The organism is Microbacterium oryzae (assembly GCF_009735645.1).
Classification (GTDB): domain Bacteria; phylum Actinomycetota; class Actinomycetes; order Actinomycetales; family Microbacteriaceae; genus Microbacterium; species Microbacterium oryzae.
The window spans coordinates 113819-565984 of sequence record NZ_CP032550.1; the positions used below are offsets into that span (position 1 = coordinate 113819).

The 452166-nt window shown below is 71.9% G+C and carries 406 protein-coding genes, 13 tRNA genes, 1 pseudogene and 2 riboswitches (2 of these 422 only partly in view); of the genes and pseudogenes, 265 read left to right on the forward strand and 155 right to left on the reverse strand.

Translation table 11 applies throughout. The features are described from left to right. From mtrA to hpf, 5 genes are all read left to right on the forward strand, one after another. On the forward strand, positions 1 to 441 hold the 3' portion of the coding sequence (mtrA, locus tag D7D94_RS00495; RefSeq protein WP_156240729.1) for an MtrAB system response regulator MtrA. 240 nt of this gene lie to the left of the window's left edge; 441 of the gene's 681 nt are visible here — the last part of the coding sequence; its start codon lies off the left edge, out of view; its stop codon occupies positions 439 to 441. A 7-nt stretch (positions 442 to 448) separates the two neighbouring features. Further along, positions 449 to 2113, forward strand: coding sequence for an MtrAB system histidine kinase MtrB (gene mtrB, locus D7D94_RS00500; protein ID WP_156240730.1), 1665 nt, complete (start codon positions 449 to 451; stop codon positions 2111 to 2113). Then, positions 2110 to 3819 (forward strand): LpqB family beta-propeller domain-containing protein, encoded by a 1710-nt coding sequence (locus D7D94_RS00505; protein ID WP_156240731.1) that lies wholly within the window; start codon positions 2110 to 2112, stop codon positions 3817 to 3819. Before mtrB ends, D7D94_RS00505 begins: the two co-directional genes overlap by 4 nt. Before the next feature lie 105 nt (positions 3820 to 3924). After that, positions 3925 to 4611: a ComF family protein gene (locus tag D7D94_RS00510; RefSeq protein WP_156240732.1), complete on the forward strand. Its 687-nt coding sequence runs from the start codon at positions 3925 to 3927 to the stop codon at positions 4609 to 4611. An 89-nt stretch (positions 4612 to 4700) separates the two neighbouring features. Beyond that, positions 4701 to 5366 carry a ribosome hibernation-promoting factor, HPF/YfiA family gene (hpf, locus tag D7D94_RS00515; RefSeq protein ID WP_156240733.1) on the forward strand — a complete coding sequence of 222 codons (666 nt, stop codon included), beginning with the start codon at positions 4701 to 4703 and terminating at the stop codon, positions 5364 to 5366. A gap of 69 nt (positions 5367 to 5435) precedes the next feature. On the opposite strand, the gene D7D94_RS00520 is transcribed toward hpf, so the two are convergent. Together D7D94_RS00520 and D7D94_RS00525 are read right to left on the reverse strand one after the other, a co-directional pair. Continuing rightward, positions 5436 to 6776 (reverse strand): coiled-coil domain-containing protein, encoded by a 1341-nt coding sequence (locus tag D7D94_RS00520; protein ID WP_156240734.1) that lies wholly within the window; start codon positions 6774 to 6776, stop codon positions 5436 to 5438. A gap of 40 nt (positions 6777 to 6816) precedes the next feature. Continuing rightward, entirely contained in the window at positions 6817 to 7404 is a 588-nt protein-coding gene (locus tag D7D94_RS00525) for a PadR family transcriptional regulator (protein WP_156240735.1), read from the reverse strand. A 173-nt stretch (positions 7405 to 7577) separates the two neighbouring features. On the opposite strand from D7D94_RS00525, the gene D7D94_RS00530 reads away from it, so the two are divergent. After that, positions 7578 to 8504 carry a phosphodiesterase gene (locus tag D7D94_RS00530; RefSeq protein ID WP_281349299.1) on the forward strand — a complete coding sequence of 309 codons (927 nt, stop codon included), beginning with the start codon at positions 7578 to 7580 and terminating at the stop codon, positions 8502 to 8504. Here D7D94_RS00530 and D7D94_RS00535 read toward each other — a convergent pair. Further along, complete coding sequence (locus D7D94_RS00535) at positions 8468 to 9997, reverse strand: stealth family protein (protein ID WP_156240736.1); 1530 nt, start codon at positions 9995 to 9997, stop codon at positions 8468 to 8470. The two genes, D7D94_RS00530 and D7D94_RS00535, sit on opposite strands and share 37 nt — an antisense overlap. A 184-nt stretch (positions 9998 to 10181) precedes the next feature. Here D7D94_RS00535 and D7D94_RS00540 point away from each other — a divergent pair, with 184 nt between their 5' ends. The 3 genes from D7D94_RS00540 (at position 10182) to D7D94_RS00550 (ending at position 15125) form a co-directional block, all read left to right on the forward strand. Then, on the forward strand, positions 10182 to 10961 hold the full coding sequence (locus D7D94_RS00540) for a hypothetical protein (protein ID WP_156240737.1): 780 nt from the start codon (positions 10182 to 10184) through the stop codon (positions 10959 to 10961). A gap of 115 nt (positions 10962 to 11076) precedes the next feature. Continuing rightward, positions 11077 to 13824 (forward strand): preprotein translocase subunit SecA, encoded by a 2748-nt coding sequence (gene secA / locus D7D94_RS00545; RefSeq protein WP_156240738.1) that lies wholly within the window; start codon positions 11077 to 11079, stop codon positions 13822 to 13824. Positions 13825 to 13895: 71 nt separating this feature from the next. Next, on the forward strand, positions 13896 to 15125 hold the full coding sequence (locus D7D94_RS00550; protein ID WP_156240739.1) for a pyridoxal phosphate-dependent aminotransferase: 1230 nt from the start codon (positions 13896 to 13898) through the stop codon (positions 15123 to 15125). Here D7D94_RS00550 and D7D94_RS00555 read toward each other — a convergent pair whose 3' ends face one another. Then, positions 15126 to 15566: an Rv3235 family protein gene (locus D7D94_RS00555; protein WP_156240740.1), complete on the reverse strand. Its 441-nt coding sequence runs from the start codon at positions 15564 to 15566 to the stop codon at positions 15126 to 15128. Positions 15567 to 15699: 133 nt separating this feature from the next. Between D7D94_RS00555 and D7D94_RS00560 the strand changes: the two genes are divergently transcribed. Next, the gene (locus D7D94_RS00560) at positions 15700 to 16320 is read left to right on the forward strand and encodes a hypothetical protein (protein WP_156240741.1); all 621 of its coding nucleotides are present in this window, start codon (positions 15700 to 15702) and stop codon (positions 16318 to 16320) included. Between the two features lie 3 nt (positions 16321 to 16323). On the opposite strand, the gene D7D94_RS00565 is transcribed toward D7D94_RS00560, so the two are convergent. Next, positions 16324 to 16587: a helix-turn-helix domain-containing protein gene (locus D7D94_RS00565; RefSeq protein WP_156240742.1), complete on the reverse strand. Its 264-nt coding sequence runs from the start codon at positions 16585 to 16587 to the stop codon at positions 16324 to 16326. A 98-nt stretch (positions 16588 to 16685) separates the two neighbouring features. On the opposite strand from D7D94_RS00565, the gene D7D94_RS00570 reads away from it, so the two are divergent. From D7D94_RS00570 to D7D94_RS00580, 3 genes are read left to right on the forward strand one after another with little or no spacing between them, the layout of a single operon-like run. After that, positions 16686 to 17336 (forward strand): SAF domain-containing protein, encoded by a 651-nt coding sequence (locus tag D7D94_RS00570; RefSeq protein ID WP_156240743.1) that lies wholly within the window; start codon positions 16686 to 16688, stop codon positions 17334 to 17336. Next, a complete protein-coding gene (locus D7D94_RS00575; protein WP_156240744.1) occupies positions 17333 to 18631 on the forward strand; it encodes a hypothetical protein in 1299 nt (432 codons plus the stop codon). The genes D7D94_RS00570 and D7D94_RS00575 overlap by 4 nt, the downstream gene beginning before the upstream one ends. A 9-nt stretch (positions 18632 to 18640) precedes the next feature. Continuing rightward, positions 18641 to 20137 carry a sensor histidine kinase gene (locus D7D94_RS00580; protein ID WP_156240745.1) on the forward strand — a complete coding sequence of 499 codons (1497 nt, stop codon included), beginning with the start codon at positions 18641 to 18643 and terminating at the stop codon, positions 20135 to 20137. 60 nt (positions 20138 to 20197) lie between these two features. Here the strand turns inward: D7D94_RS00580 and D7D94_RS00585 are convergent, their stop codons facing one another. Next, positions 20198 to 20446 carry a WhiB family transcriptional regulator gene (locus tag D7D94_RS00585; protein ID WP_156240746.1) on the reverse strand — a complete coding sequence of 83 codons (249 nt, stop codon included), beginning with the start codon at positions 20444 to 20446 and terminating at the stop codon, positions 20198 to 20200. 228 nt (positions 20447 to 20674) lie between these two features. Here D7D94_RS00585 and D7D94_RS00590 point away from each other — a divergent pair, with 228 nt between their 5' ends. After that, positions 20675 to 21061: a histidine kinase gene (locus tag D7D94_RS00590; protein ID WP_425486973.1), complete on the forward strand. Its 387-nt coding sequence runs from the start codon at positions 20675 to 20677 to the stop codon at positions 21059 to 21061. On the opposite strand, the gene D7D94_RS00595 is transcribed toward D7D94_RS00590, so the two are convergent. The 4 genes from D7D94_RS00595 to D7D94_RS00610 are packed head-to-tail and all read right to left on the reverse strand — an operon-like array spanning position 21037 to position 23806. Beyond that, on the reverse strand, positions 21037 to 21786 hold the full coding sequence (locus D7D94_RS00595; RefSeq protein ID WP_156240748.1) for an EI24 domain-containing protein: 750 nt from the start codon (positions 21784 to 21786) through the stop codon (positions 21037 to 21039). The genes D7D94_RS00590 and D7D94_RS00595 overlap by 25 nt on opposite strands. 2 nt (positions 21787 to 21788) lie before the next feature. Next, positions 21789 to 23114, reverse strand: coding sequence for a hypothetical protein (locus D7D94_RS00600; protein ID WP_156240749.1), 1326 nt, complete (start codon positions 23112 to 23114; stop codon positions 21789 to 21791). Then, positions 23111 to 23320: a helix-turn-helix domain-containing protein gene (locus D7D94_RS00605; RefSeq protein ID WP_156240750.1), complete on the reverse strand. Its 210-nt coding sequence runs from the start codon at positions 23318 to 23320 to the stop codon at positions 23111 to 23113. The genes D7D94_RS00600 and D7D94_RS00605 overlap by 4 nt, the downstream gene beginning before the upstream one ends. After that, positions 23321 to 23806, reverse strand: coding sequence for a DUF2975 domain-containing protein (locus D7D94_RS00610; RefSeq protein WP_156240751.1), 486 nt, complete (start codon positions 23804 to 23806; stop codon positions 23321 to 23323). It abuts the gene before it with no gap. A gap of 180 nt (positions 23807 to 23986) precedes the next feature. Between D7D94_RS00610 and D7D94_RS00615 the strand changes: the two genes are divergently transcribed. Next, entirely contained in the window at positions 23987 to 26509 is a 2523-nt protein-coding gene (locus D7D94_RS00615; RefSeq protein WP_156240752.1) for an ATP-dependent Clp protease ATP-binding subunit, read from the forward strand. A 51-nt stretch (positions 26510 to 26560) separates the two neighbouring features. Here D7D94_RS00615 and D7D94_RS00620 read toward each other — a convergent pair whose 3' ends face one another. Next, complete coding sequence (locus D7D94_RS00620; protein ID WP_425486993.1) at positions 26561 to 27310, reverse strand: sulfite exporter TauE/SafE family protein; 750 nt, start codon at positions 27308 to 27310, stop codon at positions 26561 to 26563. Next, a complete protein-coding gene (locus D7D94_RS00625) occupies positions 27310 to 28389 on the reverse strand; it encodes an NYN domain-containing protein (protein ID WP_156243234.1) in 1080 nt (359 codons plus the stop codon). The genes D7D94_RS00620 and D7D94_RS00625 overlap by 1 nt, the downstream gene beginning before the upstream one ends. Positions 28390 to 28587: 198 nt before the next feature. On the opposite strand from D7D94_RS00625, the gene D7D94_RS00630 reads away from it, so the two are divergent. Next, complete coding sequence (locus D7D94_RS00630) at positions 28588 to 31074, forward strand: rhamnogalacturonan lyase (protein WP_156240754.1); 2487 nt, start codon at positions 28588 to 28590, stop codon at positions 31072 to 31074. 54 nt (positions 31075 to 31128) lie between these two features. On the opposite strand, the gene xylB is transcribed toward D7D94_RS00630, so the two are convergent. Further along, the gene (xylB, locus tag D7D94_RS00635) at positions 31129 to 32523 is read right to left on the reverse strand and encodes a xylulokinase (RefSeq protein ID WP_156240755.1); all 1395 of its coding nucleotides are present in this window, start codon (positions 32521 to 32523) and stop codon (positions 31129 to 31131) included. Between the two features lie 10 nt (positions 32524 to 32533). Then, entirely contained in the window at positions 32534 to 33724 is a 1191-nt protein-coding gene (gene xylA, locus D7D94_RS00640; RefSeq protein ID WP_156240756.1) for a xylose isomerase, read from the reverse strand. A 128-nt stretch (positions 33725 to 33852) separates the two neighbouring features. Here xylA and D7D94_RS00645 point away from each other — a divergent pair, with 128 nt between their 5' ends. Next, the gene (locus D7D94_RS00645; RefSeq protein WP_246171823.1) at positions 33853 to 35883 is read left to right on the forward strand and encodes a beta-galactosidase; all 2031 of its coding nucleotides are present in this window, start codon (positions 33853 to 33855) and stop codon (positions 35881 to 35883) included. A gap of 29 nt (positions 35884 to 35912) precedes the next feature. Here D7D94_RS00645 and D7D94_RS00650 read toward each other — a convergent pair whose 3' ends face one another. Further along, the gene (locus tag D7D94_RS00650) at positions 35913 to 36965 is read right to left on the reverse strand and encodes a LacI family DNA-binding transcriptional regulator (RefSeq protein WP_246171824.1); all 1053 of its coding nucleotides are present in this window, start codon (positions 36963 to 36965) and stop codon (positions 35913 to 35915) included. 186 nt (positions 36966 to 37151) lie between these two features. On the opposite strand from D7D94_RS00650, the gene D7D94_RS00655 reads away from it, so the two are divergent. The 5 genes from D7D94_RS00655 to D7D94_RS00675 all read left to right on the forward strand — a co-directional run bounded on the left by D7D94_RS00655 (position 37152) and on the right by D7D94_RS00675 (position 44007). Then, on the forward strand, positions 37152 to 38438 hold the full coding sequence (locus D7D94_RS00655; protein WP_156240758.1) for an extracellular solute-binding protein: 1287 nt from the start codon (positions 37152 to 37154) through the stop codon (positions 38436 to 38438). Then, complete coding sequence (locus tag D7D94_RS00660; protein ID WP_156240759.1) at positions 38435 to 39442, forward strand: carbohydrate ABC transporter permease; 1008 nt, start codon at positions 38435 to 38437, stop codon at positions 39440 to 39442. Before D7D94_RS00655 ends, D7D94_RS00660 begins: the two co-directional genes overlap by 4 nt. Next, positions 39439 to 40329, forward strand: a complete 891-nt coding sequence (locus D7D94_RS00665; RefSeq protein ID WP_246171825.1) for a carbohydrate ABC transporter permease — start codon at positions 39439 to 39441, stop codon at positions 40327 to 40329. Before D7D94_RS00660 ends, D7D94_RS00665 begins: the two co-directional genes overlap by 4 nt. A gap of 26 nt (positions 40330 to 40355) precedes the next feature. After that, entirely contained in the window at positions 40356 to 42773 is a 2418-nt protein-coding gene (locus tag D7D94_RS00670) for a beta-xylosidase/alpha-l-arabinosidase (protein WP_156240760.1), read from the forward strand. A 70-nt stretch (positions 42774 to 42843) separates the two neighbouring features. After that, positions 42844 to 44007 (forward strand): ROK family protein, encoded by a 1164-nt coding sequence (locus D7D94_RS00675; protein WP_156240761.1) that lies wholly within the window; start codon positions 42844 to 42846, stop codon positions 44005 to 44007. 21 nt (positions 44008 to 44028) lie between these two features. On the opposite strand, the gene D7D94_RS00680 is transcribed toward D7D94_RS00675, so the two are convergent. The 9 genes from D7D94_RS00680 to D7D94_RS00720 all read right to left on the reverse strand — a co-directional run bounded on the left by D7D94_RS00680 (position 44029) and on the right by D7D94_RS00720 (position 54020). After that, a complete protein-coding gene (locus D7D94_RS00680; RefSeq protein WP_156240762.1) occupies positions 44029 to 45120 on the reverse strand; it encodes a mandelate racemase/muconate lactonizing enzyme family protein in 1092 nt (363 codons plus the stop codon). Further along, positions 45113 to 46027: an NAD-dependent epimerase/dehydratase family protein gene (locus D7D94_RS00685; RefSeq protein WP_156240763.1), complete on the reverse strand. Its 915-nt coding sequence runs from the start codon at positions 46025 to 46027 to the stop codon at positions 45113 to 45115. The genes D7D94_RS00680 and D7D94_RS00685 overlap by 8 nt, the downstream gene beginning before the upstream one ends. Continuing rightward, positions 46024 to 47406 carry a Gfo/Idh/MocA family protein gene (locus D7D94_RS00690; RefSeq protein ID WP_156240764.1) on the reverse strand — a complete coding sequence of 461 codons (1383 nt, stop codon included), beginning with the start codon at positions 47404 to 47406 and terminating at the stop codon, positions 46024 to 46026. Before D7D94_RS00690 ends, D7D94_RS00685 begins: the two co-directional genes overlap by 4 nt. Before the next feature lie 90 nt (positions 47407 to 47496). After that, on the reverse strand, positions 47497 to 48510 hold the full coding sequence (locus D7D94_RS00695; RefSeq protein ID WP_156240765.1) for a LacI family DNA-binding transcriptional regulator: 1014 nt from the start codon (positions 48508 to 48510) through the stop codon (positions 47497 to 47499). An 8-nt stretch (positions 48511 to 48518) separates the two neighbouring features. Then, positions 48519 to 49577, reverse strand: coding sequence for a M24 family metallopeptidase (locus D7D94_RS00700; protein ID WP_156240766.1), 1059 nt, complete (start codon positions 49575 to 49577; stop codon positions 48519 to 48521). A gap of 85 nt (positions 49578 to 49662) precedes the next feature. Next, entirely contained in the window at positions 49663 to 50961 is a 1299-nt protein-coding gene (locus tag D7D94_RS00705) for an O-acetylhomoserine aminocarboxypropyltransferase/cysteine synthase family protein (RefSeq protein ID WP_156240767.1), read from the reverse strand. 67 nt (positions 50962 to 51028) lie between these two features. Further along, a complete protein-coding gene (locus D7D94_RS00710) occupies positions 51029 to 51970 on the reverse strand; it encodes a quinone oxidoreductase family protein (RefSeq protein ID WP_156240768.1) in 942 nt (313 codons plus the stop codon). 72 nt (positions 51971 to 52042) lie between these two features. Beyond that, positions 52043 to 53317, reverse strand: coding sequence for an alpha-hydroxy acid oxidase (locus D7D94_RS00715; protein WP_156240769.1), 1275 nt, complete (start codon positions 53315 to 53317; stop codon positions 52043 to 52045). Continuing rightward, entirely contained in the window at positions 53286 to 54020 is a 735-nt protein-coding gene (locus tag D7D94_RS00720; RefSeq protein ID WP_156240770.1) for a FadR/GntR family transcriptional regulator, read from the reverse strand. The genes D7D94_RS00715 and D7D94_RS00720 overlap by 32 nt, the downstream gene beginning before the upstream one ends. 65 nt (positions 54021 to 54085) lie before the next feature. Between D7D94_RS00720 and D7D94_RS00725 the strand changes: the two genes are divergently transcribed. Further along, positions 54086 to 54994, forward strand: a complete 909-nt coding sequence (locus D7D94_RS00725) for a pseudouridine synthase (RefSeq protein WP_156240771.1) — start codon at positions 54086 to 54088, stop codon at positions 54992 to 54994. 3 nt (positions 54995 to 54997) lie between these two features. Here D7D94_RS00725 and D7D94_RS00730 read toward each other — a convergent pair whose 3' ends face one another. From D7D94_RS00730 to rhaI, 5 genes are all read right to left on the reverse strand, one after another. Further along, the gene (locus D7D94_RS00730; RefSeq protein ID WP_156240772.1) at positions 54998 to 55975 is read right to left on the reverse strand and encodes a serine hydrolase domain-containing protein; all 978 of its coding nucleotides are present in this window, start codon (positions 55973 to 55975) and stop codon (positions 54998 to 55000) included. Beyond that, the gene (locus tag D7D94_RS00735; RefSeq protein ID WP_156240773.1) at positions 55972 to 57390 is read right to left on the reverse strand and encodes a rhamnulokinase; all 1419 of its coding nucleotides are present in this window, start codon (positions 57388 to 57390) and stop codon (positions 55972 to 55974) included. The genes D7D94_RS00730 and D7D94_RS00735 overlap by 4 nt, the downstream gene beginning before the upstream one ends. A 100-nt stretch (positions 57391 to 57490) precedes the next feature. Next, a complete protein-coding gene (locus D7D94_RS00740; RefSeq protein ID WP_156240774.1) occupies positions 57491 to 59527 on the reverse strand; it encodes a bifunctional aldolase/short-chain dehydrogenase in 2037 nt (678 codons plus the stop codon). 43 nt (positions 59528 to 59570) lie between these two features. Next, positions 59571 to 60419: an alpha/beta hydrolase fold domain-containing protein gene (locus tag D7D94_RS00745; RefSeq protein WP_246171826.1), complete on the reverse strand. Its 849-nt coding sequence runs from the start codon at positions 60417 to 60419 to the stop codon at positions 59571 to 59573. Continuing rightward, positions 60416 to 61597: an L-rhamnose isomerase gene (gene rhaI, locus D7D94_RS00750; RefSeq protein ID WP_156240775.1), complete on the reverse strand. Its 1182-nt coding sequence runs from the start codon at positions 61595 to 61597 to the stop codon at positions 60416 to 60418. Before rhaI ends, D7D94_RS00745 begins: the two co-directional genes overlap by 4 nt. A 128-nt stretch (positions 61598 to 61725) precedes the next feature. On the opposite strand from rhaI, the gene D7D94_RS00755 reads away from it, so the two are divergent. Next, a complete protein-coding gene (locus D7D94_RS00755; protein WP_156240776.1) occupies positions 61726 to 62706 on the forward strand; it encodes a LacI family DNA-binding transcriptional regulator in 981 nt (326 codons plus the stop codon). Positions 62707 to 62810: 104 nt separating this feature from the next. Here D7D94_RS00755 and D7D94_RS00760 read toward each other — a convergent pair whose 3' ends face one another. The 13 genes from D7D94_RS00760 to D7D94_RS00820 form a co-directional block, all read right to left on the reverse strand. After that, positions 62811 to 63842, reverse strand: coding sequence for a LacI family DNA-binding transcriptional regulator (locus D7D94_RS00760; protein ID WP_156240777.1), 1032 nt, complete (start codon positions 63840 to 63842; stop codon positions 62811 to 62813). A 79-nt stretch (positions 63843 to 63921) separates the two neighbouring features. After that, entirely contained in the window at positions 63922 to 64785 is an 864-nt protein-coding gene (locus tag D7D94_RS00765; protein ID WP_156240778.1) for a sugar phosphate isomerase/epimerase family protein, read from the reverse strand. After that, positions 64782 to 65987, reverse strand: coding sequence for a dihydrodipicolinate synthase family protein (locus tag D7D94_RS00770; RefSeq protein ID WP_156240779.1), 1206 nt, complete (start codon positions 65985 to 65987; stop codon positions 64782 to 64784). Before D7D94_RS00770 ends, D7D94_RS00765 begins: the two co-directional genes overlap by 4 nt. Positions 65988 to 65992: 5 nt before the next feature. Then, entirely contained in the window at positions 65993 to 67120 is a 1128-nt protein-coding gene (locus D7D94_RS00775) for a Gfo/Idh/MocA family protein (RefSeq protein WP_173024348.1), read from the reverse strand. A 144-nt stretch (positions 67121 to 67264) separates the two neighbouring features. Continuing rightward, positions 67265 to 69322: a beta-galactosidase gene (locus D7D94_RS00780; protein WP_156240780.1), complete on the reverse strand. Its 2058-nt coding sequence runs from the start codon at positions 69320 to 69322 to the stop codon at positions 67265 to 67267. Positions 69323 to 69351: 29 nt separating this feature from the next. Beyond that, complete coding sequence (locus D7D94_RS00785) at positions 69352 to 69996, reverse strand: YesL family protein (protein WP_156240781.1); 645 nt, start codon at positions 69994 to 69996, stop codon at positions 69352 to 69354. A gap of 2 nt (positions 69997 to 69998) precedes the next feature. After that, positions 69999 to 70889, reverse strand: a complete 891-nt coding sequence (locus D7D94_RS00790; RefSeq protein WP_156240782.1) for a carbohydrate ABC transporter permease — start codon at positions 70887 to 70889, stop codon at positions 69999 to 70001. Beyond that, entirely contained in the window at positions 70886 to 71869 is a 984-nt protein-coding gene (locus tag D7D94_RS00795) for a carbohydrate ABC transporter permease (protein WP_156240783.1), read from the reverse strand. The genes D7D94_RS00790 and D7D94_RS00795 overlap by 4 nt, the downstream gene beginning before the upstream one ends. A 69-nt stretch (positions 71870 to 71938) precedes the next feature. Beyond that, positions 71939 to 73243 carry an ABC transporter substrate-binding protein gene (locus D7D94_RS00800; RefSeq protein WP_156240784.1) on the reverse strand — a complete coding sequence of 435 codons (1305 nt, stop codon included), beginning with the start codon at positions 73241 to 73243 and terminating at the stop codon, positions 71939 to 71941. Positions 73244 to 73398: 155 nt separating this feature from the next. Further along, a complete protein-coding gene (locus D7D94_RS00805) occupies positions 73399 to 74685 on the reverse strand; it encodes an ABC transporter substrate-binding protein (protein ID WP_246171827.1) in 1287 nt (428 codons plus the stop codon). Between the two features lie 96 nt (positions 74686 to 74781). After that, complete coding sequence (locus tag D7D94_RS00810) at positions 74782 to 75711, reverse strand: DUF6807 domain-containing protein (protein ID WP_156240785.1); 930 nt, start codon at positions 75709 to 75711, stop codon at positions 74782 to 74784. After that, positions 75704 to 76843, reverse strand: coding sequence for a Gfo/Idh/MocA family protein (locus tag D7D94_RS00815; protein WP_156240786.1), 1140 nt, complete (start codon positions 76841 to 76843; stop codon positions 75704 to 75706). Before D7D94_RS00815 ends, D7D94_RS00810 begins: the two co-directional genes overlap by 8 nt. Before the next feature lie 72 nt (positions 76844 to 76915). Further along, positions 76916 to 78691, reverse strand: a complete 1776-nt coding sequence (locus D7D94_RS00820; protein WP_156240787.1) for an ABC transporter ATP-binding protein — start codon at positions 78689 to 78691, stop codon at positions 76916 to 76918. Positions 78692 to 78733: 42 nt separating this feature from the next. Here D7D94_RS00820 and D7D94_RS00825 point away from each other — a divergent pair, with 42 nt between their 5' ends. Next, complete coding sequence (locus D7D94_RS00825; RefSeq protein WP_156240788.1) at positions 78734 to 79402, forward strand: rhamnogalacturonan acetylesterase; 669 nt, start codon at positions 78734 to 78736, stop codon at positions 79400 to 79402. 51 nt (positions 79403 to 79453) lie between these two features. Here D7D94_RS00825 and D7D94_RS00830 read toward each other — a convergent pair whose 3' ends face one another. From D7D94_RS00830 to D7D94_RS00855, 6 genes are all read right to left on the reverse strand, one after another. Beyond that, entirely contained in the window at positions 79454 to 84442 is a 4989-nt protein-coding gene (locus D7D94_RS00830; protein ID WP_156240789.1) for a rhamnogalacturonan lyase family protein, read from the reverse strand. Positions 84443 to 84704: 262 nt separating this feature from the next. After that, entirely contained in the window at positions 84705 to 85709 is a 1005-nt protein-coding gene (locus tag D7D94_RS00835) for a LacI family DNA-binding transcriptional regulator (RefSeq protein WP_156240790.1), read from the reverse strand. 84 nt (positions 85710 to 85793) lie between these two features. Further along, positions 85794 to 86759: an acetylxylan esterase gene (locus D7D94_RS00840; RefSeq protein WP_156240791.1), complete on the reverse strand. Its 966-nt coding sequence runs from the start codon at positions 86757 to 86759 to the stop codon at positions 85794 to 85796. A 107-nt stretch (positions 86760 to 86866) separates the two neighbouring features. After that, entirely contained in the window at positions 86867 to 89077 is a 2211-nt protein-coding gene (locus D7D94_RS00845; RefSeq protein WP_156240792.1) for an NADP-dependent isocitrate dehydrogenase, read from the reverse strand. Between the two features lie 110 nt (positions 89078 to 89187). Then, positions 89188 to 93192: an ATP-dependent RNA helicase HrpA gene (gene hrpA, locus D7D94_RS00850; RefSeq protein ID WP_156240793.1), complete on the reverse strand. Its 4005-nt coding sequence runs from the start codon at positions 93190 to 93192 to the stop codon at positions 89188 to 89190. Positions 93193 to 93223: 31 nt separating this feature from the next. Further along, positions 93224 to 93913 carry a ribonuclease H family protein gene (locus D7D94_RS00855; protein ID WP_156240794.1) on the reverse strand — a complete coding sequence of 230 codons (690 nt, stop codon included), beginning with the start codon at positions 93911 to 93913 and terminating at the stop codon, positions 93224 to 93226. A gap of 54 nt (positions 93914 to 93967) precedes the next feature. Between D7D94_RS00855 and D7D94_RS00860 the strand changes: the two genes are divergently transcribed. From D7D94_RS00860 to D7D94_RS00890, 7 genes are all read left to right on the forward strand, one after another. Further along, positions 93968 to 94804 (forward strand): aldo/keto reductase, encoded by an 837-nt coding sequence (locus D7D94_RS00860; protein WP_156240795.1) that lies wholly within the window; start codon positions 93968 to 93970, stop codon positions 94802 to 94804. 105 nt (positions 94805 to 94909) lie between these two features. Then, positions 94910 to 96016 (forward strand): LacI family DNA-binding transcriptional regulator, encoded by a 1107-nt coding sequence (locus tag D7D94_RS00865; protein WP_156240796.1) that lies wholly within the window; start codon positions 94910 to 94912, stop codon positions 96014 to 96016. Between the two features lie 142 nt (positions 96017 to 96158). Further along, entirely contained in the window at positions 96159 to 97820 is a 1662-nt protein-coding gene (locus tag D7D94_RS00870; protein ID WP_156240797.1) for an ABC transporter substrate-binding protein, read from the forward strand. Then, entirely contained in the window at positions 97817 to 98797 is a 981-nt protein-coding gene (locus D7D94_RS00875) for an ABC transporter permease (RefSeq protein ID WP_156240798.1), read from the forward strand. Before D7D94_RS00870 ends, D7D94_RS00875 begins: the two co-directional genes overlap by 4 nt. Then, positions 98794 to 99708, forward strand: coding sequence for an ABC transporter permease (locus D7D94_RS00880; RefSeq protein WP_156240799.1), 915 nt, complete (start codon positions 98794 to 98796; stop codon positions 99706 to 99708). The genes D7D94_RS00875 and D7D94_RS00880 overlap by 4 nt, the downstream gene beginning before the upstream one ends. After that, a complete protein-coding gene (locus tag D7D94_RS00885) occupies positions 99705 to 101408 on the forward strand; it encodes an ABC transporter ATP-binding protein (protein WP_173024211.1) in 1704 nt (567 codons plus the stop codon). Before D7D94_RS00880 ends, D7D94_RS00885 begins: the two co-directional genes overlap by 4 nt. Before the next feature lie 59 nt (positions 101409 to 101467). Next, a complete protein-coding gene (locus tag D7D94_RS00890) occupies positions 101468 to 102640 on the forward strand; it encodes a glycoside hydrolase family 1 protein (RefSeq protein WP_156240800.1) in 1173 nt (390 codons plus the stop codon). Positions 102641 to 102698: 58 nt separating this feature from the next. On the opposite strand, the gene D7D94_RS00895 is transcribed toward D7D94_RS00890, so the two are convergent. Continuing rightward, complete coding sequence (locus D7D94_RS00895; RefSeq protein WP_173024212.1) at positions 102699 to 104240, reverse strand: dolichyl-phosphate-mannose--protein mannosyltransferase; 1542 nt, start codon at positions 104238 to 104240, stop codon at positions 102699 to 102701. Between the two features lie 81 nt (positions 104241 to 104321). Between D7D94_RS00895 and D7D94_RS00900 the strand changes: the two genes are divergently transcribed. From D7D94_RS00900 to D7D94_RS00925, 6 genes are all read left to right on the forward strand, one after another. Beyond that, complete coding sequence (locus tag D7D94_RS00900) at positions 104322 to 105857, forward strand: DUF4407 domain-containing protein (protein ID WP_156240802.1); 1536 nt, start codon at positions 104322 to 104324, stop codon at positions 105855 to 105857. A 9-nt stretch (positions 105858 to 105866) separates the two neighbouring features. Next, complete coding sequence (rsmI, locus tag D7D94_RS00905; RefSeq protein WP_156240803.1) at positions 105867 to 106685, forward strand: 16S rRNA (cytidine(1402)-2'-O)-methyltransferase; 819 nt, start codon at positions 105867 to 105869, stop codon at positions 106683 to 106685. 61 nt (positions 106686 to 106746) lie between these two features. Further along, on the forward strand, positions 106747 to 108324 hold the full coding sequence (gene metG / locus D7D94_RS00910) for a methionine--tRNA ligase (protein WP_156240804.1): 1578 nt from the start codon (positions 106747 to 106749) through the stop codon (positions 108322 to 108324). Between the two features lie 19 nt (positions 108325 to 108343). Beyond that, positions 108344 to 109237, forward strand: coding sequence for a TatD family hydrolase (locus D7D94_RS00915; protein WP_156240805.1), 894 nt, complete (start codon positions 108344 to 108346; stop codon positions 109235 to 109237). After that, positions 109234 to 110091 (forward strand): 16S rRNA (adenine(1518)-N(6)/adenine(1519)-N(6))-dimethyltransferase RsmA, encoded by an 858-nt coding sequence (gene rsmA / locus D7D94_RS00920; protein WP_156240806.1) that lies wholly within the window; start codon positions 109234 to 109236, stop codon positions 110089 to 110091. Before D7D94_RS00915 ends, rsmA begins: the two co-directional genes overlap by 4 nt. Beyond that, complete coding sequence (locus D7D94_RS00925) at positions 110088 to 111020, forward strand: 4-(cytidine 5'-diphospho)-2-C-methyl-D-erythritol kinase (RefSeq protein ID WP_156240807.1); 933 nt, start codon at positions 110088 to 110090, stop codon at positions 111018 to 111020. The genes rsmA and D7D94_RS00925 overlap by 4 nt, the downstream gene beginning before the upstream one ends. 54 nt (positions 111021 to 111074) lie before the next feature. On the opposite strand, the gene D7D94_RS00930 is transcribed toward D7D94_RS00925, so the two are convergent. Then, a complete protein-coding gene (locus tag D7D94_RS00930) occupies positions 111075 to 112106 on the reverse strand; it encodes an FUSC family protein (RefSeq protein WP_156240808.1) in 1032 nt (343 codons plus the stop codon). Between the two features lie 95 nt (positions 112107 to 112201). Here D7D94_RS00930 and D7D94_RS00935 point away from each other — a divergent pair, with 95 nt between their 5' ends. From D7D94_RS00935 to D7D94_RS00990, 12 genes are all read left to right on the forward strand, one after another. Beyond that, positions 112202 to 113026: an ABC transporter ATP-binding protein gene (locus D7D94_RS00935; protein ID WP_156240809.1), complete on the forward strand. Its 825-nt coding sequence runs from the start codon at positions 112202 to 112204 to the stop codon at positions 113024 to 113026. Further along, positions 113023 to 113685 carry an ABC transporter permease gene (locus tag D7D94_RS00940; RefSeq protein WP_156240810.1) on the forward strand — a complete coding sequence of 221 codons (663 nt, stop codon included), beginning with the start codon at positions 113023 to 113025 and terminating at the stop codon, positions 113683 to 113685. Before D7D94_RS00935 ends, D7D94_RS00940 begins: the two co-directional genes overlap by 4 nt. Then, positions 113682 to 114419 (forward strand): ABC transporter permease, encoded by a 738-nt coding sequence (locus D7D94_RS00945; protein ID WP_156240811.1) that lies wholly within the window; start codon positions 113682 to 113684, stop codon positions 114417 to 114419. The genes D7D94_RS00940 and D7D94_RS00945 overlap by 4 nt, the downstream gene beginning before the upstream one ends. Beyond that, positions 114416 to 115339, forward strand: a complete 924-nt coding sequence (locus D7D94_RS00950; protein WP_156240812.1) for an ABC transporter substrate-binding protein — start codon at positions 114416 to 114418, stop codon at positions 115337 to 115339. Before D7D94_RS00945 ends, D7D94_RS00950 begins: the two co-directional genes overlap by 4 nt. A 164-nt stretch (positions 115340 to 115503) precedes the next feature. Next, positions 115504 to 116493 (forward strand): LacI family DNA-binding transcriptional regulator, encoded by a 990-nt coding sequence (locus D7D94_RS00955; RefSeq protein WP_156240813.1) that lies wholly within the window; start codon positions 115504 to 115506, stop codon positions 116491 to 116493. Between the two features lie 190 nt (positions 116494 to 116683). Further along, positions 116684 to 117808, forward strand: a complete 1125-nt coding sequence (gene chvE, locus D7D94_RS00960; protein WP_281349306.1) for a multiple monosaccharide ABC transporter substrate-binding protein — start codon at positions 116684 to 116686, stop codon at positions 117806 to 117808. A 105-nt stretch (positions 117809 to 117913) separates the two neighbouring features. Beyond that, complete coding sequence (gene mmsA / locus D7D94_RS00965) at positions 117914 to 119440, forward strand: multiple monosaccharide ABC transporter ATP-binding protein (protein ID WP_156243242.1); 1527 nt, start codon at positions 117914 to 117916, stop codon at positions 119438 to 119440. Beyond that, the gene (mmsB, locus tag D7D94_RS00970; RefSeq protein ID WP_156240814.1) at positions 119427 to 120644 is read left to right on the forward strand and encodes a multiple monosaccharide ABC transporter permease; all 1218 of its coding nucleotides are present in this window, start codon (positions 119427 to 119429) and stop codon (positions 120642 to 120644) included. The genes mmsA and mmsB overlap by 14 nt, the downstream gene beginning before the upstream one ends. Before the next feature lie 196 nt (positions 120645 to 120840). Then, positions 120841 to 122004: a ScyD/ScyE family protein gene (locus D7D94_RS00975; RefSeq protein WP_156240815.1), complete on the forward strand. Its 1164-nt coding sequence runs from the start codon at positions 120841 to 120843 to the stop codon at positions 122002 to 122004. Between the two features lie 89 nt (positions 122005 to 122093). Next, entirely contained in the window at positions 122094 to 123881 is a 1788-nt protein-coding gene (locus tag D7D94_RS00980) for an ABC-F family ATP-binding cassette domain-containing protein (protein WP_156240816.1), read from the forward strand. Between the two features lie 40 nt (positions 123882 to 123921). Then, a complete protein-coding gene (locus tag D7D94_RS00985) occupies positions 123922 to 124740 on the forward strand; it encodes an aldo/keto reductase (RefSeq protein ID WP_156240817.1) in 819 nt (272 codons plus the stop codon). 573 nt (positions 124741 to 125313) lie between these two features. Then, positions 125314 to 126936, forward strand: a complete 1623-nt coding sequence (locus D7D94_RS00990) for an HNH endonuclease (RefSeq protein WP_216648674.1) — start codon at positions 125314 to 125316, stop codon at positions 126934 to 126936. A gap of 40 nt (positions 126937 to 126976) precedes the next feature. Here D7D94_RS00990 and D7D94_RS00995 read toward each other — a convergent pair whose 3' ends face one another. Then, a complete protein-coding gene (locus D7D94_RS00995; protein WP_156240819.1) occupies positions 126977 to 127258 on the reverse strand; it encodes a winged helix-turn-helix transcriptional regulator in 282 nt (93 codons plus the stop codon). Then, positions 127255 to 127659: a VOC family protein gene (locus D7D94_RS01000; protein WP_156240820.1), complete on the reverse strand. Its 405-nt coding sequence runs from the start codon at positions 127657 to 127659 to the stop codon at positions 127255 to 127257. Before D7D94_RS01000 ends, D7D94_RS00995 begins: the two co-directional genes overlap by 4 nt. A 146-nt stretch (positions 127660 to 127805) precedes the next feature. Between D7D94_RS01000 and D7D94_RS01005 the strand changes: the two genes are divergently transcribed. Then, positions 127806 to 129320 (forward strand): DHA2 family efflux MFS transporter permease subunit, encoded by a 1515-nt coding sequence (locus D7D94_RS01005; RefSeq protein ID WP_156240821.1) that lies wholly within the window; start codon positions 127806 to 127808, stop codon positions 129318 to 129320. On the opposite strand, the gene D7D94_RS01010 is transcribed toward D7D94_RS01005, so the two are convergent. Further along, positions 129258 to 129767, reverse strand: a complete 510-nt coding sequence (locus tag D7D94_RS01010; RefSeq protein ID WP_156240822.1) for a MarR family winged helix-turn-helix transcriptional regulator — start codon at positions 129765 to 129767, stop codon at positions 129258 to 129260. The two genes, D7D94_RS01005 and D7D94_RS01010, sit on opposite strands and share 63 nt — an antisense overlap. A gap of 107 nt (positions 129768 to 129874) precedes the next feature. Between D7D94_RS01010 and D7D94_RS01015 the strand changes: the two genes are divergently transcribed. From D7D94_RS01015 to D7D94_RS01040, 6 genes are all read left to right on the forward strand, one after another. Further along, positions 129875 to 129946: transfer RNA gene (locus D7D94_RS01015), tRNA-Gln, on the forward strand. A gap of 31 nt (positions 129947 to 129977) precedes the next feature. Next, positions 129978 to 131438, forward strand: coding sequence for a bifunctional UDP-N-acetylglucosamine diphosphorylase/glucosamine-1-phosphate N-acetyltransferase GlmU (gene glmU, locus D7D94_RS01020; RefSeq protein ID WP_156240823.1), 1461 nt, complete (start codon positions 129978 to 129980; stop codon positions 131436 to 131438). Beyond that, entirely contained in the window at positions 131413 to 132447 is a 1035-nt protein-coding gene (locus D7D94_RS01025) for a ribose-phosphate diphosphokinase (RefSeq protein WP_156240824.1), read from the forward strand. The genes glmU and D7D94_RS01025 overlap by 26 nt, the downstream gene beginning before the upstream one ends. Positions 132448 to 132552: 105 nt before the next feature. Next, positions 132553 to 132996, forward strand: coding sequence for an FMN-binding protein (locus D7D94_RS01030; RefSeq protein WP_156240825.1), 444 nt, complete (start codon positions 132553 to 132555; stop codon positions 132994 to 132996). Position 132997: 1 nt separating this feature from the next. Continuing rightward, positions 132998 to 133858: an FAD:protein FMN transferase gene (locus tag D7D94_RS01035; RefSeq protein WP_156240826.1), complete on the forward strand. Its 861-nt coding sequence runs from the start codon at positions 132998 to 133000 to the stop codon at positions 133856 to 133858. Beyond that, positions 133855 to 135393, forward strand: a complete 1539-nt coding sequence (locus D7D94_RS01040; protein ID WP_156240827.1) for an FAD-dependent oxidoreductase — start codon at positions 133855 to 133857, stop codon at positions 135391 to 135393. The genes D7D94_RS01035 and D7D94_RS01040 overlap by 4 nt, the downstream gene beginning before the upstream one ends. Here D7D94_RS01040 and D7D94_RS01045 read toward each other — a convergent pair. Together D7D94_RS01045 and D7D94_RS01050 are read right to left on the reverse strand one after the other, a co-directional pair. Further along, a complete protein-coding gene (locus D7D94_RS01045) occupies positions 135387 to 136085 on the reverse strand; it encodes an ABC transporter ATP-binding protein (protein ID WP_156240828.1) in 699 nt (232 codons plus the stop codon). The genes D7D94_RS01040 and D7D94_RS01045 overlap by 7 nt on opposite strands. A gap of 29 nt (positions 136086 to 136114) precedes the next feature. After that, on the reverse strand, positions 136115 to 137566 hold the full coding sequence (locus D7D94_RS01050) for an ABC transporter permease (RefSeq protein ID WP_156240829.1): 1452 nt from the start codon (positions 137564 to 137566) through the stop codon (positions 136115 to 136117). 171 nt (positions 137567 to 137737) lie between these two features. On the opposite strand from D7D94_RS01050, the gene D7D94_RS01055 reads away from it, so the two are divergent. Together D7D94_RS01055 and D7D94_RS01060 are read left to right on the forward strand one after the other, a co-directional pair. Next, complete coding sequence (locus tag D7D94_RS01055) at positions 137738 to 138478, forward strand: response regulator transcription factor (RefSeq protein WP_156240830.1); 741 nt, start codon at positions 137738 to 137740, stop codon at positions 138476 to 138478. After that, positions 138475 to 139947, forward strand: a complete 1473-nt coding sequence (locus D7D94_RS01060; RefSeq protein ID WP_343032138.1) for a sensor histidine kinase — start codon at positions 138475 to 138477, stop codon at positions 139945 to 139947. The genes D7D94_RS01055 and D7D94_RS01060 overlap by 4 nt, the downstream gene beginning before the upstream one ends. Positions 139948 to 140111: 164 nt before the next feature. Here the strand turns inward: D7D94_RS01060 and gndA are convergent, their stop codons facing one another. After that, entirely contained in the window at positions 140112 to 141575 is a 1464-nt protein-coding gene (gene gndA / locus D7D94_RS01065) for an NADP-dependent phosphogluconate dehydrogenase (RefSeq protein ID WP_281349311.1), read from the reverse strand. A gap of 102 nt (positions 141576 to 141677) precedes the next feature. Further along, a complete protein-coding gene (locus D7D94_RS14510) occupies positions 141678 to 141800 on the reverse strand; it encodes a hypothetical protein (RefSeq protein WP_281349312.1) in 123 nt (40 codons plus the stop codon). Positions 141801 to 141916: 116 nt separating this feature from the next. Between D7D94_RS14510 and D7D94_RS01070 the strand changes: the two genes are divergently transcribed. The 7 genes from D7D94_RS01070 (at position 141917) to hisS (ending at position 151214) form a co-directional block, all read left to right on the forward strand. Next, entirely contained in the window at positions 141917 to 142894 is a 978-nt protein-coding gene (locus D7D94_RS01070) for an alpha/beta hydrolase (RefSeq protein WP_156240832.1), read from the forward strand. Positions 142895 to 143101: 207 nt separating this feature from the next. Continuing rightward, complete coding sequence (locus D7D94_RS01075) at positions 143102 to 143686, forward strand: 50S ribosomal protein L25/general stress protein Ctc (protein WP_156240833.1); 585 nt, start codon at positions 143102 to 143104, stop codon at positions 143684 to 143686. Positions 143687 to 143757: 71 nt separating this feature from the next. Beyond that, positions 143758 to 144342, forward strand: a complete 585-nt coding sequence (gene pth, locus D7D94_RS01080; RefSeq protein ID WP_156240834.1) for an aminoacyl-tRNA hydrolase — start codon at positions 143758 to 143760, stop codon at positions 144340 to 144342. A gap of 25 nt (positions 144343 to 144367) precedes the next feature. After that, on the forward strand, positions 144368 to 148006 hold the full coding sequence (gene mfd, locus D7D94_RS01085) for a transcription-repair coupling factor (protein WP_156240835.1): 3639 nt from the start codon (positions 144368 to 144370) through the stop codon (positions 148004 to 148006). Beyond that, a complete protein-coding gene (locus D7D94_RS01090) occupies positions 148003 to 149163 on the forward strand; it encodes a Na+/H+ antiporter NhaA (protein WP_343032139.1) in 1161 nt (386 codons plus the stop codon). Before mfd ends, D7D94_RS01090 begins: the two co-directional genes overlap by 4 nt. A gap of 33 nt (positions 149164 to 149196) precedes the next feature. After that, positions 149197 to 149901, forward strand: coding sequence for a nucleoside triphosphate pyrophosphohydrolase (locus D7D94_RS01095; protein WP_156240836.1), 705 nt, complete (start codon positions 149197 to 149199; stop codon positions 149899 to 149901). Positions 149902 to 149918: 17 nt separating this feature from the next. After that, positions 149919 to 151214, forward strand: a complete 1296-nt coding sequence (gene hisS, locus D7D94_RS01100; protein WP_156240837.1) for a histidine--tRNA ligase — start codon at positions 149919 to 149921, stop codon at positions 151212 to 151214. Between the two features lie 49 nt (positions 151215 to 151263). Here the strand turns inward: hisS and D7D94_RS01105 are convergent, their stop codons facing one another. Next, positions 151264 to 152508 (reverse strand): APC family permease, encoded by a 1245-nt coding sequence (locus D7D94_RS01105; protein WP_156240838.1) that lies wholly within the window; start codon positions 152506 to 152508, stop codon positions 151264 to 151266. Positions 152509 to 152583: 75 nt separating this feature from the next. Here D7D94_RS01105 and D7D94_RS01110 point away from each other — a divergent pair, with 75 nt between their 5' ends. The 13 genes from D7D94_RS01110 (at position 152584) to D7D94_RS01170 (ending at position 163912) form a co-directional block, all read left to right on the forward strand. Continuing rightward, positions 152584 to 152934: a GntR family transcriptional regulator gene (locus D7D94_RS01110; RefSeq protein ID WP_156240839.1), complete on the forward strand. Its 351-nt coding sequence runs from the start codon at positions 152584 to 152586 to the stop codon at positions 152932 to 152934. A gap of 43 nt (positions 152935 to 152977) precedes the next feature. Next, positions 152978 to 154006, forward strand: a complete 1029-nt coding sequence (locus tag D7D94_RS01115) for a DUF1648 domain-containing protein (RefSeq protein WP_156240840.1) — start codon at positions 152978 to 152980, stop codon at positions 154004 to 154006. Beyond that, positions 154003 to 154959, forward strand: coding sequence for a CPBP family intramembrane glutamic endopeptidase (locus tag D7D94_RS01120; RefSeq protein ID WP_156240841.1), 957 nt, complete (start codon positions 154003 to 154005; stop codon positions 154957 to 154959). Before D7D94_RS01115 ends, D7D94_RS01120 begins: the two co-directional genes overlap by 4 nt. A 90-nt stretch (positions 154960 to 155049) precedes the next feature. After that, positions 155050 to 156060 (forward strand): ABC transporter substrate-binding protein, encoded by a 1011-nt coding sequence (locus tag D7D94_RS01125; protein ID WP_156240842.1) that lies wholly within the window; start codon positions 155050 to 155052, stop codon positions 156058 to 156060. Between the two features lie 21 nt (positions 156061 to 156081). Continuing rightward, positions 156082 to 157053 (forward strand): ABC transporter permease, encoded by a 972-nt coding sequence (locus D7D94_RS01130; RefSeq protein ID WP_156240843.1) that lies wholly within the window; start codon positions 156082 to 156084, stop codon positions 157051 to 157053. Positions 157054 to 157057: 4 nt separating this feature from the next. After that, complete coding sequence (locus D7D94_RS01135) at positions 157058 to 157849, forward strand: ABC transporter ATP-binding protein (RefSeq protein ID WP_156240844.1); 792 nt, start codon at positions 157058 to 157060, stop codon at positions 157847 to 157849. Between the two features lie 10 nt (positions 157850 to 157859). Further along, positions 157860 to 158528: an O-methyltransferase gene (locus tag D7D94_RS01140; protein WP_156240845.1), complete on the forward strand. Its 669-nt coding sequence runs from the start codon at positions 157860 to 157862 to the stop codon at positions 158526 to 158528. 88 nt (positions 158529 to 158616) lie between these two features. Then, on the forward strand, positions 158617 to 159897 hold the full coding sequence (eno, locus tag D7D94_RS01145; protein ID WP_156240846.1) for a phosphopyruvate hydratase: 1281 nt from the start codon (positions 158617 to 158619) through the stop codon (positions 159895 to 159897). 36 nt (positions 159898 to 159933) lie between these two features. Then, positions 159934 to 160479, forward strand: coding sequence for an FtsB family cell division protein (locus D7D94_RS01150; protein WP_156240847.1), 546 nt, complete (start codon positions 159934 to 159936; stop codon positions 160477 to 160479). A gap of 9 nt (positions 160480 to 160488) precedes the next feature. Next, the gene (locus D7D94_RS01155) at positions 160489 to 161007 is read left to right on the forward strand and encodes a DUF501 domain-containing protein (RefSeq protein WP_156240848.1); all 519 of its coding nucleotides are present in this window, start codon (positions 160489 to 160491) and stop codon (positions 161005 to 161007) included. Continuing rightward, entirely contained in the window at positions 161004 to 162362 is a 1359-nt protein-coding gene (locus tag D7D94_RS01160) for a S8 family serine peptidase (RefSeq protein ID WP_156240849.1), read from the forward strand. Before D7D94_RS01155 ends, D7D94_RS01160 begins: the two co-directional genes overlap by 4 nt. Before the next feature lie 34 nt (positions 162363 to 162396). Continuing rightward, on the forward strand, positions 162397 to 163782 hold the full coding sequence (locus tag D7D94_RS01165) for an NAD(P)/FAD-dependent oxidoreductase (RefSeq protein WP_156240850.1): 1386 nt from the start codon (positions 162397 to 162399) through the stop codon (positions 163780 to 163782). Between the two features lie 57 nt (positions 163783 to 163839). Then, a tRNA-Leu gene (locus tag D7D94_RS01170) sits at positions 163840 to 163912 on the forward strand. On the opposite strand, the gene D7D94_RS01175 is transcribed toward D7D94_RS01170, so the two are convergent. Continuing rightward, positions 163883 to 165520 carry a DHA2 family efflux MFS transporter permease subunit gene (locus D7D94_RS01175; protein WP_156240851.1) on the reverse strand — a complete coding sequence of 546 codons (1638 nt, stop codon included), beginning with the start codon at positions 165518 to 165520 and terminating at the stop codon, positions 163883 to 163885. The genes D7D94_RS01170 and D7D94_RS01175 overlap by 30 nt on opposite strands. A 37-nt stretch (positions 165521 to 165557) precedes the next feature. Between D7D94_RS01175 and D7D94_RS01180 the strand changes: the two genes are divergently transcribed. Continuing rightward, the gene (locus D7D94_RS01180; protein WP_156240852.1) at positions 165558 to 166892 is read left to right on the forward strand and encodes an alpha-L-fucosidase; all 1335 of its coding nucleotides are present in this window, start codon (positions 165558 to 165560) and stop codon (positions 166890 to 166892) included. 13 nt (positions 166893 to 166905) lie between these two features. Here D7D94_RS01180 and D7D94_RS01185 read toward each other — a convergent pair whose 3' ends face one another. Genes D7D94_RS01185 through D7D94_RS01195 form a run of 3 tightly spaced genes read right to left on the reverse strand, consistent with a single transcriptional unit; the run spans position 166906 to position 168925 of the window. Further along, positions 166906 to 167574, reverse strand: coding sequence for a DNA alkylation repair protein (locus D7D94_RS01185; RefSeq protein WP_156240853.1), 669 nt, complete (start codon positions 167572 to 167574; stop codon positions 166906 to 166908). A 42-nt stretch (positions 167575 to 167616) separates the two neighbouring features. Further along, positions 167617 to 168387: an isocitrate lyase/PEP mutase family protein gene (locus tag D7D94_RS01190; RefSeq protein WP_156240854.1), complete on the reverse strand. Its 771-nt coding sequence runs from the start codon at positions 168385 to 168387 to the stop codon at positions 167617 to 167619. A 10-nt stretch (positions 168388 to 168397) separates the two neighbouring features. Further along, a complete protein-coding gene (locus tag D7D94_RS01195) occupies positions 168398 to 168925 on the reverse strand; it encodes a GNAT family N-acetyltransferase (protein ID WP_156240855.1) in 528 nt (175 codons plus the stop codon). Between the two features lie 83 nt (positions 168926 to 169008). Between D7D94_RS01195 and D7D94_RS01200 the strand changes: the two genes are divergently transcribed. Further along, complete coding sequence (locus tag D7D94_RS01200) at positions 169009 to 169575, forward strand: LemA family protein (RefSeq protein ID WP_156243245.1); 567 nt, start codon at positions 169009 to 169011, stop codon at positions 169573 to 169575. A gap of 30 nt (positions 169576 to 169605) precedes the next feature. Here the strand turns inward: D7D94_RS01200 and D7D94_RS01205 are convergent, their stop codons facing one another. Together D7D94_RS01205 and D7D94_RS01210 are read right to left on the reverse strand one after the other, a co-directional pair. Continuing rightward, positions 169606 to 170523: a hypothetical protein gene (locus tag D7D94_RS01205; RefSeq protein ID WP_156240856.1), complete on the reverse strand. Its 918-nt coding sequence runs from the start codon at positions 170521 to 170523 to the stop codon at positions 169606 to 169608. 21 nt (positions 170524 to 170544) lie between these two features. Further along, on the reverse strand, positions 170545 to 171807 hold the full coding sequence (locus tag D7D94_RS01210) for a winged helix-turn-helix domain-containing protein (RefSeq protein WP_156240857.1): 1263 nt from the start codon (positions 171805 to 171807) through the stop codon (positions 170545 to 170547). A 71-nt stretch (positions 171808 to 171878) separates the two neighbouring features. Here D7D94_RS01210 and D7D94_RS01215 point away from each other — a divergent pair, with 71 nt between their 5' ends. Beyond that, a complete protein-coding gene (locus tag D7D94_RS01215; protein WP_156240858.1) occupies positions 171879 to 173108 on the forward strand; it encodes an AI-2E family transporter in 1230 nt (409 codons plus the stop codon). Beyond that, entirely contained in the window at positions 173108 to 174373 is a 1266-nt protein-coding gene (ilvA, locus tag D7D94_RS01220; protein WP_156243246.1) for a threonine ammonia-lyase, read from the forward strand. The genes D7D94_RS01215 and ilvA overlap by 1 nt, the downstream gene beginning before the upstream one ends. A 58-nt stretch (positions 174374 to 174431) precedes the next feature. Here the strand turns inward: ilvA and greA are convergent, their stop codons facing one another. Next, on the reverse strand, positions 174432 to 174920 hold the full coding sequence (gene greA, locus D7D94_RS01225) for a transcription elongation factor GreA (RefSeq protein ID WP_156240859.1): 489 nt from the start codon (positions 174918 to 174920) through the stop codon (positions 174432 to 174434). A gap of 94 nt (positions 174921 to 175014) precedes the next feature. Then, positions 175015 to 175407 (reverse strand): DUF4307 domain-containing protein, encoded by a 393-nt coding sequence (locus D7D94_RS01230; RefSeq protein ID WP_156240860.1) that lies wholly within the window; start codon positions 175405 to 175407, stop codon positions 175015 to 175017. Positions 175408 to 175506: 99 nt separating this feature from the next. Here D7D94_RS01230 and D7D94_RS01235 point away from each other — a divergent pair, with 99 nt between their 5' ends. Then, the gene (locus tag D7D94_RS01235) at positions 175507 to 175848 is read left to right on the forward strand and encodes a hypothetical protein (RefSeq protein ID WP_173024215.1); all 342 of its coding nucleotides are present in this window, start codon (positions 175507 to 175509) and stop codon (positions 175846 to 175848) included. On the opposite strand, the gene trhA is transcribed toward D7D94_RS01235, so the two are convergent. Further along, positions 175832 to 176569, reverse strand: coding sequence for a PAQR family membrane homeostasis protein TrhA (gene trhA, locus D7D94_RS01240; RefSeq protein WP_246171828.1), 738 nt, complete (start codon positions 176567 to 176569; stop codon positions 175832 to 175834). The two genes, D7D94_RS01235 and trhA, sit on opposite strands and share 17 nt — an antisense overlap. Before the next feature lie 67 nt (positions 176570 to 176636). On the opposite strand from trhA, the gene D7D94_RS01245 reads away from it, so the two are divergent. The 6 genes from D7D94_RS01245 (at position 176637) to D7D94_RS01270 (ending at position 182969) form a co-directional block, all read left to right on the forward strand. Beyond that, positions 176637 to 177419 carry an isoprenyl transferase gene (locus D7D94_RS01245; RefSeq protein WP_246171829.1) on the forward strand — a complete coding sequence of 261 codons (783 nt, stop codon included), beginning with the start codon at positions 176637 to 176639 and terminating at the stop codon, positions 177417 to 177419. A 36-nt stretch (positions 177420 to 177455) separates the two neighbouring features. Then, entirely contained in the window at positions 177456 to 178583 is a 1128-nt protein-coding gene (locus tag D7D94_RS01250) for an aminotransferase class V-fold PLP-dependent enzyme (RefSeq protein ID WP_156240861.1), read from the forward strand. Between the two features lie 199 nt (positions 178584 to 178782). Beyond that, complete coding sequence (phoH2, locus tag D7D94_RS01255; protein ID WP_173024349.1) at positions 178783 to 180123, forward strand: RNA 5'-3' helicase PhoH2; 1341 nt, start codon at positions 178783 to 178785, stop codon at positions 180121 to 180123. 107 nt (positions 180124 to 180230) lie between these two features. Beyond that, positions 180231 to 180437 (forward strand): hypothetical protein, encoded by a 207-nt coding sequence (locus D7D94_RS01260; RefSeq protein ID WP_156240862.1) that lies wholly within the window; start codon positions 180231 to 180233, stop codon positions 180435 to 180437. 109 nt (positions 180438 to 180546) lie between these two features. Beyond that, entirely contained in the window at positions 180547 to 182778 is a 2232-nt protein-coding gene (locus tag D7D94_RS01265) for a carbon starvation CstA family protein (RefSeq protein WP_156240863.1), read from the forward strand. After that, positions 182778 to 182969: a YbdD/YjiX family protein gene (locus D7D94_RS01270; RefSeq protein WP_156240864.1), complete on the forward strand. Its 192-nt coding sequence runs from the start codon at positions 182778 to 182780 to the stop codon at positions 182967 to 182969. Before D7D94_RS01265 ends, D7D94_RS01270 begins: the two co-directional genes overlap by 1 nt. Positions 182970 to 183031: 62 nt before the next feature. Here D7D94_RS01270 and D7D94_RS01275 read toward each other — a convergent pair whose 3' ends face one another. The 6 genes from D7D94_RS01275 to xseA all read right to left on the reverse strand — a co-directional run bounded on the left by D7D94_RS01275 (position 183032) and on the right by xseA (position 189714). After that, entirely contained in the window at positions 183032 to 185293 is a 2262-nt protein-coding gene (locus D7D94_RS01275; RefSeq protein WP_156240865.1) for a PhoX family protein, read from the reverse strand. A 176-nt stretch (positions 185294 to 185469) separates the two neighbouring features. Beyond that, a complete protein-coding gene (locus D7D94_RS01280) occupies positions 185470 to 186864 on the reverse strand; it encodes a class II fumarate hydratase (RefSeq protein WP_156240866.1) in 1395 nt (464 codons plus the stop codon). Between the two features lie 17 nt (positions 186865 to 186881). Then, positions 186882 to 187532, reverse strand: coding sequence for a carbonic anhydrase (locus D7D94_RS01285; RefSeq protein ID WP_156240867.1), 651 nt, complete (start codon positions 187530 to 187532; stop codon positions 186882 to 186884). Beyond that, a complete protein-coding gene (locus tag D7D94_RS01290) occupies positions 187529 to 188182 on the reverse strand; it encodes a DUF4245 family protein (RefSeq protein ID WP_156240868.1) in 654 nt (217 codons plus the stop codon). The genes D7D94_RS01285 and D7D94_RS01290 overlap by 4 nt, the downstream gene beginning before the upstream one ends. After that, a complete protein-coding gene (locus tag D7D94_RS01295) occupies positions 188182 to 188412 on the reverse strand; it encodes an exodeoxyribonuclease VII small subunit (RefSeq protein WP_156240869.1) in 231 nt (76 codons plus the stop codon). Before D7D94_RS01295 ends, D7D94_RS01290 begins: the two co-directional genes overlap by 1 nt. Before the next feature lie 12 nt (positions 188413 to 188424). Beyond that, entirely contained in the window at positions 188425 to 189714 is a 1290-nt protein-coding gene (xseA, locus tag D7D94_RS01300; RefSeq protein WP_156240870.1) for an exodeoxyribonuclease VII large subunit, read from the reverse strand. A gap of 72 nt (positions 189715 to 189786) precedes the next feature. Here xseA and D7D94_RS01305 point away from each other — a divergent pair, with 72 nt between their 5' ends. Then, entirely contained in the window at positions 189787 to 190848 is a 1062-nt protein-coding gene (locus D7D94_RS01305; protein ID WP_156240871.1) for a 4-hydroxy-3-methylbut-2-enyl diphosphate reductase, read from the forward strand. Then, positions 190845 to 191366, forward strand: a complete 522-nt coding sequence (locus D7D94_RS01310) for a DUF6264 family protein (RefSeq protein WP_156240872.1) — start codon at positions 190845 to 190847, stop codon at positions 191364 to 191366. The genes D7D94_RS01305 and D7D94_RS01310 overlap by 4 nt, the downstream gene beginning before the upstream one ends. Before the next feature lie 67 nt (positions 191367 to 191433). Here D7D94_RS01310 and fbaA read toward each other — a convergent pair whose 3' ends face one another. Beyond that, a complete protein-coding gene (fbaA, locus tag D7D94_RS01315; protein ID WP_156240873.1) occupies positions 191434 to 192462 on the reverse strand; it encodes a class II fructose-bisphosphate aldolase in 1029 nt (342 codons plus the stop codon). A gap of 179 nt (positions 192463 to 192641) precedes the next feature. On the opposite strand from fbaA, the gene glpX reads away from it, so the two are divergent. Together glpX and D7D94_RS01325 are read left to right on the forward strand one after the other, a co-directional pair. Then, positions 192642 to 193646 carry a class II fructose-bisphosphatase gene (gene glpX / locus D7D94_RS01320; RefSeq protein WP_156240874.1) on the forward strand — a complete coding sequence of 335 codons (1005 nt, stop codon included), beginning with the start codon at positions 192642 to 192644 and terminating at the stop codon, positions 193644 to 193646. Between the two features lie 152 nt (positions 193647 to 193798). After that, positions 193799 to 194017, forward strand: coding sequence for a UDP-N-acetylmuramyl pentapeptide phosphotransferase (locus tag D7D94_RS01325; RefSeq protein WP_156240875.1), 219 nt, complete (start codon positions 193799 to 193801; stop codon positions 194015 to 194017). Between the two features lie 16 nt (positions 194018 to 194033). On the opposite strand, the gene D7D94_RS01330 is transcribed toward D7D94_RS01325, so the two are convergent. Next, positions 194034 to 194612, reverse strand: a complete 579-nt coding sequence (locus D7D94_RS01330) for a 3'-5' exonuclease (RefSeq protein ID WP_156240876.1) — start codon at positions 194610 to 194612, stop codon at positions 194034 to 194036. Positions 194613 to 194663: 51 nt separating this feature from the next. Then, positions 194664 to 195713, reverse strand: a complete 1050-nt coding sequence (locus D7D94_RS01335; RefSeq protein WP_156240877.1) for an FUSC family protein — start codon at positions 195711 to 195713, stop codon at positions 194664 to 194666. A 135-nt stretch (positions 195714 to 195848) separates the two neighbouring features. On the opposite strand from D7D94_RS01335, the gene ychF reads away from it, so the two are divergent. Further along, positions 195849 to 196922, forward strand: a complete 1074-nt coding sequence (gene ychF / locus D7D94_RS01340; RefSeq protein WP_156240878.1) for a redox-regulated ATPase YchF — start codon at positions 195849 to 195851, stop codon at positions 196920 to 196922. A 39-nt stretch (positions 196923 to 196961) separates the two neighbouring features. Here the strand turns inward: ychF and D7D94_RS01345 are convergent, their stop codons facing one another. After that, on the reverse strand, positions 196962 to 197345 hold the full coding sequence (locus tag D7D94_RS01345; RefSeq protein WP_156240879.1) for a VOC family protein: 384 nt from the start codon (positions 197343 to 197345) through the stop codon (positions 196962 to 196964). Between the two features lie 154 nt (positions 197346 to 197499). Between D7D94_RS01345 and D7D94_RS14225 the strand changes: the two genes are divergently transcribed. Then, a complete protein-coding gene (locus tag D7D94_RS14225; RefSeq protein ID WP_173024216.1) occupies positions 197500 to 197670 on the forward strand; it encodes a hypothetical protein in 171 nt (56 codons plus the stop codon). A gap of 59 nt (positions 197671 to 197729) precedes the next feature. Continuing rightward, positions 197730 to 198248 carry a GNAT family N-acetyltransferase gene (locus D7D94_RS01350; RefSeq protein ID WP_156240880.1) on the forward strand — a complete coding sequence of 173 codons (519 nt, stop codon included), beginning with the start codon at positions 197730 to 197732 and terminating at the stop codon, positions 198246 to 198248. A gap of 25 nt (positions 198249 to 198273) precedes the next feature. Here D7D94_RS01350 and D7D94_RS01355 read toward each other — a convergent pair whose 3' ends face one another. The 5 genes from D7D94_RS01355 to D7D94_RS01375 form a co-directional block, all read right to left on the reverse strand. Then, a complete protein-coding gene (locus D7D94_RS01355) occupies positions 198274 to 198564 on the reverse strand; it encodes a DUF1905 domain-containing protein (protein WP_156240881.1) in 291 nt (96 codons plus the stop codon). Positions 198565 to 198577: 13 nt separating this feature from the next. Then, positions 198578 to 199111: a dihydrofolate reductase family protein gene (locus D7D94_RS01360; protein WP_246171959.1), complete on the reverse strand. Its 534-nt coding sequence runs from the start codon at positions 199109 to 199111 to the stop codon at positions 198578 to 198580. A 102-nt stretch (positions 199112 to 199213) separates the two neighbouring features. Next, complete coding sequence (locus D7D94_RS01365; protein ID WP_156240883.1) at positions 199214 to 199597, reverse strand: barstar family protein; 384 nt, start codon at positions 199595 to 199597, stop codon at positions 199214 to 199216. Positions 199598 to 199607: 10 nt separating this feature from the next. Continuing rightward, positions 199608 to 201512 (reverse strand): penicillin-binding transpeptidase domain-containing protein, encoded by a 1905-nt coding sequence (locus D7D94_RS01370; protein WP_156240884.1) that lies wholly within the window; start codon positions 201510 to 201512, stop codon positions 199608 to 199610. 77 nt (positions 201513 to 201589) lie between these two features. After that, the gene (locus tag D7D94_RS01375) at positions 201590 to 202243 is read right to left on the reverse strand and encodes a TetR/AcrR family transcriptional regulator (RefSeq protein ID WP_173024217.1); all 654 of its coding nucleotides are present in this window, start codon (positions 202241 to 202243) and stop codon (positions 201590 to 201592) included. Between the two features lie 97 nt (positions 202244 to 202340). On the opposite strand from D7D94_RS01375, the gene D7D94_RS01380 reads away from it, so the two are divergent. From D7D94_RS01380 to D7D94_RS01400, 5 genes are all read left to right on the forward strand, one after another. Further along, complete coding sequence (locus tag D7D94_RS01380; protein WP_156240886.1) at positions 202341 to 202814, forward strand: GNAT family N-acetyltransferase; 474 nt, start codon at positions 202341 to 202343, stop codon at positions 202812 to 202814. Positions 202815 to 202835: 21 nt separating this feature from the next. Then, positions 202836 to 203588: an ABC transporter ATP-binding protein gene (locus D7D94_RS01385; RefSeq protein WP_156240887.1), complete on the forward strand. Its 753-nt coding sequence runs from the start codon at positions 202836 to 202838 to the stop codon at positions 203586 to 203588. After that, positions 203585 to 206098: an FtsX-like permease family protein gene (locus tag D7D94_RS01390; protein WP_156240888.1), complete on the forward strand. Its 2514-nt coding sequence runs from the start codon at positions 203585 to 203587 to the stop codon at positions 206096 to 206098. The genes D7D94_RS01385 and D7D94_RS01390 overlap by 4 nt, the downstream gene beginning before the upstream one ends. Further along, a complete protein-coding gene (locus tag D7D94_RS01395; RefSeq protein ID WP_156240889.1) occupies positions 206091 to 207548 on the forward strand; it encodes an MFS transporter in 1458 nt (485 codons plus the stop codon). Before D7D94_RS01390 ends, D7D94_RS01395 begins: the two co-directional genes overlap by 8 nt. Positions 207549 to 207625: 77 nt before the next feature. Continuing rightward, positions 207626 to 209143, forward strand: coding sequence for an MFS transporter (locus D7D94_RS01400; RefSeq protein WP_156240890.1), 1518 nt, complete (start codon positions 207626 to 207628; stop codon positions 209141 to 209143). Between the two features lie 2 nt (positions 209144 to 209145). Here D7D94_RS01400 and D7D94_RS01405 read toward each other — a convergent pair whose 3' ends face one another. Next, positions 209146 to 210159: a bile acid:sodium symporter family protein gene (locus D7D94_RS01405; RefSeq protein WP_156243250.1), complete on the reverse strand. Its 1014-nt coding sequence runs from the start codon at positions 210157 to 210159 to the stop codon at positions 209146 to 209148. A gap of 98 nt (positions 210160 to 210257) precedes the next feature. On the opposite strand from D7D94_RS01405, the gene D7D94_RS01410 reads away from it, so the two are divergent. Next, the gene (locus D7D94_RS01410) at positions 210258 to 211823 is read left to right on the forward strand and encodes a sodium-dependent transporter (RefSeq protein WP_156240891.1); all 1566 of its coding nucleotides are present in this window, start codon (positions 210258 to 210260) and stop codon (positions 211821 to 211823) included. Then, positions 211820 to 211966, forward strand: coding sequence for a MetS family NSS transporter small subunit (locus tag D7D94_RS01415; protein ID WP_156240892.1), 147 nt, complete (start codon positions 211820 to 211822; stop codon positions 211964 to 211966). The genes D7D94_RS01410 and D7D94_RS01415 overlap by 4 nt, the downstream gene beginning before the upstream one ends. A gap of 213 nt (positions 211967 to 212179) precedes the next feature. On the opposite strand, the gene D7D94_RS01420 is transcribed toward D7D94_RS01415, so the two are convergent. After that, a complete protein-coding gene (locus tag D7D94_RS01420) occupies positions 212180 to 213673 on the reverse strand; it encodes an MDR family MFS transporter (protein WP_156240893.1) in 1494 nt (497 codons plus the stop codon). A gap of 127 nt (positions 213674 to 213800) precedes the next feature. Here D7D94_RS01420 and D7D94_RS01425 point away from each other — a divergent pair, with 127 nt between their 5' ends. Continuing rightward, entirely contained in the window at positions 213801 to 215684 is a 1884-nt protein-coding gene (locus D7D94_RS01425) for an ABC transporter ATP-binding protein (protein WP_425486974.1), read from the forward strand. A 3-nt stretch (positions 215685 to 215687) separates the two neighbouring features. Here the strand turns inward: D7D94_RS01425 and D7D94_RS01430 are convergent, their stop codons facing one another. Both D7D94_RS01430 and D7D94_RS01435 read right to left on the reverse strand, forming a co-directional pair. After that, the gene (locus D7D94_RS01430) at positions 215688 to 216563 is read right to left on the reverse strand and encodes a glycosyltransferase family 2 protein (RefSeq protein ID WP_156240894.1); all 876 of its coding nucleotides are present in this window, start codon (positions 216561 to 216563) and stop codon (positions 215688 to 215690) included. A 9-nt stretch (positions 216564 to 216572) separates the two neighbouring features. Continuing rightward, positions 216573 to 217256, reverse strand: coding sequence for an NUDIX hydrolase (locus D7D94_RS01435; protein ID WP_281349320.1), 684 nt, complete (start codon positions 217254 to 217256; stop codon positions 216573 to 216575). Positions 217257 to 217398: 142 nt separating this feature from the next. On the opposite strand from D7D94_RS01435, the gene thiM reads away from it, so the two are divergent. From thiM to gcvP, 7 genes are all read left to right on the forward strand, one after another. Continuing rightward, positions 217399 to 218292, forward strand: a complete 894-nt coding sequence (gene thiM / locus D7D94_RS01440; RefSeq protein ID WP_156240895.1) for a hydroxyethylthiazole kinase — start codon at positions 217399 to 217401, stop codon at positions 218290 to 218292. After that, positions 218289 to 218960: a thiamine phosphate synthase gene (gene thiE / locus D7D94_RS01445; RefSeq protein WP_156240896.1), complete on the forward strand. Its 672-nt coding sequence runs from the start codon at positions 218289 to 218291 to the stop codon at positions 218958 to 218960. The genes thiM and thiE overlap by 4 nt, the downstream gene beginning before the upstream one ends. Next, positions 218957 to 220471 (forward strand): bifunctional hydroxymethylpyrimidine kinase/phosphomethylpyrimidine kinase, encoded by a 1515-nt coding sequence (gene thiD / locus D7D94_RS01450; protein WP_156240897.1) that lies wholly within the window; start codon positions 218957 to 218959, stop codon positions 220469 to 220471. Before thiE ends, thiD begins: the two co-directional genes overlap by 4 nt. Positions 220472 to 220499: 28 nt before the next feature. Beyond that, positions 220500 to 220590: riboswitch (glycine riboswitch) on the forward strand. Next, positions 220591 to 220683: riboswitch (glycine riboswitch) on the forward strand. It abuts the riboswitch before it with no gap. Positions 220684 to 220729: 46 nt separating this feature from the next. Then, on the forward strand, positions 220730 to 222157 hold the full coding sequence (locus D7D94_RS01455; RefSeq protein ID WP_156240898.1) for an L-serine ammonia-lyase: 1428 nt from the start codon (positions 220730 to 220732) through the stop codon (positions 222155 to 222157). A 10-nt stretch (positions 222158 to 222167) separates the two neighbouring features. Further along, on the forward strand, positions 222168 to 223295 hold the full coding sequence (gene gcvT, locus D7D94_RS01460; RefSeq protein ID WP_246171832.1) for a glycine cleavage system aminomethyltransferase GcvT: 1128 nt from the start codon (positions 222168 to 222170) through the stop codon (positions 223293 to 223295). After that, a complete protein-coding gene (gene gcvH, locus D7D94_RS01465) occupies positions 223292 to 223672 on the forward strand; it encodes a glycine cleavage system protein GcvH (RefSeq protein ID WP_156240899.1) in 381 nt (126 codons plus the stop codon). The genes gcvT and gcvH overlap by 4 nt, the downstream gene beginning before the upstream one ends. A 65-nt stretch (positions 223673 to 223737) precedes the next feature. Then, the gene (gene gcvP, locus D7D94_RS01470) at positions 223738 to 226569 is read left to right on the forward strand and encodes an aminomethyl-transferring glycine dehydrogenase (protein ID WP_216648701.1); all 2832 of its coding nucleotides are present in this window, start codon (positions 223738 to 223740) and stop codon (positions 226567 to 226569) included. A gap of 102 nt (positions 226570 to 226671) precedes the next feature. Here gcvP and D7D94_RS01475 read toward each other — a convergent pair whose 3' ends face one another. Further along, positions 226672 to 227151 (reverse strand): NUDIX hydrolase, encoded by a 480-nt coding sequence (locus tag D7D94_RS01475; protein WP_156240901.1) that lies wholly within the window; start codon positions 227149 to 227151, stop codon positions 226672 to 226674. 38 nt (positions 227152 to 227189) lie between these two features. Here D7D94_RS01475 and D7D94_RS01480 point away from each other — a divergent pair, with 38 nt between their 5' ends. From D7D94_RS01480 to D7D94_RS01490, 3 genes are all read left to right on the forward strand, one after another. Further along, positions 227190 to 227789, forward strand: a complete 600-nt coding sequence (locus tag D7D94_RS01480) for a GNAT family N-acetyltransferase (RefSeq protein ID WP_156240902.1) — start codon at positions 227190 to 227192, stop codon at positions 227787 to 227789. Next, positions 227786 to 228217 carry a GNAT family acetyltransferase gene (locus tag D7D94_RS01485; RefSeq protein WP_156240903.1) on the forward strand — a complete coding sequence of 144 codons (432 nt, stop codon included), beginning with the start codon at positions 227786 to 227788 and terminating at the stop codon, positions 228215 to 228217. The genes D7D94_RS01480 and D7D94_RS01485 overlap by 4 nt, the downstream gene beginning before the upstream one ends. Before the next feature lie 256 nt (positions 228218 to 228473). Next, on the forward strand, positions 228474 to 229424 hold the full coding sequence (locus tag D7D94_RS01490; RefSeq protein WP_156240904.1) for a hypothetical protein: 951 nt from the start codon (positions 228474 to 228476) through the stop codon (positions 229422 to 229424). 136 nt (positions 229425 to 229560) lie between these two features. Here D7D94_RS01490 and D7D94_RS01495 read toward each other — a convergent pair whose 3' ends face one another. After that, a complete protein-coding gene (locus D7D94_RS01495; RefSeq protein WP_216648675.1) occupies positions 229561 to 230310 on the reverse strand; it encodes a CPBP family intramembrane glutamic endopeptidase in 750 nt (249 codons plus the stop codon). A gap of 244 nt (positions 230311 to 230554) precedes the next feature. On the opposite strand from D7D94_RS01495, the gene D7D94_RS01500 reads away from it, so the two are divergent. The 13 genes from D7D94_RS01500 (at position 230555) to D7D94_RS01560 (ending at position 243465) form a co-directional block, all read left to right on the forward strand. Beyond that, a complete protein-coding gene (locus D7D94_RS01500) occupies positions 230555 to 232189 on the forward strand; it encodes a peptide ABC transporter substrate-binding protein (RefSeq protein ID WP_156240905.1) in 1635 nt (544 codons plus the stop codon). 179 nt (positions 232190 to 232368) lie between these two features. Continuing rightward, on the forward strand, positions 232369 to 233298 hold the full coding sequence (locus D7D94_RS01505) for an ABC transporter permease (protein ID WP_156240906.1): 930 nt from the start codon (positions 232369 to 232371) through the stop codon (positions 233296 to 233298). After that, positions 233288 to 234226, forward strand: a complete 939-nt coding sequence (locus D7D94_RS01510) for an ABC transporter permease (RefSeq protein ID WP_156240907.1) — start codon at positions 233288 to 233290, stop codon at positions 234224 to 234226. The genes D7D94_RS01505 and D7D94_RS01510 overlap by 11 nt, the downstream gene beginning before the upstream one ends. Positions 234227 to 234246: 20 nt before the next feature. Next, entirely contained in the window at positions 234247 to 235905 is a 1659-nt protein-coding gene (locus D7D94_RS01515) for a dipeptide ABC transporter ATP-binding protein (RefSeq protein ID WP_246171833.1), read from the forward strand. Then, a complete protein-coding gene (locus D7D94_RS01520; protein ID WP_156240909.1) occupies positions 235902 to 236486 on the forward strand; it encodes a PH domain-containing protein in 585 nt (194 codons plus the stop codon). Before D7D94_RS01515 ends, D7D94_RS01520 begins: the two co-directional genes overlap by 4 nt. Continuing rightward, on the forward strand, positions 236483 to 237022 hold the full coding sequence (locus D7D94_RS01525; RefSeq protein WP_156240910.1) for a PH domain-containing protein: 540 nt from the start codon (positions 236483 to 236485) through the stop codon (positions 237020 to 237022). Before D7D94_RS01520 ends, D7D94_RS01525 begins: the two co-directional genes overlap by 4 nt. A gap of 98 nt (positions 237023 to 237120) precedes the next feature. Further along, entirely contained in the window at positions 237121 to 239022 is a 1902-nt protein-coding gene (typA, locus tag D7D94_RS01530) for a translational GTPase TypA (RefSeq protein ID WP_156240911.1), read from the forward strand. Positions 239023 to 239082: 60 nt separating this feature from the next. Then, entirely contained in the window at positions 239083 to 239781 is a 699-nt protein-coding gene (locus D7D94_RS01535) for an AzlC family ABC transporter permease (RefSeq protein WP_156240912.1), read from the forward strand. Further along, a complete protein-coding gene (locus D7D94_RS01540; protein ID WP_156240913.1) occupies positions 239778 to 240092 on the forward strand; it encodes an AzlD domain-containing protein in 315 nt (104 codons plus the stop codon). The genes D7D94_RS01535 and D7D94_RS01540 overlap by 4 nt, the downstream gene beginning before the upstream one ends. Before the next feature lie 17 nt (positions 240093 to 240109). Then, on the forward strand, positions 240110 to 240514 hold the full coding sequence (locus tag D7D94_RS01545) for a histidinol dehydrogenase (RefSeq protein WP_246171834.1): 405 nt from the start codon (positions 240110 to 240112) through the stop codon (positions 240512 to 240514). Between the two features lie 46 nt (positions 240515 to 240560). Continuing rightward, positions 240561 to 240881, forward strand: coding sequence for a ferredoxin (gene fdxA / locus D7D94_RS01550; RefSeq protein WP_156240914.1), 321 nt, complete (start codon positions 240561 to 240563; stop codon positions 240879 to 240881). A gap of 3 nt (positions 240882 to 240884) precedes the next feature. Beyond that, positions 240885 to 241991 (forward strand): succinyldiaminopimelate transaminase, encoded by a 1107-nt coding sequence (gene dapC / locus D7D94_RS01555; RefSeq protein ID WP_156240915.1) that lies wholly within the window; start codon positions 240885 to 240887, stop codon positions 241989 to 241991. 178 nt (positions 241992 to 242169) lie between these two features. Next, positions 242170 to 243465 (forward strand): citrate synthase, encoded by a 1296-nt coding sequence (locus D7D94_RS01560; RefSeq protein WP_156240916.1) that lies wholly within the window; start codon positions 242170 to 242172, stop codon positions 243463 to 243465. Between the two features lie 69 nt (positions 243466 to 243534). Here the strand turns inward: D7D94_RS01560 and dapD are convergent, their stop codons facing one another. Then, the gene (dapD, locus tag D7D94_RS01565; protein ID WP_156240917.1) at positions 243535 to 244482 is read right to left on the reverse strand and encodes a 2,3,4,5-tetrahydropyridine-2,6-dicarboxylate N-succinyltransferase; all 948 of its coding nucleotides are present in this window, start codon (positions 244480 to 244482) and stop codon (positions 243535 to 243537) included. 60 nt (positions 244483 to 244542) lie between these two features. Between dapD and dapE the strand changes: the two genes are divergently transcribed. The 3 genes from dapE (at position 244543) to D7D94_RS01580 (ending at position 247091) form a co-directional block, all read left to right on the forward strand. Then, positions 244543 to 245619 (forward strand): succinyl-diaminopimelate desuccinylase, encoded by a 1077-nt coding sequence (gene dapE, locus D7D94_RS01570; RefSeq protein ID WP_156240918.1) that lies wholly within the window; start codon positions 244543 to 244545, stop codon positions 245617 to 245619. Further along, positions 245601 to 246827: a hypothetical protein gene (locus D7D94_RS01575; protein ID WP_246171835.1), complete on the forward strand. Its 1227-nt coding sequence runs from the start codon at positions 245601 to 245603 to the stop codon at positions 246825 to 246827. Before dapE ends, D7D94_RS01575 begins: the two co-directional genes overlap by 19 nt. Positions 246828 to 246920: 93 nt before the next feature. Then, complete coding sequence (locus D7D94_RS01580) at positions 246921 to 247091, forward strand: DUF3117 domain-containing protein (protein ID WP_156240919.1); 171 nt, start codon at positions 246921 to 246923, stop codon at positions 247089 to 247091. 60 nt (positions 247092 to 247151) lie between these two features. Here the strand turns inward: D7D94_RS01580 and D7D94_RS01585 are convergent, their stop codons facing one another. Further along, positions 247152 to 247787: an O-methyltransferase gene (locus D7D94_RS01585; protein WP_156240920.1), complete on the reverse strand. Its 636-nt coding sequence runs from the start codon at positions 247785 to 247787 to the stop codon at positions 247152 to 247154. A 75-nt stretch (positions 247788 to 247862) separates the two neighbouring features. Between D7D94_RS01585 and D7D94_RS01590 the strand changes: the two genes are divergently transcribed. Next, positions 247863 to 248228, forward strand: a complete 366-nt coding sequence (locus D7D94_RS01590) for a twin-arginine translocase TatA/TatE family subunit (protein ID WP_156240921.1) — start codon at positions 247863 to 247865, stop codon at positions 248226 to 248228. A gap of 57 nt (positions 248229 to 248285) precedes the next feature. Here the strand turns inward: D7D94_RS01590 and D7D94_RS01595 are convergent, their stop codons facing one another. Genes D7D94_RS01595 through D7D94_RS01605 form a run of 3 tightly spaced genes read right to left on the reverse strand, consistent with a single transcriptional unit; the run spans position 248286 to position 251219 of the window. Continuing rightward, positions 248286 to 249416, reverse strand: coding sequence for an Mrp/NBP35 family ATP-binding protein (locus tag D7D94_RS01595; RefSeq protein WP_156240922.1), 1131 nt, complete (start codon positions 249414 to 249416; stop codon positions 248286 to 248288). Then, positions 249406 to 249930: a DUF1003 domain-containing protein gene (locus D7D94_RS01600; RefSeq protein ID WP_156240923.1), complete on the reverse strand. Its 525-nt coding sequence runs from the start codon at positions 249928 to 249930 to the stop codon at positions 249406 to 249408. The genes D7D94_RS01595 and D7D94_RS01600 overlap by 11 nt, the downstream gene beginning before the upstream one ends. Further along, complete coding sequence (locus tag D7D94_RS01605; protein WP_156240924.1) at positions 249930 to 251219, reverse strand: magnesium transporter MgtE N-terminal domain-containing protein; 1290 nt, start codon at positions 251217 to 251219, stop codon at positions 249930 to 249932. The genes D7D94_RS01600 and D7D94_RS01605 overlap by 1 nt, the downstream gene beginning before the upstream one ends. Before the next feature lie 107 nt (positions 251220 to 251326). On the opposite strand from D7D94_RS01605, the gene D7D94_RS01610 reads away from it, so the two are divergent. Both D7D94_RS01610 and D7D94_RS01615 read left to right on the forward strand, forming a co-directional pair. Then, complete coding sequence (locus D7D94_RS01610) at positions 251327 to 252049, forward strand: general stress protein (protein ID WP_216648676.1); 723 nt, start codon at positions 251327 to 251329, stop codon at positions 252047 to 252049. Continuing rightward, positions 252046 to 252714 (forward strand): alpha/beta hydrolase family protein, encoded by a 669-nt coding sequence (locus tag D7D94_RS01615; RefSeq protein WP_246171836.1) that lies wholly within the window; start codon positions 252046 to 252048, stop codon positions 252712 to 252714. The genes D7D94_RS01610 and D7D94_RS01615 overlap by 4 nt, the downstream gene beginning before the upstream one ends. 6 nt (positions 252715 to 252720) lie before the next feature. Here the strand turns inward: D7D94_RS01615 and D7D94_RS01620 are convergent, their stop codons facing one another. Further along, positions 252721 to 254145 (reverse strand): aminopeptidase P family protein, encoded by a 1425-nt coding sequence (locus D7D94_RS01620; protein WP_156240925.1) that lies wholly within the window; start codon positions 254143 to 254145, stop codon positions 252721 to 252723. A gap of 55 nt (positions 254146 to 254200) precedes the next feature. On the opposite strand from D7D94_RS01620, the gene D7D94_RS01625 reads away from it, so the two are divergent. Next, entirely contained in the window at positions 254201 to 254584 is a 384-nt protein-coding gene (locus tag D7D94_RS01625) for a DUF3054 domain-containing protein (protein ID WP_156240926.1), read from the forward strand. A gap of 28 nt (positions 254585 to 254612) precedes the next feature. On the opposite strand, the gene D7D94_RS01630 is transcribed toward D7D94_RS01625, so the two are convergent. Next, complete coding sequence (locus D7D94_RS01630; RefSeq protein WP_156240927.1) at positions 254613 to 255641, reverse strand: endonuclease/exonuclease/phosphatase family protein; 1029 nt, start codon at positions 255639 to 255641, stop codon at positions 254613 to 254615. Positions 255642 to 255735: 94 nt separating this feature from the next. Between D7D94_RS01630 and D7D94_RS01635 the strand changes: the two genes are divergently transcribed. Further along, a complete protein-coding gene (locus D7D94_RS01635) occupies positions 255736 to 256611 on the forward strand; it encodes a PHP domain-containing protein (RefSeq protein WP_173024219.1) in 876 nt (291 codons plus the stop codon). Between the two features lie 59 nt (positions 256612 to 256670). On the opposite strand, the gene D7D94_RS01640 is transcribed toward D7D94_RS01635, so the two are convergent. After that, on the reverse strand, positions 256671 to 258071 hold the full coding sequence (locus tag D7D94_RS01640) for a DEAD/DEAH box helicase (protein ID WP_156240929.1): 1401 nt from the start codon (positions 258069 to 258071) through the stop codon (positions 256671 to 256673). A gap of 202 nt (positions 258072 to 258273) precedes the next feature. On the opposite strand from D7D94_RS01640, the gene D7D94_RS01645 reads away from it, so the two are divergent. Further along, complete coding sequence (locus D7D94_RS01645) at positions 258274 to 259008, forward strand: ferritin-like fold-containing protein (protein WP_156240930.1); 735 nt, start codon at positions 258274 to 258276, stop codon at positions 259006 to 259008. A 23-nt stretch (positions 259009 to 259031) separates the two neighbouring features. On the opposite strand, the gene D7D94_RS01650 is transcribed toward D7D94_RS01645, so the two are convergent. Then, positions 259032 to 259256, reverse strand: coding sequence for a DUF3107 domain-containing protein (locus D7D94_RS01650; RefSeq protein ID WP_156240931.1), 225 nt, complete (start codon positions 259254 to 259256; stop codon positions 259032 to 259034). Between the two features lie 134 nt (positions 259257 to 259390). Between D7D94_RS01650 and D7D94_RS01655 the strand changes: the two genes are divergently transcribed. Both D7D94_RS01655 and D7D94_RS01660 read left to right on the forward strand, forming a co-directional pair. Continuing rightward, complete coding sequence (locus tag D7D94_RS01655) at positions 259391 to 262618, forward strand: ATP-dependent helicase (RefSeq protein ID WP_156240932.1); 3228 nt, start codon at positions 259391 to 259393, stop codon at positions 262616 to 262618. Positions 262619 to 262626: 8 nt separating this feature from the next. Further along, a complete protein-coding gene (locus tag D7D94_RS01660) occupies positions 262627 to 266085 on the forward strand; it encodes an ATP-dependent helicase (protein ID WP_156243258.1) in 3459 nt (1152 codons plus the stop codon). 33 nt (positions 266086 to 266118) lie between these two features. Here D7D94_RS01660 and D7D94_RS01665 read toward each other — a convergent pair whose 3' ends face one another. After that, positions 266119 to 267375, reverse strand: a complete 1257-nt coding sequence (locus tag D7D94_RS01665) for a phosphotransferase (protein ID WP_216648677.1) — start codon at positions 267373 to 267375, stop codon at positions 266119 to 266121. A gap of 64 nt (positions 267376 to 267439) precedes the next feature. Here D7D94_RS01665 and nudC point away from each other — a divergent pair, with 64 nt between their 5' ends. Together nudC and D7D94_RS01675 are read left to right on the forward strand one after the other, a co-directional pair. Continuing rightward, on the forward strand, positions 267440 to 268336 hold the full coding sequence (nudC, locus tag D7D94_RS01670) for an NAD(+) diphosphatase (protein WP_156240933.1): 897 nt from the start codon (positions 267440 to 267442) through the stop codon (positions 268334 to 268336). Further along, a complete protein-coding gene (locus tag D7D94_RS01675; protein ID WP_156240934.1) occupies positions 268333 to 270039 on the forward strand; it encodes an ATP-dependent helicase in 1707 nt (568 codons plus the stop codon). The genes nudC and D7D94_RS01675 overlap by 4 nt, the downstream gene beginning before the upstream one ends. A gap of 793 nt (positions 270040 to 270832) precedes the next feature. On the opposite strand, the gene D7D94_RS01680 is transcribed toward D7D94_RS01675, so the two are convergent. Next, positions 270833 to 272239 carry a zinc-dependent metalloprotease gene (locus D7D94_RS01680; RefSeq protein WP_425486975.1) on the reverse strand — a complete coding sequence of 469 codons (1407 nt, stop codon included), beginning with the start codon at positions 272237 to 272239 and terminating at the stop codon, positions 270833 to 270835. Positions 272240 to 272361: 122 nt separating this feature from the next. On the opposite strand from D7D94_RS01680, the gene D7D94_RS01685 reads away from it, so the two are divergent. Both D7D94_RS01685 and D7D94_RS01690 read left to right on the forward strand, forming a co-directional pair. Further along, complete coding sequence (locus D7D94_RS01685; RefSeq protein ID WP_425486976.1) at positions 272362 to 273480, forward strand: YlbL family protein; 1119 nt, start codon at positions 272362 to 272364, stop codon at positions 273478 to 273480. Between the two features lie 52 nt (positions 273481 to 273532). Then, complete coding sequence (locus D7D94_RS01690; RefSeq protein ID WP_156240936.1) at positions 273533 to 276469, forward strand: UPF0182 family membrane protein; 2937 nt, start codon at positions 273533 to 273535, stop codon at positions 276467 to 276469. A gap of 283 nt (positions 276470 to 276752) precedes the next feature. On the opposite strand, the gene D7D94_RS01695 is transcribed toward D7D94_RS01690, so the two are convergent. Further along, positions 276753 to 276826, reverse strand: a tRNA-Met gene (locus D7D94_RS01695). Positions 276827 to 276901: 75 nt separating this feature from the next. Continuing rightward, the gene (csrA, locus tag D7D94_RS01700) at positions 276902 to 277150 is read right to left on the reverse strand and encodes a carbon storage regulator CsrA (protein ID WP_156240937.1); all 249 of its coding nucleotides are present in this window, start codon (positions 277148 to 277150) and stop codon (positions 276902 to 276904) included. A 103-nt stretch (positions 277151 to 277253) separates the two neighbouring features. Here csrA and D7D94_RS01705 point away from each other — a divergent pair, with 103 nt between their 5' ends. The 35 genes from D7D94_RS01705 (at position 277254) to D7D94_RS01875 (ending at position 306798) form a co-directional block, all read left to right on the forward strand. Further along, positions 277254 to 278090, forward strand: a complete 837-nt coding sequence (locus D7D94_RS01705) for a sigma-70 family RNA polymerase sigma factor (protein WP_281349327.1) — start codon at positions 277254 to 277256, stop codon at positions 278088 to 278090. A gap of 106 nt (positions 278091 to 278196) precedes the next feature. Beyond that, positions 278197 to 279111 carry a flagellin N-terminal helical domain-containing protein gene (locus D7D94_RS01710; protein ID WP_156240939.1) on the forward strand — a complete coding sequence of 305 codons (915 nt, stop codon included), beginning with the start codon at positions 278197 to 278199 and terminating at the stop codon, positions 279109 to 279111. 94 nt (positions 279112 to 279205) lie between these two features. After that, the gene (gene fliD, locus D7D94_RS01715; protein ID WP_156240940.1) at positions 279206 to 280573 is read left to right on the forward strand and encodes a flagellar filament capping protein FliD; all 1368 of its coding nucleotides are present in this window, start codon (positions 279206 to 279208) and stop codon (positions 280571 to 280573) included. Between the two features lie 54 nt (positions 280574 to 280627). Continuing rightward, positions 280628 to 281044: a flagellar export chaperone FliS gene (fliS, locus tag D7D94_RS01720; protein WP_156240941.1), complete on the forward strand. Its 417-nt coding sequence runs from the start codon at positions 280628 to 280630 to the stop codon at positions 281042 to 281044. A 7-nt stretch (positions 281045 to 281051) separates the two neighbouring features. Then, positions 281052 to 281327: a hypothetical protein gene (locus tag D7D94_RS01725; RefSeq protein WP_156240942.1), complete on the forward strand. Its 276-nt coding sequence runs from the start codon at positions 281052 to 281054 to the stop codon at positions 281325 to 281327. Between the two features lie 113 nt (positions 281328 to 281440). Further along, positions 281441 to 281788: a flagellar basal body rod protein FlgB gene (locus D7D94_RS01730; RefSeq protein ID WP_156240943.1), complete on the forward strand. Its 348-nt coding sequence runs from the start codon at positions 281441 to 281443 to the stop codon at positions 281786 to 281788. Then, positions 281785 to 282177 (forward strand): flagellar basal body rod protein FlgC, encoded by a 393-nt coding sequence (locus D7D94_RS01735; protein WP_156240944.1) that lies wholly within the window; start codon positions 281785 to 281787, stop codon positions 282175 to 282177. Before D7D94_RS01730 ends, D7D94_RS01735 begins: the two co-directional genes overlap by 4 nt. Further along, the gene (gene fliE / locus D7D94_RS01740) at positions 282177 to 282503 is read left to right on the forward strand and encodes a flagellar hook-basal body complex protein FliE (RefSeq protein ID WP_156240945.1); all 327 of its coding nucleotides are present in this window, start codon (positions 282177 to 282179) and stop codon (positions 282501 to 282503) included. Before D7D94_RS01735 ends, fliE begins: the two co-directional genes overlap by 1 nt. Position 282504: 1 nt before the next feature. After that, a complete protein-coding gene (fliF, locus tag D7D94_RS01745; protein WP_156240946.1) occupies positions 282505 to 284127 on the forward strand; it encodes a flagellar basal-body MS-ring/collar protein FliF in 1623 nt (540 codons plus the stop codon). Continuing rightward, complete coding sequence (gene fliG, locus D7D94_RS01750) at positions 284124 to 285197, forward strand: flagellar motor switch protein FliG (protein WP_156240947.1); 1074 nt, start codon at positions 284124 to 284126, stop codon at positions 285195 to 285197. The genes fliF and fliG overlap by 4 nt, the downstream gene beginning before the upstream one ends. Beyond that, positions 285190 to 285849: a FliH/SctL family protein gene (locus D7D94_RS01755; RefSeq protein ID WP_156240948.1), complete on the forward strand. Its 660-nt coding sequence runs from the start codon at positions 285190 to 285192 to the stop codon at positions 285847 to 285849. The genes fliG and D7D94_RS01755 overlap by 8 nt, the downstream gene beginning before the upstream one ends. After that, positions 285846 to 287177: a FliI/YscN family ATPase gene (locus D7D94_RS01760; protein ID WP_156240949.1), complete on the forward strand. Its 1332-nt coding sequence runs from the start codon at positions 285846 to 285848 to the stop codon at positions 287175 to 287177. The genes D7D94_RS01755 and D7D94_RS01760 overlap by 4 nt, the downstream gene beginning before the upstream one ends. Further along, a complete protein-coding gene (locus D7D94_RS01765) occupies positions 287174 to 287599 on the forward strand; it encodes a hypothetical protein (protein ID WP_156240950.1) in 426 nt (141 codons plus the stop codon). Before D7D94_RS01760 ends, D7D94_RS01765 begins: the two co-directional genes overlap by 4 nt. Continuing rightward, on the forward strand, positions 287596 to 288363 hold the full coding sequence (locus tag D7D94_RS01770) for a C40 family peptidase (RefSeq protein WP_246171837.1): 768 nt from the start codon (positions 287596 to 287598) through the stop codon (positions 288361 to 288363). Before D7D94_RS01765 ends, D7D94_RS01770 begins: the two co-directional genes overlap by 4 nt. Then, the gene (locus D7D94_RS01775) at positions 288360 to 290114 is read left to right on the forward strand and encodes a flagellar hook-length control protein FliK (protein ID WP_156240951.1); all 1755 of its coding nucleotides are present in this window, start codon (positions 288360 to 288362) and stop codon (positions 290112 to 290114) included. The genes D7D94_RS01770 and D7D94_RS01775 overlap by 4 nt, the downstream gene beginning before the upstream one ends. Before the next feature lie 14 nt (positions 290115 to 290128). After that, on the forward strand, positions 290129 to 290611 hold the full coding sequence (locus D7D94_RS01780; protein WP_156240952.1) for a flagellar hook assembly protein FlgD: 483 nt from the start codon (positions 290129 to 290131) through the stop codon (positions 290609 to 290611). 21 nt (positions 290612 to 290632) lie between these two features. Beyond that, positions 290633 to 291793 (forward strand): flagellar basal-body rod protein FlgF, encoded by a 1161-nt coding sequence (gene flgF / locus D7D94_RS01785; RefSeq protein ID WP_156240953.1) that lies wholly within the window; start codon positions 290633 to 290635, stop codon positions 291791 to 291793. A gap of 122 nt (positions 291794 to 291915) precedes the next feature. Further along, the gene (locus D7D94_RS01790; protein ID WP_156240954.1) at positions 291916 to 292125 is read left to right on the forward strand and encodes a flagellar FlbD family protein; all 210 of its coding nucleotides are present in this window, start codon (positions 291916 to 291918) and stop codon (positions 292123 to 292125) included. A gap of 1 nt (position 292126) precedes the next feature. Beyond that, positions 292127 to 292921 carry a motility protein A gene (locus D7D94_RS01795; protein WP_156240955.1) on the forward strand — a complete coding sequence of 265 codons (795 nt, stop codon included), beginning with the start codon at positions 292127 to 292129 and terminating at the stop codon, positions 292919 to 292921. Beyond that, a complete protein-coding gene (locus D7D94_RS01800) occupies positions 292918 to 293730 on the forward strand; it encodes an OmpA/MotB family protein (protein WP_246171838.1) in 813 nt (270 codons plus the stop codon). The genes D7D94_RS01795 and D7D94_RS01800 overlap by 4 nt, the downstream gene beginning before the upstream one ends. 33 nt (positions 293731 to 293763) lie before the next feature. Next, positions 293764 to 294660, forward strand: a complete 897-nt coding sequence (locus D7D94_RS01805; RefSeq protein ID WP_156240956.1) for a flagellar motor switch protein FliM — start codon at positions 293764 to 293766, stop codon at positions 294658 to 294660. Then, on the forward strand, positions 294657 to 295316 hold the full coding sequence (locus D7D94_RS01810) for a FliM/FliN family flagellar motor switch protein (protein ID WP_156240957.1): 660 nt from the start codon (positions 294657 to 294659) through the stop codon (positions 295314 to 295316). Before D7D94_RS01805 ends, D7D94_RS01810 begins: the two co-directional genes overlap by 4 nt. Further along, positions 295316 to 295777 carry a flagellar biosynthetic protein FliO gene (locus D7D94_RS01815; RefSeq protein ID WP_246171839.1) on the forward strand — a complete coding sequence of 154 codons (462 nt, stop codon included), beginning with the start codon at positions 295316 to 295318 and terminating at the stop codon, positions 295775 to 295777. The genes D7D94_RS01810 and D7D94_RS01815 overlap by 1 nt, the downstream gene beginning before the upstream one ends. A gap of 141 nt (positions 295778 to 295918) precedes the next feature. Further along, entirely contained in the window at positions 295919 to 296755 is an 837-nt protein-coding gene (fliP, locus tag D7D94_RS01820; RefSeq protein WP_425486987.1) for a flagellar type III secretion system pore protein FliP, read from the forward strand. Then, a complete protein-coding gene (fliQ, locus tag D7D94_RS01825; RefSeq protein WP_156240958.1) occupies positions 296752 to 297027 on the forward strand; it encodes a flagellar biosynthesis protein FliQ in 276 nt (91 codons plus the stop codon). The genes fliP and fliQ overlap by 4 nt, the downstream gene beginning before the upstream one ends. Continuing rightward, entirely contained in the window at positions 297027 to 297788 is a 762-nt protein-coding gene (locus D7D94_RS01830) for a flagellar biosynthetic protein FliR (RefSeq protein WP_156243263.1), read from the forward strand. Before fliQ ends, D7D94_RS01830 begins: the two co-directional genes overlap by 1 nt. Further along, positions 297785 to 298903 (forward strand): EscU/YscU/HrcU family type III secretion system export apparatus switch protein, encoded by a 1119-nt coding sequence (locus D7D94_RS01835; protein WP_156240959.1) that lies wholly within the window; start codon positions 297785 to 297787, stop codon positions 298901 to 298903. Before D7D94_RS01830 ends, D7D94_RS01835 begins: the two co-directional genes overlap by 4 nt. Further along, positions 298903 to 300969 carry a flagellar biosynthesis protein FlhA gene (locus D7D94_RS01840; protein WP_156240960.1) on the forward strand — a complete coding sequence of 689 codons (2067 nt, stop codon included), beginning with the start codon at positions 298903 to 298905 and terminating at the stop codon, positions 300967 to 300969. Before D7D94_RS01835 ends, D7D94_RS01840 begins: the two co-directional genes overlap by 1 nt. Before the next feature lie 135 nt (positions 300970 to 301104). Then, entirely contained in the window at positions 301105 to 301587 is a 483-nt protein-coding gene (gene flgN / locus D7D94_RS01845) for a flagellar export chaperone FlgN (protein ID WP_156240961.1), read from the forward strand. 7 nt (positions 301588 to 301594) lie between these two features. Next, positions 301595 to 303001 carry a flagellar hook-associated protein FlgK gene (gene flgK / locus D7D94_RS01850; RefSeq protein ID WP_156240962.1) on the forward strand — a complete coding sequence of 469 codons (1407 nt, stop codon included), beginning with the start codon at positions 301595 to 301597 and terminating at the stop codon, positions 302999 to 303001. Between the two features lie 13 nt (positions 303002 to 303014). Beyond that, the gene (gene flgL, locus D7D94_RS01855) at positions 303015 to 303902 is read left to right on the forward strand and encodes a flagellar hook-associated protein FlgL (RefSeq protein WP_156240963.1); all 888 of its coding nucleotides are present in this window, start codon (positions 303015 to 303017) and stop codon (positions 303900 to 303902) included. Beyond that, entirely contained in the window at positions 303899 to 304306 is a 408-nt protein-coding gene (gene fliW / locus D7D94_RS01860) for a flagellar assembly protein FliW (protein ID WP_156240964.1), read from the forward strand. The genes flgL and fliW overlap by 4 nt, the downstream gene beginning before the upstream one ends. A gap of 190 nt (positions 304307 to 304496) precedes the next feature. Beyond that, positions 304497 to 305228 (forward strand): sigma-70 family RNA polymerase sigma factor, encoded by a 732-nt coding sequence (locus tag D7D94_RS01865; protein WP_173024220.1) that lies wholly within the window; start codon positions 304497 to 304499, stop codon positions 305226 to 305228. A gap of 201 nt (positions 305229 to 305429) precedes the next feature. Next, on the forward strand, positions 305430 to 305981 hold the full coding sequence (locus tag D7D94_RS01870) for a DUF6328 family protein (protein ID WP_246171840.1): 552 nt from the start codon (positions 305430 to 305432) through the stop codon (positions 305979 to 305981). Positions 305982 to 305991: 10 nt separating this feature from the next. Beyond that, the gene (locus D7D94_RS01875) at positions 305992 to 306798 is read left to right on the forward strand and encodes a carbon-nitrogen hydrolase family protein (protein WP_156240966.1); all 807 of its coding nucleotides are present in this window, start codon (positions 305992 to 305994) and stop codon (positions 306796 to 306798) included. A 16-nt stretch (positions 306799 to 306814) separates the two neighbouring features. Here the strand turns inward: D7D94_RS01875 and D7D94_RS01880 are convergent, their stop codons facing one another. Beyond that, entirely contained in the window at positions 306815 to 308017 is a 1203-nt protein-coding gene (locus tag D7D94_RS01880; protein ID WP_156240967.1) for an aminotransferase class I/II-fold pyridoxal phosphate-dependent enzyme, read from the reverse strand. Positions 308018 to 308124: 107 nt separating this feature from the next. On the opposite strand from D7D94_RS01880, the gene D7D94_RS01885 reads away from it, so the two are divergent. Genes D7D94_RS01885 through D7D94_RS01895 form a run of 3 tightly spaced genes read left to right on the forward strand, consistent with a single transcriptional unit; the run spans position 308125 to position 312254 of the window. After that, the gene (locus D7D94_RS01885) at positions 308125 to 309513 is read left to right on the forward strand and encodes a trypsin-like peptidase domain-containing protein (protein ID WP_156240968.1); all 1389 of its coding nucleotides are present in this window, start codon (positions 308125 to 308127) and stop codon (positions 309511 to 309513) included. A 57-nt stretch (positions 309514 to 309570) separates the two neighbouring features. Continuing rightward, a complete protein-coding gene (locus tag D7D94_RS01890; RefSeq protein ID WP_156240969.1) occupies positions 309571 to 310827 on the forward strand; it encodes a CDP-glycerol glycerophosphotransferase family protein in 1257 nt (418 codons plus the stop codon). Beyond that, the gene (locus tag D7D94_RS01895) at positions 310824 to 312254 is read left to right on the forward strand and encodes a CDP-glycerol glycerophosphotransferase family protein (protein ID WP_156240970.1); all 1431 of its coding nucleotides are present in this window, start codon (positions 310824 to 310826) and stop codon (positions 312252 to 312254) included. The genes D7D94_RS01890 and D7D94_RS01895 overlap by 4 nt, the downstream gene beginning before the upstream one ends. Before the next feature lie 9 nt (positions 312255 to 312263). Here D7D94_RS01895 and D7D94_RS01900 read toward each other — a convergent pair whose 3' ends face one another. Further along, positions 312264 to 313373, reverse strand: coding sequence for a glycosyltransferase family 2 protein (locus D7D94_RS01900; RefSeq protein WP_156240971.1), 1110 nt, complete (start codon positions 313371 to 313373; stop codon positions 312264 to 312266). Between the two features lie 53 nt (positions 313374 to 313426). Between D7D94_RS01900 and D7D94_RS01905 the strand changes: the two genes are divergently transcribed. Continuing rightward, a complete protein-coding gene (locus tag D7D94_RS01905; protein WP_156240972.1) occupies positions 313427 to 314656 on the forward strand; it encodes a CDP-glycerol glycerophosphotransferase family protein in 1230 nt (409 codons plus the stop codon). Between the two features lie 18 nt (positions 314657 to 314674). On the opposite strand, the gene D7D94_RS01910 is transcribed toward D7D94_RS01905, so the two are convergent. After that, the gene (locus tag D7D94_RS01910) at positions 314675 to 315445 is read right to left on the reverse strand and encodes an exonuclease domain-containing protein (protein WP_156240973.1); all 771 of its coding nucleotides are present in this window, start codon (positions 315443 to 315445) and stop codon (positions 314675 to 314677) included. Positions 315446 to 315511: 66 nt separating this feature from the next. Between D7D94_RS01910 and D7D94_RS01915 the strand changes: the two genes are divergently transcribed. Further along, complete coding sequence (locus D7D94_RS01915; RefSeq protein ID WP_156240974.1) at positions 315512 to 316387, forward strand: alpha/beta fold hydrolase; 876 nt, start codon at positions 315512 to 315514, stop codon at positions 316385 to 316387. A 6-nt stretch (positions 316388 to 316393) separates the two neighbouring features. Here D7D94_RS01915 and D7D94_RS01920 read toward each other — a convergent pair whose 3' ends face one another. The 3 genes from D7D94_RS01920 to D7D94_RS01930 form a co-directional block, all read right to left on the reverse strand. Next, positions 316394 to 316867: an Lrp/AsnC family transcriptional regulator gene (locus D7D94_RS01920; RefSeq protein ID WP_156240975.1), complete on the reverse strand. Its 474-nt coding sequence runs from the start codon at positions 316865 to 316867 to the stop codon at positions 316394 to 316396. Between the two features lie 120 nt (positions 316868 to 316987). Then, a complete protein-coding gene (locus D7D94_RS01925; protein ID WP_156240976.1) occupies positions 316988 to 317569 on the reverse strand; it encodes a histidine phosphatase family protein in 582 nt (193 codons plus the stop codon). Positions 317570 to 317606: 37 nt separating this feature from the next. Continuing rightward, the gene (locus D7D94_RS01930) at positions 317607 to 318455 is read right to left on the reverse strand and encodes a Sir2 family NAD-dependent protein deacetylase (RefSeq protein ID WP_156240977.1); all 849 of its coding nucleotides are present in this window, start codon (positions 318453 to 318455) and stop codon (positions 317607 to 317609) included. Between the two features lie 65 nt (positions 318456 to 318520). Here D7D94_RS01930 and D7D94_RS01935 point away from each other — a divergent pair, with 65 nt between their 5' ends. Beyond that, positions 318521 to 319348 carry a TrmH family RNA methyltransferase gene (locus D7D94_RS01935; RefSeq protein WP_156240978.1) on the forward strand — a complete coding sequence of 276 codons (828 nt, stop codon included), beginning with the start codon at positions 318521 to 318523 and terminating at the stop codon, positions 319346 to 319348. 7 nt (positions 319349 to 319355) lie between these two features. Here the strand turns inward: D7D94_RS01935 and D7D94_RS01940 are convergent, their stop codons facing one another. Beyond that, positions 319356 to 320180: an SGNH/GDSL hydrolase family protein gene (locus D7D94_RS01940; protein ID WP_156240979.1), complete on the reverse strand. Its 825-nt coding sequence runs from the start codon at positions 320178 to 320180 to the stop codon at positions 319356 to 319358. Between the two features lie 91 nt (positions 320181 to 320271). On the opposite strand from D7D94_RS01940, the gene D7D94_RS01945 reads away from it, so the two are divergent. The 3 genes from D7D94_RS01945 (at position 320272) to D7D94_RS01955 (ending at position 323423) form a co-directional block, all read left to right on the forward strand. After that, on the forward strand, positions 320272 to 322020 hold the full coding sequence (locus D7D94_RS01945) for a DEAD/DEAH box helicase (RefSeq protein ID WP_156240980.1): 1749 nt from the start codon (positions 320272 to 320274) through the stop codon (positions 322018 to 322020). Between the two features lie 109 nt (positions 322021 to 322129). After that, positions 322130 to 323218 carry a VIT1/CCC1 transporter family protein gene (locus D7D94_RS01950; protein WP_156240981.1) on the forward strand — a complete coding sequence of 363 codons (1089 nt, stop codon included), beginning with the start codon at positions 322130 to 322132 and terminating at the stop codon, positions 323216 to 323218. A gap of 119 nt (positions 323219 to 323337) precedes the next feature. After that, positions 323338 to 323423, forward strand: a tRNA-Leu gene (locus D7D94_RS01955). 416 nt (positions 323424 to 323839) lie between these two features. Here the strand turns inward: D7D94_RS01955 and D7D94_RS01960 are convergent. Continuing rightward, a complete protein-coding gene (locus D7D94_RS01960) occupies positions 323840 to 325678 on the reverse strand; it encodes a DUF2207 family protein (RefSeq protein ID WP_156240982.1) in 1839 nt (612 codons plus the stop codon). A 54-nt stretch (positions 325679 to 325732) separates the two neighbouring features. Between D7D94_RS01960 and D7D94_RS01965 the strand changes: the two genes are divergently transcribed. Next, positions 325733 to 327022: a M20/M25/M40 family metallo-hydrolase gene (locus D7D94_RS01965; protein ID WP_156240983.1), complete on the forward strand. Its 1290-nt coding sequence runs from the start codon at positions 325733 to 325735 to the stop codon at positions 327020 to 327022. 105 nt (positions 327023 to 327127) lie between these two features. Then, positions 327128 to 327961, forward strand: coding sequence for an undecaprenyl-diphosphate phosphatase (locus tag D7D94_RS01970; protein ID WP_156240984.1), 834 nt, complete (start codon positions 327128 to 327130; stop codon positions 327959 to 327961). Positions 327962 to 328072: 111 nt separating this feature from the next. Here D7D94_RS01970 and D7D94_RS01975 read toward each other — a convergent pair whose 3' ends face one another. Continuing rightward, positions 328073 to 328933, reverse strand: coding sequence for a PAC2 family protein (locus D7D94_RS01975; RefSeq protein ID WP_156240985.1), 861 nt, complete (start codon positions 328931 to 328933; stop codon positions 328073 to 328075). A 72-nt stretch (positions 328934 to 329005) separates the two neighbouring features. Here D7D94_RS01975 and D7D94_RS01980 point away from each other — a divergent pair, with 72 nt between their 5' ends. The 14 genes from D7D94_RS01980 to D7D94_RS02045 all read left to right on the forward strand — a co-directional run bounded on the left by D7D94_RS01980 (position 329006) and on the right by D7D94_RS02045 (position 344008). Beyond that, entirely contained in the window at positions 329006 to 329674 is a 669-nt protein-coding gene (locus D7D94_RS01980) for an HAD family hydrolase (RefSeq protein WP_281349332.1), read from the forward strand. Between the two features lie 22 nt (positions 329675 to 329696). Beyond that, positions 329697 to 330698 carry a tRNA (adenine-N1)-methyltransferase gene (locus tag D7D94_RS01985; RefSeq protein ID WP_156240986.1) on the forward strand — a complete coding sequence of 334 codons (1002 nt, stop codon included), beginning with the start codon at positions 329697 to 329699 and terminating at the stop codon, positions 330696 to 330698. Positions 330699 to 330708: 10 nt separating this feature from the next. Continuing rightward, the gene (locus D7D94_RS01990; RefSeq protein WP_246171841.1) at positions 330709 to 331692 is read left to right on the forward strand and encodes an FKBP-type peptidyl-prolyl cis-trans isomerase; all 984 of its coding nucleotides are present in this window, start codon (positions 330709 to 330711) and stop codon (positions 331690 to 331692) included. A gap of 76 nt (positions 331693 to 331768) precedes the next feature. Next, a complete protein-coding gene (locus D7D94_RS01995; RefSeq protein WP_156243265.1) occupies positions 331769 to 332716 on the forward strand; it encodes a helix-turn-helix transcriptional regulator in 948 nt (315 codons plus the stop codon). Next, on the forward strand, positions 332713 to 333681 hold the full coding sequence (locus D7D94_RS02000; RefSeq protein ID WP_156240988.1) for a helix-turn-helix transcriptional regulator: 969 nt from the start codon (positions 332713 to 332715) through the stop codon (positions 333679 to 333681). The genes D7D94_RS01995 and D7D94_RS02000 overlap by 4 nt, the downstream gene beginning before the upstream one ends. Positions 333682 to 333723: 42 nt before the next feature. After that, positions 333724 to 333984 (forward strand): Sec-independent protein translocase subunit TatA, encoded by a 261-nt coding sequence (tatA, locus tag D7D94_RS14395; protein ID WP_246171842.1) that lies wholly within the window; start codon positions 333724 to 333726, stop codon positions 333982 to 333984. A 6-nt stretch (positions 333985 to 333990) separates the two neighbouring features. Continuing rightward, on the forward strand, positions 333991 to 334806 hold the full coding sequence (gene tatC / locus D7D94_RS02010; RefSeq protein WP_246171843.1) for a twin-arginine translocase subunit TatC: 816 nt from the start codon (positions 333991 to 333993) through the stop codon (positions 334804 to 334806). A gap of 39 nt (positions 334807 to 334845) precedes the next feature. Then, positions 334846 to 337275 (forward strand): DEAD/DEAH box helicase, encoded by a 2430-nt coding sequence (locus D7D94_RS02015; RefSeq protein WP_156240989.1) that lies wholly within the window; start codon positions 334846 to 334848, stop codon positions 337273 to 337275. A 26-nt stretch (positions 337276 to 337301) separates the two neighbouring features. Next, the gene (lnt, locus tag D7D94_RS02020) at positions 337302 to 338861 is read left to right on the forward strand and encodes an apolipoprotein N-acyltransferase (RefSeq protein ID WP_156240990.1); all 1560 of its coding nucleotides are present in this window, start codon (positions 337302 to 337304) and stop codon (positions 338859 to 338861) included. Positions 338862 to 338871: 10 nt separating this feature from the next. Then, positions 338872 to 339093, forward strand: coding sequence for an SPOR domain-containing protein (locus D7D94_RS02025; protein WP_156240991.1), 222 nt, complete (start codon positions 338872 to 338874; stop codon positions 339091 to 339093). 41 nt (positions 339094 to 339134) lie between these two features. Next, positions 339135 to 340472: a glutamine synthetase family protein gene (locus D7D94_RS02030; RefSeq protein WP_156240992.1), complete on the forward strand. Its 1338-nt coding sequence runs from the start codon at positions 339135 to 339137 to the stop codon at positions 340470 to 340472. An 8-nt stretch (positions 340473 to 340480) separates the two neighbouring features. Further along, positions 340481 to 343480: a bifunctional [glutamine synthetase] adenylyltransferase/[glutamine synthetase]-adenylyl-L-tyrosine phosphorylase gene (locus D7D94_RS02035; protein WP_156240993.1), complete on the forward strand. Its 3000-nt coding sequence runs from the start codon at positions 340481 to 340483 to the stop codon at positions 343478 to 343480. Between the two features lie 95 nt (positions 343481 to 343575). Beyond that, complete coding sequence (locus D7D94_RS02040) at positions 343576 to 343725, forward strand: hypothetical protein (RefSeq protein WP_156240994.1); 150 nt, start codon at positions 343576 to 343578, stop codon at positions 343723 to 343725. 64 nt (positions 343726 to 343789) lie between these two features. Further along, positions 343790 to 344008 (forward strand): DUF3263 domain-containing protein, encoded by a 219-nt coding sequence (locus tag D7D94_RS02045; protein ID WP_156240995.1) that lies wholly within the window; start codon positions 343790 to 343792, stop codon positions 344006 to 344008. 58 nt (positions 344009 to 344066) lie between these two features. On the opposite strand, the gene glnA is transcribed toward D7D94_RS02045, so the two are convergent. Beyond that, positions 344067 to 345491: a type I glutamate--ammonia ligase gene (gene glnA / locus D7D94_RS02050; RefSeq protein ID WP_156240996.1), complete on the reverse strand. Its 1425-nt coding sequence runs from the start codon at positions 345489 to 345491 to the stop codon at positions 344067 to 344069. A 134-nt stretch (positions 345492 to 345625) separates the two neighbouring features. Between glnA and D7D94_RS02055 the strand changes: the two genes are divergently transcribed. Continuing rightward, complete coding sequence (locus D7D94_RS02055) at positions 345626 to 346057, forward strand: RDD family protein (RefSeq protein ID WP_156240997.1); 432 nt, start codon at positions 345626 to 345628, stop codon at positions 346055 to 346057. 59 nt (positions 346058 to 346116) lie between these two features. Here D7D94_RS02055 and D7D94_RS02060 read toward each other — a convergent pair whose 3' ends face one another. Further along, entirely contained in the window at positions 346117 to 346821 is a 705-nt protein-coding gene (locus D7D94_RS02060) for a DUF4191 family protein (RefSeq protein ID WP_156240998.1), read from the reverse strand. Between the two features lie 133 nt (positions 346822 to 346954). Here D7D94_RS02060 and D7D94_RS02065 point away from each other — a divergent pair, with 133 nt between their 5' ends. After that, positions 346955 to 348226: a hypothetical protein gene (locus tag D7D94_RS02065; protein ID WP_156240999.1), complete on the forward strand. Its 1272-nt coding sequence runs from the start codon at positions 346955 to 346957 to the stop codon at positions 348224 to 348226. Between the two features lie 45 nt (positions 348227 to 348271). Here the strand turns inward: D7D94_RS02065 and sucB are convergent, their stop codons facing one another. The 3 genes from sucB to D7D94_RS02080 form a co-directional block, all read right to left on the reverse strand. Further along, entirely contained in the window at positions 348272 to 350074 is a 1803-nt protein-coding gene (gene sucB / locus D7D94_RS02070) for a 2-oxoglutarate dehydrogenase, E2 component, dihydrolipoamide succinyltransferase (protein ID WP_156241000.1), read from the reverse strand. Positions 350075 to 350140: 66 nt separating this feature from the next. After that, positions 350141 to 351514 carry a dihydrolipoyl dehydrogenase gene (gene lpdA / locus D7D94_RS02075; RefSeq protein WP_156241001.1) on the reverse strand — a complete coding sequence of 458 codons (1374 nt, stop codon included), beginning with the start codon at positions 351512 to 351514 and terminating at the stop codon, positions 350141 to 350143. Further along, positions 351511 to 352998, reverse strand: a complete 1488-nt coding sequence (locus D7D94_RS02080) for a leucyl aminopeptidase (protein ID WP_156241002.1) — start codon at positions 352996 to 352998, stop codon at positions 351511 to 351513. The genes lpdA and D7D94_RS02080 overlap by 4 nt, the downstream gene beginning before the upstream one ends. Before the next feature lie 77 nt (positions 352999 to 353075). Between D7D94_RS02080 and D7D94_RS02085 the strand changes: the two genes are divergently transcribed. The 3 genes from D7D94_RS02085 to D7D94_RS02095 all read left to right on the forward strand — a co-directional run bounded on the left by D7D94_RS02085 (position 353076) and on the right by D7D94_RS02095 (position 356202). Further along, positions 353076 to 354011, forward strand: a complete 936-nt coding sequence (locus D7D94_RS02085; RefSeq protein WP_156241003.1) for a proteasome assembly chaperone family protein — start codon at positions 353076 to 353078, stop codon at positions 354009 to 354011. 209 nt (positions 354012 to 354220) lie between these two features. Then, on the forward strand, positions 354221 to 355507 hold the full coding sequence (locus D7D94_RS02090) for an RNA polymerase sigma factor (RefSeq protein ID WP_246171844.1): 1287 nt from the start codon (positions 354221 to 354223) through the stop codon (positions 355505 to 355507). After that, complete coding sequence (locus D7D94_RS02095; RefSeq protein ID WP_156241005.1) at positions 355504 to 356202, forward strand: coenzyme F420-0:L-glutamate ligase; 699 nt, start codon at positions 355504 to 355506, stop codon at positions 356200 to 356202. The genes D7D94_RS02090 and D7D94_RS02095 overlap by 4 nt, the downstream gene beginning before the upstream one ends. 61 nt (positions 356203 to 356263) lie before the next feature. On the opposite strand, the gene D7D94_RS02100 is transcribed toward D7D94_RS02095, so the two are convergent. Beyond that, entirely contained in the window at positions 356264 to 357286 is a 1023-nt protein-coding gene (locus tag D7D94_RS02100; RefSeq protein WP_156241006.1) for a sugar-transfer associated ATP-grasp domain-containing protein, read from the reverse strand. A gap of 49 nt (positions 357287 to 357335) precedes the next feature. On the opposite strand from D7D94_RS02100, the gene D7D94_RS02105 reads away from it, so the two are divergent. After that, positions 357336 to 358019, forward strand: a complete 684-nt coding sequence (locus D7D94_RS02105) for an alanine racemase (RefSeq protein WP_246171845.1) — start codon at positions 357336 to 357338, stop codon at positions 358017 to 358019. Continuing rightward, on the forward strand, positions 358016 to 359050 hold the full coding sequence (locus D7D94_RS02110; protein ID WP_156241008.1) for an alanine racemase: 1035 nt from the start codon (positions 358016 to 358018) through the stop codon (positions 359048 to 359050). Before D7D94_RS02105 ends, D7D94_RS02110 begins: the two co-directional genes overlap by 4 nt. A gap of 92 nt (positions 359051 to 359142) precedes the next feature. Here the strand turns inward: D7D94_RS02110 and D7D94_RS02115 are convergent, their stop codons facing one another. Further along, complete coding sequence (locus D7D94_RS02115; protein ID WP_156241009.1) at positions 359143 to 359358, reverse strand: DUF7455 domain-containing protein; 216 nt, start codon at positions 359356 to 359358, stop codon at positions 359143 to 359145. Positions 359359 to 359560: 202 nt separating this feature from the next. Between D7D94_RS02115 and D7D94_RS02120 the strand changes: the two genes are divergently transcribed. Continuing rightward, positions 359561 to 361642, forward strand: coding sequence for a DNA gyrase/topoisomerase IV subunit B (locus D7D94_RS02120; RefSeq protein ID WP_156241010.1), 2082 nt, complete (start codon positions 359561 to 359563; stop codon positions 361640 to 361642). A 209-nt stretch (positions 361643 to 361851) separates the two neighbouring features. Here D7D94_RS02120 and D7D94_RS02125 read toward each other — a convergent pair whose 3' ends face one another. Then, positions 361852 to 364299, reverse strand: coding sequence for a DNA gyrase/topoisomerase IV subunit A (locus D7D94_RS02125; RefSeq protein ID WP_246171846.1), 2448 nt, complete (start codon positions 364297 to 364299; stop codon positions 361852 to 361854). Between the two features lie 96 nt (positions 364300 to 364395). Between D7D94_RS02125 and D7D94_RS02130 the strand changes: the two genes are divergently transcribed. Next, positions 364396 to 365520, forward strand: coding sequence for an alkaline phosphatase family protein (locus D7D94_RS02130; RefSeq protein WP_156241011.1), 1125 nt, complete (start codon positions 364396 to 364398; stop codon positions 365518 to 365520). A 78-nt stretch (positions 365521 to 365598) separates the two neighbouring features. On the opposite strand, the gene sepH is transcribed toward D7D94_RS02130, so the two are convergent. Continuing rightward, entirely contained in the window at positions 365599 to 366606 is a 1008-nt protein-coding gene (sepH, locus tag D7D94_RS02135) for a septation protein SepH (RefSeq protein WP_156241012.1), read from the reverse strand. A 230-nt stretch (positions 366607 to 366836) separates the two neighbouring features. On the opposite strand from sepH, the gene D7D94_RS02140 reads away from it, so the two are divergent. Then, positions 366837 to 367133, forward strand: a complete 297-nt coding sequence (locus tag D7D94_RS02140) for a DUF4193 domain-containing protein (RefSeq protein WP_156241013.1) — start codon at positions 366837 to 366839, stop codon at positions 367131 to 367133. On the opposite strand, the gene D7D94_RS02145 is transcribed toward D7D94_RS02140, so the two are convergent. Further along, a complete protein-coding gene (locus D7D94_RS02145; RefSeq protein WP_156241014.1) occupies positions 367108 to 367611 on the reverse strand; it encodes a DUF3093 domain-containing protein in 504 nt (167 codons plus the stop codon). The two genes, D7D94_RS02140 and D7D94_RS02145, sit on opposite strands and share 26 nt — an antisense overlap. A gap of 12 nt (positions 367612 to 367623) precedes the next feature. On the opposite strand from D7D94_RS02145, the gene dut reads away from it, so the two are divergent. The 5 genes from dut (at position 367624) to dxs (ending at position 374495) form a co-directional block, all read left to right on the forward strand. Further along, positions 367624 to 368073: a dUTP diphosphatase gene (gene dut, locus D7D94_RS02150; protein ID WP_173024221.1), complete on the forward strand. Its 450-nt coding sequence runs from the start codon at positions 367624 to 367626 to the stop codon at positions 368071 to 368073. Further along, positions 368070 to 368678, forward strand: a complete 609-nt coding sequence (locus D7D94_RS02155; RefSeq protein WP_156241015.1) for a DUF3710 domain-containing protein — start codon at positions 368070 to 368072, stop codon at positions 368676 to 368678. Before dut ends, D7D94_RS02155 begins: the two co-directional genes overlap by 4 nt. Further along, positions 368675 to 369412: a DUF3159 domain-containing protein gene (locus D7D94_RS02160; protein WP_246171847.1), complete on the forward strand. Its 738-nt coding sequence runs from the start codon at positions 368675 to 368677 to the stop codon at positions 369410 to 369412. The genes D7D94_RS02155 and D7D94_RS02160 overlap by 4 nt, the downstream gene beginning before the upstream one ends. A 167-nt stretch (positions 369413 to 369579) precedes the next feature. After that, positions 369580 to 372438, forward strand: a complete 2859-nt coding sequence (locus D7D94_RS02165; RefSeq protein WP_156241016.1) for an aconitate hydratase — start codon at positions 369580 to 369582, stop codon at positions 372436 to 372438. 101 nt (positions 372439 to 372539) lie between these two features. Next, the gene (dxs, locus tag D7D94_RS02170; RefSeq protein ID WP_156241017.1) at positions 372540 to 374495 is read left to right on the forward strand and encodes a 1-deoxy-D-xylulose-5-phosphate synthase; all 1956 of its coding nucleotides are present in this window, start codon (positions 372540 to 372542) and stop codon (positions 374493 to 374495) included. A 51-nt stretch (positions 374496 to 374546) separates the two neighbouring features. On the opposite strand, the gene D7D94_RS02175 is transcribed toward dxs, so the two are convergent. The 4 genes from D7D94_RS02175 to D7D94_RS14400 all read right to left on the reverse strand — a co-directional run bounded on the left by D7D94_RS02175 (position 374547) and on the right by D7D94_RS14400 (position 379740). After that, positions 374547 to 376685, reverse strand: a complete 2139-nt coding sequence (locus D7D94_RS02175; RefSeq protein ID WP_156243270.1) for a 3-hydroxyacyl-CoA dehydrogenase NAD-binding domain-containing protein — start codon at positions 376683 to 376685, stop codon at positions 374547 to 374549. 5 nt (positions 376686 to 376690) lie between these two features. After that, positions 376691 to 377899 (reverse strand): thiolase family protein, encoded by a 1209-nt coding sequence (locus D7D94_RS02180; RefSeq protein ID WP_156241018.1) that lies wholly within the window; start codon positions 377897 to 377899, stop codon positions 376691 to 376693. 73 nt (positions 377900 to 377972) lie between these two features. Beyond that, positions 377973 to 379169 carry a ribonuclease D gene (locus D7D94_RS02185; protein WP_246171848.1) on the reverse strand — a complete coding sequence of 399 codons (1197 nt, stop codon included), beginning with the start codon at positions 379167 to 379169 and terminating at the stop codon, positions 377973 to 377975. Further along, on the reverse strand, positions 379162 to 379740 hold the full coding sequence (locus tag D7D94_RS14400) for a DUF3000 domain-containing protein (RefSeq protein WP_246171849.1): 579 nt from the start codon (positions 379738 to 379740) through the stop codon (positions 379162 to 379164). Before D7D94_RS14400 ends, D7D94_RS02185 begins: the two co-directional genes overlap by 8 nt. A gap of 25 nt (positions 379741 to 379765) precedes the next feature. Here D7D94_RS14400 and D7D94_RS02190 point away from each other — a divergent pair, with 25 nt between their 5' ends. Beyond that, positions 379766 to 380962, forward strand: a complete 1197-nt coding sequence (locus tag D7D94_RS02190) for an alpha/beta hydrolase family protein (protein ID WP_156241020.1) — start codon at positions 379766 to 379768, stop codon at positions 380960 to 380962. Between the two features lie 7 nt (positions 380963 to 380969). Here D7D94_RS02190 and D7D94_RS02195 read toward each other — a convergent pair whose 3' ends face one another. Next, the gene (locus tag D7D94_RS02195; protein ID WP_156241021.1) at positions 380970 to 381410 is read right to left on the reverse strand and encodes a SufE family protein; all 441 of its coding nucleotides are present in this window, start codon (positions 381408 to 381410) and stop codon (positions 380970 to 380972) included. A gap of 1 nt (position 381411) precedes the next feature. Continuing rightward, complete coding sequence (locus D7D94_RS02200) at positions 381412 to 382320, reverse strand: sulfurtransferase (RefSeq protein WP_156241022.1); 909 nt, start codon at positions 382318 to 382320, stop codon at positions 381412 to 381414. Between the two features lie 110 nt (positions 382321 to 382430). On the opposite strand from D7D94_RS02200, the gene zapE reads away from it, so the two are divergent. The 8 genes from zapE to D7D94_RS02240 all read left to right on the forward strand — a co-directional run bounded on the left by zapE (position 382431) and on the right by D7D94_RS02240 (position 392003). Further along, positions 382431 to 383453, forward strand: a complete 1023-nt coding sequence (gene zapE, locus D7D94_RS02205; protein WP_156241023.1) for a cell division protein ZapE — start codon at positions 382431 to 382433, stop codon at positions 383451 to 383453. A gap of 188 nt (positions 383454 to 383641) precedes the next feature. After that, a complete protein-coding gene (locus D7D94_RS02210; RefSeq protein WP_156241024.1) occupies positions 383642 to 384904 on the forward strand; it encodes an ammonium transporter in 1263 nt (420 codons plus the stop codon). 65 nt (positions 384905 to 384969) lie between these two features. Next, positions 384970 to 385575: a type II toxin-antitoxin system PemK/MazF family toxin gene (locus D7D94_RS02215; RefSeq protein ID WP_343032140.1), complete on the forward strand. Its 606-nt coding sequence runs from the start codon at positions 384970 to 384972 to the stop codon at positions 385573 to 385575. 146 nt (positions 385576 to 385721) lie between these two features. Next, positions 385722 to 386579, forward strand: a complete 858-nt coding sequence (locus D7D94_RS02220; RefSeq protein WP_156241025.1) for a formate/nitrite transporter family protein — start codon at positions 385722 to 385724, stop codon at positions 386577 to 386579. A 96-nt stretch (positions 386580 to 386675) separates the two neighbouring features. Continuing rightward, on the forward strand, positions 386676 to 389252 hold the full coding sequence (gene nirB, locus D7D94_RS02225; RefSeq protein WP_173024222.1) for a nitrite reductase large subunit NirB: 2577 nt from the start codon (positions 386676 to 386678) through the stop codon (positions 389250 to 389252). Continuing rightward, entirely contained in the window at positions 389249 to 389635 is a 387-nt protein-coding gene (gene nirD / locus D7D94_RS02230) for a nitrite reductase small subunit NirD (RefSeq protein WP_156241026.1), read from the forward strand. Before nirB ends, nirD begins: the two co-directional genes overlap by 4 nt. Further along, positions 389632 to 390864, forward strand: a complete 1233-nt coding sequence (gene cobA / locus D7D94_RS02235) for a uroporphyrinogen-III C-methyltransferase (RefSeq protein WP_156241027.1) — start codon at positions 389632 to 389634, stop codon at positions 390862 to 390864. The genes nirD and cobA overlap by 4 nt, the downstream gene beginning before the upstream one ends. After that, positions 390861 to 392003 (forward strand): uroporphyrinogen-III synthase, encoded by a 1143-nt coding sequence (locus tag D7D94_RS02240; RefSeq protein ID WP_156241028.1) that lies wholly within the window; start codon positions 390861 to 390863, stop codon positions 392001 to 392003. Before cobA ends, D7D94_RS02240 begins: the two co-directional genes overlap by 4 nt. A 12-nt stretch (positions 392004 to 392015) precedes the next feature. Here the strand turns inward: D7D94_RS02240 and D7D94_RS02245 are convergent, their stop codons facing one another. Both D7D94_RS02245 and D7D94_RS02250 read right to left on the reverse strand, forming a co-directional pair. After that, positions 392016 to 392903: a hypothetical protein gene (locus tag D7D94_RS02245; RefSeq protein ID WP_216648678.1), complete on the reverse strand. Its 888-nt coding sequence runs from the start codon at positions 392901 to 392903 to the stop codon at positions 392016 to 392018. 127 nt (positions 392904 to 393030) lie between these two features. Next, positions 393031 to 393106, reverse strand: a tRNA-Val gene (locus tag D7D94_RS02250). Positions 393107 to 393308: 202 nt separating this feature from the next. Here D7D94_RS02250 and D7D94_RS02255 point away from each other — a divergent pair. The 6 genes from D7D94_RS02255 (at position 393309) to D7D94_RS02280 (ending at position 396530) form a co-directional block, all read left to right on the forward strand. Continuing rightward, positions 393309 to 393380 (forward strand) — tRNA-Gly (locus D7D94_RS02255). A gap of 52 nt (positions 393381 to 393432) precedes the next feature. Next, positions 393433 to 393506: transfer RNA gene (locus D7D94_RS02260), tRNA-Cys, on the forward strand. 25 nt (positions 393507 to 393531) lie between these two features. Continuing rightward, positions 393532 to 393606, forward strand: a tRNA-Val gene (locus tag D7D94_RS02265). 54 nt (positions 393607 to 393660) lie between these two features. Further along, positions 393661 to 393732, forward strand: a tRNA-Gly gene (locus D7D94_RS02270). 297 nt (positions 393733 to 394029) lie between these two features. Beyond that, entirely contained in the window at positions 394030 to 395958 is a 1929-nt protein-coding gene (gene thrS / locus D7D94_RS02275; RefSeq protein ID WP_216648702.1) for a threonine--tRNA ligase, read from the forward strand. Between the two features lie 2 nt (positions 395959 to 395960). Continuing rightward, the gene (locus D7D94_RS02280; protein WP_156241031.1) at positions 395961 to 396530 is read left to right on the forward strand and encodes an HIT family protein; all 570 of its coding nucleotides are present in this window, start codon (positions 395961 to 395963) and stop codon (positions 396528 to 396530) included. Between the two features lie 11 nt (positions 396531 to 396541). Here D7D94_RS02280 and D7D94_RS02285 read toward each other — a convergent pair whose 3' ends face one another. Then, a complete protein-coding gene (locus D7D94_RS02285; protein ID WP_156243273.1) occupies positions 396542 to 397876 on the reverse strand; it encodes an aminotransferase class I/II-fold pyridoxal phosphate-dependent enzyme in 1335 nt (444 codons plus the stop codon). A 93-nt stretch (positions 397877 to 397969) separates the two neighbouring features. Between D7D94_RS02285 and pdxS the strand changes: the two genes are divergently transcribed. Continuing rightward, complete coding sequence (gene pdxS / locus D7D94_RS02290; RefSeq protein ID WP_156241032.1) at positions 397970 to 398860, forward strand: pyridoxal 5'-phosphate synthase lyase subunit PdxS; 891 nt, start codon at positions 397970 to 397972, stop codon at positions 398858 to 398860. Beyond that, on the forward strand, positions 398854 to 399453 hold the full coding sequence (gene pdxT / locus D7D94_RS02295) for a pyridoxal 5'-phosphate synthase glutaminase subunit PdxT (RefSeq protein WP_156243274.1): 600 nt from the start codon (positions 398854 to 398856) through the stop codon (positions 399451 to 399453). The genes pdxS and pdxT overlap by 7 nt, the downstream gene beginning before the upstream one ends. Positions 399454 to 399501: 48 nt before the next feature. Here pdxT and pdxY read toward each other — a convergent pair whose 3' ends face one another. After that, on the reverse strand, positions 399502 to 400353 hold the full coding sequence (gene pdxY, locus D7D94_RS02300; RefSeq protein WP_156241033.1) for a pyridoxal kinase PdxY: 852 nt from the start codon (positions 400351 to 400353) through the stop codon (positions 399502 to 399504). Between the two features lie 55 nt (positions 400354 to 400408). Between pdxY and D7D94_RS02305 the strand changes: the two genes are divergently transcribed. The 5 genes from D7D94_RS02305 to D7D94_RS02325 all read left to right on the forward strand — a co-directional run bounded on the left by D7D94_RS02305 (position 400409) and on the right by D7D94_RS02325 (position 404430). Continuing rightward, complete coding sequence (locus D7D94_RS02305) at positions 400409 to 401311, forward strand: L,D-transpeptidase (protein WP_156241034.1); 903 nt, start codon at positions 400409 to 400411, stop codon at positions 401309 to 401311. Between the two features lie 103 nt (positions 401312 to 401414). Continuing rightward, on the forward strand, positions 401415 to 402176 hold the full coding sequence (locus D7D94_RS02310; protein ID WP_156241035.1) for a YebC/PmpR family DNA-binding transcriptional regulator: 762 nt from the start codon (positions 401415 to 401417) through the stop codon (positions 402174 to 402176). Between the two features lie 92 nt (positions 402177 to 402268). Further along, positions 402269 to 403531, forward strand: coding sequence for a DNA polymerase IV (dinB, locus tag D7D94_RS02315; RefSeq protein ID WP_156241036.1), 1263 nt, complete (start codon positions 402269 to 402271; stop codon positions 403529 to 403531). A 31-nt stretch (positions 403532 to 403562) separates the two neighbouring features. Then, the gene (locus tag D7D94_RS02320; RefSeq protein WP_156241037.1) at positions 403563 to 403883 is read left to right on the forward strand and encodes a hypothetical protein; all 321 of its coding nucleotides are present in this window, start codon (positions 403563 to 403565) and stop codon (positions 403881 to 403883) included. Then, positions 403867 to 404430, forward strand: coding sequence for a nucleoside/nucleotide kinase family protein (locus tag D7D94_RS02325; RefSeq protein WP_246171850.1), 564 nt, complete (start codon positions 403867 to 403869; stop codon positions 404428 to 404430). The genes D7D94_RS02320 and D7D94_RS02325 overlap by 17 nt, the downstream gene beginning before the upstream one ends. Position 404431: 1 nt before the next feature. Here D7D94_RS02325 and D7D94_RS02330 read toward each other — a convergent pair whose 3' ends face one another. From D7D94_RS02330 to D7D94_RS02360, 7 genes and pseudogenes are all read right to left on the reverse strand, one after another. Then, on the reverse strand, positions 404432 to 404908 hold the full coding sequence (locus D7D94_RS02330) for a DUF2017 family protein (RefSeq protein WP_156241038.1): 477 nt from the start codon (positions 404906 to 404908) through the stop codon (positions 404432 to 404434). Positions 404909 to 404918: 10 nt separating this feature from the next. Next, positions 404919 to 405221 (reverse strand): ATP-dependent Clp protease adapter ClpS, encoded by a 303-nt coding sequence (gene clpS, locus D7D94_RS02335; RefSeq protein ID WP_156241039.1) that lies wholly within the window; start codon positions 405219 to 405221, stop codon positions 404919 to 404921. 5 nt (positions 405222 to 405226) lie between these two features. Then, positions 405227 to 405574 (reverse strand): metallopeptidase family protein, encoded by a 348-nt coding sequence (locus D7D94_RS02340; protein WP_173024223.1) that lies wholly within the window; start codon positions 405572 to 405574, stop codon positions 405227 to 405229. Positions 405575 to 405600: 26 nt separating this feature from the next. Next, positions 405601 to 405765 carry an SDR family oxidoreductase gene (locus tag D7D94_RS14230; protein WP_343032141.1) on the reverse strand — a complete coding sequence of 55 codons (165 nt, stop codon included), beginning with the start codon at positions 405763 to 405765 and terminating at the stop codon, positions 405601 to 405603. 144 nt (positions 405766 to 405909) lie between these two features. Continuing rightward, positions 405910 to 405985, reverse strand: a tRNA-His gene (locus D7D94_RS02350). A gap of 38 nt (positions 405986 to 406023) precedes the next feature. After that, a pseudogene (gene orn, locus D7D94_RS02355) lies at positions 406024 to 406646 on the reverse strand (oligoribonuclease). Between the two features lie 39 nt (positions 406647 to 406685). After that, positions 406686 to 406758: transfer RNA gene (locus tag D7D94_RS02360), tRNA-Arg, on the reverse strand. Between the two features lie 129 nt (positions 406759 to 406887). Between D7D94_RS02360 and D7D94_RS02365 the strand changes: the two genes are divergently transcribed. Beyond that, entirely contained in the window at positions 406888 to 407097 is a 210-nt protein-coding gene (locus tag D7D94_RS02365; RefSeq protein WP_156241040.1) for a methyltransferase, read from the forward strand. Positions 407098 to 407108: 11 nt separating this feature from the next. Here D7D94_RS02365 and D7D94_RS02370 read toward each other — a convergent pair whose 3' ends face one another. Next, positions 407109 to 407363, reverse strand: a complete 255-nt coding sequence (locus D7D94_RS02370; RefSeq protein WP_156241041.1) for a hypothetical protein — start codon at positions 407361 to 407363, stop codon at positions 407109 to 407111. A gap of 68 nt (positions 407364 to 407431) precedes the next feature. On the opposite strand from D7D94_RS02370, the gene msrA reads away from it, so the two are divergent. The 3 genes from msrA to ettA all read left to right on the forward strand — a co-directional run bounded on the left by msrA (position 407432) and on the right by ettA (position 410375). Continuing rightward, the gene (msrA, locus tag D7D94_RS02375; RefSeq protein ID WP_156241042.1) at positions 407432 to 407977 is read left to right on the forward strand and encodes a peptide-methionine (S)-S-oxide reductase MsrA; all 546 of its coding nucleotides are present in this window, start codon (positions 407432 to 407434) and stop codon (positions 407975 to 407977) included. A gap of 145 nt (positions 407978 to 408122) precedes the next feature. Next, the gene (locus tag D7D94_RS02380; protein ID WP_156241043.1) at positions 408123 to 408605 is read left to right on the forward strand and encodes a single-stranded DNA-binding protein; all 483 of its coding nucleotides are present in this window, start codon (positions 408123 to 408125) and stop codon (positions 408603 to 408605) included. Positions 408606 to 408695: 90 nt separating this feature from the next. Continuing rightward, positions 408696 to 410375, forward strand: coding sequence for an energy-dependent translational throttle protein EttA (ettA, locus tag D7D94_RS02385; protein ID WP_156241044.1), 1680 nt, complete (start codon positions 408696 to 408698; stop codon positions 410373 to 410375). Positions 410376 to 410435: 60 nt separating this feature from the next. Here ettA and D7D94_RS02390 read toward each other — a convergent pair whose 3' ends face one another. The 4 genes from D7D94_RS02390 to D7D94_RS02405 form a co-directional block, all read right to left on the reverse strand. Beyond that, positions 410436 to 411317 (reverse strand): glycine betaine ABC transporter substrate-binding protein, encoded by an 882-nt coding sequence (locus D7D94_RS02390; protein ID WP_156241045.1) that lies wholly within the window; start codon positions 411315 to 411317, stop codon positions 410436 to 410438. 102 nt (positions 411318 to 411419) lie between these two features. Next, positions 411420 to 412310: a glycine betaine ABC transporter substrate-binding protein gene (locus D7D94_RS02395; RefSeq protein WP_156241046.1), complete on the reverse strand. Its 891-nt coding sequence runs from the start codon at positions 412308 to 412310 to the stop codon at positions 411420 to 411422. Between the two features lie 98 nt (positions 412311 to 412408). Further along, on the reverse strand, positions 412409 to 413329 hold the full coding sequence (locus tag D7D94_RS02400; protein ID WP_156241047.1) for an ABC transporter permease: 921 nt from the start codon (positions 413327 to 413329) through the stop codon (positions 412409 to 412411). Further along, a complete protein-coding gene (locus D7D94_RS02405) occupies positions 413329 to 414684 on the reverse strand; it encodes a quaternary amine ABC transporter ATP-binding protein (RefSeq protein ID WP_156241048.1) in 1356 nt (451 codons plus the stop codon). Before D7D94_RS02405 ends, D7D94_RS02400 begins: the two co-directional genes overlap by 1 nt. A gap of 383 nt (positions 414685 to 415067) precedes the next feature. Between D7D94_RS02405 and D7D94_RS02410 the strand changes: the two genes are divergently transcribed. Genes D7D94_RS02410 through sufU form a run of 3 tightly spaced genes read left to right on the forward strand, consistent with a single transcriptional unit; the run spans position 415068 to position 417307 of the window. Continuing rightward, positions 415068 to 415550 (forward strand): acyl-CoA thioesterase, encoded by a 483-nt coding sequence (locus D7D94_RS02410; RefSeq protein WP_156241049.1) that lies wholly within the window; start codon positions 415068 to 415070, stop codon positions 415548 to 415550. A gap of 57 nt (positions 415551 to 415607) precedes the next feature. Continuing rightward, positions 415608 to 416873, forward strand: a complete 1266-nt coding sequence (locus D7D94_RS02415; protein ID WP_156241050.1) for an aminotransferase class V-fold PLP-dependent enzyme — start codon at positions 415608 to 415610, stop codon at positions 416871 to 416873. Further along, complete coding sequence (sufU, locus tag D7D94_RS02420) at positions 416870 to 417307, forward strand: Fe-S cluster assembly sulfur transfer protein SufU (RefSeq protein WP_156241051.1); 438 nt, start codon at positions 416870 to 416872, stop codon at positions 417305 to 417307. The genes D7D94_RS02415 and sufU overlap by 4 nt, the downstream gene beginning before the upstream one ends. On the opposite strand, the gene D7D94_RS02425 is transcribed toward sufU, so the two are convergent. Beyond that, positions 417291 to 418139, reverse strand: a complete 849-nt coding sequence (locus D7D94_RS02425; RefSeq protein ID WP_156243278.1) for an acyl-CoA thioesterase — start codon at positions 418137 to 418139, stop codon at positions 417291 to 417293. The two genes, sufU and D7D94_RS02425, sit on opposite strands and share 17 nt — an antisense overlap. A 57-nt stretch (positions 418140 to 418196) precedes the next feature. Here D7D94_RS02425 and D7D94_RS02430 point away from each other — a divergent pair, with 57 nt between their 5' ends. Continuing rightward, positions 418197 to 418859: a DUF8185 domain-containing protein gene (locus D7D94_RS02430; RefSeq protein ID WP_156241052.1), complete on the forward strand. Its 663-nt coding sequence runs from the start codon at positions 418197 to 418199 to the stop codon at positions 418857 to 418859. Between the two features lie 36 nt (positions 418860 to 418895). Here the strand turns inward: D7D94_RS02430 and D7D94_RS02435 are convergent, their stop codons facing one another. The 3 genes from D7D94_RS02435 to pepN form a co-directional block, all read right to left on the reverse strand. Continuing rightward, positions 418896 to 419318, reverse strand: a complete 423-nt coding sequence (locus D7D94_RS02435) for a globin (RefSeq protein WP_156241053.1) — start codon at positions 419316 to 419318, stop codon at positions 418896 to 418898. Further along, positions 419315 to 420364, reverse strand: a complete 1050-nt coding sequence (locus D7D94_RS02440; protein WP_156241054.1) for a mechanosensitive ion channel family protein — start codon at positions 420362 to 420364, stop codon at positions 419315 to 419317. Before D7D94_RS02440 ends, D7D94_RS02435 begins: the two co-directional genes overlap by 4 nt. A 73-nt stretch (positions 420365 to 420437) precedes the next feature. Then, a complete protein-coding gene (pepN, locus tag D7D94_RS02445; RefSeq protein WP_156241055.1) occupies positions 420438 to 422987 on the reverse strand; it encodes an aminopeptidase N in 2550 nt (849 codons plus the stop codon). Between the two features lie 163 nt (positions 422988 to 423150). Between pepN and D7D94_RS02450 the strand changes: the two genes are divergently transcribed. From D7D94_RS02450 to D7D94_RS02465, 4 genes are read left to right on the forward strand one after another with little or no spacing between them, the layout of a single operon-like run. Then, positions 423151 to 423648: a ribose-5-phosphate isomerase gene (locus D7D94_RS02450; RefSeq protein WP_156241056.1), complete on the forward strand. Its 498-nt coding sequence runs from the start codon at positions 423151 to 423153 to the stop codon at positions 423646 to 423648. A 5-nt stretch (positions 423649 to 423653) separates the two neighbouring features. Continuing rightward, positions 423654 to 424676 (forward strand): Fpg/Nei family DNA glycosylase, encoded by a 1023-nt coding sequence (locus D7D94_RS02455; protein WP_156241057.1) that lies wholly within the window; start codon positions 423654 to 423656, stop codon positions 424674 to 424676. A 35-nt stretch (positions 424677 to 424711) separates the two neighbouring features. Continuing rightward, complete coding sequence (locus tag D7D94_RS02460) at positions 424712 to 425362, forward strand: FMN-binding negative transcriptional regulator (RefSeq protein ID WP_156241058.1); 651 nt, start codon at positions 424712 to 424714, stop codon at positions 425360 to 425362. Continuing rightward, a complete protein-coding gene (locus D7D94_RS02465) occupies positions 425359 to 426864 on the forward strand; it encodes an amidohydrolase (protein ID WP_156241059.1) in 1506 nt (501 codons plus the stop codon). Before D7D94_RS02460 ends, D7D94_RS02465 begins: the two co-directional genes overlap by 4 nt. Positions 426865 to 427142: 278 nt before the next feature. Here D7D94_RS02465 and D7D94_RS02470 read toward each other — a convergent pair whose 3' ends face one another. Next, positions 427143 to 427628, reverse strand: coding sequence for a Dps family protein (locus D7D94_RS02470; RefSeq protein WP_156241060.1), 486 nt, complete (start codon positions 427626 to 427628; stop codon positions 427143 to 427145). Between the two features lie 162 nt (positions 427629 to 427790). Here D7D94_RS02470 and D7D94_RS02475 point away from each other — a divergent pair, with 162 nt between their 5' ends. The 4 genes from D7D94_RS02475 (at position 427791) to tig (ending at position 430343) form a co-directional block, all read left to right on the forward strand. Next, positions 427791 to 428330, forward strand: a complete 540-nt coding sequence (locus tag D7D94_RS02475; protein WP_156241061.1) for a gamma carbonic anhydrase family protein — start codon at positions 427791 to 427793, stop codon at positions 428328 to 428330. A 93-nt stretch (positions 428331 to 428423) separates the two neighbouring features. Continuing rightward, positions 428424 to 428497, forward strand: a tRNA-Gly gene (locus D7D94_RS02480). A gap of 94 nt (positions 428498 to 428591) precedes the next feature. Then, positions 428592 to 428668 (forward strand) — tRNA-Pro (locus D7D94_RS02485). A gap of 70 nt (positions 428669 to 428738) precedes the next feature. Further along, on the forward strand, positions 428739 to 430343 hold the full coding sequence (gene tig / locus D7D94_RS02490; RefSeq protein WP_156241062.1) for a trigger factor: 1605 nt from the start codon (positions 428739 to 428741) through the stop codon (positions 430341 to 430343). Between the two features lie 189 nt (positions 430344 to 430532). Here tig and treZ read toward each other — a convergent pair whose 3' ends face one another. The 3 genes from treZ to glgX are packed head-to-tail and all read right to left on the reverse strand — an operon-like array spanning position 430533 to position 436716. Continuing rightward, the gene (gene treZ, locus D7D94_RS02495) at positions 430533 to 432257 is read right to left on the reverse strand and encodes a malto-oligosyltrehalose trehalohydrolase (RefSeq protein WP_156241063.1); all 1725 of its coding nucleotides are present in this window, start codon (positions 432255 to 432257) and stop codon (positions 430533 to 430535) included. After that, a complete protein-coding gene (gene treY / locus D7D94_RS02500; protein WP_156241064.1) occupies positions 432254 to 434536 on the reverse strand; it encodes a malto-oligosyltrehalose synthase in 2283 nt (760 codons plus the stop codon). The genes treZ and treY overlap by 4 nt, the downstream gene beginning before the upstream one ends. Further along, positions 434533 to 436716: a glycogen debranching protein GlgX gene (gene glgX / locus D7D94_RS02505; protein ID WP_156241065.1), complete on the reverse strand. Its 2184-nt coding sequence runs from the start codon at positions 436714 to 436716 to the stop codon at positions 434533 to 434535. The genes treY and glgX overlap by 4 nt, the downstream gene beginning before the upstream one ends. Before the next feature lie 189 nt (positions 436717 to 436905). On the opposite strand from glgX, the gene D7D94_RS02510 reads away from it, so the two are divergent. The 3 genes from D7D94_RS02510 (at position 436906) to clpX (ending at position 439588) form a co-directional block, all read left to right on the forward strand. Next, positions 436906 to 437499 carry an ATP-dependent Clp protease proteolytic subunit gene (locus D7D94_RS02510; protein WP_156241066.1) on the forward strand — a complete coding sequence of 198 codons (594 nt, stop codon included), beginning with the start codon at positions 436906 to 436908 and terminating at the stop codon, positions 437497 to 437499. 19 nt (positions 437500 to 437518) lie between these two features. Then, entirely contained in the window at positions 437519 to 438178 is a 660-nt protein-coding gene (locus D7D94_RS02515; RefSeq protein WP_156241067.1) for an ATP-dependent Clp protease proteolytic subunit, read from the forward strand. A 138-nt stretch (positions 438179 to 438316) separates the two neighbouring features. Beyond that, positions 438317 to 439588 carry an ATP-dependent Clp protease ATP-binding subunit ClpX gene (gene clpX, locus D7D94_RS02520; protein WP_156241068.1) on the forward strand — a complete coding sequence of 424 codons (1272 nt, stop codon included), beginning with the start codon at positions 438317 to 438319 and terminating at the stop codon, positions 439586 to 439588. Positions 439589 to 439643: 55 nt separating this feature from the next. Here clpX and D7D94_RS02525 read toward each other — a convergent pair whose 3' ends face one another. Next, positions 439644 to 441458, reverse strand: coding sequence for an APC family permease (locus tag D7D94_RS02525; protein WP_156243279.1), 1815 nt, complete (start codon positions 441456 to 441458; stop codon positions 439644 to 439646). A 239-nt stretch (positions 441459 to 441697) separates the two neighbouring features. On the opposite strand from D7D94_RS02525, the gene D7D94_RS02530 reads away from it, so the two are divergent. Both D7D94_RS02530 and D7D94_RS02535 read left to right on the forward strand, forming a co-directional pair. Beyond that, the gene (locus D7D94_RS02530) at positions 441698 to 442795 is read left to right on the forward strand and encodes a sensor histidine kinase (protein ID WP_156241069.1); all 1098 of its coding nucleotides are present in this window, start codon (positions 441698 to 441700) and stop codon (positions 442793 to 442795) included. Next, positions 442792 to 443466, forward strand: a complete 675-nt coding sequence (locus tag D7D94_RS02535) for a response regulator (protein WP_281349336.1) — start codon at positions 442792 to 442794, stop codon at positions 443464 to 443466. Before D7D94_RS02530 ends, D7D94_RS02535 begins: the two co-directional genes overlap by 4 nt. A 10-nt stretch (positions 443467 to 443476) precedes the next feature. Here the strand turns inward: D7D94_RS02535 and D7D94_RS02540 are convergent, their stop codons facing one another. After that, positions 443477 to 445519: a M3 family metallopeptidase gene (locus D7D94_RS02540; protein WP_156241071.1), complete on the reverse strand. Its 2043-nt coding sequence runs from the start codon at positions 445517 to 445519 to the stop codon at positions 443477 to 443479. A 93-nt stretch (positions 445520 to 445612) separates the two neighbouring features. Here D7D94_RS02540 and D7D94_RS02545 point away from each other — a divergent pair, with 93 nt between their 5' ends. Together D7D94_RS02545 and D7D94_RS02550 are read left to right on the forward strand one after the other, a co-directional pair. Beyond that, entirely contained in the window at positions 445613 to 446203 is a 591-nt protein-coding gene (locus D7D94_RS02545) for an ArsR/SmtB family transcription factor (RefSeq protein ID WP_156241072.1), read from the forward strand. Next, on the forward strand, positions 446200 to 446436 hold the full coding sequence (locus D7D94_RS02550) for a hypothetical protein (RefSeq protein ID WP_156241073.1): 237 nt from the start codon (positions 446200 to 446202) through the stop codon (positions 446434 to 446436). Before D7D94_RS02545 ends, D7D94_RS02550 begins: the two co-directional genes overlap by 4 nt. Before the next feature lie 9 nt (positions 446437 to 446445). Here D7D94_RS02550 and D7D94_RS02555 read toward each other — a convergent pair whose 3' ends face one another. Both D7D94_RS02555 and valS read right to left on the reverse strand, forming a co-directional pair. After that, positions 446446 to 446673: a hypothetical protein gene (locus tag D7D94_RS02555; RefSeq protein WP_156241074.1), complete on the reverse strand. Its 228-nt coding sequence runs from the start codon at positions 446671 to 446673 to the stop codon at positions 446446 to 446448. Then, entirely contained in the window at positions 446673 to 449237 is a 2565-nt protein-coding gene (valS, locus tag D7D94_RS02560) for a valine--tRNA ligase (protein WP_156241075.1), read from the reverse strand. Before valS ends, D7D94_RS02555 begins: the two co-directional genes overlap by 1 nt. 283 nt (positions 449238 to 449520) lie before the next feature. Here valS and D7D94_RS02565 point away from each other — a divergent pair, with 283 nt between their 5' ends. Beyond that, positions 449521 to 450348 carry a type IV toxin-antitoxin system AbiEi family antitoxin domain-containing protein gene (locus D7D94_RS02565; protein ID WP_156241076.1) on the forward strand — a complete coding sequence of 276 codons (828 nt, stop codon included), beginning with the start codon at positions 449521 to 449523 and terminating at the stop codon, positions 450346 to 450348. 90 nt (positions 450349 to 450438) lie between these two features. Here D7D94_RS02565 and D7D94_RS02570 read toward each other — a convergent pair whose 3' ends face one another. After that, the gene (locus tag D7D94_RS02570; RefSeq protein ID WP_156241077.1) at positions 450439 to 451095 is read right to left on the reverse strand and encodes a pentapeptide repeat-containing protein; all 657 of its coding nucleotides are present in this window, start codon (positions 451093 to 451095) and stop codon (positions 450439 to 450441) included. Positions 451096 to 451351: 256 nt separating this feature from the next. On the opposite strand from D7D94_RS02570, the gene ileS reads away from it, so the two are divergent. Beyond that, positions 451352 to 452166 carry the 5' portion of an isoleucine--tRNA ligase gene (gene ileS / locus D7D94_RS02575; protein WP_156241078.1) on the forward strand. The gene runs 2515 nt beyond the window's last position, so 815 of the gene's 3330 nt are visible here — the first part of the coding sequence; the start codon lies at positions 451352 to 451354; its stop codon lies beyond the right edge, outside the window.

A 452166-nucleotide genomic window follows, 5' to 3' on the forward strand; every position in this document is an offset into this window, starting at 1 on the left:
GCGCGCTCGGACACGTCGGACGTGGTCGCGGGGCTGGAGGCCGGCGCCGACGACTACATCGTCAAGCCCTTCAACCCCAAGGAGCTCGTCGCGCGCATCCGGACGCGGCTGCGCCCGGCGCTCGAGGCATCGGACGACGTGCTCCGGGTGGGCGATCTCACCATCGACGTCGCCGCGCACGAGGTGCGTCGCGGGCAGACGCCGATCTCGCTCACGCCGCTCGAGTTCGAGCTCCTCGTCGCCCTCGCATCCAAGCCCCAGCAGGTCTTCTCCCGCGAGGCGCTCCTCGAGCAGGTGTGGGGCTACCACTACAAGGCCGACACGCGCCTGGTGAACGTCCACGTGCAGCGGCTGCGCGCCAAGATCGAGATCGATCCCGACAATCCGAAGATCGTCATGACGGTGCGGGGCGTCGGCTACCGCGCCGGTGCGGCGGTCTGATCCGCCCATGTCCCAGGCCGCACGGCCCGCGCGGATCACACTGAGGCGGCCCGCCACCTGGCTCCCGGCCATCCGGGCGCAGTGGATCACCTCGCTGCGCTTCCGCACCACCTTCATCACCGTCGCGGCGACCGCCCTCGCGATCGCCGTGACCTGCGTGTTCACGGCCCTGGCCATCCACAACAACCTCTTCTCGACGAGTCGCGACGAGGTGCTCGGCCAGGCGCAGCGCGCCGTGATCGCCGCTCAGGACGTCATCGACACCGCCGAGGTCGCCACCGACGGCGCCGCCCTGCAGCAGGTGCTCTTCGACGCGCGGCGGGAGCTCACCACGCAGGCGGCCACCTCGTACTACGCGTACTTCCGCGTGGACGACGAGGCATCCGCGATCGCGCCGCCGGACTTCAGCTTCCTGCTCGAAGAGGGCGATGACGCCATCCTCAGCGAGGGGCTCCGCGAGCGCGTGCGGTCGTCGGACGACGGCAGCCAGTGGTGGCAGTCGGTGGGGCTGCAGATCGACGACTCCGGCGATGCGGTGCCGGGCATCGTCGTCGGCCAGCAGCTGGAGGTGCAGAACGCCGGGGCATACGAGGTCTACCTCGCCTACAGCCTGGAGGAGGCCGACCGCACGCTGCGCTTCGTGCAGGGGATCCTCTGGGTCACCGGGATCGTGCTCGTCGTGCTCGTCGCCGCCATCTCGTGGTTCGTGCTGCGCACGGTCGCGCAGCCCATTCTCGAGGCGAGCCGGACGAGCGAGCGATTCGCCGCGGGCGACTTCGAGGTGCGGCTGCCCGTGCGGGGGAAGGACGAGCTGGCGGCGCTGGGCCGCTCGTTCAACGCCATGGCCGACAGCATCGAGGCCCAGATCACCGAGCTCGCCGAGCTGTCGCAGGTGCAGCAGCGGTTCGTCTCGGATGTCTCGCACGAGCTCCGCACGCCGCTCACGACGATCCGCCTCGCCTCCGAGATGCTGAACGACCGCCGATCGGAGTTCGACGAGTCCACCGCGCGTGCGGCCGAGCTGCTGCACACCCAGGTCGCCCGCTTCGAGCAGCTGCTGACCGACCTGCTCGAGATCAGCCGCTACGACGCCGGATCCGTGCAGCTCGAGCTCGAGCCCACCAACCTCGCACAGCTCGCGGAGGATGTGGCGGACTCCATGCGCGACGTCGCCGGCCGGCACGGGAGCGAGCTGCGCGTGGTGGCGCCGGGCGGGTACTCGCCCGTCGACGTCGACCCGCGCCGCGTGCGGCGCGTGCTGCGGAACCTCATCGGCAACGCGATCGAGCACGGCGAGGGGCGCCCCATCGTCATCACGATCGACAGCGACGCGCACGCCGTCGCCGTCGGCGTGCGCGACTACGGCCTGGGCATGTCGCCCGAGCAGGCCGCGCGGGTGTTCGACCGGTTCTGGCGCGCCGACCCCTCGCGCAAGCGCACCCTGGGCGGGACGGGCCTCGGTCTCGCCATCGCGCTCGGCGACGCCAAGCTTCACGGCGGCGCGCTCGAGCTGTGGTCGGAGCCCGGGCGCGGATCGCACTTCGTGCTCACCGTTCCCCGCGTGCCGGGTCAGAGCGTCACCCGCTCGCCGATCCCGGTCGAGCCGAACGGCGGCGCCGTGGAGGAGCTCGGCGTGACCGAGCCCATCCGCACCGGAGAGGACCTCGCATGACCGTCTCGCGCCGCGCGCTCGCCGCAGCCGTCCTCGCCCTGGGGCTCGTCCTCGCCGGCTGCTCAGGGCTGCCGCAGAGCGGTCCGGTGTCGGTCGGCAACGCGCCGGGCGACGTCGTCGACGAGGTGACCGGCGGCAGCTACGACGCCGAGGAGCCGCGCCCCGGCGACTCCCCGGAGGACATCGTCGACGGGTTCCTCCGCGCCTCGATCTCGCCGGAGCAGAACTGGGAGACCGCGCGCCACTACCTCGCCGATGAGATCGCCGAGACCTGGCAGCCGGCGGAGAGCGTGACGATCGACGCGACCGACGACCGCGAGATCACCGAGATCGCCGCATCCGGCGGGGTCGCGACGGTCACCGCCGACGTGCAGGGGGAGGCGGTCCTCGATGGCGACGGCCGCTACCGCGTCGCGAGCGACGGCACGACCTCGCTGGCGTTCGAGCTCGCGAAGGACGACGAGGGCGAGTGGCGCATCGTCACGGCACCGGATGGGATCGTGCTGGACGGGCAGTTCTTCTCGGAGCTCTACAGCGCACACGACCTGTACTACTTCGACGCGACGTGGACGCACCTCGTGCCCGACCGCCGCTGGTTTCTCACCCGCCAGAACGCGCGCACGCGCATCGTGCAGGAGCTCGTGGACGGCGCGCCCAGCGAGTGGCTCGCGCGCGGCGTGCAGACCGCGTTCGGCGGGAGCCTGCAGCTCTCGCGCGGCACGGTGCCGGTGGACGCCGACAACGTCGCGCAGATCGAGCTGACCGGCGGGGCCGGGGCGGACGTCGAGACGCTCGGCCGCATGACCGCGCAGCTGGAGCAGAGCCTCGCCTCGACCGACGTGCGCCGCATCGCCCTCACCGTCGACGGGGAGGCGAGCGACGCGACGTCGGCGGGTGTGTCGGTGGCCTCCACCCGCGTGGATCCGCGCCCGCTGGTGCTCACCGACGACGGCTTCGGGTATCTCGCCGGCGGGGAGATCACCTCGGTCGGCGGCATGTCGGATGTCCTCGCGGACTTCCCCGAGGACATCGCCTCCATCGCGGTGTCGGCGGACCGGCAGGTGGCCGCGATCGGCCTCGCCGACGGGGGAGCGATGCGCGTCACGGCCGACGATCGGCCGTCCGCGATCGACACCGGCGGTCGGGTGGCGGCGCCGTCGCTCGACGCCTACGGGTTCATCTGGACGGTGCGGCCGGACGATCCGCGCACGCTGACCGCGTGGAGCCCGGACCTCACCGCGCGCCGCATGGCCGGCGAGTGGGCGGACGTGTCGCGGGTGAAAGCGGCCGAGGTCTCGCGCGACGGATCGCGGATCGCGGCGATCGTCACGATCGGCGAGCAGCAGTGGGTCGTCGTCGCGGCCATCGAGCGCGACCCGGATGGCACGCCGCTGTCGGTCGGCCCGCCGCGGCGCATCGCGCAGCTGCGGATGGCCGGGATCGACCTCGCCTGGATCGACGACATCACGGTGGGCATCGCCGCCGGCGGAAGCGACAGCGCGCAGGTCATCCAGCAGCCCATCGGCGCGCCCGCGCGCAGCGTCGCGGCGCCGCTCGCCGTGGTGACGATCGGCGCCGGCGACCAGGAATCGCCGGTGCGGCTGCTGACCGACGACGGCGCCCTGCTCACCCTGCGCGGGACCATCCCCACGCAGTCCGCGAGCGACGTGCGGGTGCTCGCCACCCAGCTGGGGCAGCCGGAGTAGGCGCGCTCCGATCGCCGCCTGCACAGGGCGCTGACGCGCGGCGTGGCGCGTCCTCGCGCCTCCACAGGCCGTCTCCGGGGAGGCGGGCGCGCCAGAGTGGTCGGCATGACAGCACCTGCCGTGTCCGCCGCACTCCGCGAGGCGGCGGCGCTGCTCCTTCCCGTCGCCTGCGCGGCGTGCGGGCGGCCGGGGGAGACACTGTGCGGCGCCTGCCGGGCGGTCCTGCATCCGGACCTCCGCCGACGGCGCCTGGACGACGGGCTCGAGGTCGTCAGCGCTCTGGCGTTCGAGGGGCCCGTAGCGGCGGCGCTCCGCGCCTTCAAGCAGCGCGGCCGCACCGACCTCGCCCGCGCCTTCGCACCGGCGATGCGCGCGGCGCTCGTGGCGAGCGCCCTGGAGCGCGGGCTGCTCCTCGAGGCGGTGCCGATCCCGCCGTCGGCCGCCGGCTCACGACGTCGCGGCTACCGCCCGATCGAGCTGCTGCTGCATCACGCCGGAGTCGCACCGCTGCGCGCCCTGCGGTGGGCGCGGGCGACCGACGACCAGCGCGCGCTCGGGATCGCCGATCGCGAGCGCAATCTGCGGGGTGCGATGACGGTGAGGGGCGACCCGGCGGGGCGCGCGGTGATCGTCGTGGACGACATCGTGACGACCGGCGCGACCCTGCGTGAGGCCCGCCGGGCGCTGGCTGCCGCCGGCGCCCAGGTGGTCGGCGCGGTCACGCTGGCCGCCACGCCGCGGGCTCTCCCCGCGCGGACGCCGCCATCCGAATCGCCGGGAGATAGTTCGTGACACTCGGCGCGGGCGCGGCTACGGTGGGGGACACCAAGGCGACCGAGGGTCCGCCGCTCGCACCGGCCGGACCGGATAGGGAGGCAGAGATGGACACGAACATCGTCGGCGTGGGGGTCAGCGTCTCGGATCGATTCCGCACCGTGGTCGAGGAGAAGATCGAGCGGATAGCCACGTTCGCGCCCCGTGCTCAGCGTCTCGAGGTGAAGGTCACGCATGAAGCGCACCGCGGGGGGCGGATCGAGGAGGACAGCGTCGAGCTGACCATGTTCTGCAACGGCCCCATCGTGCGGGCCGAGGCCCATGACGCGGACAAGTTCGCCGCGCTCGACATCGCGCTCGAGCGGCTCGCCGAGCAGCTGCGTCGCGCGAAGGACAAGAAGGTCAGCGGGCGCATGCACCCGCGGAACGCGCGCTTCGCGAAGGAGACCGGCGCGCTCGAGGGCCTCGATGTCGAGCCCGCCGCCGTCGAGACCCTCCAGGCGGTCGCGACCGGCACCATCCCCGTCGCGACGGAGGATGAGGAGGAGGACGTCTACTCGCCGGTGGTCATCCGGAGCAAGACGTTCGACCCGGAGTGGATGACCGTCGAGGAGGCCGTGGATCGGATGGAGCTGGTCGGGCACGACTTCTTCCTCTTCATCAACGCGCGCACCGATCACCCGAGCGTCGTCTACCGGCGCCGCGGCTGGGACTACGGCGTGATCGCGCTCACCACGCAGGCTCCGCCCGTCGAGGACGCCATGGCGTCCTGACGGACTGACAGACGGATGGCCCGGGTCCTCGAGGACCCGGGCCATCCGTCTGTCAGCGAGAGGCTGCGCTCACTCGAAGATGTCGCCGACGAGGCCGCCGAGGAGCACGCCGCCGAGAACCGGGCCCAGGAGGCCGCCGCCGAATCCGCCGCCGCCGATCGAGACCGACCGGCCGCGCGGCCCGCCGCCCCATGAGCCCCAGTCGTCGTCGTCGGGGCGGGAGGAGTCGATGTCGCGCTGCGCGAGCTGCAGCGCCTCCTGCGCGAGCTGAGCCGCGCGGCGCGCGAGCTGCTGCGCGCGCTCTCGGGTGTCCTCCGCGGTCACGAGGGGCTCCGCGTCGAGCCGCACCCGCTGCGCCTCCGCGTACCGGGTGCGCGCGTCGGCGCCGATCCAGCCGCGGTGCCCGTTGATGAGGCTGCCCGCGACGGCGATCGCGTGGTCCGCCGCGTCCATGTCGTGTCGGACGTGGGCGACGGATGGCACCGGGTGGGCGGCGCGCTCGCGCGCCTTCGCGACGGCCTCGTCGAGCGCGGCGTTGGCCGCGGAGAGCGAGGCGAGGTCGGCGAACGGGTCGGACGGCGTCCCGGGGCCGGGGAGCGCGGCGAGGGCCGCCTCGAGGTCGGCGATCGCGCGGGCGACCTCCGGATTCTGCGGCCCCTGCCGGGCGACGACGAGATCGCCGCGCGAGTCGGCGACGACCTCGGCCAGCGTCGACTGCGCGCGCATCGCCTCGATCTCGAAGTCGTCGACGCCGTCGAGGATGGACGCGGCGCGCCGGACGGCCTCGGTCGCGGTCTCGAGGGCGAGGTTCGCCTCCTCGCTGCGCCGCGCCTCGCGGCGGCGCTGGGAGACATCGGCGGAGTGCAGGGCGAAGTCCAGCAGCTGCTCGGCCTGATCGGCCGTCACGCGCACGCGCTGGAGCGCCTCGGCGCTGTAGAGCCGCGCGAGCCGCTCGACCGTGGCGCGGGCCTGCGGCAGCCGCTCGCGGAGGCGCTCGGACTCGGCGCGCACCTGCTCGAGGATCTGCGGCGCCTGGCGCACCCGGGCGATGCGCGCCTGCAGCGCGTCGGTGCGCTCGTCGAGCACGTCCTCCGCCCAGTCGCAGAGCTGGATGATGCGCGCGTTGCGCGTGCGCAGCTCCTCCGCCGTATCGGGGATCTCGTCGTGGTTGAGCTGGTGGAGGTGGAACGCCTCCGACATGTGCTCCTTGACCGCGGCCAGCCCGACGCGGAGGTCCTCCGTCGGAGCCTCGCCGAGCTCGGCGGCGGCGAAGGCGAGCTCGTCGCCGGTCGCGCGGATGCGCTCGTCCGCGGTCACCAGCGCCGTGCGCGCGCGTCGGGCGAGATCCGCGTCCGCGGCCTCCTGCTGCTCGCGCTCTTCCCGCCGGCGTCGTCCCCACAAACCTGCCATGCCTCCGATCCTAGGTGCACGGCATGCGGTCCGGTCGGTCTCAGCCGGCGGCGGCGGCGCGGGCGGGGCGCCCCCGTTTGGGATGGTCGGAGGAGAGCTCGATCGCGAGCGCCTCCTCGGGGTGCGCGGCGAGACGCTGCCCGGCGTGTGCGAGCCAGCGCGCGTCGGCCTCCGCGGCGAAGCGCTCGGCGTCGGCGATGAGGGACCAGACGATCTCCTCCGGGCCGTCCTCGCCCGGGTACGCGGCCTCCCGCAGCGCCGCCAGCCGCGACGCGACGGCATCCTGCTCCACGCGCACCACGGCGGCGGCGTCGAGCCCGGGCAGCGTGGCGGCCAGGGCCAGCTTCACGGCGAGCGCGTCGCGCTCCGAGGGATCGGTGGGCGCCAGGAGCCACCCGCGCATCTCCGCGCGCCCGGCCTCCGTGATCTCCCAGTAGACGTGCCCGGCCTCGTCGGCCGCCCCGCGCACGACGAGCCCGTCGCGCTCGAGGCGCTCGAGGGTGTTGTAGATCTGGCCGACGTTCAGGCGGCGGATGCCTCCGGTGCGGCGGGCGAACTCGGTGCGCAGCTGATAGCCGTAGCACGGACCCTGGTCGAGGATCGCGAGCAGACCGTGCCGCACCGACATCCGCACCTCCTCGTCACGGCGCCGGATCGCCGCATCTGCCGTCTCTGTGTCTCCTCGCCGAGCGTACCGACACCTCGGGCCCGCGGGCGGCAGGCGGGGCGGTCGCCGGGCAATCGTCGCTCCGCTGCCGGATCCGACCCCTGCCTCTCCGGAGCGTGGGTAGCATCGCCTCCATGGCCGGAACGCCGATGACGTCGCGGGAGTCCGAGTACGCGCGATCGAGCCATCTGCTCGTGCATGCGAGCGATCTGCATCTGCGCTCGGATGGCGGGAGCTACGGTCTGGACGCCGCGCGCCACCTCCGCCGCATCCTCGCGGAGCTGGAGGGCTCGGGCGCGCGCCCCGATGCGCTGGTGTTCACGGGCGACCTCGCGGACCGGGGCGAGTCGCAGGTGTACGCGCGGCTGCGCGAGGAGGTGGAGCCGGTCGCCGAGCGGATGGGCGCGCGTGTCGTCTGGGTGATGGGCAACCACGACCAGCGCGCGCCGTTCCGCCGCGAGCTGCTGGGGGAGCCGGGGGAGGGCCCGGTGGACGCCGTGCACGACCTCGACGGCCTGCGGCTGATCGTGCTCGACACCACCGTCCCCGGAGCCCACCACGGCGAGGTCTCGGCCGCCCAGCGCGAGTGGCTGTCGCTGGAGCTGTCCATCCCCGCTCCGCGCGGGACCATCCTCGCCATGCACCATCCGCCCATCCCCTGCGTCTTCGATCTCGCGGCCATCGTCGAGCTGCGCGATCAGCGCGCGCTCGCCGACGTGCTGCGGGGAACGGACGTGCGGGCCATCCTCGCCGGACACCTGCACCTGTCCACGTCCGCGACGTTCGCCGGGATCCCGGTCTCGGTCGCGTCGTCGTCCTGCTACACCCAGGACCCGCGCGTGGTCGACGGGGGCATGCGCCCGCGCGAGGGCGCGCAGGCGTACAGCCTCGTGCACGTGCACGAGGAGACGATCGTGCACTCCGTGGTGCCGTTCTCCGACGCGCCGGCGCTCGAGGCGATCTCAGCGGAGGAGACGGCCCGTCGGCTCGCGGAGGCCGGCGTCGTCATCCCCGAGGGGCGCCGTCAGTCGCGCTCCCAGGGAGCCGCGACCGGGAAGTAGGCATCCAGCGTCTCGCGCACGACCTGCTCGCGCAGATCCTCGGGGATCTGCGGCTCGCTGCCGTCGTTGAGGCAGAACATGTCGACGTCGCGCCCCGCGAGGAGCCGGCCCATCCGCGCCGGCGCGTCGCGCTGGGTGGTCTGGATGTACGCGGTGCGCGGCTCGGTCGTCGCCAGGGCGCGCCCCGTGAAGGCTGCGTAGTAGTGGTAGAGCGAGTTCGTGACCGAGATGTCGCTCGCGCTGCGGAACCGGGCGGCCGCCGTCCGCGCGAACTCCTCGGGGAACTCGCGCTCCAGCTCGAACATCACGTCGCGGCTGTGCGGGGTCGCGCAGTGCTGGAGGTCGCGCAGGATGACGCGGCCGAAGCGCTCGCGCAGCAGGTCGCGGTTGACGCGCGCGGCGTTGTCGTGCCCGGAGCGGCTGGGCCGCGCCGGCCCGACGCCGATGCGCACGCCGCTCTCGACGAACTTCGTCACGCCGCCGGGTGTGAAGAACATGCCGGGGGAGACCGGACGGCCGAAGAACATGTCGTCGTTGGAGTAGAGGAAGTGCTCGGCGATGCCGGGGATGCGGTGGAGCTGCGCCTCGACGGCGTGCGAATTGTGCGTCGGCAGCACGGCAGGGTCGGCGAAGAACTCCTCGCTGCGCACCACCGTCACGCGCGGGTGCTCGGCCAGCCACTGCGGGGCGGGGCTGTCGGTGGCGATGAAGATGCGCCGCACCCAGGGCGCGAACATGTGCACGCTCCGCAGCGCGTACCGCAGCTCGTCGAGCTGGCGGTAGCGCGCGGCGTGCGCGTCGCCCTCGCCGACGACGTACGCGTTCATGCGCTTCGCGCGCTCGCGCTGGAACTCGTTGGAGGATCCGTCCACCCACGAGAAGACCATGTCGATCTCGAAGTCGATGTCCTGCGGACCGGCATCGAACATGCCCTCGAAGGTGCGCCACGTGCGCCCATGGCGCTCGACGCTCGTGGCGACGAGATCGTCGACGGCCATCCGGTGCCGGGTGAGGGCGTTCGGTCGCGGTGCGTGAACGGTGCTGTCCTCCCACCGCCAGAACTCCACGCGCACGCCGTGCTCGGCGCCGTAGCTCAGGGTGCCGGAGCGCACGACGCGCGGCCGGAACAGCACCGCGACGCCCTTCCGGAACGCGCTGTCGACTCCCGACGCGAGCGGGACGGCCACACCGCCGCTCTTCTGCGCCGCCGCCCACGGCCCGGAGTCGGCGGCCAGCGCCGCGAGGGCGCGCGGCTTCTCGGCCGCGTCGACCGCGAGGGCGGGACGGCCGCTGGTGCGACGCACGAGGATCGGCTGGAGGCCGGCGCCCTCGAGGATGTCGGCGAGGGCGAGGAGATCGGCCGTCTGGGCCTCATCCGGGGTCGCGTCCTCGACGAGATGCGGGATCCCGTCGTGGATGCGGGTCGGGACGCCGGGGCCGTCGGGGCCAGCGGAGTCGGCGGAGCCACCGGAGGGGGTGCCCAGAAGCGTCATCAATCACCTCGGATCTGCATACGGCGAAGCCGTCGGAACGGAAGAAGCGGCTTCGCCGACCGACGGTCTGTCCGGAGGGACTGCGTCATCGGGCGGGCGACTCCTGTGCAGAGTGTAACGCCGGGCGATGTGCGTCGGCGCCCCGGCAGCCGGAGAAGGGGCGACTGCGCCGTAGAGTCTCAGCATGGGCGACGGCGCGAGCGAGCTGGATGAGCTGCGGCGCCGTGCGTACGGACCCGACGCGGACCTCGATCCCGCACTCGCGATCCGGCTCCGTGAGCTCGAGGCGCATGCGCGCGGCCACGCCGGATCGGAGCGTGAGGGGGAGCCGATCGCGTCGCCGGCGGAGGACGATGCAGCTCAGGACGACGCCGGGCAGGGCGACGCGGGGCAGGGCGGCGCGGGGCAGGACGGCGGCGACGCCGCGTCGGCCGCGCCGGCGGCAGCGCCGTGGTGGACCCGCCCGGTCGTCCGGATGGCTGCGGCGTCGGCGGCGGCCGGTCTCGTGCTGGGCGTCGTCGTCGGGCTCGGCATCGCCGCCCTCCCGGGGGAGCGCCCGTCGCTCGTGCTGCGGCCCGACCCGACGCCTCCCGAGGTCGAGCTGCCGCTCGACACCTGGGGGGTGAGCGAGGGCGAGACGATCGCGTACGAGCTGATCGGCGAGGTGCGCCCGTGGTCGGTCGTCCTGCCCGACGGTGCGGCGTTCGGGCTGCGAGGGGGCGAGGTGAGCTGCCTCATGCTGACCCTGGACGACCAGGCGGAGAGCGGAGGTCCCTCGTTCTGCGGCTACGTCGACGGCTTCCCTCCCACCACCGACCTCGTCGTCGTGAGCGAGAGCGAGGGCGGCCGCGGCTGGGGCTTCTCCTCGCAGCAGCTGGGCGGCATCCCCGAGGGCACCGCCGTCCGATTCGTCCTCGAGGGCGGAGCCGTCTCCGTGTGGACGCGCCCGGGCGCCGCCGGCTGAGAGTGCGCTGGCCGGGCATTGTCACGGGCGGATAACATGGGCAGGTATGCCCGTCGCCGTCCGACGGCGACTCGCCCATCCGTCCGGGATGCGGCACACGATCGAGGAGTGTTACGTGGCAAATCCGTTCGAGAAGCTGCTCCGTGCCGGTGAAGGACGCGTCCGACGGCAGCTGCAGCGGGCGGTCACGGCCGTCAACGCCCTCGAGGAGGACTACGCGAAGCTGACCGACGAGGAGCTGCGCAGCGAGACCGCGGAGCTGCGCGCGCGGCACGAGAAGGGCGAGACGCTCGATCAGCTGCTGCCCGAGGCGTTCGCCGCGGTGCGCGAGGCCGCCAAGCGGACGCTCGGCATGCGCGCGTACGACGTGCAGCTGATGGGCGGGACCGCGCTCCACCTCGGCAACATCGCCGAGATGCGCACCGGTGAGGGCAAGACCCTGGTGGCGACGTTCCCCTCGTACCTGAACGCGATCGCGGGCAAGGGCGTCCACGTCGTCACGGTCAACGACTACCTCGCGTCGTACCAGGCGGAGCTCATGGGCCGCGTCTTCCGCGCGCTCGGCATGACCACCGGCATCATCGTGTCCGGCCAGACCCCGGCGGTGCGCCGCGAGCAGTACGCGGCGGACATCACGTACGGCACCAACAACGAGTTCGGGTTCGACTACCTGCGCGACAACATGGCCTGGCGCAAGGAGGACCTCGTGCAGCGGGGCCACTTCTTCGCCGTCGTCGACGAGGTCGACTCCATCCTCATCGACGAGGCCCGCACGCCGCTCATCATCTCCGGCCCGTCCTCCGGTGAGGCGAACCGCTGGTTCGCCGAGTTCGCGAAGATCGCGCGCACCCTGGAGGAGGGCGTCGACTACGAGGTCGACATCAAGAAGCGCACGGTCGGCGTGCTCGAGGCCGGCATCGAGAAGGTCGAGGACTACCTCGGCATCGACAACCTCTACGAGTCCGCGAACACCCCGCTCATCTCGTTCCTCAACAACTCGATCAAGGCGAACGCCCTGTTCAAGCGCGACACGGACTACGTCGTCATGAACGACGAGGTCATGATCGTCGACGAGCACACCGGCCGCATCCTCGTCGGACGCCGGTACAACGAGGGCATGCACCAGGCGATCGAGGCCAAGGAGGGCGTGCCCGTCAAGGCGGAGAACCAGACCCTCGCCACGGTCACGCTGCAGAACTACTTCCGCCTCTACGGCAAGCTCGCCGGCATGACGGGAACCGCCGAGACCGAGGCGGCCGAGTTCATGTCGACCTACGACCTCGGCGTCATCCCCATCCCGACCAACCGGCCGATGGTCCGCAAGGACGAGACCGATCTCGTCTACAAGAACGAGCAGGGCAAGTTCGCCCAGGTCGTCGAGGACATCGCCGAGCGGCACGCCGGCGGGCAGCCGGTTCTCGTCGGCACGGTGAGCGTGGAGAAGAGCGAGTACCTGTCGCGCCTGCTGTCGAAGAAGGGCATCAAGCACGAGGTCCTCAACGCGAAGAACCACGCCCGCGAGGCGGAGGTCGTCGCGCGCGCCGGCGAGCTCGGCGCCGTCACCGTCGCCACGAACATGGCCGGTCGAGGCACCGACATCATGCTCGGCGGCAACGCGGAGTTCATCGCCGTGCAGGAGATGAAGGCGAAGGGCCTCTCACCCGAGGAGACGCCGGACGAGTACGAGGCGGAGTGGCCCGCGGTCTTCGACGCGGTCAAGGCGCGCGTCGAGGAGCAGGCGGCGAAGGTCCGCGACGCGGGCGGTCTGTACGTCCTCGGCACCGAGCGGCACGAGTCGCGCCGCATCGACAACCAGCTCCGCGGCCGCGCAGGCCGTCAGGGCGACCCCGGCGAGAGCCGCTTCTACCTCAGCCTCACCGACGACCTCATGCGGCGCTTCCAGTCCGGTCCCGCCGACGCGCTGCTGTCGCGCACCGACTTCCCGGATGACGTGGCGATCGAGTCGAAGCTCGTCTCCCGTCTCATCAAGAACGCGCAGGCCGCCGTCGAGTCGCGCAACGCGGAGGCGCGCAAGAACGTCCTGAAGTACGACGACGTCCTCAATCGCCAGCGCGAGGCGATCTACGCCGACCGTCGCACCATCCTGCACGGCGACGACATCAAGGACCGCGTCGAGCACTTCATCGAGGACGCGATCACGGCGATCGTGGACGACCACACCTCGGGCGGGCACAACGAGAGCTGGGACTTCGACGCGCTCTGGACGGAGCTGAAGACGCTCTACCCGGTCGGTGTGACGATCGACGAGGTCGTGGCCGAGGCGGCCGCACGCAAGGGCGGCATCACCGCCGAGGGGCTCAAGCGCGAGCTGCTGAGCGACGCGAAGATCGCCTATGCGCAGCGCGAGGAGCAGCTGGGCGAGAAGGCGGTGCGCGAGCTCGAGCGCCGCGTGGTGCTGCAGGTGCTCGACCGCCGCTGGCGCGACCACCTCTACGAGATGGACTACCTGAAGGACGGCATCGGCCTGCGCGCCATGGCGCAGCGCGACCCGCTCATCGAGTACCAGCGGGAGGGCTACTCGATGTTCCAGGCCATGATGGGCCAGATCAAGGAGGAGGCCGTCGGCTACCTCTTCAACCTCGAGGTCGAGGTGCGCAAGCCCGAGGGCGCCGAGCAGGCCGAGCCCCAGGTGGAGGCCAAGGGCCTCGGCGAAGTGCGGGCCGAGCAGCGGCTGGAGTACTCCGCGCCCAGCGAGGACGGCGACATCGAGGTGCGCAACGAGCGCGGGCAGGTGCAGAAGACGTCGGCGGAGCGGGCGGGCCAGGCGGACGGCGACGACCGGGATCCGGCGGACGCCTCGCCGATGAACCGCGAGCAGCGCCGGGCCGCGAAGAAGAAGTAGCGGCCGCACGACCACGAGCGCGTCGGCCTCCCCGGACGGGGAGCCGGCGCGCTCGGGCATATCCTGTTGCGATGAACTCCCTCCGCCCGCTCGGCCAGTCCGCGAAACTCCAGAACGTCCTGTACGAGATCCGCGGGGCAGCACTGGCAGAGGCGACACGGCTGGAGGCCGACGGGCACTCGGTTCTCAAGCTCAACACCGGCAACCCCGCGATCTTCGGCTTCGAGGCCCCCTACCAGATCGTGCGCGACATGATCGAGGCCGTGCCCTACGCGCACGGGTACAGCGACAGCCGGGGGATCCTGCCCGCCCGCCGTGCGATCGTCAGCCGCTACGAGGAGACGCCCGGCTTCCCGCGGGTCGATCCCGACGACGTGTACCTCGGCAACGGCGTCTCCGAGCTCATCACGATGACCATGCAGGCCCTCCTGGACGAGGGCGACGAGGTGCTGATCCCCGCGCCGGACTACCCGCTGTGGACGGCGATGACGAGCCTCTCCGGCGGCACGCCGGTGCACTACCTCTGCGACGAGGAGAACGGCTGGCAGCCCGACCTGGAGGACATCCGGTCGAAGGTCACGCCGAAGACCAAGGCGATCGTCATCATCAACCCCAACAACCCCACCGGCGCGGTCTACAGCCGCGAGCTCATCGAGGGCATCGCGCAGATCGCGCGGGAGAACTCGCTCCTCATCCTCTCCGATGAGATCTACGACCGCATCCTGTTCGACGACGCCGTGCACGTGCCGACCGCGACGGTCGCCCCCGACCTCCTCGTCCTCACCTTCAACGGACTCTCCAAGACGTACCGCGTCGCCGGGTACCGCTCCGGGTGGATGGTGATCACGGGCCCGAAGACGCACGCGAAGGGGTTCCTCGAGGGCATCCAGCTGCTGGCGTCGACCCGGCTGTGCGCGAACGTCCCCGCACAGCACGCCGTGCTCGCGGCGCTCACCGGCGTGCAGTCCATCGACGCGCTCATCGCGCCCACGGGCCGCCTGCACGAGCAGCGCGACGTTGCCTGGGAGCAGCTGTCGGCCATCCCCGGCGTCTCGTGCGTGCGCCCGACCGGGGCGCTCTACGCCTTCCCGCGTCTGGATCCCGAGGTGCACGAGATCCGTGACGACAAGCAGCTCGTCTACGACCTGCTCGTCTCCGAGCACATCCTGCTGGTGGAGGGGACGGGGTTCAACTGGCCCACCCCCGACCACCTGCGGGTCGTCACGCTGCCCGAGGCGCGCGTGCTCGCCGAGGCGATCGAGCGGCTGGGCAACTTCCTGTCGTCGTATCGCCAGCGCTGATCACAGGATGCGGATGTCGGTGGCACGCCACCGGCGATCCAGCCCCTCCAGGCGCATGGCGATGGCGCGCGTGCGGTCGGGCATCGTCACGATGACCGTCACCTCGACCACCCCGTCCGCCGGCGACATCTGCCGCACGGTGCGCACCGTGAACACGGGGCGCTGCACCGGGGCTCGCCGGGCGCTGCGCGCGCGACGGGAGAGGTTCGCGCGCGTGACGAGCTTGAGGTAGGTCTCCTCGGCGAGCCATCGCGCGAGCTGATCGGCCTCCCGCGTGCCGGCGAGCACCTCGAGGATGCCCCGGGTGAGGGCGACGACGAGGGGAGCGGGATCGGGGAGGTCGGCGGACGAGGTGCGCTGCGGCGCGAACAGCTCCGCCATGTCGTCGTCGGTGTGGTGAGGGCGTCTGCGGGAGCTCGCAGCCGCGGCATGCGCTGGCATGGCGGCCCCTTTCCGTGGGGGGAGGTCGGAGGGACCCCGAGTGAACCAGCCGACGGGGTCTCGCGGGAACTCCGCATACATGCCTGTGGAGAGCGGATGGCGGAGCTCGCGCGGTTCGCCTACGCTCACGCAGATGCGCTGGGATCGCTTCTTCGAGGACCTGGAGGACCAGCTCGCGGCCGAGTGGGAGGCCGAGCGGGCGGCGCTGGATTCGGAGGCCGAGCGCCTGCGTGTATCGCGTCTGCAGCTGCGGACCCGCATGGTCGGCTTCGCGCAGGCTGCGGCGGCGGCGCTGGCCATCGACCTCGTCGACGGGTCGCTGCTCGAGGCGGCCGTGACCTCGGTCGGGGCGGACTGGGTCGCGGCGCGACCGGCCAGCGCGCCCGCCGCACTCGCGGAGCCGAGCATCGTCCTGATCCCGCTCGCCGCCATCCGCGCGGTCGGCGCCGCTCACGGGGAGCTGCTGCGGAGCGCGCGCGCACCGGCGGCGGAGAGCCGTCTCGCGGAGCGGGTGACGTTCGGCTTCGCCCTCCGCGACCTGGCGCGTCGTCGTGCGGGGGTGACCATCGGCACGGCGGCGGGTCGCGCCCTCAGCGGCACGATCGATCGCGTGGGCGCCGACCACCTCGACCTCGCGCTGCACGACGCGGATTCCCCGCGACGGGCCGCCGCGGTGACGGCGTTCCGCATCCTGCCGTTCTCGGCGGTGGCGTGGGTGCGGGTCTCGGCGACGACCGGGGTGATCACCCCCTGACCGTCAGGAGGTGCGGGGGCCCCACAGCTCGGGGAAGCTCGCCTCGTTCGACTGCCGCCACAGGGCGATGCGGCGCGTCTCCTCGTGCTGATCCTCGAGGTACTCGCCGACACTCTCGTGCTCGACCCGCCAGCGGGCCGGCGAGCCGAGTCGGGCGCCGCGCAGCCGGCCGGCGTGGATGAGCTCGATGACCTCGTCGGTCTCGACGCCCAGGAGCTCGGCGACCTGAGCGGGCGCGAGGTAGCGCGTCTCGGACGTGTCGGGCATGGCCCCCATTATGGGCGGGGACGCTCCGGGCGCGGCGGAGCGCGCCGGGCTGTGGAGAACTTTCTCGACCGATCGCGCGATTGCGTCAGCATGTCCTCATGACCACGACCGCCGGCGACATCGCGACCCTCGCCCCCGCACGCCGTCGTCGGCGCGTGTTCTGGGGCGACGCCCGCTTCTTCATCGGCATCGCCCTCATCCTCGCCTCCGTGGCCGGCGTGTGGTGGGTCGTGTCGGCCGCCCGGCAGACGGTGCCGGTGCTGTCGGCCGGCGCGACGATCGTGCCGGGGCAGGCCGTCAGCGCGAGCGACCTCACCGTGGTGGAGGTCACGCTGGGCGGCGCCGAGACCGCGTACCTCGCCCCGCACGAGCTGAGCGAGGGGTACGTCGCGACCCGGACCATCCGCGCGGGGGAGCTGGTGCCGGCATCGGCCGTGGCCCCCGCCGCCCAGGCGGCGGTCACGACGGTGGTGGTGCGCAGCGCCGTCGACGTGCCGCGGGCGGTCGACGCCGGCACGCCCGTCGAGCTGTGGGAGGCGCCGCTGGTCGAACCGGGGGTCTTCGACGAGCCGCGGATCCTCGTCGCCGACGCCACCGTCGCCGCCGTGCTGCGCGAGGACGCCGTGATGGGCGCCGGCGCGACGTCGATCGAGCTCGTGATCGACGAGTCGAGCGTGGCCGACGTGCTCGCCGCGGTCGCCTCCGGGGCCGCTCTCTCCGCCGTGCCGCAGGCGGGAGGGGGATCATGAGGGTCGTCGTCGCGCTCGACGAGTCGCGCGCGTATGCGCTCGCCGAGTCGCTGGAGGACGAGGGGATCGAAGTCGTCGCCACGGTCGCCGCGGAGGCCATCGCCCGGTCCCTCGCGGACCCGGCCTCGGAGGTGTGGGAGAGCCTCGCGGCCGCCGATGCGCTCGTGCTCCCCGCCTCGCGGTCGGCCCTCACCGTCGGCGTCGTGGCCGCCTGCGACCGCAACGGCGTGCGCATCGTGCCGCTCGGGGAGCGGGCAGCCGAGGTGCGCCTGGCCCGGTCGTTCGGCCTCGCCGACCCGATCCCGGCGGCGGCCGAGGGATGGCGGGTGGCCGAGGCCGTGCGCAGCACGTCCGTCGGCGCGGTGCGCGCCGCCGCCGAGCGCGGCCGCGTCGTGGTCGTCTGGGGCGCTCACGGCGCACCTGGGCGCACGACCGTCGCGATCGAGCTCGCCGTCGAGACCGCGCGCCTGCGCGGGCACGTGGCGCTCGTCGACGCCGACACGCATGCGCCGTCGGCCGCGATCGCGCTGGGGCTCGCCGACGAGGGGCCGGGGTTCGCCGCCGCCTGCCGGCAGGCCGAACGCGGCGCGCTCGACGCCGCCGAGCTCACCCGGCTGAGCGTGCCCGTCGGCGGCGCGGACGGCATCGTCGACGTGCTTCCCGGCCTCAACCGCGCGGCGCGCTGGCCCGAGCTCTCCGAGCGCCGCGTCGCCGCCGCGCTGGAGGCGTGCCGCGGCTGGGCCGACGTCGCGGTCGTCGACGTCGCGGCATCCCTGGAATCGGATGAGGAGATCGTGAGCGATCTCGAGGGACCGCGCCGGAACGCCGCGACGCTCGCCGCGCTGCGCGAGGCCGACCTCGTCGTCGCGGTCGCCGGCGCCGACCCGGTCGGGATCGCTCGGCTGCTGCGCGGCTGCGCCGAGCTGCGTGCGGTCGTCGGCACGACCCCCGTGGTCGTGGTCGCCAACCGCCTGCGCGCCGGCCCGCTCGGGATCGACGCCCGCGGTCAGGTGCGCCGCACCCTCGAGCGGTTCGGAGGGATGGACGAGGTCGTGTTCCTGCCGTTCGACCCGCGCGCGGCCGACGCGGCGCTGCTGGCAGCGCGGCCGATCGGCGAGGTCGCGCCGCGCTCGCCGCTCGCGCAGGCGCTGCGTCGGCTGGCGGCACGCGTGGAGGCCGAGCATCCGCGGGCGCAGGCCGAGGTCATCCCGCTGGGCGAGGAGCGCACCCGCCGGCTGCCGCTCGTCGCCCGGCGAGCGCGGCGCGGCAGGAGCGGGGACGCGCGGTCGGCATAGACTCGTCCCGTGTCGACCCTCAGCGATCTCGTCTCCGCCCAGGGCCGTTCGAGCGAATCCGACATCGAATGGCTGCACCGTCTCGCCGGCGACGGGCAGCTGCTCGCCGACCTCGCATCGGCGGACATCGTCGTCTGGGCGCCGACGGCCGACGACTCCTACGTGGCCGTCGCGCACACGCGTCCGGGCGGCGCCGCGACCCTCTTCTACCGCGACATCGTCGGCGGCCGGGTGCGCCCGCAGTGGCAGGCGCAGGTGCGCGAGGCGTTCCAGAGCGTGCGCATTGTCGACTCGTCGTCGCCGGAGTGGTTCGAGGAGACGCCCACGCGCGTGCGCGCGGTGCCCATCGCCATCCGAGAGGGAGAGGGTCTGCGGGCGATCGCCGTCCTCACCCGCCACACCAACCTCGGCGATGTGCGCACGCCGTCTCGTCAGCAGATCACGTTCAACGAGTGCGCGGACGACCTGTTCCGCATGATCGCGACGGGCGACTTCCCCGATCTGTCGGCCCCCACCGGCCCCCGGCGCGGGGCCCCGCGTGCTGCGGACGGCCTCATCCGCCTCGACGTCGACGGCGTGGTGACCTTCGCCAGCCCCAACGCGCTCTCCGCCTTCAACCGGATCGGGTTCGCGGAGGAGCTCGAGGGGGAGGCGCTCGCCGACGTCACCAGCCAGATCCTTCCCGCCTCCCACGACACCGACGAGCGCCTGCCGATCCTCGTCTCCGGCCGCGCCCCGTGGCGCAGCGACGTCGAGGCGCGCGGCGTCACAGTGTCGCTGCGGGCCATCCCGCTGAAGGAGCACGGGCACCGCACCGGCGCCATCGTGCTGTGCCGCGACGTGAGCGAGCTGCGCAGCCAGGAGCAGGAGCTCATCACCAAGGACGCGACCATCCGCGAGATCCACCATCGCGTGAAGAACAACCTGCAGACCGTCGCGTCGCTGCTGCGCATCCAGTCGCGGCGCACCTCCTCCGACGAGGCGCGCGAGTCGCTCCTGCAGGCGATGCAGCGCGTCGCCGCGATCGCCGTCGTGCACGACACCCTCTCCGAGGGACTCGCGCAGAACGTCGACTTCGACGAGGTGTTCGCCCGCGTGCTGCGTCTGGTGGCCGAGGTCGCCGCAGCGCAGAACACCGTCGCCCACACGCGCACGGAGGGCCGCTTCGGGACGCTCCCCAGCCAGTACGCGACGCCGCTCGCGCTCGCGCTGACCGAGATCGTCACGAACGCCGTCGAGCACGGGCTCGCCGGCCGCGAGGGCGACGTGCAGATCGTCGCCGACCGCGACGAGTCCCGGCTCGAGGTGCGGGTGCGCGACACCGGAAGCGGCCTTCCCGACGGACAGGTCGGTCGCGGCCTCGGCACGCAGATCGTGCGCACCCTCATCCAGGGCGAGCTCTCCGGCACGATCGACTGGAAGACGATCGACGCCCCCGACACGCCTTTCCACGGCGGCACCGAGGTCGTCATCACGGTCCCGCTGCGCTGGATCGTCCGCAGCTGAGCCCCCGGATACGACGAAAGCCCCGCCGAGGCGGGGCTTTCGTCGTATTCGGGGGCGGTGTCAGGACGCGCGGCGAGCGCGGGCCGCGCGGCGCTTGAGCGCGCGGCGCTCGTCCTCGCTCAGGCCGCCCCACACGCCCGAGTCCTGTCCGGACTCGAGGGCGTACTGGAGGCAGACCTCGGTGACCGTGCAGCGAGCGCAGACGGACTTCGCCTTCTCGATCTGGTCGATCGCGGGGCCGGTGTTCCCGACGGGGAAGAACAGCTCGGGGTCGACGGTGAGGCAGGCGGCCTTGTCGCGCCAGTCCATAGGAATGCTCCTTGCGGGTGAGGTTTCTCAGGGAAAGCACAGCGTGGGATTACGGGTGGATTACGCTGTATGTGCGACGAGTCGTGACGACTCGTCCCACCACGCTGTGGGAAACACACCGTTAACAATTGTCATACACGCGTCGTTTTCGGGCAAGGGTTTTTTCTGTCCGTTCCCTGACTGCGTGTGCGCGCCGCCCGGCGCTCGAAGCAGGGAGAGCGGATGCCGGTGAGCCGAGCCACGCGCACCGCGGCCATCCTCGTCGGCATCGAGGCGGTCGGCGTCCTGGCTCTCGCGGCCCTGCAGGTGGTCTCGCTCGGCTCCGGCGTCGCGTCGCTCCCCAGCGCCATCGCGCTCCTCGTGCTGACCATCGCGGGCGCGCTCGCCGTCGCGGCCTTCGCGCGCGCGATCGCGCGCGCACAGTCGTGGGGCCGCTCCGGCGCCGTGGTCGTCCAGCTGCTCGTCATCGCCGTCGCGATCGGCGCGGCGACGGGGGAGTACGCGCACCCGGGGATGGCCCTCGCGCTGACGGTGCCCGCGGCGATCGTCTTCGTCGCCGTGATCCTCGCGGCGCGCGACGCCGGCCGGGATCAGCCGCGGACGCCCGAGTCCTGAGCCCGATCGAGCAGCGCGTGCGCGAGCAGCGTGCTGCCGGCGACGGCCGCGGGCATCGCGATCACCGCGCCGAGCGGCACGATCAGGCAGAGGTGCGTGGCGACGCCGAAGCCGAGCACCCGCGCGCGTGAGGCGCGGCGCAGCGCGCGTCGCTCCGCCGGGCCGAAGCCGCGCGCGGTGAGCGCGCGCGAGGTGAGCTCGTCGGCGAGCATCCAGCCGCTGAGCACCGCGCCGAGGACGGCGGCCAGCACCGCCCCCGCGACGGGGACGAATCCGACCGCGAGCGTGAGCACGGCGATGCCGAGACCGCGCAGCACGAGCGAGATCGCGTCGCCCGCGGCACGCCACATCCCGTATCCCGCGTCGGGCACGGCCTCCGCACGCGCGCTCTCCACCGACCGCCACACCCGGTCGTAGAACGGCTCGCCGACGAGGAGGGAGAGCGCCGTGAAGGTGGCCACCGCGAGGACGACGGCCCCGGCCAGCAGCGCCGCGCCGACGAGCAGGCGGATGGCGGCGGCCCAGCCGGACGCCCAGCCGTCGGCCCACGGGGTGAGCGCCGACGCGATCTCGGGGAGGAACGCCCCGAGGACGATGAGCCCCGTCGTGAGCACCGCACCGACGAGGGCGGCCGGCAGGAGGGCCGCGGCCATGACGCGCGGACGCCGCCGCCACCATCCGAAGCCGCTCCCGACAGTGCGCACGCCCGCCCAGAACTCCCTCATCCCTACATGAAACCAAACAGCGGCGGGAAGACGGCGACGACGATCACCGCCCACACCCCGTACACGGGCAGCCAGCGCGACGGCCAGCGCTCGAGGGCGCCCGGCGCGGCGCGGCCGAGGAGCAGGCGTGCGATCAGCGCGGCGTGCCCCGCGAGGTGCACGAGCAGGAGGATGTTCAGCCCGAGGGCGGCGGTCTTGTTCGCGCTGAACCCGAACTCCGCGATCCGGGTGAGCATGGCCGCGAGCACCACGACGTCGACGGCGACGGCCGCGATGAGCATCACCAGTTGCGCGGCGTCGAGGAGTCCGACCCGCGAGCGCGGCGGGCGCGCGGAGACCGCGTACAGCGACAGGGCCAGCACGAGCACCAGCACGAGGTCCATGACGATGAGGAGCTCGCGGTCGGCGCGGGCGAGATCGCCCGCCGTCACGACGACGACGAGGAGGGCGAGCAGCATGAGCGCCGTCAGCGGCGTGAAGACGCGGGCGAGCACGGGCGCGATGTTCTCCGCGACGCTCTGGCGCCGGTCGACGAGCCATGTCGCGACGAGCAGCGCCCCGGGGACGCACAGGGCGAGGATCCACCCGAGGACGCCATCCGAGACCTCGACGCCGACAACGGCGAAGGAGCCGATCATGAGGGCGAGGAGCGCGCCGCCGCCGAGCGCGATGAGCGCGAGGAGGACGGCCACCTCACCGGAGAAGCGCGCGAACGCGATCCGGTCGCTCGGGCGCCGGCGGGTGGCGACGTACGCGACGCCGACGAGCGCCCAGAGGGCGACGGGCGCATGGATGGCCGCGAGCACCGCGGTGTCGCCGAAGGGCGCGAACGGGAAGAGCGCGGCGCAGAGGGCGACGAGCAGGTAGCCCGCCGCGATGACCACGACCGCGTCGCGGCCGGGGCGGCGCGTCCAGAGGAGGTAGGCGAGGAGGAACGGCGCGACGACGAGGGGGAACGTGCGCAGGAGCAGCGCGCCGTCGTCGGCGACGGGCGCGAGCGGTCCGCCGGGTGCGAGGAGCCACACCGCGCCCCTGGTCGCGAGGCCCGCCAGTGCGGCGAGGGCGAGGATGAGGCCGAGCCCCGCGCCGGCGGCGGCCCTCCGCGGCGAGCGCTCGCGCGCGATCTCGGCCTGCAGCGCGTCGAGATCTCTCACGCGGCGGAGGGCGACGAGGAACGCCTCGTCGAGGGCGAGACCGCGCTGCCGGAGGTCCGCCGTCTCCGCGCGAAGGCGCTCCTCGCGAGCGGCTTCGGCGGCGTCCGCGTCTGCTCCAGCGGCGCCCGCGGACTGCGATCGCCAGCGCCCGACGAGCGCGTCGAGGTCGCTCATGCCTCCGCCTCCCAGCGCAGCAGGTCGCCGGGCTGGCATTCCAGCGCCTCGCACAGGGCGTCGAGGGTCGTGAACCGGACGGCCTTCGCTCGCCCGTTCTTGAGCACCGCGAGGTTGGTGGGCGTGATCCCGATGCGCTCCGCGAGCGTGCCGACCGACATCTTGCGTCGCGCGAGCATCACGTCGATGTCCACGATGATCGGCACTCAGATCACCTCGCCGAGCTCGTCGCGGAGCGTTCGCGCCTCGTTCTCCCGGTCGATGGCCTGCTTCAGCAGCGCGCGCATGACCACGACGATGAGCGCGACGCCGCCGAGCACGAGGGCCGCGCCGCAGATGAGGCCGACGATGCCGGGTGCCGTCTCGCCCGGCGCGAGGACGACGGCGAGGGCGAAGGCGAGCACCGCCGACGCCGTCACCGCGCCGATGATCACGTCGACGTAGCGGAACGAGGATCGGGAGAAGATCGAGCCGCGCCGCACGCGGGTCAGCAGCTGCCAGATGCAGACGGCGGACACCTGCAGGGTGGCGATCCAGAGCACGGCGATCACGACCAGCGTGATGCGGCCCCAGAGAGCCTCGCTCTCGAGGTCCGCCCACAGCAGCGGCACGATGACGATCTGCACGACGAGCGAACCCGCCAGGGCCAGCGCGATCACGACGCGCAGGATGAGGATCGTGGCTCTGCTCACGGCGTCCCCCTTCGTTGAGTGACGAGAGAAATCTATCGATAAACGTTCGATCGGGCAAGACGCGTGCGCGCGGTGAAGCGGTCGGGAATACCCGAGGACGGTGGGCGTTCAACTTGACAGAGGTTGGCTCAACTTCCAGACTTGATACACAGTCACGCAACTTCAAGGAGATGTCGGGACATGCCCGAGAACCACTTCCCCCAGGACGGGCCGAGCTCGTTCGACGAGTTCCTCGCGCGCTATCTGCAGGGCGAGCGTGCTCGCGCCAGCCGCTCGATCGACCTCAGCCGCTTCCTCAGCGCGCGCACGCAGGAGCTCCTCCAGCGCGCCGGCCGCTACGCCCTCGGCCGCGGCCAGCTCGAACTCGACGCGCTCCACGTGCTGCGTGTGCTCGTCGACGACGCGGCGGTCGCCGACGCCATCACGCGCATCGGCGGCGATCCCGCCGCCATCGGCCAGGCGGCGGAGGAGCGGCTGCCGAGCGCGGGCGCCGCGGCCGACGTCGACGGCGCCGCCGTCACGCAGGCCGTGCAGCGCGCGCTCTTCCACGCCTTCCAGGTCGCGCGCTCGTCGGGATCCACCTACGTCGATCCCGAGCACCTCTTCTTCGCGCTCGTGCTCGCGCAGGACACCCCCGCGGGTCAGATCCTCGCCCGGTCGGGCGTCACCGCCGAGGCGCTCACGCAGGGCGCGCGCGAGGGCGTCGCGCCGCAGCCTGCGGCTGCGCCCGAGGCGCGGCCCCAGGGCGGCGCCTCGATGCTGGAGAAGTACGGCACCGACCTCACGGCGCTCGCACGCGGGGGAGAGCTCGACCCCGTCATCGGGCGCGCCGAGGAGATCGAGCAGACCATCGAGATCCTCTCGCGCCGCACGAAGAACAACCCCGTGCTCGTCGGCGAGGCGGGCGTCGGCAAGACCGCCATCGTGGAGGGGCTCGCGTCCGCCATCGTGGCCGGCACCGTTCCCGAGCAGCTGCGCGACCGGCGCGTCATCGCCCTCGACCTGCCGGCGATGCTCGCCGGCACCCGCTACCGCGGAGACTTCGAGGAGCGGCTCACCAAGACGATGGAGGAGGTCGCCGAGGAGAAGGGCCGTCTCATCCTCTTCATCGACGAGATCCACACCCTCGTCGGGGCGGGCGGCAGCGGCGATGGCGCCATGGACGCCGGCAACATCCTGAAGCCCCGTCTCGCCCGCGGAGACCTGCACCTCGTCGGCGCGACGACCCTCGCGGAGTACCGTGCGATCGAGAAGGACGCCGCCCTCGAGCGGCGCTTCCAGCCGGTGCGCGTCGGCGAGCCCTCGGTGCCCGACGCCATCGCCATCCTCGAGGGGCTCCGGTCCGCGTACGAGGAGCATCACCGCGTCTCCTACACGGACGACGCCCTGCGCGCGGCCGTCGAGCTGAGCGACCGCTACCTGCCCGATCGCGTGCTGCCGGACAAGGCCATCGACCTCATCGACCAGGCCGGCGCTCGCGTGCGGCTGCGTCTGGGCGCGCCGGTCGACACGCAGGAGCTCGTCGCGAAGCTCGCCGAGCTCGAGGCCGAGAAGAACGCGGCGGTGTCCGCAGAGCACTACGAGGAGGCCTCCCGCATCCGCGACGAGATCGCCTCGGTCCAGGAGCGCCTCGCCGAGGCGACCTCGTCAGGCGGCGGGCGCGCCCTCGTGGACGAGCCCGAGATCGCGGCCGTGATCAGTCGCGCCACCGGCATCCCCGTCAACCGGCTCACCGAGAGCGAGCGCGAGCGGCTGGCCGGGCTCGAGAGCGAGCTGCACGCGCGGGTCGTCGGCCAGGACGACGCGGTGACCGCCGTGGCGAAGGCCGTCCGCCGCAGCCGCACCGGCATGGGCGACGCGCATCGCCCCGTCGGCTCGTTCCTGTTCCTCGGCCCCACCGGCGTGGGCAAGACCGAGCTCGCGAAGGCGCTCGCCGCGAGCCTCTTCGACGACGAGACCGCGGTCATCCGCTTCGACATGAGCGAGTTCGGCGAGCGGCACACCGTCTCGCGGCTGGTCGGCGCCCCTCCGGGATACGTCGGCTACGACGAGGCCGGGCAGCTCACCGAGCGCGTGCGCCGCAACCCGTACTCGATCGTCCTCTTCGACGAGATCGAGAAGGCGCACCCGGACGTGTTCAACCTGCTGCTGCAGGTGCTCGACGACGGGCGCCTCACGGACGGACAGGGGCGGACGGTCGACTTCCGCAACACGGTCGTCGTGATGACGTCGAACCTGGGCTCGGAGTTCCTCACCTCCCGCTCGGGAGCCATCGGCTTCTCGGCATCGGGTCGCGAGTACGACGAGAAGGACCTGCGCGACCGCGTGATGGGGCGGCTGCGCGAGTCGATGCGGCCCGAGTTCCTCAACCGCATCGACGAGATCGTCCTGTTCCGCAAGCTCGACGAGAGCCAGCTCGCGCAGATCGTGGGCCTGCTGCTGGGCGCGACGCGCGAGCGGCTCGCGCGCCGCGAGGTGACGCTCGAGGTGACCGACGCTGCGGTGGCGTGGCTCGCCCGCAACGGCCACGAGCCGGAGTTCGGCGCCCGGCCGCTGCGCCGGCTCATCCAGCGCGAGGTGGACGACCGCATCGCCGACCTCTTCGTCGCCGGCGAGCTCGCCGACGGCGGGGCGGTGACGGTGGACGCGGGCGACGACGCGCTGATCGTGCGCGCCGAGCGGATGGCGGTGGCCGCGATCTGAGATCGCGTGACGACGACGAGGGGCGGGCTCGACGGCTCGCCCCTCGTCGTGTCAGACGAGCAGGTAGAGCGCCCCGACCACCGTCAGCACGATGACGACGCGGTCGAACACGCGCTGATCCATCCGCGCCACGAGGCGGCGGCCGGCGAACGCGCCGAGCACCACGCCGGGCGCGAGGATGAGGTCCATCAGCAGCGACGAGGGCGTGATGATGCCGAGCCCGATGGAGAACGGCAGCTTGGCGATGTTGATGATCGCGAAGAACCACGCCGAGGTTCCCAGGAACGCCTTCACCGGGAACTTCACCGCGAGGAAGTACATCGACATGACGGGCCCTGCCGCGTTGGCGACCATGGTGGCGAAGCCGCCGAGTCCGCCATAGGTCCACGCCGCGACGGTGCCCGAGCCGAAGGCGGCCTCCGTCTGCGACCGGTTCTGCACCGCGCGACGCCACAGCGTGACGGCCACGACCGCGAGCAGCAGGACCGCGATGGTCCGGCGCACCCACCCGTCGTCGGCGACCGCGAGGAAGCCCCAGCCCGCGACGAGCCCGAGCACCACGGCAGGGGCCATCCGCGCGATCACGCGCCAGTCGGCGTGGCGCCGGTAGGCGAGCAGCGCGAACATGTCGCCGAGGATGAGGAGGACGAGCAGCGCGCCCGTCGAGTCCTTCGCCGGGAGCACCGCGGCGAAGAGCGCGACGGCGAGCGTGCCGCCGCCGGGGACCGCCGTCTTCGAGAGCCCGACGACGATGGCGCCGAGCGCGAGGGCCGTCCAGACGAGCGGCGAGAGCTCGGCGATCACGCCTTCAGTCGCACGAGGCGCTCGTGCCCCGTCTCCTCGAGCTCCGCGAGGTGATCGCGGGACTTCAGGAAGTCCGAGAACGAGCGGTAGCCGAGCGCCTTCTCGCTGAAGGACGGGTCCATGCGGCGGATGTGCTGCTTGACCGCGGAGCTGTGCAGCCATCCCGCGTCGTCGCCCTTGCCCTGGCCGACCCGCAGCGCGCGCTCGAGGAGGCGGGACGCCGCCGCGTGCAGGTCCTCAGGCGGGGTCTCGTCGAACGCGAGGAACGTCTCCGGCTCCTCGGGAGCCTTCGCCTCCTCGGGGGCCTTCGCCTCCTCGGGGGCCTTCGCCTCCTCGGGGGCCTTCGCCTCCTCGATGAGCTTGGGCTTGGAGCCGCGGCGCGTCCGCGGCTTCGCCTTCGGCTCGGTCTCGTCCTTCGTCGCCGCGGCGACCTCCGGTGCGGCGTCCTTGCCCTCGTCCTTCGTCGCGGGCGCGTCGCCGGCCGACTTCGGGGCGTCCTTCTGGCCATCCGCCTTCTCCGGCGCCGCCTTCTCGTCGGACTTCGCCTTCTGCGCGGGCCGCGCGGGCAGCTGCACGCCGGGGAGCGAGTCGTACGGCTCGAACTCGTCGCAGGCCGCGGCGAGCGACTTCGCGGTCGAGCCCGCGACGCCCACGCCGACGAAGTACCGGCCGAGCCGGCGGCAGCGCTGCGCGAGCGGGACGTAGTCGGAGTCGCCGGCGACGATGACGACGTGGGTGAGGTCGGGGAGGCGGAACATGTCCTCGACCGCGTCGACGGCCAGGCGGATGTCCGCGCCGTTCTTCGCGTAGGCGGCCGCGGGGAAGAGCTGCACGAGGTCGACCGCGCGCGCCACCAGCTGCTGCCGGTAGATCGCGTTGACGGGCGCGGACCAGTCGGCGTAGGCGCGCGTGAGCACGAGGGTGCCGTACGACGCGGCGTAGTCGATGATGGCGCCGACGTCGACGGTCGCCCGAGCGAGGCGGTCGGCGATCTCCGGGTCGTGCGGGCTCTCGGCGATGCGCGAGCGGTCGCGGCTGTACGAGTTCCGCCCGTGCACGCGGTCGTACCAGGACATCACGATGTTGTCGAAGTCGAGGTAGACGGCCACGCGGCCGTCGTCATGGCTCTCGGGCACGGGCGCTCCTCGGGAGAATCGGATGGGACTCTTCGAGGGTAGTGCCGTTGCCTGGACGGGCCGATGCGGCTACCGTGGCGGTGCACAAGGAAAGCGCTTACTGAGTGTGAGCGCCATCGACGACGATGAGAGGCCCGCGTGAACCATTCGAAGAAGAGAGCCGTCGCCCGCGCGGCGAGCGGGGCGCTTGCCGCCGTGCTCGTCGTGGGACTCCCGGGAGTCGCCGCGCACGCGGCGCAGCCGTCCGCGGATGCCGGCTCCGGCCATCCGCAGCTCGAGCGGCTCGACCGCGGTCTCGTCGCCGCGACGACCGACGAGGGCGTCTTCCTCAGCTGGCGCCTCCTCGCCGAGGAGACGACCGGCGCCGGCGAGGACGGCATGCTCGGCCCCGACTTCGCGGTGTACCGCGACGGCGAGCGCATCGCGACGGTCTCGGACAGCACGAACTTCCTGGACGAGGACGGCACGGCGGATGCCTCGTACCGGGTGGCGCCCGTGGTGAACGCCGTCGAGCTCGAGGCGAGCGCGGCGGTCTCGCCGTGGAACGGCGCCTACGCGTCGCTGCCGCTGCAGAAGCCCGCCGACGGCGTGACGCCGGCGGGGGAGGCGTACACCTACTCCGCCAACGACATGTCGGTGGGCGACATGGACGGCGACGGCGACTACGAGTACGTCGTCAAGTGGTACCCGTCGAACGCGAAGGACGTCTCGCAGGTCGGGTACACCGGCAACACCTACATCGACACGTACGAGGCCGACGGCACGCTGCTGCATCGCATCGACCTCGGCGTCAACATCCGCTCGGGCGCGCACTACACGCAGTTCATGGTCTACGACTTCGATGGCGACGGCCGCTCGGAGATCATGATGAAGACGGCGCCGGGGACGAGCGTCACCGCCGACGGCGAGACCTCGTTCGTCACGATCGCCGCCGACGACGCCGCCGCCGGTGTCACGGATCAGGACGACTACCGCATGTCGGCGGAGGACTACCGCGCGCACCTCGTGGACATGTTCCGCGGCTGGAGCGATCGGGAGGAGGTCGTCTCGGGCCAGTGGCCCGCCACGCTCGAGGAAGCCTTCGGCACCGAGCCGCGCTACGACTATCCCCTCTCGGAGGCCGACGCGTCGGCGCTCGCGGACTACTTCATCGACGTCTACGCGCCCTCGCGCTCGAGCCGAAACCAGCTGCGGAACTTCGAGGGCTTCGTGATCAGCGGGCCCGAGTACCTCACGGTCTTCGAGGGCGAGACCGGCCGAGAGCTCGAGACGGTCGACTACAAGCCCGGACGCGGCGACGACGGCCTGCTGTGGGGCGATTACGCGATGTCGCGCATCGAGCCGGGCAACCGCGTCGACCGCTTCCTCGCCGGGGTCGCGTACCTCGACGGCAGCCGCCCGTCGGCGGTCTTCGCGCGCGGCTACTACACGCGCTCCACGCTCGTCGCCTACGACTGGGACGGCGAGCACCTCGCAGAGCGCTGGTACGTCGACAGCGGGCACGCGCCGATGAGCAATCCGTTCCACGACAGCCCGCACGGGGTGGATGGCACGGACCCGGAGTTCGGGACGCTCACCACGCAGGGCTTCCACTCCCTGTCGGCGGCGGACGTCGACGGCGATGGCCGGCAGGAGATCGTCTACGGATCGGCCACGATCGACGACGACGGATCGCTGCTCTACAGCTCGTTCGACGAGCTGCCCGCCGGCAGCGCGGCTCCCGGGGAGCAGGCGCGACTCGGGCACGGCGACGCCATGCACGTCACCGACATCGTGCCCGACCGCGAGGGGCTCGAGATCTTCTCCGTGCACGAGGGCGGCACGTCGGCGCCGTACGGCTGGGCGCTGCGCGACGCGGCGACCGGCGAGGTGCTCGACGGGGAGTACTCCGGCAAGGACACCGGGCGCGGCATGATCGGCGACGTCGACCCCGAGCGCGCGGGTCTCGAGTACTGGGCCGCGATGCCTCCCGGGTCGGACGGGTACCGGGAGGGGCTGGGCACGAACCAGTCGATCCGCTGGTCCGCCGACATGACGACGCAGATCGTCGAGGGCTACAACGACGAGGACGTCCGCATCGTCGACGGCTCGGGAGAGGTGCTCCTCGAAGCCGAGGGCACCCGCTCGAACAACACCACCAAGGGCAACCCGTCGCTCGTCGCCGACGTGCTCGGCGACTGGCGCGAGGAGCTCCTCGTGCGCTCGGCCGACAGCAGCGAGATCCAGATCCACCTCTCGACCGAGGTGACGGACCGCATGCTGACGACCCTCATGCACGACGCGCAGTACCGGCCGGAGGTCGCGCGGCAGAACACCGCCTACAACCAGCCCAGCTACACCGAGTACATGCTCGCGTCGGACATCGACTGGCAGGACGTGCCCGTCTACACGACCGAGGTCGTCGCGCCCGCGCCGACGTTCGTGGAGCGGCCCGGCCGCGGCCAGGACGGCTATCGCGTCCCCGAGGTCGAGGGGGTGAGCTACTACGTCGACGGCGAGCGGGTCGAGCCCGGCTTCCACCGCGAGAAGCGCGCCGTGGCGATCTCTGCCGTGCCCGACGCGTGGTTCTCCCTCGCGACGGATGTGCCGTCGACCTGGGAGTACTCCTTCCGCGCGGGTCGCTGAGAACGCGACGAAGAGGCGGGGCCGCGGATTCGCGGCCCCGCCTCTTCGCTCGGGTCAGGGCAGGCGGGCGGCGTACTGCGCGCGGATGGCCGGACGCGTGTCGACGGGGAGGGTCGCGGAGGTGCGCAGCGGCCACTCCGGCCGCTCGCCGGTCAGCGCCCAAGCCGCCTGGACCGCGGCGCCGAGCGCCACGTACTCGCCGGGCTCCGGGACGACGACCGGTGCGTCCAGCACCTGCGCCGCGATGGCCTGCACCGCAGGACTCTGCGCGGCGCCGCCCACGAGCAGCACCCGCTCGGCGGCGACGCCGTGCGAGCGGATGGCGTCGAGCCCCTCGGCGAGCCCGCACAGCACGCCCTCGATCGCGGCGCGGGCCAGGTTCTCCCGGGTCGTCGATCCGAGCGTCATCCCGAACAGGGTCGCGGTCGCGTCGGGCAGGTTCGGCGTGCGCTCGCCCTCGAACCAGGGCTGCAGCACGAGGCCGCCCGCACCCGGTTCCGCGGCGAGGGCCAGCCGCGCGAGCTCGGCGTGGTCGACCCCGAGGAGGCGCGCGGTCGCGTCGAGCACGCGCGCGGCGTTGAGGGTCGTGACGATCGGGAGGAACTCACCGGCGGCGTCGGCGAAGCCCGCCACCGTCCCCGACGCGTCCCGCACCGCCACATCGGTGACGGCGAAGACCGTGCCGCTCGTCCCGATCGAGATGCCGATGTCGCCGGGGCGGGCGCCGAGGCCGAGCGCGGCGCCGGCGTTGTCGCCCGCGCCGGGCGCGACGACGAAGCCCGGGCCGTCGACGTGCTCCGACGGCGCGAGGACGCGCGGCAGCACGATGGCGTCCGCCGAGCGCCGCAGCGCGGACGCGAGCAGCTCGCGGTCGTAGGCGTTCCGCGACGGGTCGAAGTAGGCCGTTCCGCTCGCGTCCGATCGGTCGGTGGCCAGCTCCTCGAGAACCGGCCCGCGCTCGCCATCCGGCCCGAAGCCGCGCAGGCGCCAGGTCAGCCAGTCGTGGGGCAGGGCCACCGCCGCCACGCGCGCGGCGTTCTCCGGCTCGTGGTCTGCCAGCCACCGCAGCTTCGTCGCGGTGAACGACGCGACCGGGACGAGTCCCGCGCGCGCGGCGAAGGCGTCAGCGCCGATCTCCGCGGTCAGCGCCGCCGCCGCGTCCGCCGATCGGGTGTCGTTCCAGAGGAGAGCGGGGCGGATGACCTCGCCGTCGGCATCGAGTGCCACCATGCCGTGCTGCTGGCCCGCGATGGAGACCGCGGCGACGTCGTCGAGACCGCCGGCGTCCGCGATCGCGGTCTGCAGCGCGTCCCACCAGTGACCGGGGTCGATCTCCGAGCCGTCCGGGTGGGAGGCGCGGCCGGTGCGCGCGACGTCGCCGGTGGCGACGTCGCGCACGACGACCTTGCAGCTCTGCGTGGACGAGTCGATGCCGGCGACGAGTGTCATCCGCGCCTCCTCACCGGGCGCCGAGCAGGTGCTCGGTCGCGAGCTGCTGCAGTCGGACGAACCCGAATCCGTGGCCGCCGAGGTAGGCGTCGGCGTCGAAGTCCTCGTAGGCCGAGCGGTCGCTCAGGAAGTCATCGTACGACTCGCCCTCGTTCAGCGTGGGCCGCGCGAGCTCGTCGACCTTGGCGGCGGCGAGGGCCTCCTGCACCTCGGGGTCCGCGCGGAACGCGGCGGCGCGCTCCTTCAGCAGGAGGTACGTGCGCATGTTCGCGGAGACCGAGTCCCACACGCCGCGCTCGTCCTCGGTGCGGCTGGGCTTGTAGTCGAAGTGACGCGGGCCCTCGTAGGCGGGGACGCCGCCGGGGCCGCCGTTCTCGAGGAGGTCGACGAGTGCGAAGGCGTTGTGCAGGTCGCCGTGCCCGAACACGAGGTCCTGGTCGTACTTGATGCCGCGCTGGCCGTTGAGGTCGATGTGGAAGAGCTTGCCGTGGTACAGCGCCTGCGCGATGCCGGCGGCGAAGTTCAGACCCGCCATCTGCTCGTGTCCGACCTCGGGGTTGAGGCCGACGAGCTCGGGACGCTCGAGCGAGTCGATGAAGGCGATCGCGTGGCCCAGCGTGGGCAGCAGGATGTCGCCGCGCGGCTCGTTCGGCTTCGGCTCGATCGCGAAGCGGATGTCGTACCCCTTGTCGACGACGTAGTCGCCGAGGAGGTTCACGGCCTCGCGGTAGCGCTCGAGCGCCGCGCGGATGTCCTTCGCCGAGTCGTACTCGGCGCCCTCGCGGCCGCCCCACATGACGAAGGTCTTGGCGCCCAGCTCGGCGCCGAGGTCGAGCTGGCGGAAGACCTTGCGCAGCGCGTAGCGGCGCACCTGACGGTCGTTGGAGGTGAAGCCGCCGTCCTTGAACACGGGGGCGCTGAAGAGGTTGGTCGTGACCATCGGCACGATGAGACCGGTGTCGGCCAGCGCGCCCTTCAGACGGTCGATCTGCTTCTGACGCTCGGCGTCGGTCGAGCCGAAGGCGAACAGGTCGTCGTCGTGGAAGGTGAGGCCGTATGCGCCGAGCTCGGAGAGCTTCTCGACGGCGTGCACGACGTCGAGGGCGGGCCGGGTCGGGCCGCCGAACGGGTCGGTGCCGTTGTATCCGACGGTCCACAGACCGAATGAGAACTTGTCGTCCCGGGTGGGAGTGAGCGACATGGGGGTACGTCCTTCAGCATCGTCGGTGAAATGTTGTGAGGCTGAACATATCACGCTTCCCGCGGCGGTGGGGGAGTCTGGGGTGCGTGCATTGACAGTTTGTTTCGCGCCAATACATAATGGCTCCGATGACCTTCACACCGGATGCGATCCTCTTCGGAGGCGACTACAACCCCGAGCAATGGTCGCGGGAGGTGTGGCGAGACGACATCGCGCTCATGCGGCGCGCGAAGGTGAACACGGTGACGCTCGGGGTGTTCTCCTGGGCGCTCCTGGAACCCCGGGAAGGGCAGTACGACACCGCCTGGCTCGATGAGATCATCGGACTGCTCGACGAGGCCGGCATCGGGTTCTTCCTCGCGACGCCGACCGCTTCGCCGCCCCCGTGGTTCTCGCTCGCGCATCCCGACGCCATGCCCGTGCGCGCCGACGGCGTCGTGCTGTCGCATGGCTCCCGCGACACCTACGCGGTGAGCGCGCCGGCCTACCGCTCGGCCTCCCGCGCCGTCGCCCGCCTGCTGGGCGAGCGCTATGGCGCCCACCCGGGCCTGCGCGGCTGGCACATCCACAACGAGTACGGGACGCTCGACTACGGCCCGCACGCGGCCCGTGCCTTCCGCCTATGGCTCCAGCAGCGCTACGGGTCGCTCGATGCCCTCAACGAGGCGTGGTGCACCGCGTTCTGGGCGCAACGGTATGGCGAGTGGGCCGAGATCCTGCCCCCGCGCGCGACGCAGTACCTGCACAACCCGGCTCTCGCCGTGGACTTCCGCCGCTTCTCCTCCGACGAGATGCTGGCGGCGTTCGAGGAGCAGAAGGCGGAGCTGCGCGCTGCGGGGTCGACGGCGCCGGTCACGACGAACTTCATGCTGCCGACCTGGAACCACCTCGAGCAGTGGTCGTGGTCCGCCGCGCAGGACATCGTGTCCATCGATCACTACCTCGACACGACAGGACCCGACGGCGAGACGCACGTCGCCTACTGCTCGGACCTCACGCGATCATGGGCGGACGGGCCCTGGGTGCTCATGGAGCAGAACGCCCGCGGAATCCGGGTGGGAGATCGCACCTTCGCGAAGTCCGACGACCGGATGATCCGCAATGCGCTGGGCTACATCGCGCGCGGATCGCAGAGCGCGCTGTTCTTCCAATGGCGTGCCGGTGCCGGCGGGTCCGAGCAGTGGCATGGCGCGCTCGTCCCGCACGGCGGCGGGGACTCGCCGCTGTTCGCGCCGGTGGTCGAACTCGGCGGCATGCTGGAGCGACTCGGCGAGATCACGGCGCCGCCGGAGGACGGGCGGTGCATCGAATCCGACATCGCCATCGTGTGGCACGCGGACTCCTGGTGGGGGCTCGAGACCCCTCACCTGCCGAACGACGCGGTGACCTACTCGGACGAGGTGCGAGCCGCGCATCGCTCGCTGTGGCGCGCCGGTCTTGCGACCGACTTCGTCGCGCCCGGTTCCGACGTCTCCCGATACCGCCTGCTGCTCGTGCCCGCGCTGTACACCGCTGCCGTGGAGACAGTGAACTGGCTCCGGGAATACGCGGAGGCGGGCGGGCGCGTGGTGATCTCCGCGCCCGCCGTGCTCGCCGACGAGAACCAGCGCGTCGGCACCCCGGCGCACCGCGAGGCCGTGCACGCGCTGCTGGGTGCTGTCGTGGACGACGTCCTCCCGGTGGCTCCCGGGGAGCGGTCGATGCTCGACGACGGCGCCGCGGCAGAGGAGTGGATGGAGCGTCTGACGCTGCTCGACGCCCGGCCCGTCGCCTCCTTCGCGGACGGACCGCTCGCGGGCGCCCCCGCCATCACCGAGGCCAGCCGCGGTGCCGGCGTCGTGACCTACGTCGGAGCACGTCTGCAGCAGGAGTCTCGAGACGCCTTCCTCGCGCGGCAGGCGCAGGCGGTCGGGGCGACGCCGACCGTCGCGGGCGCCCAGGAGCTCGGGGTCGAGGCGGTGCGGCGACGCGGCGCCGAAGACGACTACCTCTTCCTCCTCCATCACGGCGCTCACGACGTGCGGGTGTCCGCCGATGGCGTCGAGCTCCTCACCGGCGATGCAGCGGACGGGCTCGTGCTCGCCGGGGGAGGGGTCGCCGTGGTGCGAGTCCGGCGCTCCGCTCCCGTCGAGGTCCGACCTGCATCCCCGACGACCTGACGGGCGGGCCGCGCAGCGGAGAGCGGATCTCAGCTCGGCGGCGCGGTGGACGCGCGGGCGACGAGGCGAGCGGGCATCCGCACGTGCGCGTCCTCGTCCCGCGACGCGTCCGCCGCGCCGTCCAGGAGGTCCAGGAGGATCCGCAGCGCGGCGGCCCCCATCTCGCGCAGCGGCTGGCGGATGGTCGTGAGCGGCGGCTCGTGCGACGCCGCGGCGGGGATGTCGTCGAAGCCGACGACGGACAGCTGACCGGGCACGGCGAGTCCGCGCTGGCGGGCGATCTCGATCACGCGGATGGCCGAGAGATCGTTCGCGGCGAAGATCGCGGTGGGCGGGTCGGCGAGGGAGAGCAGGTGCTCCGCCGCGGCGGACGACTCGTCGGGGCGGTACCCGCCGTCGGCGACGAGCGCGGGGTCGAAGGGGAGGCCCGCCGCCTCGAGCGCCGTGCGGTATCCCTCCTCGCGGAGGCGCGCGGACTCGAGGTCGCGCCGCCCGCGGACGTGCGCGATGCGCGTGTGACCGAGGTCGATGAGATGCCGCGTGGCGGCGATCGCCCCGCCGAGGTTGTCGCTGTCGACGGTCGTCGGCCCGGTGGGGCCCGTGTGCGGATCGATCGCCACGACGGGAACGGTGGCCGAGGGCGCCTCCACCGTGGGAGTGACGATGATGGCGCCGTCGATGAGGGTCCCGCCGAGCCGGGAGAGCGAGCGGCGCTCCCATCCCTGCACCGCGGCGCCGTCGCCCCGTGACAGGCTGCCGGCGTACGAGAGCAGGTCGTAGCCGGTTCCCTGGAGAGCGTCGGAGATGCCCTCCAGGAGTGCGAGGGCGAACGGCTCGAACTCCGCCACCAGCACGCCGATGACGTGGGTGCGGCCGCGCCGCAGCGACGAGGCGATGAGCGAGGACTCGTAGCCGAGCTCCTCCACCACCCGCAGCACCTGCGCCGCCGTGCTCGCTGCGACCCCGTAGCGGCCGTTGATGACCTTCGACACCGTGGAGACCGACACGCCGGCGGCCTGCGCCACGTCATGGATGGTCGCTCGGCTCGGCAGGGCGTCGGGGAGGGGCGCGGGCGTCGTCACACGACCACGCTAGCGGTCGTCGAGCCATTCGCAGCCCTTCTGCGGTCCGCGTTCTCAATCGATATCGAAAACGATGTCGATATCGATTGACATCGTGTGGGAGCGGTGCCATTCTCGGTTCGGCGGGAGAGACGTCGGCGACAAGCCGAGCACCGCCAGTGCCACTCGATGACGAGGAGAGACGCAATGAGAGCACGCAGGTACCTGACGGCCGCCGCCGTCGCCGGGGCGATGACGCTCACGGGATGCGCCGCGGCCGGGGGCGCCGGGGGCGACGGCGGCGACGGCGACGTCGCGATGACCCTCTGGCACAACTCGACCACGGGCGACGGCAAGCAGTACTGGGAAGACGCCGCTGCGGCCTTCGAGGAGGAGAACCCCGGTGTCTCCATCGAGGTGCAGTCCATCCAGAACGAGGACATGGACGGCCGCCTGCAGACGGCCGTGAACTCCGGGGACATGCCCGACATCTTCATGGCGCGTGGCGGCGGCAAGCTCGCCGACATCGTGGCGGCAGGCGCGGTGAAGGACCTCACCGACCTCGTCGCCGACGACGTGCGCGCCGACTACGGCGACGGCGTGTTCGACGCCTTCACCGTCGACGGCGCGGTGTACGGGCTGCCGACCGCCGTGCTTCCCGGCGGGATCTTCTACAGCGAGGACCTGTTCGCGGAGGCCGGCATCGAGCCGCCGACGTCGATGAACGAGCTCGTGGCAGCGACCGAGGCGCTCAAGGGCGCGGACGTCGCGCCCATCGCGCTGGGCGGCATGGACGCGTGGCCCGCCGCGCACTGGTACTACTTCTTCGCACTGCGGGAGTGCGGGCAGGACGTGATGTCGGACATCGCGACGACCCGCGACTTCTCCGACGACTGCTGGCTCGCCGCGGGGGAGGACCTGGCGGAGTTCGCTGAGAAGGAGCCGTTCAACGAGGGCTTCCTCACCACGCCCGCGCAGCAGGGAGCCGGTTCGTCCGCCGGTCTCCTCGCCAACCACCAGGCCGCGATGGAGCTCATGGGCGGCTGGAACGTCGGCGTGATCGCGTCGCTGACCCCCGACCAGAAGCCGCTGGCCGATCTCGGCTGGTTCCCGTTCCCGGCCGTCGAGGGCGGTGACGGCGACCCCGCCGCGATGATGGGCGGCGTCGACGGATACTCCTGCTCGGTCGACTCGCCGTCCGCCTGCGAGGACTTCCTCAACTTCATCGCCTCGCAGGAGTGGCAGGAGAAGTACGCGCAGGCGTACCAGACCATCCCCGCTTCGAAGGCGGCTCAGGGCGCCGTGACCGAGCCCGCGCTCGAGCCGCTCATGGCGGCGTACAACGACGCCTCCTACGTCGCGGTGTGGCTGGACACATCGCTCGGTCAGAACGTGGGCAACGCGCTCAACACCGCGGTGGTGGAGATGCTGTCGGGCAACGGCTCGCCCGAGGGCATCGTCGAGGCCGTCGAGGGCGCCGCGGCTCGCGGATGACGACCGTGACCGCCCCCGTGCTCGCAGAGAACACGACGGAGACCGGCGCATCCGCGCCGGTCTCCGGCCGGGCCCGCGGCGCAGCGCGTCGCGGCGGCGCCGACTGGCGCAAGCGCGGCGAGATCGCGCTGCTGGCCGGCCCCGCCGTGATCGTGTTCGTGGCGTTCGTCATCTTCCCGGTGCTGATGGCCGCCTACTACGGCTTCTTCAGCTGGAAGGGCTTCGGCCCGCCCGCCGACTTCGTCGGCCTGCAGAACTACACCGCCATCCTGCAGGACCCGACCTTCCGAGACGCGGTGATCCACAACGGCGTCATCGTCGTGGCCTCGCTCGTGCTGCAGGGTCCGCTGGCCATCCTCTTCGCCCTGCTGCTGAACCAGCCGATCCGAGGCCGCTCGCTCATCCGCGTGCTCATCTTCGTCCCGTACGTGATCGCCGAGGTCGTCGTCGGCACCGGGTGGAGCCTGATGCTGCAGGACGCGGGCGCGGTCAACGGCCTGCTCGCGAAGGTCGGGCTGGAGGGCCTGTCCTGGCTCGCCGACCCGGACGTGGCGATGGGCACCCTCCTGGTCATCATCACGTGGAAGTACATCGGGTTCGCCGTCATCCTCATGCTCGCCGGCCTGCAGGGCATCCCCGAGGAGCTGTACGAGGCGGCGGCCATCGACGGCGCGTCGTTCTGGCAGATCCAGCGGCGGATCACGCTGCCGCTGCTCGGGCCGACCATCCGCATCTGGGCGTTCCTGTCGATCATCGGGTCGCTGCAGCTGTTCGACCTCGTCAACATCATCTGGGGTCAGTACGTCTCGTCGACCGCCGGCACATCCACCATGGCGACCTACATGTACCTCAACGGGCACATGGCGGGGAACTACGGCTTCGGCAACGCGGTCGCGGTCGTGCTGTTCGTGATCTCCCTGGCCGTCGCCCTCGTCTATCAGCGCTTCGTGCTGCGACGCGACACCGAAGGCGCCCTCACGGGCGGGAAGGAGCGGAGACGTTGAGCTCCACTGCACTGCTCGTCGTCCCGAGCGCGCGGCGACGCCGCGCCGCGGAGTCCCGCGCCCGCGGTGCCGGCGCGGGCAACCGGACGGTTACCTACCTGTGCGCGGTGGTGCTCATCGCGATCTGCATGGGTCCCGTGCTGTACATCGTGCTGGGCGGTTTCCGGACCAACTCGCAGATCACCGCCGACCCCTCGGGGCTCCCGGCTCCGTGGGTGCTGTCGAACTACACGGAGGTGCTGGCGAGCGCGACGTTCTGGCGGTCGATGGCCAGCTCGACGGTGACCGCGCTCGGCACGACCGCCGGCGTCGTCGCCCTCGGTCTCATGGCGAGCTACGTGCTCGCGCGCTACCGCTTCGCCGGCAGGGGCGCGCTCTACGCGCTGTTCGCGGCGGGGCTGATGTTCCCCGTGACCGTCGCCATCACGCCGCTCTACCTGCTCGTGCGCGGCCTCGGCCTCACGAACAGCCTGCTGGGCGTGATCCTGCCCCAGATCGCCTTCGCCCTGCCGACGACGATCATCATCCTCGTCCCGTTCCTGCGCGCCATCCCCGCGGAAATCGAGGAGGCGGCCTCGATCGACGGCGCCTCGCGGCTCGGGTTCTTCTTCCGGATGGTGCTGCCGCTGAGCCTGCCGGGGGTCGTCACCACGGGCATCCTGGCCTTCATCGGGTCGTGGAACGGGTACATGCTGCCGCTGTTCATCCTCAACGACCCGAACCTGTTCACGCTGCCGCTCGGCGTGCAGAACTTCTCCTCGCAGTACTCCGTCGACACCGCGCGCGTGCTCGCATTCACGTCGCTGTCGATGCTGCCCGCACTCGTCTTCTTCAGCCTCTTCGAGCGCCGCATCGTGGGCGGGCTCAGCGGGGCGGTGAAGGGATGACCCTCCTCGACCCATCCGGGAGCACCATGACCGAACATCCCCGTCTGCCCGAGGTGTCGGAGTGCGTGCGCGCGCTGTGGCAGCGCATGACGCTCGAGGAGAAGCTCGCGCAGCTGGTCGGGTACTGGCTCGACCGCGGCGGCGAGGTGGTCGCGCCGATGCAGGGCGAGATGGCGGAGGCGGAGCCGGGGCGCGCGCTCGCGGACATCACGCGCGACGGCATCGGACACTACACGCGCGTCTACGGCACGCGGCCGGTCGACCCCGTGGAGCGGGCGCGCTGGCTCTGGGACGAGCAGCGTCGCCTGATCTCCGCCACGCGCCTCGGCATCCCCGCGATCGTCCACGAGGAGTGCCTGACCGGGCTCGCCGCGTGGAAGGCGGCGACCTTCCCCACGCCGCTCGCGTGGGGAGCGGCGTTCGACCCCGACCTCGTCGCCGAGATGGGCGCGGCGATCGGCGAGACCATGCGCGCGCTCGGCATCCATCAGGGGCTCGCACCCGTGCTCGACGTCGTCGCAGACGCGCGCTGGGGCCGCGTCGACGAGTGCATCGGCGAGGACCCGTACCTCGTCGGCGCCGTGGGCACGGCCTACGTGCGCGGCCTGCAGAGCGCGGGGGTGCACGCCACGCTCAAGCACTTCCTCGGATACTCGACGTCTCGGGCCGGGCGCAATCACGCGCCCGCGGCGGTGGGGCCCCGCGAGATCGCGGACGTCTACCTGCCGCCGTTCGAGATGGCGCTCCGCGACGGCGGTGCGCGGTCGGTGATGAACAGCTACGCCGATATCGATGGCGTGCCGGTCGCCGCCGACCCGCACCTCCTCACGCACGTGCTGCGCGAGGAGCTCGGCTTCGACGGGACGGTGGTGTCTGACTACTTCTCCGTCGCCTTCCTCGAGGTCATGCACGGCACCGCGGCCGACCGCGGGGAGGCCGCCGCGCAGGCGCTGGCGGCCGGCATCGACGTCGAGCTGCCATCGGGTGACGCGTACCTCGCGCCCCTGGCCGAGCGCGTGCGCGCGGGAGCGGTGGATCCGGCGCACGTGGATCGCGCCGTGCTCCGCGTCCTCGCGCAGAAGGAGGAGCTGGGCCTGCTCGACGCGGACGCCTTCGCCGACGAGCCGCCCGCCGCGATCGACCTCGACTCGCCGCGCCACCGCGACATCGCCCGGCGCCTCGCGGCGGAGTCCATCGTGCTCCTGCGCGACGAGGGGCCGCTGCCGCTGCCCGCCGACGCGCGTCGCATCGCCGTCGTCGGGCCCAACGCCGACCGGGCGGAGGCGCTGCAGGGCTGCTACTCCTTCGCCAACCACGTGCTCGCGCACCATCCCGGCCATCCGCTCGGGTTCGCCATCCCCACCGTGCGGGAGGCGCTCGCCGCCGCGCTGCCGGATGCGGAGATCGTGCACGAGCCCGGATGCGACGTGGCGGGCGACGACGACGCGGGGTTCCGACCCGCGATCGACGCGGTCGCGGCCGCCGACGTCGCGGTCGTGGTGGTGGGAGACCAGGCGGGACTGTTCGGACGCGGCACGGTGGGCGAGGGGAATGACACGGAGTCGCTGGATCTCCCCGGCCGGCAGCGCGAGCTCGCGGCGGCGGCCGTGGCGACGGGAACGCCGGTCGTGCTCGTCGTCCTCTCGGGGCGGCCGTACGTGCTGGACTGGGCACTCGAGGGGCCGCGTGCCCCCGCGGCCGTGCTGCAGGCGTTCTTCCCGGGCGAGGCGGGCGGCGAGGCGCTCGCCGACATCCTCACCGGGGCGGTGTCGCCCTCGGGCCGCCTCCCCGTCTCGCTGCCGCGCTCCGCCGGCGCGCAGCCGTACCGCTATCTGCGACCGAAGCTCGGCGGCCCCTCGGACGTCACCTCGGCGGATCCGACGCCGGTGCGGCCGTTCGGATTCGGTCTGTCGTACACGGCCTTCGCCTACGACGACCTCGAGGTGAGCGGGAGCGCCGCGACGGATGGCCTCCTCCACGCCGCCGTGACCGTGACGAACACGGGAGCGCGCGCGGGCGACCACGTCGTGCAGCTGTACGGGCGTGACGTCGTCGCGTCCGTCGCCCGACCCGCCGTGCAGCTCCTCGGCTTCCAGCGGGTCTCGCTCGAGCGCGGGGCATCGGCGCGGGTGGAGTTCGAGGTGCCCGCCGCGCGCTTCGCCTTCAGCGATCGCCGGATGGTCCGCGTCGTCGAACCGGGGGACGTCGAGATGTGGGTCGCGGCCCACGCGGAGGCCTCGGCGGTCGACACCGCCGACGTCGGAGACATCAGCGCGGAGCACCGCGCTCCGGTGCGTCGGGTGCCGGGGGAGAGCACGCCGCGCGCGCTCGCCCGGCTGACCGGCCCCGTGCACGAGGTGACGGCGGCCGACGCGCGCGTCGTGCGCGCGCGCGTCCGCGAGCTGGCGGAGGTGGGAGGGCCGGTCGGCGTGCGCGCGCGGTGACGGGCATCGCCTCCCGATATGGTGGGGGCGCCGACATAAGCCGCGATGAGCGGCCGACGAGGGGAGCCCGATGGCGGAGCGCACGGCGAGCGTCGAGGGCGTGCGACGTCGGAACCTCGGCGAGGTGCTGCGCCTCGTGCACGAACAGGGGCCGCAGCCGCGCGCACGGATCACGGCGGACACGGGCCTCAACCGGTCCACCGTCGCCGACCTCGTTGCGGCGCTCGCCGACGCGGGGCTCGTGGCCGAGCGCGAGCCCGATCCGACGCGACGCGTGGGCCGGCCGTCGCCCATCGTCGTGCCGAGCGATGACGTCGTCGTGATCGCGGCGAACCCGGAGGTCGACGCCCTCGAGGTCGCCGCGATCGCGCTCAGCGGCGCCGTCCGCGCGCGCGTGCGCGAGGAGTGCCGGGAGCTTCTCACGCCGGAGCAGACCGCCGATGCGCTGGCGCGCATCGTGAGCGGATGGCGGGAGCGCGACCTCAAGGACGCGCGTCTGGTGGGCGCGGGGCTGGCCGTGCCCGGTCTCGTCAGCCTCGACGGCGGGGTGGTGCGTCTCGCTCCGCACCTGCACTGGGAGGAGGCGCCGGTCGCGGCCATCGTCGAGGCGCGTCTGGATCTTCCCGTGGTCATCGGCAACGATGCCACGCTCGGCGCCCGTGCGGAGCATCTCTTCGGGGCGGCGGCCGGCCACCGCGACGTCGTCTACCTCAACGGCGGCGCGAGCGGCATCGGCGGCGGCCTCATCGTCGACGGCCGCGTCGTCGGCGGCGCGGGCGGCTACGCGGGGGAGTGGGGAAGGACGCGTCCTGGCCTCCTCGACGACGCGGATCGGCGGACCCCGGAGGGCGCGCTGGAGGACGAGGTCAGCCGGGCGCGGCTGCTGGCCGTGCTCGGTCTCGACGCCGCCGACGACCCGACGCTCGCCGACGCGCTCGCCGCCTCCGGCCATCCCGAGGTTCACGCCGAGGTCGAGCGCCAGCGCCGCATCCTCGCCACGGCGCTCGCGAACGCCGTCAACGTGCTGAACCCGTCGGCCATCGTGCTCGGCGGCTTCCTCGGCATGCTCGTCGCGGCCGACCCGGCCGGCTTCGATGCGGCGGTGCGCGGACAGGCGCTTGCCCCGGCCGCCGAGGAGCTCGTCGTCCGCGCGGCGGGCCTGGCCGAGGACCGCCTGCTCATCGGGGCGGCCGAGGCCGCGTTCGCACCGCTCCTCGCGGACCCGCTCGGCTGACGCCCGGCGACGAGCGGGCGGTCAGGACGACGCGTCGGCGTGATGCCGGAACCGCAGCCCCAGCCCCGCGTGCGGGACCTCGGTCAGCACGCCGTCGGCGATGCGCACGGGGCTCTCATCCACGAGCGCGTCGAGGTCGCCGAAGCCCGCGTCCTCGACGTCCTCGGCGAGCGGATGGCCGGGGAGGGTGAGCGCGAGCTGTCCGGAGAGCTCCGGCAGGAGGTGCGGGTGCACCTGCACGCCGTGCGCCTCCGCGCGCTCGACGATGCGGAGGAAGGGGGTGATCCCGCCGACGCGCACGACGTTCGGCTGGGCGAAGCGGATGGCCCCGCTCGCGAGGAACTCCTCGAACCGGTGCACGGTGTGGAGGTTCTCTCCCACGGCGATGGGCGTCGCGATGCGGCGGGAGAGCTCGACGTGCCCCGCGAGATCGTCCGCGCGGAGCGGCTCCTCGATCCAGGCGGGGCCCGCGACGGCGAGCCGCTCCATCGCGGCGGTCGCCCGTGCGAGGTCCCAGCGCTGGTTCGCGTCGATCATGAGCGCGCGGTCGGGGCCGAGCTCCTCGCGGACCGCGGCGAGCCGGTCGGCGTCCTCGGCCGCGTCGGGCTTGCCGACCTTCACCTTGACCGCGTCGAAGCCCGCAGCCACCCAGCGCTGCACCTGCGCGACCAGCTCGTCGAGGCTGTAGTGCAGGTTCACGCCGCTGCCGTACGCCGGCACCGCGTCGCGACGCCGGCCGATGTGGTCGGCGATGCCCCGACCAGCGGTGCGCGCCTCCGCGTCCCACAGCGCGAGGTCGAGACCCGCGAGCGCGATCGTCGTGATGCCGCCGCTCCCGGCCTCATGCAGGTGCGTCCAGAGGCCATCCCAGATCTGCCGGGGATCGGCCTCTCGCCCGACCGCGGCCGGCGCGATGTCGTGCTCGAGGAGGGCGAGCACGGCCTCGGCGCCGATCTGCGGGGTCCAGGAGAAGCCCCAGCCCTCCGCGCCGTCGGTCCGGACCACGTGCGTGGCGATGACGCCCACGCTGGTGACATCGGCCGCCCAGGGGCGGGTGAGGGGGATGCGCGCGAGCCGTGCGCGCAGCGATCGGATGGCGGGCGCCTCAGACATGCCGGCTCTCCCGCGTCGCGAGCTCCTCGCGCCAGGTCCGCTGCGGGCGCCAGCCGAGGAGCCGCCGCGCCTTCGCGTTGGAGAAGGCGGGAGCGGTTCCCGTGAGCTCGGCGGCGGCGCGAGCCGCACCGGGATGGAAGCGGGGGATGAGCTCCGACAGCGGCTCGCGCGCGAGGGCGTCGTCGGCGCCGACGAAGAACACCTCGCCGTTGGGGATGTCGTCCATCGCCGCGAGGAGCGTGTCCGCGAACGCGGAGACATCGCGCGCGTCGACGTAGTTGAAGACCGCGGGCGCGGAGAGCGCCGGGTCGTCGAGGCGCTCGCGGACGGTGTGGCCCTGCTGGGTGGGCGCGCCCTCCCACTCCTCGGGCGCGATGACGTAGCAGGGACGGAAGGCCGCGTACCGGACGCCGTCGCCGGTCTGGCGGCGGAGCATTCCGATGGTCTGCTCGATGAGGAGCTTGGACAGGCCGTACGCGTTCCACGGGCGCGCGGGCGTGTCCTCGTCGATCGGGAGGCGGTCGGGCGCCCACCCCGTCGGCGCGCCGTACCCGATCACGGTGGGGCTGGAGGCTGCGACGATGCGGCCCACGCCGGCCGCCGCAGCCGCGCCCAGGACGGAGACCGCGAGCCCGGCGTTGGTGCGCATGATGACGTCCTCGGGCGCGCTGAACGGCACGGCGATGGCCGCGAGGTGGATGAGGGCGTCCGGGCGGGTGCGCTCGATCACGTCCGCGGCCTGCGCGGCGTCGGCGAGATCGGCCGAGACCTGCTCCACGCCGGCGAGCTCGGGCGCATCCGAGATCTCGCGGTCGACGGAGACGAGCTCGTGGCCGACCGCGCCGAGGCCCGCGACGAGGGTGCGCCCGAGCCGGCCTGCCCCGCCGGTGACGAGGATGCGCGTCACGACGACGCCCCCGTGGCCGCGGCGTGCGCGGGCGCCGGCCGGGCGCCCGACGGCTCGTCCGCGAACAGGGCGATGCCGAGGTCGGCGGTGCGCACGGGGAGGCCGGTGGCGAGCGAGCGGTTGCCGGCGATGCCGACGGCGATCGACCGGATGCCGTCGGACCAGTCCGCGGGGCGACCGAGGGGGTCGTCGTGGGGGCCGACGAAGACGTCGGAGAGGAGGAGGGCGTCGCCGCCGCCGTGTCCGCCTTCGGCGTTGTGGATGGTGACCTCGACGGGCTCCTCCCAATGGCGCTGAACGAGGAGGCGCTCGCCGACGGGGCGCAGAGCCGTGCCGTTCCCGCCGGAGAGGCTGGGGTCGAGGGCGGGGTGGAGTCCTTCGTCGGGGACGAGGGAGCCGCGCTCGACGACGTCGAGCTCAGCGCGGCCCTCGGTGCCGTTGACGGCGACGCGGTAGCCCTCCCAGGGGGCGTGGGCGTTGAGGGAGTAGCTGAGGGTCGCGCCGGAGGCGTAGTCGACGACGAGGGCGAGGTTGTCCTCGATGGTGATGCCCTCGGTGAACACGTCGAGGTCGCGTCGGTAGCCGTCGTGCTGCTCGGCGTCGAGGTAGAGCTGCGCGAGGCGGGGGTCGTCGCGCAGGTCGAGCTCGAACGGGTCATGCGCGCCGTCGTGGGTGCCGCGCTCGGGGCGCTCGGCGAGGCCGCGGGCACGGGCGTTGTCGGCGCCGTAGAACCGGAGCCCGCCGGAGGCGAACACGCGGCGCGGCTCGCTGGCGATCCACCAGTTGACGAGGTCGAAGTGGTGGCTGGACTTGTGGACGAGGAGCCCGCCGGAGTGGGCCTTGTCGCGGTGCCAGCGGCGGAAGTAGTCCGCACCGTGCTTGGTGTCGAGCATCCAGGAGAAGTCGATGGAGGTGACCTGTCCGATGCGGCCGGTCCGGATGACCTCCCGCAGCGCGCTGTTGCGGGGGGAGTAGCGGTAGTTGAAGGTGAGGAGGACCTGCCGTCCGGTGCGGGCGACGGCGTCCTCGATGCGGCGGGCGCTCTCGGCGTCGATGGTGAGCGGCTTCTCCACCACGACGTCCACGCCGGCCTCGAGCGAGCGGACGATCATCTCCGCGTGCGTGTCGTCGCGCGAGCACACCACGACCCGCTCGATCCGCTCCGTGCGGATCATCTCCTCCAGGTCTTCCGGCCCCCACACGCTCGGAGCGGCAGCCCCCGCCTCCACCGCGCGCTGCACGTAGGCATCGGCGCGGGTCGGATTCGGCTCGCACAGCGCGACGAGGGCGGCGCGATCGGCATAGGTGCGGGTGATCGCGTCGACGTACATCTGCGCGCGGTGTCCGGTGCCGACGACGGCGTAGCGGAGCTGGCTCATCCGTGAATCCCTTCCTCAGAAAGCGGTTTCTCACTTTACCACGCGCATCGGCCATCCGGATGGCCGCGGGCCGCGGCGAGCGAGCAGGACTCAGCGGCGCGGCGGCGCCGCGGTGCTGCCGCGCAGGGCGAGCGCGGGCGCGAGGACGACGGGCGCCGCCTCCTCCTGGGTGTCGAGGAGCCGTCGCAGCGCGGTCCACGCGAGCGCGCCCATCTCCTCGGCCGGCACCGCGACCGTGGTGAGCGGCGGTGTCGTGTAGGGGGCGAACGGGATGTCGTCGAAGCCGACGACCGACACGTCTGCCGGCACCGTCACGCCCCGCTCGTGGAGAGCGCTGAGAAGGCCCATCGCGACGAGATCGTTGTAGGCGAGGACGGCGGTCGCGCCGCTGCGCGTCACCTCGTCCGCAGCGGCCGCTCCGTCGGCGAAGCCCGTGCCGCAGGCGGCCTCGAGGATCTCGAGCTCCGGGTGGGCGTGACGTGCGTCGGCGATCGCGGCGAGGCGGCGGGCGTGGGAGGCGCTGCCCGTCACCCCGGCGAGGTACAGGATGCGCCGATGCCCCAGCTCGCGCAGGTGCGCGATCAGCTGGCGGATCCCCTCCGCGTAATCCGCGGCGACGACGGGGGCGCCCAGACCGGCGGGGCGGTTGACGAGCACGACGGGCGAGAGCTGCGGCAGGAGGGCCGCGAGCTCGTCGTCGGGCATGCGCGGCGCGACCAGCAAGATGCCGTCCGTCCGGCGTCGCGCCTGCAGTGCGAGAGCCGCCTCGTCGCCGGCCACCTCGGCGGAGTCGGCCACCAGCACGTGGTAGCCGTCGCCGGCGGCCGTGCGACTGAACATGCGGAGGGTGGCCTGGAAGGTGGGGTTTCCCAGGTCGGGCACGAGCACGGCCACCGTCTGCGTCTTCCCGAGAGCGAGGCTGCGGGCAAGCGGGCTCGCGGAGTAGCCGAGCTCCGCCGCGGCCGCCTGCACGCGCTCGGCGAGCGCGGGATCGACCGACGGGTTGCCGTTCATGACCCGCGAGACCGTCGCGGCAGACACCCCGGCATGCCGGGCGACGTCGGAGATGCGCAGCTTCACGGGGTCCTTTCGCGCGGAGGTCATCGGCGCTCTCAGGTGAGGTCGAGCGCGACCGGTCGCGCCACGCCGCGCACCTCCACCGTAGGCCACTCGGAGTCGGCGCTCAGCACCTCGACGGCGTCGCCGGCGCCCCGCACCACGGTGTCCTCGGTCTTCACGCCGGGAGCCCACGGGTTCCAGGCGAACGCCTGCAGCGGAGCGACCCGGTCCTGCGCGTCGGGGGTCGCCTTGGGGTCGCGCCCCGCATAGCCGGTGGGGCCGCCCTGATGGTGGCGCAGCCACGCGTCCTCGGCGAAGCCGTGCCGCGGGTAGCTCCGTGCGATGTCGGACAGCACGTCGCCGAGGGGGCGACCGGGCCGGCACGCGGCCCACGCGTCGGCCTCGACCTCGAGGATGCGCGCGGCGCCATCCGGCTCGACGCCGCGGAAGCGCACCCAGCGGGTGATGCTGATGTGCAGGCCGTCGCGCCGGGCGGTCGCGACCGCCATGGCGCGGTCGCCGAGAGGCGCGCGCGTGGGGAGCGGATGCTGCACGCCGCCGCGCGCAGCTCCCGCGACGAGGGCGACGGCGGGCTCCGCGCCCCGCGTGAGCAGCGCGTGCGTGAGACGGCCGGCGAGCTCGAACTCGGTGAGGTCGGGCGTCGCGGCGGTGAGCACCTCGGTCATCGCCCGAGCGGCGTCCGCACCGAGGCGCCGGTAGCGGTCGAGCTCCGCGGGGAGCAGGCTCGCCCGGGCGGCGCGCAGCTCGACGTCGACCTCGCTCTCGTCGAGAACACCCGGGCGCGGAGGGGCGAGCGGCGCGAACCAGTCCACGACCTCGATGTCGACGCCCGCGAGCTCCTCCTCGGCGAGGCGCTCGGCCTCGTTGCGCAGCGCCGTGACGGTGACGGTGCCGTCGATGCGCACGACCGCCGAGAAGACCGGCGGGCCGCCGAGCGGCACGGCCGTGCGCGCGCCGTCGAGCAGCCAGGCGAGGGCGGCGCCCGAGGTGAGGTGCACGGCGCTCGCGCCGCGGCGGTCGAGGATCTCCGCGACGCGCGCGAGCTTCTCGGGGCGATCGGGCGAGATCGCGGGCTCCGTGGGTGTCGACATGGCGTGCTCCCTGCTGCTCTGGGGCACCACTCTAGCGGAGAAAGCGATTTCTCAGGGTTACCGCCCTGCCGCCCAGCACGCGAGCTCAGGCGAGGGCGAGCGCCTGCGCGAGGTCGGCGATGATGTCCGCGGGGTCCTCCAGACCGACCGAGATGCGGATGGTCCCCTGCGAGATGCCGGCGGCGGCGAGCTGCTCCGGCGACATGTGGTTGTGGGTCATGGAGGCCGGGTGCGCGACGATGGTGCGCGCGTCGCCGATGTTCGCCACGAGCCGGATGGTGCCGAGCGCGTCGATCACGCGCTCGGCGCGCGCGAAGGCGTCCTCCTCGCTCGGGGCGAGCTCGAAGGCGAAGACGCTCGGGGCGCCCCGGGGCAGGTAGGTGCGCGCGACGCCCTTCCACGGGTTCGTGGGGATCGAGGGGTGGAAGACCACGCCGACAGCCGGATGGTCGTGAAGGAAGGCGGCGACGGTCTTCGCGTTCTCGACGTGGCGGCTCACCCGCAGGTCCAGGGTCTCCAGACCCTGGATGAGCTGGAACGCGTTGAAGGGGGAGAGGGCGGGCCCGAGGTCGCCGACGAGCTTCGACTTGACGAGCGTGATGAACGCGCGCTCCGGTCCGAAGGCCTCCCACAGCGACACCTCGCCGTAGCGTCGGTGCGGCACGAACAGCGCCGGCCACCTCTCCGGCTCGGCGGCGAAGTCGAACGTGCCGAGGTCGACGACGACCCCGCCGAGCGACGAGCCGTGCCCGCCGATGAACTTCGTGGCCGAGTGCACGACGATGTCGGCGCCGTGCTCGCGCGGCCGCAGCAGATAGGGCGTGGCGACGGTGTTGTCGATGACGAGGGGCACGCCGGCCTCGTGCGCGATCTCCGCGACCGACGCGACGTCGAGCACCTGGGCGATGGGATTCGCGACCGACTCCGCGAAGAACGCGCGCGTGTTCGGGCGGACGGCCTCGCGCCATCCGTCGAAGTCGTCCTGATCGACGAAGGTGACCTCGAGGCCGAAGTCGCGGAGGGTGTCGTCGAACAGGTCGACGGTGCCGCCGTAGAGCTGGCTCGCCGCGACGACGTGGCCGCCTCGGCCGAGGAGCGCGAGCGTCGCCAGCGCCACGGCCGCCTGGCCGGACGAGACGGCCGCGGCCGCGACGCCGCCCTCGAGGGCGGCCAGGCGCTGCTCGAGCACCGCCTGCGTCGGGTTGTTGTTGCGGCTGTAGATGTAGCCCTTCTCCCGCAGCGCGAACTTCTCGCGCGCCTCGGTGAGGGAGGAGAAGACGTAGGCGGAGGACTGGTACACCGGCGTCGCGACGGTGAACTGGGGCACCCCGGGCGTGTAGCCCTCGTGCAGCTGGGTCGTCGCGAATCCCTGCGCCTGTGTCATGCGGCCATTCTCTCGAGCGCCCCCGGCGCCGCCGGAACCGTGTGACGCCGTATTGCGCGGGTGCGGCTCAGGGGACGAGCACGACCTTCCCGTCGGCGCCCTCGTCGACGAGCCGATGCGCGCGGGCGGCCTCCGCGAGGGGGAGCGAGGGCCCGAGCTCGACGCTGAAGCGCCCGGCGGCCATGAGCGCGACGGCGACGGGGATGGCCTCGAGTCGCCAGGCCTCCTGCTGCGGCGTGAGGGGGAGGGGGGACCCGCCCTTGAAGGCGCGGATGCCGAGCGCGAGCCCCTTCGCGCCCTGCACGAGGGTGGCGATGCGCGACCGGTCGGCGAGGAGCGTGAGCGAGCTCTCGAGCGCCTCCTCGGTGCCCGCGGCGTCGATGACGACGGTGGGGCCATCCGGTGCGAGAGCGCGCACCCGCTCGACGAGACCTGACCCGTAGGCGACGGGCTCGGCGCCGAGGCCGCGGACGCGGTCGGCGCGGCGGTCGCTCGTGGTCGCGATGACGCGCGCGCCCTGCAGGACGGCGAGCTGGATCAGGGCCTGGCCCACCGCACCCGAGCCGGCGTGCACGAGCACCGTGTCGTCGGCGCGCACGGCGAGCGAGCGCAGCGTCTGGTAGGCCGTGCCGACGGGGATTCCGAGCGCGGCGCCCTGCGCGGCGGTGACGCCCGCGGGCCGGGCGAAGACCTGTGCGGCGGGGACGACGACGTCCGTCGCGTACGCGCCGATCGCACCCGTGAAGACGACGGGGTCGCCGACGCGGAATCCGTCGACGTCGGAGCCGACCGCGGCGACGTGTCCGGCGCCGTCGCTTCCGACGCGACGGGGCTCGGTGATCGGGTCGGATGGCCGCAGGCCGCTGCGGAGCTTGATGTCGACGGGGTTCACGCCCGCCGCTTCGACTCGGATGGCCACGTCGCCGGCTCCGGGGACGGGAACGGGGACGTCTGCCAGGGTCAGGACCTCGGGTCTGCCCAATTCGGTGTGCTGGATCGCCTGCGCCATGCCCTCACGCTAGCGCGCCCCGCGGGTTCGCGGTCGGAGGACCGGGAAGCCGCGGGGCGCGCGGGAGCGGGATCAGGCGCGAGCGGCGACGCCCTCCGCGGCGGCGGCGGTCGTGGCCGACACCGGCATGAGGCGCGTCAGCTGCGTGACGTGACGGGGCTCCAGCTCATCGAGGCTCGAGACCCCGAGCAGCGCCATGGTGCGCTCGAGCTCGGTGCGGAGGATGTCGATCATGCGGTCGACGCCCTGGCGTCCGCCGGCCATGAGGCCGTACAGGTACGCGCGGCCGACGAGCGTGAACTTCGCGCCCAGGGCCACCGAGGCGACGATGTCGGCGCCGTTCATGATGCCGGTGTCGATCATGACCGTGGCGTCCTTGCCGACCTCGCGCACGACCTGCGGCAGGAGGTGGAACGGGATCGGGGCGCGGTCGAGCTGACGGCCGCCGTGGTTCGACAGGATGATGCCGTCCACGCCGCGGTCGATGAGCCGCACGGCGTCCGGCACATTCTGCACGCCCTTGACGACGAGCTTGCCCGGCCACATCTCGCGGATGACCTCGAGGTCGTCGTACGAGATGGTCGGGTCCATCGCCGCGTTCAGCAGGTCGCCCACGGTGCCGCCGGTGGTCGAGAGCGAGGCGAACTCGAGCTTCGGCGTCGTGAGGAAGTCGATCCACCACCACGGGCGGGGGATGGCGTTGATGATCGTGCCGAGCGTGAGCTGCGGCGGGATCGAGAAGCCGTTGCGCTTGTCGCGCAGGCGCGCGCCGGCGACCGGGGTGTCGACGGTGAACATCAGGGTGTCGAAGCCGGCCTTCGCCGCGCGCTCGACGAGGCCGTAGGAGATCTCGCGCTGGCGCATCACATAGAGCTGGAACCAGTTGCGGCCGTTCGGGTTGGCGGCCTTGACGTCCTCGATCGAGGTGGTGCCGAGGGTCGACAGCGTGAACGGGATGCCGGCGGCGGCCGCGGCGCCCGCTCCGGCGGTCTCGCCCTCCGTCTGCATCAGGCGCGTGAAGCCGGTGGGCGCGATGCCGAACGGCATGGCGCTCGTGCCGCCGAGGATCTCGGTCGTGGTGTCGACGTGCGCGGCGGGGCGCAGGATGTCGGGGTGCAGCTCGATGTCCTCGAACGCCTGGCGCGCGCGGTGCATCGACAGCTCGCCCTCGGCGCCGCCGTCGGTGTAGTCGAAGGCCGCCGCGGGCGTCCGGCGCTTGGCGATGTCGCGCAGGTCGTAGGTGGTGAGCGCGGCGTCGAGGCGGCGCTTGCGCGCATCGAGCTCGGGCTTCTTGAACTGCATGAGCTCCAAGAGCTCAGCGGGATTCGGCAGCTGTCGCTTGACCATGCTGGTCCTTTCCGATGGTGATCTGGTCGTAGTAGCCGGTGATGTGATCGCGGATGGCCCGGGTCGCCTCGGCCTCGTCGGCGGCGGCGATCGCGGCGAGGATCCCGCGGTGCTCGTCGCGCAGGCGGTGCGCGGTGGCGAGCCAGTCGTCCACCGCGTGCGCGCCCGCGGTGACGTACGACTCGATGGCCGAGCGGAGCCCGGCCATCGTGGCCGTCACCACCTGATTCCCCGACGCCTCGGCCAGGGAGAGGTGGAACTGCTGGTCCAGCGCGAGGAACTCCGCCTCCGTGAGGGACGGATCGTCCATCGCGTCGACCAGCGCGGTCGATGCTGCGAGGTCGGGCTGCGCGCGGGCGAGGTGCTGGGCGACGTGCGTCTCCAGCACGAGGCGCGTGTCGACGATGTCGGCGACGGGGAAGCCGCTCGCCGCGAGCTGCAGCCGCATGAGCGCCGACATGCCGCCGCCGGGGACGGCGACGATGATCGCGCCCGAGGTGGGGCCGGAGCCGGACGCCGTGCGGACGAGGCCGAGGACCTCGAGCACGCGGATGGCCTCGCGCACGCTGGAGCGGCCGACGCCGAGGTCCGCGGCCAGCGCGCGCTCGCCGGGAAGCCGATCGCCCGGACGGAGGGTGCCGTCGAGGAGGGCGCCCTCGAGGTGGGAGAGGACGCTCTCCCACGCGCGCTGCTCGTCCGCCATGACGTCTCCCGTGTGGTCTGACCACTGTGGTCCGACCACAGGCTAGCACGGGGTACCGTCGGAGGATGCCCCGCTCGCCGCTCCCTCAGCGCCACGGCCTCGACGCCGCCTGGCTGCGGACACCGCGGGAGAGCATCCACGCCGAGCTCCGCGACCACCTCGTCGAGCGGATGCCGCGGCTCGCGCCGGAGCGGATCGACGAGATGCTGGCGGAGGGGGCCTTCGTGGACGAGGAGGGTCATCCGCTCGCCCCCGACGCGCCCTTCCGACCGCACGCGTTCGTGTGGTTCCACCGCGATCTGCGGGAGGAGGCGGAGGTGCCGTTCTCGCTCGACGTGCTGCACCAGGACGAGCGGATCGTCGTCGTCGACAAGCCGCACTTCCTCGCCACGATCCCGCGCGGGCGCCACGTGCAGCAGAGCGTCGTGGTGCGCGCACGCCGCATGCTCGGGCTGCCCGAGCTCTCGCCCGCGCATCGGCTCGATCGCGTCACCGCCGGCGTGCTGCTCCTCACCACCGAGCGGCGCTGGCGACGTGCGTATCAGAGCATGTTCGAGGACCGCGTGCCGCAGAAGGAATACGAGGCGGTGGCCGCGGCTCCCGGTGCGCTCGAGCTCCCCGTGCACGTGCGCAGCCACATCACCAAGCAGCACGGGGTGATGCAGGCGTTCGAGCACGACGACCGCGAGCCCAACGCGCACACCATGATCGAGCTCATCGAGGCGCGCGGCGACCTCGCGCGCTACCGCGCCACGCCGTTCACGGGGAAGACGCACCAGATCCGGCTGCACATGAACCGGATCGGGCGCCCCATCGCGGGCGACCCGATCTACCCCGAGGTGCAGGACATCGACATCGACGACTTCTCCACGCCCCTGCAGCTGCTCGCGCGGACGCTGACGTTCGTCGACCCCGTCGACGGCGTCGAGCGGTCGTTCACGAGCCCGCGACGCCTCGAGGCGTTCCCGGACTGAGCCTCAGAGCCCCGAGACGAGCGTGTTGTCCAGCTCGTCGGGGTCGACGCCGGGGCGCGAGGCGCGGTTGGTCAGCAGCACCCACGCGATGCCCGCGGTCGGATGGATCCAGAACTCGGTCCCCGACCATCCGGCGTGGCCGTAGACGTCGCGGTCGATGAGACCCGGCGCGCGCGTGCGGAGGTTCCACGAGAAGCCCCAGTCCTGGCCGCGCTCGGCGGGGTAGGGGTCGAGCCGCGGGATGGCGCCGGTGAGCGGGCGGCGCATCATCGCCAGCGTCTCCGGCCGGACGATCCCGCCGGTTCCCAAGTCGCCGTCGCGCAGCAGCGCGGCGCCGAGCTCGAGGAGGTCCGTGGCGCTTCCGATCGCCCCGGCGCCGGGGTGCCGCAGCGCGGCGAACCGCGCGAGGTCGAGCCCGCCCGCCGCGGCGTCGACGACGTCGTGCGGCACCGGCTCGTCGTCCAGCGTGATGCCGGGCGCGAACTCCGCGACGTCGTGCTCCCAGGAGCGGCCCGTCCCGTGCGCGATGAGCTCGGCGACGCCCTGGAAGGCGACCGAGGAGTAGCGCGAGGCGGCACCGGCGGCGAAGTCGCGGCCGCCCTCGCGCAGCGCGGCGGGCAGACCCTGCGGCGCGTCGAGCGGCGGCTCGGCGATGCCCGCGGTGTGGCTCACGAGATGGTCGAGCCGCACGACGTCATCGCGTCGACCGGAGATCTCCGGCACCGCGACGGACAGCGGAGTGAGGATCCCGAGCTGCCCGCGCTCGACGGCGCGCGCGGCGGCGATCCCGGCGAGGGTCTTCGTGATCGAGAAGAGCCGGTAGCGGTCCTCGATTCGCGCGGCACGGCCATCCGTCGCGCCGAAGGCATCGAGCGCGACGATGCCGGAGGCGGTGGCGACGCCCAGCACCGCGGTGGGCAGGCGCCCGTCGTCGACGTGACGACGGGCCCAGTCGAACGCCGCGGCGTAGGAGGCGGTCATGCGCGGGGGGCGAAGCGGCGGGGCGACGTGGTGCGCGCGACGAGGTCGCGGAGCTCCTCGAGCGACCCCGAGATCTCGCCGAGCGCCCGCGCCTGCACGAGCACGTTGCCGAGGGCGGTGGCCTCCACGGGGCCCGCGAGCACGGGCAGACCGGCGCGATCGGCCGTGAGCTGGCACAGGAGCTCGTTCAGCGAGCCGCCGCCGACGAGGTGGATGGCGTTCACGCGCTTGCCGGACAGGTCCGATGCCGTGTGGACCGCTTCGGCGAAGGCGGAGGCGAGGCTCTCGACGATGCAGCGCGTGAACTCCGCGCGCGACTGCGGCACGGCCATCCCGCGCTCGGACAGCCACGCGGCGATGCGCTCGGGCATTCCGCCGGGCGCGGTGAAGACGGGGTCGTTCGCGTCGAACACGGGCTGAGGAGCCGTGACCGCCGCCGCCTGCGCGAGAAGCCGAGGCAGGTCGATCGTCTCGCCCGACTCGCGCTCCCACGCGCGCACCGACTCCGACAGCAGCCAGAGGCCCATGACGTTGTGGAGGAAGCGGACGCGGCCGTCCACGCCGCCCTCGTTGGTGAAGTTCGCCGCCCGGCTGGCCTCGGTGAGCACGGGGGCGTCGAGCTCGACGCCGACGAGGCCCCACGTGCCGCAGCTGATGTACGCCGCGTCGGGGTCGGTCATCGGCACGGCGACGACGGCGGACGCGGTGTCGTGCGAGCCGACCGCGACGACGGGGGTGGCGCCGGTGAGGCCGGTCGCGGTCTGCACGGCGTCGCGGAGGGCGCCGATGCGCTGCCCGGGCTGGACGAGCGCGGGAAGGAGGCGGGAGGGGATGCCGATGCTCTCGGCCAGGGGCTTGTTCCACTCCGAGCCGTCGACGCGCAGCAGGCCCGTCGTGGAGGCGTTGGTGCTCTCGGCGACGCGCTCGCCGGTCAGCCAGTACGCGATGAGGTCGGGGATGAGGAGGGCCTCATCGGCGAGGTCGAGGGTGCCCGCCACCCGGTCGGCGGCGAACTGGTAGAGCGTGTTGAACGCGAGGAACTGCAGCCCGTTCTCGCGGTACAGCTCGGCGAAGGGGGCCACGGCGTGCGCGGCGTCGACGCCGGCCGCGGTGCGGGCGTCGCGGTAGTGGTAGGGGGTGCCGAGCATCCGGCCGTCGCGGATGAGCGCGTAGTCGACCGCCCACGAGTCGATGCCGATCGACGCGACGTCGGCCGTCTGGCCGGCCGCACGGAGGCCGTCGACGATCGAGCGGTACAGCTCGAGGATGTTCCAGTGCAGGCCGTCGATCGTCTCGACGGGGGTGTTGGCGAAGCGGGCGACCGCCTCGAGGCGCAGCTCGTCGGGGCCGACATGGCCGAGCATGACCCGCCCGCTGGTGGCTCCGAGGTCGACGGCGGCGACGGTGACGCTCATGGCGTGCTCCTTGGTGGGGAAGAGAGGGGGAGGGCAGAGGAGGATCCCCGACCCGCGCCGCGGGTGCGGCCGCGGCGCGAATCGGGGATCCGGGGAGGGGTCAGCGCAGGAAGGCGGCTGCGACGCCCGAGTCGACGGGGATGTGCAGGCCCGTCGTGCGGCTGAGCTCCGGGCCGGTGAGGACGTACACCGCGTCGGCGACGTTCTCGGGCACGACCTCGCGCTTGAGGATCGTGCGGTTGGCGTAGAACTGGCCGAGGTCCTCTTCCTTCACGCCGTAGGTGGCGGCGCGGTTGGCACCCCAGCCGGCGGCGAAGATGCCGGAGCCGCGCACGACGCCGTCGGGGTTGATGCCGTTCACGCGCACGCCGTGCTCGCCGAGCTCGACGGCCAGCAGGCGCACCTGGTGCGCCTGGTCGGCCTTCGTTGCGGAGTAGGCGATGTTGTTCGGGCCCGCGAAGACGGAGTTCTTCGAGGAGATGTAGATGACGTCGCCGCCCATGCCCTGCTCGATGAGCGCCTTGGCCGCCGCCTTCGCGACGAGGAACGAGCCCTTCGCCATGACGTCGTGCTGGAGGTCCCAGTCCTTCTCGGTCGTCTCCAGCAGCGGCTTCGACAGCGACAGGCCCGCGTTGTTCACGACGAGGTCGATGCCGCCGAAGGCGAGGAGGGTCGCGTCGATCGCGGCCTGCACGCCATCGGCGTCGGCGACGTTCGCGGCGACGCCGATGGCGACGTCGGAGCTGCCGAGCTCCGCGGCCGCCGCCTGCGCCTTCTCGAGGTCGAGATCCGCGACGACGACGCAGGCGCCCTCGGCCGCGAGGCGGGTGGCGATGGCCTTGCCGATGCCGGAGGCGGCGCCCGTCACGAACGCGATGCGCCCCTGGTGGGTCTTCGGCTTCGGCATGCGCTGGAGCTTGGCCTCCTCGAGCGCCCAGTACTCGATGCGGAACTTCTCCGCGTCGGAGATCGGGTCGTAGGTCGAGAGCGCCTCGGCACCGCGCATGACGTTGATGGCGTTGACGTAGAACTCGCCGGCCACGCGCGCGGTCTGCTTGTTCGCGCCGTAGCTGAACATGCCCACGCCCGGGATCAGGACGATGAGCGGGTCGGCGCCGCGGATGGCCGGGCTCGCCTCGGTCGCGTGCGCCTCGTAGTAGGCGGTGTAGTCCGCGCGGTACTGCTCGTGCAGCTCCTTGAGGCGCGCGATCGACTCCTCGACGGATGCCGAGGCCGGCAGGTCGAGGATGAGCGGCTTGACCTTGGTGCGGAGGAAGTGGTCGGGGCAGCTCGTGCCGAGATCGGCGAGCGCCGGGGCCTTCTCGGAGGCGAGGAAGTCGGTGACGACCGCGGCGTCGGTGAAGTGACCGACCATGGGCTTGTCGGTCGAGGCGAGGCCGCGGATGGTCGCGGCGAGGGCGGCCGCCTTGGCGCGACGCTCGTCCTCGGGCAGCGCCTCGAAGCCGGCGCGCACGCCGCCGAAGGGCTCGGCCTTGCCGTTGTCGTCGATGTACTTCTGCGCGGTCTCGATGATCCAGAGCGAGTTGCGCTCGGACTCCTCGCTGGTGTCGCCCCAGGCTGTGATGCCGTGGCCGCCGAGGATCGTGCCGATCGCCTGCGGGTTCGCCTTCTTGATCTCGGCGATGTCGAGGCCGAGCTGGAAGCCGGGACGGCGCCAGGGAACCCAGACCACCTTGTCGCCGAAGATCTTCTTCGTCAGCTCCTCGCCATCCGCCGCCGTGGCGATGGCGATGCCGCTGTCGGGGTGGAGGTGGTCGACGTGCGCGGCGTCGACGAGGCCGTGCATGGCGGTGTCGATCGACGGCGCGGCGCCGCCCTTGCCGTGCAGGCAGTAGTCGAAGGCGGCGACCATCTCGTCCTCGCGCTCGACGCCGGGGTAGACGTTCACGAGGGCGCGCATGCGGTCGAGGCGGAGGGCGGCGAGGCCCTTCTCGGTGAGGGTGCCGAGGTCTCCGCCGGAGCCCTTCACCCACAGCAGCTCGACGGGCTCGCCGGTGACCGGGTCGGTCTCGGTGCCCTTCGCCGACGTGTTGCCGCCGGCGTAGTTGGTGTTCTTGGGGTCGGCGCCGAGTCGGTTCGACCGGGCGATGAGGTCAGCGACGGTGGGGTTCGTCATGGTGTCTCTCTCGTGGACTGCACAGGGGATGGGATGGGGATGATCAGAGCCGCGCGATGCGCGCCGTGAAGGCGTCAATCGTGCGGCTGAAGGCGGGCTCGAGATCGGGACGATTGAGGTGCCCGTGCGTCGTGTCCGGCTCGAAGGAGAGCTCCACGTCGACGCCGGCCTCGCGCAGCGTGCGGGCGAACGCCTCGCCGGAGACGCGGAGCTCGTCGAGGTCGCCCGTGACGATGATCGCGGGCGGATAGCCACGCAGCTGGTCCGCAGTCGCGATGCCGGGCACCGCGGCGCGCTCCGGATCTGCGACCGGGCCGCCGAGATAGTTCTCGTACATGCGGCGGACCGGCTCGGCCGAGAACTGATCGGCGAGGCCCGCCTCGGCGAGCCTGGCTTTCAGCTCGTCGGGGGTCGTCGGCTGCACCGCGTGCAGCGTCGGGTAGGCCAGCACCGACAGCGCGGGAAGCGCCGCGCCCTCATCGAGCAGGCGCAGGATCGCGCCCGCCGCGATGTTGCCGCCCGCGCTCGTGCCGCCGAGCGCGACCCGGGCGGCGTCCGCGCCGAGCTCCTCGGCGTGCTCCCGCGTCCACGCGAACGCGAACGCGAGCTCCTCCGAGGCCACGGGGTAGAGCGCGCCGTCGCGCACCTCGTCCGGACCGCCGAACTCGGCCGTCACGGGAGCGAGCGCGTAGTCGACCGAGACGACGGGGATGCCGCGCGCGGCGAACGCGCGCGACACCCCGTCGGCCTCGGGCATGTCGAGGTCGCCGAAGGCGAACGCCCCGCCGTGAGCCCACACGAGCGCCGCCCCGGAGGGTGTGCTCGCGGGGTAGATGCGGACGCACAGCGGCCCGTGGGGGCCGTCGAGCGTCCGCTCACGGGGTTCGGTCACGCGCCCCAGCCAGCCTGGACGCCGCCCACGCGCTCGGCCTCGATCTTCTCCTGGTAGCCGGAGGCGAGGTAGGCGGCCATCGGGTCGGCCGGGAGGCCGCGCGACTCGCGCCACTCGGCGAGGGCCGGACGGACGTCCGTGTAGAACGCGTCCATGAACACGGCGTTCGCCCCGAGCACGTCGCCCGACACCTGAGCGGCGCGCAGCGCCTCCTGGTCGACGAGCAGCGCGCGGGCCGTCATCTCCTGCACGTTGAGCACCGAGCGGATCTGGCCGAGGATCTTGTTCTCGACGTTGTGGCACTGGTCGAGCATGAAGGCCACGTCGGGGTTGGCGTAGCCGCCGCCGCGGATGACCTCGAACACGATGCGGAAGAGCTGGAACGGGTCCGCCGCGCCCACGATGAGGTCGTCGTCGGCGTAGAAGCGCGAGTTGAAGTCGAACGAGCCGAGCTTGCCGAGGCGCAGCAGCTGCATGACGATGAACTCGATGTTGGTGCCGGGAGCGTGGTGACCCGTGTCGAGGCAGACCATCGCGCGCTCGCCGAGCGTCGCCACCTGGGCGTAGGAGGTGCCCCAGTCCGGAACGTCGGTGTGGTAGAACGCCGGCTCGAAGAACTTGTACTCGAGCACGAGGCGCTGCTCGCCCGAGAGGCGGTCGTAGATCTTCTGCAGCGACTCGTTCAGCCGGTCCTGACGGCCGCGCATGTCGGCCTGGCCCGGGTAGTTCGAGCCCTCGGCGAGCCAGATCTTGAGGTCGCGCGAGCCGGTGGCGTCCATGACGTCGATGCACGCGAGGTGGTGGTCGATCGCCTTCTGGCGGATGGCCGCGTCCTCGTGCGTGAGGGCGCCGAACTTGTAGTCGTCGTCCTGGAACGTGTTGGAGTTGATGGTGCCGAGCTCCACGCCGTTGTCCTCGGCGTGCTTGCGGAGGTCGTCGAAGCTGTCGACGAGGTCCCACGGGATGTGGAGCGCGACCGACGGTGCGAGCGCGGTGAGCTTGTTAACCTGTGCGGCGTCGGAGATCTTCTCGAACGGATCGCGCGGGGTGCCCGGCGTCGCGAAGACCTTGAAGCGGGTGCCGGAGTTGCCGAACGCCCAGGAGGGGAGCTCGATCGCCTGCTTCTCGAGCTGCCCGAGGATCTCGTCGCTCAGGACGGAGGTGGTGGGGGTCGTCATCGACAGTGCCTTTCGCTTAAAACGATTTAACGCATCGTTGTGACCATGGTAGACATGGTCGGGGAAGAGGTCAACCGCGGCGGCGGGCATGTCGGGAGTCGCTCGATACGATGGGGCAGGAGGTGCGGATGACCGTCAGCGTCAAGGACGTCGCGGCGCGCGCCGGGGTGTCGGCCGGCACGGTCTCCAACGCGCTCAACCACCCCGAGCGGGTGGCGCCCGAGACGGTCGAGCGCGTTCGCGCGGCCATCGCGGATCTCGGGTACGTGCGCAACGACGCCGCCCGCCAGCTTCGCGCGGGCCGCAGTCGCAGCATCGGGCTCATCGTGCTCGACATGCGCAACCCGTTCTACGCCGACGTCGCCCGGGGCGCGGATGCCCGCGCAGAGGAGGCCGGACTCTCGGTGCTCCTCTCCGACAGCGCCCGCGACAGCGGCCGCGAGCGCCGGCTCGTCGATCTCTTCGCCGAGCAGCGGGCGAGCGGCGTGATCGCCACCCCGCTCACCGCGGAGCTCGAGCACTTCGAGCGGCTCGCGGAGCGCGGCGTCCCCGTCGTCCTCGTGGACCACGAGGGCGATTCGGATGGCCTCTCGACGGTCTCCGTGGACGACCGGAAGGGCGGTCGGATGGCCGTGGAGCGCCTGCTCGAGCGCGGCTGCCGGCGCATCGCCTTCGTCGGCGGTCCGCGGGATCTCCGTCAGGTGCGCGACCGGTACGAGGGCGCCCGTCGCGCGGTCTCCGATCGCGCCGGCGCCCAGCTGGAGCGGGTGGATCTCGAGGACCTCACGGTGGACCACGGGCGTGCCGCCGGCGAGGCGCTGCTGCGCCGCGACACGGCGGACCGGCCGGACGGGATCTTCGCGGCGAACGATCTCGTGGCGGTCGGCCTGCTCCAGGCGCTGACGATGACCGGCGGCGTGCGCGTGCCCGACGAGATGGCGATCGTCGGATACGACGACATCGACTTCGCCGCGTCGACCGTCGTCCCGCTCACCTCGGTGCGTCAGCCGGCCGAGCAGCTCGGGGCGACGGCCGTGGAGCTGCTGGCGCGCGAACCGGGGGAGCACGTGCGCTTCGAGCCGCAGCTCGTGCCCCGCGCGACCGCCTAGTCAGCCCCGCCGTCGGGAGGAGATGTGCACTCGGAAGGACGGATCCTCGGAGGATCCTCCTCCCGAACGCACTTCTCCTCCCGAACGCGCGCCGACGGACCGGCTCAGGCGCGCGGCGGGGTGCTGTCGCGCAGGAGGACCTCGAGGGAGACGGGCTCGGGCGGCGTCCAGTCCGGGTCGACGGCCGCCCGCAGAGCCTGCGCCCCGAGCTCCTCGAGGGGCAGGTGCACGGTCGTGAGGCCCGGCGTCACGTCGCGTCCGGTGACGATGTCGTCGAAGCCCGCGACGGCGAGGTCGGCACCCGGCTCGCGCCCGGCATCGCGGATGGCCGAGATCGCGCCGATCGCGACGACGTCGCTGATCCCGAAGACGAGTGTCCCGGGCGCGAGCCCCGCGCTCAGGAGCTCGGACATCGCCTCATAGCCCGCATCGCGCGAGATCGACCCGCGGACGACCTGCGTGACCTCGCCCCCGCCATCCGCGAAGCCCTGCGTGAAGCCCGCGAGGCGGTCGTCGGAGGTGCGCAGACCCTCGGGGCCCGCGAGCACGACGGCCTCGCGGTATCCGAGCGCGGCGAGCCGGCCGGCGAGCGCGCGGGCGCCGGCCTCGTTCTCATAGGCGACGACGCGGGTGCCGGGGAGGGCGGCGCCGAGGGTGACGATGCGGCCGCCGACGGACTGCACGGCGGCGATCTCGGCAGAGAGCGCGTCGGTGTCGCTCGCGGTGTCACGCGAGGCGGCGAGGACGATGCCGCGCGGGCGCTGACCGCGCAGGGTGCGCACGAGCGCCACTTCGCGGGCGGGGTCGCGCTCGGTCATCGCGATCGTGACGATCAGGCCGGCCTCGTCGGCGGCATGGGCGACGCCGGAGGCGATCTGCCCGAAGTAGGGGTCGGCGATGTCGGCCACGAGAAGGGCGACGGTCGCCGAGGTGCCGCGGGCGATCGCCTGCGCGGAGATGTTCGCGGTGTAGCCGAGCCGATCGGCCGCCGCCTGCACGCGCTCGCGGTACGCCTCGGCCACCTTGCGGTTGGAGCCGTTGAGGACGCGCGAGGCCGTCGCGAGCGAGACGCCCGCCTCGCGGGCGACGTCGTGGAGCGTCGGTGCCGCGCCGGTGCGCACCGTGGTGTCGGTCATCCGCTGAGCCTATCCCGAGAGGAGTGGAGGGGCGGGCGAGGCGGCCGTCGGGTGCGACGGCCGCTCCGCCCGGTGGCGGTCAGGCGAGGTAGGGCGCGACCGCGCATTCGAAGCCGCGCACCGTCCGGCGCACGGCTTCGGCAGGGGGCGTGTCCCAGATCGACTGGTTGAGCAGCTCGACCTCGATGTCGCCGTCGTATCCGGCCTCGACGACCGCGCGGGTCATCGGGCCGAAGTCGATCATGCCGTCACCCGGATAGTGGCGTGACAGCAGGTTGTCCGCTTCGAGCGGCGTCTTCCAGTCGCACACCTGGTACGTCGCGATGCGGTTCTCGCGGCCGGCTCGCGCGATGTGCTCGAGCACCTCCGGATCCCACCACAGGTGGAAGGTGTCCACCGTGACGCCGACCACGGCCGGGTCGAAGTCCGCCGCGATGTCGAGCGCCTGCGGCAGGGTCGACAGCACCGAGCGATCCGAGGCGTACATCGGGTGCAGCGGCTCGAGGGCGAGCGTGACGCCGGCGGCCTGCGCATCGGGCGCGAGCTCCGCGACGGCGTCGCTCACCCGCTGCCGAGCGCCGAAAAGGTCGCGGGAGCCCTCGGGGAGGCCGCCCACGACGAGCACGAGCACAGCGCGGGAGCCTTCGGCGCCGGCCGCCGCCAGCGTCGCGGTCTCCTCGATCGCGCGTCGGTTGTCGTCGATGGCGGCGCGACGTGCCGGGCCCTCCGGCACCGTGAACCAGCCGCCGCGGCAGTGGGTGGAGTAGCGGAGCCCGGAGTCGGCGATGATCTTCGCCGACTCCTGCAGTCCGGCCTCCTGCACCTGCTCGCGCCACAGCCCGATGGCCTCGATGCCGGCACCCGTCACGACCTGCACGGCCTGCGCGACGGTGGTGTGCTTGATCGTGGCCTGATTGATCGACAGGCGGGGGTGCGCGCTCATGCGTCCACTCCGTTCAGACGCAAGTAGTCGCTCCAGCGTGCGGCCGCGAGCGACGGATCCTCGAGGGCGTTCGCCGCGTTCGCGAGCTCCACGATGCGCGACAGGTGGGGGATGCTGCGAGCCGAGTGCAGGCCGCCCACCATCTGGAAGGCCGGCTGGTGTCCGTTCAGCCAGGCGAGGAACGCCACGCCCGTCTTGTAGTAGAACGTCGGCGCCGCGAACACCTGGCGGCTGAGCTCCTCGGTGGGGCCGAGGATGCGCAGGTACTCGTCCGGGTCGCCGGCGTCGAGCGCCTGGATGGCCGCGGAGGCCACCGGGGTGATGGCGGCGAAGGCGCCGAGCAGCGCGTCGGAGTGCGTGCGGGTCGCTGCGGGACCGGCCTTCGGCTGGGTCGCCGCCGGGACATCCGCCCCGCCGATGAGCCCCACGTAGTTGAAGTCGTCGCCGGTGTACATGCGCACGCCCTCGGGCAGGCGCTCGCGGACGGCGACCTCCGACTCGGCGTTCAGCAGGCTCATCTTGACGCCCGAGACCTTGCCCGGGTTCTCCTCGATGATCCGGACGAGCGTCTGCGACGCGGTCTCCCAGTCGGCGCCGCCGAAGTACCCGGCGAGCTCGGGGTCGAAGGCGGTGCCGAGCCAGTGCAGGACGACCGGGCTGGTCGCCGACTGCAGGACCGCGCCGTACACGCGCAGGTAGTCCGTCGCGCTGGTCGCGATGCGCGCGAGATGGCGCGACGCCATGAGCACGGGACCTGCACCCTGCTCCTCGGTGAAGTGCAGCTGCTCCTTGTACGCGTCGATCACGGCGTCCAGCGAGATGGAGTGCTCGTCGATGTGGTCGGTGTTGACGCCGACGACGACCGAGCCGCCCTCCTCGCGGGCGACCTCGGCGCTGCGCGAGATGAGCTCGCGCACCGCGGCGGCGTCGAGGCCCATGTTGCGCTGGGCGGTGTCCATGGCGTCGGCGACGCCGAGACCCCACGAGTAGACCGCGCGACGGAAGCCGAGGGTGGCATCCCAGTCGATCTGCGCGGGCTGCCCCGGGGTGTTGTCGCCCCAGGCGACGGGGACGACGTGCGCGGCCGCGTACGCGACGCGGCTGCGCAGCGTCCCCGCGGGCTTCGCGTATCCGCCCGCGGCGTTGAGGTCGACGCGGCCGAGTCGGCCGCCGTGGCCGACCAGGGTGAAGTGCTCGGTCATCGCGCTCACGCCAGCTTGAGCTCGGGGAGGACGACCTTCGCACCGGTGCGGCTCGACTCGAGACCGGCCTCGGCGAGCTGCACGCCGCGTGCGCCGGCGAGAAGGTCGAACGGGTAGTCGGTGCCCAGCACGTAGGAGGTGAGGTACTCCTCCCACTGCTGACGGAAGCCGTTGAGGAACACGTCGTTCGTGGGGACCTGCTGCCAGTCCTCGTCGTAGTCGTGCGTGTCCTCGAGGTCGGGGTTCCAGACCGGCTTCGGGGTCGCGTTGCGCGGCTGGATCTTCGCGCCGAACAGACCGACCACGGCCGAGCCGTGCGTGCCGTCCACGTGGAACTCGACGAGCTCGTCGCGGTTCACGCGCGTGGTCCAGCTGGAGTTGATCTGCGCGACGATGTCGCCCTCGAGCTCGAAGATGCCGTACGCCGCGTCCTCGGCGGTCGCGTCGTAGCGCTCGCCCTTCTCATCCCAGCGGTCGGCGATGTGGATGGACGCCTGGGAGTACACGCTCTTGACCTCGCCGAAGAGGTTCTCCAGTACGTAGTTCCAGTGCGGGAACATGTCGACGATGATGCCGCCGCCGTCCTCCGCGCGGTAGTTCCAGCTCGGGCGCTGCGCGGGCTGCCAGTCGCCCTCGAACACCCAGTAGCCGAACTCGCCGCGCACGGAGAGGACGCGGCCGAAGAAGCCGGAGTCGATGAGGCGCTTGAGCTTCTGCAGGCCGGGCAGGTAGAGCTTGTCGTGCACGACGCCGGTCTTGACGCCGGCCTCCTGCGCGAGACGCGCGAGCTCGAGGGCCTCCTCGACCGACTCGGCCGTGGGCTTCTCGGTGTAGATGGCCTTGCCGGCCGCGATCGCCTTGCGAAGCGCCGTGGCGCGCGCCTTCGTCACGAGGAAGTCCGCGTAGATCTCCCACTGCGGGTCGGCGAGCGCGGCGTCGAGGTCGGTGGTGTAGTCGGCGATGCCGTGCTCTGCCGCGATCTCGGCGAGCTTCGCCTCGCTGCGTCCGACGAGGAGCGGGCGCACGGTGACCTTGGAGCCGTCAGGCAGCTCGACGCCTCCCGCATCGCGGATGGCGAGGATCGACCGCACCAGGTGCTGCCGGTAGCCCATGCGTCCGGAGACGCCGTTCATGATGATGCCGATCTCGCGGATGGCGGGGGTCGCGTTGCTCACGATGCTTCCTTGCTCTATCGTCGGACGGTGCCGAGCGGGTAAACGCTTTCCAAAGGTGGTTCGAGTGTGACACACGCCGTCGCGGCGTGCAAGCGCGCGGGTTCAGGCCGGGACGGGCACCCGCGCGGGCACGATCAGGAATGCCGATTCCTGCGGCTCGAGCGCCACGCTGCCCACCGCCTCGTCGTCCTCGAGGCGCCGGCCGTCGACCTCGACCGTCACCGGCGTCGTTCCGTGGTTGATGAGCGTCACGAGGTCGCCGCGGCGGGCGACCTCCACGTTCTCGGGGAGCGGCGAGGGGATCACGGGCGACACCCGCGCGTCCTCGACGAGGCGAGCCACCACGCGGTCGAGCGCCGGCGCGTCGGGCATCGTGGCGAGGTACCAGGCGGACCCCGCGCCGTGCGCGCGGCGCGTGAGCGCGGGACGTCCGCGCGAGGGCCCGGTCGTGAAGGCCGCCACGATCTCCGCGTCGTCGGCGAACAGGGCCTCGGCGAAGTAGGTCCCCACCGCGTCGGCGCCGTCGAGGGCGAAGCGCGCCTCGCGCAGGTCGGCCTCGATGCGCGTGTCGGCGCCGCCCCCGGTCGCGCCTTCCTCGCCCGCGCGCTCGGCCACCTGGTCGAGCGCGGGCGGCACGAGCGCGCGGAAGTCCTCGAGCGCCACTCCGAGCACGCGACCCAGCTGCGTGAGGAAGCCGTCCGCGCGGAAGCGGTCGTTGCCATCCACGATGTCACTGAACGGGCCGGCCAGCAGCGTGCCGCCCTGCGCGGCGAACCGCTCCAGCGCGGCCGCGCCCTCGTCGCGCAGCAGGTAGAGGAACGGCGCGACGGCCAGTCGGTATCGGCCGTCGACGTGCTCGGGCTTGACGATGTCGACCATGATCCCGCGCCGGTGCAGCGCTCCGTACCATTCCCGCATCAGGGCGAGGTAGTCCACGCGGTTCGGGTGGTCGGCCGCTTCGAGCGCCCACCAGTTCTCCCAGTCGAACACGAGCGCCACCTGCGCGTCGTCGCCGGGCGTCGGCAGCTCGGGCAGCTCCGCGAGACTCGCCCCGAGCGCGGTGACCTCGCGCCAGGTGCGCGTGCGCGTGCCGGCGTGGGGGAGCATCGCCGAGTGGAACTTCTCGCTGCCGGCCCGTGACTGCCGCCACTGGAAGAAGAGGATGCCGTCCGCGCCGCGCCCGATCGACTGCGCGGTCTCCGCGCTCAGCTGTCCGTCGCGCTTGGAGGGGTTGGCGGGACGCCAGTTGACGGCGTCGGTCGCCTGCTCCATGAGCAGCCACGGATGGCCGCGCTTGAGCGAGCGGACGAGGTCGCGCTGGAAGGCGGTGTTGCGCACGCGCTGCGGGTCCAGGGGATCGGGGTAGCAGTCGTCAGTGATGACGTCGATGTGCGGCGCCCACGTCGTGTAGTCGGCCGGCTTGAAGGGGCCCATCATGTTCGTCGAGATGGGCTGCGTGCCACCGGCCGCGCGGATGATGTCCCGCTCGGCGATGTAGCACTCCAGCCACATGTCCGACATGAAGCGGTGATAGTCCAGCACCTGGGAGGGGTTGCGGCTGTACGGCGCCTTCCGCGGCGGGAAGACCTCCTCCCAGGAGCCGTAGCGCTGCGACCAGAACGCCGTGCCCCACGCCTCGTTGAGCGCCGGGATGGTCTGGTATCGGTTCCGGAGCCACCGGCGGAACGCGTCGCGGGCGGCGTCGGAGTACTCGACCGGCAGGTGGCATCCCGACTCGTTGCCGACGTGCCACATGACCACCGCCGGGTGATGCGCGTATCGCTCGGCGAGCCGCCGCACGAGCTCGGCTGCGAGCGCCCGGTAGGTCGGCGACGAGGGGGAGTGGTGCTGACGCGACCCGTGCCAGTATGGTGCGCCGTTCTCATCGGCGGCGAGGATGTCGGGGTGCGCGACCGTCGCCCACGGCGGCGGCGACGCCGTGGCGGTGGCGAGGTTCACGCCGATCCCGCCGGCGTGCAGCTTGCCGATGATCGTGTCCAGCCAGGAGAAGTCCCACACGTCGGGCTCCGGCTGGATGCGCGACCACGAGAAGATGCCGAGGCTCACCGTGGTCACGCCGGCCTCCTGCATGCGGGCGACGTCGTCGTCCCACACGTCCTCAGGCCACTGGTCGGGGTTGTAGTCGGCGCCGTAGAGCATGGGCCTCGTTCTTCTCGTGTGTCGGATGGTCAGTGGGTGCGGCGCGGACGCTCGGGCACCGCGACGACGGCGAGTGCCGCGCAGCCGAGCGCGGGCACGATGAGGGGGATGAGCATCCACGTCGCCAGCGCCACGAAGCAGGCGGCGACGACGAGGTAGAGCGCCCCCGGGATGTCGCGAGCCGCGCTTCCGGGGAGTGAGCGGATGGCCGCGAGCCACCCGGTCTCGGGTCGCCAGGCGCCGGCCGCCGCGAGGAGGGCGCCGGCGACGACCGCTGCGAGGACGGCGCCCACGACGCCGATCACCTCGCCGCCGGGCAGTGCGCTCGTGGTCGCGAGCAGGATGTCGGCGGCGAGCACCGCCGCGATGACGGCGGAGACGAGGCCCACGAGGATCCCGGAGGGGAGGAGCGCGCGTCGGAAGTCGTTCCAGAACGCTCGCAGCGACGAGTCCTCCGCTGCCACGTACCGCCGCAGGTGCCGGGACCCCGCCGCGAGAGCGGCGGGCAGGGTGACGACGAGGATGCCCGCCCCCGTGACGAGCACGCCGGTGAGCAGCACCTCGCCGAAGAGGGCGAACGCGCCGGAGGCGCCGGGGTTGCGACCCGGCGGCTCTCGGGTCGGACCCGCGCCGGACGCCGCCGCCCGTCGCGCGTCTCGCTCGCGTCTGGTCATCGTCAGCCCTTGAGGCCCTGGGTGGCGACGCCGCCGATGAGGAAGCGTTGGAAGACGATGAAGAAGAGCAGGACGGGGATGAGGGCGACGAAGCTGGCGGTGACGGTGGCGCCGTAGTCGCTGGCGGAGGTCTGGTCGTTGTAGAGGCGCAGGGCGATGGGGAGGGGGTAGTTCTCGGGGCTGTTGAGGTAGAGCAGCGGGCCCATGAAGTCGTTCCAGGTCCAGATGAAGGTGAAGATCGCGGAGGTGATGAGGGCGGGCTTGACCAGGGGCAGGATGATCGACCAGAAGATGCGGGCGTGGCCGGCGCCGTCGATGCGGGCGGCTTCGTCCATGTCGCGGGGGATCTGGCGGATGAACTGCACGATGAGGAACACGAAGAACGCCTCGGTGGCGAGGAATTTCGGGAGGATCAGGGGCACGAAGGTGTCCACGAACCCGAGCTTCTGGAACCAGATGTACTGGGGGATGATCACGACGTGGAACGGCAGCAGCAGGGTGCCGATCATCGCGGTGAACAGGATCCCGAGGCCCTTGAACTTCACCCGGGCGAACGCGTACGCGGCGAGGGCGGAGGACAGCACGGTGCCGATGACGGCGGACACGGCGAGGATGAGGGAGTTGGAGAAGAACGTCCACATCGAGATGCCCGCGATGCCCTCGGCGACCTTGACGTAGTTGTCCAGGGTGGGGGCGTTGGGGATGAGGCCCTGGTTGGAGCCGAACTCGCTGTTGGGCTTGAACGTGGAGGCGAACAGCCACAGCAGCGGGTAGATCACCACGATGGTGAGCAGGGTCAGCCCGATCATCCAGATGATCGTCTGCCCGGTGCGGCGCTTCATGCGCCGCTTGGGGGCGGGGTTCCCGGTGGTGACGAGGGCGGTGGCGGTCATCGGTCTTCTCCGGCGTAGTGGACCCAGGACTTCTGGGTGCGGAACAGCACGAACGCGAGGACACCGACGACGATGAGGATGATCCACGCGATCGCGGCGGCGTATCCGAACTGGCCGTCCGCGAAGCCGCGCTTGTAGAGGTACAGGGTGATGAAGTTCGTCATCCCCGCCGGCCCTCCGGAGCCGTTGGAGATGATGTACGCGGACGCGAACACCTGGAACGCTCCGATGAGCTCCAGCAGCAGGTTGAAGAAGATCACCGGCGACAGCATCGGCACGGTGACGGCCTTGAAGCGGCGGATCGCTCCGGCGCCGTCCATCTCCGCGGCCTCGTACAGCTCCTTGGGGACCTGCTTCAGCCCGGCGAGGAAGATGACCATCGTCCCGCCGAACTGCCACACCGCCAGCAGGATCATCATCGGCACGACGAGGTCGACGTTCCCGACCCACCCGCCGACGTTGATCCCCAGCACCGACAGGCCGGAGTCGACGGGCCCGTTCGTGTTGAACATCGCCCGCCACACGATCGCGACCGACACCGACGCGCCGATCAGCGACGGGGCGTAGAACGCCGATCGGAAGAACGCCGCGCCCTTGTCGCGGTAGTTCAGCAGCATCGCCACCGCCAACGCGGCGGCGAGCTTGATCGGGGTGCCCACGATGACGTACACGAGGGTGATCTGTGCGGACTGGATGAACTGCGGGTCGTCGGTGAACATCCGCACGTAGTTGCCCAGCCCCACCCACTTCGGGTCGGAGAACAGGTTGTACGAGGTGAACGACAGGTACAGCGAGTACGCCATCGGGCCCACCGTGAGCCCGAAGAACCCCACCAGCCACGGCGCGAGGAACGCATACCCCGCCAGCGACTCCCGCCAGCCCTTCTTCCGCAGCCCCGGCCGCAGCGGCGGCACCGTCGCCCGCGAGCGCTTCCCGTCCTTGTCGGACGTGACGACCGCTTTCGTCAAAGTCGTGGTCATGATCTCCCGATCGAGAAAAACAAGTAAGAGAAGCGGTGGCCCGAACCGGCGGCCCGGGCCACCCGCGAATCACTGATTGAGGACGACGTCCATCTCCGAGAAGAACTGATCCACGGCCTCATCCACCGTCACCGTCCCGTAGCCGAGCTCCTGACCGAGCTGACGGAACTTCTCCTCCAGCGTGCCGTAGCCGACGATCGGCACCGGCGGAGCGTCGCCGAGGCGGTCGGAGATCGACTCCTCGTAGTCCGCGATCTGCTGGCTGAGTGCATCGAGGTCCGCCGCCTCCAGGGCGGTGGTCGATGCGGGAAGGCCTCGGTTGGTGCCGAAGATCTCTCCCGACTCGGGGGAGTTCACGAGGAAGTCCACGAGTGTGGCCGCCGCCTCCGGGTGATCGGTCGACGCGGCGATCGAGTGCAGCATGGAGGGCTTGAGATACAGATCCTGCGCGCCCTCGACGGTGACGGGGGGAGCGGCGAGCCCCAGCTCCGGGTAGCCCTCGCCGAGGTTGCCGAGGTACCCGGCGCCGAAGTTGTCCCACGTCAGCTCGCTCGCGGTGAGAGCGGAGTCGAAGCCGGACAGGGGATAGACCTCTTCGAGCTGCTGGGCGCGGATGATGGCGTCCGAGTCCCGCAGCTCGGCGCCCTGCTCCCAGAACGCGCGCAGGTCGTCCTCGGTGAAGTTCGGCTCGCCCTCCTCCGTGAAGAGGTCCTCGCCATTCGCGCGCTGCTGGATCTCGAAGTTCTGGATGCGTCCGGTCCAGTCCGTGCCGCCGAAGAACTCCTCGCCGGCCGCCGCGGCGCCCTCCGAGATGTCGCCCATCCAGGCGTTGTAGTCGTCCCAGCTGCCGCCGGCGAAGTCCTCGACGCCCGCCTTCTCGAGCAGCACGGGGTTGGTGTAGAGACCCCACGCGTTCGTCGACGTGGGGATGCCGTACGTGCCGTCGGCGACCTCGCCGATGGCGAGGATGTCGTCGGAGAGCGGCTCGTCGTCGATGAGTCCGCCCAGGAAGGGCTTGAGGTCGAGGAGCAGACCGTTCTCCGAGTACTGGCGCAGGTACGAGTAGTCGAACTGCATGACGTCGGGGAGTCCGCCGCCGGCCGCCTCGGTCTGGCGCTTCTCCCAGAAGGCGGGGAAGTCGAGGAACGAGCTCTGGATGGTGATGTTGGGGTATTCCTCGTTGAAGGCGGCGAAGGCCTTGTCGTAGAGGTCGGCGCGCACGTCGTTGCCCCAGAAGGCGAACGTGAGCGTCACCTCCTCGTTCGGGTCGAGCGTCTCCGCGGCCTCCTCCTGGGAGCCCGAGCAGCCGGCGAGCGTGAGCCCGCCGATCGTGACCAGGGCCGCCGCGGCGGCCATCCTCTTGGTGCGGAACATCGATGTCCTCTCAGAACGACGTCGTTCGAGCCCAGATGGGCGAGCGTCAGGGGAAAACGCTTGCCCACGACCCTAGCGTGCGAAAAAACGTTTCTCAAGTGCGGAAGTGAACGGGCCCCGCGCCGTTGTCATTCTGTGACGCGGGGCCGCGTCGATCAGCTGCCGAGGATGACGTCGGCCTCGGCGAAGAACTGCGAGACCGCGTCGTCGACGTTCACGGTGCCCAGGCCGAGCTCCTTGCCGAGGTCCCAGAACTTCTGCTCGAGCGATCCGTAACCCACCACGGGCGCGGGCGGGGCGTCGCCGATGCGGTCCTCGACCGACGCGATGAAGTCGGCGACCTGCTTGTCCGGTCCTTCGAGCGTGGCCCCCTCGAGCTTCGTCTCCGACGCGGGGAAGCCCAGCGACGTGCCGAAGATCTCGCCCGCGTCGGGGCTGTTCACGACGAAGTCGAGGAAGATGGCGGCGGCTTCGGGGTGGTCGCTGGACTCGGAGACGGCCATCTGCAGGCCGGCCTGACGGTAGAGGTCCGCCGAGCCTTCCTCATCCGTGGGCGGCGCCACCATCGAGATGCTGGACGCGCCCGAGTCGCCGAGGTATGCGGCGATGAAGTTGCTCCAGCTGGCCTCGCTCGCGGTCACGTTGCCGCCGAACCCGGAGACCGGGCTCAGCTCCTCGAGGCGCTGTTGAGGAACCACGACGCCGTCGCGGTCCGCGGCGCCGCGCTCCCAGAACGCGCGCAGGTCGTCCTCGTCGAAGCCGAGTTCGCCCTCCTCCGTGAAGAGGTTGCCGCCCTGCGCGCGCAGCACGTTCTCGAAGTTCTGGATGCGCTGCGTGTAGTCGGTGCCGCCGAAGACCGCGCCATCCGTCGCCTCGGTGACCTCTGCCATCCACGCGGAGTAGTCCTCGAAGCTCGTCCCGCCCGCATACGGCTCGATGCCGTACTCCGCGAGGATGTCGTCGTTGAGGAAGACCGACCAGGTGCTGAAGCCGAGCGGCAGCGAGTACTGCGTGCCGTCGAGCTCGCCGGTGCCCAGCAGGCCCTCGTCGATGGCGGACGTGTCGATGTAGTCCCCGTACTCGCTCAGGTCGGCGAGGAGGCCGTTCTGCGCGTACTGGCGCAGGTAGGTGTCCGAGAACTGCCAGACGTCCGGGAGGCCGCCGCCCGCCGCCTCGGTCTGCCGCTTCTCCCAGTAGGAGGGGAAGTCGCTGAACGACCCGTTGACCGTGATGTTCGGGTGCTCCTCGTTGAACGCGTCGATGAGCTGCTGGTACCGCTGCGCGCGGTCGTCGTTGCCCCACCAGGTGAAGGTGAGCTCGACCTCCTCCTCCGGGTCGTACTCGCCCGACCCGCCGGCCGCTCCCGAACATCCCGCCAGTGCGAGGGATGCGATCCCGATCCCTGCCGTGGCCGTGGCCATCCGCATGATCCGTCGCTTCATCGCCGTGCTCCTGTCTGCTTCGTCGCTGTGTCGCGGAAGCGCATTCCATCGATGGAAAACGCTTCCCGCGTTCACGCTAACGGGAGCAGAAACGTTTCACAAGCCGACGCCGAGATCCTCGGCCAGCAGTGCCAGCTCCGCCGCGTCCCGCTCGCGATCGAGGAACGCGAACCGATGCGCGAGGTGGAGCTCGGCGCCCGGGGCGAGGACGACGGTCTCGGAGAACGTCGGGGACGGCGCGAGCGTGGGGAACGGCTCCGACCGGACGAACCACCGCACCTCGGGCTCGCCGCTCGAGCGCCCGGCGAAGGCGAGCACGGTGGCGCCGCCGTCGAGCTCGTCGAGGGGGCCGGAGAGCGCGAGCCAGGGCGTTGCCGCCCCCATCGCGGCGTCGGCGGCCGCGCCGCTGCGGGTCACCGGTCCGTCCGCCTCCGGCACGGTGACGGCCCCGCCGGTGAACGAGCGGGCCAGGCGGAGGAAGACGCCGGAGTAGCCCGCGTTCTCGCGTCCGTTGGTCGTCGGGCTCCCCAGCACGAGATCCTGGTCGGAGACGTTGCGCAGCACGGTCGTGAGATCCAGCACCCACCGGCTGTCGGCGACGTCGAGGGAGTGGAATCGCATCGTGCGTCGCTCGCGCAGCCATTCCGATCCCGCCTGCGTCACCCACGTGAGCTCCTCCTCAACGACCGCGGCATCGCCATCCGCGAGCGTCGTGAAGGCGTCGTGGCGGATGCGGCCGACATTGTCGAGCGGGATGTAGCCCTCGCCGTGCACGTAGGTGTTGCCGCCCCAGAAGTTCTCGCCGGAGACGTCGGTGAGCGTCATCTGCAGGCCCTTGTGCCAGCGATGGTCCCAGGGGCGGAAGCCCGTGAGCGGTGCGCCCGCCAGGGTGCGGATCGGGTGCAGATACGGCTTCGGGCCCTCGAACGCCGGCGCGTCCTCGTCGTAGACGTAGCGGGCGAGCTCCACGCCGTCGGCGGAGACGGTGACCGCGGTGGCGGACCGGGCGATGGTGAAATCAGGCATCCGCCGCCTCCTCTCGGGTCGAGCGGATGGTGCCCGCGTGGATGAGCGCGGTGGCGCGCGCGGCGTCGGGGCCGGCCATCGAGGCGTAGAAGTCGTCGCCGGGCACGAGCTCGCCGCGGGCGACGGAGCGGCCGGTCAGCGCCGACTTGTACATGCCGGCTGCGAGCTCCATGACGCGGCGGCCGTCGTCGCCGGACGCCCGCGGACGCTCGCCCCGCTCCATGCAGTCGACGACGTGCGTGAACTGCGGCACGTGCGTCGAGCTCGACACGTCCTCTGCGGGCGCCCAGCTCGCCGCCGTCTCCGCATCCACGCCGGGTGCGGGCGTCCACGTCCAGTGCGAGTTGTCGTATCCGTAGAGGTGCTCGACCTCGACCGTGGCCCGCTCGAAGTCCACGCGCACGCGGCTGGTCTCGCGCGGCGACAGCAGGCTGTTGGAGATCGAGCAGAGCGCGCCGGAGGCGAAGCGCACGACGGCGAAGGAGACGTCCTCCGTCTCGGTGTCGCGGGCGAGCGTGGACATGATGGCGGTGACGTCGGTCCACTCGCCGAGGAGCGAGAGCAGCGTGTCCATCTGGTGGATGCCGTGGCCCATGGTGGGTCCGCCGCCCTCGGTCGCCCACTTCCCGCGCCACGGTACGGCGAAGTAGTCGGGCGTGCGGTACCAGAGGGTGTCGCACTGCGCCACGAGCGGACGGCCGAGCGAGCCATCCGCGATCAGTGCGCGCAGGCGCTCGGCCGCGCTGCCGAACCGGTGCTGGAAGACGTACGAGGCGAACGGCCCGTTCTCGCCCTCGTGTGCGGCGATCTCGTCGTAGTCGGCGAGAGACAGGGTCGGCGGCTTCTCCGACAGCACCCACGCGCCGGCCTCCAGAGCGGCGATCGCGGCGTCCTTGTGGGCGATCGGGGGAGTGGCGAGGGTCACGAGGTCCGGCTTCTCGGCCGCGAGGAGTTCGGCGAGATCGGTGTGCCAGGCGGGGATGCCGAACTCGCTCGCCGCCGCCTCGGCGGCGCTCGCGTTCACGTCCGCCACGGCGACCACCTCGACGCGGTCGCCCAGGGCGGCGAGGCTCGGGAGGTGCTGGCCGCGGGAGATGGCTCCCGTTCCGATGACGGCGACGCGGATGGGCATGGTGCTCCTTTGCAGGGGGTGGCGCGGGTGCGGAAAGCGCTTGCCGCTACGCTACCGCAGATCGCGGCGAGGTCAGAGGGCCTGCGTGAGATGAAGTTCGGCGTAGCGGCCGCCCTGCGCGAGGAGCGCATCGTGGGACCCCTGCTCCACGACGCGGCCGCGCTCGAGCACGACGATGCGGTCGGCGCTGCGGACCGTGGAGAGACGGTGCGCGACGACGAGGGTGGTGCGCCCCGTCATCAGCCGATCGAGAGCCTGCTTCACGAGCTGCTCCGATTCGGGATCGAGAGCGCTCGTCGCCTCGTCGAGGAGCAGGATGCGCGGGTCGCGGACCAGGGCACGCGCGATGGCGATGCGCTGTCGCTGCCCACCCGAGAGCCGCGCCCCGCGCTCGCCGACGACGGTGTGCCATCCGTCGGGCAGGTCGTCGACGAACTGCAGGGCGTTCGCGTCGCGGAGCGCGGCGCGCACGCGCGCGTCGTCGGCGTCGTCCAAGCCGTAGGCGACGTTGTCGCGGATCGTGCCCTCGAAGAGCACCGACTCCTGCGGCACGACGGACACATGGCGGCGGACGCTGCGCAGGTCCAGCTCGCGCGTGTCCTGCCCGTCGAGGAGGATGCGGCCGGAGGTGGGGCGCACGAAGCCGAGGACGAGGTTCAGCATGGTCGACTTGCCCGAGCCGGACGAGCCGACGAACGCGACGGTCTCGCCCGCGGGGATCGTGAGGGACACGTCGCGGATGGCGTCGCCGGCGGCCTCCGGGTAGCGGTGCGTGACCCGGTCGAGCTCGATCCGTCCGGTCACGCTCGAGACGTGTCGGCGCCCTTCGTTGATCTCGACGTCGGGCTCCTCGAGCACCTCCGCGATCGACCGCGCCGACTCGATGCCGCGCGCGGCGACGGGTAGGAGCATGAGCAGCTGGGTGAGGCCCTGCGTGAGGAGGGTGAAGTACGACGACAGCATGACGACCTCGCCCGGCGTGATCGGCACGATCCCGGTCAGGGAGAAGATCGCCGCGAGCACGAGGCAGGCGGCGCCCAGCAGCTGCATGGCGACCCAGGACATCGACGCGATGCGCCCGTTGAGGAGGTCGAGGACGAAGCCCGCGCGGCGGACCTCGTCGGCGCCGGCGGCCACGCGGGTCACGGCCGTCTCCTCCAGGCCGTGGGCGCGCGTGATCGGGATGAGCGAAGCCATCTCGCCCACCCGCGCGGAGAACCCCTCGACCTCGCGTCGAAACCGCTCGTTGCTCGCTCGCATGCGGCGCGCCGTCGTCCAGCGGATGAGCACGGCCACCGGGACGGCGAGCAGATAGACGGGGAGGAACTCGGGCACGACGACCGCGGTCATCGTGACGGCGCCGACGAGCACCATCGTGGCCGACAGCAGCGGATGCATGACCTGCTGCAGCATCACCTCGATGTTCTCGACGTCGCGCACCACCTTCGTCTGCACGACCGAGGCGCTCGCACGGGTGTGGAAGCCGATCGACAGCTGCTGCAGATGAGCGGCGAGGCTGTTGCGGAGCTCGGCGCCGGTGTCGCGGACGACGCGCGCGAACATCCGCGTGTAGAGGATGTGGTTCGGATAGTTCTGCAGCAGGAGGACGGCGGCCAGCGCGAACCAGCCGATGACCGCCATGACGTCGCCGTCGTCCGCGACGATGTCGACGATCGCGGCCGTGATCACCGGGAGTGCCCACATCGGGATCTCCTTGAGCGTGAAGGCGGCGACCGCGACGGCCATCCGCCCGGGGCGCCGCCCGAGGAGCCTGATGACCGAGCGCGTCGGATGCGCCCCGTCGATGCGGACGGGCCGCAAGCGGCGGGGAAGCGTTTTCTCGGTCACGATGTCATGCTAGGGACTTCTCACCCCCGGAAGGAACTCGACATGACGTATCACCTCGTCGGCGATTCGACCGTCGCCGCCTGCCCGGCCGTCGAGCGCCCCATGTCGGGGTGGGGAGCGCATCTCGCGCCCTTCGTCGGTGCGCCCGTCGACAACCGGGCGGTGGGCGGCTCGACGACGGAGGACTGCCTGCGCGAGGTCTGGCCGGGACTGCTCCCCGAGATCGCTGCGGACGACACCGTGCTCATCCAGTTCGGACACAACGACCAGAAGCTGCCCCACCTCGACGCGCGCGGCGGCTATGCCGAGCGGCTGCGCACGATGGTCGCGGATGTGCGCGATCGAGGCGCGGCGCCCGTGCTCTGCACGTCGGTGGAGCGGCGCTGGTTCGAGGGCGACCGGGTGACCCCCACCCACGGCGACTACCCGAACGCCGTGCGAGATCTCGCGCACGAGCTCGATGTGCCGCTCATCGACCTCAACGCGTTCACGACCTGGCTCTACGAGGACCTCGGTCCGGAGGGATCGGTCGCGCTCCTGTGCCACTTCGCCCCGGGCGAGCACCCGCACTGGCCCGACGGACTCGCCGACGACACGCATTTCCACGAGCGCGGCGCCCGGCGGATCGCGGCCTTCGTCGCGCGCTCGCTGCGGGCGATCGAGCGACGCGATGGCGATCAGCCCGCGCGCGGCACACAGCTCGTCAGCTGAACCGAGGGGAGCGGCCCCGGGCGGGACGACAGTCCGGGGCCGCTCGCTTCCTCACTTGACGCGGACGGTGATCTCCTTCGTCTCGGTCTCGCCGGCGGCATTGGTCAGCACCGCGCGGTACACGTACTCACCGGATGCACGTTCGGAGATCTCGGTCGACACGGACTGCGCCCGGGGTGTTGCCGCCGTCAGCTCCTGCTCATCGACGAGCTCGCCGTTCTCGTAGAGGCGGTACGCCGTGGCGTTCGTGCCCCACCACAGGTTCGCGGTGACGGTGTAGCCGCCGTCGCGATCCCAGTTGTCGTGCGAGAGCACGGCCTTCCCCGGGTTCGCGTCGGTCACCTTGACCGTCACCGGCTTGCACGGCGTGGCGCCGTGCTGGTTGACGAGCTCGCACGTGTACTCGTAGGTGCCGTTCGCCCGTCCGCTCACCTCGAACGAGAACTCCTGCGCCTGCGGCGTGACGTCGGCCAGGTGCGCTTGCGTGAGCAGCCCTCCGTTCTCGTACAGACGGATGGTGTGGGCGTTCTGCCCGTGCCACAGGTTCATCGTCACGGTGTGGTCGCCGTCCTTCAGCCCGTGCGTCCATCCGCTCGTCGTGGACAGGACCCCCGTGCCGGGAGCCGCGGTCGCGGGGCCGGGGACGACCTCCGCCGCCGGCGCCTCCGTCGTGTACGCCAGGCGCGGCGCCGCGGGGGTCTCCATGCCCTCGCCGAGGTAGTAGCTCGTGTGCGGGGGCTGGTTGTAGCCGCTCAGCTGCCAGGCGATCGACAGTCGATACTGCGGGTCCGACAGGAGCGTGCGCAGACGGTGCTCGGTGACGTCCGTGGTGGTGAACATCCGCAGGGCCGACGAGTCGACCGTGCGGTACACGAGCTCCTCGCGCCAATCGCCGAGGAGATCCGCCTGCAGAGCGGGATTGCCCTTCGTGTCGTTGTTCGTGAGCACGCCCTCCGGCTCGAAGATCGGCACCTCGCGCTCGTTCTCGTAGTCCCACTTCGACACGACCGGCGTGCCGGTGCGCGTCGCCGTGTCGAACGAGTGGTCGACGATCTCGCTCAGGAGGTCGCCGTCCCACTGCGCGACGAAGTTCGCCGCCGGGATGGCCGTGGCGATCTCCTCGCCGGAGACGTTGCGCAGCGACCCCTCCCGGGAGTCCCACGCGGCCGTCCCGCCGATGTTCCATCCCTCGGCCCCGTCGTACCGCGGGTCGATGTCGGCCATCGCGGCGCGCCCGGTGTCCTTCTCGGCGGGGACGCTCCAGAGCACCTCTCCCGTGGCGGCGTCACGGAAGGTGGCGCCGGTGTCGCCGGACGCGCCCATGTCCTCGTGCGCGGAGTACACCTCGAGGCCCGGACGAGACGGATCGAAGTCGCTCACGTGCTGAGCGTCGCCGTGCCCGAGGCCCGTGGAGTACAGGCCGGTGCCGTCATCATCGATCGCAGCCGAGCCGAAGACGATCTCGTCCTTGCCGTCGGCGTCGACGTCGGCCATGGTCAGGCCGTGGTTGCCCTGACCGGCGTAATCGCCGTTCCCCTTCGCCGAGGAGTCGAAGACCCACCGCCGGGTGAGGCTCGCCCCGTCGAAGTCGAAGGCCGCGATCACCGCGCGCGTGTAGTAGCCGCGCGAGAACACCGCACTCGGGTGCTCGCCATCGAGGTACGCGACCCCCGCGAGGAAGCGGTCGACGCGGTTGCCGTACGTGTCGCCCCAGGAGCCGACGTCGCCGCGACCCGGCACGTAGTCGATGGTGTCGATCGCGCGCCCGGTCGTGCCCTCGAAGACCGTGAGGTACTCCGGTCCCGTGAGGATGTAGCCGGATGAGTTGCGCCAGTCCTTGCTGCCGTCCCCGATCACCGTGCCCTGGCCGTCCATCGTGCCGTCGGCGGTCTTGACCACCACCTCGGCTCGGCCGTCCGAGTCGAAGTCGTAGACCTGCGGCTGGGAGTAGTGCGCGCCCGCGCGGATGTTGATGCCGAGATCGATGCGCCAGAGCTGCGTCCCGTCGAGCTCGTAGGCGTCGAGGTAGACGTTGCCGGTGTAACCCGCCTTGGAGTTGTCCTGCGAGTTCGTCGGGTCCCACTTGACGACGTACTCGAGCTGGCCGTCGCCGTCGAGGTCCGCGACCGACACGTCGTTCGCGCGGTACGAGTACGGCTGGCCGTCCTTCGTGTAGGCATCCGCCGGCTTGTTCAACGGGATGTCGAGGGACTGCCCGTCCCACGGGGTGAACTCGTCCGTCGCCCAGAGTTCGGCGTCGCCGTCGACGAGCGCGACGCGGTACGTCGAGTCCGCCGTGCCGTCGGGGTCGACGAGGTTCGTCGAATCGACGACGGGTTCGGCCGTGATCCGCTTCCCGTCTCGATAGACGTGGAACGCTGCGTCCTGCGCGTCGTCGCCGAGCAGCCGCCAGCCGATGTAGACCCCGTCGCCCTGCGCGACCGCCACGGGCGCGCGATCCAGACGTTCGGCGGCACGGTCGAGGGCGGTGACGGCAGGGGTGGAGACCGGATCGGATGGGTCGGACGGACCGCCCGCATTCACCGCCTGTACGCGGTACGTGTAGGACACGGTCGTGAGGACGTCCTCATCGACGTACACGGGCTCATCCGCCCGCCCGATGACGGCGGAGTCGCCGTTCTTGTCCTCGCGGCTGACGAGATAGAACAGCGCGTCGTCGCTCTCGTCCCAGGAGAGCGCGACCGAATTCTTCAGCACGTCGCCGTGAGCGAGGCCCGTCGGCGGCGCCGGCGCATCGACCTCGGGGTCGATCAGCTCGACGTCGACGCCGACCGACGGCACCGATTCGGCGCCGCGGGCCGTCACCGTCGTCACCGCGTAGGTCACGCTCGATCCCGGCTGGGCGGTCTCGTCGACGAGGGACGTGCCCTCGGTCTCCCCGACGAGCGCGGTGCCCTCGGGCGCGGTGCGGTAGACGCGGTAGCTCGCCGCCTCCGGCGCCGCGTCCCAGGACAGCGAGGTCGAGGCGCCGGCACCCTCGAACGCGATGTCGTCGAGCCGGATGGTCGCGGGCGCGACGAGGAGCGGAGTGAGGGTGAGCCCGTTCAGGTGCCCCGTCTGCCCGGTGATGACGGTGTTCAGCTGGCCGTCGCTCACGGTGATGCCGTCGAGCACCTGCTCGCGGGACCCTCGGCTGACGGAGATCCCGCCGTAGTCGCGCCCCTCGACCTCCACCGAGGTGCGCACGGTGCCGAGGGAGTCCCCGACGGTCGCCGTCGCCGAGTAGGTGCCGTTGGGCACGTCCGCCGCGAACTCGTAGCGGCCGCCGAAGTACGCCACGAAGTCGCGCGCGATCTCGTCGCCGGCCGAGGCGCCGCGATCGCGGTCGATCATGCCGGTGGCGTCGAGCAGCCCGAAGCCCCGGTCAGCGGAGTAGGTCGTCGAGCGGTTGACCTCCGTGTAGCCGTCGGCGACGGGGGCGCCCGCGGGCTGGAAGTCGTAGCGGTACGCGGCCGCCCGCGTCGTGGCCGAGGCGATGTCGCTCACCGCTCCCTCGCCGCGGCCGTTGACGGCGCTCACGCGGAAGTCGTAGACGTCGCCCTCGTCGAGGCCGCCGACGGTCGCCTGCGGGATCGTGGAGGTGGCCGCGAGCGCGAACGCTTCCTCACCCGCGGGGCTCCGGTACACGCGGTAGATGTCGGCGCCCTCGGTGGCGTCCCAGGTGAGGGAGACCGACGAACTGGATGTCTCGGAGACCACGAGTCCGCCGACGGCGGCCGGCACCGCATCGGGAGCCGTGACCTCGACGGCCCCCGAGATCGGCAGGCCGAGTCCGGCGACGTCGAGCGCTACCAGGCGCGCCATCTGGATCGCGCCGTACTCCTGGAGATGCGTGTTGTCCTGCACGCCCGCCGGCCGGTTCGGGTAGACGCCGGCGTCGGCGTAGAGGAAGACCGACTTCGCCGCCTCCGCTCCGATCTCATCGAGGTAGGCGCGGCTGGACGCCGACAGGTCGACGAGTGCCACGTCGAGCTCCGCGGCGACGGCCTTCATCGCCTGCACGTACTCGGGGAAGCTCTCGTTGAACGCGCCCGTCTCGGCGTCGACATCGAGACGGTTCATCGGAGTGACGAGCACCGGAGTCCCGCCGCGCTGCCGCGTCCCGTTCACGAGGGTGCGGAGGTAGCCCTGGTACTGCTCGGGGGTCGTGTACCGCTCGGGAACGGACGCGGTGGCGTCGTTGTGCCCGAACTGCGCGAACACGTAGTCCTCCGGCCGCACCGCGCGCAGCACGCTGTCGAGACGCCCCTCCGTGACGAAGGTGCGCGACGATCGGCCGCCGATGGACTGATTGTCCACGGCGACGTCGTCGGTGAGGAAGCGATCGAGCATCTGACCCCATCCCGCCTGGGGCTCCCAGTAGGGGTCGTACGTCTGAACGGTCGAGTCGCCGGTGAGGTACGCCGTGGGCTGATCGGCCGCCTCCCGGGCGGGCTGAGGGGTGATGACGATGGCGTTGATGTTCGGCGCCGCGCCGGTGAAGCCGAATGACAGCTGCCCGTCGACGAGCGCGATGTCGTAGTTCATCTCGAGGTACTGGCCCGCGGGCTTCGAGGTGGTCTGGACCTTCTGGATCTCCTCGCTGCTGATCGCGATCTCGGTCGCCGCGCCGGTGTCCCCGGCGATGATGGAGACCGTGTAGTCGACGCTTCCGAGGTCGACGACGAAGGTCGAGTCGACGGGGGTGACGAAGTCGCCGCGGAGGGCGTCGCCGCCGCGGTCGGTCTCGGTCGCCGTCGCGCCCTCTGCGAAGCCGAAGCCGCGCTCGGCCGAGTAGGGCGTATCGGCCGCGACGGGGAGATACCCCTCCGCCACAGCGCCTGAGCCGAAGTCGAAGCGGACGGGCGAGCCCGCCGCCGCCATCTCCGCCGGCGTCTGCGTCGCGGCGTGCGCGCCGCCTGCCGAGAGACATCCGAATGCGACCGCCGCCGCCGTCGCGAGCGCGAGCGGCCGCACCGGCCGTCCGCTCCGACCATCCGCGTCGGCGGGTCCGCCGGCGTATGGGATTCTGCCCTTCACATCTGCTCCGATCGTGGGGGAATGTGTGCGACGTCGCACCGCAGCGCGTAGGAAAGCGCTTCCCGCGAAACTAGCGGCGGGAGCGGGGCTCGGTCAAGGGCCGCGCGAAACGTGTCGCCTTCATGAGCTCCGCTGCCGTCGGCGCGGCCGACAGCGGGACGTCGGACGCGGTGTGGGACCATCCGCTCGACCGTGGCCGCGGCGACGGCGGATGGCCAGGGCCGCGTGGCCGGACGTCGCGTCGAGCGGACGGTCCGCCCGCTCAGCCCACGGTCGAGGCGCGCACGACGAGCTCCGCGGCGAAGACCTCCGTCGCGGGCGGCTGCTCGCCCTCGCCGCGCAGCAGCGACACGAGCATCTCGCCCGCGCGGCGGCCCATGGCGCGTGCGGGCTGACGCACGGAGGTGAGCGGCACGGCGGCGATGGAGGCGAACGGGATGTCGTCGTACCCCACCACGGCGACATCGTCCGGCACGCGGAGCCCGGCGGTGAGGAGCCCATGCACGATGCCGCACGCCAGCATGTCGTTGGCGGCGAACACGGCATCGGGGCGCTCGTGCGCGGGCATGCCGGCGATGCGCGCGCCGATCTCGCTGCCGAGGCGCGGGGTGGTGCGCAGGCCGATCGTGACGTCGAGGGGAACGCCGGCCTCCTCCGCGAAGGACGCCGCGCCCCGCAGCCGGTCTCGCGTCTGGCGCACCTCCTCGCGGGCGCCGACGAACGCGAGGCGGCGCCGGCCGATCTCGACGAGGTGGCGGACGGCCATCCGCCCGCCCTGCACATTGTCGAGCGAGACCGACGGCGTGAGGCCCTGCTCATCGATGCCGTCGACGAGCGTGACGGGGATCTGCTGCGCTCGCAGCCGCTTGAGCGCGGGCGCCACGTCTCCGAAGGGGGAGACGATGACGCCCTCGACGTGGGCGAGCTCGAACAGCTCGAGGTAGCTGCTCTCCCGCTGCGCGCTGTCGTCGCTGTTGCCGAGCATGACCTGGTAGCCGGCGGCGGAGGTGGCCTCCTCGGCGCCCTCGAGCATCTCGGCGAAGAACGGGTTGCCGATGCTGATCACCGTCATGCCGATGAGTCCACTGCGCCCGGCGCGCAGCTGCTGGGCGGCGCGGAGCGGGACGTACCCCAGCTGGTCGGCCGCCGCGCGCACGCGGGTGCGGAGCTGCTCGCTGACCGCGTCGGGCCGATTGAGGGCGTTCGACACCGAGCTGATGGAGACGCCCGCGAGATCGGCGACGTCACGGATGCCCGCTCGCCTCATCCCCGCCTCCTCGCAGCGCCGGCCGCCCTGACCGGGTAAACGCTTTACGGGATCAGTCTCCCACAGCGCGCGGAGGCGAGAGCGTCACGCGAGGCGGTCGCGCAGCCACCGCAGCTGGGCGGCGCGCTGGTGCCCGCCGCCGCCCTCGTGGTTGTTGAACGGGTACACCTCGAGCGCGCGATCCTCCCCGCCCCACGCGTTGTACGCCGCGAAGACGGTCGACGGCGGGCACACGGTGTCCATCAGCGCGACCGAGAAGAGCGCGGGCGCCGTGGCGCGCGAAGCGAGGATGGCGCCGTCGAAGTACGACAGGGTGCGGTACACCTCGTCGACGCGCTCGCGGTGAGCGGCGAGGTAGGTGCGGACCTCGGCATAGGGCATGGAGTCGACGAGGGTCGTCGCGCGGGGGAAGTCGCAGAGGAACGGCACGTCGGGCATCGCCCCTGCCACATCGCCCGCGAGTGCGGCGGCCGCGATCGACAGCCCGCCGCCCTGGCTGCCGCCCGTGACGAACACCGGCAGTCCGGGCGCGAGCGCGCGGGCGGCGTCCACCGCGAGGGCGGCGTCGGTGTAGGCACGCCGGTAGTAGTAGGTCTCGGGGCTCTCGATGCCGCGGGTGAGCACGCCGGGCGCGTGGGAGCCGCTGCCGTACGGATCGGGCGTCGCCCCGCCGCCGCTGCCGTGATTCCACCCCTGCCCGCGGGTGTCGACGACGAGCCGCGCGACGCCCGCCATCGGGAATGCGCCGGTGTCGTGCGCGTGTCCACGGCCGCCGGAGTACCCGATGGACTCCACCACGACCGCGCGCGGCTCCTGACCGACGGGCACCTGCCACCACGCCGCGATCGCGTCGCCGCCGAAGCCCGCGAAGGCGACGTCGAAGACGTCCACGAGTGAGAGCCCGGCGTCCACACGCTCGACGCGCGGCGCCCATCCGGCCGCGCGGGACTCGGAGAGGGTGCGCGCCCAGAAGTCGTCGAAGTCGTCGGGAACGGGAAGGTCCGGTCGATAAGAGCGGAGCTGGTCGAGCGGAAGGTCGAAGTGCGCCATCGTCGGCGGTCCTCCTCGGTGCGAGCGTTCAGGGCCGTCGCGAGCCTAGCGTGCAGACGACGATGCCCGGCCCCCGTGGTGGGGGCCGGGCATCGTCGAGCGGATGGCTAGAGCGCGTCGATCGCGGAATTGAGCGTCTGCGAGGGGCGCATCACCGCGTCCGTCTTCGCGGGGTCGGGGCGGTAGTAGCCCCCGATGTCGGCGGGCTTGCCCTGCACCGCGAGGAGCTCCTCGACGATCTTCTGCTCGTTCGCGGCGAGCGTCTCGGCCAGTGGCGCGAACGCCGCGGCGAGGTCTGCGTCCGACGTCTGCTGCGCGAGCTCCTGCGCCCAGTACAGCGCGAGGTAGAAGTGCGAGCCGCGGTTGTCGATCGTGCCGAGCTTGCGGCCCGGCGAGCGGTCCTGCTCGAGGAACGTCGCGGTCGCGGCGTCGAGCGTGTCGGCCAGCACCTGCGCCTGAGCGTTGCCGGTGGTCTGCGCGAGGTGCTCGAACGACGCCGCGAGGGCGAAGAACTCGCCCAGCGAGTCCCAGCGGAGGTAGTCCTCCTCGACGAGCTGCTGCACGTGCTTCGGCGCCGATCCGCCGGCGCCCGTCTCGAAGAGGCCGCCGCCGGCCATCAGCGGGACGATGGAGAGCATCTTCGCCGACGTGCCGAGCTCGAGGATCGGGAACAGGTCGGTGTTGTAGTCGCGCAGCACGTTGCCGGTGACCGAGATGGTGTCGAGGCCCTGACGCATGCGCTCGAGCGAGAACGTCGTCGCCGCAGCCGGCGCGAGGATCCGCAGGTCCAGGCCGTCCGTGTCGTGCTCGGGCAGGTAGGCGTTCACCTTCGCGATGAGCTGCGCGTCGTGCGCGCGGGTCTCGTCGAGCCAGAACACGGCGGGGGTGTTCGACAGGCGCGCGCGGGTGACGGCGAGCTTCACCCAGTCGCGGATCGGCGCGTCCTTCGTCTGGCAGGCGCGCCAGATGTCGCCCTGCTCGACCTCGTGCGAGAGCACGACGTCACCCGCGGCGTTCACGACGCGGACGGTGCCGGCCGCGGCGATCTCGAAGGTCTTGTCGTGCGAGCCGTACTCCTCGGCCTTCTGCGCCATCAGGCCGACGTTGGGGACCGAGCCGATGGTCGTCGGGTCGAGCGCGCCGTTGGCCTTGCAGTCGTCGATCGTGGCCTGGTAGATGCCGGCGTACGACGAGTCGGGGATGACCGCGAGGGTGTCCTTCTCGGAGCCGTCGGGGCCCCACATGTGACCGCCGATGCGGATCATGGCCGGCATCGACGCGTCGACGATGACGTCGCTCGGGACGTGCAGGTTCGTGATGCCCTTGTCGCTGTTCACCATGGCGAGCTCGGGGCCCTCGGCGAGGGCGCGGTCGAACGCGGCGCGGATCTCGGCGCCGTTGTCGAGCTGGTCGAGACCGGCGAAGATGCCGCCGAGGCCGTTGTTCGCGGAGAGGCCCGCGGCCTCGAGGTCGGCGCCGTACTGCTCGAAGACGGGGGCGAAGAACGCGCGCACGACGTGGCCGAAGAGGATGGGGTCGGAGACCTTCATCATCGTCGCCTTGAGGTGCGCGGAGAAGAGGACGCCCTGCTCCTTGGCCTGCGCGACCGCGTCGGCGAGGAAGGCGTCGAGTGCCTTGGCGCTCATGAAGGTGGCGTCGATGACCTCGCCCTCGAGAACCGGCAGCTTCTCCTTGAGAACCGTCACCGCGCCATCCGCCGCGACGTGCTCGATGCGGAGCGTGTCGTCGGCGGGGGAGACGAAGGACTGCTCGTTCGAGCGGAAGTCGTCGTGGCCCATGGTTGCGACGGACGTCTTCGAGTCGGCAGACCAGGCGCCCATGCGGTGGGGGTGCGCCTTCGCGTACGCCTTCACCGCGCCGGGAGCGCGGCGGTCGGAGTTGCCCTGGCGGAGGACGGGGTTGACGGCCGAGCCCTTGACCTTGTCGAAGCGGGCGGCGGCGTCCTTCTCCTCGTCGGTCTGCGGGTCGTCCGGGTAGTCCGGGATGTCGTAGCCGAGCGCCTGCAGCTCCGCGATGGCGGCCTTCAGCTGCGGCGTCGACGCCGAGATGTTGGGGAGCTTGATGATGTTCGCGGCCGGGTCGTCGGCCAGGTCGCCGAGCTCGGCGAGCGCGTCGCCGAGGCGCTGGTCTTCGGTGAGACGCTCCGGGAACTGCGCGATGATGCGGCCCGCGAGCGAGATGTCGCGCGTCTCGAACTCCACACCGGCCTTCGACGCGAAGCCCGCGATGATCGGCAGCAGCGAATGCGTCGCGAGCAGCGGCGCCTCGTCGGTGTGGGTGTAGATGATCTTTGACATGAGTGAGGCGACTCCAGACGGTGGGGGTGCCGGTTGTCCGACGGATGGCACGATTCTGTCTCGACATCAAGATACCCGGTGCCGCCAGGCGGGGCGAAAGCGGGGGCGTCTCAGCCCTTCAGGGCCTTGGCGATCCGCTGCAGGGAGACCGCCTCGGCGGTGCCGAGCCGCTGCGCGAACAGGCTCACGCGGAACTCCTCCAGCAGCCACCGCGCGCGCACGAGCTGCGCGGGCGCATCCGACGGCAGCGGGATGGCACCGCCCGCCTCGTCGAACGCGGCGCGCGCGCGCTCGAGCTCGGTCATCCACGCCCGGTCGCGGCCCGGGGCGTCCGGCAGCGCCTCGAGGCGGATGCGCGCACCCTCGAGGTAGCGGGGGAGGTGGGCGAGCCGCTCCACGCCGGTGGCGAGGACGAAGCCGCGGAAGATCAGCCCGCCGAGCTGCCCGCGCACGTCGTTGAGCGCGCCGAGCAGCGCCATCGAGGTGGCGCCCTTCATGGCGCGCTCGACGTCGCGCGAGAGGGTGAGGATGCGCGCGACGAGCGACACGCACGCGAACACGTCCTCGACCGATCCGCGCGACACCTCGTCGCGCAGCCGCTCGAACGCCGCGCGGTCGCGCACGGCGCCGTGCCTCGCCAGCACGGCGTCGGCGACCGCCGCGCGGCAGTCCTCGATGAGCGCCTTCGTCGACGCGTAGGGCGACGTGGCGAGGGCGAGCTTCTCGTGCGCCGTCAGGTGCTGCTGCACGTACGACACCGGCGACGGCACCTGCAGCAGCACCAGGCGCCGCAGGCCCGCGCGGGTGAGGCGCTCCGCCGACTCGGGCGTCGCCTCGACGCGGACCGCCACGGTCTGCCCCTCGTCGACGAGGGCGGGGTAGCCGCGGACCACACCGCCCGCGACGCGCGTGTCGACGACGGGCGGGAGGTCGCCGAACGTCCAGTCGGCGAGGCCGGTCCGCTCGATGCCGCCCGCGGGCGCCGCGATGCCGGAGGCCGCCGCGACGGACGCCTCCCCGCGTCGGCGTCGCCCGTCGCCGCCCTGGGCGATCTGGCGCGCCACGCTGTCGCGCGTGCGCTCGGACAGGCGCGTCTGCAGCGCGGCGAGCTCGCGGTCCGATGCGATGGCGCGCCCTCGAGCGTCGACCGCGCGGAACGACATCCGCAGGTGCGACGGCACGCGCGCGAGATCGAAGTCGGCGGGCGTCACCGGCTGGCTGGCCGCGCGCTGCACGAGGCGGGAGAGCGCGTCGAGCAGGGTGTCCGACGGCAGGCCGGCGGTGTCCTCCGGTCCGCGCCCGGCGAGCTCCTCCGAGAAGCGCGCGGCCCAGTCCGCGGCGGGCACGACATGCCGGCGGATGGCCTTGGGCAGCGCCTTGAGGAGAGCCGTCACCAGCTCGTCGCGGAACCCGGGCACCTGCCAGTCGAAGCCATCCGGGCGCAGCGAGGCGAGCAGGGGGAGCGGCACCACCACGGTGACCCCGTCGTCGGGCGAGCCCGGCTCGAAGCGGTAGGCGAGGTTGAGCGTCTGGTCGCCCTGCGTCCAGCGGGTGGGGAAGTCGCGGGCGTCGGCGGTCGCCGCCCCGTCGACGAGGTCGGCCTCGCGCATCGTGAGGAGCTTCGGCGTGCGCTTCAGCGCCTCCGCCCACCACGCCTCGAACGAGCGCACGTCGAACACGTCGGCGGGGATCCGCGCGTCGTAGAATGCGTACACGGCCTCATCGCCCGCGAGGATGTCGCGGCGCCGCTCGCGGTCTTCGAGGCGCTCGAGGCGACGCCGCAGGTCGGCGTTCTGCCGCAGGAACGCCGTCACCTGCTGCGGCAGCGCGTGCGGGTCCCAGTCGCCCTCGACCAGCGCGTGCTGCAGGAACAGCTCGCGCGCGGCCGGCCGGTCGACGCGCGAGAACTGGATGCGGCGACGCGGCACGATCTCGACGCCGTACAGCGTCACCTTCTCGTAGGCGATGGCGGCGCCGGAGTCCTTCGACCAGTGCGGCTCCGACACCTGGCGCTTGGCGAGATCGCCCGCGAGCGCCTCGGCCCAGGCGGGGTCGATGGTCGCCGCGGTGCGCGCGAACAGGCGCGAGGTCTCCACGAGCTCGGCGGCCATGACCGCCTGCGGCCGGCGCTTGCGCAGCACGGAACCGGGGAAGATCGAGAAGCGCACCCCGCGTGCGCCGCGGTACTCGGCGCCGCGGCCACGGCCATCCTTCTTCGCCTCGCGCTCGTCGAGGATGCCGATCTGCGACAGCAGGCCCGAGAGGATGGCGCGGTGCACGGCGGCGGGATCGGCCGCGCCGGCGCTCGGCCGATCCGCAGAGCGCTCCTCGCGCTCGCCGCGCTCGCGCTTCCCGAGTCCGCGCGTGAGGGACTGCAGCTGCCGGTGCACGTCGAACCACTCGCGCACGCGGACGTAGTTGAGGAACTCCGCGCGGCACAGGCGCCGGAACGCGCTCGAGCCGAGCTCCCGCTGCTGCTCCTGGAGGTGATCCCACAGGGCGAGCAGCGTGAGGAAGTCGCTGGTCGGGTCGGCGAAGCGGGCGTGCGCCTGGTCGGCCTGCTCGCGCTGCTCCTCCGGCCGCTCGCGCACGTCCTGGATGGAGAGGCCCGCGACGATCGCCATCACCTCGCGCAGGGTGCCGGTGCGCTGCGCCTCGATGAGCATCCGCGCGAAGCGGGGGTCGATGGGCAGGCGGGCGATGTCGCGGCCGATCCGGGTGAGGCGCGGCTGCGCGCCCTCGCGGGTCGGGTGGACGGCGCCGAGCTCGACGAGGAGGTCGAGGGCCGCGCGCACGCCGCGGGAGTCGGGCGGCGTGAGGAAGGGGAACTCCGAGATGTCGCCGAACCCGAGCGAGAGCATCTGCAGGATCACCGACGCGAGGCTGGTGCGGAGGATCTCCGGCTCCGTGAACTCCGGGCGACGCTGGAAGTCGTCGTGCGCATAGAGGCGGATGGCGATGCCGGGGCTCGTGCGCCCCGCGCGCCCCGACCGCTGCTGAGCCGACGCCTGCGACACGGCCTCGATAGGGAGGCGCTGCACCTTCGCGCGGTTGCTGTACCGCGAGATGCGCGCGGTGCCGGTGTCGACGACGTACTTGATGCCGGGCACCGTGAGCGAGGTCTCGGCCACGTTGGTGGCGAGGATCACGCGGCGCTTCAGGCCGGCGACCGTGGAGCGCTCGAAGACGCGGTGCTGCTCGGCCGAGCTCAGCCGCCCGTACAGGGGCAGCACCTCGACCGGCGCGGTCTGGCTGCGGAACGCGCCGCGCACGGCATCCGCGGCGTCGCGGATCTCCGCCTCGCCGGGCAGGAACACAAGCACGTCGCCCGGCGCCTCGCGCTCGAGCTCGCGGAGCGCGGCGACGATAGCGGACACGTCGTCCTCCACGTCGTAGGAGCGCTCGTCGACCCGGACATCCCGCAGGAGATCCTCGTCGCCCTCGGCTTCCGCCGCCCGGGATCCCGGGGCGTCGAGGTCGGCGTCGTCGCGATTCTCCTGCGTCGTGTCCGCCACGAGCGGGCGATAGCGGATGTCGACGGGGAACGTGCGCCCCGACACCTCGATCACCGGCGCCGGAGTGCCATCCGGCTCGGCGAAGTGCTTCGCGAACGACTCGGGGTCGATGGTCGCCGAGGTGATGACGACCTTCAGGTCCGGACGCTCGGGGAGGATGCGCTTGAGGTACCCGAGGAGGAAGTCGACGTTGAGCGACCGCTCGTGCGCCTCGTCGACGATGACGGTGTCATAGCGGCGCAGGAGCCGGTCGCGGTGGATCTCGTTGAGGAGGATGCCGTCGGTCATGAGCGCGATCCGCGTCGCGTCGGAGACCTGGTCGGTGAAGCGCACCTTGTAGCCGACGAGCCCGCCGAGCTCGACCTGCAGCTCCTCGGCGACGCGCTCGGCGATGGTGCGCGCGGCGAGCCGGCGCGGCTGCGTGTGCGCGATCGACGTGCGGCCGAGCTCGAGCGCGATCTTCGGCAGCTGCGTGGTCTTCCCCGAGCCGGTCGCGCCCGCGACGATGACGACCTGATGGTCGCGGATGGCCGCGGCGATCTCGTCGCGCGCGGCGCTGACGGGCAGCTCGGCCGGGTAGACGATGACGGGGGAAGACATAGCCTTCCAGTCTAGACCGGCTCCTGGGGCGTCAGATCAGACGGCGCAGCGCGTCCTCCGGCGTGAGACCCCACGCGTTCGCGCGTGAGCGCAGCCGGGCGAGCTCCTCGGGAGCCAGCCGCACGCGCAGCTCGACGGGCTCCGCCTCCGCGGCGAACAGGGCGTCGTCGTCCCACAGGCCCGCAGGAGCAGGGGCGGCGGATGGCGCGGGAGAGACGGCCGCGGACGGCGCGGGAGCAGCGGATGGTGCCGGGTTGGTCGATGGGAAGCCCGGCCCGCGCCGCGGCTCGGCCCGGCGCTGGTAGGCCTGCGCCGCGGCGTTCGCACGCTCGTCGGCCGCCTCGTTGAGCGGATGGCCCGCGTGTCCCTTGACCCAGGAGAAGACGACGTCCCGCCCCTGCATCTCCTCGTCGATCGCCTCGAGGATCTCGCGGTTCAGCACCGGCTTGCCGTCGGCCTTCCGCCATCCCTTCCGCTTCCAGCCCGGCATCCACTTCGTCACGGAGTCGATGACATAGCGGCTGTCGCACTCGATGAGCAGCGGCAGGTTCGCCGGCGCGGTCGCCCGCAGCAGCTCGAGCACCGCCTGCAGCTCGCCCTGGTTGTTGGTGCCATGAGGCGCACCGCCGGCCGCCCAGCGCTCGTCGTCGATGTACCAGGCCCACCCCATGGGGCCGGGGTTGCCGAGGGCGGAGCCGTCTGCCGCGGCGGTGATTCTCATCCCGCCAGCGTACGGCCGGCCCCTGACCCCTCCCTGCTCAATAGGGTGGGGACCATGACGGTTCCCATGATCAGACTGAACTCAGGCCATGACATCCCTCAGCTCGGCTTCGGCGTCTTCCGCGTGCCGGCCGACGAGGCGGAGCGGGCGGTCAGCGACGCCCTCGAGGTCGGCTACCGGCACATCGACACCGCCGCGATCTACGGCAACGAGGAGGGCGTCGGCGCTGCGATCGCGAAGAGCGGCATCGCGCGCGAGGAGCTCTTCATCACCACGAAGCTCTGGAACGACCGCCAGGTCGGCGAGGAGCCGCACGACGCGATCCGCGAGAGCCTCGCGCGCCTCGGCCTCGACTACGTCGACCTCTACCTCACGCACTGGCCCGCCCCGAAGCAGGGCGCGTACTCCAACGCGTGGGCGAAGCTCATCGAGATCCGCGACGCGGGCCTCGCGCGCTCGATCGGCGTCTCCAACCACCTGCCGGAGCACCTCGACCGCATCGTGAAGGACACCGGCGTGGTTCCCGCGATCGACCAGATCGAGCTGCACCCCGCCTACCAGCAGCGGGACGTCCTGGGCTGGGCCGAGGAGAACGGCATGCGGATCGAGTCCTGGGGCCCGCTCGGCCAGGGCAAGTACCCGCTGTTCGAGAACCCCGCGGTCGTCGAGGCCGCCGAGGCCCACGAGGTGACCCCCGCGCAGGCGGTCATCCGCTGGCACCTGCAGAAGGGCGTCATCGTGTTCCCGAAGTCGACCCGCAAGGAGCGGATGGCGGAGAACTTCGACGTCTTCGGCTTCGAGCTCACCGACGACGAGGTCGCCCGCATCGACGGCATCGATCCCCTCGACGGCTCGGGCCGCGTCGGCACGCACCCGCTCGAGTTCGACTGAGCGCGCGGCGCCGCGGCCCCGAGCCGCGGCGCCCGCTCGTCCTCCGACGCCGCGCTACCCTGGACACCGCCCGGGGCGGCCGGGCGCGTGCGGGAGGAGCAGGCTGTGTCGAAGGCGCCCACCGTGTACGACGTCGCCGACCGCGCCGCCGTCTCCATCGCGACCGTCTCGCGCGTGCTGCGCACTCCCGATGCCGTGCGGCCGGAGACGCGCGACCGCGTCCTCCACGCGGTCTCCGAGCTGGGCTACGTCCCGAGCGGCAGCGCCCGCGGCCTCGCGGAGCGCCGGACGGGTGTCGTCGGCCTGTACTTCCCCGGATTCGACGCCGTCGACGAGATCGCCGACCTCGACGTGCTGGCGGGCGACGGGCGCCCGGATCGCCCCTTCACCGTGGTGCGCGGCGCGGGCCCGCGCGAGGACGGCCACGCCTCGAAGCTCTTCCAGGACGAGGTGCTGCGCGGAGCGGAGCTCGAGGCGTGGCGGCGCGGCCTCGTGCTCATGGTGGGCGTGGGGCGCGGGGATCCGGAGGCGTCCATCGTGCGGGACATGGCGGGCCGCGTCGACGGCCTCGTCGTCCTCGCCAGCAGCATCCCCGACGACGCGCTGGAGCGGCTCGCGCGCCGGGTGCCCGTCGTGGTGCTGTCGGGCCCCCGGGTCGGCGACCGCCACGACCACGTCACCGTGAGCAACACCGAGGCGATGGCCGAGCTCACCCGCCACGTGCTCGCCCAGACCGGCGGCCGTGCGCCGACCTACCTCGCCGGGCCCGAGGACTCGCCCGACGGCGGGCAGCGGTGGCAGGGCTTCCGAGAGGCGATCGCCGCGGCGGGCCTCTCCGTCGATGACGTCCAGGTGCTGCGCGGCGACCACACCCGCGCCTCGGGGCGGCGCGTGGGGGAGGGTCTCGTCGGGAGGGGTCTGCCCCCTGCGCTCATGTCGTCGAACGACCAGATGGCGCTCGGCGTCCTGGACGCGTTCCGCGGAGCCGGCGTCCGCGTTCCCCATGACGTGGTCGTCACGGGGTTCGACGGGATCGACGCCGCCGCGCTGTCGAGCCCGCCCCTCACGACCGTGCGCCAGCCGATGCTGGAACTCGGCCGCGCGGCCATCCAGGTGCTCGCGCGCCGACTGACGGCGCCCGCCGCCGCGCCGATGTCGGTCAGCCTGCCCGTCGAGGTGCTGCTGCGCGACAGCTCCGACCGCGGGCGCTGAGGTCCGGCGCGCACCTTCCGCAAGCGGAACACGGCTCTTGCGCTCGCCGAATGTATGCGCTTACACTCGACGAGCGGCTCGCGCCGCGGGTGCCTCCTCTCCGGTCGCGCCCCTTGTGACAGAGACGACATGAGGTCATACCGTGCCGAAGACGCGCACCTTCCGCCGCTGGCGCAGAGCCGCCCTCGCGGGAATCGCAGCGGCCGCGCTCGCCGTGAGCGGCTGCAGCATCCAGATCACCTCGCAGCCCGATCCCTCCATCGGCGACGACACGATGCTCATCAACGCCGACCACGGCAATCCGCTGTTCTCCCGCAACTTCAACCCGTACCTCACCAACACGCGCACGGCCGCGCGCTGGATGTACGAGCCGCTCATCCTCGTGAACCCCCTCGACGGGTCGCTCACGCCGTGGCTCGCCTCGGAGTGGGAGCAGCCGGACGCCGAGACCATCGTGATGACGGTGCGCGAGGGCGTCACGTGGAGCGACGGCACCCCCTTCACCGCCGAGGACGTCGCCTTCACGTTCGAGATGCTGAAGGAGACGCCCGCCAACGACATCTACGGCGCCTGGCAGCACCTCGCCGGCGTCGAGACCGACGACGACACCGTCACCTTCCACCTGCAGGGCGAGGACGCCCCGGCGCTGTCGATCATCGGGAAGACCTTCATGGTGCCCGAGCACATCTGGGCCGACGTCGACGATCCCGGCACGTGGCGCAACGAGGAGCCGGTGGGCACGGGCCCGTTCGTACTCGGCAACTACAACGACCAGCAGTACTCGATGGACCGCAACCCCGACTACTGGCAGGCGGACTCGATCGAGATCGAGCACATCATCCTCCCCGCCACCAACACGCAGCTCGACACGGTGACGCGCGGCTACGACTGGGCGTACTCCTTCATCTCCGACGTCGAGGGCACCTGGGGCGCCGCGAGCGAGCACAACCGGTTCTGGTTCCCGCCGGTCGGCATCATCTCGCTCATGCCCAACCTCGAGCAGGCGCCGTTCGACGACGTCGACGTACGGCGCGGCATCGCGCTGGCACTCGACCGCGACGAGATCGCGGAGACCGCCTCCGAGGGGTACATGGAGCCCGCGGGACAGACCGGCCTCATCCTTCCGAACCAGGAGGAGCACCTCGACCCCGCCATCCCCGACGGCGGCATCATCGCGCAGGATCGCGATGCGGCGCTGGAGTCGTTCGCCGACGCCGGCTACACCCTCGAGGGCGAGCGGCTCGTCGACGGCTCGGGCGAGCAGCTCTCCTTCTCCCTCACGACGGCGAACGGATACTCCGACTGGACGCGCGCGGCCCAGGCCGTGCAGCGCCAGCTCGGCGAGGTGGGCATCGACGTCTCCCTCGAGCTGCCGCAGCCCGCCGGCTACCAGTCGGCCATCGCGAACGGGGACTTCGAGATGGCGATCGGCGGCATGGGCAACGGCGAGGTCTATCAGGCCTTCAACAGCCTGCTCTCCAGCGACTTCTACGTGCCGATCGGCGAGACGACCGCGAACAACTTCGAGCGCTTCCGGTCCGACGAGGCCGACGCGCTGCTGAGGGAGTACCGCTCGACCGTCGACGAGGAGCGGCAGACCGAGATCGTGCACGAGCTGCAGGGCATCGTCTACGAGGAGATGCCCGTCATCGGCCTCTACTACGGCGGCAGCTGGGGCCTGTTCAACGACGCCAAGTTCACCGGATGGCCGAGCGCCGAGGACCCCTACATGATCCCGCAGAACTACGACTCCGCCCCGCTCATGATCTTCACGCGGCTCGAGCGGGTGGAGGACGACAAGTGAAGTACGTGCTGCAGAAGCTCGGCCTGTTCGCGCTCACCCTGTGGGCCGCGATCACCCTGAACTTCTTCCTGCCCCGGCTCATGCCGGGCTCGCCGGCCGACGCCGCGCTCGCCAAGCTGTCGCAGAACGGCCCGGTCTCGGACGCGACCCGGCTCGCCATCGAGGCCCAGCTCGGCGTGCCGACGGGCTCGCTCTGGGACCAGTACGTGTCGTACCTGGGGCAGGTCGTGCGCCTCGACTTCGGCGTCTCGTACACCTTCTACCCGCAGTCCGTGTCGAGCATGGTCTCCACGGCGCTGCCGTACACGATCGGGCTCGTCGGGATCGTCACCGTCCTCGCCTTCGTCATCGGGACGCTGATCGGCGTCGCCGCCGCCTGGCGCCGGGGCGGATGGCTCGACTCGCTGCCGACGCTCACCGGCTCGTTCCTCAGCACCTTCCCCTACTTCTGGACCGCGCTGCTGCTGCTGTTCTTCCTCGGCTACGTCTTGCACTGGTTCCCGACCACGGGGGCGTACGCCGCCACCACCACCCCGGGCTTCACCCTGGCGTTCATCGGCGACCTCGTCCGTCATGCCGTGCTGCCGGCGCTGACGATCCTCCTCACCTCGCTCGGCGGCTGGATCATCGGCATGCGCAACGCCATGATCAACACGCTCGGCGACGACTACGTCACCTTCGCCGAGGCCAACGGCCTGCGCGGCCGCACCATCGCCATCCGCTACGCCGCGCGGAACGCCATCCTGCCGAACCTCACCGGCTTCGGGCTCACGCTCGGCGGAGTCGTGGGCGGATCGATCCTCGTCGAGCAGGTGTTCGGGTACCCCGGAATCGGCTACCTGCTCTTCAACGCCGTGATCGGGCAGGACTACCCGCTCATGCAGGCGCTCTTCCTGATGATCACCGTGAGCGTGCTCATCGCCAACTTCCTCGTCGACATCCTGTACGGCGTGCTGGACCCAAGGACCCGCCGATGACCACCACCATGACCGTCAAGACGCCCGAGCGCCGGATCGCGTCGCCCAGCCGCTGGCGCTCCCTCGGCCGGATGGCCCAGACGCTGTGGGCCAACGGCAAGGCGCGCATCGGCCTCTGCATCCTCGGCTTCTTCGTGCTCGTCGCCGTGCTCGCGCCGGTGATCGCCCCGTACGGACCGAAGGACAACGGCTTCGAGCGCAACGCCGACGCGTCGCCGGCGCACTGGCTCGGAACGACCGCGGCCGGCGAGGACGTGCTCAGCCAGCTCATCCACGGCACGCAGATCAGCCTCGTCGTCGGCTTCGCCGCCGGCATCCTCTCGACGATCGTCGCCGTGCTGGTCGGGCTCAGCTGGGGCTACCTCCGCGGCTTCGCGTCCGAGGCGGTGGGCTTCGTCGTGAACCTGTTCCTCGTGATCCCGGGGCTGCCGCTCATGATCGTCATCGCGGCGTACCTGCAGAACGGCGGCATGCTGATGATCATCGCCGTGATCGTCGTGACGGGATGGGCGTGGGGCGCGCGCGTGCTGCGCAGCCAGACGCAATCCCTCCGCGGCCGCGACTTCGTCGCCTCCGCGCAGTTCTCCGGAGACAGCCCGGCCCGGATCGTCTTCCACGAGATCCTGCCCAACATGACCTCGATCATCGCCGGCACCCTCTTCGGCGCCGCGACCGCGGCCATCCTCGCCGAGGCGGGCCTGGAGTTCCTCGGGCTCGGCGACTCCAGCATCGTCAGCTGGGGCACGATGCTCTACTGGGCGCAGAACTCCAACTCCCTCCTCACCGGCCAGTGGCTGCTGCTGTTCGCGCCCGGCCTCTGCATCGCCCTCCTCGCCCTGAGCCTCACGCTCATCAACTTCGGCGTCGACGGCATCTCCAACCCGCGCCTGCGCGAAGGAAAGGGACGATGAGCATGGCACCCGAGATCCTGCTGGATGTCCAGGGCCTGTCGGTCGAGTACGCCTCCCCGGGCGCGACGCCGGTCACCGCGGTCTCCGACGTCTCGTTCACGCTGCGGCGCGGCGAGTTCGTCGGCCTCGTCGGGGAGTCCGGGTCGGGCAAGTCCACGCTCGGCTTCGCCCTCACCCGGCTGCAGAAGCCGCCGGCGCGGATCAGCGACGGCCGCATCCTCTTCGGAGGCCGCGACATCCGGGAGCTCGACGCCGAAGAGCTGCGCCGCCAGCGGCAGGGCGGCTTCGCCATGGTGCTGCAGTCGGGCATGAACGCGCTGAACCCGGTGCGCACGGTGCGCCGGCACTTCTTCGACGTCTTCGCCGCGCACGACCACGTCACGGGCGACGCCCGCGAGGCGCGCGCACGGGACCTCGCCGCGAAGGTGGGCCTGAAGCCCGAGACGCTCGACCGCTACCCCGACGAGCTCTCGGGCGGCATGCGCCAGCGCGCGTCCATCGCGATCGCCCTCGCGCTCGAGCCGCAGCTCATGGTGTTCGACGAGCCGACGACCGCCCTCGACGTGCTCGTGCAGCACGCCGTGATGGACACCATCGCGTCCCTGCAGCGCAGCGAGCAGTTCACGGCCATCCTCATCAGCCACGACCTCGGCATCGTCCTCGAGGCGACCGACCGCGTCATGGTCATGCACGAGGGCCGCATCGTCGAGGACGCGCCCAGCCGCGACATCCTCGAGCGGCCGCAGGACCCGTACACGCGCATGCTGCTGAGCCACTACGCCGACCCGCGCGCGGAGACGATCAGCATCCCCGGCTTCGTCGACCTCGGCACGCGTCGGCGGGAGGGGCGGCAGCGAGCCGACCTGACCGAGACCGTCCCGACGGTGGGTCATCGCGACTCCCGCCGCGCCGACGCGGCCGTCGTCGTGGCGGGCGTCTCGAAGGTCTATCCCGCCCCGCGTCGAGGAGCCGACCGCGTCACGGCGGTCGACGACGTCTCGTTCCGCCTCGAACCGGGGGAGTCGCTCGCGCTCGTCGGCGCCTCGGGCTCGGGCAAGTCCACGCTCGCGAAGCTCATCACCGGCGTGGAGAAGCCGACGTCGGGCACCGTGCGCTTCGGCGACGTCGACGTGGCGGGACTCCGCCGCCGGGGGCTCCGCGACCTGCGGAAGGACGTGCAGATGGTCTTCCAGGACCCGTACGCCGCGCTCAACCCGCTGCACACCGTCGAGTACACGCTCACCCGTCCGGTCGTGAACCATACGGGGCTCCGCGGTCGCGACGCGCGGCGGCGCGTGCTGGAGCTGCTGGAGACGGTCGGGCTCGCTCCCGTGGAGCAGTTCGCCGCGAAGCTCCCGCACCAGCTCTCCGGCGGCCAGCGGCAGCGCGTGGTGATCGCCCGGGCGCTCGCGAGCGACCCGCAGGTGCTCATCGCCGACGAACCGGTGTCGATGCTCGACGTGTCGCTGCGCGCGGGCGTGCTCGCGCTCCTCGAGGACCTGCGCGAGCGCTGGGGGATCAGCATGCTCTACATCACGCACGACCTGCTGAGCGCGCGGCTGGTGACCGAGAACATCCTCGTCCTCAACCAGGGCAGGGTCGTCGAGCGCGGCGAGACGGCTCAGGTGCTGCGGCACCCCGAGGACCCCTACACCGTGGGGCTGCTCGACGCGGTCCCGAATCCCGCCAGGGCGCGCTGAGCGCCCATCCGACCGCCGGCGCGGAGAAGCGCGCCGTCATCGTCACGAGAGGAGCCCCTGTGCTCGCATTCCCCGAAGGCTTCCTCTGGGGGGCCGCCACGGCGGCCCATCAGGTGGAGGGGAACAACATCGGCAGCAACTGGTGGGTCATGGAGCACGCGGAGGGGACGACGATCGTCGAGCCCTCCGGCGACGCCGCCGACCACTACCACCGGTACCCGGAGGACATGCGCCTCCTCGCGGCCGCCGGCCTGAACTCGTATCGCTTCTCGATCGAGTGGGCCCGCATCGAGCCCGAGCGCGGCCACGTGTCGCGCGCGGCGCTCGACCACTACCGGCGCATGATCGACACCGCCCGCGAGGTCGGCCTCGATCCCACGGTCACGCTCATGCACTTCACCGTGCCGCGCTGGTTCCAGGACGACGGGTTCTGGCGTGCAGCCGATGCGGTCGACCTCTTCGCCCGGTACACCGAGACGGTGCTGCCGCTCCTCGAGGGCGTCGGCTACGTCTGCACGATCAACGAGCCGAACATCGCCGCCATGCTGGCCGGCGGCGAAGACGCGGCGAACCTCGTCGCGTACGGGCTGCCGAACCCCGATCTCGCGGTGGCCGACACGCTGCTCGCCGCGCACCGACGCTCGTCGGAGATCCTCCACAGCGTGCCCGGCATCCGCGCCGGGTGGACGATCGCGACGCAGGCGTTCCACTCGACGGGCGAGCCCGGTGCCGACGAGAAGCTGCACGAGTACGGCCATCCGCGCGACTTCTGGTACCTCGAGCAGTCGGCGGGCGACGACTTCGTCGGCGTGCAGGCGTACACGCGCACGTTCATCGGGCCGGATGGCCCCCGTCCGGTCGCCGAGGACGTCGAGACGACGCTGACGGGGTGGGAGTTCTTCCCCGAGGCGCTCGAGCTGGGCGTCCGCAGCGCGTGGGAGCTCTCCGGAGGCGTCCCGGTCCTCGTGACGGAGAACGGCATCGCCACCGCCGACGACACCCGTCGCATCGCCTATACGCGCGGCGCCCTCGAGGGGCTCCACCGCGCGATGGCCGACGGCATCGACGTGCGCGGCTACCAGCACTGGAGCGCGCTCGACAACTACGAGTGGGCGAGCGGATACCGGCCCACCTTCGGGCTCATCGCGTTCGACCGCGAGACGTTCGCGCGCACCCCGAAGCCGAGCCTCGGCTGGCTCGGCGACGTCGCCCGACGGGGTGGCCTCGACTGAGCCCGCCGGATCGAGCAGCCAGTCCGAGCACGCGGTCTGACGGCGGGGTCTCCCGCCGTCAGACCCAGCTCGGCATCCAGCTGTGCAGGCGCCAGAGTCCGTACGGCTCCGGGATGCCCAGCGCGAGCGGCAGGTAGAACAACGCCACGGCGATCGCGACGACGAGGAAGACGGCGACGACCGCGCGCCACCTTCCGCGGGCGCGCCGAGCGGCATCCGCGGCGAACGCGATCTCGAGCTCCGTCGGATCGGGCAGCAGCACGCTCTCGCGCACCCGCGTGAGATGCTGCAGCGCGAGCGCGAGCGACAGGATGACGAACGGCAGCATCGTCACCGTGTAGAACTGGAACACCGTGCGCTCGGGATAGAGCAGCCACGGCAGGTAGGTGACGGCGAGCCCGGCGAGCGGGAACGCGTACCGCGCGCGGCGCGTGCGGATCACGAGCCACAGCAGATACAGCGCGGCGGCGAAGCCCGCGTACCAGACGACCGGATTCGGGATGCTGGAGATCTCCGCCATGCAGTCGTCGGACCATCCGCACGTCGTCGAGCCGACCTCGGGGCGCGAGACCCACATGGCGGTGGGGCGCAGGAGCAGCGGCCACTGCCACGCGGGGCTGGCATACGGATGGCTCGCGCTCAGCTGCACGTGGAATCCGTAGATCGCCTCGTGGTAGTTCCACAGGGCCGCGAGCGGATTCTCCGCGCTGAGCCGGTCGTACCCGCCGGTCGTGCGCAGCCATCCGGTCCAGGAGACGAGGTAGACAACCGCGGCGGCGGGCACCAGCAGCAGGAAGGTCGCTGGGGCCTGACGCGCGATCGCGGAGACGTACCACTCGCGCACGCCGGCCCGGCGCCGCCACAGGGCGTCCATCGCGACGAGGCCGAGGCCGGCCCCTGCGAGCACGTAGAGCCCCGACCACTTCACGGCGCTCGCGGCGCCGAACGAGACGCCCGCCGCGACGAGCCAGGGGCGGCTCCAGATCACGGGGCCCCACGTGGCGGGCCCTGCGCGCAGGATGCGGTCCCGAGCCGCCGGGCCGTCGATCGCGAGGAACCAGAACCCCAGCAGCACGAAGAAGGCGAGGATCCCGTCGAGAAGCGAGACGCGGCTGAGGGCGACGGCCAGCGGGTCGATGGCGAGGAGGAGCCCGGCGACGCCCGCCACCGCCATGGATCCGCTCACGCGCTTGGCCACGAGGGTCAGCAGCGGCACGAGCAGCGTGCCCACGACCGCGGTGCCCATGCGCCAGCCCCAGCCGGTGTCGGCTCCGAAGACCGCGAGGCCGAGCGCGATGATCCACTTCCCGAGCGGCGGGTGCACGACGAAGGAGCCCTCCGTCGTGTAGACCCCCGGGTCGCCGGCGAGGAAGGCCTCGTTCGCCCCGTCGCCCCACTGCCCCTCGTAGCCGAGGTTCAGCAGGGTCCACGCATCTTTCACGTAGTACGTCTCGTCGAAGACGAGCTCGTGCGGATGGCCGAGGCCGACGATGCGCAGGAGGCCGGCGAGCACGGCGAGGGCGGCGGGCAGGAGCCACGAGGAGTGGCGGCGGATGGCCAGGACCGCGCGGTCGCGAGGGGCGGTCGGCGCAGGCGTCACGACTTCAGCGTAGTCGGGGCTCGCGGCGCGCTCCGAGCCTGCTGACACTGCTCCCACAGGAGGGCTTCGTACGTTGGCGGGATGTCCTATTCCGCGCATCGCCCGGGGCGCTACGACTCGCAGGGGCGCATCATCCTCCACGACGACGACCCCGCCGCCGACGAGCCGCGCTACCACGAGCGGGAGTTCGTCCCGTCGACCGGAGCGACCCCCGCGGACGCGCTCGCGACCGAGCCCATCGCGGTCACCACGGCGACCGCCGTGCTGGAGCGGGAGCCGGAGGGCGTCGACGGGCTCGACCTCGACGAGCACGACCTCGACGGGGACCGCGACGAGCGCCCTGCCGACGAGCGCCCTGGCCGGTCGCGCGTCCCGCGCGTTCGGCCCGAGCGGCGACCGCGCACGCCGGGGTCGACGCTGCGTCGCCTCGCGATCCTCGGCGGCGCCGACGGACACGTGCTCGACGAGGTGCCGACCGAGACGCCGCGATTCGTGCAGATGTTCTTCGTGCTCCTCGGCACCGCGCTCGTGTCCGCGCTGTCGATGCTGTTCGCCCTCATGACGGGCGTGCAGGTGTCGGTGTGGCTGGCCATCCCGCTCGCCCTCGTGTGGGCCGGCATCGTGTTCAACCTCGACCGGTTCCTCACCTCGACGATGACCGCGACTCGCAGCATCGGCAAGCTCATCGGCCTGGCCATCCCGCGGATCATCCTCGCCACCCTCATCGGCCTCGTCGTCGCCGAGCCGGTGGTGCTGCAGGCGTTCCACAACGACATCGCCCGCGAGGTCGCGACGACCAACCTCGCGCAGGCGCAGGACGACCAGACGAGCCTCGACGAGGGGCCCGAGAAGATCGCGCTCGATGAGGCCACCGCGCGCCTGAGCGATCTGCAGAACCAGGCGGCGACGGGCGTCGTCTCGGGCACGGAGTCGGGCTCGGCGTCGCAGGCCGCCGCGCAGAGCGCCGTCGACGGGCTCACCGAGAAGCTCGCCGCGCAGCAGCAGGTCATCGACGACGCGCGCGCCCTCTACCAGTGCGAGCTCGACGGCACCGGCGCGGGCGACGTCGCCGGCTGCACGGGCGTGCAGGGCGAGGGCGCGAGCTCCGACGCCGCGCAGGCGCAGCTGCAGGCCGCTCAGGCGACCTACGACGACCTCGCCGCGCAGCTGCGCGACGCGAACGCTGCGCTCGCGACGGCCGAGACCGCTGCGGGCGAGCAGGCCTCGGCCTCCGAGGCGCAGAACCGCCGGGCCGCGGAGGACCAGCTCCCGGCCGCGCAGGCCACCTACGACCAGGCGCTCGCCGCGTACGACGCGCGAGCCAGCGCGGTCGCCGAGGGCAACGCCGACGCGAGCGGGCTCCTCAGCCAGATCAGCGCTCTGAACCGCCTCGCCGATCGCGAGCCGGCGATCTGGTGGGCGCACCTGCTGATCGCCGCGCTGTTCTTCATGATCGAGCTGCTCCCCGTCGTGGTGAAGGTGCTCACCGGCTACGGCGAGCCGTCGCTGTACGAGAAGGCCGCGGCCATCCGCCGAGAGGTGCACCTCGATCGCGTGACGACGGCGGGCTTCGCGGACCGGGCGGCCATCCTCTCCGGCTCCTCGGCGCGCGCCTAGGCTGGCGGGGTGATCATCCTCGCCGCGACCCCCATCGGCAACCTCGGCGACGCGTCGCGCCGGCTCGTCGAGCTGCTCGAGTCGGCCTCGGTCGTCGCCGCGGAGGACACGCGGATGACGCAGCGTCTGCTGGCGGGGCTCGGCGTCGCCAACCGGCCGCGGCTCATCGCGCTCCACGACCACAACGAGCGGCAGAAGTCCGCCGAGCTCGTCGAGCTCGCGCGGGAGGACGACCTCGTCGTGCTCACCGACGCCGGCATGCCGACCGTGAGCGACCCCGGCTACGCGCTCGTGCAGACGGCCGCCGCCGCCGGCGTGCTCGTCACGGTCGTGCCGGGACCGTCCGCCGTGCTCACGGCGCTCGCGGTCTCGGGTCTCCCCACCGACCGCTTCACGTTCGAGGGGTTCGTCGCGCGCAAGCCCGGAGACCGACGCAGGGCGCTCGCGGCGCTCGCCGCGGAGCCGCGCACCATGGTGTTCTTCGAGGCGCCCACCCGCGTCGCCCAGACGCTGGCCGACATGGCGACCGCGTTCGGCGACGACCGTCGGGCCGTGGTCGCGCGCGAGCTGACGAAGCTGCACGAGGAGGTCGCGCGCGGCACCCTCGCCGAGCTCGTCACGTGGGCCGGGGGCGGCGTGCGCGGCGAGCTCGTCATCGTGGTGGCGGGATCCGCGCGCACCGAGACGCCCATCGAGGACGCGGTCGGCCAGGTGCTGGCGCTGGTCTCGGCCGGCGGTCGGCTGAAGGACGCGGCCGCCGAGGTGGCGGCGGCGACCGGACGGTCGTCGCGCGAGCTGTACCAGGCCGCCCTCGCCGCGCGGTCCTGAACGGCCCGCCCGTGGATCGGCGGCGGCGCGGAGGACGCGCGGCCCGCAATAGACTCTCCAGGTGACTTCCGGCCGTTCCTTCTACATCACCACGCCGATCTACTACCCGAGCGATGTGCCGCACATCGGGCACGGGTACACGACCGTGGCGGTGGACACGCTCGCGCGCTGGCACCGTCAGGCCGGAGACGACACCTGGATGCTGACCGGCACCGACGAGCACGGTCAGAAGATGATCCGCGCGGCGGCCGCCAACGGCGCCACTCCGCAGGAGTGGGTCGACAAGCTCGTGGCCGAGTCGTGGCAGCCGCTGCTGCGGACCCTCGACGTCGCGAACGACGACTTCATCCGCACCACGCAGGAGCGTCACGAGAAGAGCGTGCAGCTCTTCCTCCAGGCCGTGTACGACCGCGGCTACATCTACGCGGGCGAGTACGAGGCGCTGTACTGCGTCGGCTGCGAGGAGTTCAAGCCCGAGAGCGAGATCGTCGACGGCGCGGGACCCTTCGAGGGGCTGAAGGTCTGCGCGATCCACTCGAAGCCCCTCGAGCTGCTGCAGGAGAAGAACTACTTCTTCAAGCTCAGCGAGTTCCAGGACCGCCTGCTCGCGCTCTACCGCGAGCGCCCCGACTTCGTGCAGCCGGAGTCCGCTCGCAACGAGGTCGTCGCGTTCGTGCAGCAGGGGCTGAAGGACCTCTCCATCTCGCGCTCCACCTTCGACTGGGGCATCACCGTGCCGTGGGACGAGTCCCACGTCATCTACGTGTGGGTCGACGCGCTGCTGAACTACGCCACCGCGGTCGGCTACGGATCCGACACCGAGGGCTTCGAGCGCCGCTGGCCCGCGCACCACGTCGTGGGCAAGGACATCCTCCGCTTCCACGCCGTCATCTGGCCGGCCATGCTGATGGCGGCCGGCATCGAGGTGCCCGAGAACGTCTTCGCGCACGGATGGCTGCTGGTCGGCGGCGAGAAGATGTCGAAGTCCAAGCTCACCGGCATCGCCCCGAATGCGATCACCGACGTGTTCGGCTCCGACGCCTACCGCTTCTACTTCCTGTCGGCGATCGCCTTCGGTCAGGACGGGTCGTTCTCGTGGGAGGACCTCTCCGCCCGCTACCAGGCCGAGCTCGCCAACGGCTTCGGCAACCTCGCCTCGCGCGCCATCGCCATGGTCGGCAAGTACTTCGACGGCGCCGTGCCCGAGCCGGGTGCGTACACGGAGGCGGATCTCGCCATCCAGCAGATCGTCGCCGACGCCGCCGCCCACGCGGACGCCGCGATCGACCGGTTCCGGATCGACGAGGCCATCCGCTCGATCTGGACGATCGTCGACGAGCTCAACGGCTACATCACGCTGAACGAGCCGTGGGCGCTCGCGAAGGACGAGGCGCAGCGCGAGCGGCTGGGCACGGTGCTCTACACCTGCGTGGAGGGGCTCCGCGCGCTGGCCGTGCTGCTCTCGCCCGTCATGCCGCAGGCGACCGCCAAGCTGTGGGATGCCCTCGGGGTGTCGGGAGCGCTGGGTGCGCTCCTCGAGCAGCCCGTGCGCGAGGCCGGTGCCTGGGGCGGCGTGCCCGCCGGCACGAAGACCGGGGCGCTGCAGCCGCTCTTCCCGCGGGTCGAGCAGCCGGAGTGATCCGGGCGAGGGGGATGGCGTGAAGGACGAAGCGGCGGACGCGAGCGTCTACGTGCGCGAGCGCAGCAGGGACGGCCGGAAGGACCTCAGGTACCCGGCGGCCCCCGAGCCGCTCGCGGTGCCCGTCTACGACAACCACTGCCACCTGGAGATCGAGGACGGCGAGGAGCCGCTGTCGCTCGGGGAGCAGCTCGACCGCGCGAGCGCGGCCGGCATCGCCGGCGTCGTGCAGTCCTCCGGCGACATCGACTCGTCGCGCTGGGCCGTCCACGCGGCCGAGTCCGATCCGCGCGTGCTCGCGGCCGTGGCCATCCACCCGAACGATGCGCCCACCTACGCCGAGCAGGGGCGGCTCGACGAGGCGATCGCCGTGATCGACGCGCTGGCCGCGCACCCGCGCGTGCGCGCAGTGGGGGAGACCGGGCTCGACTTCTTCCGCACCGGCGCGGAGGGGCGCCCCGCGCAGCTGGCGTCGTTCGAGGCGCACATCGCGATCGCGAAGCGGCACGACATCGCGCTGCAGATCCACGACCGCGACGCGCATCGGGAGGTGCTCGACACCCTCCACCGCGTCGGAGCGCCCGAGCGGACCGTGTTCCACTGCTTCTCGGGAGACGAGGCGGTCGCGCGCGAGGCGAGCGAGGCCGGCTGCTGGCTCTCCTTCGCGGGCAATGTGACGTTCAAGAACGCGCAGAACCTCCGCGACGCGCTGCGGGTGACGCCGCGCGAGCGGATCCTCGTCGAGACCGACGCGCCGTTCCTCACGCCGACACCGCATCGCGGTCGGCCGAACGCGCCCTACCTGGTGCCGGTCACCGTGCGCTTCATGGCCGCCGAGCTCGACATCGAGCTCGACGAGCTGTGCGCGCAGCTGGCCGCCAACACCGTCGCCGTCTACGGGGAGTGGTCATGACCGTCCGGCTGCTGGGCGCGGGAGACATCCGCGAGCTCGCCGCGGAGCTCGACGTCACGCCGACGAAGAAGCTCGGGCAGAACTTCGTCGTCGACGCCAACACGGTCCGCCGCATCGTGCAGATCGCGCGCGTGCAGGCGGGAGAGCGCGTCGTCGAGGTCGGGCCCGGCCTCGGATCGCTGACCCTGGCCATCCTCGAGACCGGCGCGCGGGTGACCGCCGTCGAGATCGACCACCGGCTCGCCGAGCGGCTGCCGCGCACCGCGCAGGAGCGCGGGGTGCCCGACGGCGATCTCACCGTCGTCGACGCCGACGCGCTGCGGGTGACGGAGCTGCCGGGCGACCCGACCATCCTCGTCGCGAACCTGCCCTACAACGTGTCGGTGCCGGTGCTGCTGCACTTCCTCGAGACGTTCGCGCAGCTCGACCGAGGTGTCGTCATGGTCCAGTCGGAGGTGGGGGAGCGCCTCGCCGCCCCTCCCGGAAGCAAGGTCTACGGCGCGCCCAGCGTGAAGGCCGCGTGGTACGGCGACTGGCGGCTCGCGGGCAACGTCTCCCGCCAGGTGTTCTGGCCCGTGCCGAACGTCGACAGCGTGCTCGTCGCGTTCCAGCGCGCGGCCGACCCCCGTGGCACCGAGGAGGAGCGGCGGCGGACCTTCCGCATCGTCGACCTCGCATTCCAGCAGCGGCGCAAGATGCTGCGGCAGGCGCTGTCGGCGGAGCTCGGCGGCTCGGCGGCCGCGAGCGAGGTCCTCGAGCGCGCGGGCGTCGCGCCGACCGCCCGCGGCGAGTCGCTCGTGGTGGACGACTTCCAGCGCATCGCCCGCGAGATCGCCGCGACGAGCGCATCATGACCGTCGCGTCGTCGGAGCCCACCGTCCGCGTCCGCGCGCCGGGCAAGATCAACCTCTTCCTCGAGGTCGGTCCGCTGCAGGGCGACGGCTACCACCAGCTCGCGACGGCGTTCCAGGCGGTGTCGCTGTACGAGGACGTCGTGGCCACCGCCTCCGACGACTTCACGATGTCGGTCGCCGGGTCGATCGACGTGTCCGGCGTGCCGGTGGACGAGACGAACCTCGCCCTGCGCGCGGCGCGGCTCCTCGCGGCGGAGACCGGCTACTCCGGCGGCGTGCACCTCGACGTCTTCAAGGAGGTGCCGGTCGCGGGCGGCATGGGCGGCGGCTCGGCCGACGCCGCGGCAGCCCTCGTCGCCTGCGACACGCTGTGGGGCACGCGACTCGGATCGGCGGAGTTGCACCGGCTCGCCGCGCGGCTCGGCGCGGATGTGCCGTTCGCGCTCAAGGGCGGCACCGCGATCGGCACGGGGCGCGGCGACGAGCTCAGCCCCGCCCTCGCCCGCGGCCGGTTCGACTGGGTGCTCGTCGTGAACGAGGAGGGGCTGTCGACGCCCGAGGTGTACGCCGCGCTCGACCGGCACCGCGACCGCCATCGCGTCGACATCAGCCCCGCGCGCACGCTGCCGGAGGTCGACGCCGGGGTGCTGCACGCGCTGCGGGCGGGCGACCCCGCGATGCTCGCGGAGGCGCTGCGCAACGACCTGCAGGTGGCTGCTCTCGGCCTGCGCCCCGACCTCGCGGAGACGCTGGAGCTGGGGGAGTCCTCCGGAGCCCTCGCCGGCCTGGTGTCCGGATCGGGCCCCACGGTCGCCTTCCTCGCGGCATCGCCGGAGGCGGCGGTCGAGCTGCACGACATGCTCGACGCGTCGGGGCGCGACGTGCTCCTCGCGCACGGCCCCGTGAAGGGCGCCCGGGTCATCTCCTGACCGTCGCCCGACCGGCGACTGCCCGTCGTCTGACCGTCGCCCGACCGGCGACCGTCAGACCACGTCGTCGCTCAGGGCCTCGTGGATGCGGCGCAGGTCCTCCAGAAGCGAGCCCACGAGGATCCAGCGCAAGCCCGACGGCGCGGAGACCATCAGCGGCGACGTGAGGGCGGCCTCGTCGTGCGGCGGCTCGCCCGCCGTCGCGTGGTGGAGGCGCAGCCGCACGTCATGGGCAGCGCGGCGCAGCTGGACGGAGATGTCGCGCACGGCGGGCTCGCCGCTGAGATCGTCGTCGTAGTGGTCGTAGAACGCGCGGGTCATCCCGATGATCTGCGTGACGATCGGGCCGAGGCGATCGACGATCGCGCTGAGCCGTGCGAGGTCGTCGCGGTGCCGCGCGCCGCGCGGATTGAGCGCGAGCGACTCCGACGCCGCCAGGATCGCCGCATCCGACGCGTCGCGCATGGGTCGCAACAGCCGTGCGGTGAGCATGAGCTCCTCGAGCTCGGTGCGACCCCGCGGCGCCGACAGCGCGTCGGCCAGGCGCTCGAGCGCGCGCGCGACCTCCTCGCCGAGCGCGTCCACCGACGCGCGTGCGGGGGCGAGCGCGATCGGCGGCACCAGCACGATGTTCACGACGACGCCGATCGCGGCGCCGATCACGGTCTCGATCACCCGGTCGAGCGCGTAGTCCGGCGTCGACGGACCGAGGACCAGCACGAGGAGCGCGCTGATGGCGACCTGGTTCGCCGTCCCCGGAGTCATCCGCAGGAGCCAGGCGAAGGCCATGGCCGCGACGATCGCGATGATCACGACCCACGCCGCATCGCCGAGCAGGATGGCGACGGCCGAGGCGATGACGACGCCCGCGATGACGCCGACGCTGCGCTCGACCGCCTTGGCGAGGGACTGGTTGAGGCTCGGCTGCACGACGAGCAGCGCCGCGATGGCCGCGAACACCGGGGGCGGCCCCTCGGGGATGAGCGACCCGGCGATGAACCAGGCGGCGACCGTCGCGAGCGCGGACTTCGCCGCCTGCAGCGCGGGCGGGCGCCGCGGTGCGCGGATCGCAGCGGTCAGTCGCATGCGTCCACCGTATTCCCCTGCAGGTGTCGGCCGGCCGCCCTGTCAAGCTCCGAGCAGGAGTGGCGTCGACGGGGCCGATGCAGTTGGCTGTTCTCGTGGGTATCGAGTTCCGGTCGGCGAGCAAGAGCTATCCCGGCGGCGCGAAGGCGGTCGACGACTTCTCGCTGCACGTGCCCTCGCGCACGACGACGGTGCTCGTCGGCTCGTCCGGCTGCGGCAAGACCACCCTCCTGCGCATGGTCAACCGGATGGTCGATCCCACCGAGGGCGCGGTCCTCATCGACGACGAGGACGTGCGCACGCGCGACGCCGTGCAGCTGCGACGGAGCATCGGGTACGTCATGCAGAACGGCGGGCTCCTGCCGCACCTGCGCGTCGTCGACAACATCGCCACGGTCCCCGTCCTGCAGGGCGCCCCGCGACGGCAGGCGCGCGAGCGCGCACGCGAGCTCCTCGAGGTCGTCGGCCTCGACGCCTCGCTCGCCGAGCGGTACCCCGGTCAGCTCTCGGGCGGCCAGCAGCAGCGCGTGGGAGTGGCCAGAGCGCTCGCCGCCGAACCCAACATCCTCCTCATGGACGAGCCCTTCGGCGCGGTCGATCCCATCGTGCGCGCGGAGCTGCAGCGCGAGCTCATCCGCCTCCAGCAGGAGCTGGGCAAGACCATCCTGTTCGTCACGCACGACATCGACGAGGCCTTCCTCCTCGGCGACCACGTCGTGATCCTCGATCACGGGGCGCGGGTCGTGCAGCAGGGCTCGCCCGCCGAGATCCTCGCCGAGCCCGCAGACGACTTCGTCCGCGCGTTCGTCGGCATGGGCGGCGGTCGCCGCGAGCTCACGCTGCGCGAGACGGATGGCCGCACGGTCGTCGTCGACGGATCCGGACGCGTGCAGGGCGTGCTGAAGGACGCCACCGGATGACCTGGGTCGCCGACAACGTCGGGCTCATCCTGCAGCTGACCGCCGAGCATCTCCGCCAGAGTGCGCCGCCCATCCTGTGGGGGCTCCTCCTCGCGCTGCCGCTCGGATGGCTCGCGCACCGCAGCCGCGTGCTGCGCACGCCCATCGTCGTGACGACGGGGCTGCTCTACACGCTGCCGTCGCTCGCGCTCCTGCCGATCCTCCCCGTCGTCTTCGGCTTCAGCGCGCTCAGCGAGGCCAATCTCGTCGTCGCGCTGACGATCTACGCCGTCGCGATCCTCGTCCGCTCGGTCGTCGACGGGCTCGACTCCGTGGACGACGACACCCGCCGCTCGGCGGTGGCCCTCGGATACGGGCCGGCGCGGCGCTTCCTCGCCGTGGAGCTGCCGCTCGCGGGCCCCGTCATCCTGGCCGGGCTCCGCGTGGCGGCCGTGAGCACCATCTCGCTCGCGACCGTCGGCATCCTCATCGGGGTCACCAACCTCGGCTACCTCTTCACGAACGGGTTCCAGCGGCGCATCGTGCCGGAGATCCTCGCCGGCGTCGTGGCCGTGGCGGTGGTCGCGCTCATCGTGGATCTCGTGCTCCAGATCCTCGGCCGACTGCTCATGCCGTGGACGCGCGCGACGCTGCCGCTGCAGGCGGGGGCGCCCGCATGAACCTCCTCCTCGACGCGCTGGCGTGGCTGGCGTCGCCCGAGCGCCTGAGCGGAAGCCATCCGCTGCCACGCGCGTTCGCCGAGCACCTCGCGCTCACCTTCGGCTCGGTGGCGATCGCCGCGCTCATCGCCATCCCCGTGGGCTGGCTCATCGGCCACACCGGCCGCGGGCGCGGCATCGCGGTCGCATTGGCGGGAGCGGCGCGCGCGGTGCCGTCGTTCGGGCTCATCCTGCTGCTCGTCCTCCTCGTCGGCGTGCTGCACAAGGTCGAGGCGGCGGTCATCGCGTTCGTGCTGCTGTCGATCCCGTCGATCCTTGCGGGGGCCTACGCCGGCTTCGAGGCGATCGACCGGCGCACCGTCGACGCGGCGCGCGCCACCGGGATGAGCGAGGCGCAGATCCTGTGGCGCGTGGAGGCGCGCCTGGGCCTGCCGCTCCTCGTCGGCGGCGTCCGGGCCGCCGTGCTGCAGGTGGTCGCGACGGCCACGCTCGCCGCCTGGGTGAACGTGGGCGGGCTGGGCTTCGATATCCTGCAGGGCATCCAGCTGCGCCGGTTCGATCAGGTGCTCGGCGGCGCCATCGCGGTGGCCGTGCTCGCCCTCGTCCTCGACGCGGCCTTCGCGCTCCTGCAGCGACGAGCCGTCCCGGCGGGTATCCTCGCGTCCACCTCCCGCCGCCCCCGACGCGCGTCGCGCACGCGACGCTCCACCGAGAAGGAAGCACTCACGACATGAAGCACAGCACCCGGACGGCTCTCGCGGCCGCCTTCGCCTCCGTCGCCGTCCTCGCGCTCGCGGGGTGCGGGTCGTCGGACCCCCTCGAGGAGGACACCCCCGCGGCCGAGGAGAGCGGCTCCGCGGCGAGCGACGCGATCGTCGTGGGCTCGCAGGCGTACTACTCCAACGAGATCATCGCGGAGATCTACGCGCAGGCGCTCGAGGGCGCCGGCTACGAAGTGGAGCGCAGCTTCAACATCGGGCAGCGCGACGCGTACCTGCCGTCGCTCGAGAGCGGCGAGATCGACCTCTTCCCGGAGTACAGCGGCAGCCTCCTGCAGCAGGCGTACGACCCGGAGACCGAGGCGCGCACCCCCGACGACGTCTACGCGGCGCTCGTCGACGCGCTGCCGGAGGGGCTCACCGCGCTCGAGCAGTCCACCGCCTCCGACCAGGACTCGTACACCGTCACGGCGGCCTTCGCGGAGGAGAACGATCTCGAGGAGATCGGCGACCTCGCCGACGTCGACACGCCGCTCACGCTGGGCGGACCGGCGGAGCTCGAGGAGCGCCCGTACGGGCCGGATGGCGTGAAGGACGTCTACGGGGTGGACGTCGCCTTCTCGGCGACCGGCGACACGACCGTCGAGGAGCTGGTGGCGGGGACGATCCAGGTCGGCAACGTGTTCACCGCCGACCCGCGCATCGAGACCGAGGACCTCGTCCCGCTCGACGACCCCGAGGGGCTGTTCCTCGCCGCCAACGTCGTGCCGATCGCGTCGACCGACGTGGCGGACGAGATCGCCGAGGTCATCGACCCGGTGAGCGCCGCGCTCACGCCCGAGGGACTGGTGAGCCTGAACGTGCAGAGCACCGAGGACCAGCGCTCGCCGGAGGACATCGCCGCCGACTGGCTGGCCGAGAACGACCTCGCCTGACCCGCCCGTCTCACCGGCGCCCTGCCCTCTGGGGCAGGGCGCCGGTGTCGTCCGGATGGCCTCGCCACCGCCGATCCGGCATACTGAATGGGCGATGTGACCGTGCGCATCGCCCCGACAGTGAGGATGAGACGGCAGTGGCGAACGCGACGGAGCGGCCCAGGATGCCCAGCATCCGCGATGTCGCGCGCCTGGCGGGCGTCTCGCATCAGACCGTCTCCCGGGTGCTCAACGACCACCCCAGCATCCGCGTCGAGACGAAGCAGCGCGTGCTCGACGCCATCCGGCAGCTCGACTACCGCCCCAACGCCGCGGCCCGAGCGCTCGTCACGAGCAAGCTGAACCTCATCGGCATCCTGTCCGCATCGGTCGGGGAGTTCGGGCCCACCGCGTCGATCGCCGCCATCGAGGAGGCCGCCCGCAGCGAGGGCTATTCGGCGACGACGCTGAACCTCCCCGACACGTCTCCCGAGGCGATCGGCGCCGCGGTGCGCCAGCTTCTGCGGGAGCAGGTCGACGGGATCGTCGTGATCGCCCCGCAGGTGCGCGTCTTCCATGTCCTGCGCGGGATGGCCATCGACGTGCCGTTCGTGAGCCTGCAGACCTCGTCAGGGCAGGGGAGCGACAGCGTGGCCGCCGACCAGCTGGAGGGAGCGCGGCTCGCGACCCAGCACCTCATCGAACTCGGCCACGCCGACATCCTCCACCTGTCGGGACCCCAGGACTGGATCGAGGCGGATTCGCGCATGCGCGGCTACCTGCAGGCGCTGCGCGATGCGGATCTGCCGACGATCCCGCCCATCCGCGGGGACTGGACCGCCGACTTCGGCCACTACGCGGGGCGCGAGCTCGCGCGCCGACAGGACTTCACGGCGATCTTCGCCGCGAACGACCTCATGGCGATCGGCCTCATGCACGGCTTCCGCGACGCCGGCATCGACGTGCCGGGCGACGTCAGCGTGGTGGGCTTCGATGACATTCCGGTAGCGGCACATGTCTGGCCCCCGCTGACCACCGTGCACATCGATTTCGCCGAACTGGGGCGACGCGCCATCGCGCGACTGCTCGCGACGCTGCGCGGCGCCGACGACGACGTTCCGCAGCGGGAGGCGCCCGCTCTCGTCGTGCGGGATTCCGCTGCGACGCGCCGTTAGCGGAATGTGACACGGTGTCGGCTTGACACCCGGCCTGGCGCGGGTGCACGATGAGACGCGATGTGAACGGTCACACGAACGAAGTGAGACCGCGACGAGGCAGTCCCGGCATTTCCCGACCATGACTCCTCGTCGATGCATCCCTCCGCTGGGGCGGAGGAACAAAGTCCTGGATTCAGAGGAGAAACCCGTGAAGAAGCACCTTCTGCTCGTCGGCATCGTCGCCGTCGGCGGCCTGGCCCTCGCCGGCTGCAGCGGCGACCGCACCGGAGGCGGCGCCGCCGCCCCCGAGGAGGGCGGCGAGGTCGACACCAGCTCGATGACGATCGGCGTCGCGATGCCGACTCAGCAGTCCGAGCGCTGGATCGCCGACGGCGACAACGTCAAGGCGACCCTGGAGGAGATGGGCTACCAGGTCGACCTCCAGTACGCGAACGACGACATCCCCACGCAGGTCTCGCAGATCGAGAACATGATCTCGAGCGGCGCGAACGCCCTCATCGTCGCCTCGATCGACGGCACCACCCTGACCGACGTGCTGCAGACGGCCGCCGACCAGGACATTCCCGTCATCGCATACGACCGTCTCATCAACGGCACCGAGAACGTCGACTACTACACGACGTTCGACAACTACCAGGTCGGCGTGCAGCAGGCGACGAGCCTCCTCACCGGCCTCGGCGTGCTCGACGAGAACGGCGACGAGACCGGCGAGAAGGGCCCGTACAACGTCGAGCTGTTCGCCGGCAGCCCCGACGACAACAACGCGACCTTCTTCTGGGAGGGCGCCATGGACACCCTCAAGCCCTTCATGGACTCGGGCGTTCTCGAGGTGCCGTCGGGTCAGACCGACTTCGACCAGGCCGCGATCCTGCGCTGGCTGCCGGAGACGGCCCAGGAGCGCATGGAGAACATCCTCACGATCATCGGCGACACCAAGCTCGACGGCGTGCTCTCGCCCTACGACGGCCTCTCCATCGGCATCATCTCCGCTCTCACCAGCGGCGGCTACTCGGCCGACGACCTCCCGGTCGTCACCGGTCAGGACGCCGAGGTCGGCAGCGTGAAGTCGATCCTCGCCGGCGAGCAGTACTCGACGATCTTCAAGGACACGCGCCTCCTCGGTGAGACGGCGGCCGACATGGTCGACGCGCTCATGCACGGCGACGAGCCCGAGGTCAACGACACCGAGACCTACGACAACGGCGAGAAGGTCGTGCCGTCGTACCTCCACGAGTCGACCATCGTCACCGCCGACAACTACGAGGAAGTCCTCGTGGACAGCGGCTACTACGAGGCCGACGAGCTCAAGTAGCAGGACCAGCGAGCCCGCCGTCGCCGACCGGCGCGGCGGGCTCGCGTCCGCCACGACCCACCATCCTCACAGCGAGAGAGCGAACCTGTGAACACCATCCTCGAGATGCGCGACATCACCAAGGAGTTCCCGGGCGTCAAGGCACTGCAGAACGTGACGCTCGAGGTCGAGCGCGGCACCGTCCACGCCATCTGCGGCGAGAACGGGGCCGGGAAGTCGACCCTCATGAAGGTGCTGTCGGGCGTCTACCCGCACGGCACCTACGACGGCGAGATCGTGCTGGAGGGCGAGACCGCGGAGTTCCGCGACATCCGCGACTCCGAGCGCGCGGGCGTCGTCATCATCCACCAGGAGCTCGCGCTGAGCCCCTACCTCTCCATCGCCGAGAACATCTTCCTCGGCAACGAGCGGCAGAAAAGCGGCTTCATCGACTGGCACGAGACGAACGTCGAGGCGCAGAAGCTCCTCGCGCGCGTCGGTCTCGGCGACAACCCCGCCACGCCCGTCAACGAGATCGGCGTCGGCAAGCAGCAGCTCGTGGAGATCGCCAAGGCGCTCTCCAAGCGCGTGAAGCTGCTCATCCTCGACGAGCCGACCGCGGCGCTGAACGACGAGGACTCCGCCCACCTGCTCGACCTGATCCGGCACCTCAAGGGCCAGGGGATCACGTCGATCATCATCAGCCACAAGCTCAACGAGATCAAGGCGATCGCCGATCGCGTGACGATCATCCGCGACGGCCGCACCATCGAGACCCTCGAGCTGGCCGCCGACGAGGTGTCGGAGAACCGCATCATCAAGGGGATGGTCGGCCGCGACCTCGAGAACCGGTACCCCGACCGCACGGTCGACATCGGCGAGGAGGTCTTCCGCGTCGAGGACTGGTGGGTCGGCCATCCGACCGAGCCCGGTCGCACCGTCATCCACGGCGCGAACCTCAGCGTGCGCGCGGGCGAGGTCGTCGGCATCGCCGGCCTCATGGGCGCGGGCCGCACCGAGCTCGGCATGAGCATCTTCGGGCGCTCCTACGGGTCGAACATCTCCGGTCGCGTGTTCGTGCGCGGCAAGGAGGTCAACACGAAGACCGTGTCCGACGCCATCGCCGCCGGCATCGCATACGCGACGGAGGACCGGAAGGTCTTCGGCCTCAACCTCATCGAGGACATCAAGCGGAACATCTCGCTGGCGTCGCTCGGCAAGCTCGCCCGCCGCGGCTGGGTGAACGCGCAGGAGGAGTACGTCGTCGCGGAGCGCTACCGCAAGAGCATGAACATCAAGGCGCCGTCGGTCGCCTCGGTCGTCGGGAAGCTCTCGGGAGGGAACCAGCAGAAGGTCGTCCTCTCGAAGTGGCTGTTCTCCGACCCCGAGGTGCTCATCCTCGACGAGCCCACGCGCGGCATCGACGTCGGCGCGAAGTACGAGATCTACTCCCTCATCAACGAGCTGGCGGCGCAGGGCAAGGCCATCATCGTCATCTCGTCCGAGCTGCCCGAGCTGCTCGGCATCAGCGATCGCGTCTACGCGATCTCGGAGGGACACATCACCGGCGAGCTGCCCATCGAGAAGGCGACACCCGAGTCGCTCATGCAGCTCATGACCAAGGAGAAGGAAGCCGACCATGTCCTCAGCTAGCGCCACCGCCTCGCCCGCGCGCGGTGCGATCGCGTTCCTGACCTCACGGCTCCGGCAGATCGGCATCTTCATCGCGCTCATCGCGATCGTGCTGTTCTTCCAGATCGTGACGAGCGGTCGCCTGCTGACCGCCGGCAACGTCTCGAACATCATCGTCCAGAACAGCTACATCCTCATCCTCGCCATCGGCATGGTGATGATCATCATCGCCGGGCACATCGACCTGTCCGTCGGATCGGTCGCCGCGTTCGTCGGCGCGGTCTCCGGCGTGATGATCGTGCACTGGGGATGGCCGTGGTGGGCCGGCATCATCGTGTCGCTGCTCATCGGCGCGGTGGTCGGAGCCTGGCAGGGCTTCTGGGTCGCCTTCGTGGGCATCCCGGCGTTCATCGTGACGCTGGCGGGCATGCTCCTCTTCCGCGGTCTCACGCAGATCGTGCTCGGCAACACGCAGATCACGCCGTTCCCGACCGAGTACCGCCAGCTCGGCGGCGGCTACCTCTTCCCGCAGCTCTTCCCCGCGTCGAGCTCGCCCGCGGAGTGGATCACGGTCGGCCTCGGCGTCCTCGCGCTGCTGCTCTACATCGGCAACTCGCTGCGCGAGCGCGGCAAGCGCGTCAAGCTCGGTCTCGAGAGCGAGCCGGCGTCGTGGTTCTACACGAAGCTCGTCTTCATCTCGGCGCTCATCGCGTACATGACGTACCTGCTGGGCGTGGCTCCCGGGTCGCGCGGCACGCCGATCGTACTCATCGTGCTCGCGGTGCTCATCCTCGCGTACTCGCTCGTCATGAGCCGCTCGGTGTTCGGCCGTCACGTCTACGCGATCGGCGGCAACCGGCACGCGGCCGACCTGTCGGGCATCAAGTCGAAGAAGGTGGACTTCTACCTCTTCGTCAACATGGGCGTGCTGGCGGCGCTGGCGGGCCTCGTGTTCACCGGCCGCCTCAACTCCGCCGGCCCCGGCGCGGGAAACCTGTTCGAGCTCGACGCCATCGCGGCGGCGTTCATCGGCGGCGCCGCGGTGCAGGGCGGTGTCGGCACCGTGATCGGCGCCATCACCGGTGGTCTCATCATGGGTGTGCTGAACAACGGCATGTCGCTCCTCGGCATCGGAACCGACTACCAGCAGTTCATCAAGGGCCTCGTGCTGCTGCTGGCCGTCGCCTTCGACGTCTGGAACAAGCGCCGCACGCGCGCCAGCTGACGGCCATCCGCATCGGCAGATGAGAGGCCGGGACGTCTTCGAGACGTCCCGGCCTTTCGCTGTTGCCGACAGCGCGCCTGGCGCGCATACTGTGCGTGGATCGTCGATGACGACGGTTCACGGAGACCGGACGCACGGGGGTCGCCCGGGATGGATCGGCCTCGCGAAGGAGCGGGGTCGGGAATCGGAGTGACCCATGCGCAAGATCCCCGCGCTCGCCGCGCTCGTCGCGGCCGCAGCGCTCGCCCTCTCGTCATCCGCCGCCGCATCGGCGACCGGAGATGTCGCGTTGAAGCGGACCCCCAAGGTGTACGAATGGCCCACCGAGGTGGGCAACCCGTTCAGCCTCGTCGTCGACGGCAAGCGGGTGCTCGTCACCGACACCAGCTTCGAGACCAACGCCGGTGCGATCAGCCAGCTGCAGCGTGACGGCTCGCTCACGCCCCTCATCGAGGACGTGCCGGGGCTCGCGGGACTGGCTGTCCGCGGCGCCTGGATGGCCTACGGCTCGACCGTGACCGACTTCGGCACCTTCGAGAACGTCGAGGGAGGATTGAACATCCGCTCGCCTCGTGGCGGCACCGTCTACGCCGACATCCACGCCTACGAGGTCGCGAACAACCCCGACGGAGATGTGCAGTACGGGGTCGAGAACCCGAGCGCCTGCGTCACGGAGGCGCTCGGCGGACTGGGCATCCCCGCCAGCTACACGGGCATCGTCGACGCGCACCCGTACAGCGTGGCGAGCTGGAAGGGGAAGTGGCTCGTCGCGGATGCCGGCGCGAACGCGATCTTCACCGTGACCGACTCCGGGCAGGTGAGCACCCTCGCCGTCCTGCCCGCGCAGCCGACGGTGATCACGGCGGAGCTCGCCGCGGAGCTGGGGGTCCCGGACTGCGTGATCGGGGTCACCTACGCGTTCGAGGCCGTGCCGACCTCCGTCGCGGTCGGGCGGGGCGGCACCATTCTCGTCTCCACGCTGCCCGGAGGACCGGAGGGCCCCGCGGCCGGCGCCCGAGGGTCCCTGTGGGAGGTGAACCCCCGCAGCGGAGACGTCACGCTCGTCGCGTCGGGGCTCGCCGGGCCGACGAGCATCGCGACCGCGAAGGACGTCGTATACGTCGCCGAGCTGTCGGGCGGGCGCATCTCGCAGGTGCGCGACGGCCAGGTCTCGCTGGTGAGGGAGCTGCCCGGCGCGCTCTCGGTCGCCACCGGCGCCGACGGCACACTCTGGGCGGCCACCATGGCGCAGGAGCAGCCCGGGAAGATCATCACCATCTCGAAGGGCAAGGTGAAGGTCCAGGGGCGCTGGAAGGGCCACGACCACGGCCATCACGGCCACGGCGGCGGGCACCGGTAGCTGCGCGTTCACCTGTCCTGCGGGGCTCCCATCCTCTCCGGGTGGGAGCCCCGCTTCCTGTGAGGTGCGTCGCCTACCCTGGTAGGGACATGGCGCATCTTCTCGGGGCCGAGGCCCTTCATCTCGAGTTCCCCACCCGCATCGTCTTCGACTCCGTCACGCTCGGGGTGAACGAGGGCGACCGCATCGGCATCGTCGGCCGCAACGGCGACGGCAAGTCGAGCCTCCTCGCGATGCTCGCCGGTCGCCGCGAGCCCGACGGCGGCCGCGTCACCGTGCGCGGCGGCGTGACCATCGGCGTGCTCGATCAGGCCGACACCCTCGACGACGACGACACCATCGCGGGCGCGGTCGTAGGCGACACCCCCGAGCACGAGTGGGCAGGCGACCCGAAGGTGCGAGACGTCATCGCGGGTCTTCTCGGCGAGCTCCCGTGGGAGGCGCGCCTCGGTGAGCTCTCGGGCGGCCAGCGTCGCCGTGTGGCACTCGCGCGTCTCCTCGCCGGCGACTGGGACATCCTGGCCCTTGACGAGCCCACCAACCACCTCGACGTCGAGGCGATCGCGTGGCTGGCCGCGCACCTCAAGAAGCGCTGGTCCGCATCCAGCGGCGGCCTGCTCGTCGTCACGCACGACCGGTGGTTCCTCGACGAGGTCTGCACGGCCACCTGGGAGGTGCACGACCGCATCGTCGAGCCCTTCGAGGGCGGCTACGCGGCGTACATCCTGCAGCGCGTGGAGCGCGACCGGCAGGCGGCGGCCGTCGAGCAGCGCCGCCAGAACCTCGCCCGCAAGGAGCTGGCCTGGCTGCGCCGCGGCGCGCCCGCCCGCACCTCGAAGCCGAAGTTCCGCATCGACGCCGCCAACGAGCTCATCGCCGACGTCCCCGACGTCCGCGACAAGGTGGCGCTGCAGTCGCTCGCCGTCTCCCGCCTCGGCAAGGACGTCGTCGACCTCCTCGATGCCTCCGTGTCGTACGGCGACCGCGAAGTCCTCCGCCGTGTGGAGTGGCGCATCGCGCCCGGCGAGCGCACGGGCATCCTCGGGGTCAACGGAGCCGGCAAGTCCACCCTCCTCGGCCTCGTCTCGGGAACGGTCGAACCGACATCCGGCCGGGTGAAGCGCGGCAAGACCGTGAAGGTCGCCACGCTGACGCAGCGGATGGACGAGCTCGACCAGTACATGCAGGACCCGGTGCGGGTGGTCATCTCGAACCTCCGCACGAGCTACACGGTCGGCGCCGGATCGAAGGCGCAGGAGCTGACCCCCGGGCAGCTTCTCGAGCGGATGGGCTTCTCGTCCGTGCAGCTCTCGACTCAGGTGAAGGATCTGTCGGGCGGGCAGAAGCGCCGCCTGCAGCTGCTGCTGATCCTCCTCGACCAGCCGAACGTGCTGATCCTCGACGAGCCGACCAACGACCTCGACACCGACATGCTCGCCGCGATGGAGGACCTGCTCGACTCCTGGGCGGGCACGCTGCTCGTCGTCTCGCATGACCGGTACTTCCTCGAGCGCGTCACCGACCAGCAGTACGCGGTGCTCGAGGGGCGGCTGCGTCATCTGCCGGGCGGCGTCGACGAGTACCTCAAGCTCCGCCACGCGCAGGATGGCGCGCGCGAGACGAAGACGGCGGCTCCCGTCGCGACATCCGGACTCTCCGGCGCGGAGCTGCGCGCCGCGCAGAAGGAGCTCGCGGCCGCCGAGCGGAAGCTCGAGAAGCTGGCGGGCGACATCAAGAAGGTGCACGACCGGATGGCGGCGCACGATCAGGGCGACTACGAGGGCCTGGGCGCGCTGTCGGCGGAGATCCGCGCGCTGCAGGAGCAGACGGATCAGGTCGAGGAGCGCTGGCTGGAGCTGTCCGAGCAGATCGGCTGACCGCACGCCCTCGGCTGCGGCGGCCTGGGAGGATGACGACATGCTCATCTCTCACCGCGACATCGACGGCGTCGGCCTGGGCACGGCGCCGTTCGCCTTCCGCGACGGCTCCCTGGAGGACTCGCTGGCGACGGTGCACGCCGCCCTCGACGCCGGAGTCGAGCTGATCGACACCGCGCTCGCGTACACCCGGCCCGACGTCGAGTCGTACGCGGAGGCCGTCGTCGCGACCGCGCTGCGCGGCGTCGCGAACCCGCCGCTCGTGGCGACGAAGGGCGGACACTGGCGCGAAGGCGACCGCTTCCCGGTGGACGGCCGACCCGAGACGCTGCGTGCCCACTGCGAGATCAGCCTCCGCAGTCTCGACGTGGAGCGCATCGACCTGTACCAGCTGCATCACGTCGACCCCGAGGTGCCGATCACGGAGAGCATCGCCGCGCTCGCCGCGATGCAGGCCGAGGGGCTCATCGGCGCGATCGGCCTCTCGAATGTCACCGAGGAGCAGCTGGACGAGGCCGGCGCGGTCGCGGAGATCGCATCCGTGCAGAACCGCCTCTCGTACGCGCGCCCGGACGATCTCCGGCTGGCGCAGCTCTGCGCGGAGCGGGGGATCGCGTATCTGGCCTACATGCCGTTCGACGGCGGCGGCGCTCCCGTCGCTCCGGCGATCGAGGAGGTCGCGCGACGGCGCGAGGTGAGTCCGCAGCGCGTCATGGTCGGATGGCTGCGCGCGATGTCGCCGTCGATCGTGCCGTTGGTCGGCGCGAGCCGTCCCGCGTCGATCGCGGACTCGGCCGACCTGCTCGATCTCACCTCCGACGACCTGTATCTGCTGGGCAGCGGCGTCCCCGGGCGTTGACCGAGCGGAGCGGGTCGAAACGCCGCGACCTGCTCTCGGGGACTCGCGTCTTCTCGGACGTTGAGCGAGCGGAGCGAGTCGAAGCGCGGCGACCCGCTCTCGGGGACTCGCGTCTTCTCGGACGTTGAGCGAGCGAAGCGAGACGAACGCGGCGACCCGCTCTCCGAAACCCGCGCCCCCTCGGACGTTGAGCGAGCGGAGCGAGACGAAATGCGGCGACCCGTCCTCCGAAACCCGCGCCCCCCTCGGACGTTGAGCGAGCGGAGCGAGTCGAAGCGCGGCGACCCGCTCTCGGGAACTCGCGTCTTCTCGGACGTTGAGCGAGCGAAGCGAGACGAAACGCGGCGACCCGCTCTCGAAGTCCCGCCCCCGGCTCATCCGCTCGGGGGCGCCACCGCGCACCCTCCGCGCCCGGGATCCCAGATCCCGATCCGGCACACGGAGTCGGCGGGTGATCCACCTGCTTCGTCCTCGTGTTCGAATGTCCGTGGTCCCTGGGATGATGAGGGTATGAGATCCAACGAGGGGTCGGGTTCACGCAGTTTCTGGATGGAGCCTGCCGAAGAGGCGCTCATGCGAGAGCTGCTGGATGGCGTCGTGGCGACGCGACGCGCGGTGGCGGTCCTCGAGGCACGCCAGGTCGAGCTGGTCGCACAACTGGGGGAGATCTCGTTCCGGCAGTACGAGCGGGAGGTGGCCGCGGCCGGGGGAGTGCATGGGGAGACATGGGTGTTCCGGTCGATGGCCGAGGAGCTCGCGGCGGCGGTGGGGTCCACGCGTGGCAAGGCGGAGCGTGACCTCGCCGATGCGGAGGCGCTGACAGGGTCGTTTCCGACGGTGTTCGCGGCGGTGGAGGCGGGGGAGGTGACGCTGCCGCAGGCGCATCTGATCATCGAGCACGGAACAGGGCTCGACGACGAGACCCGAGCCGTCTACGAGCGGGTCGTGCTGGACAAGCTCGCAGCGCAGCCGCTGTCGCAACCGCAGCTGGGACAGATGGCGGAGTCCGTAGCGCAGGAGCTGCACCCGGTGCCGTTGCCGGATCGATTCGCGAGCGAGCACGCGAAGCGGTCGGTCGCGGTGCGGCGGGGGCGGGATGGGATGGCGCACGTCGACATCTACATGTCGCTGCTGCAGGCGGCGGGCGTGCTGGACCGGGTGCAGCAGCTCGCGCAGGCGGTGAAGGATGCGGCCGGCCCGGATGGGGACGACACCCGCACCGCCGCGCAGCGACAGGCGGACGTCGCGGCGGATCTGCTCCTGGCCGGAGCGCCGACCGCCGGTCCGCACGGCGTGCCGACCGGGACGGCGGGCGTCCGCGGCACCGTGCAGGTCACCATCCCCGCGCGAGCTCTCACCGCCGAGACGCAGGGCGATGACACCGAGGAGGGGCGCGACGGGGGCGAGACGCGCGACGAGAGCGAGAGAGCGCCCGCCCGAGAGCCGGCGCCCGCCCCCGGGGAGCTCGACTTCGACAGCATCGGGGATGATGACCCAGCCGATGATGACCCGGATGAGGACGACCCGGATGAGGTCTGGTCAGGCGAGGCCGGATTCGAAGATGAGCCCGACGAGGTCCCCCCGCCGGCGACGACGACGGGTTCGTTCGAGCGGCCGCCTGAATCACCACCCGAGCCGGAGAAGCCATCCGACGACGAGCTGCGGCGTCGAGCGAGGACTCGCGCGGCGCATTCCGGGGTGGCGACGCTGTGCGGGCACGGGGTGATCCCCGCCATCCAGGCGTGCGAGCTCGCGGCGGTCGCCACCGCCTGGGTGCGGCTGTTTCAAGACGCGCGCACCGGAGCGCTGCTGACAGTGGACCTGCGATTCCCGACTGCCGCGCAACGACGGTTCCTCAAGGCCCGCGATGAGCACTGCCGATTTCCCGGATGCCGCCGCCCGATCCGCAAACGCGTGTCCGACGCCGACCACACGATCGACCATGCCCTCGGTGGCCCGACCTGCGTGTGCAACCTCGCCTACCTCTGCGAAGGCCACCACACGTTGAAGCACCATTCCGCCTGGACCGTGGAGCAGAAGCCCGGTGGGGTGCTCGAGTGGACATCCCCCGCCGGACGCCGCTACGAGAACATGCCGGCGCCCATGGTCCGCTTCCTCCCCGACGAACACGACGCGAGCGCCGATGATCGCGCCAGCGCAGCACCACAGGAGCCGGTCGGGCCGTTCCCGTTCTGAGCCGTTGGTCGGCGGCACAGAGGGCCGCCGGCCGCGCCGATCAGGTCTCCGCTGCCGCCCAGCGTGCGAGCGCCGCGATGGGCTCCCGCAGCGCGAGGCCGCGATCGGTCAGCGCGTAGGCCCTGGTGTTGTGCCGCAGCGGCAGTCGGCGGATGACGCCCGCCGCTTCGAGTTCGCGCAGGCGGGTCGCCAGCATGTTCGTTCCCAAGCCGAGGTCGCGCTGCAGGTCGCCGTAGCGCTGCGGCCCGTCGAGAAGCCGCTCGACGATGAGCAGGGCCCATCGTGCTCCGACGAGGTCGAGGGCCGCGGCGAGGTCGCTCATGTCTGCGAAGCGATCTCCGGCTTCATCCAGAACGGCGAGTAGTGGTAGCCGTCGAGGTCGTCGAACTGGCGCTGGTACATGAAGGGGTAGTCGTCGGTGTCGCCGATCCGCCCGCCCGCGGCTGCGGCGCGCTCGATGAGCGCGTCGACCGCCGCCCGGCTGTCGAGATCGAACGAGACGGTGACCTTCGAGGGGGTGTCCGGCTCTCCGACCAGCTCCTCGACGCCGCCCACGCTCGCGTACATCTCTCGACTGCCGAGCATGACGTACTGCTCCGGCGCGATCGCGAAGCACGACACGTTGTGATCGGACATCTCGGCGTTGAGCGTCCAGCCGAGGGCGGTGTAGAAGGCGGTGGCGCGCTCGACGTCTTCGACGGGGCAGGTGATGAAGAGGCTCATGGCGTGATGCTTTCAAAATGAAAGTGCGACGTCAAGGGGAGTCCCGACGGAGGATCCGATCGCCTCGGACGCCGCTCTCGACAGGGCGCCTTCACATCGCGCCCGGATATAGTCCATGAGCTCGCACAGAGGAAGGCCGCACGGCAATGAACGAGACCCGCAGCGGCCAGATCCGCAGCCCCTGGCCCGCCCTGTGGGCGCTCATCATCGGCTTCTTCATGATCCTCGTCGACACGACGATCGTGTCGGTCGCGAATCCCGCGATCAAGGCCGCGCTCGATGCCGACACGAACAACCTCGACAACGTGGTGTGGGTCACGAGCGCCTACCTCCTCGCCTACGCGGTGCCGCTGCTCATCACGGGCCGCCTCGGCGATCGCTTCGGCCCAAAGAACATCTACCTCGTCGGCCTCTCGATCTTCACGCTGTCCTCGCTCTGGTGCGGCCTCTCGACGACGCTCGGCGGGCTCATCCTCGCTCGCGTCGTACAGGGGCTCGGCGCGGCGTTCATGACGCCGCAGACGATGGCCGTCATCACCCGGACCTTCCCGCCGAACCGCCGCGGCGCGGCGATGGGCCTGTGGGGCGCCACCGCGGGCGTCGCCACCCTGGTCGGCCCGCTCGCGGGCGGCCTGCTCGTGGACGGGCTCGGATGGGAGTGGATCTTCTTCGTCAACGTCCCCGTCGGCGTCATCGGCTTCGTCGCCGCATGGATCCTCGTGCCGAAGCTCGAGACCCATCCGCACCGGTTCGACATCCTCGGGGTCGTCCTCAGCGCGATCGCGGTGTTCCTCATCGTGTTCGGCTTGCAGGAGGGGGAGAAGTACGACTGGGGCGTCATCTGGGGCCCGGTGTCGGTGTGGGCGATGATCATCGCGGGCATCGTGGTGCTCGGGCTCTTCATCCTGCAGCAGGCCCGCACCCGCTCGGAGCCGCTCGTGCCGCTCGGCCTGTTCCGCGATCGCAACTTCTCCGGCGCGAACGTCGCGATCGCGGCGGTCGGCTTCACCGTCACCGCGCAGGCGCTGCCGCTGATGTTCTTCCTCCAGTCCGCGCGGGGCCTCACGCCCACCGAGGCCGCCCTTCTGATGATCCCGATGGCGGTCCTCTCCGGGGCGCTCGCCCCGGTCGCCGGACGCATCCTCGACCGCGTCGACCCCCGCGTGATCCTCGTGCCCGGCCTCCTCTGCGTCGCGGGCGGCCTGTTCTGGTACGCCGCGATCGTCGACATCGACACGCCGATCTGGATGTTCCTGCTCCCGTCGGCCCTGATGGGCGTCGGCAACGCCGGGATGTGGGGCCCCCTCGCGACGACCGCGACGCGCAAGCTGCCGCCGCGCCTCGCGGGAGCGGGTGCGGGCATCTACAACACGACCCGCACGATCGGCTCGGTCATCGGGTCGGCGGCCGTCGCCGCGTTCATGCAGGCGCGCCTCGAGGCGAACCTGCCCGGTCTCCCGGATGCCCCGGCGATGTCAGACGGGGCGATGCCCGCGGCCGTCGCCGACGGCTTCGCCAGTGGGATGGCCGAGGCCATCCTGCTGCCGGCCTGCGTCCTCCTCGTGGCGCTGGTCGCGTCGCTGTTCCTGCGCGGTGCGTCAGCCGGCGAAGGTGCCGTCGAAGCTCAGGCTGAGGCGGCGCAGCAGCGCGGCCAGGCGTGAGCGCTCCGAACTTGACAGCCGACCGAGGATCTCCGCCTCAGCATCCATGAGGCGCGTGATCGCAGCGTCGACGCGGGTGCGGCCGTCGTCGGTGAGGGTCACGAGCACGCTGCGGCCGTCGCCCGGGTCGGACTCGCGCCGCACGAATCCTCGGGTCACGAGCCGGTCGATCCGGTTCGTCATGGTGCCGCTGGAGACGAGCGTCTGCTGCAGCAGCTGCTTGGGGCTCAGCTGATACGGGGCGCCCGCACGACGCAGCGCGGAGAGGACGTCCCACTCCCAGGGCTCGATCTCGGTGCGGCTGAAGGCGTCTCGACGGGCGCGATCGAGGTGACGAGACAGCCGGTCGACGCGGGAGAGGACCTCCATCGGGGAGAAGTCGAGGTCGGGGCGCTGCGCCGCCCACGCGCTGACGATGCGATCGACTTCATCGGTATCCGCGGCCATCCGTTCAGTATCGCGCACCGGCCGGGTCTCCCGAGCGCGCGTCCGCGCGCGGGAATCGAGCGAGCGGGCGCCTCGTGGCAGACTTGTCGAGCGGCCGAGAGCCGTGGTCCGCCATGGTGTAACGGCAGCACGACAGCCTTTGGAGCTGTGAGGACCAGGTTCGAATCCTGGTGGCGGAGCGTGACGGACGATGACGTGACGGAGGCATACGTGGCACACAGCGAACTCGCGATCGTGATCCTGGCGGCAGGCCAGGGGACGCGCATGAAGTCCAAGCTCCCCAAGGTGCTGCATGAGATCGGCGGCCGCCCGCTCGTCGGCCACGTGCTGCACACGGCGCAGCAGCTGGACGCCGTGATCACGCGCGTCGTCGTGCGACACGAGCGCGACCGCGTCCTGGAGGCGATCGACGACTTCCCGGGCGTCGAGGCGATCGACCAGGACGACATCCCCGGCACCGGCCGCGCGGTGCAGATCGCCGTGGCCGCGCTGCCGGAGTCCTTCGCCGGCGACGTGCTCGTGCTGAGCGGCGATGTGCCGCTGCTCGACGTCGACACGCTCACATCCCTCCTCGGCACGCACCGCTCGGCGGGCGCCGAGGCGACGCTCCTCACAGCGTCGCTCGACGACCCCACCGGCTACGGGCGCGTCATCCGAGACGCCGACGGCACGGTCGCGCGCATCGTCGAGCAGAAGGACGCCACCGACGACGAGGCCGCCGTCGGCGAGATCAACGCGGGCGTCTACGTCTTCCGCGCTCCGTCGCTGCGCACGCAGCTCGCTCGCATCGGCACCGACAACGCGCAGGGCGAGATGTACCTGACGGATGTCGTCCGCCTGCTCCGCGAGGACGGCCATCCGGTCGCCGCCGCGGAGGCGCCCGACGCGCGCATCGCCCTCGGCGTGAACGACCGCGTCCAGCTCGCAGATGCCGCGGCCATCCTCAACGCGCGCGTCATCCGCCGCTGGCAGCTGGAGGGCGCGACCATCCTCGACCCCACCACCACCTGGATCGACGACACCGCATCGCTCGCCCCCGACGTCACCGTGCTGCCCGGCACGTTCGTGCTCGGCGCGACGAGCGTCGCCGAGGGCGCGACGATCGGCCCGGACACGTCGCTCGTCGACTGCGAGGTGGGGGAGGGCGCGACCGTCCGCCGCACCGACGCGACGCTCGCCGTGATCGGCGCCGGCGCGACCGTCGGGCCGTTCGCGTTCCTCCGCCCCGGCGCGGAGCTCGCGACCGGAGCGAAGGTCGGCACGTTCGTGGAGGTCAAGAACTCCACGGTCGGCGAGGGCAGCAAGGTGCCGCACCTGTCGTACATCGGAGACACGACGATCGGACGCGGCGTCAACCTCGGCGCCGGCGCGATCACCGCGAACTACGACGACATCGCCAAGCACCGCACGGTGATCGGCGACGAAGTCCACACCGGCTCGCACAACGTCTTCGTCGCCCCGGTTACACTGGGGGATGGCGCGAAGACGGGAGCGGGCGCGGTCATCCGCAAGGATGTGCCGGCAGGCGCCCTCGCTCTGAGCGTGGCACCTCAGCGGAACATCGCGGGGTGGGTCGAGACGAACAGGGCGGGCACCGCAGCGGCAGAAGCCGTCGCTCGGGCCCGAGCGGCGGAGAAAGCAGCGGATGGCGCGCACCAGGAAGACCGTTGACCTCGACCTCGAACGGGGTATCGCCCCGGGAGTCGTCACCAAGACGAAGAAGCGACTGGTGGTGGTCGCGGGCCGTTCCCACCCGGAGCTGGCGCAGGCGGTAGGCGAGCAGCTCGGCATCGGCATCGCGCCGACCGAGCACCGCACCTTCGCGTCCGGCGAGATCTACACGCGCTTCGAGGTCTCGATGCGCGGCAGCGACGTGTTCCTCATCCAGTCGTTCAGCCAGAGCGTCAACGAGGAGCTCATGGAGATGCTCATCATGCTCGACGCGCTCAAGCGCGCGTCGGCCAAGCGCGTCACCGTGGTCGTGCCGTACTACCCCTACTCGCGTCAGGACAAGAAGGGCCGCGGCCGCGAGCCGATCTCGGCCCGCCTCGTCACCGACCTCATCGCGACGGCCGGCGCCGACCGCATCATGAGCGTCGACCTGCACGCCTCGCAGATCCAGGGCTTCTTCGACGGCCCCGTCGACCACCTCTTCGCGAAGCCCGTGCTCCTCGGTCACTTCCAGGAGACCCTGACGGCGGAGGAGCGCGAGACGCTCACGGTCGTCTCGCCCGACATGGGCCGCGTCCGCGTGGCCGACACGTGGTCGGAGAGCCTCGACGCGCCGCTTGCGATCATCCACAAGCGCCGCGACCCGAAGGTCGCCAACCAGGTGTCCGTGCACGAGATCGTGGGCCAGGTCGAGGGACGCACCTGCCTCCTCGTCGACGACATGATCGACACCGCGGGCACGATCGTGAAGGCCGCTCAGGCCCTGAAGGCCAACGGCGCGAAGAAGGTCATCGTCGGCGCCACGCACGCGATCTTCAGCGGCCCCGCCGTGGAGCGTCTGCAGGACGCCGCCGTCGACCGCGTCGTCGTCACCGACACCGTGCCGATCCCGCAGGGCCGCCGCTTCGAGAAGCTCACGGTCCTGTCGGCCGCGCCGCTCCTGGCTCGGGCCATCCGCGAGGTGTTCGACGACGGCTCCGTCACGAGCATGTTCGACGGCGCGGCCTGATCGTCACAGCGCACGCATAGGCGATCCAGAAGCGCCTGCCGTCGAACGACCCCAGACTGACCTCATCGCCGCCGGACGCGCGGCACCGATGAACAGGGGACCGAGATGAACCGATCCATCCGCAGCGGCAGCGCCCTCGCGGGCATCGCCGGGATGGCCGTGCTCGCGGGGTGCGGCGCGGTCACCGTGGGCGCTTCCTCCAACGGCGAGGACGGCGGCGGGAGCAGCGGCGGCGACGCAAGCGCGGCGCCCGCCTACGCGGACGGCACCTACACCGCCGACGGCACCTACCAGACGCCCGAGACCCTGGAGAGCGTCACCGTCACGGTGACGCTCGAGGACGACATCGTGACCGCGGTCGAGGTGACGGGCGACCCGCAGGCGCCGGAGACCGAGCAGTACCAGTCGCAGTTCATCGATGGCATCGCCGATGAGGTCGTGGGCGTCGACATCGACGAGCTGTCGGTCAGCCGCGTCGCGGGCTCGTCGCTCACGAGCGGCGGATTCAACGCGGCGATCGACCGGATCAAGCAGGACGCGGCGGTCTGACATGCCGGCCGTGTGGCGGTTCGACGCCATCGGCACGATGTGGGATATCGAGACGCCCGGCCCGCTGGGCGACAGGGCACGGGGTCTCGTCGCCCGGGAGGTCGAGACGTTCGACGCCGCCTGGTCGCGGTTCCGACCGGACTCGCTCGTGACGGCGCTCGCGCGGGAGGGCGGCGACGCCCCGGCGCCCGAGGATGCCGCGCCCATGCTCGACCTGTACCTCGAGCTGTCGCGCGAGACCGGGGGAGCGGTGAACCCGCTCGTCGGGGCGTCCCTCGAGCGCCTGGGATACGACGCGGCGTACCGGCTCGCCGCTGAAGCACCGATCTCGGCGCCCGCGGACTGGCGTGCGCGCCTGCGGTGGACCGGCGGGCGCCTCGCGCTCGACGGGCCGGGCGTCATCGACGTCGGAGCCCTCGGCAAGGGGCGGCTCGTGGACCGCGTCGCGGCCCTGCTGCCGGACGCGACGACGGTCGATGCGAGCGGCGACATCCTCGTCCGCGGCGCCCCGCAGCGCATCGCCCTCGAGCATCCGCATGACGCGCGGCGCGCGATCGGCGTGGTGACCGTCGCCGACGAGGCGCTGTGCGCGTCGGCGGCGAACCGGCGCGCGTGGGGCGATGGGCTGCATCACGTGCTGGACGCGCGGACGGGCGAGCCGGTCCGCACGGTGGTCGCCACCTGGGCGATCGCGCGCACGGCGATGCTGGCCGACGCGGCGGCGACCGCGCTGTTCTTCGAGGGCGGCGAGCGGTTCGCGCACGCGCATGACGTCCATTGGGTGCGCATGCTGACGGATGGCCGCGCCGAGTGGTCCCTGGGATCCCGCCTCGAGCGGGGAGAGGCGGAGCTGTTCCGATGACGTTCACGACCCTGCATCGACGCGGCCTGCGGCTGCTGGGCCGCCTCTCGATGTACCGGCTCGCGCTGATCGCTCTCGCACTGCTGGCCGTCGTCGCGCTCGCGCTGTCGTTCGCCGGTCTCGTGCTGCCGACGCCGCTCGAGCTCCTCGCGACCGCGGCCGTGCTGGTCGTCGTCGGCGCGGCAGTGGACGTCATCGGGCACCGTGTGATCCGGCGCCCGTGGCGACCGGAGTCGACGCTCATCACCTCCGCCATCCTGCTCTTCGTCGTCCGCCCGGGCCTCGACGCCGCGGCCCTCCTCGGCGTCGCGATCGCCGCGGCGGCCGCCGCCGCCTCGAAGTACCTCCTGGCGTGGCGCGGCCGGCACATCCTCAATCCCGCCGCGGTCGGTGCGACGATCGCGACGCTGTCGACCCTCGGCGGCTCCGCGTGGTGGGTGGGCACACCCGCGCTCTTCGCACCCCTCCTCGTGCTGGGACTCCTCGTCCTCTGGCGCACCGAGAAGCTGCGCGTCGCGGGGCTGTTCCTCGTGGTGGCGGTCGTCGTCGCCGCGGTGCGCACGATCACGCAGCTCGTCGCGGCCGGGCTGTCCCTGCCGCTGGAGACCCTGGTCACGGCGGTCGTGGTGCAGTCGCCGTTCCTCTTCCTCGCGGCGTTCATGCTCACCGAGCCCTTGACCCTGCCGCCGCGACGCCGGCAGCAGCTCCTGATCGCCGCGATCGTCGGCGTGCTCGCGGGCTGGCCCATCCCGCTCGGTGCGATCACGCTCGGGCAGGAGCGCGCGCTGCTCATCGGCAACCTCGTCGCTTTCGCCTTCGCGATGCGCGGCGCGGTGCGGCTGACGCTCGTCCGACGCGACCGGCCGACCCCCGCCATCCGCGAGCTGACCTTCACGGCCGACCGGGCCATCCGCTTCACCCCCGGTCAGTACCTCGAGCTCGAGGCGCCGCACCCGCGGCCCGACGCGCGGGGGACGCGGCGCGAGTTCTCGATCGTCTCGGCCCCCGCCGATCTGCCGATCGTCCGGATCGCGTACCGCGAGAGCTCCACCGCCGCGGTCTCCAGCTACAAGCGCGCGCTCGCCGCGGCGCAGCCTGGCGACGTGCTCGTCGCGACCGGCGTGTGGGGCGACTTCGCGCTGCCGCCGTCGCCGCAGCCGCTCCTCCTCGTCGCGGCCGGTATCGGCGTGACGCCCTTCGTGTCGCAGCTGCGCGATCTGCGCCTCGGCGGCGAGCGGCGCGACGTGGTGCTCGTCTACGTCGCCGGCAGCGCGGCGGACCTCGCGTACCGCGACGAGATCGAGCAGGCGGGCGTGCCGACCCTCGTCTTCACGCCCGACGAGCCGCCGGGGCTGCCCGCGCACTGGACGTGGGCCGGCGGCGAGCGGCTGACGGCGGATGGCCTCGCTCGCGCGGTGCCGGATCTCCCGTCGCGACGTGCGCACGTGTCGGGTCCGCCCGCGCTCATCGCCGATCTCGCGCCGGCGCTCCGCACGGCGCGGTCGCTCCGCACCGACGCGTTCGCGGGCTACTGACGGGAGGTGGCGGGAACGGTGATGTCCTGCACCGTGCCGTGGTCGAGGCGCAGCCGCCGCCTGGCACGCCGGGCGACGGCGGAGTCGTGGGTGACGAGGACGAGGGTGAGCCCGTCGGCGTTGAGGCGCTCGAGGAGGTCCATGATCTCGTCCCGCGTACGCTCGTCGAGGTTGCCGGTCGGTTCGTCCGCGAGCAGCACGCGCGGGCGCTTGGCGATGGCGCGGGCGATGGCGACGCGCTGCTGCTGGCCGCCGGAGAGCTCGGCGGGGCGGTGGTCGGCTCGGTCGGCGAGCCCGACGTGCGCGAGCGCCTCCTGCACGCGCGCTTCCCGGTCCGCGCGGGGCAGTGCGAGCGGCTCGAGGCCCATGGACACGTTCTCCCGCGCCGAGAGGGTGGGGATGAGGTTGAAGCCCTGAAACACGAAGCCGATCTCGCTCGCGCACAGGGCGCCGAGCTGCTTCGCGCTCGCGCGCCCGAGCTCGGAGCCGGCGAGCGACACCGACCCGCCGGTGGGGGTGTCCAGGGCGCCGAGCAGCTGCAGCAGCGTCGACTTGCCGCCGCCGGTGGGCCCCTGGATCGTGACGAAGTCGCCCTGCTCGATCTCGAGGTCGACGCCGCGAAGCGCGCGCACCTCGCGCTCACGCCCGCGATAGGTCTTCTCGACGGCGGTGAGGGAATAGAGGATGGTCATGTCGTTCTCCTTGATGTGGTCGGTGAAGGTCAGGCGACGGATCGCAGCGCCTCGGCGGGGCTGAGCCGCGCGGCGCGCCAGCCGCCGATCGCTCCCGCGATCGACCCGCCGGCGACGGCGAGCACGACGGCGAGGGCGATGATGCCGACATCCAGCGGCGCCGACAGGACGATCTCGCTCGCGGTCATATCGAGGCCGGCCGGACCGCCCGGGCCCATGCCGCCCATCCCGGTCGCCGTGTCGGAGGCGCCGGCGGCGACCGTGGGGTGCACCGCGTCGATGATGAGCGCGCCCGCGACACCCAGGACGACGCCGATGACGCCGCCGAGCGCGCCCTGCACGAGCGACTCGCCGGCGACCTGTCGCACGACACGTCCGTTCGTCCATCCGATCGCCTTCAGCGTGCCGAACTCGCGGGTCCGACGCGAGACGCCGGAGATCGTGAACAGCACCGCCAGCACGACGGCGACGGCGAGCACGATGACCGACAGCCACGTGCCGAGGCTCGTGATCAGGCCGGATGCGCTGGAGAGGGAGCCCGACACCGAGGCGGCGAGATCCGACTGCGAGCTCACCGTCGCGTCGGGGAGCTCGGAGGCGAGGGCCGCCTGCACCGCAGTGATGTCGCCGGCGGACCCCGCCTGCACGTAAACCGTCGACACGACGTCGCCCGCGCCCGAGAGCTCCTGAGCTACATCGAGGGGGATGAAGACGTCGGCGGCGGTGTCGGCCGCCGCGGAGGCTGAGGCGACGATGCCGACGATCTCGAACTCCTGCCCGCCGAGCTCCACGGAGTCGCCCACCGCGAGCTCGTTCGTCGTCGCGTAGGTCTCGTCGACCACGGCGACGAAGGCTCCGGCGTCCGAGTCCGCGAGCGACCGTCCGTCGGAGACGGTGGCGGAGGACAGGGGGCCCACCGTCGCCGCATCGGCATCCACCCCGAGGACGCTGATCGCGTCGAGATCGAACGATCCGCCGCCGAACCCGCCGCCGGACGCGCCGCCCGGAGCGCCGCCTTCGGGCTGCCCCTGCTGCTGCGTCGACTGCTCGGTCGGCGCGGACGGCAGCTCGCCGCCGAAGGTGATGTTCTGCAGGGCGAGCGCACCGGACGCGGCCGCGACCCCGTCCGCCGCGGTGGCGGTCTGCACGGTCGATGCCTCCAGCGTGGAGCGACCGGGCTCGGTGGACAGGCGCGACTGGCTGACCTCGGTCGAGCCGTCGTCGCCGGTGGTGCCGTCTTCGGCGCCGAACTCGAAGCGCTGACCGCCGCGCTCCCCGGGCTCCGCGGCCGCCCCGGTCACCGCGAGATCGGTGCCGACGCCGTAGACCGACGCGAGAGCCTGATTCTGCGCGTCGCGGACTCCGGCGGCCAGGGCGCTGACGATGATCACGAGGGCGATCGCGATGGCGAGGCCGGCGGCGACGATCATGGTCTGCCGCTTGCGGCCCGCGAGTTCGCGTCGCAGGTACGTTCTGTACATGGGTGTTCCTTCCGCCGCTGCCCACGAGCGGCCCGCATCGAAACTAGGAAGACACCGCATGAGAGCGACATGCGCTGGTGATGAGCCGGCTATGAAGCGCGGATCCGGACTCACAGCCCGCGCATAGCCGATGCCATAGCAGGCGCATAGGAAGCGACGCACAATGGACTCATGACCACCGCCGCCCGCACCCCCGCACCAGCCCTGACCCGCCCCGACGGCAGCCCTGTCCGCGTGCTCGTGGTCGACGACGAGCAGATGCTCACCGACCTGCTGTCGATGGCACTGCGCATGGAGGGCTGGGAGGTCCGAGCGGCCGGCAGCGGCTTCGAGGCGCTGCAGGCGGTGCGCGAGTTCGACCCCGACGCGCTCGTCCTCGACGTCATGATGCCCGACCTCGACGGGATGGGCGTGCTGCAGCGGCTGCGCCAGAACGGCGACGACGTGCCGGTGCTCTTCCTCACGGCGAAGGACTCGGTCGGCGACCGCGTCGCCGGCCTCACCGCCGGCGGCGACGACTACGTCACCAAGCCGTTCAGCCTCGAGGAGGTCGTCGCGCGTCTGCGCGCGCTCATGCGCCGCTCGGGCACCGCGCTCGCCGCGGACGTCGAGCCCATCCTGCGGGTCGCCGACCTCACCCTCAACGAGGACAGTCACGAGGTGGAGCGCGGCGGCACGCCCATCGAGCTGACGGCCACCGAGTTCGAGCTGCTGCGCTTCCTCATGCGCAACCCGCGTCGCGTGCTGTCGAAGGCGCAGATCCTCGACCGCGTGTGGCACTACGACTTCGGCGGCCGATCGAGCGTCGTGGAGCTCTACATCTCCTACCTGCGCAAGAAGATCGACGCGGGGCGCGAGGCCCTCATCCACACCGTGCGCGGCTCGGGGTACATGATCAAGGCGCCGCAGTGACGGATGGCGCCGCTCGGCTCGGGCGCCGGCCGCTGAGCTTCGAGACGCGGCTGATGGTCACGATCGTCGCGATCGTGTCGGTGATCCTCATCATCATCACGACGCTCACGAGCGCCGTCATCAGCAGCGTGCTCGACATGCAGCTGAGCGAGGACGTGCGCTCGGCTGCCGCGCGCCTGCCGCGGGACGTGACGCAGTCCCTCGTGAACGGCGACAGCGCCGCCGGCGCCCTCGCGGAGCGGCCGGTGGAACGCGGTCTGCTCCTCGTCGCGGAGACGGCCGACGGGCTCACCGGTGCGGTGGTCGGTCCCGCAAGCGTGACGGAGCTGACCGGCGACCAGCTGGATGACGTCGTCCACACGATGAGCGGCGACCCGCACAGCGAGACCGTCACCATCTCGGATCTCGGCACCTACCGCATCCAGACCGCGGCCATCCAGAGCACCGGCCAGATCATCGTCATCGGCCTGCCGACGGCCGAGGTGCAGGCGACGATCGGTCGGCTGTGGCGCACCATCATGCTCGCGACGATCGGCGGGATGGTCCTCCTCGGCATCGCGACGACGCTCGTCATCCGCGCGGGGCTGCGTCCGCTGCGGGCGGTCGCCGAGACCGCGACGCGCGTCGCGCAGCAGCCGCTGGATCAGGGCGCGGTGTCGATCGACGAGCGAGTGCCCGAGGCGGAGGCCGACCCGCGCAACGAGATCGGCCAGGTGGGCGCCGCGCTCAACACGCTGCTCGATCACGTCGAGTCGTCCCTCCACGCGCGACAGCGGAACGAGGAGCTCATGCGCCGCTTCGTCGCGGACGCGAGCCACGAGCTGCGCACGCCGCTGGCCTCCATCCGCGGGTACTCCGAGCTGTCGCTGCGGGATCCGTCGCTCAGCGACAACACCGAGCAGGCGCTCGAGCGCATCCAGGCCCAGTCCATCCGGATGACCTCGCTCGTCGAGGACCTCCTCCTGCTCGCGCGCCTCGACGAGGGGCAGGAGATCGTGCTTGGCGCGGTGGACCTCACGCAGCTCGCGGTCGAGGCGCTGGCCGACCAGCAGGCGGCGGGCCCCGATCACGCGTGGTCGGTCGACGTGCCGGAGGAGCCGGTCGTGATCGCGGGCGACCGAGGCCGCCTCACCCAGGTCATCGCGAACCTGCTCGCGAACGCGCGCACGCACACGCCGGAGGGCACGCGCGTCGAGCTCGGCCTGCGGCTCGAGGGGGAGGGCGGCGCCACGCGCGCGGTGCTGACAGTGCACGACGACGGCCCCGGCATCGACGCGGACCTGCAGCGCGAGCTCTTCACGCGGTTCGCACGCGGCGATCGCTCCCGCGCGCGCCGCACGGGCGGCACCGGGCTCGGGCTGTCGATCGCGAAGGCGATCGTCGAGGCCCACCACGGCGAGATCTCCGTGCGCAGCGTGCCCGGCGACACGACGTTCGAGGTGCGCCTGCCCGCTCGCCCCGCGTCCTGACGCCCCGCTCCCACCCGCGAGACCTCACGCCCGTCGCGAGACCGCCGACGCCGCACGAGGTCTCGCGCGGGGGATGAGGTCTCGCGGGAAGGGGCGCGCGGCGGGGCAGGGGGGATGCGAGAGCCGGCCCGGGGAATCCCCGGGCCGGCTCTCCTGCGTTCGCGTCAGTGGGTGTCTTCGGCCTCGATCTCGCTGCGGTCGCCGGACCAGAGCGTGTGGAACGTGCCTTCCTTGTCGATGCGCTTGTAGGTGTGCGCGCCGAAGAAGTCGCGCTGACCCTGGATGAGCGCGGCGGGGAGGCGCTCGGCGCGCAGCCCGTCGTAGTACGCCAGCGACGACGAGAAGGCCGGGCTGGGGATGCCGGCCTGGGTCGCTGCGACGACCACGCGGCGCCATGCGGCCTGTCCGCGGGTGAGCGCCTCGGCGAAGTACGGCGCGGTGGCGAGCACGGCCAGGTCGGGCTGCTCGTCGTACGCGTCGGCGATGCGGTTGAGGAACTGCGCGCGGATGATGCAGCCGGCGCGCCAGATCTTCGACACGGCGCCGAGGTCGATCGACCAGCCGTACTCGGCCGCGCCCGCGCGAATCTCGTCGAAGCCCTGCGAGTAGGCGATGATCTTCGATGCGAACAGCGCCTGGCGCACGTCCTCGATGAACGCGTCGGCGTCGGCGACGTGGAACTCCTCCTCGGGGCCGGGGAGAGCCGACGCCAGCGCGCGCTGCTCGGGGTGCGACGACAGCGACCGCGCGAAGGTGGCCTCGGCGATGCCGGAGACGGGCACGCCGAGAGCGAGGGCGGTCTGCACGGTCCACGCGCCGGTGCCCTTGGCGCCGGCCTGGTCGAGGATGACGTCCACGAGCGGCTGGCCGGTCTCGGCGTCGTTCTGACGCAGCACCTCGGCCGTGATCTCGATGAGGTACGAGTCCAGCTCGCCGGTGTTCCAGTCGGCGAACACGTCCGCGATCTCGGCCGGGCTCTTGCCGGTGCCGCGGCGGATGAGGTCGTACGCCTCCGCGATGAGCTGCATGTCGGCGTACTCGATGCCGTTGTGCACCATCTTCACGAAGTGACCGGCGCCGTCGTGGCCGATGTGCGTGACACACGGCTCGCCCTCGGCGACCGCGGCGATCGACTTCAGGATGGGGCCGAGCGTCACCCAGGACTCGTCCGATCCGCCGGGCATGATCGAGGGGCCGTGGAGCGCGCCCTCCTCGCCGCCGGAGATGCCGGCGCCGACGAAGTTGATGCCGGTCTCGCGGACGGCCTTCTCGCGGCGGATGGTGTCGGGGAAGTAGGCGTTGCCGCCGTCGACGATGATGTCGCCCGGCTCGAAGACCTCCACGAGCGCGTCGATGACGGCGTCGGTGGGACGGCCGGCCTTGACCATGATGATCGCGGTGCGCGGCTTGGACAGCGACGCGGCGAACTCCTCGTACGAGAACGCGGGGATGAACTCCGCCTCGGGGTGCTCGGCGACGAGGTCGTCGGTCTTCGCCCGCGAGCGGTTGAAGATCGCCACCGTGTTGCCCTCGCGGCTGGCGAGGTTGCGAGCGAGGTTCGAGCCCATCACGGCGAGGCCCACGACCCCGATGTTCGCGCGGGCGGGGGTCGATTCAGCGTCAGTCACGCGGTCTCCTTGATACGAGGAACGGTCGTACGCGCCCAGGCTAGCGGCCCGGCGCGCGGTGTGCGCCGCCGTGACGGAGCGCGCTCCGCCGGGCGGCCGTGCTCACTTGCGGTACGCGCCGCGGCGGCCGAGCGCGAACAGGGCGCCGGCGATGAGCACCCCGCCGACAGCGGCCATGCCGCCGATGCCCCAGGCGATGACGTGGGAGAGGAATGCGCCGTCCATGTCGGACTCCTTCTGCTGGGCGGGCAGCCGAGCTGTCCGCAAGACGGGAGGCGGCGCCGTGGCGCCGTCTCCATCGTAGTCCCGCCGATTCCGACGGCTCGGGATAGCCTCGAGCCATGCCGGCGCGGATCTGGGCCCCGGATGTCCTGGGGGAGGGCTTCGAGCAGCTCACGCTGCCGCTCGCGCCCGACGACGAGGGCGAGGTCGTCGCCACCCTCGTGCGCCACCTCCCGCCGCGCCGGGGATTCCTGCGCCCGGCTCCTCCGCTCGACGGCGTCGACGTGCTCTATGTGCACGGATGGTCGGACTACTTCTTCCAGAAGCGGCTCGCGTCGTTCTTCGCCCGCCGCGGCGCCCGCTTCTACGCGCTGGACCTCCGCAAGTACGGCCGCAGCCTCCGCCCGGGGCAGACGCCCGGCTACATCACCGACCTCGCCGACTACGACGAGGACATCGCCGCCGCGCGCGCTGCCCTGGAGCCGGGGCGGCGCCTCGTGCTGCTCGGGCACTCGACGGGCGGGCTCACCCTCAGTCTGTGGGCCTCGCGGCATCCGAGGGCCGCCGCCGCAGTCATCCTCAACAGTCCCTGGCTGGAGTTCCAGCTGAGCGGCGTGCGCCCGGCGATCGCCCCGGTCGTGCAGATCCAGGCGCGCTGGCGTCCGATGGACGCGGCTCCCCAGGTCGACCTCGGGTTCTACGCCCGCGCGCAGGCGGAGGCGGCCGACCCCGACGACCCGGTGACGATCGACCAGCGATGGCGCCCGGAGCAGACGATGCCCGTGCACGCCGGATGGCTGAACGCGGTTCTCGAGGGGCACGCGCGCGTCGCGCAGGGGCTCGCGATCCCGTCGCCGGTGTGCGTGCTGCTGTCGGCCCGCAGCGCGCCGCCCACGCGCTGGTCGGAGGAGCTGACGCGCGTGGACTCGGTGCTCGTCGTCGACGACATCGCGCGCGCCGCGCTGCGTCTGGGGCCGAGCGTCACCGTGGAGCGGATCGACGGGGCCCTCCACGATGTCTTCCTCTCCCGGCACGATGCCCGGGAGGAGGCGTACGCGCGCCTCGACCGCTGGGTGCACGGCTTCCTCGCCGCCTGAGCGCCCCGGGCGGGACCCGCGGGCGCCGTGAGGTAGCATGGACGACGACCTCGGCGAGGGAATCTGCCGCGTGCGCGCGGCGGCATCCGTGATCGACGCGGTGATGCGGGCCCCATGCCCTCCTCACGCGCAGCGTTCGAGCCGAGGGTTTCCCACCAGAACTTCATGCGGCTCCGCTCGGCCGCGTGTCCCACGAGGAGCAGACACATGGCTGACCAGAACAAGCTCGCGGCTGAGATCCGCACCGAGTTCGGCAAGGGCTTCGCCCGCCGCCTCCGCGCCGCCGGCAAGATCCCCGCCGTCCTGTACGGACACGGCACCGAGCCCGTGCACGTGGCGCTGCCCGGTCACGAGACCGCGCTCATCGTCCGTCACGCCAACGCGCTCTTCCAGCTCGACATCGAGGGCCGTGCCGAGCTCGCCGTCGTCAAGGACGTGCAGCGCGACCCGGTGCGCCAGATCATCGAGCACATCGACCTCCTCGTCGTGAAGCAGGGCGAGAAGATCTCCGTCGAGATCCCCGTGACCGTGACCGGCGAGTCGTTCCCGGGCACGATCGTGAACCTCGAGACCACGACGCTCAAGCTCGAGGTCTCGGCGACCGAGATCCCCGAGCACATCGAGGTCTCCGTCGAGGGCCTCCAGGACGGCACGGTCATCACCGCCGGCGAGATCGCCCTCCCCGCCGGCGCCGTGCTCGCCGACGACGAGAGCCTGCAGATCGTCGGCATCCTCACGCCGCGCGGCACCGCCGAGGACGACGCGGCCGACGCCGCCGCTGCCGCCGAGTAACACCGGTTTCACTTCACACGAGGGGACGCGACCTGGTCGCGTCCCCTCGTGTCGTCTGCAGGAGGAAGAGGATGGCCGACACCTGGCTGATCATCGGGCTGGGAAACCCCGGCCCGCGCTACGAGCAGACCCGGCACAACGTCGGGCAGATGGTCGTCGACGAGCTGGCCTCGCGTCGCTCCGCCGCATTCCGCCAGCACAAGGCGAACGCGCGCGTCGCCGAGGCCTGGCTGCGCCCCGGTGCGGCCAAGCTCGTCCTCGCGAAGCCCAACACCTTCATGAACGTCTCGGGTGGGCCGGCTGCGAACCTCGCCAAGTTCTACGGCCTCGGCGCGGACCGCGTCGTCGTCGTGCACGACGAGCTCGACATTCCGTTCGACACGATCAAGCTGAAGACCGGCGGCGGGCACGGCGGTCACAACGGCGTCCGCGACGTCGCGAAGGCGCTCGGCACGCCCGACTTCGCCCGCGTGCGCGTGGGGATCGGGCGTCCCCCCGGACGACAGGACCCGGCGGACTGGGTGCTCGACGCCTTCGGCGCGACCGAGCGCAAGACGCTGCCGATCCTCGTGGGCGACGCGGCGGACGCTGTCGAGCACCTCGCGGAGGAGGGGCTCGTCGCCGCCCAGCAGCGCTTCCACGCGCCGCGCCCGTGAGGACAGCGGCAAGTAGACTTCTGCGGTGACTGTTCAGGGGATCGTAGACGCTCTGGAACAGGACGGGTCCTTCCGCGACGCGCTCGCGGCGGCCGCCGTGGACGCCGACCTCTCGCTCGTGGACGGGCTGGCCGCTCCCATGCTCGCCGCGCTGCTCGAACGTCGACGCGCGGCAGGCCACGCTCCCGTCCTGCTCGCCCTCGCACCCACCGGCCGCCGTGCCGAGGCTCTCGGCGCCGCGCTCGCGTCGGTGATCCCGGGCGCGGAGGTGCGCGACTTCCCCGCGTGGGAGACGCTGCCGCACGAGCGCCTGAGCCCGAGTCCGGAGACCGTCGGCCGCCGACTGGAGACGCTGCGCCGCATCACGGCCGCGGCCGACCGGGAGACGCCGCTCGTGGTCACCGCGTCCATCCGCGCCGCCATCCAGCCGATCGCGCCCGGACTCGGCGACGTGCACCCGATCGAGCTGCGCGTGGGTGCGCGCGGCGATGAGCTCGAGAGCGTCGTGGAGCGCCTCGTCGAGCTCGCCTATCACCGCGTCGACATGGTGTCGCGGCGCGGCGAGTTCGCGGTGCGCGGCGGCATCCTCGACGTCTTCCCGCCCGTGGCGGACCACCCGTACCGCGTCGAGTTCTTCGGCGACGAGGTGGACCAGATCCGCGCGTTCTCGGTGGCCGACCAGCGCTCCCTGCCCGGCGAGGTGCGGGAGGTGTCGCTCGTGCCGAGCCGTGAGCTGCTCCTCACCCCCGACGTGCGCCAGCGCGCGCGCGAGCTGCAGCACGAGTACCCCGGCATCGCGCAGATGCTCGAGCGCATGGGCGAGGGCATCCCCGTCGAGGGCATGGAGTCGCTCATGCCCGTGCTCGCCGGCCCGCTCGTGGCGCTGCCGTCGTACCTGCCGCGGGGAGCGGCCGTGGCCCTCGTCGACCCCGAGCGCGCGGTGTCGCGCTCGATCACGCTGGGGGAGACCAACCGCGAGTTCCTCGAAGCCGCGTGGAACGCCGCCACCAGCGGGGGCAGCGCGCCGATCAACCTCGAGTCGGGCGACTTCCTCACCCTCGCGCAGCTGCGCGACGAGGTGCGGGAGGCGGCCGGCGTCTGGTGGACGCTCAGCCCGTTCGACTCGGGCGCCGCCGACATCGCGGCGGAGCTCGCCGCGCTCGACGACGACGAGACGGTCGACGCCCTGCCCGACGAGGCCGACGCGCTGCGCGTCCGCGCGAGCGCCGCGCCCACCTTCCAGGGCAACGTCGAGGGGGCCACCGAGCACATCGGCGGGCTGCTGCGCGACGGATGGCGCGTGGTCGTGGCCGCGTCCGGCGCCGGCCTCGTCGAGCGCGCACGCGACGTGCTCTCCGAGCGGGGCCTCGCCGCGCGCATCGTCGACGACCTCGCGGCCGAACCCGAGGCAGGCGTCGCGACGCTCGTGCAGGCCGCGATCGAGCGCGGGTTCGCCGTCGAGGGCGCGCGGCTCGCCGTCTTCACCGAGAACGAGTTCTACGGCCGCACGATCGGCGGCGACACCCGCACGGTCAAGAAGCTCGCGTCGCGGCGCAAGAACGTCGTCGACCCCATGCAGCTGAAGCCGGGCGAGATCGTCGTGCACGCCACGCACGGCATCGGCCGCTTCGTCGAGATGACCCAGCGCGAGGTGTCGAGCGGCGGCCGGAACGCCACCAAGACCAAGCGCGACTACCTCGTGCTCGAGTACGCGCCGTCCAAGCGCGGCTATCCCGGCGACAAGCTCTACGTGCCGACCGACCAGCTCGACCTCCTCTCGAAGTACGTCGGCGGCGAGGCCCCGACGCTGTCGAAGATGGGCGGCAGCGACTGGGCGCAGGCGAAGAGCCGCGCCCGGCGCGCGGTCCGCGACATCGCCGTCGAGCTCGTGAAGCTCTACTCCGCGCGGATGGCCGCGAAGGGCTACGCGTTCGGTCCGGACACCCCGTGGCAGCGCGAGCTGGAGGAGGCCTTCCCGTTCGCCGAGACGGCCGACCAGCTGCAGACGATCGAGGAGGTCAAGCGCGACATGGAGCGTCCGGTCCCCATGGACCGCCTCCTCTCCGGCGACGTCGGCTTCGGCAAGACCGAGGTCGCCGTGCGCGCCGCGTTCAAGGCCATTCAGGACGGCAAGCAGGTCGCGATGCTCGTGCCGACGACCCTGCTCGTCAAGCAGCACCTGGAGACCTTCCAGGATCGCTTCGCCGGCTTCCCCGTGCAGGTGCGCGCCCTCTCGCGCTTCCAGACGGACAAGGAGGCCAGGGAGACCCTGCAGGGCCTCGTCGACGGCTCGGTCGACATGGTCATCGGCACGCACCGCATCCTCACCGAGCAGGTCGTGTTCAAGGACCTCGGCCTCCTCATCGTCGACGAGGAGCAGCGCTTCGGCGTCGAGCACAAGGACGCGCTGAAGAAGCTGAAGACCAACGTCGACATCCTCGCCATGAGCGCCACGCCCATCCCGCGTACGCTCGAGATGGCGGTCACCGGCATCCGCGAGATGTCGACCCTGGCGACCCCGCCCGAGGACCGCCATCCGATCCTGTCGTACGTCGGACCGCACAACGACAAGCAGATCGCCGCGGCCATCCGCCGGGAGATGCTGCGCGAGGGACAGGTGTTCTTCGTGCACAACCGGGTCACGACCATCCAGAAGGTGGCCGCGCACCTCGCCGAGCTCGTGCCCGACGCGCGCATCGCCGTCGCGCACGGCAAGATGAGCGAGAAGCAGCTCGAGCAGGTCGTCGACGATTTCTGGGAGCGGAAGTTCGACGTGCTCGTCTGCACGACGATCATCGAGACCGGCATCGACATCGCCAACGCCAACACGATCATCATCGACCGCGCCGACAAGTACGGCCTCGCGCAGCTGCACCAGCTGCGCGGCCGCGTCGGCCGAGGGCGCGAGCGCGCATACGCGTACCTCGTGTACGACGAGCACAAGCCGCTGTCGGAGACGGCCGCCGACCGGCTCGAGACGATCGCCGTCCACAACGACCTCGGCAGCGGCATCCAGGTCGCCATGAAGGACCTGGAGCTCCGCGGGGCGGGCAACCTCCTCGGCGCCGAGCAGGCCGGGCACATCGCCGGCGTCGGCTTCGATCTCTACCTGCGCATGATCGGCGAGGCGGTGTCGGCCTTCCGCGGCGAGGAGACTGAGGGGCCCACCGAGCTGCGGCTCGAGCTGCCCGTCGAGGCGCGCCTGCCCGAGTCGTACATCGACAGCGAGCGGCTGCGCCTCGAGGCATACCAGAAGCTCTCGGCGGCGGCCTCGGCCACGGCGAAGGACGACGCCATCGACCAGGTGATCGAGGAGCTCGTCGACCGCTACGGCACGCCGCCCGCGGAGGTCGACGGTCTCGTCGCCGTTGCGCGCCTGCGACGGCGCGCCGCCCAGGCCGGGCTCGCCGACGTCGTGGCGATGGGCCGCAACCTCCGCGTCGCGCCCGCGCACCTCCCCGACTCCATGAAGGTGCGCCTGCAGCGTCTGCACCCGGGCGCGAAGATCCTCAGCGGCGGCGAGGCGATGGTGGTGCCGCTGCCGCAGGCCGACGGCGAGCCGCTCGGCGACGCCGACCTCATCGCGTGGGTCGCGCAGCTGCTGGACGCGCTCTTCCCGCTGCCCCAGCGGGACGACGCGCCTGCCGAGAAGGAGGACGCGTGATCAGGCTCCTGCGCGCGGAGCGCTTCCCCGCCTTCCTCCTCCTCGGGGCGGCCGTGCTCGGCCTCATCGTGGCCAACAGCCCGGTCGGCGGCGCGGTCCTCGACTTCAGCCACATCGAGCTCGCCGTCCCCGGCACGCCCCTCGACCTCTCCATCGCGCACTGGGTCGCCGACCTCCTCCTGGCGGTGTTCTTCTTCGGCGTCGCCGTCGAGCTGCAGTTCGAGCTCACCCGCGGTCAGCTGAACACGCTCGGCAAGGCGCTGAAGCCCGCCATCGGCGCCGCGGGCGGAGTGCTCGTGCCGATCGGGATCTACCTCGTCGTCGCGTGGGACCCGGCGACCCGCGACGGCTGGCCCATCCCGACCGCCACCGACATCGCCTTCGCGCTGGGCGTGCTGGCGATGTTCGGCAAGGGGCTGCCGTCGAAGGTCCGGGTGTTCCTCCTCGCGCTCGCCATCATCGACGACATCGTCGGCATCGTGTTCATCGCGGTGCTGTTCGCCACCGACGTCGACCTGGCGAGCCTCGTGGTCGGCGTCGTGCTCATCGCGGTGTTCGCCCTCCTCAGCCGGCTGGTCTCCGAGGGCAACCGCGTCGTGCTGGTGCCGCTCATGATCGTGCTGGCGCTGGTGGCGTGGGCGTTCGTCTACAGCTCGGGCATCCACGCGACGATCGCCGGCGTGCTCCTCGGCCTCGCCATCCGGCAGGGGGAGGGGATGCGGGCACGGCACGTCCTGGAGCCGTGGATCAACGGCCTCATCCTGCCGATCTTCGCGTTCTTCTCCGCGCTCGTGGTCATCCCGCAGGTGTCGCCGAGCGAGCTCTCGCCCGCGCTCTGGGCCATCCTCATCGCCCTCCCCGTGGGCAAGATCATCGGCATCACCCTCTTCGGCAGCATCGCGATGGCCGTGCGCCCGAAGGGCACGCCGCCCGAGATCCGCCTGCCCGATCTCATCGCCGCCGGCGCCCTCGGCGGCATCGGCTTCACGGTGTCGCTGCTGCTGTCGTCGCTGGCGTTCGCCGACGACGGGGTGCTGCGCGACGAGGCGACGCTCGGCGTGCTGGGCGGGTCGACGATCGCTCTCGCGCTGTCGGGCGTGCTCGTCTCGCTTCGGGCGCGGCACTACCGGCGGCTGGCCGTAGCGGAGACGGTCTGAGCCCTGTGCGGACCGGTGGGGCAGGATGGTCGGATGAGCGATCCCGGGGATGAGCTGAAGCGCGCGGCGGACGTCATGCGGCAGGTGCACGAGCGCTGCGTGTGGACGCAGGCGATGACGCACGAGGAGCTCGTGCCGTACCTCGTGGAGGAGTCCGCCGAGCTCGTCGACGCCGTGGAGACCGGGGATCGGGCGGGGCTCCGCGAGGAGCTGGGCGATCTGCTCTGGCAGGTGCTGTTCCACGCCGAGATCGCCGCGCACGACGATGCCGACCCCTTCGACGTCGACGACGTGGCCCGCGACCTCGCCGAGAAGATGACGCGCCGCCATCCGCACGTGTTCGCCGGCGAGACCGCCGAGACCCCGGAGCGGGTGCTCGAGCTGTGGAACACGGCGAAGGCCGCCGAGAAGCGCCAGCGCACGAGCGTGCTGGACGGGGTCTCGCACGCGATGCCGTCGCTCGCCCTTGCGCAGAAGGTGCTGGGCAAGGGCGCGCAGGTGGGCGTCGGGCTCGAGCTCGTCGAGGCGGTGGCGGCGGCCGAGGCCATCGCCGCCGACGATCCCGACGTGCTGCCGGAGAGCGAGGAGGAGCTGGGGGAGACGCTCCTCGGCCTCGTCGCCGTCGCCCGCGCCAAGGGGTGGGACGCCGAGCGCGCGCTCCGCAGCGCCGTGCGCGCGCTCGAGACGGACATCCGCGGCGCCGAGCAGGACGCCGAGCCGGACCCGTTCGGCCGATAGGGGAGAATGGGAGCGCTATGGCTTCCGTGAATCCGCCGCGCGGCATGCGCGACTTCCTCCCCGCTGACAAGGCCCGTCGCGAGCGCGTGCTCGCCGTCATCCGCGAGCGCTACCGCGCCCACGGGTTCGACGAGATCGAGACGCCCGTCGTGGAGGAGTACGACCGTCTGCACGCGGGGGTCGGCGGCGACAACGAGAAGCTCGCCTTCAACATCCTGCGTCGCGGGCTCGATGCCGACGCCGTGCGCGCGGCCGCGGACGACCAGGCGCAGCTGAGCGACCTCGGGCTCCGCTACGACCTCACGGTGCCGCTCGCGCGCTTCTACGCCAGCCACCGCGGAGAGCTCCCGACGGTGTTCCGCTCCGTGCAGATCGCGCCGGTGTGGCGCGCCGAGCGCCCGCAGAAGGGGCGCTACCGCCAGTTCGTGCAGTGCGACATCGACATCATGGGCGACGCCAGCGCGCGCGCGGAGGCGGAGCTCATCGCCGCGACGCTCGACGCCCTCGACGCTCTCGGGCTCGAAGGCGCCACGGTGCGCATCAACGACCGCCGGGCGCTGGATGGCATGCTCGACGTCTTCGGCTTCCCCGCCGACGAGCGCCCCGGTGTGCTCATCACGATCGACAAGCTCGACAAGGTCGGCGCCGAGGGCGTCGTGGCCGAGCTGCGCGAGCGCGAGGCGACCGCGAGTGCCGTCGACGCGCTGGAGGCGTTCCTCACCCGCCCGCAGACGCGGGAGTTCCTGCCGTTCGGCGAGGGCCAGATCCGCAAGGCGCTGCCTGAGGGCGTCGGCGAGGAGGTCGTCGCGCACCTCGTCGGCATCGGCGAGGCGGTGGGCGCCGCGCGCGGGGCGGACTCGGTCGGCGCCGAGCTGCCGCTGCAGTTCGACCCGTTCCTCGTTCGCGGCATGGGCTACTACACCGGCACCATCTTCGAGATCGCGCACCCGTCGGTGTCGTACTCGCTGGGCGGCGGCGGGCGCTACGACGGCATGATCGGCCGCTTCCTCGGTCAGGATGTGCCGGCCGTCGGCTTCTCGATCGGCTTCGAGCGCATCGTCGACCTCGTCGCGCTCGCCGAGGGATCTGCCGCCGAGGCGGTCGTCCTCGTGCACGACCGCGACGTGCCCGACGCCGAGCTCCTGGCCCTCAAGGCCGCGCTCATCGCCGAGGGGTCGCGCGTGCGGCTCGAACGGCGGACGAAGAACCTCAAGGCGCTGCTCGAGCGGGCGACGGCCGACGGGTACACCGCGTTCGCGACCGTATCCGCGGGCGTCGAGCGCGCCGACCTCGAGCTGAAGCCGCTCGGCTGACCGCCCCGCGCGGCGTGGGACACGGCTCGCGCGGGCGGGCCTTCGTGTCTCACTCCGCGCGGCGCTCGATCACGAGCCGGACGGCGCGATAGACGACGCCGACCGCCACCACGACGACGCCGCCCACGACGCTCTGCCACGGCAGGGCGAGGGCGAGCGCGACGCAGCCGGCCGCGCCGACGACCTGCAGCCAGCGCGGGTAGCGGCGGACGGCCTCGCCCTGCCGCCACGCGGCGAGGTTCGCCACGAGGTAGTACAGCAGCACGCCGAAGGACGAGAACCCGATCGCGCCGCGGAGGTCCGCGAACGCGACGATCGCGATGACGGCGAGGGCGAGGGCGATCTCCGCGCGGTGCGGCACATGGCGGCGGGGGTGAACGGCCGCGAGGAACCGCGGCAGGTCGTCCTCCCGCGCCATCGCGAGGGCGGTGCGGCCGATGCCGGCGATGAGGGCCAGCAGCGCGCCGAGCGCGGCCGCCGCCGCCCCCACGCGCACCACGGGCTCCGCCCATCCCCATCCGGCCGCCGACACGGCGTCCGCCAGCGGGGCGGCCGAGCGCGCGGCGCCCTCGGGGCCCAGCGCATGCAGCACGGCGAGCCCGACGACCGCGTAGACGACGATCGCGAGACCGAGCGCCAGCGGGATGGCGCGGGGGATCGTGCGCGCCGGGTCGCGGACCTCCTCGCCGAGCGTCGCGATGCGGGCGTACCCGGCGAACGCGAAGAAGAGCAGCCCGGCCGCCTGCAGCACGCCGTGCGCGTCGAACGCCGTCGCCGCGAGCGGAGCGGCCGTCGGCGCCGCGAACCCCGCGGCCGCTCCGACGGCCAGGCACGCGAGGACGATCACCACGATGACCTGGGTGGCGAGCGCCGTGCGCGTGATGCCGAGCAGGTTCACCCCCGCCAGAAGCGCGACGGCGAGGATGGCGACGGGGCGCTCCCATCCGGGAGGAGCGACGTATGCGGCGAAGGCGAGCGCCATCGCCGCGCAGCTCGCGGTCTTCCCGATGACGAAGCACCAGCCCGCGAGATACCCCCACCACGCGCCCAGCTCCGCCCGCCCGTACGCGTACGCGCCGCCGGCGACGGGATGCACTGCGGCGAGCTGCGCCGAGGACGTCGCGTTGCCGAAGGCCACCACCGCCGCGATCGCGAGTCCGACCAGCAGCCATGACCCCGCCGCCGCGGCGGCGGGCGCGAAGACGACGAACACGCCCGCGCCGATCATGGAGCCGAGGCCGATGGCGACCGCGTCGCCGAGGCCGAGTCTGCGCGCGAGCGCGGGTGTCGTCATGGGCGGGAGTATAGGGCGGCCGGATGGCGCAGCGGAGTCTCGCGAATATTGTTCTATTTGCGCTAGAATAAGTACGTGCTGATCCGCATCGACCCGACCCGCGAGGAGCCCGTCTTCGCGCAGATCGCGGGGTCCATCCGCGGCGACATCGTCGCGGAGCGGTCGAAGCCGGGCGACCGCCTGCCCGCCGCGAAGGAGGTCGCCGCCGCGCTGGGGGTGAACCTGCACACCGTGCTGCACGCCTATCGGCAGCTGCGCGAGGAGGGGCTCGTCGACATGCGGCCCGGCCGCGGCGCCGTCGTCACCGACGCCGCCACCCCGCTCGCGGCGCTGCACGACGACATCCGCGCGCTGGTGCGCCGAGCGGAGAAGCTCGGCGTCTCGCGCGAGGTGCTCGCGGGCGTCGTCCGCGAGACCCGCACCTGACCGCCGCACCCGCGGCTTCCGCCGCCCATCGAAGGAGGACCCGATGACCACCACCCAGACGCCCGAGCGCGCGCGGGCCATCCGTCGCTTCCGCTGGGTCGGCCTCTACGTCCCGGTGGCGCTGTTCGCCCTGATCGCGCTCGTGCAGACGGTGCTCCTGCCCGCCATGCCCGATCCCGCGGCCACGCACTGGGGCCCTACCGGCGGCCCCGACGGGTTCGGCCCGGCCTGGACCTTCCCGCTCATGACCCTGCTGGTCGGGGGCGGGTCGACGGCGCTCATCGCCGGGATCACCCTCGCCGGCATCGCCAGCCCGAACCGGCCGATCTCATACCGCTTCATCACCGCCGTCATCTGGTGGGAGGTCGGCCTCCTCGGCATCGGGCTCTCGTCGACCTTCTTCGCGCAGCTGGGCCTCGACGACGCGCGCGATGCGGGCACGGCGCTCTGGGGGCTGGGGGCGGGATTCCTGCTGGGACTCGCGCTCGGCGCCATCGCGTGGCGGCTGTCGATCGAGGTTCCGGGTGAGGACGAGGCCGTCGCACCGGAGCCCGTCCCGCTGTCGGCCGGCGAGCGGGCGGTGTGGCTGCGCACGGCGACGATGGCACGCTCGGGCTGGATCGTCCTCGGTGCGCTGCTCGGCGTGCTCCTCGTCGTCGGGCTCGTCGTGCTCGCCCTCGACGTCGCGCACCTCGGCGCTCCGTCCGCCGGCACCTGGATCACCTTCGGCTCGCTGGCCCTCGTCGCCTTCCTCGTGGGGACAGGGTGCGTCGCGCGCGTCCGCGTCGACGAGGAGGGGCTCACGGTGCGCACGCCCATCGGATGGCCGCGCGTGCGCATCCCGCGCGAGGAGATCCGCTCGGCGGAGGTCGTCTTCGTGAGCCCGATGGCCGAGTACGGCGGCTGGGGATGGCGCTACGGCGCGGGCAGCGGCTGGGGCGCGGTCCTGCGGGCAGGCGATGCGCTGCGCGTGACGCGCACGAACGGGAAGGTCTTCACCGTCACGGTGGACGACGCGGAGACCGCCGCCGGGCTGCTGGCGGCGATGGACAGGAGGACGGACACGCCATGACCGAGAATGCGTCCAGGAAGCCGACCCTGCCGGCCCCGCCCCTCGAGCGCGTGCCCTGGCGCGCGGTCGCCGTCTACGCTGCCGCGGCGGTTGCGCTGGCATGGCTCGTCGCCCTCCCGCTCTGGCTCGGCGACCGCGCGGCGTCACCGCTGTTCACGCCGATCGCCTCGCTCATGATGTTCACGCCGCTCGTCGCGACGCTGGCGGTGGTGTTCGGCCTGCGCGTGCCGCGGACGGATCGCCTCCGCTTTCTCGGCATCTGGCCGCTGCGCCCGGCCGGACGCACCATCTGGTTCGCGGTCGCGGCCGTGTTCGTGCCGCCGGTCCTCGTCATCGTCGCCGCGCTGCTCGCGGGTGCGCTCGGCCTCGTCGAGCTGGATCTCGTCGGCTTCTCCGGGTTCGCGGAGACCGTCGCCGCGTCCCTCGCGGCGTCGGGCGTCGATCCCGACCTCGTGCCCGTCCAGGCCCTCGTGATCGGGCAGCTCGCGGCCATCCCGCTGGGTGCCCTCGTCAACAGCTTCCTCGCGTTCGGCGAGGAGATCGGATGGCGCGGCTGGCTGCTGCCGGCGCTCCGGCCGCTGGGCGTGTGGCCGGCGCTCATCCTCTCGGGTGCGCTGTGGGGGCTGTGGCACGCGCCGCTCATCCTGCTCGGGTACGACTTCGGGCGCACCGACGTCACCGGGGTGCTGCTCATGATCGCCGGCTGCATCGCCTGGGGCGTGCTCTTCGGCTGGGCGCGGCTGCGCACGGGGTCCCTCTGGCCCGCTGTCATCGGGCACGGCGCGCTCAACGCGGGAGGAGCCGCGGTGCTGCTGTTCGCCGCGGCCGGAGCCGACGTCGACCTCGCGCTCGTGGGGCCGCTCGGGGTCGTCTCCTGGATCGTGCTCGCGGTGGTCGTGGCCGTGCTCGCGCTCTGCGGGCAGTTCCGGCGGAACGTGCTCGGCCCGCGCTGACGTTACGATGCTCTGGACGGCGCGTCGCCGCGCCCCATCCCGACGCCCGGCATCCCGCTGTGCCGGACCGCCTCCCCGAAGGACACCCCCATGCGCTCCTCCTCGTTCCCCCGTCGCGGGCTCGCCGCGATCGGCCTCGCCGCGACCGCCGCCCTCACCCTCGCCGCCTGCTCGTCGGACGGCGGCTCGGACGGCGGCGAGGGCGAGCCTGCGTCGTTCTCGGTGGGCATCAGCCAGCTCGTGCAGCACCCCGCGCTCGACGCGGCGACCGACGGCTTCAAGCAGGCGTTCGCCGACGCCGGCTACGTCGAGGGCGAAACCGTCGAGTTCGACGAGCAGAACGCGCAGGGCGAGCAGGCGAACGCGGTCACCATCGCGCAGAACTTCGCCTCGAGCGACCTCGACCTCGTCCTCGCCGTGGCGACCCCCGCCGCCCAGGCCGCGGCCCAGGCCATCCTCGACACCCCGGTGCTCTTCACCGCCGTCACCGACGCGGTCTCGGCCGAGCTCGTCGACTCGAACGAGGAGCCCGGCTCGAACATCACCGGCACCAGCGACGCCGCGCCCATGGACGAGCAGTTCGACCTGCTGCTGCAGCTCGTCCCCGACGCGAAGAAGGTCGGCATCGTCTACAGCTCCGGCGAGGTCAACTCCGAGGTGCAGGTCGCCGCTGCGGAGGAGGTCGCCGCCGGTCTCGACCTCGAGATCGTCACGCAGACCGTGACCACCGCGAACGACCTCGCGCAGGCCACCGAGGCGCTCGGCGACGTCGACGCGATCTACGTCCCCACCGACAACATGGTCGTCGCGGGCCTCGCCTCGCTCGTGCAGGTCGCCGAGACGAACCAGATCCCCGTGATCGCCGCCGAGGCGGGCACCGTCGAGAGCGGCGCGATCGCGACCATCGGCATCGACTACACCGAGCTCGGCCGGCAGACCGGCGAGATGGCGCTGCGCATCCTCGAGGACGGCGCCGACCCCGCGACCATGCCGGTGGAGACCGCGTCGGACTTCACCTACGTCGTGAACCCCGGGGCGGCCGAGCGGATGGGCGTGGAGATCCCCGCCGACATCCTCGATCAGGCCGAGACCGTCGAGTAGGGCCGGGCGGGAGGAGCGCGCATGATCGGCGCGATCGAGCTGGGCCTCGTCTACGGGGTCATGGCGCTGGGCGTGTACCTCACGTTCCGCATTCTCAACTTCCCCGACCTCACCGTCGACGGGAGCTTCACCACCGGCGCGGCGGTCGCCGCCGCCATGATCACGACCGGGCAGAACCCCGTTCTCGCCACCCTCGCGGGCGCTGCGGCCGGCCTCGTCGCGGGCGCCATCACGGGCCTCCTCCACACGAAGGGGCGCATCGACGGGCTGCTCGCGGGCATCCTCACGATGATCGGCCTGTGGTCGGTGAACCTCCGCATCATGGGCACGGCGAAGGAGGACGCCACGGTGGCGGCGAACCTCCCGCTGCTGCGCGCGGACACCCTGTTCACGCCGCTCCGCGAGGCGGACCTCCTCGGCACGTGGGGCGGCATCGGCATCATCTTCGTCGGCGTCATCCTGCTGAAGCTCGCCGTCGACTGGTTCCTCTCGACGAACCTGGGCCTGGCCATCCAGGCGACGGGCGACAACGGGCCGATGATCCGCAGCTTCGGCGTCTCGACCGATCGCACGACCATCCTCACCCTCGCCATCTCGAACGGGTTCGTCGCGCTCTGCGGCGCGCTCGTCGCGCAGTACCAGGGGTTCGCCGACATCAGCATGGGCATCGGGCTGATCCTCGTCGGCCTCGCCTCGGTGATCCTCGGGCAGGCCGTGTTCGGGCACCGGTTCATCTGGCTCGCGAGCCTCGCGGTGGTGCTGGGCGCGGTGCTCTACCGCCTCATCATCTTCTTCGCCATGCGCGCGGGGCTCGACCCGAACGACATGAAGCTCGTCACGGCCGTGCTCGTCGTGCTCGCGCTGCTCCTCCCGCGGTGGGGCTTCCTCCGCCGCATCCCGTCGCTGCGGGGAAGAGGCGGCCGCGTGGCGCCGCGCGAGCCCGCTGCCGACGCCCCCGAGCCCGCGGCCGTCGCGCCCGCGAACGGAAGGTGACGCCATGCTCGTCATGAAGGACATCGCCAAGACCTTCTTCCCCGGCACGGTCAACGAGCGCCGCGCCCTCGCCGGCCTCAGCCTGCGGCTGGAGGAGGGGGACTTCGTCACCGTCATCGGCTCCAACGGCGCCGGCAAGTCCACGCTCCTCAACTCCATCTCCGGGCGGATGCCCGTGGACGCCGGCGAGATCGAGATCGACGGCCGCCGCGTGAACCGGCTCCGCGAGTTCCAGCGCGCGCGCTACGTCGGCCGCGTCTTCCAGGACCCGATGGCGGGCACCGCGCCGAACCTCACCATCGAGCAGAACCTCGCCCTCGCCGCACGCCGCGGCCGCGCTCGGGGCCTCGGACGCGGCCTCACCCGGAAGCAGCGCGAGCGGTTCCAGGAGGAGCTGCGCGTGCTCGAGCTCGGCCTCGAGGACCGCCTCAGCGCGAAGGTGGGCCTGCTTTCGGGCGGACAGCGGCAGGCGCTGTCGCTGCTCATGGCGGGGTTCACCCAGCCGCGCATCCTGCTCCTCGACGAGCACACCGCAGCCCTCGACCCGCAGCGCGCGGAGCTCGTGTCGCGTCTCACACAGCGGATCGTGGAGCAGGGCAATCTCACCACGCTCATGGTCACGCACAACATGGAGCAGGCGCTCGCCCTCGGCAACCGGCTCATCATGATGCACGAGGGGCGCATCGTCTTCACCGCGTCGGCCGAGCGCAAGCGCACCCTGAAGGTGCCCGACCTGCTGGCCGAGTTCGCGAAGATCAAGGGAGCGACCCTCGACGACAGGGCCCTCCTGGCCTGAGAATCGTCGCATGACAGACGCGACACGCGACACCTGGGCGGCCGTCGACCGCTACCTCGCCGAGACGCTCGTCGGCCACGACCCCGCCCTCGAGGCGGCGCTGGCCGCGCAGGAGCGCGCGGAGCTGCGACCCATCGAGGTCGCGCCGGTCGCGGGCAAGCTCCTGCACCTCCTCGTGCGCATCTCCCGCGCCCGTCGGGTGCTCGAGATTGGCACGCTGGCCGGCTACTCCGCGATCTGGATGGCCAGGGCCCTTCCCGAGGGCGGCCGGCTGATCAGCATCGAGGCGGAGCCCGACAACGCCGCCCTCGCGCGCCGGAACATCGACGCGGCGGAGGTCGGGGATCGGGTGCAGATCCTCGAGGGGCGGGCGGCTGACGTGCTGCCGACCCTCGACGCGAGCGAGCCCTTCGACCTCGTCTTCATCGACGCCGACAAGGAGTCGAACACGGTGTACCTCGACTGGGCGGCGCGCCTGGCGCCCGTCGGCGCCGTGATCGTGGTCGACAACGTCGTCCGCGACGGCCGGGTCGCCGACCTCGGCGACGAGGACGCGCAGATCGCCGGCGTGCGCGCGGGGCTCGAGATGCTCCGCGACGACCCGCGCTTCGATGCCACGGCCCTGCAGACCGTCGGCGTGAAGGGCTGGGACGGCCTCGCGATCGCCGTCCGCGTCTGAGCGCGCACGGCCATCCGCCGCCCGGCAATAGACTGACGAGCGGATCGACGTCGCTCCCCGCATTCCCCCATCGACAAGGAGTACTTCCGTGGCACTGATTGAGGCTGTAGGCGCTCGCGAGATTCTCGACTCGCGAGGCAACCCGACCGTCGAGGTGGAGGTGCTCCTCGAAGACGGCATCGTGCAGCGCGCCGCCGTCCCCTCCGGCGCATCCACCGGCGCCTTCGAGGCGTACGAGCTGCGCGACGGCGACAAGGGCCGCTACGCCGGCAAGGGCGTACAGAAGGCCGTCGACGCCGTCATCGACGAGCTCGGCCCGGCCATCGAGGGCCTCGACGCCAGCGAGCAGCGGGTCATCGACCAGGCGCTCATCGAGATCGACGGCACCGACAACAAGAAGCGCGTCGGCGCCAACGCCATCCTCGGCGTGAGCCTCGCGGTCGCGAAGGCCGCCGCCGACAGCGCCGACCTGCCGCTGTTCCGCTACATCGGCGGCCCGAACGCGCACGTGCTGCCCGTTCCCGCCCTCAACGTCATCAACGGCGGCGCACACGCCGACACCGGCGTCGACATGCAGGAGTTCTTCCTCGTGCCGCTCGGCGCGGAGTCGTTCAGCGAGTCGCTGCGGTGGGGCACCGAGACGTACCACGTGCTCAAGAGCGAGCTGAAGGCCGGCGGCTACGCCACGGGCCTCGGCGACGAGGGCGGCTTCGCGCCCGACCTCCCCAGCAACCGCGGCGCCCTGGACTTCCTGATGGCCGCCATCGAGAAGGCCGGCTTTACCCCCGGCAAGGACATCGCCGTCGGCCTCGACGTCGCCTCCACGGAGTTCTTCCGCGACGGCGTCTACCACTTCGAGGGCAAGCAGCTCACCGCCGAGGAGCTCACCTCGTACTACGAGGACCTGCTCGCGAACTTCCCGCTCGTCACCATCGAGGACGCTCTCGCCGAGGACGACTGGGACGGCTGGAAGGCCCTCACCGACCGCATCGGCGGCAAGGTCCAGCTCGTCGGCGACGACCTGTTCGTCACCAACCCGCAACGCCTCGCCGACGGCATCAACAAGGGCGTCGCCAACTCGCTGCTCGTGAAGGTCAACCAGATCGGCACGCTCACCGAGACGCTCGACGCGGTCGCCCTCGCGCAGAGCAACGGCTACACCGCGATGATGTCGCACCGCTCCGGCGAGACCGAGGACACGACCATCGCCGACCTCGCCGTCGCCGTCAACTGCGGTCAGATCAAGTCCGGCGCGCCCGCTCGCAGCGACCGGGTCGCGAAGTACAATCAGCTTCTGCGCATCGAGGAGGAGCTGGGCGCCGGCGCGACGTTCGCCGGCCGCAGCGCCTTCCCGCGCTTCACGGCGTAAGCGGGGCTGAGAACCGCATCACGAGGAGGGGGAGTCATGGCGAAGAGACCATCGGCTCCCCCTTCCCGCGTCCGCGGACGCGGCTCTCGCGAGAGCGGAGTCGACGTGCGCGGCTGGCTCGGGGCCATCCGGCTGTCGGGCTTCACGGCGATCATGCTCGGCCTCGTGATCCTCGCCGCGTTCGTGCTGGTGCCCACCGCGAGCACCTACCTGGAGCAGCGGCAGCGGATCGCGTTCCTGCAGGAGGCCGTGCAGGTCAGCCAGGACAAGGTCGACGCGCTCGAGCGCGAGCGCTCGCGCTGGCAGGACCCGGCCTACATCACCACGCAGGCGCGCGAGCGCCTGTTCTACGGCTTCCCCGGGGAGGTCGTCTACATCGTCGACGACGACCTCGACGAGTCCGAGCAGCCGGTCGAGCCGGAGCCCATCAGCGCCGAGGTCGAGGAGACCGAGCACGACTGGATGTCGCAGATGCTGCGCTCGGTCGTGAGCGCAGGACTGACGAAGACCGCGGTCTCCGAGGAGGAGGTCGTCGAGATCGACGGCGACGTCTTCCAGCCCGACACCAGCACCGACCAGTAGCCTGGCGGGGTGACGACACCCCCCTTCGAGCCCGTGCGACCCGTCGATCTGGAGGTCGTCTCGGCCCAGCTGCAGCGCGAGGCGCGCGGCGTCGTCGGCATCGCCGCCCGGTGCGCGTGCGGCAACCCGACGGTCGTCGCCACGGCCCCGCGCCTGCCCGACGGGACGCCGTTCCCCACGTTCTACTACCTCACGCACCCGACGGCCACCGCCGAGATGTCGCGCCTCGAGGCGAATCAGCTCATGCCCGAGCTCACGGCGCTCCTGGCCGAGGACGAGGGCGTCGCCGCCGGGTACCTCCGTGCGCACGAGGCGTATCTCGCCGACCGCGCGGCGTTCGGCGAGGTGCCCGAGATCGCCGGCATCTCCGCCGGCGGCATGCCCACGCGCGTCAAGTGCCTGCACGCGCTGGCAGGTCACGCCCTCGCCGCCGGCGCCGGCGTCAACCCGATCGGCGACCTCGCTCTGGAGCGGTCGTCGTGGTCGCCCGAGCGGTGCGCCTGCGACGATCCCGGCGCGGCTGCATGAGGCGAGCGGTCGTCGCGGGGCTCATCGCGCTCCTGGCTCTGACCGGAGCGGCCGCTCCGAGCGCCGCCGCTCCGCCCGCGGTTCCGGAGGCGCCCGTCGGCACTCCGGCCGCGGTCGACACCGTTCCGGCGGAGGGCGCCGACGAGGAGACGCCGTCGCCCACGCCGACGCCCGAGCCCGAGGACCCGGTGCGCGCGGCGCAGTACTGGCTCGACCGCTACGGCGTCGAGGACGCATGGGAGACCACGCGCGGCGCGGGCACCACGATCGCCGTCATCGACACCGGCGTCGCCAAGGGCCCTGTCGAGTTCGAGGGGGCCGTGCGCGACGGAACCGACGTCTCCGGTGTCGGCTCGGCGGACGGCCGCACCCCGGTCGGCGTGCAGGACCAGGATCACGGGTCGTACGTCGCATCGCTCGCCGCCGCTCGCGGGACGGGGGAGGACACCGGGATGATCGGCGTCGCGCCCGAGGCCGACCTCCTGTCGATCTCGCTGGGGTTCGGCGCATCCGCCGCGGTGCCGTTCGACGAGCAGGTCGCCGAGGCGATGGTGTGGGCGGTCGACCACGGCGCCGACGTCATCAACCTCTCCTTCACCACCAACACGCTGGACTGGGACGAGATCTGGGACGACGCGTTCCTCTACGCCTTCGACCACGACGTCGTGGTGGTCGTCGCCGCCGGCAACCGCGCGAGCGGGACGACCGTGGTCGGCGCACCCGCGACCATCCCGGGGGTGCTCGCCGTCGGCGGCGTGGACACCCGCGGCGTGGCGTCGGTCGGCGCGTCGACGCAGGGCATCACGATCGGCGTGGCGGCACCGAGCGAGGAGCTGCTGGGCGTCTCCGCGGCGGGGGAGATCGTCGAGTGGAACGGCACGAGCGGCGCCGCGCCGATCGTCGCCGGGGTCGCGGCGCTCGTCCGCGCCGCGCACCCCGAGCTCGACGCGGCCAACGTCATCAACCGGATCATCCAGACCGCCAAGCGCCCGCTGCAGGTGGAGAAGGTGCCCGACCCGCAGTACGGCTACGGGCTCGTGGCCGCCGACGAGGCGGTGAACGCGGACGTCGAGGCGGTGAGCGAGAACCCGCTCGGCAGCCTCCCGGAGTGGATCGCCCTGCACCGCCGCGGAGAGGTCGGGCCGGACCCGGAGCCCACCGCGGGAGCCGTCGAGTTGCCGCCCATCCCGCCCGCGGACGCCCCCCGCGACGAGGCCTCGCCGTTCCTCCCCTCGGCGCAGAGCATGCGCGAGGTCACCCTGCCGCTCTTCGCACTGAGCGCCGCTGGTATCCTGGTGGTGCTCGGCGTCGTGTCTGCACTCAGGCGCGTTCGTTCGACGCGCGCGCAGCGATAGCCAGCAGGACAACAACTCAAGGAGTCTGTTACACGTGCCCAAGATTCTCATCGTCGGCGGCGGATACGCGGGGTTCTACACCGCGTGGAAGCTCGAGAAGCACCTGCGTCGTGGCGAGGCGGAGGTCGTGATGGTCGACCCGCTTCCGTACATGACGTACCTGCCCTTCCTTCCCGAGGTCGCTGCAGGCTCGATCGAGCCCCGCCACGCGGTCGTCTCGCACCGCCGCCACCTCAAGCGCACGAAGCTCGTCACCGCGAAGGTCACCAAGATCGACCACGCGAACAAGACGGCCACGATCACGCCCGAGGGCGGCGAGCCCTGGGAGTACCAGTACGACCAGATCGTCGTGACCGCCGGGTCGGTGTCGCGCACGTTCCCGATCCCCGGCATCGCCGACAACGCGATCGGCATGAAGTCGATCGAGGAGGCCGTCGCGGTCCGCGACACCCTCATCGGCAACTTCGAGAAGGCCGCCGCCCTCTCGAAGGACAACCCGCTCCGCAAGCGCCTCCTGACGACCGTCGTCGTGGGCGGCGGCTTCGCCGGCATCGAGACCTTCGCCGAACTGCGCTCGCTCGCGAACTCGCTGCTGGAGAAGTTCCCCGAGATCACCTTCGACGAGACGCACTTCCACCTCATCGAGGCCATGGGCCGCATCATGCCCGAGGTCTCCCTCGAGACGAGCGAGTGGGTGCTCAAGGACCTCGCCAAGCGCGGCGCGCACGTGCACCTCGACACGCAGGTCACGTCGGCCGTCGACGGCCGCGTCGAGGTGTCGACCGGCGAGGCGTACGAGACCGACCTCATCATCTGGACCGCCGGCGTCATGGCGAACCCGATCGTCGTCAACGGCGGCGACCTGCCCAAGGAGGCCCGCGGCCGCATCAGCGCGCAGGCCGACCTGCGCGTCGTGGACGCCGACGGCAACGTCGTCGAGGGCGCCTGGACCGCCGGCGACGTGGCGGCCGTGCCCGACCTCACCGGCGGCGGCGTCGGCGGCATGTGCGTGCCGAACGCGCAGCACGCCGTGCGTCAGGCGAAGCGCCTCGCGAAGAACCTCGTGGCGGTCATCCGCGGCGAGGCGCCCGTCGACTACGTGCACAAGAACCTCGGCGCGGTCGCGGGCCTCGGTCTGTACAACGGCGCGTTCCAGTCGGGCAAGATCGCGCTCAAGGGCTTCGTGGCCTGGGTCGCGCACCGCGGCTACCACGGCCTCGCGATGCCCTCGTGGGAGCGCAAGTGGCGCGTCATCTGGGGGTGGGTGCACAACTTCTTCCTCGGCCGCGACACCGTGCAGCTCGGCACGACGCAGACGCCCCGCGTGTTCTTCGAGACCTACGCGTCGCGCCCGAAGCCGAAGGTGGAGGAGCAGCCCGCTCCCGCCGCCGCGGAGCCGGCGGCGGTCGCGGCGAAGTAACGCCGCACACGTGCGCGAAGGCCGTCACCGATCTCGGTGGCGGCCTTCGCCATCCGCCCCCCCATAGCCCAACGGCAGAGGCAGGCGACTTAAACTCGCTTCAGTCTGGGTTCGAATCCCAGTGGGGGGACGCCGTTCCCACGGAATCCGACCGTTCGTCGCGCTCGCGACGCCCGGCTCCGAGCCCCGCCGATGCGATGAGGCCCAGAGCGAGGAAGCCCGCGGCCGTCAGCGCCGAGTATCGGGTTCCCGCGGAGAACGCCGCCGCCGCGTCGGCCACCTCGGTCTGCCCCGCGTCGTCGAAGCCGGCGATCGCGGCTCCCGCCGAGTCGACGACGGCGGCCACCACCTCGTCGCGGGCGGCGGCGGGCAGCCCCTGATCGTCGAGCGACGCGGCGAGCGTCGCACCGGTCGACGTGAACAGCACCGTGCCGAGGATGGCGACGCCGAGCGCCGACCCGACCTGGCGCGCGGTCGACTGCGTTCCCGACGCCTGGCCGGAGCGCTCGACGGGGACATCCTGCAGGACGACGCCGGTGAGCTGCGCGGTGGCGAGGCCCACGCCGAAGCCGTAGACGAACAGCGGCGGCAGGAGCCATCCCCACCCCGCATCCGGGCCCACCGCGAAGGCGATCCCGACGATGCCGACCATCTCGGCGGCGATGCCGGCGCGCACGACGACGACCGCGGGAAGGCGCCCGCTGAAGGCGCCGGCCAGGCCGCTCGCCGCGAAGGACCCGATCGCGAGCGCGAGCAGCACGAGGCCGGTGCGGAGGGCGTCGAAGCCGAGCACGAACTGCAGCCACAGCGGCAGCGAGAGGATGATCCCGAACTCGCCCAGCGAGACGACGAGGGCGACGACGTTGCCGCGCGCGAAGGTGCCGACGCGGAAGAGCGACAGGTCGAGCAGCGACGAGCGACCCGCACGGCCTCGGTGCCGACTCCAGAGCAGCAGCACGACGAGCGACACCGCGCTGACGGCGAAGGCCACCGGGATGGGGGAGAGGTCGGCCGTCCACGTGAACGACCCGAAGGAGATGTCGTCGCGCGAGCGCAGCCATCCGTAGCTGCGCCCCTCGATGAGGCCGAAGACGAGCGTTCCGAAGAGCACCACCGACAGCGCGGACCCGACGAGGTCGATGCGCGTCGACGGCTCGCGCGACTCGCGGATCGTCAGCAGCACGCCGGCGATGACGATCGCGCCGAGCGGGACGTTGATCCCGAAGGCCCAGCGCCAGGAGAAGGATGTCGTGAGCCAGCCGCCGAGGAGCGGCCCGAGCGCGGCCATCCCGCCGATCGTGGAGCCCCACACGGCGAAGGCGATGCCGCGCTCCCTGCCGCGGAACGTCGCGTTCAGGAGGGAGAGCGTGGTGGGCAGGATGAGCGCGCCGCCGATGCCCTGCACCGCGCGCGCGAGGATGAGCAGTCCGCCCGACGGCGCGAGCGCCGCGGCGACCGAGGCGACGGCGAAGAGGGCGACGCCGGCTGTCATCATCCGGCGACGCCCGAGGCGGTCCGCGAGCGCGCCGAAGAGGAGCAGCAGCGACGCGAAGGCGAGGGTGTAGACCTCCTGCACCCACTGCACCTCGGTGGACGAGATGCCGAGATCGCCGACGACCGCCGGGATGGCGACGTTGACGATCGTCGAGTCGACGACGATGAGGGACACCGCCCCGCTGATGAATCCGAGCCCCCACCAGCGCCGTGCGTCTGCTGACGGGAGCCGCGCGTGCGGCATTGATCGACACCATCGCGGCTGTCTACACTCCCGAGGGATGGCCATGTTCGCGCAGGACCCGGTGCGGCCGGCGGCGTACGCGCGGTTCGCCCGCGCGACGCCCGCCTGGTTCCGCGATGCCAAGCTCGGGATCTTCGTGCACTGGGGGCCGTACGCCGTTCCGGCGTGGGCGGAGCCCATCGGACCGCTGGGCGCCTTCGACCACGCGCACTGGATGGCGCACAACCCGTATGCCGAGTGGTACGCGAACACGATCCGCATCGTGGGCAGCCCCGCCTGGCATCACCAGCAGGACGTCCACGGCGGCGCCCCGTACGACGCCTTTCTCGACCGCTGGCGGGCGGAGCGCTTCGACGCGGACGAGGTGATGGATCTCGTGTCGAGGACGGAAGCGCGCTACGTCGTCCCCACCGCCAAGCACCACGACGGCGTGGCTCTCTGGGACGCGCCGAGGACGGGCGACCGCAACGCCGTTCGCCGCGGCCCGCACCGCGACCTCGTGGGCGCGTTCCGCGAGGCCGCGCAGCGGCACGGGGTGCGATTCGGGCTTTACTACTCCGGCGGTCTCGACTGGTGGTTCGACCGGCGCGCGCCCATCACCGGACCGGTGGACGACTCCGTGCGGCCGGTGGATCGCGCCTATGCCGACTACGCCTACGACCACGTCGTCGATCTCATCGAGCGGTACCGCCCGGAGGTGCTGTGGGGCGACATCGAGTGGCCCGACGCGGGCAAGGCCGAGGGCGGCAAGAGCCTCGTCGATCTCTTCGATCGGTTCTACGCCGCCGCACCGGACGGAGTCGTGAACGATCGGTTCGGGCTCACCCACTGGGACTTCCGCACCAGCGAGTACGAGGAGGGGCGCGTCACGCAGACGGCGGGGATGTGGGAGCACACCCGCGGCGTCGGCTTCTCCTTCGGGCACAACCGCCTCGAGGACGCCGGGCACGCGCTCGACGGGCGCGCGGCCATCCGGCACTTCGTCGACGTCGTCTCACGCGGCGGCAACCTGCTGCTCAACGTCGGCCTCACTGCGGCCGGCGAGGTGACGCCGCTGCAGCGTCGCACGCTCGAGGAGCTCGGGGCGTGGAATGCCGCGCACGGCGACGGCGTCTTCGGCTCCCGCGTGCTGGAGCCGGACCTCGCCCGGCCGTCGGATGAGCCGTGGGTGCGCTGGACGCGGCGGGATGGTCGCGCGCATGCCTTCGCGGACGCGCCGGTGGGCGCCACGGTGCCGCTGGACGTCGATCTGCGCCGGATCGACCTCGACGGGGCGGCGTGCCGGGGCGCGGAGGTCGTTCCGAGCGAGGACGGGGTCGCGGTGCGCGTGCTCGCGGCGGGACCGGTGCAGGTCGCGTTCCCGCTGCGGTGACGGGACGCGCTCGTCAGCGATCCTGGCGGGCCACCATCTCGGTGATCCAGGTGGGCGCGAACGGCGAGATGCAGCCGGGCGACGTGGGGTAGTCCCGCAGCACCCCCAGCCGTTCGCCGATCTCGAGGGCGCGCGGCCGGTGCTCCGGGTGCCGGATGCCGATCTGCGCGAGGCAGGTGTTCATCGCCCACTGCAGACGATCGGGCGCGCCGGCCATGTCCGACTCGATGAGGTCGAGCAGCGCGTCGAGGTGGACGCCGCCGGGGCCTCTGGCGACGCGCTCGCTGGTGAGGTCCCATCCCGCCGCGGCAACCACGGGGTCGGGATCGGCGAACCACCGCTCGCGCAGCGCCCCGGCATGCGCGCTCTTCTTCGCGAGATAGTTCACCAGCCAGTCCTGCACCTTGGGCGCGCGCGCCTCGCGGAGCATCGCGTCGAGCCCCGCCGCGTCGAGATCGCGCGGACGGACGACGAGGATGGCGACGAGCCGTGCCGCGGTGTCGCCCGTCTCCCAGAGCGCCCGCGACAGCGCCGGGTCGGCGCCCAGGCGCTTCGCGAGCGCGCGCAGCTTCGTGAGGTTGACCCCGTGGTCGTCGCCGTGGCGCTCGTTGACCGCGCGCATGCGCGGGTCTTCGAGGGCGGCGAGCTCGGCGAGGACCTCGGCGACGCTCGGGTTGTCCATGACGTCAGCCTAGGGTCGCCGGCGCTCGCCGCGTCAGCGAGGTCAGTTGAGCGGCGGGGTGTCCTCCGGCACCACGCCGTCGGCGTAGAGGTCCGCGGCGAGATCGCGCAGCGCGCGGAGGGCCACGCGCTGCGTGAGCGGGCCGTACGAGATGCGGGCGACGCCGAGAGCCTCGTACTCGGCGGCGGTGAGGGCGCCCGGCAGCCCGATCACGCTGACGCGTCGCACGCCGATGCCCTCGACGAGCCGACTCACGGTGTCGCGGTCGAGCGCGCCGGGCACGAAGACCAGTGCGGCGCCGGCGTCGAGGAATGCGCGACCGCGGGCGATCGCGTCGTCGATGCTCTCGGCCAGCGGACGGTCGCCCGCGCGCACGATCGCATCGGTCCGCGCGTTCAGCTGGAAGTCGACGCCCTCGGCCTCGGCTGCGCGCACGGCGGCGTGCACCCTCGCGACCGCGTCGTCGAACGGGATCAGCCGGTCTTCGATGTTCGCGCCGACGACGCCGACGCCGATCGCGCGGCGCACGGTCTCGCCGGCGTCGTCGTAGCCGGCGTCGAGGTCGGCCGAGACCGGCAGATCCACGGCCTCGACGATGCGCGCGACCGCGGCGAGGTTCACGTCTCGCGGCATCTCGCCGTCGCGATAGCCGTGCGAGGCCGCGATCGAGTGCCCGGCGGTCGCGACGGCGCGCGTTTCGGGCAGGTCGGCGATCGTGCGGGCGCTTACCGCGTCCCACGCGTTCACCACGCGGAGGATCTGGGGCGCTTCGTGCAGGGTCCTGAGGGCGTCGGCCCTGTCCTGGATGCTCATGCTCACGACGCTAGCGGCTCAGCGGCTTGGCGAGCTCCGCGAACCGGAGGTCGGCCACGCGCGGCGCGCCGAAGCGCTCGTCGCCGGAGGGGAAGGGCGACGTCGCACCCGTGGCCCGGTACCCGCGTCGCTCGTACCAGGCGACGAGGTCCGTGCGCACGGAGATGACGGTCATGCGCATCTCCGTCGCGCCCCACTCGTCGCGGGCGACGCGCTCGGCCTCGCTGAGGAGGAGCCTGCCGTATCCCCGTGCCTGCATGCGGGGGTCGACGGCGAACATGCCGAACCAGGCATGGCCATCCCGCCGGTCGATATGGCAGGTGGCGACGAAGCTGTCGTCCACGCGCAGGGTGAGGAGGCCGCCCGTCGGCGCGGCGATGAGTGCGGCGACCTCGTCCGCGCCGGTGCGGCGGCCGCCGATGAGATGGGCCTCCGTCGTCCAGCCCGCATCGGCGCCGCGATACGCCCGCTCCACGAGCGAGACGACCTCGTCGACGTCGTCGAGGCGGGCGAAGCGGAAGGCGGGGGAGTCGGTCACCGCGACATCGTATGCGGCGGCGGCTCGGTGAGCCGCGAACGGCGGTGTCTAGGATGGGGACAGACATCAAGGGGGGTTCCGTCGTGGAATGGTTGATACCCGTTCTCGTCGTCGTGGCGATCATCGTCATCGCGGCCATCTATCTCTGGGCGACGTACAACTCGCTCGTTCAGCTGAACGTCCGCGTGGATGAGGCGTGGAGCGGGATCACGGTGCAGCTCAAGCGAAGAGCAGACCTGATCCCCAACCTGATCGAGGCGGTGAAGGGGTACGCCGCGCATGAGAAGGCGGTGTTCGAGAACGTCACGAGAGCGCGCGCGGAGACGCTCGCGGCGACCGGTCCGGCCGAGGCCGGGGTGGCGGAGAACCACTTCCAGCAGGCGATCAAGAGCCTGTTCGCCGTGGCGGAGTCGTACCCGCAGCTGCAGGCGAGCCAGAACTACCTGCAGCTGCAGCACAGCCTCGTCGACACCGAGGACAAGATCCAGGCGTCGCGCCGGTTCTACAACGGCGGCGTCCGCGAGCTGAACACCAAGATCAAGGTGTTCCCCAACAACCTCTTCGCGCGGAACCTGGGCTTCGACGAGCGCGAGTTCTTCGAGGTCGACGGGGGAGCGGCGATGTCGGAGCCGCCGCGCGTGCAGTTCTGACGCGGTCGAGACGACCCGGAGGGCTCCCGCTCAGTTCACGCTGAGCAGGAGCCCTTCCTCGTCGAGCGAGACGGAGCCGTAGATGTTCCAGGAATCGGTGCGGTACGAGTAGGTGCCCTCGCTGCCGTCGTCGTGCAGCCCGGTCACGGTCGCGACGACGGCGCCGCCGGTGGCCTGGAACGTGCCCGCTTCGAGGTCGATCTCGGGCTGCGGCAGCGCGTCGGCGCGGTAGGTGATCTCGGTGGCCTCGGCGAGGTCGGCCGGCCACGGCACGGTCATGCCGCACCCGTCGAGCACCTCGGAGGAGGCGGCGAGGCACTCGTCGATGTGCGCGTCGAGCGCGTCGTCGGCCTGCGTCTGGGCGGCATCGGTGAACGCGGGATCGAGCTCGACCGAGGCCGGCTCCGCTCCGACGCGCACCCGGTCCTGCCCGTCGAGGAACTCGGCGGGCCAGGCGGACACGTCGTACGAGGCCGGAAGGAGCGACAGCTCGGCGGATCCGCCTTCGAGCGGCATGGGGGAGCCGGCGACGTCGATCCACGCGCCGCGTGTGGCCGTCATGGTCACGGGCGTGAGCGTCGGCTCCGCCACCCGCCATGCCGTGCCGTCCTTCGCGAGCGCGAACCGCAGCTCGAGCGGCTCGTCGGCCAGGACCGTCTCGACGCGCACGTCGGCCGCGTCCTCGGTCTCCGACAGCTCGACGATCTCGGCGTCGCCGAGGTGCTCAGCCGCTCCCTCGAAGGCGGTCCACGCGGATTCCGGGACCGCGTCGGGGTCTGCGAGGAGTGCGCGCACGTCGGCGGCATCACCGCCCGACAGCGCCTCGAGATACTGTTCGGCGACGCGCTCGGCGCTCGCCGGACGGCTGGTCGACCAGAACCCGATCGCGAGCATGCCGATGACGATCACGCCGACGACGGCGAGGATCGGGACCATGGGACGTTTCATGCGGCCTCCTCTTCCGCAACCCTAATCAGCCGTTGCTCGGAGAGCGCCGGGATGGCCGTGGCGCGGCGCGTCGAGCACGCGCGCGAGATCGTCGGCCGCGTCTCCCCAGTCGGACACCGAGAGCGATTCCAGCCCCTGCCAATGCGCGGCGTCGCGCAGGGCCGCCGCCGCTCGCTCCGCCACCTCGGGCGAGGCGGCGCCCGGCTCCCACCAGGCCGACTGCACGCGCAGGGTCGAGGTCGCGCGCTCGGCCTTGAGATCGGCGCGGCCGACGATGCGATCGCCGACGAGGAGCGGCAGGGAGTAGTACCCGAACCGGCGGCGCTCGGCCGGCGTGTAGATCTCGATGCGGTACGCGAAGCCGAACATCCGCTCGGCGCGCTCGCGGAACCACACCACGGGGTCGAACGGCGTCAGGACCGTGGCGCGGTCGATACGGCGCGGCAGCACCGCATCGCGGTGCCGCCAGGCCGGGACGGCCCGCCCGCCGCGCTCCCACCCTCGCACCGCGACCGGCGCCAGCTCGCCCTCCGCGACGAGCCGGTCCAGCGCGGTGTGGACGGCGCGGCGGTCGCGCAGCCGGTGGTAGTCCGCCAGGTCCGCCGCCGTGGCGACCCCCGAGGCCCGCGCCGCGCGACGCACGAGCTCGACGATCGCGTCCTCGTGGGGGAGGGAGCGGGCGAGATGCTCGGCGGGGATGACCTGCTCGGCGAGCCCGTAGCGCCGCTCGAAGCCGCTGCGCCCGGCGATGGCGACCTCGCCGAACCGCCACAGCATCTCCAGCGCCCGCTTCACGTCGTCCCAGCCCCACCACGGGCCTCGGCTCGCCGGCAGGTCCCGTTCGATCTCCGCCGGCCGCAGTGGGCCGCGCTCGGCGAGCTCCGCCCGCACCCAGCTCACCGTGTCGGTGTTCGCGGCGAACCAGCTGCCCTCGCCGCCGTGCTTGGCCCGCATCGCATCCATGCGGAACCGCCACAGCGGCCAGTCGGCCACGGGCACGAAGGTCGCCTCGTGGGCGAGGTACTCGACGAACTCCGGTCCGCGGGCCGACGGCGTCAGAACGAGGCGGTCCAGGAGACCCGTGTCGTAGGGCCCGAGCCGCGACAGCAGGGGAACGTAGTGCGAGCGCGCGAACACGTTCACGGAATCGATCTGCAGCACGTGCATGCGCGCGAGCTCGCGTCGCACGTGGCGGATGGTCGGAGCGGAGGGCCGCGCTCCGGCCAGTCCCTGCGCGGCGAGGGCCATGCGGCGCGCCTCGGCCGCGGACAGCGCATCCTTCACGCCGTTCACGCTACCGGCGGCCCCCGACATCGGGCCCGTGGCGCCCCGGGCGGGGGATTAGGATGACGAGGATGAGCGACGTCCCGCCCCGCAACGGTCGCCCTGGACTGTTCGGCCGACGTGTCCCGGAGCCGCCGCGCCCGCTCGCCCGGCCTCTCGGACCCGATCCCGTCGAGGTGCCGATCGGTCTGCGCATCGCCACCGCCTACGGATGGCGCTTCCTCATCCTCGCGGGCGTCGTCGCGGTGATCGTCTGGCTCGTCATCGAGTTCAAGCTCCTCGTCATCCCGATCTTCGTCGCGACGCTCCTCACGGCGCTCGTGTACCCCCTCTTCTCCTGGATGCTCCGGCACCGGGTCCCGCGGACCCTCGCCGTGGTCGTCAGCGTGCTCGGGACGATCGCCGTGGTGGTCGGCCTCGTGTGGCTCGTCGTCTGGCAGATCGGGGAGCAGGCGGCCGAGGTGCGCGCGCGCGCCGCGGAGTCGATTGCCGGGCTGCGCGGCTTCCTCATCGAATCCCAGTTCGTCACGCCGACGCAGCTCGACGGGATGCTCACGGACGCCATCGACCTCGTGCAGGAGCAGGCCGACTTCCTCGTCAACGGCGCGCTCGCGGTCGGCTCCACCCTCGGGCACTTCGCGACCGGGTTCCTCGTGTCGCTGTTCGTGCTGCTGTGCTTCCTCTTCGACGGCGCGGGCATCTGGCGCTGGACCGTGTGCCTCTTCCCGCGCTCGGCGCGGCCGGCGGCCGACGCGGCCGCGCGCAACGGCTGGGCCACGCTCATCAACTACGCCCGCACGCAGATCATCGTCGCGACGATCGACGCGGTCGGCATCGGCCTGGGCGCCTTCTTCCTCGGCGTGCCCCTGGCCATCCCGATCGCCGTGCTCGTGTTCCTCGGCGCGTTCGTGCCGTTCGTGGGCGCCATCGTTACCGGCGCGCTGGCCGTCGTCATCGCGCTCGTCTACAACGGCCTCTGGATCGGCGTGGCGATGCTCGCCGTGGTGCTGCTGGTGCAGCAGATCGAGAGTCACATCCTCCAGCCGCTCCTCATGGGGTCGGCCGTCAAGGTGCACCCCCTCGCCGTCGTGCTCGTCGTGGCGGGCGGGTCGATGGCCGGCGGGATCCCCGGCGCGCTCTTCGCCGTCCCCGTCGCGGCGTTCGTGAACGTCGTCGCCGTCACGCTCAGCTCCGGATCGTGGCGCACCGGCACGCTCGTGCAGGGTGACCTCATCTGGAGCACGGTGCCCAAGAACCTCCGCCGCGGGGAGAGCCCGCAGCGCAGAGAGGAACTCGAATGATGTCCGCAGACACGCACCCGGACGCCGCCTCCGCGACCTCGGCCATCCCGACCCTCGCCGAGTTCGAGAGCGCCGCGCGCTTTCTCGAGGGCGTCGTCGAGCACACGCCGACCGAGTACTCGCTGCACCTCAGCGAGGTGCTGGGCGCGCCCGTGCACCTGAAGCTCGAGAACCTCCAGCGCACCGGCTCGTTCAAGGTGCGCGGCGCCACGTACCGGCTCTCGCGCCTGACCGAGGACGAGCGGCGCCACGGCGTCGTCGCCGCCTCCGCCGGCAACCACGCGCAGGGCGTCGCCCTCGCCGCGCAGCGCCTGGGCATCCCCGCGACGATCTACATGCCGCTCGGGGTCCCGGTGCCGAAGCTCCTCGCGACGAAGGGCTACGGGGCCGAGGTCGTGCTGGACGGCGCCACGGTCGACGTCGGCCTGCGCCGCGCGGCCGAGCATGCCGCACGCACGGGCGCGGTTCTCATCCATCCGTTCGACCACCGCGACGTCATCATCGGCCAGGGCACGCTCGGGCTCGAGATCCTCGACGACGTGGCGGATGTCGACACGATCATCATGGGGATCGGCGGCGGCGGCCTCATCGCCGGAGTCGCCGCGGCGGCGAAGGCAAAGGCGGCGGCGGCGGGGCGCTCCGTGCGGATCATCGGCGTGCAGGCCGAGAACGCCGCGCCCATGCCGGTGTCCCTCGAAGCCGGGGCGCCGGTGACGATCGAGACGAAGCCGACGATCGCCGACGGCATCCTCGTCGCGCGGCCGGGCGACGTGCCCTTCGCGGTCATCCGCGAGCTCGTCGACGAGGTCGTCACCGTCAGCGAGGACGACATCGCGCGCGCGCTGCTGGTGCTCCTCGAGCGCGCCAAGGTCGTCGTCGAACCCGCGGGCGCGGTGGGCGTCGCGGCGATCCTCGCGGGCAAGGTCCGCGCTCAGGGCACCACGGTCGCGCTGCTCTCCGGGGGCAACATCGATCCGCTCCTCCTGCAGCGGGTCGTCGCGCACGGCCTCGCGGCGTCCGGGCGCTACATGAGCATCCGCATCCCGCTGCCTGACCGACCGGGCCAGCTTGCGCGCGTGTCGGAGCTGCTCGCCGAGGCCGGGGCGAACGTCATCGAGGTGCTGCACACCCGGCACGGGCAGGGCATGCAGATCAGCGAGGTCATCCTGCAGATCTCGGTGGAGACCCGCGGTGAGGAGCACAAGCTCCTCACGCTGCAGATCCTCCGCGACGCCGGCTTCCGCCCGGAGATCCTGCCGGAGTGAGCGCAGACGCGAAGAGGGCGGCGGCCGTCGGCCGTCGCCCTCTTCCTCTGTCGGCGGATCAGCCGGTGAACGTCTCGACCTTGACGACCTCGACGGGGATCTCCTTGCCGTTGGGGGCCTGGTAGCTCGTCTTCTGGCCCTCCTTGAGGCCCAGGATGGCCGAGCCCAGCGGGCTCTGCTCGCTGTAGACGTCGAGGTCGGTGCCCCCGGCGATCTCGCGGCTGCCGAGGAGGAAGCGCTCCTGGTCGCCGAAGACGACGGCGGTCACGACGGTCCCCGGCTCCACGACGCCGTTCGACTCCGGTGCGACGCCCACCTTCGCGTCCTTGAGCAGCGCCTGCAGCTGGCGGATGCGCGCCTCCTGCTTGCCCTGCTCGTCCTTGGCCGCGTGGTAGCCGCCGTTCTCGCGGAGGTCGCCCTCTTCGCGCGCCGCCTCGATGCGCTTGGCGATCTCCTCGCGACCCGTGGTCGAGAGGTGCTCGAGCTCGGCGGCGAGGCGGTCGTAGGCCTCCTGCGTCAGGAACGGGACCTGGGTGTCATCGGACACGGTCTGTCTCCTTCGTGGATGCGCGGCCGACGGGCCGGCATATGTGAAGACGCCCCGGCAGGTCACCGGGGCGTCGTAGGACTGTCCGCCGATCCTACGGAACCCAGCAGGACTTCACAATTCCCGTGGTCGCCTGCGCGACCGTCGGGATGGTCTCCGTGTGGGACTGCGTCACCCCGTCGGCGGGCGGGTACTCGACGATGCGCCATCCGACGGAGCCGAACTGCTCGTCGAGCGCCTCGAGCGCGCACGCCACCGGCTGCGCGTCGGCCGACGTGATCTGGAAGCGGACGGACACCTCGTGCTCGTCGTGCACCTCGAAGCCGAGATCGTCCACGTCGACCGAGCCGGCCGCCTGGCTCATCGTCGACCACGCGAACCACGCCACCACGACCGCGGCGATGACGACGCCCACGATCCACGCCGTCCGCCGCCCCTGGTGGGGCGTGCGCCCGTAGCGCTCGTCGAGACGCTGCTGGATCGTCACGTCGTTCCTCTCAGAGAGCGCGAACTAGGCTGGTGACTCCAGGCTAGCCGCCTTTCCCCGGCGCCCCGTCCGGCGTCGTGCACACAGAGGAGTCCATCCATGTCCGCTCTCGCAGCGCTCGCCGCCGTCACGCCGAGTCCCGAGCAGATGGTGGACCCGGACCTCGTCACGCCCGGCCCGTGGGGCTTCGTCACGATCCTCGTCCTCGTCGTGGCCGTGTTCCTGCTGGTGTTCGACATGCTGCGCCGCGTGCGCCGCGCGCGCTACCGCGAGGAGGCGAACGAGGTGCTGGACGCCGAGGAGGCGGCCGCGCGCGAGGCGGCCGAGCGGAGCGCCGCGGCCGAGCGGAGCGCCGCGGCCGAGCGGAGCGCCGCCGACGCGGATGCCGCCCGCCGGACCGATGACGAGCCCGGCGCCTCGGGTCCTACATCGGGCCGTTGAAGGCGGGGTGGGTCGCGATGATGAGCGCGGCCATCCAGTGGCACAGGAACGCCAGGACCGTGCACACGTGGAAGATCTCGTGGAACCCGAAGTGCCCGGGCCACGGGTTCGGCCGCTTGAGCGCGTAGATCACGGCGCCGGCGGAGTACAGCAGCCCGCCGACGATGACGAGCATCATCATGGCCGGATCCGCGCGGAACAGGTCGACGAGGTACATCACCGCAGCCCAGCCGAGCGCGAGGTACAGCGCCACGTAGAGCCAGCGCGGCGCGCCGATCCACAGCACGCGGAAGAGGATGCCGACGATCGCGCCGGTCCACACCACCGCGAGGAGCAGCACGCCCTTCTCCGGCGGCAGGGCGAGCACGCCGAGCGGCGTGTACGTGCCGGCGATGAGCAGCAGGATGTTCGCGTGGTCGATGCGCTTGAGCAGCAGCTTCGTGCGCGGCTGCCAGCGGAAGCGGTGGTAGACCGCGGAGTTGCCGAAGAGCAGCAGCGACGTGGCCGTGAACACGGCCGAGGCCCACTTCGCGGCGCTGCCCTCGGCGAGAGCGATGAGGACGATGCCCGCGACGAGGGCGACGGGGAACGTCGCCGCATGGATCCAGCCGCGCCACGTGGGGACGATGTCGTCGCGCGCGTCGTGCTGGGCCGCGTCCATGAGGGGGAGCTGCGGCACGCCTTCCGGGTTCTGCGCGGGCGTCTGCTCGGCCGAGTTCATGATCCGACAGTACGCGGTCATGCATGCCGCACAGGGCACCCCCTGCGCCGCGGAGTACGCTCGGAGGGTGATCAGCGAGCCGGGAGCAGGACGCGGACCGCTGTACCGTCTCTACATCTCGCGGCTGCGTCGTCAGATCGACCAGGCGAAGGTGCCGCATCACGTCGCGATGATGATCGACGGCAACAGGCGGTGGGCGCGCCAGCTCGGCTATGAGACCCCCGCGCACGGGCATCGCGCGGGAGCGGCCAAGATGCGCGAATTCCTCGAGTGGTGCGACGACATCGGGGTGCGCGTGGTGTCGCTGTACCTGCTCTCGCATGACAATCTGCGCAAGCGCGACAGCCGCGAGCTGCAGGATCTCATCGAGATCATCGCGGGCCTCGCCGGTCAGCTCTCCCGCCGCCGGGACTGGCGCGTGCAGCACGTGGGCAGACCCGACGACCTGCCGGACTTCCTGCTGTCCGCGCTGCGCGACGCCGAGGAGCGCACCGAGGACAACGGCGGGCTGCACGTGAACCTCGCCGTCGGCTACGGCGGGCGGCACGAGATCGTCGACGCCGTGCGCAGCATCATCCGCGCGCACGGCTCCGCCGGCGGCACCCTCGACGATCTCGCCGCGCATCTCACGCCCGAGCAGATCGCGGAGCACCTGTACACGGGCGGGCAGAAGGATCCCGATCTCGTGATCCGCACCAGCGGCGAGCAGCGGCTGAGCGACTTCCTCCTCTGGCAGAGCGCTCACAGCGAGTTCTACTTCCTCGAGGCGCTCGGCCCGGACCTGCGCGAGGTCGACTTCCTCCGCGCCATCCGCGACTTCGGATCGCGGGATCGCCGTTTCGGCCGCTGAGAGCCCGGTAGACAGCGCCTCTGAGAGAATGGGACGGTGACCACTCTCGAAGATCTCTCCGCCTCGTTCACGGTGGAGCCGGGCTATCTCGACTGGGCCGCGTTCGGACCGCTGTCGCCGACGGTGCGCGAGGAGGCCGGTGCCGATCTCGAACTGCTGGGGTCGGGGCGGGCCAGCGGTCACCAGTTCGTCGCCGGGCGGGCCGCGGAGGCCTGCGGAGCGATCGCCGATCTGATGCGGGTCGAGGCCGCGGAGGTCGTCCTGCAGCCGTCGACCACGCACGGGATCGCGCAGGCCGTCTACGGCGTGACCGGCGGCATCGTCGCCTCGCCGCGCGAGTTCCCCGCCATCACGATGCCCATCGCCCGCGCGACGGCGGCGCTCGGCCGGGTGGTTCCGCAGTGGATCGGCCCCGAGCATCGCTTCGTGACCGCCGAGGCGGTCGCCGATGCCGTCGACGAGTCGACGAGCGCCGTCGTGCTGAGCCTGGTCGACTTCCGCACCGGCTACCGTGCCGACCTCGCCGCCATCCGCGAGGTGATCGGCGACGACCGCCTGCTCATCGTCGACGCGACGCAGGCGTTCGGCGTCGTCGAGGCGGACTGGTCGGCCGCCGACGTGGTGGCCGGGCACGGCTACAAGTGGCTGCGCGCCGGCCGCGGCACCGGCTTCGCCTGGTACGGGCGCCGCGCGCGAGTGGCGCTGGACCCCGTGCTCTCGGGCACGACGGGCGCCGAGGGCGACGATCTGCCCTTCGACACCCTGCCCGCGCCCGCTGCGGACGCCCGGGCCTTCACGGTCTCGCGGCCCGACTACCTCGCGGCCGCGCGGCTGGCCTCCGCGGTGACCGAGGTCGCATCCGTCGGGGTGGCGCAGATCGAGGCCGCCGTCGCCGAGCGGGTCGCCCGCGTGATCGAGATCGCCGATGCGCACGGGATCGAGGTGGTCACGCCGCGCGAGCCGGAGCGGCGAGCGGGCATCGTGGCGCTCGATCCCGGCGCCGCGCACGTCGGGGCCCTCGGCGCAGCACTCGCGAACGGCGGCGTGACGGTCACGACGCGCTCGGGCCTCGTGCGGGTGTCGCCGCACGCGGGCACCGACGACGAGACTCTGCGGATGCTCGACGACGCCTGCGCGGTCTTCGTGCAGACCCGCGTGGGCTGACCGCGAAGTTCACCCGCTCTTCACGAATCGTCCGCGTGTCGGGATGGCGCGTTGTCGGACGCGGGCCGTAGCTTCTGATCATCGGGCAAGGCGCCCGGTCGAGTCGGCCGTTCAGACCGCGACTCGTGGCCCCAGGTCGACTCGTCGAATCCGGGCGGGAGCCCGGGGTCGGGAGTGTGACGTGGCCACCACCGCAGCCGTGAGCGCCGGCATCGTCGGGAGCACCGCAGAGTCGCCGTCGGGCGCGCAGGACCTGCGCACCTACGTGCTCGACACCTCCGTGCTCCTGAGCGACCCGCGCGCGTACTTCCGATTCGCCGAGCATGGGGTCGTCATCCCGGTGACGGTCATCACCGAGCTCGAGGGCAAGCGGAACGACCCGGAGATCGGGTACTTCGCGCGCGCCGCCCTTCGGCACCTGGACGAGCTCCGCGTCGAGCACGGGCGGCTGGACTTCCCGGTCCCGGTGGGAGACGGCGGCACCCTCCGCGTCGAGCTCAACAGCACCGACCCGGCCATCCTGCCCAGCGGCATGCGACTGGGCGACAACGACAGCCGCATCCTCGCCGTCGCCGCCCACCTCGCGCAGGGCGGGCAGAGCGTCACCATCGTCTCCAAAGACCTCCCGATGCGCGTGAAGGCGGCCTCGCTGGGTCTCACGGCGGAGGAGTACCTCGCCGAGCAGGCGGTCGACTCCGGATGGCCCGGGATCGTCCCGCTGCAGATCTCCGGCGACGACATGGCCGATCTCTACGAGAGCGAGGTCGCGGTGCACGACGGCGCACGCGGGCTGCCGGTGAACACCGGGCTCGTGGTGCAGTCCGAGCGCGGGTCCGCGCTCGCGCGCGTGACCGGAGAGGGCGAGCTGCGTCTCGTGCGCGGCGACCGCGAGGTGTTCGGGCTGCACGGGCGCTCCGCCGAGCAGCGCATCGCGATCGATCTGCTGCTGGACCCGACCGTCGGCATCGTCTCGCTCGGCGGCCGCGCGGGCACCGGCAAGTCCGCGCTCGCGCTGTGCGCGGGCCTGGAGGCCGTGCTCGAGCGCCAGCAGCAGAAGCGGATCATCGTCTTCCGGCCCCTGTTCGCGGTCGGCGGGCAGGAGCTCGGCTACCTGCCCGGCGACCAGACCGAGAAGATGAGCCCGTGGGGGCAGGCGGTCTTCGACACCCTCGGCTCCGTCGTGTCGCAGAACGTCCTCGACGAGGTGATGGAGCGCGGGCTGCTCGAGGTGCTGCCGCTCACGCACATCCGCGGCCGGTCGCTGCACGACGCCTTCGTGATCGTCGACGAGGCGCAGTCGCTCGAGCGCAACGTCCTCCTCACGGTGCTGAGCCGCATGGGGCTGAACTCCCGCGTGGTGCTCACGCACGATGTCGGGCAGCGCGACAACCTGCGCGTGGGCCGGCACGACGGCGTCGCGAGCGTCATCGAGTCGCTGAAGGGGCATGAGCTCTTCGGGCACGTCACGCTCACGCGCAGCGAGCGCTCGGCGATCGCGGCGCTCGTCACCGATCTGCTGGAGGGCGGCGAGCTGTCCTGACCGTCGTGTCGGCCGCCCCTGCCACACCGACCCGGCGGCTGGCAATCCCCGTGCTACATCCGCCGCTCTGCGGTGGGATGAGACGACGAACACGAGAGGCGGATCGCATGAGCACGAGCAAGAGCGACAGCAAGAGCAGGAAGGGCGGCCTGGCCGCGGCGGGCGTCGCCGGCTTCCTGCTGTCGAAGCACCCCATCGGCCGCGCCGTCACGGCCATCACCATCGCCCGCCAGGTGTGGAAGGACCCGCGCGTGCAGAAGGTGCGCCAGCGCGTCGCCAAGCAGGTGGCGAAGAAGCAGGCCAAGCGCGGATAACGATTCGCATGCGGCGGCGGGGCCTTCTGGCCCCGCCGCCGCGTCGTGTGCTTTCCTCGGATGGTCCGGCGGAGTGGCCGTCGGCAGGGAGGCAGACGAAGGAGTCGTCATGGCAGGGGGAACCACTCGAGACGCCGCTTCGCCGGCGCTTCCGGTCGCGGTGGACGAGAAGCCGCGCTGGACGCCGCTGAAGATCGCGCTGTGGGTCGTGATCGCGCTCGTCGGCGGACTCGCGTGGACGATGCTCGCCATCGTGCGCGGCGAGACGGTGAACGCGATCTGGTTCGTGTTCGCCGCGGTGTGCACGTACCTCGTGTTCTACCGCTTCTACGCGAAGTTCATCGAGCGGCGCATCGTGCGCCCGGACGACCGGCGGGCGACGCCCGCCGAGTACCGCGCCGACGGCAAGGACTTCGTCGCGACCGACCGCGTGGTGCTGTTCGGGCACCACTTCGCCGCCATCGCGGGCGCCGGCCCGCTGGTCGGCCCGGTGCTCGCCGCGCAGATGGGCTACCTCCCCGGCACGATCTGGATCATCGTGGGCGTGGTGCTCGCCGGCGCCGTGCAGGACTACCTCGTCATGTTCTTCTCCATGCGCCGCGGCGGTCGCTCGCTCGGGCAGATGGCGAAGGACGAGCTCGGGCGCTTCGGCGGCGCGGCCGCCATCCTCGCGACGCTCCTCATCATGATCATCATCACGGCCATCCTCGCCCTCATCGTCGTGAACGCCCTCGGCGAGAGTCCGTGGGGCGTCTTCTCGGTGGCCATGACCATCCCGATCGCGCTGTTCATGGGGGCGTACCTGCGGTGGATCCGTCCGGGGCGCGTCCTGGAGGTCTCGATCATCGGGTTCGTGCTGCTGCTGGCCGCCATCATCGGCGGCGGCGCGGTGTCCGCCACCGAGTGGGGGCAGCAGATCTTCCACCTCGACCGGATGACGGTCGCGGTCGCCATCATCGTCTACGGCTTCATCGCCGCGGTGCTGCCGGTGTGGATGCTGCTCGCGCCGCGCGATTACCTCTCCACGTTCATGAAGGTCGGCGTGATCGTCGCTCTCGCGGTCGCGATCGTGTTCGTGCGCCCCGAGATCGACGTGCCGGCCTTCAGCGAGTTCGCCGGCGGTGAGACGGGCCCGGTGTGGAGCGGGCCGCTCTTCCCGTTCCTCTTCGTCACCATCGCGTGCGGGGCGCTGTCGGGATTCCACGCGCTCATCTCCTCCGGCACCACCCCGAAGATGGTGGAGAAGGAGAAGCAGACGCTGTTCATCGGGTACGGCGGCATGCTCATGGAGTCGTTCGTCGCCGTCATGGCGCTCGTCGCCGCCGTCTCGATCGACCGCGGCATCTACTTCGCCATGAACTCGTCGGCCGCCGCCACGCTCGGCACCGTCGAGGGAGCCGTGGCGTGGGTGAACGGGCTCGGGCTCGCCGGCGTCGACCTCACCCCCGACGCGCTCACCAACCTCGCGCAGCTCGTGGGGGAGGAGTCGATCGTGTCGCGCACGGGCGGTGCGCCCACTCTCGCGGTCGGACTCGCGCTCATCATGGGGCAGTGGATCGGCGGCGCCGCGATGATGTCGTTCTGGTACCACTTCGCGATCATGTTCGAGGCGCTCTTCATCCTCACGGCGGTCGACGCCGGCACGCGCGTCGCGCGGTTCATGCTGCAGGACTCCATCGGCAACGTGGTGCCGCGCTTCCGCGACACGTCGTGGCGGCCGGGCGCCTGGATCTGCACGGCGATCATGGTGGCCGGATGGGGCGCGGTGCTCATCATGGGCGTCACCGACCCGCTGGGGGGCATCAACACCCTCTTCCCGCTGTTCGGCATCGCCAACCAGCTGCTGGCGGCCATCGCGCTGGCCGTGGTGCTGACGATCGTGGCGCGCCGGCGCACCTTCCGCTCGCTGTGGATCGTGGCGCTGCCGCTGGCGTTCGTCACCGTCGTGACGACCGTGGCCTCGCTGCACAAGATCTTCTCGAGCGTGCCGGCGGTGGGCTACTGGGCGCAGCACGTCGCGTTCCGCGACGCGCTCGCCGCAGGGGAGACCTCCTTCGGCACCGCGCCCACCGTCGAGGCGATGGAGGCGGTCGTCCGCAACACGGCCATCCAGGGGTCGCTGTCGATCCTCTTCCTCGTGCTCACGCTGATCGTTCTCGTCGTCGCGGTCATCCGGGTCGTCCAGGCGTTCCGGTCGACGGAGGTCATCGACCACGAGGACGAGGCGGTGCCGTCGCATCGCTTCGCCCCGGCGGGCCTCATCCCCTCGCCTGCCGAGCGCGCGCTGCAGCGGGAGTGGGCGGCGCTCCCGGAGGAGCGGCGTCCGAGGAGGGGGCACTGATGCGCGCGGTCGCGGCGGCCTGGAGCGTGGCGCGCCGGTTCCTCGAGGGGATGACCGGGCAGACGCGCTACGCGGCGTACCTCGCGCACGAGCGCGCGAGCCATCCGGACCGCACGCCGCTCGACGAGCGGGCGTTCTGGCGCGAGGTCTATCGCGCTCAGGACGCGGAACCCGGCTCGCGCTGCTGCTGAAGCCGTGCCGAAGGGGCCGGCCGGTGAGGTGATCCTCGCCGGCCGGCCCCTTCCGCGTCTGATCAGGATGCGTCGGATGCGCTGCCGTCGCCGCGGCGACGGCGTGAGATGAGCGCGAACCCCGCCGCCGCGAGGGCGCCGGCCCCCGCCAGGACGCCGCCGACGACGCCGCCGCCCGTCGGCACGAGCTCGACGCGGTCCTCCGGCGTGGGCGTCGGGGTCGGCGCGACGGACGGCGCGGGCGTGGGCGCCGCGGTCGGCGCGGGAGAGGCGACCGGAAGCACCTGCACGACGCTCGGGCGCGGTCCGGCGAAGGTGCCGCCGCCGGCACCCGCGAGCGGCGCGGGCTTCATGGCGTCGGGGAACGTCGAGCTCTGCGCGGCGAACGAGCCGTCCTCGCCGGGGTGCTGCACCGACACGAACACGTGCCACTCGTCGTCGTGGATGACCGGACCGCAGGTCTCCGCCTCCCGCGGCACCGAGAGGAACTGCTCCACCCGGCCGCGGTCGGGCCCGTCGAGCGCGATGCGGAAGAGCCCGTCGTTGTAGCCGATGGTGCTCGGGGCGCCGTCGGTGGAGATCCACAGGTTGCCCGCGCTGTCGAACGCGAGGTTGTCGGGGCAGGAGATGGGGGAGACGTCCGCGGCGGGGAAGCCCGCGAAGTACGTGGCTGCGCCCTGCGCGGGGTCGCCGGCGACGAGGAGGAGCGTCCACGTGAATGTGCGCGCGGTCTGGTCGCCGCCGTCCTCGGTGATCTCCACGATGTGCCCGTCGCGGTTCTCCGTGCGCGGGTTGACCTCGTCCGGGCCGGCCTTCTCCGCCGCGCCGCGATCGGTGTTGTTCGTGCAGGCCACGTACACCCGGCCGGTGGTCGGGTGGGGCTGGACGTCCTCGGGGCGGTCCATCTTCGTCGCCCCGACGCGGTCGGCGGCCAGGCGCGTATGGACGAGCACCTCGGCCACGGCCATCCCGTCGACCGTCGAGCGGCCGTCGACGACGAGCGGCAGCCACTCGCCGGTGCCGCCGAACCCGCCGTCCGCGGGCACCGCTCCCGAGCCGTCGATCTCGCCCGAGGGGGAGTCTCCCGAGAAGCGGGCGACGAAGAGGTCGCCGTTCTCCAGCAGGGTCATGTTGTGGGATCGATCACCCGCGACGAAGGCGTCGCGCGAGACGAACTTGTAAAGGTAGTCGAAGCGCTCGTCGTCGCCGGTGTACGCGACGACCTTCCCGTTCTCCGCGACGATCACGTTCGCGCCCTCGTGCTTCAGACGCCCGAGTGAGGTGTGCTTGCGCGGCGTCGAGGCGGGATCCGTCGGGTCGATCTCCACGACCCATCCGAAGCGGTTCGCCTCGTTCTCGTACCTGGGCGTGCGGGTGTCGAAGCGGGGGTCGAGGTGCTCCCACCCGCGCGCGGTCTCCTCGTCGGCCAGGCCGTAGCGGAGGTCGGCCTCGGACGTGCCGGTCGAGCGGAAGTAGCCGTTGAAGTTCTCCTCGCCGCTGAGGATCGTGCCCCACGGCGTGGTCCCGCCGGAGCAGTTTCCGAAGGTCCCGAACACGGTCGTGCCGTGCGGGTCGTCGGCCGTCTGCAGCAGGTCCGACCCCGCGGCGGGGCCGGTGAGCGCGTAGGGGGTGTCATCGAGGAAGCGCCGGTTGAGCGCCCCGCCGACCACGGGCGTCCACGGCGCGGTCTCGCTCGTGCGGGTGAGCTCGACGACGCTGAGCCCGTGCGCCTTCATGCCCACCGCGCGCACGCGCTCGGCGTCGCCCTCGAGCTGCGCGGCCGGGAACATGATCGACTCGTTCGTGTACTCGTGGTTCACGAACAGGATGGCCGTGGTGGCGGAGGTGCGGATGACGTCGGTGTAGTCGACGTTGTATCCGAACTGCCGCGCCTGCGCCTCGGGCGTCTGGTCCGCGGCGTCGAACGCGGGGCTGTCGGCGAAGAGCGGGTCGCCCCAGCGGATGATCGGCGTCCAGTCGAAGCCCTCCGGCACGACGAAGCTGTCGACGGTGTGCGGGACCGGGTCGATGGCGGTGAAGCCGAACGCTCCGGTCTCGCCCGCGGGGGCCGCCACCGCTCCGAGGGGGCGCCCGCCGCCGAGCGGCGGTGCGAGCACGATCGCCGCGGCGCCCATCGCGCCGAGCCCGAGCAGAGCGCGACGGGAGAGCTGCGCGTCGACGATGTCGCGGAAGGACTCGTTGGCGGAGGTGTTGCAGACGCCGCGCGCACAGGCGCTCGCGCACTTGAGATGGCAGGTGATGGCGCTCCGCTTGCCTCTCACATGCTCCGCCATGGGCAGCGTCCGGCCGAGGTTGATGACCATGTTCGTGGATGTCTCCTTCTCGCGGGTGGGCGGCCCGTGGGGCCTGATCCCACCCCAGCGACCGCGGATGGCCGGAAGGTGACGCGCGGGGAAACGCCGGCTGACGCCTGCGCTCTCGCGGGATGCGGAAGGGCCCGGCAGGACATGTCCTCCCGGGCCCTTCTCGCGCGCTGCGCTCAGCCGGCGTGCGTCATGGAGAGCAGGTCGAGCTTCTCGTCCAGCTGCTCCTCGGTGATCTCCCCGCGCTCGACGTAGCCGAGGTCGATGACGGCCTCGCGCACGGTGATGCCCTTCGCGACCGAGTGCTTGGCGATCTTCGCCGCCGCCTCGTAGCCGATGACCTTGTTCAGCGGCGTGACGATCGAGGGCGACATGCCGGCGAAGGCCGCCGCGCGCTCCTCGTCGGCCTCGAGCCCGGAGACGGTCTTGTCCGCGAGCACCCGCGACGCGTTGGCGAGCAGGCGGATGGACTCCAGCAGCGCCGTGCCCATGACCGGGATGGCGACGTTCAGCTCGAACGCGCCCGACGCTCCTGCCCACGCGATCGTCGCGTCGTTGCCGATGACCCGCGCGCAGACCATGAGCGTGGCCTCGGGCACGACGGGGTTGACCTTGCCCGGCATGATCGACGAGCCCGGCTGCAGATCGGGGATGCGGATCTCGCCGAGGCCGGTGTTGGGGCCCGACCCCATCCAGCGGAGGTCGTTGTTGATCTTCGTCAGCGACACCGCGATGGTGCGCAGCGCGCCCGACGCCTCGACGAGCGCGTCGCGGTTGGCCTGGGCCTCGAAGTGGTCGAGCGCCTCCGTGATGGGCAGGCCCGTCTCCTCCGCGAGGAGCGCGATGACCTTCTGCGGGAAGCCGAGCGGGGTGTTGATGCCCGTGCCGACCGCCGTGCCGCCGAGGGGGACCTCCGCCACGCGCGGCAGCGCCGCCTCGACGCGCTCGATGCCGAGGCGCATCTGGCGGGCGTACCCGCCGAACTCCTGCCCGAGCGTGACGGGCGTGGCGTCCATGAGGTGCGTGCGACCGGACTTCACGACCGCCTTCCAGGCGTCGGCCTTGGCATCGAACGCCTGCGCGAGGTGGTCCAGAGCCGGCACGAGGTCGGTGATGAGCGCCTCGGTGACGGCGACGTGCACCGACGTGGGGAAGACGTCGTTCGAGGACTGCGACGCGTTCACGTGGTCATTCGGGTGAACGGGCGCGCCGAGCTTCTCGGTCGCGAGGGTCGACAGCACCTCGTTCATGTTCATGTTCGACGACGTGCCGGATCCGGTCTGGTACGTGTCCACGGGGAACTGATCGTCGTGGGCGCCCGTCACGACGTCGTCGGCGGCGGCCGCGATGGCGTCGGCGATGCCGGCGTCGAGGGTGCCCAGGTCCTTGTTCGCGAGCGCCGCCGCCTTCTTGATGCGCGCGAGCGCGGCGATCTGGCGCGACTCCAGCCCCTTGCCGGAGATCGGGAAGTTCTCGACGGCGCGCTGCGTCTGCGCGCGGTAGAGGGCGGTCTTGGGGACCCGCACCTCTCCCATGGTGTCGTGCTCGATGCGGTATTCGATCTCGGTCACTTCCTCGTTCCCTCCGTTCAGACGGCCACGTCGGCCGCGATGCCCATGGTGACGTGCGGCACCGCGGTGCCGTCGGCCAGTCGGTAGTTCGCTCCCACGATGCCGAGGCGGCCGCTGTTGACCGCGCGGGAGATCAGCTCGGACGACTGCAGGATCCAGTCGATGGTGTCGCGGACGTGCAGGCGCCCGACGAGCTCGGCGTCCACCGTCTCGGCCGTGGCGCCCTCCGTCTCGCGCAGCGCGGAGTGCACGGCGGGGACGATCGGGGAGATCTGACGCCAGATGTGCGGGGGCAGCACGGGCGCTTCGGCCCCGGTGCTGTCGATCGCGGCGCGCACGGCGCCGCACGAGTCGTGCCCGAGGACGACGAGGAGGGGGACCTGGAGGATCTCGACGGCGTACTCCAGCGAGCCGACGATCGACTCGCCGGGGACCTGACCGGCGTTGCGGACGACGAAGAGATCGCCCAGCCCGAGGTCGAAGATGATCTCCGCGGCCAGACGCGAGTCGGAGCATCCGAACAGCGTCGCGAGCGGCGTCTGCCCGGTCGCGAGCTCGTTGCGGCGCTCCACGTCCTGATGCGGGTGCGCGGGGGTTCCCGCGACGAAGCGGGAGTTGCCCGCCAGCATCTTCTCCCACGCCTGCGCGGGGGTGAGCCGTTCGCTCATTCCGTCGTCCCTTCTTCCGTGCTCTGGGCGAGCACCTCGATCTGGTCGGTGAGATCGGCGGCGAGGTCGGCGGCGACCTCCGGCTCCGACGAGCCGTAGACGAGGACGTGATCGGCGCCGGCCTGCGTGCCGAGCGCATACGACACGTTCGCGTTGGCATCCGGGTCGGCGATCTCGTAGACATCCCAGGAGATGCCCTCGATCGTCGTCGTGCTCCGAGGCGCTGCGCCGCCGAGCATCTGCGCCGCCCACGTCTCGTCCGCGGAGAATCCCTGCGCGAGGCGGAGGAAGCCGGTCTCGGAGGGGACGTAGGCGATCGCCCACGCGGCCACGTCGCCCGACTCCAGCCGGGCCTCGTTGACGAGCCACGCATCCGGCACCTCGGGCACGAGCACGTCGTGACCGGTCGTCTCCTCGACGTCGGCCGCGATCGCCGCGACGTCGATGGGAGGGCGCTCGGGCGCCTCGCCGTGGGGGACGCCCCAGATGACGACGGCGACGACCGCGAACGAGGCGAGCAGGGCCGCGATGAGATTGCGGAAGTTCTGGCTGCCGCGGTGGACGCGGGAGCTCTCGGCCTTGCGCGCGGCGGTCTCGTCGGGGGTCTCCGGTCGACCCAGATGCGCGACGATGCGCGGCTCGCGCGCCATCAGGAGTCGCTTTCGGCGGAGGCTGCGCGCGCGGCGTCGAGTCGGCGCTTGGCGCCGAGGAGCCACTCCTCGCAGCGGGCGGCGAGGGCCTCGCCGCGCTCCCAGAGCGCGAGGGAATGCTCGAGGGTGGGGGCGCCCTGCTCGAGTTCGGAGACGACGCGGACGAGCTCGTCCCGCGCCTGTTCGAACGAGAGGGACGCGACGTCCGCGGGAGGGGCCTGTTCGGTCATAGCGTCTCCATCCTACGAGGACGCGCGCGTCGTGCTGTCGTGGCGGCCGAGCGAGGTGGCGTCCACCGCGCCGTGCTCGAGGGTCACGACGAGGTCGGTTCCCGCGGGGGCGTCCTCGGCCGAGCGCAGGATGGCCCCGCCTGCGGTGTGCGCGATGGCGTACCCGCGGGCGAGCGTCGACTGCGGCGAGAGCGCGCGCAGGGAGGCGCGCAGCTCGGCCGTCCGCCGCTCGCCGTCGTGGATGCGCCGCTCGGCGCGGTCGCGACCGCGGGCGAGGAGGAGGAAGACGTCCTGCTCGCGCGATTCGACCATCCGCTCTGGCGCACGGAGAACCGGTCGCGAGCGCACGTGCTGGAGCTGGGCGATGTCGTGCTGGAGGCGCTGCTGCAGGCGCATCGTCAGGCGCGAGCGCAGCTGCTGCACGACCGCGCGCTGCTCGCCGACGTCGGGGACGACGCGCTTGGCGGCGTCGGTCGGCGTCGATGCGCGGAGGTCGGCGACGTCGTCGAGCAGGGGGTGGTCGTTCTCGTGCCCGATGGCGCTCACGATCGGCGTCGCGGCGGCGGCCACCGCGCGCACGAGGCGCTCGTCGCTGAAGCCCAGGAGCGTCTGCGGATCGCCGCCGCCGCGCGCGATGATGATGACGTCGATCTCGGGGTCCGCGTCGAGCGTCTGCAGGGCCTCGAGGATCTCGGGGACGCTGCGCTCGCCCTGCACGGCCGCGTGGAGGGTGCGGATGCGCACCTGCGGCCAGCGCAGCTCGGCGTTCCGCAGCACGTCCTTCTCCGCGTCGGAGCGCTCGCCGGTGATGAGGCCGATGCCGTGCGGGAGGAAGGGGAGCCGTTTGCGCCGCGCGGGGTCGAAGAGCCCCTCGCTCCGCAGCTGGCGGCGCAGCCGCTCGAGGCGCTCGAGCTGCTCGCCGAGTCCGACGTGGCGCATCGCCGAGACCTGGAACGAGAAGTCGCCGCCCTTGGGGTAGTAGTCCGCCTTCACGCACGCGATGACATGGTCGCCGACGCGGAGGTCGGCGGGGGTGCGGGCGCGCACGCTCGACCAGAGCCGGATGGAGATCTGCGCGTCGGAGCGCAGATCCTTCAGGCGCCCGAACACGGCGCCGCCGCGGACGTTCCACGAGGTGATCTCGCCCTCGACCCAGATCGAGCCCCAGCGCTCGACGAAGCCCTTGATCGTCTGGTTGAGTCGCTCGATCGACGTCGGCGTCTGCGAGGAGGAGTCCCGCGGCGCGACGGAGTCAGCGGGCGGCTGCTCGCCCTCTGCGGGCTGGGACTGGAACGTCGTCATGGTCTCCTCGCGGCGCACTCGCACTGCCTCGGCACCCGGCCCGTGCCCAGCGGGCGCACGTAGAATCGGAGCATGAGCTCGACCGCCATCCACCTGCCCGTGCCGCGCGTGCCGGGCAGGCGCGCACGCCTTCAGGATAACCCGGTAGCCGGACAGAAGCGGGTGCTGCTGGCGGCGCCCCGCGGCTACTGCGCGGGCGTGGACCGGGCGGTGATCACCGTGGAGAAGGCGCTCGCTCGCTACGGCGCTCCCGTGTACGTGCGCAAGCAGATCGTGCACAACATCCACGTCGTGCGCGAGCTCGAGGCGCAGGGTGCGATCTTCGTCGAAGAGGTCGACGAGGTGCCCACCGGCGCCCACGTGGTCTTCAGCGCCCACGGCGTCTCGCCGGCGGTCGTGAACGCGGCCTCCGACCGCGGTCTGCAGGCCATCGACGCCACCTGCCCCCTCGTCACGAAGGTGCACCGCGAGGCGGTGCGCTTCGCGCGCGACGACTTCCACATCCTCCTCGTCGGGCACGAGGGGCACGAGGAGGTCGAGGGCACGGCGGGCGAGGCTCCCGACAACGTCACCATCGTGAACTCCCCGGCCGAGGCCGACACCGTCGAGGTCGACGACCCCTCGAAGCTCGTGTGGCTGTCGCAGACCACCCTCTCGGTCGACGAGACGATGGAGACGGTGAACCGGCTGCGTGCGCGGTTCCCCGAGCTGCACGATCCGCCGTCCGATGACATCTGCTATGCGACCCAGAACCGTCAGGTCGCGATCAAGAAGGTCGCCACGGGAGCCGACCTCGTCATCGTCGTGGGGTCCGCGAACTCCTCCAACAGCGTGCGCCTCGTCGAGGTCGCGCTGCAGCACGGCGCGAAGGCCGCGTACCGCGTCGACTACGCGCACGAGATCGAGCAGGAGTGGCTGGACGGCGTCGAGGTCGTGGGCGTCACGAGCGGCGCCTCGGTTCCCGAGGTGCTCGTGACCGAGGTGCTCGAGGCGCTCTCGTCCGCCGGCTACCGCGACGTCGAGGAGGTCCGCACCGCGGAGGAGGACCTGCTCTTCTCGCTTCCCAAGGAGCTGCGTCAGGACGCGACAGGGCGCCGCGACGCGCGTGCGGTGGGGGGCCGAGGCCGCCCATGAGCGACGAGGCCCGCCCGCCGCAGCCCCGCTACGGCCAGTACGCGACGAGCGAGGAGCAGCGCGCGCGGATGGGCGAGCCGGCTCCCGCCGCTCGGCCGGTGTCGCCGCCCACTCCGGAGGTCGCAGCCAGGCCCGCGCTGTCGCCGGGGCGCCTCATCGACCGCGCGGCGACCGTCGCGCTGCTCGTCTACGGCATCGTCAGCGTCGTGCAGTCGATCCCCGTCGTGCTCGACGCGACGCGGCTGCTGCAGACCATGGGCATCGACGCGGAGCTCGCCGACCCCGCCGGCATGCGCGGGTGGGGCGTCCTCGCGGTCGTCGTGCTGACCCTGGGATGGATCGCGACGGCGCTCTTCGCCTGGCGCCGAGCGCGCCGCCGCCGGATGACGTTCTGGATCCCCATCGTGGGAGCCGTGGTCTTCAACGTCATCGCGAGCCTCATCGTCGCCGGCCCGCTCGTGGGCGATCCCGCGGTGATGGACGCCCTCCTGCGCACGCAGGACGCTCTCGGCTCCTGACCTCGAGCGCCCGAGGACGCGAAAGCCCGGTGCCGCTCGGCACCGGGCTTTCGCGTATCGGGAGCGGTCAGCTCTGCGACTTGCCGAACGAGCCCAGCTGGCGCGTCGCCTCCGCGACGCGTGCGGCCATCGCCGACTCGGCGACCTTGCCCCACGCGCGCGGGTCGTACTGCTTCTTGTTGCCGACCTCGCCGTCGATCTTCAGCACGCCGTCGTAGTTCGAGAACATGTAGCCGGCGATCGAGCGCGTGAACGCGTACTGCGTGTCGGTGTCGATGTTCATCTTCACGACGCCGTTGGCCACGGCCAGCGCGATCTCCTCGTCGGTCGAGCCGCTGCCGCCGTGGAAGACGAGGTCCAGCGGCTTCGCACCGGTGCCGAAGTGCGCGGCGATGCCCTCCTGGATCTCTCCGAGGAGCTCCGGACGCAGCTTCACGCCACCGGGCTTGTACACGCCGTGCACGTTGCCGAAGGTGAGCGCGGCGATGTAGCGGCCCTTGTCGCCGAGGCCGAGCACCTCGACGGCCTTCGTCACGTCCGCGACCGTGGTGTAGAGCGCGTCGTTCGAGCCCTCGTGAGCGACGCCGTCCTCCTCGCCGCCGACGACGCCGACCTCGATCTCGAGGATCGCGTGGATGTTCTTCATGCGCGGGAGGAGGTCCGCCGCGATCTCGATGTTCTCGTCGAGCGGCACGGCAGAGCCGTCCCACATGTGGGAGTTGAACAGCGGCTCGCCGCCGGCTTTCACGCGCTCCTCGGATGCCTCGACGAGGGGCAGGACGAAGCCGGGGAGGGCGTCCTTCGGGCAGTGGTCGGTGTGCACGCCGACGGTGATGGGGTAGTTCTTCGCGACCTCGCGGACGTACTGCGCCATCGCGATCGCGCCCGTGGCGCGGCCCTTGACGGTGTGTCCGGCGAAGTAGTCGGCGCCGCCCGTGGTGACCTGGAGGATGCCGTCGGAACCCGCCTCGGTCAGGCCCTGGAGCACGGCGTTGATCGTCTGGGAGCTCGACACGTTGAACGCGGGGTAGGCGAACCCACCCGCCTTCGCGCGGTCGAACATCTCGGCGTACTGGTCCGGTGTGGCGACGGGCATTGCATGCTCCTTCGAGAGGCGACGTGAGTGCAGTCTCAGCCTAGCGAAGGCGGCTCTTTCCGATGCGATGACGTGATTCCGGGCGGTTCCTCACGTCAGCGCAAGAATCGCGATTCCTTCGCGCGAGCGCGACAGAAGAAGCGGGATGTGCGCCGTCTCAGGCCGCTACTGTCTGAGGCATGACTGCCGACTTCCACGAGATCACGAGCGCCGAAGACCTGATCCCGCTTCACCCCGACCGCAACATCGCGCTCGAGCTCGTGCGCGCGACCGAGGCCGCGGCCATCCGCTCGGTGCCCTTCATCGGGCGCGGCGCGAAGGAGGCGGCCGACGGTGCCGCCGTCGACGCCATGCGCGCGTTCCTGTCCACCGTCGACTTCGACGGGGTGATCGTCATCGGCGAGGGCGAGAAGGACGACGCGCCCATGCTCTTCAACGGCGAGCACGTGGGCACCGGCCGAGGGCGCGCATACGACATCGCCGTCGACCCGATCGACGGGACGTCGCTGACGGCGGCGGGCCGCAACAACGCCCTCTCCGTCATCGCCCTGTCCGACCGCGGCACGATGCTCGACGCGTCGACTGTCTTCTACATGGACAAGCTCGTCACCGGTCCCGCGGGCGTCGGCGTCGTCGACATCCGCCTCCCCATCGGCGAGAACATCCGCCGCCTGGCGAAGGCGCTCGGCAAGCCGGTCGAGGAGATGGTCGTCTCCGTGCTGAACCGTCCGCGTCACGAGCAGCTCATCGCCGACATCCGCGAGACCGGCGCGGGCACGCGCCTCATGAGCGACGGCGACGTCGCCGGCGGCATCAACGCCGCGCGCCACGATGCGCGCACCGACATGTGCGTCGGCGTCGGGGGGAGCCCCGAGGGCATCGTCACCGCGTGCGCGATCAAGGCGCTCGGCGGGCACATCCAGGGCCGGCTGTGGCCGCGGCACGACGAAGAGGCTCAGAAGGGCATCGACGCGGGGCTCAAGATGGACCACGTCTACGAGGCCGACGACCTCGTCGCCGGCAGCAACACGATCTTCGTCGCGACGGGCGTCACCGACGGCGCCCTCGTGGAGGGCGTCCGCCGCCAGGGCGGCTACGTCTACACCGAGAGCGTCGTGCTGCGCGGCCACTCGGGCACCCTGCGCCGCATCTCGTCGGACCACCTCGAGTCGAAGTGGTTCTGACCGCAGACTGACGGATGGCGGGAGCGCGCCGCCGAGGGAGATCCCGGTGGCGCGCTCTTTCGTGACCCGTCTGTGATGGGCCTCCTCAGGAACATCGGCGACAATGGAGGGGGCACGCGGCCCTCGCGCGCCAGGGGAGGGTGGACCCGCACATGTCAGCGCAGCACGCACAGCAGGTCGTTCAGGAGCCGGCGCCTCGCGCGGGCGCGCAGGCCGTCGTCGCGGCCGCGAAGGATCCGGCCCGGCGACCCGACGTCCTCTTCCGCGTGCGTCGCGCACCGGATCACGAGCTCAGCCCGTGGTGGCACATCGGCGCCTTCGTCTTCACGTCGGCCGCCGTCGTCGCGCTGCTGAGCCTGCTGCCCGGCTGACCCGCGGCACGGCAGGTCAGGCGACCGGCTGCAGGATGGGCGCGATCGAGATGCCGGCCGACTCCGCGAGGGCGTCGATGTCCGACGCCGCGAACCGCGAGGCCGCGTCGATCAGGATGTGCGCGCAAGCGAGGGCGTCGGCGCCCGCGTCGTGGTGGGCGAAGTCGGTGAAGCCCGCCGCCGCTGCCGCGATCGGCAGCCGGTAGGACTCGAGACGATAGGTGCGCCGGGCGAGCTGCAGGCTGCAGATCGAGCGCCACGGCGGGCAGTCGACGCCGGTGGCCTCGGAGGCGCGACGCAGCACGCCCATGTCGAAGGTCGCACTGTGTGCGGCGAGGGCATCGTCGCCCGCGAAGTCGCGGAGCTCGTCGAACTGCTCCGCCCAGCCGCGCGCATTCACGACGTCCTCGGCGTAGATGCCGTGGATCGTGGAGTTGAACGGGAAGAACTCGTCGAACCCGATCGGCGGCCGGATGAGCCAGGCCGCGCGATCCACGACCATGCCGTCTCGCACCTTCGCCAGCCCCACCTGGCACGCGGACTCCGGTCGGGAGTTCGCCGTCTCGAAGTCGATGGCGGTGAAATCGAGCGGCACCCCCTCAGTCTCGCCGATGCTCCCTGAGAGCGCGAAACGCGACGCGTCCGCTCACGCGTCGACCGAGCGGGCGCTGTCGATGATGCGGCGCAGGCAGAAGCCGACCGTCACGGCGTCCGCGTCCGCCGCTCCGCTCTCGCGCACCTCGGCGAGGTACTGATCCAGTGCCTCCTGGGCGGCGTTCGCCAGGTCCTCCGTCTGCTCGTCGCCGACGGGCGCCGCGACGAGGTCGGCACAGGCGCGGATGGCCGACACCAGCGTCGGCTGCGCAGGCTCGGGAGGCGTGAGCTCGCCCTCGTCGGCGGGGGCGTCGCGGAACAGGGCGTCGCTGAGGCTGCGGATGGCGAACACCGTCCGCTCGAGCGCCCGCAGACGGCGGTCGTTGATGCGCCGCTCCTCGCGGTGGCGGCGGGACCGCGGGTTTCCGCGCGCGCTCTCGTCGGCATCGAGGACGTCGTCCGACACGGCCGACGCCGTTCGGCGCAGCGAGCTCACGATGCCGTCGATCTCGTCCTGCGGGCCCTCGCCGCGTTCCAGCAGATCCGCGAGGTCCTGCAGCGAGCGAGCCGCGGTGTCTCGCAGGTCGGAGAGACGGCGACCCGCGTAGGTCAGGTGCAGGGGCGGCACGATGAGGAGGTTGATGGCGACTCCCACGATCACGCCGAACGCGAGCGTGACGAGGTACGACACCGAGAACTCGTCGGGGTCGCCTCCGCCGCCGATCAGCAGCACGAACATCCCCGCCATCGCGATCCAGTCGCGACCGGCTCCCATCCAGCGGAAGGCGCCGACGAGGACGCCGATGCCCACGACGAGCGCGAGTGCGAGGAGAGCCGGGCCGCCGGCGTACACCAGTGCGAGGCCGCCGGTGCCGAGCAGGATGCCGATCGCCACGCCCGCGAGCGTCTGCAGGCCCGTCCGCACCGAGCGCATGAGCGTGGGGTACATGCTCACGAGGGCGCCGAGCGGGGCGTAGTACGAGTACTCGTCCGCCGCGAACGGCACGAGCGGCGCGAAGTGGAGCGCGAGGCCGCAGGCGAGCGCGACCTTCACGGCCAGCAGGACCCGCCCGGGTCCCTCCAGTTCCTGTCCGCGCCTCATCAGCGCATCCCACCGAGAGCGAAGCGTCACCCCGATGACGGTACCCGGGCCATCCGCAGCGGAGCAGAGGGTTGACGTCGCCCCGCGGATCCGGTCCACCCGCCTCGCAGGCGCCGCCGCGTAGGATGGTCGCCCGTGGCTCTCACTATCGGAATCGTCGGCCTGCCCAACGTCGGCAAGTCCACCCTCTTCAACGCCCTGACCAAGAACACGGTTCTCGCTGCGAACTACCCGTTTGCGACGATCGAGCCGAACGTCGGCGTGGTGGAGCTGCCCGATGCGCGGCTGGACCGTCTCGCCGAGATCCACGGATCGCAGCGCATCCTGCCGGCGCCGGTGTCGTTCGTCGACATCGCCGGCATCGTCCGCGGCGCGAGCGAGGGCGAGGGCCTCGGCAACCAGTTCCTCGCGAACATCCGCGAGGCCGACGCGATCGCCCAGGTCGTGCGCGGATTCGCCGACGCCGACGTCGTGCACGTCGACGGCAAGGTCGACCCCGCGAGCGACATGGAGACGATCAACACCGAGCTGATCCTCGCCGACCTCCAGACTCTCGAGAAGGCGCTGCCGCGCCTCGAGAAGGAGGTCAAGGGCAAGAAGACCGACCCCGCCGTCTTCGCCGCCGCGCAGGAGGCGAAGGCCGTGCTCGACACCGGGAAGACGCTCTTCCAGGCCGGCTTCGACGTCGCCCCCATCAAGGAGCTCGGCCTGCTCACGGCGAAGCCGACCCTCTACGTCTTCAACGTCGACGAGGGCGTCCTGACGGACGCCGATCGGATGGCCGAGCTCGCGTCGCTCGTCGCCCCCGCGAAGGCGGTCTTCCTGGACGCCAAGGTGGAGTCCGAGCTCATCGACCTCGAGCCCGCCGAGGCGCTCGAGCTCCTCCAGTCGCTCGGCCAGGAGGAGTCCGGTCTCGACCAGCTCGCGCGCGTGGGCTTCCAGACCCTGGGCCTCCAGACCTACCTCACGGCGGGGCCGAAGGAGGCGCGTGCGTGGACCATCCGCAAGGGATGGACCGCCCCGCAGGCCGCCGGCGTCATCCACACCGACTTCGAGCGCGGCTTCATCAAGGCCGAGATCGTGTCGTTCGCCGACCTCGACGAGGCCGGCTCGATGAGCGAGGCGAAGTCCAAGGGCCGCGTGCGCATCGAGGGCAAGGACTACGTCATGCAGGACGGCGACGTGGTGGAGTTCCGCTTCAACGTCTGACTCGGGGCGAGGTCCGGTCGGGCTGCCCGCGCGGCTCGCCTACTCCTGGTAGCTCGGCGACCACTCCGGCAGCTGCTGCAGGGCCCAGCCGTTGCCGTCGGGGTCCGAGAAGTACACGAACGTTCCCCATGCCTGCTCGTCCAGCTCGCTCGGCTCGACGCCCGCTGCGAGGAGGGACTCGCGGGCTGCGGCGGCGTCCTTGACGACGCACTGCAGGCCCTTCACCGAGCCAGGGGGCATCTCGGTGAAGTTCGTGTCGAGCACGATGGAGCAGGCCGATCCCGGGGGCGTGAGCTGGATGAAGCGCACCTCCTCCGACACGGTGTGATCGTGGTCGGCGTTGAAGCCGATCTTCACGTAGAAGTCCTTCGCTCGGTCGAGGTCGCTCACCGGCACGGCGATGAGCTCGAGCTTCCAGTCCATGCCCAGATCCTTCCGTTGCGGACGATGCGTCGTCGCTCCGCCCCTCACGCTCACATATCGTCCTCGGCGCGGTGCCGGCCCGCAATGGCGGCTGTGCTTTGGTGCCCCCGGCGCGCGGCGTACGCTGTGGGTGCCGCCGACGTAAGGATGCACCGTGACCGATCACGACGAGAGCTCTTCGCACCGACACGTTCCCGCTCCGGGCGAGCCGGAGATCCCCGAACTCGAGGAGGACGAGACGATCGCGCCGCGTCCGGAGGAGGAGATCGCCGACGCTCTCCGCGCCACCCCCGACGTCGAGGACCACGGTCAGCACACCGGGTGAGGCCCGCGGCCGCGGTCAGCTCGAGATCGCCGGTGTCGGTGTTCTGGCATGCTCGGAGGATGGCTGAACTCGTCGTGCCCGACGTCCGCTTCCACACGTCTTTTCTCGAGTCTCACCGCGAATGGGCGGGTGCGGGGCAGGACGGCGCCGGGCTCCATGAGGACGATGACATCGTGACCCCGGGCGGGTTCGAGCGGTGGGTCGCGGAACTCGTCGCCTCGGAGCACACCCCTCGACGGCCCGGTCTCGTGCCGGACACGTATCGCTGGATCGTCGAGGGAGACGAGTACCTCGGCGCCGTGTCGTTCCGGCACGAGCTCACGGAATGGCTGCATGATTTCGGCGGGCACATCGGGTACGGCGTGCGGCCATCCGCGCGGGGCAGGGGACTGGCCTCGTGGGCCCTGGGGTGCACGCTCGACCTGGCGCGGGAGCGAGGCTACCCCCGTGTTCTGCTGGTGTGCCGGGACGACAACGCGGCGTCCGCGCGCGTGATCGAGAAGAACGGCGGGATTCTGGAGGACAAGCGCCGTGACGGCGACACGCTCCTGCGCCGGTACTGGGTGAATCTGCGCTGAGGGCCCTCCTGTCTCGCGGGCATGCTCAGGCGATCTCCCCGCGCAGCCGCACCACGCCGCCGACGACGTCGCCGACGTCGATGCGCTCGGCGCGCTGGACGGCGACCTTCACCGGCAGCAGGAATCGGCCCTCACGCGGCCACATCGCGGTGTCGAACTCGGTGTCGCCGATCGTCGCGGTCACCGGCACCTGACCCCAGTACACCAGCCCTCGCGCGGCCTCCTTGATGTCCTCGGAGACGTCGCTCGACAGCGGTGCGAAGACGAACGGCGCCGGGCCTCGCCATTCGATCAGCTCTGCTTCGAATTCCCACACCGTCGGCCCTGCCTCACCGCTCGAGGACGCGGAAGCGCAGGTGCGTCTCGCTGGCGAACGCCGAGGTCTCCAGCCGCTCGAGATCGACCCGGATGCCGAGGCCGGCGAACAGGGAGATCCCGTCGCCGAGCAGCACGGGCACCACGTCCAGGTGGATCTCGTCGACGAGACCGAGCCGCAGGCACTGGCGGGAGATGCTGCCGCCGAGCAGGCTCACCCATCCGTCTCCCGCCGCCTCCTTCGCGGTCGCCACCGCCGCGGCGATGTCGTCCACGACGAACGTGTAGGTGACGCCGTCCCTCTCGATCGGGTCGGTCGCCTGATGCGTCATGAGGAACACCGGCACCTCGAGCATGCCGCCGTACGGGATCTCGCCCTCCTCGATCGTCCGGCTCCTGTTCGCGCCGCCTACGATGGCGCCGATCCGCTCGCAGACGCGCGCGACGACATCCCCGTCTTCCGGGGCCGACGGGAAGTCGAACATCCAGTCCACGCCGCCGTCGGGATCGGCGAGGTACCCGTCGAGCGTCACGGTGGCGTGAATCATCACGGTGGCCATCGTCGTCCCTCCGTCGGTCGCGGTCGCCCGACCGCGATGACGCCCAGGGTACGCGCGCGTTCGCGGCCGCGCACCGCCCTCGCGACGCGCTCAGCGCAGCTCGAGCCGGACGCCCGGGTGCCCGGCGAAGACCTCGACGACGAGATCGAAGTACGTCGGGCCGCTGCCGGCCGCCAGCGCGGTCAGCTGGCGGCGGATGCGCTGGTCGTCGAACACGCCGGGGCGGTCGAGCTTGCCCTGCAGCCACTCTCGCGTCGCCGCGACTCCGAGCGCCTGCCGACTGCGCTCGTGATCGGCCCAGATGAACATCGCGGCCGGCTCCGGGGCGCTTTCGAAGCGATACAGCACGTCATCCAGAGCATCGAGGCTCGCGCCCATGCGCCAGTCCTCCCCGGTCATGAGCAGGTCGTTGAGCTGCTCGTAGAGGTCGTCGATCGACGCGATCGCGGCGCCGTCGACGCGGAAGATCTCCATGCCGGTCGCCTCAGAACCTCTCGAACAGCGCCTGCAGCAGCGGTCCGGCGGTCTCCGCGCCAGACGTGCCGTCCTCCACGAAGACGGCGGCGGCGAGGTCGCCGTGCGTTCCCACCATCCAGCTGTGCTTCGGGTACTCGCCATCGCCATCCGGCTCGCCGTACTCGGCCGTGCCCGTCTTCGCTCCCACCGGCTCGCCGGGGATGCCGGCGAGGAACGTCGCCGAGCCCTCCGTCACCACGGCGCGCATGAGCTCCCGCAGAGCCGAGGCTTCCTCGGGAGCGAGGGGCTGCGCGGGCTGCGCCGTCGCGTCCGCCTCGGGCTTCGCCGATGCATCCGTGTCGTCGTCGGCGATGAGCTGCGGGGCGACCGTGTGGCCGGCGCCGATGGAGGCGGCGACCGTGGCCATCCCGAGCGGCGTGGCGAGGATGCGACCCTGTCCGATGAGGTCGGCCGCGCGCTCGGTCTCGCCCTCGGGCTCGGGCACCTGACCGAGAGAGGCGGGGTAGCCGAGGTCGGCGTCGGGCGCGAGTCCGAGTGACGCGGCCGCGGCGGCGAGCTCGCCGTCTCCGATGCGGTCGCGCGCGCCGATCACGGCCGTGTTGCAGGAGTTTGCGATCGCCGTGCGGAAGGTGACGTCGCCGAGCGCCGACGCGGGGTAGTCGTCGTAGTTGCGGAAGGTGAAGCCGTCGACCTCGAGCGACTCGGGGCACGACAGCACGTCGTCGAGCGACGCGCCCGCGCGGATCAGCGCGAGCGAGGTCACCAGCTTGAAGGTCGACCCCGGCGGGTACTGCCCGGTCGAGGCGATGTCGAGACCGCCGGCGCCGTTCGCGAGCGCCAGCACCTCTCCGGTCGACGGGCGGATGGTCACGATCGCACTGGCGGGCGCATCCTCGCCGAGCCCTGCGACGATCTCCTCCGCGGCCGACTGGATGGCCGGATCGAGCGTCAGGGACAGCGGCCGGCCATCCGCGCCGTCGAACTCCGCCAGCGTGCGCCGCTCGTCGTCGTCGCCCACGGCCTCGATCGCGATGCTCGGCGTGCCGCGCAGCTGGGCGTCGAACGTCTGCTGCAACCCGGAGAGCCCGACGACGTCGCCGGCGCGCACCGAGCCATCCGACGCCTCGACGATCTCGGCCGTGGCGTCGCCGACCGCACCGAGCAGCTCGCGCGCGAAGTCGCGCGTCGGCGCGAGCGGCAGGGTGTCGGGTACCACGATCGCACCGGGGATCTCCAGGAAGTCGGGGGCGACGTGCTGGTCCTCCTCGCCCTCCCGCACGACGATCGCCTCGACGAAGGCCTGCGGGCCGGCGCTCTCGGCCGAGGCGCGGAAGGCCGCAGGGTCGATGCCGACGGCGCCGGCGATCCGCTCGGCGGACGCGCCGACCTCATCCGCCGTGATGCGCGTCCTGTCGAGTCCGTAGCGGCCGACCGGGCGCTCGGCGACGATCGGCTCGGAGCCTTCGCCGAGGATGCCGGCGCGCTCGCCGAACTCGCGGCTCACCTCGATCCGCTCGCCCGCGGCGAGATCCGGAGCGAGGGCCGCCGGGTCCCACTGCACGACCCACTCGTCCTCACCCTCCGCGAGCGCCGTGGTCGTGTCGTACGCCCACTCGTGACCCTCGACGTCCCACGTCCAGTGCAGGGCGACCGTTCCCTCATCGCCCTCGCGCTCGACCTCGTCGGCAGACACCTCGACGTCGTAGTCGGCCAGCGGCGCGACCTGCTCCTCGAACGCGGCTGCCGCCGCGGGGTCGGCGAGGGAGACGCCGCCGAGCGTGTGCTCGCTCAGCGCCGCGGTCAGATCAGCTGCGGCAGCCTCGGCCTGATCGTCCGCTTGAGAGCACGCGGCGAGGGGGAGGAGAAGGGCGAGGATGGCCGCGCTGGCGCCGCGCCGGAGCGGGAAGGGCATGAGCAGGTCCTTTCGGAGGCGACGGTCCTCCGTCATCCTGTCATGTCGGTACGACGCCCGCGCGGGCGGGGTCGGCGTCACACGGGGCGCCCCGCCCGCGACATGGCGTCGGCGAAGCCGTCGAGAAGCAGCTCCAGACCGTACTCGAACTCGGCCGTATCGTCCTGCCCATTGAGAGTGGGGCCGATCTCCGTGACGAGAGGGAGGAGCCTGGCGGCACTCAGCTCGTCGATGCTCTCGCGCGCGGGAGGAGTGATGCGCCGCGCCTCCGCCCCGAAGTAGCCGCCCAGCTCGACGTCGATGGTGCCGAGCGAGTATGCGGCGAGGGCCCGGTAGCAGCGGGCGGTGCTCAGCGCGTCGAAGCCGGCTCGACGGAAGCAACGGAACCCTGCTTCCACGAAGGCGAGAGCGTCCGGGGTGTGGGGCGGGAACCGGCGGATGAGAGTCGCGGCTCGCGGATGACGCAGCGCGACGTCGCGCACCGATCGCATGATGAAGCGCATCGCGTCGCGCCAGTGGAGCTCATCGGTCGGAGTCGCGACCTCGGCCAGGAGCAGCTGCGTGACGCCGTCGAGGAGCGCCTGTTTGTCGGGGAAGTAGGTGTAGATCGACATCGCCGACGAGCCGAGGGTCTGCGCGAGCTTCCGCATGCTCAGCGCGTCCTCGCCCTCGGCATCGATCACGGCCAGCGCGGCTTCCGCGATGGTCCGTTGCGAGAGCTTCTCCGCCATATCGACCTCCCCCTTGACAGCGTACACCGTACGGATCACTATGTACGTCGTACCGTACGCCGTACGGCTGCAGATTGACACCGTAAGGGAGCATGTCATGATCAGGATCCGCCAGGCGGGCACGGCCGATGCCCGCGAGATCGACGCGATGGTGCGCGAGCTCGCTGCGCACGAGAATTCGCTCGAGCACGTGCAGGTCGACGCGACCGGATGGCAGAGGCAGCTCGCTCGTCCCGATGTCGTCGTCCTCCTCGCCGAAGACGACGACGAAGCGGTCGGATTCGCCTCGACCACGCGTCGACTGCATCTCTGGAGCGGGGGCGACCTCCTGGCCCTCGACGACCTCTACGTGCGCCCCGAGCGCCGCGACCGCGGCGTGGGAGCGCAGCTGATGACCGCGGTCGCGCGTCTCGCCGCGGCGGACGACCTCCTCGTCGTGTGGGGCGTGCGGCTCGACAACAGCGCCGGCCAGCGCTTCTATGCCCGGCTCGGCGCCACTCTCAGCACCAAGATGACGGCCGCGTGGGCCCCCGAGGGGTACCGACGGCACCTCGCGGCGACGAGCCGCTGACGATTGGAAAGGTCGACGACGATGTTCACCTCGCCCGTCATCGAGGCCCTCGGCCTCGAGAAGACCTACGGCACCGGAGCGAGCGCGGTGCGTGCGCTCGACGGCGCCTCCCTGTCCATTCCCGGCGGGCGCCTGACGGCGATCATGGGGCCCTCCGGATCGGGAAAGTCCACGATGATGCACGCGATGGCCGGGCTCGACGCCGTGGACTCCGGCAGCATCCGGATCGGCGATCTCGAGATCGTCGGCATGAGCGAGCGGCAGCGCACGGCACTGCGGCGAACGCGCATCGGCTTCGTCTTCCAGCAGTTCAACCTCGTGCCCGCACTCACCGCCCAGGAGAACATCGAGCTGCCGTTGCGGCTCGCCCGACGCCGCGTCGAGCCGGAGTGGCTGCGCGAGCTCACGACCATCCTCGGCATCGACGATCGGCTCGCGCATCGGCCCGCCGAGCTCTCCGGCGGACAGCAGCAGCGCGTGGCAGTGGCCCGCGCCCTGGCCGCGCGGCCGGAGGTCGTGTTCGCGGACGAGCCCACCGGGGCTCTCGACTCGCGAGCGAGCCATGCTCTGCTCGCCTTCCTTCGCCGTGCGGCTCACGAATTCGGCCAGACCATCGTGATGGTGACCCACGACCCCTCGGCGGCGGGCTACGCGGACCGCGTCGAGTTCCTGTCGGATGGCCGTGTGCGCGCGGCGCTGGACGACCCGACTCCCGAGACGGTGCTGGCCCGCATGGCAGAGGTCGAGCGCGGTGCCGAGGCGGTGACGGCATGATCCGGTTCGCCTTCGCGCAGGTGATCGCGCACCGTGTCCGGCTCGCGCTGACGGTGATCGCGGTGCTGCTCGGCGTCGCATTCGTCACGGGCGCGCTCGTGCTGAGCGGCACCGCGCAGAAGCTCTTCGACGAGCAGTTCGCGACCGCGGCAGCCGGCGTGGACGTGACTGTCCGCACCGCCACCGCATTCGACTCGGGGATGGGCGTGGAGGTCGAGCGGGACCCGCTGCCGGCCGACGTCCTGCCGCGAGTCGCCGATGCGGAGGGGGTGACCGCGGCCGTCCCCGTGGCGAAGGGAGCCGCTCGTCTCGCACGGGACGGCGCAGACCTCGGCAGCGTGCAGCTGAGCACGTGGGTGGACGAGCCGACCGGCGCGTACCCGCTTCTCGAGGGGCGGGCGCCCGCTGCGGCGGACGAGATCGTCGTCGACCGCGCGGCTGCCGGCACTCTCGGGCTTCGCATCGGCGACGAGGTCGAGGTGCTCGGCGATGGTCGGACGGCCGCACGGATCGTCGGACTCGTCGGGTTCGGAGACGGCGACGGTCCCCCCGTCGGCGTCGTGGTCCTGTCCACGCTCGCCGGCGCTCAGCACGCCCTCGGGATGGGCGACAGGATCTCCGAGGTGCTCGTCACCTCCGACCTCCCGGTGGCACGACTGCAGCCGCTCCTCACCGACGCCCTCGGCGACGCGGTGCAGGTCGCGACCGCTCAGGACCTGGCGGCTGCCGGGCGCGAGCAGGCGGCATCGAGTCTGCAGATGCTGCAGGTGGTGCTCGTGGCCCTGAGTATCGCGTCTCTGGTCATCGGCTCCTTCCTCATCGCCAACACGTTCACGATCGTCATCGCGCACCGCACCCGCGAGCTCGCGCTGGTGAGGGCGGTCGGAGCCACCGCGGCGCAGGTGCGCACGTCGGTGCTGGTCGAGGCCCTCGTCGTGGGCGTCGTCGCCTCTGCCGCCGGCGCGGCGGCGGGCGTGCTGGGCGCACACGGGCTGCGCGGCCTCGCGCGCACCTTCGGCGTGCTCATCCCCGACGGCGACCTCGTCGTCGAGCCGGGAACCGTGCTGCTCGCTCTGGGCTTCGGCATCGCGGTGACCGTGGGGGCCGCTCTGGCTCCGGCCGCCCGAGCAGCGGCCGTGTCGCCGCTCGCGGCGCTCCGGGCGAGCGCCGCGGAGGCGCCGCATCTCGGGCGGGCGCGGGTCGGCGCCGGTGCCGTGCTCGTCGCCCTCGGCACCACCGCCGCCGCGGCGCCCGCGTTCGGCGGTCCGCTGGTCCTCCTGGGCGGAGGACTGGTCGCCGCGCTCGCCGGAATCGTCCTGGTGGCGCCGCTGGTCCTGCGTCCCCTCGTGTCCGCCATCGGAGGGGTCGCGTCCCGCCACCTCACCGGCCAGCTCGCGCGCGAGGCGGCGCTGCGCTCGCCGCGGCGGACGGCCACGACCGCCATGGCCCTCGCTCTCGGGCTCGCGATGCTCACCTTCGTGTCGGTCGTCGGCGCCTCCGTCAAGACCGCGACCGGGGCCCAGTATCGCGAGGTCGTCTCCGCGGACGCGGTGGTCGAGAGCGCAGGACAGGAGATGCTCGGGGGTGTGCACGCCGCGGTGTTCGATGAGATCGCCGAGGTGGCCGAGGTCGGCAGCGTGAGCCGACTGAAGTACGGGCACTGGCGGGACGGCGAGACCACGAGCGCGCTGACCGCGTTCGATCCCGCCTCGATCGGCGAGGTCGCGGCCATCCGGATGACGATGGGAGACCTCTCCGCCCTCGAGGCGGGCGGTGTGGCGATCGCCGAGCGCGTGGCACGGGACCGGAGCCTCTCCATCGGCGACGAGCTGCCGATGACGTTCGCTCGTACCGGCGAACGTGCGCTGACCGTCGTGGGAGTCGTCGAGGACGGTTCCGCCCAGGCGCTGCAGACGGACTACTTCGTGTCGCTGCGCACCTACGCGGGGCTCTACACCGAGGACATGGACGCGAGCGTCTTCGTGCGCGCTGCCGACGGCGTCGCGCCCGCGCGGCTCGCCGCCGCCCTCGAGAGCGCCCTGGCGGACCATCCGTCGGTTCAGGTCCGCGATCAGGCGGCCGTCGTCGCCGGCCGCACTCAGGCCGTGGACCAGATCTTCGGGCTGGTCAGCGTTCTGCTCGCCTTCGCCCTGCTGATCGCGGCGCTGGGCGTCGCCAACACGCTCGCGCTCTCCATCGCTGAGCGGACGCGCGAGATCGGATTGCTGCGCGCGATCGGGATGGGTCAGCGCGCCGTCGCGCGGATGGTGCGGATCGAGACGGGCATCGTCTGCGTGGTCGCTGGACTCCTCGGATCGGCGCTGGGCCTCGCGGCGAGTGCCGCCGGTGTGGCGGCACTGTCCGCCGTCGCGCCGTTGCACATGGTCATCCCTTGGCCGCAGATCATCGTCGTCGCGGCGGTCGTCGTGGCGGCCGGATTGCTCGCCGGCGTGCTTCCCGCCCGTCGCGCGGCCCGGGTGCCCGTTCTGGAGGCGACCGCGCATGTCTGAGCCTCGCAGCCTGCCGCTCATCTTCGCCCTCGTCTGCGCGCAGTTCGTCGTGATGATGGACACGAGCATCCTCAATGTCGCCCTGCCGTCCCTCGGGCGCGACCTGCAGCTGGACGCCGTCGGGGCGGCATGGGTCGTCAACGCGTACCTCCTGACCTTCGGCGGCCTGCTTCTGCTCTCCGGCCGTGCCGCCGATGTCCTGGGCCGCCGTCGCATGATGCTCATCGGGACGGCGGTCCTCGTCGCCGGGTCGATCCTCGGCGCGGCGGCTGCCTCCGGCACGGCGCTCGTCGTGGCGCGCGTCCTGCAGGGCGCGGGAGCCGCGATGCTGAGTCCCGCCGCGATGTCGGTTCTGCTCGCGCGGTTCAGCGGACCCGCGCGCGCGTGGGCGATGAGCTGCTGGGGCGCCGCCTCCACCGCCGGCGGTGCAGCCGGCGTCGCCTTCGGGGGAGTGCTCACGGCGGCGCTCGGATGGCGGAGCGTGCTCGTCCTGACGGCCGCGGTGGCCATCCTGACGGGTGCCGCCGCCCGCGCTCTGGTGCCGCTCGACGTTCCGGCACCCCGCCGCCGCTTCGACGTGGCCGGTGCGGGGCTGCTCACCGGCGGCGCGGTGGCGACCGCGTTCGGGATCCTCGGACTCCCGCGAGCGGGACTCCTCGGCGGCGAGACCGTGCTCGCCGGACTGGTCGTGGCGGGGTGTCTGGTCGGCTTCGCGCTCGTGGAGCGTCGCAGCGCGGATCCGGTGCTTCCCCTGTCGACGTTCCGCGACGCGCGCGTGGTCGGCGGCATCGTCGCCAATCTGCTCGGCGGGGCCGCGCGCATCGGATGCTTCTTCCTCGTCGCGCTCCTTCTGCAGCAGGTGCTCCGATACGGCCCCGACCAGGCGGGATGGGCCATGGTCCCCACCTCGCTCGCCGGGTTCGCCGTGAGCACCCTGCTCCTTCCGCGGGCACTCGCCCGGCTGGGTGCCGGCCGGGTGGCCGTCCTCGGGCTCGTACTCCTGTGCGCCGCGCACCTGCTTTTGGCGACGATCCGCGCCGGTGACGCGTACCCGACGACCGTGCTGCCGGCCCTGGTGCTGGCCGCGGCGGGCGTGGCGTTCAGCTTCACGCCGACGACGCTCGTCATCGCGGAGGGGATCGCCGCCCGCAACGCCGGTGCCGGCTCCGGGCTGGCCTCGGCCACCGCGCAGCTGGGTGGCGCGATCGGCGTCGCCGTGTTCGGCATGGCGGACGACGGGCGGCGTGCGGCCGTCTCGGCCGCCGGCGGCACCGCCGTCCGGGCGGCCGAGGCCGGGCTGTCGACGGCATTCCTCGCTGCGGCGATCGCCGCCGCGGGCGGAGCGGCGGCGGCAGGCGGCGCCCTCGCAGTCCATCGGCTGTCCGCGAGGCGACGGATGGCGCAGCTCGCGATGCCGACGGTCCGCGCGGCGGCGGCGCCGCCGTCGTGAGCGCTCGCGCATCGCCGAAGGTGCCGCCGCGGTCAAGCCCCTCGCCACTCCCGCGCGCGTCGCGCGAAAGTGGATCCATGTCGACTCCGCCCTCGCACGCACCCTGGCGCCGCCGCCTGCTCGATCGTCTCCGTCGCAAGGAGGCCGAGGAGAGGCGCCTCACCATCGACGACGTCACGATCGTCGACCGCCCCATGCTCAAGAAGGCGATCGCCGGCACCGTCGTCGGCAACCTCATGGAGTGGTACGACATCGGGATCTACGGCTACCTCGCCGTGATCATCGGGCGGATGTTCCTCCCCGACGCCGAGGCCGGCGCGCAGTCCCTCTTCTCCCTCGGTGTCTTCGCCGTGACCTTCGTAGCGCGACCGCTGGGCGGCGTGGTGCTCGGGCAGCTCGGAGACCGGCTGGGGCGCCAGCGCGTCCTCGCGTTCACGCTCATCATGATGGCGGCGGCCACCTTCCTCATCGGCGTGCTGCCCGACTACTCCGTCATCGGCATCTGGGCGCCGATCCTGCTGATCGTGCTGAAGCTCCTGCAGGGCTTCTCGACGGGCGGCGAGTACGCCGGGGCGACGACGTTCATCACGGAGTACGCGCCCGACCGCCGACGCGGGTTCTACGCCTCGCTCCTCGACTGCGGCTCCTACATGGGCTTCGCGATCGGCGCCGCGTTCGTCTCCGTGCTCCAGCTGACGCTCTCGCCGGACGCCATGGACAGCTTCGCCTGGCGCATCCCGTTCCTCGTCGCGCTGCCCCTCGGCGCCATCGCCATCTACTTCCGGCTGAAGATCGAGGACACCCCGGCCTTCCGGGAGGCTCAGGAGGCGGCGGAGCGCGCGCAGGAGGAGGCCCGCGACTCCGCGGAGGCGCCGAAGGGCGTGCTCCAGCTGCTGCGCAGCTTCTGGCGCGAGCTCCTCACGGCGTTCGTGCTCGTCGCCGCCGCGAACACCGTCGGCTACGCCCTCACGTCGTACATGCCCACCTACCTCACCGGCACGCTCGGCTACGACGAGGTGCACGGCACGCTGCTGACGCTCCCCGTCCTCGTCGCGATGTCGACGGCCATCCCGTTCACCGGCATGCTCTCCGACCGCATCGGGCGCCGGAAGGTGCTCTTCATCGGCGCGGTCACGGCGATCGTGCTCGCCATCCCGTCGTTCCTCTTCATGATGCACGGCGCGATCTGGTCGACGCTGCTCGGGCTCATCCTGCTCGCGGTGCCGGTGACGTTCTACGTGGCGAACCTCGCCTCGTCGCTGCCGGCGCTGTTCCCGACGAGCTCGCGCTACGGCGGGATGGGCATCTCGTACAACCTGTCCGTGGCGATCTTCGCCGGCACCGCGCCGTTCATCATGGAGGCGCTCGTGCAGATGACGGGCTCCGCCCTCGCCCCCGCGTTCTACGTGATCGGCACCTCGGCGGCCGGCTTCCTGGCCATCCTCGCCCTGCGTGAATCGGCGCGACGGCCGCTGCCCGGCGCGATGCCGACCGTGGCCACCCAGCAGGAGGCGATCGACCTCGTCCGCACGCAGGACGACAACCCCGACCTCGACCTCGACGAGCTGTTCCCCGAGCGGCGCGAGGAGGTCTGACCTCAGGCGGCCGGCGCGGGCGCCCTCTCGGTGAGGGGCTCCTCGTCGGTCACCGGACGGCGACCCATGATCATGGCGAACACGGCGCCGGAGAGGTTGTGCCAGACGGAGAAGACGGCCGCCGGCAGCGCCGCGAGCGGCGAGAAGTGCGCGGCCGCGAGCGATGCCGCGAGCCCCGAGTTCTGCATGCCGACCTCGACCGCGATCGCGCGGCGCTCGCGCTGCGTCATGCGCAGCGCACGCGCCGCGAGGTAGCCCAGCAGCAGCCCGAGGCCGTTGTGCAGGATGACGGCGACGAGGACGACGAGCCCCGCCTGCACGATGCGGTCGGCGCTGCCGGCCACGACCGCGGTGACGATGAGCGAGATGGCGACGGTCGAGAGCCACGGGAAGACGCCCTGGATCCGGTCGATGAACCCGCGCAGCACAAGGCGCACGATGAGCCCGCCGACGACCGGCAGCAGCACGGTCTGCAGGATCGACACCATCATCGACTGGAACGGCACCTCGAGGAACGTGCCCGCCAGCCACAGCGTGAGCAGCGGCGTGAGGATGGGCGCGAGCAGCGTCGAGCAGGTCGTGACGGTGACCGACAGAGCCGTGTCGCCGCGGGAGAGGTAGGTCACCACGTTCGACGCGGTGCCGCCCGGTGCGCAGCCGACGAGGATGACGCCGGCGGCGAGCTCCGGCGGAAGCCCGAGCGCGAAGGCGATGGCCCATGCCGTGAGCGGCATGATGAGGTACTGCAGCACCACGCCGATGAGCACCATCCACGGGCGCTTGGCGATGCGCGTGAAGTCGGGCAGGGTCAGCGTCAGGCCCATGCAGAACATGATCACGCCGAGGAGCCAGGGGACCGCGGGGCCGAGAACGGCCGACGTGCCGGGGAACAGGAACCCGATCACACCCGCGACGAGGACGAGGATCGGGAAGAGCGTGACGGCGAGCCGGGCGGTGCGGTCGGGGCCGGGCGATGCGGATGGCCGTGGTGCTGTCGAGCTGTTCACCTCTCCAATGTGCCACACCGGCGATGTCCTCCCGCGCCGGAGATGAGCACTTTGCTACGCTCACCCGAGCGGAGCCGGGCGACGAACGCCCGGCGGAGGAGAAGAGCATGTCTCGGACGACGGCAGCCGAAGCGGTGCCTGCACGGGAGCAGTGGACCGGTCAGATCGGCTTCATCCTGGCGGCACTGGGATCGGCCGTGGGGCTCGGCAACATCTGGCGCTTCCCCGGCGTCGCCTACGAGAACGGCGGCGGGGCGTTCCTCATCCCGTATCTCGTCGCGCTCCTCACCGCGGGCATCCCCATCCTCTTCCTCGACTATGCGATCGGGCACCGGTTCCGCGGGTCTGCGCCCCTGGCCTTCCGGCGCATCGCCGGGAAGCTGGGTGAGGGCGTCGGCTGGTTCCAGGTGATGATCTGCGTGTTCATCGCGATCTACTACACGGCCGTCCTCGCGTGGGCGTCGAGCTACTTCGTGTTCTCGTGGGATCTGCGCTGGGGCGACGACCCCGCCGGCTTCTTCACCGGCGACTACCTCCAGGTGGCGGCGGCGCCGATCACCTTCGACTTCGTGCCGAGCGTGCTCATCCCGCTCGTCATCATGTGGATCGTCGCGCTCGTCGTCCTCGGCGCGGGCGTCGTGAAGGGCGTGCAGCGCGCGAACGTCGTCTTCATCCCGCTGCTGGTCATCGGCTTCCTCATCCTCGTCATCCGCGCGCTGTTCCTCCCCGGCGCGATCGACGGTCTCACCGCGTTCTTCACGCCCGACTTCGCCGCGCTGGCGGACCCGTCGGTGTGGATCGCGGCCTACAGCCAGATCTTCTTCTCGCTGTCGGTGGCGTTCGGCATCATGGTGACGTACGCCTCGTACCGTCGGCGTCGCGTGAACCTCACAGCGCCCGGCCTGGTGGTCGCCTTCGGCAACTCGTCGTTCGAGCTGCTGGCCGGCATCGGCGTCTTCTCGACCCTCGGCTTCTTCGCACATCAGCAGGGCATCGGCGTCGGCGAGCTCGAGGGCCTGACCGGCGTCGCGCTGTCGTTCATGACGTTCCCCGCGATCGTGTCGCAGATGCCGGGCGGCGAGTGGTTCGGCGCCCTCTTCTTCGGCGCGCTCGTCCTCGCGGGCCTGACCTCGCTCATCTCCATCCTCGAGGTCGTCATCGCGGCCGTCCGCGACAAGTTCGGCCTGACCCGCGCGCAGGTCGTCTACGGTCTCGGCGGCGTGCTCGCGGTCGTCTCGATCCTCCTCTTCGCGACCACCTCGGGCCTCACCGCGCTCGACACGATCGACAACTGGGCCAACAACATCGGCATCGTCGCCTCCGCGATCGCCGTGTCGATCGTCATCCTCTGGGTGCGTCGCGCCGGGCCCGAACTCGCGGGGCACCTCAGCGTGCTGTCGACGTTCAAGGTAGGCCGCATCTGGCTGGCCCTGGTGTCGGTCGTCGCGCCCGTCGTCCTCGTGTACATGCTCGTCTCGAAGATCGTCGAGCTCCTCACCGACGGATACAGCGGGTATCCCACCGCCTACCTGGGCATCGCGGGCTGGGGTTCGGTCCTCCTCATGATCGTCGGCGCGGTCGTCCTCACCGCCACGCGCTGGCGCCACGACCCCGAGCTGTTCGAGCCCTGGCCCGCGACGGCCACCCTCACCACGAAGGGAGCACGGCGATGACCCCCATCGCGATCCTGTTCTTCGTCATCGCGGCGGTCCTCATCTGGGGCGGCCTGGCGGCGAGCATCCTCTTCCTGTCGGCGCGGCCGCAGGTCGCGGCCTATCCGGCAGGAGCGGAGGACGACCTCGACGGCGACGACTGACCGCCCGGAGCCGGTGTCCGCCACCGGGCGTAGCATGGTCGGCATGTCTCAGAACGAGGAGATCAGGGTGATCCCGCTGCTGCCTGTCGCGACCGACGAGGCGCCCGTCTGCGCAGACGGCGTCTGCGGATGGCCGGGAGCCCAGCCGTCCTGATCTCAGAACCACGAAGCCCCCGCGACCCGAAGGTCGCGGGGGCTTCTGCGTGAAGCGGGTCAGTGCCCGTGCACGGCGGGCATGTCGTCGGTCTCCTCGGGCTTCCGCACGAAGAACGCCAGCACGACCGACACGAGCGAGATGATCGCCGCGATGAGGAACGCCGTGCGCGCGCCGGACGCGCCCGCGACCGCCGACGCGACGCCGGCCTGCTCGCCGTCGTGAAGGAAGCTCGAGTACGTCGCGATGAGGATGGCGACGCCCGCTGCTCCCGCGACCTGCTGCAGGGTGTTCAGCACGGCAGAGCCGTGCGAGTACAGCGAGCGCTCGAGCGACCCGAGCGACGCCGAGAACAGCGGGGTGAACGACATCGCCATGCCGATCGACATCGCCGTCTGCACGGCCATCAGCAGCCACCACGGGGTGTGCTCGGTGACCGTCGAGTAGGTGAAGATCGCCGCCGCGACGATGATCGTGCCCGGCACGAGGAGCGTGCGGGGGCCGCGCGCGTCGTAGATGCGGCCGGTGACCGGGCCGAGGAGGCCCATCAGCACGGAGCCGGGAAGCAGGATGAGGCCGGACTGCAGGGCGTCGAGCTCGACGACGTTCTGCAGGTAGAGCGGCAGCAGCGTGAGCGTGCCGAACATCGTCAGCGCGACCAGCGACATGATGACGACCGACACGGTGAAGTTGCCGGAGCGGAACACGCGCAGATCGAGCAGGGCGTCGTCCACGCGCTGCAGCACGATCTGGCGCCATACGAACACGGCCAGCATGACGAGGCCGCCGCCGAGGACGATGGCGCCCGTCGCGATGGGCGAGATGCTCGATCCCGCGGAGTCGCCGCCGTGCCCGCCGCCGAACTGGCTGAGGCCGTACACGATGCCGCCGAAGGCGAGCGCCGAGAGCACGATCGACGGCACGTCGATGGGTGCGCTCTTGGTCTCGCCGAGGTTCGTCATCCACTTCGCGCCCATGAGGAGCGCCACGACCGCGATCGGCAGCACGATGCCGAAGAGCCAGCGCCAGCTGAGCGTCTCGAGCACGGCGCCCGACAGGGTCGGGCCGATGGCGGGGGCGAGGGAGATGACGAGGCCGACGCGGCCCATCATCCGACCCCGCGAGCGCGGCGGCACGACGTTCATGATGGTGGTCATCAGCAGCGGCATCATGATGCCGGTGCCCGCGGCCTGCACGACCCGGCCGACGAGCAGCACGGCGAAGCCGGGCGCGACGAGGCAGATGAGGGTGCCCAGCGAGAAGGCGGTCATGGCGGCGAGGAACGCCTGGCGCGTGGTGAAGCGCTGCAGCAGGAAGCCGGTGGTCGGGATCACGACGGCCATCGTGAGCATGAAGGCGCTCGTCAGCCACTGACCGAGCTCGGGAGCGAGACCCAGGTCAGCGTTCAGATGGGGGATGGCGATGCCCATCGTCGTCTCGTTGAGGATGGCGACGAAGGCGGCGACGAGAAGCAGCCAGATGACGCGCATGCTCTTCGGATCGACGCCGGACTGGGGGCGGGCGCGGATGGCGCCAGTATCGGTGGACGTCATGGGGCTCCTGGAGAAGAAAGGCGGCGCAGCGGACTCCGCGCAGACGTAAGAGCCTAACGGCGCTCCCTGCGGCGGTATTCCCGTCAGTTCGGCGCCCGTGCCCACGACGATATGTATGCTCTTTGACATGAGTATGGGGCGAGGGATGGGCGGCGGCCGCGGCGGCAGCCGACCGATCGACGAGGAGGCGCAGCGGCGGCTGAACGCCGAGGCGCCGCGCGTGCCTGGGCTCGGGCGCCGTGTGGTCGCGCTGTTCCGGCCGTACCGCGCGCGCATCGGCGTCACCGCCGCGCTCGTCGTCGTCGGCGCGGCGCTCGGCGTCATCCCTCCGCTCGTCATCCAGCGGGTGTTCGACGACGCGCTGTTCCCCACCGACGGCTCGCCGGTGGACATCCCGCTGCTCGTGCGCCTGGTCGCGCTCATGATCGCGCTGTATCTCGGCAGCGCGATCGTCGGCGTCGCTCAGACCTGGTTCACGTCGAACGTGGGCAACCGCGTCACCGGCGACCTGCGCGTGCGGATGTTCGAGCATCTGCAGGCGATGGAGCTCGGGTTCTTCACGCGCACGAAGACCGGCATCATCCAGTCGCGGCTGCAGAACGACGTCGGCGGCGTCTCATCGGTGCTGACGAACACGGTGACGAGCATCCTCGGCAACACCGTGACCGTCATCGCCTCGCTCGTGGCCATGATCCTCATCGACTGGCGTCTCACCCTCATCGCCGTCGTCATCATGCCCGTGCTCGTCTTCGTGCAGCGGCGCGTGGGGCAGGTGCGCGCGCGGATCGCGGGGGAGACGCAGCAGTCGCTGTCGGAGCTGACCGCGATCACGCAGGAGACGCTGAGCGTCTCGGGCATCATGCTCTCGAAGTCGTTCAACCGCCAGCGCACGGAGTCCGCGCGCTACGCGGAGGAGAACGCCAACCAGATCCGGCTGCAGATCCGCCAGGCGATGACGGGGCAGGGGTTCTTCGCCGTCGTGCACGTGCTCATGGCGTCGGTGCCCGCGATCATCTACCTCGTCGCTGGCTTCCTCCTCGCCGGCGACACCGGGCTGCTCACCGCGGGCACGATCGTCGCGTTCACGAACGTGCAGGCCCGGCTGCTGCAGCCGCTGACGAGCCTCATGCGGGTGGCGCTCGACGTGCAGACGTCATCGGCCCTGTTCGCGCGCATCTTCGAGTACCTCGACCTGAAGCCCGCCATCGCCGACGCCCCCGGTGCGATCGACGTCGCCGCAGCCCCCGGCCCGATCGGGCGCGTGGAGTTCCGCGACGTCTCGTTCCGCTACCCCGACGCCGCGGTCGACACCCGCCCCACCCTGCAGGGCGTCTCTTTCACGGTCGAGCCGGGATCGCACGTGGCGTTCGTCGGGCCGTCCGGAGCGGGCAAGACGACCGTGCTCTACCTCACGCCGCGCTTCTATGAGGCGTCGGATGGCCAGGTGCTGTTCGCGGGGGAGGATGTGCGCCACCTCAGGCAGGAGTCGATCGTCGACCACGTCGGGATCGTGTCGCAGGAGACGTACCTCTTCCACGCGACGGTGCGGGAGAACCTCCGCTACGCGCGTCCGGACGCCACCGACCAGCAGATCGAGGACGCCTGCCGCCAGGCGAACATCCACCACATCATCGCGGGTTTCGAGGACGGCTACGACACGGTGGTCGGCGAACGCGGCTACCGCCTGTCGGGCGGCGAGAAGCAGCGCATCGCCATCGCGCGCGTGCTGCTGAAGGACCCGCCGGTGCTGCTCCTCGACGAGGCGACGAGCGCGCTCGACACGGTCTCCGAGCGCATCGTGCAGGAGGCCCTCGAGAGCGCGGCCCGCGGTCGCACGACCATCTCGATCGCGCACCGGCTGTCCACCGTCATCGACGCCGACGTGATCCATGTCGTGGACGCCGGCCGGATCGTGGAGTCGGGCACCCATGGGCAGCTCGTCGCAGCCGGCGGCCTCTACGCGGAGCTCGCCGCCGAGCAGCTGGCGGCCACGCGCGTGCTGGAGGAGTGACCGTCAGAGCGCCGCGACGTGCGCGGCGAAGGCCGCGAGCAGCGCGCGGTCGTCGTCGGCCAGCGGGAGCGCGGCCAGCCGCGGCACGTCCATCCGCAGGATCTGGGCGGCGCGGGCGCGACGAGCGGCGCCGTGCGCGGCGAGCACGTCGAGACCGTCGCGCATGGCCGCGAGGCACGCGCGGAGCACCCGCGGGTCCGCCTCGCGCTGCGTGATCGAGGAGCCGTCGGCGCGCACGCGCCACTGCACGACGACGTCGGGCACCACGTCGAACGCGCGCGCCGCCGTGTACATCCGCTGCGCGATGGCCTGGTCCTCGTAGAGCGCCGCCTCGGGGAAGCGCAGCCCGTGCTCGCGCCAGAACTCCGTGCGCGACACCTTCGACCACGCGACCACGTTCGCGGTCACCTCCGGATGCGCGTCGAGGTCGACACCCATCCGACGCGGATCCGTCGACGCCGACACCCACGGCTGCACGGGACCGGGGAGGTACTGCGCGCCCTCCGGCCGCAGGCGCACGTATGCGCCGACGACGAGGTCGCTGCCGGATGCCTCCAGCGAGCCGACGAGGGTCGCGAGGGCGGCGGGCGTCATCACATCGTCGCCGTCGAGGAAGCCCACGTAGCGGGTGTCGACGAGATCGAGCGCGGTGTTGCGCGCGGCGCCGAGCCCCCGCCGGCGACCGTGCCGCACGACGCGGAAGCGGTCGTCGCGACGGGCGGCGTCGTCGAAGACCCTGCCCGTGCCATCCGCCGACCCGTCGTCGACGAGGATGGCCCGCCAGTGCGGGAGGGTCTGCGCGCGGAGGGAGTCCAGCGCCTCGGCGGCGTACTCCTCGACGTCGAAGCCGGGGACGATGACGGTGACGAGGGCGCTCACGTCAGGAGCTCACCGTCGCTCGAGCGGGCCGCGGTCGGCCAGCGCGACGTCGGAGTTGTACCGATACAGGCGTGCGGGGCGGTGCTTGCCCGTGCGGAACGACTCGGTCGGCAGCAGCGCCTCGGAGCCCTCCAGCAGGCGGCGGAAGTTCGACGGATCCAGACGCCGGCCGAGCACCGCCTCGTACACCTCGCGCAGCTCGGTGAGCGTGAACTCGTCGGGCAGGAGCCCGTGCGCGATCCGGCTGTAGCCGACCTTGTTGCGGAGGCGCCAGAGCGCGTACTCCACGATGCGGTTGTGGTCGAACGCGAGCGCGGGAAGGTCGTCGACGTCGAACCACTCGACGTTCTCCGGCGCGTCCTCGGACGCCCGCTGCGCGTCGACGAGGTCGGAGCGCAGCAGCGCCCAGTAGACGACGGACACCACGCGCGTGGGGGAGCGGTCGACGTCGCCGAACGCGTACAGCTGCTCGAGGTAGCTCGGGCTGAGCGCGGTGGTCTCCGCGAGGGTGCGCGATGCCGCATCGTCGAGGCCCTCGCGCTCGTCCAGCCATCCGCCGGGGAGGGCCCACGCGTCGGCGAACGGATCGCGGGTGCGACGCACCAGCGGGATCATCAGCGTGTCGGCCTCGGGTCGCGATCGCAGCGAGAAGATCACCGTCGACACGGCGACGCGGATCGGGGAAGCGCTCACCCCTCGAGCGTAGGCGACGGGCGACGCGGCTTCCGCGCACCCGCTATGCTCCTTCGCAGTGGCACGGGGTGTCCCCTTCCGGGGACTGAGATCACACCCGTATGCACCTGATCTCGTTAGAACGAGCGGAGGGATGTCGCTGATGAGTGACGCGCACCTGTCGGTATCCGAAGGCCCCGGGGCCGTGCTGTGGAGACTGCGCGAGACCGCGCCGCTCGTGCAGTGCATCACGAACGCCGTGGTGGTGAACTTCACCGCCAACGCGCTGCTGGCCGTGGGCGCAGCGCCCATCATGGCCGATGTGCCCGAGGAGGCGGGGGAGTGCGCGGCGTTCGCGTCGGCCCTGCTCGTGAACCTCGGCACGCCGACCGCGGCGCAGCGCGACGCCATGATCGAGGCCGTGACCGCCGCGCGCGCCGCGCGCACCCCGTGGGTGCTCGACCCGGTCGGCGTCGGCGCGCTCGCCCTGCGCACGGACTTCGCGCAGGGCCTGCTCGAGCTCGGGCCCGCCGTCATCCGTGGCAACGCCTCGGAGATCCTCGCGCTCGCCGCGGCGGGCGCCGGCGGCCGCGGCGTGGATGCCGCCCATGCCGTCGACGACGCGGTCGCGGCCGCGCACGACCTCGCGCGCCGCACCGGAGCGGTCGTCGCCATCTCCGGCCCCGTCGACGCGGTGTGCGACGGCGCTCGCACGGTCCGCGTGACCGGCGGCAGCGCCCTGCTGACGAGGGTCACCGGCGGCGGCTGCTCCCTGGGGGCGGTCGTCGCGGCCTGCCTGGCCGCGGCGGATGGCCTCGTCTCGGGTGGCCAGGTCTCGGATGGCCGGGGTTCCGATGGCCAGGTTTCGGATGGCGAGAGCGCGGCCTTCGCGGGCGCGGTCGCCGCGCACGCGCTGTACGCCGCGGCGTCCGAGCGCGCCGCTGCCCGAGCGGAGGGCCCCGGCTCCTTCGCGGTGGGGTTCCTCGACGCGCTCGCCGCGGTCGAGCCGGCCGATGTCGCGCGTCCCGAGCGCTTCACGACGGCGGTGCCCGCATGAGCGCGCGTCGCCCCGACCTCTCGGTCTATCTCGTCGCCGACGCCGCGACGATCGGCGCCCGCTCTCTCGTCGACGTCGTCGCCGCCGCCGTCGACGGCGGCGCGTCCACGGTGCAGATCCGCGGCAAGGACCTCCCCGCGGCGGACCTCCTCGCCCTCGTCGAGGCCGCGGCCGATCAGGTCCGCGGCCGAGCGACGCTGCTCGTCAACGACCGCGTCGACGTCTACCTCGCCGCGCGCGCGGCGGGCGCGGCCGTCGACGGCGTGCACGTCGGCCAGAGCGACCTGCCGGTCGATCGCGTGCGACGCCTCGTCGGCGACGGCGCGATCATCGGACTGAGCGCGAGCCTCCCGGCCGAGCTCGAGGCGCTCCGCCGGCTGCCGGCCGGCACCGTCGACTACCTGGGCGTGGGCGCCGTGCGCGCCACGCCCACGAAGAAGGACCATCCCACCCCCATCGGATGGGAGGGGTTCGGCTCCTTCGCCCGACTCGCGCACGAGTTCCCCTGCGTGGCGATCGGCGGCGTGGGCCCGGGCGACGCGGCGGCCGCGCGACGAGCGGGCGCCGCGGGCATCGCGGTCGTCCGCGCCATCTGCTCGGCGGAGCTCCCCGCGGCGGCGGCGGCCGCCCTGCGCTCCGAGTGGGCGGATGCGGAGGCGGCGGCATGAGCGCCGTCCCGAACATCCTCGCGATCGCCGGCTCCGACCCCTCGGGCGGGGCGGGCGTCCAGGCCGATCTCAAGTCCATCGCGGCGTGCGGCGGCTACGGCATGGCGGCGATCACCGCGCTCACCGCGCAGAGCACGCAGGGGGTGAGCGGCGTGCACGTGCCGCCGGCGCCGTTCCTCCGCGCCCAGCTCGACGCGATCGCGGCCGACATCCGCATCGACGCCGTGAAGGTCGGCATGCTCGGCAGCGCCGAGATCGTCGACGAGGTCGCCGCCTTCCTCCGCGGCCTCCCGGGCCGGCCACCGGTCGTGCTCGACCCCGTCATGGTCGCCACGAGCGGCGACCGGCTGCTCGACGTCGACGCCGAGCGCGCCCTGCACGACCTGCTCGCGCTCGCCGACGTCGTCACGCCCAACCTGCCCGAGCTGGCGGTGCTCTGCGGAGTGCCGCGCATCGACTCGTGGGCAGAGGCCCTGGCACATGCCGCGGACCTCGCCCGCCGGCACGACGTGCTCGTGCTCGCGAAGGGCGGGCACCTCGACGGTCCGGCCTGCCCCGACGCGCTCGTCGGAGCGGACGGCGTGCGAGCCGAGTTCGTGGCGGATCGCATCGAGACGACCAGCACCCACGGCACCGGCTGCTCGCTCTCGGCGGCGCTCGCGACCCTCGTCGCCCGCGAGCGCGACTGGGTCTGGGCGGCCCGTCTCGCCCGCGGATGGCTGCGCGACGCGATCGCGTCGGCCGCCGATCTCGAGGTGGGCGCTCCCGGCGGCCACGGGCCGCTGCACCACGCCGCCGCCCTCTGGCGCACCGGCGGGCTGCCCCGGCGCGACGCCGAGCTCGACGCGTGGTGGGAGGACATCGCGCCGCTCCGCGCGGCGATCGACGACGTCTGGTTCGTCCGGGCGCTCGGCGACGGGAGCCTGGACCGGGCCGACTTCGCGCACTATCTCGCGCAGGACTCCCGCTACCTCCGCACGTACGCCCGGGTGCTGAGCCGTGCCGCCGAGCTCGCGCCGTCGCTCGAGGAGCAGACGTTCTGGGCGGCCTCCGCGCACCGGTGCCTCGAGACCGAGCTCGCCCTGCACCGATCCCGGCTCGGCGACGACGAGGTCGACCCGGCGCCGGCCTCGCCGGAGACCGTCGCGTACCTCGACCATCTGCGGGCGATCGCGGCGGCCGGCGACCTCGGCGTCCTCGCCGCGGCCGTCCTGCCGTGCTACTGGCTCTATCAGGATGTCGGGGCGCGACTGGCCGCGGCGAATCGCCCCGGCCATCCGTATGCCGACTGGCTCGCGACCTACGCGTCGGACGGCTTCGATCTCGCGACGCGCGAGGCCATCCGCTGGACGCAGGGCCATGCCCGGGCAGCCGACGACGCGCGGCTCGCGCGCATGCGCGCGGCCTTCGACGCGTCGTCGCGTCACGAGCTCGCGTTCTTCGCCCAGCGGCGGGTCGCGGCGGCTGATCCGGCGGCGGACCGGTCGCGAGAGCGGGTGGCCGCCGGGTAGGATCGGCTCCACAACTGCACATGACCGTCCACCCGTCACGGGAGAACGCAGCGCTCGCGCTGCTGCCGTAGGAGCAACCCCTCCCGGAATCTCTCAGGCCCACGTACCGTGGCGGCAGGTCACTCTGGAAAGCGGCGCACCTGCGCCCGCCGACGGGGCAAGCGGCGCTCCGGCGCCGTGGAAACTCTCAGGCCTATGACAGAGCGGGAGGAACTCGACGCACCCTCGCCCGAGGGTGCCGAAGACGGGAGTTCCTCGATGACGCACACGACAGACGACGACGTCGGCCGTGCACCGAGCGCCCTCGACGACCGGCCGCCGTTCGTCGGGGTGTTCGACCTCTTCACGATCGGCGTCGGACCGTCGAGCTCGCACACGGTGGGTCCCATGCGCGCCGCGGGCGCGTTCATCGCGTGCCTCGGCGACCGGCTCGCCGACGTCGCCCGCGTCGACGTCGACCTGTTCGGATCGCTCGCCGCCACGGGCGCCGGGCACGGCACCTTCACGGCGGTGCTCGTCGGGCTCGAGGGGTGCCGCCCCGAGGCGGTCCGCGCCGACGAGATCGCCGCCCGTGCCGCCCGCATCGAACGCGAGGGCACCGTCCTGCTGGGCGGGGTCGTCGCGGTGCCGCTGCGCGCGGCCGACATCCGGCTCCGGCCGCTGACCATCCTCGCCCGCCACACCAACGCGATGCGGTTCACCGCGCGGGATGGCCGGGGCGAGGTCGTCGAGGAGGGCGTCTGGTACTCGGTCGGCGGCGGCTTCATCGTGCGCGACGGCGAGGAGGCGGCGGGTCGGGCCGCGCCGGTGCCGCACCCGTTCGGCACCGCCGCCGAGCTGCTGACGATCTGCGCCGCCGAGGGCGCGGGGGTGGCGGAGATCGCGCACCGGAACGAGTGCGCGCTGCGCTCCGCGCATGACGTGCGCGAGGGCATCCTGCGCATCCGCGACGCCATGGACGAGTGCATCGCCGCGGGCACCCGTCACACCGGCGACCTGCCGGGCGGCCTCGGCGTGCATCGACGCGCGCCGGGATGGCACGCGCGCCTGCTGCAGGAGGACGCCGACCGCGGACCGGGCTTCGCGCAGGAATGGGTCAACCTCGTCGCGCTGGCCGTCAACGAGGAGAACGCCGCAGGCGGCCGCGTCGTGACGGCGCCCACGAACGGCGCGGCCGGGATCATCCCCGCCGTCCTCCACTACGCCACGCACTACACGCCCGCGGCGGCCGCCGGCCGGCACCGGGATGACATCGCCGTCGAGTTCCTGCTGACCGCCGCCGCGATCGGGTCGATCTACAAGAACCGCGCGTCGATCTCCGGCGCCGAGGTCGGGTGCCAGGGCGAGGTGGGCTCGGCGTCGTCGATGGCGGCGGGCGCGCTCGCCGCGGTCCTCGGCGGCACGCCGGCGCAGGTCGAGAACGCGGCCGAGATCGCGATGGAGCACAACCTCGGCCTCACGTGCGACCCCGTCGGGGGTCTGGTGCAGATTCCCTGCATCGAGCGCAATGCGATCGGATCGGGCAAGGCCGTCAACGCCGCGCGGATGGCCCTCTGGGGAGATGGGACGCACCGCGTCTCGCTGGATGCCGTCATCGAGACCATGCGGCAGACCGGCCGCGACATGAGCGACAAGTACAAGGAGACCGCGCGGGGCGGACTGGCCGTCAACGTGGTCGAATGCTGAGGAGAAACGCGTGAGCGCAGAAGACACCCCCACCTCTCCCTCCGGGGAGGGGCTGCGGCAGTCGCCGCTGCAAGCCGAGCACGAGGCGCTGGGCGCCTCGTTCACCGACTTCGGCGGGTGGTGGATGCCGGTGCGGTACTCCTCCGACCTTGCGGAGCACCGCGCGGTGCGGGAAGCGGCCGGCCTGTTCGACATCTCGCACATGGGCGAGATCTTCGTGCGGGGTGCGGGGGCCGCGGCCTTCCTCGACTACGCGCTCGCCGGGCGACTGTCGGCGGTCGCGGTGGGACGGGCGAAGTACACGATGATCCTCGCCGAGGACGGCGGCATCATCGACGACCTCGTCGTCTACCGGCTCGCCGACGAGGAGTTCCTCATCATCGCCAACGCCGGCAACCGGCGCGTCGTGGCCGACGAGATCTCCGCCCGCATCGCCGGCTTCGACGCCACCTTCGAGGACGCGTCCGAGCGGTTCGCGCTCATCGCCCTGCAGGGGCCGGCCGCCGCGGCCATCCTCGCGAGCACCCCCGGCATCGACGCGCCGGGCCTCGACGAGCTGCGCAACTACGCGTGGACCGACGCCCTGTTCCGCGGCGTGCCCCTGTTCGTCGCGCGCACCGGCTACACCGGCGAGGACGGCTTCGAGCTGCTGGTCGACGCGCAGCACGCCGCCGACCTCTGGCGTGCGCTCCTCGCCGCGGGCGCCGAGCGCGGGCTGGTTCCCGCCGGGCTCGCCGCCCGCGACACCCTGCGCCTCGAGGCGGGCATGCCGCTCTACGGACACGAGCTCGCGCGCGACATCTTCCCCTCGCAGGCCGGGCTCGGCCGCGTCGTCGCCGCCGACAAGGGCGACTTCGTCGGCGCCCGCACCCTCGACGAGCGCCCGGGCGAGCGGCTGCTCGTCGGCCTCACCATGGACGGCCGCCGCGCAGGGCGCGCGGGCTACGGCGTCTACCGCGGCGACGCGCTCGTCGGCGAGATCACGAGCGGCGCCCTGAGCCCCACCCTCGGCCATCCGATCGCGCTGGCGTACGTCGAGCACGACGCGGCCGACGCGGCCGACCTGACCATCGACGTGCGCGGCACGCGCATCCCCGCCCACCCGACCACCCTGCCCTTCTATCGGAGGAAGAAATGACCGACCTCAACGCGCTGCTCTACACCCCCGAGCACGAGTGGATCCGCATCGACGACGACATCGCGACGATCGGAATCACCGACTACGCCGCCGACCAGCTGGGCGACGTCGTCTACGTCGACCTGCCGCAGGCCGGCGCCGCCGTGACCGCGGGCCAGGTCATGGGCGAGATCGAGTCGACGAAGTCGGTCTCGGAGCTCTACGCGCCCGTCGACGGCACCGTCGTCGAGGTGAACGAGGCCGTGGACGCGGACCCCGACACGGTCAACGCCTCGCCGTTCGAGGACGCGTGGCTCGTGAAGGTGCGCCTCTCGGGCGCCCCCGCCGGCCTCCTCGACCGCGCCGCGTACACCGCTCTCACGGGTGCCGAGGCGTGAGCGCCGGCGCCTTCGGAGAGTACGCCGCCCGCCACATCGGGACGAGCGCCGACGACCAGCAGCGGATGGCCGCCGCCGTCGGCGTGCGCGCCGGCGACACCGTCATGTCCACCGCCGTCCCCGGGGTCATCCGCGGCCTCGGCGAGGCGGGCACGGCCATCCCGCAGGAGGGGGTGTCGGAGGCGGCCGCACTGGCGGAGCTCCGCGAGCTCGCCGGCCGCAACCGCGTGCTCTCGCCCATGATCGGGCTGGGCTACAGCGACACGCTCACGCCGTCGGTCATCCAGCGGAACGTGCTGGAGAACCCGTCCTGGTACACCGCGTACACGCCGTACCAGCCGGAGATCTCGCAGGGGCGCCTCGAGGCACTGCTGAACTTCCAGACCATGGTCGCCGACCTCGCCGGGCTGCCCGTCGCGAACGCGTCCATGCTCGACGAGGCCACCGCCGCCGTCGAGGGCATGCTCGTCGCGCGCCGTGCGGTGCGCGGCGGCTCCGATGTGTTCGTCGTGGACGCCGACGCGCTGCCGCAGACGAAGGCCGTGCTGCGCGTGCGCGCGGAGGCCGTGGGCGTCGAGCTCGTCGAGGTGGACCTCGCCGGCGGCGCCGAGCTGCCGGAGTCGGTGTTCGGCGCGCTCGTGCAGTACCCGGGAGCCTCGGGCCGCGTGTGGAACCCGCAGGGCGTCATCGACGCCGTGCACGTCGCGGGCGGGCAGGCCGTCGTCGCGGCGGACCTCCTCGCGCTCACGCTCATCGCCTCGCCCGGCTCGCTCGGCGCGGACATCGTCGTGGGATCCTCGCAGCGCTTCGGCGTCCCGCTCGGCTTCGGCGGCCCGCACGCGGGCTACATGGTCGTGCGCCAGGGCCTCGAGCGGCAGCTGCCGGGGCGCCTCGTCGGCGTCTCGAAGGACGCCGACGGGCAGCTCGCCTACCGGCTCGCGCTGCAGACGCGCGAGCAGCACATCCGCCGCGAGAAGGCGACGAGCAACATCTGCACCGCGCAGGTGCTGCTGGCCGTGATGGCGGCGATGTACGCCGTCTATCACGGGCCGGATGGCCTCCGCGCGATCGCCGCGGACGTGCAGGACAAGACGGCGCGGCTGCGCGCGGCGCTCGTGGCCGCGGGCGCGGACGTCGTCGACGGCGCGCACTTCGACACGCTGCGCGTGCGCGTGCCGGGTCGCGCGGCCGAGGTCGTCGCCGCCGCGCACGACGCCGGCGTGCTGCTGCACCGCGCGGACGCCGACACAGTCGGGGTCTCCGTCGGCGAGGCGACGACGGAGGCGGACCTCGCCGCCGTCGCGCGCGCGTTCGGGGCTGCGGATGCCGGGGCCGCTTCCGATTCGCCAGTGCGGGGGAGCCGCGAAACCGCCGCGGATCGTGTCGCCCGCACTGGCGAGTCGATCCGGGAGGAGCTGCGCCGCACCGAGCCGTTCCTCACGCACCCGGTCTTCACGAGCCACCGCTCGGAGACCGCCATGATGCGCTACCTCAAGCGGCTCGCCGACAAGGACTACGCGCTCGACCGCGGCATGATCCCGCTCGGATCCTGCACGATGAAGCTCAACGCGGCCACCGCGATGGCGTCGATCACGTGGCCCGAGTTCGGGCGCATCCACCCGTTCGCGCCGCGGGAGGACGTCGCGGGCTACCTCGAGCTCATCGACCAGCTCGAGGGATGGCTCGCCGACCTCACCGGCTACGACGCGGTCTCGCTGCAGCCGAACGCCGGGTCGCAGGGCGAGCTCGCCGGGCTCCTCGCCATCCGCGGCTACCACCGCTCGCGCGGCGATGAGAACCGCGACGTGTGCCTTATCCCCTCGTCCGCGCACGGTACGAACGCCGCGTCCGCGGTGCTCGCCGGCATGCGGGTCGTCGTGGTGGCGTGCGACGAGCAGGGCAACGTCGACCTCGACGACCTGCGCGCGAAGATCGCCGCGCACGCCGAGGCGCTGTCGGCGCTCATGATCACCTACCCGTCCACGCACGGCGTGTACGAGCACGACGTGCTCGACATCACCGCGGCCGTGCACGACGCCGGCGGTCAGGTGTACATCGACGGTGCGAACCTCAACGCGCTGCTCGGGCACGCCCGCTTCGGCGACCTCGGCGGCGATGTCTCGCACCTCAACCTGCACAAGACGTTCGCCATCCCGCACGGCGGCGGCGGACCGGGCGTCGGCCCGGTCGCGGCGAAGGCGCACCTCGCGGCGTTCCTGCCGTCGCACGCGTTCGCGCAGGGCGAGGGCGACACCGAGGGGATCGGCCCCGTCTCGGCAGCGCCCTACGGCTCCGCCGGCATCCTGCCGATCTCGTGGGCGTACGTGCGGATGATGGGGCTCGAGGGCCTCACGCAGGCGACCGACGCCGCGGTCCTCGCGGCGAACTACGTCGCCGCGCGCCTCGCCGAGCACTACCCGGTGCTCTACGCGGGCGAGGAGGGGCGCGTGGCGCACGAGTGCATCCTCGACCTGCGGCCGCTCAAGGCCGAGACCGGCGTGAGCGTCGACGACGTGGCCAAGCGCCTCATCGACTACGGCTTCCACGCGCCGACCATGTCGTTCCCCGTCGCGGGAACCCTCATGGTCGAGCCGACGGAGTCGGAGGACCTCGCCGAGCTCGACCGCTTCGTCGACGCGATGATCGCCATCCGCCGCGAAGCCGAGCGCGTGCACGCGGGGGAGTGGCCGCACGACGACAACCCGCTGGCGAACGCGCCGCACACCGCAGCGTCGGCGCTCGTCGGCGAGTGGAGCCATCCGTACTCGCGGGAGACGGGCGTGTACCCGGCCGGCGTCGGCGAGGCGAAGTACTGGCCGCCGGTGCGCCGGATCGACCAGGCCTACGGCGACCGCAACCTCGTCTGCGCCTGCCCGCCGATCGACGCGTTCGCCTAACCCCGGCGCTTCCTCCCGCGAGACCTCATCCCGGGCGCGAGACCTCCACGGCCACGTGGGGTCTCGCGCCGGGGGTGAGGTCTCGCGGCGTGAACGGACCCGTCAGCGCTCGAAGCGGGCGCGATCCGAGCCGGCCACGGCCATCCGGATGCGCTCGCGCATCTCGGGGTCGACGTCGTCGAGGTCGTCCACGCGGCGCCACAGCGCCTCGGTGTTCTCGCCGTCGGCGGGGCGCGGCTCGCCGGCGACGTACCGGAAGCGGAAGACGAGGTCGAGGTACTGCGAGCGGTCGCCGTTCGGGTAGACCATCGGCGGCAGGGTGTTCACCCACACGAGGGTCTCGGGCTCGGCGATGACGTCGGCCTCCTCGAGCACCTCGCGCGCGGCGGCCGCTGCGGGCTGCTCGCCCGGATCGATGATCCCGGTGACGGGCGTGAGGCGCGCGTTGTCGGTGCGGCGGACGAGGAGGACCTCCTGCTCCGCGCCCTCGCCGCGCAGGACGACCGCGGTGACGCCGGTCAGCCACAGCAGCTCCGTCCCGATCTTCTCGCGCAGCCGGAGGATGAAGTCGGGGGTCGCCATGGCCCGATCCTATGCGGCCGCCCCGATAGCGTGGACGCGTGGACTTCGCTGCGACCCCCGTGCTCGAGAACGACTTCGTGCGGCTGGAGCCGCTGCGCCCCGCGCACTCCGACGACCTCGCCGCGGCGGTGGCGGTGGACGACCTCTGGCGCACCTGGTACACGCGCATCCCTGCACCCGAGCGGATGGCCGAGGAGATCGTGCGCCGTCTGGCCGAGCAGGAGGCGGGGCGGATGGCGCCGTGGGCGATCGTCGACGCCGCCTCAGGTCGGGCGGTGGGGATGACCACGTACCTGCACATCGAGCCGGATCACCGGCGCCTGGAGATCGGGTCGACGTGGATCGGCACGGCAGCGCAGGGGACCGGCATCAACCCCGCCGCCAAGCTGCTGCTCCTCGAGCGGGCGTTCGACGTGCTCGGCTGCATCTGCGTGCAGCTCTGCACGCACTGGCACAACCACCAGTCGCGTGCGGCCATCGCCCGGCTCGGCGCGAAGCAGGACGGCGTGCTCCGCAGCCACGCGATCTTCCCGGACGGCCACGTCCGCGACACCGTGATGTTCTCGATCATCGAGCCGGAGTGGCCCGCCGTGCGCCGGGGTCTCGAGGCGCGTCTGGCGCGGCGGGGCGCGGCGTGACCTCCGACGCCGCCGCGACCACGGCCATCCGCCCCCTCGTCGACGCGGACGTGGACGCCGTCTTCGCGCTGTGGCACGCCGTCGGTCTCACGCGCCCGTGGAACGACCCGCATGAGGACATCCGGCGAGCCCGCGCCGTGTCGCCCGAGCTCCTGCTCGTCGCGGAGCATGATGGTGCGGTCGTGGGCACGGTGATGGCGGGCTACGACGGTCACCGCGGCTGGCTCCACTACGTCGCGAGCGCGCGACCCGGTGCCGGGCGCGCCCTCGTGGCGGAGGCGGAGCGGCGCCTCGTCGCCCTCGGCTGCCCCAAGGTCATGCTCATGGTGCGCTCGGACAACGCCGGCGTCCTCGGCTACTACGACTCCCTCGGCTACGACCGCGACGCGGTCCTGGTGGCGGGGAAGCGGCTGATCCCCGACGCGTGACGAGCGTTCGGAGCACTGGGGCTAGCGCTCGGAGCGCTAGGACTAGCGTCGGGCGGCGAGGCTAGCGCTCGGAGCGCTAGTCTCGGCGACGAACGCTAGTCGCGTGTCGGTGCGGGGCGTATCGCGACACGTTCGGACATCTCGGCGGCAGCGCGGGAGCCCCACGGCGCGTGCACAGCCGCGCCGCGCAGCGTGTCGACGTCCACAGATTCCCTGTCGCGCATGTCGCGGGGGCGCGGCTCGTCATGCTCCTCCTATGACGGAGGAGATGCAGCTGCACCGCACGGGCCGCGATTCGAGCGTCCGGGCGCTTCGACAGGAGCTCGGGCCGCTCGAAGACCTGCGGCGAGGCATGCACGCGTCGAGTGAGGAATGGCATGTGCTGCCGTCACACGAGCGCTACGCCCTGCGCGTCGCCGCGGCTATCGCGGTGCTGCGCGACCCGATCCTGTGTCTCGAGTCCGCGGCTGTGGTCTGGGGCCTGCCCGTATTCGGCGAGCCGAACGAAATCCACACGCTGCACGTCGGGCGCGGGCACTCCTACCGCCGGAAGGACGTCTTCGCACATACCAGCAGCAGGAGTCGGGATATCGTCCGCATCCGCGGGGTGCGCGTCACGTCTCTTCTCGAGACGACGATCGATCTCGCGCGCGTGATGCCCCTGGCATTCGCGGTCGCCGTGTTCGACCGAGCCCTTCGGATGGGTCTCCTGGTGGGAGACATCGAGGGCCGAGTCCAGCAGGCCGTCGGGTGCCGCGGGACGCAAGCGCTGCGGCGGGCGCTGGAGATGTCCGATGTCCGATCGGAGTCGGTCCTCGAGAGCATCAGCCGCGTGGTGATCCATCTCCTGGGGTTCGAGGCACCCGAGTTGCAGGTCGAGTTCGAGATCGACGGCGAGATCCGCCGGGTCGACGCGTGGTGGCCATCCGTCGGTGTGATCGGCGAAGCGGATGGCAAGGTCAAGTACCAGCAGGACGACCCGTCGCTCACGTCCGCGGTCCTCGTCGATGAGCGCCGACGAGAGAAGCAGCTTCAGGTCGCCGCCGGCCGAGTGATCCGCTGGGACTGGTCGGACGTCGTGCGCGTGACACCGCTGGAGCGCATTCTGCTCGCGGCCGGCGTGCCGCGTCCGCGCCCAGCCGCGCCCAACATCCACGCGGCGCTGCGAAATCCGCGTTCCGATCAGCCGCAGCGCCCACGAGGCTAGCGCTCGTCGTCGAGGCTAGCGTTCCGAGCGCTAGCTTGAGCGACCAGCACTAGCCCTAGCGTTCCGAACGCTAGCCCTGGTGCTCCGAGCGCTAGTCACCGGAATCCACCGGCCCGGGGGGCCCGCCCCGAGCGCCTCACGGGAGGAACGGGGCCACCAGCGGATAGCCCACGAATGCGAAGACGTCGATCAGCGCGTGGGCGAGCACCAGCGGCATCACGCGTCCCCAGCGGCGGTAGCACCAGCCGAACACGACGCCCATCGCGAAGTTCCCGACGATCGCGCCGAAGCCCTGGTACGCGTGATACGCCGCGCGCAGGCCCGCGACCGCGAGGATGATCGTCCACGGCCGCCATCCGATGCGGCCGAGCCGGTCGAAGAGGTAGCCGCCGAGGATCACCTCCTCGAGGAGTCCCGCGCGCAGGGCCGACAGCACGAGCACGGGCACGAGCCACGCGTCGATCCCCGACGACGCCTGCACGTCGACGTTGAGTCCGAGCAGGCGCGCTCCGACGTAGAGCGCGATCCCCGGCACGCCGATGACGACCAGCAGGATGGCCGCTCGGCCGAGATCCCGAGGGAGGGAACGGAGATCCAGGCCGATGCGCCGGAGCGCGCTGCGACCGGGCTCCCAGAGCAGGTAGACCACCAGCGCGACGAGGCAGAGGTCGAACCCGATGTCGAGGAGACGGTAGACGACGTCCCACACCGGCTCCTCCGCGCGCGACGGATTGAGCGCCGCGGACTGCTCGGACAGCGCCTCCGGGCGCAGCAGCGCGCGCACGAGCGAGAGCACGGCGTAGAGCGCGGACTGCCCGAGCGAGAGCGCGAGCACGATCGCCACCTCCCACGCGAATCGGCGACGAGTGGGGGAGGGGACGCTCACGCGGAGAGCCTGTCATGCCCTCCGGAGCACCCCCCGCGCGCCACTCGGCGTGTTCTCGATGCGGTCGCATAAGAGGCGGCTGCGATTGGCGCATATTGCCAAATCACGAGTCGTGCCCGTAAAGGGTCTGTAACGGTTCTGCTGAAAGTTTGGAACACACCGTCGGTGAGTTTAGATTTCAGACATCGCTTACCGGGGCCTCGCGCCCCGCGGCACCCCCATCCCCTTCCATCGGAGGAACACAGTGAAGCGCAACAAGATCGCCCTCTCGGGTCTCGCGCTCCTCGGCGTCGGGAGCCTCGCGCTCGCCGGCTGCGCGAGCGACGGCGGCGGCTCGACCGGGGAGGACACGGCTTCGGACGGCGGCTCGTCGACGGCCATCGTCACGACGAACGGCAACGAGCCCCAGAACCCGCTCATTCCGACGAACACCAACGAGGTCGGCGGCGGCAAGGTGCTCGACAGCATCTTCGCCGGCCTGATCTCGTACGAGGCCGACGGCGCGGTCGTCAACGATGTCGCAGAGGACATCACGGTCGACTCGCCCACGCAGCTCACCGTGAAGATCCGCGAGGGCCTGAAGTTCACGAACGGCGAAGAGGTCACCGCCGACAACTTCATCAAGGCGTGGAACTACGGCGCGCTCGCCTCCAACGGCCAGCTGTCGAGCTACTTCTTCGAGGACATCGAGGGCTTCAGCTACGACGAGGACTCCGAGCTCAACGGTCTCGAGCAGGTCGACGACTACACGTTCACGATCACGCTCAACAAGCCCGCCTCGGACTTCGCGCAGCGGCTGGGCTACTCCGCGTACTACCCGCTTCCCGACGTCGCGTTCGACGACATGGAGGCGTTCGGCGAGAACCCGATCGGCAACGGCCCCTACAAGCTGGCCGACGAGGGCGCGTGGCAGCACGACGTGCAGATCGACCTCGTCAAGAACGAGGACTACGACGGCGTGCGCGAGGCGGCCAACGGCGGCCTCCGCATCGTCTTCTACGCGACGCAGGACGCCGCGTACCAGGACCTGCTCGCGGGCAACCTCGACATCCTCGACCAGATCCCGGACTCCGCGTTCGAGACCTACCAGGACGAGCTCGGCGAGAACTGGGTCAACCAGCCCGCCGCGATCTTCCAGTCGTTCACCATCCCCCAGTACTTCGAGCACTTCGAGGGCGAAGAGGGCCAGCTGCGCCGCCAGGCGATCTCGATGGCCATCAACCGCGAGGAGATCACCGACGTGATCTTCCAGGGCACCCGCACCCCCGCCAGCGACTTCACGTCGCCGGTCATCGACGGCTGGAGCGAGTCGCTCGAGGGCGGCGAGGTCCTCGACTACGACCCCGAGCAGGCCAAGGAGCTCTGGGCGCAGGCTGACGAGATCAGCCCGTGGGACGGTGAGTTCAAGATCGCCTACAACGCCGACGGCGGCCACCAGGCCTGGGTCGACGCGACCGTGAACTCGATCTCCGGCGTGCTCGGCATCGATGCGGTGGGCGAGCCCTACCCCGACTTCGCGGGTCTCCGCGACGAGATCACGAACCGCACCATCACCTCGGCCTTCCGCACCGGCTGGCAGGCGGACTACCCGGGTCTGTACAACTTCCTCGGCCCGATCTACGCCACGAACGCCGGCTCCAACGACGGCGACTACTCGAGCGAGGAGTTCGACTCGCTCCTGGCCGAGGGCATCTCGGAGACGGACGCGGACGCGGCCAACGAGCTGTTCGCCCAGGCGCAGACGGTCCTCCTGAAGGACCTCCCGGCCATCCCGCTCTGGTACTCGAACGTGACCGGCGGATGGGCTGACACCGTCGACAACGTCGAGTTCGGCTGGAACTCGGTGCCGCTCTACTACGAGGTCACCAAGGCCGAGTAAGCACCCCTTACCCCCGCGAGGCGGTGACGTCACCACGTCACCGCCTCGCATCATGCTCCAGCCGTTTCACCCCTCTCCCAGAAAAAGAGGGGGAGGATGAGTGGCTGGGGCTCCGTCGTGCGGGCCCCTTATCGCTGTGTGCCCGCACGGACGATAGAACCCCCGGAGGGAGGTCGAGGATGGCCACTTACATCCTCAGACGGATCCTGCAGGTCATTCCGGTTTTCCTGGGTGCCACTCTGCTGATCTACTTCATGGTCTTCGCGATGCCCGGAGACCCCATCGCCGCACTGTTCGGCGACAAGCAGCCGCCGCCGGCGGTGCTCGAGCGCCTGCGCGCCCAGTATCTGCTGGACCAGCCGTTCATCGTGCAGTACCTGAACTACCTGGGCGGCATCTTCCGCCTCGACTTCGGCGTGACGTTCTCGGGGCAGGACGTGCTCGACGTGCTCGCCCGCACGTTCCCCGTGACGCTCCGCCTCGCGGTGCTGGCCATCCTCATCGCGTTCGTCCTGGCGATCGCCGTGGGCGCGGGCTCCGCGCTGCTGAAGGGGACGATCTTCGATCACGCGATGCTGGTCGTCGCGCTGATCTTCGTCGCCGTGCCGATCTTCGTGCTGTCGTTCATCGCGCAGTTCTTCCTCGGCGTGAAGCTCGGCTGGTTCAGCCCGACGGTGGGAGCGAACAACGACTGGGGCGACCTCTGGCTGCCGGCGATCGTGCTGGCGCTCAGCATCTACGCCACCAGCATGCGCCTGACCCGCTCGTCGACGATCGAGACGCTGGGCCAGGACTGGGTGCGGACGGCGTACAGCAAGGGCCTCTCGCGCGGCCGGGTCATCCCCGTGCACGTGCTGCGGAACTCGCTCATCCCGATGGTCACCGACACCGCCACGCAGTTCGGCGTGCTCATGGTCGGCGCGACGGTCACCGAGGGCATCTTCAACGTCCCCGGCGTGGGCAACACGCTGTACCAGGCGATCATCCGGCACGAGACGCCCACCGTGGTGTCGTTCGTCACGATCTTCGTCGTGGTCTACGTGCTCATCAACCTGCTCATCGACCTGCTCTACGGTCTGCTCGACCCGAGGATCCGCTATGTCCGCTAGTACGCATTACGTGGCGCCCGTGAAGGCGTCCGAGGTCGTCGTCGACGCGGTGCGGGTCGACGGCAAGAAGAGCAACCTGTGGCTCGACGCATGGCGCGACCTGCGCCGCCGGCCGCTCTTCTGGGCGTCGCTCGCGCTGGCCGCGCTCTTCATCGTGATGGCGGTCGTCCCGACGCTCTTCACCAGCGTCGCGCCCAGCGGCGGGGCCTGCACCCTCGCGAACAGCAACGGCGACCCGACCGCCGGGCACCCGCTCGGCTTCACGCGCCAGGGCTGCGACATCTGGTCGCGCCTGGTCTGGGGCACGCGCACGTCGCTCATCGTCGGCCTGCTGGCCACGATCATCGGCACGGTCATCGGCGTCATCATGGGATCCATCGCGGCGTTCTACGGCGGATGGGTCGACGCGCTGCTCTCGCGCGTCGGCGACGTGTTCTTCACCATCCCCTACATCGTCGCGGCCATCGTCGTGATGACGGTGCTCTCCACGCAGCGGAACGAGCTCACGCTCGCGTTCGCGATCGGCGGCTTCTCATGGGCTTCGACCGCGCGCATCATCCGCGCCGAGGTGCTGCGCGTGAAGCAGTCGGACTACGTCATGGCGTCGATCTCGCTCGGCCTCTCGCGGTTCAAGACCCTCGTGGTCCACGTGCTGCCGAACGCCATCGCGCCCGTCATCGTCGTGGCGACGATCAGCCTCGGAAGCGCGATCGTCGCGGAGTCGACGCTGTCGTTCCTCGGCGTCGGCCTCGGCGGCGGAACCGTGTCGTGGGGCGCCGACATCAGCCAGGCGCAGACGGCCATCCGCACCGCGCCGATGGCTCTCATCTATCCCTCGCTGGCGCTCACCCTCGCGGTGCTCGCCTTCATCATGCTGGGCGAGCTCCTCCGCGACGCCCTCGACCCGAAGGCGAGGGCGCAGCGATGAGCGGAATGAAGGACACCACCATGAACGAGCCCCTGCTCCGCATCCGCGGCCTGAAGGTGGCGTTCGGCACCGGCAAGAAGCAGCGCGAGGTCGTCCACGGCGTCGACCTCGACGTGCACCGCGGCGAGACCGTGGCCATCGTCGGCGAGTCCGGTTCGGGCAAGTCGACGACCGCGACGGCGATCATCGACCTGCTGCCGGGCACGGGCGAGGTCACCGCAGGGTCGATCCAGCTCGACGGCGTCGAGCTCACCCAGGTCGGCCGTCGAGAGATGGAGTCGATCCGCGGTCGCCGCATCGGCTACGTGCCGCAGGACCCGATGTCGAACCTCAACCCGGTGTGGTCGATCGGCTTCCAGGTGAAGGAGGCCGTCCGTGCGAACGGGCTGGCCACCGGGCGCAAGGAGGTCGAGAAGCGTGCGATCGAGGTGCTGCAGCAGGCGGGTCTCGCCGACGCCGAGCGGCGTCTGCACCAGTTCCCGCACCAGTTCTCGGGCGGCATGCGCCAGCGCGCCCTCATCGGCATCGGCCTCGCGGCCGACCCGGCGCTGCTCATCGCGGATGAGCCGACGAGCGCTCTGGACGTCACCGTCCAGCGGGTGATCCTCGACCACCTCGCCTCGCTCACGCGCGAGAAGGGCACCTCGGTGCTCTTCATCACGCACGACCTCGGCCTCGCCGCCGACCGCGCCGACACCATCGTCGTGATGAGCCAGGGCGAGGTCGTGGAGTCGGGGCCGAGCCGCGAGATCCTCCAGAACCCGCAGCACCCCTACACGCAGCGTCTCGTCGCCGCGGCGCCGAGCCTGGCTTCGCAGCGCATCCAGGCGACCGCGGAGGACCGCGGCGTGGCGACGACGACCGAGGTGCTGCACACCGCAGCGCCCGTCGTCGAGGTGCGCGATCTCGTCAAGGAGTACAAGATCCGCCGCGGCGGGTTCCGCAGCGAGCCGTTCCGCGCCGTGGACGCGGTCTCCTTCCAGATCCCCAAGGGCAAGACGCTCGCGCTCGTGGGCGAGTCCGGCTCCGGCAAGTCCACCGTGGCGAAGATGGTGCTGCAGCTGGAGCCCGCGACGAGCGGGCAGATCCTCATCGACGGCACGGACGCGACGACCCTGTCGTCGCGCGAGGTGTTCGACCTGCGCGGGCGGATGCAGCCGGTCTTCCAGGACCCGTACGGATCCCTCGACCCGCTGCGCTCGATCGGCGCGCTCATCTCCGAGCCGCTGAACGTGCACAAGGTCGGCGACACGGCGTCGCGTCGCGAGCGGGTGTTCGAGCTCCTCGAGCAGGTCGCCCTCCCGCGCGAGCTGGCGTGGCGCTACCCGAACGAGCTGTCCGGCGGCCAGCGCCAGCGCGTGGCGATCGCGCGCGCCCTGGCGCTCAAGCCTGACATCGTCGTCCTCGACGAGGCGGTCTCCGCACTCGACGTGCTCGTGCAGGACCAGATCCTGAAGCTCCTCGCCGAGCTCCAGGGCGAGCTGGGCCTGACGTACCTGTTCATCACGCACGACCTCGCGGTGGTGCGCGTGGCCGCCGACCTCGTCTGCGTCATGGAGCAGGGGCGCGTGGTCGAACAGGGTGCGGTGGACACGATCTTCGCCGACCCGAAGCAGGAGTACACGCGTCGGCTCCTCGAGGCCATCCCCGGCCAGACGATGGAGATCGGCAGCCGATGACGCACCCGCGGGAGAGGAGCCGAACCATCCGCGGCAACGCCGGCCTGGTCTGGCTCCTCCTCGCGGCCGTCGTCGTGGCGTTCCTGCTCGGCGACGTCCTCATCCGTGGAAGCGCGGAGCAGGCGGCGCTCATCGCGCCGTGGCTCCTGCTGCCGCTGTGGTTCGTCTGGACCTTCCTGTACGCGCCGAGCGTCGTCGCCGACCCGCGCGGCGCGATCGTGCGGAACCCCCTGCGCACCACGGACATCCCCTGGGCCGCCGTCGAGAGCATCGCTCTCACGTGGCAGGTGGCCTTCGTGCTCGACAGCGGGCGGACCGTCCAGGCCTGGGCGATCCCGGCGGGCAAGCCGACCCGCCGCGGGGTGCCGCATCCGTCCGAGCGCGAGACCGAGATCCTGCGCGAGCTGCACGAGCAGGCGGCGGATGGCGCGGTGTCGGATGGCGCGGTGTCGGATGGCGCGGTGCCGGCGGGTGGGAGCGGGGCGGCCGGCCGGGTGCGCACGTCGTGGAACGCGCCCCAGCTCATCGTGCTGGCAATTCTCGTCGTGTGGGCCGCCGCGGCGGTGGCGGTCACGTCGTGAGCGCGCCGTCGGCGTACCGGGTCGCGTTCCGGCGGCCATCCGGCTGGGTGGCTTTCGCCGTCGCCGCGGCTCTCTCCCTCTACCTCCTGGGCGACGCCGTCGTCCGCGGGCGCGCGTTCGACGCGGTCCTCGTCGCCCCGTGGCTCCTCGCGCTCTGCTGGGGCGTGTACGTCCTCCTCGCCGCGCCCAGCGTCGTGGCCGTCGACGATCGGGTGCGGGTGCGCAACACGCTGCGCACGGCCGACATCCCCTGGTCGCGGATCGCGGCCATCCGCATGCGCTGGCAGCTGGAGCTCGTCCTCGACGACGGGCGGGTCCTGCCGGCGCTCGGCGCCGCCCCGCGGCACCTGCACGTCAACCGCCGCGAGCAGCCGGGCGACGACCAGGCGGCCACGCTCGAGCTCTTCCGCGAGCGGGCTCCCGCCTCCGACGAGCCGGTGCGACGCGGGTGGCACGCGCCGTCGCTCGTGCTCCTCGCCGTGATCGTCGTCTGGGCCCTCTGGTCGCTCGCCGTCACGGGGCTCTTCGGGGGCTGAGGCCGCGCCTTCGAGCAGGCTGAGCGCCGTCGCGGAAGCGGGGGATAGGATGGAGCGCCCCGCTTTCGGGGCGAATCCCCACATCAGAAGGACCCTTCATGGCGCTCGCCCATCGTTCCGACCTCCGCAACGTCGCGATCGTCGCGCACGTCGACCACGGCAAGACCACCCTCGTGGACGCGATGCTGCGCCAGACCGGCTCGTTCGGAGAGCACGCTCACGTCGAGGAGCGCGCGATGGACTCGAACGACCTCGAGCGCGAGAAGGGCATCACGATCCTCGCCAAGAACACGGCGATCACCTACAACGGCGTGCACACCGACGTGCCGGTGACGATCAACGTCATCGACACCCCCGGCCACGCCGACTTCGGCGGCGAGGTCGAGCGCGGCCTGTCCATGGTCGACGGCGTCGTGCTCCTCGTCGACGCGTCGGAGGGCCCGCTGCCGCAGACCCGCTTCGTGCTGCGCAAGGCCCTCGAGTCCAAGCTCCCCGTCATCCTGCTCGTGAACAAGACCGACCGCCCCGACGCGCGCATCGCCGCCGTCGAGGAGGAGGCGCACGACCTGCTCCTCGGCCTCGCGAGCGACCTGCAGGACGACGTCCCCGACCTCGACGTCGACGCGCTGCTCGACGTGCCGGTCGTGTACGCCTCCGGCCGTGCCGGCGCCGCCTCGCGCACTCGTCCCGCCGACGGCTCGCTGCCCGACAACGACGACCTCGAGCCGCTGTTCGAGGCCATCCTCGAGCACGTGCCCGCGCCCGAGTACGACGACGAGGCGCCGCTGCAGGCGTGGGTGACGAACCTCGACTCCTCCGCGTTCCTCGGCCGCCTCGCGCTGCTGCGCGTGTTCAACGGCACTCTGAAGAAGGGCCAGACCGTGGCCTGGGTGCGTCAGGACGGCACCACGCAGAACGCTCGCATCACCGAGCTGCTGCTCACGAAGGCGCTCGAGCGCTACCCGGCCGAGTCGGCGGGCCCCGGCGACATCGCCGTCATCGCCGGCTTCGACGACATCATGATCGGCGAGACCATCGCCGACCCTGAGGACGTCCGGCCGCTGCCGCAGATCAAGGTCGACGACCCCGCCATCTCGATGACCATCGGCACGAACACGTCGCCGCTCGTCGGCAAGGTGAAGGGCCACAAGCTCACCGCGCGCATGGTGAAGGACCGCCTCGACCGCGAGCTCATCGGCAACGTCTCGCTCAAGGTCGTCGACATCGGAAAGCCCGACGCGTGGGAGGTGCAGGGCCGCGGCGAGCTGGCGCTGGCCATCCTCGTCGAGAACATGCGTCGCGAGGGCTTCGAGCTCACCGTGGGCAAGCCGCAGGTGGTCACGAAGAAGATCGACGGCAAGACGTACGAGCCCTTCGAGCACCTCACGATCGACTCGCCGGAGGAGTACCTCGGCGCGATCACGCAGCTGCTGGCCGCCCGCAAGGGCCGCATGGAGAACATGACGAACCACGGCACCGGCTGGGTGCGCATGGAGTTCATCGTCCCCTCGCGCGGTCTCATCGGCTTCCGCACCGAGTTCCTCACCACCACGCGCGGCACCGGCATCGCGAACGCCATCTCGCACGGCTACGAGCCGTGGGCCGGTCAGATCGTCACGCGCCAGAACGGCTCGATCGTCGCCGACCGCTCCGGCGTCGTCACGCCCTTCGCCATGATCGCCCTGCAGGAGCGCATGTCGTTCTTCGTGCAGCCGACCGAAGAGGTCTACGAGGGCATGGTCATCGGCGAGAACTCGCGCAGCGAGGACATGGACGTGAACATCACCAAGGAGAAGAAGCTCACGAACATGCGCTCGGCCACGGCCGACACGTTCGAGTCGATGACGCCGCCGCGTCTGCTCTCCCTCGAGGAGTCCCTCGAGTTCGCCCGCGAGGACGAGTGCGTGGAGGTCACGCCCGAGAAGGTGCGCATTCGCAAGGTCGTCCTCGACGCCACCGAGCGCGGCCGCGCCGCCTCGCGCCTCAAGCGCCAGAGCTGAGTGCTCTTCAGAAGCGCCCCCGGTCCGCGGACCGGGGGCGCTTCTGCGTAGGCTCGAGGGATGACCCGCACGCCCGATGTCCAGAGCGCCTGGCGGCAGGGGATGGCCGTGTCCGCGGCCACGGGGCTGTACGGCATCTCCTTCGGCGCGCTCGGCGTCGCGGCCGGCCTCGACGTGTGGCAGACCTGCGTGCTGAGCCTGCTGATGTTCACCGGCGGATCGCAGTTCGCGTTCGTCGGGGTCATCGCCTCGGGCGGCCTCGCCGCGGCGCCCTCCGCCATCGCCTCCGCCGCCCTCCTGGGCGTGCGGAACGCCGTCTACGCGGTGCGCATGAACCCGCTCGTCGGGGGTGGCTGGGGGCGTCGGCTGCTGGCGGCGACGTTCACGATCGACGAGTCCACGGCCGTCGCGCTCGCGCACCGCACGCCCGAGGGGCGCCGAGCGGGCTTCTGGGTCACGGGCGTCGGCATCTACCTCGCGTGGAACCTCATGACGCTCGTCGGCGCCCTCGTGGGCGACGTGCTCGGCGACGTCCGCGCGTACGGTCTCGACGCGGCGGCGGCGGCGGCGATGCTCGGGCTGCTGTGGCCGCGTCTGCGCGACCGGCAGGCCGTCGCCGTCGGCGTCGCGGCGGCCGTGGTGGCGACCGCCACGACGCCCGCGCTGCCCGCGGGGCTCCCGGTTCTCGCAGCGGCTCTCGTCGCGGTCGTCGTGGGCTGGACGAACGCGTTCGGACGACGAGGAGCAGAACACGCATGACGATGTGGACGCCGATCCTCCTGGCGGCGGTCGCGTGCGCGGCGCTGAAGCTCGTGGGCTACGCCATCCCGCCGCGCTGGTTCGACGCCGCGCGACCCGCGCGCATCGTCGACCTCCTCACGGTCGCCCTCCTCGGCGCGCTCGTGGCGACCCAGACCCTGGGAGCGGGGCAGGCCATCCGGCTCGACGCGCGTCTGCCGGCGATCGCCGTCGCACTCGCGCTGCTGCGGATGCGCGCGCCGTTCCTCGTCGTCGTGGTGGGTGCGGCGGTCGCGGCCGCGCTGCTGCGCGCGCTGGGCTGGGCGGCCTGAGCGCCTACCCTGGAACCATGGGAATGGACCGCCTCGCGCACGTCATCACCTGGCTCGTCGCGCTGCTCGCCGGCGCCGTGTTCGGGGTCGCCGGCACGATCGGCCACGCGTACACGTGGGGCGTGCTCCCGGTCGGGATGGCCCTGGCCGCGATCGCGTGCGCGGGCCTCCTCGCCGCGCTGCGACTGCTCACCGACGACCGCTGGTCCGCCCTCGCGGCCGGACTCGGGATGCTCGCGGCCCTGACGATCTACTCGGGCCGCGGTCCGGGGGGATCGGTCGTCGTCCCGATGCCGGCGCCGGGGGACTTCCCCTACGGATACGTGTGGACCTTCCTGCTCGCGGGCATCGTGCTCGTCGCCGTCGCCTGGCCCGACATGGCGAAGCTGCGCGCCCTCTCCGAGCGCACCCGCGCAGCTTAGGACCGCCTACCGGGCGGCGCACGCCCGGCACGCGTAGGATCGAGGGGTGACTTACGTGATCGCCCTTCCCTGCGTGGACGTCAAGGACCGCGCCTGCATCGATGAGTGCCCGGTGGACTGCATCTACGAGGGCGAGCGGTCGCTGTACATCCACCCCGACGAGTGCGTGGACTGCGGCGCCTGCGAGCCGGTGTGCCCGGTCGAGGCGATCTACTACGAAGACGACCTGCCCGACGAGTGGCAGGACTACTACAAGGCGAACGTGGAGTTCTTCGACGACATCGGATCCCCCGGCGGCGCGTCGAAGGTCGGCGTGATCCCCAAGGACCACCCGGTCATCGCCGCCCTCCCGCCGCAGGGCGAGTAGCCGATGGGCGTCCGGGACCTCGCCGACTACCCCTGGGACGCCGTCGTCCCGTTTCGCGAACGTGCGGCCGCCCATCCCGGCGGTCTCGTCGATCTCTCGATCGGCTCGCCCGTCGACCCGACGCCGGAGGTCGTGCGCAGGGCGCTGACCGAGGCGACCGACGCGCACGCCTACCCGCAGACGGTGGGGACGCCCGCCCTTCGCGAGGCGATCGTCGAATGGTACGCGCGGCGTCGAGGCGTGGACGACCTCGCCCCGCGGAACGTCCTGCCGACGATCGGCTCCAAGGAGCTGGTGGCGCTGCTGCCGACCCTGCTGGGTCTCGGCCCGGGCGACATCGTCGTGCACCCCCGCGCGGCCTACCCGACGTACGAGGTCGGCGCGCGGGTCGCGGGCGCGACCGCGATGGCGGCGGACGACCCGGCCGAGTGGCCGGAAGGCGCGAAACTCATCTGGATCAACACCCCGGGCAATCCCGACGGGCGCACGTGGAGCGTCGAGGAGCTCGCGGTCGCCGTGAGCCGGGCGCGCGAGCTCGGCGCCGTGCTCGCGAGCGACGAGTGCTACGCCGAGCTGGGGTGGGATGGCCGGTGGGCGGATGAGCGCGTCCCGTCGGTTCTCGACCCGCGGGCGACGGGCGGCAGCCGCGCGAATCTCCTCAGCGTGTACTCGCTGAGCAAGCAGTCGAACCTCGCGGGATACCGGGCGGCGTTCGTCGCCGGCTGCGCGCGCATCGTCGGCGACCTCCTCACCGCGCGCAAGCACCTGGGCCTCATGCCGCCCGCGCCGGTCCAGCACGCGATGGCGGTCGCCCTCCGCGACGACGCGCACGTGACGGAGCAGAAGGAGCGGTACCGTGCGCGCCGCGAGACGCTCCGCCCGGCGATCGAGGCCGCCGGCTTCCGGATCGACCGCAGCGAGGCGGGGCTGTACCTGTGGGCGACCGAGGGGCGCGACGCCTGGGACTCGATGGGTCGGCTCGCCGATCTCGGGATCCTCGCGGGACCGGGGGTCTTCTACGGGCCGCACTTCCCGCACCACGTGCGCTTCTCGCTCACCGCGACCGACGAGCGGATCGCGGAAGCCGCCCGCCGGCTCGCGTCCTCGTAGGTTTCCTTCATCGGAGCGGGCCATCCTTTGGGCGTTTTCGCAGGTGGGCGACACGACCGTTAGGCTGTAGAGGCACAGCGTTCGCGCACTCGACCGAGCATGTGCCGGGCTGCCGATCGGCGGCCGAACGAGATCCAGGCGACAGACAAGTCGCGAAGACGATCCGCCAGGAGGCGCTGTGAGCGACGCGGGAATCCCGGCCGATAAGGCCACCCTCACGATCGGCGACAGGACGGCTGAGTTCCCGGTCCTGCAGGGCAGCTCGGGACTTCCCAGCATCGACATCTCGACGCTCATGCGTCAGACCGGCCACACGACCCTCGACTACGGGTTCGTGAACACGGCCTCGACGCAGTCCGCCGTGACGTACATCGACGGCGACCAGGGTATCCTGCGCTACCGCGGCTATCCGATCGACCAGCTCGCGAAGAACTCGAGCTTCCTCGAGGTCGCCTGGCTGCTCATCTACGGCGAGCTGCCGAACGCCGCGGAGCTCGCGGACTTCGACGAGCGCATCCGCCGTCACACGCTGCTGCACGAGGACCTCAAGCGCTTCTTCTCCGCGCTGCCCGACGGCGCGCACCCCATGGCCGTGCTGTCGTCGGCCGTCTCTGCGCTCTCGACCTACTACGAGCACCAGTCCGACCCGGCGAACCCCGAGCACGTCGAGCTCAACATCGTCCGCCTGCTCGCGAAGCTGCCCGTCATCGCGGCGTACGCGCACAAGAAGTCGATCGGGCAGGCGTTCCTGTACCCGGACAACTCGCTGAGCTTCGTGGACAACTTCCTCCGCCTGAACTTCGGCGTCATGAGCGAGCCGTACGAGGTGAACCCGGTGATGTCGCGAGCGCTCGAGCGCCTGCTCATCCTGCACGAGGACCACGAGCAGAACGCGTCCACGTCGACCGTGCGCCTGGTCGGCTCGACGGGCGCCGACCAGTTCGCGTCGGTCTCCGCCGGCATCCACGCGCTCTCCGGCCCGCTGCACGGCGGCGCCAACGAGGCCGTGCTCAAGATGCTGGCGCAGATCCGCGACTCGGGTCAGGGCGTGCAGCGCTTCGTCGAGCGCGTGAAGAACAAGGAAGACGGCGTGAAGCTCATGGGCTTCGGGCATCGCGTCTACAAGAATTACGACCCGCGCGCGAAGCTCGTCAAGGAGTCGGCCGACGAGGTGCTCACCGCGCTCGGCGTCACCGACCCGCTGCTCGACCTCGCGAAGGAGCTCGAGGAGATCGCCCTCCAGGACGACTACTTCCGCGAGCGTCGCCTGTACCCGAACGTCGACTTCTACACGGGCGTCATCTACAAGGCGATGGGCTTCCCCACGCGGATGTTCACCGTGCTGTTCGCGATGGGACGCCTGCCGGGCTGGCTCGCGCACTGGCGCGAGCTCACGCTCGACCCGAAGACGAAGATCGGGCGTCCGCAGCAGCTGTTCACGGGAGCGACGGAGCGGCAGTACCCGTCGGCGTGACGCGCCCCTGATGCCGCAGAGCCGGTCCCGGGATCTCCCGGGACCGGCTCTGCGGCATCCGCCGTGCGATCAGGCGTGCAGCGCCTCGTTGAGGGTGGCGCCGGCGCCGCGACGACGCCGCACCTCCACGGCCCCGGTCGTCGAGTTGCGCAGGAACAGCAGGCCGTCGGCGCCGTGCAGCGACGCGGCCTTCACGAAGCGCGGGCGGCCATCCGCCGTCGGCGCCTCGTCGACGAGCGCGACCTTCGTGCCCGCGGTGACGTACAGACCCGCCTCCACGACGCAGTCGTCGCCGAGCGAGATGCCGATGCCGGCGTTCGCGCCGAGCAGCGTGCGCGCGCCGATCGACACCCGGTGCGTGCCGCCGCCGGAGAGCGTGCCCATGACCGAGGCGCCGCCGCCGATGTCGCTGCCGTCGCCGACGACGACGCCCTGCGAGATGCGGCCCTCGACCATCGAGGCGCCGAGGGTGCCGGCGTTGAAGTTCACGAAGCCCTCGTGCATCACGGTGGTGCCGGGGGAGAGGTGCGCGCCCAGCCGCACGCGCGAGGCATCGGCGATGCGCACACCCGGGGGCAGCACGTAGTCGGTCAGCCGCGGAAACTTGTCGAGGGACTGCACCTGGATGCCGGCCTGCTGGAGTGCGGGACGCAGGCGCGCGAGGTCCTCCGGGCGCATCGGGCCCGCGTTGGTCCACGCCACGTTCGGCAGGTGCGCGAAGATGCCGTCGAGGTTCAGCTCGTTGGGGCGCACGAGACGGTGCGAGAGGGCGTGCAGCCGCAGATACGCGTCGGGAGTGGACGCGGGCGCCGCATCGAGGTCGATCTCGATGCTCACCGGCTCGGTCGAGACCGCGCGGCGCTCATCGCCGCCCGCGAGACCCGCGAGACGCGCGAGCGCCTCGGCGCTGTCGCCCGCCGCGCCCGTGCCGAGCTCGCCGTACCACGTGTCGAGGACGGTGCCGTCGCCGGCGACCGTCGCGAGGCCGATGCCCCAGACCCTTCGTTCATCGCTCATGCCTCCAGGCTATCGGGCGGGCGGCGGCGGCCAGGATGGCCCCTGGCTAGACTCGACGCCATGCCGACGCTCGATCTGTCCTCCTCCGCCGCCGACATCACCCGGGCGATCTGCGACATCCCGAGCGTCTCGGACGACGAGCGCGCGCTCGCGGACGCGATCGAGGCGGCCATCCGCCCCCTGCCGCACCTCGAGGTGCATCGCGACGGCGACACCATCGTGGCCCGCACCGCCCTCGGGCGCGCGCAGCGCGTGGTCATCGCCGGGCACATCGACACCGTCCCGGTGAATGCGAACCTCCCCACCCGCGACGTCGAGATCGACGGCGAGGCGTTCATCTGGGGGCGCGGCACCGTCGACATGAAGGCCGGAACCGCGGTGCAGCTCAAGCTCGCCGCCGAGCTCGCCGATCCCGTCGTCGACGTGACGTGGATCTGGTACGACCACGAGGAGGTCGACGCCTCGCGCAGCGGGCTCACGCGACTGGCCGCGAGCCGCCCCGACCTGTTCGCCGGCGACTTCGCGATCCTCGGCGAGCCGTCGAACGGGCAGGTGGAGGGCGGCTGCAACGGCACCCTCCGCGTCGTCGTGCGCACACACGGGCGCCGCGCGCACTCGGCCAGGGCCTGGATGGGCGAGAACGCCATCCACGCGGCCGCTCCCGTGCTCGCGCGGCTCGCGGCGTACCGGCCGCAGGAGATCGTCGTCGACGGCCTCGCCTACCGCGAGGGCCTGAACGCCGTGCGCATCTCCGGAGGCGTGGCGGGCAACGTCATCCCCGACGCCTGCGAGGTGGAGGTGAACTTCCGCTTCGCCCCCAGCCGCTCGGGCGAGGAGGCGGTGGCTCACGTGCGCGAGGTGCTCGAGGGCTTCGAGGTGGAGGTCACCGACCTCGCCGAGGGCGCCCGCCCGGGGCTGGATGCGCCGATCGCCCAGGAGTTCGTGCGCGCGGTCGGCGCCGAGCCGCGCCCGAAGTACGGCTGGACCGACGTCGCGCGCTTCTCCGCGCTGGGCGTGCCGGCGGTGAACTACGGCCCCGGCGACCCGAGCCTCGCGCACCACGACGAGGAGCGCGTGGCGGTCGCGCAGATCGAGAGCGTGGAGCGGAGCCTGCGCGCGTGGCTGACGGCCGGCTGACCGCATCCCGCCTGCGGGACGTGCGGTCCTGGCCGGCGGCCGCTCGCGTCGGCGCGATCTACCTCGCCGCGCGGCTGGTGACGACGGGCATCATGCTCCTCGTCGCGCAGACCTCACCAGCGGACTCGCGCTACGGTCCGGACCCCGGGCTCGTCGACTACATCCTCGGCTGGGACGCCCAGTGGTACTGGTCCGTCGCGGCGAGCGGCTATCCGACGGACCTGCCGTTGACGGACACGGGCGACGTGGCGGAGAACGCGTGGGCGTTCCTGCCGCTCTACGCCTGGCTCGCGGCGTCGATCGGGGGCGTGTTCGGCGCCTGGTGGGCGGGCGCCCTCCTGGTGTCGCTCGCCGCCGGATACGGCGCGTGCCTCGCGCTGCATGCGCTGCTGCGCGCGCGCTTCGACGACGGCCGCGCGACGTGGGGCGTCGTGCTCCTCGCGGCCGGCCCGCTGGCCGCCCTGTTCCAGGTGGGCTACGCCGAGTCGCTCTTCCTGGCGCTCCTCATCGCGGCCCTCCTGTGCATCGAGCGCCGCCGGTGGGGCTGGCTGTACCTCCTCATCCCGATCATGGGCTTCACGCGCCCGGGCGTGCTCGCGCTCGCGCTCCTCATCGGCCTCTACGGGCTGTGGCGGCTCGTCCCCGTCGTGCGCAGGACGATGGGGGGCCCGACCCGTGCCGAGGTCGGCCACATCCTCGGTTTGGGCGCGCTCGCGACGGTCGTGGGCTTCGCGTGGCCGCGCATCGCCGGCCTCGTCACCGGTGAGCCCGACGCCTACCTCGAGACCGAACTGGCGTGGCGCCGCGGGTGGACGGGCGACGACGGCGGCTTCGCGCCCTTCTCCGGATGGCCGCAGGCCGCCGCCGTGTGGGCGGACATCTGGGGCGTCCCCGTCGGGGCCGGGTACGCGCTGCTGGCGGCGCTCGTCGTCGTGGCGGCCGCGGTCATCCTGTGGGGGACGCGTCGAGCCGGCGCGGTGCTGTCGCTGTGGGGCGCGGCGTACGTCGTCTATCTCCTGGCCGTGTTCTTCCCGCAGTCCAGCGTCTTCCGCCTGCTCCTGCCGCTCGCACCGCTGGCCTGCGCGCTGCTCGCGTGGCCGCGTTCGCGCGCGCTCCGGGCGGTCGTGCTCGCACTGTGCCTCGTCGGTCAGTGGGCGTGGATCCACGGCATGTACGGCCTCGGGAACACGTTCTGGCTCATCCCATGACGTGCCGCGCCGAGCCGGACCGACGCGGTGGTCGTGAGAGCGCGCCCGCGACCGATAAACTGGACATCTGACCACAACGGAAAGGATGCCGCGATGGCAGCGATGAAGCCGAGAACCGGAGACGGACCCATGGAGGCCGTGAAGGAGGGGCGCCTCATCATCGTGCGCGTCCCGCTCGAAGGGGGCGGGCGGCTGGTCGTCTCCGTCAATGACGAGGAGGCTCGGGAGCTGTACGGCGTCCTGGGCGACGTCGTGAACGCCTAGCCCAGCACGATCCAGAGCGGATGGCCGAAGTCGCGAGACGACATCGGCCATCCGCTCTTCTCATGCCCGGGAAGACACGTACAGCTGCAGGAGCCCTTCCTCGACCGTGGAGAGGGCGGCGATGACGGCGGGCGACGCCTGCGTCTCCTGCAGCAGCGTGCGGTAGCTGCGCGTGATCGGGTCGCGCTGCACCGGGTCGGCCACGCGCCCGCCGTTCAGCACGCGCGGCACGAGGACCGTGCCGCCCGGTCGGGCCAGCCGCAGGCCGTGCTCGACGTAGTCGATGACGTTCGCCGCATCGGCGTCGATGAGGACGATGTCGTATGCCGCATCGTTCATGCGGGGGAGCACATCGGATGCGCGCCCGGTGATGAGACGCGCGCGCGCCATGGGCACGCGCGCGTGCTGGAAGGCCTCGCGCGCCGCCGAGAGGTGCTCGGGCTCGTTGTCGATGGTGGTCAGCACCGCGCGCGGGGCGCCGTGCAGCATCCACAGGCCGGAGACCCCCGCGCCGGTGCCGATCTCGATGATCGCGCGGGCGCCGGTGGCGGCGGCGACCACCGCGCACTGCGCGCCGACGGCGGCGCTGATGGGCGCGGCGCCGAGCTCGAGCGCGTGCTGACGCGCACGAGCGATGTGGTCGGGTTCCACGACGGTCTCGCGGGCGAAGCGCGCGACGGCGTCCAGTTCGCTCATGGGTTCCTCCTGACGATCCCTCCAGCCTACGTGCCACGCCGGGGGGATCCCACGTCTGCCCGGTACGCTGTGATCATGTTCTTCGGGCTGACCATCGAGAAGGTGATGGTGATCGGCGTCATCGCCGCTCTCATCATCGGTCCCGAGCGGCTGCCCCGGTATGCGGAGGCGCTCGCGCAGTTCACCCGGCGCACGCGCGAGTGGGTGCAGGGCGCGCGCACGCGCGTGAAGGACGAGATGGGCGAGGACCTCGACGACGTGGATTGGCGCAAGCTCGATCCGCGTCAGTACGACCCGCGTCGCATCATCCGCGAGGCTCTCCTCGACGACGCGCCGCCGCCTCCCGCGCCGACGAGGACCGCGGTGCGGCGGACCACCCCGCTCGCGCGGCGCACGTTCACCGCCGACGCGCCCCCGCCGTTCGACTCCGAAGCGACCTGATCCGGTCCTGAGCGCCTTCCGGACCGAGGGCCGGCCTCCGGCCGTCTGCGACGCGCTTCAGGCGAGCGAGACCGGCAGCCGGCGACCGGCCAGGCGCCGGGGCTCTGCGGCCAGGCGTGCCGCGACGCCCGCGATCGCGCGTGCGGCGACGTCGTCCGGGTGCGACACCACGACCGGGTCGCCCGCGTCCCCGCCCTGGCGGAGCGCGGGACTGAGGGGAATCGACGCCAGCAGCGGCACCTCGGCCTCGGCCGACGAGAGCGCCGCTGCGACGGCCTGGCCGCCGCCCTCGCCGAACAGCGCGAGCGAACTGCCGTCGGGGAGGGTGAGCGCGGCCATGTTCTCGATAACGCCGATCACCTTCTGCCCGGTCTGCCGGGCCACCAGACCGCTGCGCACGGCGACGTCGGATGCGGCGGCCTGCGGCGTCGTCACGACGAGCACGTCGGCGTGCGGGAGGAGCTGACCCACCGAGATGGCGATGTCGCCCGTGCCCGGCGGCATGTCGATGAGGAGCACGTCGATGTCGCCGAAGAACACGTCGGTGAGGAACTGCTGGACCGTGCGATGCAGCATCGGCCCGCGCCACGCCACCGCCTCGTCGGGGCGCTGCAGGAACATCCCGATCGAGATCGCCTTCACGCCGTGCGCGACGGGCGGGAGGATGAGGTCGCCGACCTGGGTGGGCGACGGCGCGACGCCGTCGACGGAGAGCCCCAGGAGCGCGGGGATGGAGAAGCCGTGCACGTCGGCGTCGATGAGGCCCACCTTCAGCCCGTGCTGCGCGAGCGCGACGGCGAGGTTGGCGGTCACGGTCGACTTGCCGACGCCGCCCTTGCCGCTCGTGACGGCGATGACGCGCGTGAGCGAGTCCGGACCGAACGGCATGGCGCGGCTGCCGCGGAGGCGCTCGGTGAGCGCCTTCCGCTGCGCGGGCGTCATGACGCCGATCTCCAGCGCGACCGGGGTCGATCCCGCCGCGCGCTCGGCGGCCGCGCGCACGTCCTGCTCGATCCGGTCGGCCGCCGGGCATCCGACGATCGTGAGGGCGATCTCCACGCGCACGGCGCCGCCGTCCGCGCGCACCTCGCGCACCATGTCCAGCTCCGACAGGGGCCGGCGCAGCTCCGGGTCGGACACGCGGCCGACGGCGGCGCGGACGGCGTCGACGACCTGCTCAGCGCTCATCGCGAGCCTCGTCGGCGTCCGCCCGGCCATCCCGCTCGTCGAGCCGGTCGAGCAGCGAGCGGAGCTCGTCGCGCAGCACGTCGCGCGAGACCATGCGCTCCTCGACCTCCGTGAGGGCCATCCGCAGCGCCACGATCTCCCGGGCGAGGTACTCGGTGTCGGCGAGGTTCCGCTCGGCGCGCTGGCGATCCTGCTCCATGCCCACGCGGTCGCGATCGTCCTGGCGGTTCTGCGCGAGCAGGATGAGGGGCGCCGCGTACGACGCCTGCAGCGAGAGGACGAGCGTGAGCGCGGTGAAGCCGAGGGCCGCCGAGTCGAAGCGCCAGCCCTCCGGCATGAGCGAGTTCCACGCCATCCAGGCGGCGCAGAACAGGGTGAGCCCGATGAGGAACCAGGGCGTGCCCATCGCGCGGGCGATCCACTCGGTGGCGCGGCCGAAGCGGTCGCGGTCGCGGCCGTCGTAGGCGGTGTCGATGCGGGGGCGGCGGCCCCGCATCTCGGATGCGCGCGCCATCACCGGCGCACCGTCGGGATCGAGCCGGTCGCGGGGCTCCGCGGGATCTCCTCATCGGGGTCCTGCGAGCGCCAGTCCTCCGGGAGGAGGTAGTCGAGCACGTCGTCGACGGTCACCGCGCCGACGAGCCGGTGCGCGGCGTCGGTCACGGGGAGGGCGACGAGGTCGTAGCTCGCGAGCCGACGCGCGACCTCCGACGCCGAGCCGGTCACCGGCACGGCCTCGATGGTGTCGTCGAGGATGGCCCCGATCCGCTCGTGGGGCGGGTAGCGGAGCATGCGCTGGAAGTGCACGGCGCCGAGGAACCGTCCGGTCGGGGTCTCGTACGGCGGCAGCGTGACGTACACGCTCGCGGCGAGGGCGGGGTGCAGCTCATGGCGCCGGATGAGCGCGAGCGCCTCGGCGATGGTCGCGTCCGCCGGCAGGATGATCGGCTCGGTCGTCATGAGGCCGCCCGCGGTGTCGGCGCCGTAGCGCAGCAGCATGCGGACGTCCTCCGCCTCCTCGGGCTCCATGAGGTCGAGGAGCTCCTCGCTGCGCTGCGGGGCGAGCTCGGCGAGGAGGTCGGCGGCGTCGTCGGGGTCCATGGCGTCGAGCACGTTCGCCGCGCGGGCGTCGCCGAGCTTCTCGAGGATGTGCACCTGGTCGTCCTCGGGCATCTCCTCGAGGGCGTCGGCGAGGCGGTCGTCGGAGAGCTCCTCGGCCACCTCGATCATCCGCTCCTCGGGCAGATCGAGCAGGGTGTTCGCCAGATCGGCCGCGCGCAGCTCGGCGTAGCTCGCGGCCAGGTGCTCGGCGGACTGCGCCTCGCCCGGCGTGTGGTGCTCGCGCACCTGGCTCCACGGCGCGAACGTCGTCGGCCCCTTGGCGAACGGCGACGCGCTGGTCTTCGGCTTGCGCAGGAAGAGCTGCCCGACCGACCACTCGCCGATGCGGTTCGGCTCGATAGCGACGTCCTCGATCGTGGCCGACCCACTGCCGTCCTTGAAGTGCACGCGGCGGCCGATGAGCTCGGCCATCACCCGCACCTCCTCGGCGCGCGGCTGGAAGCGGCGCACGTTGATGAGGCCGGTCGTGATGACCTGGCCCTGCGCGATGGAGGTGATGCGGCCGATCGCGACGAACACGTGGCGACGGCCCGGGATCTCGCACACGAGGCCGATGACGCTCGGAGCACCCGTACTTCGATACACGACGACGACGTCGCGGACCCGACCGAGCCGGTCGCCGGTGGGGTCGAAGACAGGGCACCCGGCCAGGCGCGCCACGAACACCCTCTGCGTACTCACCTGCCCAGCGTAATGCGCCCGCCCCGGCCTCCGCGGGGCGCGCGACTCACAGGCGGGGCATAGGCGGGGAAGAGAGGGCCGTCGCATGCCCATGGGACAATGCCGCCATGAGCATGTGGAGCGGACTGGGCAAGGCCCCGGAGGTCGGGGAGACGGTCGCGAGCTTCCGCGACTACGACGGCGCGCTGAAGGCGGTGTCCAAGCTCATCGAGGCGGATGTCCCCGCGCGCGACATCGCGATCGTCGGCACCGCGCTGCGATCGGTGGAGAAGATCACGGGGCGGCTCGGCTGGGCGCAGGCCGCGTGGTCGGGCGCCCTCAACGGCGTCCTCCTCGGGCTCCTCCTCGGCGCGATGGTCGTCATCTGGACCCCGGCGCTGCCGATGGGCGCCTTCGTGGGGATGATCCTCCTCGGCGTGGCGATGGGGATGGTCTTCCGCCTCGTCAGCTACATGATGGTCCGCCGGCGCCGCGACTTCGCGAGCGTCATGCAGGTGACCGCCGACCACTACGAGATCGCCGTCCAGCGCTCGAGCGCCGGCCGCGCCCGGCAGACGCTCGGCATCGCGCCGGAGCGCCCCGTGCGCGTGGACACCGAGTCGCTGAGCGAGCCGCCGCGCTACGGCGTGCGCGTCGACCCCCGCACCGGCACCCCCGTCGCGGCCCCCGTCGAGCAGGCCGAGGACGGCGCCCCGCTGGCGGCCGAGGACGGCGCCCCGCTGCCCGACGACGGCGAGCGTCCGGCAGCGGTCGCCGTGCCGGAGCCCGACGAGCAGCACGACCGGCAGCACGACGGGCAGGTCGGCGAGCACCGCGACGAGCGGGCGTGACCGCGGAGATCCCCGCGACCATCCCGGTCGAACTGCCGTCGGGGTCCGTGGACCTCCCGGCCGCGGTCGGCGTGCCGGAGGGCGCGTGGGCGACTCTCGCGATCGCCCACGGCGCCGGCGCGGGCAAGGACCATCCGTTCCTCGTCGGCTTCGCGGCGGCCGTCCGCGAAGCCGGCATCGCCACCGTGCGCTTCGACTTCCCGTACGTCGCCGCGGGGCGCAGGCTGCCCGGCCCCGCCGCGCACGCGGTGACGGCATGGCGCGCGGTCGTCGACTTCGCGGCGGGCCTTCCCGGGCCCCTGTGGGCGGCGGGGAAGTCGTACGGCGGGCGGATGGCCTCGGTCGCCGCCGCGGAGGGCGGCTTCGACGTCGCGGGGCTCGTCTACCTCGCGTACCCGCTGCACCCGCCCGGCAGACCCGAGAAGCCGCGGGCGGACCACCTGCCGGCCATCGGCCATCCGCAGCTGTTCGTCTCGGGGGAGAACGACCCGTTCATCCAGCCGCGCGCGCAGTTCGACGAGGCGGTCGCCTCCTGTCAGGACGCGACCGTGACGTGGGTGCCGGGCGCCGTGCACGGGTTCGAGGTGAAGGGGAGCAGGCGCCCCGCCGACGAGATCGGCGCAGCGCTCGCCGATCCCGTCGCCCGGTTCATCCGCGCGCGCTGAGGGCGATCAGCTCCGCAGCCGCGCGATCCACGCCTCGACCTCGTCGGCCGTGCGCGGGATGTCGGCGGAGAGGTTCACCGGGCCGTCTTCGGTCATGAGGATGTCGTCCTCGATCCGCACGCCGATGCCGCGGTACTCCTCCGGCACCGTGAGGTCGTCGATCTGGAAGTACAGCCCCGGCTCGATCGTGAAGACCATTCCGGGCTCCAGCGCGCCGTCGTAGTACATCTCCCGGCGGGCCTGCGCGCAGTCGTGCACGTCGATGCCGAGGTGGTGGCTCGTGCCGTGCACCATGTAGCGGCGCTGCTGTCCGCCGCGGTCGGCATCGAGCGCCTCCTCGGCGGTGACGGGGAGGAGGCCCCACTCGGCGGTGCGGGCGGCGATGACGCCCATCGCGGCCTCGTGCACGGCGCGGAACCTCACGCCGGGGCGCGCAGCGGCGAACGCGGCGTCGGCCGCCTCGCGGACGGTCTCGTAGATGCGGCGCTGGATGTCGGTGAACGTGCCGCTCACGGGCAGCGTGCGGGTGACGTCGGCGGTGTAGAGGCTGTCGACCTCCGCGCCGGCGTCGATGAGGATGAGGTCGCCGGGGCGCACGGCGCCGTCGTTGCGCGTCCAGTGCAGGTAGCACGCGTGCGCGCCGGAGGCCGCGATGGTGTCGTAGCCCTCCCAGTTGCCGTCGCTGCGGGCGCGCTGGTGGAACACGCCCTCGACCACCCGCTCGCCGCGCGGGTGCGCGACGGCGCGGGGGAGCTCGCGGACGATGTCGTCGAACCCGGCCGCCGTGACGGCGACGGCGAGCTTCATCTGCTCGATCTCGTACGCGTCCTTCACGAGGCGGAGCTCGGAGACGAAGCGGGTGAGCTCGGGGTCGTCGTCGAGCACGCGGTCGTCCTCGCCCGCCGTGAACTCCTCGAGGCGGGCGGTCGGCACATCGAGGTCGGCGGCGACCTGCGCAAGCGAGGGGCGCGGGCCCACCCAGAACTCGCCGATCGACGCGTCGCGGTAGAACTCGGGCGTCTCGCGCGTCGCGCGATCGCGGAGGAAGAGGGTGACGTCGTGGCCGTCGGCGCTGTCGTCGCGCGGGTCGAAGACGAGGACCGAGTCCGGCACGGCGTCGACGGCCCAGCCGGTGAGGTGGGCGAAGGCGGAGTGCGCGCGGAACGGGTAGTCGGTGTCGTTGCTGCGCTGCTTGAAGGAGCCCGCCGGGATGACGAGGCGCTGCCCGGGGAACGCCGCGGAGACGGCGGCGCGTCGGCGCGCGGCGTGCGCGGCCTGCTCGCGCGCGGCGGGGAGCGGCTCGGCGCGCTCGGCCCATCCGCTGGAGATGACGTCGAGGAAGCCCTGCGGGTAGGGCTGGCGACGGTTCGTGTTGGAGTCGGCGGCCTTCTGCTCGGTCGCGGCCTGGGTGCTCGTCTCGCCGGTGGTCATGCCCTCAGTCTCTCACCGCGCGGGCCGCACCGTCCGTGCCGCCTAGGCTGGAGGGATGGCCGCACCCGCTCGCTACCGCACCGTCGTCCTCAGCGCGGTCGCCGACATCGTGCTCGTCGTCGTGTTCGCGGCGCTCGGACTCGCCAGTCACGAGGGCGGCGTCGATGCGGCCGGTCTCGGCCGCGTCGCGTGGCCGTTCCTCGTCGCGCTCGCCGCGGGCTGGGCGATCGCGCGCGCCTGGCGCCGGCCGCTCGCGCCGCTGCGGACGGGTGCCGTGGTCTGGGCGGTGACGGCCGCCGGAGGACTGCTGCTGCGCGTCGCGACCGGCGGGGGCGCGGCCATCCCGTTCGTCATCGTGACCGCCGTCGTGCTGGCCGCGTTCCTCATCGGCTGGCGCGCGATCTCCCATGTCTCCCTGCGCGCGGCTGCCCGGCGCTGAAACCCGCAGGGAGTGAGAAGCGGCCGGCTCAGCCGGCGGGCTCGAGCTGCACGACGAGCGGGCGGTGATCGCTGCCGGCATCGTCGAGGTTGGTGAGCACGAGCGACCCGGTCGCGGTCCATGCCGCGGAGTGCATGACGTGGTCGATCGGCGCGGCGAGCAACGCGGGCACGCCGGTCGGCCAGGTGCCGACCCCGCCGTTCCCGGTCTCGGAGGCCGCGTCCGTGCAGGCGCCGAGGTCGCCGCCGTCGACGCCGAGCGACGCCATGTGGTCGATGGTCGCGTTGAAGTCGCCGGCGAGGATGACGTTCCCGCCCGCACACTGGTCGGCGACCCAGCGGAGGTCCTCCGCCCAGGCGTCCATGTACTCGGGCTGCGGCGACACCGCGTGCACGGCCACGACGATCGGCCCCTCGCCGTCGACGGGCATCGCCACGACGCTCGGCACGACCTCGGTGTTGCTGGTGAGGTCGCTCGACGCCTCGATGACGGAGTAGTCGCCGAGCTCGGGGGAGATGAGCACCGTGGTCTCCCAGGCCTGCGGGCCGTCCTGCACCTCGGGGCGGAGCGCCACGTGATGCACCCACATCGGGCTGCCGAGGTCGCGCATCGCGACGGCGACCTCCTCGCCGACGTACTCGGCAGTCTCGGGGAGCGCGACGACGTCCACGCCCATCGCGACGGCGGTCTGCGCGATCTCGTCGGCGCCCATCGCGTTGCCCTCGGTGTTCCACGTCATGACGCGCACGCTCGTGTCGGTGGCCTCCGGCAGCGAGTCGGTGCCGTAGCCGCGCACGCCGAGGACGACGCCGCCGCTGATCGCCCCGATCGCCGACACGAGCGCCATCGAGAGCGCGAATCCGCGCATCGGGCGGATGACGGCGAGCAGGAGGAAGAAGATCGTGACGACCGCGAGGACCACCACCACGGCGCCGCGCAGGGCCGCCAGCTGGGCGACGGGGAAGGTCTGCTCGAGGCGGAAGAAGCTCGGCCACGTGACGATGGCGGTGGCGATCGCGAACAGCACGGTCACGAGGATCCCGAGCAAGCGCAGCACGGTCCCGACCCTAGGCAGGCCCGCTGGGAAACCGTCGCAAGCAGCCGCCGTGCCTGCCGGGAGACCCCTGCGCGCACACCGTACGATGAGGGACATGGACCAGGCGGGCGCACCGAGTGTGGAGGAGCCGGCCGACCTCCATCTCCATTCCAACAGATCGGATGGCACAGAGCCGCCGGCGGATGTCGTGCGGTCCGCGCATGCGCACGGCGTGCGCACGGTCGCCCTCACCGATCACGACACCACCGCCGGCTGGGCCGAGGCCGCGGACGCCGCGGTGTCGCTGGGGATGACCTTCCTGCCGGGCGCGGAGCTCTCCACCCGCCTCGGCGGGCGGAGCGTGCACCTGCTGGCCTACCTGTTCGACCCGGACGCGGCGGACCTGCGCGCGCAGATGGACGACGTGCGCGGCGACCGGATGGGCCGGGCCGAGCGGATCGTGGCGAACATCTCGCGCGACTACGACCTCGGCTGGGACGACGTGGTGGCGCAGACGCGCTCGGGGGCGACGGTCGGCCGTCCCCACATCGCCGACGCGCTGGTCGCGGCGGGCATCGTCGCCGACCGGGGCGAGGCGTTCGCCGGCATCCTCCACCCGCGCGAGGGGTACTACGTCCCGCACGAGGCGCCCGACGTCTTCTCGGCGATCGCGCTCGTGCGCGAGGCCGGCGGCGTGCCGGTGATGGCGCATCCGGCGACGTCGAGCCGCTCGGGCATGATCCCCCTGCCGACGCTGCACGACCTCATCGACGCCGGTCTGGCCGGATTCGAGATCGACCATCGCGAGAACACCGCGAGCGGGCGCCGCATCCTGCAGAAGCTGGTGGCCGAGCGCGACCTCATCGCGACCGGCTCGAGCGACTACCACGGCCTGGGCAAGCCGAACCTCCCCGGGGAGAACACGACGCCGGCCGCGATGGTCGAGCGGATCATCGCGGCCGGCGTCGGGTCTCGTCCGGCTCGGCCCTGAGGAGCTCGGCTTCCTGACGCGCGAGGCGCGTCGAGGTCAGCTCCTCAGAGCCCGGGACGTCACGCGCCCTGCGGCGCCTGCCCGGAGGGGCGACGGCGCCGACGGCGCCGCGCGGGTGCCGGCTTGCCGTCGTGGTGCTCGCGGCCCTCGCCATCGTGCGTGCCGGCGCCCTCGGCGGCGGCAGCCGGCGCGGCGCCGTCCTCGGCGGGACGACGACGGCGCGGCCGCCGCTCGCTCTCGCCCTCGGTCGTGCGGACGGCGGCGGTGATCGGCGCCTTCGTCAGGCGGCCCTTCGTGCCGGCGGGGATGGCGAGGTCGGTGTAGAGGTGCGGGCTCGACGAGTACGTCTCGGTCGGCTCGGGCTGGCCGAAGTCGAGCGCGCGGTTGATGAGCGCCCACTTGTGCAGGTCGTCCCAGTCGACGAACGTCACGGCGATGCCGGTGCGGCCCGCGCGCCCCGTGCGGCCGACGCGGTGCAGGTACGCCTTCTCGTCCTCGGGGATCGTGTGGTTGATCACGTGCGTGACGTCGTCGACGTCGATGCCGCGCGCGGCGACATCCGTCGCGATGAGCACGTCCTTCTTGCCGGCCTTGAACGACGCCATCGAGCGCTCGCGCTGCTCCTGGCCCATGTCGCCGTGCACGGCGGCGGCGCTGAAGCCGCGGTCGTTCAGCTCGTCGACGAGCTTCTGCGCCGCGCGCTTCGTGCGCGTGAAGATCACGGTCTTGCCGCGGCCCTCCGCCTGCAGGATGCGCGCGACGATCTCCACCTTGTCCAGCGCGTGCGCGCGGTAGACGATGTGGCGGATGTTCGCCTGCGTGAGGCCCTCGTCGGGGTCGGTCGCGCGGATGTGGATGGGGTTGACCATGAACCGGCGGGCGAGCGCGATGATCGGGCCGGGCATGGTCGCGCTGAACAGCTGCGTGTGCCGCTTCTCGGGCACGCGCTGGAAGATCTTCTCGATGTCGGGGAGGAACCCGAGGTCGAGCATCTTGTCGGCCTCGTCGAGCACGACCTCGGTCGCGTGCGAGAGGTCGAGGAGCCGCTGGCCGGCGAGGTCGATGAGGCGGCCGGGCGTGCCGACGACGATCTGCGCGCCGGCCTTCAGCTGGTCGATCTGACCCTCGTAGGCCTTGCCGCCGTAGATGGCGACGACGCTCGTCGAGCGGCCGGAGGTGAGCAGATCCATGTCCTCGTAGACCTGCACCGCGAGCTCGCGGGTGGGGACGACGATGAGGGCCTTCACGCCCGGCTCCGGGTTCAGCCCGAGACGCTGCACGACGGGGATGCCGAAGCCGAAGGTCTTGCCGGTGCCGGTCTTGGCCTGGCCGATCACGTCCTGGCCGGGAAGCGACAGCGGGATCGTCTGCTCCTGGATGGGGAAGGAGTCGACGATGCCCTTGGCGGCCAGCGTGTCGACGATGTCCTGGTCGATGCCGAGTTCGGCGAATGACGTCATGGAGTTGTGTGCCTGTCTCGGCGGGCCGGTCGACGAATGCCGGGCGGGCCGCGCCGCTGGATGCTTCCACGCCCTCTCAGCCACAGGCGCGGTGCCCCGATCCGTCGCCGGGGCCGCTCCCACTTTAGCGGAGCAGCCGCCGGAACCAGCGGAAGGGCGGATGGCGCGGTGCCGGCCGCGTGCAGGACGTAGGCTTTCGCACGTGGCGAACTGGCAGTTCTGGAAGCGTCGGCCCCCGGTGCGGATGCTGCGCCTGCGACCGCGCGGCGAGCTCTCCGACGCGGTGCGGGTGGACTTCCAGGAGCTCGCGCCCGATGTGCGCACGTTCCTCGGCCAGGCCGCCTACCTGCAGCTCGGATACTTCGAGACGCTCACCCGGCTCATCCGCGCCACCCCCGACCTCGCGGAGAAGGAGGCGCTCTCGCTCGCCGCGGGCGCGGCGCTCCGCAAGCACCGCGGCATCCTCGACGTGATCCGCGAGGGCGGCGACGACCCCACGGCGCTCATGGCGCCGTTCCAGCAGTCGCTCGACGCGTTCCGCCGCGAGACGCTCGGCGCGCGGCCGCGGGAGACGATGCTCACCGTCCACATCACCGCCGGCCTGCTCGACGACTTCTACCTCGCGCTGGCCTCCAGCTACGGCGAGCGGGGACGCCGGGTGGCGAAGGTGCTGCGCACCGACCACGATCGGCAGCAGATCGCCGACCTGCTGCTGCAGACCATCGAGAGCGATGAGGAGTGGCGCGCGCTGCTGTCGATGTGGGCACGGCGCCTCGTGGGCGACACGCTGCTCGTCGCGCGCAGCGCGCTGCAGATGGGGATGGCCGACGCCGAGGCCCGCGGAGACGAGGACGTCGAGAAGGTGGTCGAGCCGGTCTTCACCGCGCTGATGGCCGCGCACGCGCGGCGGATGGACGCCCTCGGTCTCGCCGCCTGAGCGGAGGCGAGACCGAGCGGCGCTCAGCCGACGAAGCCGACGCGTCGCGCCTCGCTGGTGCCGATCTCGACGAACGCGAGGTTCGCGGAGGGCACGAAGTAGGAGTTGCCCTTGGTGTCGGTGAACGACAGATGGCTCGCGCCCTCGTCCAGGGCGGCGGCGACGGCGGCCTTGACCTCGTCGGCGCTCTGCGACGTCTCGAAGGACAGCTCGCGGCCGGAGTTCGTGATGCCGATGCGGATCTCCACGGTGACTGCCTTTCGTCGGGGTTCTCGTGCATCGAAAGCCTACGGCACCCCGACGGGCGCCCGGCGGCGTGCACGCCCAGGGCGAACACGGCGCGCACAGGGCGATGTCGGCGCCCCTCGATAGCGTGGAGGGCATGCCGAGCACCACATGGGATGACAGCCAGCGCGCCGTCCTGACGCTGCCGCTGAGCTCCTCCGGCACGGTGGTCGGCGCGCCGGGCACGGGGAAGACGGCGGTGCTCGTCGGCCGGGTCGCCGCGCTCGTCGAGTCCGGTGTGGCGCCCGACGAGCTCGTGGTGCTGACTCCCACGCGCGTTTCGGCGACGCGGCTGCGCGACGAGCTGGGCCTGCGGGTGCCGGTGGCGAGCCCAGGCCCGCTCGCGCGCTCGGTCGGCTCGTTCGCCTTCCAGGTCGTGCGCGCCGAGGCCGTCCGCCGCGGTGCGGAGCCGCCGCGGCTGCTCACCGGAGCCGATCAGGACCGCATCGTCGCCGACATCCTCGCGGGAGACGAGGAGGACGAGCGCGCTGGCGCGTCGCGCTGGCCCGCGCATCTCGGTGCTCCCGTGCGCGCGACCCGGGGGTTCCGCTCCGAGCTGCGCGCGTTCGTCGCGGAGATGACCGAGCTCGGCGCGACGGCCGACGACCTGCGCGCGCTCGACTCCGACTCCTGGGCGGCGGTGGCCGACTTCCTCGGCGACTACCGCGCCGTGCTCGACCGCATGCGCGCGCCGCACCGCGAGGTCTCCGAGCTGTACGCGGAGGCGGCGGACGCGCTGCGCGAGGGAGTGCGGGTGCCGGGCCTGGAGCGCCTGCGCGTCGTGCTCGTCGACGACGCGCAGGAGCTCACGCGCGGCGGGGTGGCCGTCGTCGAGGCCCTGCGTGCGCAGGGTGCGGCGGTGCTCGCGTTCGGCGACCCCGACATCGCGTCGGGCGCGTTCCGCGGCGCGACGCCGGAGCTGTTCGCGCGCCTGTCCGCCGCGCTCGGCCCGCTGCACGTCCTGGACCATCCGCACCGCGCCGCTCCCGCGCTCACGCGGGCGACCCGCACCGTCACGCAGGCGATCGGCGCGGCGGGCGTCGTCGCCCACCGGCGCGCTCCCGGGCCGGACGTGCCGTCGGACGCGGTGCTGGAGACCTGCATCGCGACCTCGCCCTATGAGGAGGTCGACCGCATCGCGTGGGAGCTGCGCGAGTGGCACCTCATCGGCGGCACGCCGTGGGGGCGGATGGCCGTGATCGCGCACGACACGCGGCAGATCACCGCGCTCGAGGCCGAGCTCGCCGCGCGCGAGGTGCCCACCCGCGCGGCGGGCGTGCAGCGGCCCCTCGGCGCGGAGGCCGTCGTGCGCGACATCGTGGAGACCGTCCGGCTCGGCATGCAGAGCGCGGCCGAGCGCGACGACGACAAGCTCCTCGAGGCGCTGCGATCGCCTTTCGGCGGCCTCGACGGCGTCGGCCTGCGTCGCCTCCGGGCGCGGCTGCGCCATCGCGAGCTCGCCGAGGGCGGCAGCCGACCCGCCCGCGCCCTCCTGCGCGAGGCGCTCGCCGAGCCCCTCTTCCTCGACATGCAGGACACCCCGGAGGCCAGGACGGCCGCGCGCTTCGCCCGCACGCTGGAGGCGGTACACGCGGAGGCGGAGCGCGGCGCGACCATCCACGAGCTGCTGTGGACCGTGTGGGATCGGGCGCGCACGGGCGACGGACGCCGACTCGAGCGCGCGTGGCGCGACCTCGCGGTCGGGCAGGGTCCGCTCGCGGCCGAGGCCGCCAGGGCGCTCGACGGACTCGTGGCCCTCTTCGACGCGGCCAAGCGCGCGGTGGAGCGGAATCCGCAGGAGGGGCCGCTGCCGTTCATCCGCGAGATCCTCGACAGCGACGTGCCGGAGGACACGCTGTCGGCGCCCGACCGCGACGACGCCGTGACGCTCCTCACCCCCGCGAACGCCCTCGGCGCCGAGTTCGACGCGGTCGTGGTCGCGGGCGTGCAGGACGGCGTCTGGCCCAACGTGCGCCTGCGCGGCGGCCTCCTCGACACCTGGCGTCTCAGCGACGCGGTGGCGGCGCTGCGGGCGGGCGCCCCGCGCCCCGAACCGCTCGGCGTGCTGGATCGCCGGCGGGCGGCGCTCCACGACGAGCTGCGCCTGTTCGTCCGCGCGCTCTCCCGCGCCCGGCGCCGCGTGCTCGTGACCGCGGTCGACGACGACGACACCGGGCCGAGCGCCCTGTTCTCCTTCCTCCCGCCCCCGCCCGAGGACCACGGCGACCGCGCGGACCATCCGCTCACCCTGCGGGGGCTCGTCGCGCGGCACCGCCGCACGCTGACGGAGCCGGGCGAGGACGACGCCGCGCGAGAGGCCGCGGCCGCTCAGCTGCGCGTGCTGGCCGAGGCCGGAGTCCCCGGCGCCGACCCGCTCGAGTGGTACGGCGTGCTGCCGCCCTCGACCGATGCACCTCTGCGCGACCTGGAGACGGCGCCGGCCCGCGTGTCGCCGTCGCGGGTGGAGGCGTTCGAGGAGTGCGGCCTCGGGTGGGTCATCTCCGCGCTCGGCGGCGACACCGTCGCACCGCCCTCGGCCGGGATCGGCACGATCCTCCACGCCGCGATGGAGCAGGCGCCCGACGGAGACCTCGCGGTGCTCCGCGCGGTGATGGCCGAGCGGTGGCCCGAGCTCGACTTCGAGACGCCGTGGATCGCGGCGAAGGAGCGGCGGCGTGCGGACCTCTACGTGGACCGGCTGCACGCCTACCTGCGCGCGGTGCGGGCGGACGGCGGCGAGATGATCGCCGCCGAGGCGCCGTTCCGCTTCGCGGTCGACACCACCCCGGCCGTCGAGCCCGCCGTGCACACGGGGGACGACCTCGGCCAGCCGCACCGCGCCGTGGTCAGCGGCGTCATCGACCGCGTCGAGACGTATCGGACGGGCGCGGGGGAGCACGCGGACGCCCGCGCGCGCGGCTGGCTCGCGATGGACGGCGACGGGCCGGAGCGGCGGGTGGTCGTGGTCGATCTCAAGAGCGGCAAGAGCGAGAAGCCGTCGGATGGCGCGGTGGTCGAGCATGCGCAGCTCGCGGCGTATCAGATCGCCGTCCAGGAGGGCCTCGTCGACGGCGCCGACCGCGACGCGCTCGGCGGCGCGCGGCTCGTCATCGTGTCGCAGACGCTCGCGAAGAGCCCCTACCGCGTCGCGCATCAGCACGCCCTGGGGCCGGAGACCCGCGCGGCGTTCCTCCGACGGGTCGCTGACGCGGCGCGGGGGATGTCCGCGGCCAGCTTCACGGCGCAGGTGGAGACGCACTGCGCCGACGTGCAGCAGCGCGTCCACCCGTGTCGGATCCACACCATCGAGGCGGTGAGCGCGTGACCATCCAGATGATGACCCCCGGCGCGGAGGACCTCGCGTCCGGCTGGCCGGGCGGGCACGGCATCCGCGCCACGGACATCGCCACCGCACTCGGTCAGCCGATGCCGACCGAGGCGCAGCAGCGCGTCATCGAGGCGCCGCCGACGCCGGCGCTCGTGGTCGCGGGGGCGGGCAGCGGCAAGACCGAGACCATGGCCGCCCGCGTGGTCTGGCTCGTGGCCAACGGGCATGTGCGCAGGGACGAGGTCCTGGGCCTGACCTTCACGCGCAAGGCGGCGGGGGAGCTCGCCGAGCGGATCACTGCCCGGCTGTCGCTCATCGACGAGTTCGGCCGTCGGGGGCTCCTCCCGCACCTGCCGGCGATCGTCTCCGGGGGCGATCTCGACCGCATCGCCGCGGCGTCGACGCCGCGTCAGCGCGACGTCGTGCGACGGCAGGTCCTCGACGAGCTGGCCGAGCGGCACGCCACCGGATGGGACCCGGTGGCGCCGCGCACCGCCGACGACCTCATGATCCGGCCGCGGGTGGCGACCTACAACGCCTTCGCCGACTCCATCGTCCGCGAGCACTCCGCCCGGATCGGCCGCGACCCCGATGCGGCGATGCTCACGCAGTCGGCTTCGTGGCTGATCGCCCGCGCGGTCGTGCTGCGGGCAGAGCTGACCGGGCTCGAGGACATCGACAAGGCGCTCAGCACTCTCGTCGACGCGGTGCAGCGCCTGGCGGGCGACGTGCTGGACCACCGCGTGGACCTCGACGAGCTCGAGCGCGTGTGCGCCGTCGAGGCGGCGGCGGTCGCGCCGTACGTCGACGAGACGAAGGACCGCGACATCGAGAAGGCCTGGCGCCACCTCGAGGCGATGCCCGTGCTCGTCCAGCTCGTGCGCGCCTACATGGCGGAGAAGGCGCGCCGCGGCGTGCTGGACTTCGCCGACCAGGTCGGCGGCGCGTACGACATCGTCGAGGGCGCGCCGGATGTGCGGGCCGAGCTCCGAGAGCAGTACCGCGTGGTGCTCCTCGACGAGTACCAGGACACCTCGGTCATCCAGACGCGCTTCCTCGCCGAGCTCTTCCGAGACTCCGCCGTCATGGCGGTGGGCGATCCGCACCAGTCGATCTACGGATGGCGCGGGGCCAGCGCCGACAACCTGTACGCCTTCGCCCGTGCCTTCGCCCATGACCGCTCCGCCGCGTCCTACAGCCTCATGACGAGCTGGCGGAACGACCAGCGCATCCTCCGCGCCGCGAACCGCGTGCTCGCCCCGCTGCAGCGCGCGGGGGGATTCGCGGTTCCGGAGCTCGCCGCGAGACCGGGAGCGGGCGAGGGGCGCGTGGGCGTGCGGTTCGCCGCGACCGTCGACGACGAGGCCGACGAGGTCGCCGACTGGTTCGCGCGGGTCCGCGCCGAGCACGAGGCGCAGGCGAGTGCGCGCGCGCACACCGGCGCCATCCTCTTCCGCTCCAAGCGGCACATGCAGACGTTCGCCGCCGCGCTCGGACGCCGCGGCATCCCCCACCGCATCCTCGGCCTGGGCGGCCTGCTGTCCACGCCCGAGGTGACCGACGTCGTCTCCGCGCTGCGGGTCATCCACGATCCGACCTCCGGGTCCGCCCTCATCCGCCTCCTCGTCGGCCCGAGGTTCGCGGTCGGCGTGGCCGACATGGGCGCGCTGCACGATCTCGCGACCGTGCTCGCTCAGCGCGACGGCGCCCTGAACCCGCTGCCCGACGAGGTGCGCGATCGGCTCCGCGCCTCCCGCGGCGCGGACGAGGCGGTCTCGATCGTCGATGCGGTCGAGTTCCTCCGCACGGCGCGGGACGACTACCGGCTGCTCGCCGGCATCAGCCCGGAAGGCCGGGCGCGGCTGCGCGCGGCGGGGGAGATGCTCGAGCGGTTGCGGCGCGCGGCCGGTCAGCCGATCCCCGAGCTCATCCGCCTCATCGAGAGCGAGCTGCGACTCGACATCGAGCTCGCTGCCAACGAGACCCGGGGGCCGGCCCGCGTGGCCGCGACGCAGCTGCGCGCCTTCGGCGACGAGGTGCGCGCCTTCCTGTCCGCCGACGAGCGCGGCACGATCGGCAGCCTGCTGGCGTGGCTCGAGAAGGCCGAGCGCACCGACGAGCTCGTTCCGCGCCCCGAGCCGCCGGAACCCGGCGTCGTGCAGCTGCTGACGATCCACGGCTCGAAGGGACTGGAATGGGACGCGGTCGCCGTCGTCCGACTGGTGAAGGACGAGCTGCCGAGCCGTGTCACCGACGCTTCCGGATGGCTGGGCTTCGGCGTGCTGCCGTTCACCCTGCGCGGCGACCGGGATGCGCTGCCCCGGCTGGAGTGGGACCCGGCGTCGGCCATGGACGCCGCGGGCGACGACCAGGGCAAGCGGCATCGCGCGGCGGAGAAGGCGCTGGCGTCGGCGATCACCGAGTTCAAGAAGCGCAACGGCGAGTACCAGCGCGAGGAGGAGCGGCGGCTGGCCTACGTGGCGATCACACGCGCGCGCGGCGACCTGCTGCTCACCGGCTCGCACTGGGCCGGCCAGAAGACGCCGCGGACGCCGAGCGAGTACCTCGTCGAGATCATCGAGGAGCTCGACCTCGAGCCCGTGGGCGAGACCGATCCCGAGGAGAACCCCTACGAGGGGACCGCGATGACGAAGTCCTGGCCGATGGACCCGCTGGGTGATCGGCGCGGGCGGATCTCCGCGGCGCTCGAGCGGGTCGCGGCCGCGCCCGTCGCGACGCCGTCTCCGCAGCTCGCGCGGCTGCTCGCCGAGCGCGCCGAGCGCGAGCGCGGGCGGCGCTTCGCCGCCCCGACCCGTGTGCCCGCGTCGCGCTTCAAGGACTACGTCGCCGACTACACCGGCACGATCTCGCAGATCGCCCGCCCGATGCCGGAACGGCCGTACCAGCAGACGCGCATCGGCACGCTGTTCCACCAGTGGGTCGAGGCGCGCTCGGGGACGACCGGCTCGAGCGCCGCCATCGACGACGCCCTGTGGGAGACGGACGAGGAGGTCTGGGACGAGGGCCGCGACACCGAGGTGTCGGCGGCCGACGAGGCGGCGCTCGAGCGCTTGCGCGAGACGTTCCTGCAGAGCGAGTGGGCGCGCCTGCGCCCGCTGGCCGTCGAGACGGAGATCGACTTCCCGCTGCCGAGCATCGACGGCGCGCCCGAGCACATCGTCATCTGCAAGCTCGATGCCGTGTACCTCCGCGACGATCGAGGGGGCCGGATCGAGATCGTGGACTGGAAGACCGGCCGCGCGCCGCGCACTCCGGCCGAGCGGGAGGCGCGGATGCTGCAGCTCGCGCTGTACCGGCTCGCGTACCACCGTCGACACGGGGTGCCGCTCGAGGACATCGACGTCACGCTCTACTACGTCGCCGACGACCTCGTGCTGCGAGACGAGCGGGTGCTCACCGCGGAGGAGGTGGCGCGGCGCTGGCAGGCCGCTCAGCGGGGCTGACCTGCGGGCGGCCGACGGTCGGTCGCCGACGGGTCAGTCTGCCCGCTGCGCGCCTTCGGCCAGTCGGCCTGCTGCGCGCTCCTCCGCGATGAAGGCCTCCATGTCGAACGGCACGGTGGCGTCGGCGGGGCGATCGGCCGGCTGCGCGGACGGCAGGTCGACCACGGGCACGGTGTCCGTCGTCGGCGCCGGCTCCGCGGGATCGGTGTTCCACGCCGTCTCGCCGTCCAGCGTCAGCTGCGCCGGGTCGTACGCGTCGGTGTGCATGGAGGTGTCGACGGGCGTCGGCGCGGTCTGCGGCACGCGGCCGATCGCGGCCAGCGCGTCGTCGACGTCGGAGGTCGCGGCGCCGAGCCCGGCCAGCAGGCGGTCCTCGCGCACGCCCTCGGAGAGCGACTCCAGCATCCCGGCGGCGTCGTCGACCACATCGGGCCGGTGCGCCTCCAGGCCGTGCACGAGCCAGCGGGCGAACTCCAGCTCGGCGTGCAGGCGAGCGCGCACGCGCAGCGCTCCGTCAGGTGCACGATGCGCGGCGGCGGCGTACGCCTCGTGGATGTCGTCGGCGGCATCCGGCGCCGAGGCGACCCAGCGCAGGTCGACGGCCGGATCGTCGATCGAGAGCCCATGCCAGTCGAGCACGCCCGCCACCCGCGGGACGCCCGCGACGTCGTCGGACAGCACGAAGGACGTCGCCTGCGTGCCGCCGAGGCACACCGACGACTCGAACGACCAGAGCCGGTCGTCCTCGACGGCCTCGCGCCAGCGCACCATGAGCCGGACGGGCACCCGGCCGCTGGCGCCCGCCGCGTCGAGCACGCGCTCGATGTCGGCGCGCGACTGCTCGGCCGTGCGCACCGGAAGCCCGGCCGAGCGGACCACCGATCCCGGCAGCGCGTGGAGCACCGCCATCGCCTGGCCGATCGAGGGGGCGATGCCGCGCCCGCCGGGGATCTGCGCCGCCTCCACCTGGTAGCCGCGGACGAAGCCGGTGACCACGGCGGTCGTCCCGTCGAACGGCACCGCGCCGTGGTACTCGGGCGCGTCGAAGCCGAGGAGCTCCCGCACGCCGGAGGTCAGCGCGCGCAGCGCGACGATCTCGGCGGCGATCTCCCGTTCGGCGGCCTCGTCGACCGGCGCGCGCACGACCAGCTCGCGGCCATCCGACAGCGTGGCGACCGCGGCGTCGAAGCGGCCGGCGCCGCCGGCCGTGAGGGCTCGGACGCCCGTGACCTCCGCACCGGGCACGGCGGCCGTCGCGGCCGCGGCTAGAGTGAGGAGTGAGCGTGGCATGAGAACCAGGTTAGGTCGCGGCGACGCTCGTCCCACCGCGCCACGCCCGCGAGAGAGGTACCCGATGGCCCTGCATCCCGCCCCTGCGAGGATCGACAGGAGCGCGGAGGAGCGCGACGCGTCGGGCCTCCTCGACTCCGTCGCCGCCGATCCGGCGACCCGCGTCCTCGTCGTCCGCGGCGATGCCGCCCCCGTGCTCGACACCCCGGACGGCGCCCCCGTGCTGGCCCTCGCCGAGGTCGCAGACGTCGGGGGTCGCCCGCACTGGGCGTTCCTCGGGCGCGGCGACGACGGCGCGGCCGTGCTGCTGGCCGCGGTCCCCGCCGACGCCGAGCCGCTCGGCGCGGAGACGTCGTGGCGGAGCATCCGCGAGGTGGGCGCGCTGCTGGCGCGGACCCAGCTCGACGCGCTCGTCGTGGGCGTCGCTCTCGGACGCTGGCTCGTCGAGGCGCCGTTCTGCCCGGCGTGCGGCACGCTGACCGTGCTCGCACAGGCGGGCTGGTCGCGGCACTGCCCGGGCTGCGGGCGGGAGCACTTCCCGCGCACGGACCCTGCCGTCATCGTCGCGATCACCAGCGCGGACGGCGAGCGTCTGCTGCTCGGCGCGAACGCCGCCTGGAAGGGCCGGATGTACTCCTGCTTCGCGGGATTCGTCGAGGCGGGCGAGTCGCTCGAGACCACCGTGCACCGCGAGCTGCAGGAGGAGGCGGGGGTCCGCGTCGACCACATCCGCTACCTCGGCTCCCAGCCGTGGCCCTACCCCCGCTCGCTCATGCTCGGGTTCCTCGCCTCGGCGGTGGACGACGACGAGGCCCGCGCCGACGGCACCGAGATCCTCGACGTGCGCTGGTTCACCCGCGAGGAGATCGGCGAGGCGTTCGCCGGCCGCGGGCCGATCGCGCTGCCCGGCGCCGTCTCCATCGCGCACGGACTCATCCGCGCCTGGTACGAGGGCGCGTGAGCGCTCTCGACAGCCTCGACGAGCAGCAGCGCAGGGCCGCGTCGATCCTGCGCGGGCCGGTGGCAGTCCTCGCCGGCGCCGGCGCGGGCAAGACGCGGGTCATCACGCATCGGATCGCCCACGGCGTCGACACCGGCGCATACAGCCCGCAGCGGGTCATGGCGCTCACCTTCACCGCGAAGGCCGCCGGCGAGCTGCGTGGCCGCCTGCGCGCGCTCGGCGTGCAGGGGGTGCAGGCGAAGACCTTCCACGCCGCCGCCCTCGCGCAGCTCAACTACTTCTGGCCCACGGTCACCGGCGACGTCGCCCCCACCATCGTCGACAACAAGGTGCGCCTGCTCGCGCACGCCGCCGACGAGCTGCGGCTGCGCCCCGACAAGGCGACGCTGCGCGACATCGCCGCGCAGATCGAGTGGCGCAAGGTCACCATGCGCTCCCTCGAGCAGTACGCCACCCTGCAGCGGTCGGTGGGCGGGATCCGGCCCACGGTGCTCCTCGACCTCATGCGCGCGTACGAGTCGCTCAAGGACGCGCGGCGCCAGCTCGACTTCGAGGACGTCCTGCTGGCGTGCGCGGGCATGCTGGAGGCTGAGCCCCAGGTGACCCGCGCGGTGCGCGAGCAGTACCGGCACTTCACCGTGGACGAGTACCAGGATGTCTCGCCGCTGCAGAACCGGCTCCTCGAGCTGTGGCTGGGCGACCGGCGCGACATCTGCGTCGTCGGCGACGCGAGCCAGACGATCTACTCCTTCACCGGCGCCGAGGCGCGGTTCCTCCTCGAGTTCGAGCGGCGCCATCCCGATGCCACCGTCGTGCGCCTCGAGCGCAACTACCGATCCACGCCCGCCATCGTCGACGTCGCCAACGCGCTCATGCGCGGTCGGCCCGGTGCGCTGCGGCTGCAGGCGGTGGGTCCGGTCGCGGGCGACACGCCGGTGGTGACGGCGTACTCCGACGAGCACTTCGAAGCCGACGGCGTCGCCGCGGCGATCGAACGCCAGCTGGAGACCGCGAGCCCGTCGGACATCGCGGTGCTCTACCGCTCCCACGGGCAGTCCGCCGAGATCCAGGACGCGCTCGCGCGCCGCGGCATCCCCACCACCGTGCTCGGCGGGCGTCGGTTCTTCGACATGCCCGAGGTGCGGCAGGCGCTGATGGCGCTGCGGGGAGCTTCGGTCGCGCCCACCGAGCAGGGGTTCGCGGACACCGTCCGCGACGTGCTGCGCAGCCTCGGCCACGACGACGAGCCGCCCGTCGCCGGCGGCGCCCTCCGTGACGCGTGGGAGGCGCGTGCGGCCATCCTGCGTCTGGCCGAGGAGGCCCCGACGGGGACGACCCTCCGTGCGTTCACCGAGAACCTCCTCGCCCGCGCAAAGGATCAGCACGAGCCGCCGCTGCGGACGGTCACCCTCTCGACGCTGCACGCGGCGAAGGGCCTGGAGTGGCCGCACGTGCACCTGCTCGGACTCGCCGAGGGGATGCTGCCGATCTCGTACGCCACGACGCTCGAGGGCGTGGACGAGGAGCGGCGTCTGGCATACGTGGGCATCACGCGCGCCGCGCGATCGCTGTCGCTGTCGTGGCCCCGCGGCTCGGCATCGGGACGGATGCAGCGGGAGCCGTCTCGCTTCCTCGCGGAGATCGGCACAGGCACTCTGCGTGGTGCCGATGGCTCCGCCACCGTCGGCGGCCGTCGGCGCTGAGCCGCGCGGAGCGGGCGGTGTCGTCGTCCGCGCGCGACGCGCGCAGCAGCTCCGACAGCAGCGTCGCCGCCGACACCACCAGCGGCGTCGGCGTCTGCGGCGCCCGGCGCGCGAGCAGCTGCAGGGTCAGCACCGGCCACGCCGGGTCGCGCTCGCGCTCATGAGCCGCGAGGCACCCGAGGCACGGCGAGCGACCGGGTCGGACGACGGGTCCCACCTCCGCGCTCTCGACGGAGAAGACCAGCGGCGCGTGCACCACGTCCTCCCGCAGGAGCGGCACCCACGCGCTCGGCGCGACCGCGTGGTGCGCGACGAGCACCGCGGGGACGCGCGGCGCCACCGCGGCGACCGTCACCCACTCCGGCGCCCACCCGCACGCGGTGAGCGCGTCGCAGAGCGCCGTGACGGTCGCGGGCTCCACGCCGTCGGCGGTGACGATGTGCAGCGCCGCCGGCGCGGCCTCGCGGCGCAGCGCCGGGGCGATGCGACGGAGGAACGCGCGCAGCTCGCGCTCGGCGACGCCGAACGCGGCCGCGAGCCCCGGCTCCTCCTCGTCGAAGCCGTCGACGAGACGCGCGAGCAGCCGCTCCTGCCAGAGGGTCGGCCCCTCGATGCGGATGGCGCCCTCGAGCCCGAGCTGAAGCGTCGAGACGTCCCGCCACAGAGGGAGGCATGCCGGGTCGAGCGAGAGATGCGCCATAGCGCGATTGTGCTCCCGCGCTCGGTCCGCCGCGGCGGCTGTCCACAGGCGACGGGCTGGTGAGACCGCGCCGCGCCGCCTGTGGACGGAGCGTCAGACCGGCTGGTCGCCCTCCGGACGCGCGTCGGGGTCGTCGTCGCGGTCCTGCGAGCCGCCGGCGGGGCCATCCTCGCTCTTGTCGGCCTCTTCACGGAGCAGCTGCGCGAGGGCGTCGTCGAGGTCGTCGGCTGCAGGCGCCTCGCCGCGCGCCTGCGCTTCGAGCCGCGCGATGAGGGCCGCCGGGTCGTCGATGTCCTCCGACGTCGGCATGAGGTCGGGGTAGTCCCACAGGCTGTCGCGTGCGGAGATGCCCACGGCCTCGCCGACGGCGCGCCACATCGCGGCCGCTTCGCGCATGCGGCGCGGCCGCAGACGCAGGCCCACGAGCGCGCCGAGCGCGTCCTCGGCCGGCCCGCCCTCCGCGCGACGGCGGCGGATGGCCTCGGCGATGCGGTCGAGCTGGGGCACGCGCGACGTGGCGTCGGCCGTGACGACGTCGATCCAGCCCTCCACCAGTGCGAGGAGGTTCTCCAGGCGCGCGAGGGCGCGTTGCTGCGCCTCCGTCTGCTGCGGCAGGAGCGCGCCGCTCTCGAGCGCCTGACGCAGCTCCTCGGGGTTCGTCGGATCCAGGCGGGAGGCCATCTCCTCGAGCGCGTCGGTGTCGACGCGGATGCCGCGGGCGTAGTCGCCGATCTGCGACAGCACGTGCAGGCGCAGCCACTTCGCGTGACGGAACAGACGGGCCGATGCGAGTTCGCGCGCGGCGATGTAGAGGGCAAGCTGGTCGTCGGGGATCTCGAGCCCCGCGCCGAGCTCGGCGAAGTTCTGGGGGAGGAGCACGGCCGTCCCCGCGGGCATGACCGGAATGCCCACGTCGGAGCCGCTGACGACCTCGAGCGAGAGCTTGCCCACGACCTGGCCGAGCTGTGTGGCGAACAGCGAGCCGCCGACGCCGCGCATGAGGCGGCCGGCGCTCTGCACGACGTCCTGCATCTCCTCGGGCGCCTGCGAGCGGAGCGCCTCGGTGAGCGCGTCGGCGATGCTCGTGGCGACGGGCTCGGCGACCTCCTGCCACACCGGCAGCGTCTGCTCGACCCATTGGCCGCGGGTGATCGCGCGGGGCAGCTCCGCCGTGGGCGACAGGGTCGTCGCCTCGCTGAGCCACAGGCCGGCCAGGGTGAACGCCTGGTCGAGGTCCGTGCGCTGGCCGTCGGTGACGCCGAGGCCGTCCTGGTTCGCCAGGTGCAACGCCTGGCGCTTGGTCGCATCCCACGAGATGGACCCGTCCTGCGCGCCGGCGAACATGCCCTGGAACTGCTGCATCATCTGCGACAGCATCGCGGGATCCATCTGCATCCCGGCCATCCGCGAGAGCTGCTCGGGGTCGATGGCGCCGCCGCTCATCAGTCGGCGCAGGAGCTCCTGGAACTCCTCGTCGGGAGTCCTGTCGTCGTCTGTCACGTCAGCCGCCTTTCAGCCGGTCTCGGTCCGTGCGATCTAGGCTAATCGCGCCGGTCCGTGCTCCTCCCGCAGCGCGGCGGATGTGCTTACGCCACCCGCGAACGACGGCGGAAGGAACCCCCGTGACCTCGATCGACAGCACGCCGCCCGCTCGCGCCCGGGGCGCTGTCGCCCCCCGGCGGACGGTCGCGGGCATCTGGGCGCTCGTCGTCGCGCTCATCGCGCTCGTCGTCCTGACCTTCCTGCCCACGGGGTATGTCATCGAGCAGCCGGGTCCCGTCTACGACACGATCGGCGGCGTCGAGGACGCCGACGGCGAGATCACGCCCCTCATCTCCGTGAAGGGCGCGGAGACCTACGAGACCTCCGGCTCCCTCGATCTCACCACCGTGCAGGTCGTGGGCAACCGCGAGCGGACGCCGTCGTGGTTCGAGCTCGCCCTGGCCTGGCTCGACGGGTCGCGCGCGGTCGTCCCGATCGACTCGGTGTTCCCGGCCGGCCAGACGAGCGAGCAGCGCGAGGAGCAGAACACCGCGATGATGGTGGACTCCCAGGCGGAGGCGACGGCCGCCGCGCTCACCGAGCTCGGCTACGACGTCGGCGCGCGGCTCGAGGTCGTCGGCCCGACCGGCGACGACTCCCCGGCGGTCGGCGTGGTGGAGGAGGGCGACGTCGTGCTCGCGGCGGACGGCCAGGAGGTCGCGGACGTCGACGAGCTGAAGTCCGTCGTCGCCGCGGGCGAGGGCGACCCGCTCACCTTGACCGTCGAGCGCGACGGGGAGCGCCGCGACCTCGAGATCACGCCCGAGGAGGCGACGATCGACGGGGAGCGCACCTGGCTCATCGGCGTGTACCTCACCACCGCGTTCGACTTCCCGATCGACGTCTCCATCCGCCTCGACGACGTGGGCGGCCCGAGCGCCGGCACGATGTTCGCGCTGGGGATCATCGACACGCTCACCCCGGGGGAGATGACGGGCGGCGAGGAGATCGCCGGCACCGGCACCATCGACGCGGCCGGCACGGTCGGCCCGATCGGCGGCATCCGCCAGAAGCTGCACGGCGCGCGCGACGCGGGCGCGGAGTTCTTCCTCGCCCCGGCATCCAACTGCGACGAGGTCGTCGGCCACGTGCCGGACGGCCTGCAGGTGTTCTCGATCGAGACCCTGGACGACGCGCTGACGTCGGTCGACGCGATCGCGGCAGGGGACACGGGCGACCTCGCCACCTGCTCCGGCTGAGCGTTCCTTATGTCCGGGTGATGGGCCGGATGGGCGCGCCTAGGATGGAGGAGTGACCTCGACCTCGGCGCCGACTCCGGCCACGACCCCGTCCCCCTTCCGACGAATCGTGACGATCTCGCTGGCGGTCATCGCCGCGCTGGTCGTCGCCTTCTTCGTCTTCGCCTCGCTCTACACCGACTTCCTCTGGTACGACCAGCTGGGCTTCGACTCGGTCCTGCTCACGCAGTGGACCGCACGCGTGGTGATGTTCGCCGTCGGCTTCGTCGGGATGGCGGGCCCGGTCTGGCTCGCGATCTTCCTCGCCTACCGACTGCGCCCGGTGTACGCCCGTCTCAGCTCGCAGCTGGACCGCTACCAGGAGGTCGTCGAGCCGCTCCGCCGCCTGGCGATGTGGGGCATCCCCGTCTTCTTCGGGTTCTTCGCCGGCTTCGCGTCCTCCTCGCAGTGGGAGACGGCGTGGCTGTGGGCGAACGGCACCCCGACCGGCGACGCCGACCCGCTGTTCGGCCTCGACACCGGCTTCTACATGTTCGCCATGCCGTTCTACGCGGCGGTGATCGGCTTCCTCTCGGCCGTCGTGCTCATCTGCCTGCTCGTGACCGCCCTCGTGGCGTACCTCTACGGGTCGGTGCGGATCGGTCAGGGCGAGCTGCGCATCTCCAAGCCCGCGCGCATCCAGCTCGCGGTCACGGCGGGTCTCTACCTGCTCGTGCAGGCGGCGAGCCTCTGGCTCGACCGCTACTACACGATGGTCGACCAGGGCGACCGCATCACCGGCCCCGGCTACGCGGGCGAGAACGCGGTCATCCCCGGCCAGACCATCCTCTCGATCGTCGCGGCGCTGGTGGCCATCCTGTTCTTCGTCACCGCCGTGATCGGCCGCTGGCGCTACCCCCTCATCGCGACCGCGCTGCTCATCGTCACGTCGCTCGTCGTCGGCGTGGGCTACCCGTGGGCGGTGACCACCTTCCAGGTGCGCCCGAACGAGCAGGCGCTCGAGATGGAGTACTACCAGCGCAACGTCGACGCCACGCGCGCCGCATACGGCCTCGACGGCATCGAGAACGTGCCGTTCGCGGCCGAGACCGACGCCGCAGCGGGCCAGCTGCGCGATGACGCGGACACGACCGCGTCCATCCGCCTGATGGACCCGGCCATCATCGGCCCGACCGTGCAGCAGCTGCAGCAGTTCCGCGCGTACTACGGCTTCCAGGACACCCTCGACGTCGACCGCTACGAGGTCGACGGCGAGACGCAGGACACGGTCGTGGCGGTCCGCGAGCTCGACATGGAGGAGCTCGACGCCGACGCGCGCACCTGGAACAACACCACGCTCGTCTACACGCACGGCTACGGCATGGTCGCCGCGCGCGGCAACGAGCGCACGAACGAGGGCGAGCCCGTCTTCATCGAGAGCAACATCCCGTCCACGGGCGTGCTGTCCGACCTCGAGTACGAGCCCCGCGTCTACTTCGGCGAGAACAACCCGGCCTACTCGATCGTGGGGGCGCCCGAGGGCTCCGATCCGGTCGAGCTGGACTACCCGGCCGGCGAGGAGGGCGAGACCCAGACCAACACGACGTTCTCCGGCGACGGCGGGCCCAGTGTCGGCAACTTCTTCAACCGCGTGCTGTACGCGCTGAAGTTCCAGTCCGAGCAGATCCTCTTCTCCGACTACGTCAACGAGGAGTCGCAGATCCTCTACGACCGCGACCCCCTCACGCGCGTGCAGAAGGCCGCTCCGTACCTGACCCTCGACAACGACCCGTACCCGAGCGTCGTGGACGGCCGCATCGTCTGGATCGTCGACGGCTACACGAGCAGCGCGACGTACCCGTACTCCTCGCAGGTGAGCCTCTCGCAGGCGATCAGCGACTCGACCAATCCGACGCCGAACCTGCTGATCGACGAGATCAACTACATCCGCAACTCGGTCAAGGCCACGGTCGACGCGTACGACGGCAGCGTGACGCTGTACGCGTGGGACGAGGAGGATCCGGTGCTGCAGACGTGGCAGAAGATCTACCCCAACACCATCAAGCCGATCGATGAGATGTCGGGCGAGCTCATGAGCCACGTCCGGTACCCGACCGATCTCTTCAAGGTGCAGCGCGCCATGCTGGGCACGTACCACGTCGACAACGCGCGGGCCTTCTACCAGCGCGACAACGCGTGGACCACGCCGAACGACCCGACGAGCGACCAGCAGCTGCAGCCGCCGTACTACCTCTCGATGCGGATGCCGGGTCAGGAGGACCCGACGTTCTCGATGTTCACGACGTTCATCCCCGATGGCGGCACGCGCAACGTGCTGATGGGATACCTCGGCGTGAACTCCGACGCGGGCAGCGAGGCGGGCACCGTGCGGGACGACTACGGCAAGCTCACGATGCTGGAGATCTCGGCCGACACCACCGTGCCCGGCCCCGGTCAGGTGCAGAACTCGTTCAACTCGGACTCCGCGATCGCGAACGAGATGAACATCCTCACCATCGGCGCGTCGGACGTGAGCCTCGGCAACCTGCTGACGCTGCCCGTCGGCGGCGGTCTGCTCTACGTGCAGCCGGTGTACGTGCAGTCCACGGGCGGCACGTCGTATCCGCTGCTGCGCAAGGTGCTCGTCGCATTCGGCGACCAGCTCGCCTTCGAGGACACCCTCGCGGAGTCGCTCGACGTGCTCTTCGGCGGCGACTCGGGCGCCGACACCGGCGACGAAGACGTGACTCCGGTCGACCCGGAGACCGACCAGCCGATGGAGCCCGCGGACCCGGAGCAGCCGGAGCAGCCGAGCCGGCCGGTTCCGCCGTCCACGGACACCTACGAGCAGGCGCTCTCCGACGCGCAGGAGGCCATCCAGGCGAAGCAGGACGCGCTGGCGGCCGACGACATGGTCGCGTACGCGCAGGCCGACGAGGACCTCACGGACGCCGTCGAGCGCCTGCTGACGTTCCTCGACGAGTCGGGACAGGCCGCACCCGCCGAGTAGGCCCGCACGAGCGCCGAGGCCCCGCAGGAGCGATCCTGCGGGGCCTCGGCGCATCCCGGTAGTCACGCGGGCGGGGACGGCCGCACGCGGAGCGGAGGCGGGCGCAGGCCCCGGGCTGAGCGGGACACACTGCAGGAGATTCGAGCCGCTGTGGCGGGCGTCGCCGCGGAACCACGGCCATCCGCCGGGGGAGTGGGCGCGGATCTCCTGCGGTGTGCACCGGGCAGCACGCGAGGGGGAAAGCAGAAGGCCCGGATCCTTACGGATCCGGGCCTTCTCTTTGTTGCGGGGGCAGGATTTGAACCTACGACCTCTGGGTTATGAGCCCAGCGAGCTACCGAACTGCTCCACCCCGCGGCACATGAATAGCCTAACACGGCTTCGACGAGGGGTCGAATCGGGCGGTCCCTGCGGCGCATCCCGGGCGTGGCGTCAACCTTCGGGGTCGGGTGCGCTGCCGGTGAGGGCGCGCAGGATGGCCGCGGTCGCGTCCTCCGCGGAGCCGGCCGCTGCCACGTTCTCCTGCTCGACGGCGGCGACGATCTCCGCGCGCTGGATGCGCGTCGTGCGCGGGGCCTGCACGCCGATGCGCACACTGTCGCCCTTGACGTCGAGGACGGTCACCTCGATGTCGTCTCCGATGAGCACGCGCTCGCCGATCCGTCTCGTCAACACCAGCATCCGATCAGCCTACTTCCGCCGCAGGATCGCCCCGTGTCGGAAGGCGACTTCTGGCTGTGATAGCTTTCCTCGCGCAAGAAATTGAATATGACACGGAGAAGAAGTGCCTGGTCATTCCAGTTTTTCGCCTGATTGGGACGGGGGTCCGCAGGCGAAGACGTCTCCCGACGCGCTCGCGCGGGAGAACATGCCCCTGGCGATCTTCCTCGCGACCGAGAAGGCGCGTTCGGCGAACCATCTGCACCTCGACGACCTGATCTCGGCGGCGGGGCTCGGCCTCACACGGGCGGCGCAGCTGTACGAGCCCGAGCGCGGCATCCCCTTCGGTGCCTTCGCCCGCAACCACATCAACTGGGCGATCGCCGACGAGCTGCGCTCGGCCGACCCCGCCGGCGTGCGCGGGCGCGAGAAGATCGAACGGCTGCGGATGGCCGGAGAGCTCGTCCGCGCACGCACCGGTCGCGAGGCCACCGTCGCCGAGCTGTCGCGGGAGACGGGCTTGGACGCGGCGGCCGTCGAGGAGATGCTGCGCCTCGACGAGATGGTGCGCACCAGCACGAGCTTCGAGAAGCACTTCGCGGTCGAGGACGGGCGGCAGGCCGTCGATCTCACCGCCAGCGTGATCCTGCCCGAGCATGCGGTCGAGCAGTCGGAGAACCGCGCGATGCTGGAGCGCGTGGTCGCCGCGCTGCCGGAGCCGATGGGGCGCATCGTCCGCGGGGTCTACGTCGAGGATCGGACGGTCAAGGACATCGCCGCCGAACTCGAGGTCAGCCACGCCTACGTTTCGAAGCTGCGTGCGACCGCGCTCACGCTCATGCGCGAGGCGATGGACGCGTGGGAGACCGGCGCGGAGCCCAACCGCTCGACGAAGACGCGCGCGACGTTCTTCGAGAAGCTCTTCGGTCCCGCGGGATCGCGGGACGGCGCCCGGCTCTGAGGAATCTCGGCACGAGCGGTTACGCGGGTGCGACTCCGTCGCGAATGGTGGGGATGCAGGCCCACGGATGGGCCTGCGACCACGCCCATAACCACGGAGGAATCACATGGGTCTTCAGATCGCAACCAACGTCGGGGCGCTCAACGCGTACCGCAACCTGTCATCCAACCAGAACGACGTGTCGAAGTCCCTCGAGAAGCTCTCGAGCGGTCTCCGCATCAACCGCGCCGCGGACGACGCCGCGGGCCTCGCCATCTCCGAGGGCCTGCGCTCGCAGGTCAACGGCCTGAACGTCGCCGCGCGCAACGCTCAGGACGGCATCTCGGTCATCCAGACCGCGGAAGGCGCACTCACCGAGGTCCACTCGATCCTGCAGCGCATGCGCGACCTCGCGGTGCAGGGCGCGAACGACTCGAACAATGCCGACTCGCGCAAGGCGATTCAGACGGAGCTCGACTCTCTCGGATCCGAGCTGGGCCGCATCAAGGATTCGACGAACTTCAACGGCATCAAGCTGCTCGACGCAGCAACCGATGCTCCCACGACCCTGAACTTCCAGGTCGGCGCGGACGGTGACGCCGCTTCGAAGATCGCGGTCACGCTGGGTGGCCTCGAAAAGGCGCTGACGGGTCTCTCGTATACAGGCAGCGACGGCAGCGAGGCGACGGACGGCGCCGTCGTCACCTTCCCCGCCGATGGTGCGGCCGTCACGGCCTCGGCACTCTCAGTCGAGACGACGGCGGAGGCGCAGAACTCGGTGGAGATTCTTGACACCGCCATCAAGAACATCTCGGAACAGCGTGCCGGCCTCGGTGCGTCGCAGAACCGCCTCGAGTCGGCGATCAACTCGCTCAACGTGTCGGCGGAGAACCTGTCGGCCGCGAAGAGCCGCATCGCCGACACCGACATGGCGTCGGAGATGGTGAAGTACACCGCCTCGAACATCCTCGCGCAGGCCGGCCAGGCCATGCTCGCGCAGGCCAACCAGTCGGGCCAGGGCGTGCTGCAGCTGCTCCGCTGAGCATCCCGCCTGAGGTGGCGCTCGGGCGGAGTCTCGCACTCCGCCCGAGCGCCTTCCTGCACCACCCGCTCCCGCAGACGGAAGGCTCTCCCGGATGAAGATCGACGGCCTCGCATCCGGCCTCAACACCGCCGCGATCATCGACGCGCTCATGGACGTGGCGGCGATCCCGAAGAAGCAGGTCGCCGCTCGGATCACCGACCGCAACTCCGTGATCTCGAACCTGCAGTCGCTCAACACCTCGCTGCAGGACCTCGCGACGAAGGCGCAGACGGCCGCGAAGGCGAACTCGCTCGCCTCGTTCCGCGCGTCGTCGTCCTCAGAGAACGTCACGGTGACCGCCGGCGCCACCGCGAGCGCGTTCTCGACGAGCGTCGTCGTCGACGCCGTCGCCACGTCGCACGCGGTCGTCACCGCCGCAGCCCCTGCCGGCTCCTGGGGCGGAACGTTCACGCTGGTTACCGCCGACGGCACGACCACCGAGATCACCCCCGAGGGCACCAGTGCGGTCGACCTCGCGAAGGCGATCAACGACGCCGATGCGGGCATCACCGCCACCGTGGTCTCCGGCGGTGTCGACGCCGACGGCAACCCGCTCTCGCGCCTGCAGCTCACATCGACGACGACGGGTGAGGACGGCGCCTTCACCCTGTACCGCGGCACGTCCGCCGATGTCGACGCGGGGACCGCGCGCGACGTCGCCACCGAGACCGGCGCCGCGGTCCTCACACAGGGCGCCGACGCTCGCATCCGCCTGTTCGCCGGCACCGCCGCCGAGCAGGCGATCACGAGCGCGAGCAACACGTTCACCGGCCTCGCCGACGGCATCGACATCACCGTCACGAAGGCGAGCGCCGACCCGGTCACTGTGAGCGTGGCGATCGACACGGAGGCCCAGGCGAAGACCGCAGGCGACTTCGTCAAGCAGATCGGCGACCTCCTCAAGCGCATCGACAACGGGTCGAAGGCGACCGTCGCCGAGGCGGGCGGCAAGACCACCCTCGGCGTCTTCACGGGCGACAGCACGGTGCGGGCGCTCCGCGGCGCGCTCGCCAACGCGGTGCAGCACCCGGTCGACGGCGTCTCGCCCTCCTCGATCGGCATCTCGATCGACCGCTACGGCGCGCTGGCCTTCGACGCGAAGAAATTCGGCGAGGCGATGGCCGCCGACCCCGCCGGCACGCAGGCCGTCTTCGCCGCGGTCGCCGCGCGCGTGGACGACGTGGCCGGTCAGTACTCCGACAAATACGACGGCATGCTCACCCAGCGCATCACCGGCCAGCAGTCCGAGGTCAAGGCGCTCGAGACGCAGGTGTCGCGCTGGGATCTGCGCCTGGAGCAGCGCCGCGCGACCCTCGAGCGCCAGTACACCGCGATGGAGACGCAGCTCTCGACGCTGCAGTCGCAGTCGTCGTGGCTCAGCTCCCAGCTCGCCTCGCTCAGGCCCGACTCCTCCTCCTGACCGCCAGCCCACGCCACCCGTCCCGTCCGCCATCCGAACCGCTAGGAAGCCCCGATGCCCTCCACCGCCGCCCTGGCCCGCGCCAAGCAGCAGTACCTCGAGCAGCAGGTCGCGTCCGCCTCTCCCGAGCGCCTCGTCACCCTGCTGTACGACCGGCTGCTCGTCGACATCGACCGCGCGGCGGCAGCCCAGGACGCGTCCGAGTGGCTGGCGGCGGGCCCGCACCTGACTCACGCCCAGAGCATCGTCGCGGAGCTCAACGGCTCGCTGACCGACGTGTGGGATGGCGCGGAGCAGCTCCGCGGGATCTACACCTACCTGACGACGCGACTGATCGCCGCGAACGTCTCCCGCGACCGCGCCGCGACGACGGAGTGCCGCGAGCTCGTCGCGCCCCTCCGTGACGCCTGGCACCAGGCCGCGGCGCAGGTGACCGCGCAGGCGGCGCCGCAGGTCGCCGTCGCGAGCTGAGGCGCCCGTGTCGGCGAACCTCGCGGCCTGGCAGGAGATCCTCGACCGCTTCGAGCGCGCCCTCGACGCGCCGGCCGACACGGCGCCGCAGCCGCTCGCACCGCCGCCCGGCCCACCGCCGCACGAGCTCGTCGAGCGAGCGCGCGCGGTGCTGGCCCGCCAGCAGATGCGCATGGCCGAGCTCACCGCTTCGCAGGCGGAGATCGGACGCGAGATCGCCGCCCTCCGTCGCGTGCCATCCGCTCACGCGAGCACGCCGGCGTTTCTCGACATCGAAGGCTGACATCCGCGGTTACGTCGTGACGCCCCTGTCACGATAGTCCGCCGCAGAGCACGGATCGCTCGACGACCTGGCCAGGGACCGGCCACGCCACCCGCTTCTTCCGGAGTGCCGCCGTGCTCGAATCCGTCACCGCCCACGCGCTCGTCAGCGCCCTGGATGGCCTGTCGCTGCGTCAGCGCGCCATCGCCGACAACGTCGCCAACATCAACACCCCCGGCTATCAGGCCAAGCGCGTCCGATTCGAAGACGAGCTGCGCGCGGCCGTCGCCGCCGGAAACGGCTCGGTGCCCGCGAGCGTGGAGCGCTCGCTCGAGCCCACGCGGCTGAACGAGAACAACGTGAACCTCGACACCGAGACGCTGTCGAACATCGACACCACGCTGCGGTACCAGTTCGCGAGCCAGGCCATCGGCGGCCAGGCGACATCCGTCACCAAGGCGATCGGACAGGCATCCGCATGACGTTCGACGCGATCGGCATCGCCGGCACGGGGCTCACCGTGCACCGCAAGTGGCTCGACGCCATCAGCGACAACATCGCCAACGTCAACACGGCCACCCCGGTCGGGCAGGAGGCGTTCCGCGAGCGCCTCGTCATGGTCACCGAGGGCACCGAGGACCCCGGGGCGTACGTCGCGGGAATCGCCGAGTCCGAGGCCGAGGGGCGCCTCGTGTACGAGCCCGAGCACCCCTACGCGAACGAGGACGGCTACGTGCAGTACCCGAACGTCGACCTCGGCGATCAGATGAGCATGCTCATCCTCGCGCAGCGCGGCTACGAGGCGAACGCCGCGGTCGTCGACCGTGCGAAGACCACGTACGAGGCCGCGCTCCAGATCGGGCGCAGCTGATGCCCGCCGGAATCGACCCGGTGGCAGCCGCCGGCGTGAGCCGGCTGTCCGCTCTGAGCTTCGAGAGCGCGAGCGCCGCCCCGCCCGCCGACAACCCGGCGTCCGCGGCGTCGTTCGCCACCTCCCTCGCCGGCGCCGTCGACAACCTGCAGCAGCTGCAGTCCACGTCGAACGAGCTCGCCGTCCAGGCGGTCACCGGCGATCTGGACGACATCCATCGCGCCACGATCGCGGCCTCCCGCGCCTCCGTCACGCTCGACCTCGTCGTCGCCGTGCGCGACCGGAGCGTCGCGGCGTTCAACGACATCATGAGGATGCAGGCCTGACATGCCGAAGATGATCACGAGCGTGTTCGACCGGGCCAAGCAGGTCGTCGGCGGCTTCAGCGTCGCGCAGCGCACCATCGCGCTCATCGGCGTCGCGCTGCTGGCCATGGGCGCGATCGCGCTGGGCACCTGGATGTCGAAGCCGCAGATGAGCCCGCTGTTCACCGGCCTCAGCGCCGCCGACGCGTCCGCCGTCGTCGAGCAGCTGAAGTCCGCCGGCGTCGCCTACGAGCTGACCGAGGGCGGCGCGACGATCCTCGTGCCCGACGACCAGGTCTACGCGCAGCGCCTGGCCGCGGCGTCCGCCGGGCTCCCCGGGGACTCGAGCGACGGCTACACGCTGCTCGACGACATGGGCGTGACCGCCAGCGAGTTCCAGCAGTCCGTGACGTACAAGCGCGCCATCGAGGGCGAGCTCGCCAGCACCATCGGCGCGATGACGGGAGTCACCTCCGCCAGCGTGCAGCTGGCCATCCCCGAGGAGTCGGTGTTCGTCGCCGACCAGCAGGACCCGACGGCGTCGGTGTTCGTGCGCACGCAGAACGGCGTCACGCTCGACGACGACCAGGTCGAGGCGATCGTGCACCTGACGAGCGCCGCCGTCACCGGCATGAGCCCCGAGGACGTCGCCGTCACCGATCAGGATGGCCATGTGCTGTCCGCGGTCGGCTCCGGTCTCACCGGCGGCGCCGACAAGCAGGCCACGGAGTACGAGAGCAAGGTCGCAGCGACAGTGGGGCAGATGCTCGAGACGATCGTCGGCCCGGGCAACGCGAGCGTCTCGGTGGCCGCCGACGTCGCGAACTCCACCTCGGAGCGGATGGAGGAGACGTACACCGCCCCCGAGGGCGAGCTCGCGCCATCCGAGCAGACGAAGACCGAGACCTACTCCGGCGGCGCCGGCGGCGAGGCGGGCGTGCTCGGCCCCGACAACATCGCCGCGCCCGTCCAGGACGGCGCGGGCTCGTACGAGCTCGAGGAGACCACGCGCAACAATGCCGTGAACAAGGCCACCGAGAAGACCGTGACGCCGTCGGGCGAGGTCACGCGGCAGACCGTGAGTATCGCCCTGAACCGCGACGCCGTGGAGGGCGTCACCGCCGAGCAGGTCCAGGCGCTGGTGGCGACCGCCGCCGGCATCGACACCGAGCGCGGCGACAGCGTCACCGTGGAGTTCGTCGAGTTCAGCCAGGCGGGAGCGGAAGCCGCGGCGGCCGCGCTCGCCGAGGCGGAGGCCGCCGAGGAGGCGCGCCGTCAGGACGAGCTCCTGCGCACCTCGATCATCGGCGGCGCGATCGTGCTCGCCGCGATCGTCCTGGCGGTCATGATGGCGGTCCGCGGTCGTCGCCGTCGCCGCGGCGACGAGCTCGTCGCGCAGTCGGCCATGTCGGCGCTTCTGCCGCCGGACGATGACGTGGTGCTGCTGACTTCGGTGCCGGAGCCCGCACCGCGCGCGACGCCCGCGGCCCTCGCGCCCACCGAGGTGATCGACGTCGTGGACGAGCCGGAGCCCGTCCAGGTGCTCGTGGAGCGCCGGCGCCGCGAGGTCGACCAGATCGCGAGGACCGACCCCGAGGCCGCCGCCGCGGCCCTGATCGACATGATGGACGAGGCGGCGGTATGAGCGGCATCGCCGACGCGCAGCAGGCCACTCTCGACGCCCGTGCGATCACTGCGTCCAGCCCCGAGTCTGCGACGCCGCTTACCGGCCTGCGGAAGGCCGCGATCGTGCTGCTCAACATGGACCGCGCCGCGAGCGCCGCCGTGCTGCGTCACCTGGGCGAGGCGCGGGCGGAGGTCCTTGCGGCGGAGCTCACCCGGCTCGGCGGCGTGGACGTCGCGGCCACGGCCGAGGCGCTGGGGGAGTACCGCCGCATCGCGGCGGGCGGCGCCGTCCCCTCGCGCGGCGGCCAGGAGCTCGCCACCGGTCTGCTCGAGACCGCCTTCGGCCGCGAGAAGGCGGTGGGGATCGTCGGACGGGCGATGTCGCAGGGCGGCGTCTCCTTCGACTTCCTCAACGCGGCCGACCCCGCGCAGCTCGCGACCATCCTCGAGGGCGAGCTCCCCACGACCGTCGCCGTGGTCCTCGCCAATCTGCGGGCCGACCGCGCCGCCGCGGTGCTGGCCGCCCTGCAGGACCCGCTGCGCACCGACGTCGCCCAGGCGATCGCGACCATGGGGACCGCCACGCAGGAGGCCATCTCCGTGGTCGCGGATTCCCTCCGCTCGCGGCTGGGCGTGTTCGCCACGCGCGACGTCCACGAGGCGCTCGGCGGCGTGCAGCCGCTCGTCGAGATCATCAACCGCTCCGACACCGCGCTGGAGAAGGCGCTGCTCGCGAGCCTGGAGGGACGGGACCAGGCGCTCGCCGAGGACATCCGCAGCCGCATGGTGACCTTCGCCGACATCGCCCGCCTCGAGGATCGCGACGCGCAGCGCGTGCTGCGCGGCATCGACCTGCGCGTGCTCGCCCTCGCGCTGAAGGGCGCCGACGAGCAGGTCAGCGAGGTCATCAGCCGCAACATGACCGAGCGCAACCGCGAGAGCCTTGCGGAGGAGGCCCGGGTCCTCGGCCCCGTCCGCATGCGGCAGGTCGACGAGGCGCGGGCCGAGGTCGTCCGCATCATCCGCGAGCTCGAGGCCGCCGAGGAGATCACGCTCTCGCGCGACGACGAGGACGAGATCGTTGAGTGACCGGCCACTCGCGTCGGCCCTCGACGCGGAGTTCGTGCCCCTCGTGCCGCCCCGGGTCGGCGGCGCGTCCGTCGACGCGCGCGGCGAGGCCGACAGGGCGCGCGCGCGCGGGTACGCCGACGGGTACGCGGATGGCCGGCGGACCGCTCTCGAGGAGGGCCGGCGCGCGCTCGCGGCCGATCGCGAGCTCGCGCAGCGGCGCCAGGACGAAGCCGACCGGATGGCCGAGACGGCTCTCGAGGCGCTGTACCGCGCTCGCGACGCGCTCGCTGAGCGCACCGCCGACGTGACGGCGCTCTCCGCCGCGCGCGTGGAGGAGCTCGCCGTCGAACTCGCGCGCGTGATCCTCGGCGCGGAGATCGCCGAACCCGCGCGCTCGGCCGCGCACGCCCTGCGGCGCGGCCTCGCCCACGCGTCCGGCGGCGCGCGGCTGCTCCTCAACGAGCGGGACCACGCGACGCTCGCATCGGGCGACCGCTCCGCGCGCCTCCCCGAGAACGTCTCACTGGCCCCATCCCCCGCGGTCGACCCGGGCGGAGTCATCGTCGAGGTGGACGACGGCGCGGTCGACGCGCGGATCACCGCGGCGCTGGCTCGGGCGGCTGCCGCGGTGCACGGCGAGGACGACGCCGCGATCGGGGCGGCCGGATGAGCGGGGCCACCGCGACGTGGAGCCGCGCGCTCCACGCGGCGCGGCCCGTGCGCTCGGGCGTCGTGAAGGCCGTGGTCGGCCTCGGGGTCGAGGTGCTCGGCGTCGAGGCGGCGGCGGGCGACCGCGTGCGCATCGACGCGGAGGACGGTCGCGTCGTCGACGCCGAGGTCGTCGCGGTCGACGGCGCGCGCGCTCGGTGCATGCCGCTCGATCCGCTCGACGGGGTCCGGGCGCGCGCACGCGTGCGCCACGCGGCGTCCGCTCCGCTCGTGCCGACCGGCCGCGCGCTCCTCGGTCGCGTGCTGGATGGCCTGGGTCGCCCCATCGACGGGAAGGGCCCGTTGGACGCGCGCACCGTCTCCCACGTGCCGCTGCACCGCGAGCCGCCGAGCGCCATGGGCCGGCAGCGCATCGCGCGCCAGCTCGGGCTCGGCGTCCGCGCACTGGACACGATGACGCCTGTCGGATTCGGTCAGCGGCTGGGCCTGTTCGCGGGCTCCGGCGTCGGGAAGTCGTCGCTGATGTCGATGATCGCGCGCGGCACCACGGCCGACGTGAACGTCATCGCGCTGGTGGGGGAGCGCGGGCGTGAGGTGCGGGAGTTCCTCGAGGACGACCTCGGGCCCGAGGGCCTCGCCCGCTCCGTCGTCGTGGTCGCCACCGGAGACCAGCCGGCGATGGCGCGGCTGCGCTCGGCGTTCGCCGCCACGCGCATCGCCGAGCAGTTCCGCGAAGAGGGAGCCGACGCCATCCTCATGATGGACTCGCTGACACGCGTGGCGATGGCGCAGCGCGAGATCGGCCTGTCGGCAGGGGAGCCGCCGGCGACGCGCGGGTACCCGCCGTCGACGTTCTCGGTGCTCGCGCGCCTTCTCGAGCGCGCGGGAACCGGGCCGCGCGGCTCCGTCACCGGTCTCTACACCGTGCTCGTCGACGGAGACGACCACAACGAGCCGATCGCCGACGCGGCGCGCGGCATCCTCGACGGTCACGTCGTGCTGGACCGCGACCTGGCCGTGCGCGGGCGCTTCCCCGCCATCGACGTGCTCGGCTCCGTGAGCCGCGTGGTCTCGAAGATCACCTCTCCCGAGCAGCGGCAGAGCGCGGTCGCGCTGCGTAGCGTGCTCGCGGCGCGCCGGGCGGCGAACGACCTCATCGACATCGGCGCCTACAAGCCGGGCGCCAACCCCCTCGTGGATGCCGCGATCGCGCATGAGGCGGCCATCGAGGGGTTCCTGCGGCAGCGCATGGACGACCTCACCCCCGCCGCGGAGGCGTGGCAGCGCCTGGCTGCTCTCACCACCGAGTTCGAAGGAGCGACCCGATGACCTTCCCCCTCGCCGGCCTGCTGCGCGTGCGCGGCGCCCAGGAGCGCGTCGCCGCCGAGCAGCTCTCGCGCGCGAGCGCAGCCGCCTCGCAGGCGGAGGCGTCCGAGCAGCGGGCCCTGTCGAGCCTGGCCGCGACCGGCGGCGCGGTCGCCGACGACGTCACCCTGCTGGCGCTCGCCGCGGCCCGCGCCGCCGGCCGCAGCGCGCTGAGCGACCTCCGCACGCTGAGCGAGCTGCGTCGCGCGGAGGCAGAGGAGGCGAAGGCCGCGCACGTGGCCGCGCGTCGCGAGCTGAAGGGGCTCGAGCGTCTGGAATCCGCGCATCGCGCGACGGTCGCCCAGGCAGAGCTCCACGCCGAGCAGACGGCGCTCGACGAGATCGCCGTGGTGCGGGCCGCGCGCGACGAAGGGTCCGCGGCATGAGCGGGGTCGAGGCGGTGATCGCCCGTGTCGGCGAGATCGAGAGCCGCATCACCTCCCTCGATCCGGCAGCGCGCGCGGCGCAGGCGCGGCCGGCCGCTGCGCCGCAGCCCGCCACCGCGGGGGCCGCGCAGTTCGCGACGGCGCTCGATGCGGCTACCCAGCCCCGCGCCACGGCGCCGATCGGAATGCTCCCGCCGACGGTGACGGCGCCGCCCCTCGCGGGCGACGGGAGCGTGACCGGAACCGCGGTCGTCGAGCAGGCGGAGAAGTACTTGGGCGTGCCGTACGTGTTCGGCGGCGAGGACGAGACCGGCATGGACTGCTCGGGGCTCGTGCAGCGCGTGTTCGCCGACCTCGGCGTCGACGTGCCGCGCGTCGTGCAGGACCAGGCTGACGTCGGGGTCGAGGTGCCCTCGCTCGATCAGGCGCAGCCGGGCGACCTGATCATCCCGCACGGCGAGGGGCACATCGTCATCTACATCGGCGACGGGAAGGTGCTGCACGCGCCGCGACCCGGCAAGGACGTGCAGATCGTCGACAACTTCTACGGACCCGGCGAGATCGCGACGATCCGCCGCGTCGTGCCCGCCGACTCCGAGGTCGCAGTGACCGCGCCGCCGGTCGTCGCGCAGGCGGCCGGCGCGCCGGCTTCCGCGACCGGCGACGCCGAGCTCATCGCCGCGATGCAGGCGATGTTCGCCGCGCGCACGTCGGGCGCCGGTTCCTCCGGGTCGATGCAGAGTCTCGCGGGGCTCCTCGCATGACGGCCGTCGGGATGATCCTCCCGCCCTCCGCCGCCTCCCCGGGCGCCGGACAGCGGCGAGGGCGGGAAGACGGCGGAGCGGGATTCGGGGCGGCGCTCGCCCGCGCCGAGCAGGCGGCGGATGCGACGGCCGCGACCGCGGACGGGAGGCGATCCGAGGAGAGCGGCCGCCCGGAAGAGAGCAGCGCCGCGGAGAGCAGCGCCGCAAAGAGCAGCGCCGAGGAGAGCAGCGCGCAGGAGACGGGCCGTTCGGAGACGTCCGCGGCGGAAGGCTGGCGCCACGATCTCGTTTGTGCAGGCGGCATGGCGCCCGGGAGCTGGGCCGCCGACGGCTCGACGGCGAGCGAAGAGCAGCAGGCGTTGAGCGGGATGGCCCGTTCGTCGTCGGCCGTGACCGCCTCGGCCCTGCCTGCCGCGCCCGCCGCCCCCGGCTCGGCCGTCGCGTCGACGTCCCTCGGGCCGGAGGCCGCCGGCCGGGATCAGGGCGTCGTGCGCGCATCGCCGCCGTTCGCGTCTCCGGCGCTCACCGGCCCCACGAGCGGCGCGGTGGCCACCGGTCAGCCGTCGACCACGACCGCGACGACGTCCGCGTCCGCAGCACCGGGAAGCCCTGATCTCGCCGCGCTCGCCGCAGGCGCCCCCACGGCCACCGCTGCGGAAACCGCTCCCGCAGCCTCCGCACCCGCGGCGTCCACGGAGTCTCCGTCCGCAACCTCGGCGTCCGCGACTCCGATCCCGGGGCGCGGGATGCCCGCGGCGCCGGAGGTCTCGACCGCGGGGGCTCCCGCCTCGCCCGCGGCGATGCCCGAGGCCTCCTCCTCTGCGGACTCCGCCTCCCTCGCGCCCGTCTCCTCGGCGAGCGCCGCGAGCGCGGCGGACCCGGCCAACCGCACCGCGCCCACCGGCACCGCGAACACCGGCACCGCGCCCGCCGCACGTGCCGCCGTCCCCGTGCCGCGAGAGGCGGTCGCCAGCGATCGCACCGCGAACGGAGCCCCGGCGGCGCAAACCGGCGGCGACCCCATCGCCGCTCGCGGGGCGTCTGATGCACCGGACTCGGCGGCGCAGCCCGCCGTCGCGGCGACCGGCGCCTCGACGGCGGTCGCCGCACTCCCGCCGCTGACGTCCGGTCGCCTCCTCCCGGGGCGACCCGCCGCGGACGGACCGACGGCGACGCCCGAAGCGGTCGACGCCGCACGGGCGACCGTCGCTTCGGCCTCCGCCGCCCCGGCCTCCGCAGCGCCTTCTGCCGCCGCTCCTTCTGCCGCCGCAGCTCCCGCGCCCGACGCCGCGACGCCACGCGCGTTCGCGGCTCAGGTGTCGCCGGTGGTGGTGAGCATCGCGCAGCGCCCGGCGGGCGATCACCGCATCACGATGACCGTCCACCCCGACGAGCTCGGGCCCGTCACCGTCCGCGCGCACATCACCGCGCGCGGCGAGGTCCAGGTGGAGCTGCTCGGCGGCACCGACGCCGGAAGGGACGCGCTGCGGTCGATCGCGTCAGACCTGCGCCGCGACCTCGCCGCCGTGCTCCCGCACGCGACGCTCAGCCTCGGGTCGTCGGCCGGTCACGACGCGGCGGACCGCGGTGCGCAGTCCGGCACCGGGGGAGGGCCGGGCGAACAGCAGTCGCCGCGGCGCGAACCCGGACCCGACGCGCGCCATCCGCAGGCATCCGAGCGGATGGCGGCTCGGGCCATCCCGACACCCCTCGCCCCGGCCGGCGGCGCCGGCCTCGACACCTTCGCCTGAGAGGAGCCTCACCCATGCCCATCGACGCCGTGAGCGCCACGAGCTCGACCTACGACGCGCGAGCGACCGACGCGGCCGCGCCCAAGCAGACCCTGGACAGCGAGGTCTTCCTCCAGCTCCTCGTCGCCCAGCTGACCAACCAGGACCCGTCCAGTCCGATGGACACCAACGCGATGATCTCGCAGACCACGGAGCTCGCGACGATGGAGCAGCTGACCGCGCTCACCGAGAACAGCAGCGAGGCGTTCGCCCTCAGCATGCGCCAGGCCGCGGCCGCCCTGATCGGTCAGCAGGCCAGCTACCTCGGCGCCGACGGCGAGACCGCCACCGGCCTGGTGACGAAGGTCTCCTTCGACGGTCCCGTGCCGCAGGTGACGGTCGGCGACCAGACGGTGCCGCTCGACGCCATCCTCGGGCTCGCCGCCCCGGCGGAGCCGACCCCGGTGACACCGGCCCCGGCGACGACTGCCCCCACGACGACAATCGCGACCCACTGACCCCCAGGAAGAGAGAACCCCATGCTCCGCTCGCTCTACTCCGGCATCTCCGGCCTCCGCTCGCACCAGACGATGCTCGACGTCACCGGCAACAACATCGCCAACGTCAACACCGCCGGCTTCAAGGGCTCCTCGGTGCAGTTCGAGGACTCGCTCTCGCAGCTCATCGGCAACCCGGGCATCCCCGACGACCAGGTCGGCGGGAAGAACCCCGCGCAGGTGGGCCTCGGCGTGCAGGTCGCCGGCGTGCAGACGAACTTCGCCCAGGGCTCGGCGCAGTCGACGGGGCGCCCGACCGACCTCATGATCGCCGGCGACGGCTTCTTCGCGGTCCGCTCGGGCGGTGAGACGCTCTACACCCGCTCCGGGGGCTTCTCGTTCGACGCGACGGGCAAGATGGTCACCGCCGACGGCTCGATCGTGCAGGGCTGGACCGCTCAGAACGGCGTGGTCGGCACGGGAGCGGCGCCCGGCGACATCGTGCTGTCGAAGGACGCCGTCGCACCCGCGCGCGCCACCACCTCCGCCACGGTCGCGGGCAACCTGCCCTCGACGGCGGCCGCGGGCGAGCAGCTCGTGCGCGACATCACGGTCTACGACGCGGCCGGCGCCCCGTCGACTCTGAGCCTCACCTTCACCAAAACCGGGGAAGGGTGGGACGTGTCGGGCCCCAGCGGGGCCACCGGCAGCCTCCGCTTCGACGACGGCGAGCAGGTCGGCGGTCTCGTGCTCGCCGTGGGCGGCGTGAGCGTCGATCTGACGGGGGTCACCGGCTACGCCGAGATGTCGACCGTTGCCATCACCGCGCAGGACGGCGCCGCAGCGGGTGCGCTGCAGTCGTACTCGATCACCGACGACGGCTCCATCGTCGGGACGTTCAGCAACGGCAAGACCGAGACGCTCGGGAAGATCGCCATGGCGAGCTTCACCAACCCCGAGGGACTCGAGAAGGTCGGCGGCACCGCGTACCGCGCGACGGTCAACTCGGGCGCGGTGCAGATCGGAGAGGCCGGCCAGGCCGGCTTCGGCGGTCTCGTCTCCGGCGCTCTCGAGATGAGCAACGTCGACCTGTCGCAGGAGTTCACCAACCTCATCGTCGCCCAGCGCGGCTTCCAGGCGAACGCCCGCATCATCACCACGAGCGACGAGGTGCTGCAGGAGCTCACGCAGCTCAAGCGCTGATCCCGCATGTCGACCAGGAGGGCCTTCCGCGCGTGCGGGAGGCCCTCCCGGTTACCCCGGCCGCTCGGTGTCGCGATAGTCCGAGCCGCCCCTGTCCGTCCCGCGCAGAGCCCGGAGGTCCGATGATCGTCGTCACGCGACTCGACCGCACCCGGTTCGCCGTCAACCCCGATCTCATCGAGCGGGCGCACGCGTCGCCGGACACCACGCTGCACATGGTCGACGGTCACGTCTTTGTCGTGCAGGAGACCCTCGACGAGCTCGTCGACCTGATCGTGGCCTACCGCGCCCGCGTGCTGGCCGCGGCATCGGTCGCGACCGCGGAGGGCTGAGATGGATCCCGCATTCATCATCGGCGTGCTGGCCGCGTTCGGCGCGCTGTTCGCGATGATCACGATGGAGGGCGCGCACCTCAGCGCGCTCCTGCTGCCCGCACCCATGATCCTCGTGCTCGGCTCGACGATCGGCGTGGGCATCGCGAGCCACACGATGCGCGACACCATCCTCGCCGTGACCTCGCTCGGGCGGATGGTCCGGGGCGCGAAGGCGCCGGCCGCTGCGGTCATCCCGGTGCTCGTCGGGTACGCCGAGAAGGCGCGCGGCGAGGGGCTGCTGGCGCTGGAGCAGGAGCTCGAGGGCGCGCCGGACGCGTTCACGCGGCAGGCGCTGCAGTCGCTCGCGGACGGCACGGATGCGGAGGACCTGCGCCTGGTCATGGAGGACGAGTCCGCGGCGACGGCGGCCCGCAACCATGTCGCGTCGCGGTTCTTCTCCTCCCTGGGCGGCTATGCGCCGACCATCGGCATCGTGGGCACCGTGGTGTCGCTCACGCACGTGCTCGAGAACCTCGACGAGCCCGACCACCTCGGCCCGATGATCGCCTCGGCGTTCGTGGCCACACTCTGGGGCCTGCTCTCGGCGAACTTCATCTGGAACCCGATCGCCGGTCGCCTGAGCCGGGTCGGTGCGGTGGAAATCGAGCGCATGACGCTCGTGACCGAGGGCATGCTCGCCATCCAGTCCGGCAGCGCCCCGCACCTGTTGAGGGAGCGCCTGGAGGCCATGGTGAGCGTGAAGCCGAAGCGCGGCGCGGGCAAGGCCGAGAAGCGCGCGGAGGACGCCACGTGAGCACAGCCCGGCGAGGCGGCAGACGGAGGCCGGCCGAGACCGGGCACGACGAGCCCGACGAGCGCTGGGCGGTCTCCTACGCGGACATGGTGACCGTGCTGATGTGCCTGTTCATCGTGCTGTTCGCCATGTCGAGCGTCGACAAGGGCAAGTACGAGCAGCTCGCGAACAGTCTGAGCGCCGGCTTCGGCCAGGAGGTGACCGAGGGCGGAGCCGACACCGTGGAGGGCATCGTGATCCCGCCCGACGCCGTCATGGACGAGGACCCCGAGGACCTCGCGGCCATGGCCGCGGCCGAGTACGAATCTCTCGAGGAGCTCCGCGAGCGCATGCGCGCATCCCTTGCGGCGGAGGGGCTCGAGGACACGGTGGAGTTCGTCATCGACGACCGCGGCCTGAAGGTCGGGCTGGTCGGCGCGGAGACGTTCTTCGCGGACAACAGCACCGACCTGTCGGCGAAGGCCGACGCGGTGCTCGACGCGATCGGCGGGGTGCTGGCCGACGTCGACAACCAGGTGAGCGTCGAGGGTCACGCCGACCATCGGAGCCCGGCCGCGCCGTTCCCCACCAACTGGGAGCTCTCTGGAGGACGCGCCACGCAGGTCGCGCGCTTCCTCGTCGAGCACGAGCGGATCGGCGGGCCGCGGGTGAAGGCGACGGGCTTCTCCGACACCCGGCCGATCGCCGAGGGCGACGGCGCCGACGAGCTCGCCCGCAACCGGCGCGTCGACATCGTCGTCGAGTCCGATGAGAAGGACGAGGTGCGGGCGCTGATCCCCGCCATCGCCGAAGCGACGCAGGGGCGCTGACGCCGCGTGCCCACCACATCCGAGGAGACCACGATGACCCCAGCCATCCCGGTGGACGATTCCGCTGCGCGGTACGAGCCCTACGACTTCAGCCGGCCGGCGCAGCTCGGGCGCGAGCACACCCGCCAGCTCGAGGCGGCCTTCGAGGCGTTCGCGCGGCTGTGGTCGGCGCAGCTCACGGCGAAGATCCGGATGCGCGCGCACCTCAGCCTGGAAGGCGTCGAGCTCGTCGCCTACGACGAGTACGCCGACAGCCTGCCCGCCACGACCGCGATGGTGGCGGCGTCGTTCGCCGATCGCGACGAGACCTGCATCGTGCAGTTCGACCTCGACAGCGCGCTGCTGTGGGTCGTGCAGATGATGGGCGGCAGGGGCACGACGCTTCCCGAGGCGCGCACGTTCACCCCGATCGAGATGGCACTCGTCCGCCACCTCATGGCCGAGACCTTCGAGAACCTCGGCGCGAGCCTCGGGCCCCTCCTGCCGGGGGAGCCGGTGCTGGGCGGCGTGCACTACAACCCCCAGTACCTCCAGGTCATCTCCTCCAGCGCGGCCGTGGTCGTCGCCCGCTACGCGATGCGCCTGGGCGACATCCAGACGACGGCGACGGTCATGCTCCCGGCCTCCGCGGTCATCGACGGACTCGCGCAGACGGGCGCGGACGCCGCCACCGCCCATCCCGCCGGGCTCGCTCTCGCGCAGCTGAGGAGCACGCCCATGGAGGTCGCCCTCCGCCTCGCGCCGATCACCATCGGCGCGGGGGAAGTGCTCGACCTGGCGCCGGGCGACCTGCTGCGGCTGCCGCACCCGGAGACCACGCCCTTCGAGCTCGTGGCCGGCTCGACGCCGATCGCCCGGGCCGTGCCCGGCGCGCGCGGCTCGCGCCTCGCCTGCACGATCACCACCATCCACGAGGAGAAGAACCGATGAGCACCTTCCACGAGACCGCGATCGCCGCCGCCATCGCCGCCAAGCTCCCCTTCGGGTTCCCCGTCATCCCGACGCCGTCCACCGACCCCGGCGCGGCGGGCGACGCGGTGGCTGTCGCCTTCACGGGCACGCCCGGCGCGAGCATCGCCATCCAGGTCGAGAACCCCGACCTCCTCGAGGACGGCTCGGCGACGCGGCCGCTCGCCGATCGGCTGCACCCGGTGTTCGAAGCCGCGGTCGCCGTGCTCGGCGCCGGCACCCTCGGTGAGCCGGCGCCCGTCGCCGCCGCCGACGCCTTCACCGTGCGAGGCACCCAGGTCTTCGACCTGGTGAGCGCGGAGGGCCGGGTGGTCGCGCGCGCGGCGGTGCGTGTCGACGACGAGCGGGTGAGCGCAGGGCGCGCGGCCCCCGGCGGCCTCAGCCGCATCGCGGGCGTGGAGATGGAGCTCGTGGTCGAGATCGGCCGCACGCGGATGCCGGTGCGCGACGTGCTCTCGCTGGAGCCCGGCCGTGTCGTGGAGCTGGACCGCGCCGCGGGGTCGCCGGCCGACATCAAGCTGAACGGGCGGCTCATCGGGCACGGCGTCGTGGTCGTCGCCGACGGCGACTTCGCCGTGCGCGTCGAGCGCATCCTCGAGACCGCCGAGGACGTGTGATGGCCGACCTCCTCGTCGCCCTGCGCGTGATCGTCTCGCTCGCCGCCGTGCTCGGGCTGCTGTGGTGGCTCAGTCGCCGGCTGCAGGATGGCCAGGAGGCGGGCGGTTCGCCGCTCGCGGGACTCCTGCCGAAGCGGCTCGCCCGGCTGCAGTCCCTGCTCCCGGCCCGGAGCGCACCGCGCGCCTCGCCGGAGCGGATCACCGTGGTCGCCCGCTCGGGGCTCGGCGGGAAGGCGCAGCTCGTCGTGGCCGAGTTCGGCGGCATCCGCTACGTGCTGGGCGTCACCGAGCACGGCGTCAGCGTCGTCGACACGCAGGAGGCCGTCCCGCAGGAGGCGCTCGAGCCGGAGGAGGCGCCGATGCCGGAGGAGGCTCCGCGGGAGACGCCCGAGCCGGTCGAGCTCCCGCAACAGGCGCCGCCCGCCCCCGCGCTCCGACCCCGGCTGCGCAGGGCCGCCTGACGCACGACCCCACGGAGCCCGCCGGTTACGGTGGACCCCGATCGTCCCGATAGTCGTCTCGGAGCACGGATCGCTCGACGACTTTGGCTACGGATCGGCCACGCCACCCACGTCCGGAGTGCCGCCGTGCCCGCTTCCGCCATCGCCCCCGCGCCCTCGCGCGCGGCCCTGCGCCTCTCGCCGCGCGGATGGGGCGTCGTCGCGGTCGCGCTGGCGCTCGCCGGCGCCGCGGTGCTGCTCGGGTCGGCCGGCGCGCACGCCGCCGTGATCCCGCCCACCCCGCCCGTGACGACGCCGCCGCCGAGCGGCGGCGAGGGCGTCACCATCAACGGCATCAACGGCACCCCGTCCGACAGCGTCGTCACGCTCCTCGGGATCACCGTCCTCAGCGTCGCCCCCGCGCTGCTGCTGATGATGTCGAGCTTCACCAAGATCTTCGTGGTTCTCGCGCTCACCCGCAACGCGCTCTCGCTGCCGTCGATCCCGCCGAATCAGGTCCTCGCGGGGCTCAGCCTGTTCCTGACCCTGTTCATCATGTGGCCGGTGCTGACCGACATCAACGCGGTCGCGGTGGCCCCGTACACCGCCGGCGAGATCGACTTCGGCCGCGCGCTCGAACTCGCGCAGGACCCGCTGCGTGAGTGGCTGCTGAGCTACACGCGCGAGGAGGACATCGCGCTGATGCACCGCGCGGCGCAGATGGACAACCCGGCGGACGCCGCGAGCGTGCCGCTGCAGACCCTGGTGCCCGCCTTCATGCTCAGCGAGCTGCGTGCGGCGTTCCTCATCGGGTTCATCGTGTTCGTCCCCTTCCTCGTGATCGATCTCGTCGTCGCCAGCGCCCTGATGTCGATGGGCATGATGATGCTGCCGCCGGTCATGATCTCGCTGCCGTTCAAGATCCTGCTGTTCCTCCTCGTGGATGGCTGGGGTCTCGTCATCACCAGCCTCGTGCAGTCCTACGGAGGCGGCGGATGAACCCGGAGTCGGTCATCGACATCGGCCAGGCGGCGCTCATCGTCGGTGCGAAGCTCTGCGCTCCGCTGCTGATCACGGCCCTCGTCGTCGGCTTCGCCATCTCGCTGCTGCAGTCGATCACGCAGATCCAGGAGATGACGATCTCCTTCGTGCCGAAGCTGATCGCCGTGGGGATCGCGCTGCTCGTGTGCGGGCACTGGATGATCAGCGAGCTGATCGCGTTCACGCACGAGCTGTTCGCCCGGATCCCGGCGCTGCTGGGCGGCGGATGATGCACATCCCGCTCGACTTCTCGTGGATCGAGGCGACCGCGCTCGCATGCGTCAGGATCACGGCCTTTCTGGTGATCGCGCCGCCGTTCAGTCACGGCTCGATCCCGCTGCGGATCAAGGCGATGCTCGGTGCCGGGCTCGCGCTCGCGGTGTCGCCGGTGGTGACCGCGGGGTACGAGCCGATGAGCACGGGCGGCTTCATGCTGGCGCTGGCGGGCCAGGCGATCACGGGGGCGCTGCTGGGCTTCCTGGTGACCGTGGTCTTCAGCGCGATCCAGGGCGCAGGGCACCTCATCGACACCTTCGGCGGCTTCCAGCTCGCGCAGGCGTTCGATCCCGGGATGGCCGTCAACGGCGCCCAGTTCACCCGGCTGTTCCAGATGACCGCGATCCTCCTGCTGTTCGCCTCCGACGGCTATCAGCTCGTGCTGGCCGGCCTGTTCCGCTCGTTCGACGCGGTGCCGGTCACCGGGATGATCGATCTCGGCCGACCGGCGGCGGCGCTGGTCGACGCGGTCGGCCAGATGATGCTCAGCGCCGTGCAGATCGCGGGGCCCCTGCTGATCGTGCTCTTCCTCGCGGATGCGGGGCTCGGTCTCGTCACCCGCGTGGCGCCGGCGCTCAATGCGTTCGCCATGGGCTTCCCCGTCAAGATCGGCCTGACCCTGGTGCTGGTCGGCTTCGTCTACGCGGCCCTGCCATCCGTCGTCGCCGCCCTCGCCGGCGACGCCGCCGCGCATCTCGTGGGGGTGACGCGATGAGCGACAGCGGCGAGCGCACCGAGAAGGCGACCGACCGCCGCCTCAAGGAGGCACGTCGGAAGGGGCGGATCGGCCGCAGCCAGGACTTCACGGCATGGGTGTGCATCGCGGCGGCCGCCGTCATGATGCCGAGCACGATCGCCCGCGGTTCGCAGCTCGTCACCGAGCTCATGCTCGACGTGACGCGGGCGAGTGCGGCGCCGTCGGACGCGATCGCCGTCGACACGCTGACCTCGGCCCTCACCGCCCTGGTCGGCGTCCTCCTGCCGATGCTGCTGGTGGTGCTCGTCGCGACGGCGGCGACGGCGATCGCGCAGGGCGGGGTGCATCTGCGCGGCGTGACGTTCCGCGCCGAGCATCTCGACCTCGTCGCGGGCGTGAAGCGGGTCTTCGGCGGGCAGGCGCTCTGGGAGGGCGCGAAGGCGCTGCTGAAGACCGCGGCGATCGGCGGGGCCCTGTGGATCGTGGTCTCGGGGCTCGTCCCGCTGCTCATGGCCAGCGGGAGACACCGCATCGACTGGCTCCTCGCGCAGGCCGGAGGCGGCGTCGTGGGGCTGCTGCAGGTCGCCGTCGCCGTCGGCCTCCTGCTGGCGGCGGTCGACGTCGCCGTGGTGCTGCGACGCAACCGCAAGCACACGCGCATGACGAAGAAGGAAGCCAAGGACGAGCACAAGAAGAGCGAGGGCGACCCGCTCGTGCGCTCGCAGCGCCGCTCGCGGCAGATCGCGATGAGCCGCAACCGCATGATCGCGGCGGTCGGAGACAGCGACGTGGTGCTCGTCAACCCGACGCACGTCGCGGTGGCGCTCCGGTACGAGCCGGGCCGCTCCGCGCCGCGCGTGGTCGCCAAGGGCGCCGGGATCGTCGCGCAGAAGATCCGCGAGAAGGCCGAGGAGGCCGGCGTGCCGATGGTGCGCGACATCCCGCTGGCGCGCGCGCTGCACGCGGCGTGCGAGCTCGGGCGGGAGATCCCGGAGGAGCTCTACACCGCCGTCGCGCAGGTGCTCGCGTTCGTGCACCAGCTCAAGAAGCGCGGCTCCGCGCGCGGCATGCACACCATGCCCGCGGGCACCGCGGGCGCAACCGACCATGACTCGAGAAGGCGAGACCGCTGATGGGCCAGCTGCTGTCCAAGGGGACCGTGCCGGTGGGCGTGGTCGGGATCATCCTGCTGCTGATCGTGCCGATTCCCACGTGGCTCCTGGACGTGCTCATCGTCCTCAACATCGCCTTCGCGCTGCTCATCCTGCTCACGTCGATGTTCGTGCGGAAGCCGCTGGACTTCTCGGTCTTCCCGAGCCTGCTGCTCGTGGCCACGCTCTTCCGCCTCGGCCTCAACGTCGCCTCGACGCGTCTCGTACTCAGCGAGGCGCACGCCGGGCAGGTGATCCAGGCCTTCGGGGAGATCACGGTCAGCGGCTCCCTCGTCATCGGCGCGGTGATCTTTCTGATCCTCACGGTGATCCAGTTCGTCGTCGTCACGAAGGGCGCGGAGCGCGTCGCGGAGGTCGGCGCCCGGTTCACCCTCGATGCGATGCCCGGCAAGCAGATGGCCATCGACGCCGACCTCAACGCCGGCCTCATCACCGACACCGAGGCGCGTGAGCGCCGCGCCGCGGTCGCGGCGGAGGCGGACTTCTACGGCGCGATGGACGGCGCGTCGAAGTTCGTCAAGGGCGACGCGATCGCCGGCGTCGTCATCATCGTCATCAACTTCGTCGGCGGCATCGTCATCGGGATGCTCCAGCACGGCATGGAGGTAGCGGACGCGCTGGAGACGTACAGCCTCCTGACGATCGGCGACGGCCTCGTCACTCAGATCGCGGCGCTGCTGATGGCGGTGTCGACGGGCATGATCGTCACCCGCGAGAACGCCGAGTCGGAGATGGGGCAGGCCGCGGGCCGTCAGCTCCTGCAGTCCCGCACGGCCCTCATCATCACCGGATGCGCGGCGATCGCCATGGGGCTGATCCCGGGCATGCCGCTGCCGGCGTTCCTCGCGATCGGCGCCGCGCTCCTGGTCGCGGCCTCGCGCGTGAAGGTCGGCCAGGCGAAGGCCGACGCGGCCGTCGAGGAGGAGGCCCGCGCCCGGCAAACGGCGGAATCCGCGAGCGAGGGACCGGAGGAGCTGATGGACCGCATGCGCGTGCACGCGGTGGAGATCTCCCTCGCGCCCGACATCGTGGATCTCGCCTCCGGCGGCCCCGGCGACCTGATCTCGCGCGTGAAGGCGCTGCGGCGGAAGATCGCCGTCGAGCTCGGCTTCCTCCTGCCCCCGGTGCGGACGAGGGACAGCATCGAGCTACCCGCCCAGACCTACGCCATCCTCATCGCCGGGGTGGAGGCGGGGCGTGGCACGGTTCCACGCGGTCATGTGCTCGCGATCGGGACGGGCCTCGAGCTGCTGCCGGGGACGGCGGTCGTGGATCCCGTCTTCGGCCTCGAGGGCAAGTGGGTGCCCGCGGAGATGTCGCACGCCGCCGACCTCGCGGGGGCGACCGTGATCGACCGCGCGAGCGTGATCATCACCCACCTGTCCGACATCGTCCACGCGCAGGCGCACCGGCTGCTCTCGCTCGAGGACGTGCGCCAGCTCACGGAGCACCTCAAGCAGACGAGTCCGGCGTCCGTCGACGAGCTGACGCCGGCTCTCCTCTCGCTCGCGGGGATCCAGCGCGTGCTGGCGGGTCTGCTCGCCGAGCGGGTGCCCATCAACGACCTCGCCCGCATCTACGAGGCCCTCGCGCTGCGCGCGAGGATCTCAACCGAGACGCCGGGGCTGATCGAGGCCGCGCGCACGGCGCTCGGGCCCGCGATCGCCGCGCGGTTCGCGCAGTCGGGCCGCCTGCGCGTCGTGATGATCGATCCGCTGCTCGAGCAGCAGATGCTCGAGAGCATGCGGGTCGTCGAGGGGCAGCCGCAGATCGTGCTCACCCCCGACGCGACGATGCACGTGCTCGATGCGGTCCGGAGGACGGCCGCGGAGCTCGACGAGGCCGGCACGGAGCCCGTGCTCGTGTGCGCACCGTCGCTGCGGCAGGGCGTGCGGCGGATGATCGCCGCGCAGGTCGAGAGCCTGCCCGTGCTCTCCTACGACGAGGCCGCCAGCGCGGGATACCCGACCGATGTCGTCGGGGTGATCCGCCTCGATCAGCCGGCGATCGCGCCCGGCCGCGGGTGACTTCGCGCCGTCGCGATCCCGCGAACCGCCGACACAGCGGATTCATGGGTTACAACCCGGGCGCGATGTGGCGATAGTTGGTCATGTGGCGGTCGCCTCCGCCACGAGACCTGCGACCAGATGAGGTGACATTCCATGGCCGCGCATGATCTGAGCCTGCAACTGTGGCGGGAGCGGGAGCTCCTCGAGCTCATGCTCTTCAAGCTGGAGACGCTGCAGATGTTCCTGGCCACTGGTCGCACCCGCTGGGTCGGGCACGCCGCCAACGAGATCGAGCGCGTCTCCGGAGCCATGTCAGACGGCGCGCTCGCGCGCGACACGCTCGTCGTCTCCGTCGCGGAGACCTGGGGCGCGCCCGAGGCGACGACCCTGCGCGAGCTCATCGAGGCGGCGCCCACGCCGGCCTGGCGGGAGGTCCTCGAGGGGCACCTGCAGGCGATGACGGAGCTGGTGGCGGAGATCGGGGAGCTGAAGAAGGTGAACGAGCAGCGGCTGCGCGAGGCGCTGCGTGTCACGCAGGAGGCGGTGGCGGGCCTCGGCATCGCCACGGGTGCCTACGACACATCCGGCGACGTCGTCCGAGACGGCGGCGCGCGTTTCCTCGACACCGAAGCGTGAGGTGAGCATGTCGACATTCGAAGGACTCCAGCGCGCCGCCAGCGGCCTCGCCGCAGCACGCGCGGGCATGAACGTGACCGGTCAGAACATCGCGAACGAGCGCACCCCCGGCTACACGCGCCAGCGTCTCGAGCAGGCCGCGACGCCGCCCGCCGGTCAGACAGGACGATGGGCCGCCGACGTCGCGATCGGGGGCGGGACGACGGTGACCGGCGTCGCGCGGCTGGGCGACGGCCTGCTCGACGCGCGCGTGCGGGACGCCCTCTCGGCCTCCGGCTTCTGGGGTGCCAGGGCCGCGGCGGCCGGCCGGGCGGAGGCCGCGATGGGCGAGCCGACGGAGACGGGCCTCGCCGCCGGTCTCGACCGCTTCTGGGCGGCCTGGTCGGACCTCGCCAACACCCCGGGCGGGGCGGCGGCCGAGGTGGTCCTCACCGGAGCGCACACCCTCGCCGATCAGATCTCCGCGGGGTATCGGACGGTCGCCCGCCAGTGGTCGGACCTGCGTGCGCAGGTGGACGGCGACCTGGCGGACGTGAACGCGACGGCGAGCCGGCTGGCCGCCCTCAACGGCCAGATCCGATCCGCGCTGCAGTCGGGTCGCGGCGCCAACGAGCTCATCGACCAGCGGGACATCCTCGCCCAGCAGCTGTCGACGGCCGTGGGCGCCACCGCGACCCTCGCGGCGGACGGGACGCTCACCGTCCGCGTCGACGGCAACGCGCTGGTCTCCGGTGACCGCAGCCGCGAGCTCGTCGCGAGCGGCCCCCGCGATGTCGCGGACGGCGGAGCCGTGACCGTGGCCTGGGCCGACCGGCCCGACGTCGCCGTCGCCCTCACGGGCGGAGAGATCGGCGGCGCCCTCAGCGTGCTCGCTCCGGCCGGGAACGGCGGAGCGCTCGCTCGCGTGGCCGCCGCATACGACGACACCGCGCGGGCGCTGGCCTCCTCGGTCAACGAGCTGCACCGGTCGGGTCGGACCACGGCGGGGGAGGCGGGCGGCGACTTCTTCGCGCTCGAGCCCGGCCGCCCCGCGGCCCTCGCACTGCGCGTCGTGCCGACCGGCCTCGACGATCTCGCCCTGGCTGCGCCGGGTGCGGGTGCGCTCGACACCACGATCGCCGACCGGATCGGCTCGCTCGGCGCGGCGGAGTCCGGACCGAGCAGCACGTGGGCGACCTTCGTCACCGGCTTCGGCGTCGCCGTCGCCGGAGACGTGCAGCGCGCCGACGTGGCGGACACCGGCGCCGTCGCCGCCGTCTCGGCACAGCAGGCGAACGCGTCGGTGGACGCCGACGAGGAGACGATCAACCTCCTCACCTACCAGACGGCGTACCAGGCGGCCGCGCGCGTGCTCACCGCCGTCGACGAGGCCCTCGACGTCCTCATCAACCGCACCGGCCTCGTGGGCCGCTGACCCGGAGGCGATCATGATCGGACGCATCACCAGCAGCTCGCTCAGCCAGCAGACGCTGCGCAATCTGCAGGCGAACCTCCTCGAGCGGGATCGCCTGCAGAACCAGGCCACCTCCCAGCGTGCCTTCCGCGCGCCCAGCGACGACCCGGCCGCGGCTGCGGCCGCCCTCGGCGTGCACGGGGAGCAGGCGCGGGTGGCGCAGTACGCGCGCAACATCGGCGACGGGATGGCCTGGGTCACCACCGCGGACACCGCGCTGTCCGCGAGCATCGACCTGCTCAACCGCGCGCGCGACCTCACCGTGCGGGGGGCGAACTCGGGCGCGCTGAGCGACAGCGCGCGCGAGGCCATCGCGGTCGAGCTGGAGAGCATCGGCGAGGAGCTCGTCGGGCAGGCGAACACCCGCGTGCTCGGGCGCAGCGTCTTCGCGGGCACGAGCGACGCCGGTCGCGCCTTCGACCCGGAGACGCACGCGTTCACCGGGACGGGCGCCGACGGCGTGACCCGTCGCATCGGCGACGGGGTGACCGTGCGCGTGGACGCCGATGGCGCGCAGGTGTTCGGAGAGGGCGCGGACAGCGTCTTCGCCCTGCTCTCGGGCATCGCCGCGGACCTCCGCGGCGGCGCGGACATCGGCGCGCGACTGAACGACATCGACGCGCGCCTGGACGCCATGATCACCGCGCAGGCGGCGGTGGGCAGCAGCCAGGCGCAGATCGAACGCGCGGCCGCGCAGAACCTGTCGGTCGCCACGGATCTCGAGGCGCGACGGTCTCACGTCGAGGACGTCGACAGCCTCGAGGTGCTCGTGAAGCTGCAGTCGGCCGAGCTCGTCTACCAGTCCGCCCTGCAGGTCACCGCGAAGAGCCTGCAGACCAACCTCCTGGAGTTCCTGCGATGACCACGACGGCCCTCGGCACATCCGCCCTCGACGTCGCGTTCACGTCGCCGCCGCCGGGGCTGCAGCCGCACACCGCCTTCCGCCTCGAGCCCATCGCCGGCGCCGACGGCCTCTACGCGCTGCGCGCCGTCGACGCCGACCTCCGCCTCTTCCTCCTCGACGCCCTCGGGGGCGCGTACGGGTTCGAGGTCGAGCCGCCACCCGGCGCGCTCGCCGAGATCGAGGCGGAGGACCTCGCGGAGGTCCGGCTGCTGGTCGTCGCGAACCCGGCCGAGGAGGGCGTCTACGTCAACCTGCGCGCGCCGATCGTGATCCACCGCAGCACCGGCCGGGCAGTGCAGACCATCCTCGACGACTCGACGCGGCCCATCCGCCTGCTGCTGGGGGCGCCCGGCCGCTCGTAGCCCGCCCCGGTCGGCGGTGCACCGGTCACGCGACGCGCCAGAGGACCCGCCCATGACAATCGGGCCGCGTTGCCACTACGGTGAGCTATGGGGGAAGTGCCGCCCGTGTCAAGGGGGTTGACGCGGGAGTCGATCGGCGACGTCTCCTTCTTTCCGGCAGAAGAAGAGCGAAAGGCCTCACATGTCCTGTGTGCGCGATCGGCTGATCGTCGATCAGCTTCCGCTCGTCGGATATCTCGTCGCGCAGCACCGCATCGGCGCATCCCGGCACGAGGGGCTCGCCGCCGCGGCGGTGCGCTCTCTGGTCGACGCGGCTGACGCCTTCGACGCGTCCGCGGGCGTCCCCTTCCTCCCGCAGGCGCGGCGCCTCATCCTCGCCGCCATCTCCGACGAGCTGCGCGCCGCCGAACAGGGCCCGGGCGGGACGCCCCGTCGTCCGCGCGAGGCCGAGGCCGTGCGCGATGCCCTCGCCGCCGCGCTCGGGCGCACCCCGGCCGTCGACGAGATCGCGACGACGATGGGCGTGGGCGCCGCCGCCGTCGCCGCCGCGCTGGGCAGTCCGCTGCGCACCATCGGCGACCTCGACGACCCGGCGACGTGCCGCGCGTCGTTCGCGCTGGCCGTCCCCGAGGGCGACGCCGGCGGAGCCGAGCGGATCGCGGTGACCCGGGAGGCGATCTCGGCGCTGCCGCCCCACCTGCTCCGGGTTATCCGGGCGCTGTACTTCGAGCATCGGCCCATCGCGGACCTCGCCGAGGAGCTCCGCGCCACGCCGTCGGAGATCTCGCGCCGGCGCGCCGAGGCGCTGCGTCTGCTGCGCGACGCGCACCGCGACCGCGGCGCGCGCGATGCGCAGCCCGTGCCGCCGGCCGCGCCTCGGGAAGCCGCCCTCCCGTCGTCCCGCCCGGTGGCGACCCCGTAGGAGCTGCGCGGCCGCCGAGGACATCCCGGGGCCGAAGCGGAGCTCGCGCGAGCCGGGCGCTATGCTCGGCATTCTCGAAGCTCGCCCGGCGCTCGAGACCCGATCGGCGCACGGCACGGTCGAGCGCGGAAGGAGGGCGCATGTGCGCGACAGCCCCCGTCGAACGGCCCCGGACGGAGCTCCCCGCATGAGCGCGGCGGCATGAGCGACGACGACCCCGCGGCCGCACTCCGCCCCGGCGAGAGCCGTGCCGAGCGCTTCGACCGCAACTGGAACGAGGTGCTGCAGGAGCTGCGCGTGCTGCAGACCGGCTCCCAGATCATCACCGGATTCCTCCTCGCGCTGGCCTTCCAGCCGGCGTTCGCCGACCTCGGTCCCGGGCAGCGGATCTTCTACCTGGTGCTCGTGGTGATCGCCGCGGTCAGTGCGGTGCTGGCCCTCGCACCCGTCGCACTCCACCGCGTGATGTTCCGCGCGGGGAGGAAGGGCCTCACCGTGCGGTTCGGGCACGTCTGCCTCGTCTCCGCGCTCGCGGTGATCTCGGCGCTCCTGGTGGGCGTGGTCGGCTTCATCTTCGACGTGGTCGTGAGCGATGGCGCCGCGTGGACCGTCGGCTCGGTGCTGGCCGTCGTGCTGCTGGTGCTGTGGGTCGTGCTGCCCGTGCTCATGCGCCGGCGCTCGCGCGCCGACAGCGAGCGGCCGGACAGCGAGCGGGCGGATGGCGGAGGTGCGCCCTCGAGGACGGCGACCTAGGCTGGCGGGCATGTCGCAGCATGCCGTGGGCCTCGCCGTCGCGCAGTTCTCGCCGGGCGCCGACCCGCGGGCGAACCGGGAGGAGATCGCCGCGCTCACCCGGCGCGCCGCAGCGCGCGGGGCGCAGGTGGTCGTCTTCCCCGAGTACGCCAGCTGCTTCGTGCACCCGTTCGACGACTCGGTGCGCGAGAACGCCGAGACCCTGGACGGTCCGTTCGTCGCGCATCTCGTCGCGCTCGCGGCCGAGCACGGCGTGACCGTCGTCGCCGGCCTCCTCGAGCGCGCGGAGGACGCCCGGCGCGTGCGGAACACCGTCGTCGCCGTCGACGCCGGGGGAGTGCGCGCGACGTACCGGAAGGCGCACCTCTACGACGCGTTCGGCCAGCGCGAGTCGGACTGGGTGGAGCCCGGCGAGCTCGCTCCGCCGCAGACGTTCGCCGTCGGCGGCCTCGTCTTCGGCCTCATGACGTGCTACGACCTGCGCTTCCCGGAGTCGGCGCGCGTGCTGGCCGACGCCGGCGTCGACGTCGCGCTCGTGCCGTCGCAGTGGGTGCGCGGACCGCTCAAGGAGCACCACTGGCGCACGCTCCTCGGCGCGCGCGCGATCGAGAACACCCTGTACGTCGCGGCCGCCGATCACACGCCCCCGCTCGCGGTCGGGAACTCGCTCGTCGTCGATCCGCAGGGCGTCGCGATCGCCGCGGTCGGAACGACCACGGACGTCGCCGTCGCGTTCCTCGACCGCACCGCGGTGGAGAACGTGCGGCGGGTCAACCCCGCGCTCGCGCTGCGGCGCTACCGCGTGGCGCCTCGCTGACCTGCGTCGCGCCGCGTCAGGCGCGGAGCGCGGCGAGGCGACGCGCGGCCTCCTCGAGCACCGGGAGCCGCTTGCACGCGGCGAAGCGCACGAGCGTCGCGTACTCGCCGCGGCGCTCCGCCGTCGCGAACGCCGTGAGCGGAATGCCTGCCACTCCCGCGCGGCCGGGGAGCGATCGGCAGAAGTCCGCGGCGTCGTGCACCCCCAGCGGAGCGGCATCGGCGACGGTGAAGTAGCCGCCCTGCGGGGTGGACACCGCGAACCCGGCCTCGCGCAGCCCCTGCCCCAGCAGCTCGCTCTTGCGGCGCATGTCGGCGGCGATGCCGTGGAAGAACGCGTCCGGCAGGCGCAGCGCGGTCGCGATGGCAGGCTGGAACGGCGCTCCGTTGACGTAGGTGAGGTACTGCTTGACGGCGAGGACGGCCGTGATGAGGTCCGCCGGGCCGGAGACCCAGCCGATCTTCCAGCCTGTCGTGCGGAACGTCTTGCCCGCGGAGGAGATCGTGAGGGTCCGCTCCGCGGCGCCCGGCAGCGTGGCGATCGGCGTGTGCGGCCCCTCGTGCACGAGGTGCTCGTACACCTCGTCGGTGACGATCACCGCGTCATGCCGATGCGCGAGCCGGACGATCTCCAGGAGGGTCTCCCGGGTGAAGACCGTGCCGGTGGGGTTGTGCGGGTCGTTGACGAGGATGATCCGGGTGCGGTCGGTGACAGCGGCCGCGAGCTCGTCGAGATCCGGCTGGAAGTCCGGCCATCGCAGCGGCACGGTGCGCAGGGTCGCGCCGGACAGGGCGACGCAGGCCGCGTAGGAGTCGTAGTGCGGCTCGAAGACGACGACCTCGTCGCCCGGTCCGTCGACGAGGGCGAGCAGCGTCGCCGCCAGCGCCTCCGTCGCGCCCGCCGTCACCAGCACCTCCCGGTCGGGATCGAGCTCCAGCCCGTAGAACCGGCGCTGGTGCTCGGCGATGGCGGCGAGGAGGTCGGGGATCCCGCGCCCCGGCGGGTACTGGTTCCATCCATCGGCGATCGCGGCGCGAGCGGCCTCGAGGACCTCCGCCGGGCCATCCTCGTCGGGGAAGCCCTGCCCGAGGTTCACCGCGCCCGTCGCGGCCGCGAGGGCCGACATCTCCGCGAAGATGGTCGGCGCGGGAGATCCATCGGCGCCGAGCAGCCCCGCGCCGGCGGCGGTCCGCTTCCAGGCACCCGAGACGTGTCGCATCGGCTCAGGCTACCGTCGGAGGAAGTCACGTCCGCGGCATACGCGCATCATAGGAAGCGCACAGACTGCAGGATCACTCTGATGGGGACGTGGAAGAAGGAGCACCCATGGACGAGCAGCGTTCCGACGACACCCCCCTCAACATCCCGCCGCGGCCGGCGCCGCCGGCCGGCTACGGCGCACCGCACGGCTACCCCGGCCCCGGTGCCGCGCACGGAGCGCCCTACGGCGCGACCGCGCCCACCCAGCCGCTGCCGCGCGACGAGCAGCAGCACGCGGCATGGGCTCCGGCCCCCGAGAAGCACCGTCCGAAGGGCGGCGGACGCGTCGCGGCCGCGGTCCTCATCGCGGCCCTGGTCGGCGGCGGCGCCGGCTTCGGCGGCGGCTGGGCCTGGAACTCGTTCGCGGACGATGGCGGCACGGTGGCCACCGCGAGCGGCGGCTCCTCGAACATCACCGTCAACAACCCCGGCTCGGTGAACGAGGCCACCGCCGTGGCCACCGAGGTGCTGCCGAGCGTGGTCACCATCGAGGTCGCCGGCGGCTCCTCCTCCGGGAGCGGATCGGGCGTCATCCTCAGCGAGGACGGCTACGTGCTGACCAACACCCACGTGGTGACGCTGGGCGGCACCGCGGGCGACGCCGCCGTCCGGGTGACCACGAGCGACGGCCGCCTGTACGACGCGACCGTGGTGGGCACCGACCCCACGTACGACCTCGCCGTCATCAAGCTCGAGGACGCCTCCGGCCTCACCCCCATGGAGGTCGCGGACTCCTCGAAGCTGAACGTGGGCGCCACCACCGTCGCGGTGGGCGCGCCCCTGGGCCTCGCCAACACGGTGACCACCGGCATCGTCAGCGCGCTCAACCGCAGCATCGAGATCGCCTCCTCCGCGGCGCCCGAGGGCGACAGCGCGGAGGGCGAGGGCGAGGGCTCGAGCCCCTGGTACTTCGACATCCCCGGCCAGGAGGACCAGCAGTCCCAGGCGACCGAGTCGATCGCGATCTCGGTCATCCAGACCGACGCCGCCATCAACCCGGGCAACTCGGGCGGCGCGCTCGTCGACAGCGAGGGCAAGCTCATCGGCATCAACGTCGCCATCGCGACGGCCGACCAGAGCTCGGGCGAGTCCGGCTCGATCGGCGTGGGCTTCGCCATCCCGTCGAACGTCGCCAAGCGCGTCGCCGATGAGATCATCGAGAACGGCTCGGCGACGCACGGGCTGCTCGGCGCGAGCGTTCAGCCGTCGAGCGGCGTGCGCGGCGCGACGGTGACCGGCGCCTACATCGCCGAGGTCGTCGACGGCGGGGGGGCCGCGGAGGCGGGCCTCGAGGTCGGCGACATCGTCACCGAGTTCAACGGCGCGAAGATCAACGACGCGGTCGACCTCACCGCGCAGGTGCGCGCGGCCGCCGCGGGCAGCGAGGCGAGCGTCGTCTACCTGCGCGACGGCGAGGAGCAGACCGCCACCGTCACGCTCGGCACGCTCGAGTAGGCGCGCCGCCCGCACCCGCGGACCGGAAGGACGCCGCCCCACCAGTACGCTCGTGGGGTGGCGTCCTTCTCGTTCGGTGCGGGCAACGCGGCCAAGCTCGCGAGACTGCCGCTGTACGGCCTGGGGCGTCTCGCCACCCTCGTCATCCCGCGCACCGACCGCTGGGCCTTCGGCTGCGGCGCGGGTGTCGGCGACGGGCCGCTCGCGCTGTGGCGCGTGGCGGCGGCGGATGGCCGGAGGGCGGTCTGGCTGTCGACCTCCGATGCGGAGGCGGCCGAGGCCGCATCGCTCGGGATCCCGACGGTCCCGCGACTCTCCTGGCGCGGCTTCTGGGCCACCGCGCGCGCCCGGGTTCTCGTGGTGGCCTACGGCACCGGCGACGTGAACCCGTACGCGGTGTCCGGCGGGTACCTCGTGCAGCTGTGGCACGGCATCCCGCTCAAGCGCATCGGACTGGACTCCGCCGAGACGCTGCGCTTCCCGCTGCTGCCCGACGCCCGCCCGGTGCGGATGGCGCTGGCGGCGGCTTATCGCCGCACGCAGCGGCGCATCCGCCTCCTGCCCGCCGCGTCGCACCTGGTGCGCGGCCGCCTGGAGACGGCCTTCGCGCTGCCCGACGACCGCATCGTCGTCACGGGGGAGCCGCGTGTCGACGTGCTGAGCGCGGGCACCGCGGACGAGCGCCGCGAGCGGGCGCGGGCGCTGCTCGGTGCGGCCCTCGGCGACCTGCCGGCCTCGGCGGGGCTCGTCCTCTACGCGCCGACCTGGCGCGACGGCGCCGCAGACCCCGCGGTGCCCACCCCGGAGGAGTGGCGCGAGATCGTCGACGCGCTCGTCGCGGCCGACCTCGTGCTGCTCGTGCGCTCGCACCGACTGGGCGCCGGCGCGTACGAGCCGCCGTTCTCCACCGACCGCGTCCGCGACCTCGGCGCCGACCGGCTGCGCGACATCACCGCGGCGCTCCCCGGCCTCGACGCACTGGTCACCGATTACTCCTCGCTGGCCTACGACGCGGGGCTCGTGCCGCTGCCGGTGCTGTACCTCGCACCCGACCTGGGGGAGTACCGCGACCGCCGGGGCTTCTACGGCACGTACGCCGAGGTCGCGGGCGCCGACCCCGCGGCAACGTGGGCCGAGCTGCTCGTGCAGCTGCGCGCGCTCGCCGCCGACGACGGCGAGCGAGCCGCGCGCACGGCGAGGTCGGCGGCGCTGAGCCGCCGGGTGCACGCCTTCCGAGACGGCGGCAACGCGCGCCGCGTGTACGACGCGATCCTCGCCCGCAGCGGGCGAGGGCGGACGAGAGGACATCGATGACGATCGCCCGGTTCGAGCAGGACGGTCCGGCGCTCGTCGTCGACGGCACGGGAGCGCTGCCCGCCTCCGCGTCGCTCAGCGGCTCGCGCGTGCGCGTCGCGGGCAGCGTCGAGCAGCGCGACGGCGGATGGTCGGCACGGCTTCCGCTCGTGGCCTCGCGCTGGCGCGGGCCAGAGCGGGCACTGCCCACCGGCCGCTACCGCGTCGCGGTCGACGGCGTCGACATCGACGTCTCCGTGCCCGTCACCCAGCTCGGCGTCCTCCGCGCGCAGGTCGACGGCGACACCGTGCTCGTCGGGCCCCCCGTCGACCCGGTCTACGACTCCGCGGAGGCGCAGGGGTCGCTCGAGCGCCGGTACCTCTCGCACACGACGCCGCTCGAGGACGCGGTGTTCTTCGAGAGCTTCTACGGGCGCGCGGCGAGCTGCAACCCTCTCGCGATCGACCGCGAGATCGCGAGGCGCGCCCCCGGCATCACCCGCTACTGGAGCGTCGTCGACCTCTCCGTCGCCGTGCCCGACGGCGCCGTCGCGGTCGTCGACGGCAGCCCGGAGTGGTGGCGCGCGCGAGGCTCGTCGCGTCTCCTCGTCGTGAACGACTGGCTCCGCCGGCCGTTCGCGCGCCGGAAGGGCCAGCGCGTGCTGCAGACCTGGCACGGGACGCCCCTCAAGCGCCTCGCGCTGCATCGCCGCGGCTTCGCCCCGCGTCGGTGGGGCGCCGTCGTCAAGGAGTCGCGGCGCTGGGATGTGCTGCTCGCGCAGAATCCCTACGCCGCCCGCATCCTCGGTCGCGCCTACGCGTTCCTGCGGAGGCCGGTGTGGATCGAGGGGTACCCGCGCAACGACTCCCTCGTCACGGGCGATCCCGCCGCCGTGCGCGACCGCCTGGGCATCGGCGCGGCCGAGCGCGTGCTCCTGTACGCGCCCACCTGGCGTGACGACCGCGACGAGATCGTGGCGTTCGTCGACCCCGCGCGCCTGGCCGCCGAGGCCGACGCCGTCGTCCTCGTCCGCGGACACTCCCGCACGCTCATTCCGGGACGCGACGTCGCCGGCCCGCGCGTGATCGACGTGACCGCGTACCCCGACACCTCCGAGCTCCTCCTGGCCGCCGACGCCCTCATCACCGACTACTCGTCGGTCATGTTCGATTTCAGCGTCACGGGCAAGCCGATGTACTTCCTCGTGCCCGATCTCGCCCACTACCGGGGCGAGCTGCGCGGGTTCTACTTCGACCTCGCCGAGCGGGCGCCGGGGCCGCTCGTCCCCGACATGGACGCGCTGCTCGCGGCGCTCGCAGCCGACCCCGCCGACTACGCCGACCGGTATGCGGCGTGGCGGCGCACCTTCAACGCGCGAGAGGACGGACGGGCAGCCGAGCGGGTCGTCGCGCGGCTCATCGACCGGGGGATGCTCCCCGTCGCCTGAGCGGGCGGCTCAGGGGAGCGGGGTGTTGCGGCCGGAGAGCCGCGAGGTGTCCACCGTGTCGTGCGCGCCGCGCACGGCGCCGGTGAGGAAGCCGGTTCCCCAGGAGATGTGCATCGTCGGCAGCACGGCCAGCAGCCATCCCCGCTCGCGCCATCCGAAGCGCCCGCCGCCGCGCGCTCCGAGCGCGACGAGTGCGACCAGCGCGACGTAGGCGGCCAGCGGCACGTACACCGCCGATGCCGCGCTCGCCACGGCGATCGCGCCGACGGCCTGCAGCGCGCCGACGACGAGGCCGAGGGCCAGGAGCAGCACGAGCACGGGCGGGGCGAAGTACTTCAGCGAGTTGCGTCGGCCGTAGCGGCGGAACAGCTCACCGCGCCAGCGGCCGGTGGCGAAGAACTGCTGGGCGAGCCGCGTCCACCGCTCGCGCGGCCAGTAGGTGACCGAGAGCGTCGGGTCGAACCACACGCGGTAGCCGGCGGAGCGGATGCGGAGGTTCAGCTCCCAGTCCTCGCCGCGCCGCACGCTCTCGTCGAACAGGCCGACCTCCTCGAGCACCGTGCGCCGCAGCACGCCCAGGTACGCCGACTCCGCCTCGCCCTCGCGCGAGCCGCCGTGGTAGGCGCCGCCGCCGAGCCCGACGGGGGAGTTGTACGCCCAGGCCGTCGCGCGCTGGAACGGCGAGCGGCCATCCGCCCGCATGACGCCGCCGACGTTGCCCGCCCGCGTGCGTGCGAGCGTGTCGAGCGCGCGCGCCGCGTATCCCGGGGAGAGCTCCGAGTGCGCGTCCACGCGGATGATGGTGGGGTGCGAGCTCGCGCGGATGGCCGCGTTCAGTCCCACGGGGATGTCGGCCGCCGGGTTGTCGACGAGGAGGATGCGCTCGTCCTCGGCCGCGAGCCGCCGCGCGAGCTCGGTGGTGCCGTCGGTGGAGGGGCCGAGCGCGAGGATCAGCTCTACGGGGCCCGGCACCTCCTGGGCGAGGGTGGACGCCACGGCGCGGCGGAGGTAGTCCGCCTCGTTCAGCACCGGCATCACGAACGACACCCCGGCGTCGGCGGCGACCGGCGGGGCGTCCCTGCCGGGTGCGCCAGGGCCCGACGGGGGATCGTTACGCATTCGACGATCATCCCACGGCGGCCTCTGCGAACGCCCCCGGTAGCCTTGACCGAATGGGTGTGACGCGAGACGCGAAGAAGGCCGTCCGGATCCTGAAGAAGGCGGTGGCGACGCGGAATGCGCATCGGACCGTGCGTCGGACGCTCGCCGAGCGGCCGCCGCTGCCGGCTCGCGGGTTCCGCATCGCGGTGTACTTCGCCGACAGCTCGGTGAACATGTACCAGATGCGGCAGTGGTACCGACCGCTTCAGGAGCTCTCCGAGCGCTGGCCGGTGGTCGTCATCGCCCGGCACGCCCTCGGCGCCCAGGCCCTGCTGGACGACGCGGCGCTCCCCGTCGCCTTCACGCCCAGCGTCACGAGCATCGAGCGCTTCCTGCGCGAGCAGGACATCCGCGTCGTGCTCTACGTCAACCAGAACACCCGCAACTTCCAGATGTTCCGCTACGGGGAGCGCTGGCACGTCTTCATCAACCACGGCGAGTCCGACAAGATGTACATGACGTCGAACCAGTACAAGGCCTACGACCGCGCCCTCGTCGCCGGCCAGGCCGCGCGAGACCGGCTCTCGCGGGTGCTGTGGGACTACGACGTCGACACGCGCGCCATCGAGATCGGGCGACCGCAGGCCGACCACTACAGCGGCGAGGTGCCGTACCCCGCCGATGACCGCACCGTCGTCCTCTACGCCCCGACCTGGGAGGGCGACCGCCCGGCCGCGCACTACGGATCGGTGGCCACCCACGGGGAGGCGCTCGTCGCGGCCCTGCTCGCGACCGGACGGCATCGCGTCATCTACCGCCCGCACCCGCGCAGCGGCGTGGTGAGCTCCTCCTTCGGCGAGGCCCACCAGCGGATCGTGCAGGCGCTGCAGGCCGCGAACCGCGCAGACCCCGCGGCGCACCACGTGCACGACGACGGCCCCGACCTCGGCTGGCAGCTGGCCGCCGCCGACGTCGCGGTGCTCGACATCTCGGCGATGGTCTACGACCGCCTCGCCGTCGGGAAGCCGCTGCTCATCACCCGGCCGGCCGATCCGGCCGCCGAGGTCGACGAGGGCGGATACCTCTCGGCGTGCGAGTGGCTGGAGACGGCGCAGGCGCCGGACATCGTCGCGCACATCGACCGCGTGCGGAGCGACCCCGAGGCCACGCAGCGGCTCGCGCACTGGGCGCAGCACTACTTCGGCGACACCTCGCCGGGAGCCGCGACGGCGAAGTTCCACGCCGCCATCGAGCAGCTGATGTCCGCATGGGACGAGTGGAGCACGCGCTCCGCATCCTGAGGCGCCGGTCAGCGGGGGTCAGCGGATGGGCCAGCTCCCGTCGAGCGCGCCGTCTCGCTCGATGCGCCCGATGCGGATGAAGTACTCGGTGAGGCTGTCGGCCTGCTCGCGCGCCCAGCCGATCTGCTGGGCGTGCAGCTCGTCGAGGTCCACGGGCAGCAGATCCGCGTAGCGCTCCACGAGCGCGAGCGCGAGGCGCCCCGCGGCCACGGCGTCGGCCGACGCGTCGTGCGCGCCCTCGAGCACGACGTCGTAGTGCGCGGCGACGACCGCCAGGGTGCGCTTGCCGCGCCGGTAGCGATCGCACCCCTTGTCGACCACGAGCGGGTCGAGCACGGGCGTCGGCGAGGCGATCGGCTCCATGCCCCAGCGCAGCGCCTCGTGCTTGAGCATCGAGAAGTCGAACGGGGCGTTGTAGGCGACGACCGGCACCCCCTGCGCGAAGATGTCGCGCAGCGCGGCGATCACCTCGGCCACGACCTCGCGGGCAGGACGGCCCTCCGCCCGCGCCCGGGCGGTGGTGATGCCGTGCACGGCGGTCGCGCCCTCGGGGATCTCGATGCCGGGGTCGGCCATCCAGTGCTGCGCCTGCAGCACCGATCCGTCCGCATCGAGCACGCCCACATACGCCGTGACGATGCGGTCGTTCGCCACGTCGACGCCGGTCGTCTCCAGATCGAAGACGCCGACGCGCTCCAGGCGCGCGCTCGGCGGAGTGAACCACGTGGGGCGCTCGCCCGCGTCGTCGATTTCGAACAGGGGCGGCGGATCCGGCCATGCTGACGCCATAGCTCGAATCTAGGCCGCACCGCCGACGTCGCCGCGAAGCCACCCCGGCGAACGTAGACTCGTGCGGTGCCGGTGCCCTCTCCCTACGCAGCGCGCCTCGCGCGCATCCCCGTCCGCCGCGAGGAGATCGACGCCGGCGGCTCCCGCACCGCCTACTGGGTCTACGGCCCGGACGACGCCGCCACGACCATCCTCGCGGTGCATGGCTTCCGCGGCGACCACCACGGCCTGGAGCCCGTCGTCGCGCATCTTCCCGACGTGCGCGTCGTGATGCCCGATCTGCCGGGATTCGGCGAGACCCCGCCGCCCGCCGATCGACGCCTCGATCTCGACGCCTTCGCGGACTGGCTGACGGCCTTCGCCGCGGCGGCCGCGCCGGGTGCCGCGGTGCTGGGGCACTCCTTCGGCTCGATCGTCGCGGCGGCCGCGGTGGCGGGCGGCCTTCCCACCCCGCGCCTCATCCTGGTGAACCCCATCGGGGCGCCCGCGCTCGAGGGACCGCGCGGCGTGCTCACGCGGCTCGCCGTCTTCTACTACTGGGCAGGCGCGAAGCTGCCGGCCGCGCTCGGCACCGCGCTGCTGCGCTCGCCGGTGATCGTGCGCGTTATGAGCATGGCGATGGCGAAGACCCGCGAGCGCGGGCTGCGGCGCTGGATCCACGATCAGCACGACCGCTTCTTCTCCGGCTTCTCCGACCGGGAGGCGCTCCATGACGCGTTCGTCACGAGCGTGTCGCACGACGTGCGCGCGTACGCGCCGCGCATCGCGCAGCCGACGCTCCTCGTCGCCGCGGACCGCGACGACATCACGCCGATCGAGGCCGAGCGCGCGCTGCGCGGGATGTTCCCCGACGCGCGTCTGGTCGAGCTCGCCGGAGTCGGCCACCTCATCCACTACGAGAAGCCCGCGGAGGCCGCAGAGGCCATCCGCTCGTTCCTCTAGGCGCCCTCAGCGCTCGCGGCGTGCGAGCTCCATGAGGCCGCTCACGCGGTAGGGGATGGCCTCGCTCATGACGAGCGACGTCTCCGTGCGCTCGACGCCGCCGATCGACAGGATGCGCGCGTCGACGTCGAAGAGGTGGCGGGCGTCGCGGCAGGCGACCAGCGCGAGCATGTCGACCTGGCCGCTCACGCCGTGCACCTGCACGACCTCCGGGATGCGTCGCAGCTCGTCGACGATGGCGGGGAGGTCGGGCTGGCGCACGCCGATCGAGAGGAACGCCTGCAGCGGGAAGCCGAGGCCCTCGGTCGAGATCGCGCGCTCGAAGGACTGGAAGACGCCCGCCCGCTCGAGCCGGGCCATCCGCGCCTGCACGGTGTTGCGCGACAGGCGCAGCCGCTCGGCGAGCGCGACGACGGTCGCGCGCGGGTCCTCGGAGAGGGCGGCGAGCAGCTCGAGGTCGACATGATCGAGGGATGCCATAGAGACAGACGGTAACACGCAGGGGCGACGAGAATTGCGCATCCTGCTCAGTCGTTACCGGATCGATTGCGCGTGCTGGTGCGCGCGACGGCGAGCCGTCCGTCAGGCGTCGATGGGCCGTCAGGCGTCGATGGGGACCGCCGAGTACGACAGGAGTGAGAGACGACCCTCGTCGTCGAGGCGGAAGGCGTGCTGCGATCCGTTCGGCACGCGCTCGCCGGGGCGGGGGAACTCGCCGTCCGATGCGAGCGCGATGAGCACGCGGATGAGCGAGCCGTGCGCGACGGCGACGATCGGACCGTCGATGTGGGCGTGATCGGCGGCGAGCTGCCGCAGCGCGGCGACCGCGCGCGTGGCCACGATCTCGTCGGTCTCGGCGTCGGGTCCCATCGCCTGGCGACCGCGCGCCCAGAGATCCTCCGACGTCAGACCCTCGGCGGTGCCGTAGTCGCGCTCGACGAGCCCGTCGTACAGGCGAGGTGCGGGGAGGCCGAGGGCGTCCGCGATGATCTGCGCGGTCTCGTGCGCCCGCACCAGCGGGCTCGCCGCGACCGCCGCGTATCCGCCATCCCGCAGCGCCGCCGCGGCTTCGCGCGCCTGCTCGCGGCCGGTGTCGTTGAGCGGGATGTCGGTGCGCCCCTGGACGCGGCCGAGCATGTTCCAGTCTGTCTGCCCGTGGCGGACGAGGGTGATGACGGTCACCCTCCGACCCTACGCGGCCTCACGCGGCGTGGCGCCGTCAGCCGGCGTCGGCGAGATCGGGGAGAGCGTCGGCGAACGCGGCGAGCACCTCGCTCGCGCTGCCGTCGACCTTCACCGCCGCTCGGTCGTCGGCGCGCGTGCGGCCGCGGTTGACGATGACGACGGGGATGCGGCGACGCCGGGCGCGCTCGACGAGCCGGATGCCGGAGTTCACCACGAGCGAGGACCCCGCCACGAGCAGCGCGTCGCTCGCCGCAACGAGCTGCGCCGCCTCGCGGAACTTCTCGGCGGGGATGAACTCGCCGAAGAACACCACATCGGGCTTCAGCATCCCGCCGCACACGCTGCAGTCGGGCACGACGAAGCCATCGGAAGTCGCGGGCAGCACGTCGCCGTCCGGGCCGAGCTCCACGTTCTCCGGCACCGTGATCCAGGGGTTGTCGCGCTCCACGCGCTCGCCGATGGCGCGGCGGTCGAAGACCTGCCCGCAGCGGGTGCAGAAGACCCGCCGCATGGTGCCGTGCAGCTCGACGACGCGGCGAGAGCCCGCGCGCAGGTGCAGGCCGTCGACGTTCTGCGTGATCACGCCGGAGGCGACGCCGCGCTGCTCGAGAGCGGCCAGCGCGCGATGCCCGCCGTTGGGCTCCGCGGCCGCGAACGCGCGCCAGCCGAGGTGCGAGCCGACCCAGTAGCGGCGGCGGGCGGCCTCGTCGGAGAGGAACGTCTGGGCGGTCATCGGCGAGCGCCGCGGTGCACCCTCGCCCCGGTAGTCGGGGATGCCCGAGTCGGTGGAGACGCCCGCGCCGGTGAGCACGGCCACGCGCCTGCCGCTCAGGACCTCGATCGCGCGATCCGTCTGGGCGCGGGATCCTTCCGTGACAGCCATGCAGCCTCCTCGTGCCGAGTCTAGGTGCGCCGGGCGCACCGGCGGCCGGATGCGACGATGGAGGCGTGATCCTGCACGAGCTCGACGACGCGGCCGACCCGCGACTGACCGACTACCGCGACCTCACCGACGTCGCGCTGCGGCGAGTGAGCGAGCCCGAGCGCGGACTCTACATGGCGGAGTCGGCCAAGGTGCTCGGCCGCGCGCTCGCCGCCGGCCACGCCCCGCGCTCCGTGCTGACCGCCCGCAAGTGGCTGCCCGACGTCGAGCGGCTCGTGGGCCCGCTGGACACCCCCGTCTACGTCGTCCCCGACGCGGTCGCCGAGGAGGTCACCGGCTTCGCCGTGCATCGCGGCATGCTCGCCGCCATGCAGCGACCGGAGCTGCCGGCGGTGGCGGAGATCCTCCGCGACGCCCGCACGGTGCTCGTGCTCGAGGACATCGTCGATCACACGAACGTCGGCGCCGCCTTCCGCGCGGCCGCGGGGCTCGGCGCCGACGCGGTGCTCGTCAGCCCGCGCTGCGCGGACCCGCTGTATCGCCGCAGCGTGCGGGTCAGCATGGGCACGGTGTTCCAGGTGCCGTGGACGCGGCTGCCGGAGTGGGCGCCGCGGGAGGGTGCGGGGGCCGCCGAGGTGCTGCGCGCGTCGGGGTTCCACCTCGCCGCGATGGCCCTCGCCGACGACGCCGTCTCGCTCGACGCGTTCGCCGCGCACCGCCCCGCGCGCGTCGCCTTCGCGATGGGCTCCGAGGGGGATGGCCTGAGCCGCCGCGCGCTCGCCGCGGCCGAGACCGTGGTGACCATCCCGATGGCCGGCGGGGTCGACTCCCTCAACGTCGCCTCCGCGGCCGCGGTGGCGCTGTGGGCGCTGCAGCACCCGCCGGCGGCATGATCCGCCGCTACAGGTCCCAGCCTGCGATCGGCCCGGCCTCGGGGCGCTTGGCGCTCACGAAGTCGCCGGACGACTGGTGCCGCAGCCGCCGCAGCACCCACGGCACGAGGTGCGTGCGCGCCCAGACGAGGTCGTCGGAGCGCGCTTCGCGCCACGTCCGGATGGCCATGGTGTCGGGCTGCAGCGGCTCGAGGTCGCTCGGCACATTGAGCGCGCGCAGCACCATCCGGGCGACCTCGTGGTGCCCGAGCGGATTCATGTGCAGCCGGTCCTCGGCGAAGAAGCGGGGGTCCTGGATCTCGCGGAACGCCCACTGATCGGCCACGATGCAGTCGTAGCGCTCCGCGATCGCGCGGAGATTCTCGTTGTAGATGGCGACCTTGCCGCGGAAGCGCCGGAACACCGGCGTCCAGCCGACGTCGATCCCCGTGAAGATCACGACCGTCGCGCCGCCGGCGCTCAGCCGCGCGACGGCGGCGTCGAACTGGGCGGCGATGTCGTCGGGGTCGGTGCCCGGGCGGATGACGTCGTTGCCGCCCGCGCAGAAGCTGACGAGGTCGGGCTTGAGCGCGAGAGCGGGCTCCACCTGCTCCGCGACGATCTGCGCGATGAGCCGGCCGCGCACGGCGAGATTCGCATAGGCGAAGTCGTCGGCTTGACGCGCGAGGACCTCCGCGACGCGATCGGCCCATCCGCGATGCCCGCCCGGCGCGGTCGGGTCGGGGTCGCCGATGCCCTCCGTGAAGGAGTCCCCGAGCGCGACGTAGCGTCGCCAGGGATGCGACTCCGCCTCGGTGAGAGGGGGGATGACGGGCCCGTCGACGTCTGGCATGTCGCTTCGCCTTTCCTTCCGCTGCGCCTACCGACCCTAGCCCCGAAATCCCTCCGAGCGACGTCGGAGGGGGCGACTATCGTGGGTGCTCGTGCTGAGTCCGTCCTATCCCCAGAGAGCCCCGTGGGGAACCGCGGGCAAGCTGCGCGCCTGGCAGCAGGAGGCGCTCGACATCTACTTCGCCGAGCCCGACCGCCGCGACTTCCTCGTCGCCGCGACCCCGGGCGCCGGCAAGACGACGTTCGCCCTGACGCTCGCGAACGAGCTCCGTCACCGCGGCGACATCGACCGCATCATCGTCGTCTGCCCCACCGAGCACCTGAAGACGCAGTGGGCGGATGCGGCCTCGCGCGTCAGCATCCGCCTCGACCCCGACTTCCGCAACAGCCACTGGCGGCCATCCCGTCAGTATCACGGCGTCGTCGTGACCTATGCGCAGGTGGCGATGAAGCCGGAGGTGCACCGCGAGCTGACGAAGAGCGCGCGCACCCTCGTCATCCTCGACGAGGTGCATCACGGCGGCGACGCGCTGAGCTGGGGCGACGGCATCCGCGAGGCCTACCAGCCGGCCGTCCGCCGTCTGTCGCTGAGCGGGACCCCGTTCCGCAGCGACGATGCGCCCATCCCGTTCGTCGAGTACGCCCCCGACGAGCAGGGCCTGCGCACCTCGATCACCGACTACGCCTACGGGTACGGCCGCGCGCTCGCCGACGGCGTGGTCCGCCCCGTGCTCTTCCACGTCTACTCGGGCCACATGACGTGGCGCACGAAGGCCGGCGACGAGCTCGAGGCGCACCTCGGGCAGGACAACACGAAGGACATCACCTCGCAGGCCTGGCGCACGGCGCTCGACCCGCACGGCGAATGGATGCCCGCGGTGCTGCGCTCGGCCGACCAGCGCCTCACCGAGATCCGCCAGCACGTGCCCGACGCCGGCGGCCTCGTCATCGCCACCGACCAGACGAACGCGCGCGCCTACGCGGAGATCCTCCGGACCATCACGGGTCAGCGGCCCACGGTCGTCCTCTCGGACGAGGCCGAGGCATCCGAGCGCATCGAGCAGTTCGCGGCGAACACGTCGCGCTGGATGGTCGCGGTGCGGATGGTCTCGGAGGGCGTCGACGTGCCGCGCCTCGCGGTGGGCGTCTACGCGACGTCGTCCTCGACGCCGCTGTTCTTCGCGCAGGCCATCGGGCGCTTCGTGCGCGCGCGCAGGCGCGGCGAGGCGGCGAGCGTGTTCCTGCCCAACATCCCCGTGCTCATGGCGCACGCCACCGAGATGGAGCGTCAGCGCGACCACGTGCTGGATCGCGGCGAGAAGGACGAGGACGGCCTCGACGACTCGCTGCTGGAGTCCGCCGAGCGCGGCGAGAAGGCATCCGACGCGCTGACCGAGGAGTTCACGTTCCAGTCGCTCGGATCGGTCGCGCACTTCGACAGCGTCGTGTTCGAGGGCCAGCAGTTCGGGCAGCTCGCGGTGCCCGGCACGGAGGAGGAGCTGGAGTTCATCGGCCTTCCCGGCCTCCTCGAACCCGAGCACGTGCACGAGCTGCTCATGCAGCGGCAGACGCGTCAGTCGCGGCACCGGCAGGTGCGCGAGTCGCGAGAGAAGGACACCGGCGCGGAGCCCGCGCTCCCGGCGCCCCTCCACCGCACGCTCAAGGAGCAGCGCCAGCTGCTGAACAGCCTCGTGGGCGTCTACGCGCGCCAGACGGGGGAGCCGCACGGCGCCGTCCACGCCTGGCTGCGGAAGACGTGCGGCGGCCCTGCCGTCGCGCAGGCGACCGTGGCGCAGCTGCAGACGCGGATCGACACGCTCCGCAAGCGCGTTCACCGCTGACGCTTCGGCGGTCCGAAATGCTGGCAATCGCCGTCTCCGTGCGGGGCGACGACAGCCCCGTGGGTAGCGTGGAGGGATCCCCCCTCACCTCTCCCTGAAGGAGCCGACGTTGCCTGCGCTCTCCGGCCATCCGACCACGCCCACGCCCATCGACCGCCGTCGCTGGGCGCAGTACCTCGTCGACGAGCGCGCGGAGGCCGCAGTCTACGAGCAGCTCGCGCGGCGCCGGTCGGGGGAGGAGCGCGCAATCCTGCTGAGCCTCGCCGAGGCCGAGGGCCGCCATGAGAGCCACTGGCTGCAGCTGCTCGGCGGCGAGCCCGAGAAGCTGCCGTCGGCGAGCATCCGCACGCGCCTCCTCGGCTGGATGGCCGGGCGCTTCGGGTCGGTGTTCGTCCTCGCGCTCGCGCAGAACGCCGAGGCGCGCTCGCCGTACGACGGGGAGCCCGCCGCCACCGCCGCCATGCGCGCGGACGAGAAAATCCATCACGAGGTGGTGCGGGGGCTGGCCGCGAAGGGTCGCCGCCGGCTGTCGGGCACCTTCCGCGCGGCGGTCTTCGGAGCCAACGACGGCCTGGTGAGCAACTTCGCGCTCGTGCTGGGCATCGGCGCAGCCGGCGTCAGCCCGCACATCGTGCTGCTCACCGGCATCGCGGGGCTCCTCGCCGGCGCGCTGTCGATGGGTGCGGGGGAGTTCGTCTCGGTGCGCTCGCAGCGGGAGCTGCTGGAGTCGACCGAGCCGAGCGGGTTCGCCGATGCGGGACTGGTCGACCTCGACATCGACGCCAACGAGCTCGCGCTCGTCTATCGCGCTCGCGGCATGGACGAGGCGGCCGCCCTCGAGCGTGCGCGCAGCGTCATCGAGGATGCGCACGGCGGGAGCCTTCCCGTCCGCGCGCGCCACGGCGAGGCGCACGAGGTCGTCGGCGGGGCGTGGCGCGCCGCGCTGTCGAGCTTCCTCTTCTTTGCGTCGGGCGCGATCATCCCCGTGCTGCCGTGGCTCCTGGGCCTCAGCGGCATCGCCGCGATCGTGGTCGCCCTGGTGCTGGTCGGGATCGCCCTCATGCTCACCGGCGCGACGGTCGGGCTGCTGTCCGGCGGCTCGCCGCTGCGCCGCGGGCTGCGTCAGCTCGGCATCGGCTTCGGCGCCGCTGCGGTGACCTATCTGCTGGGTCTGCTGTTCGGCGTGTCGACGGCGTGACGCGCGACGTGACGCGCCCGGGCGGCGGCTCGGTTCGTCGGGGTCCTCGCGGGGTGGTAACGTTGTCTCTCGGTTCGGGAAACGCGGTGAAAGCCCCGGAGAGCGGACCGACACCCAATGCGCGGGTGGCGGAATAGGTAGACGCGCTAGCTTGAGGTGCTAGTGCCCGTATTAGGGCGTGGGGGTTCAAGTCCCCCCTCGCGCACAGCGGAAGGCCCCGGTCGAGAGACCGGGGCCTTCGCCGTTCCCGGGCAGGGCGCGGCGGCGTTCACCGCTCGGATGGGGGGAGTTCGGCACCACCGAATCGTGCGCCTGCTTGTTCGGTGGTGCGGAAGTCCTGCTCAGGGCGCACATAGCGCGAGTTCGGCACTACCGAATCGGGGGCCCGTTCGTTCGGTGGTGCGGAAGTCGTGCTCAGCGCGCGCATAGCGCGAGTTCGGCACCACCGAATCGGGGGCCCGTTCGTTCGGTGGTGCGGAAGTCGTGCTCAGCGCGCGCATAGCGCGAGTTCGGCACCACCGAATCGTGCGCCTGCTTATTCGGTGGTGCGGAAGTCGCGCTGACGGCCCGGATAGCGCGAGTTCAGCACCACCGAAGGTCGAGGCGTGCCGTGCGCACCGCTCAGCGCCCGCCCGCGAATCCGCCGCCGCCTCCACCGCCCACCAACCCGCCGCCGGTCGCGCCGCTCGAGCTGCTCGACGTGTACGACGCGGACGACGTGAACGAGCTCGTGAAGCGGGTGAGGGAGCCCTCGAGGCCCCCGGTCGCATGCAGGGCGAGTGCGGGGTACCAGACCGGGGCCGTGATGGCGGCGTCTCGGTACCGCACCTCGAGCACCTCCGCCCACTGCTTCTCCTCGCCGAAGAGCATCGCGTAGGGGAGCAGCCTCTCGTACAGGCGCACGACGTCGACGTCCCCGTCCCGCGTCCGCTCGGCGCCCTCCGCCGACTGCAGCATGCGCAGCCGGTCGGCCTCGGCCACCCGGATGAACTCGCGCACTCCGAGCAGGTACTCGTGCGCCTCGGCTCCGCGCCGCGTGTGCACGCGGTGCCGCGCCATCCCCATCAGCGCGCCGACCAGCGCGAGGGCGCCGCCGACGAGGCCGACGACCATCACCGCCTCGTTCTCCCGGCTGGCACCGAGGACGATCAGCACGATCATCGGCACGAGCAGGCACAGCGCGAGCGCCCCGAGGAGCGCACCCAGGCGGCTGCGCTCCTTCCGCAGGTACCCCCGCTCCTCCGCTGCGGTCGATCCCCGCACGGCGAGCGCGGCCATCCGCTCGGCGAAGTCCTCGTCCTCCTCCGGCGGGGAGAAGAGGGCGCCCGGCGTCGCGGGCCGGAAGAGCTCGGACACGGTCGCCCGGTCGAGCTCGTCGCCGGTGCGGTCGGAGTCGAGCAGCCGGAGATCGGGCGAGCCGCCCGCCGCGCTCGACGACGAGCCGACCGGCTCCTCGAGGCGGATGACGCCCGTCACGGCGAGATGCACGATCTCCGCGGCGAGCGCGGGTTTCCCGCTCCCGAGGAGGGGGGCCGCGATGAGGGGAGGAAGATCGGCCGGCACGTCGTACTGGGCGATGACGATGCCCGTCGCGCGCCGGCGACGTCGGCGCATCGTGATCGCCGCGGCGCCGCCGCCCGCGCCCGCCACCGCCGCGAGGCCGCCGAGGATGAGCGGCCCGCCGTCCAGCGCGAAGTCCGGCATCCGTTCCGGCGGCTGCACGACCGTCCCCGGCTCGAGCCCGATCGCCACGGTCACGCCCTCGCTCGGCTCGAGGGCGACGGACGGCACGGTGAACACCGTCGCGTCGTCGCGCTCCTCCTGCCGCACGTCGCAGCGGTCGGTCGATCCGGCCGCACCCAGGTAGCAGGTCGCCTCGCCGGTCAGGCCCTCGCTGAGCACGCCGTCGGCGAAGGAGATCTCGGCCGAGAAGTCCGCCACCGGCTGCCGCCGCTCGACGGGGATGAGGTCCCACTGGAACTCCTCCGCGTCTCCGCCGTCGAGCGGAGCCACGACGTCGTGCAGCGTGTAGCTGATGACATAGGTCTGCTCCCCGTGCACGTAGGCGTCGTCGCCCGTGAGCACCGCGCGGAAGCCGTCCTCCTCCTCGACCTCGAACGGCACCGGCTCGCCCTGCTCGTCGACGACCTCGATCCCCTCGGGAGCGGCGGGTGCCCCCTCGTAGCGCAGCGGGAGCGCGCGCACGATGCCGCGGTTCTGGTCGGCGTCGGGGAAACGCGCCACGAGCGTCTCGGTGACCTCCGCGGTCACCCGGCCGTCGCCATCCAGCGACAGCGCGTAGCTGCCGTGCCATTCGTCGAAGGCGAAGTCGTCGACATCCGCATGCGCGGCGGTCGGGAAGGCCAGGGTCGGGATGGCGAGGGTCGCCAGGGAGAGGAGGGCGCCGGCGGCGAGCGCGACGCGGCCGGGCAGCGGACGGAGGCGTCGTGAGAGCGTCATGATGCCCCCATCCCACCATGAGCGGCGCGCGGGCGCTCGGGTAGCGTGGAGCGCATGCCCGAGATCCCCGAAGTCGCCCGCATCGCCTCCGACCTCATCCGGTTCGACACCACGAACTTCGGCGGCGGCGACGCGAAGGGCGAGCGGGAGGCCGCCGAGTACGTGGGCGCGTACCTCGAGAGCCTGGGGCTCGAGCCGGAGTACTACGAGCCCATCCCACGGCGCACCAACGTCATGGCGCGGGTGGCCGGGCGCGACCGCACGAAGCCCGCGCTCGTCCTGCACGGGCACCTCGACGTGGTGCCCGCCATCGCCGAGGACTGGTCGGTCGACCCGTTCGCCGGGGAGATCCGCGACGGTCTGCTGTGGGGCCGCGGCGCCGTCGACATGAAGAACATGGACGCCATGATCCTCACGGCGGTGGCCGAGCTGCTGCGCGCGGGCGAGCAGCCCGAGCGCGACCTCGTGCTGGCGTTCTTCGCCGACGAGGAGAACGGCGGCGTCGAGGGGTCGCAGCTCGTGGTGCGCGAGCGCCCGGAGTGGTTCTCCGGGGCGACCGAGGCCATCAGCGAGGTCGGCGGCTACTCGATTCCGGTCGGCGACCGCAGCGCCTACCTCCTGCAGGTGGGGGAGAAGGCCCTGCTGTGGGTGACGCTCACCGCGCGCGGCCGAGCCGGTCACGGCAGCCGCTTCCATCACGACAACGCCGTGACGCGCCTCGCCGAGGCGGTGGCGGCCCTCGGCCGCGAGACCTGGCCCGTCGAGCTCACCGTGACGTCGCGGCAGCTGCTCGAGGGCATCGCCGAGATCACCGGCGACGACTCCGGCGACCCCGACCGGCTCGCCGCGCACACGGGGCCCGCGGAGGCGTTCGTGAAGTCCACCTTCCGCACGATCTCCAACCCCACCGGCCTCACCGCCGGGTACAAGCACAACGTCATCCCCGACGCGGCCTCCGCCACCATCGACATCCGCGTCCTGCCCGGCACGGAGGACGCCGTCCTCGCGGAGGTGCAGCGCATCGTGGGGCCAGACATCGAGATCGGGATGTTCCTGCGCGACATCGGCCTGGAGGTCCCGTTCGAGGGCGCCCTCGTCGAGGCGATGGTCGGCGCGCTCGAGAAGCACGACCCGGGCGTCCCGGTGCTGCCGTACCTCCTCGGCGCGGGCACCGACAACAAGGCGCTTTCGACGATCGGGATCACCGGATACGGATTCGCTCCGCTGCGCCTGCCGCGCGAGCTCGACTTCACCGGCATGTTTCACGGCGTCGACGAGCGCGTGCCGGTCGACGCGCTCGAATTCGGACGGCGCGTGCTCACCGATCTCATCCGCTCGTACTAGGTCTCGGCTTCCCGATCATCCGGGAGTCTGACGAGACCGCGGCGACGCGTCGCCTAAAGTCAGGAGGTCGCGCGCTCCGCCGCGGCACCGCGAGAGAAAGACCCCATGTCGTTCATCGAAGCCATCATCCTCGGGCTCGTGCAGGGCCTCACCGAGTTCCTCCCGATCTCCTCGAGCGCGCACATCCGCGTGGTGGGCGAGTTCCTGCCCTCCCACTCCGACCCCGGTGCCACCTTCACCGCGATCACCCAGATCGGCACCGAGCTCGCCGTGCTCGTGTACTTCTGGAAGAAGATCGTCCACATCGTCAAGCAGTGGGCGCTCTCGCTGAGCGGGCGCGTCGCGCGCAACGACCCCGACGCGCGGATGGGCTGGCTCGTCATCATCGGGACGCTCCCGATCGGGGTGCTCGGCTTCCTCTTCCAGGACGTCATCCGCGACGTCTTCCGGAACCTGTGGCTCGTCGCCACCGTGCTCATCGTCTTCGGCATCATCCTCGGCATCGCCGACCGGTACGGTCGCCGCGAGCGCGACATGGCCGACATCACCTACCCGCACGGCCTCACCCTGGGCGTCGCGCAGGCGCTCGCGCTCGTTCCCGGGGTCTCGCGCTCCGGCGCGACGACGACGGCCGCCCGCGCGCTCGGCTACAACCGCACATCGGCCGCCGAGTTCTCGTTCCTGCTCGCGGTGCCGGCCGTGTTCGGCAGCGGGCTCTACGAGCTGCTCCACGCGTTCACCGAGCCGGGGGAGCAGGGATACGGGATGGCCGAGACCCTCGTGGCGACGGTCATCGCGTTCATGGTGGGCTGGGTCGTCATCGCCTACCTCATGCGGTACCTGAAGCGCGGCAGCTTCCTGCCGTTCGTGATCTACCGCGTGGTGCTCGGCCTCGTGCTCTTCGCCCTGCTCGCGACCGGCGTCCTCAGCGCGTTCTGACCCCGGCCCGGCCCGTCCTCGACTCCCCGCGAGACCTCGCGCACGGCGCGAGACCTCGGGGGCCGCACGCGGTCTCGCGCCGGGGCTGAGGTCTCGCGGAGGAAAGACGGCTCAGCGGCGGTCGCCGCGATCCCCGCGGCCGTCGCGCGGGTCGTCGCGGTGCAGGTAGCGCTCGAAGGCCTGCGCGATGGCGTCGCCCGAGGCGTCGGGCGAGTCGACGGTGTCGCGCGTCTGCTCGAGCTGGCGGATGTACTCGCTCATCTCGTCGTCGTCGGCCGCGGCGGCATCGATCGACGCCTCCCAGGCAGCCGCATCCGTGGCGAGGGTCCCCTTCGGCACGATCGCGCCGGTGAGCTCCTCGAGCCGCGTCAGCAGCGCGAGCGTGGCCTTGGGCGACGGGGTCGCTCCGGCGACGTAGTGGGGGACGCTCGCCCACAGCGACAGCGTCGGGATGCCGGCGGACTCCGCCGCGTCGCCGAGCACCGTGAGGATGCCGACCGGGCCCTCGTACGTCGAGCGCTCGAGGCCGAGCTGCGCGCGCACGGTGGCGTTCTCGCTGCTCGCGAACACGGAGATGGGCCGGGTGTGCGGCACATCCGACATCATCGAGCCGAGCGTCACGAGCCCCGTGATGTCCTCGGCGAGCGCGCGGTCGACGAACTCGCTCGCGAACGAGCGCCACGCGCGTGCGGGCTCGTTGCCCGTGATCGTCCAGAACCACACCTCGCCCGCGCCCTGCGCGGGGCGGTGCAGTGTGGCCTCGGGCCAGCTCAGCGTGTGCCCGCCCTCGCCGTCGGCCTCGCGCTGGGGGCGCGTGTACTGGTAGTCGAAGTACAGCTCCGGGTCGACGGAGAACGCCCGACGGAGGTCGGCCTCCTCCCGCAGCTGGCGCACCGCGCCCGTGGCGGCCTCTCCGGCGTCGTTCCAGCCGTCGAAGGCCGCGACGATGATCCTGCGTCCGAGTGTCTGCACCGGGTTCCCTCCTCCCGCAGCGCGGGTGTCCGTCCAGGGTAGTCCCGGACGCCTCCCGACTAGGCTTATCCGGTGACACTGACGCAGCCCCTCGCCGTGCTCTGGGACATGGACGGGACCCTCATCGATTCCGAGCCGTACTGGATGGCCGCGGAGACGCCGCTCGTCGAGAGCTTCGGCGGCACCTGGACCCACGAGGACGCGCTGCAGCTCGTCGGACTCGGGCTGCACGACGCCGCGCGCGTGCTGCAGACCGCCGGCGTGCGGATGGAGGCGGACGCCATCGTCCAGCACCTCACCGACGAGGTCCTGCGGCAGATGGGCGAGCTCGGCGTGCCGTTCCGGCCGGGCGCGGCGGAGCTCCTCCGCAGCCTGCGCGACGCGGGCATCCGCACCGGCCTCGTGACGATGTCGATGCACCGGATGGCCGCGGCCATGGTCGACCTGCTGGGATTCGACGCGTTCGACGTCGTCCTCGGCGGCGATGACGTCGCCCACCCGAAGCCGCATCCCGACCCCTACCTGCACGCCGCCCGCGCGCTCGACGTCGACATCGCCCACACCGTGGCGATCGAGGACTCGGCGAACGGTCTGCGCTCCGCCGTCGCGTCGGGGGCCGTGTCCCTCGGCGTCCCGCACTTCGTCTCGCTCGACGGCGTCGGCGCGCACGCGCTGTGGCCGACCCTCGAAGGGCGCGACGCGGAAGACGTGTCCGCGCTGTACCGCGCCCACCGCTCCTGACCCCCATCCTCCGGAGGACCCCATGACCGCGCCTCGCGGCCCCTTCCGCTTCGGCGACCGAGTGCAGCTCACCGGTCCGAAGGGGAAGATGCACACCATCACGCTGCGCGAACGCGGCGAGCTCCACACCCACCACGGCGTGCTGCGCCACGAGCAGCTCGTCGGGCTGCCCGACGGCTCGGTCGTGGCGAACACCGGCGGGCACGAGTACCTCGCCCTGCGCCCGCTGCTGCGCGACTTCGTCATGTCGATGCCGCGCGGCGCGGCCATCGTGTACCCGAAGGACGCCGCCGCGATCGTCGCGCAGGCCGACATCTTCCCGGGCGCGGTGGTCGTCGAGGCCGGCGTCGGCTCGGGCGCCCTGTCGCTGTCGCTGCTGCGCGCGGTGGGCGACTCCGGGCGCCTCGTCTCCTTCGAGCGCCGCATGGAGTTCGCCGAGGTCGCGATCGCCAACGTGGAGACGTTCTTCGGCGAGCGGCCCGCGCAGTGGTCCGTCGTGGAGGGCGACCTCGCCCATGCGCTTCCCGGAGCCGTCGAGCCGGGCAGCGTCGACCGCGTCGTGCTCGACATGCTCGCCCCCTGGGAGGTGCTCGAGCCCGTCGCCGACGCGCTCGCCCCCGGCGGGGTCGTGATCTGCTACGTCGCCACCGCCACGCAGCTCTCGCGGGTGGCGGAGTTCCTGCGCGGCCTCGGCTGCTTCACGGAGCCCGAGGCCAGCGAGACGATGGTGCGCGGATGGCACGTCGACGGTCTCGCCGTCCGTCCCGATCACCGCATGGTCGCGCACACCGGCTTCCTCATCACCGCGCGCCGCCTCGCGCCCGGCGTCGTCCCTCCCGAGGTGAAGCGTCGCGCATCGAAGAAGAGCTACACCGACGACGACCTCGAGGTGTGGACCCCGGGCGCCGTGGGCGACCGCGACATCACCGACAAGAACCTCCGCAAGCGGGTCCGCGACGCCCAGCGCGCGGCGGAGGGCGCGCGCCTCGCGGCGGCGTCGGGCGAGGACGGCGCGGATGCTTAGACTGATGCCCGTGCGCCAGAAGACCCCCGCTCTGCTCTCCGTCGTCGCCCTGACCGGGCTCGCCCTCACCGGGTGCGCGCCCGCAGGGAGCGCCGCCGCCTCGTGCGACCGGGCGGCCGGCGCGGACGCGGACCTCGCGACCCTGGTGCAGGTCTCGGGCTCGAGCGACGCGGCCCCCGAGGTCGACATGCCGACCCCGTTCCCTGTGGACGAGACCGAGTACGTCGATGTCGAGACGGGCGACGGCCCCGCGATCACCGACATGGGGCAGGCCGCCGTGCTCGACATGACGCTCTTCGACGGCGCGACGGGGGAGCCGATCATCGGCACCTCCTACAGCGGCGACGAGACCAGCGTCGGCGCGCTGTCGCAGTGGACCACGCAGTTCCCCGGGCTCGAGGACGCCCTGCAGTGCGCCACGGAGGGCTCTCGCGTCGTCGCCGCGCTCGGCGAGGACGGCATCTCGGACGAGGCCCGGCAGGCGTATGCGCAGGCCGGCTTCCCGCAGGAGGGGTCGATCGTCGCGGTCGTCGACGTGCGGAAGGTCTACCCGGCCGCCGCGACCGGGTCGCCGCAGTACAACGACGGCTTCGGCCTGCCCAGCGTGGTGCGCGCTCCCGACGGCCGGCCCGGGGTCATCGTGCCGGACGCCCCGGCGCCGAAGGAGCTCGTCGTGCAGACGCTTCTCAAGGGCGACGGCGAGAAGCTCACCGCCTCCGACACGCCGCTCGTGCACTACACGGGCGTGCTGTGGGAGGAGAAGACGGTCTTCGACTCGTCGTGGGAGAAGGGGTCGCCCGTGCCCTTCCCGCTCGACGGTGTCATCGAGGGCTTCACACAGGGCCTCGTGGGACAGACCGTCGGCTCGCAGGTCATGATCGTCATCCCGCCGGAGCTCGGCTACGGCGAGGAGGGCCAGGGCACGATCCCCGGCGACGCCACGCTCGTGTTCGTGGTCGACATCCTCGGCGTGCAGGACGCGCCCGCGCAGTAGCGCGGGCGCGCCCCGGCGCCGCCGCCGTCCCTAGGATGGGGAGGTGGCCGAGCGGATCCCAGCGGAAGAGCGACTGATGAATCTCGTCGTCGCCCTCGTGGCGACCGAGATCGGGCTCACCAAGCAGCAGATCCTCGACAGCGTGTCGGGCTACCGGCAGCGTGCCGGCGCCCGGTCCGACGCGCTCGACAAGATGTTCGAGCGCGACAAGGACGAGCTGCGCGCACTCGGCGTGCCCCTGGAGACGATCCCCTCCAGCACCGACCCCAACGACCTCCGCGAGGCGCGGTACCGGATTCCGAAGTCCGAGTACCTCCTGCCGGAGGACATCGCCTTCACGCCGTCGGAGCTCGCGGTGCTGAGCCTCGCCGGCGACGTCTGGAGCACCGGCTCGCTCTCCGCCGACGCCCGCTCGGGACTCCGGAAGATCCGGGCGCTGGGGATCGACGTCGACGAGCCGATCCTCGGCTTCGCTCCGCGGCTGACCGCGCAGGACCCGGCGTTCGCTCCGCTCCAGGCCGCGATCGAGGCCTCCCGCGTCGTGACGTTCGACTACCTCAAGCCGGGCGAGGACCGCGCGAAGCGCCGTACCCTCGCACCGCTCGCGCTCGTGGAGTACGAGGGGCGCTGGCACGTGTACGGACGCGACCTCGGCGCGGGCGCCGACCGCACCTTCCTGCTGTCGCGGGTGACGGGGGAGGTCGTCGCCGAGCGTGAGACCTTCGACCCCGCCGACCGCGAGGGCGCCGGCGACCGCGCGCTGGCCGGCCTCGAGGCCCTCGCTGCCCGGCAGCGGGCGCTCGTGGAGGTCACGCCCGGCAGCGAGGGCGAGCTGCGCCTGCTGCGTCGGGCGACACCCGCGCGACAGGGGCACCTCGTCTCGTATGTCGATCGCCACATCTTCGCCGACGAGCTCGCTTCGTACGGCCCGGAGGTGCGCGTCGTCGAGCCTCCGGAGCTGCGCGACGCGGTCGTCGAGCGGCTGCGGGCGGCCGCCGCCGTGCACGAGGGAGACGCCTCGTGAGCGCGCAGCGACCGCTCCTCGCCGGCGACCAGGTGCGGATCCTCCTCACGCTCGTGCCGTTCCTCTTCGAGCGCGGCGAGGTGAGCGTCGCGGACGCCGCGGCCGAATTCGACGTGACGCCCGAGCAGATGCGCCGCCTCGTGCGCCGGCTGCCCCTCATCGGGCTGCCGGGCGAGGACGGCTGGTTCCAGATGCCCAACGAGATGTTCGACATCGACTGGGATCTCCTCGACGAGCACGACGCCATCCTCATCAAGGAGAAGGTCGCGCTCGACCGCGCTCCCCGGCTCACCGCGCGCGAGGCGGCGGCCCTGCTGGCCGGCCTCCAGCTCGCGCGGGGCATCCCGGGCGTCGCCGACTCCGAGGTGTACGGCCGCCTCGTCGAGAAGCTCGCGCGCGGCGCCTCGGCCGCACCCGCCGATCTCGTCGTGGCGCCCGAGCCCGTCGACGAGGTGCGCACCCTCGTCTCCCGCGCCCTCGGCGCGCACGTCGCCGTGTCGTTCACCTACCGTGCGCCCGATGCCGGTCCCACCACCCGCACGGTGGACCCCATGAACGTGCTCATCACGAACGGCCAGTGGTACCTGCAGGGCTGGTGCCACATGCGTCGCGCGGTGCGCACCTTCCACCTCGACCGCGTGAGCGATGTGCGCCTCACCGACATCCCCGCCGCGCGCCGCGACGAGCCGGCGCCGGTTGATCCCGGCGAGGGCGAGACCGACCGGATGGCCGTGGTGCGGTATCCGGCGGCCGTCGCCCCGCTGCTCGGCGACTACCTCCGGCACGCGGAGGTGACGGAGGAGAACGGGATAGCGACCGCGCGCATCCGCCTGGCGGACCCGCAGACCCTGCGGCGCCTGGCGGCGCGCCTCGGCGGACGGCTGGAGATCGTCTCGCCGGCCGACGCTCGACATGCCGCCCTCTGCTGGGCGCGGGCTGGGCTGGATCTGTACTCCGAGGACTAGAATCGGCCTCGACCCCGGACTACCGACCGATGGAGACCCCTCATGCTCGGCAACCTCAACGGCTGGCACCTTCTCATCCTGCTCGCCGTCATCCTCCTCCTCTTCGGGGCCGCCCGACTCCCCGCGCTCGCGAAGAGCGTCGGTCAGTCCGCCCGCGTGTTCAAGGGCGAGATGAAGCAGATGAAGGAGGAGAGCGGGGACGAGCAGGCGACGAAGCCCGCCGACACCGGCTACACCCTGAATGGCGAGCCCGTGGAGCGCCCTCGCGCCGACGGCACCGCCGGCGGCTCTCCGCAGAGCTAGCGCGGCATGGCGACGACCGACACGGAGGTCGCCGTGCCGGACGACCAGCCCTACCGCGACCGGAAGATGACCCTCGGCGCGCACCTCATCGAGCTGCGCCGACGGCTCATGATCGCGGCCGCGGCGCTGGTCGTGGGCATGGTGGTCGCCTTCATCATCACCGACCCCGTCATCACGCTGCTGACGGAGCCGATCGCGCACATCGCGCGCACCCGCGGTGACGACTTCGCGCAGCTGAACTTCGACTCCGTCACCGCCGGATTCGACATGCGCATGCGGATCGCGTTCGCGCTGGGCCTGCTGATGTCTGCGCCCGTGTGGCTGTGGCAGATCTGGGCGTTCATCATGCCGGGTCTCACGCGCAAGGAGGTGCGCTACACCGTCTGGTTCATGGTCACGGCCATCCCGCTGTTCTTCGTGGGCTGCTACGTCGGACTCGTGATCATGCCGCACGTGATCGAGCTGATGGCCTCGTTCGTGCCCGAGGCCGGTGCGCAGTTCTACAAGTACGACTACTACTACGACTTCGTCTTCAAGCTGCTGCTCGTCCTCGGCGTCGCCTTCGTGAGCCCCGTGTTCCTCGTCGCGGTGAATCTCGCGGGCATCGTCTCGGGCAAGGCGATCATGAGGGGCTGGCGCATCGCCGTCGTCGTAGCGACTGCATTCGCCGCCATCGCCACGCCCGCAGCCGACATCACCTCCATGCTGCTGCTGGCAGGCATCCTCATCGTGCTGTACGTCCTGGCGGGCCTGCTGTCGATGCTGTTCGATCGGCGCAAGCGCAAGCGCCATCCGGAGATGTTCGTCGATCCCGACGCCTGATCGACGCCGGCGGTCCGCACGGCGGGTAGTGTTCGGAATATGAGCGGCCCGAGCCCATCCGAACGCTACGCAGCCGCCCGCGAGAGCCGGCGGCACCCGCTCTCCACCGCCTTCGCGGATGAGCAGCGGTTCGAACTCGACCCGTTCCAGGTCGCCGGGTGCCACGCGCTCGAAGACGGGCGCAGCGTGCTCGTCGCGGCGCCGACGGGGGCGGGCAAGACCATCGTGGGCGAGTTCGCCGTGCACCTGGCGATGCAGACGCCGGGGGAGAAGGCGTTCTACACGACGCCGATGAAGGCGCTGTCGAACCAGAAGTTCCGCGAGCTGCAGGACATCTACGGCGAGGACGAGGTCGGCCTCCTCACCGGCGACACGAACATCAACGGCAATGCGCGCGTGGTCGTCATGACCACCGAGGTGCTCCGCAACATGATCTACGCCGGATCGTCCGCGCTCCGCGGCCTCCGCTACGTCGTCATGGACGAGGTGCACTACCTCGCCGACCGCTTCCGCGGCGCGGTGTGGGAGGAGGTCATCATCCACCTCCCGCGCGGCGTGCGGCTGGTCTCCCTCAGCGCGACGGTGTCGAACGCGGAGGAGTTCGGCGACTGGCTCGACGCGGTCCGCGGAGACACCGAGGTCATCGTGTCGGAGACGCGCCCGGTGCCGCTCGAGCAGCACGTGCTCGCCCGCGGCGACCTGCTGCCGCTGTTCGACGAGCGCGCCGGTGCCGCCGCCGCGCAGGTGAATCACGAGCTGCTGCGCCTCCGGTCGTCGCTCGGGGGCCGCGGCGGCGACTCCTACGCCGACCGTCGCCGCCGCGGGCGCCGCCCGCCGAGCCACGCGCCCGTGCGCCGCCCCGAGCGGATGGATCGGCCCCAGGTCATCGAGCTCCTCGGTCGGCAGAACCTGCTCCCGGCGATCTTCTTCATCTTCAGCCGCGTGGGCTGCGACCAGGCCGTGCAGCAGGTCCGCCGCTCGGGCGTGCGACTCACCTCGCTCGAGGAGCGCGACGAGATCCGGCGCATCGTGCGCGCGCGGGTCTCGGCCCTGCCGGAGGAGGACCTCGCGGTCCTCGGCTTCTGGGAGTGGAAGGAGGACCTCGAGCGCGGGGTCGCCGCGCACCACGCGGGGCTCCTGCCCGCCTTCAAGGAGGTCGTCGAGGAGCTCTTCCAGCGCAAGCTCGTCAAGGCCGTCTTCGCGACCGAGACGCTCGCGCTCGGCATCAACATGCCCGCGCGCACCGTGGTGCTGGAGAAGCTCGAGAAGTTCAACGGCGAGGCGCGCGTGCCGATCACACCCGGCGAGTACACCCAGCTGACCGGACGCGCGGGTCGACGTGGGATCGACGTGGAGGGCCACGCCGTCGTGCAGTGGACCGACGCCCTCGACCCGCAGGCGGTCGCGTCGCTCGCGTCGCGGCGCACGTACCCGCTGAACTCCAGCTTCCGCCCCACCTACAACATGGCCGTCAACCTCATCGACCAGTTCGGCAAGGAGCGCGCACGGGAGATCCTGGAGTCCTCGTTCGCGCAGTTCCAGGCCGACCGGGCCGTCGTCGGCCTCGCGCGCCAGGTGAAGGAGGCGGAGGACTCGCTGGCCGGCTACGAGAAGGCCATGGCGTGCCACCGCGGCGACTTCGCCGAGTACTCCGGCATCCGCCGCGAGCTCAGCGACCTCGAGAAGCTCGACAGCAAGGACGTGAGCGCCTCGCGCGCCCGTCGCCAGCAGCGTCTGGACCGCATGCAGAGCCTTCGCAAGCGCATGCAGCGCCATCCCTGCCACCAGTGCCCCGACCGCGAGAAGCACGCGCGGTGGGGCGAGCGCTACTGGCGGCTGCGCCGCGACATCGGCAAGATGCGCAAGCAGATCGAGGGGCGCACCGGCAGCGTGGCGCGGCAGTTCGACCGCATCCTCGACGTCCTCGCCGAGCTCGACTACGTCGAGCCGACCGACGACGGGCTCGCGATCACCGCCGCCGGCGCGCGCATGCGCCGCATCTACGGCGACCGCGACCTGCTCGTCGCCGAGTCGCTCCGGCAGGGTCTGTGGACGCGGCTCGACCCCGCATCGCTCGCCGCTCTCGCCTGCTCGCTCGTGTACGAGCCGCGGCGCGACGAGTCCGTGGATCCCCGGGCGCTGCCGCGCGGTCCGTTCCGCGAGGCGCTCGCGGAGACCGAGGATCTGTGGAGCCGGCTCGACGACCTCGAGCGCGAGCACGGGCTGCCGGGCACGAGCGTGCTGTCGACGTCGCTCGCGCCGGCCATGCACATGTGGGCGCGAGGGCACGCGCTGGACCGCGTGCTCACCGTCGCCGACATGGCCGCGGGCGACTTCGTGCGCTGGGCCAAGCAGACGATCGACCTGCTCGATCAGCTCTCCGTCGTCGCCGAGGGCGACCTGTCCCGCGCCGCACGCGCAGGTCTCGAGGCGGTGCGCCGCGGGATCGTCGCGTACAGCTCGGTGTGAGGGGCGCCGGCAATAGGCTGGTGCCCATGCCCGTCCGCCCGCTGCTGCCGCTGTGGGGAGCCCTTCTCGCGGCGGCTGTGGGCGGGGTGGCGCTCGACGCATCGTTCCCGTCTCTCGGGATCTGGCCGCTGGCGTTCCCGGCCGTCGCGCTCTCGCTCGTGAGCCTCATCGGCCGGAGCGCGTGGTCGGCGTTCCTCGTCGGCGTCGTGTTCGCCGCCGCGTTCTACTTCCCGCACATCTCCTGGGCGGACACGTTCCTCGGCGACGACCCGTTCGCGTGGGCGCCTTGGGTGGCGCTGGCGTCGGTGGAGTCTCTGCTCCACGGGGCAGGGGCGGTCCTCATCGCGCTCGCCTACCGGTGGATTCCCCGCGCCCGCGACACCACGGCCATCCGCGCCCTCGTGCTGCCGGCCGTCGTGGCCGCGATCTGGACCTGGCGGGAGACCACCCTCGGATCCTGGCCGTACGGCGGCTTCGCGTGGGGCCGCATCGCCATGACCCAGTCGGAGAGCCCGCTGGCCCGGGTGACGTCGTGGGTCGGGGTGAGCGGCCTGACATTCCTCATGGTGCTCCTGTGCGCGCTGCTCGTCGAGGCCGTGCGCCTCGCCGCCCGCACGCCGGCCGCGCGTCGGGCGTGGCTCGTGGTGGCGCCCGTCCTGACGGCGGTGGTGCTCCTCGTGGTGCCGCAGTTCCCCACGGCGCCCGTCGGCTCGATCTCGGTCGGCGCCGTGCAGGGGAACGGCCCGGCCGCCTACATGGACGCGCGCGCGCCGTTCGACGTCCTGAACGCGCAGATCGCCGCGTCCGCTCCGCTGCGCGAGCAGGACGTCGACGTCGTGCTGTGGCCGGAGGGCGGCGTCGACAGCGACCCGCTCTACAACACCGGCACCGCGCGCGTTCTGGACGAGCTCGTCGACGCGTACGGGGCGCCGCTCCTCATGAACGCGGCCTCCGCGCGCGGCGGCGACCCGACCTCGCCCGAGGTGCCGATCTACAACACGTCGATGCTGTGGACGGGGGACGGGGAGCCGCAGCTGCACTCGAAGCGGCACCCGGTGCCGTTCGGGGAGTACGTGCCCGATCGCCCCTTCTTCGAGGCGCTCGCGCCCGACCTCATCGGGCTCATCCAGCGCGAGTACACACCGGGCGACGACTCGCCGGTGTTCGAGGTGGGCGCCGCGCGGATCGGTCTTGCGATCTGCTTCGACGTGATCTCGGATGGCCTCATCGGCGAGGGGATCGGCGACGGCGCGCAGGTGTTCATGTTCCAGACGAACAACGCCGACTTCCGCGGGTCCGACGAGAATCTGCAGCAGCTCGCGTTCGCCCGCATGCGCGCGATCGAGACCGGGCGCAGCGTCGTGAACCTCTCCACGACCGGCACCAGCCAGATCATCGCCGCCGACGGCGCCACCCTCGACGCGCTGCCGATCGACGAGGCGGGCTTGATGGTCGCCGACGTGGAGCTGCGCGATGGGACGACGCCGGGCGTCGCGATCGCGCCGGCGGTCGACGCGGCGATGCTCCTCGGCCTCGTCGCCCTCGTCCTCGCCGGGGTCCTGGCCCCTCGTCGCGGCCGCGCCTAGGATCGATGCCATGAGCGACGACCCGGAGAAGAAGTACTGGTACAACCTGCGCACGGGCGAGGTCGAGTTCGGTCTGGTCTCGCCGTCGGTCGACCGCGCGGGGCCCTTCGACACCGCCGAGGAGGCCGCGCAGGCGCCCGAGGTGATGCGCGCCCGGTCGCGCGCGTGGGCCGAGGAGGAGGCGCGCGAGGACGGTTGGTCGCAGACCGGCTCGCGGGGCGCCGACCAGTAGTCTGAGAGCGCGCGTCGCAAGCGGACGCCGGAGAGGATCCGATGGACAAGCAGAGGGACTTCGTGCTCCGCACGATCGAGGAGCGCGGCGTGAAGTTCGTGCGCCTGTGGTTCACCGACGTGCTCGGCACCCTCAAGTCGGTGGCGATCGCGCCGGCCGAGGTCGAGGGGGCCTTCAGCGAGGGCATCGGGTTCGACGGCTCCGCGATCGAGGGACTCACCCGGTCCTACGAATCGGACCTCCTGGCCATCCCCGACCCGTCGACCTTCCAGATCCTGCCGTGGCGCGGCGAGGTCGACCCGACCGCGCGCATGTTCTGCGACATCACCACGCCGGATGGCCAGCCCGCGCCGGCCGAGCCCCGCAACGTGCTGAAGCGGACGCTGGCGAAGGCGGCCGACGCCGGCTTCACCTTCTACACGCACCCGGAGATCGAGTTCTACCTGCTGAAGTCGCGGAAGTTCGGCGCCGAGGGGCCGGAGCCCGTCGACCGCGCCGGCTACTTCGACAACGTGCCGGGCGGCACCGCGCACGACTTCCGCCGCCGCGCCGTGCGCATGCTCGAGGACCTCGGCATCTCGGTCGAGTACAGCCACCACGAGGCCGGGCCCGGGCAGAACGAGATCGACCTGCGCTATGCGGACGCCCTCACGATGGCGGACAACATCATGACCTTCCGCACCGTGGTCAAGGAGGTCGCGATCGAGGAGGGCGTGCACGCGACCTTCATGCCGAAGCCGCTCGCGCAGGAGCCCGGCAGCGGCATGCACACGCACATGTCGCTCTTCGAGGGCGATGTGAACGCGTTCTTCGAGGAGGGCGCCCAGTACCAGCTCTCCCGCGTCGGCCGGCAGTTCATCGCGGGGCTGATGCGCCACGCGAACGAGATCTCGCTCGTCACCAACCAGTTCGTCAACTCCTACAAGCGGCTGTGGGGCGGCGACGAGGCCCCGAGCTACGTGACCTGGGGCCACAACAACCGGTCGGCGCTCATCCGCGTGCCGCTGTACAAGCCCGGCAAGGGCGGCTCGGCGCGCATCGAGTACCGCGCGATCGACTCCGCGGCCAACCCGTACCTCGCCTACTCGCTCATGCTCGCCGCCGGCCTGAAGGGCATCCAGGAGGAGTACGAGCTCGCGCCCGAGGCCGAGGACAACGTGTGGGCGCTCTCCAGCGCCGAGCGCCGTGCGCTGGGTTACCGGCCGCTGCCGACGAGCATGTACGACGCCATCCAGCTCATGGAGGACAGCGAGCTCGTCGCCGAGACGCTCGGCGAGCAGGTGTTCCGCTACGTGCTCGCGAACAAGCGGCGGGAGTACGACGCGTACCGGGCGCAGGTGACGCAGTACGAGCTGACGTCGACGCTCGACGTCATCTGACGCGCGCGATGACGACGGGAAGCCGCGCATCGGGCCTCACGGGCCTCGCTCGGATCGGCTTCAGCTCGCTCTCGCGCGCCGACGCGGAGCTCGACGAGCTCTCGGAGCTCGTCGGCATCGCGCGCGACGCGCTTCTCGTCGAGGCCCCGCGCGCCGCCGATCCGACCGAGGCGCTCGACGGCCTGCTGCGGATCGCGCGGCGGGACCCGGAGAATGCGGGCGCCGTCCTCCGCGACGAGCGTGGGCGCGCGGTGATCTGGCGGCTGCTGGGCGCCTCCCGCGGCTTTGCCGACTTCTACCTGCGGCGCCCCGGCTCCCTGCCGGCGCTGCTCGACGCGGGGCGCGTCCTGCCCGATGACGCGGCACTGCGCGCGGCCATCCTCGGCGCGGTCGGCGCGGAGGGCGGCTTCGCGGCCGACGCGGGGGAGTCCGCCTGGGTGGCGCTGCGCGTGGCGTACCGCGAGCAGCTCGCTCGGATCGCCGCCTACGACCTGCTGTCCGACGACCCCGTCGAGGCGGTGCGGGCGGTGTCGGCCGCGCTCGCGGATGCGGCGGGCGCCGCGCTCGAGGCCTCGCTCGCCGTCGCGCGCACGCGCGTGGCCGGGGGTGGGGCGGGCGTCTTCCCGCGTTCGGAGGTCGAGCAGACCCAGCTCGCGATCATCGGGATGGGCAAGGCCGGCGCCCGCGAGCTCAACTACGTCTCCGACGTCGACGTCATCTTCGTCGGCGGCGCGGCGCCCGATGCCGAGATCACCGAGCAGCGCGCGCTCGACATCGCGCACCGGCTCGCGGTGCAGACCACGCGCGGCATCTCGGAGATGGAAGTCGAGCCGCCGCTGTGGGAGGTCGACGCGAACCTGCGGCCGGAGGGGGCGAAGGGCGCCCTCGTCCGCACCCTCGCCTCGCACCTGACGTACTACGACCGCTGGGCGCACACGTGGGAGTTCCAGGCCCTCCTCAAGGCGCGTCCGCTCGCGGGAGATCCCGACCTCGGCGCGGCCTACGTCGCGGGAACCCAGCCGAAGGTGTGGGCGAGCGCGGGGCGCGAGAGCTTCGTCGACAGCGTGCAGAGCATGCGCGAGCGGGTCATGGAGCACATCCCCGCCGACGATATGCCGAACCAGCTGAAGCTCGGCCCCGGCGGCATCCGCGATGTGGAGTTCGCGGTGCAGCTCATTCAGCTCGTCCACGGGCTCGTCGACGAGGCCATCCGTCAGCCCGCCACTCTCGATGCGCTCGACGCGCTCGTGGCGGAGGGGTACATCGGCCGCGAGGATGCGGCGACGTTCGCGCGCGACTACCGCGTGCTGCGCCTGCTCGAGCACCGCCTGCAGCTCGTCGGCCTCTCGCGCACGCACCTCATGCCCCGCACGGAGGAGGGCTTGCGCGCTCTCGCGCGGGCGAGTGGCCTCGCCGACACCGGGGAGGGCGTGCAGCGCCTGTGGGAGCGGATCAAGCGCGAGGTGCGCGAGGTGCACGTGCGGCTGTTCTACCGGCCGCTCCTGTCGGCCGTCGCGGCCCTGCCCGAGGACCAGCGCAGCCTCACCGCCGACGAGGCGCACGCGCGTCTGGCCGCGATCGGCCTGCGCGACCCCGGCGGCGCCCTCCGCCACATCCGCGCCCTGACGTCCGGGATCAGCCGGAAGGCGACCATCCAGCGTCACCTCATGCCGGTGATGCTGCACTGGTTCGCGGATGGCGCGGACCCGGATCGCGGGCTGCTCTCGTATCGCAGGGTGAGCGAGCGGCTGGGGGACACCCCGTGGTTCCTGCGGATGCTGCGCGACTCCTCCGGCGCCGCCGAGGGCCTCACGAAGATGCTGTCGAGCTCGCGGTACATCGGCGACCTCATGGAGTGGATCCCGGAGTCGGTGGCGTGGCTCGACGCCGGCGAGCGCCTGCGGCCGCGATCGGGAGACATCCTGCGCGCCGAGGCCCGGGCCATCCAGGACCGCCACGAGAGCCTCGAAAGCGCGATGACCGCGGTCCGCGCCCTGCGTCGACGCGAGATGCTGCGGACGGCCATGGGCGCCGTGCTCGGCGCCCTGACGATCGACGACGTCGGCACCGCGCTCACGACGATCACCGAGGTGACGATCCAGGCGACGCTTCGGGCCGTGCAGCGCGACGTGCTGGGGCCCGGAGACGCGTCGCTCGACTTCGCGATCATCGGGATGGGGCGCTTCGGCGGCGCGGAGCTCGGCTTCGGATCGGACGCCGATGTGCTGTACGTCTACCGCCCCGAGGGCGTCGAGCCCGGCCGCGCGGCGGAGCTGGCGAAGCGGATCGTGGCGGAGCTGCGGCGGGTGTCCGAGGACCTGCGGCTGCCGCTCGACCTCGACGCGGATCTGCGGCCGGAGGGGCGCAACGGGCCCATCGTGCGCTCGCTCGACGCCTACGCGCAGTACTACCGGCGCTGGTCGGTGTCGTGGGAGGCGCAGGCGCTGCTGCGGGCGCGCGGAGTGGCGGGCTCGCGGTCGCTCATCCGGGACTTCCTCGCCATGGCCGACGAGATCCGGTACCCCGAGCACCTCGACCTCGCGTCGACGCGCGAGATCAAGCGCATCAAGGCGCGCGTGGAGAACGAGCGCATGCCGCAGCGCATCGACCGCACGCGCCATCTCAAGCTCGGGCCGGGTGGATTGAGCGACGTGGAGTGGCTCGTGCAGCTGCTGCAGCTGGAGCACGGCCACGCGCACGCCGCCCTGCGCACGACGTCGACCCTCGAGGGTCTCGCGGCGGCGACCGCGGCGGGTCTCGTATCGGAGGCGGACGCCTCTCAGCTCGAGGCGTCGTGGCGGCTGGCCGCCCGGCTGCGGTCCGCGAACACGCTCTCCTCCGGCGTCACGAGCGACGTGCTGCCGACCGACCGGCGCGCGCTCGACGGCATCGGCCGGATTTTGGAGTACCCGCCGTACTCGGCGAACGACGTCGAGGAGGACTGGCTGCGCGCGGCACGGCGGTCGCGTCGTGTGTTCGACCGGCTCTTCTACGGCGACCCGGACTGAGCGCATCGCCGGCCGGCGAGGGCGGGAACGATACCCGCGATGTCATCTGGCGCAACCCCTGGCCGGTGACCGGCCCGCCGGTGTTTCATAGGGGCATGACTCATCACGGGAACGACTCAGGCCACCAGCAGGACGACACCGACGCCCGCGACGACTCCGCGGCCTCGACCGGCTCGGAATCGCCTCAGGAGGGCGCAGCAGCCGAGAAGGCGGCGGAGGACGCGGTCGTCAACGACAACGACTGACGGCTCGGCACCTCTGCGCCGCTCGTCCGGCGCGATGTCGGTGGTCAGCGGGAGGATGGCCGGGATGCCGAAACCGACTCCCGCACAGCTGATCGACTTCGAGAAGACCCACTGGGTCCACGACGGCGCGAAGGAGGAGGCGATCCGCCGCGTGCTCGGGCTCACGCCCGCGCGGTACTACGTCCTCCTCGCACGCGCGGTGGCGGATCTGGAGGGGATCCGCCACGACGCCCTCTGGGCCGCGCGCATCCGGCGGCGCACCGAGCGCGAGCGAGCCGCCTGACGACGAAGGCCCCTTCCCCCGCGCGCGGGGGAAGGGGCCTGTGTCGTGGAGCGCCGGGTCAGACGCCGAAGTACAGCTCGTACTCGAAGGGGTGAGGACGCTGCGCGAGCGGCTTGATCTCGTTCTCCTCCTTGTACTCGATCCAGGTGTCGATGAGCTCCTGCGTGAACACGCCGCCCTCGAGGAGGAAGGCGTGGTCCTCGCGGAGCGCGTCGAGCGAGTCCTGCAGCGAGTTGGGCACCTGCGGGATGTTGCGGGCCTCCTCGGCGGGCAGCTCGTACAGGTCCTTGTCGACCGGCTCGTGCGGCTCGATGCGGTTCTTGATGCCATCGAGACCCGCCATCAGCTGCGCGGCGAAGGCGAGGTACGGGTTGCCGGAGGCGTCAGGTGCGCGGAACTCGATGCGCTTGGCCTTCGGGTTCGAGCCCGTAATCGGGATGCGGATGGCCGCGGAGCGGTTTCCAGCCGAGTAGACGAGGTTGACGGGCGCCTCGAAGCCCTTCACCAGACGGTGGTAGCTGTTGAGCGTGGGGTTCGTGAACGCCAGCACCGAGGGGGCGTGCGCGAGCAGGCCGCCGATGTACCAGCGTGCGAGGTCGCTGAGCCCGCCGTAGCCGGTCTCGTCGTAGAACAGCGGCTTGCCGTCGGACCACAGCGACTGGTGCGTGTGCATGCCCGAGCCGTTGTCGCCGAACAGGGGCTTCGGCATGAAGGTGGCGACCTTGCCCCACTCCTCGGCGACGTTCTTGATGATGTACTTGAACTTCAGGATGGCGTCGGCCGCGTGCACCATGGTGTCGAAGCGGTAGTTGATCTCCTGCTGACCGCCGGTGCCCACCTCGTGGTGCGAGCGCTCGAGCTCGAGGCCGGCCTCGATGAGCTTCAGGCTCATGTCGTCGCGGATGTCCGCGGTCTTGTCGACGGGGGAGACGGGGAAGTAGCCGCCCTTGAAGGGGGTCTTGTTGGCGAGGTTGCCGCCCTCCTCCTTGCGTCCGGTGTTCCAGGCGCCCTCCTCGGAGTCGACCGCGAAGAAGCTCGAGTTCTCCTTCACCTCGTAGCGCACGTCGTCGAAGATGTAGAACTCCGCCTCGGGAGCGAAGAAGGCGGTGTCGGCGATGCCGGTCGAGGCGAGGTACTTCTCGGCCTTCTTGGCGACCTGACGCGGGTCCTTCGAGTAGATCTCGCCGTTGCGCGGGTTGTAGATGTCGAAGACCATGATCAGCGTCTTCGCCGCACGGAACGGGTCGAGGTAGGCGGTCGACACGTCTGGGATGAGCTGCATGTCGGACTCGTGGATGTTCGCGAACCCGCGGATCGACGACCCGTCGAAGAGCTGCCCGATGGTGAAGAACTCCTCGTCCACCGTCGAGGCCGGGATGTTGAAGTGCTGCTGCACACCGGGAAGGTCGGTGAAGCGGATGTCGAGGAACTTGACGTCCTCGTCCTTGATGAAGGCCAGCACCTCGGAGGAATCTTTGAACATCGGGGGCTCCAGTCGGGTCTCGAGTCGGGCGTCCGCGAACGGACAACGGCGCAAACATATGTCGGCGGGATTGCCCCGCCGTGTCCCTTGTGTTTCCGGCATGTTACACAGCGCAGGTCCTCTAGGCTCATCCGGTGACATCCCCCTCCCACGCCGACCACCCGGGAGCGAGCCTCGGTCTCCCCGCTGACGGTCCCGGTTCCATCGCCCAGCTCGGTCGCCGCATCCTCGGCCTCGTCATCGACTACGCCGCCGCGACGATCATCGCCACGGCGTTCTTCGGCTACGACCAGTTCGCGCTGCCGGAGGAGGCGGGCCTGACCCTGTTCGCGCCCATGATGGTCTTCGCCGTGCTCCACATCGTCTTCATCCCCATGCTCGGCGGCAGCCCCGGCCACCGGATCGCCGGCCTGCGTCTCGTCCGCGCGGACGGCGCCTGGACGGGGATCTGGCGCCCGATCGTCCGCACCATCCTGCTCGTCGTCGTCATCCCCGCGGTCGTCTGGGATGCGGATCGCCGCGGACTGCACGACCGGGTCGCCGGAACGGTCCTCGTGCGCCGCTGAGCGGCCGACACGACGAAGCCCCGCCGGAATCGGCGGGGCTTCGTCGTATCAGGGGCGTCTCAACGCGGTCGCTGCGAGCGCACCTTGGTGGGGTCGATGCCCTTGGGGATGGGAAGCGACGCGATGGACTGCGACACGGACTCGACGCGCTGGAGCACGGCCGCCATCGTCGCCCGGTCGATCGCCTTGGGCAGGGACTTGACGGTCTTCGCGAGCTGGTCGATCGGCACCTCGCCGTCGCCGTGGCCGACGTAGTACTCGTGCACCGGCACGCCGTGCGCCACGCGCTGGGCGCGCATCCGCTCGTCGCGCATGAGGCGCGTCAGGCGGCCCTTCGAGCCCTCGCCCACGACGACGATGCCACCGCGGCCGACGGCGCGGTACACCGCCTCCTGCGTCTTGGGGTTGATGCCCACGGGCATGTCCTCGCCGCGCCAGTTGCGGCCGAGCATGTTCGCCAGCACGTGGCCGGCCGCGCCGGGCATCCCGTCGAGCTTGCGGTACATCGCACGCGTGGAGAGGCGCGTCATCGTCATCATCGCCGCGAGGGCGCCGACCATGAGTCCGGTGATGCCCCAGAGGAGGATGCCCCACCACTGCGGCTGCAGGAGGAAGCCGACGACGACGCCCAGCAGGACGCCGAGCACGATGATCCCGGCCAGCAGCCATCCGATCCACGGGAAGGCCTCACGGGTGAACGTGAACAGTGACCGGATCTGCGAGAAGAAGCCCGGTCGCTTCTCGGTGGGAGTGCTGCGTGCCATGAGTACAAGACTACCGGGGCGCTCCTGTTCACGCGGCCCGACGCCGTGTGCACAGGCGAGCCGCGCGCGGCGCGTCGCGCCTCAGGACGCAGTCGCCCCGTTGCGGCTCCCGTCGGGGCGGCAGGCTGGGCGCATGAGTTGGGATGGCGTCCTCGCGGGGGAGCGGGAGATCTCCGAGTCGACGGGTGCGTACCGCCCGATCCGCCACGTCCAGCCGCCCGCCGTGCCCGTCGCGGGGGAGCTCGCGACCTGCGGAGATGACGTGGTGCAGCTCGTGCGCGCGGAGGCGCTGGACGACTGGGCGGGATGGCGCGCGGCCGGCCACGCCCACGTCCTCTCGCCGCGGGATGTCGTGCGCCTCGCCGACGGGCACGCGCTCGTGCTGCCGTGGTGCGTCGCGAAGCTGGAGGTCTGGCTGGCGGCGCGCACGGCGTCGGGCCCGCCGCTGGCGGGCGGCGAGGTCGTGACCCTGGCCGTGAGTCTGCTGCGCGGCGTGCAGGAGGCGTGGGATGGCCGCACCGGGCACGAGCAGGGGCCGATCGGGGAGTGGTGGCTCACCGACGAGGCGCGGCCGATCTTCGCGGAGCGAGCGGGGGGCGAGCAGCCGGAGGTGTCCGCGCGGCGCGTGTTGGAGGGCATCGCACGGGGGTCGGCCGACCGGGTGCTCCGCCGCGTCCTCGAGGAAGCCGTCACGGCGCTCGAGCGACCGCGCGGCCTGCATCGCGCGGTCGACGCGATCGAGGGGAGGCTCTTCGAGGCGTGCGCGCCGCGGGCGCTCGCGCTGGAGACGCGCGCGGTGGAGGACGCGGTTCCCGACGTCGAGCGAGCGGCTCTTTCATCGGATGGCACCGCACAGGCCGTCGGAACCTGGCTCGATCGACACGTGGATGCGGGGGTGGCCGCTCTCGCCGCGGGAGCGTGGGACTCCCTGGGTGGGATCCTCGCCGCGATCGGGCGGCCTCGGAGCGGCCGGCGCGCGCCTGGCTCGGCGCGATCCCGCCGCGCTCCGCTTCTCGTGGGCGCGGTGTGCGCGGGAGCCGTGCTCCTCGTCGGCGCCGTGTGGCCAGGGGAGGGAAGTGCCGAGGCGGACGCGCCGCCGGCCTCTGTCGAGCCGTCGACCTCCGAGGAGCCGACCGCGATGGCCGATGCATCCGCGCCGCCGAGCGGTCCGGCGAAGCCGACGCCGACCCCGCCGGTCACGCCGGCGGAGGAGAGTCCGGAGGAAGCCACAGCCCGTCTGGTGGAGGGCGTGGCGGCCGATGAGGTCGCGCTCGTGGACGACTTCGGCGACGTCGCGGTGACCCGCATCGCGCAGGACGCCGGGCACCGGCATGTGGTGCTCGAGCGCGTGGCCGGCGAGTGGCGCGTGCGCCAGCTCTACGAGACGGCGAAGGGGGCCGGATGAACGTCACACGTCCATCCGGCCCCCTTCGTCAGCGGGTCCGGAAGATCAGATCCCGAGGTCGGCGGCGAAGTCGGCCGCCTCCAGCCGCGTCTTGACCGCGGAGAGGAAGCGCGCGGCGTCCGCTCCATCGATCGTGCGGTGGTCGTACGAGAGCGCGAGGTAGACGTACGACCGGATGCCGATCGCCTCGACCCCGTCGACCTTCACCACGCCGGGGCGCTTGAAGACGACGCCCGTGCCGAGGATCGCGGACTGCGGCAGGAACACCACGGGGGTGTCGAACAGCGCGCCGCGCGAACCGGTGTTGGTGAGCGTGAAGGTGCCGCCGGAGAGCTCGTCGGGCTTCAGCTTGTTGTCGCGCGTGCGCGCGGCGAGGTCGGCGATCTCGTGGGCGATCTGGGCGAGGTTCTTCGACCCGGCGTCGCGCACGACCGGCGTGAGGAGGCCGCGCTCGGTGTCCACCGCGATGGACAGGTTCTCGCTCGGCGGGTACACGATGTTGTTGTCGGCGTCGACCGTCGAGTTCACGATCGGGAACGCCTGCAGCGCCTCGGCGGCCGCGAGGGCGAAGAACGGCAGGAACGACAGCTTGTCGCCGGTCTTCTCGAGGAACGAGCCCTTGACCTGGTCGCGGTAGCCCGCGAGCTTGGTCACGTCGACCTCGACCACGGTGGTGAGCTGAGCGGTCTTCTGCATCGACTCCACGGCGCGCGACGCGAGCACCTTGCGCAGGCGCGACATCGGAGCGGTGGTGCCGCGCAGCGGCGAGGGCTCGGGCTTGGCGGCGGCGGGAGCGGCAGCCGGTGCGGCCTCGGCCGGAGCGGAAGCACCCTCGGCGGCCTTCAGGACGTCCTCCTTGCGGATGCGCCCGCCGACGCCGGTTCCCTTGACGGAGGCCAGGTCGACGCCGTGCTGAGCGGCCAGCCGGCGCACGAGCGGCGTGACGTACAGCTTCTCCTCGCCGGCGGCGGGAGCCGACGGCGCGGGAGCCTGCTGCTGCGCGGGAGCGGACGGTGCGGGAGCTTGCTGCGGTGCGGGAGCCTGCTGCGGGGCAGGCGCCTGAGCCTGAACGGGCTCCTTGGCCTCGGACTCGGCGGGCGCGGCCGGCGACTGCGCGGTCTCCTCGGCCACCTCGTGCTGGGGGGCGGGCTCGGAAGCCTGCGCGGGCGCCGGCGCCTGACCCTGGGGCTGCGGCTGCGCGACCGGAGCGCCGCTGCCGACGCGGGCGAGCACGGAGCCCACCTCGACCGTCTCGTCCTCCTGGACGAGGATCTCCTGCACGGTGCCGGCGACCGGCGACGGGATCTCGGTGTCGACCTTGTCGGTGGAGATCTCGAGCAGCGGCTCGTCGACCTCGACGCTGTCGCCGACCTGCTTCAGCCAGCGGGTGACGGTGCCCTCGCTCACGCTCTCGCCGAGCTCCGGGAGGATGACGTCGGAGGCGTCGTCGCTCGCACCGGCGTCCGCGGCGGCCGCCGGAGCGGCCTCGGCGGGGGCGCTCTGCTGTGCGGGGGCGCTCTGCTCTGCGGGCGCGCTCTGCTCTGCGGGGGCGCTCTGCTGTGCGGGGGCGCTCTCGGCGGCGGGGGCGGCAGGCGCCTCGGCGGCACCCGAGCCGTCGCCCACGTGGGCGAGCTCGGCGCCGACCTCGACGGTCTCGTCCTCCTGCACGAGGATCGCCTCCAGGACGCCGCTCACGGGAGAGGGGATCTCGGTGTCGACCTTGTCGGTCGAGACCTCGAGAAGCGGCTCGTCCGCTTCGACGGTGTCGCCGACCTGCTTCAGCCAGCGGGTGACCGTACCCTCGGTGACGCTCTCGCCGAGCGCGGGGAGGACGACGGAAGTGCTCATGTCAGGAGTCTCCTTCGGAGTGTCGAATTCTTGTCTAGCTTAGTCGCGTCGCGCATGGCGACGGGCTCAGAGCGCGTGAAGCGGTTTGCCCGCGAGAGCCAGGAAGGCCTCGCCGAGTGCTTCGCTCTGCGTCGGATGCGCGTGGATGAGGGGGGCGATGTCCTCGGGGTGGGCGTCCCACGCCACGGCGAGCTGGCCCTCCGTGATGAGCTCGCTGACGCGATCGCCGATGAGGTGAACACCCAGGACCGGGCCGTTCTTGCGGCGGATCACCTTGACGAGTCCGCCTGTCCCGATGATCTCGCTGCGGGCGTTGCCCGCGAGGTTGAACTCGGCGGTCTCGATCTCGGCCTCGCCGTGCGCGGCGACCGCCTGGGCTTCGGTCACGCCGACCGAGGCCAGCTCGGGGTGGGAATACGTCACGCGCGGCACGTGCGTGTCGGGCACGGGCGCGCTGGCCATTCCCGCGATGCGCTCGGCCGCGGCGATCCCCTGCTGGAAGCTGCGGTGCGCGAGCTGGAGGCCGGGGACGATATCGCCCACGGCCCAGACGTTCGGGACGTTCGTGCGCAGCTGCTCGTCGACGACGACGAAGCCGCGCTCACGGCGCACACCGACCTCCTCGAGGCCGATGCCGTCGGTCACCGGTCCGCGGCCCACGGCGACGAGGAGCACGTCGGCGGTCAGCGTGGCGCCGCTCTCGAGCGCGACCGTGACGCCGTCGTCGTCCTGCGTCGCGGAGGCGAAGCGGACGCCGAGCGACATGCCGATGCCGCGGCGTCGGTAGGCGCGCTCGAGCCCCTTGCTCAGGGCGACGTCCTCGTTCGGCACGAGGTGGTCCAGGGCCTCGACGATGGTGACGTCGGCGCCCAGGGAACGCCACAGGCTGGCGAACTCGGCGCCGATCACGCCGCCGCCGAGGATGATCGCGCTGCGCGGCACCTCGCCGAGCTCCAGGGCGCCCTCGCTCGTGATGATCCGGCCGCCGATCTCGATCCCCGGCAGCGTCCGGCTGTACGAGCCGGTGGCGAGCACGACGTCGCGGGCGCGCAGCAGTTCGTCGCCCACGCGCACGGCGGGGCCGCTCTCGAGGCGTCCCTCGCCCGGGACGACGACGATGCCGCGCGCCTTCAGCAAGCCCTCGAGGCCCTTGTGCTTCTTCGCGACGATCCCCTCGCGGTAGGTCGCGATGCGCGCGGCATCGATGCCGACGAGGTCGGCATCGATGCCGTAGCGGGCCGCATCGCGCACGGTGTCGGCGACCTCGGCCGCGTGCAGGAGCGCCTTGGTGGGGACGCACCCGCGGTGCAGGCACGTGCCGCCGACCTTGTCCCGCTCGACGACGGCGACCGAGCGCCCGAGCTCCGCCGCGCGCAGCGCCGCGGCGTACCCTCCGCTGCCGCCGCCGAGGACGACGAGGTCGAAGGAGCGCTCGGTCATCGCACCTCACCGCCCGCGGCGACGAAGTCGATGAGCGCGCGGACGCTCGCGCCCGTGGGGCCCTTGTCGGTGAAGCCGAACGGGCTGGACGTGCTCATCGCGGACCCGGCGATGTCGAGGTGCACCCAGGGGATCCGAGCGGCGTCCTCGCCCTGGCCGCGGGGGCCGATGAAGCGCTGCAGGAAGAGCCCCGCGAACAGGGCGCCGCCCGCGCGGTTGCCGACGTTCGCGTTGCGCATGTCCGCCACGCGGGAGTCGAGCTCGTCGGCGATGTGCTCGGGCAGCGGCAGGGCCCAGGCGAGCTCGCCGGTGCGGTCGGCCGAGCGGAGGAACGCGTCGACCGCGTCGCCCTCGCCCATGACACCGGTGTGGCGGGTGCCGAGTGCGACGATCATGGCGCCGGTGAGGGTGGCGACGTCGACGATGACATCGGGGTTCTCGCGGCTCGCGGCGATGAGGCCGTCGGCGAGGACCAGCCGGCCTTCGGCGTCGGTGTTCGTGACCTCGACGGTCGTGCCGTCGGCCATCACGAGGACGTCGCCGGGTCGGATGGCGCGGCCCGACGGCATGTTGTCGGCGATGCACATCCAGCCGGTGACCCGCACCGGGAGCTCCAGCTGAGCGGCAGCGCGGACGACGGCGAGCACCTCGGCGGCTCCGGTCATGTCCTCCTGCATGCCCACCATGGAGGCGGCAGGCTTCAGCGACAGACCGCCGGTGTCGAACGTGATGCCCTTCCCGACGAGTGCGACGTGCCGTTCGGCGCCGGCGGGTGCGTAGTCGAGGCGCACGAGGCGCGGCGGCCGGTCGGAGCCCTTGCCGACGCCGAGGAGGCCGCCGAAGCCCGCATCGGCCAGCGCCTTCTCCTCCCATACGGTCACCTCGACGGGGAGGTCCTTCGTGGACTCGACCGCGCGGTCGGCGAGCTGAGCGGGGCTCTGCCACTCGGCGGGCGTCGAGACGAGGTCCTTCACGAGCGCGACGGCCTCGGCGCCGGCGCGCACGGCCGCGAGCGCCGCGTCGTCGGCTGACGCGGGAGCGCTCACGATCACGCGCGCAGCGCGACGGCGCTTGGCGACCTTCTCCGCGCTGTCGGTCTTGTACGAGTCGAACATGTATCCGCCGAGCGCGGCGCCCTCGGCGGCGGCGCGCCAGGCGTCGTCCACCTCGGCGGCGACGGCGACGCCGACGGTCTGGAATCCGGTGAGAGAGCGGATGGCGGTGCCCACGGCATCGCGGACGGCGTTCGCGTCGGCCTTCTTGCCGAGACCCACGACGGCCAGCGGCAGATCGGCGAACGCGGGCGCGTGCACCCGGGCGAACGCGTTCCGGGCTCCGGTGAAGCCGACCGCGTCGAGGGTGGGAGCGAGATCGGCCAGCTCCGCGGGGGCCCCGCCCGAGAGGTCCGGGACGGCGACGACGAGAGCCTCGGCGCCGTCGGTGGGGAACGCGGAAGGGGACAGCACGATCTCGGGGTACGGCATTCCTCCATCCTAGGTTCGTCGCGACGGGCGCCGGTCGACCCCGAGCGGTTCGTTCGCGCGACTCGTAGCATGGAGGAATGCCCGCCCCTCGAGACCTCTTCGAACGCCTCGCCGACGCACCCGTGGTTCCCGGCGGGTTGCCCCTGGTCGTTCTCCTGACGGGATTCACCGACGCCGGCGGCGCGGTCGCGGGAGCCATCGACTACATCCGCGAGGACCTGGACCCGAGACCCGTCGCGGTCTTCTCGAACGACGTGCTCCTCGACTACCGGGCGCGTCGGCCGATCGTCACGTTCGACAAGGACCACCTCACCGAGTTCCGCCCGCCGCGGCTCGAGCTCTCGCTCGTGCACGACGCGCTGGGGCAGCCGTTCCTCCTCCTCTCCGGCTACGAGCCCGATTTCGTGTGGGAGGCGTTCGCCGACGCCGTCGTGGCGTTCGCACGGGAGTTCGACGTGACCGGGCTCACATGGGTGCACGCCATCGCGATGCCCGTTCCGCACACGCGCGGTCTGGGTGTCACCGTGAGCGGCAACCGCAGCGAGCTCATCGCCGCGCAGTCGATCTGGCAGCCGCGCACGCAGGTGCCCGCGACCGCGGGCCATCTGCTGGAGTTCCGCGCGACGGAGGCCGGGATGCTGGTGGCGGGCTTCGTGCTCCTCATTCCGCACTACCTCGCGGAGACGGACTACCCCGCGGCGACGCTGTCGGCGATCGACCGCATCGCGTCGTCCACGGGGCGCGTATTCGACCTGGATGGCCTGCGCCGGGAGAACGTGGAGTACCTCGGCAAGGTCGACGAGCAGATCGTCGCGAACGACGAGCTGGGGCGCATGATCACGGGGCTCGAGGAGCGCTACGACGCCTACATCGCCAACCTCTCCGGCGGGGCCGAGCCCAGCTCGACCGGCCTGCTGCACGAGAGCGATCTGCCGAGCGCCGACGAGCTCGCCGCCGAGCTCGAGCGCTACCTCGCCACGCGCCCGAACAGCGACGAGGACAAGTCGAACTGAGCGCCTCCGAGGGAATGCCGACGGCCCCGCGGGCGTTGGCCTCTCTGACTGCAGAGCACGTCTGAGGACGGAGCTGAGGTATGAGAGAATGACTCCACGACCCATTGCCGAGTCCGTGCTGTGAAGGCACGGCACTTGACAAGGGTCTTACTAGTGCCCGAAGACAACCGAGGGCGACGCGCGCAGCGCCGTCGGTGAAAGGCGAGAACGTGACAACTGCCACGAAGGCTTCGCGGAGCACCGCGAAGAAGGACGAAGCCGCCGAGAGCGAGGTCGTCGAGGAGACGACGCAGACCGCCGCGGCGAAGAAGACGACCAAGAAGACCGCAGCGAAGGCCGCGCCGGCGAAGAAGGCGAAGGCGACCAAGAGCACGGCGAAGAAGACCTCCGACGAGGACGCCGAGACCGAGGACGACGTCGAGATCGAGGACGTCGACGAGGTCGAGGAGCCGAAGGACGACGCCAAGGGCGACGAGAAGGACGACAAGAAGCCGGTCGTGGAGCCGCTTCCGACGGGCGCCATCGTCATCAGCTCGACCGACGAGGAAGACGTCCCCGTCTACTCGACGCAGATCACCGGTGCCACGGCGGACCCGGTCAAGGACTACCTGAAGCAGATCGGCAAGGTGCCGCTCCTCAACGCCGCCGAGGAGGTCGACCTCGCCATGCGCATCGAGGCCGGCCTGTTCGCCGAGGAGAAGCTGTCGAAGATGTCGGCCGCGGAGAAGTCGAGCCAGCTCGGTCTCGACCTCCAGTGGGTCTCGCGCGACGGTCAGCGCGCCAAGAGCCACCTGCTCGGCGCGAACCTCCGACTGGTGGTCTCGCTGGCCAAGCGCTACACCGGCCGCGGCATGCAGTTCCTGGATCTCATCCAGGAGGGCAACCTCGGTCTCATCCGCGCGGTGGAGAAGTTCGACTACACCAAGGGCTTCAAGTTCTCCACGTACGCCACGTGGTGGATCCGCCAGGCGATCACCCGCGCGATGGCCGACCAGGCCCGCACCATCCGCATCCCGGTGCACATGGTCGAGGTCATCAACAAGCTCGCGCGCGTCCAGCGGCAGATGCTGCAGGACCTCGGCCGCGAGCCCACGCCCGAGGAGCTCTCCAAGGAGCTCGACATGACGCCCGAGAAGGTCGTGGAGGTGCAGAAGTACGGCCGCGAGCCGATCTCGCTGCACACCCCGCTGGGCGAGGACGGCGACAGCGAGTTCGGCGACCTCATCGAGGACACCGAGGCGGTCGTCCCGGCCGACGCGGTGGGCTTCACCATGCTGCAGCGTCAGCTGGAGAGCCTGCTCGACTCGCTCTCCGAGCGCGAGGCGGGCGTGATCCGCATGCGCTTCGGCCTCGGCGACGGCCAGCCGAAGACGCTCGACCAGATCGGCGACACGTTCGGCGTGACGCGTGAGCGCATCCGCCAGATCGAGTCCAAGACCATGGCGAAGCTGCGTCACCCGAGCCGCTCGCAGTCGCTGCGGGACTACCTCGAGTGAGCGGCGAGGCGAACGAGGGCAAGCTCCTCGAGGTCGAGGTCGACGGTGCGCGCTACCAGCGCATCCCGCTGCGCACGCGCGTGGTCATGCCGGGCGACGAGATCGACGCGATCATCGCCGAGTACGCGAAGGACGCCGTCCGACCGGGTGACCTGCTGTTCGTGACGGAGAAGATCGTCGCGATCATGCAGGGCCGCTCGTACATGATGGACGAGATCCGCCCGCGGAAGCTCGCGACGTTCCTGTCGAAGTACGTCACGAAGACCGCGTACGGCATCGGGCTCGGCATCCCCGAGACCATGGAGATGGCGCTGCGCGAGGTCGGCACGCCGCGGATCCTCTTCGCGGCGGGCGTCTCCGCCGTGACGAAGCTCCTCGGACGACGCGGTGACTTCTACCGCATCGCCGGCGACAAGGCGCGCGCCATCGACGGTCCGACGCCCGGCACCATCCCGCCGTACAACCGCGCGGTGGTGCTCGGGCCCGAGCGGCCGCGCGAGGTCGCCGCGCACGTGCGGTCGCTGCTCGGCGTGGACGCCGACGTCGCCGTCGTCGACATCAACGACATCGGCGGCAACATCCTCGGCTCGACGCTCGACAAGGCGGGAGAGAAGCGCCTCGTGCGCATCCTCCGCGACAACCCGCTCGGCCAGGGGCACCAGTCGACGCCGCTGGGGATCATCCGCGAGGTCTGACCCCGGCCATCCGGCATGAGAAAGGCGGGCTCCCCACGGGGAGCCCGCCTTTCTCATGCCCTCAGAAGCCGATGGCGCTGCGGTAGCGGGGCTTGTGGCCGGTGCGGATGCCCGTCACCGACGGCTTGTTCTCGTAGACGCCGGCGCCCCAGTTGCCCTCGACGAGCACCGGGCCGTCGGGGGAGACGACCACGTCCCAGCCGACGTACTGGACCTCGGGGACGACGCGCGCGACCTCGTCGATGAACGCGCGGACCTCCGCCATGAACGGCAGCTGGAAGTCGGCGATGGGGAAGCCGGTGTCGGGGTGCTTCTCGTGCACGTGGCCGTGCGAGTCGTACCCGGCGCCGATCGCGCGACCATTGTCGTCGAGCATCGTGTAGAAGCCGCCGAACGACATCTGGTCGCTCACCGCGCCGCGGCCGAACTTCTGCGCGATCGCGAGGATGTGGACATCCTTCTTGTCGTTGAACGCCGTGATGCGCGTGGTGTTGACGGTGCCGGGGCAGACGGCGGCGAGGTCGGCGTGCTGCACGATGAGCTGCTCGAGGAGGACCTCGTCGCGCTCCAGCAGGCCGCGGTGGAAGGCCGACCAGTCGTCGATCTCGGCTGCGTGGTAGCGGTGCACGCCGAGCCCCATGTGGCTGACGGGCACCTTCGCGACGATCGTGCCGTGCTTCTCGACGAAGGCGCGGACCGCGTCGGCGTTGCCGGCCTCGACGACCAGCCACTCGCGACGGAGGAACCGGTCGAAGCGCTTGTTGAACTCGATCTTGTTCTCGAACACCAGACGGTGGTCGGGGTGCGCGTAGCGGGCCGCGAGCTGCGCGGAGACCGGATGGGTCATGAACGTCGCGCGCTCCTCGGGGCTGAGGATCGCGAAGTCGTAGTCGACGTAGTCCTGGAAGGCGACGTCGCGGCGCGCGGCGGACCACAGCATGTCGGCGACGACGAGCGGGACGGCCTTGCCGTGCTGCTCGTGGACCTCCTTGGCGCGTTCGATCACCGAGCCGACGTCGATGCGGCGCGCGCGCTCCACGAGGTAGCGGAGCTTGGGGCCGGGGCTCAGGCGGGTCGAGGGCATGCGGGCGTCCTCCAGGTGGCTTGCGATGGGCCTGGCTAGTCTAGATCGGGTGACTTCGCAGCGCCTTCGGACCGCGGCGCCCCTCGGGCGCGTGTCGACCTCGGCCCTCGCCGCGAACCTGCAGGACGCCCCCGCCCAAGCCGTCGGCGACCTGCGTCGCGACGCCTGGGGGCATGGCCTCCTCACGGTCGCCCGCGCCCTGCGCGCAGCGGGCGTCGAGCGGGTGCGGGCGGATGGCCCGGATGTGGCGGTCGTCGAGGAGATCGGGCTCACCGCCACCGCCGACGAGCCGACGCTGGCGATGCCGCGCGTGCTGGGCCTTCCGGGCGCCGGCGGCGAGCCGGTGCTGTCGCTGGTCGCGCCCATCCTCTCGACCAAGCGCCTCCTCGCCGGCGAGGGCGTGTCGTACGGGTTCATTCACCGCGCGCCGGCCGACACGCGCGTCGCGCTCGTCCCCGGCGGCTACGCGCAGGGGGTCGTCCGCGCGCTCGGGAGTCGCGCGCACGTCGACGTCGACGGGCGCCGCTGCCCGATCGTCGGGCGCGTCGCGATGGACGTCTGCGTCGTCGACATCGGCGATGCGCCCGACGCGCAGCCGGGCGACGAGGTCGTGTACTTCGGCGCGGGCGCCGTCCGCGACGAGCTGGCCGAGTGGATGGCCGTCACCGGCCTGACGGGCGGCGAGCTCGCCTCGCGCATCGGCCTCGGCGTCGAGCGGGAGGTGGTCGCGTGAGCGAGCTGCGGATCGACCTGGGCCGGTTCCAGGCCAACGTGCGCGCGGTGGCGGAGCGGGTGGCGCCCGCCGACCTCCTCCTCGTCGTGAAGGACGACGCATACGGGCACGGCGTCGAGCGGATGGTCCCCGCCGCTGTCGACGCCGGCGCGCGCTGGCTGGGCGCGATCGACCTCTCCTCGGCGAGCCGCGCGAAGGCGATCGCGGGCGACCGGGCGCGCGTGTTCTGCTGGCAGACGGCGGGCGTCGACGAGATCGTCGCCGCCCTCGACGCGGAGCTCGAGCTCGGCGTGGGAGACGCCGACTACCTCGAGCGCGTGGCGACGATCGCCGCCGAGCGGCGGGAGCCGGCCCTCGTGCACCTGAAGATCGACACCGGTCTGCACCGGAACGGCGTGCGGCGAGAGGACTGGCCGGAGTTCGTCGCGCGCGCGGCCGAGCTGGAGGACGCGGGCGCCCTGCGCGTGGCCGGGATCTGGAGCCACATCGCCGAGGCCAGCGACGCCGAGGACGACGACGCGCGCGCGGTGTTCGACGACGCGGTCGCCGTCGCGCGTGCCGCGGGTCTCGATCCCGACGTGCGGCACCTCGCCGCCAGCGCGGCGGGCTGGCATCGGGCGGAGTTCCGCTGCGACCTCGTGCGGGTCGGCGCGTTCTGCTACGGCATCCGCTCGGCCGACGGTCCCGAGATCCCCGGCATCGCCCCCGCCGCGACGCTCGTGACCGAGGTCGTCGCCGTGCACGACGGCGGCGTGGAGCTCGGTATCGGCTGGCTCGACGGCCTGTTCTCGACGCTGGCGGGGCGGATGGCCGTGGGCACGCCGGCCGGGCCGCGCGCGCTGCGCGAGATCCGCGAGACGACCGCCGTGGCCGACGCCTGGGAGGGCGCGACCGTCGGCGACGAGGTGCGCGTGTTCGGGCCGGGCGACGCGGGCGAGAGCACCGCGACCACGATCGCCGAGGCCATCGGCACCGTGGGCGAGGAGCCGCTGCTGCGCGTCTCCCCGCTCATCCCGCGCGTCACCGTCTGACCCGACCCCACCCACCCGACTCGACCCCGGCCATCCGCCGGGGAACGACGAAGCGCCCGCCCCCGGAGGGACGGGCGCTTCGGAAGCCGGTATCAGTCCGCCTGGTCGAGGCGGGCCGTCTCGTCGAGCCACGAGGTGGCGACGGCGCGCAGCTTCTCCTCGTACTTGCGGCCGTGGTGGGCGCAGTAGAGCAGCTGGCTTCCGTTCACCTCAGCGGCGATGTAGGCCTGTGCACCGCAGCTGTCGCAGCGGTCGGCCGCCGTGAGACGGTAGGAGACAGGGGCTTCGGTCGTGGATGTCGCGGTCATGGTCTGCCTCCCTGTTCGAACCTGTCGAGGAGTCTCGACGCTTCCGATTCACTGTATGAAACCATGCGGGGCTCCGAATCATGCCCGGATGGCGGCAGTTTCGCTCTGCGCGTACGCGATCCTCAGGAACGGAACCGCCGCCATCCGGCACGGGGGAGTGTCGCGGCGTCCGCACAGGCGGTCGAAAGTATGATCGAAGACCGTGACCTCCGAGTACTCCGCCCATCATCTCCAGGTGCTGGAAGGCCTCGAGGCCGTCCGCAAGCGTCCCGGCATGTACATCGGGTCGAACGGATCGCCCGGCCTCATGCACTGCCTGTGGGAGATCATCGACAACGCGGTCGATGAGGCCGTCGCGGGCAACGGCACGCGCATCGACGTGATCCTGCATGCCGACGGCAGCGTCGAGGTGCAGGACCGGGGCCGCGGTGTGCCCGTCGACGTCGAGCCGCGCACCGGCCTGTCCGGCGTGGAGGTCGTCTACACGAAGCTGCACGCGGGCGGGAAGTTCGGCGGCGGATCGTACGCCGCGTCGGGCGGTCTGCACGGCGTGGGCGCCTCGGTCGTGAACGCCCTGTCGGAGCGGCTGGACGTCGAGGTCGACCGCGGCGGCAAGACCTGGGCGATGTCGTTCCACCGCGGCGAGCCCGGCCGCTTCGCCGACCAGGGCGAGCCGAGCCCGGACGCGCCCTTCTCGCCGTTCGAGGAGCGCAGCGAGCTGCAGGTCGTGGGCAAGGTCGCGCGCGGGGTCACAGGCACGCGCGTGCGCTACTGGGCGGACCGGCAGATCTTCACGAAGGACGCCGCGTTCCAGGTCGAGGAGCTCGTCACCCGCGCGCGGCAGACCGCGTTCCTCGTGCCCGGTCTCGAGATCGTCATCCGCGACGAGCGCGGCGAGGAGCCGAGCGAGACGTCGTACAAGTTCGACGGCGGCATCTCGGAGTTCGTGCACTTCCTCGCGACCGATGCGCCCGTCACCGACGACTGGCGCTTCCAGGGGTCCGGGTCGTTCACCGAGACCGTGCCGATGCTGCAGCCCGACGGCTCCATGCGCTCGACGGAGGTGCAGCGCGAGTGCACCGTCGACATCGCGCTGCGCTGGGGGACCGGCTACGACACGATCATCCGCTCGTTCGTCAACATCATCGCCACGCCCAAGGGCGGCACGCACCAGCAGGGCTTCGAGCAGGAGCTGCTGAAGCAGATCCGCGCGGAAGTGGAGAAGAACGCGCGGCGGCTGAAGGTCGGCCAGAACGACAAGCTCGACAAGGACGATGTGCTCGCCGGGCTCACCGCGGTGCTCACCGTGTCGGTGCCCGAGCCGCAGTTCGAGGGCCAGACGAAGGAGGTCCTCGGCACGCCGGCGGTGCGCGCGATCGTGGCGAAGGTCGTCCGCGAGGGGCTGAAGGAGCGCTTCACCTCCACCCGGCGCGACGACAAGAACCAGACGTCGATGCTGCTCGACAAGGTCGTCGCGGAGATGAAGGCCCGCGTCTCGGCGCGCGCCCACAAGGAGACGCAGCGCCGGAAGAACGCGCTGGAGAGCTCGTCCCTGCCGGCGAAGCTCATCGACTGCCGGTCGAACGACGTGTCCAACTCCGAGCTGTTCATCGTCGAGGGCGACTCCGCGCTCGGCACCGCGCGGCGCGCGCGCGACAGCGAGTTCCAGGCGCTGCTGCCCATCCGCGGCAAGATCCTCAACACGCAGAAGGCGTCGATCGGCGACATGCTGTCGAACGCGGAGTGCGCGTCGATCATCCAGGTCATCGGCGCCGGCTCCGGGCGCACCTTCGACATCGACGCGGCGCGCTACGGCAAGGTCATCATGATGAGCGACGCGGATGTCGACGGCGCGCACATCCGCACCCTGCTGCTGACGCTGTTCTACCGCTACCTGCGCCCGCTCATCGAGCACGGGCGCGTGTACGCCGCGGTGCCGCCGCTGCATCGCGTGATCGTCATGCACCCGGGCTCGAAGCCGAACGAGACCATCTACACGTACTCCGACGGCGAGCTTAACAAGCTGCTCGCGCGGCTGCGCAAGCAGGGCAAGCGCTGGCAGGAGCCCATCCAGCGCTACAAGGGGCTCGGCGAGATGGACGCCGACCAGCTCGCGGAGACCACCATGCAGCGTGACGGCCGCCTGCTGCGCCGCGTGCGCATGGAGGACGCCGAGGCCGCCGGCCGCGTGTTCGAGATGCTGATGGGCAACGAGGTCGCCCCGCGCCGGGAGTTCATCATCGACTCCGCCGATCGCCTGGACCGCGAGGCGATCGACGTCTGACGCCCGGCGCGCACGGCGCCGGGCGCGGAGGCCGGAGCGGCGCCCTCCTGCTCGCCAGACGATGTCGTCTCACCGCGGAGACACGGTATTCGCCGGCTTTCGATGTCGCGCGGGTGGGACGACATCGTCTGGACGCTTCGCACGCCTCGCCGCACGCGGGCGCAACCCACCCCGAAGGCGCAACCCACCCCGAGGGCGCCCCCGCGGCGTCAGACCAGCGTGCGGCCGATCGACGACACCACCGCGTCGAGCGGCTGACCCGACGCGTCGCGCTTGGCGAGCGTCTGCGGCAGCTTCCGCACCGAGCCGGTCGCATCGACGGCGAGAGCCGGATCGGGGCCGACCCACGCGAGGGTGAGCCGGTCCTCGCCGCGGAGGAACCCGTGCGCGCGCACTCCGCCGGTCGCGCGGCCCTTCGCGGGGAACTCCGAGAAGTCCGAGATCTTCGCGCGCCCGATGTCGGCGCCCGCGATCATGCCCTCGGCGCCGGAGACCGTCACCACCACGGTGTCGTCGCCGGAGGCCGCGCCGAAGAAGAGCGCGGTGCCCTTCGCGCTCAGCTTGACCCCGGCCATCCCGCCCGCACTCGCCCCCTGCGGGCGCACCGTCGCGGCCGAGAACCGCAGCAGCTGCGCGTCGGTCGTGACGAACACGAGCTCCGCCTCGTCCGGCGCCGGGGCCGCGCCGACGACCTCGTCGCCGGGCTTGAGCGCGATGACCTCGATCTCGGGCTTCGCCGGCACCGTCGCCGGGACCACACGCTTCACGACGCCCTGCGCGGTGCCGAGGGCGATCGGCGTGGTGTCGTCGAGAGCGACGAGGGCGATGACGCGCTCGGACCGGTCGGTGAGCCCGATGTAGTCGTGCAGCTTCACGCCCACGCCCAGCTGCACCGAGCTCGCCGGCACCGACGGCAGGTCGACGGGATGGAACCGCACCAGCCGGCCGCGGTTCGTCAGCGCCCCCGCCTCGCCGCGCACCGTGGTCGACACGGTCGACAGGATGGCGTCGTGCTTGCTGCGGCGAGACGGTGCGGTCAGCTGCTGGCCCTCCGGGACTTCGACGCGCACGGCGCGGCCGGTCGTGGACAGCGCCACGAGCGTCGGGCCGTCGGCGATCTGCAGGTCGACGTCGGCGCTCTGCCGCGAGCGGGTGGCGGCGGGCTTGCCGTTCATGAGCAGCGTGCGGCGCGGCGTGCCGTACTTGTCCACGACGGCGTCGAGCTCGGCGGCGACCTGACGGCGCAGCAGGGCGTCCGAACCGAGCAGCTCCTCGAGGTACGCGATCTCGGCGAGCAGCTCGTCGCGCTCCTTCTCGAGCTCGATGCGCGAGAACTTCGTGAGGCGCCGCAGCCGCAGCTCGAGGATGTACTCGGCCTGCACGTCGTCGAGGTCGAACACCTGGCACAGGCGCGCGCGGGCCTGCTCGGAGTCGTCCGACGAGCGGATGACCTGGATCACCTCGTCGATGTCGAGGATGGCCACGAGGAGGCCGCGCACGAGGTGCAGCCGCTCCTGGCGGCGCGCGAGGCGGTAGCGGCTGCGCCGCGTGACGACCTCGATGCGGTGGTCGACGTAGACGCGGAGGAGCTCCACGAGGCCGAGCGTGTGAGGGCGCCCGCCGACGAGGGCGACGTTGTTGAAGTTGAAGGAGTCCTCGAGGGGCGTCAGCCGGTAGAGCCGCTCGAGCACCGCCTGCGGGTCGAAGCCGGTCTTCACGCCGATGACGATGCGCAGCCCGTTGTTGCGGTCGGTGAGGTCGGTGACGTCGCTGATGCCCTGCAGCTTCTTCGACTGGACGGCGTCCTTGAGCTTCTCGATGACGCGCTCGGGCCCGACCATGTACGGCAGCTCGGTGACGACGATGCCGGTGCGCCGCGGGCCGATCTGCTCGACGGAGACCTTGCCGCGCACCTTGATGGCGCCGCGCCCCGTCTCGTAGGCGTCGCGGATGCCGTCGAGCCCGACGACGATGCCGCCGGAGGGGAAGTCGGGGCCCGGCACGAACTCCATGAGCTGGTCGAGCGTGGCTTCGGGGTTCTCGATGAGGAAGTTCGCCGCCGCGACGACCTCGGTGAGGTTGTGCGGGGCCATGTTCGTGGCCATCCCGACCGCGATGCCGGTTGTGCCGTTCACGAGCAGGTTCGGATACGCGGCCGGCAGCACGTCGGGCTGCTGGAACTGCCCGTCGTAGTTGGGCACGAAGTCGACGACGTCCTCGCCGAGGTCCTCGGTCATCGCCATGGCTGCCGAGGCGAGGCGCGCCTCCGTGTAGCGGGCGGCGGCGGGGCCGTCGTCGAGGGAGCCGAAGTTGCCGTGGCCGTCGACGAGCGGCACGCGCAGGGCGAAGTCCTGCGCCAGGCGCACGAGGGCGTCGTAGATCGCGGTGTCGCCGTGGGGGTGGAGCTTTCCCATCACCTCGCCCACGACCCGGGCGCTCTTCACATGGCCGCGGTCGGGACGCAGGCCCATCTCCGCCATCTGGTAGAGGATGCGCCGCTGCACGGGCTTCAGTCCGTCGCGGGCGTCGGGGAGGGCTCGCGAGTAGATGACGGAGTACGCGTACTCGAGGTACGACCCCTGCATCTCCGACTCGAGGTCGATGTCCTCGATGCGCTCGTCGACCGATGCGGCGTCGGATGCCTGCTTGCGCGCCATTCAGCCCTCTCCTCGGGTGGGACGGAACTCCGGCCACCTGTCGTCGGCGCTGCGGGCGCGGAGGACGAGCGCCCCCGCTGTGGGAGACTGGCCCGGATGTCCCTCATCGTACCGTCGGGCCCTGCGAACGCCCGGAGCCTCACCGAGATCGCGGACGAGACGCTGCGCTCCCTCGACGGCACCGGCACCTGGCTCGCCTCCGTGACATCGGCGGTCGTCGTCGTCATCGACGGGCTCGGCGCCATCCAACTGCGCGCCCACGCCGGGCACGCGCGGCGCCTCGCGAGCGCGATGGCCAAGAAGGACGTCGCGCGCAGCGTCTTCCCCTCGACCACGGCCGCGGCGCTCACGAGCACGCTCACCGGGGCATGGCCGGGGGAGCACGGCCTCGCCGGCTACCGGGTTCTCGACCCCGCGCGCGGCCGTCTCGTCAACCAGCTCAACGGCTACGAGCGGGACGGGCTGGACCCCTCGACCTGGCAGCGCGCATCGACGGTGTTCGAACGCGCGGCAGCGCAGGGGCGCCCCGCGTTCGCGGTGGGACTCGCGGAATACGAGCGCAGCGGATTCACCGGCGCGGTGCTGCGCGGCGCGCGCTACGTGCCCGAGGACGCGGTCCGCGCGCGCCTCACCACGGCGTATGCCCTCGCGGCCGCCGAGCCCGGCTCGCTCGTCTACTGCTATCTGCCCGAGGCGGACAAGGCAGGCCACCGCCACGGCGTCTCCTCCGAGGCGTGGCTCGCCGCGCTCGAGGAGATCGACGCGGCCTTCGCCGCCGTGGTGCCCGCGGGCGTCGGAGTGCTCGTCACCGCCGACCACGGCATGGTCGACGTGCCGTCCCATCGGCACGTGCTGCTCCGCGAGGGCGACCCGCGCCTCGACGGCGTCGCCCACATCGGCGGAGAGCCGCGGATGCTGCACCTCTACCTCGACGATGGCGCGGACGCCGACGCCGTGGCGGCGACCTGGCGCGCGGAATCCGAGCGCACCGCTGACATCGCCACCCGCGAGGAGGCGGCCGCTGCGGGGCTCTTCGGCCCGGTGGAGGAGGCCGTGTCGCGCCGCGTCGGCGACGTGCTCGTCGCAGCGCGCGGCCTGTGGGCGTTCTACGACGACCGTCTCGCCGACAAGCGCCCGCAGCTCATGGTGGGCCAGCACGGCTCCACCACGCCGGAGGAGACGACCGTCCCGCTCATCCGGCTCGGCGCGTACGCACGCTGAGCGTCAGCGCACGTCCCAGCGTCAGCGCACGTCCCTCCGCCGGCCGAGCAGCGGATGGCCGCGCGGCCATCCGAGGGATCAGTCGTCCGCGCGCGCTCCGAAGACGATCTCGTCCCACGAGGGCATCGAGGTGCGACCGCGTCGGCGCGATCCGCCGGGCTCGGCGGGGTTCGCCTCGGGCTCCGAGCGGCGGCCGGACTCGCCGCCGTCGAGGATGGCCACGGGGGAGGCGGGCTCCTCCGCGGGGCTTTCCTCCGGCTCCATCACCGGCGCGCTCTCGCGCTGCCCGCGGCGGCGGCGCAGCGCCTCCAGCAGGTCGGCGGTCTCCGCATTGGGGGCGTCGGCGTTCGGCGCGTGCTTCGTCGCCGCCTCGCGCACCGAGGGGATGGCGCGGGTCATGCCGTCCGTCGCCCCCTCCTGCTCGGGCGTGCGGCGCGGGCCGAAGGCCGCCGCATCGAACCGGTCGTCGTCCGCCGTCTCGGCGGTGTCGAGCGCCCGCAGCCGCGGGATGAGGCCCTCGGGCATCGGCCCCTGCCGGGACAGCTGCGTCGCGTCTGCATTCAGGGGAGCCAGGGCGCTGCGGCGCGGATCGAAGCTCCATCGGGCGTCGTGGTCGACCTCGGCGGCCGTGAACTCGAGCTTGACGATCCAGCCGGTCTCGTCCTTCCAGCTCGTCCACCGCTCACCCGATGCCTGCAGATCGGCGAGCTTCGAGCGGATGGCCTCGCCGAACGTTGGGTTCTGGTCGCCCGTGAGATCGGCGCCCATGAGCACGGGAACCGAGAGCGCGCGGCCCACGATGTGCTCGCGCTCGGCGAGCACGGGGCTCTCGAATCGGCGGACGTCGGCCACGCTCGCGCCGAGGAGCTCGGCGACCTGCTCGGCGGTGAGACCGGCGCGGATGTGCTGCTGGATGTCGCGCGGACTCGCCGACGGCGGGCGCGGCTCCTCGCGGTGCGACGCGCGGTCGATGCGCCGCAGCTCGGAGCGCAGCAGGTCGTCGACGGGGAGCGTGAAGCGCTGCCCTGATTCGTTCGCGAGGACGAGCTTGCCGTCCTCGGTCCCCACGATCGTGAGCTGATCCATGCTCCTGCTCCTCACACGATGCCCATGGTGTCGTGCCATGCTTTCACGGGCACGGCGTCGGGGCTGGGAATACGGCGGGCGCGCCGCGGGTTTCATCGCGAGCACGGTGACCCGCAGCGAGCCGACGCGCTGAGCATTTGCGAAAGGCGCGGTCGTCGTGCAAACTATCGCCGCCCCGCCCGACGTCGGGGATCAGCAACACCCGATGACGAAAGAAGTGACGCCCTCAGATGGCAACCGACTACGACGCGCCGCGCAAGAGCGAAGACGACAACAACAACGAGTCGATCGAAGCGCTCAAGGCGCGCCGCCCCGACAACGCGGGCTCGATCGACTCGGAGGACGCTGACAACCCCTCGAGCTTCGACCTGCCCGGCGCCGACCTCTCCAACGTGGAGCTCGACGTCGTCGTGCTCCCGCCGCAGGATGACGAGTTCACCTGCATGAACTGCTTCCTCGTGAAGCACCGCTCGCAGCTCGACCACGACGGGGCCGACGGCCTCATCTGCCGCGACTGCGCTGCGTGATCTGCGCGCGCACCACGGCCGCCGCGAGGCGGTCGGGGGTGCGCGTGGAGATCGTCCACGATGTGACGGGGTCGTCGGGATCGATCACCGGGATGACCACCACCGGATCGATCCCGCCCCGCACGAGATACCAGCCCCGAGGATCGAGCCCCACGCCGCGCGCATTCCGCGCCTCCTCGCCGGAGAGCGCGACGGGCTCTCCGAGGTGCTCCACCTCGATCCGCGCCCGGCCCGCGTGCAGGCGGCCGTCGGCCACCGCCACGACGGGCGATGCGGCCAGGAGCAGGGCGATGAGCCCGACGGCGGCGGCCACGCCCAGCGCGAGCGAGATGGCGGGGTCGATGCGCACGAAGACGAGTGCGACCATCGGCGCGACGATCGCGGCGGCGCCGAGCAGCCAGAGCGAGGGCGAGAGCCGCTCGCGGTAGGTGGCGCCCTGTGCGGACGCGCGGTTCGGGGACGACACTGTGTTCTGCATTACCCTCGTTGCGTGACCGATATCGTGGACGTCCCCATTGTGGCATCCGAGACTCCGGCCTACGCGCATGCCGGCGACGCGGGAGCCGATCTCGTCGCCGGCGAGTCGCTGACTCTCGCGCCGGGAGAGCGCGCTCTGGTCGGCACCGGCGTGCGGATCGCCCTGCCCGAGGGATTCGCCGCGTTCGTCGTGCCGCGCAGCGGACTGGCCGCCAAGCACGGGATCACCATCGTGAACGCGCCCGGGACCGTCGACGCCGGCTATCGGGGCGAGATCAAGGTCGCCCTGCTCAACACCGATCAGCGCGAGCCGTACCGCATCGACGAGGGCGACCGCATCGCCCAGCTCATCGTGATGCCCGTGACGCGCGCGCGATTCACCCCGGTCGACGACCTGCCCGACTCCGCACGCGGGGCCGGCGGGTTCGGATCGACCGGCTACCAGACACGAGGAGTGGCATGAGCGACGAGTCCGTTCAGCACAGCGACGACACCGCACCCGCGGAGGCGCCCACGCGCAACCGCGCCGAGGAGGGGCCGTTCGACGAGAGCGAGGCGAACCCCGTCCGCCCGTACATCGATCTCGGCGGCGTCAAGATCCTGCCGCGCGAGGGTCTGAACCTCCGCCTGGAGGTCGAGGAGCAGTCCAAGCGCATCGTCGCGGTCGGACTGGATTACGCCGACTCCACGCTGCAGGTCCAGCCGTTCGCGGCGCCGCGTTCTACGGGCCTGTGGGACGAGACCCGCGACCAGATCCGCGACCAGGTGCGCCAGCAGGGCGGCCGCGTCGAGGAGCGCGAGGGTCCGCTGGGTGCCGAGCTGCTCGCCGAGGTGCCCGTCGTCGCCGGCGGCGGCGGCGCCGAGAAGCGACTCGCGCGCTTCATCGGGGTGGATGGCCCGCGCTGGTTCCTCCGCGGCGTGATCGGCGGGCGCGCGACGAGCGAGCCGGAGGCCGCGGCGCAGGTCGAGGACCTCTTCCGCTCCATCGTCGTCGTCCGCGGCGGCACCCCGATGCCCCCGCGCGACCTCATCCCGCTGAAGATGCCGCAGACCCCGGGCGCCGCGTGACCGGACCCGACGAGCACGCGAAGGGGGCGCCGCGCGCGTCGGACGCGCTCGGCGCCGCGCTCGGCGACGCCGCCCGTCGCATGGGTCTCGACCCCGCGCAGGAGCGGAGCGCCGGGCACGTGGTCTGGGGCGCGATGGGCGGATGGCGCGGCGTGCTGGAGTCGGTCCTGCCGAGTCTCGCCTTCGTCGTGCTGTTCACGCTGCGCCCCGATGCGCTCGGCCTGGCGCTCGGCGTCTCGGTCGGGCTCGCCGCGGTCTTCACCGTCGTGCGCCTCGTGCAGAAGTCCCCGCCGTCGGCCGCCTTGGGCGGCCTCATCGCCGCCGCTGCCGCGGCCGCGCTCGCCCTGTGGACCGGGCGCGGGGAGGACAACTTCATCCCCGGGTTCTTCACCAACGCGATCTACGGCTCGGCGCTGCTCGTCTCGGCGCTGGTCGGCTGGTCGCTCATCGGCCTGGCGGCCGGGTTCCTCATGAGCGAGGGCACCGCGTGGCGCGCCGATCCCCGCAAGCGGCGGGTGTTCTTCTGGCTCGCCATCGCGTGGTCGGCGCTCTTCTTCGCCCGGCTTGGCGTGCAGCTGCCCCTCTACTTCGCCGGCGACGTCACGGCGCTCGGCACCCTGAAGCTGGTGATGGGCCTGCCGCTGTTCGCCCCGCTGGTCGCGGTGACGTGGCTCGCGGTCCGAGCGCTCTACCGACCGGGCGACGAGCCGACGGACGCGCGCGCCGCTCGGTGAGCGCGGCGCCCCTCGTGGTAGATTTATCTCGACATCGAGATAAATCGCGCACTGCCGAGGCCCCTCGCCTCGCCCACGGCCGGTAAGGTCCGCCTTCCTAGCCGAACCGGTGAGACGGCGAGCAAGATGGGGGCGTAAGTGCGCGGTCGACCAGGAGGAGACAGCCCGTGTCAACGGTGAACAGCTTCGGTGCGCAGAGCACCCTGACGGTCGGCAGCACCGACTACGAGATCTTCCGCATCGACAAGGTCGCCGGGTACGAGAAGCTCCCGTTCAGCCTGAAGGTGCTGCTCGAGAACCTGCTCCGCACCGAGGACGGCGCGAACGTCACGAAGGAGCAGATCGAGGCCCTGGGCTCCTGGGATGCCTCGGCGCAGCCCAGCACGGAGATCCAGTTCACGCCCGCCCGCGTGGTCATGCAGGACTTCACGGGCGTGCCCTGCATCGTCGACCTCGCCACCATGCGCGAGGCCGTCACCGCGCTCGGCGGCGACCCCGACCGCATCAACCCGCTCTCGCCGGCCGAGATGGTCATCGACCACTCCGTCATCGCCGACCTCTTCGGCACCGAGAACGCGCTCGAGCGCAACGTCGAGATCGAGTACGAGCGCAACGGCGAGCGGTACCAGTTCCTCCGCTGGGGACAGACAGCATTCTCCGACTTCAAGGTCGTGCCGCCCGGAACCGGCATCGTGCACCAGGTGAACATCGAGCACCTCGCCAAGGTCGTCTACGACCGCGAGGCGGGCGGCGTCCTGCGCGCGTACCCCGACACCTGCGTCGGCACCGACTCGCACACCACCATGGTGAACGGCCTCGGCGTCCTCGGCTGGGGCGTCGGCGGCATCGAGGCCGAGGCGGCCATGCTCGGCCAGCCCGTCTCCATGCTCATCCCGCGCGTGGTCGGCTTCAAGCTCACCGGCGAGATCCCCGCCGGCGTCACGGCGACCGACGTCGTCCTCACCATCACCGACATGCTCCGCAAGCACGGCGTGGTGGGCAAGTTCGTCGAGTTCTACGGCGAGGGCGTGGCCTCCGTGCCGCTGGCCAACCGCGCCACGATCGGCAACATGAGCCCCGAGTTCGGCTCCACCGCCGCGATGTTCCCCGTCGACGACGTGACGCTCGACTACCTGCGCCTCACCGGCCGCGACGAGCAGACGGTGGCCCTCGTCGAGGCCTACGCCAAGGAGCAGCACCTCTGGCACGACCCCTCGCGCGAGCTCGTCTTCAGCGAGTACATGGAGCTCGACCTCGGCACGGTCGTCCCGTCCATCGCCGGCCCGAAGCGTCCGCAGGACCGCATCCTGCTCTCCGAGGCGAAGACGCAGTTCGAGCAGGACATCCTCAACTACGCCAACGTCACCGAGGAGGACTCGGTCGAGGTCGAGGGGACGTTCCCCGCGTCCGACCCCGGCACCGCTCCCGGCGTCGAGCGCGAGCACGTGTCGCCCGAGGGCGTGTCCTACCAGCACGAGCGCGAGCGCCCGGTGCTCGCCAGCGGCGCGCCGGAGGCCGTCTCGCAGCCGGTCCCCGTCACCACGCCCGACGGCGAGGAGTACATCCTCGACAACGGCGCCGTGACCCTCGCCGCGATCACCTCCTGCACCAACACCTCGAACCCGACCGTCATGGTCGCCGCGGGGCTGCTGGCGCGCAAGGCGCGCGAGAAGGGCCTCAAGCAGAAGCCCTGGGTGAAGACCACGCTCGGCCCCGGCTCCAAGGTCGTGACGGACTACTACGAGAAGTCCGGCCTCGACAAGGACCTCGAGGGCCTCGGCTTCTACACGGTCGGCTACGGCTGCACGATCTGCATCGGCAACTCGGGCCCCCTCATCGAGGAGGTCTCCGAGGCGATCAACGAGCACGACCTCGCCGTCACGGCCGTCCTCTCCGGCAACCGCAACTTCGAGGGCCGGATCAGCCCCGACGTGAAGATGAACTACCTCGCGAGCCCGCCGCTCGTCGTGGCGTACGCGTTGGCCGGGTCGATGCACTTCGACTTCGACACCGACGCGCTCGGTCAGGACGGCGACGGCAACGACGTCTTCCTGAAGGACATCTGGCCCTCCACCGACGAGGTCCAGGAGATCATCGACTCGTCGATCTCGCGCGAGCAGTTCATCAAGCAGTACGCGACCGTCTTCGACGGCGACGAGCGCTGGCAGAACCTGCCGACCCCGACCGGGCCGGTGTTCGAGTGGAACGACGACTCGACCTACGTGCGCAAGGCGCCGTACTTCGATGACATGACGATGGAGCTGACCCCCGTCGAGAACATCTCCGGCGCCCGGGTCCTCGCGACCCTCGGCGACTCGGTGACGACCGACCACATCAGCCCCGCCGGCAACATCAAGGCCGGCACCCCCGCCGCGCAGTACCTGACGGAGCACGGCGTCGCTCAGCGCGACTTCAACTCCTACGGCTCGCGCCGCGGCAACCACGAGGTGATGATCCGCGGCACGTTCGCGAACATCCGTCTGAAGAACCTCCTCGTGAGCGCCGTCAACGGCGGCCAGGTCGTCGAGGGCGGGTACACCCGCGACTTCACGCAGCCGGAGGGCCCGCAGTCGTTCATCTACGACGCGAGCCAGCACTACCAGGAGTCGGGCACGCCGCTGGTGATCTTCGGCGGCAAGGAGTACGGCTCGGGCTCGTCGCGCGACTGGGCGGCCAAGGGCACGAGCCTCCTCGGCGTCAAGGCGGTCATCACGGAGAGCTTCGAGCGCATCCACCGCTCGAACCTCATCGGGATGGGCGTCGTGCCGCTGCAGTTCCCGGAGGGCCAGAGCTGGGAGTCGCTCGGCCTCGACGGCACCGAGATCGTCTCGATCGAGGGCCTCGACCAGCTGAACGAGGGCGTCACCCCGGAGACCGTCAAGGTCACCGCGGCGCCCAGCGAGCACTCCGCGCCCGGCAAGGAGACCATCGAGTTCGACGCGGTCGTCCGCATCGACACCCCCGGTGAGGCGGACTACTACCGCAACGGCGGCATCCTGCAGTACGTGCTGCGCAGCCTCGTCTGACCTGCACTCCTCACACGACGGCCCCGGGATCATCCCGGGGTCGTCGTCGTCTGCGGGCCCGCTTCGCGCCCTCTCCCAGCGGCCCGGCGTAGGCTCGGAGCATGAGTCTGCTCGACGGCATCGCCGGCCCCCGCGACCTGGACGCCCTGTCTCAGGACGAGCTCGCGACCCTCGCGGAGGAGGTGCGGGCGTTCCTCGTGGAGAACGTCGCGCGCACCGGCGGCCATCTCGGTCCGAACCTCGGCGTGGTCGAGCTGACGATCGCCCTGCACCGCGTGTTCGAGTCGCCGTCCGACCCGATCATCTGGGACACCGGGCACCAGTCGTACGTGCACAAGCTGCTGACGGGGCGCAAGGACTTCTCCGCCCTGCGGTCGCGCGGCGGTCTCGCCGGCTACCCGCAGCGCTCCGAGAGCGAGCACGACGTCGTCGAGTCGTCGCACGCGTCGAGTTCGCTGAGCTGGGCGGATGGCATCTCCCGCGCCTTCCAGCGCACCGGTCGTGCCGATCGCCACGTCGTGGCGGTCGTCGGCGACGGCGCGCTCACCGGCGGCATGACGTGGGAGGCGCTCAACAACATCACCGACGACAACGAGCGCAACCTCGTCATCGTCGTCAACGACAACGGCCGCTCCTACGCCCCGACGATCGGCGGCATGGCCCGCTACCTGAACCGCGTGCGGACGGGGGAGGTCTACCGCGATCTCGGCGAGAAGTCCGGGCGCCTGGCCGGCCGCTTCGGCTCCGCGGGCCGCGCGCTCTACCGCGGCGTGCGCGGCGGCACGCACGGGTTCCTCTCGCGCCTGACCAACAACAGCGAGCTCTACTCGCAGCTGGACATCAAGTACCTCGGGCCCGTCGACGGCCACGACCTGCCGGCGCTCATCGAGACGCTGCAGCTCGCGAAGGCCTTCGGAGCGCCCGTGCTCGTGCACGCCATCACGGAGAAGGGGCGCGGGTATCAGCCGGCGCTCGACGACGTCGCCGACCAGTTCCACGCCGTCGGGCGCATCGACCCGCTCACGGGCGACCCCGTGGGCGGAGCGGCCGCCCAGGGCTGGACCGACGTCTTCGCCGACACGCTCGTGCGCGTGGGCGAGGAGCGCGACGACGTCATCGCGATCACGGCGGCGATGCTGCGCCCGACCGGCCTCGCGCCGTTCGCCGAGCGATTCCCCGACCGGGTGTACGACGTCGGCATCGCCGAGCAGCATGCGGTCACGTCCGCGGCGGGCCTGGCGTACGGCGGGCTGCATCCCGTGGTCGCGCTCTATGCGACCTTCATGAACCGCGCCTTCGACCAGGTGCTCATGGACGTCGCGCTGCACCGCGCAGGCGTGACCTTCGTGCTCGACCGCGCCGGCGTGACCGGGCCGGATGGCCCGAGTCACCACGGCATGTGGGATCTCGCGCTGCTGAACATCGTCCCCGACATCCGCCTCGCCGCCCCGCGCGACGCCGAGCGCCTGCGGGAGGAGCTCGAGGAGGCCGTCGCCGTGGACGACGCGCCCACGGTCATCCGCTATCCGAAGGGCGCGGTGGGTCCGGAGATCCCCGCACTCGAGCGCCTCGCGGACGGCGTCGACGTGCTCGCGCGCGCGGATGAGGAGGACGTGCTCATCGTCGCGATCGGGGCGTTCGCCGCGACCGCGCTCGACGTCGCCCGGCGACTCGGCGACCAGGGCATCGGAGCGACGGTCGTCGACCCGCGCTGGGTGGTGCCGGTGTCGCCCTCGATCGTCGAGCTCGCCGACCGTCACCGTCTCGTCATCACCCTGGAGGACGGCATCCGCGTCGGCGGCATCGGCACGCGCGTGCGTCAGGTGCTGCGCGAGGCGGGCGTCGACACCGCCGTGGACGAGCTCGGGCTGCCCGATGCGTTCATCGACCACGCCTCCCGCGAGCAGGTGCTGACCGACGCCGGCCTCACGCCGGCGAAGATCGCGCAGGATGTCGTGTCGCAGGTGCTGGGCACCCGCGTGCCGGTGGCGCGTCCGGAGAAGGGCGGCCGCGGCCTCCCCGCCATGATCCGCGAGGGCCGCGGCGCGTCCTCCTGACCCGACGAGGGGCGGGCGCCTGCCCCGCCCCTCGTCCTCCGCCGCGGTCCGCTACGCGGACACCCCGCGGATCACCGGATCGTGGAAGGTGCCGCCGAACACGCGCTCCGACGCCCCCACCCGGTCGAGGTAGACCGATGCGCCGCCGTCGATGAACGGCCATCCGGCCCCCAGGATGAGGGCGAGGTCGATGTCCTGCACCTCGGGGACGACCTGCTCGTCGAGCATGATGCGGATCTCGCGCGCCAGCTCGTCCTCCACCCGTCGCAGGATCTCCGCCTCCGACACGGGCGTGCGGCCGACGCGCAGGACCTTCTGCGCCTCCTTCGTCCAGCCCGTCACACGGCCGGTCTTGTCCTTCTCCACCGCCTGCGGCAGATCCGCGAGCGCGTGCAGGTTGGCCGAGGCGTGGAAGCGCTCGGGGAAATGCGTCGCCATCGTGTCCTGCACGTGCGCGGCGACCTTCCAGCCGACGAGATCGATGAGCTGGAACGGCGTCATCGGCAGCCCCAGCGGGCCGAACGCACGCTCCACGGTCTGGAGAGGCGTGCCCTCGTCGATCGCGCGCGCGGCCTCGCCCATGACCTTCGCCAGCAGACGGTTCACGATGAAGCCCGGGGCATCGGCGGAGCCGATGGCGTTCTTCCGGAGGTCCTTCGCCACGGCGAAGGCGGTGGCGAGCGCCTCCTCGCTCGACCGCGGCGTGCGCACGACCTCCACGAGCGGCATCGCCGAGACCGGGTTGAAGAAGTGGAAGCCGATGAGCCGCTCGGGGTTCTCGAGCACCGACCCGATCTCCTCGACCGACAGCGACGACGTGTTCGTGGCGAGGATGGCCTCGGGAGCGACGATCCGCTCGATCTCGGCGAACACCTGCTGCTTCACGCCCGTCTCCTCGAACACCGCCTCGATGACGAAGTCGCAGTCGGCGTAGGCGCTCTTGTCGACCGTGCCCTGCACGAGCGCGCGGAGCCGGTTGGCGGTGTCGCCGTCGAGGCGGCCCTTCCGCTCGAGCTCGCCGATCTCGCCGCGGATGTGCTGCAGCCCCTTGTCGACGCGCGCCTGGTCGACGTCGGTGATGAGCACCGGCACCTGCAGGCGCCGCGCGAAGAGCAGCGCGAACTGGCTGGCCATGAGGCCGGCGCCGATCACGCCCACCTTCGAGACCTTGCGGGCGAGCGAGCGGTCGGGTGCGCCCACCGGCCGCTTCGCGCGCTTCTGCACGAGGTCGAACGCGTACATCGACGCGGCGAACTGGTCGCCCGAGATGAGGTCGGCCAGCGCCTCGTCCTCGCGGGCGAAGCCCTCCTCGCGGGTGCCCGACTTCGCCCTGTCGAGCAGGTCGAGGGCGCGGTACGGCGACAGCGGCACCGTGCCGATGCGGCTCTCCAGCATGCCGCGCGCCATCTTGATCGCCACGGGCCACTTCGTCAGGCGCTCGAGGCGCCCCGGTGCGTTCTTCCGCTCCACCTTCGTCGTGCCCGACAGCACGCCGTCGGCCCACCGGAGCGAGTCCTCGAGGTAGTTCGCGGGGGAGAAGATGGCATCGAAGATCCCGAGCTCGAACGCCTGCTGCGGCTTCAGGGTGCGGTTCTGCTTGAGCGGGTTCGAGATGACGACCTCGAGCGCGTTCTCGATCCCGATGAGGTTCGGCAGCAGGTACGCCCCGCCCCAGCCGGGGACGAGCCCGAGGAACACCTCGGGCAGCGCGATCGCGGCGGCCGACGCGTCGACCGTGCGGTACGTCGAGTTCAGCGCGATCTCCGTGCCGCCGCCGAGGGCGATCCCGTTGACGAAGGCGAACGACGGCACGCCGAGGTCGGAGAGCTTGCCCAGCACGTGGTGCCCCTGCTGCGCGACGAGGAGCGCGTCGTCGCGTTTGCGGAGCGCGTTCATCTGCGACAGGTCGGCGCCGGCGGCGAAGACGTAGGGCTTGCCGGTGATCGCGACCGCGTCGATCTCGCCGGCCGCCGCGCGCCCGCGCAGCGTCTCCAGGACGTCGTCGAGCTCGAGGAGGGTCCGCGGACCGATCGTGTTGGGACGTCGGTGGTCGCGCCCGTTGTGCAGCGTGATGAGCGCGAGGGTGCGCCCGCTGGCGAGAGGGATGTCGCTCACCAGCGAGTGCGTGACGACCTCCTCGGTCGCGAGCTGCTCGAGGCGGGAGAAGTCGAGGGAGCTGTAGTCGGTCATCGTGCTCACTTCCGCTTCTTCTTGCCGGTGTAGTGCGGGTTCTCCCACACGACGCTGCCGCCCTGGCCCAGGCCCACGCACATCGCAGTGAGGCCGTAGCGCACCTCCGGGTGCTCGGCGAACTGCGCGGCGAGCTGGATCATGAGGCGCACGCCCGATGCGGCCAGCGGATGGCCGACCGCGATCGCGCCACCCCACGGGTTCACGCGGGGGTCGTCGTCGGCGATGCCGAAGTGGTCGAGGAACGACAGCACCTGGATGGCGAACGCCTCGTTGAGCTCGAACAGCCCGATGTCGCCGATCGAGAGCCCGGCCTTCGCGAGCGCCTTCTCGGTGGACGGGATGGGGCCGATCCCCATGATCTCCGGCTGCACTCCCGCGAACGCGAACGAGACCATCCGCATCTTGGGCGCGAGGCCGAGCTCCTTGACCGCGGCGGAGCTCGCGAGGAGGCTCACGGTGGCGCCGTCGGTGAGCGGCGACGACGTGCCGGCCGTGACCCGACCGTGCGGGCGGAACGGCGTCTTGAGGTTCGCAAGCGCCGCCATCGTCGTCTCCGGGCGTCGGCCCTCGTCGTCGGCGGCGAGGCGCCAGGCCCCGTCTGCCCCGGCCACGGCCACGGGCACGAGGTCGGGCTGGATGCGGCCGGCGTCGTATGCGGCCTGCACCTTCTGCTGGCTGGCGACCGCGAAGCGGTCTGCCCGCTCCTTCGTGAGGTGCGGGAACCGGTCGTGGATGCGCTCCGCGGTGACGCCCATGTCGAGCGCTCCCGGGTCCACCATCCGCTCGGCGACGAAGCGCGGGTTGGGGTCGGCGTTCCTGCCGATCGGGTGATGGCCCATGTGCTCGACGCCGCCCGCGATGGCGAGGTCGTACATGCCGACGCCGATCGAGGCGCCCATGGTCGTGACGGCCGTCATCGCGCCCGCGCACATCCGGTCGATGGCGAGGCCGGGGACCGTCTGCGGGAGGCCGGCGAGGATGGCCGCGCTGCGACCCAGGGTGAGCCCCTGGTCTCCCGTCTGCGATGTCGCGGCGATCGCGACGTCGTCGATCCGCTCGGGCGGGACGGCGCCGTTGCGCTCCATCAGCCCGATCATCGCCTTGACGACGAGGTCGTCCGCCCGCGTCCCGGCGTACATGCCCTTCTCACCCGCGCGCCCGAAAGGGGTCCGCACGCCATCCACGAAGTGGACATCCGAAAGCTCGGCCACTCTGCCTCCCTGTGTCAGTTGGCTTCAGCCTAGGCGGGGCCTCCGACGTGGGATCGCATCGATTGGGATGAACCTACGAAGCGGCGGCGGCGTCCTCTCCGGGTGTTTGCGCGGGGCGCACAAAGGCGTCGGCGATGACCTCGGCGGTCGCCTCGATCTGCCACTCCCGCGCGCCCTGCTCGCGCAGCGCCGCCGCGATGCTCTCGGCGGTGATCGGCGCGGGCGGCTCCCAGGCGACCCGGCGCAGCGTCTCCGGGGTGAGGAGGTTCTCTGTGGGCATGTCCAGCTCCGCGGCCTTCGCCTCCACCTCGGGCCGGGCCCGCTTGAGGCGCGCGTCGGCGTCGGGGTGCCGTTCGGCCCAGGCGCGGTGCGGGGGCAGGGAGTCGCTCGGCACGCGCTCGGCCGGCAGATCCTCGGTCTCCCGGCCGGCGACGATGGCATCCCACCACCGGTCGAGCTGCGTGCGGCTCGCGCGCCCGGTGAACTCCTTCAACCCGGCGAGCGCCTGCTTCGTGCGGGGCATGGCGAGCACCGCCGCCAGCAGCGCGCGGTCGGGCACGAGGCGGCCGGGGGAGACGTCCTGCTGCTGGGCCAGCTCCTCCCGAGAGCGCCACAGCTCGCGGGCGACCGCGAGACCACGGCGTCCGCGCACCTTGTGGAGACCGCTCAGACGCCGCCACGGGTCGGCCCGCGGGGCCTTCGGCTGCCGGTCGAGGGTCGCCTGGAACTCCTGGCGCGCGAACTCCGTCTTGCCGGCGGCCTCGAGCTCGGCGGCGAGCCGGTCGCGGACGTCGATGAGGTGCAGCACGTCGAGCGCCGCGTACTCGACCCACTCACGGGGGAGGGGGCGGGTCGACCAGTCCGCGGCGGAGTGCGCCTTGGCCAGGGAGATGCCGAGCGCGGCCTCGACGACGGCTCCCAGGCCCACGCGCTCCCAGCCCAGCAGGCGCGCGGCGAGCTCGGTGTCGAAGATGCGGCGCGGATCGAGACCGAGCTCGCGCAGCGACGGCAGGTCCTGGCTCGCGGCGTGGAAGACCCACTCCTCGTCGCCGAGGAGGCGCTGGATGGCGGTGACGTCGGGAACGGCGATCGGGTCGACGAGGACGACCCCGCCGTCGCGCCGGTACAGCTGGATGAGGTACGCCCGCTGCGAGTAGCGGAAGCCGGATGCGCGCTCCACGTCGACCGCGACGGGGCCGGTGCCGGCGGCGAGACGCTCGACGGCGGCCTCGAACGCGTCGGCGCTGTCGATCACGGGGTAGTCAGTCACGGAACCTCCGGGCGCCGAACACGGCGATGTCCTCTGAGCCGGGCGGCAGCCCCGCCAGCATGCACACGAGCTCGGCCCATGCCTCCACGTGCGCGCGGAAGGAGCCGATCGGCGACCAGGAGGCGCGCAGCTCGATCTGCGCGCCGTCGCCCTCGTCCGCCAGCGACCCGAAGCCCTTCGAGAGGATCTTCGTGGCCGAGCCGGACGGCGAGTGATAGGGAGCACCCCGCGACTGCAGGGCATCGACGAGCCACGACCAGGTGACATCCGCCAGCAGCGGGTCGGTGCCGATCTCGGACTCGAGAGGCGCCTGAGCGAAGCTGACGATGCGCCAGGGCCCGCCCCAGGAGTCCTGCCCCTCGGGATCGTGCAGGAGGACGAGGCGCCCGGTCCCGTAGGGGGAGTCGCCGTGGTCGTCCGGGCGGATGTCGGCGGCCAGGGCGAGACTGAAGGGCGCCAGCCCCTGTGGCGCGGGTATGTCGCGCACGGACAGGTCCGAGCGGAACGTCGCCGACCGCACCGCCGCCTCGGCCTCGGCGAAGGCGCCGGAGCCCGCCCCATCTCGCGTCACGTCGACAGATTAGAGTGAGGGGGCCATGAAGACCCCCAGGCGCGCCGCATCCCCGGTCCTCGCAGCAGCGAGAGCGACGTTCACCCTCGCCGGAGCGCTCGGCGCGGCCGTCGCCGGCGCGGTGGGGTACCTCTCGCTGCGGGTCGCGCGCACCGCGGTCACCCCCGCGGTGCGGGTGGCCGACGTCGCGGTGCACGGGTTCGACACCGCGGCGCAGACCATCACCCTCGCGCGCACGCCCGATACCGTGCTGCCCGGTCGGTACGGCCTGTTCACCGGCGGCACCGAGCGGTACCTGAAGCTCGGCGCGGTGCTCGCCGAGGACGGCCTCAGCGTGCGGAGGAAGCTCCTCACCGAGGTCGACGCCGGCACCGAGATCGCCCCGTTCGCCGCGTTCAGCGGCTGGTACTGGCTGAGCCCGGAGGAGCTGCACGTGCCGTTCACCACGGTCTCGGTCGGCACGCCCGTCGGCGCGTGCCCGGCGTGGCTGTTCCCCGCAGCCGGCGCGGCGGCGGACACGTGGGTGATCGCCGTGCACGGCCGCGGCACCACCCGCGCCGAGGTGCTGCGCGCGGTGCCGGTCCTCCACGAGGAGGGCCTTCCCGTCCTGTGCGTGTCGTACCGGAACGACGGCGAGGCGCCGCGCAGCCGGTCGGGGCACTACGGGCTGGGGGCCACGGAGTGGCGCGACGTCGACGCCGCCGTGGCGTGGGCGCTCCGCAACGGCGCTCGCCGCGTCCTCCTCATGGGATGGTCGATGGGCGGCGCGATCGTGCTCCAGGTCGCCCTGAACTCCTCCCACGCCGAGCACATCGCGGGCGTCGTCCTCGAGTCGCCCGTGGTCGACTGGCGCCTCGTGCTGGGCTTCCAGGCGCAGCGGATGCGGGTGCCCTCGCCGGTCACGCGGCTGGCGATGGGCGCCCTCGGGCGGAGCTGGACGTCGCGCGTGATCCGACGGGGGGATCCGATCTCGCTCGACGACCTCGACATCGTCTCCCGCGCGGGGGAGCTCGACCACCCCATCCTGCTGCTGCACAGCGACGACGACGGCTTCGTGCCGGCCGACGCGTCGCACCGGCTCGCCGCCGAGCGCCCGGACCTCGTCACGCTGGAGAGCTTCCGCACCGCGCGTCACACCAAGCTCTGGAACTATGACGAGCGACGGTGGAACGAGGCCATCCGGGAGTGGCTGCGCGAGCGCTCGCTCACCTCGGGCGCCTGAGCCCGGCTCACTCCCCGATGCGCGCCCGGATCTGCCGCTTCGCGCGCAGCAGCATGCCCGTCATCCCCGAGATCCGCAGCGGCGACACGATCCGCGTGAGACCGAGCGTCTGCGGGTAGTCGTCGGGCACGGCCAGCGCGTCCTCGACCGACAGGCCGGTGAGGCCCTGCGCGAGGATGCTGGCGAATCCGCGCGTCGTGGGCGCCTCCGCCGGCGCCGACGCGTGCATCGCCACGCGCTGGTCGTCGTCCACCTCCAGCACGATGAACACGGGGAACTGGCACTCGGCGACGCGCTCGGAGAGCTCCGGGCGGTCCGCGTAGCGCTGCGGGAACACCGGCAGCTCGTTGGAGAACTCCAGGAGGAGCTGCAGGCGCTCGGGCTCGTCCAGCTCGAGGAACTCGTCGCGGATCTCCGCGAGGGCGGCCGGCAGGGCGCTCTCGCTCATGTCACGCCGCCTTCGCGGGAACGGCACCGGGCTCGGAGCCGGTGACGATCGGGACGCGCACCGCGCTGCCCCACTCCGTCCAGGAGCCGTCGTAGTTGCGCACGCGGGGGAAGCCCAGGAGGTGCTTCAGGACGAACCACGTGTGGCTCGAGCGCTCCCCGATGCGGCAGTAGGCGACGATGTCGTCGTCATCTCCGAGGCCGAGCTCGTCGCGGTAGATCGCCTCGAGCTCGGCGCGGGTGCGGAAGGTGCCGTCTTCGGCCGCCGCGCGCCCCCACGGCACGCTCAGGGCGGAGGGGATGTGGCCCGCCCGCAGCGCGCCCTCGTCCGGGTACGCCGGCGCCGTGGTGCGCTCACCCGAGTACTCCTCGGGGGAGCGCACGTCGATGAGGGGGTTGCCGAGGTGGGCGAGGACGTCGTCCTTGAACGCGCGCAGCTCGGCGTCGTCGCGCTCGACGACCGGGTAGTCGGTGCGCTCGCGCTGCGGCCGCTCGGCGGTGAGCTCGCGGCCCTCGCTCACCCACTTGTCGCGGCCGCCGTCGAGCAGGCGCACGTCGTGGTGGCCGAAGAGGGAGAACACCCACAGCGCGTAGGCGGCCCACCAGTTGCTGCGGTCGCCGTAGATCACGACGGTGTCGTCGCGCGAGATGCCCTTGCGGCCGAGGAGCTCGGCGAAGCCGGCGCCGTCGAGGTAGTCGCGCATGACGGGGTCGTTGAGCTCGGTGTGCCAGTCGACCTTCACGGCGCCAGGGATGTGCCCCACCTCGTAGAGGAGGACGTCCTCATCGCACTCCATGACGACCAGGCCCGCGTCGCCGCGGTGCTCCTCGAGCCACTGGGTCGAGACGAGCCGCCAGGGCTCGGCGTACGCGGCGAACTTCTCCTGCGACTCGTCGGGTGCGACGGGCATGGCTGCTCCTCGTTATCGTTGATGCGATCCGTCTTCGAGCCTAAGGCTCGAGAGCACGGGGCGGCTCGGCTCCTCCGTCGAGACGCGACTCTCTCCAGATCCGAGGACCCATGACCTCCACCGCGACCGAGATCGTCCACCTCGCCGAACGCCATCCGCAGCTTTCCGGCGAGGAGATGCTCGAGAGCCTTGTGCCGCCGCGGCAGTTCGACACCGCGACCTTCGACTCGTACCGGGTCGATGCGTCGTATCCCTCGCAGGAGGAGGCGAAGCAGGAGCTCGAGGTCTTCGCGTCGGGCGGGCAGCCGGAGCGTCGCGGCGGATTCTTCTCGCGCAAGCCCAAGGCGCCGGAGATCAAGCCGGGCGTCTACCTCGACGGCGGGTTCGGGGTGGGCAAGACCCACCTGCTCGCCGCGATCTACCACGCGGTGCCCGCACGGCGGAAGTTCTTCGGCTCGTTCATCGAGTACACGGCGCTCGTGGGCGCGCTCGGGTACAAGAACACGGTCGACCTGCTGCGCGGGTCGGCGCTGCTGTGCATCGACGAGTTCGAGCTCGACGACCCGGGCGACACCATGGTGATGACCCGCCTGCTGGGCGAGCTCGTCGGGTCGGGCACGCGCCTGGCCGCCACGAGCAACACGCCCCCGAACGCGCTCGGCGAGGGCCGGTTCGCCGCGCAGGACTTCCTGCGCGAGATCCACGCCATGGCCGACAGCTTCCGCACGCTGCGGATCGATGGCGTCGACTTCCGCCAGCGGTCCCTCGACGGGCACGCGGCCGTCCTCGAGGAGCGCGCCTACGACGACGCGCTCGCCGCGGCCGGGGGCACCGCCTCCGACGACGACTTCGACGCGCTCATCGCGCAGCTGGCGCGCGTGCATCCGTCGCGCTACATCCGCCTTATCGACGGGCTGAGCGCCGTGGGCCTCCGCGGCGTGCGGCAGCTGACCGACCAGTCCGAGGCGCTGCGCTTCGTCGCCTTCGTCGACCGCGTGTACGACGCGCAGCTCCCGATCCGCGCGACCGGCACGCCGCTCGACGACGTCTTCGGCGCCGAGATGCTCGCGGGCGGCTACCGCAAGAAGTACCTGCGCGCGGTCTCGCGTCTGGTCGCCTCCACAAACTCCTGACCTGCGCCATCCGCTCGTGCCCTCCCCGCGAAACATCGTGTTCACGGGGAGGGGCGACCTGTAACACGGCGGAAACGCCAGACGCAGGTTGGCGGTAACGCGACCGCTCGACACTGGGGTCACCCGGTCGAGCCGCTCAGGCCATCCGCCATCTCGCCCGGGTCCTGCTCACGGATCTGGAGATGCACATGGATCAAGGCAACACGGCGTTCCTGCTGATCGCGGCGGCGTTCGTCCTGCTGATGACGCCGGGACTGGCGTTCTTCTACGGCGGCCTGGTGAAGGCCAAGAGCGTCATCAGCATGATGATGCTGAGCTTCGGGGCCATGGGCCTCATCGGGGTGCTCTGGGTGCTGTACGGCTACGCCGTGGCGTTCCCCGGCGCCGAGGGGCTCGTCGCTCCCTGGTCCATCGACTGGACGGCGCTCGGTCTCGACAGCCTGCTGGAGACGCCGGAGGACGCGGCCTTCCCGCCGCTCGCGTTCGTGGCCTTTCAGGCGACCTTCGCCATCCTCACCGTCGCGCTGGTGTCGGGCGCCATCGCCGACCGCGCGAAGTTCGGGGCGTGGATGACCTTCGCCGGCATCTGGGCGACCGTCGTCTACTTCCCGGTGGCCAGCTGGGTGTTCAACTTCGGCCTCGCCGACGACGGCTCGTTCGCATACGGCGGATGGATCACGTACGGCATGCAGGAGGTCTTCGGCGTGGGGGCGATCGACTTCGCCGGCGGCACGGCCGTCCACATCAACGCCGGTGCCGCGGCGCTCGCCCTCGCGCTCGTCCTCGGCAAGCGCGTCGGCTTCCAGAAGGGCGCCCACGTGCCCCACAACCCGCCGTTCGTGCTGCTGGGCGCGGGGCTGCTGTGGTTCGGATGGTTCGGATTCAACGCAGGCTCGGAGCTCGCCGCCGACGGCACCGCGGCCCTCGCCTTCGTGAACACCATCGCCGCTCCGGCGGCCGCGCTCCTCGCCTGGCTCGTCGTGGAGAAGGTGAAGGACGGCAAGGCCACCTCGGTGGGCGCCGCCTCCGGCGCCGTCGCCGGGCTCGTCGCCATCACTCCCGCGTGCGCCTCGCTGCACCCGGTCTGGGCCATCCTGCTCGGCTTCGTCGCCGGCGCCGTGTGCGCCCTCGCGATCGATCTGAAGTTCCGGTGGGGGTTCGACGACTCGCTCGACGTGGTGGGCATCCACCTCGTCGGCGGTCTCATCGGCACGCTCTACCTCGGCTTCTTCGCGAACGGCACCGGCCTGTTCATGGGCGGCGGGTTCAACCAGCTGCTGGTGCAGGCGATCGCGGCGGCCGCGGTCTTCGCCTACTCCTTCGTGCTCGCCTACGCCATCGGCTTCGCGATCGAGAAGACGATCGGCTTCCGCGTCAAGAACGAGGACGAGGTCGCCGGCATCGACACGGTTCTGCACGGCGAGGAGGGCTACGTCCTCACCGCGCGCTGAGCTGTCGCGACGGATGCCCCGGCCGATGCGGCCGGGGCATCCGCGTGCGCGGGTAGGGTGACGACGTGGCACGACAGGGACTCCTCGGCATGCTCGTCTCGCGCGCGCTCGACGCGCTCTCCGGAGCGGTGAAGGGCGCGCCTCCGGCGCCACGGCGCGCGCAGCGGTCGGGGCGCCGATCCGCGCCCGCGACCGCGCGGTCCGCTCCGCCGCGCCCCGCTCCCGCGCCATCCGCTCCTCCCGTCGCGCGCGACCCGCGCTCGACGGCGCGGACGGTCGAGGTCGACCCGCACGCGATGCGCGACCTGCGCCTGCGCTACGCGCCCGATCGCGACGGGGCGCCCGACGCGGGCGAGATCGTCTGGACGTGGGTGCCGTACGCGGAGAGGGACGGGCGGGGGAAGGACCGGCCCGTGCTCGTGATCGCCGCGCACGGCGCCGACCGCGCGTACGCGGTGAAGCTCACGAGCAAGCCGCACGACGGCGACCGCGAGTACGTCTCGATCGGCTCGGGCCCGTGGGATGGCCAGGGCCGGGAATCGTGGGTCGACCTCGATCAGCTGTACAGCGTGCACCGCGACGGGATGCGTCGCGAGGCCGCCGAGCTCGACCGCGAGCGGTTCGCCCGCATCGCCGCGGAGCTCCGCCGTCGATACGGCTGGCGCGCGTAGCGGGCGCTCGCGGAGTTCTCACAACCGGCGTCGTCGGGTTGTGAGGGAGAGGTAACGCAACGGGTTCCGACGGGTCGTCGGCGGGAAACACGCGGGTTCTAGCTTCGGGTCAAGGCCCGAAGCCCTTCGACTCGAGGAGAACCGCCATGTCGTACCTCAAGCCCGCCGAACTCATCGGAACCGTGATCGACGCCGGCGCATCCAAGGTGATGCTGTCGACGAGAGACACCCTGCTGCGCGCGATCCTGGGTGGCGCGCTGCTGTCCCTCGCCGCCGCCTTCGCCGTGACCGTCTCCACGACGACGGGCATCCCGCTGCTGGGCGCCCTGCTCTTCCCGGTCGGATTCATCATGCTGTACCTGCTCGGCTTCGACCTCCTCACCGGCGTCTTCGTCCTCACGCCGCTGGCGTGGCTCGACCGTCGCCCGGGCGTGACGGTCGGGGCCATCCTGCGCAACTGGGGTCTGGTGTTCCTCGGCAACTTCATCGGGGCGTTCTCCGTCGCCGTGCTCATGGCGGTCGTCGTCACCTACGGCTTCTCGACGCCGCCGAACGAGGTGGGAGAGGCCATCGGCCACATCGGCGAGGGCCGCACCCTCGGCTACGCCGAGCACGGGTTCGCCGGCATGCTCACCCTGTTCGTGCGCGGCGTGCTCTGCAACTGGATGGTCGCCACGGGCGTGATCCTGTCGATGGTGGCGAAGGACGTGCCGGGGAAGGTCGTCGCGATGTGGATGCCGATCATGCTCTTCTTCTTCATGGGATTCGAGCACTCCATCGTCAACATGTTCCTGTTTCCCTCCGGCCTGCTGCTCGGCGGCGATTTCACCATCCTCGACTACCTCATCTGGAACGAGATCCCCACGGTCCTCGGCAATCTCGTCGGCGGGCTGCTCTGCGTGGGACTGCCGTTCTACGCCACCTACGGACGCCCCGGTTCGCCGCGGCGCTCCGCACGGGTGCAGGCGTCCGAGGTGCCGGCGTCGGTGCCGACCGCCGTCTGAGCGCCGCAGGCTGCGAGGAGGAGAACCGTGCCGCACGTCAACAGCCGGAAACATGGCGCTGACATCAGCGCAACAACCGACGCCTACGGTGACCGCATGAGCTTCACCGATCCCGCCACGACGAGAATCGTCGTCGTGGGCGGGGGGATGGTCGCCCACCGCTTCGTGGAGAGCCTCCTCAGCCGGGGCGGAGACGAGTGGCGGGTCACGCTGGTCGGCGAGGAGCCCTTCGGGCCCTACGACCGCGTCGCCCTCACGTCGTTCTTCTCGGGTGCGACCGCCGAGGACCTCGCCCTGGAGCGCGCGTGGCTCGAGGACCCGCGGGTGCGACTCGTGCCCGGCGACCCCGTGGTGCGGGTCGACCGCGCCGCCCGCCGCGTCACGACGCGCAGCGGCTTGAGCATCGGCTACGAGCACCTCGTGCTGGCCACCGGCTCATACGCCGCCAAGCTCGCCGTCGACGGCTTCGAGCACGAGGGCTGCTTCGTCTACCGGACCCTCGACGATGTGACGCGCCTGCGGCGGTTCGTCCAGCGCCGCGCCGCGGAGCTCGGGCGTCCGCTGTCGGGCACCGTGATCGGCGGCGGCCTCCTCGGCCTGGAGGCGGCGGGCGCGCTGCAGACCCTCGACGTCGACTGCACGGTCGTGCAGTCGTCGGACCGGCTCATGTCGGCGCAGCTCGACCGCCCCGGCAGCGACGTGCTCCGACGGCTCATCGAGGCGCGCGGTCTGCGGGTGCGCACCGAGGCGCTCACGACGCGTCTCGACGCCGACCGCTCGGGTCAGGTGACGGGGCTGGAGTTCCAGGACGGGACCTGGGAGCGGACCGACGTCGTCGTCTTCACCGTGGGGGTGCGACCGCGCGACGAGCTCGCGCGGTCGGCGGGGCTCGAGGTGCACGCGCGCGGCGGCGTCGTGATCGATGCGACGTGCACGACGGCGGACCCGCGCATCTCGGCGATCGGGGAGGTGGCGAGCTTCGGCGGCGCCAGCGTCGGGCTCGTCGCGCCCGGTTACGCCATGGCCGAGGTCGCGGCGACGCGCCTGCTGGGCGGGGACGCCGCCTTCCCCGGCTACGACCTGTCCACCAAGCTCAAGCTCTCCGGTGTGGATGTGGCGAGCTTCGGCGACGCGTTCGCGGAGACCCCCGGCGCCCTCGACGTCGTCTACGCCGACCCGGTGGCCGGCGTGTACAAGAAGCTCGTCCTCTCCGACGACGCGAAGACCCTGCTCGGAGGCATCCTCGTCGGCGACGCATCGGCCTACGGCGCGCTGCGCCCCCTCGTCGGCAGCGCCCTGGGCGGAGACCCGGTCGCCTTCCTGCTGCCCGAAGACGGCGCGGCGCCCCCGACGGGCGCCCTGAGCGACGAGGCGCTCGTGTGCTCGTGCAACGGGGTCACCGCCGGGCGCATCCGCACGGCCGTGCACGAGGAGGGCTGCGCGGACGTCCCGGCCGTCAAGTCGTGCACGAAGGCGGGAGCGGCCTGCGGCTCGTGCGTCACGATGATCAAGAAGATCGTCGGCAGCGAGCTCGAGAAGGCAGGCGCTGCCGTGAGCGATGCGCTCTGCGAGCACTTCGCGATGTCGCGTCGCCAGCTGTTCGACGCCGTGCGGGTCTCCGGCCTGCGCACCTTCAGCGCCGTCATCGAGCGGTTCGGCCGCGGCCGCGGGTGCGACATCTGCAAGCCCGCGCTCGCGAGCATCCTGGCCACGCTCACCGGCACGCACGTCCTGGATGGCGAGAACGCGACCCTGCAGGACACGAACGACCACGTCATGGCCAACCTCCAGAAGGACGGCAGCTACTCCGTCGTCCCGCGCATCCCCGGCGGGGAGATCACGCCGGAGGGGCTCCTCGCGATCGGCGAGGTCGCACGCGACTACGGGCTCTACACGAAGATCACCGGCGGGCAGCGCATCGACATGTTCGGCGCCCGGCTCGAGCAGCTGCCGGACATCTGGCGACGCCTGGTCGACGCGGGCTTCGAGTCCGGGCACGCCTACGGCAAGTCGCTGCGCACGGTGAAGTCGTGCGTGGGGTCGACCTGGTGCCGGTACGGCGTGCAGGACTCCGTCGGGATGGCCGTCCGGCTCGAGCTGCGCTATCGAGGCCTGCGCTCGCCGCACAAGATCAAGTTCGGCGTCTCCGGCTGCGCGCGCGAATGCGCGGAGGCCCGAGGCAAGGACGTGGGCGTCATCGCTACCGAGGCGGGCTGGAACATGTACGTGGGCGGCAACGGCGGCTTCACGCCGCGGCACGCGGTGCTCCTGGCCGAGGGGCTCGACGATGCGGCGCTGCTGACGGCGATCGACCGGTTCCTCATGTACTACATCTTCACGGCCGACCGCCTGCAGCGGACGGCTCCGTGGTTCGAGGACCTCGAGGGCGGCATCGAGGGTCTCCGCGCGGTCATCTTCGAGGACAGCCTCGGGCTCTGCGCCGACCTCGACGCGGCCATGGCGCGTCACATCGACGGATACGAGGACGAGTGGAAGGCGACGCTGGACGATCCGGAGAAGCTGCGCCGGTTCTCGTCGTTCGTCAATGCGCCCGCGACGCCCGACCCATCCCTCGCCTACACCGTCGAGCGCGGTCAGCCCCGGCCCGCGAGCGCGGAGGAGCGCGACGCCGGCGTGCTCATCGCCGGAACCACGCTGGAGGTGCGCGCATGACGCTTCTCGACGCCGTCGAGGCCGCGGCGGAGGAGCGCGCGGGCTGGATCGAGGTCTGCGCGCTCGCCGATCTCGAGGTGGAACGCGGCCGGGCCGCCCTGATCGGGGACACCCAGGTGGCGCTCTTCCTGCTGCACGGCGGCCGCGTGCACGCCGTCGCGAACCGCGATCCCTACAGCGGCGCGCACGTCATCTCGCGCGGCATCGTCGGGACCCGCCATGACGCGCCCACCGTCGCCTCGCCCATGTACAAGCAGGTCTTCGACCTCCGAACCGGCGCGTGCCTCGACGCCCAGGGCAAGGAGCCGTCCGCCCTGCGCGTCTGGCCCGCCGCGGTGTCGGACGACGGCCGGGTCCTCATCCAGTGGAAGGACGCCCGATGACCACCATGATCGGCATCTCCCTCACCGGCCGCCGCGTCCTCCTCGTCGGCGGCGGTGCGGTCACCGCGCGACGCCTGCCGCGCTTCCTCGACGACGGCGCCCAGGTGGTCGTCGTTGCCCCCGCGCTCGCCGCGGCCACGCGGGAGCTCGTCGTCCGCCACGGGGTGGAGTGGATCGCGCGGGAGGTGCGCGCGGACGACGTCGACGGGGCGTGGATGGTCCACGCGGCGACGGGGGAGCGTCGCGTCGACGACGAGGTCGCCGCCGAGTGCGAGCGCCGGCGCGTGCTGTGCGTGAACGCCTCCGACGGGGCGCACGGCACCGCGCGCCTCGCCGCGGAGAGCAGGTCGGGCGACGTGCTCGTCGGGGTCGTCTCGCAGGACGGCGTCGATCCCGGCCGCGCCGCCCGCCTCCGCGACGCGGTGGACGCGCAGCTGCGCGCGGGGCGGCTGCCCGTGCGGGCGAGGCGCCCGGGAGGTCCCGGGCGCGTCGACCTCGTCGGCGGCGGACCCGGCCCGTCGGACCTGCTCACCGTCCGCGGACGCCGCCTGCTGGCCGAAGCCGACGTCGTCGTGGCCGACCGCCTCGGACCGACCGACGTGCTGCGGGAACTGGAGCCCGACGTGCCGGTCATCGACGTGGGCAAGCGCCCGGGCCACCACACCATGCCCCAGGAGCGGATCAACGCGCTCCTCGTCGACCTGGCGCGGGAGGGCAAGCGCGTGGTCCGGCTGAAGGGCGGGGACCCCTTCGTATACGGACGCGGCGGCGAGGAGGTCGCCGCCTGCCTCGCCGCCGGCGTCGCCGTGGAGGTCGTGCCGGGCCTCACCAGCGCGGTCTCCGTGCCGCAGGCCGCAGGGATCCCCGTCACGCACCGCGGCACATCCGCCGGTCTGCACGTGGTGAACGGCCAGGCCGAGGTGTCGTCATCCACGCTGGCCGCGCTCGCCGACGACGCGGTGACGACGGTGGTGCTCATGGGGGTCGCCGCGCTTCCGCGACTGGTCGCCGCAGCGCGGGAAGCGGGTGCGCCGGACGAGCGCCCCGTCGCGATCGTCGAACGCGGGCACACGCCCGCGCAGCGCACGACGCGGACTACCCTCGGTCGGGTGATCGCCGACGCCGCTGCCGCCGATGTGCGCAATCCCGCCGTGATCGTCGTCGGCGAGGTCGCCCGCGCCGGTCTGCTGCTGGCCGCGTCCGCGCTGGCGGGTGATGCGACGCAGTGACCGCTCCCACCCGGCCCCTCCTCTCCGCAGCCCTCGACGGCTGCGCCGTCGTCATCGCCGTCGACCGGCGGTCGTCGGAGCTGACCGCCGCGCTCGAACGGCACGGCGCGCGGGTGCAGCGCGCCCCGGCGCTGACGATCGTTCCGCACATCGACGACGACGCGCTGCTCGCCGCGACTGCGGCCCTCGTCGCCCGGCCTCCGGATGTCGTCGTCGTGACGACCGGCGTCGGGTTCCGCGGATGGATGGAGGCCGCCGAGGAGTCCGGCATGCGCGATGAGCTGCATGCGGCCCTTGCGACGGCCCAGATCGTCGCGCGGGGACCGAAGGCGCGCGGCGCCATCGAGCAGGCCGGCCTCGCGGCGGATTGGGTGGCGGAGTCCGAGACGTCGAGCGAGCTGGGGGAGTTCCTCCTCGCGGAGGGCGTCGCGGGCCGGCGGGTCGCCATCCAGCACCACGGGTCAGGCGCGGATGGGCTGGACAGCCTGTTCGCGGAGGCAGGGGCCGACGTCGTCAGTCTCACCGTCTACCGGTGGGGGCCGCCGCCCGATCCCGACGTCGTGGTGCGGTCGGTGGTCGCGGCGGCCCAGGGCGAGGTGGACGCGGTGCTCTTCACGTCGGCGCCGGGGGCCGCCGAGTGGCTCGCCGAGGCCGATCGCCAGGGCGTCCTCGACGATCTGGCCAGACTGTCGCGTTCGGGACGCCTGCTCATGGCCGCGGTGGGGCCGATCACATCCGCGCCCCTCGTCGACGTGGGCATCGAGGTGCTCGTCGCCGAGCGCGGCCGGCTCGGATCGCTCGTGCGCTCGGTCGTGACGCACTTCGGCGGCGGGCGCGCGCCATCCCTCGCCACCGTCGCCGGGCGTCTCGAGCTGCGAAGCGGCGGAGTCGTGCTGGACGGCCGGCACGTCGCGCTGTCGCGGACCGGCGTCGGCGTGATGCGCGCGCTCTTCGACGCCCGCGGGGGCGTCGTCACCCGGCAGGAGCTGCAGGCGTCGCTGGCGCGGTCGGCCGACAGCGCTCATGCGGTCGAGGTCGCGGTGGCGCGCGTGCGGGAGGCGCTCGGTGCGCCGCAGCTCATCCGCACCGTCGTCAAGCGCGGGTATCGACTCGACGTCGTGGAGGACGCCAGCGGGTGAGCGCCGGCGCGCTCACTGCTCGATGAACCGCACCTCGAGGTCGGCGATGTGCAGCCCGGACGACTCGATGGCGTCCTCGATCGCCGCATGCCGGCCATCCGGAGCGACGATCTGCACCTTCTCGACGCCGTCGATCGGCGTGCCCTCGCCATCCGCCCAGAAGGCGGTGGCGCCGAGGTGCACGAGGTCCGTGAGGAGCGCGAGGTACGCGTCGCTCTCGCCGGGTTCGATCATGAGGCTGAGGTCCGGCGAGTTGACCTCGACGACCTCGTCCGCGTCGCGGCCCGCGGCAGTCAGAAGCGCGTCGGCGTGCTCGACGAGCGGCAGGGTATCGGCGAATCCCGTCGGCGTGCCGGCATCCGGTTGGTCCAGGTCGTCCATCGCGAGGAAGGCGAGCACGCCCTTGTCCCAGATCGAGGGCTGCACGGCCAGACCCGGTGCGACGCGGTCGAGCTCCTTCGTCAGGCGCACCGCATCGAACCCGAAGCCGGGGCATGACGGGGCCGACGCCGTCGGAACCGGGTCGGACGGCGACGCGTTGAGCGCCACGTCGCTCGCCGCCGGCGTCCGCACGCGGATATGCCAGGTGATCTCGTCGGGGTACCCGCTCGTGCACGCGGCTTCGAGCAGGCCCGGAAGGCCCGCATCGCTCACCGTCACGAACATCCAGGAGGTCGGGTCGGAGAACGTCGGGGCCTCGACCCAGCGCTCCATCTCGACGGCCTCGACGCCCGGCAGGCTCTCGAGCTCCGCCCCCAGCTCGTCGAACTCCGTACTCGGGCGGTCGAAATGAGTGTCATCGAGCGACCACGCGGCCAGCAGGAGCGCGCCGGTCGCAAGGGCGAAGACCGCCGCGATCACGACGGACATCCGGACGCGTCTGCCGATTGTCGTCGTCACGTCGTCCCCTCCCGGTGAGGGCGTGCGCCCTGTCGCACCGAAGGTAGCGAACGCGAGCCGTGTTGCCCAGGCCGGCGGCGTCTCGGCCCGGGAATGACGAAACCCCCGGGAGCACCGGGGGTTTCCATGGTGGGCGATACCAGACTCGAACTGATGACCTCTTCCGTGTGAAGGAAGCGCGCTACCAACTGCGCCAATCGCCCAGGCTGTGAAGTTGTCGGCCTTGCGGCACAGATGACGAGCATACCCGATGCGGAAGGGCCTGACGAACCGGGGGAGAGGGCCGAGCGTGTCGTGCGCGAGCTCGGTGCGGTGACACGCCCGGATCTGAGCCGCGGTTTGGACGCCTGCCGAACCTGGGCTAATGTAGTGCAAGTGCCCGGGGCAAGCAGCCGGGAACGAAATGCGGATGTAGCGCAGTGGTAGCGCATCACCTTGCCAAGGTGAGGGTCGCGAGTTCGAATCTCGTCATCCGCTCGAGTGCAGGGATCTCCTCGGAGGTCTCGGCATGCGGGTTCGAAACCCCCGCGGTGGCGTGGCCGAGAGGCGAGGCACCGGCCTGCAAAGCCGTTTACACGGGTTCGAATCCCGTCGCCACCTCCACTCCCGGCTCAGGCCGGAGCAATATGGGCGATTGGCGCAGCGGTAGCGCGCTTCCCTGACACGGAAGAGGTCACTGGTTCGATCCCAGTATCGCCCACCAGAGAAACCCCCGGCTTGCCGGGGGTTTCGCAACGTCCGGGACTCGTCCCGGCATGCGGATGTAGCGCAGTGGTAGCGCATCACCTTGCCAAGGTGAGGGTCGCGAGTTCGAATCTCGTCATCCGCTCTCTCGAAGGGCCTCCTCGCGGAGGCCTTTCTTTCGTTCCCGCGCGTGGAGGAGCGCCGCGGTGGCGCCGGCGGTGTGCGCCTCCCCGTCCGACGATGTCGTCTCATCCTCGCGACACGGTATTCGGCGACATTCCGTGTCGGTTCGGCGAGGCGACATCATCTGACCGTCGGGGCCACCGCCATCCGCTCGCACGCGGCCGCCCGGATGCCCCGCACGCGGCCCCCGGGTCCGCGGAACTAGGATGGTGCGGTGACCTCCGGATTCGACCTGTACCCCGAGAAGAATGTCGTCGCGATGCGCGTCGACGGTGAGCTGAAGGACCTCGCGGCGGAGGTCCCGGACACGGCGACGACGGAGCCGGTGACGATCGACAGCCCCGACGGGCTGAACGTCCTGCGCCACTCGACCGCGCACGTGCTCGCGCAGGCGGTGCAGAAGATCAACCCAGCCGCGAAGCTCGGCATCGGCCCGTTCATCACCGATGGCTTCTACTACGACTTCGACGTCGCCGAGCCCTTCACACCTGACGACCTCAAGGCGATCAAGAAGGAGATGCAGCGCATCGTCAAGGAGGGCCAGCGGTTCGTCCGCCGCGCCGTCTCCGACGACGAGGCGCGCGCCGAGCTCCGCGACGAGCCGTACAAGCTCGAGCTGATCGGCCTCAAGGGCGGGCAGAAGGAAGCCGCCGAGGGCGCGAGCGTCGAGGTCGGCGCCGGCGAGCTCACCATCTACGACAACGTCGACCCCAAGACGGGTGAGACGCAGTGGAAGGACCTCTGCCGCGGCCCGCACGTGCCGACCACGCGCCTGCTCGGCAACGGGTGGGACATCGTCCGCATCGCGGGCGCGTACTGGCGCGGCAGCGAGAAGAACCCGCAGCTGCAGCGCATCTACGGCACCGCGTGGCCGACGAAGGACGACCTCAAGGCGTACCAGGACCGGCTCGCCGAGGCCGCGCGCCGCGACCACCGCAAGCTCGGCCGCGAACTCGACCTCTTCTCCTTCCCCGACGAGATCGGGTCCGGCCTGTCGGTGTGGCACCCCAGGGGGGCGATCGCGCGCGGCGAGATGGAGCAGCACGCGCGCCGCCGCCACATCGCCGAGGGCTACAGCTACGTCTACACGCCGCACATCACGAAGAAGGACCTCTTCGTGACGTCCAACCACCTCGTCACGTATGCGGATGGCATCTGGCCGCCGATCCGGATGGACGAGGAGCGCGACGAGGACGGCAACGTCACGAAGCAGGGCGTCGACTACTACCTCAAGCCGATGAACTGCCCGATGCACATCCTCATCTACAAGGAGCGCGCGCGCAGCTACCGCGACCTGCCCCTCCGCCTCGCGGAGAACGGCACGGTCTACCGCAACGAGCTCTCCGGCGCGCTGCACGGGCTCACGCGCGTGCGCGGCTTCACGCAGGACGACGCGCACCTCTTCGTCACGCCCGACCAGCTCGAGGCCGAGACGACCAAGGTGCTGGAGTTCGTGCTCTCGCTGCTGAAGGACTTCGGGCTGGAGGACTTCCGTCTCGAGCTGTCGATGCGCGACGACGAGAAGTCGAAGTGGATCGGGGAGGAGGACGTCTGGGAGACCGCGACCGACGCGCTGCGCCGCGTCGCGAAGTCCACCGGTCTGGAGCTGATCGAGGAGCCCGGCGAGGCGGCCTTCTACGGACCGAAGATCGACCTCAAGGTCACCGACGCCCTGGGCCGCTCGTGGCAGCTCTCGACGGTGCAGCTCGACTTCAACCTGCCCGAGCGCTTCGACCTCGAGTTCACCGCGGCCGACGGCACCAAGCAGCGCCCGATCATGATCCACCGCGCGCTGTTCGGCTCGATCGAGCGGTTCTTCGCCATCCTGCTCGAGCACTACGCGGGCGACTTCCCGCTGTGGCTGGCGCCGCAGCAGGTGGTGGGCGTGCCGGTGGCAGACGAGTTCGCGCCGTACCTCGACGAGGTCGTGCAGAAGCTCCGCGTCGCCGACGTGCGCGCCGAGGTCGACCACTCCGACGACCGCATGCAGAAGAAGATCCGCACGCACACCACGGGCAAGGTGCCGCTCCTCCTCATCGCGGGCGAGCAGGACCGCTCCGCCGGCACCGTCTCCTTCCGCTTCCGCGACGGCTCGCAGCGCAACGGCGTGCCGGTCGACGAGGCCGTGGCGCTCGTCACGCGCGCGATCGCCGAGAAGCGCCTCGTGCTGACCGACGAGGACCTCTGAGCATGACGACGGAGCACGAGGCGCGCGAGGAGTTCGCGCGCCTCGAGCCCGCGTCGGACTTCGCGGCCTCCTCCGACGCGTTCCAGCGTCTCTGGACGCCCCACCGGATGGCGTACATCAACGCGGGCGCGGACGCGAACCGGGGGACCGGCTGCCCGTTCTGCGCGGCGCCGGACAAGAGCGACGAGGATGGCCTCATCGTCCACCGAGGCGAGCACGCCTTCGTGCTCCTCAACCTCTTCCCGTACAACTCCGGGCACATGCTGGTGTGCCCGTACCGCCACATCGGTCTGTACGACCAGGCGGACCCGCACGAGACGGCGGAGATCGCCTACCTCACGCAGACCGCGATGCGGGTGCTGCGGACGGTGTCGCGCTGCGACGGGTTCAACATCGGCATGAACCAGGGCCACGTCGCCGGTGCGGGCGTGGAGGAGCACCTGCATCAGCACATCGTGCCGCGGTGGACGAGCGACGCGAACTTCTTCCCGATCATCGCCAAGACGAAGGCCCTGCCGCAGCTCCTCGGCGAGGTCCGCGCGGCCATCGCCGACGCCTGGCCCGCCGCCTGAGGGGTGCGACGTCAGCCGCGCTGGGCGCAGGCGGCCGCGAGATCGGCCGCCAGCGTCTCCGCGTTGGCGTCGTCGAGGCCGTGCACGGTGAGACGCAGGTGATGCGAGGCCGCACCCCCTCGCGACAGCGCGAAGTCGTCGCCGGTCCGCGCGAGCCATCCGCGGCGCATGAGCCGCTCCGACACCGTGCGAGCAGGCAGCGGCAGCCGCACCCAGAGGCTCAGCCCGTCGAGCGGCGCGGTGTCGATGCCGTGCCGCCGCAGTCGCTCGGCGAATGACCGATTCCGCTCGGCGTAGTGCTCGCCGGCGCGCTCGATGGTGTCGAGGGCGGCGGAGTCGGTCAGCAGCGCGAGGGCGAGCCGCTGCAGCAGGTGGCTCACCCAGGTCGTCCCGGGGCTCAGCCGCATCGCCAACCGCTCGGCCGTCTCCGCATCGGAGGCGGTGACCGCGAGGCACATGTCCGGGCCCAGGAACTTCGACACCGACCGCACCAGCGCCCAGCGGCGATGCTCCGGGCCGATGATCGAGTGGTACGGATGGCGCGAGAGCAGCGAGAAGTGGTCATCCTCGATCACGAGGACGTACGGGTGCTCCGCCAGGATGGCCCGGAGCTCCGCCGCGCGGCGGGCTGAGAGGCTCGCGCCGGTCGGGTTCTGCGCGCGCGGGGTGCAGACCACGGCGCGCACCCCCTCCGCGAGGGCCGCGCGCAGGCCGTCCGGCGTCATCCCCTCCTCATCGACGGGCACGGCGACAGGGCGGTAGCCGGCGAGGCGCACGGTCCGGATCGTCGCGAGGAAGCAGGGGTCCTCGACCGCGACCGCGTCGTCCCGTGTGAGGGCCTGGGCCAGCAGGCGCTCGACAGCATCGAACGCCCCGCTCGTGACGGTGAGGCGCATCTCGTCGGGTGAGGCGACGTCGTCGCCCAGCCAGGCGCGGGCGCGCTCGGCGAGGCCGGCGTCGATGACGGGCTCGCCGTAGAGCACGGGGCGGCCGGCGAGGGCGGTGAGGGCGGCCGACATGTCGGGGATGAGCCGCGGATCGGGATTGCCGGTGCCGACGTCGCGGAGCACGCTGTCGGCGGCGAACCCGTCCTGCGCGAGCGTCGCGCGGTCGGCGACGTGCGTGCCGGCACGGCCGAGGGTCACCACGAGGCCGGCCTGCGCGAGCTGCCGGTAGGCGGCGACGGCGGTGTTGCGGTTCACCCCGAGGCTCTCCGCGAGCGCGCGCACCGAGGGAAGGGCGGCACCGGGCGCGAGGGCGCCCCGCTCGATGAGCCCGCGCACGCTCTCGGCGATCTCGGCCGCCGAATGGCCCGTGATCGCGGGGGAGGAGTCGCCGTGTTGCATCGACACGATCCTACGGCCCATCCCGTGCTAACTTTTGGCCTAGGACAATAACCGCGGCTGTCACAGCCGTGGGCGAGGCGACGGAGGACATCCATGACCGGGACGACGAAGGGAACGGCGCGCGTGAAGCGCGGGCTGGCCGAGATGCTGAAGGGCGGCGTCATCATGGATGTCGTCACCGCCGAGCAGGCGCGCATCGCCGAGGACGCGGGCGCCGTCGCGGTCATGGCGCTCGAGCGGGTGCCCGCCGACATCCGCGCGCAGGGCGGCGTCGCTCGCATGACGGATCTCGACCTCATCGACGAGATCCGGGCCGCGGTGTCCATCCCGGTGATGGCGAAGGCGCGCATCGGCCACTTCGTCGAGGCGCAGGTGCTGCAGGAGCTCGGCGTCGACTACATCGACGAGTCCGAGGTGCTCTCGCCCGCCGACTACGTCAACCACGTCGACAAGTGGCCCTTCACGGTGCCGTTCGTGTGCGGTGCGACTCACCTCGGCGAGGCGCTCCGCCGCATCACGGAGGGCGCGGCGATGATCCGCTCGAAGGGCGAGGCCGGCACGGGCGACGTCTCGGAGGCGACCAAGCACATCCGTCGCATCACGAGCGACATCAACGTGCTGCGCTCGAAGACGAAGGACGAGCTGTACGTCGCGGCCAAGGAGCTGCAGGCGCCGTACGAGCTCGTCGTCGAGGTCGCGGAGACGGGCAAGCTCCCCGTCGTGCTCTTCACAGCGGGGGGCGTGGCCACGCCGGCGGACGCCGCGCTCATGATGCAGCTCGGCGCCGACGGCGTCTTCGTCGGCTCGGGCATCTTCCGCTCGGGCGACCCGGTGAAGCGGGCGGCCGCGATCGTGCGCGCGACGGCCTTCTACGACGATCCGAAGGCCATCGCCGACGCCTCGCGCGGCCTCGGCGAGGCCATGGTCGGCATCAACGTCGCCGACATCCCCGCCCCGCATCGGCTCGCCGAGCGCGGCTGGTGAGTGCGGCCCCGCGGGTCGGCGTCCTCGCGCTGCAGGGCGACGTCCGCGAGCATGTTGCGGTGCTCGAGCACCTGGGTGCGCGCGTGACGCGGGTGCGGCGGGCGAGCGAGCTCGCCGCGGTGGATGGCCTCGTGCTGCCGGGTGGCGAGTCGAGCGTCATCGACAAGCTCTCGCGCGTCTTCGGGCTGCGGGAGCCGCTCGTCGCCGCCCTCGCGAGCGGCCTCCCCGCCTACGGGACGTGCGCCGGGCTCATCCTGCTCGCCGACCGACTCGAAGACGGCATCGCGGGCCAGCAGACCCTCGGCGGCCTCGACGTCACCGTGCGCAGGAACGCGTTCGGCACGCAGGGCGACTCGTTCGAGACCGCGCTGGCCGTGCCGGCGCTCGGCGATCCCGGCGTCCGCGCCACGTTCATCCGCGCCCCCGTCGTGACCGAGGTCGGCGCGCGGGCGACGCCGCTGGCGGCCCTCGCCGACGGCCGCGTGGTCGCTGTCGAGCAGGGCGCCCTCCTCGGCTCGGCCTTCCACCCCGAGGTGACGGGGGAGGACCGCTTCCACCGCCGCTTCCTCGACCACGTGCGAGCGGCGGCGTAGGGCACTGACGCAGCGGTGTCCCGGGCCTCCCGCCCGGGACACGCCCGCTCAGCGCAGCTGACGGACCTCGAACTCGAGGCGCGGATTCGCGAAGTGCTCCTGCGACTGCACGAGCTGCAGCTCGCGGTCGCCCACCGCGTACGTCTGCTCGAGGAGGCCGAACACGCTCGAGGCGGTGCGCGCGAGCGCGTCGGGCGCCGAGCCCGTGGCCACGTAGTGCGAGGTGAACAGGGCCGCCGTGACGTCACCGGATCCGTTGGCCTTCATCGGCAGGAACGGCGTCTGCACGACCCAGGCGCCCTCGTCGTCGACGACCATCATCTCGATGGTCCCCTCGGGCCGGTCGGGGCGCTCCACCGACGTCACCAGCACGGTCCGCGGCCCCATCGCGCGCGCGGCGTCGGCCGAGGCGATCGTGGACTCGAGGGTGTCGGGCGCGGTCCCCGTGAGGAACCCCAGCTCGAACTGGTTGGGCGTGATGATGTCGGCCACCGGCACGACGCGCTCGCGGAGCAGATCGGGGATGGCGGGAGCCACGAAGCAGCCCGACTTCGCGTTGCCCATGACGGGGTCGCAGGCGTAGACGGCGGCGGGATTCGCGTGCTTGACGCGGGCGACGGCGTCGATGATGACGTCGGCGATGCCCTCGCTGCCCTGATAGCCCGAGAGCACCGCGTCGAGGGTCGGGAACGCGCCGCGCTCCTCCACGCCGGTGATGACCTCGGCCACGTCGCTCGGCGGGATGAGCGGCCCGCGCCACGCGCCGTAGCCGGTGTGATTGGAGAAGTTGACGGTGTAGACCGGCAGCACCTCGACTCCGATGCGCTGCATCGGGAAGACGGCGGCGGAGTTGCCGGCGTGTCCGTACGCGACGGCGGACTGGATCGAGAGGATCTTCATCCTGCGATCCTCTCATTCGTCGCCGACCGCCGCGCTCGCGTGGTGGAATGGCGGCATGGGGGCGATCGCGGCGCGTCGGCGCATCATCTGGGTGGCGGTGGCGATCCTCGTGATCGCGGCCGCCGTGGTCACGGGGTTCCTCGTCTCGGGAGCGCGCGAGCAGCAGGCGCTGCCGACGCCGACTCCCACGCGCACGCCCTCCGCGACCCCGTCGTCCACCCCGACCCCCTCGCCCACGCCCGAGGGCCATCCGGAGAACACGAAGGCCTACGACCTCGCGGCGCTCCAGGTCGTCGAGGTGTTCGAGGTGAACCCGGCCCTCCCCGTCGACGACGACCCCGACGGCGACACCGAGCCGCTCACGGCGCAGCCGCTGGCGGAGGGCGCGCCGGTCTTCGCGGATCCGACCGGCGAGCCGGTGGCGTATCTGCCGCGCACGCAGCACTTCGAGGGCACGGTCGTCCCGGTGATCGAGCGCGAGGAGCACTGGGTGCGCGTGCTGCTCGTCGGGCGGCAGGCCATCCCTTCGCAGGGCGACCCCGGCCAGGTCACCGGCTGGCTGCGGATGGCCGATGTCGAACTGGCGGCGAATCCCCACCGTGTCGAGGTGGATCTTTCGGACCGCACGATCGACATCGTCACGGACGGTGCGTCCGAGCGGGTCGCGAGCGACTTCGCCTCCGGGGCGGCCGCCACGCCCACCCCGCGCGGGCGCTCGTTCGTGATGACCACGCGCACGGCGTCGCTCGGGTACACGCGCGGGCTGCCGCTCGTGTACCTGTCCGCGCAGTCGCCGGTGCTCGACGGCTTCGACGGCCAGAGCGTGGCGGTCACCGCGTTCCACTACCACGACGCCCATTCCGGCGAGATCTCCAACGGATGCATCCGGCTCGACGAGAGCGCGATCGCTCGGCTGGCGGAGCTGCCAGAGGGCACGCCGGTCTACATCCGCGACTGACCCGGCCCCGGGCATCCGCACCGGGCGGGCCGCGCGAGAGAATAGAATCGCCTGAGGCCTGCGCGCGCGCGTGCGGTCTCGCAGTCACACGAGCGGGAGAGATATGTCCGGGCATTCCAAGTGGGCCACGACGAAGCACAAGAAGGCGGCCATCGACGCCAAGCGTGCGAAGTCGTGGGCCAAGCTCATCAAGAACATCGAGGTCGCGGCCAAGCTCGGCGGCGCCGACCTGCAGGGCAACCCGACGCTGTTCGACGCCGTGCTCAAGGCGAAGAAGACGTCGGTCCCGAAGGACAACATCGACCGCGCCATCAAGCGCGGCGCCGGCATCGGCGGCGAAGCGGTCGAGTACACCTCGATCATGTACGAGGGCTACGCCCCCGGCGGCATCGCGATGCTCATCGAGTGCCTCACCGACAACAAGAACCGAGCGGCCGCCGAGGTGCGCACCGCGATGACCCGCAACGGCGGCAACATGGCCGACCCGGGCAGCGTCGCGTACAACTTCGAGCGCAAGGGCGTCATCGTCGCCTCCGGCGAGGGCACCACCGAGGACGACGTCATGATGGCCGCCCTCGAGGCGGGTGCGCAGGAGATCGAGCCGCACCCCGCCGGGTTCGCGATCATCACCGAGGCCGCCGACATGGTCGCCGTGCGCACCGCGCTGCAGGACGCCGGCATCGAGTACGAGTCGGCCGACGCCGAGTTCGTCCCGAACCTCAAGGTCGAGGCCGACGCGGAGACCGCTCGCAAGGTCTTCCGCCTCATCGACGCACTCGAAGACAGCGAGGACGTGCAGAACGTCTTCACGAACATCGACCTCACCCCCGAGGTGCAGGCCGAGCTCGAGGAAGACGACGAGTAGCGACCACGCGCAGTCGAGCGGCGCGGGCGGAGGCGGAAGCCTCCGCCCGCGCTGTGTGAACGGATGTCGGTGGTCGAGGAGAGGATGGCCGGATGGGGCGTGCTGACGGCACCGGACGCATCGTGTCCGCCGAGGGTGCCGACGACAGCGGCACCGGCATCCTCCACGTCGACATGGACGCGTTCTATGCGGCGGTCGAGATCCTCGATGACCCGTCGCTGGCGGGCAAGCCGCTCATCATCGGCGCTCCGGATGGCCGCTCCGTCGTCTCGAGCGCGTCGTACGAGGCCCGCCGCTACGGGGTGCGCTCGGCGATGCCCGTGAGCCAGGCGGTGCGGCTCTGCCCGCACGCCCTCATCGTGCCGCCTCACTTCGACCGGTACCGCGCGGTCTCCGCGCAGGTGATGGCGATCTTCCGCGACTTCACGCCGCTCGTGGAGCAGCTCTCGATCGACGAGGCGTTCCTCGATGTGCGAGGTGCCCGGCGCCTGTGGGGCACACCCGGCGAGATCGCGCAGATGATCCGCGCACGGGTGCAGGCCGAAGCCGGCATCACGTGCAGCGTGGGCGTCGCCGCCAGCAAGCACGTCGCGAAGATGGCCTCCACCATCTGCAAGCCGGACGGGATGCTCGTGGTGCCGGGCGCGCGGACGCTGGAGTTCCTCGGGGCTCGGCCCGTGCGGGCGATGTGGGGCGTCGGGCCGAAGGCCGCGGAGGTGCTGGAGAGCCGCGGCATCCGCACGATCGCTGACCTGCGCGAGACGCCGCTGCCCGTGCTCACCCGCGCGGTCGGGGCGGCGTCGGCGCAGCGCCTGCACGCCCTCTCCCGCGGCGAGGACTCACGGGAGGTCGAGACGCACCGCGTGGAGAAGAGCGTCTCGCACGAGGAGACCTTCCAGACCGACGTGGGCGACGTCGATCTGCTGCGCGCGGAGCTGCTGCGGCTCGCCGACCGGGTCGCCGTGCGCCTGCGTCGCGGCGGCCTGGAGGCGGCGGGGGTCGCCATCAAGGTCCGGTTCTCGGACTTCACGACGCTCACCCGTTCGCAGACCCTCGCGGAGCCTACCGCGCTCGGGCAGCGGATCGGCGACGTGGCCCGCGACCTCCTCGCGGGCGTGGAGCTGCGCCAGGCGGTGCGCCTGATCGGCGTGCGCGCCGAGCGGCTGCGCGCGGCGGGGTCATCGGCTCTCGCGCTGTGGGACGAGGACGCGGAGTGGAAGCGCGTGGAGGGCACCCTCGATGACGCGGTCTCCCGCTTCGGCGACGGCGTCGTCACCCGCGCGGCGTTCCTCGGGAGGACGGAGCGCCATCCGCAGGTGCCCCGCACGCCTCGACCGGCGGAGGATTCCGACTGACAGCGGCGCCGGTCGGCGGTAGCGTGGGCTCATGCCCAACATCGCACTGGAAATCGGCCGGATCTCCGCGAACCTCGGCGTGAGCGCCGCGTACGGCGAGCCGCAGGACATCGACGGCGAGCGCTTCGTCCCGGTCGCCGCCACCTGGACCGGATTCGGGGGCGGATCCGACGAGACCGGCAACGGCGGCGGCGGAGGCGGCGGGTTCTCGATGCCGATCGGCGCATACGTCCGCCGCAACGGCGAGCTGCGGTTCGAGCCGAACCTCATCGCCACGCTCGCGGTCGCCATCCCGTTGTTCTGGGTGACCGGGCGCATGCTGGCCAAGCTCGTCCGTGCCCTCAAGAAGTAGCGCCCCGCTTCCGATCCCGCGCGCGCTCGAGCTCGTCCGCACCCTGGTGCGGGGGAGCGGTGCACGGCGTGTGGTCATCGACGGCCGCAGCGGCGCTGGCAAGACCACGCTCGCGCGCGATCTCGTGGCGTCGTGGCCCGGAGCGCAGCTGCTCTCGCTCGACGAGGTGTATCCGGGGTGGGGCGGCCTGCGGGAAGGAGCCGCGCTCGCGTGCGCGCTCGTGCTCGTTCCGCATGCCGAGAGGCGCCGCGGCGATTACCGCCGATTCGACTGGGTGGACGGCACCTTCGCCGGGCCGCTGCTCGAGATCGATCCGGACCGGCCGCTCGTGGTCGAAGGCTGCGGCGCGCTCACCGCCGTCGCAGCGGGGCTCGCGGATGCGTCGGCGTGGCTCGACGGCGACGCCGACCGCCGACGGGAGCGCGCCCTCGCCCGCGACGGCGACGGTTTCGCGCCCTACTGGGACATGTGGGCGGCGCAGGAGGAGGCGCACATCCGCCGGGAGGCGCCGCAGGAGCTCGCCGCCCTCGCGCTCACGACCTGCTGACTCAGGCGTCCTCGGCGGCCTGCAGCAGGCCGTCGAGACGGTAGCCCAGCCAGTCGTACAGCGCGAAGCGCGGGTCGTCCTCGTCATGGTCCTCGGCGGTCTGGATGCCGAGGCGGCTCGCCAGCACGAGGCGGACGGCCGCGAGCGTGCGCAGCCACGCGTCGAGCGCGGGCCCTTCGATGCTGACGTCGACGGGGGAGAGCGCGTCCTCCAGGGGCGCGTCGTCGATCCGCGCCAGATCCGCGAGGACGGCGGCTGCGTCCGCCGCGCGCCGTCCCAGGAGGTCTCCGCGCGTCACGCTGCGGAAGTCCGCGCCGGCCTCGCGGTCGTCGGGATATGCATCCGGCGTGAGGCGCTCCACGGCGGGATCGGCCTCGGCGGGCGTCTCGGCGACGAGGGACGCGAACTGCGTCACGAGATCGCGCAGGTGCGCGGCCTCGATCCGCGTCAGCGTGAGGATCACCAGCTTCTCGGTCATGCGGTCTTCCTCACATCGGGGCCCGGCGGACGGTCGCCCACAGGCCGTAGTCGTGCATCGCCTGGGCATGCAGCTCCATCTGCTCGCGGGCGCCCTCGGCGACGACCGCGTGGCCGTCGTTGTGCACCGCGAGCATGAGCTGCGTCGCCCGCTCCTCGCCGTAGCCGAAGTACTCGCGGAACACGCGCACGACGTAGTTCATGAGGTTGACCGGGTCGTCCCAGACCACCGTCTGCCACGGCGCCGAGCTCTCCGGAGCGACGACGAGGCGCACGTCCTCCTCGGTCGCGTGATCGGCCAGTGCACTCGTCATGCCGGTCACGCCCATCCCAGCTCGTGAAGCCGGGCATCATCGATGCCGTAGAAGTGCGCGATCTCGTGCACGAGCGTCGTGTGCACCTCGTCGCGGAGCTCGCTCTCCGTCGCGCACCGCTCCAGGTGCGCCTCGCGGAAGACGATGATGCGGTCGGGCAGCTCGCCCATGCCGTAGCGGTCGCGCTCGGTGACGGCGAGCCCGTCGTACAGGCCCAGCAGCTCCTCGCCGTCGTCGGAGCGGTCCTCGACGACGAACACGACGTTGTCCAGGCCGTCGACCATCTCGTCGGGCAGCTGATCCAGCTCATCCACCACGAGGGCCTCGAAGGCGTCGGTGTCCATGTCCATCATCGGCTTCCGAGTCTAGCCATCACTCCTCACAGCGTCGTCGTCAGTACGCCTCCCTCGGCGCGGATGGCCGCCCCGTTCGTCGCCGAGGCGAGCGGGCTGGCGAGGTAGGCCGCGAGATGGGCGATCTCACGGGGCTCCAGGAAGCGCTCCAGGAGCGACGCGGCGTTGCCCGATTCGATGCCTCGCTTCACGTCCGCGGGATCGATGCATCCAGCAGCGCCTCGGCGACGGTCGCGGGTGGACCCCTCGAGATGAGGGTCGGCGCACGTGACGACCGCGAAGTCGCCAGTCCGATGAAACGAGGAAACCCCCTGATCAACAGGGGGTTTCCGTCTTGGGGTGGCTGACGGGGCTTGAACCCGCGACCCCCGCGACCACAACGCGGTGCTCTACCAGCTGAGCTACAGCCACCATGTGCCCCGGCCTGCCGGGGCAACTTCTCTATTCTGTCATACGTTCGGAGTGAATGACGACACGACGTCGGCGGCGACGTGTCGCGCCTCCTCCGAGGTCGGTCCGTCGGCGACGAAGACCGCGCGGCGGTAGTACTCCAGCTCCCGGATGGACTCCAGGATGTCCGCGAGGGCGCGATGCCCGCCGTCCTTCGCCGGAGCCTGGAAGTACGCCCGCGGGTACCACCGGCGCGACAGCTCCTTGATGCTGGACACGTCGACGTTGCGGTAGTGCAGGTAGCCGTCGACCGCCGGCATGTAGCGCGCGAGGAACATCCGGTCCGTGCCGATGGTGTTGCCGGCCAGGGGGGCCTTGCGCTCGAGGGGGACGAAGCGCCGGATGTACTCCAGCGACAGCCGCTCCGCCTCGGCGAGGCTCACGCCCCCGGGATCTCCTCGAGAAGCCCCGACTTCCGGTGCATCTCCGTCACGAAGTCGCCCATGTTCTCGAGCGCCGCCTCGGACGGCTTGATGACCGCCTGGAACCCGGGGTCGAGGATGCGCAGCTCGAAGTCGGTCACGACGATCGCGATCTCGACGAGCTCATCGACCGCGAGGTCGAGGCCGGTCATCTCGCAGTCGATCCAGACGAGTCGGTCGTTCTCGGAGGCACCTGACATCCCCCCAGCCTATCGACGGGGCGGACACTCGGCTCGCGGTCCCCCAGGCACGATTCGAACGTGCGGCCTGCGAATTAGAAGTTCGTTGCTCTATCCACTGAGCTACTGGGGGTCGATCCCAGGTTACCGAGTTCGGCCCGGTGCGTCATCTCGACCGCCGTGAGCTGCGACTGAACCCCTGGTGCGCAGGGTGTTCTCCTCGTACCGTCGAAGGTGGGGCAGTCAGCGGAGGGGGACGAAGATGACGATCACGCGAACGAGTCGACTGTGGGTCGCACACGGTCCGGTCGGAGCCGTCGGGTCGATCCGAGAGGTCGACGGCCAGTACGAGGTGCGGATGGTCGGCGCCGATCGAGCGGTCGGCACCTACCCGCAGCTCGAGATCGCGAAGCGCGCGCTGCACGCGCACCTGAAGCCGGGCGCGGAGCGTCCGGAGTTCCGGAGGCACTGAATCACGCGCGCTCAGCGCGACAGCAGGAGCGTCTCGACGGCTTCGTCGGCGGTCCAGAACTCGCCGATGGCGACGAGCGCGCCCCCACGGAGCCGCTCTGCGCGATAGCGCATGCCCGCGTCGGACTCGAGCGCGCGCAGGTGGCCGGCGACGCGCCCGTCGGGAGCGAGGACCCGCCAGAGCGAGGCGCCCGCGCGCGCGAGCCGCCCACGGCGGACCCTCGGCTGCGCGAGGGGAATGGCGACGGCGACGGCGGTGTTGGTCATCGGTGATCCCTCCTGAGCTTCTCTGCGACGATAGGAGGGGGTTCCGACATTCGTTCTGAGGAGTGCACATGACCGAGACGTACGTCATCGCCGGCGGCTGCTTCTGGTGTCTGGACGCCGCGTATCGAGCGCTGCGAGGCGTCTCATCCGTCGTCTCCGGATACACGGGCGGGCGCCGCCCCCATCCCACCTACGAGCAGGTGTGCACGGGCGCAACCGGGCACGCCGAGGCGGTGAAGGTGACGTTCGACCCCGAGGTCATCGCGCCCGAGATCATCCTCGACGCGTTCTTCACGATGCACGACCCGCGTCAGCTGAACCATCAGGGGGCGGACCGCGGCACCCAGTACCGCAGCGCCATGTTCTACGAGAGCGACGAGCAGCGCGCCCTCTTCGAGGCGGCGCGTGAGCGCGCGGCCGAGATCTGGGACGCACCGGTCGGCGACGAAGAGGGCACGATCGTCACGCGCATCGAGCCCCTGGGCGACTTCTACGACGCCGAGGACTATCACCAGGACTTCTTCGCGAAGAACCCGACGCAGGGCTACTGCCTCGCGGTGGCGGCGCCCAAGGTGAACAAGGTCCGCGCGCGCTTCGCCCAGTACGCCGCCTGACATCCAGCGAACCCCTCCGACACCGCGTGCACAGCGGTGCGGAGGGGTTCGCTGCGTCCACAGATGCGCGCTGCTCGCTCCGCAGGGCTCTCGCAGGGGGTGTCCTGGATGCAGTCGGGGATCGTCCCCGGCGGAAGGGATCCCCATGACCGATCAGATCGTGGTGGTGGGCAACATCGCGAACGACCCGACGTCCACCACGCTCGCCGACGGCACCGCCGTCCTCCGCTTCCGTCTCGCGACGAATCCGCGGCACTACGCCCGTGACAAGGCGGCCTGGGTCGAGGAGCCGGCGAACTTCTACAAGGTGTCGGCGTTCAGGTCGCTGGCGTCCAACGGCGCCCTGTCGCTGTCGAAGGGCATGCGCGTGCTGATCACGGGGCGGCTCCGGGTGCGCCCGTGGGAGAACGACAAGGGAGCCAAGGGCACCGATGTGGAGATCACCGCCGACAATCTCGCCGTCGACCTGCTCTTCGGCACCGTCTCGTACTCGAAGAACGCCGGCGTCGAGATCCGACGGGAGGAATCCGAGCCGACGCAGGAGCCGGACACAGCGTGGAGCACGGCGCCGCTCGGCGAGTCGGAGATGGTCGGAGAGGAGGCGGAGCGCGAGCTCTCGCCGTTCTGAGAGACCGCCCGCGCCGGCGTTCCCCTGTCGACCCGCTCGCCGGCGCGGGCCATCCGCTCCTCAGCCATGGCCCTCTAGACTGGACCTCAAATGGCTGAATACATCTACCAAATGGTGCGCGCCCGCAAGACGGTGGGCGACAAGCTCATCCTCGACGACGTGACCATGTCGTTCCTGCCCGGCGCGAAGATCGGCATGGTGGGCCCGAACGGCGCCGGCAAGTCGACGATCCTCAAGATCATGGCCGGCCTCGACCAGCCCTCCAACGGCGACGCGAAGCTCACCCCGGGCTTCACCGTCGGCATCCTCATGCAGGAGCCGGAGCTCGACGAGTCGAAGACCGTGCTGGAGAACATCCAGGACGGCATCGCCATCAAGGCCAAGCTCGACCGCTTCAACGAGATCTCCGCCCTCATGGCCGAGCCCGACGCGGACTTCGATGCGCTGCTGGCCGAGATGGGCACGCTGCAGGAGGAGATCGACGCCGCCGACGGCTGGGACCTCGACTCGCAGCTGGAGCAGGCGATGGACGCTCTGCGGACGCCGCCCGGGGACGCCGCCATCGCGCCGCTCTCCGGTGGCGAGAAGCGCCGCGTGGCACTGGCGAAGCTGCTGCTGCAGAAGCCCGATCTGCTGCTCCTCGACGAGCCCACCAACCACCTGGACGCCGAGAGCGTGCTCTGGCTCGAGCAGCACCTGCAGGCGTACAAGGGCGCGGTCATCGCGATCACCCACGATCGGTACTTCCTCGACCACGTCGCGGAGTGGATCGCCGAGGTCGATCGCGGTCGCCTCTACCCCTACGAGGGCAACTACTCGACCTACCTGGAGAAGAAGGCCGAGCGCCTCGACGTCCAGGGCAAGAAGGACGCCAAGCTCCAGAAGCGCCTCAAGGAGGAGCTGGAGTGGGTCCGCTCCAACGCCAAGGGGCGCCAGGCGAAGTCGAAGGCGCGTCTGGCGCGCTATGAGGAGATGGCGAACGAGGCCGAGCGCACGCGCAAGCTCGACTTCGAGGAGATCCAGATCCCCGCGGGTCCGCGCCTGGGATCCGTCGTCATCGAGGCGAAGAAGCTCGAGAAGGGCTTCGACGGGCGCACGCTCATCGACGGCCTCTCCTTCAGCCTGCCGCCGAACGGCATCGTCGGCGTCATCGGCCCGAACGGCGTCGGCAAGACCACGCTGTTCAAGACGATCGTGGGCCTGGAGCCCCTCGACGGCGGCGACCTGAAGATCGGCGAGACGGTCAAGATCAGCTACGTCGACCAGTCGCGCGCGAACATCGACCCCGAGAAGACGCTGTGGGAGGTCGTGTCCGACGGGCTCGACTACATCACCGTCGGCAAGATCGAGATCCCCTCGCGCGCCTACGTGTCGAAGTTCGGCTTCAAGGGTCCGGACCAGCAGAAGAAGGCCGGTGTCCTCTCCGGTGGCGAGCGCAACCGGCTGAACCTCGCGCTGACGCTGAAGGAGGGCGGCAACCTGCTCCTCCTCGACGAGCCGACGAACGACCTCGACGTGGAGACGCTGGGATCGCTGGAGAACGCGCTGCTCGAGTTCCCCGGCTGCGCGGTGGTCATCACGCACGACCGCTGGTTCCTCGACCGCATCGCCACGCACATCCTCGCCTATGAGGGCACCGACGAGAACCCGGCCCAGTGGCACTGGTTCGAGGGCAACTTCGAGGCGTACGAGGCGAACAAGATCGAGCGGCTCGGCGCCGACGCGGCCCGTCCGCACCGCGCGACGCACCGCAAGCTCACGCGCGACTGATCGCGCCGGATACGACGAAGGCCGCCCCGGGAAACGGGGCGGCCTTCGTCGTATGCGGCGTTAGCTGGTGAGCGAGTCGACGTACTCCCGGTTGTCCTCGATCCACGCGTCGACGATCGGACCGTAGTCGTCGGTGTCGTTGTCGACGAACATGGCGCTCTCCAGATCCTGCAGCTGGTCGAGGCTCATCTCGAAGTCGCTCAGCCACTCGGCGACCTCCGGGTAGTCCGCCGAGAAGTCCTCGCGCGCGAAGACGTGCATCGACTCGGCGGTGCCGAGCGTCCCCTCCGGGTCCTCGAGATTCTTCAGGTCGTACGTCCCGTAGGCCCAGTGCGGCTCCCACAGGGTCACGACGATGTCGTCGCCGGCCGCCATGGCAGCATCGAGCTCGGTGAGCATGGCCGCCGTCGAGGAGGTGGTGAACTCCATGCCCTCGAGCCCGTACGTCGGGATCGTGTCGTTCTCCACGGCCTGCGTGAGTCCTGCCCCGGCCTCGATGCCGATGATCTGCCCGCCGAAGGTGTCGGCGGCTCCCGCGAGCTCCTCGAGGGAGTCGATGGGCGCGTTCGCGTTCACGGCGACGGTGTTGCGGGCCTCGTCGTTCCACACCCCGAGGTCCTCCATCGAATCGCCGAACTGCTCCACATACGACCCATGCGTGACGGGCAGCCACGCGTCGGTGTAGAAGTCGTAGTCGCCGGTCGAGAGACCCGCGTACACCGGAGCGACATCGGCGTACTCCAGGTTCACCGAGTAGCCCTCCTCCTCGAGCACCGCCTTCCACAGCTCGCCGCTGGCCACGGCCTCGTCCCAGCCCGCGATGACCGGCACAGTGAGCTCTCCCTTCGAGGCGGTGCCGCCGGCGTCGGATGAGCAGCCCGCGAGAGCGAGCGGGGTGACGGCGGCGAGGACGGCGAGCATCCGGGTGGTGGCGTTCTTCATCGTGTTCTCCTTGTCGGTTATGCGCACGAGGCGTGCGGGAATGCGCAGGGGCCGCCCTCGCGAAAACCGCGGGGGCGGCCCCTGCCGTGACGAGCGCGAGGCTCAGCTGGTGAGCGAGTCCACGTACTCCTGGTTGTCCTCGATCCACTGGTCGATCAGCGGCGCGTAGTCGTCGGTGTCGTTCTCGACGAAGAGGAGGTTCTCGAGGTCGTACAGGGTGTCGAGGTCCATCTCGAAGTTCGACAGCCACTCGGCCACCTCGGGGAAGTCCTCGCCGAAGCCCTCGCGGCCGTAGGAGTAGAGGCTCTCGGCGTCGCCGAGCGCGCCCTCCGGGTCCTCGAGGTTCTTGATGTCGTAGGCGCCGTACGCCCAGTGGGGCTCCCACAGCGTCACGACGATGTTCTCGCCCGACTGCTCGGCCGCTTCGAGCTCGGTGAGCATCGCCGCGGTGGAGGAGGTCGTGAAGTCCATGTCCTCCAGGCCGTAGGTCGGGATCACGGACTCGTCCATGGTGAGCGTCAGCCCCGCACCCGGCTCGATGCCGACGATCTGGTCGCCGAACTCGCCCGCGCTGTCGGCGAGCTCGGAGAGCGAGTCGATCGGGGCATCGGAGTTCACCGCGACCGTGAGCCGCGACTCGTCGTTCCACGCGCCCAGCTCCTCGATGGAGTCGCCGAACTTCTCCAGGTACGACGCGTGCGTGACGGGCAGCCACACGTCGGTCGTGAAGTCGTAGTCGCCGGTGGAGAGGCCGGTGAAGAGCGGCGCCACGTCGGCGTACTCCAGCTCGACGTCGTACCCCTCGTCCTCCAGGACGGCCTTCCACAGCTCGGAGGTGGCGACGCCCTCATCCCAGCCGTTGAAGACCGCGATGGTGATGCTGCCCTTCGAGTCGCCGTCGCCGCCCGCGGACTCCTCCGAGCCGGCGCAGCCGGTGAGGGCGAGGGCCGCCGTCGCGGTGAGGGCGGTGAAAGCGAGAATGCGCTTGGTCATGCGTGTGTTCCTTCCTCGGCGGGAGAGTCTCTCCGCGCCGCCTGCATCGGCATGCGTTCCGATGCGACGAAGCCATGCGGCTCCGCAGGTGTGTGGGGTCAGGCCGCGACGGCGACGGGCTCCGGCCGGTCCGCGGTCGCGGAGCGGTCGGCGCGCGCGGCGTGCGTCGTCTTCAGGTGCGCGAGCAGGCCCATCCGCTTGCCGAAGGAGCCGGTGAGGCGATCGAGGATGATCGCGAGGATGACCACGGAGAGGCCGGCCTCGACGCCGAGAGCGGTGTCGAGCCGGTTGAGGGACGCGACCACGTCGCCGCCGAGACCGCCCGCGCCGACCATGCCGGCGATGACCACCATCGACAGCGCCAGCATGATCACCTGGTTGACGCCGGCCATGATGGTCGGCAGGGCCAGCGGCAGCTGGATCTGACGGAGGATGCGGCCGCCGGTGGAGCCGAACGCGTGCCCGGCTTCGACGACCTCGCGGTCCACGCCGCGGATCCCGAGCTCGGTGAGTCGGACCCCGGGGGCCATGGCGAACACGATGGTCGCGAAGATGCCCGGCGCGACGCCCACGCGGAACAGCAGCAGCGCGGGGATCAGGTAGACGAAGGCGGGCATCGTCTGCAGGAAGTCGAGCACCGGACGCAGGATCTTCGACACGAGGTCGCTCTTGGCCGCCGCGATCCCGAGCGGGATGCTGAGCACGAGCGCCCACACCGTCGCGACGATGATGAGGGCGAGCGAGCTCATGGCGTTGTCCCACTGGTCCACGGCCGCGATCAGGAGGAGCCCGACGCCGGAGCCGATGCCGAACACCCAGCCGCGCGCGAGGACGCCGACGACCAGGGCGATCGCGGCGATGATCCAGAACGAGGGGGCGCCGAACACGAGTGCGAGGGCGTCGTACATGCCGACGAAGACGGTGCGGATCACGTCGAACAGGCCGCCGAGGTTGTCGACGACCCACTGGATGGCCTCGGCGACGACGTCGCCGAGTGGGAGGCGGATGAAGCCGTCCATCAGCGCACCCCCTCCGCCTCGAGGGCTCCGCCTTCGACCGAGCCGTCCGGGTCCGTCTCCGCGAGGAGCTGGTCGATCACGGTCGTGGGAACGGGGCGCAGGGGCAAGGTGATCTCCTCTGTGGCGCCGGGTCCGGGGCCGAGGGCGGCGAGCAGGGTGACGCGCGGGATGACGCCGACGAGGCGCCCGATGCTGTCGGTCACCGCCAGCGGCAGCGGCGACTCCACGGCCGGCACGAAGAGGTCCATCAGGACGTCGTCCTCGCTCACGGCCTGCGGCACCGGCTTCAGGATGGTCGACAGCGCGTTCTCGCCCTTGCGGACGAGCTTCATCGCATCGCGGTCGGAGATGATGCCGAGAAGTCGCCGGTCGCGGCCGACGACGTAGGTGGCGGACGTGTAGGCGTCGCGCATGGTGCGCAGTGCCGTGCGCGGTCCCGCGCTCTCCGCGACGACCGGGCGCGGCCGCTCCATGACGTTCCCCGCGGTGAGCACGCGTGCGCGGTCGACGTCCTGCACGAACTGCTCGACGTAGTCGTTCGCGGGATCCGTGAGGATGTCCTCGGGCGTCCCGATCTGCACGATGCGGCCGTCGCGCATCACGGCGATGCGGTCGCCGAGGTGCATGGCCTCGTTGAGGTCGTGGGTGATGAAGACGATGGTCTTGCCGAGTCGCTGCTGCAGCTCCAGCAGCTGATCCTGCATCTCGCGCCGGATGAGCGGGTCGAGCGCGCTGAAGGCCTCGTCCATCAGCAGGATGTCGGTGTCGGCGGCGAGGGCGCGGGCGATGCCGACGCGCTGCTGCATGCCGCCCGAGAGCTGGGCGGGCAGCTTGTCCCCCCAGCCGGAGAGTCCGACCAGCTCCAGGATCTCGGCGGCTTTGGCCATCCGCTCGGCCCGCCCGACGCCCTGCAGCTCGAGCGGGTAGGCGACGTTCGCGGCCACCGTGCGGTGGGGGAGCAGCGCGAAGTGCTGGAACACCATGGAGATGCGGTCGCGCCGGATCTCGCGCAGGCGGGCGGACGGGATGCCGGTGATCGGCTCGCCGTTGACCGTCACGGTGCCGGCGGTGATGTCGTGCAGTCCGTTCAGCATGCGGATGAGCGTCGACTTGCCGGAGCCGGAGAGGCCCATGACGACGAAGATCTCGCCGCGGCGGACTTCGAAGGAGGCGTCGATGACGGCGGCGGTGGCGCCCTCGAGCTGGTCGCGCGGGGTGCCTGCTCTGAGGCGCTCCACGGCGTCGTGCGGACGTCGGCCGAAGACCTTGTAGAGGCCTTCCGCGCGCAGGGCGATGGTCGTGTCGGTGTCGGTCACGTTCTCCTGTGCCGAGCGCGCATCGTCGGGCAGCAACATCCGCGCTCGGTCGTCGGTTGTGGTCCGGGCGGACGAGGGGGCCGGGTTTCGGGCACCTGGCGCACGGCCGTCCGGGTTGACGGTCGCTCGTCGGCCATACGCGCACCGCGTGAGCGGCGTTCGCGGTCCTAGGCGGGCCACCGCACGGCCGAGCCGGAGCACGTCGCGGACGGTGGGAGCCCGCTTCGTGTTGCGGCGAGGCGGGCTGTCGTCACCATAGCAACGGGGCCGAGGTCGGCGTGGGCGCACTTCCACGCTCGCCGGACCGCCGCGATCCGCGTCAGGGCACGGGAGAAGCGGGTATCGTCGAGCGCGGACGCCGGGTCGCCACTGTGACCCGATCGTTACCGCCACGGCCGGAATCCGGCCGGGAGAGGACTCGGATGACACGCGTGCACGTCCCCATCCAGCTGCGGTGGGGCGACCTCGACGCCTTCGGGCACGTCAACAACGCCGCGATGCTGCGGCTGCTCGAGGAGGCGCGCTGCCGGGCGTTCTTCCGCGCGGAGGACTCCGGCGACGACGTGCCGCCCACCGCCGTGTTCGATCCCGAGGTCCTTGGTTCCCCGACGGGCGTCGCCACCCTCATCGCGCGGCAGAGCATCGAATACCTGCGCCCCGTGCCGTATCGGCACCGGCCGCTGGACGTGCAGCTGTGGATCGGCCGCCTCGGCGGCTCCAGCATCGACGTCTGCTACGAGGTGCACAGCGCCGAGGGCGAGGAGGAGCGCGTAACCTACGCGCGCGCGGATGCGGTCGTCGTGCTCGTCGACGTGGAGTCCGCCCGCCCCGTGCGACTGACGCCGGCGATGCGCGCCGCGTGGGAGCCGTACGTCGAGGAACCTGTGACGTTCACCCGCCGCTGAGCGGCCGGGCGGATGAGAGACTGGAAGACGCCCTACCCGCCCTGCAGGGAGCTCACCATGTCGTTCGTCTCGCCCGCGCCGCTCCGCGAGGACATCCGCGCGGACTTCCCCGGCATCGCCGGCCGCCCCGACCGCGTCTACCTCGACTCGGCGGCGACCTCGCAGCGCCCCGAGTCGGTGATCGCCGCGGAGGCGGACTTCGCGCGCCGCGACTATGCGGCCGTGCACCGCGGCTCGAGCCTCGCGACGGGGGAGGCCACGTACGCCTTCGAATCCGCGCGGGAGCGGGTCGCGGCCTTCGTCGGGGCGGGGGAGCGGGAGGTCGTCTGGACCGCCAGCGCCACCGACGCGCTCAACGTGGTGGCGCTCGGGATGTCCGACGCGTCCGCCGGCCTCGGCGGCGACCGCTTCGCGCTGCGGCCGGGCGACGAGATCCTCGTCACCGAGGCCGAGCACCACGCCGACCTCATCCCGTGGCAGCGCCTCGCCCGACGCACCGGCGCGACACTGCGCTGGGTGCCCGTCGACGAGCGCGGACTCTGGACGATCGACGACCTGCGCGCGCAGCTCAGCAGCCGCACCCGGGTCATCGCGTTCGCTCACGTGTCCAACGTCACCGGCATGATCGCGCCGGTCGCCGACATCGCCGCGCTCGCGCAGGAGGCGGGCGCGCTCACCGTGCTCGATGCCTGCCAGTCCGCGCCGCACCTGCCGTTGGATCTCGGTCGGCTGGGCGTCGACTTCGCCGCGTTCTCGGGCCACAAGATGCTGGGGCCGAACGGCGTGGGCGTGCTGTACGGGCGGGCGGCGCTCCTCGACGAGCTGCCGCCGGCGCGCACGGGCGGCTCGGCGATCACGACCGTGACGATGACGGACGCGGAGTTCCTGCCCGCGCCGCAGCGATTCGAGGCCGGGACGCAGCCGGTGACGCAGATCGTCGGGCTCGGCGCGGCGGTCGACTACCTGGCGGCGCTCGGGATGGCGAACGTGCGCGCGCACGAGGATTCTCTCGCGGCGGAGCTGATCGACGCCGTGGTCTCGGTGCCCGGCGTGCGGCTGATCGGCCCGCCCCCCGGCGCGCCCCGGGCGGCGCTCGCGAGCTTCGACGTCGAGGGAGTGCACGCGCACGATGTCGGCCAGTTCCTCGACGACCGCGGCATCACGGTGCGGACCGGCCACCACTGTGCGCAGCCACTGCACCGACGGCTCGGGCTCACGTCCACCACGCGCGCGAGCGCGTCGGTCTACACCACTTCGGCGGAGATCGCCGCGCTGCGCGACGCGCTCGGCGAGGTCCGCGGGTTCTTCGGAGCGGACCGATGAGCGGCGACCTGCAGGGGCTCTACCAGGAGCTCATCCTCGATCACGCCCGCAACCCCGAGGGCAAGGGCGACCCGACACCGCTCGCGCACACGCACCACGAGCTGAACCCGTCGTGCGGTGACGAGATCACCGTGGGCGTCACCCTGGCCGAGGACGGCACGATCGCGCAGCTCCGATGGGATGGCCACGGCTGCTCGATCTCGATGGCCTCCGCCTCGATCATGACCGGCCTCCTCGAGCACGCCTCCCGCGAGGAGGCGCTCGCGCTCATCGACGAATTCCGCACCATGCTGCGCTCCCGCGGAGCGGTCGCGCCTTCGGAGGCGCTGGGCGATGCGGCGGCGCTGCAGGGCGTCGCGAAGTACGTCATGCGCATCAAGTGCGCGATGCTGGGCTGGGTGGCGCTGGAGGCCGACCTCAAGCAGGCGTTGTGACCGGCGTCCGCAGCATGATCTCCTGCGCGACCGAGGCCACCAGCTCGCCCGAGCGCGCGTAGATCCGCCCGAACGCCAGCCCGCGCCCGCCCTGCGCGCCGGGAGACTCCTGCACGTAGAGCATCCACTCGTCGGCCCGAGCAGGACGGTGCCACCACATCGCGTGGTCGAGGCTCGCGACCTTCAGGCCGGGTGCCGCCCACGACAGTCCGGCGCCCCGCAGCGACGGCTCCTGGATCGTGTAGTCGCTGAGATACGCGAGCGCCGCCTGATGAAGGAGCCGGTCGTCGCCGATCGGCCGCCGCACGCGCGTCCAGACGGCCTGCGTCGGCTGCGCGCCGTCGGGCGCGGGGCCCATGAGGCTCCCCTCGATGTGCCGCACCTCGATCGGGTTCGCCGCCAGCAGGCGCCGGGACTGCGGGTGACGCTCGGGGTCGGCCGCCGGGTCCGGCAGCTCCTCGGGGCCGGGGACGTCGGGCATCGGCAGCTGGTGCTCGACGCCCTGGTCCTCGTCCTGGAAGGAGAGGATGCCCGAGAAGATCGGCACCCCGTCCTGATACCCCTGCACGCGGCGCCGCGCGAACGACCGACCGTCGTGGATGCGGTCCACCCCGAAGGTGATGTCCTTCGTCATGTCGCCGGGGCGCAGGAAGTACCCGTGCAGCGAGTGCGCGAAGCGGTCGTCCGGCAGCGTCCGCGCGGCCGCCGCGACGACCTGCGAGAGCACCTGCCCGCCGAACACCCGGCCGCCCGGCATGTAGTGCGAGCGCCCGAGGAAGATGTCCTCGTGCGTCCGCGCGGCCATCCGCTCGAGCTCGATCACGTCGAGCATGATCTGGACCGGGTCGTCTGGGCGGGGCTCGATGGTCACATTGCTAGTTTAGAGCGGGTGACCGCTCGCCTTCTGCTCGCCGATGCCCCGACCGCGCGTGACGCGCTGACCTTCGCGGGCCGCGCCTCCCGTATCGGCGACGAGGGGGTGCGCCTGCAGGCGACCGGTGGCGTCCTCGTGATGTCCTCCGCCGCGCTCGCGCCGCAGGGCCTCCTCGACCGCACGCCGACCGTGCTCGCGATGCGCGTGCTGCGCGCGGATCCCGAGCTGGAGTGCGATCTGACGGTCGCGTCCCTCGCGGAGACCGAGGACCCGAGCGCGCTCGCGCTGCCCGACACCGCGCTGGCTCCCGCGTGGGCGGGCGTCTCGCCGCCGCGCGGCGGCTGGACGCCGGCGGGCGGGATCGCGGCGGCGGTGCTCGCGAGCCGCGCGCAGTGGGGGATCGCGGCGGTCGCTCACGCCCTGCCCGCGCAGCCCGGCGAGGACGTGGTGCGCACGGTGCGGGGCAGCATCTGGGGCGAGCCCGACGAGGAGCTTGCGGGCCTGCCGCGCGGTGTGGCGTTCGCGGCGTTCTCGTTCGGCTTCATCGGCGGCGAGGAGGAGGCGCGCGTGTCCACCGCGGGCCGCTGGACGCGCGTCACGCTCGAGCGCGGTCACATCCTCACGCGCGGCCCGGCAGCGGTGGGGCTGACCCCGGTGCGGGAGACCGGCGTGCGCTGACGCGGGGGCCGGGCGGTGCGGATGGCCCGGCTCGGGTCAGCGGCCGGGCTGCGGCTCGAAGGTGTTGACCATGGCGTGCGCGGCGCGCTCGAGGTAGTCCCACAGCGTGGCCTCGTGCACGGGGGAGAGCTCGAGCTCGTCGACGGCGCGGCGCATGTGCGCGAGCCAGCGGTCGCGCGCCTCCGGGTCGATGTGGAACCCGGCGTGGCGCATGCGCAGGCGCGGGTGGCCGCGCGTCTCGCTGTAGGTGGTCGGACCGCCCCAGTACTGCTCGAGGAACATCAGCATCCGCTCCTCGGCCGCGGCGAGGTCGACCTCGGGGTACATGGGCTTCAGGACCTCGTCGTCGGCGATCCCGCGATAGAACGCGGCGGCGAGCTTCACGAACGTCTCGTGCCCGCCCACCTGCTCGTAGAACGTGCCCACTCCCAGGGGGCGCAGGCTCTTCGGCTCGCTCATGATCCGGACTCCTCTTCGCTCTGACGCTGCGCGGCGCCGCTGCGGGGGCGCCAGGTCGGTCGTTCCGGCAGCTCGCTGGTGAGCGTCGGCGGGTTGGCGCCGCGCACCCGGAGCGCACCCTCGGCGCCCTCGAGCACTGCACGCGCGATGCCGGTGACGTCGATGCCCTCGTTGAGGAGCACGGCGCGCAGACGCTCGCGCAGCTCGCGCGCCACGTCGTCCTTCGCGGTGGGCTTGGCCTTGATGACGAGGCGGATGACCAGGGTGTCGCCCTCGAGCGACTCCAGTCCCCAGACCTCCGGCTCGCCGATGACGCGCGAGCGCCAGCGCGGATCGTGTGCGAGGGCCAGAGCGGTGTCGGTCAGCAGGTGCTCGACGTCCTCGATGACGATGTCCTTGGGGAGGGTGAGGTCGAGCACGACGCGCGACCATCCCTGCGTCATGTTGCCGATGCGGGTGATCTCGCCGTTCCGCACGTACCAGAGCACGCCGTTCACATCGCGCACGTGGGTGATCCGGATGCTGACGAACTCCACCACGCCGGTCGCGAGCCCGAGGTCGACGACGTCGCCGATGCCGACCTGGTCCTCCGCGACGATGAAGATGCCGTTGAGCACGTCCTTGACGATGTTCTGCGCGCCGAAGCCGAGCCCCGCGCCCAGCGCGGCCGTGAGGAGCGACAGCGACGCCAGCACGTTCGGCGCGAGGATCGAGGCCACCAGCACGAGCGCGACGATCACCATCGTGATGTTCACGACGTTGGTGAGGATGGAGCCGAGCGTGCGGGTGCGCTGGACGACGCGCACCGCGGCGAGCGGCGAACGCTCGAGCGCTCGGGTGTCGTCGACCTTCGCCTTGCTCTTGGCGCCCTCGACGATGCGCTTCACGACGCGCCGGATGACGAAGCGCAGCACCCAGGCGATGAGCACGCAGACGGCCACGGCGACAGCCGCCCACAGCAGCTTCAGGCCGAACGCGCCGAGATTCTCGAGCAGCGTCTGCCAGAAGGTGAGGTCGGCCAGATCCTTGGTGTCGGTGTTCATCATCCCCTCGATCGTACGGCGCGAGCCCCGGCGGATCCTGGGATCCGCCGGGGCTCGCAGCGCCTCTCAGGAGGGCCTACTCGGCGTCGCGCTCCTGCGCGGCGAGCGCGCGCTCGACGCCCGCGAGGTTCTCCGCGACGATGCGGCGCAGGGCCGCCGGCGCCTCGGGGTTCTCGCTGAGCCACGCGCGCGTCGCGCGGCGCAACTCGGCGCTGGCGAGCGGCGCGGGGTACAGCAGCTCGATGAGATACGACGCGATCTGGAAGGTGCGCGACTCCCACACCGGCAGGAGCATCGCGAAGTACTTCTCGACGAACGGCGCGAGCTGCTCGCGCGTGGCCGGGTGGACGAACCCGGCGGCGGCGGAGCGGACGACGGTGTTCGGCAGCGCGTCGCTCTCGACGAGCGACGCCCAGGCTGCGGCCTTCGCCTCGGCCGACGGCATGGCCGCGCGGGCCTGCGCGGCGGACTCGGCGCCCTTCGCGGTGTTGTCGGCGGCGAGTGCCGCATCGATCGCCGCCGCGTCCGCGACGCCGCCGGCGGCGAGCGAGACGAGGAGCTGCCAGGAGAGGTCGGTGTCGATCTCGAGCCCGTCGAGCACGGTCTCGCCCGCCCGCAGCGCGCGCACGCGCTCCCACTGCGCGGCAGTCGACGCGGCCGACGCGAACGCCGTGGTCAGCTGCAGCTGGATGTCGCTGCCCGGCTCCGCGCCCTGGAGGAGCTGCCAGAGGCCGTCGGCGACCCGCGCACGGGTCTCCTCGCGCGCCTCCGGGGCGACGTAGCTGTTCGCCGCGAGCTGCAGCTGCGACAGGGTCGTGCGGATGGTCGTGGACTCGGTCTCGCGCCCGATGTTGCGCAGGACGAGGTCGATGTAGTCGGTCGCCGCGGTCTCCGCGTCGCGGGTCTGATCCCACGCCGCGCCCCACACGAGCGAGCGCGCGAGCGGGTCGGCGATGTCGGCGAGGTGGTCGATCGCGGTCTCGAGGCTGCGGTCGTCGAGGCGGATCTTCGCGTAGGCGAGGTCGGCGTCGTTGAGCAGCACGAGCGCCGGGCGGCGGGTGCCCTTCAGCTCGGGCACCTCGGTGAGGTCGCCGTCGACGTCGATCTCGATGCTGTGGGTGCGCGTGAGGGCACCGGAGACGAGGTCGTAGAACCCGATGCCGAGGCGGTGCGGCCGGATGGTGGGGTAGTCGGCCGGCGCGGTCTGGGTGATCGCGAAGCGCGTGATGCGGCCGTCGTGGTCGTCGTCGATGACGGGCGAGAGCGTGTTCACGCCCGCCGTCTCCAGCCACTTCCGCGACCACGGGCCGAGGTCGCGGCCGCTGGTGCGCTCGAGCTCGACGAGCAGGTCCGACAGCGTGGTGTTGGAGTACGCGTGCTTCTGGAAGTACGCGCCCACGCCCTCGAAGAACGCATCGATGCCGACCCATGCGGCCAGCTGCTTGAGAACCGACCCGCCCTTGGCGTAGGTGATCCCGTCGAAGTTGACCTGCACATCCTCGAGGTCGGAGATCTCGGCGACGATCGGGTGCGTGGAGGGGAGCTGGTCCTGGCGGTACGCCCAGGTCTTCTCCATCGCGTTGAAGGTCGTCCAGGCCTCGGTCCACTCGGTGGCCTCGGCCGTCGCGATGGTCGACGCCCACTCGGCGAACGACTCGTTCAGCCAGAGGTCGTTCCACCACTTCATGGTGACGAGGTCGCCGAACCACATATGCGCGAGCTCGTGGAGGATGGTGACGACGCGGCGCTCCTTGACCGCGTCGGTGACCTTGCTGCGGAAGACGTAGGTCTCGGTGAAGGTCACCGCGCCCGCGTTCTCCATCGCCCCGGCGTTGAACTCGGGGACGAACAGCTGGTCGTACTTCGCGAAGGGGTACGGGTAGCCGAACTTCTCCTCGTAGTACGCGAAGCCCTGGCGGGTCTTCTCGAAGACGTAGTCCGCGTCCATGTGCTGCCACAGGCTCTTGCGCGCGAACAGCCCGAGCGGGATCACCCGGCCGGAGGCGGAGGTGAGCTCGGAGCGCGTCTCCTCGTAGGGGCCGGCGATGAGCGCGGTGATGTAGGACGAGATGCGCGGCGTCGGCTCGAAGCCCCAGGTGGCGTTGACGCCGTCGTCGTGGGGGATGGGCTCGGGCGTCGGCTGGTTCGACACGACCTTCCACGCCGCCGGCGCGGTGACGGTGAACTGGAACGTCGCCTTGAGGTCGGGCTGCTCGAAGACCGCGAACACGCGCCGCGAGTCGGGCACCTCGAACTGCGAGTAGAGGTAGACCTCGCCGTCGACGGGGTCGACGAAGCGGTGCAGGCCCTCGCCCGTGTTCGTGTAGAGGCAGTCGGCGTCGACGACGAGCTCGTTCTCGGCCTCGAGGTCGTCGAGGCGGATGCGCGAGTCGGCGTACGCGGCGGCCGGGTCGATCTCGCGGCCGTTCAGCGTGATCTCGCGGACGTCTCGCGCGATGAGGTCGATGAAGGTGCTCGCTCCGGCGGTCGCGGCGAAGCGCACGACGCTGCGCGACCCGAACACCTCGGCGCCCTTGGTCAGGTCGAGCGCGATCTCGTACGTCTGCGTCTCGACGATCGCGCGACGCTCCTGCGCCTCGACGCGGGTGAGGTTCTCTCCAGGCACTTGTTCCACTCCCATGGGTAGGGGACGAAAGATCTCCGGGCGCTGATGACGCCTGCGGCAACCTCAACACTCTACGTGCTCGACGCGGCGTGCTCATGGGAATCGCGGCGAGCCATCCGCCGGTGTGCGCCACGGCGGGGCGAGGTGCGAGAGAATCGGAGCCATGCGCATCCACATCGCGACCGATCACGCGGGTCTCGAGTTCTCGACCCAGCTCCAGCACCACCTCGCGGCGGCGGGGCACGAGGTCATCGACCACGGGCCCGTCGAGTACGAGCCCTTGGACGACTATCCGGCGTTCTGCATCCGCGCGGCTCAGGCCGTCGTCGCCGACCAGCAGGCCGGCGTCTCCGCCCTCGGCGTCGTCTTCGGCGGCTCCGGCAACGGCGAGCAGATCGCCGCCAACAAGGTGGAGGGCGTCCGCGCGGCGCTGGTGTGGAACCTGTCGACCGCCGAGCTCGCGCGCGAGCACAACGACGCGAACGTCATCGCGATCGGCGCCCGGCAGCACACGTTCGACGACGTCACGCGGTTCATCGACCGCTTCATCGAGACGCCGTTCTCCCACGACGAGCGGCACGCCCGCCGGATCGCGCAGATCGGCGCCTACGAGCGCGAGGGTGCGCTCGTCGACGGCCCCGGCCCGCGCCAGGTCTCCTAGCTCGGATGCCCGAGGGTCACTCGGTCCATCGGATCACCCGCCAGTTCGCGCGCAACTTCGTCGGGCGCCCGGTCGCAGTCTCGAGCCCGCAGGGCCGCTTCGCGCAGGGCGCCGAGGTGCTGGATGGCCGCACCATGACGCGCGCCGAGTCCGTCGGCAAGCAGATGTTCCTCGAGTTCGACGAGCAGGTCTGGCTGCGCGTGCACCTGGGGCTCTACGGGGCGTGGGACTTCGCCGGCGAGGTCCTCGTCGACCCGACGATCGCCTCCGCGAACGGGCGGATGGGCCAGACCAACCAGCGGGGAACCGACCTCCCGGAGGCGGAGCGGGTGTTCGACGACGCGGGGGAGAACTCGCTCACCTCGATCGGCGCCCCGCGCCGAGCGCGCGTGCACGTGCGCATGTCGGAGCAGACGAGCGGCCTGGATGAGGCGGACGGCCTCGCCGCCGACGACGCGCCCTGGCCGCCGCCGGTCGTGGGGCAGGTGCGCGTGCGCCTGCTCACCGACGCGACCTGCGCCGACCTGCGCGGGCCGACCGCCTGCGCCGTGCAGACGCCGGACGAGATCGCCGCGGTGATCGCCAAGCTCGGCCCCGACCCGCTCGTCGGAGACGTCGCGGAGGGGGAGGAGCGCTTCGTCCGCGCGGTGCGCCGCCGCAACGTCGCGATCGGGCAGCTGCTCATGGACCAGTCCGTCGTCAGCGGCATCGGCAACGTGTACCGCGCGGAGATGCTCTACCGTGCCCGGCTGGATCCCCACACGCCGGGGAAGGCCATCCCCGAGGAGATCGTCCGCGGCCTCTGGCGCGACTGGGTGCAGCTGCTGCGCATCGGCGTCGAGACCGGGCAGATGATGACCATGGACGGCCTCGACGCGGACGGCTGGCGCCGGGCGATGGCCAGCCGCGACGACCGTCACTGGGTCTACCACCGTGCCGGCCTGCCCTGCCGCGTGTGCGGCACGGAGATCGTGCTCGAGGAGATGCAGGCCCGCAAGCTGTACTGGTGCCCCACGTGCCAGCGCTGACCGGGCCGGTGCCCGCCCCCGCGTAGCATCGGAGGATGCGGCAGAACCCGAGCTTCGCGATGACCGACGTGCCGGAGATCCGCCGGATCGTGCACGGCCATCCGTGGGCCACGCTCGTGAGCGCGACGGACGACGGCCTCGTCGCATCCCACTATCCGGTGCTGCTCGAGGAGGGTCGGGACGACCTCACGGTCGTCGGCCACGTCGGCAAGCCCGACGACCTCGTCCACGGCCTCGGCCAGCGCGAGCTGCTCATCGTGCTGCAGGGACCGCATGGCTACATCACCCCGCGCTGGTACGGCGAGGGGAAGGCCGTCCCGACCTGGAACTTCGTCTCCGTGCACCTCTCCGGCGTCCCCGAGCTGCTCTCGCCCCAGGAGAACCTCGCGGTGCTCGACCGGCTCGTCGCGCACTTCGAGAACCTCGCGGAGGATCCGCGGCTCATGTGGGAGCGGCCGAACGACGCGGCGTTCGTCGAGCGCCTCGAGGCCGGGACGGTCGGCTTCCGGCTCACGCCCACGAAGGTGCTCGCGAAGCGCAAGCTGAGCCAGAACCGCCCGGACGAGGTGGTGGAGACGATCGTCGCCGGTCTCGCCGCGGACGGCCCCTACCGCAACCCCGCGCTGGCCGACGAGATGCGCCGCGCTCAGGAGACGCGCCGCGCGGCACGGGAGACGGCGCGATGAGGCGCGGCGACCGGGTCGACGTCGTCGCGGGCGTCCGCATCGGCGGGGAGGGGCGCGAGCTGCTCGCGCACCCGGACTACGACGTGGACGGCGTGTACGACGTCTGGCTCGACGGGGACCGCATCGTCGACATCGCCCCGGCAGGCGCCATCCGTCGCCGCGGCGCGGTGCTCGATGCAGGCGGCGCGTGGCTCGTGCCCGGCCTGTGGGACCACCACGTGCACACCCTCGAGCACGCGCTGGCCCGCGGCACCGTCTCCGTGGAGGAGGCGGTCTCCTCGCGGGACGCCGCCCGGGCCGCGCTCGCCGCTCCCGTGCGCTCCGACGGCCGTCGAGTCGTCGCCCGCCTGCGCGAGGCGCTGTGGAGCGAGCCCGCCGCGCTCGCCGTGCTCGACGAGGTCACCGGCGACGTCCCGACGTACCTCGTGAGCACGGATCTCCACAGCGTCTGGATGAACACCGCCGCGCTGCGACGCGAGGGCGTCACGACGGATGGCTCGGGCCTGGTCCGTGAGGATGTCGCGTTCGACATCGAGCAGCGACTCAAGCATCTTCCGCCGGAGGACGAGGACCGCGCCCTCGACCGCGCGCTCGCGGAGGCGGCCGCGCGCGGAGTCGTCGGCGTCCAGGATCTGGAGATGGCGTGGAACGTCGAGCGATGGCGGCGGCGCCTCGCCCGCGGCCACGATGCGACCCGCGTGCGCTTCGACGTGTACCCCGACGACCTCGAGCGCGTCATCGCCGAGGGGCTCGTCACCGGCGACGCGCTCGACGGGTCGCCGCTGGTGGAGTTCGGCATGCTGAAGGTCATCTCGGACGGCTCGCTCGGCACCCGCACGGCCGCGACCTCGGGTCCGTACGCCGACGGGAGCAACCGCGGTCGGCTGAACGCGGATCCTCGCGCTCTCGTCGAGCTCGTCGCCCGGGCGGCCGCGGCGGGCATCGTGACGACGGTGCACGCGATCGGCGACGTGGCGAACCGCCACGCGCTGGACGCATTCGCCGCCGCGGACGTCCCGGGGCGCATCGAGCACGCGCAGCTCGTCACGCGCACCGACATCGCGCGGTTCGCGCGCTTGAACGTGGAGGCGAGCATCCAGCCGGAGCACGCGCTCGACGACAGGGAGCTCGTGGCCGCCGAGTGGAGCGCGCAGACGGCTGTCGCGTATCCGCTGCGCGAACTCGTCGACGCCGGCGCGAACGTGCTCCTCGGCTCCGACGCGCCGGTCACGCCGCTGGACCCGTGGGTGCAGATGGCGGCTGCGGCGTTCCGCGCGCATGCGGGCGAGGAGCCGTGGCGCGCCGACCAGGCCATCGATCAGGGCACAGCGCTCGCCGCAGCCACGGCGGGAGGGTCGGCGAACGGCTCCCGGATCCTGCCGGGCGAGGTCGCCGACCTCGTGCTCGTCGAGCACGATCCGCTCGCGGCTTCGGCCGAGCAGCTGCGGGCGATGCCGGTCCATGCGACGCTGCTGGCGGGTCGCCTCACCCACCTCGGCTGAGGCGCCTCGGCGAGGTGCAGAGGCTCCGAGACTGCGCCGCCGCTCCGAGACTGCGCCGCCGCTCCGGGGCCGCGTCTCCGCTTCGGGGCCGTGTCTTTCGCGCTGCCTGACTTCGCCGGCGCTCCGAGACCGCACGCACTGCACGCGGTCTCGGAGCGGCACAGCGGGTCGCGAGCGCCGAAGTGGTCTCGGAGCGATCGAGCACCCTCGCATCTCCCGAACACGCCGAAGGCCCCGATCCGTCCGGATCGGGGCCTTCTGACGAGGAGGGGTCGCGGTCACTCCGCGATGTGCGCCACCAGGAACCAGCGGTCCTTCTCGAGGCCGGCCTTGATCTCGATGGCGACGTCCTGGCTGGTGAGGTCGATCTCATCGAGGCCGTCGATGGCGGCCTGCAGATCGGCGATCACGGTGTCGATGTCGGAGACGACGCCGCGGATGACGACGTCGGACTGCGCGAAGCCGGCGGGAGCGCCGGTTGCCGGGGTCTTGCCGGCGACGGCGCCGAGGCGCGCGTCGATGGGGAGGCCCAGGGCCACGATGCGCTCGGCGGCGAGGTCCGCCCACTCCTGCGCGTGCTCGACGAGGGTGTCGAGGAACTCGTGGACGCCGATGAAGTTGGCGCCGCGGACGTGCCAGTGCGCCTGCTTGCCGTTGACGACGAGGCCCTGGAGGCCGAGGACGACCGGCGAGAGGAACTGAGCCGAGCCGGCGGCGACCGTCGGGTCGGAAGCGGTGGCGGAGATGGTCTGTGCGTCGCTCATGGTGGTTCTCCTTCGTCTTGCCGAGCGTGGGTCACGCCCTGTCGGTGAATACAACGCTACTCACCGACAGACATTCCGCAAGCAAGTGCAGGCTCGGCTAAATCGCCGGTGAAGCAGGGAAAGTGAGGCTTACCGAACCTCGGGAGCGCATAGGGTCGTGGCATGACCATCTCACCCCGTGCCACGGTCCTCGCGCTCGGCGTCGACACTCCCGAGCTCGCCGCCGACGTCTTCGTCGCCGACGGCGCCCGCATCGTGGGCGATGTCGTCATCGGGGAGCGGTCGAGTGTCTGGTACAACGCCGTCCTCCGCGGCGACACCGGCGCCATCCGCGTGGGCGAGCGCAGCAACCTGCAGGACAACGTCTCCGTCCACGTGGGCGCCGGGTACGACGCGATCATCGGCGACGACGTCTCGGTCGGACACAACGCGGTCGTGCACGGCTGCCGCATCGGCGACGGCACGCTCGTCGGGATGGGCGCGGTCGTGCTGCAGGGCGCCGACATCGGGGCGTCGTCACTGGTCGCGGGCGGTGCCGTCGTGCTCGAAGGCACCATCGTTCCGCCCCGGAGCCTGGTCGTTGGCGTGCCGGCCAAGGTGCGGCGCACGCTCTCCGACGAGGAGGTCGCGGGTCTCGTCCGCAACGCCGCCAACTACCTGGGGCACGCGACGCGCCACATGGCTGCTCTCGACGAGGGGTGAGGATGGCCGGGGCGACGCGCGCGGGCCGACGCGCGGTGTTCGAAGCACTCGCGGCGTTGCGATAAGATCGATCCCGGTGCCGGAGACGGCTCCGGGGATGTAGCTCAATGGTAGAGCCCCAGTCTTCCAAACTGGTCACGCGAGTTCGATTCTCGTCATCCCCTCCACATCTCCTTCTCGCCCCGCCGGTGGCATGGCCACGCGGATTGGTCGGCTAGACTTTCCGAGGCCGTTTCGTGTTCCCGTTCGCGGGGATATCCGCGGGGCGTAGCTCAGCTTGGTAGAGCGCCCGCTTTGGGAGCGGGAGGCCGCAGGTTCAAATCCTGTCGCCCCGACCAACGGCCCATCCAGACCTCAGCCCGCACCGGCGCCCAGCGCGCGGGTCCGTCACAAGGAGAACGAACCAGCATGGTGAACAGCACCGTCGAGAAGCTCAGCCCGACGCGGGTCAAGCTTCACATCACGGTCAGCCCCGAAGACCTCAAGCCGGGCATCCAGCACGCGTACGAGCACATCGCCCGCGACGTGCAGGTCCCTGGCTTCCGCAAGGGCAAGGTTCCCGCTCCGATCATCGATCAGCGCGTCGGTCGTGGCGCCGTGATCGAGCACGCCGTGAACGAGGGCCTCGACGGCTTCTTCCGTTCGGCCGTCGCGGAGAACGACGTGAAGGTGCTCGGCCGTCCGCAGGCCGACATCGTCGAGTGGCCCAGCGAGAAGGACTTCTCGGGCGACCTCGTCGTCGACGTCGAGGTGGATGTCCGCCCCGAGTTCGAGATCCCCGCGTACGAGGGCCTCACGGTCACCGTCGACGCCGTCGAGATCGACGACGCGAAGATCGACGAGGAGCTCGACAACCTGCGCGCGCGCTTCGGCACGCTCGTCCCGGTCGACCGTCCCGCCGCGAAGGGCGACTTCGTCGAGCTCGACCTCGTCGCCAAGATCGGCGACGAGGAGATCGACCGTGCCGAGGGCGTCTCCTACGAGGTCGGCTCGGGCGAGCTGCTCGACGGCATCGACGAGGCCATCGACTCGCTCACCGCCGGTGAGGACACCACGTTCCGCTCGAAGCTCGTCGGCGGCGACCACGCCGGCGAGGAGGCCGAGGTCGCCGTGACCGTCAAGGCCGTCAAGGAGCGCGAGCTGCCCGAGGCCGACGACGACTTCGCCCAGATGGCGAGCGAGTTCGACACGATCGCCGAGCTGCGCGAGTCGCTCAAGGAGACCGCTGCCTCGCGCAGCGCGTTCTCGCAGGGCTCCGCCGCCCGCGACCAGCTCGTCGACACGCTGCTCGAGGCCGTCGAGATCCCGGTTCCCGCCAGCCTCATCGAGGACGAGGTGCACCGTCACCTCGAGCAGGAGAACCGCCTCGAGGACGACGAGCACCGCGCTGAGGTGACCGAGGCGAGCGAGAAGCAGTTCCGCACGCAGATCCTCTTCGACGCGATCGCCGAGCAGCTCGACGTGCAGGTCTCGCAGGACGAGTTCACGCAGTACCTCATCCAGGCGTCGACCCAGTACGGCATGTCGCCGCAGGACTTCGTCCAGGCGCTGCAGCAGGGCAACCAGCTGCCCGCGCTCATGGGCGACGTCGCGCGCAACAAGGCGATCGCGATCGTCCTCGGCAAGGTCACCGTCGTCGACTCCGCCGGCAACTCCGTGGACGTGAGCGACTTCGCCGCCGTCGACGACGAGTCCGACGAGGCCGAGGAGATCTCGGCCGACGAGGCGCCGGCTGACGCTCCCGCCGAGGAGGAGGCCGTCGAGGCTCCTGCGGCGAAGAAGAAGCCCGCCGCGAAGAAGCCTGCAGCGAAGAAGGCCGCCGCGGAGCCCAAGGCCGAGGAGCCCGCCGCCGAGGAGCAGCCGAAGAAGCGCGCCACGCGCAAGAAGGCGGAGCCCAAGGCCGACGAGGCCGCGGCTGAGGAGCCCGCTGCCGAGGAGAAGCCCAAGAAGCGCGCCACGCGCAAGAAGGCCGAGCCCAAGGCCGAGGAGACTCCCGCCGAGAAGGCCGAGTAACACCTCACCACGAGAAGAGCGCGGGTGCCGGATGGCGCCCGCGCTCTTCTCGTTTCTCCGGCGGGCAGCCGGCGGGTTCCGTGGTGCCGATCACGCCGCAACGACCCCGACGTCCTGGCTCGCCAGTGCGGGTGGCACGAAAGAGCGCGGGTGCTCGAAGGCACCCGCGCTCGTCCGCTTCGGAGAGCGTCAGACGCGGACGATCGCGCCGCCCCGCGGCGGCACCGTCATCGCGCCATCCGCCTCGCCCAGCGCGGTCGTCGCGAACAGCACCTCCGACGGCCGGCCGATCGACAGCGGCTTCTCGGAGAGGTTGACCGCGATCTCGAGACCGCCGCGGCGCAGGCGGATCCACCGCTCGTCATCGCTCCACTCCGCCGAGAGCCGCCCGAATCGCGGATCCGTGAGCTCGGGCTCGGTGCGACGCAAGCGCGCGAGCGACCGGTGCACGCCGAGAAGCCGCGTGTGCCGGCTCGGCTCGCCGTCGGCGGGATACGGCTCCTCCCAGTTCAGATGCGAGCGCGTGAACGTCTCGGGGTCCTGCGGGTCGGGGACGATGTCGCGATCCCAGCCCATCCGTGCGAACTCCTCGATGCGTCCCTCGGCCGTCGCCTCCGCGAGCTCGGGCTCGGGGTGCGAGGTGAAGAACTGCCACGGCGTCGAGGCGCCCCACTCCTCGCCCATGAACAGCATGGGCGTGTAGGGCGTGGCGAGGGAGAGGAGTGCGGCCAGCGCGAGCTCATCGTCGTCCAGGGTCTCGCTCAGCCGGTCGCCGGTGGCGCGGTTGCCGATCTGGTCGTGGTTCTGCGCGTACGTGACGAGCCGCCACGTCGGGGTCTCCGGCGGGATCGGCTTGCCGTGCTCGCGGTCCCGGAACGACGACCACGTGCCGTCGTGGAAGAAGCCGCGCGTGGCGACCTTCGCGAGAGCCGACATCGGCTCGAAGTCGGCGTAGTACCCTGTCGTCTCGCCCGTGAGCGCCACATGCACGGCGTGATGGTAGTCGTCGCTCCACTGCGCGTGCAGGCCGTAGCCGCCCGCCTCGCGCGGGGTGATGAGCTTCGGGTCGTTGAGGTCCGACTCCGCGATGAGCGTGAGCGGGCGACGCAGATGCGCGCTCAGCGCATCCACCTCCTCCGCCAGCTCCTGCAGGATGTGCACGGGGCCGTCGTCGACGAGCGCGTGCACGGCGTCCAGGCGCAGCGCGTCGACGTGGTTGTCGCGCAGCCACATCAGGGCGTTGTCGATGACGAAGCTGCGCACCTCCGGACGGCTGAAGTCGATGGACGCGCCCCACGTGTTGGCGCTCCCATCGGAGAGGTACGGCCCGAACCGGGGCAGGTAGTTGCCGCTCGGCCCCAGGTGGTTGTAGACGACGTCCTGCACGACGCCGAGGCCGGCGGCATGGCAGGCGTCGACGAAGCGCTGATACGCCTCAGGGCCGCCGTAGCTCTCGCTGACGGCGTACCAGAGGACGCCGTCGTAGCCCCAGTTGTGGGTGCCGTTGAACGCGTTGACGGGGAGCAGCTCCACGAAGTCCACGCCGAGCTCGACGAGGTGCGGCAGCCGCGCGATCGCGGATTCCAGCGTCCCGTCCGGGGTGAACGTGCCGACGTGCATCTCGTAGATCAGCCCGCCGGCGAGCTGGCGACCGGTCCACGCCTCGTCCGTCCAGGCGAAGGCGCTGGGGTCGTGCACGCGGCTCAGCGCGTGCACGCCGTCCGGCTGCCGACGCGAGCGGGGATCGGGGAGCGGCGTCTCGTCGTCGTCGAGAAGGTAGCCGTAGTCGCTGCCCGGCCGCTCCTCGACGACGGCGCTCCACCATCCGTCGCCCACGGCGTGCATCTCGTGACGCTCGCCGTCCAGGAGCAGCGCGACGGTGCCCGCCTTCGGGGCCCAGACCTCGAAACTCATGACTCCTCCTTCAGCAGCAGCGCGACCGGGTAGCGGGTGAGGACATCCGTCACGCGGAGGGTGCCGCCGCGGATGGCCGTGCCGGTGATCGCGTCGACGTACGCTCCCGGAGGCAGCAGCGCCTCCGTGTCGCCCCAGCCGCCGCGGCGCTCGAGCCCCATCGGCAGGCGCGTCGCGAGGGCGACCGCGCCGCCGCGGTCGTACGCGACGAGATGCGCGGCGGCGGTCCCGACGACGGGCAGCGGCGCGTAGCGCGTGAACAGCTCGGGGCGGTCGCGACGCGCACGCAGCGCCCGTGCCGTCACGAGCAGCTTCGCGGCGCCGGATTCGTCTATGGCCGGCAGCTCGCCGCCGTCGACGCGCGCGAGGGTCGCCCGCCGCTCCGCGTAGTCCACCGGCAGGCGGTTGTCCGGGTCGACGAGCGAGCGGTTCCACAGCTCGCTGCCCTGGTACACGTCGGGCACGCCCGGCATCGTCAGCTGCAGGAGCTTGGCCGACAGGCCGTTCGACCACCCGGCCTCGCGCACGGTCGCCGTGAACTCCTCGACGACGGCGGAGGCCTCCGCGTCGTCGAAGGCCGCGTCGACGAGCGCGTGCAGGCGACGCTCGTACTCCTCGTCCGGTGCGGTCCACGTGGTGCCGGTGCCGGCCTCGCGGGCGGCCTTCTCGGCATACGCGTGAGCGCGCTCGCGCGAGAGCGGCCACGCCCCGATGAGCGTGCTCCACAGCAGCGCCTCGAGCGGGCCGTCGCCGAGCGGGGCACGCGATCGCAGCGTGGCGAGTGCGTCGCGCCAGCGGTCGGGCACCTCCGAGAAGGCGTCGATGCGCGCACGGGTGTCTTCGCCGCGCTTGGTGTCGTGCGTGGAGAGCGTCGTCATCGAGACCGGGGTCATCGCCTGACGCGTCTCCTGCCGCCGGTGGAACTCCTCGGGCGTGACGGCGAACTCCGACGGGTCGCCGCCGACCTCGTTGAGCGACACCAGGCGCCCGTACCGGTAGAACGCGGTGTCCTCGACGCCCTTGGCCATGACCGCACCCGAGGTCTGCTGGAAGCGGGCGGCGGCGGGATGGCCGGGGTCGCCGAGGATCGGGAGGAGGCGGTCGATGGTATCCGCGAGATCGGGGCGCGCGGTGCGCGCCTTCGCCGCGGCTTCCTCCAGGTGCTCCCGCCCCGCGGGAAGGTACGAGCGGTACACGGGGAAGCACGCGAGGAGCTCGGCCAGGGCGTCCTGGGAGTCCGGGACCTCCGGCAGGAGGCGGACGAGACGCCGCACCTCGGACTCGAGGATGCCGTCGGCGATGCCGCGCTTGCCGTCGTGGACCATCCGCTCCCAGTCGGCCTCGGCGCCGCGCACCTCCGCCTCGAGAGCGTCGAGAGCGGCCTGGCCCGCCGGGTCGACGAGCACCCGATCGACGTCGCCGAGCGCGTCGTAGCCGGTGGTGCCCGCCGTCGCCCAGTTCGCGGGGAGCTGCTCGCCCGGCTCGAGGATCTTCTCCACGAGCACGTACCGGCCGTCGGTCGCCTCCGCAAGGCGCTCGAGGTACCCGCCCGGGTCCGCAAGGCCATCCGGATGGTCGATGCGCAGACCGTCGGCGAGGCCCTCCTGCACCCAGCGCAGGATCTCGGCGTGCGACTCGTCGAACACCCACGGCTCCTCGACGCGGATGCCCGCGAGGGTGGAGACCGCGAAGAAGCGACGGTAGTTCAGCTCGGCGTTCTCCCGCTGCCAGGGCACGAGCTCGTAGTTCTGGCGCGCGTGCACGGTCGCGGCGTCGGCACCGTCATCCGCGGTGCCGGGCGCGATCGGGAACCGGTGCTCGAAGTAGCACAGCGCGCCGTCCTCGATGCGGAGCTCGGGGTCGGCCTCGCCCAGCACGGGGAGCCGAATGCGCCCGTCTCCCGCGTCCCAGTCCACATCGAACGCCTCGGCGTACCGGGAGTCGCGCCCATGAGTCAGCAGGTCCCACCACCACGGATTCCGCTCCGGCGTCGCCACCCCCACGTGGTTGGGCACGACGTCGACGAGGATCCCCAGCCCGGCCGCGCGAGCGGCCGCAGCGAACCGGCTCAGGCCATCCGCCCCGCCGCGCTCGGGATCGACAGCGGAGTGGTCGACGACGTCGTAGCCGTGGTTCGAGCCGGGCTCGGCCCTCAGAAGCGGCGACAGGTACACCCAGTCCGCCCCGAGGTCGCGGATATAGTCCACGACCTCGGCGGCGGCGTCGAGCGGGAAGTCCCGCGCGATCTGGAGGCGATACGTCGAGCGGGGCGTCTTCACGACGTCTCCTCGCTCTGGGCGCGGCTCAGCGCGAGCTGCACCGAGGCGGCGGGGGAGTAGTCCGTCGTCTCCTCCGGCGCGCGGTACGCTCGCAGCACGACGATCGAGCGACCCTCGACGGGAACCGCCGATCCCGCCGCCCGCGGATTCGGATCGGTGCCGTCCGCGGTGTCCAGCACGATCTCCCAGCTCTCGCCGTACTCGTCCGGCGGGAGGACGAAGTCGACCGGCTCCACGTGCGCGTTGAAGCAGATGACGAAGCTCTCGTCCTCGATCCGCTCCCCGCGGGGCCCCCGCCCGAGAATTCCCTGCCCGTTCAGGAAGACGCCGACAGAGCGCGCATACGCGGTCTCCCAGTCCTCGGGCTCCATCGCCGAGCCGCTCGGCTGCAGCCACACGATGTCGGGCAGCGGGTCGCCCTCGCCCCGGCGGACCGGGCGGCCGTCGAAGAAGCGCGAGCGACGGAAGGTGGGATGATTGCGCCGCAGACGCGTGACGACCGACGTGAACTCGATCAGCGGATCATCCGCCTCGTCCCAGTGGACCCAGCTCAGCTCGTTGTCCTGCGCGTAGCCGTTGTTGTTGCCCTGCTGCGTGCGCCCGAGCTCGTCGCCGTGCGCGATCATCGGCACGCCCTGCGACAGCAGCAGCGTCGCGAGGAAGTTGCGCTGCTGCCGCGCGCGCGACTCGAGGATGTCCGGGTCGTCGGTCGGGCCCTCGGCGCCCAGGTTGTACGAGCGGTTGTGCGATTCGCCGTCGCGGTTGTCCTCGCCGTTGGCGTCGTTGTGCTTCTCGTTGTAGGAGACGAGGTCGCTCAGCGTGAAGCCATCGTGCGCGGTGACGAAGTTGATCGAGGCCCGCGGCAGACGCGCGGACGTCTGGTACAGGTCGGCGGAGCCGGTGATGCGCGAGGCGAACTCGCCGAGAGTCGAGGGCTCGCCACGCCAGAAGTCGCGGACCGTGTCACGGTACTTGCCGTTCCACTCCGTCCACTGCGGCGGGAAGTTGCCGACCTGGTAGCCGCCCGGCCCGACATCCCACGGCTCGGCGATGAGCTTCACCTGCGAGACGATCGGGTCCTGCTGCACGAGCTCGAAGAAGCTCGAGAGCCGGTCCACGTCATAGAACTCGCGTGCGAGCGAGGCGGCGAGGTCGAAGCGGAAGCCGTCGACATGCATCTCGGTCACCCAGTAGCGCAGCGAGTCCATGATGAGCTGCAGCGAGTGGGGGTTTCGCACGTTGAGCGTGTTGCCCGTGCCCGTGTAGTCCATGTAGTGCTGTGGGGAGTCGTCGACGAGGCGGTAGTACGCGGCGTTGTCGATGCCCTTGAACGAGAGGGTCGGGCCCATGTGGTTGCCCTCGGCGGTGTGGTTGTAGACCACGTCGAGGATGACCTCGATGCCCGCGGCGTGCAGAGCGCGCACCATCGCCTTGAACTCCTGCACCTGCTCGCCCGCGTCGCCCCAGGCGGAGTACCCGTTGTGCGGGGCGAAGAACCCGAGGGTGTTGTAGCCCCAGTAGTTGCGGAGCCCCTTCTCGAGCAGGATGTTGTCGTGCACGAACTGGTGCACCGGCATGAGCTCGATCGCCGTGATGCCCAGCCTCTGAAGGTGAGCGATGACGCTCGGGTGCGCGATGCCGGCGTACGTGCCGCGGTCGGACTCCGGGACGTCGGGATGGAGCTCGGTGAGCCCCTTCACGTGCGCCTCGTAGATGACCGTCTGGTCGTACGGTGTGCGGGGGTGTCGGTCGCCGCGCCAGTCGAAGTACGGGTTGACCACGACGCCGAGCATCGTGTGCCCCGCGGAGTCGTCGTCGTTGCGCTCCTCGGGGTTGTCGAACTGGTAGTCGTAGAGCGACGGATCCCAGTCGATCTCGCCGGACAGCGCCTTCGCATACGGGTCCACGAGCAGCTTGTTCGGGTTGCACCGCTGACCGAGGGTGACGTCAGACGGGCCGTGCACGCGGTAGCCGTACCGCTGACCCGGTCCGACCTCCGGCAGGTAGGCGTGCCAGACGTAGCCGTCGACCTCCTGCAGGGTCACGCGCGTCTCCGCGCCGTCGTCGCCGATGAGGCAGAGCTCGACGCGCTCCGCGACCTCGCTGAAGAGCGCGAAGTTCGTTCCGTCGCCGTCGTATGTCGCCCCGAGCGGGTACGGGGTTCCTGGCCAAGTGATCACACATGCCTCCTGATGTCATGGCGAACCTACCCGCGCGCGGGACCCGGCGGATAGGCATGGCCTCACGCGACCCGCTCATGGTATTGAGAACCGCCGACACCCCTGATATGCCCACGGCGAACACGGACGGGGCGCCGAAATCGCGCCGGTAGGGTCGATCTCGACGCATCACCGAAATGGAGTGATTTCATGGCCGAACCGCTGATGGCACAGAGTGTCTTCGACAGGCTCCTCAAGGACCGCATCATCTGGCTGGGCACGGAGGTGCGCGACGAGAACGCGAATGAGATCTGCGCGAAGATCCTCCTTCTCGCCGCGGAGGACTCCGAGAAGGACATCTACCTCTACATCAACTCGCCCGGAGGCTCGATCACGGCCGGCATGGCGATCTACGACACCATGCAGTTCGTGCCGAACGACATCGTGACCGTCGGCATCGGGATGGCGGCCTCGATGGGCCAGCTCCTGCTGACGAGCGGCACGAAGGGCAAGCGCTACATCACGCCCAACGCCCGAGTGCTCCTGCACCAGCCGCACGGCGGCTTCGGCGGCACCGCCAGCGACGTCCAGACGCAGGCCGAGCTCATCATCTCGATGAAGAACCGCCTCGCCGAGATCACCGCAGCGCAGACGGGCAAGTCCGTCGAGCAGATCAACGAGGACGGCGACCGCGACCGCTGGTTCACCGCCGATGAGGCGCTGGAGTACGGCTTCGTGGACCACATCCGCGAGCACGCGGCGGACGTGGCGGGCGCGGGCGGCACCGACCGCGACGCGCAGTGAGGCGAGAGAGGACCACACGATGAACACCCCCTACACCGCGACGCCGCAGGGCTTCCAGGTTCCCAGCAGCCGGTACATCCTGCCGCAGTTCGAGGAGCGCACGGCCTACGGCTACAAGCGCCAGGACCCGTACAACAAGCTCTTCGAAGACCGCGTGATCTTCCTCGGCGTGCAGGTCGACGACGCGTCCGCGGACGACGTCATGGCCCAGCTCCTCGTGCTCGAGAGCCAGGACCCCGACCGCGACATCATCATGTACATCAACTCGCCCGGTGGCTCGTTCACGGCCATGACGGCGATCTACGACACGATGCAGTACATCTCGCCTCAGATCCAGACGGTCGTGCTCGGCCAGGCCGCCTCGGCCGCCGCCGTGCTGCTGGCCGCCGGCGCCCCCGGCAAGCGCCTCGCGCTGCCGAACGCCCGGATCCTCATCCACCAGCCCGCCGTGGGTGAGGCCGGTCACGGTCAGGCGTCCGACATCGAGATCCAGGCCGCGGAGATCCTCCGCATGCGCACCTGGCTCGAGGAGACGCTGGCGAAGCACTCGAACAAGTCGCAGGCGGAGGTCCACAAGGACATCGACCGCGACAAGATCCTCGGTGGTGCGGAGGCCGTGGAGTACGGCCTCGTCGACCAGGTGCTCACCACGCGCAAGCGCACGCCGCTGTCCAAGTAAGGACGGGCGCCGAGATGCCCCGGACGCGATCGCGTCCGGGGCATCTCGTGTTGCGGTTCCGCGTCGCTGGCGTCGGTGTCGGCGGCAGCGGTTAGGCTCGAACACAACCCCGACAGGGATCCCAGGAGGAGAAGGACCATGGCTCGCATCGGTGAGAGTGCCGACCTCTTCAAGTGCTCCTTCTGCGGCAAGAGTCAGAAGCAGGTGCAGCAGCTGATCGCCGGACCCGGCGTGTACATCTGCGACGAATGCGTCGAGCTCTGCAACGAGATCATCGAAGAGCGGATGGCCGAGTCCGGCTCCGAGGGAGCGGTCGCCGAGTTCGACCTCCCGAAGCCGCGTGAGATCTTCGGCTTCCTCGAGGAGTACGTCGTGGGTCAGGAGCCCGCCAAGCGCGCCCTCGCGGTGGCCGTCTACAACCACTACAAGCGCGTGCGGGCACGCGGCGAGATCAAGACGGCCGAGCAGAAGGCCGAGGACGTCGAGATCGCGAAGAGCAACATCCTCATGCTCGGCCCCACCGGCTCGGGCAAGACCTATCTCGCGCAGACCCTGGCGAAGCGCCTCAACGTGCCGTTCGCCGTCGCGGACGCCACGGCGCTGACGGAGGCCGGCTACGTCGGCGAGGACGTGGAGAACATCCTCCTCAAGCTGCTGCAGGCCGCGGACTTCGACGTGAAGCGCGCGGAGACCGGCATCATCTACATCGACGAGGTCGACAAGATCGCCCGCAAGGCGGAGAACCCCTCGATCACGCGCGACGTGTCGGGCGAGGGCGTGCAGCAGGCGCTGCTGAAGATCCTCGAGGGAACGGTGGCGTCGGTGCCCCCGCAGGGCGGCCGCAAGCACCCGCACCAGGAGTTCATCCAGATCGACACGACAAACGTCCTGTTCATCGTCGCGGGCGCGTTCGCCGGCCTCGAGGACATCATCTCCTCGCGCGTCGGCCGGCACGGCGTCGGCTTCGGCGCCCCGCTGCAGGACAAGCGGGAGGACGGCGGCTTGTACGCGGAGGTGCTCCCGGAGGACCTGCACAAGTTCGGCCTCATCCCCGAGTTCATCGGGCGCCTCCCCGTCATCGCATCCGTGGGCGCGCTCGACCAGGACGCGCTGATGGAGATCCTCACCGTGCCGCGCAACGCGCTCGTGAAGCAGTACCAGCGCATGTTCCAGCTCGACGGCGTCGACCTCAATTTCGAGGAGGACGCGCTGCGCGCGATCGCGGACCTCGCCGTGGGACGCAAGACGGGCGCACGAGGCCTCCGCGCCATCCTCGAGGAGGTGCTCGGGCCGATCATGTTCGAGATCCCCTCCGCCGACGACGTGGCGAAGGTGGTCATCACCCGTGCGGCGGTCGAAGACGGCGCGGCTCCCACCGTGGTGCTGCGGCAGCGCAAGAAGAGCGCGTAGGCGGCGCCTGCGACGACGGAAGGGCCGGGAGCGATCCCGGCCCTTCTGCTGTCTGTCAGCCGACGTGCACGTCCGGGCGGCATCGCCGCAGCGGCTCGGCTCGACGCAGCACCTCCCGCGTGACGGGGGCGATCTCACCGGTGCCGAAGACGAGGAAGCGCAGCATGTTGGAGGCGGGATTGCCCTCGCTCCACTCGAAGTAGACATCCGGGACGACGCCGGTCTCGTCGCGGATCGCGAGCAGGACGGCCGCGATCGCGTTGGGGACGGACGCCGCGCGCACGCTCAGCACCCGGTGACCCGCATGCTCCTCGCCGCGCACGATGAGATCCTCCTCGAACTCCGAGGAGTCCCCGACATGCACCTGCAGGAACACCACCTGAGCCGCTCGCGGGATGCCGTTGAAGCGCCGCTCGTTGCGGAGCTTGTCGGCGAACTCAGCGGCGGTCCCGGCGCCCGGCTCCTTCGGCACGACCCGCACGGCGCCGTGATGGTCGGCATCGTGCCGGATGAACGCGAGGGCACGGTCGTCGAAGACGACGGAGCGCGCGCGGAGCTGGAAGGAGCGCGGCACGCGCGAGAGCACCGACACCGTGACGATGCCGAGGATGAAGAGCGCGGCGATCTTCACGCCGTCCGGTCGCTCGACGACGTTGACCGCGGTCGTGGCGAGGAAGACCCCCGCGATGAGTGCGAAGCCGACGGCCGAGCGCGGACGCCGCCGGCGGCGGGCGGACAGGGCGACGGCGATCGATGCGGAGGTGATGAGCACGAGCACACCGGTCGCGTACGCGCCGCTCTGCGCATCCACGTCCGCCTGGAAGGCGACGGTGATGGCGAAGGCGATCGCCGTGAAGACGATGACGAGCGGACGCGTGGCCGCGGCCCAGGCGGGGGCCATCCCGTACCGCGGCAGGTAGCGGGGCACGAGGTTCAGCAGGCCCGCCATGGCGGATGCCCCCGCGAACCAGAGGATGAGGACGGTCGTGATGTCGTAGACCGTTCCGAAGCCCTCGCCGAGGAGCCCGTGCGCAAGATACGCCAGGGCGCGGCCGTTCGCGTCGCCGCCGGGCTGGAACTCCGCCTGCGGGATGAGGAGCGTCGTCACCGCGCTCGACCCCAGGAGGAACGCGCTCATCGTGAGGGCGGCCGCGGTGAGAAGCCGGCGTGCTCCTCGGATGCGCCCCGTCGGCCGGGCCTCGGTGTCGCCATGTCGACCGCGGATCTGCGGCATCACCGCGACGCCGGTCTCGAACCCCGACAGGCCCAGTGCCAGCCGCGGGAAGACGAGCAGCGCCACCGCGACGGCCGCCAGCGGGCTGCCATGGGCGGTGGTGACGGCGGTCAGCCAGTCGCGCAGGAGCACCGGGTGGGCTGCGACCTCCCCCATCGACACGAGGATCACCACGGCGTTCAGCACGAGGAAGGCGCCCACCAGCACGACGGCGATCGAGATGGCCCCGCGGAAGCCCTTGAGGAACACGGCGCCGAGCAGGGCGACGAGCAGCAGCGTGATGGGCACCTCGAGGCTCTCCCAGCCGTCGGGGACGAAGGGATTCTCCACGATGTGCGCGGTCGCGTCTGCGGCCGAGAGGGTGATCGTGATCATGAAGTCCGTCGCGGCGAACCCCAGCAGCACGAGGACCAGCAGCTTGCCGCCCCACCAGGGCAGCAGCCGTTCGAGCATCGCGATGGATCCCTCGCCGTGCGGACTCTCCTTGGCCACCTGCCGGTACACCGGCAGTGCGCCGCACAGCGTGACGACGATGAGCACGAGCGTGGCGATGGGGGAGAGGAGGCCGGCGGCCAGCGCCGCGATGGCGGGCTGGTAGCCGAGCGTGGAGAAGTAGTCCACGCCGGTGAGGCACATCACCCGCCACCACGGCGCGCCCCTGTGCGGGTCGAGCTCCTGCTCGCTTCCGCCCCCGGTCTCCGGTTGCACTGCGCTCTCGACGAGCATCTGATCTCCGCCTCTCGAACTGGACACCGCATGACGCTAGTCCTGCGCGGGGTCGCCGGACGGGCCGCGGCGTCAGGATCGCGTCAGGATTCCCGAGGTCGGCGCGCCGAGGGGGTGCGGTGCGCTCGGGAGCGGGGAGAATCCTTCTCGTGCGGCGCTTCGCGATGCTTCCCCTCCGACGACAGCTCGCGGCCTCCGCCGTGGTGCTGCTCGCGCTGGTGACGACGACGGCGGTCGTGGCGGCCTCGATGGACGCGCAGGATCTCGTGGTCGCCGCTCTTCTCTACCTCCTGATCGTGGTCGTCGGCGCCGTGCTCGGCGGGCTCGTCGTCGCCCTCGCCACGTCGGTGGTGGCGGGTCCGCTGCTCATCTTCTTCTTCACGGAGCCCGTGCACACCGTGCACGTCACGGACGTCGCCCAGCTCGTGGCCATCGCCGTGTTCGTCGCGGTGGGGGTGCTGGTGAGCCTCGTGGTGGGGCAGTCCGAGGCGCGGCTGCTGCTGGCCCGGCAGGTGATCGCCGCGGAGAGCCGCGCGCAGGCGGCCCAGGAGGCCGACCGCACGCGCAGCGCTCTGCTCGCCGCGGTCGGCCACGACCTCCGCACCCCCCTGGCTGCCGCGTCCGCGGCGGCGGCGAGCCTCGCCAGCGACGACGTCGAGTGGACGCCCGCCCAGCGTCGGGAGCTGCTCACCACCGCCCTGGACTCGCTGGCGCGGCTCGAGCGGCTGCTCGACGATCTCCTCGCCTCGTCGCGCCTCGACGCGGGGGTGCTCCCGGTCGCGCTCGAGGCGATGCGGCCGGAGGACGCCGCGGCCCTCGCTCTCGACGAGCTCGGAGCGGAGGGCGACGACGTGCGCGTCGCCGTCTCCGGCGAGGTCGCCGACGCGGTCGGCGATCCGGTCCTCGTGCAGCGGGTCATCGTGAACCTCGTGCGCAACGCGCTGCACCACGGTGGAGGCGAGGTCGCGCTCCACATCAGCCAGACCCCGTCGGGCGTCGAGCTCGCCGTCGTGGACCGGGGCCCGGGGATCCCGGCGTCGCAGCGCGACGACGCCTTCCGCGCATTCCGTCGACTGGATGACCGGGGCACGGGGGCAGGCCTCGGACTCGCGCTCTCGCGCGGGTTCGCGGAGGCCATGGGCGGTGCGCTCGAGCTCCGACCGACCGAGGGCGGCGGCCTCACCGGCGTGCTGATCCTGCCCGTGGCTGCCGACGACCGCCGGCCGACGAGCGGAAGCCGATCATGACCATCCTCATCGTGGAGGACGATGCCGCCATCCGCCGCACCCTCGCGCTCAACCTGGAGGCGCGCGGGTACGACGTGGCGGAGGCGGGCGACGGCGCCGAGGCCGTGCGCGAGATCGCGCGACGGGAGCCGGCCCTCGTCATCCTCGACCTCGGCCTGCCGGCGCTCGACGGCATCGACGTGATCGCGACGGTCCGCAGCGCGCACCGCATGCCCATCCTCGTGCTGAGCGGACGATCGCAGACCGCCGAGAAGGTCGCGGCGCTCGACGCCGGCGCGAACGACTACGTGACGAAGCCGTTCGCCGTCGACGAGCTGCTGGCGCGCGTGCGCGCGCTGCTGCGGGTCTCACCCGCCCGAGCGGGCGAGGCCGACCGCTTCCAGCTCGGACCCTCGATCGTCGACCTCGCCGCGCACGCCGTCACGCGCGAGGGCGCGACCGTCCATCTCACCGCAACCGAGTGGTCGATGCTCGAGGTGCTGCTGCGGAACGTCGGCAGGCTCGTGGGCAAGCGGGAGCTGCTCACGACCGTGTGGGGGCCGACGTACACGGGCGAGGACGCCTATCTGCGTCTCTACATGAGCCAGCTCCGGCGCAAGCTCGAAGCGGACCCCGCCCGGCCCCGCCACCTGCTGACCGAGCCGGGGCTCGGCTACCGCTACCGCCCCTGAGCTCGCCCGCCTACGCGTCGAGCCCGCGGCGGCGGAGGAGCGGGGCGATATCGGCGTCGCGGCCTCGGAAGTCGCGGTACGCGTCGAGCGGGTCCTTCGCGCCGCCGACCGCCAGCAGGAGCCGCCGGAACCGATCACCCGCCTCCCGGGAGAGGCCGCCGTTCTCGCGGAACCACTCCACCGTGTCGGCGTCGAGCACCTCCGCCCAGATGTAGGAGTAGTAGCCGGCGCTGTACCCGCCGGCGAACACGTGCTGGAAGTAGGTCGAGGAGTACCGCGGCGGCACCGCGGGGTCGTCGAGGCCGATCTCCGCGAGTGCGGCGGCCTCGAACGCCGCGACGTCGTCCACGGCGGCCGCCTCCGTCGCGCTGAGGGAGTGCCAGGCCTGGTCGAGCCAGGCGGCGGCGAGGTACTCGCTCGTCTCGAAGCCCTGGTTGAACGTTGTGCTCGCCCGCAGCCGGTCCACGATCTCCGACGGCAGCGGCTCGCCCGTCTCGTGGTGCACGGCATAGTTCGCGAGCACCTCGGGCCACAGGATCCACATCTCGTTCACCTGGCTCGGGAACTCCACGAAGTCGCGATGGACGGCCGTTCCCGCGAAGTGCGGATACTCCACGCGCGCGAAGAGGCCGTGCAGCGCGTGCCCGAATTCGTGGAACAGCGTCGTCACGTTGTCGAGCGTGAGCAGCGTCGGCTCCCCCGGGCCCGGCTTCGACACGTTGAGGTTGTTGACGACGACAGGCTTCGTGCCGCGCAGCTCCGACTGCGCGACGAGCGAGTTCATCCAGGCGCCGCCGCGCTTCGTGTCGCGCGCGTAGAGGTCGAGGAGGTACAGCCCGAGGGCGGAGCCGTCGGCGTCGAAAACTTCGAACGTGCGCACGTCGCGGTGGTAGCTCACGAGGTCGGCGCGCTCGCGGAACGAGACGCCGTACAGGGCGTGCGCGGCGTGGAACACCCCGTCCTGCAGCACGCGCTCCGCCTCGAACCAGGGCCGGAGGGCCGCGACGTCGATGGCGTACGACTCCTGCCGCACCTTCTCCGTGAAGAACGCCCAGTCCGAGGCTTCGATCGGATGGCCGGCGGCCCGTTCCAGGGCCGTCTTCTCCCGCTGCGCGTTCCGTGCCGCGGGTCGGGCGAGACGGTGCAGGAGGTCGCGCACCGCCTCCGGCGAGCCCGCCGTCTCGTCGGCGGTGACGTAGGCGGCGTGCGACGGGTAGCCGAGGAGCTCCGCCCGCTCCGCACGCAGGCGGACGATCTCGCGCACCACCGCCGTGTTGTCGTGGGCGCTCCCACGAGCGGCGCGCGCTCGCGACGCGGCGAGCAGGCGCCGGCGGCTCTCCGGACGGACCAGGGAGGACAGGTGCGGATGGCCGGTGAACAGCGTGAGCGGGATGACGTGCCGCCCGTCGAGACCGCGGGCGCGAGCGGCCTCCGTCGCAGCGGAGATCTCGCCCGCAGACAGCCCTTCGAGCTCCGCTGCGGAGTCGAACACGACCGCCCGCTCGTTGGTGTCGGCGAGGAGGTTCTTCTCGAACCGCGTGGTGAGGGTCGCCAGCCGGGAGTTGAGCTCCGTCAGGCGGTCCTTCGCCGCCGCATCGAGCGCGGCGCCCGCCCGCACCATCTCCGTGTGCCGACGTTCGACCAGCCGACGCTGCTCGGGCGTCAGCGGCAGGTCGTCGCGTCGCGCGTGCACGGCCGCGATCCGCTCGGAGAGCACGGCGTCGAGGGTGATCGCGTCGGCGTGCGCGGACATCAGCGGCGCGAGCTGCTCGTCGATCTCCTGGATCTCCGGCGACGCATCCGCGGAGTTCACGGTGTAGAACGCACGGGAGACCGCGTCGAGGAGCGCGCCGGATCGCTCCAGTGCCTCCAGCGTGTTCTCGAACGTCGGCGCCGCCCGCTCCGCGGTGATCGCGTCGATCTCCGCACGCTGCTCCGCGAAGGCCGCCCGGAACGCCGGCAGATAGTGCTGCGGCTCGATCGCGGCGTAGTCCGGGATGCCGTAGGGCAGCGGTGAGGGAGCCAGAAGCGGATTGAAAGCCGGCGCGGTCATCCCGCCAGCCTAACGACGGAGGCCCACCGGCCATCCGGTGCCGCTCACACGAAGGTATTGCAAAGGAACCTTTGCAAAGCTATGTTTGCAAACATGACGGAGGAATCCCCGACGACGCGCGTTCTCGATACCGGCGCATTGCGTGCACTCGCTCATCCGCTGCGCGTGCGGATCCTCGATCTGCTCAGCCAGGAGGGCCCGCAGACCGCCAGCACGCTGGCGGCCCTGACGGGGGAGTCATCCGGCTCGACGAGTTACCACCTGCGCATGCTCGCGCGGCACGACCTGGTCCGCGAGGTCGAGGGGCGGGCAGGGCGCGAGCGCTGGTGGGAGCGCCCACGCGGGCGGATCAGCTTCGGCGACGAGTCCGTGGGCGACTCGCCGGCCGCGCGCGCCGTGCTCCAGGTCGCAGTCGCCGAGTACCACCGGGCGCGGTTCCAGGAGATGTTCGACTACTTCACCCGCGGTGCCGATGCGGAGAGCGAGGAATGGCGCGACGCGAGCGTGTCATCGACCACGACCGCGCACCTGACCGCGGCGCAGATGCGCGAGCTGGCCGAGCGGATGGACGCCCTGTTCAGCGAGTACGCCGAGCGCTATCGAGGGCAGACGGGAGAGGACGTGCGCGCGGTGTCGCTGCGTGCGGACATGTTCCCGCTGCCGCGGAGAGGGGAGAGATCATGACGACGATGACGGCGACGTCGCTGCGCGAGGCGTCGTCGCTTCCGCCGCTGGGTGCGGGGGAGCGGCTCGCTCTGCGGATGGCCGACGCGCTGCAGGAGCACGTGCGTCGACGCGTGAGCGCGCGGGCGGTTCGGCTGGCCGCCGACCTCGCTCGCGAGGCCATCCTCGCCGAGAGCAGACGTGCGGGCGACCTCGCGGCCGCCCGCACGGGGTGGGGCCTCACCCGCGGGTGAAGGCCCCGCTCAGTCCTGGAACGGACGCGAGAAGGCGACGCCCCCGGCGTCGAGGAGCACCTCGAAGCCGGCGTCTAGCTCGGCGATCGGGCGCCCCTCGAGCCACGTGAGCGTCCAGGAGGCGCGCCCCGCGCCATCCGCCAGCTCGGCCTCGACGCGCGCGATCTCCGGGCGGAGCTCGGCGGGCACGCTGGCCGGCGGCGGGGAGCCGACCGACCAGCGCGTGCCGAGCTTCATCAGGCGTCCTCAGCCAGCGCGATGCTCGTGACGGCGAACGCGTCGCCCTCGACGATCTCGAGCTCCGCGATGCGTCCGACGGCCTTGAGGTCGTCCGCGGCGAGGCGGAGCGCCTCGATCTGGTCGGCCGGCGCGGCGATCGACGCCGCGGCCACCGCGGTCTTCTGCGATGCCTTCGCCTCGGTCTTCGCGCGGCGGATGCCGATGAGGGCCTGGCTGGCGACCGACAGGACGGCGGGGTCGCCGCCGAGACCGCTGGCCTCCGGCCATCCGGCCCGGTGGATCGAACCGCTCTCGAACCACGACCAGGCCTCCTCGGCGGCGAACACGACGACCGGCGCCAGGAGGCGCAGGAGCGTCGACAGCGCCGTGCGCAGGGCGACCGCGGCGGATGCGCCGGCGTCGCCGCCCGCGTACGCGCGCTCCTTCACGAGCTCGAGGTAGTCGTCGCAGAACGTCCAGAAGAACGACTCCGACACCTCCAGCGCGCGCGCGTGGTCGTAGCCGTCGAGCGCCTTGGTCGCCTGCGCCACGACGTCGTCGAGCGCGGCGAGCATCGACAGATCGAGCGCCTCGGTCACCGCGGCGCCCTCGGGCGCCTCGAAGCCGAGCACGAACTTCGCCGCGTTCAGGACCTTGATGGCGAGGCGACGGCCGATCTTGATCTGCGTCGGGTTCTGCGGGTCGAACGCCGCGTCCGTCCCGAGACGGCTGGAGGCCGCCCAGTACCGGACCGCGTCGGACCCGTGCTTGGCGAGGATGTCGGCGGGCGTGACGACGTTGCCCTTCGACTTCGACATCTTCTTGCGGTCGGGGTCGACGATGAAGCCGGAGATCGCGGCGTGCGCCCACGGCGTGCGGTCGTCCTCGAGGGCGCTGCGCAGCAGCGTCGAGAACAGCCACGTGCGGATGATGTCCTGGCCCTGCGGGCGCAGGTCGAACGGCGCGACGAGGTCCCAGAGGTCCGCGTCCCGCTGCCATCCGCCGGCGAGCTGCGGGGTGAGCGAGGAGGTGGCCCAGGTGTCGAACACGTCGGTCTCGGCCTCGAAGCCGCCGGCGACCCCGCGCTGGTCGGCGCGGTAGCCCGGGGGAACGTCGCTCGACGGGTCGACGGGCAGGGTCGCCGCGTCGGGCACGAGCACGCGGTCGTAGTCGCGCTCGCCGTTCTCGTCCAGGCCGTACCAGACGGGGATCGGCACGCCGAAGAAGCGCTGGCGCGAGACGAGCCAGTCGCCGGTGAGGCCGTTCACCCAGTTCTCGTACCGCACGCGCATGAACTCGGGGTGCCAGTCGATCTGCTGGCCGAGCTCGATGAGCTTGGCGCGCAACTCGGCGTCGCGGGCGCCGTTGCGGATGTACCACTGGCGCGTGGAGACGATCTCGAGCGGGCGGTCGCCCTTCTCGAAGAACTTCACCGGGTGGGTGAACGCGGCCGACACGTTCTCCAGCTCGCCGGACTCCTCCAGCAGCTCGACCATCCGCTTCTTGGCGCTGAAGACGGTCTTGCCCGCGAGCTCGGCGAAGGCGGCGCGGCCGGCCTCGGTCGTGATCGCCTCGGGGGCGTCGGCGACCACACGGCCGTCCTTGCCGATGATCGTGCGGTTCGGGAGGTCGAGCTCGCGCCACCAGATGATGTCGGTCACGTCGCCGAAGGTGCAGATCATGGCGATGCCCGAGCCCTTGTCGGGCTGGGCGAGCGGGTGCGGCAGCACCGGCACCTCGACGCCGAACACCGGGGTGGTCACTGTCGAGTGGAAGAAGGGCTGGTACCGCTCGTCGTCCGGGTGCGCGACGAGCGCGACGCATGCCGCGAGCAGCTCGGGACGCGTCGTCTCGATGTGGATGTCACCCGAGCCATCCGTCTTGTGGAACGCGAGCCGGTGGTACGACGCCTGCTGGTCGCGGTCCTCGAGCTCGGCCTGCGCGATCGCCGAGCGGAAGTCGACGTCCCACAGGGTGGGCGCGAGGTCCTGGTACGCCTCGCCGCGCTCGAGGTTGTGGAGGAACGCGAGCTGGCTCGTGCGGATGGTGTCGTCGGAGATCGTCCGGTACGTCTGCGTCCAGTCGACGGAGAGGCCGAGCGAGCGCCAGAGGTCCTCGAAGGTCTTCTCGTCCTCGACGGTGAGCTTCTCGCAGAGCTCGATGAAGTTGCGGCGGCTGACCGGGATCTGGTCCGCGGCCTTGATCGTCTTCGTCGTGCCCTCGAACGGGGGCGTGAAGTCGGGATCGTACGGCAGCGACGGGTCGCAGCGCACGCCGTAGTAGTTCTGCACGCGGCGCTCGGTGGGGAGGCCGTTGTCATCCCATCCGATCGGGTAGAACACGGTCTTGCCCAGCATGCGCTCGTAGCGCGCCTTCACGTCGGTGTGCGTGTACGAGAACACGTGCCCGATGTGCAGGCTGCCCGACGCGGTGGGAGGCGGCGTGTCGACGGAGAAGACGCCGGCGCGACCCTTCGCGCGAGCGGCGTCGCGGTCGAAGAGGTAGGTGCCCTGCTGCTCCCAGGTCTCACCCCACTTCGCTTCCAGACCCTCGAGTGCGGGCTTGTCGGGAATGGCGGCCATGGGATCTCCTCGCGCGCTATGTGCGGCACGGTGTCTGCGTGCCTGAGTGTGGGTGCCGGTCCAGTGTACCGGGGGCGGGCTGAGGGGCCGGGTGGGGCCAGCGCCGGAGATCCCGCGAGCGAAGGACGGCACAACTCGATCGGTCCGCTGCTGGCGAGATCTCCGGCGCTGGCGCGGGTGCAGGCCGTCCGACACCTCGTGCACCGGGGGCGTGGAGCGCGGCGCCGTCCACAGATCCGTCTCCCGCGTCCGCTGGCCACGGCCCGTCGTGCAGCGTGAAGGGATGGACCTCGATACCGCGCTCACTGCTCGCCACGGCGTGGCGCGAGTGAGCACGCTGCGTGCCGCAGGCGTGAGCGATCTGCACATCCGTCGGGCCGCTCGCACCGGCGCGCTCGTGCGCCCGCGTCGCGGCTGGGTGGCGTGGGCCGACGCCGACCCCGCCCTCATCGCCGCCGCCGAGATCGGGGCCGTGATCACGTGCATCTCGCAGGCGGCGCGCCTCAACCTGTGGACGATCGAGGACGGCGCGTGGCACCTGGGGATGGCCGCTCACGCGAAGCCGGCGAGGCGGACATCCGCGCACATCCACTGGGCTCTGCCGGCCGTGCCCCGGCACCCGGACGATCTCGTCGACCCGATCGAGAACGTGCTGGTGCTGACGGCGGCCTGCCAGCCGTATGAGAACGCGCTCGTCGTATGGGAGTCGGCGATGAAGCGGGGGCTCTTCGAACCCGCGGCGATGGAGCGGCTGCACCTGGGTCCCGCCGCCCGCCGGCTCCTGCATGAGGCGCTGCCGTTCGCGGACTCCGGGCTGGAGACGCTGGTCGTCCCGCGATTGCGCTGGCTGCGGCTCCCGCTGCGGCGGCAGGTGCACATCGCCGGGCATCGAGTGGACCTGCTCATCGGGGAGCGGCTGGTGTTGCAGATCGACGGCGGGCACCATGTCGGACCGCAGCGTGACCAGGACAACGCGCACGACGCGCAGCTGCGGCTCATGGGCTACCACGTCATCCGTGTCAGCTACGCGCAGATCGTCTTCGACTGGGCGAGCGTGCAGGACCTCATCGTGCGCGCGGTGGCGCAGGGACTCCACAGGGCCGCTCGGTGATTCGCGCCGAGGTGCGGTCCGCCGGAGATTCCGCGTATCTCGGAGGATTCACCGCGCACCCTCCGGCCCTCGCGGAATCTCCGGCCGCCGTCAGCCCTTCACGTCGATGCCCGCCGCCGCGGCAAAGGCCGGGGCGAGTGCGCGCACCTGGTCCTCCGTCAGCGTCGCGCCGCGCAGCGCGAGCGCGTCGAGGTACGACAGGGCGTCCAGCCCGCGGAGGTCCAGGTCGCTCGCCCGCATGCCGCGGGGGTCGACCTCGTCCGCGCGGCACCGCTCGAAGGCGACCCGCGTCAGCTGCGCGTGCGGCAAGTCGACGGCGCGGATGGCGCAGTCGGCGATGAGGACGTCCTCCACGCGCGCGGCGGCGAGAGACAGGTAGTCGACCCGCACGTCGCGCAGCTCGAGCTCGGCGATCCGCGCCTCGGCGAGGTCGAGGGTGCCGATCCGGCCGCCGGTGATCCGCACGCGACGGATGGTCGTGTCGCGGGCGACGACGGTGACGGCGCGGATGTCCGTCACCTCGACGTCGATGAGGGTCGCGCCGCGCAGAGCGAGGGTGTCGACGGCGGCGGATGGCACGACGCACTCCTCGAGGGACGCGTGCTCGAGATCCACCTCGCCCGCGAGTCCGGCCAGGCGCACCTGCCGGAGGTCGGCGTGCCGGCGGGGGAGGCCATCCTCGAGGTGCATCGGGAGGTCGGGGGAGCCGATGCGCGGCGCCGCAGGCCGCTCCTGCCTTCTCGCCATGCCCCGACCCTAGCCCGCACCCCGCACCCACGAGGGCGACGTCGCGGTACCATGGAGGCATCGGCACCGATCCGGCCATCACCGGGGAGCTCGCGGAAGAACGGGAACGCAAGGACCCCAGTAGAACCGCGCGGGGCAGGCCCGTCACAGCCGCAGTGAGAGTGGCGCCGCGTGCGGCGCACGCGGGGTGGTACCGCGGCTCCTGTCGTCGAGCAGGGGGTCGTCCTCGCAGTCCCTTAGGAACTGCTGGAGTGAGATGACCTACCCGAAGTCCTCGTTCGGTCCCGCCGCCGAGAAGCCCGCACCGGGCGCTGTCGTGCCGAGCCCGCGCTTCCCCGAGATCGAGCGCGAGATCCTCGACTTCTGGGCCGCGGACGACACGTTCCGCGCCTCCATCTCGCAGCGCGACGGCGCCGACGAGTGGGTGTTCTACGACGGCCCGCCGTTCGCCAACGGCCTGCCGCACTACGGCCACCTCCTGACCGGGTACGCGAAGGACCTGTTCCCGCGCTTCCAGACCATGCGCGGCAAGAAGGTCGACCGCGTCTTCGGCTGGGACACGCACGGGCTCCCGGCCGAGCTCGAGGCCATGAAGCAGCTCGGCATCACGGAGAAGCACGAGATCCTCGAGATGGGGATCGACGCGTTCAACGCCAAGGCGCGCGACTCGGTGCTGGCCTACACGCGCGAGTGGGAGGACTACGTCACCCGCCAGGCGCGCTGGGTGGACTTCGAACGCGGCTACAAGACGCTCGACGCCACGTACATGGAGAGCGTCCTGTGGGCGTTCAAGACCCTCTTCGACAAGGGCCTCGCGTACGAGGGCTACCGCGTGCTGCCCTACTGCTGGCGCGACCAGACCCCGCTCTCCAACCACGAGCTGCGAATGGACGACGACGTCTACAAGATGCGTCAGGACCCGTCGGTGACGGTCTCCTTCCCGCTCACCGGCGAGAAGGCCGCGGCTCTCGGCATCCAGGGCGCCCGTGCGCTCGCGTGGACGACGACGCCCTGGACCCTCCCGACCAACATGTCGCTCGCCGTCGGGCCGGAGATCGTCTACGCGGTCGT

What these genes read in the sequence shown, in the direction of transcription:
- treZ (WP_156241063.1), bottom strand. Translation starts at nt 432,257, where the DNA reads ATGAGTTTCGAGGTCTGGGCCCCGAAGGCGGGCACCGTCGCGCTGCTC.
- zapE (WP_156241023.1), top strand. Translation starts at nt 382,431, where the DNA reads ATGACCTCCACCGCGACCGAGATCGTCCACCTCGCCGAACGCCATCCG.
- D7D94_RS02515 (WP_156241067.1), top strand. Translation starts at nt 437,519, where the DNA reads ATGAACACCCCCTACACCGCGACGCCGCAGGGCTTCCAGGTTCCCAGC.
- hisS (WP_156240837.1), top strand. Translation starts at nt 149,919, where the DNA reads ATGGCTTCCGTGAATCCGCCGCGCGGCATGCGCGACTTCCTCCCCGCT.
- D7D94_RS01900 (WP_156240971.1), bottom strand. Translation starts at nt 313,373, where the DNA reads ATGCGTAACGATCCCCCGTCGGGCCCTGGCGCACCCGGCAGGGACGCC.
- hpf (WP_156240733.1), top strand. Translation starts at nt 4,701, where the DNA reads ATGGACACGAACATCGTCGGCGTGGGGGTCAGCGTCTCGGATCGATTC.
- D7D94_RS02330 (WP_156241038.1), bottom strand. Translation starts at nt 404,908, where the DNA reads ATGACCGAGAAGCTGGTGATCCTCACGCTGACGCGGATCGAGGCCGCG.
- D7D94_RS02435 (WP_156241053.1), bottom strand. Translation starts at nt 419,318, where the DNA reads ATGAGCGAGCCGAAGAGCCTGCGCCCCCTGGGAGTGGGCACGTTCTAC.
- D7D94_RS01520 (WP_156240909.1), top strand. Translation starts at nt 235,902, where the DNA reads ATGACGCACCCGCGGGAGAGGAGCCGAACCATCCGCGGCAACGCCGGC.
- D7D94_RS01810 (WP_156240957.1), top strand. Translation starts at nt 294,657, where the DNA reads ATGAGCACCTTCCACGAGACCGCGATCGCCGCCGCCATCGCCGCCAAG.
- D7D94_RS00940 (WP_156240810.1), top strand. Translation starts at nt 113,023, where the DNA reads ATGACCTGGGTCGCCGACAACGTCGGGCTCATCCTGCAGCTGACCGCC.
- D7D94_RS01590 (WP_156240921.1), top strand. Translation starts at nt 247,863, where the DNA reads ATGTTCTTCGGGCTGACCATCGAGAAGGTGATGGTGATCGGCGTCATC.
- thrS (WP_216648702.1), top strand. Translation starts at nt 394,030, where the DNA reads ATGCGCGTCGACGGTGAGCTGAAGGACCTCGCGGCGGAGGTCCCGGAC.
- D7D94_RS01075 (WP_156240833.1), top strand. Translation starts at nt 143,102, where the DNA reads ATGGCTGACCAGAACAAGCTCGCGGCTGAGATCCGCACCGAGTTCGGC.
- D7D94_RS01370 (WP_156240884.1), bottom strand. Translation starts at nt 201,512, where the DNA reads ATGCCCTTCCCGCTCCGGCGCGGCGCCAGCGCGGCCATCCTCGCCCTT.
- D7D94_RS00525 (WP_156240735.1), bottom strand. Translation starts at nt 7,404, where the DNA reads ATGTCGGTGCGGCACGGTCTGCTCGCGATCCTCGACCAGGGTCCGTGC.
- D7D94_RS02305 (WP_156241034.1), top strand. Translation starts at nt 400,409, where the DNA reads ATGGGGGCGATCGCGGCGCGTCGGCGCATCATCTGGGTGGCGGTGGCG.
- fliQ (WP_156240958.1), top strand. Translation starts at nt 296,752, where the DNA reads ATGAACCCGGAGTCGGTCATCGACATCGGCCAGGCGGCGCTCATCGTC.
- rhaI (WP_156240775.1), bottom strand. Translation starts at nt 61,597, where the DNA reads ATGACGACCCCCACCACCTCCGTCCTGAGCGACGAGATCCTCGGGCAG.
- D7D94_RS00510 (WP_156240732.1), top strand. Translation starts at nt 3,925, where the DNA reads ATGACAGCACCTGCCGTGTCCGCCGCACTCCGCGAGGCGGCGGCGCTG.
- D7D94_RS02545 (WP_156241072.1), top strand. Translation starts at nt 445,613, where the DNA reads ATGACGGAGGAATCCCCGACGACGCGCGTTCTCGATACCGGCGCATTG.
- D7D94_RS01805 (WP_156240956.1), top strand. Translation starts at nt 293,764, where the DNA reads ATGACCCCAGCCATCCCGGTGGACGATTCCGCTGCGCGGTACGAGCCC.
- D7D94_RS02320 (WP_156241037.1), top strand. Translation starts at nt 403,563, where the DNA reads ATGCCCAACATCGCACTGGAAATCGGCCGGATCTCCGCGAACCTCGGC.
- D7D94_RS00615 (WP_156240752.1), top strand. Translation starts at nt 23,987, where the DNA reads ATGCCCGAGAACCACTTCCCCCAGGACGGGCCGAGCTCGTTCGACGAG.
- tig (WP_156241062.1), top strand. Translation starts at nt 428,739, where the DNA reads ATGGTGAACAGCACCGTCGAGAAGCTCAGCCCGACGCGGGTCAAGCTT.
- D7D94_RS02195 (WP_156241021.1), bottom strand. Translation starts at nt 381,410, where the DNA reads ATGAGCGAGAGCGCCCTGCCGGCCGCCCTCGCGGAGATCCGCGACGAG.
- D7D94_RS02060 (WP_156240998.1), bottom strand. Translation starts at nt 346,821, where the DNA reads ATGGCACGCAGCACTCCCACCGAGAAGCGACCGGGCTTCTTCTCGCAG.
- tatC (WP_246171843.1), top strand. Translation starts at nt 333,991, where the DNA reads ATGGCGACGACCGACACGGAGGTCGCCGTGCCGGACGACCAGCCCTAC.
- D7D94_RS00780 (WP_156240780.1), bottom strand. Translation starts at nt 69,322, where the DNA reads ATGCTCTACGGCGCCGACTACAACCCCGACCAGTGGCCTGAGGACGTG.
- D7D94_RS01360 (WP_246171959.1), bottom strand. Translation starts at nt 199,111, where the DNA reads ATGATTCACGCCACCGTGACGCTCGACGGGTACCTCGCCGATCCCGAC.
- glnA (WP_156240996.1), bottom strand. Translation starts at nt 345,491, where the DNA reads ATGTTCAAAGATTCCTCCGAGGTGCTGGCCTTCATCAAGGACGAGGAC.
- D7D94_RS01305 (WP_156240871.1), top strand. Translation starts at nt 189,787, where the DNA reads ATGAGCTCGACCGCCATCCACCTGCCCGTGCCGCGCGTGCCGGGCAGG.
- lpdA (WP_156241001.1), bottom strand. Translation starts at nt 351,514, where the DNA reads ATGACCGAGCGCTCCTTCGACCTCGTCGTCCTCGGCGGCGGCAGCGGA.
- D7D94_RS00735 (WP_156240773.1), bottom strand. Translation starts at nt 57,390, where the DNA reads ATGAGCGTCACCGTCGCCGCCGTCGACCTCGGAGCCACCAGCGGGCGG.
- D7D94_RS00805 (WP_246171827.1), bottom strand. Translation starts at nt 74,685, where the DNA reads ATGAAGCGACGGATCATGCGGATGGCCACGGCCACGGCAGGGATCGGG.
- D7D94_RS00585 (WP_156240746.1), bottom strand. Translation starts at nt 20,446, where the DNA reads ATGGACTGGCGCGACAAGGCCGCCTGCCTCACCGTCGACCCCGAGCTG.
- D7D94_RS02455 (WP_156241057.1), top strand. Translation starts at nt 423,654, where the DNA reads ATGCCCGAGGGTCACTCGGTCCATCGGATCACCCGCCAGTTCGCGCGC.
- D7D94_RS01390 (WP_156240888.1), top strand. Translation starts at nt 203,585, where the DNA reads ATGATCCGGTTCGCCTTCGCGCAGGTGATCGCGCACCGTGTCCGGCTC.
- D7D94_RS01795 (WP_156240955.1), top strand. Translation starts at nt 292,127, where the DNA reads ATGGATCCCGCATTCATCATCGGCGTGCTGGCCGCGTTCGGCGCGCTG.
- D7D94_RS01350 (WP_156240880.1), top strand. Translation starts at nt 197,730, where the DNA reads ATGGCTGAACTCGTCGTGCCCGACGTCCGCTTCCACACGTCTTTTCTC.
- D7D94_RS02390 (WP_156241045.1), bottom strand. Translation starts at nt 411,317, where the DNA reads ATGAAGAACGCCACCACCCGGATGCTCGCCGTCCTCGCCGCCGTCACC.
- D7D94_RS01400 (WP_156240890.1), top strand. Translation starts at nt 207,626, where the DNA reads ATGTCGACTCCGCCCTCGCACGCACCCTGGCGCCGCCGCCTGCTCGAT.
- D7D94_RS01895 (WP_156240970.1), top strand. Translation starts at nt 310,824, where the DNA reads ATGACGATCGCCCGGTTCGAGCAGGACGGTCCGGCGCTCGTCGTCGAC.
- D7D94_RS00720 (WP_156240770.1), bottom strand. Translation starts at nt 54,020, where the DNA reads ATGGCGGACGAGCAGCGCGCGTGGGAGAGCGTCCTCTCCCACCTCGAG.
- trhA (WP_246171828.1), bottom strand. Translation starts at nt 176,569, where the DNA reads ATGAACTCGGCCGAGCAGACGCCCGCGCAGAACCCGGAAGGCGTGCCG.
- D7D94_RS01295 (WP_156240869.1), bottom strand. Translation starts at nt 188,412, where the DNA reads ATGACCGAACAGGCCCCTCCCGCGGACGTCGCGTCCCTCTCGTTCGAA.
- D7D94_RS02525 (WP_156243279.1), bottom strand. Translation starts at nt 441,458, where the DNA reads ATGTGCCTCACCGGCGTGGACTACTTCTCCACGCTCGGCTACCAGCCC.
- xylB (WP_156240755.1), bottom strand. Translation starts at nt 32,523, where the DNA reads ATGACACTCGTCGCCGGCATCGACTCGTCCACGCAGAGCTGCAAGGTC.
- fbaA (WP_156240873.1), bottom strand. Translation starts at nt 192,462, where the DNA reads ATGCCCGTCGCCACACCGGACCAGTACGCCGAGATGTTCGACCGCGCG.
- D7D94_RS00775 (WP_173024348.1), bottom strand. Translation starts at nt 67,120, where the DNA reads ATGAACGGCGTCTCCGGACGCATGGGCTACCGGCAGCACCTGGTGCGG.
- D7D94_RS02535 (WP_281349336.1), top strand. Translation starts at nt 442,792, where the DNA reads ATGACCATCCTCATCGTGGAGGACGATGCCGCCATCCGCCGCACCCTC.
- D7D94_RS01960 (WP_156240982.1), bottom strand. Translation starts at nt 325,678, where the DNA reads ATGACGCTCTCACGACGCCTCCGTCCGCTGCCCGGCCGCGTCGCGCTC.
- D7D94_RS00855 (WP_156240794.1), bottom strand. Translation starts at nt 93,913, where the DNA reads ATGAGAATCACCGCCGCGGCAGACGGCTCCGCCCTCGGCAACCCCGGC.
- D7D94_RS01005 (WP_156240821.1), top strand. Translation starts at nt 127,806, where the DNA reads ATGAACGAGACCCGCAGCGGCCAGATCCGCAGCCCCTGGCCCGCCCTG.
- mtrB (WP_156240730.1), top strand. Translation starts at nt 449, where the DNA reads ATGTCCCAGGCCGCACGGCCCGCGCGGATCACACTGAGGCGGCCCGCC.
- sepH (WP_156241012.1), bottom strand. Translation starts at nt 366,606, where the DNA reads ATGGATCAGCTCACGATCGTGGGGACCGAGGACGGCAAGCTCGTCCTC.
- D7D94_RS00755 (WP_156240776.1), top strand. Translation starts at nt 61,726, where the DNA reads ATGACCGTCAGCGTCAAGGACGTCGCGGCGCGCGCCGGGGTGTCGGCC.
- D7D94_RS01160 (WP_156240849.1), top strand. Translation starts at nt 161,004, where the DNA reads ATGAGGCGAGCGGTCGTCGCGGGGCTCATCGCGCTCCTGGCTCTGACC.
- D7D94_RS01410 (WP_156240891.1), top strand. Translation starts at nt 210,258, where the DNA reads ATGTCTCGGACGACGGCAGCCGAAGCGGTGCCTGCACGGGAGCAGTGG.
- D7D94_RS02085 (WP_156241003.1), top strand. Translation starts at nt 353,076, where the DNA reads ATGCCCGCCCCTCGAGACCTCTTCGAACGCCTCGCCGACGCACCCGTG.
- D7D94_RS02125 (WP_246171846.1), bottom strand. Translation starts at nt 364,299, where the DNA reads ATGGCGCGCAAGCAGGCATCCGACGCCGCATCGGTCGACGAGCGCATC.
- D7D94_RS02065 (WP_156240999.1), top strand. Translation starts at nt 346,955, where the DNA reads ATGAGTTGGGATGGCGTCCTCGCGGGGGAGCGGGAGATCTCCGAGTCG.
- D7D94_RS00595 (WP_156240748.1), bottom strand. Translation starts at nt 21,786, where the DNA reads ATGAGGGAGTTCTGGGCGGGCGTGCGCACTGTCGGGAGCGGCTTCGGA.
- D7D94_RS00810 (WP_156240785.1), bottom strand. Translation starts at nt 75,711, where the DNA reads ATGCCTGATTTCACCATCGCCCGGTCCGCCACCGCGGTCACCGTCTCC.
- mmsA (WP_156243242.1), top strand. Translation starts at nt 117,914, where the DNA reads ATGCGCGACATCACCAAGGAGTTCCCGGGCGTCAAGGCACTGCAGAAC.
- D7D94_RS01660 (WP_156243258.1), top strand. Translation starts at nt 262,627, where the DNA reads ATGATGACCCCCGGCGCGGAGGACCTCGCGTCCGGCTGGCCGGGCGGG.
- D7D94_RS00860 (WP_156240795.1), top strand. Translation starts at nt 93,968, where the DNA reads ATGACGGTTCCCATGATCAGACTGAACTCAGGCCATGACATCCCTCAG.
- dinB (WP_156241036.1), top strand. Translation starts at nt 402,269, where the DNA reads ATGGGGCGTGCTGACGGCACCGGACGCATCGTGTCCGCCGAGGGTGCC.
- D7D94_RS02175 (WP_156243270.1), bottom strand. Translation starts at nt 376,685, where the DNA reads ATGACCGACTACAGCTCCCTCGACTTCTCCCGCCTCGAGCAGCTCGCG.
- D7D94_RS02210 (WP_156241024.1), top strand. Translation starts at nt 383,642, where the DNA reads ATGGATCAAGGCAACACGGCGTTCCTGCTGATCGCGGCGGCGTTCGTC.
- D7D94_RS02460 (WP_156241058.1), top strand. Translation starts at nt 424,712, where the DNA reads ATGCGGCAGAACCCGAGCTTCGCGATGACCGACGTGCCGGAGATCCGC.
- D7D94_RS01610 (WP_216648676.1), top strand. Translation starts at nt 251,327, where the DNA reads ATGAGCATGTGGAGCGGACTGGGCAAGGCCCCGGAGGTCGGGGAGACG.
- D7D94_RS02415 (WP_156241050.1), top strand. Translation starts at nt 415,608, where the DNA reads ATGTCGTTCGTCTCGCCCGCGCCGCTCCGCGAGGACATCCGCGCGGAC.
- D7D94_RS01025 (WP_156240824.1), top strand. Translation starts at nt 131,413, where the DNA reads ATGGCGCGCACCAGGAAGACCGTTGACCTCGACCTCGAACGGGGTATC.
- D7D94_RS02380 (WP_156241043.1), top strand. Translation starts at nt 408,123, where the DNA reads ATGACCGATCAGATCGTGGTGGTGGGCAACATCGCGAACGACCCGACG.
- thiE (WP_156240896.1), top strand. Translation starts at nt 218,289, where the DNA reads ATGAGCGCGCGTCGCCCCGACCTCTCGGTCTATCTCGTCGCCGACGCC.
- D7D94_RS14510 (WP_281349312.1), bottom strand. Translation starts at nt 141,800, where the DNA reads ATGGACGGCGCATTCCTCTCCCACGTCATCGCCTGGGGCATCGGCGGC.
- D7D94_RS00785 (WP_156240781.1), bottom strand. Translation starts at nt 69,996, where the DNA reads ATGACCAGACGCGAGCGAGACGCGCGACGGGCGGCGGCGTCCGGCGCG.
- D7D94_RS02540 (WP_156241071.1), bottom strand. Translation starts at nt 445,519, where the DNA reads ATGACCGCGCCGGCTTTCAATCCGCTTCTGGCTCCCTCACCGCTGCCC.
- D7D94_RS01930 (WP_156240977.1), bottom strand. Translation starts at nt 318,455, where the DNA reads ATGGCTGTCACGGAAGGATCCCGCGCCCAGACGGATCGCGCGATCGAG.
- D7D94_RS01735 (WP_156240944.1), top strand. Translation starts at nt 281,785, where the DNA reads ATGACGTTCGACGCGATCGGCATCGCCGGCACGGGGCTCACCGTGCAC.
- D7D94_RS01535 (WP_156240912.1), top strand. Translation starts at nt 239,083, where the DNA reads ATGACCCGCACGCCCGATGTCCAGAGCGCCTGGCGGCAGGGGATGGCC.
- xseA (WP_156240870.1), bottom strand. Translation starts at nt 189,714, where the DNA reads ATGACGACGTTCCAGTCCCAGCCCGCAGAGGGCGAGCAGCCGCCCGCT.
- D7D94_RS02100 (WP_156241006.1), bottom strand. Translation starts at nt 357,286, where the DNA reads ATGCCCTCGACCCGCCTGAGCCCCGGCCCCAAGCTCCGCTACCTCGTG.
- D7D94_RS02140 (WP_156241013.1), top strand. Translation starts at nt 366,837, where the DNA reads ATGGCAACCGACTACGACGCGCCGCGCAAGAGCGAAGACGACAACAAC.
- D7D94_RS00535 (WP_156240736.1), bottom strand. Translation starts at nt 9,997, where the DNA reads ATGACGCTTCTGGGCACCCCCTCCGGTGGCTCCGCCGACTCCGCTGGC.
- D7D94_RS01995 (WP_156243265.1), top strand. Translation starts at nt 331,769, where the DNA reads ATGAATCTCGTCGTCGCCCTCGTGGCGACCGAGATCGGGCTCACCAAG.
- csrA (WP_156240937.1), bottom strand. Translation starts at nt 277,150, where the DNA reads ATGCTGGTGTTGACGAGACGGATCGGCGAGCGCGTGCTCATCGGAGAC.
- D7D94_RS02035 (WP_156240993.1), top strand. Translation starts at nt 340,481, where the DNA reads ATGACGACGGGAAGCCGCGCATCGGGCCTCACGGGCCTCGCTCGGATC.
- D7D94_RS00695 (WP_156240765.1), bottom strand. Translation starts at nt 48,510, where the DNA reads ATGACCTCCGCGCGAAAGGACCCCGTGAAGCTGCGCATCTCCGACGTC.
- D7D94_RS00655 (WP_156240758.1), top strand. Translation starts at nt 37,152, where the DNA reads ATGAGAGCACGCAGGTACCTGACGGCCGCCGCCGTCGCCGGGGCGATG.
- fliW (WP_156240964.1), top strand. Translation starts at nt 303,899, where the DNA reads ATGACCACGACGGCCCTCGGCACATCCGCCCTCGACGTCGCGTTCACG.
- D7D94_RS01940 (WP_156240979.1), bottom strand. Translation starts at nt 320,180, where the DNA reads ATGCCAGACGTCGACGGGCCCGTCATCCCCCCTCTCACCGAGGCGGAG.
- D7D94_RS02570 (WP_156241077.1), bottom strand. Translation starts at nt 451,095, where the DNA reads ATGGCGAGAAGGCAGGAGCGGCCTGCGGCGCCGCGCATCGGCTCCCCC.
- flgN (WP_156240961.1), top strand. Translation starts at nt 301,105, where the DNA reads ATGGCCGCGCATGATCTGAGCCTGCAACTGTGGCGGGAGCGGGAGCTC.
- nirD (WP_156241026.1), top strand. Translation starts at nt 389,249, where the DNA reads ATGACGCTTCTCGACGCCGTCGAGGCCGCGGCGGAGGAGCGCGCGGGC.
- cobA (WP_156241027.1), top strand. Translation starts at nt 389,632, where the DNA reads ATGACCACCATGATCGGCATCTCCCTCACCGGCCGCCGCGTCCTCCTC.
- D7D94_RS00740 (WP_156240774.1), bottom strand. Translation starts at nt 59,527, where the DNA reads ATGACGAACCCCACCGTCGCTGACCTCATCGCCCGGTCGAACCGACTC.
- D7D94_RS02200 (WP_156241022.1), bottom strand. Translation starts at nt 382,320, where the DNA reads ATGCCCGTCGCACCCGACGAGTCGCAGGAGAAGTTCGCCGCGTACGCC.
- D7D94_RS00705 (WP_156240767.1), bottom strand. Translation starts at nt 50,961, where the DNA reads ATGACACAGGCGCAGGGATTCGCGACGACCCAGCTGCACGAGGGCTAC.
- msrA (WP_156241042.1), top strand. Translation starts at nt 407,432, where the DNA reads ATGACCGAGACGTACGTCATCGCCGGCGGCTGCTTCTGGTGTCTGGAC.
- D7D94_RS00980 (WP_156240816.1), top strand. Translation starts at nt 122,094, where the DNA reads ATGGCGCATCTTCTCGGGGCCGAGGCCCTTCATCTCGAGTTCCCCACC.
- D7D94_RS00600 (WP_156240749.1), bottom strand. Translation starts at nt 23,114, where the DNA reads ATGAGCGACCTCGACGCGCTCGTCGGGCGCTGGCGATCGCAGTCCGCG.
- D7D94_RS01125 (WP_156240842.1), top strand. Translation starts at nt 155,050, where the DNA reads ATGCGCTCCTCCTCGTTCCCCCGTCGCGGGCTCGCCGCGATCGGCCTC.
- D7D94_RS00645 (WP_246171823.1), top strand. Translation starts at nt 33,853, where the DNA reads ATGACCTTCACACCGGATGCGATCCTCTTCGGAGGCGACTACAACCCC.
- D7D94_RS02040 (WP_156240994.1), top strand. Translation starts at nt 343,576, where the DNA reads ATGACTCATCACGGGAACGACTCAGGCCACCAGCAGGACGACACCGAC.
- D7D94_RS01835 (WP_156240959.1), top strand. Translation starts at nt 297,785, where the DNA reads ATGAGCGACAGCGGCGAGCGCACCGAGAAGGCGACCGACCGCCGCCTC.
- D7D94_RS01105 (WP_156240838.1), bottom strand. Translation starts at nt 152,508, where the DNA reads ATGACGACACCCGCGCTCGCGCGCAGACTCGGCCTCGGCGACGCGGTC.
- D7D94_RS01140 (WP_156240845.1), top strand. Translation starts at nt 157,860, where the DNA reads ATGACAGACGCGACACGCGACACCTGGGCGGCCGTCGACCGCTACCTC.
- nudC (WP_156240933.1), top strand. Translation starts at nt 267,440, where the DNA reads ATGGCCCTGCATCCCGCCCCTGCGAGGATCGACAGGAGCGCGGAGGAG.
- D7D94_RS01905 (WP_156240972.1), top strand. Translation starts at nt 313,427, where the DNA reads ATGGGTGTGACGCGAGACGCGAAGAAGGCCGTCCGGATCCTGAAGAAG.
- D7D94_RS02025 (WP_156240991.1), top strand. Translation starts at nt 338,872, where the DNA reads ATGAGCGACGACCCGGAGAAGAAGTACTGGTACAACCTGCGCACGGGC.
- tatA (WP_246171842.1), top strand. Translation starts at nt 333,724, where the DNA reads ATGCTCGGCAACCTCAACGGCTGGCACCTTCTCATCCTGCTCGCCGTC.
- clpX (WP_156241068.1), top strand. Translation starts at nt 438,317, where the DNA reads ATGGCTCGCATCGGTGAGAGTGCCGACCTCTTCAAGTGCTCCTTCTGC.
- D7D94_RS01510 (WP_156240907.1), top strand. Translation starts at nt 233,288, where the DNA reads ATGTCCGCTAGTACGCATTACGTGGCGCCCGTGAAGGCGTCCGAGGTC.
- dxs (WP_156241017.1), top strand. Translation starts at nt 372,540, where the DNA reads ATGAGTCTGCTCGACGGCATCGCCGGCCCCCGCGACCTGGACGCCCTG.
- flgL (WP_156240963.1), top strand. Translation starts at nt 303,015, where the DNA reads ATGATCGGACGCATCACCAGCAGCTCGCTCAGCCAGCAGACGCTGCGC.
- D7D94_RS01985 (WP_156240986.1), top strand. Translation starts at nt 329,697, where the DNA reads ATGACCGCGCCTCGCGGCCCCTTCCGCTTCGGCGACCGAGTGCAGCTC.
- D7D94_RS00880 (WP_156240799.1), top strand. Translation starts at nt 98,794, where the DNA reads ATGACCACCACCATGACCGTCAAGACGCCCGAGCGCCGGATCGCGTCG.
- D7D94_RS00690 (WP_156240764.1), bottom strand. Translation starts at nt 47,406, where the DNA reads ATGAGCCAGCTCCGCTACGCCGTCGTCGGCACCGGACACCGCGCGCAG.
- D7D94_RS01775 (WP_156240951.1), top strand. Translation starts at nt 288,360, where the DNA reads ATGACGGCCGTCGGGATGATCCTCCCGCCCTCCGCCGCCTCCCCGGGC.
- D7D94_RS01045 (WP_156240828.1), bottom strand. Translation starts at nt 136,085, where the DNA reads ATGACCATCCTCTATTCCCTCACCGCCGTCGAGAAGACCTATCGCGGG.
- D7D94_RS01880 (WP_156240967.1), bottom strand. Translation starts at nt 308,017, where the DNA reads ATGCGACACGTCTCGGGTGCCTGGAAGCGGACCGCCGCCGGCGCGGGG.
- D7D94_RS01815 (WP_246171839.1), top strand. Translation starts at nt 295,316, where the DNA reads ATGGCCGACCTCCTCGTCGCCCTGCGCGTGATCGTCTCGCTCGCCGCC.
- D7D94_RS02450 (WP_156241056.1), top strand. Translation starts at nt 423,151, where the DNA reads ATGCGCATCCACATCGCGACCGATCACGCGGGTCTCGAGTTCTCGACC.
- valS (WP_156241075.1), bottom strand. Translation starts at nt 449,237, where the DNA reads ATGGCCGCCATTCCCGACAAGCCCGCACTCGAGGGTCTGGAAGCGAAG.
- D7D94_RS00660 (WP_156240759.1), top strand. Translation starts at nt 38,435, where the DNA reads ATGACGACCGTGACCGCCCCCGTGCTCGCAGAGAACACGACGGAGACC.
- D7D94_RS01030 (WP_156240825.1), top strand. Translation starts at nt 132,553, where the DNA reads ATGAACCGATCCATCCGCAGCGGCAGCGCCCTCGCGGGCATCGCCGGG.
- D7D94_RS01580 (WP_156240919.1), top strand. Translation starts at nt 246,921, where the DNA reads ATGGCAGCGATGAAGCCGAGAACCGGAGACGGACCCATGGAGGCCGTG.
- dapD (WP_156240917.1), bottom strand. Translation starts at nt 244,482, where the DNA reads ATGAGCGATGAACGAAGGGTCTGGGGCATCGGCCTCGCGACGGTCGCC.
- D7D94_RS02220 (WP_156241025.1), top strand. Translation starts at nt 385,722, where the DNA reads ATGTCGTACCTCAAGCCCGCCGAACTCATCGGAACCGTGATCGACGCC.
- D7D94_RS01595 (WP_156240922.1), bottom strand. Translation starts at nt 249,416, where the DNA reads ATGAGCGCTGAGCAGGTCGTCGACGCCGTCCGCGCCGCCGTCGGCCGC.
- D7D94_RS02045 (WP_156240995.1), top strand. Translation starts at nt 343,790, where the DNA reads ATGCCGAAACCGACTCCCGCACAGCTGATCGACTTCGAGAAGACCCAC.
- D7D94_RS01780 (WP_156240952.1), top strand. Translation starts at nt 290,129, where the DNA reads ATGCCCATCGACGCCGTGAGCGCCACGAGCTCGACCTACGACGCGCGA.
- thiD (WP_156240897.1), top strand. Translation starts at nt 218,957, where the DNA reads ATGAGCGCCGTCCCGAACATCCTCGCGATCGCCGGCTCCGACCCCTCG.
- D7D94_RS02565 (WP_156241076.1), top strand. Translation starts at nt 449,521, where the DNA reads ATGGACCTCGATACCGCGCTCACTGCTCGCCACGGCGTGGCGCGAGTG.
- D7D94_RS00925 (WP_156240807.1), top strand. Translation starts at nt 110,088, where the DNA reads ATGACCGTCGCGTCGTCGGAGCCCACCGTCCGCGTCCGCGCGCCGGGC.
- D7D94_RS00790 (WP_156240782.1), bottom strand. Translation starts at nt 70,889, where the DNA reads ATGACCGCCACCGCCCTCGTCACCACCGGGAACCCCGCCCCCAAGCGG.
- D7D94_RS02465 (WP_156241059.1), top strand. Translation starts at nt 425,359, where the DNA reads ATGAGGCGCGGCGACCGGGTCGACGTCGTCGCGGGCGTCCGCATCGGC.
- clpS (WP_156241039.1), bottom strand. Translation starts at nt 405,221, where the DNA reads ATGACGAGTGCACTGGCCGATCACGCGACCGAGGAGGACGTGCGCCTC.
- D7D94_RS01345 (WP_156240879.1), bottom strand. Translation starts at nt 197,345, where the DNA reads ATGGACTGGAAGCTCGAGCTCATCGCCGTGCCGGTGAGCGACCTCGAC.
- ilvA (WP_156243246.1), top strand. Translation starts at nt 173,108, where the DNA reads ATGTCCGCAGACACGCACCCGGACGCCGCCTCCGCGACCTCGGCCATC.
- D7D94_RS01840 (WP_156240960.1), top strand. Translation starts at nt 298,903, where the DNA reads ATGGGCCAGCTGCTGTCCAAGGGGACCGTGCCGGTGGGCGTGGTCGGG.
- D7D94_RS00675 (WP_156240761.1), top strand. Translation starts at nt 42,844, where the DNA reads ATGGCGGAGCGCACGGCGAGCGTCGAGGGCGTGCGACGTCGGAACCTC.
- D7D94_RS01970 (WP_156240984.1), top strand. Translation starts at nt 327,128, where the DNA reads ATGTCGTTCATCGAAGCCATCATCCTCGGGCTCGTGCAGGGCCTCACC.
- sucB (WP_156241000.1), bottom strand. Translation starts at nt 350,074, where the DNA reads ATGAGCACTTCCGTCGTCCTCCCCGCGCTCGGCGAGAGCGTCACCGAG.
- D7D94_RS01585 (WP_156240920.1), bottom strand. Translation starts at nt 247,787, where the DNA reads ATGAGCGAACTGGACGCCGTCGCGCGCTTCGCCCGCGAGACCGTCGTG.
- D7D94_RS00725 (WP_156240771.1), top strand. Translation starts at nt 54,086, where the DNA reads ATGCCCCGCTCGCCGCTCCCTCAGCGCCACGGCCTCGACGCCGCCTGG.
- fliS (WP_156240941.1), top strand. Translation starts at nt 280,628, where the DNA reads ATGCCCTCCACCGCCGCCCTGGCCCGCGCCAAGCAGCAGTACCTCGAG.
- D7D94_RS00885 (WP_173024211.1), top strand. Translation starts at nt 99,705, where the DNA reads ATGAGCATGGCACCCGAGATCCTGCTGGATGTCCAGGGCCTGTCGGTC.
- D7D94_RS02310 (WP_156241035.1), top strand. Translation starts at nt 401,415, where the DNA reads ATGTCCGGGCATTCCAAGTGGGCCACGACGAAGCACAAGAAGGCGGCC.
- D7D94_RS01420 (WP_156240893.1), bottom strand. Translation starts at nt 213,673, where the DNA reads ATGACGTCCACCGATACTGGCGCCATCCGCGCCCGCCCCCAGTCCGGC.
- D7D94_RS02365 (WP_156241040.1), top strand. Translation starts at nt 406,888, where the DNA reads ATGACGATCACGCGAACGAGTCGACTGTGGGTCGCACACGGTCCGGTC.
- D7D94_RS00840 (WP_156240791.1), bottom strand. Translation starts at nt 86,759, where the DNA reads ATGGCGCACTTCGACCTTCCGCTCGACCAGCTCCGCTCTTATCGACCG.
- D7D94_RS01135 (WP_156240844.1), top strand. Translation starts at nt 157,058, where the DNA reads ATGCTCGTCATGAAGGACATCGCCAAGACCTTCTTCCCCGGCACGGTC.
- D7D94_RS01910 (WP_156240973.1), bottom strand. Translation starts at nt 315,445, where the DNA reads ATGGCGTCAGCATGGCCGGATCCGCCGCCCCTGTTCGAAATCGACGAC.
- D7D94_RS02155 (WP_156241015.1), top strand. Translation starts at nt 368,070, where the DNA reads ATGAGCGACGAGTCCGTTCAGCACAGCGACGACACCGCACCCGCGGAG.
- D7D94_RS01285 (WP_156240867.1), bottom strand. Translation starts at nt 187,532, where the DNA reads ATGAGCGAACGGCTCACCCCCGCGCAGGCGTGGGAGAAGATGCTGGCG.
- D7D94_RS01830 (WP_156243263.1), top strand. Translation starts at nt 297,027, where the DNA reads ATGCACATCCCGCTCGACTTCTCGTGGATCGAGGCGACCGCGCTCGCA.
- D7D94_RS01310 (WP_156240872.1), top strand. Translation starts at nt 190,845, where the DNA reads ATGAGCGACGAGGCCCGCCCGCCGCAGCCCCGCTACGGCCAGTACGCG.
- D7D94_RS02440 (WP_156241054.1), bottom strand. Translation starts at nt 420,364, where the DNA reads ATGATGAACACCGACACCAAGGATCTGGCCGACCTCACCTTCTGGCAG.
- D7D94_RS00995 (WP_156240819.1), bottom strand. Translation starts at nt 127,258, where the DNA reads ATGAGCGACCTCGCCGCGGCCCTCGACCTCGTCGGAGCACGATGGGCC.
- D7D94_RS02405 (WP_156241048.1), bottom strand. Translation starts at nt 414,684, where the DNA reads ATGTTGCTGCCCGACGATGCGCGCTCGGCACAGGAGAACGTGACCGAC.
- D7D94_RS01760 (WP_156240949.1), top strand. Translation starts at nt 285,846, where the DNA reads ATGAGCGGGGCCACCGCGACGTGGAGCCGCGCGCTCCACGCGGCGCGG.
- D7D94_RS00715 (WP_156240769.1), bottom strand. Translation starts at nt 53,317, where the DNA reads ATGGTCAAGCGACAGCTGCCGAATCCCGCTGAGCTCTTGGAGCTCATG.
- D7D94_RS01475 (WP_156240901.1), bottom strand. Translation starts at nt 227,151, where the DNA reads ATGGCGACCCCCGACTTCATCCTCCGGCTGCGCGAGAAGATCGGGACG.
- fliG (WP_156240947.1), top strand. Translation starts at nt 284,124, where the DNA reads ATGAGCGGCATCGCCGACGCGCAGCAGGCCACTCTCGACGCCCGTGCG.
- D7D94_RS01870 (WP_246171840.1), top strand. Translation starts at nt 305,430, where the DNA reads ATGAGCGACGACGACCCCGCGGCCGCACTCCGCCCCGGCGAGAGCCGT.
- gcvP (WP_216648701.1), top strand. Translation starts at nt 223,738, where the DNA reads ATGGCCGCCGCCGTCGGCGTGCGCGCCGGCGACACCGTCATGTCCACC.
- nirB (WP_173024222.1), top strand. Translation starts at nt 386,676, where the DNA reads ATGAGCTTCACCGATCCCGCCACGACGAGAATCGTCGTCGTGGGCGGG.
- D7D94_RS00710 (WP_156240768.1), bottom strand. Translation starts at nt 51,970, where the DNA reads ATGGCGCAGGCGATCCAGCACACCGAATTGGGCAGACCCGAGGTCCTG.
- D7D94_RS01055 (WP_156240830.1), top strand. Translation starts at nt 137,738, where the DNA reads ATGACCACCGCCGCCCGCACCCCCGCACCAGCCCTGACCCGCCCCGAC.
- D7D94_RS00530 (WP_281349299.1), top strand. Translation starts at nt 7,578, where the DNA reads ATGGCCGGAACGCCGATGACGTCGCGGGAGTCCGAGTACGCGCGATCG.
- fliF (WP_156240946.1), top strand. Translation starts at nt 282,505, where the DNA reads ATGCCGAAGATGATCACGAGCGTGTTCGACCGGGCCAAGCAGGTCGTC.
- D7D94_RS02285 (WP_156243273.1), bottom strand. Translation starts at nt 397,876, where the DNA reads ATGCAACACGGCGACTCCTCCCCCGCGATCACGGGCCATTCGGCGGCC.
- pth (WP_156240834.1), top strand. Translation starts at nt 143,758, where the DNA reads ATGGCCGACACCTGGCTGATCATCGGGCTGGGAAACCCCGGCCCGCGC.
- rsmA (WP_156240806.1), top strand. Translation starts at nt 109,234, where the DNA reads ATGACCGTCCGGCTGCTGGGCGCGGGAGACATCCGCGAGCTCGCCGCG.
- D7D94_RS02555 (WP_156241074.1), bottom strand. Translation starts at nt 446,673, where the DNA reads ATGAAGCTCGGCACGCGCTGGTCGGTCGGCTCCCCGCCGCCGGCCAGC.
- D7D94_RS01765 (WP_156240950.1), top strand. Translation starts at nt 287,174, where the DNA reads ATGACCTTCCCCCTCGCCGGCCTGCTGCGCGTGCGCGGCGCCCAGGAG.
- D7D94_RS00670 (WP_156240760.1), top strand. Translation starts at nt 40,356, where the DNA reads ATGACCGAACATCCCCGTCTGCCCGAGGTGTCGGAGTGCGTGCGCGCG.
- hrpA (WP_156240793.1), bottom strand. Translation starts at nt 93,192, where the DNA reads ATGTCTTCCCCCGTCATCGTCTACCCGGCCGAGCTGCCCGTCAGCGCC.
- D7D94_RS01545 (WP_246171834.1), top strand. Translation starts at nt 240,110, where the DNA reads ATGGGAATGGACCGCCTCGCGCACGTCATCACCTGGCTCGTCGCGCTG.
- D7D94_RS01540 (WP_156240913.1), top strand. Translation starts at nt 239,778, where the DNA reads ATGACGATGTGGACGCCGATCCTCCTGGCGGCGGTCGCGTGCGCGGCG.
- D7D94_RS01275 (WP_156240865.1), bottom strand. Translation starts at nt 185,293, where the DNA reads ATGGTCATCAACCTCGGCCGGACGCTGCCCATGGCGGAGCATGTGAGA.
- D7D94_RS00550 (WP_156240739.1), top strand. Translation starts at nt 13,896, where the DNA reads ATGAACTCCCTCCGCCCGCTCGGCCAGTCCGCGAAACTCCAGAACGTC.
- D7D94_RS01635 (WP_173024219.1), top strand. Translation starts at nt 255,736, where the DNA reads ATGGACCAGGCGGGCGCACCGAGTGTGGAGGAGCCGGCCGACCTCCAT.
- D7D94_RS00930 (WP_156240808.1), bottom strand. Translation starts at nt 112,106, where the DNA reads ATGCGACTGACCGCTGCGATCCGCGCACCGCGGCGCCCGCCCGCGCTG.
- D7D94_RS00815 (WP_156240786.1), bottom strand. Translation starts at nt 76,843, where the DNA reads ATGCCCATCCGCGTCGCCGTCATCGGAACGGGAGCCATCTCCCGCGGC.
- D7D94_RS00955 (WP_156240813.1), top strand. Translation starts at nt 115,504, where the DNA reads ATGCCCAGCATCCGCGATGTCGCGCGCCTGGCGGGCGTCTCGCATCAG.
- D7D94_RS02425 (WP_156243278.1), bottom strand. Translation starts at nt 418,139, where the DNA reads ATGCTCGACGTGATCGAGCTCGAGCGGATGGCCGCGCGGACGCACGAG.
- D7D94_RS01265 (WP_156240863.1), top strand. Translation starts at nt 180,547, where the DNA reads ATGGCAGGGGGAACCACTCGAGACGCCGCTTCGCCGGCGCTTCCGGTC.
- D7D94_RS02410 (WP_156241049.1), top strand. Translation starts at nt 415,068, where the DNA reads ATGACACGCGTGCACGTCCCCATCCAGCTGCGGTGGGGCGACCTCGAC.
- thiM (WP_156240895.1), top strand. Translation starts at nt 217,399, where the DNA reads ATGAGTGACGCGCACCTGTCGGTATCCGAAGGCCCCGGGGCCGTGCTG.
- flgF (WP_156240953.1), top strand. Translation starts at nt 290,633, where the DNA reads ATGCTCCGCTCGCTCTACTCCGGCATCTCCGGCCTCCGCTCGCACCAG.
- D7D94_RS00950 (WP_156240812.1), top strand. Translation starts at nt 114,416, where the DNA reads ATGAAGCACAGCACCCGGACGGCTCTCGCGGCCGCCTTCGCCTCCGTC.
- D7D94_RS01070 (WP_156240832.1), top strand. Translation starts at nt 141,917, where the DNA reads ATGCCGGCGCGGATCTGGGCCCCGGATGTCCTGGGGGAGGGCTTCGAG.
- D7D94_RS00520 (WP_156240734.1), bottom strand. Translation starts at nt 6,776, where the DNA reads ATGGCAGGTTTGTGGGGACGACGCCGGCGGGAAGAGCGCGAGCAGCAG.
- D7D94_RS00770 (WP_156240779.1), bottom strand. Translation starts at nt 65,987, where the DNA reads ATGACCGAGCACTTCACCCTGGTCGGCCACGGCGGCCGACTCGGCCGC.
- D7D94_RS01325 (WP_156240875.1), top strand. Translation starts at nt 193,799, where the DNA reads ATGTCAGCGCAGCACGCACAGCAGGTCGTTCAGGAGCCGGCGCCTCGC.
- pdxS (WP_156241032.1), top strand. Translation starts at nt 397,970, where the DNA reads ATGACCGGGACGACGAAGGGAACGGCGCGCGTGAAGCGCGGGCTGGCC.
- D7D94_RS01875 (WP_156240966.1), top strand. Translation starts at nt 305,992, where the DNA reads ATGTCGCAGCATGCCGTGGGCCTCGCCGTCGCGCAGTTCTCGCCGGGC.
- D7D94_RS00555 (WP_156240740.1), bottom strand. Translation starts at nt 15,566, where the DNA reads ATGCCAGCGCATGCCGCGGCTGCGAGCTCCCGCAGACGCCCTCACCAC.
- D7D94_RS01395 (WP_156240889.1), top strand. Translation starts at nt 206,091, where the DNA reads ATGTCTGAGCCTCGCAGCCTGCCGCTCATCTTCGCCCTCGTCTGCGCG.
- D7D94_RS01620 (WP_156240925.1), bottom strand. Translation starts at nt 254,145, where the DNA reads ATGACCACCGGCGAGACGAGCACCCAGGCCGCGACCGAGCAGAAGGCC.
- D7D94_RS01150 (WP_156240847.1), top strand. Translation starts at nt 159,934, where the DNA reads ATGGCGAAGAGACCATCGGCTCCCCCTTCCCGCGTCCGCGGACGCGGC.
- D7D94_RS02470 (WP_156241060.1), bottom strand. Translation starts at nt 427,628, where the DNA reads ATGAGCGACGCACAGACCATCTCCGCCACCGCTTCCGACCCGACGGTC.
- D7D94_RS00765 (WP_156240778.1), bottom strand. Translation starts at nt 64,785, where the DNA reads ATGAGCGCGCACCCCCGCCTGTCGATCAATCAGGCCACGATCAAGCAC.
- D7D94_RS02030 (WP_156240992.1), top strand. Translation starts at nt 339,135, where the DNA reads ATGGACAAGCAGAGGGACTTCGTGCTCCGCACGATCGAGGAGCGCGGC.
- D7D94_RS01790 (WP_156240954.1), top strand. Translation starts at nt 291,916, where the DNA reads ATGATCGTCGTCACGCGACTCGACCGCACCCGGTTCGCCGTCAACCCC.
- D7D94_RS02080 (WP_156241002.1), bottom strand. Translation starts at nt 352,998, where the DNA reads ATGCCGTACCCCGAGATCGTGCTGTCCCCTTCCGCGTTCCCCACCGAC.
- D7D94_RS02130 (WP_156241011.1), top strand. Translation starts at nt 364,396, where the DNA reads ATGTCCCTCATCGTACCGTCGGGCCCTGCGAACGCCCGGAGCCTCACC.
- D7D94_RS01380 (WP_156240886.1), top strand. Translation starts at nt 202,341, where the DNA reads ATGATCAGGATCCGCCAGGCGGGCACGGCCGATGCCCGCGAGATCGAC.
- D7D94_RS01000 (WP_156240820.1), bottom strand. Translation starts at nt 127,659, where the DNA reads ATGAGCCTCTTCATCACCTGCCCCGTCGAAGACGTCGAGCGCGCCACC.
- D7D94_RS00845 (WP_156240792.1), bottom strand. Translation starts at nt 89,077, where the DNA reads ATGTCAAAGATCATCTACACCCACACCGACGAGGCGCCGCTGCTCGCG.
- D7D94_RS01640 (WP_156240929.1), bottom strand. Translation starts at nt 258,071, where the DNA reads ATGACGTCATTCGCCGAACTCGGCATCGACCAGGACATCGTCGACACG.
- D7D94_RS01885 (WP_156240968.1), top strand. Translation starts at nt 308,125, where the DNA reads ATGGACGAGCAGCGTTCCGACGACACCCCCCTCAACATCCCGCCGCGG.
- fliD (WP_156240940.1), top strand. Translation starts at nt 279,206, where the DNA reads ATGAAGATCGACGGCCTCGCATCCGGCCTCAACACCGCCGCGATCATC.
- D7D94_RS01600 (WP_156240923.1), bottom strand. Translation starts at nt 249,930, where the DNA reads ATGGCGCGCGCATCCGAGATGCGGGGCCGCCGCCCCCGCATCGACACC.
- D7D94_RS01215 (WP_156240858.1), top strand. Translation starts at nt 171,879, where the DNA reads ATGAGCGACGTCCCGCCCCGCAACGGTCGCCCTGGACTGTTCGGCCGA.
- D7D94_RS00990 (WP_216648674.1), top strand. Translation starts at nt 125,314, where the DNA reads ATGCGAGAGCTGCTGGATGGCGTCGTGGCGACGCGACGCGCGGTGGCG.
- sufU (WP_156241051.1), top strand. Translation starts at nt 416,870, where the DNA reads ATGAGCGGCGACCTGCAGGGGCTCTACCAGGAGCTCATCCTCGATCAC.
- D7D94_RS01115 (WP_156240840.1), top strand. Translation starts at nt 152,978, where the DNA reads ATGACCACCACCCAGACGCCCGAGCGCGCGCGGGCCATCCGTCGCTTC.
- D7D94_RS00680 (WP_156240762.1), bottom strand. Translation starts at nt 45,120, where the DNA reads ATGTCTGAGGCGCCCGCCATCCGATCGCTGCGCGCACGGCTCGCGCGC.
- D7D94_RS02395 (WP_156241046.1), bottom strand. Translation starts at nt 412,310, where the DNA reads ATGACCAAGCGCATTCTCGCTTTCACCGCCCTCACCGCGACGGCGGCC.
- xylA (WP_156240756.1), bottom strand. Translation starts at nt 33,724, where the DNA reads ATGTCGCTCACTCCCACCCGGGACGACAAGTTCTCATTCGGTCTGTGG.
- D7D94_RS00575 (WP_156240744.1), top strand. Translation starts at nt 17,333, where the DNA reads ATGAGGGTCGTCGTCGCGCTCGACGAGTCGCGCGCGTATGCGCTCGCC.
- D7D94_RS01040 (WP_156240827.1), top strand. Translation starts at nt 133,855, where the DNA reads ATGACGTTCACGACCCTGCATCGACGCGGCCTGCGGCTGCTGGGCCGC.
- ettA (WP_156241044.1), top strand. Translation starts at nt 408,696, where the DNA reads ATGGCTGAATACATCTACCAAATGGTGCGCGCCCGCAAGACGGTGGGC.
- D7D94_RS01235 (WP_173024215.1), top strand. Translation starts at nt 175,507, where the DNA reads ATGTCCGCTCTCGCAGCGCTCGCCGCCGTCACGCCGAGTCCCGAGCAG.
- D7D94_RS01185 (WP_156240853.1), bottom strand. Translation starts at nt 167,574, where the DNA reads ATGGACAACCCGAGCGTCGCCGAGGTCCTCGCCGAGCTCGCCGCCCTC.
- D7D94_RS02370 (WP_156241041.1), bottom strand. Translation starts at nt 407,363, where the DNA reads ATGACCAACACCGCCGTCGCCGTCGCCATTCCCCTCGCGCAGCCGAGG.
- D7D94_RS01655 (WP_156240932.1), top strand. Translation starts at nt 259,391, where the DNA reads ATGCCGAGCACCACATGGGATGACAGCCAGCGCGCCGTCCTGACGCTG.
- D7D94_RS01385 (WP_156240887.1), top strand. Translation starts at nt 202,836, where the DNA reads ATGTTCACCTCGCCCGTCATCGAGGCCCTCGGCCTCGAGAAGACCTAC.
- flgK (WP_156240962.1), top strand. Translation starts at nt 301,595, where the DNA reads ATGTCGACATTCGAAGGACTCCAGCGCGCCGCCAGCGGCCTCGCCGCA.
- D7D94_RS02145 (WP_156241014.1), bottom strand. Translation starts at nt 367,611, where the DNA reads ATGCAGAACACAGTGTCGTCCCCGAACCGCGCGTCCGCACAGGGCGCC.
- D7D94_RS00540 (WP_156240737.1), top strand. Translation starts at nt 10,182, where the DNA reads ATGGGCGACGGCGCGAGCGAGCTGGATGAGCTGCGGCGCCGTGCGTAC.
- D7D94_RS00975 (WP_156240815.1), top strand. Translation starts at nt 120,841, where the DNA reads ATGCGCAAGATCCCCGCGCTCGCCGCGCTCGTCGCGGCCGCAGCGCTC.
- D7D94_RS01375 (WP_173024217.1), bottom strand. Translation starts at nt 202,243, where the DNA reads ATGGCGGAGAAGCTCTCGCAACGGACCATCGCGGAAGCCGCGCTGGCC.
- D7D94_RS00900 (WP_156240802.1), top strand. Translation starts at nt 104,322, where the DNA reads ATGTCCTATTCCGCGCATCGCCCGGGGCGCTACGACTCGCAGGGGCGC.
- D7D94_RS02400 (WP_156241047.1), bottom strand. Translation starts at nt 413,329, where the DNA reads ATGGACGGCTTCATCCGCCTCCCACTCGGCGACGTCGTCGCCGAGGCC.
- D7D94_RS00570 (WP_156240743.1), top strand. Translation starts at nt 16,686, where the DNA reads ATGACCACGACCGCCGGCGACATCGCGACCCTCGCCCCCGCACGCCGT.
- D7D94_RS01920 (WP_156240975.1), bottom strand. Translation starts at nt 316,867, where the DNA reads ATGGCATCCCTCGATCATGTCGACCTCGAGCTGCTCGCCGCCCTCTCC.
- gcvH (WP_156240899.1), top strand. Translation starts at nt 223,292, where the DNA reads ATGACCGACCTCAACGCGCTGCTCTACACCCCCGAGCACGAGTGGATC.
- D7D94_RS01035 (WP_156240826.1), top strand. Translation starts at nt 132,998, where the DNA reads ATGCCGGCCGTGTGGCGGTTCGACGCCATCGGCACGATGTGGGATATC.
- D7D94_RS00700 (WP_156240766.1), bottom strand. Translation starts at nt 49,577, where the DNA reads ATGTCGACACCCACGGAGCCCGCGATCTCGCCCGATCGCCCCGAGAAG.
- D7D94_RS00835 (WP_156240790.1), bottom strand. Translation starts at nt 85,709, where the DNA reads ATGAGGCGAGCGGGCATCCGTGACGTCGCCGATCTCGCGGGCGTCTCC.
- D7D94_RS00945 (WP_156240811.1), top strand. Translation starts at nt 113,682, where the DNA reads ATGAACCTCCTCCTCGACGCGCTGGCGTGGCTGGCGTCGCCCGAGCGC.
- dapC (WP_156240915.1), top strand. Translation starts at nt 240,885, where the DNA reads ATGGGCGTCCGGGACCTCGCCGACTACCCCTGGGACGCCGTCGTCCCG.
- D7D94_RS01770 (WP_246171837.1), top strand. Translation starts at nt 287,596, where the DNA reads ATGAGCGGGGTCGAGGCGGTGATCGCCCGTGTCGGCGAGATCGAGAGC.
- D7D94_RS01130 (WP_156240843.1), top strand. Translation starts at nt 156,082, where the DNA reads ATGATCGGCGCGATCGAGCTGGGCCTCGTCTACGGGGTCATGGCGCTG.
- D7D94_RS01365 (WP_156240883.1), bottom strand. Translation starts at nt 199,597, where the DNA reads ATGGAGATCTTCCGCGTCGACGGCGCCGCGATCGCGTCGATCGACGAC.
- fliE (WP_156240945.1), top strand. Translation starts at nt 282,177, where the DNA reads ATGCCCGCCGGAATCGACCCGGTGGCAGCCGCCGGCGTGAGCCGGCTG.
- D7D94_RS01095 (WP_156240836.1), top strand. Translation starts at nt 149,197, where the DNA reads ATGAGCGATCCCGGGGATGAGCTGAAGCGCGCGGCGGACGTCATGCGG.
- D7D94_RS02550 (WP_156241073.1), top strand. Translation starts at nt 446,200, where the DNA reads ATGACGACGATGACGGCGACGTCGCTGCGCGAGGCGTCGTCGCTTCCG.
- D7D94_RS01175 (WP_156240851.1), bottom strand. Translation starts at nt 165,520, where the DNA reads ATGCCGCACGCGCGGCTCCCGTCAGCAGACGCACGGCGCTGGTGGGGG.
- D7D94_RS01710 (WP_156240939.1), top strand. Translation starts at nt 278,197, where the DNA reads ATGGGTCTTCAGATCGCAACCAACGTCGGGGCGCTCAACGCGTACCGC.
- D7D94_RS01455 (WP_156240898.1), top strand. Translation starts at nt 220,730, where the DNA reads ATGACGCACACGACAGACGACGACGTCGGCCGTGCACCGAGCGCCCTC.
- typA (WP_156240911.1), top strand. Translation starts at nt 237,121, where the DNA reads ATGGCGCTCGCCCATCGTTCCGACCTCCGCAACGTCGCGATCGTCGCG.
- D7D94_RS01180 (WP_156240852.1), top strand. Translation starts at nt 165,558, where the DNA reads ATGGCCATGTTCGCGCAGGACCCGGTGCGGCCGGCGGCGTACGCGCGG.
- D7D94_RS02510 (WP_156241066.1), top strand. Translation starts at nt 436,906, where the DNA reads ATGGCCGAACCGCTGATGGCACAGAGTGTCTTCGACAGGCTCCTCAAG.
- D7D94_RS02475 (WP_156241061.1), top strand. Translation starts at nt 427,791, where the DNA reads ATGACCATCTCACCCCGTGCCACGGTCCTCGCGCTCGGCGTCGACACT.
- D7D94_RS00730 (WP_156240772.1), bottom strand. Translation starts at nt 55,975, where the DNA reads ATGACCGCCTCCTACGCCGCGGCGTTCGACTGGGCCCGTCGTCACGTC.
- D7D94_RS01625 (WP_156240926.1), top strand. Translation starts at nt 254,201, where the DNA reads ATGGCCGCACCCGCTCGCTACCGCACCGTCGTCCTCAGCGCGGTCGCC.
- D7D94_RS01050 (WP_156240829.1), bottom strand. Translation starts at nt 137,566, where the DNA reads ATGTACAGAACGTACCTGCGACGCGAACTCGCGGGCCGCAAGCGGCAG.
- D7D94_RS01490 (WP_156240904.1), top strand. Translation starts at nt 228,474, where the DNA reads ATGACGGAGGAGATGCAGCTGCACCGCACGGGCCGCGATTCGAGCGTC.
- glpX (WP_156240874.1), top strand. Translation starts at nt 192,642, where the DNA reads ATGACTGCCGACTTCCACGAGATCACGAGCGCCGAAGACCTGATCCCG.
- lnt (WP_156240990.1), top strand. Translation starts at nt 337,302, where the DNA reads ATGCCCGTCCGCCCGCTGCTGCCGCTGTGGGGAGCCCTTCTCGCGGCG.
- D7D94_RS01120 (WP_156240841.1), top strand. Translation starts at nt 154,003, where the DNA reads ATGACCGAGAATGCGTCCAGGAAGCCGACCCTGCCGGCCCCGCCCCTC.
- D7D94_RS01505 (WP_156240906.1), top strand. Translation starts at nt 232,369, where the DNA reads ATGGCCACTTACATCCTCAGACGGATCCTGCAGGTCATTCCGGTTTTC.
- D7D94_RS01415 (WP_156240892.1), top strand. Translation starts at nt 211,820, where the DNA reads ATGACCCCCATCGCGATCCTGTTCTTCGTCATCGCGGCGGTCCTCATC.
- D7D94_RS01425 (WP_425486974.1), top strand. Translation starts at nt 213,801, where the DNA reads ATGAGTATGGGGCGAGGGATGGGCGGCGGCCGCGGCGGCAGCCGACCG.
- D7D94_RS02115 (WP_156241009.1), bottom strand. Translation starts at nt 359,358, where the DNA reads ATGACCGCGACATCCACGACCGAAGCCCCTGTCTCCTACCGTCTCACG.
- D7D94_RS01260 (WP_156240862.1), top strand. Translation starts at nt 180,231, where the DNA reads ATGAGCACGAGCAAGAGCGACAGCAAGAGCAGGAAGGGCGGCCTGGCC.
- D7D94_RS00560 (WP_156240741.1), top strand. Translation starts at nt 15,700, where the DNA reads ATGCGCTGGGATCGCTTCTTCGAGGACCTGGAGGACCAGCTCGCGGCC.
- D7D94_RS00825 (WP_156240788.1), top strand. Translation starts at nt 78,734, where the DNA reads ATGACGTATCACCTCGTCGGCGATTCGACCGTCGCCGCCTGCCCGGCC.
- D7D94_RS01335 (WP_156240877.1), bottom strand. Translation starts at nt 195,713, where the DNA reads ATGAGGCGCGGACAGGAACTGGAGGGACCCGGGCGGGTCCTGCTGGCC.
- D7D94_RS00565 (WP_156240742.1), bottom strand. Translation starts at nt 16,587, where the DNA reads ATGCCCGACACGTCCGAGACGCGCTACCTCGCGCCCGCTCAGGTCGCC.
- D7D94_RS02190 (WP_156241020.1), top strand. Translation starts at nt 379,766, where the DNA reads ATGAAGACCCCCAGGCGCGCCGCATCCCCGGTCCTCGCAGCAGCGAGA.
- D7D94_RS01010 (WP_156240822.1), bottom strand. Translation starts at nt 129,767, where the DNA reads ATGGCCGCGGATACCGATGAAGTCGATCGCATCGTCAGCGCGTGGGCG.
- D7D94_RS02015 (WP_156240989.1), top strand. Translation starts at nt 334,846, where the DNA reads ATGAGCGGCCCGAGCCCATCCGAACGCTACGCAGCCGCCCGCGAGAGC.
- mmsB (WP_156240814.1), top strand. Translation starts at nt 119,427, where the DNA reads ATGTCCTCAGCTAGCGCCACCGCCTCGCCCGCGCGCGGTGCGATCGCG.
- D7D94_RS01290 (WP_156240868.1), bottom strand. Translation starts at nt 188,182, where the DNA reads ATGGCGCGCGAGCCGCGCATCGTCGCGCATCTGGGTCGACCGGAGACC.
- D7D94_RS02280 (WP_156241031.1), top strand. Translation starts at nt 395,961, where the DNA reads ATGACGACGGAGCACGAGGCGCGCGAGGAGTTCGCGCGCCTCGAGCCC.
- D7D94_RS00760 (WP_156240777.1), bottom strand. Translation starts at nt 63,842, where the DNA reads ATGACCGACACCACGGTGCGCACCGGCGCGGCACCGACGCTCCACGAC.
- D7D94_RS01965 (WP_156240983.1), top strand. Translation starts at nt 325,733, where the DNA reads ATGCCCGAGATCCCCGAAGTCGCCCGCATCGCCTCCGACCTCATCCGG.
- pdxY (WP_156241033.1), bottom strand. Translation starts at nt 400,353, where the DNA reads ATGAAGATCCTCTCGATCCAGTCCGCCGTCGCGTACGGACACGCCGGC.
- D7D94_RS00800 (WP_156240784.1), bottom strand. Translation starts at nt 73,243, where the DNA reads ATGTTCCGCACCAAGAGGATGGCCGCCGCGGCGGCCCTGGTCACGATC.
- D7D94_RS01270 (WP_156240864.1), top strand. Translation starts at nt 182,778, where the DNA reads ATGCGCGCGGTCGCGGCGGCCTGGAGCGTGGCGCGCCGGTTCCTCGAG.
- dapE (WP_156240918.1), top strand. Translation starts at nt 244,543, where the DNA reads ATGCCGACGCTCGATCTGTCCTCCTCCGCCGCCGACATCACCCGGGCG.
- D7D94_RS01190 (WP_156240854.1), bottom strand. Translation starts at nt 168,387, where the DNA reads ATGAGCATCCAGGACAGGGCCGACGCCCTCAGGACCCTGCACGAAGCG.
- D7D94_RS01515 (WP_246171833.1), top strand. Translation starts at nt 234,247, where the DNA reads ATGAACGAGCCCCTGCTCCGCATCCGCGGCCTGAAGGTGGCGTTCGGC.
- D7D94_RS00795 (WP_156240783.1), bottom strand. Translation starts at nt 71,869, where the DNA reads ATGACCACGACTTTGACGAAAGCGGTCGTCACGTCCGACAAGGACGGG.
- D7D94_RS02340 (WP_173024223.1), bottom strand. Translation starts at nt 405,574, where the DNA reads ATGATGGACATGGACACCGACGCCTTCGAGGCCCTCGTGGTGGATGAG.
- D7D94_RS00625 (WP_156243234.1), bottom strand. Translation starts at nt 28,389, where the DNA reads ATGTCCTGGTACGACCGCGTGCACGGGCGGAACTCGTACAGCCGCGAC.
- D7D94_RS01205 (WP_156240856.1), bottom strand. Translation starts at nt 170,523, where the DNA reads ATGAAACGTCCCATGGTCCCGATCCTCGCCGTCGTCGGCGTGATCGTC.
- D7D94_RS00985 (WP_156240817.1), top strand. Translation starts at nt 123,922, where the DNA reads ATGCTCATCTCTCACCGCGACATCGACGGCGTCGGCCTGGGCACGGCG.
- D7D94_RS00505 (WP_156240731.1), top strand. Translation starts at nt 2,110, where the DNA reads ATGACCGTCTCGCGCCGCGCGCTCGCCGCAGCCGTCCTCGCCCTGGGG.
- D7D94_RS01665 (WP_216648677.1), bottom strand. Translation starts at nt 267,375, where the DNA reads ATGCCACGCTCACTCCTCACTCTAGCCGCGGCCGCGACGGCCGCCGTG.